The sequence below is a fragment of the Achromobacter kerstersii genome (assembly GCF_902859595.1).
In the GTDB taxonomy this organism is placed as follows: domain Bacteria; phylum Pseudomonadota; class Gammaproteobacteria; order Burkholderiales; family Burkholderiaceae_B; genus Achromobacter; species Achromobacter kerstersii.
This window is the reverse complement of the sequence record NZ_CADIJQ010000004.1, coordinates 112,170-480,106: the sequence shown is the minus strand read 5'-3', so window position 1 is coordinate 480,106 and position 367,937 is coordinate 112,170. Positions and strand designations below refer to the sequence as shown.

The window sequence follows — 367,937 nt, the reverse complement described above, 5'->3', positions numbered from 1 at the left end:
GCACCGCCTCGAGCTTGAACTCCGCCGTAAAGGCACGCCGTTTTATCTTGGTCATGACTCACCTCCTAGGTTCAACCTATCTGGGTGTCCACCAAAATTAAACCACCACAGGCCGCGCGGGCGGCCTTGTGGGGCGTCGGCAGTGTCTTGCGTCGGGATGTTGTTGTGCGGGGGCGCTGCGTTGATCTCGTTGCTTTCGTAGGATGGGTGACGCGCGCGCGGTACGTCATCGGTGCCCTGATGGTGATCGCGCGTAACCCATCATCGGCATTGCCTTACGCGCGTTGTGCCGTGATGGTTTTTAGATATTCCACCAGCCTTTGGCAGGCGGGCGTCATCGGCCTGTCGGCTCGTATGGAATATCCTACGTCGCCGAAATCTCCGAATACCTCGGTGGGCAGGCGGGCTAATAGTCCCATCGACAGAAACTGCGCCGCGGCGTCGTACGGAATGAGTGCCAGCGCGTTGCTGTGCATCAGGATGCCGATGTTGGTCAGCAGGGATAGCGACTCGACGTGGCGGGTGGGCAGGCGCAGGCCGGCGTCGAAGAAGGTGCGTTCCACCGATGCGCGTAGCGGGGAGGTGGGGGCGGGCAAGATCCAGATGTGGTCGATCAGGTCGGCCAGTGAGATGTCTGGCGCGGTGGCCAAGGGGTGTTGGGCGCCGACGACCAGGCATAGCGATTCGCGGTAGAGCTTGTGGTGGTCGACGGCGACGCCGGAAATGGATGCCATGTCGGCGCCGGGCAGGCGGCCGACGACGATGTCGACGTCGCCTGTGGCGAGCGCGGGCAGGAGTTGGGCCGAGGGGCCTTCGCGGACCGTGACCTGAATGCCGGGGTGGTCGGTCATCAGGCGGGCGATGGCTTCGGGCAGCAGTTTGGCGGACGCGGCGATCAGGGTGCCGACGACGACGTGGCCGCTGGCGCCGCCCAGGACGGCGTCGATGTCGTCGGCCATGTAGCGCACTTCGGCCAGCATGGCGTGTACGCGGCGGCCCAGCACCAGCGCCAGTTCGGTGGGGGTGACGCCTCGGTTCGAGCGTTCGAAGAGCGTTGATCCGAAGAACGCTTCCAGGTCGTGGATGGCTTTGGTGACGGTGGGTTGGGTCAGGTGCAGTTCACTGGCCGCGCGCGATAACGAGCGGCGCGCCAGCACGCGTTCGAAGATCTGCAACTGGTGCAGTTTCAGCTTGTGGCTGAGCGCGTTGGGCGTGATGCGGAAGTTCGACATGCCTGCGGTCGCCCGGGCGGCGTGCCGCGAGCCATCGTCCTGTGCTTGGTGTGAACACGAAATGCCGTCGCCCATCATGCATGCGCCGCGTCGTCTTGTGGCTAACGCGCCAGCGGTTTGTAGGCGACCGCCTTGATCTCAATCAGCAATTGCGGGTGCGGCAACTGATGCACCGCGACGGTGGTGCGCGCCGGGCCATCGGCGTCGAAGAACTCGCCGTAGACGTGATTGTATCCACCGAAGTCGTTCATGTTGACCAGGAAAGTACTGATCTCGACGACGTCGGCCAGCGTGGCGCCGGCGGTGGCGAGGATGTCTTGGATGTTCTCGATGACGGCGCGGGTTTGCACGCGGATGTCGAGCGTGGTGGTGCCCATGGCGTCGACTTCAGCGCCCGCGATGCGGTTGTCGGGCAGGCGTGAGCTGGTGCCTGATACGAAGAGAAAATCACCGGCGCGTTTGATGTGCGGGTATTTGCCGCGGGGCGTGGCTTTGCCGGCGACGACGGTGGCGCTGGTGTTGGTGCTGGTGTTGGGGGTGGCGGTGGCGGTGGTATTGGCGACGGCGTCGGTATTGGCGTTGGCCTTGTTGCCGTCGGCGGTGGTATTGGGCTGGGTCATCGTGCGTTCCTTTGCGTGCGGGGTCAGAGCTTGATGCAGACGTTGGTGGGCTCGGTATAGAAATGCAGCGAGTGGCGGCCGCCTTCGCGTCCGATGCCTGATAGTCCGCTGCCGCCAAATGGGGTGCGCAGATCGCGCAGGAACCAGCAGTTCACCCAGGCGAGTCCGACTTTCATGGCTTGGGCCACGCGGTGTCCGCGCGTGAGGTTCTGCGTCCAGACGGCGGCGGCCAGGCCGTAGCGTGTGTCGTTGGCCAGGCGGATGGCTTCGTCTTCGGTGTCGAACGGGGCGATGTGGCAGACCGGGCCGAACACTTCTTCCTTGATGCAGCGCGCGTCTTCTTTCAGGCCGGTCCAGATGGTGGGCTGGACGTAGGCGCCCGCGTCGCGCGCGTCGCCAAACACCGGCACGCCGCCGCCCGCGACAACGGTTGCGCCTTCTTCGCGCGCCAACGCGAAGTACGACAGCACTTTCTCGCGATGCTCGCGCGACACCAGCGGGCCCATTTCCGTATCCGGGTCCATGGGCCAGCCGATGCGCATGTCACGGGCGCGCGCGGCCAGCGCGGCGACGAAGCGGTCGTATATAGGGCGTTCAACGTAAACGCGTTCGGTGCACAGACACACTTGCCCGCAGTTGGCGAAGACCGAGCGCGTGACGCCGTCCACCGCCGCATCGAAGTCGGCGTCGGCGAAGACCAGCGCGGCGTTTTTGCCGCCCAGCTCAAACGACACCGGCTTCACACCGGACGCGACCGCCCGCATGATGGTGGCGCCCGTGGCGGATTCGCCAGTGAACGTGATGCCGTCGATGTCTGGGTGCGAGGTGATGAATTCCCCCGCCGAGTCCGGCCCAAACCCGTGCGCCAGGTTCAGCACGCCAGCCGGCAGCCCGGTGTCGTTCGCCACTTCCGCCAGCAGCGTGGCCGTGCTGGGTGTGACTTCCGACGGCTTCATGATCACGGTGTTGCCGAATGCCAGCGCGGGCGCGACTTTCCACGTCAAGAGCAGCAGGGGCAGGTTCCAGGGCGAGATCACGCCGACCACGCCCAGCGGCTTGCGATAGGCGTAGTTCAGCGCCTGCCGGCCGTCGGGCGTGTCGGTCATGTAGCTTTCCATGTCCAGCGTGCGGGCCAGTTCCGCGAAGGCGCGGAAGTTGGCGGCGCCGCGTGGAATGTCGATCTTGCTGGCCCAGCTGACGGGCTTGCCGGTGTCGCCGATCTCGGCTTGCAGGAAGTCGTCGAAGCGGCGTGTGATGCCGTCGGCCAGCGCCAGCAGGTGATCGGTGCGGGCCGCCACTGACAGGCCCGCCCAGGCCGGCAGCGCGCGATGCGCGGCGGCGACGGCGCGGTTGACTTGATCGCGGCTGGCTTCGTGCACCTGGGCGATGCGTTGGCCGTCTACGGGGCTGTGTTTGTCGAAGGTGGACGCGCCGTCTTCAAAGCGGCCGTCGATGTAATTGCGCAGTTGGCGGATCGTCACGATCGGGCCCCTTGAATGGTGTTCGGGTCTGACGGGAATCAGGTAAAAATAAATACGTATACGTACTAATTGTTCGGATAATAGGCAGCGCGACCGCTCAAGTCAATGCGCATTTGCGAGCGGGGCAGCGCCTACAATCGCCAAGCGTCTTACCCTGGAAGCCCCATGAGCTCTACTGTCCGACCCGCCTCGCCCCGCGCGTTGAAGTCCTTCGATCTGACCCAAGTGGCCTCGCACCTGCTGCGCCGTGCGCACTTCCGTGCCGAAGCGCTGTTCGTGCAGGCGTTTCCGGACGAAGACCTGACGCCGCGCCAGAAAGCCCTGCTGATCACCGTGTATCAGAACCCCGGCGCCACGCAGAACCGCATCGCCGAGTTGATCGCGCTGGACCGCAATTCGTTTGCCGAGATGATGGCGCGCATGACGGCCAAGGGCTATGTGCGCCGCACGCGATCCGCCGAAGACGGGCGGGCGTATGCGCTGGAGATCACGGATGAGGGCGTGGCGCTGCTGGCGCGCATTCTGCCGCAGGATGCCGAAGTCGAGGCGCAGGTGCTGGCGCCGATTCCTGAAGAACTGCGGCCGGTGTTTTTGAAATGTCTGCGGCTGATGGCCGGCCTGGAATCGCAGGACGCGGGCTGAGCGGGGGTTACGCGCCGGGAGGACGATTCGAGGGGAGGGAAGAAGGAGCTGACGCGGGGGCTGACGCGGGAGCTGACGCGGGGGCTGACGCGGGGGCTGACGAAGGGGCTGACGCAGGAGCTGAGGCAGGAGCTGACGCGGGGGCTGACGCAGGACCTGACGACGGGGCTAACGAAGGGGCTGACGCAGAAGCTGACGCAGGGGCTGACGCAGGAGCTGACGCAGGCGCTGACGAAGGGGCTGACGCTGGCGCCGACGTAGGAGCTGACGTAGGAGCTGACGCAGGTGACTGCGTCGGGGCTGAAGAAGGCGACGGCGGTTTCGGCGTCGTCTCGGCTGCGGGCGGTTTACCCGCCTTGCCGAATCGCACCGCGAATTGCCGTGTAAACACCGCGCCAAAGAAAAAGATCTGCGCGGAATAGTAGATCCACAGCAGCAGCGCAATCAGCGATCCCGCCGCGCCATAGGCCGACACGGCGGCACCCCGGCTCAGATACAGGCCGATCCCCCACTTGCCCACCAGGAACAGTGCGGCCGTCACCATGGCGCCCGGAATCACGTCGGGCCAAGAGATCTTGGCGCTGGGCAATAGCTTGAAGATCACGGCGAAGAGCGCGACCACAATGGAAAAGGAAAACAAGGTCGACAGCCAGTCCGCCACCGTCGCGAAGGTGGAGGCCATCCACAAGTCGCCATAGTATTTGCTGGCCGCGCCCAGTGCAGCGTTGACGGTCAGCGACACCAGCAGGAACAGCGCCAGCACCAGCACCAATCCAAACGACAGCATCCGGCTGCGCACCATGCCCTGAATGCCGCCTTTCTGGTTGGCGGGCACATCCCACAAATCATCCAGGCTGGCCTTGAGTTCGGCAAAGGCCGTGGTGGCGCTGAAGATCAGCACAAAAATGGAAATCAGCGCGGCAATCCAGCCGCCGCCGGATTCATGCGCGCTGGCCAACACCGTCTGGATGACTTCCGCGCCGCGTTCGCCCGTCAGGTCGCGCAATTGCGTGAACAGTTCCGACCGCACGGCCTCTTCGCCAAAGAACGCGCCGGCCACGGCAATCACCAGGATCAGCATGGGCGCCAGCGAAAACACCATATACAACGCCAGCGCAGCGCCTTTGCTGGACGCGCGGTGGCTGGACCACTGGTTGGCGGAATCCATCAACAGTCCGCCGATCTGAGACGGACGCAGGGCGCGCAGGCTGTGGGGAAGTCGCATAAGGCAGGGCGGCTTGGGGCTGGGAAGCCTTCATTGTAGGGACGCATGCGCGCGGGCGAAACCGCCAGTTTGTGCGCAAACGTGTTCGCAAGTCACTGAAGCAACAAGGTCTGCCTCATCAACGAGGTCAGCCTCATCAATAAGCCCTGCCTAATCAACAAGGCCTGCCCAATCAACAAGGCCTGCCTAATCAACAAGCGCCGCCACAAAAAGAAAAACCCCCGGGGCGAAGGTCCGGGGGTCTTTCGGGATACTGCATTCCCCGGCGTAGCGCCGGGGAGGCCTTGCAAGGGAAGCGGGACTTAGAAGTCCATGCCGCCCATGCCGCCCATGCCACCCGGCATGGCCGGGGCAGCGGGCTTGTCTTCGGCCAGTTCGACCACGGCGGCTTCAGCCGTCAGCAGCAGGCTGGCGACGGAGGCAGCGTTTTGCAGGGCGGTACGGGTCACCTTGGTGGGGTCCAGAACGCCTTGCTCAACCAGGTCGGTGTACTCGCCGGTTGCAGCGTTGTAGCCGTAGTTGCCCTTGCCTTGCAGCACGTTGCTGACCACGACGCTGGCTTCTTCGCCGGCGTTCGTGACGATGGTGCGCAGCGGCTCTTCCACAGCACGCAGGATCAGCTTGATACCGGCGTTCTGGTCAGGCGTGTCGCCCTTCAGGTCAGCGATGGCTTGCTTGGCGCGCAGCAGTGCAACACCGCCACCAGCCACAACGCCTTCTTCCACTGCAGCGCGGGTAGCGTGCAGGGCGTCTTCGACGCGAGCCTTCTTTTCCTTCATTTCGACTTCGGTGGCAGCGCCAACGCGAATCACGGCAACGCCGCCGGCCAGCTTGGCCACGCGTTCTTGCAGCTTTTCACGGTCGTAGTCGGACGTGGCTTCTTCGATCTGGATGCGAACTTGCTTGACGCGAGCTTCGATCGACTTGCTGTCGCCAGCGCCGTCGATGATCGTCGTGTTTTCCTTGCCCACTTCGATGCGCTTGGCTTGGCCCAGTTCAGCCAGGCCGGCCTTTTCCAGCGACATGCCGGTTTCTTCGGAGATCACGGTGCCGCCTGTCAGGATGGCGATGTCTTCCAGCATGGCCTTGCGGCGGTCGCCGAAGCCCGGAGCCTTGACGGCGGTGGTCTTCAGGATGCCACGGATGTTGTTCACAACCAGGGTGGCCAGCGCTTCGCCTTCGACGTCTTCTGCAATGATCAGCAGCGGACGGCTCGACTTGGCAACTTGCTCCAGCACGGGCAGCAGGTCACGGATGTTGCTGATCTTCTTGTCGAAAATCAGGACAAACGGATCTTCCAGCACGGCAACTTGCTTTTCCGGGCTGTTGATGAAGTAGGGCGACAGGTAGCCGCGGTCGAATTGCATACCTTCGACGACGTCCAGCTCGTTTTCCAGCGACTTGCCGTCTTCGACGGTGATGACGCCTTCCTTGCCAACCTTGTCCATCGCGTCAGCGATGATCTGGCCGATGGAGGCATCGCTGTTGGCCGAGATCGAGCCGACTTGAGCGATTTCCTTGCTGGTCGTGACCGGCTTGGATTGCTTCTTCAGTTCGGCGACGGCGGCGGCGACAGCCTTGTCGATACCGCGCTTCAGGTCGATCGGGTTGAAACCGGCGGCAACGTACTTCAGGCCTTCCATGACGATGGCTTGAGCCAGCACGGTGGCGGTCGTGGTGCCGTCACCGGCGTTGTCGGAGGTCTTGGAAGCAACGTCCTTGACCAGTTGTGCGCCGATGTTCTCGAACTTGTCCTTCAGTTCGATTTCCTTGGCGACGGACACGCCGTCCTTGGTCACGGTCGGGGCGCCGAACGAGCGCTCCAGCACGACGTTGCGACCCTTGGGGCCCAGGGTGGTCTTAACAGCGTTGGCGAGAACATTCACGCCGCGGACGATGCGCACGCGGGCGTCGTCACCGAACAATACTTGCTTGGCAGCCATTTCTTAGCTTCCTTCGAAAATTCGTTTGAGGCGGGGTTTACAGAACCACGGCGAGGATTTCGTCCTCGCGGATGACGAGCAGTTCTTCGCCATCAACCTTCACGGACTGGCCGGCGTACTTGCCGAACAGAACCTTGTCGCCAGCCTTCAGGTCGACCGGCAGAATCTTGCCTTCTTCGGTCTTCTTGCCGGGGCCGACGGCCACGACTTCGCCTTGATCAGGCTTTTCTGCGGCGCTGTCGGGGATGACGATACCCGAGGCAGTCTTGCGCTCGTTTTCGAGGCGTTTGACGATCACGCGATCGCCCAGGGGACGCAAGGCCATGAGGAACTCCTGTTTGCTTAAAAAGTGAATGATCAGTTAGCCCCGGGAGGGCTGTTAGCACTCACCGGTGTCGAGTGCTAATTATAGGGATGATGTTCCGGGGTTCAAGGGGGGGAGGCTGCGCTGTTACATTTTTAGGTGGGTCAGGCGATAACGGCGTATCGGGGACGCACCCCCTGTCGAAATTCATCTAGTGTCGGAATTCATTAAGTGTGAAATCAAATTCTCCTACCCTGAAATGGTCAACCCTGCAACTTCAAGCACTTAGCGAATCTGTGCTGTCCCTTTTTATGTTTGAGCCATCGGTTTTGAAGGCCCTGTACTTCGGAGGTCTGCTGTCGATCGCGGACGCTGCCTACGCTGATTCACTAAGAATGAAATGGCGTTTAGCGCAAAATCAAGGGGTTAGGGCAATAAAATTCACATGAACTATAAGTTGTGGCTCAACGTCGCTTGGGGTTGAGGTGAAAGGACTGTCTGCTGAAATCGGTCAATTGGAGCTGCGCATACACGCTCTGCGTGCGAAGAGGAGAGCGTTAGCTGTCCGCGAGATTGTTCGTTGGATGCATCAGTCCCAAATCATGCCGGATGAGATAACGGCTGCCTATCTGCCACTTTCGCCAACATCTTCGAATGCTCCGGCGGTGCGCTTGGATGGGCGATCTAGAGTGGCGCCGAAGTACCGAGATCCTGAGACGGGTCAAACATGGGCAGGGCGAGGCGTCATTCCAAGTTGGCTCGCGGCGGCTGAGTTGGGCGGCCGCAATCCACAGCACTTTTTCGTCGAACCGCCCACCCGACATTAGCCCCGGACGTATGCCCAGGTCGTTTCGAACAAGGAGCCCATAGGGGGCAGGACAGATGGGGCTTTGCGTTTCTCGCTGCCGCCGCAAGCGCAGACCTGACTGCGAGCTTATTGGTCAGCCTCGCGGCTGGCCGCTGCCGCGCCTTTTAAAAGCGCGGTCATATTTGTGGTCTTGACTTGGATGACGGGGCCTGGCGCCGTTGAGTACCGAATGTCTACCCAGTTGCACTCAGCGATACGACGGAAATGGTCTTCAATGGTTGTCAGTTCGACGTCGATGCCCACGGTTACCAGCACCCACAAAGAGGTGCCGCCTCGCGCAGGCAGGTCTTCTAAGGCCAAGGCGAACAGTAACGCCGCCGTATCCGCTCGCAAGTCTTGATGCGCGACAAAAAACACCTGGATCAGCCGGTTGGGAGTCGCCTCCCAGCCCAAGAAATTCTCTTCATGGGAAATGCCTTCTGGGCATCTGGAACATATGCCGTTTACAGTCCCCAGATCTCCAACCAACTCCACCAGAAATTTTGTTGTGCGAGGGGCGGTGTGGCCCGTGTGCTCTGGCTCCAATTCGTAGCGGTGAGGGATACGCGACGTAAGCCCTGCGTCTGCCTTCCGGTCTCCTGATTGGCCTGATGACCGGAGTCTATCGGCCGAGTGTATATCCGCTCGAGTAAAAAGCCCTCGGTTGCTTTGGCCAAGCCCATAGCGCGGTGAGGAATCGATGACCTCTACCCGCTTCTCATACAACAAAGCCCCGATACGGAGTTCCGTTTGGGGCTTTTGCGTTACAGCTATAGAAGACGGCGACAGCCGGAGAATCGCGAGTTCCCCGACTGACAGCCGGAACCCGGAGTAAGCCGTGATCGAACCAAGGCCGTCCCACCTGTACAGGCGGCGGCCAGTTTGCTGGTTCAGAGTTGGTCGGGCCAATAGCTGGCGGGGCGAACTTTGGCTTTTGATGCGCCTTTAGATGGAATCGGGCTTTCCTGAAATACAGGCTTGAATTGCTCAAGGTGCGCGGGTTTGGCGAGCCAAGCGTCCACGCCCGGCGGTAAATATCCGGAGTCGGATCTGGGGACGGTCCCGCTGAATACGATGATGCGGGCGAGTCCGCGTAGGGTCTTTAGATCGGAAGCGAGGTCAAGGCCGGATGCATCAGACAGCTCGACATCCAGCAAAATCGCATCGGGCGAAAATTCGGCAACCTCGCGAAGTGCAGCGGCACCGTTGTGCGCGATCTGGACGGTGACGTCGCCATCCACCATCAAGCATTCGGCCGTCAGCTCGGCGGTATCCGAATCATCGTCAACGATAAGTACACGCATAGAGCCACCCGATTTAGGCAATTGAAATGTCCAAGCTGCGGCCCAATTCTCAAAATGCAGGCTCCATCGGTTCCAGCTTTGAACTGTGCGCCAGATCCAGTAGGCGGTCAACCTGTGGGTTGTAGATGCCCAGGCGGCGCGCGTCGGGGTACATCTGCAAGGCAGCCCCAAGGCATTTTGCTGCGTTGGCTTGCAGGTCGTTTTAGCCTTCGCTTACCGATGCACCTTCAGGTAGGTCCGGGTACTGAAGCAGGTTTGTGCCGTTCGTGTCCGGCGTTAGGGTGTCATGCGGGTCGACGGGAGGATCAGATGGCGCACGGAACAAACGAATGCAGGAGGCTCGTGGGCATCGGCGGAGGGTTCAGTTGCAACTCCTGAAACTCAGAGTCGAGGGCGAACAGGAATACGGCGGCAAGTGTGATCGAACGATCCATGTTGTAGATCGAGCCGTTCAACACCGACGTGAAACCCCAGCGATTCGTCGCCTTGGCAAAGAATGAAGACGCCGCCCCGGGGCGGTAGCTCGGCTTAACGCCGAACGTCAGCCTTACCGTCGACTCGCACCAAACACCAGATCAACGGAAGGTTCGGCCCAGCTTTCCGGTCTTCGTCAAAATGCCAGACCGCCGTAACGCCGCCAGAGTCTCTTCTGTGCCGATGTCATATGGATTGTGGGTGGGAACCTGAATTTGAAGGACTTTTATCCGAACAGGCATACGAACCGCGCGCGCGGCTGTACTCTCTGCTGACCTGGGTGCTTCTGCCCGGTCGTTTGGAAGTTTCGCGACCTTCGACAAAGTGGACTTAGCAATGGTCGAGTAACGAACGACCATCTTCATGCCGGGCGTGGAATTAATTTTCTTTCTCATAAGCAGTCCCATCGACATGAATCGCATCCACAATGGCGACGAATCGGACAAAGACGGTATGGTCTCCGGCGTCTTCGTTCCCAGAATATACCTTGCGCCGACAGGGCACGTCCTCTCTCAACGTCGCAGCAAACTTGGTACTGAGCCAGCGCTTACGAGTGAGCTGCTCCGCTTTACCTAAGCAACGGTACAGGACCGGAGATGCCCCTGAAACCGGGATGCATCCAGGCTTTGAACCGACTACCCTGGCCAACCACAAACGGCTCAGCGGTTGTACGGCATGCATTGAGGTCACGACCAGTCAGGGATGTCCCCCGCGAATATAGACAACTGACCGTTACGCCCTCATCGGTCAAGTCCAACCCGACCCCGAGCAAAGACGCCCACCATCCTCGGAGCGAGTTGCAGCGTCGGTTAACCTCGCCAAACTCCACCCTTATTGTTTGGGGAGCTATAGCGGACGCGTCAAGCGGTCAACGCTTCAAATCGCCATTCTCAATAAGCCGCTCCCGAATGTTGACATACCCGATCAACGAAGCGAACACTGCGACCCCAACGACGGCAGCAATAAAGGCGATGCTCATGAGTACATCTAGAAGTAGATGCGCGCGCGCACGTTGCGGGCACAACTCAAGATGTTAACAGTCACGGTTACCGATTGCTAACAACAAGAGCTTGAGGCGACAGGCTGGGCCAGGTGCCACGCCCATACTCTCATACGCCATCATTCCATCCAGCCATCCACTTCGGCAACGGCCTCGTCCATCAGGCGTTCTAATTGCTCGTCCGCCTTGTCCGACTCGGCTACCGCAAGGCTTTGGCTGCGGCATTCCTCGGCAAACCCTGGTCGCCGGGTGTCAGGCACCCAGATTTGCACAGGGCGCAACCCCGCCCTGCGTAGCGCATCCCTGTGCTTTTGCACTCGGGCGTTGGTGATTGATGCCCCCATGATTAGCCTCGTGGTCGCGTACATGCAGTTTTACGCTGTGCTGATGTTACATGCAACGCGATTCCAGGCTTAATAAATTTCAACACCTGCATGCGCCACAGCCACCGATTTTTCGCCAACTCCAGCCCGTTCCGGATAGAACATTGCACGAACGAGGAAATTCATTGTTGTCATGCTGGTTCGCAACAGGCGACCTTTTGTATAAATCCATCCCCGCCTGCTTTCCGACGTTGAAGAAAGGCGAACTTCGCGCGAACAAGATTTGGGCGCTCGCCCCTCGAAACAAAAAGGCGAACTTTATTCTCAGCGCTCATACCCTGAGGGGCGGGAATATAGTTCGCCTTTTGGCTTTTTTGGGGAACACCTGCTATTGCTCGGACATCTTCTCTTATTCTGTGCGGATGGACGGCCTGCGGGTTGAAGAAAGGCGAACTGCACAATAAACGCAACTAAATTAGCTCGACAGTCTAAGCCGGCAGATTTGAGATATGCCCGTACGGGCATTGGTGAGGAGACATGGACGTCTCGAGGGACTCGGCTATTGGAAAATGTCGGAGTAGGAAGCGCAGTGCTTCGTATGGAAGACTCCTGTGGCAAGTGGCCGCTTTCGGCTGTGTATTCAACCGGTCGTTGCAACAGCTTGGTTAAATCGCTCGGCCGGCGTTTCGTAGCCCAGAGTCTTTCGCGGACGCTCGTTCAAGCATCTAGCAATAGCATCTAGTCTGTTCTGCGAGTAGTCGCTGAGGTCGAGGCCCTTGGGAAGATATTGCCTGAGGAGGCAATTGGTATTTTCGTTGGTTCCACGCTGCCAGGGACTCTGTGGATCGCAAAAGAACACTTGTATATCTGTGGCTAGAGTGAACCGGCTATGCGCAGCCATTTCCTTTCCTCGGTCCCACGTCAGAGATTTGTATAGCTCATGAGGCAACCTCCGAGCATGCCTGATCAGCGCATTGACGACCGTTTCGGTGTCCTTCGCCGCCACCTTGATCAGCATGAGGTAGCGCGTCTGCCTTTCGACCAGCGTGGCGATCTGACTATTACAACTTCCGAAGAGCAGGTCGCCTTCCCAATGGCCTGGTACGGCTCGATCCTCCGCTGAGGCCGGGCGCTCGCTTATCGAGATCGCATTTACGATCCGCCCATGGTCATCCGTCTTTTGCGTATGGTGGCCAGATCGGCGCATGGCTCGGGTACGTCGAAGATGCGCTACGAGCTCCTTTTTCAAGGCTCCGCGCGCTTGGATAAAGAGGGTCCGATAAATGGTCTCGTGCGACACTTGGCAGGCCTCGTCCCCACAATAGGCGCGTTTCAGCCAACCGGCGATTTGCTCTGGCGACCATTGCAAAGCCAACTTTTCCGCCACTAACTGCGCCAAACGCCAATTGTCTGCTAGTTTGCAGGGCTTTGGGCGACGCGCCCTGTCCCACGTCGCTTGATCGGCCTGGCTGGCGCGGTATTCCGACTGCCCTCCATTGCACTTGATCTCTCTGCTGATTGTTGAGGGCGCACGCCTGAGCCCTATGGCAATGGAGCGAATCGATTGACCGCGGACCAGGCCTCGAGAAATTTCTTCCCGCTCTGCCAAAGACAACGCTAGGCAAGATCGACAGCGCGGCGCGGGTTGAATACCGCCCGTCTCAGCAAGAATCCTCTGAATTGACGAATGATTTCGGTCAAATAGTTGAGCAATCTGCTGAAGCGAGTCACCCTTTCGCCAGCGCTCCCACATCACGAGCTTCTGACTTTCGGTGTAGTAGATTCGAGGTCTCTGCTTCATTTGCAACACCTCTTCGGCTTGCGCAGTCTCTAGTGTGTTGCAACGACCGGTTGAATGCACAGCCAAGACCTGACCTTAGACGCGTCTGTGTGAAAGCCGTATAAGGCTGCGTGTTGCCGGTCAGGCTCGAGGATTGATGGAGGGGAGATTCAGATACCGAAAAAGGCCATTGTTTAACGGCCCTGCGGAGTCGCCGCCCCATTCGGTCACTCGTCGTTCTGCTCGTAGGCCAATAGTTGATGACTCTGGGGCGCTTGTATGCGCGCGGGGGGGTACTGGCAACTAAGGCGCTCGGCCTTTCTTGCCCACCGGTGGCGGAGGCTTTACCACGAGTTCGAGGCGCATGGACGCAGAGTCCATTTTAGATGCATTTTACTTACTATAAGTATCATGTATTAACATTGGGGGGGCTTCGTCGATCGAGCGAACAATCAATCCGGAGAGAGGCAATGGCCTGCAAAGTCAGGTATCTCAATAGCGCAGGTATCATGCCTCGCGAAATCAAGGGCATCGATGCCTTATCTAAAGCATTTCCGCCGAGCTGGCTTCTTTACGTATCCTTGAACTGTTTTCCTCGTAATCAATCTCCAATGGAGATTGATGCGGTCGTGGTTATGGACGACCTCATTCTTCTCCTTGAGATCAAGGACTGGAATGGCAAGCTCACTTGCAAAGGTGACCGTTGGTTCGTTGACAAGGCCCCTCGCAAGCGATCTGCAGCCATCCTTGTCGATGAAAAGGCTAAGAAGCTCAAGTCTGTAATTCAAGGGCAGAGCGCGCTCGCCGGGGCATTTTATGTGGACTCGCGCGTCGTCTTCACGGGTACCGCCAATGCGGAGCACCTTCCGCCGGATGAGCAGGCGCGATGCTTAAGCCTCACGCAGGCAATTGCTATCGGTGATCCTGCAAAGCGCCATTTGTATGTTAAGCGCGGCAAGGTGTCGCTTACTAAGGCATGCAGTCTCGAGGCGGAATTCGACAGGATCTTCAACAACACGCAGCTTTTCCAGCGTCTCGAGTCAGACTGGGCGGGCTACACGGTAACGGAGAAGGACATCTTCGTGCACCCGAAGCAGGTCTGGCGCGACCACTTAGCTGAACGAAGCGACGAGAAGCGTCTGAAGGCGATGGTGCGAACTTGGTCGTTCAACAATCTGCCAGTCGGCCTAAATAGCTCGGAGATGCGCAAGGTTGTTGCCATGCGCGAGACAAACGCGTTTGCCTATCTGCAAGACATCGGCAGCGAACTTGTTAGTCGTCAGCGCGTGCTTCGGGAGGTCGCCACCCCTGACGAGGAGATTTCGACCGAACATTTTGAAGTACGCCAAATTGCGCCAGGCTGGTATCCGCTCGACCAATACATCGTGCGCAACGCGGACATGCTGAGTATTTCGGATCGCATCACCATAGTTACAAGCTTGCTGAGCATGGTTGCAGAGCTCCACAGGGTCAATGTGACTCACCGAGACATCGGTCCTCGGTCAATTTGGGTAGGCGGCCAATGCGACCTAGCGCTGACCGGCTTCATGTCCTGCCAGCTGCCGGACAAGACGACGATGATGGACTGGCTGAAGGACTTGCGGGGCTACGCGGGGTTCTTACCAGAAGACGCCAGTGGCAGCCCCAGCACCGGTCGGCAGAGGGACGTCTACAGCTGCGCCCACCTCGCCTCCCACGTACTCACCGGGATGGTTCCAAATGCTCTAGACATCGAGTCAACTGTCGCAGCGCTGCCGCCGGAGCTCAAGAATCTTGACAACTGGGTGCGAAGAGGGCTGGCCTCCGACCCCCTATCTCGATATGCGAGCGCGGCAGAGTTGATGGACGAGTTTGCAGTCGTTGTCGAAGCCGGGCCGGTTGGTGGGTTTGATGCGACCCTGCTCGACCGGTTTGAGACTATTGACGTCCCATATGTCCGGTGGCCGCTGTCCAGCGTCGTCTCATCCTCGAACCAGAAACAGGTTTACACGCATACTGACGGAGCCGAGACCATTATGGTCAAGGTCTGGATGTCATGGTTGCGCGGCCGTTCCGTACAGAGCGACTGCGCGCTGCTGAAGTTGCTGTTGAGCGTTGATCAGCTGATTGACGCCCCCCTCAGGGGGCTCCCGCGATTTGTTTCGAGAGGTCTTTCCCCCCTGGGCGCCTTCGTTGTTTATGAACGCAGCGAGGGGACGCCTTTGGCAGAGCTCAGGTCACTAAGTGAGAACATCGGATTGCACCTCGCCGCCGATCTGCTGCGCACTGTCACTTCTTTACACGAGCGCGGCTGTGAGCACGGAGACATCTCTCCGTCCAATGTGCTGGTGAACATCGACGATCGAACGGTCTGCCTTATTGATCCGTTTGACATCTCGCCGATCGGCGACGGGTCAGCAAGAACGCCGTCGATGCTTCCTGAAAACTGGGAGGTGCTGCCGCAAGCAGCGATCGACCGCTTTGCTGCCTTGAAGGCAGCCCAGATGCTGCTTGCACTGGATCCGGGCGATGCCGCTCAGGCGATTCGGTCAGAGCTTGACGCCGAACTTAAGAAGCCGGTTGTTGAGTCTCTTCAATATACTTTGGCGAAGGTGTCGCAAGCCGTGGACGCGCTAACGGCGGCTAAGGTGATCGAGTTTCATCTTAAGACCGAGCATCCTACCTATGGTTTCTTGCAGGTTGACAAGCTGTATGTACGGCGCTACGTCGATCAGTCGGGGATGGTCACGTTCGATCTTACGACTGAAAAAGCTCAGTTGATCTTGAAGGGAACCGGAAACGAACTGCAACAGCACTTTTTCAGGAAGACCTTCTTCACGAGCCTTGAGCGCGAGTCGCGCTCGGCGCATAGTGACCTCCCCATTAGACTAACGGTTGAAGATGAGGGCAGCGGCGGATTTGAAGAACTCTACGTCTACCTCTGCAGCCATGAGCGATTCACTACGCTTTGCGCCGAGCTGGATCGCCCGGCACCTCCTGCGCAGTTCGAAGTGACCTGGCACTGGACGAAGTTGCTCGAAATCGAAGAGGAATCTCGCGTCGAGATCGCCGTCAACGAAGTCATAGCTCAAAAGGGCCAGACCTTAATGCTGGCTTACGAGAACCTAGGACGGGATTTCGACTTCGATGAGGAAGACTCCATCGACGTGTACGCCGGCAATCGCAAGATTGGCTATGTCGACCTAGCTTCGAGCTCGTTCCCGAGCGTCATTGGAATCGTGTGCGACCGCGGAAATATCTCGGAGGGAGATCGCCTCCGTTTGGCAGAACGCCGAGAGCACACCTCGATGGAGCGACGCTCACGGGCCGTCCGTCGCATCCTAGACGGCCGTTCGGTTATCGGCGAACTGGTGGAGTACTTCGATCCGCATAAGAACGTCCCACCGAAGTCTTTCGACCTTTCTATCGACGATGATCAGCTTGCGGCCTATGGGCTCAATGCGGGCCAGCAACACGCGTTCCGGCACCTTCTCTCTTCGGGGCCGGTAGGCCTGCTTCAGGGCCCCCCAGGAACCGGCAAGACCCGATTTATAGCTTCTTTCGTCCACTGGCTAATCTCAAAGGGAGGCGGCCAGCGTGTTCTAATTGCAAGTCAATCGCATGAGGCTGTCAACAATGCAATTGAGTCCTTGCTCCGCCTGCACAAGGAGCGCGGCGAGACGCGGCCCAGTCTTTTGCGCATCGGCTCCAAAGGCATCACAGACCGCATCCGCCCCTTTCTCACATCTGAACTGAGGGAAAGCTACCGAGTCAAGTTTGATGCCGCCGCCAAGAATAGGTATGGCCAACTCACGAGGGCGCTCGGCGTCGATCGGGCTTTTGCGTCCGAGCTGTTCGACATAGACAAGAAGGTAGGGTCTCTCGCACGGCGCTTGAGCACAGTGAATGAGGCACTGGATGAGGAAGAAGGACAACTGGCCGTTGATCGCGAGCGCAACCGCGTGCAGCGAGCAAGAGTCCGGGATGCCTTCGAGGTGGCGTTCAAGGCCGTAGCCGGGCAAGGAATCGACGACGTGTCGCCGCTTCAGGCTTACGACCTGCTTGTCGACGCGCTGATCCAGAGACATCCAAACGTTTCTCCGGCTGACGCAAGCTCGGCTCAACGTGCCTTGAAACTGACCAACGACTGGCTGGCTTCGCTCGGATCCCCGGGGCGGAACTTCGAAGAATTCTTAGCCAAAACGCGCAGCATTGTATCTGCGACCTGCGTCGGTGTCGGACAGACACGCATCAAGATTGAGACGCAGGTGTTCGACTGGGTAATCGTTGACGAAGCGGCCCGGTGCACGCCTGGTGAGTTGGCGGTGCCTATCCAAATGGCCAAGCGTATCCTCCTAGTCGGCGATCATCTCCAACTGCTGCCGATGATGGATGATCAAATGCTCAGCGACCTCACGGACGTCGAACCGAACATTTCGTCCGAGGAACTCCAGCGCAGCGACTTCGAACGCGCCTTTACATCAACTTATGGCCAGGCCATCGGCGTGCGTTTAACCGAGCAATACCGCATGGACAGTGCCATCTGCGACTTGGTTTCGGAGTGCTTCTACGAGCAAAGCAACATCCGGTTGGCAACCTCCAAGGCGCGAAAGTCGGCACTGCAGCCGGCCGACTTCGGACTGTCCTGGTTGTCCAAGCCCCTCGTCTGGGTGGATGCTAGTAACGCGAACATGAACTCCGAGTTCCGTCCGGAAGGCGAGACTACTATTCACAATCGCAGCGAAGTTGACGCCGTCATCGCGGTGCTTGAGAGGTTGGCGGCGGACAGGGTCTTGATCACGGCGCTGGTAAAACTTGATGATGAAACACCAATCGGTGTCATCTGCACGTATGCAGGGCAAAAGCGGCAGATTGAACAGGCATGGTCGCGCCGTCCTTTCGATTCGAAGTTCAAGCGCTTGGTGCGCATCGACACGGTCGACTCTTACCAAGGAAAGGAAAACGCCATTGTTATCCTTTCCTTGGTGCGCAGCAACCCCAACGGCGCCCCAGGGCACGTGGGAATCCCGAACCGCTGCAACGTGGCTGTTTCGCGCGCTCAGGAACGACTAATCATTGTTGGCGACGCGGATATGTGGGGTCGTAGAGTTGGAACGAAATCACCTATGCGCAGAGTGTTTGAACACATGAAGAGCAATCCGGGCCACGCCACCTTCCTCAACGCTTCGGAGGTCTGATAAGTATGTACCAGAACAATACCTTCGAGACAAATACGTTTGGGTTCAACCTTCCCTGCCGCCAGTTTGTAATCTCGGCCGAGAGAACGAAGGAGCGTCGGCTGCCTATGGTGGATGAGTTCATCCTAAAAACGCTTTTAGTGGTGAAGTCCATTTCAGCGGACAGGCTGGCTCGCTTCTTCGGCTTTGAAGGCCGAGACCTCGGCATCGCGATATCTGACCTCCAATCACGCAGCTTGGTCATGGTGGATGGAGATTGTTTAAGCTTGCACCCCTCAGCGAAGGAGATGTTTCGAACATCTACGGAAGACGCGCCGACCATCACTGTCGCAGAACCGTTGAACGCGGACGTTTGGTTCGATCTGGTGACAAAGCACATGGTCAGTGGTCGCGGACTGCGCAACGTCCAACACCTTATTCCGCTTCCTCTTCGTCAGCAGATTGATAATGCAGGGGCCCGTGCGGCATTCCATGACAATTTCCGGGACTACTTGCGAATCGCGCGCAATGATCAGCAGGCGGATCAGTGGAGCCTTTACTCCATCCTTGATGTGCACGCCGGCCGCTACAGCTTTGTTCAGATCGGAGGTAGCGAGCGGCTGACTTTGCAAGGCGAACCCAGACTTGAGTCACATTTGAATCTGCGCGGGGCGGATTCGAAGGCGCGAGGAAAGCAACTCACTGAGGCAATGTCCATCGAGCTACGCAAGCTGGAACACGTCAACCCAAGCCAAGCTTCCTCCAACGAATTCGCCCGAATGTTCAACCACCGTGACTGGTCACAGTGGTTAGGAGAAAAGGGGCATTTCGACTTGGCTGCCTGGTTCCAGCAGGAAATGAATCACAGTACGAGCGGCACAGTACCTCTGGTGGGATATCCCTACGTCGAACGCAACCGTCGAGCCATTGCCGAACTGCTTGAGGATGCTGCGTTGGACACCAGTGCGGATCATTGTTGGCAAACTTGGTGGCTCAGACCCGGCGGTTCGCTGTGGGGGGCAACGGAGGATGTGCCGGTGACCCTCGAAGCATTGCGCGGCGTCATCAGAGCACGGACAAAAGGGGGGACTCTCTCATCCGTGGTGATCTCCCCAGCCTCGGTGACGGACGCTTTGTCCCGGACGTTCAGCCGAGTCTTCGACATGGGGGTCCGTGCACCGACAAAAAAGGTGCCAACAGCGCTTGAGGTGGTCCTCATCGCTGAGCGCGTTGCCGTCGTTTCGGTGATGGTTGCGCTAAGCGAGTCCGTATGTGTACCAATTGGCTACGCGACCAATGACCAGGCGCAGGTTAGGCGAATCGCAGAATTGAGCGGCATTAGTGAGTTGGTTCGTGAAGGCACCCGCTTATGGCCACAACCTGGTCGCTAGCCCGATCCTTCAAAGTTGTATGAATCCCAGGTCTTCCCCAGATACCCGCCCTCGCTGGAACAATACGGCAATTCTTCCGCGGCGCGACTGAAGTTGGAATTGACGACTTCGAATATCCTGTCCAGTACTAGATCGAAAGGGGCCGTCGGAGCGTCGCGCTGTTGGCATGTTCAGCAGAGGCCCCTCTCTCGTCACCGCAAGAATCGCCAACAACGGTTGCGAGCCCCTCAGTCTAGTTACGCGTCCATTTTGGCTTAGCTACACGAGGGCCGAAAGCCAGCCTATGCATGGTTGCCATACCCTTGGCTGTAGGGATATTGACTGCTTCGTGCACTGGCGACACCCCGGCGTACTCGGCAATTAGCTCTTCCCATCCAGCTTCTTGAGTGATGACGGCTTCGTAGGCAAAGCGGCAGACCTGACTGTTAATGGCATAGACCATATCCTCGTTTGGTACCTCGCTATGCTGCAGGCCGTGGGTTCCGAAAATCTCTTTGCTCTGCGTCGAGCCGATAAGAGCGAGCTTCGGGCTGACCGGAAACACGAGGAAGATAGGCCCACCCGGCTGAAGAGTGTACGGACGTTGCTCATCGAATGGCAACGACGGGTCAAACCACAACACAGGGTTGTCACTTGTGATGAACGGAACCCCGGTGTTGTTGTGGACTGCCACCAAGCCGATCAACGAAAAGAGTTTCTCCATGCCGTGCAGCATTGACACCATGGCATGAATGGACCTGTGGGGGTCGATGGCGATCTGCACTTGGTTCGGCAAGTCCTCGAGGCACTTGGGTAGCGGCGGCATCTCGCCGATGGCCTGCATGGACCTCATCGCGTCCTTGACAGTCTGGGCGAGCATCGACTCGGCCATGTCACGACTTGCCGGCACCCGAACGCGCTGCAGAGCAATGAAATGAAAAATGTTCTCCAGCCGGTCGTTCGCATCGCTACGAGCATGCAGTTTAGCCACGGTTGCCGGCCAATGAGTCTCGATGGAGGAAAACGCGGCTTCCAGCGTGTTGTTGTCCTGGCCTCCGTCCGGGATGGGCTGAGAATAATAATATCTACGGAACTGGGTCGCGTCAGGTACCTGGTGCAACGGCTGGGTGGGCGCATCCTTGCGATACACAAGGAGCTTGCCCTGGTCGTCGCAGAAGGCCTTCAAATAGGCCTTGGGCACGTAATGGTGGCGTTTCGTCTGTTGCATGATCAGTAAGAGTGGCTTAGCAGTCTAATTATCTGAAGCTTGCATTCGGTAGAGCGGTTTGTTCCGGTAGGCAACCCCGAGTCGGGAGATGCGTGGCAGTCTATCGCACCTGAGTTACGTATTAGCTGGTGCGACTGCTAACGACTGCTTTGAGCCTGAAGCTGGCAGGCAAGAATAAATGCTGACCGGCAGCGTTTGGCCGGCAAGCGACCGCTCGCCGGCCAGGATGCATCAAACCTCTGTTTGTTCAGCCATCTCAAGGGCATCGTCAACCTCGATGCCAAGGTAGCGAACTGTGCTTTCCAGCTTCGTATGCCCGAGCAGGAGCTGTACAGCCCGAAGATTCTTCGTCCTGCGGTAGATCAGAGAGGCTTTTGTACGGCGCATAGTGTGGGTTCCATATGCGGTATCGTCTAGGCCAATCGATGCGACCCAGCGATGCACGATCCGGGCGTACTGCCGCGTCGATAGATGTGGCGACGTATGCAACCGGCTCGGAAACAGAAAATCCGCCGCCTTTAGCCCTCGCGCTTGGATCCATGCTTCAAGGCTCTCACGGGTTTGCTCCGTAATCTCGAATTGGACCGGACGCTGGGTCTTCTGTTGCATGACGGTAGCTCGCGCGGCAACGTGGCTTCCGTGACGGATGTCCTGTACCTGCAATCTCGTAAGATCGCACGCTCGAAGCTTGCTATCAATTGCGAGATTGAACATCGCGAGTTCCCGGGTGTTCGAAGCCATCTGAAGTCTCATTCGAATTGCCCAAATTTCTCGGAGCTTTAGGGGCGGCTTCTGCCCGGTCAGCTTTCCCTTGTTCCATGGCGCACGGCGGCCAACGGCGGCATTCGCGGATTCCATGACAATCTCCTTTTGAGTAAAGGGAGATTCAGTGTGCCCCTACGGAGGGTGGCCAGCCGACCCATAGCAGTCATTCGACCTTGGGCGGGCGCGACTGCTTCCTACGGTGCATTCATTCGGCTGTTGCAGTTCGCGCTGAATCGAAGGTGCATCCTTGTTGACCGAACGCCTCAAGGGTGGGGCATCAACACGATTGATAGGCGCTGCGCCGTTGATACGCCAAACCTCGAAAACCGATGCAGCTCCTAACACGGCTTGAGACGAGAATTTTGACGACCTCCTCGGCAACTATCGTTGCGGGGGGAAGCGCTACCTGTGGCTTGGACGAGCGCGAATCGGGCAACAGAATCAACGAATTAGGCAAACGGGGTACGCCCTATGCGCGGCATACTTCTGACCACAACACATAGGAATTCAAGATGGATAGCATGGATGTTGCGGTCCTGCGCAGCCTCAGGGACTGGCGTGCTGCCAACACCCCTGCATTGCTGGCCACTGTGGTAAGAACCTGGGGCTCGTCCCCCCGTCCTGTAGGCGCCATGATGGCGCTGTGTGACGACGGGCGAATCGTAGGCTCTGTTTCAGGGGGGTGCATTGAAGATGATTTGATCGCCCGTCACTCCCGTGTTCATGGCGGTGGCCCCATTGCAGACCGCCTGCCGGAGGTGGTTCGTTACGGCATTGACAGCGACGAAGCTCATCGGTTTGGTTTGCCCTGCGGCGGGACGCTGGAACTGCTGTTGGAATTTAATCCTGACCATGCTCAACTGGATGAGCTGGTCCGAAGGATGGACGACGGCCAATTGGTTCGACGCATCGTTTCGCGCAAAGACGGAGAGGTTTCGCTGGAGCACACGGACACCCCCGATGAACTGACCTTCAACGGTGAGCGAATGACCAGCATTCTGGGCCCGGGATATCGCATGCTGTTGATAGGCGCTGGTCCGCTGGCTGAATATCTAAGCACCATGGCACTATTCAACGGCTTTACTGTGTCCGTCTGCGACCCTCGCGTTGAATACATGAGTACATGGGCGGTGCCTGGGGTGCGCAAACTCACCGTGATGCCCGATGACGCAGTCACTGCGTTCATGCCAGATTTGCGTACTTGCATCATTGCACTTAGTCATGACCCGAAGCTTGATGACCTAGCGCTGTTGGAGGCTTTGCACAGTCCCGCGTTTTATATCGGCGCAATCGGCTCGCGCCGTAACAGCACCAATCGCCGTAACCGCATGATCGAGTATTTTGATGAGACTGAAGAATCCCTCTCTCGACTACGCGGCCCGGTCGGCATTCATATCGGGAGTAAAACCCCAGCCGAGATAGCAGTGAGCATCATGGCTGAGGTTATCGCAGTGAAGAATAGGGTCACCCTGCCCACCAAAATGTCCGTGTTGCAGGGCGGTGAGAATCAAGCGAATTCCGGTAGCTTGGAAATCAGCTTGTCCAAAGTGACGGGATAATCACGTACCCGTACCCCCGTGGCATTTTGCACCGCGTTGGCGATTGCTGCCGCCACGCCGCAAAGTCCCAGTTCACCTACGCCTTTGGCTTTCATGGGTGATGAGATGGGATCATTCTCTTCAAGAAAGATGACTTCCTGCTGCGGGATGTCGGCGTGCACCGGCACCTCGTAGCCCGCTAGGTCGTGATTGACGAAGAAGCCTATTCGCTTATCGACCGCCATTTCTTCCATCAAGGCGGCCCCGACTCCCATCGTCATGCCGCCGATTACTTGGCTGCGCGCCGACTTCGGATTCAGGATTCGGCCCGCAGCACATACTGCCAGCATGCGACGGATGCGAATTTCCGCTGTCGCCTCATCCACACCGACTTCCACGAAGTGTGCCGCGAACGTGGACTGTTGGTACTGCTTGTCCAAATCGCCGAACTCTATCGCATCTTCAGCCACTATCTCCGATTCAGCCGCCGCTTGCCCTAAGGTAAAGCGACGTTCACCGTCTTGAACCTCGCCATCAGAAAATTGGGCCGTGGCAGGGTCCAGACCCAGCCGCTCGGCCACAGCATGTCGAAGTTTGACGCAAGCGGCGTAAACGCCTGAGCTGGCACTATTGGCCCCCCACTGCCCACCCGAGCCAGCCGATACCGGAAAACTCGAATCGCCAAGGCGCACCATTACACGTTCCAGCGGCACACCCATCATTTCGGCTGCGGTTTGCGCAAGGATCGTATAGCTGCCGGTGCCAATGTCGGTCATGTCTGTTTCGACCGTCAAGTTCCCGGAATCGTTCAAGCGTACGCGCGCAGCTGATTTCATGACTAGATTGTTTCGCAGGCCGACAGCCACACCCATCCCCACCAGCCAGCGACCATCCCGCACCTGTCCCGGCGTAGCGTTCCGCTTGCCCCATCCAAAACGCTCAGCACCCAATCGCAGGCATTCGTTCAGATTTCGCTGCGAGAATGGCCGCTCAGGGTTCTCTGGATCGACCTGCGTGTCATTAATGATGCGGAACTCGACGGGATCCATCCCCAACGCCTGCGCTGCTTCATCCATGGCGACTTCCAGTGCCATCAAGCCGGGTGCCTCCCCGGGCGCGCGCATGGCGTTGGCCTCGGGAAGGTCGACTACCGCGAGGCGCGTAGACGTCAAGCGATTAGCACCTGCATAGAGCAAACGCGTTTGCATGGCGCCGGCTTCTGGCAAGCCGTTGGGCAAGTCACCAGACCACGTCTCATGAGCAATGGCCTTGATGCGGCCGTCCGCTGCAGTGCCAATACGAATACGTTGTATCGTCGCGGCTCGATGCACGGTGTTATTAGCGATGAAGGGGCGGATTAGCGCTACTTTTACAGGGCGTCCGGCAGCGCGTGCACCTAGTGCCGCCATCAACGCGTCCGCTCGTAGGAACAGCTTACCGCCGAAACCACCACCCACGTAGGGTGCGATCAAGCGAACATTTTCTTTTGCGATCCCTAGGGTCTTCGCGACGTCGCCCACCGTCCACGCGATCATCTGGTTCGCAGTCCATAGCGTCAACTTGCCATCGTTCCAGGCCGCGGTGGACGCATGCGGTTCCATCATGGCGTGCGTCTGGTCCGGCGTCGTGTAAATGGCATCCAGCTTCACCTCGGCATTTGCGAACGCGCCGGCAAAGTCGCCTACTGCCGTGTCGGCAGGATCGGCACCCCAAATAGGTGGCGGGACTACCGCGTCGTCGCATGCTGCCTTCATGTCGAACGCACCCACACTGCGCTCGTAATCAACGTGAATCAACATGGCGGCCGCACGGGCCTGCTCGAAGGTTTCAGCCACGACTATAGCCAGGGCCTGGTGATAATGCTGGATCTCGGGACCCGCCAATAGTCTGGCGGTGTTATAGGTCCCTTTCCCAAGCTTTCCGGCATTTAAGTACGTAACAATAGTCAGCACGCCAGGGGCACGTTCCGCAGCCTGCAAATTGAAGGACCGAATTCGACCTTTGGCTATGGCAGATCCGATCACGAAGCCGTAGGCAGCATCGGGCACTGCATCATGACGTTCGTAGGCATAGCGGGCGATACCCGTTGTCTTAAGCGGGCCGTCGATACGGTCGTGGGGCTGGCCCACAATTTTCATCTGGTCGATCGGATTTGATGTGGCGGGGGTATCGAATTTCATGGACTAGTTCCTTCCTTCAGCCAGAACGGCAGCGATCGTGCGCTCCGCCAACACCACTTTGAACGCGTTTTCATGCGTCGGTGTGGCGTCTGCGAACAAGGTGTCGGCAACAGCCTTGGCCCCTTGAGCCATCCGTTGATCTGCTTGTTCGTCACGCCATGGCTTGTGTGCAACTCCACCCAGGGCCACGCGTCCCGTACCATCGGGCTGAACGACGGCTGCCACCGAAACCAACGCAAAGGCATAGGAAGCACGGTCGCGGACTTTGCGGTAGACCTGGAGGCCTCCCACAGGTTTTGGCAGCGTCACGGCCGTGATCAATTCACCCGATTCTAGGAACGTTTCCAGGTGCGGCGTGCTTCCGGGGGCCCGATAAAGGTTGGCAATCGGAATAACTCGTGCCGATCCATCCGGCTTGATTGTCTCGACGGACGCATCCAACACTCGCAACGCCACAGCCATGTCACTGGGGTGTGTCGCGATACAGGCGTCGCTCCCTCCAATCACTGCGTGATGCCGGCTAAAGCCGCCTAACGCCGAGCAGCCGCTTCCCGGCTCGCGCTTGTTACAGGGTTGGTTTGTATCGTAGAAATAAGAGCAACGTGTGCGTTGTACTAGATTCCCGGCCGTTGTGGCCATGTTGCGGAGTTGCCCTGAAGCTCCAGCGAGCAGTGCGCGCGACAGAACGCCGTAGTCGCGCCTTATGTCGACATGCGCGGCCAGATCGGTGTTGCGTACCAACGCCCCAACGCGCAGACCGCCTTCAGATGTGGGTTCTATCTTATCGAGTGCCAGACGGTTCACATCGATAAGATGTGCGGGTTTCTCGATCTGCAACTTCATCAGGTCTAGAAGATTAGTGCCGCCAGCGATGAACATGGCACCTGGTGTGCGAGCTGCCGCGGCCGCAGCCTCGGCAGGCGTGCTCGCGCGCTCATACGTGAACGTTCTCATGCCTGGCTCCCGGCTACTTCAGTCATGGCATCAATGATGTTGGGATAAGCGCCGCAGCGGCAAATGTTGCCGCTCATGCGTTCGCGCATTTCTTCCATGGACAATAGAGGCTGCATCGTCAGCTCGCCCGTCACGTGACTCGGTACGCCCTCCCTAATCTCAGCGAGAACACTGACTGCAGAACATATCTGCCCTGGGGTGCAATATCCGCACTGGTAACCGTCATGCTTGATGAAGGCGGCCTGCATCGGATGTAACGATTCCGGTGTGCCCAAGCCTTCGATCGTGGTGACGTCCGCGCCGTCTTGCAAGATGGCTAGTGTCAGACAGGAGTTTATTCGGCGTCCGTTGACAATGACGGTACAGGCGCCACATTGGCCGTGATCACAGCCTTTCTTGGTCCCGGTCAAATGAAGATGATCGCGCAAGGCGTCCAGCAATGTGGTTCGAAGGTCCAGATCAAGCGCCTTCTTCTGGCCATTGACCTTGAGCGTGATCTTGGACGTGACAACCGCGCCGGTCACCTCAGCGGCGGCTTGCGCGCCTCGGCTGGACATCGCCGCCGTAGTTGAATCGGCCTCGTTGAGCAGATCGCGCCGCGTTACCTTGATTCCGTTCGAATGTTCCATCTTGTATTTCCTTTGGATTCTGGACGCCTGGACGACAAGCGCGAAAGCCAGCCGAACATTCGGAAAATTCTACGTTCCCGAATTGAAAGTCGATTGCCCATTTCGCGCCTATCATTGCCTGATTCAACGAACATTCTTCGATGGCGGAGTTGCTGCGGCGTACGTGGTGTTAGTATTTCCGCTCGTCTACCTAGCGGTTCGTAGAAAAATATCTTGTTGGACCCATGCCGATGGCGGATACCATGCTTACACCGTTAACTCAAGCCATTGCTCAACTGGCAAAAACTGACGGCGATTTCGTCAACGGTGTTCAAGGTCTCGCGGCGTATCGTCGCAGTGAACCAACGATCCCGATGCCCTGTATCTATACGCTTGGCATCGCAGTTATCGCACAAGGTGGAAAGCAGGTCATCCTGGGACAAGAGATATTTGAGCTCGGGTCTGGCCATACGCTGTTGACTACTGTTGACCTTCCCGTTATGGCGCATGTCTCCCGTGCGACCAAGGCTATGCCTTACCTCGGCCTAACACTTGCATTGGACGAGGGGGAAATCATCCAGCTAGCTAGTGAAATGGATTTGCCGAGCCCACCCCGGGAACTCGCCTATCGTCCAATTTCGCTTGCGCCCGTCGACGGACATGTGCTGAACGCACTGACTCGACTGCTGAGTGTGACAGCTGAGCCTGCGCTCACGTCCACCTTGGTACCCCTCATTCGGCGCGAAATTACGGCGCGCTTGCTTGCCGGTCCGCATGGCCCCTATCTGCAGCACATCGTAGCGGCAGGATCGCCAAGCCAGGCGATCGCAAGAATCATGACTTGGCTCAAGGACAACTTCCATCTCGCGCTCGGAATGGAGGAGTTGGCCGTTCAGGCCCACATGAGTCCGTCAACGTTTCGGCAGCACTTCCGCAAGATTTCGGGGATGAGCCCGCTTCAGTATCAGAAACAACTTCGTCTGCAAGAGGCTCGCAGACTCATGCTCAATCAAAGGCTTGACGCTGGCGAAGCGGGTTTACGTGTGGGCTATGAAAGCGTGTCGCAGTTCAGCCGCGAATATAGTCGCCTGTTCGGGGCGCCTCCACAGAGAGACGTAAAGCGACTACTACTGGGTGAGTGAGGGTTGAAAGCGGCATGCTGCCCCACCTTCGGACTGCAGATTCGATTCACACCGTAGGGAAAGTGCAAGCGTCCGATTTGCGCCGTGAGTCGCCGAGGGGAATAACTTCGAAGATCGCGATCATGGCGGGCGTCTCTAGTTGGTGCCCACGCATGGACTTACAGATAATTTCTTTAGATCCACAGCATGAATAAAATTACCAAAACGCACAACGCGACAACTCGGAGTCAATAATGCCAAGCCTTGTACTGCTTTTGCTTGGAGTCGAGTATCTGCGCAAGCGCGCGGCGGCCCTAGCGGCCTTAGGGTGGATTTTTATAATTAGCGGAATTCTTGTTTTCGTTGATGCATTAGACAATGCGCTGTATTTCCCGCTGGAATTCTTCGCTGCACTTTTCGTTATCGAAGGCATATCCACTTTGCTTGTCGCGCAATCGGGAGTGGGTGGGCAGAAGGTTCTGCGCTATGTCAAGGGCGTCTTTGTCCTGATTGCTGGATCCCTAATTTTCGCCGGCCATCATCACGGGCATTTCGTACTATCGATGATTTTTGGCGCGCTCTTTTTGATAGAAGGCCTGATGCAATGCATCGCGTCATATGTCGTCAGATATGAGCGTTGGCGCATAGTTTTTTTCTCAGGGATTGTTGAAATCCTGCTGGCAATTTTCTTCTTTCAGCCGTACCCGACAAATTATGTCGGCACAGTTCCGTACTGCCTTGGCCTGTTTCTCAGCTTTTCTGGACTAAAGCTATGGTCTCTCGCGCGGCGAGTGCGCAGTTTGGAGTCAAATCCAGGGCTTTCGGATAACCCTAGGCCGAGCTTCATGCCCACGACGCTTCAGGCAGACATTAGTCCGACCACTTTCGATGGGCCACCCGCGTCGTCTGAGAAAGCGTTAACTGTGCACGTGTGGACCCCGTCTGGATCCGCTAAGGATGAAACTCGCAATTACCCCATTGTGGATCGCTACATCGCGGCCGTTGATATAAACGGTGTGGTTTCTACCGGGCATGCTGCACTTGAATCACCGGAAGGCATCTATATCAGTCTTTATCCTGGCGTAGAAATCGACCGTTCGCCGGAGCAGTTCGGTGCACTGCTGCGCGCGACACCGGAAAATAATGTCCCTGGTATTTTTCAACCTGACTATTCTACCGAGTCCAAAGCGTGGTGCCCTTCGACCGTTCAGGTTCGCATACGCAACTACGATCCCGAGAAGCTGCAAGCATTTTGGGAAGAGTATCGCCAAACTGCTACCTATAATTTGACGTATCGAAATTGCTCCAGCTCCGTATCGAACGCGTTGGACGCAGCACTCGATGGGGCGATTGGTCGCTTACATGGGGCTAATGCTGGCTGGATGGTTTTGCTGCGTCTTCTGATAACACCGGAGCTTTGGGTTGCTGCGCAAATCCGGAAGCGTGCGCTCACGATGGCTTGGACCCCTGGGCTGACTCTGGATTATGCGAGGGCCCTCAGCATGTTGGCTGATCCGCGGCCATCCGGATGGTGGAAGGTGTCGCAATCTGCTCTTCGCCAAATTTCGTCGATGAAGACGGGATGGCGTAAGCAAGATCGCGAAGCTGTCAAACGTAATGAACAAACGATCTGAGGGAATCCATATGAAGTCTGCTTTCCTCGTCGCAATAGCCGGCACCTTCATGACTGGTATCGCGCATTCTTCGCCGCCGTGTGAAAACGCCACCAGCCAGGCATCGCTTAATGAGTGTGCCACTCAGAGCATGCATCGGGCAGACGCAGAGTTGAATCGGCTGTATCACGCACTCACGAAATCGCTTAAGGATGACCCGGAGGCCGAACGGAAGCTTGTTGCCGCTCAGCGAGAATGGATCAAGTTTCGGGATAGTGAGTGCAGTTTTCAGGCGCTGAAATCGGAGGGCGGTAGCGCCAACGCCATGGTGCTGAGTATGTGCCTTGAGGACCATACGCGTACGCGGATGAGAAGCTTGCGTGGATATCTTGAGTGCAAGGAAGGAGAACTCTATTGCGGCCCTCTAGATCAGTAGTCTACGTTCCGCTTGCACGCGACGTCAGAGAGTGGCAGCAGTCATGATGACCTTCCTGGCGGTGGTTCTCCTTGGCGTCAGCGCGACTTGGGGCGCAATGGCGCTTTGGTTCAAGTGCTCTGCGGCGGGAAAGCTGCGCTGGGCGCTCCCTGCCTTGTGGTTGGTGCTATCCGCGACGATGCTTGTCGGTTTTCTCCTCGGAGTTTCATCGTGCCTTTGGCTGTTCGGGGGGATGTTTGGACTGCTACTGTCGTGGTGGTTTTTCTTGGTCCGGCCGCTAAATGATCGCGCATGGATGCCCGAAGTCTCGCGTCAAACATATGGATCACATGTTGACGGTCTCGTCCGCTTGCACAATGTTCGAGATTTCAAGTGGGTGTCTTCGGACGAATTCGATCCGCATTGGGTATCCCGTGAGTATGATCTTTCGCGCCTCGCTTCTGTGGACTTGATTCTGTCTTACTGGGGGAGGCCCGCGATTGCCCATGCAATGGTGTCGTTTGGTTTTGAGGGTGGGGAGTACGCAGTTTTTTCCGTCGAAATACGACGTAAATACGGTGATAAATTCTCAGAGATTGGCGGATTCTTCAGGCAGTACGAACTATCAGTATTGGCATCTACTGAACAGGACAGTATTAAGGTCAGGACCAACGTTCGCGGGGAAGACGGCTACATATACCGGGTGGCAATGGAGCAACATGCAGCATCCGCGCTGTTCCTCGCTTATGTCGACACCGCAAATTCGTTGCTAAAGAAACCGCGCTTCTACAATACGATCACCGCGAATTGCACTACGCTTGTTTACCAGTTGGCGGACCGAATCGTCCCTGGCCTTCCTTTGGACTACCGCGTACTTTTCTCGGGATATCTGCCGGAGTATCTTTTCTCATTGGGAGCGCTTACCGGCGCCGGTTCGCCTATGGAATACCGGGCGAAAGGGCGATATACCGATCGAGCGCGCGAGTCGCGAGGTGGAGATAGTTTTTCCTACGATATCCGACGTGGAGTTCCAGGAGTCATAATTAAGGCAAGCTAATTTGACACGTATCCGCAATGCCGCGGGCAAGCACTCTTGCTTAGGTGAGATGGGGTGACTTGATTCGATTTTTCTGCCGCTTTTGGCCAACACCACAAATTCAGGAAAACTGATGAATCTACGACTGCGTCGCACGTGCATTACTCTCGCCGCCTCCGTAGCGCTCTCAATGACGCTGCTTCAAGGTTGTGCTGCGGACTCCCGCAAGGAACAGAAGTTCGTTGCAATGGAGCAAGATAAATCTTTTGTCGCATGGCGTGATCGGCTGATCTCCGACATCAAAGCTGATCCGACATATAAGCGAGTGCCACTTGACTCAGAAGCGCAAACTGACGAGTTTTTGCTGTGGCTTTATGATGCTTATCATCATCGAGTTTCCAAGCAGGAGTTTTCGTCTTGGATGAATGGTCAGTACCCCGGCCACCAGCACGAAGTCGCATTCATTACAGCAAAAATTCCGTGAGGTCTCGGGGGACCTGCGGACTTGAAACGTAGGCCCCGGTCAGTTTAATCCTGTGGGATTGCGAAAATGCCTGCGCTGCGCATGGTCAGGTTTGATTAATCGCTCACGAGTGTGTTCGGATGGAAGTATTCTGGATCGGCGTAGCTATATTCTTCAGTACGTTGGCGGCTGCGCTGTCGATGATGTATCTATATCCGGTGCTCGCACCCCATCATCGGAATGACGAAACCAACAATATTATTCGGCTCGTAGCAAACGTATTTGTGGTCATGACCTCGCTAGTCTTTGGCTTGATGATTAACTCGGCAAAGAACACCTTCGCGTCTATAGACAGCGATGTACATGCCTACGCTACCGGTTTGATCATTTTTGAGCGAACACTTCGGACGTACGGCCCGCCTGCGGAAGTTGCGAAAGCGCACTTGGTTACCTATGTGGAGCAGGCGGTCGCGAATCCTTATTGGGACGATAGAGGAAGACTTCATCTTAAGTCCGAGGTTAGTGAGCATCTCGATAAGGTGGGTATCGCGTTAAATGTGATCAAGCCTGATGACCGGCTTCATGAGGCGATGTTGGGAGAAATTAGGCAGCAGTACCATGCGCTGGTCGCCCAACGTTGGAAGATCCTCGAGCAATCAGACGGCGCAATTCCCGGGCCTTTGATTGGAATGCTGGCTGCTTGGATGACGCTTATATTTGCGACGTTCGGTTATCGCGCACCAAAAAATAGAGTGGTGGTGGGAATGCTTGTTGTCGCATCTTTTCTAATCGCTTCGTCCGTATATCTTGTGCTCGACATGGATATACCCTTCCACGGCCCTATACAGGTTTCCGACGCTCCTATACGTCGGGCGCTCGCACAAATATCTCCTTGAATAAAAATCTGTCGCAGCAATATTGCACGCCGACCTTTTTGCAATCTGTCGTGCCACCCGACGTACCATTGTGCTCCGGCCAGTGAGCGCCCGGACCCGAGCATATCTCCGTACACGCCGATCTTGAGCCTCAAACGGAAGTGCCTAAACGCAAGCCCAACGGAGATCAACAGATGAGAGGCTTACCCTCTCCACGAGCTCGCCATGTTATTGCTGCCGTGCTCCTTTCGCTGTTGGGCTTTGGGGGGCTGGCGATCACCATAGCGGTGCATGAAATCAAAGATTCGGTAAGGCTGCTGGTTGGTCAAGATGGCTCGGTGCGCGACGTAAGCGTGAGCTGGAATCGCGTGTTGCTGAATGATGTCTTGATCAAGCCCGCACGGGGTGCGCCCGAGAAACATGCATTCAAAGCGGAATCGATCGACATCCGGCCGAGTTGGCTGGCACTTTTTCAACGTCGCGTTGAACTATCTGAAGTAACTGTCTCGCGCTTTGACTTGGTTGTATGGAGAGAGTCGAAGGGCGATCTCATACTGCTGCCGTTGGGGGCTGACGCTCAGGACTCAAGCTCATCACGAACTTTCATGCCAACGCAAATCCGCATTGATCGTCTTGCATTTGTCGACGGAACGATCCAGTTCTATGACAGTCAAGTTAGTCACCATCCCCATCACATCCCTTTGACGGGCGTTCAGGTTGAGATAGGTCCACTGACTTATTCTAAAAATGTACACGCGAGCAAGCGACCGCATGCTCGGTTCAATGCAACGGGAAATTTCCCAGGATCTCCCGGGGGGAAATGGATTCAGAAGGGGTGGCTTGGCTTAGACACCCTCGATGTCGATATGCAGCTTCAACTTCTAGACGTACCCATTCACTATTTTTCGCCTTACCTGCAAAGAGGTTCCCAGTTGAGCTTTGATGGGGGCCGTATTGAGCTAGTCTTACACGCTGGCGCGGTAAAGCGTCAAATTGATGGTCATGGCCGACTGACGCTAAGTCATCTAAAGCTGGCGGACGACGGGTTGCTGTCTATCGCCCAACGAGCAGCCTTGTTAGCGTTGGAGGATCGTAACGGCAAGGCTGCATTCGATTTCAGGCTTAAGGGGCCGCTAGAGGCTCCGGCGCTTGAGGTTGACGAGGATATGTCTATGCGGATTGCTGGCGGACTTGCGGGGACACTCGGCCTTAATATTGAAGGAATCGCAAGCGGTGTAGGGCGAACTGTCGAGGATGTTGCGTCTGTTATATCGCAAGGGAGTGGCCTTCGTTAGCGCTACGGGGATGTGGGATCTCCGTCGTGGCCTCGACGTCTATGGGCGTGTCCATATCATTGTCTCCTAGCTTTGCCTCGCGTCAGCGCCCAGTGGCCGGACTCTTGCCCGATGCCTTTGCAGCCTTTGGCTTACAAGTGTGGATTCAATCGATCTTTGCCGCGGATTGGCGAAATCGTCGTGCTGGGAGAGAGACGTAACTGAGAGTCTTCCTCGTACGCTTGTTCAGAGCCCCGGCACTTCCTTTCGCTTGGCCTGCGAAGGCAGTTCGGTGCTCAACGTTGAGGACAACACCCCCCAGTTTCCGCCGCACAAGCTGTTTCACAGTCGCTGCTTCTTTCTTCGAGCTTGGGCTGGTGGCGGCGGGCTGCCGTCCGGAATTGGCCGACTGTAGCCGGCTGTCGGGCCATCGAGAAGTGCCCGAAGTAGCCGGGCGCTAAATCCAAAAGAGGGCTTTCGAGTAAAGTCGTTTTTCCCGCCAGCATCAGCGAACTGCCATGCCTAAGACATCGCCCCGAACCATCTTCCTCGTGACGTTTACCAACGCAGTGAGCACGTGACGGGCCGTCCGGATGCCCCGAGCCGCCGACGGCCATGCATACAGTCGATGGTGGCCCTCGCCGTCGCGGCCTTGATCGGCTGGGGTTGCTTTGTGGGAGCGACCGAAGTGGTGGAAAGCCTGCACACCGGGTTGCTCAACAACCACAAGGGACCTGACATCCTTGCCGCCGAGCAGCCCCTCCTTTACTGGGCCCTGATCGGCTTCTACACGGCGGCAACCCTGACCGCCGCCGGCTTGGCGCTTTTGGTGCTGGCCATTGCAATGCGCGGTCTGATTGGTGCAAGAGGCTCTGATCGATGAATGACCGTCATCAATTGGAAACGCTTCCGCTGAAGTGTGCAATTGTGAGATGGTCAATCACGCGGACGCGATTGGCTAAATTCTCCCGCTTGGCTGACTGACAGCTCCTGGCCGATGGCAGTCGTTCGTTAGCCGCGTCTAGCTCATAGCAATTGTAGTGTCGCCCAGGCGGACTAGGATGTGGGACCTCGCGATGTGATGGGTCCAATCATCACCCAAGATCAATGAACTTTCTGGGAAAGAATGCCATGCTCAATGAACCAGCGAGTCCAAAGTGGATGAACCAAATTTCCCCAACTCATTGAGTTGAATGGAATCAAGTTTTCACCTTTAATGAACTTCGACATCACTGAAGTTGCGCCCAGACAATCAGCCCGAACCAAGGGCTTGTGATGCCAGTTTGATGTGCGCTAAATAGCTATCCCGATTCGGCTCGGCCTCGACAAGCGCCCTAAATTCGTCCGTGAAGTACATCACGCCCATCGGCGTGCCGTACCGACGAGAGGCTCGAGCTTGTTCGTCGTGACGGCTCCAGGTGCTGATCACATGCCTCATGTAGCTCGAGAAATTCGGATGAGCAAGCAGGCCTTTGCAGAAGTCACTATGGGGTGAGCTGTCCAGCTTTTCGTACCGCGTCAACCAACTCATAAGGGCCATCAAGCCCGCATCGGAAAAGCGCTTCGCAAGCTTTGCTCGGTCCTCGGTAATCTGCAGCGGTTGAGCGAGCAATGCAAGTTTCTCCGTGAAGACCTGAACCCAGAGATCCATTCTGAGCACTGGATAAGGATGTGTGCCTAGCGGCTCAGAATCCAGCTGTGCCGGCTGATCACCATTAAATAAGAGCATGATGCAGCTCACCATCGCACATTGGAGGTAAGCCTGGTGTATAGCGTCGTCTCCTGAAAGGGCAGAGAGATGCCGCATCATCCAATCCTGGGCCTCAAAATCAGCGGCAAACTCGGTGGCATGGGAGATCGCCGCAGCGTCTCCCACCTTTCGACGAGCTTTCGCTTCCTCAAAATCATCGATGAGGCCGTTAGTTGGATCGTCGCCGTAAAGCGCGCGAATGGAACCGTGCCCTTGGTTCAGATGGCCAATCTCATGATAGAAGACAAACATCAGACCGACCATGAACATGAGATCGGCTGTTTCAAAAATACCGATATGCTGAGGCGGTGCAATCGTGCCGTGCACGTGATCTTCGCCGTTCGGAGCTCTCGAAAATCTTGCGAACTCGAGAGCCTCAGCGTACAGATAATCAAGCAGTCCATAGCTCAGAGAAACTACATGTTGTTCGACTATTTCCAGTGACGGTTCCACACTCGCGGTCGCCTCGACGTCCATCGTGCTCAGCCATCTGATGCTTAGCTCAATATCCGACGCGGCATACCAGCGCGCGTCCAATTCTTCTTTCATAGCGTTCGTAAATTCGACCGCTTTTTCGATAAGCTCGGGCAGTTCCATAGCCTTAATTTCAGACATGTTGAGTTTGTACCAAAGTCGCATCCCTAGCTGCTACCGCTCGCGCCAAGACTTGATCCCAATGCGCTCCCTGTGACGAATTATCTATTCCAAGGCAGCTGGCCGAGGTGGCTGAAATTCAAGAATGGCGGCTCCTCCTCGACCGTCAGGCGGAGCGATTCCCGTTGAACCAAGATGAGCTTCCCCCCGTGTGTGCGTCCGCGCTGACCACCTTTCGATCCTCTTGAATTCTCGGTTGGGTGCTCGAAGATACCTTGAACAGATGATCGCGCAGATGGCGCGCGTCACCAGCTAATGACCGCATTGCGCTGACCACGAGCGCATGTTCAAGTCACATCAGCTCAAACGGAGAGAGGACGCCGCAGAGCCTGCCTTGTCTTTCTTCGACCAGCCATAGTCGGGCTTCTTTGTTTGCATCGTTCTCCAGCAGATTATCGACCTCAGCGTCCGGCCCAACCACTGTTGCGTCTATGAGCTGGAGCTCTGCCGCCGCGCTCTCAATTTTTAGCGACATCGCCTGCGTCCAAACCTTTTTGGTTCGCGGGATGCGCAGGTATCGAGCAAGCCCATACTCGGTCACCAGCTTCCAACTTTGGATGTAGACGGGAAGGTAGGAGAACGAGTGCGTGAGCATCAATTGCCGAGCATAGGCAACGGGCTGCCACGGTTCTAAAACAACGGGCGACTTCACCATGAAGTCTTTGACCTTTGTTTGCGGGATGTGTTGATTTTTCATCAGTGCCTCCTCCATTCCTATGCAAAGCTCGATGGCTGCGGCGGTCGCATGCCGCGCGAAAACGCCAGAGTGCATCACGTCATTTCTCGCCTTCTTTACTGTGCCGAATAGTGCAGAGAAGGTGGAGAACCGACCAGGGTTGGTGCTAGACAATTGCGACAGAACGACCGACGACTGAGCCAAGTTTGAAAGCGCTATCTCGTATTGACCAAGGTTTTCCTTGCTTCCGTGAAGACGCATTCCGAGCGCCTCGACTGCGAAGCAGATCGCTTCAAAGCCTTCCGCGTCTGCGAGCGCTGCATAGCGACTGGCGCGCAGCTCGTCGCGATGAAACATTCGTTCATGCCATTCCAGTGGTGGGATATTCATGCAAGAGTTTGCCTTTGGCATTTAGACATTAATCAGCCGCTAGTGTCGCAGAACTCTGCTGTACCAACAGAACACAATGTTGAGGCCCTGCGAATGCAGTTGGTGTATTGTCAAACGAAGGCGCGCTGCTCATCTTTGTTTCCGCGTTGATGCTCGTGATTGCCTTCGATGAACCTCGACGGCCGGCGCTGAATTAGGGCTTCTATGGTGAGGTTGGCCAAGGGCCGGTCGAAACTTGTCGAGCATCCAAGCCAAACTCGGCGAGGCGCGCAACCTTGCTTTGGTGTTCGCTCTCGGACCGGCACGCCACCCACCAATGCGCGTTCGCGATGCTCGGTGTTTTCAACAGGGCCTTGAAGTATGGGTAGTCGACATCTGATAAGGAGTGCCCCAGCACTCGGACGACCTCGATCTTGTCCAGCCCCTCAAAAAAGGCATGATGCTCGCGGATCAGTTCGTCAGATGGCTTGAACATCTCTGAGAAATAGCCGTCCAAGATATCGTTTGCTTCCATCAGGCGTGTGTCCATGTCTTCAATATCGGGAACGTCATTGAGGGAGCTTCGCTCTGCTGGGTTCCAAGCATGTCCAAGCACCAAATCCTTGTCCAGATCCTTGGCCTGACCGTGGATGTGAAGGACATGAGCATTTGGCACGCCGTACAGGTCTTCGAGCGTGGCGGTGTAGTTAAACGTCAGGAAAGCCGCATCTAAATCGATGCCCTGTAAGCGCTTGGTAGCTGTGGCGGGCGTTGGAACGGGAAGGGTTCGTACCCACTGACCGAAGACGGCCCGAAGTTGGATTGAAAGACGTTCGACTAGCTGCTGTACCTCGTACTGAAAGTCGCCGTGGCCTGCATCAGTCCAGTCCTCATCACCGTATGACGGCATGAACTGGCCAAGATCATCGATGATGTTGACTACGTCGACTCCAGCCAACGCTGACTCTAGCTCGTTCCACTCTTCACCAGCGGGAAGATATTCCTCGACCGATTGGAACAGAAGCCGATCGCGCAACTTGGCATAGGTCTTGAAGCTACCATAGCTCGATGGAATGCCGTGCCATAGGTCGAACCCATTGCCGATGATGAAAAGCTGTGTTGGCTTCATTACTAGTCCCTCAGTTTTGATGGAGCTTGCATGTACTAGGTCACTCCAATTCGGCCGCCGCCGTCTAGCATTTGACCTGCTTTGAGATCACCATTTGAACTCGCGGTGGTGGGGTGACACCGCCGCAGGGTTAGGGACCATCCATCCCAGATGATCTCTGAAGGTTGTTGCGATGCTCGTCGAGTAACTCGTATACCAACGCCAAGGATGGCAGGGTGATGCTCATGGCATCACCGTCTTCATCGTACGTTCGTCCTGCAAGCTCGACTTCGGACGAATCGCCCGCAGTGACCGTCGTCACTAGCCAGCGGACGTACTCCTCGAAGTCAGATCGATGTATAGCGAACGTCGGAGGAGGCGGCATATGGAAGAACCCGTCAGAAAATTTTCTTAGCTTGAAGGGTTCGGCCGTGGTTGAGTCCGGCGGTGGCAATGGGCATGTTGCGCCGAGCATTGCTGTCGTGCAGATCTGTTTGCGATAAACGTCGAGTTCTAGCTTGGTCGATTTTGAGTTTCTCCATGCGATGAAGTGGCAGGCATCATGTAGCGCTAACATCCCAGGGTTGGCAGCGAGGCCACTGCAGAGCCGGCTAACGCGTTCTGCCTTCCTTCTCTCAGTGCCAAGCTCCTTCTCAGAGTTTTTGCCTTCCACTAGCACGAAGTAGTCGTAGTTTGTGAAGATCAAGTCGGCGAGAACTTTGTAATCCTGGCCATCCAAGTCGAATCGTTCGAAGTCGGCTCCTCGCTGGTTCGCCTGGTCGCGTAAGTGGTCGCCGAAATGCTGGAGATATGATTTTTCGTGATTTGCCACTTTTGCTCCTGTGTCGATGGGCTTGCTAGACGCCGCCCGCCTCATTGTTTTTGGGTAATAGAATTCTTGCCGCCCGCTACGACCACCTTGGAGAAACGTCGGCGGTGGGGTAAGAGGCTGCGTCTCACTCCTCGAAGCGAGTCATCTCCATGTCTGTCGTGGGCCAACGGTCGCCTTGGCGAGGAGTCACGGACAACCGCGCTTGGACGTGCAGCAGGAAGGCGATCGCCGTCTGCACGCTCCACTCAGCGACGGCGTGCCCGATCACACGGTCTGGAAAATAGGAGTTGTGCTCGCCGGTCATCGGATTGTGATTGGGCTGGTCATGGTCAACCAAATATTGCTGCAACTCCTTTTCGAGATTAGACAGCGCGCTTCGCTCGCCTTGCACTCCCGCGGTGTGAGCGGCCAACTTGTAGTGTGCGAGGGCGTTGCGCAACTCCATCAGCGTTTGCATTGCCATGACCGGCTTCGCGCTTGTGTCGAGTGCCGGCAGGCTTAAAGCGGTCAGAACTCGGTCGTACTTGCGGAACGCAGATTCGCGTTCGAAGTCGGCATACTTCTTCCGAGAGCTACCGTGCTCGCTGCTGAGCTGTGGTGGGCTCCAAACAAGAGCCAACTTCTCGGCCTGATCGCCGCTCAACCCAAACAAGTTGCCTGCTCCTGCTGCCTCACAATCTGCAAATAGTTCGTTCACGAACGCTTCGAGGCCCAGCGCGCTCATGACGATCGCGGAGCTGGCGTAGGCATGGTGTTCGGTGCGCTGAAGAACTCCAATTCTTTCCACAATCTCCACTTCATCGACGAGGCTTGGGGCGCTCTCAGGCAGTCGCAAGGCGACGACTTCGATCGCGTAGGCCTTTCTCGCTAGCAGCGCGGCACTAGTCAGATAGGACGTGGAGAGGTAGGTCCGCACAGTAAGGCACGACGACTCGTCGTACGGATATGCAAAGGCAATTACGGTGGTCAAAGATTATTCCCAGAGATAGTCAAAGAGCCTCGATGGAGTAATGCGACGTCGAGTTTGACCGCCGCTCGACAGCGACGTCGTTTAGCAAATCTGTCACAGACGCTCCTGTTCTGCCTCATTCGGCGTGTGACCGCAGGCGATGCGACCACAGGCGACTCCCTATGAGGCTCCATGGGAGGCCTGAACGAGCACATCAAAAGCGTGGTGTTGTCGAACTTTGAGTGACATTGGTGTTCTTTGCTCTGCGCGGCTGGTCAACGCCTGACTCTGTAACTCAGTTTACAACCCGTAGCGTTCAGTTAACTGGGTTGGCATGCTCGACGCGCCGATCAAGCTCGTGTCGCGTGCCGCTCTGAGTCGATATTTCGAACTGCGCCACCGATATCGTGCCTCGTGCCTCAGATGTAAGTATGAAGTAACCATACAATTCATCATTGAAATTCAGTTGATGACTAGGTGATTGCGTGCGTTGCTCGACTGACTCGCCCCACATCAGGCGACTGTCTTCGGTGGTCAGCCGTGACACCCCGGTCCGCGCCACTCGCGCAAAAGCACCCGTCACCAAAGAACAGACCAATTTTCCCGGTCGGAACGCATGAGAGCCGGCTCGACGCCAGCGTGCAGGCCACCGGTCACGTAAACCTCGGAACTTCCAATGAAACGGATCATTTGCGGCATCGTGGCTGCCGCACTCTTGGCGAGCTGCGCGACCCCGCCTCGCACCATAGGACCGTCAACAGAGCTGGTCTCACGGGCACCACGAACTGATCGCATTCCCTCGGCGCCGGAGAGTCAGAATCGCGGAGGGCCGCAGGGCGCCCCCACTTTGCTGTCGAATTTCATTCAACTTGAGATTTGGTTCACTCAAGTTGGCGGCTGACAAATGTGTCGATGCCCAGTCCACGTGGGTTTAAACCCGATTTGGCCTGCAAGGTTCAAAATTCAGCGAGCAAAGGGCTGTAGAGCGGTGCTCGGCTCAGGGTTGTTATTTGGTTCATTCAACTTGGTTTTTTGTCCGAAAAGTTCATTCAACTTGGATTTCGCACCGAAAAGTTCATTCAAGTTGGGGGTAGGAGATCGGTGCCTGCGGCCGATGTCGAATTTCATTCAACTTGAGACCTTGGCCGTAACTTGCGCGGACAGTACCTCGAGCCGACCGACCGCATCCGACCCATTGCTGCCCTTCGCACGTATATACCCGAATTCGGGTTCGAAAACTGTCGTCCCAGATTTGCTAGTGAGCCAGGGCGCCAACGCAAGGAACGGTTGTGAGCCGGGAACAACCAAGGTCTGGGTTTCGGAACGCTTTTTTCGAACAGGTTTCCGAGCGGCCTTGGGCTGGCAGTTTAAAGCGTGAAAGGCGGCCAGGTGGCGCGATATGGACCGTTTGGTCGCCTGTCGCCGTACCCAATTTGGCGTATGGATCATCCCTCTACCCGTAAGTAGAGTGATAAGCGTCGCCGCGCGGGTCCGCCACCGGTACAAGGCGCCTCTTCTGCTTGTGACTTGATGGCCACTTCCCACGCCTAAGGCGAAGTCGAGAAAAATGCTGGATTCACACGGACCCTGCTAGCGTGAACGATCTGTGATCTGTGATCTGTGTCATCGGAAGGAGAGAGCATGCCGGGTGCAGACTCAGAAACTCTATTGGCATTCATTGCGATGGGCGACGACGGCATTTCGTATCGTATCGAGAGGGGCCTTCGGCCGACAACTCCCGCCGGGAAGGTCATTTCTTCCCATTATTGCTTGCCCGACGGGGAGCGGGTCTGGCGTCTTGGGGATGGCCGCTTCCAACTTGAAGACGGAACGTTGCTCAGAGTAGTAGGGGTCCATCTGTCAGGGCAGGCGTCAACTGAACGACCCACCGACGAAGACAACGCCGAATGAGCCTGTTGATTTTTGCAAAACTATCCGCCCGAGAGTGCGCCTGGACGCAAAATTCGGACACCTCGCGACGGAGCCTACCAAGTGTCAACTTCGCGCATCGCGTCGGCGGCCAACTGATCTGGCCGGTGTTTCAGGAGCCTTTACTTTTGGTGGTTTTCTCGTTGTGTGGAATGTTTAAAAAGGTTAGGCATCGGTCGCTGGTATTCCCTGCTATCTGACTGTCTTGGTAGGCGTTATTCTCAGGCTGTGCATAGGGCTAGGTCTCCCGCTATTACTCGAAGCCGCAGCGGAATTTTTTGCGCATTTTTCTATGCGTATGGTTTTACCCTTGGCCTAACGTTCGAGCCATCCTCCAGACGAGAGATCAAATGCGGATATATAGCGAATAGGCTCCAACGGTCGTGGGAATGCTGCGGCAGGAGCGCTTCCGAGCTTGCACACACGTTCGACGAGTATGGTGGTGAACTTCTGTAGGTCGGCAGCCCTTCGATCTCGAGCGGGGTCATACTTTGATCACATCGCTACCAAGTCCGTCTGAAGCCGTCAAGAAAGCGGTAAACACAATTCAGATCTCGGTTGTCGTCCCGTTCTTGAACGAACAGGACGTCTTGCCTGTCTGTTATGCGAAGCTGAAAGGGATTCTTGGAGGGCTGGCCCAACCCTACGAAATCGTGTTCGTGGATGATGGAAGCACGGACAACAGCGTGGAGCTCGTGGCTGCGCTGATTCGACGGGATCCCAGGGTGCGAGTCGTGCGCCTGAGCAGAAACTTCGGAAAAGAAGCTGCGATGAGCGCAGGGTTGGCGCATGCCCGCGGTGAGGCCGTGATTATGTTGGATGCCGACCTGCAGGATCCTCCTGAGCTGGTTCCGGATATGGTACGGGCTTGGCGCGAAGGCTTCGACATCGTCTCCATGCGACGACGCAAGCGCGAGGGGGAAGGTGCCGCGAAGCGGTTGTCTGCGTATGCGTTCTATCGAATCCTCAGTCGTATGAGCCGTTCGCGATACCCGCCGACACCGGTGACTTTCGCCTTATGAGTCGCAGAACGGTAGAGGCCCTGCTTCAAATGCCGGAGCGGTGCCGCTATATGAAAGGTCTGTATTCCTGGATCGGATTCCCGACCAAAGTCATTGATTATGACCGCGCGCCAAGAGCTGCCGGCAAGACAAAATGGAACTACTTTGCGCTGTTCGGGCTCGCCCTTGAAGGAATCACCTCCTTCTCAACCGCTCCGTTGCGATGGGCGACGGGGATAGGCGCCGTTGTGGCATTGGCGGGCGCCACATTCGGGTTTTGGATTATCTTCAAAACCCTGATGTTCGGTGATGACGTACCGGGCTATCCGTCACTGATGGCCATGATTACGTTGCTGAGCGGAATTCAGCTTTTGACTATCGGCCTATTGGGCGAATACGTAGGCAAGGGGTACTTGGAAAGCAAGCAGCGTCCAGTCTTCGTCGTACGCGACGTGCTCGATTACGCCACTGAGACCCACTCGCATTACGCGCCATCCCGAGAAAAAAATGCAGTTGAAGGCTAACTGGTTTTTCTGGGGGCTGGCAGGCATCGTCATCGCTCGCCTGTTTTCAATGGCGGCAGTGCCGCTGGTGGATCCCTCAGAGCCGAGATACGCTGAGATCGCCCGTCTTATGGTCGAAACCGGCGATTGGATAACGCCCTGGTTTGAACCCGGAGTGCCCTTCTGGGGAAAGCCGCCTCTATCGTTCTGGAGTCAGGCCCTGGGGATGCGAATCCTTGGGGAATCGGAGTTCGCAGTTCGATTGCCGTCATTCCTTGCCATGGCTGCGCTGGCAGCCTTGCTTTACCGAGCGGCCACCATCCTTTTCAGTCGAGAGACAGCGCGATGGGCCACGCTCATGCTCTCTACCATGCTTCTACCGCAGGTCGCGGCCGGCGCAGTGCTGACAGATCCGTTCTTTGCGCTGGGGATAACCTATTCAATGTTGGCATTCATTGTTGCGCCAACGACGCCTACAAAGTTCTGGCGCTACGGCTTCTTCATAGGCTTGGCGATCGGTCTGTTGTCGAAAGGGCCGCTGACGTTCGTCCTCGTTGGGTTGGTCGTATTACCTTGGCTGGCCACCTACCGCGAGCGCACGGGGCATCTGACCGTTCTTCCGTGGTTTACCGGTACGCTGCTAATGCTCGTGCTGACGGTTCCCTGGTACCTCTGCGCAGAGATAAAGACCCCCGGATTCCTTCAGTATTTTTTAGTGGGAGAGCACTTCCTGCGATTCGTGGATCCGGGCTGGCAGGGAGATCTGTATGGGACGGCGCACAAGAGCCCCTTGGGCAGTATCTGGGGGCAGTGGCTGCTGGCATCGTTGCCGTGGGGAATTATGGGGGTCCTGCTGGCTGTTTGGATCGGTGCCAGCGCATCACGCAGGTCCAAGGCATTCGAGGTTCATAAGTCTCCTGTCGTCGGATACCTGGCACTGTGGGCCATTGCTGCTCCCGTCTTCTTCACCTTCTCGGGAAACATACTTTGGACGTATGCGCTGCCAAGCTTGCCTGCTCTTGCACTACTTATTTCGATATACGCCCGAGCGTGTTTTCCAGCAGGCAATGCACAACCCTTGAGTCGGATGTTGATCGGGGCGGTAGTACTGGTGCCGATAGTGGCAATCAGTCTCGGGGTGATCTCGCTTACGGCGCCCACCACACTGATGACCGAGAAGAATTTGGTGGCTGTCGCCCGGTCTCAAATGAGCGATGGCAAGAAGCTCTATTTTGTGGACAGCCGACCTTTCTCGGCACGCTTCTACTCGGACGGCAAAGCCGAACTTATCGCCCTGGGCGAGCTGGAAAATCTGGCCCTGCAGAAGGGGGAATCGGCTATCGTCGCAATCCCAAAAAAAAAGGAGTCTTCAATAGCAGGAAGCGTTAGAGCCCGATTGGTGGAGATGTATAAAAGTCGCCGCTATACGCTTTACAGACTCAATGGCTAGGCTTTTTTCAGCCGTAATGGGAACGTCGATATGACCGGGAAATTAAGGACAGTTCCATTACGGTACTGGACCCGTCGTTTCTCCTCGACGGCCGCAATGACCGCGATGACCGCAAGGCTCCGGGTAGCGATACTGTTTGTACTGCTCTCGGTTTTCGCGGCCCCTGCGCAGTCTTGCGACAGCATGCCCTCGTGGGCGCGGTCCGCCTGCAACCGGCTTGACCAGATCTGGACCGAAGGCGGAAACGACCTCTACATCAGCGGATATACGTGGCACAACCGCGCCACGTACAGCAAAGAACAAATCAACGGCTTTAACGAATTAGCCTGGGGCGGCGGATACGGTCGCAGCATCTACGACGAAGACGGTGATTGGCAGGGCCTGTACGCCATGGCCTTTCTGGACTCACACAGCAAGGTCCAACCCGCCGCGGGCTATGGCTTCCTGAAAATCGGCCAGGTCAGCGAGAACTTCCGACTGGGCGCGGGCTATACCGTATTCCTGACCGCGCGACAGGACATCATGGGTTATGTACCTTTCCCCGGCATCCTGCCACTGGTCAGCGCGAGCTACAAGGGAGCCATGCTCTATGCCACCTACATCCCAGGTTCAAGCGGCACGGGTAACGTCCTTTTCATATTCGGCCGCTGGCGCTTCTGAGGCCTCGGCCCGGCACCCCGGAACGCCGGGGCAGCTTGCGGGGCCAGGTCTCCCCCAGCCGGAGCGACTGGGGGAGCTGAGTGCGATCAGCTCGGGAATGTCCGAGAACCGGTCGCCACGGCGAATGCGCACGAATTCCCTCCCGTATTGGATCGTGCATGCGTTTCGCCGGCAGCATGCTGATCGCTGCCGCGCACACGCTGCGCTGATCTGAACCGTCAGCAGTGCGCATGCGACCACAGCTGCAAATGCTCCAAGCCGAAGCTGCACCGCTCCGACAGCCTGCCCAAGCGGTTCAAGCGGGTTCTAGATGAAATTGAAGTGTGCCCTTCCGCTGCATGACCGATTCGCCAGCCGCCGCCGTGGCCGGATAGGGCTACGCCGTCACAACAGTCAAATTTACAGGGTGGCAACGACGGGTTCTGGCCGACAAGCGACCGCTCGCCGGCCGGGATGCATCAAACCTCGGTTTGCTCTGCCATCTCAAGCGCATCGTCGACCTCGATGCCAAGGTAGCGAACTGTGCTTTCCAGCTTCGTATGCCCGAGCAGTAGCTGTACCGCCCGAAGATTCTTCGTCCGGCGATAGATCAGCGAGGCTTTAGTACGGCGCATGGTGTGGGTGCCATATGCGGTATCGTCGAGGGCAATCGATGCAACCCAGCGATGCACAATCCGGGCGTTCTGCCGCGTCGACAGATGCGGGGACGTATGCAAACGGCTCGGAAACAGAAAATCCGCCGCCTTTAGCCCTCGCGCCTCGATCCATGCTTCAACGCTCTCACGGGTTTGCTCCGTGATCTCGAATTGCACCGGACGCTGGGTCTTTTGTTGCATGACGGTGGCTCTAGCGGCCACGTGGCTTCCGTGACGGATGTCCTGCCCCTGCAATCGCGTGAGATCGCACGCTCGAAGCTTGCTATCGATTGCGAGATTGAACATTGCGAGTTCGCGGACGTTCGACGCCATCTGCAGTCTCGTTCGGATTGCCCAAATTTCTCCTAGCTTTAGAGGTGGCTTCTGCCCGGTGAGTTTGCCTTTGTTCCATGGCACACGATGGCCAACGGTGACATTCGCGGATTCCATGGCAATCTCCTTTCGCGTAAAGGGAGATTCAGTGTGCTCCTACGGAGGGTCGCTATCCGACCCGAAACAGCCAGTCGTCTGAATTGCGGATTGAAATGGGCAGTCTCGACGATTACGCCGCTGCCACAAATTCTATGCCACTGAATCGCGGGTTCTACTAAACGATCCCCGCAGGTGCCCCTTCATAGGGAAGCGCTCCGCGACGTTCCGTTCTAATCCCCTTCCACCTCCCGAATGACCAAGCCGCCTGAGACAAAGCCCTTCTAGGTTGTCTAACGCGTAATCCGGTATGGAAAAAAATTCACTTGGGACTTGATAGCGGCGCATTCAGGGTCGGAAATCTCCCTCAGGTGAGTCGAATGGGTGTGCCAATTGGCGCAGTATCTCCTGTGCGGCATCGAAGTCGTAAGCGGAGACAGCTGCCGCTAAACGTCGGAGGGATGTAGCTTGATTTGCGCCTTCAGCTAGCCGCAGCAAATCGTCGACCACATCTTCCGCATCAGCATCACCTTGCTCCAGCATAGGAGCCAGCCGATCTAACAGAAGCCGAAGTTCCAATGCGCTATGGTTGCCCGGCGGTTTTTGGGCGGTATGAAATATTGCGGGTGCATTCCATTTTGCGAACCTCGACAAACCTACTATGACCGGCTGCAATTCCGTCAATACTCGCGAAAGAGCCGCGTCGAGCGCGAACGGTTTGCTTTGAATCTGACAAGCAGATTCAAGTTCGGCGGCTGCTCGCGCAAGCGAAATGGCGCCGATGTTACCTGCGCTTCCTTTCAGAGAATGTGCTACTCGTCGTGCCGCTGTTGGATCAATGTCGGTTCGAGCAGTCTCAAATACTTGCGCAAATCCGCGGTGCCCGGCATGAAACTTGAGCAGCAACCTTCGATACAGGTCTGTATCGTTTGCGCTTGTCGTCAGCCCTGAGCTGACGTTAATCCCAGGCAGTTCGGGTATTTTTGAAATAGAAGTGCGACATGCGGGGAAAGTGGCCGCTGGTGGTAAAGCGCTGCCCCGTGTACCAGGGCGAATCCACCGCGCGATCGTGGAGAACATTGAGTCTACGTTCAGCGGCTTTGCAATGTGATCGGACATGCCTGCTGACAGAACGCGCTCGCGGTCACCCGCCAAGGCGTTGGCTGTCATCGCAATGATGGGAAGCTCTGCCCATATTGAGTTGCTGCGAATTACCGCAGTTGCCTCATAACCGTCCATCACGGGCATTTGACAGTCCATGAGGATGCAATCGAAGTCGGCATCTCGTTCGAGGGTGTCCAGCGCCTCTTGTCCGTTGCCGGCACAGACAACATCGACACCGACATTGCGGAGTAGGTCCATGGCGAGCTCCTGATTGAGGTCATTGTCCTCGACAAGCAAGAGCCGGGCTCCATTCAAATCGGATAGCGTTTGGCTTTGGAAGCTGGCCTTCGCCATCGCGTGAGTCTCGATCCGTGCTGGCTTGCCGAGTGCCTCTGCCACAGCCTCCAGTAGCGTCGAAGCAGTCACGGGTTTCGTCAACACCGTTGCCGGTGCAACGCCCTCTTGCCGTGCAGCATCCATCGCTTCATGGCGCCCATAGGATGTGACCATGACTACCGTGGGCATGCGTCGGTATCTCTCTGCTTTCAACTGCCGCATAGTCTCTATGCCGCCCATGCCAGGCATTTTCCAGTCCATGATTACAACATCGTATCCAAGTTGCTTCTGATCGGCGATGGATATCATCCGTAGGGCTTCCCGTCCTTCACGGGCGACGTCTACCTCCAAACCAAAGGACGAAGCCATAGTGGCGAGAATTTCACGCGCTGACGCATTGTCGTCCACGACTAGCACGCGGACTCCTAAAAGTTCTTTGGCTATGAACATGCGGGCCGGCCGAGGGGTACCCTGCACCGCGATCGGGATTGTGAAATGGAAGGTCGAACCCCGCCCCAATTCGCTGTTGACCCAGATGTTCCCTTGCATTTTCTGAACCAAACTCTTCGATATCGCCAGCCCCAATCCGGTGCCCCCGAAGCGTCGAGTCGTCGAGGCGTCGGCCTGCGCGAAGCTCTCGAACATGCGTGAGCTTTGCTCCTGAGTCATACCAATTCCAGTGTCGGCCACCCAAAAGTGAAGTTCCACCTTTTGCGCATCCATATGTCGCGACTCGATCCCCACCACAACTTCGCCTCGTTCCGTAAATTTGACGGCGTTGTTGCCCAGGTTTACAAGTATCTGTCCCAGCCGTAGGGGGTCACCGCGCAACGAGGTCGGTACGTCTGAACCAATATTGAAGAGCAATTCCAGCTCTTTTTCATCGGCTTTCAAGCCTACAAGGTTGGCCAGATTCTCCATTACATCTTCAAGGTGGAAGTCCACCTCCTCGATATCCAATCGACCAGCTTCGATCTTCGAGAAATCAAGAATGTCGTTGATGATGCCCAAAAGGTTTTCGCCCGAGCGATGTACCTTCTCGATGTAATTTCGCTGTTTCTTATCCAGAGCTGTTTGTAGAGCCAAGTGCGACATGCCGATGATTGCATTCATTGGAGTGCGGATTTCATGGCTCATGTTGGCAAGAAAACTGCTTTTGGCTTGCGTTGCCTCTTCCGCGGTTGCTTTCGCCCGCGCCATCTCATCCTGGAGATTCTTCCGATCCGTAAAGTCTTGATGGATACCTACAATACGAAGCGCCTGACCCGTTTCATCTCTCTCCGTGGCCCTCCCTATGGAGAGGATCCAACGCCAGTCTCCGGTCTTGGCCATCATGCGAAATAGCGCCTGGAACTCATCCTGACGGGGGTCCTTGATGAAGCGTTGAAATTCCTGGTGTATCCCTTCCGCATCTTCAGGATGGAGAAGGCGCGCCCAAGATCCCGCTGCGTCTCCGTCATGTTCGATTTCGTCCAGCGTATAGCCAAGCATCTGCGCCCAGATGTCGTTGACTTCGTTTCTGCTAGTCGCTACATCCCAATCCCAAAGACCAAGATTTCCGCCTCTGAGCGCGAAGCTCAATCGTTGTGCGGTCTTGGCCAGTTCGCGCTCCGCCCGTTGGCGGTCGCTGACATCGCGAACCGACGCGCATACGCAGTCGCTGCGTCCGATCACGTCGGGCAGCCGCGCGAGTCCCACCTCTACGGGAAAGTCGGTGCCGTCTTTGCGCACGCCACGCAGTCGCTTGTCCCCGGCTCCCATAATCCGTGCGCCGCCCTCGTGAGAGAACGCGGTCCGCAAACCGGCATGCTTGCTTCGGCCCGAGGGCGGCACTAGCACTTCCACGGCCTGCCCCGCCAAGGCCCCCGCGTCATAGCCGAACATCGCTTCTGCCTCGCAATTGGCAAGAATGATCAAACCGTCTGCGTCGACAACCAGCATGCCGTCGGGAGCCGACGCGATAATTCCTCGATACCAGGTTTCCGTAGCCTGAAGCGATGATTTTTGCGTCTCTAGTTGGATCGACTGCTTTTCGAGTTTCAACGTTTGATCGCGCAATTCCTGCGCTTGGCGCTGGGTTTCGTCGAGCAGGCGGCGGGAACGCTGTGCACGCTCGAGGATCTCTAGTTTCATGATCAACACGGGCTTGAGTTCATTAACTAGTGCTTGTTCGCGCTGCTCTTGGGAGGGCAATATAGCTACCTCCAAAACACCCAGCAGGCGATCGCCCCGCATCAATGGGTAGAGCGCGACGGTTTCTGCGGTCGGTGAACCTCGGCTCGCCAAGGCCGAGGTATAGGCCGCAGGAGGAGGGCACAGTACCATCGGTTGGCGGGTTTGCGCACATTGCCCGGCCAAGCCCTGGCCTGAACTGATTCGGTGTGGATACGATGCCGGCTGGCCGTCGACATAGGCTCCAGCCAATCGCAGCTCGTGTGTATCCTCTTCATAAACGTAGAGCGAGCCGGCGCCAAGGCGGGCAACGGGCGCTAGGAGAGTGAACAGTGTGTGCGAAAGATCAGCTTCCGATGTGACCATCTGCAGGGCGTTTGCAATCTGGACAAGGTGGCTCTTAATCCAGGTCTGATTGTCCATTTGCTGGGCCACACGCTGCAAAACCCGAACCGACCGTGCAAGTTCACCTAGCTCGTTGCCAAAATCTTGATGGGGGACTTCAATGAATAGTTTGCCTTTGGCCAACTGCTCCACGGCATCGCGAACGCGTAGGGCAGGTCGGCGAATCGAGGCGGCCACCAGCCAGGAAATATACCCTCCGACGGCGAGGCCGCCTACCAGCATCGCGACTGTGCGCTCGAGCGCGTTGCCGGCCACAGTTAGTGCAGTGTCGATGCCCTCACTTGCCCCCGCTTCCTTGCCCTGGACCACAGCGTCCATGTGTATTCTGACGTTATCACCTGCAGACTGAAACTCGCGCGATCCGACAAATGTGCGAGCTTGTTGTAGCTCGGCCGTGTCCAGCATTGACAACGCTCTATCGACGTTTCTTTTGTAGGTCGCATAGGCATCCTCGAATCCGGCGAGCCGCTGCATGTTCTCGGGCCGTACAACGCGAGGTCGTAACTCTGCAATCTCACGACGTAACATGCGGTCCTGTTCAACTACGTTGCTTACGGCGATCCGACGATCTTCCTCCGTACGGGAGATGAGCGCTTGACGCAGCTCTCTACCGATAGTGATGTAAGCGGCCTCTGCATCCTTGGCGTTTGAGACGCCAAGCAAATCTTGGTGATAAAGCTGCGTGACCTGCTTTACGAGGCTCCGCTGCGTCAGCAGCGCGCTGACGCCGAGCATCAGTGCAAAGATCAGCAGTACCACAAACCCCAGCAATAGCTTCGTGCCTAAAGTGCGCCGCTCGAGGAATTGCAGTCCCCACTTCATATGTTCCGCTCCCGCGTCCTTAGGCCTGCGACGTTAAAGATTATTCTTTTGTGACGTTTGTCTGCGGTAGTCGTCCGGACGACCATGACGCGAACTCAAGGCGGTGCTCACCGCGCCCCGGACGGAGTCAGAGTGACGTGGAAGGGGGCTGATCTTTGCTGGACTTGGAATGCTCGCCATCCTGGTCGGCGTATTGAACGGCGATCTCGCGGAATTTGTCGGTACAAGCGACAAATGCGTCGAGGATATCGGGATCAAAGTGGCTAGCGCGACCGTCCTTCATTATCCGTTCGGCATCCTTGTGAGACATGCCCTCTTTATAGACACGCCGACTGATTAGTGCATCGTATACGTCTGCAACGGCCATTAGGCGTGCTGACACAGGTATATCGTCGCCGGACAAGCCTTCCGGGTAGCCAGATCCGTTCCACTTTTCCTGGTGACCATATGTGATTTCTTTCGCTAAGGTGAGAAATTCAACTTTGCACCCCAACCTATCTTCCGCCTGCTGGATCGCATCGCGTCCGAGTTTGCAGTGCGTTTTCATAACCTCAAACTCCTCCGGATCCAGCTTTCCGGGTTTCAACAGGATGCGATCGGGAATGCCAATTTTTCCAATATCGTGGAGAGGCGCGGACTTAAAAAGGGCGGCAATATAGGCATCGGTCAGGACACCGGCAAACCGTGGATGGTCCCGCAAGTGCTCTGCTAGCACCTTGACATAGAATTGCGTGCGCCGGATGTGATTGCCCGTCTCGTTGTCGCGCGTCTCCGCCATCGATGCCAGTGCGAGAATGGTCACGTCCTGGACGGCAGCCACTTCCCTAGTGCGTCTGGAGACTTCTGCTTCCAGAAAACTGTTCTGGTCGCGCAAGAAATCGGACGCCATTTTGAGCTTAAGTTGCGTTTCGATGCGGGCCAGTACGATCGGAGGATTGATGGGTTTAGTGATGAAGTCCACTGCGCCGACTTCAAGGCCGCGTTTTTCGTCCTCTGTGGCACTCATGCTGGTGAGGAAAATGACGGGAATGTCGCGAGTGACAGGGTCATTTTTGAGCGCCACGCATACGTCAATGCCAGAGATTCCGGGCATCATGATGTCCAGCAATATCATATCGGGGGCATCTTCTTGACGGGCGAGCCTTAACGCCTTTTCTCCATTGCTGGCCAAGCTAACTCGATACCGATCCTTTAACAGGCCCGCCATGAGCGTCAAGCTGTCGGGGGTATCGTCGACGACCAAAATCTTGAATTTTCGGATGCTAGGGTATGGGTCAACCATGCTTAGGCTCTCCTAATAATGACGCCCTTGCTATGCGCTCAGAATAGTGCAAGCAGAAGTCCGCCACAACTAAAGTAATGGTACGCGGACGTCTGGTTGTGACCGACAGCGGACCACCGAGATCTACCGCTGTGCCTTGCTCTCTTATGGACGCGGCTGAAACGCGCTTATTGGCTTCGGTAAGCGCTGACCGGCAACACTGGCCGAAACCCGCTTTCGGCGGCTCGGATGGCCGGGTTATCGCCGCGATCTCCAACTGGAGGTGGCCCTGGAGACTAGCGAGCAACTTCAGCCATTTGTTGATGCTGCTGCCCAAGTTGAAGGCGTCAATGAGTTCTTCGATGAAACGGATGGTTGTGGCGACCATGGCGAAGGCTTTGGGGCTGGGATAGGGTTGACGAGGATCAGGCTCGGCGCCTGCCGAAACCCCGCACGCGGGGCATGAGCCGGGGCTTTAGTGAATGGAGGGAGGGCGAGACGGCAGCTAGCCGACGGCGGCCTGCGCGGGTAGCGAGGAAGCCGTACACATGTAATCTGCTGTCGCGGATGGCTTCTGGACTTTAGCGACGTGATCGCGGATATGATCAGCCTTGGCAGCTCGCTGATCACAGCTGAGCCCTCCGGCTTGCGTCGCATCCGCCTATTCGATTCCGACGAAAAATCGTCAGCTTGGATTGATATGCGGACGAAGACGGCGCCGCGTTTCTGAAGGCGTTTCAAGAAACAGCGCGTGATAGCGCGCGGCCGCGTACGTGGAATACGGGTAGCCATGCTGAAGAAAGCAATCGGCAACGGTCTGCTCATGGGTGCTGTATGCCAGGTCCAGATAGACGTCGTGGAGTTTTCTCAAGGCTAGGTAATGGGCTGGGCTCATGCCGAAACAGACCTGGAAAACGTCACGCAAGCTGCGTTCGCTGATCTTCATGCGCCTGCACAATTCATCAACATGCACGGCCCGCTGCGCGTCGCGAAAGATTGCTAGCGCCACCGCGCACACCTTGGGCAAGCGCACGCTGGGCCGACCCATGTTCTTGTCGTGCGGCACACGGGCGGCGATCAGATTACGCAAGCGCTGCTCAATCAGACGGCGCCCCAGCGCGGGCGGGCAGGCTGGGGCCATCGAGAGGAGCGCAGCTTCGCGCAGTGCGGCAACGTGCACGGGGTCCGTTTTCACCATGTCAGCCGCGTTAGCCCAGCGCCGCAGCGTCTGCGCCGCGAAGGTGTCGTCTATCAATAAATCGGAAGCGAGCGGCAGCGCGATACTGATCCAGTCATTGGGACCAGCGGCGCGGAAGACGAACCCTTTCCCCGGCGCCAGCACACCCATCGAATCCTGACTAAATGGGACGCCATTCAGCCATGCCCGGGCGGGCGCGGGTTCCGGCAACAGCAAGGTCAGGTGTGTCGCCCAGCCCGAGGCTTCGCACAGGTTGGGTACCTGGGTGACGCCGCGTTGCACGTCGATGCCATCCACATCCAGATGTCCGGTTCGCCAGCCCCCGTCTCGGGAGCCGAGCAGGAATACCCGGGCGTCGGCGTGGAAGAGAGCGGCCGCGTACGAATCAAACGACTCGAAGTGCTGCAATTTCATCCAAGCCTCCACGCAAGAGAGCTGACTATATATTGCGGAAGTAAACATGGACGCTGCGCTTCGGTCCTAATCGGAGACGCGGCCTAGGCGCTGTCCAGATCTATTTGCATGTAAATCGGGGTGGCAGATGTCTTTAGCGGGTCGAATCGATCTGCTTGCATGGATGGGGGGGATCTGCTATGTCATTGGAAACACATTCTGCGATCCTCCGACATGCTCGACTTACGCCTGGCCGCTAAGCGGCCCCTGATTGTATGGGTTGTTGGCGTCAACGTATCAGATAACTTGACGCTCGGCCGGACATTCCACGGGGGCCACGCCTCGGCATTTTTGGTCGCCTTGCCTGCTTATATTATGGGGCCAGTGCCGCGTCTTCTCGACCAATCTGCAGCAACCTGACTTTGAATCGCATGGCGAGCGGAGGCGTCATCAGGGAAAACAACAGCGGGTCCACCCACAATTACCCACGGCCCGTTAACGGCATACTGCACGTGCGCTATGACTCCAATTCCGTCCGCCGCGCGAACCATCCTATATGTCGCGCGAACTCCGTTGATGACCACCGTTCCATCCAAGTGATTCTCCTGGGTCAGAAAAAATTCCTTTACAAGTGGAGAATGCCACTGCGCATTGGGCCAGACACCGGGAGAAACCCCTGGTCCGGTTTGCCCAGCAGTAATGCAAATTACTGCTCTCAGTCTGCGGATGACGTCAGCGCGTTGATCACGAAGGCCACCAGCTAAGAGGACAATACCCCATTATCTGCGATGGCTGCGCGGAAATGTGCGCCAAATGATTAACGAGCAGACTCCGGACTGAATGGCGGTTTCTGGCTGCTTGCAGGCATGTTTACAATCGGATCGCAGGGACCCTGGTTCACGCTGCGCCTTGTTTCCCGTTCAGGAGCAATTCCAGCTGGTCAAGCATCTCTGCAGGCGCCCAAGGTTTCAGTAGAAATTTCATGCCTGCGGGCAGTGCGTTCGCATCTGGGTGCTCGCGGCCCGATGTAAGTAAGACCGCAATCTCTGGCGATTGCCTATTCACGCGCATCGCCAATTCGAAACCGTCCATGGTTCCGGGCATTTGGATATCCGTCAGCATCGCTTGTATGTCGGGCCGGTCCGCAAGGCGCCGCAATGCGTCGTCCGCATTGCTGGCCTCACTGACGACGTATCCTGCCTCCGTCAGTAGCGTCGCCAAGAGCCAGCGGGCGTCGGGGTCATCGTCCACTACGAGTACAGGCGGAGCTCCAGCTGGCGCTTGAATGCGGGGCATCAGTTTTGTTTCTCAATGGGATTGCGGCTGCAAACGGCCTGCATAGTCGGCTTAGGCACAGGTCGCCCACGTGGGCCCGACTGCGACGGTCAGCAAGCCTTATTCCTACGGCCTCATAAGGACGTTGATCCGGCGTGGTGACCCGGCACGCGGGGCGTACAGCTTACCGCCCGGTCGACGCTGGGTGCCCCGGCTCCTCATTGCGGATGCCGAGGAATACGGATGGTGAATGTCGTTTGCTCAGCAGTCGATTCAACGCCTATGGTGCCGTGATGAGCGTCGATGATGCTCTTGCAAATGAACAGGCCGAGTCCGAGGCCAGCCGCCGAAATTCGGCGGTCCGGGTAAGGCGTTGCGCGGGTCAACGGGTCGAAGAGGGTGGGGAGGGCGCTGGATAGAATCTGTTCTCCGCCGTTGGAAACTGTCAGCCCGAGCCACTCACCTTGGTCCTCAACACTAAGGTTGATCGTCCCATCTCCATAGCGAGCCGCATTGGAGAGCAAATTCGACAACACTTGTCCCATCTGCCCGGCGTCCCACGTCCCTAACGGGTTGCCGCTGCAGCTCAGTGTGATTGATGCTTCCGGGAAGAGCACCCGCGCTTCTTCAATCGCGGAGCTGCACAACGTATGCATCGACAATAAGGTGTGGTTTGTCGCCTGGATCTGACCCAGGCGCGCGCGTGTAAATATCAGCAAATCGTCAATCATCGCGCGCATTCGCAGTACTGAGCGTTGCACGATCGCGGACGCACGCACTCCTGCTGGAGAAATCGTATCGTCGCGTACCAATATTTCCGTCGCGTATTGCAACACTGCCAGAGGAGCCCGCAGATCGTGCGCGAGCACGCCGGCGAACAAGTCCCGAGCTCGCTCTACCCTGCTGGTGTACTGCTGTACCGATTCGCTGAGCGCCTGGTCGATCGCTTCGTTGAAGCGAATTATTTCTTGAAATGACTCTCGGTCAGTCGCACCGAGAGCTTGCCATCTGCGCAGCACATTCGCGCGCAGGGCGCGGAACTCGGCAACCACATCGTTCAGCCCAAATCCCTGGGTGCGCCTGTCGTCAGCGTGCAGAACGGAAACAAAATCGAAGCCTGCGTCTCCCTCTGACTTCGAGCCAAAGGATTTCGCCGTCTGCTCCGCTTCGCTTTGTAATCCCTCCATATTGGCAGCAACCGACATCAGGATTTCGGCGGCGGAGTCACGAAGTTGATCCTCTGACAAATTCCCTGCTGCCGGCTGAAGCTGCCTGGCGTATCCAATCCAGTCATCAATCAGATCTTCGCGATGCTCGCGAATGAAGCTCGCTATGCTCATGAGCACTCCTGCAATGGCGCTCTACCGGCCTAAGGATTGCGGCTGACCATGCCAATAGCCTAGGCCGTTGTAGCAATCAGTATGCGCCGCATGATCATCGTGACCAAATAGCGCATTTGTCACGGTGCGCCAGCACCAGTTCACCAGGGGCGATGGCTAAGTCCGAGGGGGAGCGCGGGACGGTCGCTTAGCCGAGGCCAATCGTTCGCCAACCGCATTTGGCTCAGAGCCCGCAGGGTAGGGTTGAATGACTGCTACTCGTCGGGAGCGTGAGCTTGAATCATCGCTGGACAGCAAAAAGTTCGACATGTCGTCCAGCGACCCGTCTTCTGAACGAGTGGAGAGTGGTTTAGATTTCCGTCTGCTCGGAGAGCTCTAGGGCATCATCAACCTCGATGCGAGATACCGCACTGTCGATTCCAGCTTGGAGTGCCCGAGGAGCAACTGCACGGCCCCCAGGTTCTTCGTACGCTGGTAGATGAGGGTCGCCTTCGTGCGTCGCATCGAATGAGTTCCGTAGTTGGCGCGGTCCAAACCCAATTGGTCGACCCAGTTTCCGAGAATTCGGGCGTATTGGCGGGTTCCCAAATGCGGTGAGGCGTGAAGCCGGCTGGGAAAGAGAAAGTCCTCCTGCTTCAGTCGGGCCTGCTTTATCCACGTCTGTAATGCTTACCGGGTAGCTTGCGTGATTTCAAACTGTACGGGGCGCTGAGTCTTGCGCTGCATGACTATAGTGCGCATTGCCATCTGATCACCATGGCATATGTCTCGGACCTTGAGCGCGACGAGGTCGCAGCCGCGAAATTTGCTGTCGATGCCCAGGTTTAGCAGCGCCAGTTCACGTAGACGGCCCTCTATCTGAAAGCGAACACGCAGTGCCCAGATATGCTTCGGTTTGAAAGGGGCCTTCTGCCCGACGATCTTTCCTTTATTCCACGGCTCATGTCGAGTGGCTTCGGGTGTGGTGTCCATGATGGTCTCCCATCGAGTTGTTGGATTCCACAGAATGCGCTCTGCTCGTGAAACGACTAGGAACACGACTGCAGCTGCGCAGAGCGACGTTCTGAGCGATGGGGCATTGATCACTGCCCAGCACGAGGCGGCCGTCGTCGTTCCCAGTCACAAACCAGCGATTTTTCCAATTCCGGAATGGCTGGATTCTGCTGCGCTCAGCTGCACGGGCCGTGCCGATTGCGGGAGCTACAGCATGGAGCACCGAGATGTTTTGCTACTCAGCGAGGATGCGGCCGCGACGCCTGCGGGGGGGGCAATCCGTGCCTTCTTGCTTCTCAGTTGGCCGCGTCAGTTCTGCAATTCCCTTCTGAACATCATGAAGGAAGGAGCCCGACTCGAAGGTGTGAATTATTGTAGGGACTGCAAGTTCAAGCAGGCAGGTTAGCATCTCGGCGAACCACCACTTCGCCAAACCGTTGGATGGAACGACGTGGGCATGTGTTAGGTAAGCAATCGCGCGGGTCACTATGTTGGGATCTCGGCCCGATTCGATCACGCTGACGACTTGTTCATTGGCGAGTCGAACGAACTCGCCGGCAAGCTGAGCGACGGGAATTTCTGGTGTGCCCTGTTCAGACCAAAAGGCTTGTCTCGCTAGGGTGCGGCAGGCGATCTGCAGTGCTGGAAGATCAATGTCGCGCATTCGCGGTTCTCCTCGAGGGTGACCTAGTGATCCGCGTTTTTATTGCTATCCGCTTATCCCCGCAAGCTATCGCTCATCCGTATTGTAGGACTAACGATTATCAGTAATCCCCCTGACTTTGTGCATCAAGCGAAGGTTGACCAATGCCTCAAGTTTAAAGGGCTGAGATCCTGGGTAGCTTGTGGCATCAGACGCCAACGTTGACGGGGAGCCTTGATTAAACTGCGGCCGCTCCCGACCCGGAGCGGCCGCTCAGCGATCTTGCTAGCTAGGGATGTCGGTTTCAAAGTTTGCTCAGAACAAGAGATCGATGGCTGCGACGGGCGCGGCCGCGCCGCAAAAATTCTCCGGCACTAGGTCTGGTCGAGAGAAGAAATCGAAACGTCTTAAGCCTTGACTGAGATGATGCACCGTGCGCAGATGGCACCAGGCGGTGCTGCGTAGCCTTTATGGCACTACCGCGTCCCCTTGATTGCGCGGGCGCATCCTGCACCGCTACCCGGAAGCCCCCGTAATGGGGATGTCCGCGGCTTGACGCCCGAGCAACTCAGCTATCGCAGCGTGCTGTTGACGTTCAACCGCGACACCGAAGACGCACGCTGCGCGCGTCGGCCGGATCGTAGTAACGACTACAGCCGCGAAGCTCGCCAAGCTTGCCACGTCGACGGTAGCACTCAGACGTTCATGGCAAATCTTCGCAAGGCGGGGTGGATCAAGTACCACCGGAAATCGTTCACTTACTTCGTTCGACAGGGGGTTCCTGTCCAGGTGATTGTGAAACAGTCGGATCGCACAGCTTCTCTGGAACCCATCACGCTCGAGGAAGTAGACCAGGCGCTGAGCCGCGAAACCGACGCGTTGGTGCACCAACAACAGCTGCAGCGTAACTCAGACGCAGTGCTCCACCAGCTATCCACGATGGAATGACGTGACGCAAAACTGCGACGTCTCGACAGGCGCCGCACAGCCAGGCTGCGGCCTTCCAAGCCGCTTATGTGGGTTCGATTCCCGCAGCCCGCTCCAAACGAGTGAAGGCACGCCAGCGAAAGCAGCGGGCTTTTTTGTTTTGCACCGCCGGATGAGCTACGGGATAAGCCGTGATGTGGGTGTGTGCACTACTGTGCCGTCGGGCAGTTGATATTGGCCGTATCCCAACCAGCCCACCGTCTGGCCATTTGGGAGGCAACAATAGAAGAAAGCATTTTCGCCCTTGTCACCGGGGAGCGTGCGTGCCCGTCGCTCTATTCGGAAGCGCCGACCATCGTCCGCGATAGCCACTACTGCAATGGAGCTTTTACCTGGGTTTGCCGGCATTTCGCATTTCCTGTTTTGTTTTACTAGGATGTGCCTATGAGTTTCGCGTGCGGCGCCCCGTTCTGTAAATCCGCCGTTCGGCTGGACCAAAAACGGCAATTGCGGCCTTTTTGTATTGCGCGGGGCGGCCGAATGGCCAGACTGTCGCCGCGCAGGCCTGTTGGAGATCGCTAAACGCCGGCAGTTGGTAGGCGGCATGCGACCGCGAGTAAAGTCGTACCGTCGGCTAGTTGGAATTGGTTTTCACCTAACCAAGCCACGGCGCTTCCATCCTGCAAGCAGCAATAGAAGAACCCCTGCTCGCCATCATCGCAGGGTAGCGAGCGGCATCGACGCTCGATTACAAAGGTGGTGCCATCTGGGCTTACCGCAATCAACACTGTAGGACGCTTCGTGTAGACCGTTTGCATGGCGCGACTCCGATGAAGTGGCTTGGCAAGTTCAGCGCCTCGATTGGGACACCACCCAGCCTTTCGGTCAATACATCTTTAGCCCACATCCAATAACACATCGGGCTACTGCAAGGGGGTTTCCTCTCCGTTTGCCAGTTCGCGCGGCAGCAACAAGGGGTAACCCCTCACTCCCTTCGAAGCCCTGCTAGGAATAAAGTGCCTTAGCCGGTAAGAGGGAGCCGCCATGAAGCAAAGGGAATCACTGAAAGTCATATCTGCCGAAATCGGTCTGTTGGAGCATCGCGTAAACGCATTGCGTGCTTGAATATGCAATTCCCGGAGTGATGTCGTTTCGATAGAGCCCCTCGGGGTGCTGCCGTGAATTATTCACTGGCTCTTGCGGGCCGAGGCGGGACGATGATAAAGCTCATCATAGGATGTCTGATTGGCGGGCTCCTCTACGCCGACTCTGGTTTTGGCGCCGAACGGGATGCTACGCCTGCGTTAGACCTCCGGCATACAAGCGAATGGGAGTTTTCAGTCACGCCCTATGTGTGGGCACCGGCGCTGTCTGGAAAAGTGTCTCACCGAGGTTTGCCGGACATCGATGTAGACACGAGCTTTGATCAGATCTTCGATAACCTAGATTTCGCGGCCATGCTTACCGGCGAAGCACGTAAAGGCCGGTACAGCCTTTTCGGCGATCTTATTTATGCAAAGGTCGGGGCACAGGGCGACACGCCGCGGGAGGTTGTAGCGACTAGTGCGGACGTCCACAGCAAGACGTTCACGGGGCTGCTGGGCGCGGGGTATTCGGTCTTTGATCAGTCGCCCCACAGCCTTGATGTTGTGGCGGGTCTGCGTGTTTGGTCGGTAGACACCGACATCACGCTCAAGGGGGCACGCCTGAACGGCAGGAAACGCAGCGATGGCGCGACATGGGTCGATGCTGTGGTAGGAGTGCGGGGAGGCTACGTTTTCACTCCAAAGCTATATGCGACAGGATGGGGGCTAGTAGGCGCGGGCGGCGCGAATGCGGATTGGGATGTTGGAATCGGCATTGGATACAACATCAGCAAGAGCTTCTCAGCGACTGTCGGCTACCGTGCGTTGGGCGTGGATTACAGTGCCGGCGGCTTTAAGTTCGATGCTGTGCTTCTCGGCCCAATGGCTGGCTTGACCATCCGCTTTTAAAAAGATGCTTTTCAGACTCGGTCCGTGCCATGTGATTAGCCGCATGAAGTCACGAAGCACTTATAGGGATTCCGACGAGCCGTGCAAATAGGTCGTTCCCCTACGCATAGCGGGCGTGCGCCTCCAACTTAGAGGGGAATTCTGGGCCCGGTGGCTGTTCCGTGGCATCACCTCGCGGGGAGGTTCACATGAAGCCGGGTGCACTATCAGTTATGAAGTCGTGATTGGCCTCGACTCATCCTGTCGTTAGTCAGTGGTGAGCCGATCCACCCAATTAAACTTAATAAAGGGAATAGAGCTTCATGGACATCAAACTACCGAAAGCACTTTGTCACGCGATGCTGGTGATTGCGTCCTTCACATCCTCCTATGCCTGCGCGGAAATCAGCCCCTCCGAAACGCGGGCAATAGCGGAAGAAGGGTACATCTACGGTCTGCCTATTGTGATGAACTACGCGATCATGTACGAGTACGCCGTCGACAGGAACTCAAGCCAGTACAAGGCACCGTTTAACCAGATTCGCAGCCTGCACCATGTCGCCAATTACAAGGACACCGCCATCATCTCGCCGAACAGCGACACGCCCTATTCCATGATGTTCATGGACTTGCGCAGCGAGCCGATTGTGTTATCAGTGCCTGCGGTGAAAATGCCTCGGTACTACTCGGTGCAACTTATTGACGGCAACACCTACAATTTCGGCTACATCGGAAGCCGTTCCACTGGGGATGAGGCTGGCGACTACATGATCGCTGGCCCCAACTGGAACGGCGACATTCCACCAAGTGTAAGGAAGGTCTTTCGTTCCGCAACGCAGCTCCCTTTCGCGGTCTTCCGGACCCAACTGTTCAACCCGGCCGACATGCCCAACGTCGAAGCTATTCAATCGGGCTACAAAGCACAGCCGCTTTCTGCATATCTTAAGCAGCCGGCACCTCCTGCCGCGCCTGCGATCGCCTTTCCAAGGATCAACAACGATCTGGCAAAGACAGACTTTTTCACGTACCTGGGTTTCGCCTTGCAATTCAGCCCGGCCGCACCGGACGAAGTGGCGATCCGTGCGAAGCTTGCTCTTCTGGGCATTGGCGCGGACAAGAAGTTCAGCTTCGAGGAGCTGTCCGCTGAACAAAAGAGCGCCGTCGCTCAGGGCATACAGGATGGGCACGCCAAGGTCGAAAATGCTATCAAGGATCTGGGCACGAAAGTCAACGGCTGGAACATCGTGGGGGCTGGCGGCGACAGGGCCTTCTACCACGGAGACTGGCTGAAGCGAGCGGCTGTGGCGCAGGCGGGCATATATGCCAACGATGCCGAGGAAGCCACGTACCCCCTGACCACGACCTTGCCCAATGGCGAACCGCTTGACGGTAGTAAACACAACTACACCATTACCTTTCGCGACGGACAACTGCCGCCAGTCAATGCTTTCTGGTCGGTGACCATGTACGACGGCAAGACGCAATTGCTAATTGAAAACTCGATTGATCGTTATCTCATTAACTCGCCCATGCTCTCCAGCATGACGAAAGAAGCGGATGGTTCGCTGACGCTCTACCTTCAGAAAGCGTCTCCCGGCGCGGACAAGGAGAACAACTGGCTGCCAGCACCGAACGATCTCATGTACTTGGTAATGCGCCTCTACTGGCCTAGGACAGACTCGCCTTCCATCCTGCCTCCGGGGAAAGGAACTTGGAGTCCACCACAAATCGTCAAGGTGATGTGACCCACCAAGAACAATTGCACTAGGGCGGCCCCCCAGGGTTGCGGATTGCCGCGTCGATGCACGACAGGTCCGATAATCGATCAGACTTCAGATACTCAACCATCTTGCAGTTGGGGCAAAGAGAGGTGTCGCAACCGATAACTCTTCGCCCGTGTTCTCTTTTGTTGAAACGTGCGCGGCACGCCTTCACTTGGTAGTTTTTAAGGTTCCGGGTGCAGGCTCTGGCGGAGAACAGCTTTCGAGATACGCCGCTTACGTCGTTGCGCCCCACTTCTGCGCGAATGTCGACAGGTCCGAGAGTTAAGGCGATGATCGAATTGATCCATCGCTTTCAGTTCCGGCCGGGCATCAGAATAAATTCCGAAAGGTCCGATCTTGGCCGGAAGCGAAGTCGCGTCATGATGATCCCGGCCTCGCTGAGAACTGTGGAGAAGACGTGTAACTCGAACCCGTGGATATGTGGACGGCCGCTGAGCGACCATTTGACTCGCTGCGCTCGGCCCTTGGACCAGCACTAATAGACAAACGTTGGACAGGCTCCGCCTGACCCTTGCGGCTCTTGTCCGTTTGCAAGGCAACCGGTGAGCTAGGTTCGCGCATCGCTTCTGGTAGGCGAAGCAGGGCTACGGTCTCGGCGGGATCCATGCGCTTCGGCATAAGCGCGGGTAAATTCGGCACCCAACAGAAATACCTGGGCCGCGTAATAAACCCAGATCAGCACGATCACCAGGGATCCCGCCGCAGCGTACGAGGAGGCGACGGACGCCTTAGCCATGTACAGGCCGATCAGAAACTTCCCGATTTCGAACATAACGGCGGTCACAAACGCCCCTGCCCAAACGTCTCGCCAAGCGACTGAGACTTGAGGCATAAACCGGTAGATCATCCCAAAAAACAGGGTGAGGATGCCCAGCGTAATTGCTGCGTTAACCGCTTGGAGCAGCATCCCCCAGCCGGGGATGTCGCCGCCCAGCCAACTGCCCAGTGCTGCCAGCACTGTGCTGACGACAAGCGAGACGACCAATAAAAACGCCAATGTCAAAATCAGGCCAAAGGAAAGAAGACGCGCGCGGATCAGGGCCCAAATGCCGGACAGCTTCTTGGGGTTGACCTTCCAGATGCGGTCCAGCGCGCTCTGTAGTTCCGAAAAGGCTGTCGTCGCCCCGACTGCCAACATCACGAGGCTGATAACGGTGGCAGCAATGCCCTGCGCGGGCTCTTGCGCACCCAATACGACACTTTCTACCGCCTTCCCGCCCTCAGCGCCGACCAAGGCGCTGGCTTGGGCTAACAACTGTCCCTGCGCGGCTTCGCGGCCCCAAAAGAACCCTGCGATTCCGATCACGATAATAAGTAGTGGCGCCAGCGAGAAAACCGTGTAGAACGCGATGGCGGCACCCATGCTGGGTGCGTAGTCGTCCAGCCAGTTCGTCACCGTTTGTTTGACTAACGCATAGAACCGTTTGATAGCCATTTTCGCACTCCCAGCGCATGGAGGGACGTAGCAAGTGGCGTGCCACCTCGTATCGAGCTCCGCTTGGCATGAATACGTGAAGCCGAAGGGGCGAAGACGTTGGGAAGTAGTTCGTTTACTGATCCACCAGCGGATACTCAAACCCGTGTGGATGAGCGCTAGCGCGACTGATCGGCATGCTTCGCTTGACCCATGGACGGTCGCCGTTCATCTGGTGCATGAACGACCGCTCTTGGCCGCTGGCAGACGTTCGTCAACCGCGTCTAGCTCACAGCCGTTGTAGGGTAGGGCAGGCGCACTGGCATGGGGGCCTCGAGATGTGATGGTCCCAATCATCACCCAAGTTCAATGAACTTTTTGGGGAAGAATGCGATGTTCAATGAACCACTGCGGCCAAAGTGAATGAACCAAATTTCGCTAAGTCCATGATTTACAACATGTCGAGTTTCCACCTTCAATGAACTTCGACATGGAGGTCCAATTTCGTGTGTCACGCCTAGGGTGATATCGCTTTAAACCGGCCGTCATCGATGTAGCGCTTGAACACCTGCCACGGGTTCAAGGCATACGAGAGCCAAAAGTTGCACAACTTTTCGACAAACGGGAAAATCGTCTACTTGGTCCACCCTATCCGTGGCCGCAGACTATTCAGGAGTGAAGGACGTGCGCAACCCCGTTCTCGCGGCAATACCGACCGGCATCATGGAAGGCCGGTGCCGGCAAAGCGCTCAAGGCAAACACGCGATCCTGCATGCTGTAATTTGCGCGGTCCTCGCCAGCGCTCCTTTCCTGCAGAGCGACGCCGCCTATGCCGCCAGCTTCGACTGCAAGGCCGCGAAAACCCATGTCGAACATCTCATCTGCGCCGAACCATCGTTGTCCAAGCTGGACGATCAGGTGAAGGAGCTTTACGACAAGATTCAGGCCGAAACCGCTGGCCGTGACGGTGAAAGCGGTGAATGGCGCGATCCTGTAGCGAAAGAGCAGACGCAATGGCGCACCACTGTGCGCGACCGTTGCCCCGACGCCGCCTGCCTGAAGTCCGCCTACGTGGACCGCATCGCTGCCATGAAAAAGAACTGGGCAGAGGCGCTGGGCGCCGCAGGCAAGTAATACGCGAAGCCCTCCGGGGGGGGCGAATTTTGCTATTTAAAAGCATCCTGTGGGGGCCGAAGTAAAAGTGAGCCGCCATGCGTCCGATCGCCGGTTCGATGGCGCTGCAGTGATCTCACCAAGCCGAGATCGAAGCCGCAGGGCGGCTTGCCGATATCGCAAACTCCCAAGCTAAGTGACGCTTTCACCGCAAAATCTCAACTTAGGTGCTCACCCGATCCCAGTGCCAGAGATTGAAGGCTTCTAACCCGTTGAATTCGCTGCCATCCGGGTTTCATTTTTCGCGCAGTTCGACACCAGAAACGCTTCCCCCCGGACTCCATGCCGCCCCCGCACGAAATCCGGAGTGACTGATCAAGCTTGTTTTCTCTTCAATACTGGTACCGCATCGTCAGCATGACGCTGCGCGGCTGGCCATAGTAGTTCTGGCGCGAGCCGCCGCCGAGCTTTTCGTAGTAGACGCGGTCGAAGACGTTGTCGACGGTGAGGGTGCCGTCGAAATGCTTGTTGTAGCGGTAGCCGACCTGGGCTGAGAGGGTGGTGTAGCTGCCCTGGTCCCAGCGGACGTTGCCGGTTTGCTGGTAGAAGCCGCTGTTGTAGCGCACGCCCGCGCCGACCGAGAAGCCTTGCAACTCGGGTTGGCTGAAGTGGTAGCGGGTCCAGAGGTTGATGGCATGGCGCGGGGTGATCTGACTGTATGCCATGCCCTTGGTGGCTGCGGGGGCCTCAAGGTACTTGGTGTTGGTGTAGGCGTAGCCGGCGATGATTTCCCAGCCGGGCAGCGGGGAGCCGCTGACTTCGGTTTCGAAGCCCTGGCTGCGCACTTTGCCCGCGGCGATGGAGAAGAGCGGGTTGTCCGGATCGGTCATGGCGCGGTTGCGGTCGACGATCTGGAACAGGGCGGCGTGGGTGTTCAGGCGGCCGTCGAGCAATTCGCCTTTAAGACCAGTTTCGACTTGGCGGCCGGTGCGCGGCTGGAGGGTGGAGCCTTGGGCGTTGGTGGCCGTCTGGGGCTGGAAGATGTCGGTATAGCTGACGTAGGCCGACCATTGGGGGGTCAGATCGAGGATGAGGCCGGCGTAGGGCGAGGTGCGGGCGTCGATGCGGTCGACATTCTGGCTGAAGTCGCCGAAGTACACGTTGTCGCTGCGGGCGTCGTTTTTCCACCAGGCCAGGCGCGCGCCGACGACAAGCTTGAGCGGGTCGGCCAGTTGCAGATTGGCGCGCGTGTAAAGGCCGAATTCGCTGACGCGCCCGTCGCTGCCGTTGACCTGCTCCATGTCCGGCTTGGGCATGTTGGTGATGGGCTGATAGATGTTGGTCGGGAAGATCGCGCCACCCCCATAGGTGAACTCCTTGTGGGTGTAGCTGTAGTCGGCGCCGACGAGCAGCGAGTGTTCGCGCCCGAAGGCCTGGAAGGGCTGGTTCAGGTTGAGGTCGGCGCCGGTCGTTTTCCAGTGGTTGCGGTAGGACCAGGCGATCAGGTTGGTGTTGCCCGTGGCGGGGTCGACGGCGCGGTTGGGCCAGGTGAAGTCGCGCACGGGGGTGTCGGTGTCGCGATGAAAGACGCCGGCCTTCACGCGGCCGCCGCCATCCAGGCGATGCTCGAGGTCGGCGAAGAGTTCGGTGGTTTCTTCTTCGATGCGGTTCCAGTCGGCGCTCAGATTGGTGGAACGCCGCACGTCAAGCAGGCCGCCGTCGGCGTAGGCCGGCAGGCCGAAGGCGGGGGTGGCGCGCAAGCGCTGGTGGGTGATGCCTGCCGCCACCGTGGTGCGGGACGTCAGGTCGGCCTCGACGATGCCGTAGAGGGTCGGGCGCTGCGACTCGACGCGGTCGACGAAGGAACCGCGGTCTTCATAGGCGGCGATGAAGCGGCCGCGCACCTTGCCTTCGCTGTCTAAGGGGGTGCTCAGGTCGGCGACGGCGCGGTAGTAGTCCCAGGACCCAACGCTGGCTTGGGCGCTGAAGGCGAAATCTTGCAAGGGCCGCTTGCGCACCAGGTTGATCGAGCCGCCGGGTTCGCCGGTGCCCTGGTAGATGCCAGCGGGGCCGCGCAGGACTTCGATGCGGTCGTAGATGGCCAGGTCGAAGCCCGGCGAGAGGTTGCCAGCGCCGGCCGGGGTGGACAGGCCGTCGACCTGGAGCTTGTCCAACGAGTAGCCGCGCGAGATGAAGCCGGACATGCCGCCGCCGGAGCTGAGCGTCTCGACAGTCACGCCGGTGACATTGCGCATGGCGTCGCCCAGGCTGTTGAGGTTCTGGTCGTCAAGCTGCTGCCGCGTGATTACGGACACCGATTGCGGGATGTCTTTCAGACGCTGCAGACCCTTGCCGATCGTGACGGCTTCGGAGGTGTAGGAGCCGGTTCCTTCGCTGGTGGCGCGTTCCGCCATGCCGGTGACGGTCACGGGAGCGAGTTCGCTAATGTGGGACTCGCGGTGCAGGGCATAGCCCCCGGCGCCATCGGACACCACCCGAAAACCACTGCCGGCCAGAAGACGATCGAAGCCTTCCTGCACACCGTAGTTGCCGGTCAGGCCGGGGCTTTGGCGGCCGGCAAGCTGGGCCTGGTCGAAGACCAATTGCACACCGGCGGCGGCCGAGTAACTGGCGAGCACCGCGCTCAAGGGGCCGGCGGCGATTGCTACCGGGCGGGCCTGTGCGGTGCCCGGCAGGACCACGGCGCCGGCCACCAGGGCGCCGCACAGCGCCGACAACATCCAAAGCTTGCGCGGGCCCAACCCGGCGTGATTGCGTGCAGTCACTCTTTCGTCCTTTCTGTCATCTGGGGAAATTCGCCCGCCGAAGCGGTGTCATTTCCCTAGCCGCACGAGAAGGAAAAAGTGCTCATGCCCGACAAACTTTTTTTCACCGGGAGGCGACCGTCACCCAATAGGCGCTGCGGCGCAGCACCTTGACTGGCAGGCGGGCGGCCAGCACGCGCAGGGCCGCGTCTGTGTCGCTGACCGACAATGCGCCCGACAAGCGCAGGCCGGCGACCTCGGCGTCGCAACGCAGCACCCCGGGACGGTAGCGGCCGAGCTCGGCCACCACGTCGGCCAGACGCTCGTCGCGCACCACCAGCATGCCTTGCTCCCACGCAGTGTCGTCGGCGTTGGCGGGCAGGGGCATGTCGATGCCCGCCTCGGTAAAGCGGGCGGATTGGCCGGCGTCCAGCCGCAGCGGCTGGCCGTGACGCGGGCGGATTTCGACGGCATGCTCGAACACGGCTGCCTTGCAGGTGCGCTCGTTCAGGCGCACGCTGAAGCGCGTGCCCAGGGCCTGGACTTCGCCGTGCGGCGTCTGAACGAGCAGTGGCCGGGCCGCGTCCTTGCCGGTGGTCAGCAGCAGTTCACCGGCCAAGAGGACGAGCCGGCGCTCGGTGGCGGTGAAGCGCACGTCCACGGCGCTGCCGGTATTGAGCACAACGCGCGTGCCGTCGTCCAAGATCCAATCGCGCTGTTCGCCCGTGGCCGTGCGCAGGTCGGCCATCCAGACCGGTGCTTGGCGCCAGGTTATCCAGCCGGCCGGTAAGAGCAGCCCGCCCGTGATCAGGGCGCGCACGACCGAGCGGCGTCCGCGCGAACGCAGGACGTCGCGCCCGATGCTGGCGGGAACGCGATCGAAATGGCCCAGCACCCGTTCGGCGCGCGCCCAGGCCTGGGCATGGGCGTCGCTCTGGGCCAGCCAGCGCGCGAAAGCTTCGCGAGTATCCGCATCGGGGGTGTCGTAGCGCAGGCGGATGACCCAGTCGGCCGCCGCGTCCAGCAGGGCGCGGTCCATCGCGCCATCGGCGGCGCTCATGCCGCGACCGCCATGCAGGCCGTCAGCGCCTTGTGCAGATGGCGGCGCACGGTGATAAGCGGCTTGCCGGTGCGCGCAACGATCTCGGCTAGCGTCAGGCCCTCGAGCTGAGCCAGCAGGAAGATATCGCGCGTGACGGTAGGGAGCCGGCTCAGCATGGCGTCGATCTCGATCAGGGTCTGGATGATGATGAGGCTGGTCTCGGGCGACGGCGCCTGCGGCTCCGGCAGGTGGGCTACTGCTTCCAGGTAGGCCTCCCGCACGGCGCGGCGCCGCCAGTGGTCCACCAGCAGCCCCTTGGCGATATGGGTGATGAGGGCGCGCGGCTCCTCGCGCAGCACCGTGCCCTGGCGGCCGGTCATCAGGCGCACGAAGGTGTCCTGTGCCAGGTCGGCCGCATCGCTGGCGTCACCGACTTTGCCGCACAGCCACCCTCGCAGCCAGCCGTGATGGCGGCGGTACAGGGTTTCGATCGCGGGGAGGGTGAGCGGGTCGGGCGTGGACAAGATGCCCGCAAGTCTACCCAATAAGAATGAGAAAGACTATCAATGCGATTTTGGTGCGGCGTCTGTGCAACATAGGCAGGCTGCACAATCCCAACCCGGGAAAATGGGGACGCCCGTTATCATGTCACCCAATGAATACGCAGCGAAAAGTCTCATCGACACAGACGCCCGGCAGCAGGCGTTCGCCTCAGCCAGATCGCGCTCGGCGGCCCCTTAACGCGACGGCACAGGGTCAGCGCGGCGCCCAGCCTATAGCTAGAAGCTACGCAGCATGACGGAGCTGGCCTATGCCTATCTTGCCCCCTCCGAATTCGCCCAGCGGCAGGGCCAGGCCGACCTGAGGCTGGCTACCAGCGGCGGTCTTGCGCCGTCGGGCGCGGTGGCGCATCCCTTCTTCTTTTCCGGTTTTGTGGCGCAGCCCGCCGTGGTGGCGCAAGCGCTGCTGATGCTGGCGCGGGTGGCGCGCACGCGTTTCTATGTGCCGCCGAATACGCTGGCCGCGGTGCTGCGGGCGGCGGACCCGGTCGTGACGTCCACGCCCGAGGGCTTGCGCTTCGAGTCCTTTAGCGTGTGCTGCGGCGTGTATGCGCGCCTGGATGTGGACGCGGCGGCGCTGGACGTCACGCACTTGGCGGCGGGCGTCACCAACGTGGACGTGAATCCACCGCTGCGCCAGGCGCTGGCGGGGTTGCGCGCGTCGGAGCCCTTGCACCTGAAAGTGGGCGGTGATGCGTTGCGGGTTGCGACGGCAGAGGGCGAGATCGTCGAAGAGAAAGTCCCTTTGCCCACGCGCTGGCTCAAGGGGTTTGCCGAGACGCAGATGCTGTCTGCGGGCATGATGCCGCGTCACGAGTTGACGGGCGTGGCGTTGCGCCAGTTCGTGCAGGCACTGCCGCGTTCGTCGGCGACCAAGACGGTGATGTGGGCGACCCAGGCCGCCCGTTCCCTGCGGCTGGCGACGCAGGCGACGCCCGGCGCGGTTTGCGTTGCAGGACCGGAGCGGCTGCGCGCGCTGGAGCCGCTGCTGCGCTACGCCACGGCGTTGCGCGCCTACGGGGCGGATGTGGCGGCGGGAGGGCAGCCGCAGGCCAGCGCCTGGGTGCTGGAGCTGCCCGGGGCACGGGTCACGCTGGGGCTGAGCCCGGAGAAGGCGCGCGGCTTCTCGGGGGAGGGTTCGGTGCTGCATCTGATCGCGGGCGGGGATGCCAACGAGGACGCGGCATTCCTCTCAACGCTCCTGGCCTTCGAACCCCGCATCGATATTGCCCATCTGGCCGCGCGGGCCATGTTGCCGGAAGCGCAGATCGCGTCCGCGCTGGGCGTGCTGGCGTCGTCCGGCCAGGTGGGTTTCGATCTGGCGGCGGGCGCGTATTTCCATCGTCCGCTGCCGGTGAAGGCGGGGCTGCTCGATACGTTGCATCCGCGGCTGGCCGATGCGCGCAAGCTGTTGGCGGGCGGCGGAGTGCGGCCCGAGGGCGAGGGGCAGTACACGGTGCAGTCGGGGCAGCAGCACTACCGGGTGGCGCTGGGTGCCGAGCCGGCGCAAGACCGCTGTACCTGCCCCTGGAACGCCAAATATCAAGGCACGCGCGGGCCTTGCAAGCACACGCTTGCCGTGCGCATGTTTCTCGATCCTCTCAACGCGCCTGGAGCCGACGCATGACCCTGATGAGCCTGACCGAACGCCGCGCGGCGCTACGCGAGGCCGCTAGCGGCAGCGCGACAGACATCGCCGCCTTTGCCCGCGCGCTGGCAGGCGCGAGCGAGGAAGACCGCGCCGCGCTGGCCAAGGCCTTGCCGCCATCGCGCCTGTTCAGCGCGGAGGGGCCGACGCCCAGGGCGTGCTTCGTGTTGGCCGCGCTGGGCAAGCCCAAGCTCGTGGCGGACACACTGGCGCCGGCGGATTTGCAGCGCAAGCGTGAATATGGCGCACTCCATGGCGCGATGGCGCCAGCCGTCATCGCCGCGGGCAGCGGTCGGGACGCACCGTGGCGCGCCGCATTCATCGAGCTGTTGGCCGAGCAGTACTGGTGGGGCGAGCATCTGGTATGGCCGGTATGCCACGCGCTGGTGCAGCTGGACGGCGACGCGCCCCTGTCCGTGGCCTATCTCCGGAGTTTCGTGCAACAGGTCACCGCCATCGGCGGGGACGGGCAACTGGACGAGGACCATGGCAAGCTCATGGCCGCGCATCTGCAGGCGCACCCCGATTGGATCGAGCGCGAGTTCTGGGCCTTGTTCCGCGTCGAGGGCATGGGTGCCGATTACCTCCTCATCGAGCGTACCGGACCCGCATGGGACGCCGCTGTTCTGGCGCTTTGCCAGGACAGCCCGGCGTTCCGGCAACGCCTGCTCACGGAGTCGCTTGCGGCCCTGCTGCGAGATTTCTCGGCGAAGACCATCGCCTGGTACCTGCGCATGCACCGTTTGGCCGATCCGTCCGCGCAAGAAGTCGCGGCCAGCCCGCACACGTATTTCGCGGTGCTCGGCACGGCGCCCAGCACGGCGGTCGGCCTGGCCCAGGACATGCTCAAGCGTGCTGCGGGGCAGTTGGACGCAGACGCCATGATCGAGGCCGGGTCCGCCGTGCTGACCCGTTCGGAGAAAAAACTGGTCAAGGCCCAGCTCGGGCTGCTTGCCGCGCTAAAGACCGATGCCGAGCAGCGGGATCGCATCTCGGAGATTGTCGGCGAGGCGCTGGAAGGCATGCCGTTGGACCTCGCCGCGCTGGCGCGCAAGCTGGTGGTTCCGTCCCGCGAGACGCAGCCGGCCGATGCGAACGGCGACGCGCGCTTGAAGGATGACGCCGGAACCCGGGTGATCACGATGCCGGCGCCGCGCCGCGCGCCGCTACCAGATCTTGCCGATCAAGCGCCCGCCATTGGCGACGACGAGGAATTGCACGCGTTGATCGGGGCGCAGTTCGAGGGCGCCGGGCACGGCGCTGCGTTGCCGCGCCTCTTCGACTATTTGGCTGGCCGTCCGCAAATGCCAATGCCCGAGGCGCTGCAACGCCGCGGCGCCGAGATCATCGAGTCGGTGTGGGATGAACGCCATGCCTCGCCGCGACGCCTTCTGGCCGCCGCGCTGCTGGGCAGGGATGACGTCAGTTTCAAGGGCTATGCCCGCTTCGTGGCAGTCAGCGCGGGCAAGCCGGACCCCGTTGGCGTGGCACTGCAGGACCACGCGTTCACCAGTAGCGAATACGACGTGGAGACTGGCAACTGGGAAATCACGGAGACGGGGACTTCCCGCTGGGGCTACCAATACGTGCCGACCCATTCGCCGCTGGCCTTGCTGGCCGGCGCCTTTCACGACCTGCGGTCGAGCCGGGCGCAGGGCAAGCCGTTCAGTCCGCCGGCGGCAGTCTCGGGGCAGCGTTTCGTGTGGGAGCGAGTGCTTGCCGCGCCGGGCGAGGGCACGTTCTCGCGCGACCTTGACGTGTTGGGAGAGGGACCCAAGCCGTTCTGGATCGCGACGGGCGCCGCCAGAGAGGCCGACGCCTCTGCCTCGCCGGCCCTGGATGTCACCGCTGTGTCCGCCGAATTCACCTTCCGCGCCCAAGAGGCGCGGGAGCAGGATGGCTACGACCAGGTCGTGCAATGGGCGGCCTGGCTGCTGCGGTCCAACCCCGACACGCTGGCCGCGCATTTTCATCCGATGTTGTGCGCGGCGGTGCAGGTGATCAATGTGCGCGGCCTGGGGCCATTGCTGACGGCGTTGGGCGCGTCCCGGCTGGTACCGGGTGCGCCCGTGTACTCGGCCTTGGCGCTGGCCGCTTCGGCGAAGATGTCCGAGCATCGCGCCCAGGCGGCAGAGGCGATTGCGCGGCTGGCCGATTCCGGCTTGCTCGATCCCGCGCCGTTCGCCGCACAGATCGCGGCGCATCTGGCGCAGGGCTTCGCGTTGGCCGGACGTTTGGCGCAAACCCTGGCCGACGCCGCGTCCATCAGCGCGCTCGCCGGCTGCCGAGTGCTTCAGACGTTGGCGGCGCTGCTGCCGCAGATGTTCGATGTCGAGGGCAAGCCACCGGCCCAGGCCGGCAAGCTCATCGAACTTGCCGTGCGCCTGTCCAATGACTACGGTATGCCAGTCGCTTTGCCCGCCACGCTGGCGGCGCGGCGCAAGGGCGCGTCTGTGCTTGCGGTGAACTTGCGCAGCCTGGAAGCCGTCGTGCCGCGTGTGACGCCTTTGGCCGAAGCCGCCGCTGCCGCCGCGCAGCAGACGCACGAGGCATAGCCACTCGCGACTGAAAACTACGCTTTGGTATGACCTTTCCGGTCGGTTCCGCATACCAAGAGATAACTGGTTGAAGGCTTGATTCAGGCCGATAGTGAGGCCTCATTCAACGACGTCAGCAGCAGGTGCGAGCGTGTTGATGAGTTCATCAGCCGCCACTTGAGCAGCGGCCTAATCGCCTACCAGGAAATCTGATCATGTCCGACATCATCATCACTGAAAAGCAGCTGTCTTCTTCCGCTTACAGCGCAGTCATCAACGCTCCGATCGAAAAGGTCGACATCGCCGACTGGCTGTTCAACCTGCCCGAGGCCGAGTATCAGCGCTGCTGCGCGCCTGACCATATCTCGGCAGGCGCCACGACTACCGATGATGGCAAGCGTATGTCGATCAATGTCGAGATGATTGGCAAGACCCTGATGGTTCAACATTACGTCGCCGAAGTGGCAACGCCTACGCTGTGCAAGATGGTCTCTACCTCGGACGCGTTCACCCCCAATGGCCGCACGCGGGTGCAAGTGATCTGGACGCTGAGCGTGAAGAAAATTGACGACAACACCTGCGAATACACCAATAGCGTGGTGGCGCACCCGACGCAGGAATTTCTGAACTTCATCGAACTGCATGGCACGCCGTTCCAGGACGCCGCCGACGCGCGTCAGCGAGACGGCGGCGACCATAACAGCCGCGAGACGCCGCTGTTTGCCGCCAGCATCGAACGTCGCGCGTTGGCGGCGAGCGCGGCTTGAGCAACCTGATGGGGCAGGACGCGTGGCGGGCGTAGCGCCGCCGCGCCCGCCCGATGCTGTCTGCATGAACAGGAGACTGCTGTGCCCGGACAGGAACAGCTGAATGTGGCGCCAGGCGGCAGCGCGGCCGCCATGGCCGGCGTGCGTGGCCGGGATCTTGTGGGGCGCGGTGTGGCCACGCTCAAGCGATCACGCAGGTTTCTTGGCCCGGCGCTGCTGGTGAGCGTGGGCTATATGGACCCGGGCAACTGGGGGACCGACCTGCAGGCGGGCGCGCAGTACCGGTACGCGCTGCTGTGGGTGGTGGCGTTGGCCGGCGCGATGGCAATTGTGCTGCAGTTGCTGGCAGCGCGTCTGGGTATCGTCACCGGCAAGAACCTGGCCCAGGCGTGTCGCGACTGGTATCCCAAATGGTGCTGCATGCCGCTGTGGATATTCTGCGAGATCGCGATTGGCGCGTGTGACCTGGCCGAGGTGCTCGGCTCCGCCGTCGCCATCAATCTCTTGTTCGGCACGCCGATCCTGATGGCGGTGATGTTCACCGCCGCCGACGTGCTCCTCTTGCTCATTCTGCAGAAAAGCGGAATGCGCGCCATTGAACGCGTGGTCGTTGTGTTGGTGCTCACCATCGCAGGTGCGTTCTTTATCGAACTCTTCGTGCTTCCCGGCACCAGCCTGAATTTGCATGAGATGGGCGCGGCGCTCGTGCACCCTTCGCTGGCCAGCGCGGGCATGGCGAGCATCGCGGTCGCGATCATCGGCGCCACGGTGATGCCCCACAACCTGTATTTGCACTCGGCGTTGGTGCAGCGTTCTGAAGCGGACCCTGCCGGCGGTAAGGCATCGGCCAAAGTGGCGTTGCGGTTGAACGCCGTGTCGACGGTGGCATCGCTGACGATGGCGTGCCTGGTCAACGCCGCGATCCTGCTCTTGGCGGCCAAGGTCTTTCATGGCCGCAGCGACATTCTCGTGAACGGCCGACGCTTCGTTCTGGGGGATGACACCGACTGGCTCCAGCTTGCGTACCTGACGTTCACGCCCGCGCTGGGCACAGCGGTGGCGAGCCTGATCTTTGCGGTGGCGCTGCTGGCGTCGGGGCAGTCGAGCACGATCACGGGCACCCTGGCTGGCCAGGTCGTGATGGAAGGTTTCACGCACTGGCGGCTAACCCCGTGGAAGCGCCGGCTCATTACACGTTCGCTGGCCATCGTGCCTGCGGTCATCATTATCGGTTTGCGCGGAGACAGCAGTGTCAACGACCTGCTGATTCTGAGCCAAGTCGTATTGGCGCTGCAATTGCCGTTCGCGATGTTTCCCTTGCTGCATTTCGTGACCGCACGCCGCCTGATGGGCAACTGGCCCACGCCGTGGAGCTTGCTGGTGCTGGGCTGGTGCTCGGCGTTGGCGATCACTGTGTTCGATATTGTGGGTTTGCCCGGCAGTGTCGCGGATGCGGCGCGTATCGTGTTCGGACACTAGCCGCTATTCATACCGCCTTGGCGATGGTCGCCGGGGCGCTCTACAACCTGATGGAGATGGCCATGAAAGCCATTGATTTTGATAGTTTCGGTTCCGCTGATGTGCTGCATTGCGTGGATGCGCCCGATCCCGTGCTGCGGCCGCATGATCTGTTGGTGAAGGTTCACGCGGCTGGCGTGAACCGTGCGGATCTGCTGCTGCGCACGGGCCATTACGGCCGCCCGGACTTTGGTGATTCCCATCTGATGGGCCTGGAAGCCGCAGGCGAGGTGGTCGCGGCAGGCGCCGAGGTGCAGGGCTATCAGGCCGGTGACCGCGTGATGGCCATCACCGGCGGCGGCGCGTACGCCGACTATGCCCGCGTCGACTATCGCATGGCGATGCCGATTCCCGCGGGGTTGGACTACGTGCACGCCGCCGCCGTGCCAGAAGTCTTTGTGACCGCGCACGAGGCGCTGATGCATCTTGGGCGGCTTCAGCCCGGCGAAGCCGTTCTGATTCACGCTGCGGCGGGCGGTGTGGGGTCAGCCGCTGTGCAACTGGCGCACGCGGTGGGCGCCAAGGTATTGGCATCGACGACCGCAGAGAAGGCTGCCCGGCTACGCGCATTGGGCGCGGACGTGGTGATCGACTACCGGTCAGAGGACTTTCATGATGTGGTCACGCGTGAGACCGCGGGCGCCGGTGTGGATGTGATTGTGGATTTCGTTGGCGCGCCGAATTTCGCCCGCAATATCCGATCGATGAATTTTGGCGGACGCTTGGTCCAGGTCGGGCTGCTGGCAGGCGGAGCAGGCGCGGAGATTGATCTGCAGACCGTTCTATACCGTCATCTGCAGATCATGGGGACGGTGATGAAGTCGCGTCCGCAATCGGTGAAGCACGCCATGGTGGCTCGCTTTCGCGACCGCTGGCTGGACGACTTGGGCGCTGGGCGTCTTACGCCGGTCATCGACAGCACGTTCCCGATGGCGCAAGCCGCAGACGCGCATCGCCGTATGGAAACCAACCAGAGCTTCGGCAAACTCATTCTGACGAATTGAACCCGCCTGCCGCGTGGCCGTCGCAAGGGGAGGCGGGGCGGGTTGAGCATCCGCTTCAGAACGACGAGTGGATGCCGACCGCGCGCAGCGCCGCCTGTGCGCCGTGTATCGGCCGGCATTCCTCTCCCACCAATGCACTGGCGCCTGCCATCCAGGGGTGCGCATAGGCCACGACATCAAAGCCCTGAGCATGCGCGTCACGTGCGGCTTGAGCGCATGCCGCCATGCACTCAGCATAATTGCCTTCCTGATAGAGCGCCCAGGCGCCGTGGATCAGTTTGACGGTCACGCGAGCACCGGTCGTGGCCGCGTAGCGCCCGAAGAGCGCCTGATTCGGCGCCACGGTGGATTCGACCGCACAGAGTACGGCGATGTTGTTTCCTGCGCGCGAAGCCGCTTCCGCCAGGGCCGTGTCGGCCCGGATGATGGGAACCGTGGATGATTCCAGGGTGTCGATCGCGGGGCCCAGCGTCGCACACGTCACGATGATTGCATCGGCCTCGGCCGCCAAGCCCTGCAGCGTCTGGTGGATCAGGGTGTGTGCATCGCCGCCTGCGCCTGGCGGGTGCGCCATGGCCTGCCGAAGATCTTCGCGCACGGTATGGCGCATACGTTCTGGGGGGCAGCCGGCTTGCTCAGCTTCGTGTCCGAAGACCGCTACGCTGCTTGCCATCGTGTGCAAGAACGAGATTCGCATTTGAACAATCCTCTCAAGTAAATAGTCGAGAGGGATTGTTCTATTGGCCCCGTTCGGCAGCAAGACCATTGGTGATGCTGGTATCCGTACTACCCCTTGCGACGTGTCAGCGCCGTCCGGGCAGCATGCGAACCAGCGTGTTGTCGCGAAGAATATAGTGATGCAGCAGCGCTGCGGCGGCATGCAAGCCCACCAGGAAGTAGCCGACCGTCGCCAACGTTTCGTGCAGTTCCTTCACCTGGTCCGCCAGGGCTTTGTCGGCGCCCACCAAGGCGGGCACGTTCAGGCCAAACAGCGGAATCGGCTTGCCGGCTGCGCTGAGCGTCAGCCAGCCCAAAATCGGGGTGGCGATCATGAATGCATACAGTGCGTAGTGCATCAGCCGCGCAAGAATGTCTTGCCATCGCGGCATAGGGGGACGGACAGCGGGCGCATTGCCTGCGGCCATTCGGATTGCGAGCCGCAGGACGACAAGTCCGATCACGCATAGCCCAAGCGAGAAATGCAGCGCTTTGATGTTGTTGTACAAATCGCTGCCTTTCGTGGCCAGCCCGCGCAATTCCATACAGGCGTAGACCAACGCCAGAACCACGAGCATGAGCCAGTGCATGGCAATGACCAGGCCTGCATACTGCTTGTCGGAATTCTTGATGGACATGGCTTTTCCTTTCTTTATCGCCCGCGGCCGATGGTTGGCATCGATGCCGGGCCGGTTCTCAGAATACTGCGCGAATGCGCCCTGTGAGTCACCTGATCTCTGTGCATGCACCGCGATCAGGTGGTTCACGGGGGTGAAGCATATGCCCCCAACTCTGAACCCATGATGAACGAGCCGCGGCGGGGCAAACGTCAATCCCTGCCAAGCAAGGCGCACGGCGAGATGCAGGACAAGGCGCATGGCAAGACGCGCGGCAAGACGCACGGCAAGAAGCAGGACAAGACGTATGACAAGACGCAGGACAAGACGCACGGCAAGCCAGCCAGCGAAGACCTCATCGGGGATGTGCGGGTGTCGCGAATTTCCGACACCCTGTTGTTTGTTGATGGATTTTTTAATTCCCATCGATACCGCTCACAAGAACCGATGATAAAGTGCTCGCACTCGGCAATATGCGCCATGCGCAGCAAAAAATCATTGCCCTGGATCAAACCCATTCGCAGCCGCAGCCGATCATTGCGTCCCACGCAAACCCCAACGGTATCCGCTTCGGCCCGCCCAAATAACAACCGTACTGCACAGGAGGAAATCATCATGCAAAAACAAACTTCCCGCCTTGCAGGCCGCGCCTAGTCAGACCGAATTCTTCCTTCTGTAAACCCTACAGAACGCATTCGCAGTATCTCGGCCCGGACCTGTCACACAGGGTCTTTCCGCAAGCATCGCCCGCGCACACGCATCCTGCATGGATGCACGTTGCGTGCGCGTCTGCCCGCCGCGCCACGCCTGTACACCGGGCATGGCGGCGCGTGGACGCCTGCGATGCAAGCAAGCCCTTTCTTGACCTGATCTGGAATTTCCATGGGCAATTGCATTCAACAATTGTCCGAGAGCGTGACACTCATCGCCTCGGACGACACGTGGATCGAAGGCAACGCGATCCAACAACTACACACCACTTCCAAGCTTGCCGGCATGCGCCGCGTGGCGGGCTTGCCTGATTTGCATCCCGGCCGGGGGTATCCGGTAGGCGCCTCGTTTTTCTCTGTGGGGCGCCTGTATCCCGCGTTGATTGGCGGGGATATCGGCTGCGGCATGGCGCTGTGGTCCACCAACCTTGCCGCTGGCAAGGTGGCGGTCGACAAGCTTGAGAAGCGGCTGGGCAATATCGATGGTCCGCTGGACGCATCGTGGCAGACGCTGGTGTCGCAGCTGGCACCGGCGGGCGTGGGCTTTGGCCAGGCCTTGGGCACGATCGGCGGCGGCAATCATTTTGCCGAGCTGCAACGCATCGACGAAATTTATGACCCGCACGCGCTCGCCGCGACGCCGTTTAACGCCAAGCAGCTGGTGCTGCTGGTGCACAGCGGTTCACGCGGACTGGGCCGGGCCATTCTTGAGGAACACGTTCAGCGTCATGGCCATCACGGTCTGGCGGACGATAGCGCCGACTGCCAGGACTATCTGGCGCAGCACGACGGCGCGTTACAGTTTGCGCGCGCCAACCGGCAATTGATTGCGCGCCGCATCCTGAGCCGCTTGGGCGCAACCGGCGAAGCGCTGCTGGATGTGGATCACAATCTGGTTACGCCCGCGCGGGTCCAGGGTGAGCAGGGCTGGCTGCACCGCAAGGGCGCCACGCCGGCGGATGCGGGCATGGTCGTCATCCCGGGTTCGCGTGGGGATTTCAGCTATCTGGTGCAGCCTGAACCCAGCGAGGCCAGTTTGTTTTCGTTGGCGCATGGAGCAGGGCGCAAGTGGATGCGCAGCGAGTGCAAAGACCGGTTGGTCAAGCGCTACACGCCGGCGCAACTGACCAGGACCAAGCTGGGCAATCATGTTGTCTGCCAAGACAAGGCGCTGATCTACGAAGAAGCGCCCGAGGCGTACAAGCCAGTGGACAGCATCGTCGCCAGTCTTGCCGAGGCGGGCTTGGTGAAGGTGCTGGCAAAGCTGCGTCCGGTGTTGACCTACAAGACGCGCGGAGGCTGCTGCTGATGGAGCTATTACAGTTATCCGCCGCGCACGGTCCTGACGAGTGCTGCCTGGCGGTGGCCAAGGCCTTGGGCTTTCTGTTGCGCGAAGCGCGGGCGCGCAGCGTGTGCGCCGATGTTCTGGAAAGCGAAGCCGGAAGCCGGCCAGGCACGTTGCGTTCCGTGTTGTTAAGCCTGGACGGCGACGGCGCTGACGCGCTCGCGGCCGCCTGGGAAGGGTCGATCCAGTGGATCTGCCCAAGCCCCTACCGGCCTGGGCATTTGCGCAAGAACTGGTTCATCGGCGCTTCGCGTTGCGAGGCGCCCGCCACGAACGTGTCAGGTGACATCCGGTTTGAAGCGACGCGGGCGTCAGGCCCGGGCGGCCAGCACGTCAACAAAACCGAATCGGCGGTGCGCGCGACCCATGTCGCGACCGGCATTTCGGTGAAGGTCCAGACAGAGCGCAGCCAGCATGCCAACAAGCGCATCGCCGTGCTGCTGATTGCGCATCGGCTGGCCAACCGTGAGCAGGATCTGCGGGCGGCCCAGCGCGCGCAGCGCCGGCAATTCCATCACGAGGTCGAACGCGGCAGCCCGGGGCGCGTGTTCAAGGGGGAAGGGTTCGAGCTCGTAAAGGGAAGGTGAAAAAGAACGTGTGAGAAGGGTATGTGAGGCGGGCATGTGAGGCGGGCATGTGAAGCGGCATGTGAGGCGGCATGTGAGGCGGGCATGTGAAGCGGCATCTGAAGCGGGCTGTGAAGCGGGCTGTGGCGTAGCGGCATTGGCGTGGCCGAAGCGGCCCGCACCGGCCGCTTCTCCCGTGAACGCGTCACGCCCTGGCATCTTTTTTCGTCTCGTCCGGTGTACCTGATAAGGCCCCTGCACATTCGCAGGCGGCCAGTCATCGGGTGCAAGAATGAAAGCCGCTTCAGCCTCCACCAGCCCACGCTCCGCCGTTGCATCGGCCAGCGCCTCCAAGCGGAAATGGTGGTTTTCCGTGCATAGTTGGGCGGGGTTGAAGCTCAGCCTGTTGATGGCCTTCATCTGCATGACGGGCACCTTGGCGGTCATCGCCACCGAGCTCGACTGGCTGGTGCAGCCGGCGATGCGGGTCGAGCCTGCATCGCGCCACGCCAGTTGGGGCGACATGGCCGAGGCCGCTCAGGCGGCGTACCCGGGCTGGACGCTGTTATCAATCACCGCGCCCCATGCCTCCCGCTTTGCTGCGCAGGCCCTGATGCGCACGCCGCAGGGCAAGCAGCGCTTCGTCTGGATCGATCCCTATCGGGCTGTTGTCACCGGCGACACGTCGTGGTTCAGCATCCAGCGTTGGCTGCGCAATACGCACCGGCACCTGTTTTTGCCCACGCGTTATGGCGTGCCGTTGGTGTCGGCGCTGTCGATTCCATTGACCGTGCTGGTCGTGACCGGCCTGGTCATCTACAAACGCTGGTGGCGCGGCTTTCTGGCGTGGCCACGGCGCGGAAAACGCCGGCTGATGTGGGGCGATGTGCATCGGCTGCTGGCCGTATGGAGCCTGTGGTTCGCCGTGGTCATTGCCGTGTCGGGGTTGTGGTATTTGATCGAATCGTTGGGCGGCCATGCCCCACCGCTGCCGGCGATCACCACCAAAGACGCGCCGCGCGCCGCGTCGCCATTCAACGCGCAATCGCTGGATTCGGCTATTGCCCGAATTCGCCAGCAATGGCCGGAACTTGAAATCAGAGTCTTGCGGCTGGAGGCTGGCGGGCGGGCAGGGCAGGTGGAAGGGCAGACACCAGCCTGGCTGGTCCGGGATCGCGCCAATGCCATCCGCCTGCCGCTGGAACAGGGCGAGTCCGCGCGCCGCAGCGCAGCCGACCTGAGCGTGCACCAGCGCATTTCGGAACTGGCCGATCCCATTCATTTCGGTTCGTTTGGCCCTTGGCCGGTGCGCGTCATCTGGTTCCTGTTCGGCGCGGCGTTGACAGCGCTGTGCCTGACAGGCGCTTATCTATATGGACTGCGCATTGCGGGCGGCAGCGCAACGGCCAGGGCAAAGGCCGGGCATGGCGGTGAACCCGCCACGCCTGCGCGTGAGGCGTGGACCGGCATGCGGCCGTGGCGATGGCTGTGGCTGGCGCTGTTGCTCTTGTCGCAGGGGTTATTTGTGTGCGAGGCGATGGGCTGGGTCAGTCTGTTCTGATGATTCGGGCGGACGCCAGGCTGAAGATGATGCAAGAGACGGGCGCGATTCCAGCAGTAGATTCCAGTATTATTAACAGAACTCATTATCACTAAGATCTTCTGCTGGCAGTTCCTGGTCCCATGTCCCAAACCTGCGCGCCTCGTCCCCTGGCCCTGAGCGGTCTCTACGCTGATCATCACAAATGGCTATACGGTTGGCTCCGTAAACGTCTGGGCAACGCATGGGACGCCGCGGACCTGGCCCATGACACGTTTCTGCGCGTTTATTCCAGCAATCGCTCCCTGGAAATGCCGGAGCCCCGCGCTTTTCTCACCCACGTCGCCAAAGGCCTGGTCGTCGATTTATGGCGGCACCGCAATGTCGAGCAGGCCTATGCCGATTCGGTGGCGACGCTGCCCCCCGAAACCGCGCCGTCGCCAGAGACGCGCGCGCTGATCCTCGAGGCGCTGTATTGCATCGACCGGATGTTGGACGCCATGCCGGGGCGGGTGCGCAATGTCTTCCTGCTGGCGCAGCTTGATGGGCTGACGTATGCCGAGATCGCCGCCGAAACCGGCTTGTCGGTGCGTACCGTCAATCGCCACATGCAACACGCGTATCTGGCTTGCCTGACGGCGATAGACGCATGACGTCCGCGCACGTCCCCGACGCGCTGCTGGCTGAAGCGGCCGGTTGGATGGCCCGATTGCACGATGCGCCCAATGATGAAGCCTGCTTGCGGGCGTTGTCCCGTTGGATCGCTTGCAGCCCCGCGCACGCGCAGGCGTGGGCGCGTGCCGAGCGCGTGATGGGAACCTTCGGCCAAGTGCCGCCGGCCATGCGTGCTCAGGCGCTGCAAGGGCTGGCCAAGCCAGATCGCCGGCGCCTGGCTGCGCGGCTGCTGTGCCTGACGGCCGTGGCGCCCATCGCCTATCTGGCGTGGCGCACGCAACAAGCGGATCTGGAAAGCGGCACCGGCCAGATCCGCCAGACCACGCTGGCGGACGGGACGGCGCTGACGCTCGATACCGCCACGCGAGTGGATGTGCGTTATTCGGATACCGAGCGATTGCTGTGGCTGCGGGCCGGCCGCATCTTCGTGTCAACGGCCCCGGACGCCGCGCCGCGCGCGCGCCCCTTCCTGGTTCAGACGCCCGTGGGCATGGTGCAGGCCATTGGCACGCAGTTCACGGTCAGCCTTCAAGCAGACAGCGCTCAGGTCAAGGTCTATGACGGCGCGGTGATGGTGCGGCCCAGGGATGGCGCGGGCAGCCAGGTCGTGCGCGCCGGCCGGCAGGTGCGCTTTGACGCCGCCACCGTGGCGCCCGACGCGGCATTGTCCGAGGCCGAACCCGCGTGGAAGCGGGGCGTGCTGACCGCGGACGACTTGCGGCTGGCCGACTGGACGCAGGCCATGGCGCGGTACCGGCCAGGCATCATGCGGTGCGCCAGCGACATCGCAGACCTGCGCGTCGTCGGTTCGTTTTCGCTGCAAGACACCGACGCCAGCCTGGCGCTGCTGGCGCGGACCTTGCCGGTGCGCATCGCATTTCGCACACGGTATTGGGTGGAAATCCAGGCGCGCAACGCCTAGCGGACCGGCGCGGGTGGCCTGCCACGCAGGGTGGCATTGCAGGATTGCGTCGCAGCATGGCATCACAGCATGGCATCACAGCATGGCATCACACGGTGTGCATCACAGGCAGGGTGGCATGTTTTCCGGCGTCGAACGGTGTACAGGATATAGGCCTTGAAACCGCATCGGGATCAGGCTGAGTTCCGATCCGAAACCGTTTCTTTGAACATCTACTCTCGCGGCGCCGTCCTCATGTCCCAGTCCAGTCATTCCGTCGTCCGTGCGACTGCGGTGCTTTGTCTTTCCGTTCTGTTGCCCGTTGCCGGTGCAGCGCAGGCGCAGGGGCAGCAGCAACCCGCCGCCACCTCATCTGCAACGCGCGACTATCGCGTTCCGGCCGGCACGCTGGGGTCGGTGCTTGCCCAGTTTGCCACCCAGTCCGGCGTGCGTTTGTCGTTTGCGGGCGCCATGGTGGAAGGCATGCAATCGCCGGGCTTGAGCGGCAGCTACACGGTGGACGCAGGCTTTGCCGCGTTGCTGTCCGGAACCGGGCTGACCGCGGTTCGCGCGGGCGCCAATGCCTACACCTTGTCCGCCGCATCCGCGCCCGTCGCGCAAATGGAAGCCGTGACCGTCACTGCCGCGTACTCGGGCGCGCTGATGCCGGCGTTCGCGGGCGGCCAAGTCGCAAGCGGCGCAAGCCTAGGCATGCTGGGCGAAAAAGGCATCATGGATACGCCCTTTTCGGTCAGTGCCTACACCAGCGCGCTGATGCAGCAACAGCAGGCGCAAAGCGTGGCCGATGTCGTGTCCAACGACGCGTCGGTGCAGAACACCAACCCCAGGACCAGCCGCTTCGACCAGTTCTCCATTCGGGGCTTTCCGGTCTTGAATAGCGACATCGCGTTGAACGGCTTGTACAGCGTCTTGCCGACTTATGCGCTGGCGGTGGAAAGCCTGGAGCGCGTCGAAGTGCTGAAAGGCCCCAACGCCCTGCTTAACGGCATGGCGCCGTCGGGCGGCGTGGGCGGCGCCATCAACGTGGTGCCCAAGCGGGCGGAAGACACCCCGACGCGGCAGGTCACGGCCAGCTATGGCACGCATGACGTGGCGGGCGGCCATGTCGACCTGGGTCAACGTTTTGGAGACAAGGGCGAACTCGGCATCCGCATCAACGGCGCCTACAAGGGCGGCGACACGGGCGTCGGGTCGCAGCACATGACGCGTGGCCTGATGACATTGGGCATGGACTATCGCGGCGAGCGCACGCGCTGGTCCGCCGATATCGGCCATCAAGACCGCAAGGTCGACGCGCCGCAGGAACGCGTGGGCGTGGCGGCGGGCGTACCGGTGCCGGACGCGGGGCGGGTCGATCGTGGATACGCACCCGACTGGACGTATGCCAATTCACGCGACAGCTACATCGCCTTGCGCGCCGAGCATGATGTCACGGACCAGACCATGGTTTATGGCGCATTCGGCGCACGCCAGGGCGATTACAAGTTTCTGCGCCTGAATGTCACGGCGCGCGATGCTGCCGGAAACTTCTCGGGCAGCCCCAGCTATTTCCTGCGCGATGAAGAGGTCCGCACTGGTGAAATCGGCGCACGAACGCGCTTTGCAACCGGCGCCGTGTCGCACGCGGTATCGCTGAGCGCCACGCAATTCGACAAGACGTTCGGCAATCTCAGCTATGACTTCGCCACGGTTCGATCCAACATCTATGCCCCGCTTGCAACGACCGCGCCGTCCGTGGCGGGATTGAGCACCGCCATTCCGAAGTCTGGCGAATCGCGCCTGACCAGCTTTGCGCTGGCCGACACGCTGTCGGTGTGGGACGAGCGGCTGCAACTGACGGTGGGCGCGCGCTCGCAGCGCGTGGTCACCGATCAATACGATGAAGACGGAAATCGAACCAGCCGATACGACAAACGCAAAGTCACGCCCGCCATCGCCTTGCTGGGCAAGCCGTCGCAGCATGTGTCGGTCTACGCCAACTACATCGAAGGCCTGAGCGAAGGGCCGACCGCGCCCCTTACCGCGGTGAACGCCAATGAGGTGTTTGCGCCGATCAAGTCCGAACAGGTCGAGGCCGGCGTGAAGGTCGAATACGGCGACGTGGGCGCAACGTTCAGCGCCTTCCAGATCCGCCGCCCCAGCGGGCTCACGGACCCGGCCACAGGTATCTATTCGGTCAACGGCATGCAGCGCAATCGCGGGCTGGAGTTCAACGTGTTCGGAGAACCCGTCAACAACGTGCGCGTGCTGGCGGGCGTGATGTTTCTGAATGGCCGGTTGACGAAAACCGGCAATGCGCTCACCGAGGGCAACGTCGCGCCCGGCTCGCCGCGCTACAGCATGAACCTTGGCGTGGAATGGGACACGCCATTTCTGGCCGGCCTGACCATGTCGGCGCGCGCCCTGCGCACGACGTCGCAATACCTGGACGCCGCGAACCGTCAGGAGATCCCCAGCTGGACTCGCGTTGACGTGGGCGCACGCTATGCGTTTCGCGCGGGCAAAAACCCGGTCACCTTGCGCGCCACCGTCGAGAACGTCTTCAACAAAGCGTACTGGGCCTCCGCGTCCTCCAACGGCCTGACGATTGGTGCGCCACGCACGGTCCTGCTGTCGGCCACGGTGGATTTTTAACGGCGGCTCGTATCACGCGTCACGCGTTCGGCAATAAAAAAAGGCGCCGATTGCGTCGGCGCCTAAAGGCCTCGAAAAAAAAACTTTCCGAGTGGGCGGGGGCAAGCCGGTGCGGTGACCGGCCTTGCCGCGCTGCCAGGAAATCACGCCTCGGCGGATTCCTCAGCCACCGCCACCGGCTGCACTTGGTTGATCAGGGCAGGCCACGTGTTGATCGACAGCAGGTGGCAATAGACCAGCGGCAGCCAGCCGTTGGCGCGCCAGCGCAGGAACTCTTCATCCGACAGCTTGTTGAACTTGGCTTCGTCGATCACCTTGAAGCCGGACATGGCCAGGCGCTGGCCGTCGGGCAGGGTGATGTCGGCGCGGTTCTCGATCAGCAGGTCGGCAGCGGCCAGGGCTTGCGCGAACTCCATCGTGTAGGCGTGCTGGTTCTGGTAGTCGCGGCAGAATTCCAGGGCGCTGCGGGCCAGGTCGGTGGGCTCGCCGGCGTCGTCGAAGAACGGGTTGTCGCGGCCTTCCACCACGGACGCGGCCTTCTCGTCCACGCACAGCGTGAACTGGCTGCGGTCTTCGTTCTCCATGAAGATGAACGGGTAGCGGCGCACGTAGGCCGGGATGTAGGTGCCGGCGCGCCATTGGCCGTCGGCGTCGACGAACAGGTTTTCCTGGCCGCGTACGCCCAGCACCGCGACGGGCGTGGGTTGCTCACCGTCGGTGAAGACGATGGGGAAGTGACGGCAAGCCGTGGGCAGCTCGGTGGCCACCAGCGGCACGGCGTTGGTGTTGGCGGCATAGGCAAAGCCCGTGTTGCCGGCCAGCGACAGGTTGGCGTGCACGCCGGCAGCCAGAGGACGGGGTTGTTCGTAGAACAGGGGAAGCGAAGTCTGCGTAGTCATGGTGTCGAATCAAAGAGTGCGGGATTGCGCGTCGTTGTCGCGACGCTCGTCGTCGGAAGACGGATTGCCTTCGGCGACAGGTTGTTGCGGGTTGCTGCCCGGGGCTTGCAGTACCGACGTGTTGCCGGCCGGTACGTTCAGCATGGCGTTGTCGCCGGAAGGCAGCAGCCAGTTAAAGCTCGCAGCGGCCACCTTCAGCACCTGCGGATCGGCGTATGCATTCAGCGCATCAGGGCCGAAACCATCAGGCGGGACCGTACCACGGAACAAAGAATCGGCGGTAGGCGTGGTCGGGATGATCGGCTGCGGCGCGGTGATGGCGGCCAGGCGGTCGATGGTGCCCGTCGGCCCCCACGTGACGCCGTTCAGGTAATACGGCGAACCCACCAGCGAGCTCTTGATGGAAGCGGCCGCCAGGGCGCCCGTCTTGCCACCGACCGTGCCCCACACGTCGGCCGAACCGGCGGTGGGAACGATCAGCCCGGCCACGTCCAGCTTGTGGCTCAGGTTGCCGTCGTTCAAGCCGATGCGCAGCGCGCCCAGCGGGCCGGCGGCCAGCGTCAACGTCGTTTGCGGACCAGACAGGCCGACGGCGGTGATGTTGCCGTTGGTGCTGATGGTGGCATTCGCGCCTTGCAGCGTGGCCGTGGCGCCCAGGTTGATGGGGCCTTGGGTCACCAGCAGTTGCGCGGGCAGCGTCAGGCCGGCGCCGCCGGTCTGGGTGAAGCCCGTGGCGGCCTTGACCGTGGAGCCGGCGGCAAACGTCGTCGTGCCGGCCGGGTCGGTATTGGTGACACGGATCGCGCCGGTGTCGGCGGTGACGTCCTTGCCGAACGACACGGTGCCGCCCGAGATGTCGATGCCGTCCGGACCCGTGGCACGCACCGCGCCGTTGTAGCTGGCGGACTTGGCCTCCAGCTGCTGCACGCGGTAGGCGCTGACGTCACCGTTGAACACAATGGTGTCGACGGCGCGCAAGGTCAGCGAACCCAGGCCGGTGGCGTCGCCCGCCACCTGCACGTTCTTGCCGGCGTTGATGGCCAGGTTATTGCCATTGCCGCCGTCCAGCTTGCTGCCCAGCACGACGGAACCCGTGCTGCTGGTCAGTTCGCGGTCGCCCGTCAGCGTGACCGCGCCGGTGTAGACCTGGTCGCCCGTGGTGACGACCTTGCCCGGACCCATCGTGGTCGTGCCTTGGACGGCTAGGCCGCGCAGCGGCGTGGTGCCGCCGACGTCGCCCTGAATGTCGGCGTTGCCGGCAATGATCAGGCCTTGTTGGCCCGGCTCGGTGCCGTCCACGCCGGCCTTCAGTTGCACGTTCGTGCCGGTCAGCGTGGTGTCCGCGCCAGACAGGATCACGTGCTGGCCGTATTGCTGCGAGCCCGTGGTGTTGACCGAACCGCCGTTGATCAGCAGGTCGCCGTTGCCGCTGGTTTGCAGCGAGGCGGTGCGGACCGGGCCGTCCAGCACGGTGTCGCCCGCGGCGTTGATCGTCAGGTTGCCCAGACGTGAATCCTGGCCAACCGGGCCGGCGAAGGTGACGTCACCCTTGCCTGCCGAGACCGCCAGATCGTGCGTGCCGTCAACCGAGTCGTTGAAGCCGATATCGCCGTCGCGGCTGGCCACCAAGACGTTGCCGCCCAGCGTGACCGCGCCGTTGTACGACTGGTCGCCCGTGGTGGCGATGCTGCCTTCACCCAGCGTGGACTTGCCGTTGACCGTCAGGCTGGCCAGCGCGTCTTGCGCACCGAACGGGCCCTTCAGCACGGCGTCGCCGTCGATCGTCAGGTCGTGCGCGCCGTCACCGCCGCCCAACAGGCTGACGGTGCTGCCCTTCAATACCGTGTCGCCGCCCAACACGGCCAGTTCGCCGTAGGACTGCGTGCCGGTCGTGTCGACCAAGCCGCCGTTGATGGCGAGCGTGCCGCCGGCATCCGACGTGATCGATGCCGCGTACACCGCGCCGTCCAGCGTCGTCGCGCCGTTGCTGGCGATGGTGATGTCGCCCAGACGGCCGCCCGTGGCGTCGCCGACGGTGCCCGTGAAGGTGACGTCGCCTGCGCCCGTGGACAGCGACAGGCCATGGCCATCGCCTTGGCTGCTGGCGACCGCGTCGTTGAACGCGATGTTGCCGCCTTGCGTGGTCAGCGTGACATCGCCGTCCAGCGTGACGGCGCCGTTGTACGACTGCTCGCCCGTGGTGCCGATGCTGCCATCCAGGCTGGACGTGCCGTTGACCGTCAGGCTGGCCAGCGCGTCTTGGGCACCGAACGCGCCCTTCAACACGGCGTCGCCGTCAATCGTCAAGCCGTGTGCGCCGTCGCCGCCGCCCAACAGGCTGACGGTGCTGCCCTTCAACACGGTATCCGCGCCCAGCACGGCCAGTTCGCCGTAGGACTGCGTTCCGGTCGTGTCGACCAAGCCGCCGTTGATGGCGAGCGTGCCGCCGGCATCGGTGGTGATGGAGGCCGCGTACACCGCGCCGTCCAACGTCGTCGCGCCGTTGCTGGCGACGGTGATGTCACCCAGGCGGCCGTTGGCGTCGTCGCCCACTGCGCCCGAGAAGGTGACGTTGCCCGTGCCAGTCGCCAGCGACAGGCCGTGGCCGTCCTGCGCCGAGCTCACCAGCGTGCCGCCGAAGGTGACGTCGCCATTGGCGCTACGGCTGTCCAGATCGTCGGTCAGGGTGACGTTGCCTTGATACGACTGCGCGCCAACCGTGTTGATCGTGCCGCCGCCCAGTTCTGCGTCGCCGGTGATGGTCAGCGAGGCCAGGCGGGCGTCGGTGCCGTTACCCAGTGCGCCGTTGACCACGGCGTTGCCGTCGATGGTCAGGCCTTGGGTTTCGTCAACCGAATCCGCGCCTTGCGCCAGCGTCACGTTGCTGCCCTTGAGCACCGTATCCGCGCCCAGCACGGCCAGTTCGCCGTAGAACTGCGTGCCGGTCGTGTCGACCAAACCGCCGTTGATGGCAAGCGTGCCGCCCGCGTCGGTGTTGACGGACGCGGCATAGACCTCGCCGTCCAGCTGGGTGGCGCCGCTGCTGTTGATGGCCAGCGCACCCAGGCGGGCGCCAGCGTCGTCGCCGGCCTTGCCTGACAGGGTGACGTTGCCCAGACCTGCGTTGATCGTCAGGCCGTTGGCGTCGCCGTCCGTGCTGGCGATGGCGCCGCCGAAGCTGACGTTGCTGCCGGCCGCGCCGTTGGTGTTGACCACCAGCTCGTCGGACAGGGTGACGTTGCCTTGGTACGACTGCGCGCCCACGGTGTTGATCGTGCCGCCGCCCAGTTCCGACGCGCCGGTGATGGTCAGCGCGGCCAAGCGGGCGTTGTCGCCCACCGCGCCGTTGATCACGGCGTTGCCGTCGATGGTCAGGCCTTGGGTTTCATCAACCGAATCCGCGCCTTGCGCCAGCGTAACGTTGCTGCCCTTGAGCACCGTGTTCGCGCCCAGCACGGCCAGTTCGCCGTAGGACTGCGTGCCGGTGGTGTCGACCAAACCGCCGTTGATGGCGAGCGTGCCGCCCGCATCGGTGGTGACGGATGCGGCGTACATCGCGCCGCCCAGCGTGGTTGCGCCGTTGCTGTTGATGGCCACATCGCCCAGGCGGGCAGTGGTGGCGTTGCCCACCGCGCCCACGACGTTGACGTTGCCGTTGCCTGCGCCGATCGTCAGGTTGTTGGCTTCGCCCGCGGCGCTGGCGATGGTGCCGTTGAACGTGACGTTGCTGTTGGCGGTGTGAATGTCCAGATCATCGGACAGCGTGACGTTGCCTTGGTAGGACTGTGCGCCAACGGTGTCGATGCTGCCGCCGTTCAGGTCAGCCGTGCCAGAGATGAACAGGGACGCCAGGCGCGCGTTGTCGCCCAACGCGCCGTTGATCACGGCGTTGCCGGTGATGGTCAGGGCTTGGGTTTCGTCAACCGAATCCGCGCCTTGCGCCAGCGTGACGGTGCTGCCCTTGAGCACCGTGTTCGCGCCCAGCACAGCCCGTTCGCCGTAGGACTGCGTGCCGACCGTGTCGACCAGACCGCCGTTCAGCGCCAGCGTGCCGCCGGCGTTGGTCGTGACCGAGCCTGCATACACCGCGCCGTCCAACGTGGTGGCGCCATTGCTGTTGATGGCCAGCGCGCCCAGACGGGCGCCGGCGTTGTCGCCGACCTGGTCCGCCAGGGTCACGTTGCCCAGGCCCGCGTTGATCGTCAGGCCGTTGGCGTCGCCAGGGGTGCTGGCGACCTTGCCGCCAAAGCTGACGTTGCTGCCCGCCGCGCCCTGGGTGTTGACCACCAGATCGTTGGCCAGCGTGACGTCGCCTTGGAAGGACTGCGCGCCCACGGTGTTGATGACGCCGCCGTTCAGGTCCGCCGTGCCGGTGATGGTCAGCGAGGCCAGGCGGGCGTTGGCGCCCGCGCCGACGGCGCCGTTGATCACGGCGTCGCCGTCGATGGTCAGGCCTTGCGTTTCGTCGGTCGACTTCACGCCTTGAGCCAGCGTGATCGCGCCGCCCTTCAGGACGGTGTCCGCGCCCAGCGTGACCAGCTCGCCGAAGGACTGCACGCCCGTTGTGTCGACGCGGCCGCCATTGATGGCGACGGTGCCCGGCGCATCGGTCTGCACCGATGCTGCGTACACGGCGCCGTGGAAGGCGGTGTCGCCCGCGGTGTTGACCGTCACGTTGCCCAGGCGTTGACCTGCGCCGCCCACGGCGTCAAAGCTGACGTCGCCGCCCGCCGTCGAGGCGATGAGGAGGTTGCGCGGGCCGTTCAACGTGCCGTCGAACGTGACGTTGCCGGTGGTGGTGGACAGCGACTGGTCGCTGCCCAGCGTCACGGCGCCCTGGTAGTGCTGGTTGCCCGTGGTGGCGATGCTGCTTGCGTTCAGCGTGGCCGGGCCGTTCACGGTCAGGCTGGCCAGCTTGGTGTTGGCGCCGATGGCGCCCGCCAGCGACGCGTCGCCGCTGATCTCCAGCGCATGCGCGCCGTCTGCGCCCTGGCGCAAGGTGACCAGGCTGCCGGTAAGCGCGGTGTCGTCGCCCAACACCACGCGGCCTTCGTAGTACTGCGAACCGGTGGTGGTGACGTCGCCGCCGTTGAGGGCGACGGCGCCCGTGCCCGCCTGCCCCAGCGTGGCGATGTTGATCGCGCCATCGTAGGTGGAGGCGCCGGTGGTGTTGACGGTCAGCGTGTTGGCGCCCGACACGTCACCCGTGAACGTCACCGCGCCGCTGCCCGTCACCACGCTGACGCCGCTGGCCAGAATGGCCGCGCCATCCACGCCGAAGGCGCCGTTGGTCGTGATGTAGTTGCCGCGCAGCGTCGTGTCGCCGTTGTACTGCTGCGCGCCCGTGCTGTAGACGTTGCGCAGGGCGATGTGGTCGCCGGTGATGGTCAGGCTGGCCAGGTTCTGGGCGTCGCCGCCCAGCGTGACGTCGCCGTCGCTGGCGGTGATCACCGCCTGTTGATTGCCGCCGTTTAGCGAGCCCGTGATGCTGATGTCGCCATTGGCGCCGTTGGCGGTCAGGGTGCGCTTGGCGCCGTTCAGCGTGGCGTTGCCGTTGATGTCGATGGCCGTGCCGGTCAGGTCGCCGGACAGCGTGACATTGCCGTTGTAGGTCTGCGCGCCTGCGGTGTTGGCGGCGGCCATGCCGATTTGCGCGCCGATCACCGTCAGGTTGTTGACGTCGGTGTTGGCGATGGCGTGGTTGACGCCGACGTTGCCCGAGACCGAACCCAGGAACACGTCGCCGTGATTACCCGCAGACAGCTTGACGGTGCTGATCAGGTCGCCCACAGCGGCGATCTGGATGTCGCCATCCGCCGTCGCGATGTTGCCCAGCGTCAACGGGCCGGTGCCGTCCACGAGGATGTCGCCTGCGCCCAGCACGTTGGCCTTGAGATAGCGCGCCGACGTGTTGAAGGCGGCGCTTGCGTCGCCAATGCCGTTCAGGCTGGTCAGGTCCAGGCTATTGGTCGTGAGGTTGATCCCCGAACCCACCAGAGAACCTTCAGCGGCGGCCAGGATGACCGCGCCGTTCGTGGCGCCGGCATCGATCAGGCCGAACGCCACGTCGCCGTGCTGCGAGCTCAGGTCGATGGTGCGGCTGTTGCCGAGGGCCGCAGCCGACACGTTCAGCGTGCCGGTGGCGGTGGCGGTGATGTTGCCGTTGGACGTGTTCAGATCCGCGGTCAGCGCGCCGGTGTTGTTCAGCGTGAGGTTCGCCGGCGCCGTGATGCCGGTCAGGTTGACATTGGCGTTGGCGACTTCCGTCGTCAATACCGTGTTGCCGCCTGCCGCGCCGCTCGTGAAGTTCAGCGTATCGCCGCGGACGGTGATATTGCGCGGCGTGGCGCCGGCTGCGACCACATCCCGCGTGCCCACCAGGGTGACGGTGTCATTGGCTTGTACGCCCGCGCTTGCAACCGTCAGCGTGCCAGCCGAAGACAGCAGCACATTGTCGGCGGTGTTGGACAGGCCGGAACTGGCGTTCAGGTCGCCCGACGAGCGGATGTAGACCGAGCTGTTGTCGCCCGTCTGGGTGACGTCGCCGTTGAGCGTCAGGGCGCGCGTGCCCACGTTGTTCAGGACGATGACCGCGCCATCGGCGCCCGTCGTCAGATCGCCCAGCGACGCAACGTTGGTGCGCAACGCAAGGCCGCCCGTGCCGTTGGCCAGGTTGGCGGCCGTGCCGATGCTGCCGCCGGCCGCCGCCGTCAGGCTGTTGCCGAAGACCAGGTTGCCCTGCAGTGCGCCCAGGATCGAGCCAGCCGCTTTCAGCGTGACGTCGCCCGAGTTCATGGCGTCGATCGTGTTGATCCACAAGTCGCCATTGGACGTGGCGATCGAGATGTCGTTCGCCGTCGAGTTGGTCTTGGTGATGGCGCTGGTGACCAGCGTGGGGCCAGCCGTGGTGATGCCGATGGCGCCGTTCTGCGTAATGATGGAATTCAGCGTTGTGCCGGCCGCGCGGTTGTCGTCCAGGAAGATCGAGCCGTTGCCGGTGACTTCCGCCGTGATGATGGCGGCGGTCGTCTGCACCTTGTCAGGCGAGCCTTCGGCGCCGCCGATGCCCGCGCCAGCCTTCAGCGTGACCGAATTGCCGATGATGCGCGTGGATTGCTCGCGGTCATCAACGATGGTGCTGCCGGTCTTGCTGTAGTCGATGTTGACCGAACCCACGCCCGCGTCGATATTGCCCGCAACCAGCTGGCTGTTCGTGCCGTTGCCGACGATCTTGATCGTGCCGTTGCCGTTGGCGGCGATGGCGTTGGCGATTTGCAGGTTGCCAGCCGCGGCGATGTCGATGGTGTTGCCCGACAGGTACGAGTAGACGGAGTTGTTGTCCGCCGCCAGGTACATCGCGCCGTTGGTGGTGGCTTCCACGCGCTGGCCGGTTGCATTGATGCGGCCCAGTGTGCTGTTGGCGCCGATGCCGCTGCGGGCGTTCAGCGTTACGCCGTACGCCTTGATGGTCGCGCCGGCCGCATCCGCCAGGATGGAGCCGTTTTCAGCGTTCAGCGTGATCTGGCCTTGCGTGCTGCCAGCCTGCACGTTCTTGACGGTGATGTTGCCCGAGGTGGTGTTCACCGAGATGCCGTTGCCGGCTGCATCGGTGCCTGACGTCATGCTGGTCAGCACCAGGTTGCCCGCCGACGTGACACGCGTTGCGCCGTTCGCGACAGACGTTGTCAAGCCGCCCAGCAGGTTGGTGGTGCTGTTCAGGAACAAGGAACCCGCGCCGGTGACGGTGGCGGACACGGGGTTGTACGGCGCCGCGATCTTGATCGCGGCATCGTTCGTGCCGATGCCGTTCTTCGCCGTCAGCGTGATGGCGCCCGTGCCAGAACCCGAGATGGCGCCGCCGCCGTCCAGGATGCTGCCGTTCTGGGCGTTCAGGGTCAGCGTTTTGTCGGTGCCGTAGCTGACCGTGCCGACCAGGATGTCGCCCGTGGTGGTCGTCACCGACAGGTCTTCGCCCGCGCGCAGATTGCCCAGGTTGATCGAGCCTGTCTGCTTCAGCCAGATGCCACCCGAGGCCGTGGCCGAGATGTTGTTGACCTGGGTGTTCAGGGCGTTGCCCGCGGAGCCGATCGAGTTGGTGGTGTTGCCCGACGCCGTGGACAGCGTCAGGTCGCCCGCCGTGATCTTCGACGAGCCGTTCATGCCCTGGATGGAGCCGCCGGTGTAGTAGTACGGATTGGTCGACAGGTTGACCGAACCGTTGGACGTTACGTCGATATCGTGCAGGGTGATCGAACCGATCGCCTTGTACGTGAAGTTCAGGCCGGTGGTGTCACGAACGACGGTCAGCGCGGTGTTGGTGCCGTTGTCGTCGCCGCTGAACGTCAGGTTCTGAGCGTTGATGGCCAGGACCCCATTGCTGCCATTCTGATTGCCCGTGGCGTTGTTCCGGTTGATCGTCAGGTCGGTCAGGTCGGCCAGGTTATCAACGTAGATGGCGCCCGGGGTGTTCAGCGTCAGCGACGGCGTGTCCAGGTGGAGACGGGTCGTGATCGTGCCGATGCTGCGTGCCGAGCCATAGTCGGCCGTCAGTGTGACGCTCTTGCCGGTGATGCGGTTGTTGTTGTCCACACCGATGATGTTGCCTTGGCCGGTCTTCAACGCCACCGCGCCATCGGTGGTGCTGATGGTGCCCACCAGCAGATCGCGGCCGCTGCCGGCGGTGTCTGCCGTCAGGGTGATGTTGCCGTCGGCCGTGGCCGATGCCACGCGCAAGCCGTAGGTTTCGGTCAGCGCAATGCTGCCGTCCGCCGTGGCCGTCTTGCGCGCGCTCAACGTCACAGTCGTCGTAGCGCCACTGATGTTGGTGGTGCGGATGGCGCTCTTGTTGCCAATCGAGCCGTTGGCCGTCAGGTCAACGGTGGTGGCGTTGCTGATCGTGCCGCTCAGGATGGAGCCGCCGGTGTTGTTGACCGAGAACGCGTTGCCGTTGGTGTTGACGGTGCCAAGCTCGATGTCGCCAACGGTGTTGCTGACCGAGCTTGCGCCGGTTGACGTCAGGCTGGGCAGGCTGGTGTTGCCTTCCACCGTGATGTACGCGCCGCCATTGCCGGCGCGGCCCGTCAGCGTGCTGACACGGGTGTCGATGGCGTTGCCAGCGCCCGCGGCGCCGATCGCGTTGTTGGCGTTCAGCGTCAGCGATGCGGCGTCGATCTTGGTGTTGGCATCGCCATCGCCCAGCAACGAGCCGTTGCGCGAGGTCAACGATACGTTGTCGTAGCCGACGTTGATGGTGCCGACGGTGATGGTGCGGTCGCTGGTGACGGACAGATTCAAGCCGCCCGCGTCCGTGATGTTGCCCAGCACTAGGCCAGCCGCGCTGCCGCTGCCGCCGTCGGTGGCGGTAAAGCCGATGTTGCCGCCCTCGCGCGTCGGCGAGTTGATGCTGTAGGTGCGCGCGGCGTTGCCCATCGCGTACAGCGACAGCGAATCGATGTGCGTGTCGGAATCGATGTAGACGTCGCCGGTGTTCTGGATGCTGACAATCGGCGCGGACAGATTGATTTCGCGGCCCACGGCGCCAATGCCGCCCGTGCCTTGGGCGACGATCGATACCTGGCCCGCGGTGATGCGCTGGCTGTCGTCGGCGTTGCCCAGAATGCTGCTGTTGCTGGACAGGCGGACGGTGCCGGTGGTTTGCGTGTCGATGATGCCGATGTCCTGGCCCACGCTGCTGGCCAGCGACAGGTTCAGGCCGGTGTTGTCACGGACTTCGGTGACTTGCAGGCGGCCGTTGTGTTCAACATTGAACACCAGTTGGTCCGACGTGATGTCGTAAGTCGACGGCGCCACGCCGGTCGCGTAGAGCGACAGGCTGGCCAGGTCGCGGTCGTTGTTCACATAGACGTGGCTGCCGCCCGTCAGGTAGAGCTCGCTGGTCGTCGTTTGGATCTTGTCGGCCGGGCTGGCGCCGATCTGGCCGGTGGCGAACAGCGACACCGAATCGCCCGTGACGTGGGACGTCGGCGATAGGTTCACGATGTTGCTGCCGGCGCCGTTGGCGGCCAGGCTGACGGTGTGGGCCGGGCCCGTGTCGATGTTGCCGATGTTCAGCGTGCGGTCACCAGAGAACGAGAAGTTCAGGCCGGTGGTGTCGCGCACGTCGAACAGGTTGTAGCCGCTGGTATCGGTGACGTTGAACGTCAGGCCCTGGGCAGCGACCTGGACCACGTTGTCCACAGCTTGGTTCGCGTGGTTGGCGGTGACGTTCAGGCTGAACAGGTTCGACGCGTTGTTCAGGTACAGATCGCGGCCGGTCTGCGTGATCAGCTGGCGCGTATCGGTTTGCACCGCGTTGCCGGCGGCGCCGATGGATTGCGTGGCGGTCAGCGTCAGCGCGGGGGCGACGAAGCGGCTGCCGGCGCCTTGCATGATCGACCCGTTGGTGACGTTCACCTGCGCGGAGCTGGCGGCGCTGTTGTTCAGCAGCGTCAGGTTCTTGTTGTTCGACACCCACAGGCTGCCGCGCACATTCGAAGACAGCGTGTCGACGCTGACATACAGCGGTTGGACCGTGTTGTACGTGCCCGAGACCGAGCCCGCATTCAACGTCAGATCGCCCGTGGTGATGTTGGGGTTGCTGGCGCTTGAGCTGTTGCCGTAGATGTTGCCGCTGCTGCCCAGCGTGACTGAGCCGCCCGCGCCGGTGTTGACGGTGTTGACGGTCAGCGTGCGGTCCGACGACAAGGACAGCGCCAGGCCGCTGGACGTGATGTTGTTGAGCGTCATGCCATTGACGCCGTTCGAATCGCCGAGCGAGAACGTCAGGCCGCCGGCCGAGATCGCGTACGTATTGGTCTGCGCGCCGGTGGTGTTGCTGTGGTTCGCCGTCAGCGACAGCGACGACAACTGCTTGGTGTTGGAGACGCTGACGTTGCCAGCCGAGGCGATGGACAGGTTGTTGGTGTTGGTGGACCCCGACACGCTGCCGTTCGTGCCCAGAGCATTCAGGCTGACGCTGTTGCCGGTGATCTGGCCGGAATTGCGCGAGATCGTGGGGTTGAGCAAACTGTTCGCGTAGCGCGAGGTCAGCGACACCGAACCCGTGGCGCCCGTATTGATCGTATTGGTCGCGATGGCGGAATCGGCGCTGATGGCCAACGCGGCGCCGTTCATGTCTGCCGTGATAAACAGGGCGGTGCCGCCGCTGAGCGACAGCGATTGGCCGCCCAGCCCGCCAAACGAATAGGCGTTGGTATCGGCAATCGTGTCGTTGTAGGCGTCGCGGCGCGTCAGGTTCAGGTCGATGCTGCTAAGCGCCTGCCCGCCGTTGTTCAGGGTGATGTCGCCATTGTTGGCGATCACCAGATTGTTGGCGGTGGTGCGCAGGGCGCGGCCGGTGCTGCCGATGGCGCCCGTATTGGCGTCGCGTGCGGTGTAGCTATCACTGCCGGTTGCCGACAGTTTGACCGTGCCGGCCGTGATGCGGCCAGCGCCAGCATCGCTGGTGATGCTGGAATAGACGCCGCCGCCCGCCGTGGTCAGGTTGACCGCGTTGGTGGCGGTGATGGCGCCCACCTGGATGTTCTTGCGGCCGGTGAAGCTGAAGTCCGTCAGCCCGCCGGTGATCTGTTCCAGGTACTGCGTGGTGCCGTCATCGCTGATCTTGATGGTCTGGCCGGCACCGCCGCCAATGGCGATGGTGCTGGTGGCGCCCGCCGAGCGCAGGCTGTTGATGGCCAGGCTGCGCAGCACGGTGTCGCTGGCGACATAGAAGCTGTTGCCCGCGGTCAAGCTCAACGCCGACGTGCCGTTCAACGCCAGCGTGCCGCCGGTGGCCGACGAGCCGATCGAGCCGCCAGCCCCCGCCGTCAGCGCGACCGTCCCGGCGCGGATGGCGGCGGGGTTGGCCAGATCGTCGTTGGCGATGTTGTTGGACGAAACCAGGCTGACCTTGCCGCCCGCGCCGGCATCGATGTTGCCGACCAGGATGTTCTTGCTGTTGGCGGAAAAGCCGAAGTCCAGATTGGTCGAGCTGGCGATGTCCTTCAGGTGGATGCCGCTGGCGTCATCCGTCAGCGTGAAGGCCGTCAGGTTGGGCGCGGTGATCGCATAGGAGCCGTAGGCCGAACCATTGCGCGTAACGGCCAGGCGCGTCAGACCCGTCAGGTTGTCAACGGTGATGTTGCCGCCGCTGGTCAGGCTGACGTCCGGGGCCTGCAAGGTCAGTGCAGCGCCTGCTGCGCCCAGTTGGCCGCCCGCCGACAAGGCAATGCTGCTGGCCTGGATCTTCGTGGCGGCGTCGCCGTCGTCAAGGATGGAACCCGAGGTGTTGGCCAGCGTCGCGGGGCCAGTGGCTTGCACGCTGCCCACCGTCGTGGTGCCGAACGACTGGGTGTAGCCGAGCTGGCCGCCCGCCGTCAGCGTGACTAGCTTGACGTCGCTGGTGGTGCCGTTCAGGTAGATGTCGCCGCCCGCATTGGCCTGGACGTTGACCAGACCCACGCCGCCTACGCCCACATAGCGCAAGGCGCCCGCGTACGTGCCGCCGATGGAGCCGGCTGCCGTCAGCGCGATGTCGCCGCCGCCGGCGTACGCGTTGCCCGAGCCATTGGCCAGGATGGAGCCGTTGGCCGCGTTCAGCGTAACGTCGTCGTTCCAGCTGCGTACCGTGCCGGAGACCACCAGGTCGCCCTGGCGCGCGTCGATCTGCACCGCGTCGGTCGCCGTGATGTTGTTCAGCGTGATGATGCCGGTGGTGTTGCCGGAGCCGGTGGGCTTGAGCAATTGGGCATAGAAGCCGCCATTGCCGGCCGAGCCAGACAGGTTGCTGGTCAGGATGTCCAGATAGCCCGTGCCGGTGGCGCCGATGGCGCCGCCAGCGATCAGGTTCACCGAGTTGGCCAACAACTGGGTGTTCTTGTTGCCGTCGTCGCTGATCGCGCCCGTCGTGTTCAGCGTGATGGAACCGCTGTAACCCGTATCGATGCTGCCGACGGTGACGTCGCGGTCGCTGATGAAGCTGAAGTTCACCGAGTTGCTGTCGCGCACCTCGTGAATGGTGTGGCCGGTGACGTCGTCCGTGATGTTGAACAGCAGCGACGGCGCGCGCACGTCCAGCACATAGTGGTCGTCTTCGCCCTTGTGGCGAGCGGTCACCGTCAACGAAGACAGGTCGGCGATGCTGGTCGCGTAGAGATGGCCGCGCGTGTCCAGCGACAGGTACGGGGCGTTGACCGAGACGAAGTTGCCGCTCGTGCCGATGTCTTGATTGGCGGAAAGGGTGACTGCGCTGGCCGTGACCCGCGTATCGGCGTTGCCATCGTCCAGAATGCTGCCTTGCGTGGACGTCAGAGAGATCCCGCTGCTGGCGCGGATGTTGCCCAGCTTCAGGGTCTGATCGCCGTTGAAGATGAACTGGTTCAGCAGCGAGCTGTAGACCTGCTTCAGTTCGTACGCGTTGCCCACGTCGTCATTGACGTCGAAGGCGAGGTAAGGGGCGGACACCAGCAGCGTGTTGCGCCGGGCCGGGTCCATGTGCGTGTTGCTGATCGACAGAGACGTCAGCGTCTTGCCGGGGTTGTCGACGTAGATGTCGCCGCCACTGCCCAGCGTCAGGCTGGTCGTCGCGGTCTTGATTCGGTCGCTGCTCGTGCCAATGTGGCGCCGGGCTTGCAGGTTGATGCTGTTGCCCGCCAGTTCGCTGTTGGCATTGGCGCGCAGGATGTCGCCGCCCTGAGCAGTGAGCCAGAGGGTGCCGGTGCCGGCATCCAGCTTGTTGGCGGTCAGGTCCGCGATGCCGATAACGGAAATGCCGTTGAAGGCTTTCAGGTCATCCAGCAGCACCGAGCCTTGCGCTTGGTTGATGTAGATGCCGCCGCCCGTGGCGTGCAGTTCACCCGCCGCCGTGCGCAGGAAGGTGCCGGTGGTGCCCACCGTGTAGGCGCTGCTGGCCGCCGGGGCCAGCAGGGTGACGACGTTGCCGGTGATCAGCGATGCCGACGACCCCGTGATGCTGCCCGCGCGCGCGGTAAGCGTGACGTTGCCCGACCCCGCGTTGACCTGACCGGCGAAGATGCTGTTGCCGGTCAGGTTGACGGCGCCGCCAGACGAGCTGACGTTGTTGGCCGACACACTGCCCGCGCCAGTGATCACGATGGCGGCGTTGTTCGCCTGTGCCTGCGTGATGGTCAGATTGCTGCTGGTGCTGTCCAGATACACGCCCGTGCCGCTGGTGGCGGACACGCTGCTGGCGTTGGTCTTCAGGCTGCGGTTCGCAGCGCCGATGATGCTGTTCTGCGCCGACAGAGTCAGCGCGTTGGTGTTGATCGAGGTGGCGTCGTCGCCATCGTCAAAGATGCTGCCTACATTCGAGGTCAGCACGGTCGTGCCGGCCTTGATGGCGCCCACCTTCAAATGACCGCCGGCCCAGACGGACAGCGCGCCCGTGGTGTCGATGGAGCGCAGCGTCATGCTGCCCGAGTTGTTCACATACACGCCGCCCGACCCACTGGCGGCCGTGAGCGAGGTCGTGTGCGTGTTCAGCGCCAGCGCAGAGGAGCCGATGGCGCCATTGCCGCCGGTGCTGCCTGCGGCCTTCAGCGCGATGGTGCTGGCGCCGATGCTGTTGAGGCTGTTGCGGGCCAGGATGTCACCGGCCGTTGACGTCAGCGACAGGGCGCTTGCGCCCAGCGCGATGGTGCCCACGTTGATCGTGCGATCGCCGGTGAACGAGAAGTTCAGACCGGCCTGGCTGACGGTGTTCAGCTGATAGCTGCCGTTGTCCGTCAGCGAGAACGTCAATCCGTCGGACGACAGTTCGTACGAATTGTTGACGCCGGGTTGCGCGTGGCGGCTGGTGATGTCCAGCGTGTTCAGCACCGAGCGGTTGGCCACAGCCAGGTTGCCGCCGGTGGCCAGCGCCAGCTTTGCGGTCTGGGTGTTGATGGCGTTGCCGATCTCGCCGATGCTGCCGCCGCTGGCGTCCAGCGTGACGGTGTTGCCCGCCACGACCTGGTTGGCGCCGCCCGTGTTGCGGATGGTGCCCGCGCTGGTGCGCACCAGCGCTGCGCCGCTGCCGGCGTCAATGACGTTGGCCAGGTTGATGTCGCCGGTGGCGTTCAACGTGATCGCGCCGCCACGGCTGGTCAGCTTGCCGATGTTGTCCAGTGTGCTGCCCACACCCAGCGCTTCCAGCGTGATCGCGCCGCCCTGGGTGCTGATTTCAGTATTCGAATTCTCGAAGCGGATGCCGCCCGTCTGCGTCGAGCGCAGCGTGAAGCTGTTGCCCGAGGTGGTTTGCAGGTTGATCGCGGCCATGTCCGCAATCGTGATCTGGCCGGTGGCTTCCAGCTTGATGTTCGTGGTGCCGGCCAGGCTTTCCAACAGGCCGCGCGACACGGTGTTGTTGGCCGCGTTGGCGTCGCCGCCGTTGACGGTGCCGTCACCGGCATTGCCGTCCAGCGCGCCCGAGCCGGCGTTGGAATCAACGATGCGCAGGTCGGTCGGGTCGATCAGCAGCAGGCCCGTCTTGCCCTTGGGCGCGCGCATGTCCACCGAACCGGTCAGGCCGATGTTCTTCTTGCTGGAGACTTCGGCAAAGCCGCCGTCACCGCCTTGTTCACCGCCACGCGCCGACAGGCTGCCGGCGAACGCCGTGGCTTCGTTGGACCACATCGTGACGCTACCGCCGTTGCCCTTGACGATGGCGTCGGCCTTGAGCGTGGCGCCCGCGGCCACCTTGACGGTGGACGACTTGCCGCTGAACGCGGCCGAGCCATCGTCCGGGGCAACGCCCAGGCTGCCCAGTGCAATCTCGCCGCCGCCTGCGGCGCCGGAGACGTCGATGGCGGCGCTGCGCGTCACATCGACGTGTTCGCCGGTGACAACGACCTTGCCGCCTTGCTGGCCTGCGCCAGCGCCCGTGGCGTCGACCGTGCCAGCGATCTTGACCGTGCCGGCGTCACCGCCAGACAGCACGATCTTGCCGTTTTGCGTACCGACCGATTTGGCGCTGATGATGCCGTCAGTGTTGACGACGTTGTCGATCACGCCCTTGACGGCGCGCGCCGTCATCAGCACGGTGCCGCCGTCTGCGCGGATGACGCCAGTGTTGGTGACCAGGGCCGACACGGGCTTGCCGCTGGCGTCCTTGGGCAGTTCGCCAACCGTCGAGGTGGCGTCAAAGCTGAGCAGCCCGTCGCCTTGGAAGTCGACCGTAACGGTCTTCGCGCCCGCCAGGGCCACGCGGCCCAGCTTGGCTTCGATCACTCCCGAGTTGCGCACCGACGGCGCAACCAGCGCGGCCAGGCCGCTGTCCTTGATGCTGATCGTGCCTTCGTTCACGATCATGGCATTCGCTTTGGACGACGCCTGGTTGAACTTGTAATTGCCCGCCAGGAAATCCTTGTCGCTGATGTTCGCCGTGGTGGCGACCAGGCCGCCCACGTCGATGCGCGCACCCTTGCCGAACACCACGCCGTTCGGGTTGACCAGCATCACCGTGCCGTTGGCGTTCAACTTGCCGAAGATCGCCGAGGGGTCATTGCCCACCACGCGGTTCAGCGTGACGCTCTTGCCGCCGGGCTGGCGGAAGTTGACCGTCTCGTTGGCGCCAATGCTGAAGTCTTTCCAGTTGATGATGGCCTTGCCGGTCGACTGGTTGATGTCCAGTGTGCCGTTGCCGCGGTCGATTATGCTGGCGGCGCCACCCACCACGTTGCCGCCGGTGGGATTGGCGTGCGCGCCGCCTGTGGCGAGCGAACCAATCACCATGGCCAGCGTGCTGAGCGCGGGCAGGGCGGTTTCTTTCTTCAGGCGCGAACGGCGAGCGGATTGGGCGAGGCTGCGGGAATTGCGATTCATGGTCGGTCTCTTGTCGTTCGCTGCTTAGTACTGCGCCGAGATGCTGAAGAACACGCGGGGATCTTTGTTGCCCTGGGTCAGGACATCCGAGCTGGTGGGCTTGGCCACTTCAAGCGTGGCGTACAGGTTCTTGCTCAGGTTGGCGCGCATGCCCGCGCCAAACGAGGACACGTTGGCGTGCGTCAGGGGCGCGCTTTCGCTGCGCGACCAGATGCGGCCGCCGTCGATGAACGAATACACGTGCGCGCCGTGCGGCAGGAATTGGTCGGTGGACACCGCGTAGCGCAGTTCCAGCGAGCCGGCCACGCCGGAGTCGGCTGACATTTCGCCGTCGTCGTAACCGCGGCCGAAGTTGGGGCCGCCCAGCGCGAATTCTTCGCTGGCCAGCAGCGGGCTGGCGCTGTATTGCCCTGCGAAGGTGGCGACCAGCGACAGGCGTTCGGTGAGCTGTTGCAGACGCGTCAGTTCGGCGGTGAACTTCAGGAAATCCGAGCGACCCTTGGCGCGCGAGGCCAGCTCAGCGCCTTCTTGCGTAGCGCCCATCGCGTTCAGGCCCTGGTGCACCGTGCCGCGGATGGCGGTGATGCCGTTCCAGCTGTCGGTGCGGTCATAGCTCAAGCCGCCGCGCAGCACGCGCAGACGGTCGCGCGTGAAGGGCGTGTCGGTGATGTCGGTGGAGACATTGCGCACGTCGAACATGCCGAAGGCGCGCAGGTTTTCCAGGCGCGAACGGATCAGCGGGTAGGTGAGGGTGGCGGTGTAGGCCTGCACGTCGCTGGCGACGTTCAGCGGGGCCAGATCGCGGCCCGGCTCGCTCTTGGCGTAGCTGGCGGCCAGACCAAAGGTCATGCCGTTGTCAGAGACCAGCATGTCGTAGTTGCCGGCGACGGCCTGGCTGCGATACGCCGGAAAGCCCAGGCGGCCGCTCAACGTGAACGTGTCGGCGCGTTCGCCGAACGAATTCAGCGTGATCTGGCCGGTCATTTCGCTCCAGCCCAGGTAGGGCGAGCCGCGGTTGTCAAAGCCCAGGCGCGCGTCGACCGGCTTGCGTTCGCTTTGCACCACCAGCACCGAGCCGCCCACTTCCTTGGGCGAGGCCTCAAGCGATGCGCGCACGACCAGGCCGTTCAGGTCATTGGCCAGCAGCAGCTGGCGTTCAACCTCGGCCACATTGATGGGGCGTACGCCGCGCAGGCGCTGCACCAGCTTTTCCACCGCCGCTTGCGCGGGGCCGATATCGCCTTCGTACTTCACATCCGAGACGTAGCCTTCAACCACCACGATGCGGAAGACGCCGCCATCGACGGTCTGCTCCGGCACGATGACGCGCGTGGTCACATAGCCGTCGTTGCGATAGAGCAGTTCGATGTCATTGGCCACCTTGAAGGCGTCAGCGACGGTGATCGTCTTGCCCAGCAGCCCTTGATACAGCGCGCGCACTTTCTCGGGGGAATAGTGCGTACCGCCGTCCACGCGCATGTCAGTCAGCGTGAAGCTCAGCTTGTCGGCGCCCGCGGGGGCCTCGGACGCGCTGCCCTGCTGCACGGTCACCTGCGGCGCGGTGGTCATGCTTTCCGGCATGGCCGGTTGCGGCAGCGTGCGGCCCGGCTCGGCGGCCGAGGGCAATTGCGGGCGCACGTTTTGCGCCGCGACCGGTCCGGCGGCAAACGCCAGGGCTGCGGCGGCAAGGCCAACTTGCAGGGAAATGGGGGACAGGTAGAGGGCGGCAGGACGGCAGAATCGGGATAGGCGGCGCATGGGTGCTCGGACGGCGGCTTGTTACATTTGGAATAGATAGATGCTATTTGACATATAAGTCACGCTTGGGTACACAACATTTTTGCAACCGCCAAGCGCGGATATAGGCCTTCGCTCATGACGCCGTCACTGGGAAGGTAGAGGGAAATTCAAGGAATTGCAGGTTCCGGCAGGCTGTGGCGGCAACGCGACAGCCGTGCGGAAAAAGTGGTTACCTAACCAGTTTCGCGCTGTAACAAACATTATCGTAAGTACGCAAATATTCCATTACTGAGGTTTGCTGGAATGCCAGGTAGGTTTGCCGCAAGGAAAATTATTCGAGCCGCGGCCTCGGTTTTGTCTCCTATTGCCCACGCGAGCGTCGGCCGGCATGAAAGAATGCGCGGCATGAACGACGCCTTCTTTCCGATGGCTCCGGGCCAGCTCGCCGGTTTACGCGTGCTGGTCGTCGAGGACCGCCCCGAAGACCGCATGCTGCTGGTGGATTTTTTGACCAGTCAGGACTGCCGGGTCTATGTGGCCGAGGATGGCAACGACGGCTATCGCAAGGCGCAGCTGGTGCAGCCGGACATCATCCTGATGGACGTGACCATGCCGGTCTGCGACGGCTTGGCCGCCTGCCGTCTGCTGAAGGCCGACCAGGCCACGCGCGCCATTCCCATCATCTTCCTGACCGCGGCAGCCTTGCCCAGCGAACGGGTGGCCGGGCTGTCGGCGGGCGCGGTCGATTACGTGGCCAAGCCGTTCGATTTCGAGGAAGTGCGCCTGCGCCTGCTGATTCATCTGCGGGTGGCGTCGACGCCTGCGTCTTCGCCGGCTCAGGCCGCGCCCGAGACAAGTGCCGAAGACGGCACCTCCGCCGCCGCGGCAGGGGCCACGCTGGACGGCGTTCTGTTTCGCGCCGCGCGCAAGCTGCTGCGCGAACGCTTGGACCACACGCCCGAACTGATGGCGCTGGCCCAGGCGCTGAACACCAACGCGCGGCGGCTGAACCAGGCGTTCCGGCGCTGCGCGGGCACCACTGTCTTCGAGTTCCTGCGGGAAGAGCGCATGCGCGAGGCGCGCCGGCTGCTGTGCGAGACGGGCCTGGATATTCAGGCCATTTCACAAGCGGTGGGCTATGGCAACCGCGGCAATTTTTCCACCGCTTTCCGCGAGCGCTTCGGCATGCCGCCGACCGCCTTGCGCCAGGAATTTGATCCTCATGCCTGATCGTCGCCTGGGCTTGCCGGGCTGGCTGCCGGTTTCGTTGCCGTTGCCGTTGCGGTTGCTGTGGTCGTTGCCGTTATTGCTGTTGGCCCTGTCATGCCTGCTGCTGCCCGCGCCCGCGCAGGCGGCCGAAGCCGTGCAACCCACGCAATCCGCGCAATCCGCGCAATCCGCGCAACCCGCGCAACCCGCGCAACCCGCGCAATCCGCGCAACCCGCCCAACCCGCCCAACCCGCGCAACCCGCCGTGGACCTGAGCGCCGTGACCGGCAGGCTGCACCTCAACCATGAATTGCTGGGTATCGAGGACAAGACCGGTAAGCAGGACGCCAGCCAGATGCTTGACGGCCCCTGGCAACCCGTGACCCCCGCCTGGCTGAACCAAGGCTTTTCCGCATCGGTGTTCTGGCTGAAGCTGGACGTGCAGAATCCCACCGAAGGCTTCCTGGAGCGCTGGCTGTCGTTCGGCGTGCCCCGGCTGGAAGATGTGCGGTTCTATCTGTATCCCGACGGTCAGCGGCAACCGTACAAAGTCTTGCTGGCCGGCAACCGCGAGCCGCTCGCCTTGCGTGAAGTGCCGTCATCCGTGTCCGTGGCGTCGTTGCTGCTGACCCCGGGTGAGCGGATGACGGTGCTGGTGCGGGTGCAAAGCCGCTCGGCCATCAGCATGGAGCCCACCTTGTGGACGCCGGGGGCGTTCGTGGGGGCGGCGCAGCGCGGCACGCTGATCCTGGCGCTGTTGATCGGCGCGCTGCTGATGGTGGCCATCTACACCGGGGTGCTGGGCGTGGCTCAGCGTGATCTGGTGTTCCTGCTGCTGGCCGCCGCCATCATTACCGAAATTCTCTACAGCATTTCTTTCCAAGGCTTGCTGTACCGCTACGTGCTCACGGGCGGAGGCGAGGCGGTGCTGCGCGCGCCCAGCGTGCTGGGCACGCTCGCCGCTACCGTGTTTGGCTTCTCGGTAATGTTGTTTGCCGACTTGCATCGGGTGCGGCTCTGGCGCTGGGTGTATGGCGCGCTGATCGTCATGGGCCTTGCGGGCACCGTGTGGGCGGCCGTGGGCAATTACCGCGTCAGCGCGCAGGCGTTGGTCGGGCTGGTTTTCCTGTGGGGCTTGGTCTGGCCTGTTTCCATGGCCGACGGCTGGCGGCGCGGGCATGCCAATGCGCGGATCTTCCTGCTGTCCTTCGCGGTGTATTGCGCCTGCCTGTTCCTGCGGCTGGCCTTCATCCATGGGCTGCTGCCCGGGCGCTGGGAAGGCGGGCCTGAGGTGGCTTGGGATCTGTTGTCGGTCTCGCTGATGCTGGCCGTGCTGGTGCATGGCCGCACGCGCCAGCATCGCCAGGAAAAGCTGGCGGTGCAGCGCGAACTGACCGAGGCGCGCGAACGCGAACACCAGCGGCTGGACCAGGCCGTCACCGAGCGCACGAAGGCGTTGCAGGCGGCGCTTATCCAGGCCGATGAAGCCGGCCGCGTGCGCCAGGACTTCCTGGCGCGCATCAGCCATGACCTGCGCACGCCGCTGACGTCGATCATCGGTTTTGCAGACCTGATCCAGGCAGGCGGCCGCGATGATGCGCCGCGCGGCGCGATCATTCGCCGCAGCGCCGACCACATGCTGGGCATGGTCAATGATCTGATCGACTACGCGGCCGGCGCGGGCGGCCAGGCGCTGCGCTTGTCGCCCGAATATGTGCACGCGTTGCTGGATGCCGTGGCCAAGGAATCCGCCCCGATCGCCGCCCGGCAAAACAACCAGTTCGTGCTGCGGGTGTCGGAGTCGGTGCCGGCCGTGTTGGAAATGGATGGCAAGCGCGTGCGGCAGGTGCTGTCCAACCTGATCGACAACGCCGCCAAGTTCACGCGCGGCGGCGTCCTGACCTTGACGGCCGACTACACCGCGCCCGCCGCGGGCGAGGCCTCGGGGCGGCTTGCGCTGTCGGTGCGTGACACCGGCTGCGGCATAGCGCCGCAAGACCAGCAGCGCATTTTCGAACCCTTCCAGCGGCTGGCGTCTGCGGATAACCAGCCGGGTGTCGGGCTGGGGCTGCCCATCGTCCAGCAATGGGTGCTGCGCATGCAGGGCCATATCCGCGTCGAAAGCCACGTGGGGCTGGGCACGTTTGTCTGCGTGACGATACCGGTCAGGAAGATGGATGAGTCCGGCATCTCGCACCACTACATTGCCGCCGCGCCGCATGTCTTGCCGTCGCTGGATGGAGCGGGCATGCATCTTTGGCTGGCTGAAGATACGCCAGAGATCCGTGAGTTCCTGGTCGAAGAACTGGCCAGCATGGGCTTTCAGGTGCATAGCGAGGCCGATGGCCAGGGCATGGTCGCGCGCATCCAGGCTGACGACGCCCGCCGGCCCGACTTGATTCTGACGGACCACCGCATGGAAGGCGTCGACGGTTCGGCGGTGCTTGCCGCCGCCCGCGCGCGCTGGCCGGACCTGCCGGTTGTCGCGGTGTCGGCAACGCCGCACAACACGCTGGGCCTGGGCGGTGAAGACTACGACGCCAGCTTGCTCAAGCCCATCAGCCTGGTCGAGCTGCGCCATGTGTTGGCCAAGCTGTTGCATCTGGCGATCAAACCATCGGGCAACGACGCCGAGCCGGCCACGCTGCAAGCGCCGCATTTGTCAGGCGCGGAGCTGGCGCAGGTGCAATTGCTTCTGGACAGCGGCGCTATTTCGGACCTGATCGACTGGGCGCGCGCGCTCCAGACGCGCGACCCGGCGTTTACGGACTTCAGCGAACAACTGCGGCGCATGGCGAAACAGGGCGACATCGGCGCGATTCGCAAGCTGTGCGAGACGATGGGCGAGGCATCGGGTCAGGAATAGTCCAGGGTGACGTCATTCAGACTGCAATTTACCCGCGTAGTCAGACTGCACAGATAAATTGCGGTCTGACTGCACAAAAGTCCACGACGCTGGGCAAGCAGGGCTCGGAAGACCTGGTCTGGGGCTTGCCGGTGCAGGTGCCCGAGGGCAGGTAAAAGGCGACAGAACGGGTTTCGGGGACGGAGTTCCGGGTGCGCCGCAGCAAAGCGCCCGCCAGAGGGCGTATTATTTGCATCCATCCGGCGACCAAGCACCTGATTGATCAATGCGCCCGACCTGGATACGCGCGCATTCCACGGAACTCCGTTCATGAAGACCATTAGCAAATCGAGCAAGCTGGCTCACGTCCTGTACGACATTCGCGGCCCCATCATGGATCGGGCCAAGCAAATGGAGGACGAAGGCCAGAAGCTCATCAAGCTGAACATCGGCAATCTGGCCGTGTTTGGTTTCGATGCCCCCGAGGAAGTCCAGCAGGACATGATCCGCAATCTGCCGAACTCGGCGGGTTATTCGGACAGCAAGGGCATCTTCGCCGCGCGCAAGGCGGTCATGCACTACACCCAAGCGCAGGGCGTGGAAGGCGTGACGCTGGAAGACATCTATTTGGGCAACGGCGCGTCCGACCTGATCGCGATGGCCACCAACGCGCTGCTGGACGATGGCGATGAGCTGCTGCTGCCCGCGCCCGACTACCCGCTGTGGACGGCGGTGACGAGCCTGTCGGGCGGCACGCCCGTGCACTATCTGTGCGACGAGGCCAACGGCTGGATTCCGGATCTGAACGACATCCGCGCCAAGATCACGCCGCGCACCAAGGGCATCGTGGTCATCAACCCGAACAACCCGACCGGCGTGATCTACCCCGATCACGTGCTGCAAGAAATCATCGCCATCGCGCGCGAGCACGGGCTGGTGATTCTGGCGGACGAGGTCTACGACAAGGTCCTGTACGACGACGCCACGCACACCGCGATGGCTAGCCTGTCCACCGACGTGCTGACGCTGACCTTCAACTCGCTGTCCAAGAGCTATCGCGCTTGCGGCTACCGCGCCGGCTGGCTGGTGGTCTCGGGCGACAAGCGCGCTGCCCGCGACTACATCGAAGGCCTGGACATGCTGGCCAACATGCGTCTGTGCGCCAACGTGCCGGGGCAGTGGGCCATCCAGACCGCGCTGGGCGGCTACCAAAGCATCAATGACCTGGTGTGCGAAGGCGGCCGTCTGCGCCGTCAGCGTGACCTGGCTTACGAGCTGATCACCGCCATTCCAGGGGTGACCTGCGTCAAGCCGCAAGCCGCGCTGTACATGTTCCCGCGGCTGGACCCCGAGGTCTATCCCATTGAGGACGACCGCCAATTCTTCCTGCAACTGCTGGAAGTGACGCGGGTGATGCTGGTGCAAGGCACGGGCTTTAACTGGTCGCGCCCGGATCACTTCCGCATTGTGTTCCTGCCGCACGAGACGGACTTGCGCGAGGCGGTTGCCCGCATCGCCAAGTTCCTGGCCGATTACCGCGCCAAGCATGCCAACAAGTCGCTGGCCTCCGTGGAGGCCGAGGCGGCCGAGAGCGCGGATGATTTGCAGCTTGAGCGGGCGAAGAAAACGGCGTAGTGGAAACTGCGTCAACGCAAGGGCGTCGCGGGGTAGCAGCTACCCTTCGACGCCCTTCTTGTTTACCTCACATCCACTGCGTGACGCCGCTTAGCCAACAGCCCTGCGCGTCGCCGCGCGCACGCAGCTGGATGGCGGAGGGCGACCCCATCGCCACGCCCTGGCGCACTGTGTAGACCTCACTCGCCGGCACGCTGCCGGTCTTGTTCAAGTAGCCCCACAAAGCTGCTGCCGCGATGCCGGTGGCGGCGTCTTCGGGGTAGCCGGATGCCTTGGGAAATTGCCGCGCGCTGGCGCCGTCGTCGCTCAGCGCGTAGGGATACAGGCCGGTCGATTCGATGGCTTCGCATACCTCACGCACCGCGCTGAAGTCAGGCGCCAAGGCGTTCAGCGCCGCCACGCTGGGCAACCGGATCAGCGTCTTCACGCGGCTGGTGCTGGCGTTGATCATGTGCAGGCCCGGCAGATCGGGATCAATACGCAGCACCGCCGCAATCGCGCGGTATTGCTCTGCCGTCAGTTCGGACGTGGTGACGGCGGGCTGCGAGACCCAGGCGCGGTCGCGGGCGCTGTCCCATTCAATGTCCACGCTGCCGCTCAGCGTCTGCACGCGCGCAGACGGCGTCGTCCAATAGCCCCATTGGCGCAGCGCCCACAGCGTGCCCACGGTGGCGTGGCCGCACATTTCCATTTCATGGCCCGGCACGAAAAAGCGCAGCCGGCACAAATGGCCTTCGCGCTCGGCCGGCACCACAAACGATGACTCATGGCCGTGATGCGCCGCCAGCGCCTGCATGTCGCTGGCCGCCATGCCTTCCGCGTCAAGCACTAGCGGCACGGGGTTGCCGCCTTGCGCCGCCTGGGCGGGGTCAACGAACACGCGTAGCAAGGCCGCCTCGCCGGCAGGCGGCGGGGCAGGGGGGCGAGGGGGGTGAAGGTCAGTCAAACTGGACTCCGGTAGTGGTGATGAGCTCGCCCCAGAAGGCGAGGTCGTGAGAGACGGTGCGGCTCAAGGCCTCGGCCGTGTCGGGGCGCACATCCACGCCCTTGGCCGCCAGGTCTGCGGCGATGGCCGGATCGCGCAGCACGGTGTTCAGCGCAAGATTCATTTTTTGCACGATGGCGGGCGGCGTGCCTTTGGGAAAGGCCAGGCCATACCAGAGCGACTGCGTATACGTCGGCATGCCCTGGGCGGCGAAGGTCGGCACGTTCGGCAGGATGGGGGTGGCCTGGGTGGTGGCCACGGCAATCAGCTTGCCGCTCTGCACGAAGGGCGCCAGGCCCACGGGGTTGTCGAACATGATGTCGACCTGGCCGCCGATCAAATCCGTATAGGCGGGCGCCGCGCCGCGATACGGCACATGCGTCAGGTCCAGCTGCTTGTCTTTCTTGAACATCTCGCCCAGCAGATGCGACACGGTGCCCGCGCCCACCGATGCATACGTGCCGCTGCGGCGTGCCTTCAGCGCATCGATCAGCGCGGGCAGCGTGCTGGCCTTCAGCGCCGGCTGCGCCGCCAGCACATAGGGCGACGTGCCGATGAAGCCGATGTAGTCGAAGTCCTTCTCCGGGCGGTACGGCAGGTTCTTGTACAGGTTGGCGCTTAGCGCCGTGGTGCTGGTTGTGACGGCCAGCGCGGTGTAGCCGTCGGGCTTGGCGCGGGCGGCCTGGCCCGAACCCACCGTGCCTCCCGCGCCGCCCGCGTTCTGGATGATCACGGTCTGCTGCAGTTGACGCGTCAGCGCCGGTTGCAACGTCCGCACCACCAGATCCGTTCCGCCGCCAGCGGGGAAGGGCACGATAAGGGTGATCGGTTTGTCAGGCCACGCGGATTCGGCCCCCGCGTGGGCGGCAGGCAAGAGCAGCAGGGCGGCGGATAGCAATGCAGACGGCAATGCGCGATTCATGAAATTCCCCTTGTATGTAATGGATTGAATGACCCGATCGTAGGGAGCCGCCGGCCCGGCGGCGAACCACCACGCGACAGCGGCTGATCCCGCATGCGACAGCCCGAACGCGGCGCGGGCGGCGGGCTTGCGTCAAAGCCGCCGTGCGCGGATACTGGCCAAACGCCTATTTCTTGCCGCCGCCGGGAATCCCGCTGGCGAACATCACGCCCCGCACGCCCCTCATGACGCGTTCCGTCCCGCTTTCTTCCAAACAGGATCTGATCGCCCAGACTGGCTTCGCCCTGGCGGCCAGCCGCCAGCCGCGCTACGCCTTTCACTGGCACGAGCACGACTGCGCCATGCTGCTGTGGCCGCGCGCAGGCGCGCTGGATAGCGCTTGGCAAGATGAAGAAGGGGCGCGCCGCCGGTGCCGTCTGGTTCGTGGCCAGGCGCTGCTGCTGCCGTCTCACGTCGAACACAGCACGCGCGCCGAGAGCGTCGCGCAGCAGCACGGCGAACTTTATCTGGCTCCGGAACTGTTGCGCGCTTGTCAGGCGGGGGGCGTCCTGCAGCTGGACGGCGCGGCGCAGGCCATGCTGGATGCGCTGTGGAAACCCGCGTTGTCGGCGTCGGCGCTGCCCATGCTGGTCGAGGCCTTGATCGCCCAGCTTGACGCCAGCCACCGCCAACAAGCCCAAACCCGCGCGTTGCAGGCGCCGTTGCCCTTGGCGCGGCAATGGATGGAGCTGTTGCGCGCCCGGCTGGAAGAGGGCCAACCCTTGCCGGCCATCGCCGAATCCGCCAACGCGCTGGGCGCCACCACTCGCACTTTGCAGCGGGCCTGCCTGGACGCCTATGGCCAATCGCCCATCGCCTTGCGCCGCAAGGTGCTGGCGCAAGCCGCGCGGCAACGGATCGCAATGGGCGAACCGGTTGCGAGAGTCAGCGCCGAATTGGGATTTTCCAGTAGCGGACACTTGGGCAGGCTGCTGCGCGCGGTGGAAACCTAAACCGCCGTGGCGGGCTGGGGGGACGCGTGGCCCGGAATGGATGCGACGAGCTCGCGCGTGTAGTCGCACGACGGCCGCAGGAACACATCCCGCGCCGCGCCAATCTCTACCACCTTGCCCCGCTGCATCACCGCAATGCGATGGCATAGCCGCGCCGCCACACGCAGGTCGTGCGTGATGAACAGGATGCTCACGCCCAGCCGTTCGCGAATCGATTCAAGCAAGTCCAGAATCTGCGCCTGCACCGACACATCCAAGGCCGAGACCGCTTCGTCGGCAATCAGAATTTCCGGTTCCATCATGAGCGCCCGCGCGATCGACAAGCGCTGCCGTTGCCCGCCCGAGAACTCGTGGGGAAAGCGATCCAGCGCACTCGCATCCATGCTGACCAGCGCCAGCATGTCGAGCATGCGCGCATGAACCTGCCTGGGGTCCGCGCCAAAATTCAACGGGCCTTCGGCCAGCGTGCGGCCCACCTTGCGGCGCGGGTTGAAAGAACGGAACGGGTCCTGGAACACCATCTGCACGCGCTTGCGATAGCTGCGCGCCTCGCGCGTGCCCAGTTTTCCCACGGCGTTGCCGTCAATGAAAATCTCACCCGAGGTCGGCGTGGCGAAGCGGGCCAGGCACCGGCCCAGCGTGGTCTTGCCGGAACCCGATTCGCCCACAATGCCCAACGTTTCGCCGCGCGCCAGTTGCAGCGACACGCCGCCCAGCGCATCGACGCGGCGGCGCTTCGACTTGAACATCGATTTGGTTTCGAAGCGCAGCGTCAGGTCGCGCACTTCCAGCACGGGCGGGTCGGAGGCGGGCAATGCCTGGGCGCGGAAATCTCCGCGGGGGCGCGCGGCCAGCAAGCGCTGCGTGTAGGGGTGCTGGGGGCGTTCCAGCACATCGGCAGCCGCGCCTTGTTCAACGATGCGGCCTGCCTGCATCACGATGACCCGGTCTGCAATTTCGGACACCACGTCGAAATCGTGCGTGATGAACAGCACGCCGTTGTCGTGGCGGCCACGCAGGTCGTTCAGCAAGCGCAGCACCTGCGCCTGCGAAGTCACGTCCAGCGCGGTGGTGGGTTCATCGGCGATGATCAGGCCGGGCTCCATCACGAGCGCCATCGCGATCATCACGCGTTGGCGCTGGCCGCCCGACAACTGATGCGGATACGCATACTGAAGCTTTTCGGGGTGCGGCAGCCGCACGTCGGAGAGCAAGTCCAGCACGCGGCGGGCGACGGCGTCGCGGCTGAGCCCCTTCGCATGGAACTCGAACACCTCTGCAATTTGGTCGCCGACGCGCATCAGCGGGTTCAGCGCCGTCATCGGCTCCTGGAAGATCATGGCCATGCGGTTGCCGCGCAGCTTTTGCAATTCGTCACGTCCGGCGTGCGTGATGTCGCGGCCGGCCAGCAGGATCTGGCCGCTTTCCAGCGTCAGCACGCCCTTGGGCAACAAGCCCATCACGGCGCTGGAGGTCACGGATTTGCCCGAGCCGGATTCGCCCACGATGCAGACGATTTCACGTGCATGGACGGTGAACGATACGTCGTCCACGGCATAGCGGCGGTCACCGCCACCGGGCAGACGCACCTTCAGGCTGCGAATGTCCAGGATGGGCGAGGCGGACGGCATGGCTTGCGGCCGGGTTGCTGGGTTCATGGCGTCAGCTCTTGGTTTTGCGTGAAAGACGGGGGTCAAGGCGGTCGCGCAGCGCGTCGCCGAACATGTTGACGGCCAGGATCAGCAGGGCCAGGAACACGCCCGGCACCAGCACAATCCATGGCGCGCGCTGAAAGAACGGGCGGCCTTCGGCAATGATGCTGCCCAGGCTGGGAATCTCGGGCGGAAAGCCCAGCCCAAGAAAGCCCAGCACGGCTTCGGTCAGGATGGCCGCGGCGCAGACGAAGGTGGCTTGCACCACCAGCGGGTTGATGGTGCTGGGCAGAATGTGCCGCCACAACACCTTGAGCGCGGGCGTGCCGGAACCGATCGAGGCTTCGACGTAAGGTTCTTCACGCACCGACAACACGACGCTGCGCACCAGCCGCGCCACGCGCGGAATCTCGGGGATAGAAATGGCGATGACCATCGTGACGATGTTGGCGCCGCCCAGCGCCACCATGGCCACCGCCAGCAGCAGGCCGGGAATGGCCATGATGCCGTCCATCAACCGCATGACGGGCGCGTCCAGCCGCCGCACATAGCCCGCAGCCAAGCCGATGACGAGCCCCGCGACAATCGCAATGAGGCTGACCAGCGCCGCCAGCGTGATCGACAGGCGGCCGCCATACAGCACGCGCGACAGCAGGTCGCGGCCCAGCGAGTCCGTGCCCAGCCAATACACATCGGACGAGCCCTGAAGGCGTGCGCGCGGCGTCAGTGCGCCGGGGTCATGAGACGCCAGCAGCGGCGCGCCGACGGTGAGCGCCACCAGCAGCAACAGCAGCAGCAGCGAGCCGAGCATGACGGGGTCGTGGATGACGGCGCTTGCGGCTTGACGCCAGCGCGAAGGCGGCGGCGCGGCGGGCAGGGCAGAGGCGGGAGAGGTTGACATCAGATAACTCCGGATCGTCCGCGGGTCAGTAGCGGATACGGGGATCAAGCACGACGTAGGCCATGTCGATCAGCAGATTGACGAACACGTAGATGAACGAGAAGAACAGAATGGTTCCCTGCACCACGGGGTAGTCACGGGCCAGCACCGAGTCAACGATCAGCCGGCCCACGCCCGCGATGTTGAAGATGGTTTCGGTGACCACCACGCCGCTGATCAGCGTGGTCAGCGCCACGCCCACGATGGTGACGATGGGAATCGCGGCATTGCGCAACGCATGGCGAAACAGCACAAAGCGTTCGGTGACGCCCTTGGCCCGCGCCGTGCGCACAAAGTCTTCGCCCAGCACATCCAACAGGCTGGCCCGCGTGATGCGGGTGATCAGCGCCACAAACACCATCGCCAGCGTTACGGTGGGCAGCAGCAGGTGCTGCGCATACCGGCCCACGCCATCGGCAAGCGGCGAATAGCCCTGCACCGGCAGCCAGTTGAGCTTCACCGAGAACACCAGAATCAACAGGTACGCCACGACGAACGCCGGCACAGAAAACGCCAGCACCGCGCCAGCCATGATGCCGCGATCCGCCAGGCCCCGATGCCGCCATGCCGCCAGCACCCCCAACGGTATCGCCGTGGCGATGGTCAGCAGGATGGCCCACGCGGCCAGCGAGAACGTCGGGCCCAGCCGCGCCTTGATGAGCGTGGTGACGGGCTGCTTGGATTGGATCGAATGGCCCAGATCCCCTTGCACCAGCGCGCCCATCCAGCGCAGGTATTGCGTGCCGATGGACTGGTCCAGGCCCATCTCTGTACGGATTTGCGCGATGGACGCTTCGCTTGCCATGTCGCCCGCAATGACGCGGGCAGGGTCGCCCGGCGCCATGCGCAGCATCAGAAACACCACCGTGGCCACGATGAGCATCACCGGAATCGCCGCCAACAGGCGCTTAAGGATGAGTTCAATCATGGCGTGCTACCAGAACAGCGGGATCTGCGCGTCCGTCATGCGTCCCAGCTTGGCGGCGTTGTAGCCCTTCATCTTGGAATACGTGCCCAGCGGAATGAAGAACACCTGGTCGTAGTTGAGCTTCTGAATTTGCAGGGCGATGTCCTTTCTGCGGGCCGGGTCGTCCGTTTCCGCAAATTGGTCGCGCAGCTTTTCCATCTGTTCGCTCTTGGACCAGCCGACATAACCCGCCGTGCCGCGCCCATCCAGGTTGGGATTGGTCAGTGGGTTCATCAGGTCCAGGCTGGTGAAACCCGTCTGGAAGATGCTCCAGCCGCCTTCTGCCACCGGGTCTTTCTTCGAATAGCGCGACAACAAGGTCGCCCAGTCCATGGACTGGATTTCGACGTTCATGCCGATGGTCTTTAACGCTTGCGCGGTCACGGACGCCAGGCTGGCCAGCACGGGCAGGTCGGTCGGATGCAGAATCACGACCTTGCTGCCGTCGTAACCGCTGTCTTTCAACAGCGCCTTGGCGTGCGCCAGGTCAGGCTCTTTGGTTTGCGTGGCGCCGTCCTCTGACGCGTAGGGCGAATTGCAGCTCAACACCGCGCCGCACAGCTTGACCATCTTCTCGTCGCCAATCTGCGCGGCAAGATAGTCGCCTTGATACACGGCGGCGAGCACGGCGCGGCGCACCTTCACGTTGTCAAAGGGCGGTTGCAGCCAGTTCATGCGCATCGTGAAAATGTTCGTGCTGTCGCCATAGGACTTCAGCGCCACGCCCTTCGCGTCCGCCAGCTGCGGCAGAAGATCCGGCGGCACGTCTTCAACAAAGTCGATCTCGCCGCGGCGCAGCGCGTTGACGGCGGTCTGCGAGTCAGAGATGTTGACCAGTTCCAGCCGGTCAACGACGGCGACCTTGGCGCCGGCGAATCCGCTTGCCGGTTCCTTGCGCGGCACATAGTCCGTGAACTTCACGTAGGTGGCTTTCACGCCGGGCTGGAAGTCCGCCGCCACGAACTTGTACGGACCCGAGCCGATCACTTCGGTGATCGTCTGCGAGACCGGCACGGACGCGATGCGCTTGGGCATGATGAACGGCACGGGCGACGCGGGCTTGGCCAAGGCGTCGATCAGCATGCCGAACGGCTGCTTGAGGTGGAACACGATGGTCGTGGCATCGGGGCTTTCCAGGCTGCGGGTGGCGGCCATCAGGCGCAGGCCCAGCACATCGCGTTCGGCCCAGCGCTTGAGCGAGGCCACGACGTCTTCACCCGTGACCGGTGAGCCATCATGGAACTTCAGGTTTGGGCGCAACGTCAGCGTGACGGTCAGCCGGTCGGGGCTTTCCTGCCAGCTTTCCACCATTTCCGGCTGCGGCTTGCCATTGGCGTCCAGCGCGAACAGCGTGTCGAACACCATGTAGCCGTGGTTGCGGGTGATGTAGGCGTTGGTCAGGATGGGGTCGATCACGCGCAAGGGCGCCTGCATGACGATCTTGGCGGTCGTTTCGGCGTGCAGCGTGCTGATGGGCGCAAGCGTTGCCGTCAGTGCGGCGGCGCAAAACAAGGCGGGGGCAAACGCGGCGGGCGCGCGGACGCGTCCCAGGCCGGGATTCAATTTTTTCATACCGATACCTTCAAGGTGAGGGTGAATCAGGCGAAACGGGGCAAGGCTCGGCGGCGAGCCTTGCCGATCAGCCGAACTGCGGTCTGCGTGCGGCCCACGGGGCCAGGCGCTCAAGCTGCGCCGAGAGTTCAAGCACGATGTCTTCACGCCCGAAATGGCCGATCAACTGCGTGGCGACGGGCAAGCCGTTGGCCGTCCACGACAGCGGCAGGCTGGCGGCGGGCAATCCCGCGCCATTGATGACGGGAAGAAAGGTGGAATACGTTGCTGCACGCGCCCGGTAATCGCGAAAACCCAGGCCGTCGGACGTGTTCAATGCCAGGTAGTCGAGCTTGCAGGGAAGCTGCGCCAGCGTCGGCGTCAGCAGCACATCCACGTCAGCCATGGCGGCGGCAAACGCGCGCCCCACGGCATGCAGGCGTGATACCGCGTCGATGTACGCCACGGCGTCGAGCCCCTTGCCGACGTGATAGCCGTCGAGAATGACGGGTTCAAGATCGCCATCGCGCAACGCGCGGCCAAGCAGCTTCAGGCGCGCGTCCACGGCCACGACGATGTTGCTGGCCAGGATGCTGCCGTGCGCATGGACGAAGCCGTCGTAGTCGATGACGGGCAAGGGCGCTTCGAACACCTTGTGCCCCAGGCGCTCAAGCAGCGTTGCGGTATGCGTGACGGCGGCGTCGCACTCTGGCGCAATCGTGATGCCATTCCAGCCGTTGCGCAGGATGCCCACGCGCAGCGGCCGAACGGCTTGTTCGCGTACCGCATCGATGAACGAACGCGGCTTGGGCGGCGAGCCATACGGCGCGCCGGGCTCGTAGGCGTCGATGCTATCCAGCGCTGCGGCCGTGTCGCGCACGGAAATGCTTAGCACGCCATCTGTCGACATGCCGGCCCATCCTTCGCCGCGCATTGGCCCCATCGGCACGCGGCCCCGCGAGGCCTTCAATCCGAACACGCCGCAGCAGGCGGCCGGAATGCGGATGGAGCCGCCGCCGTCGCTGCCGTGCGCCACCGGTACGATGCGCGCGGCTACGGCCGCTGCCGCGCCACCGCTGGAGCCACCCGCCGAGCGGGTGCGGTCCCAAGGGTTCAACGTGGCGCTGCCGTTGCGTACGGCTTCGGTGGTGCCGGCCATGCAGAGTTCCGGCACGGTCGTGCGCGCAAACGGGATGAAGCCCGCCGCTTCGAATCGGTTGGCGACGGTGGCGGCATACGCGTAGGTGGTGTCGTTGAACAACGCCGAGCCAATGCTGGACGGAAACCGCTGGTGGGCGAAGCCGGAGTCCTTCAGCAGAAAGGGAATGCCGCGAAACGGGCCGCGTGGAGTCCAGTCGGCCGCGATGCGGCGCGATTCGTCGTAGCGCGGGTAGGTGATGGCGTTAAGCGTGGGATTGCGCGCTTCGGCCAATGCGATGGCGCAATCCATGAGCTCGGCGGACGTGGCCTCGCCGCGCTCGAGCAAGTCGGCCAGCGCAAGGCCGTCCAGGCGCTCGTAGTCGGTGGTTTGCATGTTTCCCCTTGTATTTGCTGCCTGTGTCGTTCACGGCAGATGCAAAGTCTAGGGATGCATGTGGCAGGGGCCAAACCCGGATGCGACAGTGCGCCCGTCCCAAATGCGACATGCCCAAGGACGTTGGGGAAAACTCGGGGGGCCTTTGAAACCTACAGCGCGGGCTTGAACACCATCAGGAAATACACGGCCACCATCGCCAGAAACGCCGGGTAGCCCAGGCCTTCCCACCACCGCGCAAAGCGCCAGTAGCGTGCGGGCAGCGCCGTATCGCCGGCCGTGTGCGCAGCGCCCGCCATCTTGGCCATTTCGTATTGCAGCCACACCACCGGCAGCCAGCACACGCCTGCCAGCAGATACAGCGCAATCGACGCCAAGATCCACGGCGTGTTCCATTGCCAGCCGGCCGCGTGCGCCAGCCACAACCCCGACAAGGGCTGGATGACGACGGCGGGCGTGGTGAACCACAGGTCGGCGCGCACCACCAGTTTCGACACCGCGCTGATTGCCGGGATGTTGCCGGTGCGGTTGGCGAAGAACAGATAGAACGCCGTGCCAAAGCCCGTGCCTACGAGCAGCACCGACGAGAGAATGTGCAGGGTCTTGATGGTCAGGTACGGGTTCATGGCTTGGGTTCCTCGGTAAGCAGAATGAAGAGCAGCGCGACGACAGCGGCGTTTTTCAGGACCGGGCCGAACGGGTGCGACAGGAATTCGGGCAAGGCCACGGCGATCACGGCCGAGTACCCCAGCACCAGCGCCAGCTGCGCGGCCCACAGGCGCCGGCCGGGCCACCAGAGCGTGGCCACGCCGAAGGCGAAGTCCAACCCGGCCGCCAGATACAACGCCGCTACCGCCGCGCCGCCATGCAGGCCGACCGGTTCCAGCAGCTTCACGCTGCCCGCAACGGGATAGAGCCAGACGCTGCATATCGCCGTCCAAAACCAGATCAGCGCCAGCGCACCGCGCAGCAGGCCGGGGCGCCAGGCCGCCAGCGCCTGGTGGCGCAGCGCCAGCGCATCGGCAGGCGCGATGAAGGATTCAATGCCAGCGGGCGGGCGGCCCAATGCGTGAGTGGTGGTGGCGGCGTCGGCGGTGTTGCCGGCGCGCAGCATTCGCCAGGTGTCGCGCGTCAGCAAAGAGCCGGGAAGCCGGTTCAGCAACACCGCGCCGGTTGACACCAGCCAGGCTGGCACGGGCACCTGCGATGCGGGCGCGAACCCCATGGATGCCCGGTACGCCGCCAGCATCTGGCGAAACGCCACCTCGGTGCCGCCGACCAAGTCGAGCACGGCAGGGCCATCAGCATCGCCACGCAGCAAGCGGACGACGATCTCGGCCAGTTCATTCACATGGATCGGACGGAGCCGCTGGTGACCGCCGCCGGGCAGCAGATGGATAGGCATTGTTGACAGCGCCCGGAAGAATCGCGCCGATGCGCCGTCGACGCCATACACCAGCGCCGGCCGCAGGATGTGGTGCGCGATGGGCAGCGACTGCAAATAATCGTCGGCGGCGCGCTTGCTTTGGAAGTAGGGCGTATCGCCATGCTCGGCGCCCAGCGCCGACAGTTGCACGATGTGCCGGACGCCCGCGCGCTGGGCGGCATCGAACAAGGCAATGGGCGCGCGCTGGTGGACGTTGTCAAACGTGGCGTGGGCGCTTTCAATCAGGATGCCAACGGCGTTGATGACCACATGAATGCCGCGCAGCCGATCCGTCCAGGCGGCCGGGTCGGTGTCCGCCATGTAGTCGATGGCGATTTCGTCCGGCCCGGTTGGCACGCGCACGCCTTTCAGCACGCGGTGGCCGTCGCGCGCCAACGCCTCGCATAGGGCACGTCCTACAAAACCGCGGGCGCCGCAGACCAGGATGTTCATGCCGTTGCCTCGTTGGAGTAAGCCGTTCATGGCGGTTATGAATGCAGGTGAAGAATGCAGGTGAAGAATGCGGATTCAAAGATTCTTCGGTTTCTGCAATTTCTGTACAGACAGAAATTGCGAATTAAAAAAAGGGCGCGGCTTTTCACGCGCCCTGGGTGGCTAGGCCTTGCCGCGCCGCATGGTCTTGCTGATCTTCGCGCCCATGCCCAGCGTCTTCATCAAGGTTTCGGGTTTCATGCGTAGCATCTCGTCCGACCACGTCGTCAGGATTTCCAGGAATTCCAGCGTCTCGCGCACGCGTTGCTCGGTGGCGCGGCTTTCGTTTTCGATTTCGGGGCTGGCCAGGCTGTCGCGCAGCATGGTCAGCGTGGGGTCGATCTCGCGTTGCCGGCGGCCTTCGACGATCAGCTTGAACAGCTCCCAGATATCGGTCGACGTTTCAAAGTGGTCGCGCCGGTCTTCCATTACATGCACCACGCGCGCCAGCCGCCAGGCCTGCAACTCCTTCAGGCTGTTGCTGACGTTCGAGCGCGCAACGCCCAGCGTGTCGGCAATTTCTTCAGCGGGAACGGGACGGCCCAGCAGATAGAGCAGGGCGTGGATCTGGGCGACCGTGCGGTTCACGCCCCAGCGCGAACCCATTTCGCCCCAGTGCAGGATGAATCGTTCGGCGATGGGTGTGAGTGTCATGGAAGCCACTGTAGGAGGTTTCTGTTATTTCTGTCAAGACAGAAATAACAGAAACCAACTATGCTGCCCGGCATCGCAATTTACCCAGATGCCGGACCATGAAGACAACGATCATTCTGTTGCGCGGGGTGATGCCAACGGGAAAGAACAAGGTGCTGATGGCGCCGCTGCGTGAGGCGCTGGAGGCAGCGGGCTTGCACAATGTGCGCACATACATCCAAAGCGGCAACGTCATTGCGTCCACCAAGCTGGGTCAGGCGTCCGTTGAAGACCTGGTGCATCGCGTCATCCACGAGCAGTTTGGCGGCGATATCAAGGTCTTGGCCCGGCCGCCGTCCCATTTGATCGATGCGCTGGAAAACAACCCGTTCAAGCGGGAAGACCCCGCCAAGCTGTACTTCACGCTGCTTGCCTCCCAACCGGAAGGCGCCATGCTGTCGTCGTTCCACGGGCTGAGCCACGCGCCGGATCAGGTGCAAGTGGTGGGGGACATGGCCTATGTGTTGTGCGCCACGAAATACAGCGATCTGAAGGCTAACAACAATTTCATCGAACGAAAGCTGAAGGTGGCCGCCACCACGCGCAACTTCAACACGATGTCGAAGCTGATTGCGCTAAGCGCGGCTGGCGAATAAGCCCGAGGGATAAGTGCGGATGCACAAAAAAACCCCCAAGGCCGCAAAGCCTCGGGGTTTTTCACTTCTGCAAAGCCGCGTGTGCGATCAGTTCGCTGCGGCGCGCAGCGCCTTGGCCGCCTGCACCATGTTCGTCAGCGCCGGCAGCACTTCGCTCCATTGGCGGGTCTTCAGGCCGCAGTCCGGGTTCACCCACAGGCGTTCCGCGGGCACGCGTTCGGCCGCCAGCTTCATCAGCTTCACCATGTATTCCTCGTTCGGAATGTTCGGCGAATGGATGTCATACACGCCCGGGCCGATTTCGTTGGGGTACTCGAAGCTCTTGAACGCGTCCAGCAGTTCCATGTCCGAACGGCTGGTCTCGATGGTGATCACGTCCGCATCCATGTCGGCAATCGACTTGATGATGTCGTTGAACTCCGAATAGCACATGTGGGTGTGGATCTGCGTGTCGTCCGTCACGCCGTTGGCGGTGATGCGGAACGATTCCACGGCCCAGTCCAGGTATTCCTGCCATTGCGCCTTGCGCAGCGGCAAGCCTTCGCGCAGGGCGGCTTCGTCGATCTGGATCACGTTGATGCCGGCCTTTTCCAAGTCCAGCACTTCTTCGCGGATGGCCAGCGCCAGCTGGTAGCACGACACCGAACGCGGCTGATCGTCGCGCACGAACGACCAGTTCAGGATGGTGACGGGGCCGGTCAGCATGCCCTTCATGGGCTTCGTGGTCAGCGATTGCGCGTACTTGATCCACTCAACCGTCATGGCCTTCGGACGGCTGATGTCGCCAAACAGAATCGGCGGCTTCACGCAGCGCGACCCATACGATTGCACCCAGCCGAACTGGCTGAAGGCATAGCCTTCGAGCTGCTCGCCGAAGTATTCGACCATGTCGTTGCGCTCGGCTTCGCCGTGCACGAACACGTCCAAGTCCAGCGCTTCCTGTTCCTTCACGCAGCGGGCAATTTCAGCCTGCATGGCGGTCTTGTAGGCGGCGGCGTCCAGGCGGCCTGCCTTGAATTCGCTGCGAGCGTGGCGAATTTCAGCGGTCTGCGGGAACGAGCCGATGGTGGTGGTGGGGAACGCCGGCAGCTTCAGCAGTTCGGCTTGCTTGGCGGCGCGTACTTCGTAGGGGTTCTTGCGCTGGCCCAGCTTGGCGTCCAGTTTGGCAATGGCGGCCTTGACCGCAGGATTGTTCACGCGCGGCGAGTTGCGGCGCGCGTGAACGGCGGCGGCATTGGCGGCCAGTTCGGCGCGCACGGCGTCGAGGCCTTGGTTCAATGCGGTGGCCAGCACCGACAGTTCGGCGAGCTTTTGCTTGGCGTACGACAGCCACGACTTGATCTCGCCATCCAGCTTTTGTTCGCTGTCCAGATCCACCGGCACATGCAGCAGCGAGCATGACGGCGCGACCCACAGGCGGTCACCCAGTTGCTTGGCAACCGGTTCCAGCCAGTTCAGCACGGCGGTCAGGTCGGTCTTCCAGATGTTGCGGCCGTTGATCACGCCCAGCGACACCACGCTTTGCGCGGGCAGGGCGCGGATCAGCGCATCGACTTCGTCGCGGGCATTGATGGCGTCCAGGTGCACGCCTTGCACCGGCAGGCTGGCAACTAGCGGCAAGTTGCTTTGCAGCTGGCCGAAGTAGGTGGCCAGCAGCAGCTTGACCTTGCCCGTGTTCAGCGCCTGATAGGCCTTCTTGAACGCGGCGTCCCAGCCGGCTTCCAGTTCCGTCACCAGGATGGGCTCGTCGATTTGCACCCACTCGACGCCTTCCTCGGCCAGCTTGGCCAGCAGTTCCACGTACACCGGCAGCAGGCGATCCAGCAGCGCCAGCTTGTCGGAATCATCCTTGGCCTTGCCCAAGGCAAGATAGGTCACCGGGCCGATGATGACGGGCTTGGCTTTCACGCCTTGCGCGCGGGCTTCGGCCAGTTGCTCCAGCAGGCGCGAGGCGTCCAGATTGAACGCGGTATCCGCCTTGAATTCCGGGACGATGTAGTGGTAGTTGGTGTCGAACCACTTGGTCATTTCGCCTGCGGCAACGCCGCCGCAGCAGCCGGCGTGCGCTTCGGCGCCTTGCGCCGAACGGCCACGGGCCACGCGGAAATAGTTGTCCAGCACGTCGCCATGGAAGCCTTGGACGCGGCTGGGCAGGTTGCCCAGCGTGAAGCTCATGTCCAGCACCTGGTCATAAAAGGCGAAGTCGCCCACCGGCGCCAGATCCAGCGCCGACTGCAGCGCCCAGTTGATCTTGCGCTGCTCAGCGCCCACGGCCTTGAGCTCGTCGCGGCTTGAAAGCCCCTTCCAATACGATTCAAGGGCGAACTTCAATTCGCGCTTTGCGCCGATACGGGGGAAACCCAGATTATGAAAACGTGCCACGACGACCCTCCTGTCGATTGATAGAGTGCTGCCATCGTAGGATGCTTGATCTATGAATAAAAATGGTATTAATTCATAAATCAATGAATTATGCGCATGTGTGAGTGGACGCAAGCGGCGTCGCCTGACCGCTTTTCCTGAGCGTGCGTGAAGCCGATGTGCGAATCGGCTGGCGGCGCGCGTTGTGCAGATGGCGCTCGCCCATCGGAATGAGCGGTAGCGCCATCTGGGCGGCTTAGGTCCGCGCCGGGTCTGCCTCTGCCTCTTCGCGCGCCTCGAGCTCGTTGCCCAGCACCTCGGAAGAATCGTCGTTGCTGGCTTCCGGTTTCAGGCGGCGGCGCGTGTGGCCCGCAGCGCGGGCGTCCTCGCCTTCGTCGGGGCTGTCGGGCTGCAAGGTCACGTTGGCGGGCGGCGCGTAACCCCGCTTGTCTTGCCCGAAATACACCACCGTGTGCGGGTACGGCAGCTCGATGCCGGCGGCGTCGAAGTGCTTCTTCAACAGCCGGTTGTAGCCGCGCTGCACGGCCCATTGCATGCCGGGCGTGGTCTTGATCAGGATGCGGATGGTCACGCCCTTGTCGTTGACAGCCGTGACGCCGGCCACCGTCATCTCTTCCAGGATTTCAGGCCCCAGCACCGAGTCGGTCATCAGCTCGGCAAAGGCCGCGCGCAGATGCTCGATGGCGTCGTCCACGCTTTCGCGATGTGCGATGGTGTATTCACCCAAGTGATACGAGAAATCGCGCATGTGGTTGGCCACCACATCCACCGACGAGAACGGCACCAGGTGATACCCGCCGTCCAGCGTGCGGATGCCTACCGAGCGGATGGTCATCTTCTCCACCGTGCCGAACACGCCCGCAACTTGCACCACGTCGTTTTCGTTCATGCCGTTTTCAAGCTGGATGAAGACACCGGTGATGATGTCCTGCACCAGCTTCTGCGCGCCAAAACCAATGGCCAAGCCCACCACCCCCGCGCCTGCAATCAGTGGCCCGACGTCGATGCCGATCTGCGACAGCAGCACCATCAACGTCATCGTCACAATGACGATCAGCGCGGCGTTGCGGAACAGCGCCAGCAGCGTGCGCTCGCGCGCGGTGGGCATGCCGCGCCCCTCGCTCTGGCTCAGGCGGTGCTCGATGACGCTGGCGATGACCGTCCAGGCCAGCGCCGCGATCAACAATACGATGGCGATGTTCACCACCATCCTGATGGCCGCGCCGCCCGCATCCGAGGCCAGCCAGCGCGACAAGTCGAACGCATGCCACGCATCCAGAATCAGCAGCACAACCACAATGCGGATGATCCAGCCGACCACTTTCAGAATGGCCGGCACGTAGGCGTTAACGCGCGCCTCCAGCAGCGGCAGGCGCCGCCGCAGGTCATCCGACAAACGGATAGGCTTGGACAGCACGGTGTTCAGCAGCAGAATCAACAAGCTGCCCACGCCGATGACCAGCAGCGTTTGCGCCGTCGCACGCGCCATGAAGGGCAGCGCGTTCAGCGGGTCGATCTGGCTGACGATGAGCAGGATGGTGAAGTAGCCAATGCCCAGCACGTGCCAGATGCGCGACAGAAAGTGCAGCCGCGACCCCAGGAACGTGGCCGCCGTGGCGGCGTGGCGGTTCATACGATCGCGCACCGCATGGCGGTTCTGCCAGATGACGCGCACGGCGTACACGTACACCGCCAGCATGATGACCATGCTGGCCAGCCGCCCCAGCGCGGGCGACAGCGCGGCGGACATGACGGGGTCGATCAGCAGCGTGCCGTAACCGGCCGCCGCAACCACGCGAACCAGCCACGCATTCCAGTACTTGGCCAGTTCATCGGACATGGGCAACAGGCGCAGATGCGGATGGCGCACGGCGAACACCGTGCGGATCAGCACTTTTACGATTTCCACCGCCACGAAGGCTTGCAGGAACACGGAGGCCAGCGAGTCGAGCGTGCCGCGTCCGGGCGTGCTCCACAACGCGGCCGCGCCGCCCGCCATGGCAGCTAGCAGCACGACGCCCGCATCGATAGCCACCGCGCCGATGATGGCGCCCGCGCGCCGCGCCAGCACGCGCATGGAGGCGGGTGAGCGGCGCTTGGACGATGGGCGTGGCGCAGCCGTCGTCATGATCGGGGGCACGGACGCGGGCGCAAGCACGGGCGTGGCCGCAGGGTCTGGCATGGCTCCAGGCGCGCGAGCATCCGACGCCGCTTCAGTCTCGCAGCCATGCTCGGCCACCCAGCGGTCAATGCGCGTGTAGATGCGCATCGCGATCATGCGCAGCAGGATGAAGGCGATGATTGTGGCGACGGCGGCCAGCAACAAAGGCATCAGCGCGCGGCTTGCGGTGCCGCTGTCCATGCGCAAGCTGCGTCCCGATGCCAGCGCGCTCATGTCGTCCACGCCCTGGCCCATGTCCGCGGCCACACCGGTCAGAAAGCGCTGCACGCCATCCGCCATGCGTTCCTGTAGCCCTGGCGCTTCTGCTTTCTTAGGCGGCTCGGCCGCAGCGGCAGCGCGCGAAGGCGCGGGCTTGGCCCCAGATGCCTGCGCCCGCAATTCATCCACCAGCGCCTTGCGCGCCTCGGGGTTCTCCAGCAGATCCGCCAACGCGGCGGGCGTCAGCGCAGTCGCTGCCGCGGCAGGCTGCTGCGGCGCCAACGGATTCGCCGCCACGGCTTGCGCCTGCCACACGAACGACAAGCAACTCAGCATCACCGCCAGCAACAAGGCCGCCAGCCAGGGCCTTTCCCGTCGTCGCCGCCAAAAATGGGCGGCATGGTGCAGGGGCGGGAAAGAATGGGATGCTGTCGTTGCGGATCGAACCACTAATAAATCTCCTCTACGATCAAGGCAAAAACGCGGCGCTGGAGCGCGGCCGCAGAGTCGCTACGGGGTTGATGATAAAGCCTTGTGATGCTGGCAGCCGGTTCAGGCGGGGCGTTGCTCGAGTCTTCAAGGACGATGCTGGGCTGCATTTTGAAGTGAGAATTTGCAGTCTGAAATATTGATGGCCATCTGTGAAATTGGTTTGAAGCGGCGTCAACGTGCGGGTTTGCGCCGCTGGGTTTGGTAATCGTCTGATTCTTGGTGGTGGGGTCAGCGGGACATCTGTTTCCCTAAGTAGACTCGGCACGACTTCACATCAGGAGCGAACATGGCCGGCCTTCCTATTGTTCGGATGGGCGACAGCACCACCCATGGCGGAATCGTTTTGCAGGGCGTTGACCAATACACCATTGACGGCCGGCTTGCGGCGGGTCTGGGCCATCTGGTGAACTGCCCCAAGTGTGAGGGGACGTTCCCGATCGTGCAGGGCGTGGCTGCCTTCACTGTCGATGGTATTGCGCTGGCGGTTGATGGGATGCGAACGTCATGTGGCGCGACGTTGATTGCCAGCCAAGGCATCGCGTTCTTGGAACCCGGTCCAGGAGAGTTTGCGAGTCAACCGCGATGGAACCCTACGCGACATACGCCATGCAATCACCCCGACACCGTGCTCGGCATCGCCGAATACATGGCCCGTGAGATGAAAACAAATCCGTTCTCGATTCGTGGGCGTGAGATCTATGACGCAAACCACTACGATCTGGCCGCCCACGTTCAGCAGCGCGAAGCGCTTCCCTGGTATGCAAGAGCGACGGCGGGAAAGAGCTATTCCGAGGCAGTGGTCGAGCGCAAGCTTGCCGCGTATGCGTTGTGGGCGGATATCGTCGGGCCGGGTCAGCCTTGGGACCATAAGCCCCATCTGCAAAGGATGCTTGGGGCAGACTTTAATGACGGATGGAATAAGTACGGCGAGTTCGACTATTTCTACGATATTTGGTCGAACATTCATTATGGCTATGTGGGCGTAGCCCTTGGCTTCAGTTCAGCAGAAATGATAAATGGGGCTGGCTTGGCTCAGGCATTGCACGACAAGTGGACAGGCAAGCGGCTGCAGCATCATCCGGAGAACGGGTCATGGCCGGCAAGCGCTGATGATGTCCCGGATCACATATCGATCAAAGTAGGAGCCGAACTGCACGGCCACGTAAAGCCTCACGCGTTGACGGTTGATACGCTGCTCGAGCTGATTAGCTCTGTACCCGCACCATGGGGCACGGGGGAAGATTTTGCGAAGGAGCCGCATAACTGTGACCGGAAGCTCAGAAAGAAATGAAAATTCGAATTCTGAAATGGATGGGCATTATTGCCCTCCTGACGCCGCTGCTGTGGATCATGTTTGTTTACTTCTGCCGACCTGTTGTGGCCCTGCACTATTCGAAAGAAGCCACCGAGCGCATTGGCTACTTTTTTAACGACAATCATGCCATCTCCAAGCGGGGCTTAAGTCCAGGTGAGTCTGTCGAATACCTTACTGCCATGTTCCCTAAACCTGATATGTGGATTCTGCTAACGTTCCCGCGTGACAGCAATGACGCCCTAGAGATCACAAAACCCTTCAGCCGCATCGATGTGTTTATCGGGCCAGGGGCAAAGATAGAACGAACGGAAGTCCACGACGGATTCTTTGCTCGTTTTTGATCCGCACTATTGCGCACCTGCGCCACACCGCCATTTCACCAAGCCATCACCCAATCGACGATGAACAAGCCTGAAGCAGACCCCCGCAAACGCTGGCGCGAGCAGCAACGTTCCCAGCGGTTGGAACAGGCGGACGAGCAGCAGGCGGCGCTGCTTGTGCAAGCCAACGCCCAGCAGGCATGGAACGCGCGTGCGCGGCAAGCGCCGGTTGTGGATCACGTGACCTGGCAAGGCCAGACATACCGCGTATTGAATCTCGCGGATGCGCAGTCGCTGCTGGGCCGGGTTCGCGATACCGACAAGGCGCCGTACTACCACTTGCTGGACGACGCCGCGATGGCGTTGCGGCCAGTCAGTGATGGCAAACAGTGGGTGGTGCTGGTGGCTGACGCGACTGTCACGGCGCTGGCGTTGGAATTGCCGGCGCAACTGCCCGACCATCCGTCGTTGCAGATTGCAGGATGGGCGTACACGGCGGGGTTGAATGCGGAAGTCGTGCGCGTGGAAGACGGCGTGATGTTCGCCGTGCTGGGGCCGGCGCGCGCCGGCTTGATGGTGTTGTCTGCGGGGCAGCACGCCTTCACGGAAGGCTTGAACGTGTCGGCGCTGTTGTGCAGACACTATCGTTGTCAGGTGCTGGTGCGCGGCGCTTTGCATGCGGACTGTTTGATCGGTGCGGGGAATGACGTGGCCTGCACCGACCCACCGCTGATCAATCTGCTGGCGACTGATGACGCCGACCGTCATCGCAGCCGCATCATGACGCGGCAGGGGCGCAGTTATCGCTTTTATCCGCCCACGCACGCGCTGGAAGCCATTGTGGCCCCGCGCTGGCTGCGCCGTGACGCACGCGGATCTGCACGGCTCGTCGAGCGCCTGGACGAGCTATCCGATGCACAGACGTTGCTGCGGCCGCGCGATGCAATCGATGCGGTCTACGACGGTTTCGCGGCCGAACTTGAACAGGCCATGGAGACACTGTCGGCCGTGCTGCGCCACGCCGGGCCGGCGCAACTTTCCGCGCGATTCGGCCCCAGCCCTTCCAACCATGCGCAGTATTCCGAGACGGCCGAGGGCGGGCGCGAGCTTGTGCGGCAGATTGATCATTCGGAAACGGTTCGCGTCAGCGCGACGCAGCCGCGCGCGGGTGGGCCGGCCGCGTTGCAGGTGATGCACCTGAGCGCACCCGTGCGTGACCGCCACGTGCGCAATGCCCAGCCCGATGATGACGACCCCGAGGCGTGCATGATCAAGCTCGCGTTGCGCGATGCCGTTGCAAGGTTATTGGCGCATTACGATCCGGCTTGACGGGCCACGGGCGGGATCACCTCGCGGATCGCCTCGCGCATCGCTTGCAGGTCCAACGCCCGAGCGGCGGCGGACAGCGGCATCTGCTCCAGTCCTTGCGCGACGCAGGCCGCGATGGCCTCCGGCGTAGCGGCGTCGCCCATCGCGGCGACCTCCGCGCGCGGCACGCTGATGACCACGTCCAGCGTTTCTTTCTTGGCGTAGTACTTCGCCGACGCCTCAACGCCCGGCCCGGCGCACGCCGAAATGCTGCCGCCCAGCCATAGTGTGATGTCCAGCGTTGCCAATCCCGGCACGGCAAGGGGCGCCAGCGCGGCCTTCAGCTTCGGGCGAAGCATGACGATGGCGGCCAGGCACCGAACGCCGGTTTCCGGGCCGCCCATTCTTCCGTTCAATGTCACGTTCACCGTGGCTCCTGTCGATTTGCCGCTGCACTTATAGCATCCCCCATCGCCGCCAGCAGGTTGCCGCTACCAAGGCACCAGCGACAGCGCAAGCGATACGGCGACGACAAGTACGACGAGGGTCAGGATGTGTTTGGTTCGCATGCAGACTCCTTGGAAAGGGATGACGCGTTACCCGCGTCCCGCATGGCCGGCAGGTTGCACCAGCATCGCGAAGACGCGTTCGAGCTGCTGCGGACTGTAGGGCTTGAGCAATTGATGCGCACCGTTCAAACCCGCGCGGGTACTGGCGTCGGCCAGCACGTCGCGCCCCGACGAGAACACGACCGCCAGCGTTGGCTGGCGGGTGCGCGCCCAGACCGCAAGGTCGATGCCCGAGCCATCAGGCAACCCGACGTCCGTAAGCAGGATGTCGATATGGTGCTGCAATAACTGTTCGCTTGCCTGTGCAGCGGTTGCGGCATGTATCACCTCATGTCCGAGGCTGCCCAGGATTTCTTCGGTGGTCAGGCGCACGGCCTCCATGTCTTCCACCAGCAGCACGCGCTTTGCCAATGCGGTGGTGGGCAGGGCGGTGTCTGAACGCAAACCCGAAGCCTGCGGCCGTGCGCGCAGCACCTGGCGCAGTTTGCGCGCCAGCGTGGCGGCGGTGTAGGGCTTGGACAGCAGCTCGATGCCTTCATCCAGCCGTCCGCCGTGGACGATGGCGTTGTCGGCGTAGCCGGACGTGAACAGCACGGCCAGCCGGGGCAGGCGCGCGCGGGCGCGCAGCGCAACGTCGCGGCTGCGCAAGGGGCCGGGCATGACGACGTCGGTGAACAGCAGGTCGACGTTGACGCCGCTTTCGATGATGGACATGGCGCTTTGCGCGTCGGCGGCCTTCAGCACGCGATAGCCCAGGTCTGTCAGCATCTCGACGACCGTGGTGCGCACGTCTTCATCGTCTTCTACCACCAGCACCGTTTCATCGCCGCCCTCGGCGTCGCTGGCATCCAATTCCGTGATCTGGTCTTCCGCCTGATTGGCACGCGGCAGGTAGAGGCGCACCGTCGTGCCCATGCCGGGTTCGCTATAGATCTTGACGTGGCCGCCCGTCTGCCTGACAAAGCCATACACCATGCTCAAGCCCAGCCCGGTGCCTTGGCCTTCGGGTTTGGTGGTGAAGAAGGGTTCGAACGCGCGCAGCACCAGTTCCTTGTCCATGCCGCAGCCGGTGTCGCTGACGGCCAGCATCACGTACTGGCCGGCGCGCACTTCGGCGTGGCGCGCGGCGTAGTCGTCATCCAGCTGTGCGTTGCCGGCTTCGATGGTGAGCTTGCCGTGCCCCTCCATGGCGTCGCGCGCGTTGATCGCCAGGTTGAGCAACGCGTTCTCGACTTGGTAAGGGTCGACGAGCGTGTTCCACAGCCCACCCGAAATCACGGTTTCCACTTCGACGCCGTCGCCCACCACGCGGCGCAGCATGTCGTCAAAGCCGCGCAGGAAGCGGCCCAGGTTGACGACCTTGGGCGCCAGCGGCTGCCGCCTGCCGAACGCCAGCAGTTGCGACGCCAGCTTCGCGCCGCGCTCAACGCCGGCCATGGCGTTGCGCGTGCGTTGCTGGGCGCGTTCATCACCGGCCAGACTGCGGTTAAGCAACTGGAGGTTGCCGCCAATCACCTGCAATAGGTTGTTGAAATCATGCGCGACACCGCCGGTAAGTTTGCCCAGCGCTTCCATCTTCTGCGCCATGCGCAGCGCCTCTTCGGTTTCGTGCAGTGTTTGTGCGGATACCTTGTCAGCGGTGATGTCGCGGCCCACGCCGTGAATGCTGTCCGACTCGGCGTCGAACGACCACATCCACGCCATCCACCGCCATTCGTCATCTGCCGTGCGCAGCCGGTGCTCGGCCCGCAGGCTGCGCGTGCCCCCGCGCAGCGCATGAAACTGCGCCTGCGCTTGGGCAAGGTCGTCAGGATGGAGCAGGGCGTCGTATCGCTGGAACACCAGTGCCGTGTCGGGATGGCCCAGGCGCCGCGTCCAGGACGGGTTCAGCCGCAGCATCCGCCCTTGGCTATCGGCAATGACGAAGAGATCGTCGCTGTGTTCCCACAAGCGGTCGCGCTCGGCGATGGCCTGATTCACGCGCAGCTCAAGCGTGCGGGCTTCTTCAGCCAGACGCCTTTCCGTTTCTTGGCGCAGCGCGTTCAGGCGCAGGCTGCTGCTGACGCGCGCCAGCAATTCGCGCGCGGAAAAGGGCTTGATCAGATAATCGTCAGCGCCCGCGCGCAAGCCTTCGACCGAGGCTTCTTCGCCCGCGCGTGCGGACAGCAGCAGCACGGGTATGGTGCGCAGCGCGGCGTCTTGGCGCAGCGCGGCAAGCAGGCCGAAGCCGTTCAGCCGCGGCATCATGACGTCGGACAACACCAGATCGGGCCGGTGTTGGCGCACGTGGGCAAGCGCGGCTTCACCATCCTTGGCGGTGTGGATACGGTAGTGCGCGGTACGCAGCACGCGGCAGATGTAGGCGCGCATGTCGTCGTTGTCGTCCACAACCAGAATCGTGCCCAGGTGATCGGTCTGGGTCTGGGTTTGAGTCTGAGTCTGAGTCGGGGAGAGCGCCGTGTCGTCCAGCGCCGGCGCGTCCCAATCGGCCGCATCGATGTAGTTGCGTGACAGCGCGTGCGTCACGCCAGGGGCGATGGCGCTTGATGCCGCTGCGATGTCCAGCGCCGGCCCCAGCGGCAGGCGCAGCGTGAAGGTCGTGCCGACGCCCGGTGTGCTGGCGACAGCGACCGATCCGTTTTGCAAGCGCATGAATTCCTGGACCAGCGCCAGCCCGATGCCGCTGCCCTCGATGCTGCGGCCATGCACGCCTTCCACCTGATGAAAGCGGTCGAACACGCGCGGCAATTCGCTTTCGGGAATGCCCATGCCCGTATCGGAAATTTCCACGACGGCGGTTTCGCCATCGGGCGACACGCTGGACGCAATCCGCACGCCGCCCCGATACGTGAATTTGTACGCGTTGGACAGCAGGTTCAGGATCACCTTTTCCCACATATCGCGGTCTAGCATGACGGCGCGTGGCAGGGGCGGGCAGTCTACGTCCAGCGTCAGCCCGGCCTTTTCAAGCGATGACTGAAACAGCGAGGCCAGGTCCGCGGTGAACGCAGAGATCTCGGTGGCGCGCAGGTCCAGCTTCACGCGGCCCGCCTCGATGCGCGAGAAGTCCAGCAGCGTGTTGACGAGCTTGAGCAGGCGCTGGCCGTTGCGGTTCGCCATCTCCATCGCGCCTTGCAGGCGGGGCGGCATGTCGGGGTCGGTCAGCATGTCTTCCAGCGGCGCCAGCATCAAGGTAAGCGGCGTGCGGAATTCGTGGCTGATGTTCGAGAAGAATGCAGTCTTGGCGTGATCCACTTCGGCCAGCGCCTGCGCCCGCGCGCGTTCGTGTTCGTAGGCGCGGGCGTAGCGGATTGACGCGCCGATCTGCGCCGCGGCGAGCGTCAGGAATTCGCGGTAGTCGTCCGTGAACAGGCGCAGCGGATTGAGCGCGCTGATTAGCAGGCAGGCGGGTTCGCCTTCGCTGGAGGGCAGGATGGGGATCAGCACCGCTTGGGCGGCGGGCCGGTCCCATACCGTATTGGGAAGCTGCCCGCCGACCTGAGCGGCCAGGTCGTCGACCAGCAGCAGCGCGCCCGCGCGTAGCGCCTCGCCGCAGGGCCACGCGCCGCCGTCCAGCGGCAGCGTCTGTGGCGCGCCGGGGCCGTCGGGCTCGATGCCGTAGGCGCCCACCAGCTCGGCCGTGCCGGTGCCCGAGTCCACGGCGTAGAGCATGGCGAAAGGGATGTCGTATGCGTTGGCGGCAAAGGCCTGGGCGCTGAGCGCGCAGGCCTGGCGCCACGTGGCTGACTGCGGCATGGCAATCGCCAATTCGCGCAGCAGGTTCTGCTGGCGGTCAGCGATGACGCGGCGGGTTTCGTCGCTGTTGACGCAGATGATGCCGCGGGTGACGCCGTCGTCGCCCGGCACGGGGCTGAACGAAAACGTGTAGTAGGTTTCCTCGGGATACCCGTTGCGTTCCATGATGAGCAGCTTGCGCTCTTCGTAAGTGCCTTCCGCGTCCGCCATGGCGGTTTGCAAGAGCGGCTCGATGTACGGCCAGATTTCGTGCCACACGAGGCGCGTCGGTTGCGCCATGGCGGCCGGATGCCTGCCGCCGATGATGGACAGATAAGGATCGTTATAGAAGAACAGCAGGTCCGGCCCCCACCCGATCCAAATAGGCTGGCGCGCGGTCAGCATGATCCGAAGCGCCGTCTTCAAACTTAGCGGCCAGCCTTCCGGTGAACCCAGCTCCGACCCCGCCCAATCGTGGGCGCGGATGAGCGCGCCGGTCTGGCCGCCGCCGGCAAGAAAAGCCAGGGGGTCCGCTTCGGCGGAGGCGGGCGGATGGTCGGGCACGTTCAGATCCTTTTGTCGGTGGCCTGGCCGAATGGCGCGCGGCCGCTCGGCATGAAAGTTGCGATTTCGACGCTACTTGTTATCCCGTTTGGCGTCTGAAACCGAACTTTAATTTCCACGTCGGAAGGTTTCGGCGGCTTCGCGGTATAACGTTTTTTCCACTGGCTGCGGCGTTTGCTGCGGTGCATCGGGAGCAAGCCATGCGTGACATCGTGCAATTGCGTCCGGAAGGGCTGTATTGCCCCGCCGGGCGGTTCTATATCGACCCCTGGCGTCCCGTTGACGTGGCCGTGCTGACCCACGGCCACGGCGACCACGCCCGCGTGGGCATGGGCTGCTATCACACCAGCGCCGAAGGGCTGCCCATTTTGCAATGGCGCCTGGGCGACCAGGACTATCGCGTGCATGGGTATGGCGAAGCCTTTGTGCTGGGCGACGCGCGGGTGTCGCTGCATCCGGCCGGCCATGTGTTGGGATCGGCGCAAGTGCGCATCGAGGCAGACGGCCAGGTCTGGGTCGTGTCTGGCGATTACAAGCGGCAGCCCGACCCCACGTGCAGCCCCTTCGAAGTGGTCCCCTGCGACACCTTCATCACCGAGGCGACCTTCGGCCTGCCGATCTACCGCTGGCCCAGCGCCGCCGATGTGGCGCGTGACATCGTGCAATGGCGCGACCACTGCGCCGCGCGCGGCGAGGCCGCCATCTTGTATTGCTACGCGCTGGGCAAGGCGCAGCGCGTGTTGGCCGAGCTGAAGCCTGTTATCGACCGGCCGGTGTTTTTGCACGGCGCCATTGCGGCCGGGGTGGACGTGTACCGCCGCGCAGGCATCGGCATGGCCGACACCCGGCTCGTCATGGAAGACGGCGGCAAGTCGGCGGCGGCAGGCACGGGGTTTGCTGGGGAGCTGATCCTGGCGCCGCCATCGGCGGCCGGCAGTGCGTGGCTGCGGCGCTTTCGCAAGGCGCAGCACGGCTTTGCGTCGGGCTGGATGCGGCTGCGCGGCAACCGCCGCCGTCGCAACATGGACCGTGGCTTTGTGGTGTCTGACCACGCGGATTGGCCGGATCTGCTGCGCACCATCCACGAGACCGGCGCGCGCCGCGTGATTGCCACGCACGGCGATACCGACGCGCTGGTACGCACGTTGAACGAAGGCGGCGTGGCGGCCGAGACGCTGGCCACGCAGTATGGCGAGGATGACTGACGGCGCTGACCATCACCCCGGGAGACGGACCCCAGCATGAAGCGATTCGCGGCGTTGTATCAGGAACTGGACCGCAGCACGGCCACCTTGGATAAGCGGGCGGCGCTGGTGGCGTACTTCCGCGATGCGCCGCCGCGCGACGCCGTGTGGGCGCTGTATCTGCTGGCGGGGGGCAAGGTCACCAGCGCGCGACGCAAGATTGCGGCGGTCGGTGAAATGCGCGCATGGGCAGCCACTGCGTCCGATACTGCGCCGTGGCTGGTCGATGCCAGCTACGACCAGGTGGGCGATCTGGCGGAAACTTTGGCGTTGCTGATTCCCGACCCCACCCAAGCTGCACCCGAACGCGGGCTGGCCGACTGGATTGAAGAGGTGCTGGTGCCCATCGCCAATCGCGACGAGGCCGAGCGCCGCGATGTCATCGTCAATGCCTGGCTGGGCTTGCCCTTCGACGAACGTCTGGTCTTCAACAAGCTCTTGACTGGTGCGCTACGCGTGGGCGTGTCGCAACGCATGGTGCAACAGGCGCTGGCGGAAATGTCGGGCGTGCCGATTGCGCGCATCGCGCAGCGCATGCTGGGCGCCTGGGCGCCCAGCCCCGCGTTCCTGCGCGATCTGCTTAGCGCTGAAGAACTGCCGGGTGACCGTCAACAGCCGTACCCTTTCTTTCTGGCGTCGCCGCTGGAAGGTGCGCTCGCCGCGCTCGGGGCCATCGACGACTGGCTGGTGGAATGGAAGTGGGACGGCATCCGCGCGCAGTTGATCCGGCGTCACGGTGAGGTGGCGTTGTGGTCGCGGGGTGAGGAGCGGCTGGATGGCCGTTTCCCCGAAGTGGAGTCCGCCGCCGCTGCGCTGGATGTGGACTGCGTGCTGGATGGCGAGCTGCTGGCTTGGCAGGATGACACCGCCGAGCCCATGCCGTTCTCGGCCTTGCAGACCCGCATTCAGCGCTTGAAGCCCGGGCCAAAATGGCTGGCCGAGGCACCGGTGCGCATGCTGGCGTACGACTTGCTGGAGCTGAACGGCACTGATCTGCGCGACCTGCCGCAGGCCGAACGCCGCCGCCAATTAGAAGCGCTGTTGCTGCGGCATCCTGACCCGCGCCTGCGCCTGTCGCCGCTTGTGAACCTGGAGAACTGGGACGAGGCCCGAGCGTTGCGCGACGAATCCCGCGAGCGCGGCGTCGAAGGCTTCATGCTGAAGCGCCGCAACGCGGCGTATCAAAGCGGCCGGCGGCGCGGGGATTGGTGGAAATGGAAGATCGACCCGCTCACCATCGACGCCGTGCTGCTGTATGCGCAGTCTGGCCATGGCCGGCGCAGCACGCTGTACACCGATTACACCTTCGGGCTGTGGCAGGGCGATGCGCTGGTGCCCATCGCCAAGGCGTATTCCGGTTTGGATGACAAGGAAATTCTGGAGCTGGACCGCTGGCTGCGTGCGCACACGCGTGAGCGCTTCGGCCCAGTGCGCTCGGTGGAACCTGTGCAGGTTTTTGAGCTGGGCTTTGAGGGCGTCAACCTGTCCAAGCGCCACAAGTCCGGCGTGGCCGTGCGCTTTCCGCGCATTCTGCGTTGGCGCCATGACAAGCCGGCCGATCAGGCGGATCAGCTGGACACGCTGAAGGCGTTGGCGCGATGAGTGCCGGGCCACGGGGCCGCGATGCGCCGCTGAACGCATGGTTTGCCGCGCGCGGCTGGAAGCCTGCGGCGTTTCAGCGTGAGACCTGGCGGCGCTATCTGGCCGGCGAATCGGGCCTGCTGCACACGCCCACCGGCAGCGGTAAAACGCTTGCGGCGTTTGGCGGACCCTTGCTGGAAGCGTTGGCGCAACAACGCGACGAGCCGCCCGCGGCGGGCAGCGGGCCGCAGGTGCTGTGGATAACCCCGTTGCGCGCACTGGCGACGGATACCGCACGCGCGTTGGCGCAAACGTCAGCGGAACTGGGCCTGGATTGGGCCGTCGCCATGCGCACCGGCGACGCCAGCGCGCGCGACAAACGGCTGGCTCGCCAGGGCAAGGCGCAGGTGTTGGTGATCACGCCCGAGTCGTTGGCGTTGCTGCTGTCCTACGCGGACGCGTCCAGCCGTTTTCGGGCGTTGCGCTGCATCGTCGTCGATGAATGGCACGAGCTGCTGGGCAACAAGCGTGGCGTGCTGTTGCAGCTGTGTCTGGCGCGGCTGGCGCGTTTGTCTCCGGCCGCGCGCACGTGGGGCTTGTCGGCCACCTTGGGAAACCTGGAAGAAGCGCGTGCGGTGTTGCTGCCCCGCGCGCCGGACAGCCCGCTGGTGGCGGGTGCACGGCCCCGCAAGATTACCGTCACGACCTTGCTGCCCGAGCGCAACGCCAGCTTGCCGTGGGCGGGGCATCTGGGCTTGTCGCAGTTGCCGCGCGTGTTCAAGCGCTTGTTCGATGTGCGCGCGTCGTTGCTGTTTACGAACACGCGCGCGCAGGCGGAGTTATGGCATCGGGCGCTGGAATCCATCTGGCCGGAAGACTTGTCCACGCTGGCGCTGCACCACGGCTCGCTGGACCCCCGCCTGCGTGCGGCGGCTGAGCAAGGCTTGCGCGATGGCGCCATCCGCTGCGTGGTGGCGACGTCCAGCCTGGATCTGGGCGTGGACTTTCCCGCCGTGGATCAGGTGTTGCAGATTGGCAGCCCCAAAGGTGTCGCGCGCCTGCTGCAACGCGCCGGGCGCGCCAAACATCGGCCGGGTGAATCGGGCCACGTCATCTGCGTGCCGGCGCAGGCGTTGGAGCTGATTGAATATGCCGCCGCACGTCAGGCCATCGCGCGTGGCGAAATCGAATCGCGCACGCCGCCGCAGGGCAGCCTGGACGTGCTGGCGCAACATGCGGTGACGCTGGCGCTGGGCGGGGGCTTCGACCGGGACGAGCTGTACCAGGAAGTGCGCGGCACGCACGCGTACGCCGGGCTGGACGCGGCAACGTGGCAAGCCGTGCTGGACTTCATTGTGCAAGGCGGCCGGGCGCTGGCCAAGTACCCCGACTTTCATCGCGTGGTGCGCGATGACGACGGCTGCTACCGCGTGCATGACCGTCGCATTGCGTTGCGCCATCGCTTGTCCATTGGCACCATCACCGCCGATGGGGCGGTGTCGGTGAAGTACTTGCGCGGCGGCAGCCTGGGGTCGGTGGAAGAGGGGTTTCTGGCGCGTCTGCGTCCGGGCGACCGCTTTCAGTTCGCGGGCCGCACGCTGGAACTCGTCAGGCTGGAAGGCATGACGGCTTACGTTCGGCGGGCCAAGGGCGGCGATGGGCCGGTTGCCACCTGGCAGGGCGGGCGCATGCCCTTGTCCACGCAATTGGCGCGCGAAGTGCAAAGCCTGTATACCGAGCCCGGCGCGCACCCTGAAATGCGCGCCGTCGAGCCGCTGCTGCGCATTCAGGAGCAGGCCAGCGCGTTGCCGCAACCCGGGCGTCTGGTGGCCGAACGCATCGGCACGCGGCGCGGCATGCATCTGTTCCTGTTCCCATTTGCGGGCCGGGCGGTGCACGAAGGCATGGCGGCAATGCTCGCGTTGCGTTGGGGCAGGCGGCAGGCGAACACGTTTTCCTACACCGTCAATGACTACGGCCTGATGCTGACGCTGGCCGAACCGGCTGCGCTGGATGGCGCCTTGCTGCGGCAATTGCTCAGCCCGGATGACATGGCGGATGACTTGCGTGATGGCGTCAACCTGGGCGAACTGGCGCGCCGCCAGTTCCGCGAAATTGCACGGGTCGCCGGCCTGTTGACACCATCCTTGCCGGGCCGCGCCGCGCGTTCGTTGCGGCAGGTGCAAGCGTCCAGTGGTCTGCTCTACGACGTATTACGCCGCTATGATCCCGACCACTTATTGCTGGCGCAGGCGGAGCGCGAGGTCTTCGAATTGCAGCTGGAAGCGCCGCGTCTGATCGCGGCGTTGCGCGATTGCCAGGCGCGAACGCTGGCGCTGACGGAACCGCGCGCGTTGACGCCGTTGTCGTTTCCGCTGTGGACGGAAAGCCTGCGCGGCCAGCTCAGCACCGAGACCTGGCAGGCCCGCGTGCGCCGCGCCGCCGAACAACTGGAAAAGCGCTATGCCCGAATCGCGTGAGGGTGCGTTGAACATCGTGCTGGCGGGTGAGGCCGTCGTGTTGCTGGGCGAGCGCGCCCTGTTCTGGCCCGCGCGTTCGCGGTTGATCATCGCGGACTTGCACCTGGGGAAAAGCCATGTGTTCCGCCGCGCGGGCATCGCCGTGCCACGCGGCGCGACGCAGGAAGACTTGCAGCGTCTGGCGGCATTGGTCTTGGCGACGGCGGCGCGCGAATTGTGGATTGTGGGTGACGTGCTGCATGGCCCGGCGTCGCAAGCCGCCTGGCGTGACGCATGGTTGCAGTGGCGGCAGGCGCACGCGGCGCTGGACGTGGCGGTACTGACGGGCAATCACGACCGCGCGTTGGATGGCGCGGCGTTGGGCATGCGCGAATTGGGCGAGGCGCAAGCCGATGGCCCGTTCCTGTTTCGCCATCTGCCGCAGCCTGATTCGCAAGGCCGACATGTGATTGCGGGTCACGTGCATCCCAAGACGCGCATTCCCGGTGTGCCGCGCAGTTGGCCGGCGTTTTGGATGCGGCCGGGTATCACGGTGCTGCCGGCCTTCTCGGATTTCACGGGCGGGCATGCAGTGGGCTGGGAGCCAGGCGCGGGGCTGGTGGCGTGCGTGGAGGGCGCTGCGGTGCCGTTGGGGCGCATCCCGCCCGATTCGCCCGGCTCGCCCTGATTCCTTCCGCGTGCAGCAGCGGTTCTGCCTCGGGCACGAGGCTTGCTGTATCGGGGCACACCTCACCCCGCTACCCGCCCGCCATGACTGACCGCCCCGGCTTTGTCTCCCTGTTGGAATCCCCGTTGCATTCCATCAGCCAGTTGCTGGCCGATGCGCACGCGCCGGTCGACCCCGGCGTTTTGTTGCGCGCGTTGGTGGACCACGGGCATGACCAGCTTTCGCTGCCGGGCGGGGGCGACACGCTGGGCCGCTGGCAGGTGCTGGCGCGTGTCGCGGCGGCGGACCTTAGCCTGGCCAAACTCTTCGAAGGGCACACCGACGCGCTCGCCATCCTGGCCGAATTGTCGGCGCCTGCCGGCGAACCCGGCTCCCGCCTGTGGGGCGTGTGGTGCGCGGAACCGCCCGGCCATCGGCTGGCCATCGTGCCCGGGCCGGCCGGTTCCGCGATGTTGCTCGGTACCAAGGCGTGGTGCTCCGGTGCGGGCGCATTGACGCATGCCTTGGTCAGCGGCTGGAACCCGGCGGGCGAGCCTTGCCTGGCTGCGGTGGCGCTGGACCAGCCGGGCGTCACCATCACGGACCAAGGCTGGCACGCGGTGGGCATGCGGGCGTCAGGCAGCGTCGATGTGGTGTTCGACAACGCGTCGGCAACACTGATTGGCCCGCCCGGCGCTTACGTGCATCGCCCGGGTTTTCTGCATGGCGGCGCGGGGGTGGCGGCGTGTTGGTACGGCGGCATGACCCGGGTGGCAAATACCCTGCTTACCGCACTACCCGGCGGTTCTGCGGATACGCATCGGCTGGCGCATCTGGGCGCAATCGATGTCGCCATGGTTCAGGCGCGCGCGGTGCTGCGCGAGGCCGCCGCCGATATCGACGCGCATCCTCGCGACGCTTGCGCGTTGTCGTGCGCCCGCGCTCGTCTGGCCGTGGAGTCGGCCGCGGCGCAGGTGCTGGAACGTGCGGGCCGCGCGCTGGGCGCGGGGCCGCTCTGCCGCAACGCCGCCTTTGCGCAGGTGATGGCCGACCTGCCGGTATTCATCCGGCAAAGCCATGCCGAACGTGATCAGGCGGCGCATGGCGCCGCCATCCTTAAGCAGGAGACCCCATGGGCGCTATAGACACGCATCATTTCGAACATCTGTACCGCGCGCATGCCGACCCCTGGCATGTGGCCAGCGCCTGGTATGAACGCCGCAAGCGCGAACTGTTGCTGGCCACGCTGGGCCGCGAAAACTATCTGCATGCGTTCGAGCCGGGCTGCGGCAACGGCGAGATGACGCGCCGTCTGGCGCCGCGTTGTGCGCGCCTGTGCGCGGTGGATGTGGCCAGCGCGGCCATCGGCCGTTGCCGCGCGCGTCTGGCCGCCGACGGCATCCGCCATGTCGACGTCATGGCCTTGGACTTGCCCTGGGAATGGCCGCCGATACCGCCGGGCGGTTTCGATCTTATCGTGGTGTCTGAGCTGGCGTACTACCTGGATGATGGGGCGTTGACGCAATTCCTGAATGCGGTGGATTCGTCGCTGGCCAGCGGCGGCGAGCTGATCGCCTGCCACTGGCGACCGGACTTCAATGACCGCGTGCAGTCCACCGATGTCATCCATGACACGATGGCGGCGCTGCCCGGACTCACCGCCCAAGCGCAGCATCGCGAAGACGCATTCCGCCTGGATCTTTGGCGCAGGCAATCCTAGGAAGCGAGCCATGATCGGAATCTGCATCCCCGCGCACAACGAAGAGAAGGCCATCGCCACCTGTTTACGCGCCGTCACCCGGGCGGCGCGGCATCCGGGCCTGCGCGCGGAGCCGGTGAAAATTGTGGTGGTGCTGGACCATTGCCGCGACCGCACCGCCACCGTATCTGCCGCCTGGCCCGTCCATTGCCTGAGCATTCAAGCCCGCAACGTGGGCGTGGCGCGCGCATTGGGTGCGCAGCATCTGCTGGACGCCGGCGCGCGGTGGCTGGCCTTTACCGACGCAGACACCCGCGTGTCGGCCGGCTGGCTGGTGGACCAGCTTTCCCTGGAGGCGGAAGTCGTGTGCGGCACGGTGGCCGTGTCGGGCTGGGCCGCGCATGGTGTTCACGCGGCATCCGCGCGCAAACGCTTTGCCCAGCACTACCAGGACCGCGATGGACACCGCCACGTACACGGCGCCAACCTGGGCATCGAGGCAAACGCGTACCGGCGCATCGGCGGCTTCGCCGCGCTGTCGTGCAGCGAAGACCAGGCGCTGGTCGACAAGCTGGAAGAAGGCGGCGCGCGTATCGCCTGGACGAGCCTGCCACGGGTCACGACCAGCGCACGTCCCTATTCGCGCGTGGAGGGCGGCTTCGCCAGCGCGCTGCGGGAAGGGTGGAATCAGCCCCGGAAAACCCGCTGAAGCCGCAGCCCATCGCGGTACTTCTTACCCGGCTTGTAAGAACTGCCGGACGCACGGTGCGTGAACGCCGAAGCGCCGGGTTCGTGCGTTGTCTTCGCCGGCCGTCCGGCACACCACTTGCTGCGCGAATGGCTGAGCGCGCCCGCGCGGAACCTCTGCGCAGGCGCGGCAGCACACCCACTTTGAGGAGGCTGAACATGAACCGTGACCAACGATATCCGTGGCGTGACGACGAGGATGATTTCAACCGCAATGTCGGCCACGACGCGAGCGCCCCGCAGGCCCGCGACCCCTACCGCCAGGCGCAGCAACGGGGACGGCAGGGCGGGCAAGCGCCGCGTGACCCCGCCTGGGATGCGCGCAGGCAGCAACACGCCGGCAACCAGGAACCCTGGCGTGACCCGGCGCCCTCATTCGGCTACCAGGGCGAAGGCACAAGCCGCGCACCGGGTACGCGCGAAACGCGTGACCGCGTGCGCAGCCGCAGCGCCGACCCCAGCCAAAGCAGCTACGGCGGTTTCAGCGGTCAAGACCCGTCCTACCAGCGCGAGCAGGTGTACGGATCGCGCCAGCCGACGTACAGCGGCCCCACTTCTTATGGCGACGACGAAGGCGGTTACTACGGCGACCGTCCGCAATGGGCGGATGAACCCGAGGCGTCTTTTGAAACCGCCGAGCGTGGTGGCTACAACCGCGGGCCGACGGCATGGCGGGATCGCGGCTCGCGGCGCACCGACCCCAAAGGCTATACGCGCACCGACGAACGCGTGCGCGAAAACGTCTGCGAACACCTGGCGCACAGCGGTCTGGATGTCAGCGATGTGTCGGTGGCCGTGGCGGATGGCTGCGTCACGCTGGAAGGCACCGTGCGTGACCGCCGCACCAAGCATCGCATCGAAGATTGCGCAGATGCGTGCGTGGGCGTGCAGGATGTGGATAACCGGATTCGCGTTGCCGGTGCAGCGGAAAAAGGGGCGGCGTCGGCATGACGTCACCCCTGTCGCCGCGCCGTCAGGAAACGAAACGGTAGGCCAGGGCCAGCGTCAATAATATGGCGCTGCCCAGCATCCAGAATGCAACCGCCAGCGCAATGGCTGGCGGTACCCGCAACGGGCGGGGGGCTTTCGGATGCAGGGAAATCGGGATGGCCGGGACACTGATCGGCGGCAGCATCGCGCCGACGCGAACATCCGTCAGCACGCTGTCGTTGGCCGCTTGCGGCGTCGGGGCGGACGCAGCCGCGGTGACTTGCGGCGCAAGGCGGACGGTGATGATGTTGCCGACCGCAGTCGACGGTAGAGGGAGAAGTTCGGGCGAGTTCATGGCAGTCTCGGCGGTTGAGCAATACCACAACGATTAAAGAGTGGAGGGGGAAAGGGAAGGGTCCGTGGTGACGGGCTCGGGCACTACAGCAAGCCGCGTGCCTGAGCGAGCGGTGTCTGCCGGCCGTGGCATGGCGATTGCTGAAAGCCCTGCGCACAGGTCTCAACCAACACAGGGAAAAACCATGGGAACACTCAACGATCTCAACGTCGCGATGCTGGCCGTCGACGGATTTGAACAAGTCGAATTAACGGGGCCGCGCCACAGCCTTCAGGCGGAAGGCGCACGCACCGTGCTGGTGTCGGCGCGCACCGACCCGATTCTGGGGATGCATCACGACAAGCCGGGCGACCGCTTTCCGGTTGACCTGACGTTCTTGCAGGCCGCCACCGAACCCGAGGTGTTCGACGCGCTGCTGCTGCCCGGCGGCGTGGTCAACGCCGATGAAATCCGCATGCACCCCAAGGCGCAGGAGTTGGTGCGCGCGATGTTCGACGCCGGCAAGCCGGTGGCGGTGATCTGCCACGGCGCATGGCTGCTGATTTCGTCAGGCGTGGTCAAGGGCCGCAAGATGACCAGTTGGCCGTCCTTGCAGGACGACCTGAAGAATGCCGGCGCCGAGTGGGTGGATCAGGAAGTGGTGGTGGATGGCGTTCTGGTTTCCAGCCGCAAGCCCGACGACATCCCGGCGTTCAACCGCGCCTTCATCGAGGTATTGCAGGCGGCCAAGCGGTAGGGCCAGCACAGCAAAAAAAGGGACGCCATCAGCGTCCCTTTTTGCTCATCGCAGCGGGCTTCAATAGCGCCAGCGCACGTTCAACGACCCCGCATGTTCGCGGTTGCCGCCGCCGTACTGGCCGCTGTAGTTCAAGCCCAGCGACGCATTGCGCGACACGGCCACTTCCGCGCCCAGCTCCGCCACCGCCGCGTTGCGCGCGATGGGCGCGCCCGCCACGGTGAACGCCTGGCCGCCGTCAAACGCCATGGTGGACTGCGGCAACACGTCGCCAAACGCATGGCGCCAGCCCAGCGTGCCGCGCAGGCGGCCTTCGGCGCCTGCCAGCGTGAAGTCCGTTTGCGCGCGGACGCCCAGCGTGCTGCTGGTTTGCTTGTCGCTGCTGCTCTGGCCGGTCAAGGCTGCCGAACCGCCCGTCTCCTGGAAGCTGCGGCTGCGCAGATCGCTCCACGCCACGCCCGCGAAGGGTTCCAGGGTGGTGCGATCGGACAAGGGCATCGCATAGCCCAGTTCGGTGAAGAGCTGGGTGGTGCTGGCGCCGTAGTCGGCGGTGAGCTTTTGCGATGCGCCAGCAACCGTCGCGTAGCGTTCCGTGTTGACGTCGTGCCAGGTGTAGGACGTGCCGACCAGCAGGTTCAGCTTGCCCGCGCCCGCGTCAAACGACTTGCCGCCATAGATGGCCGCGCTGTAGCCGGACACGTCCGCCTTCGAGGCCAGGTCGTCAACACGGATCTTGCTGTCGGTGTAGCCAACCGCGCCGCCCACGCGCCAGCCGTTGCCCACCGCATGGTCGGCGCCGGCGAAGACGCCGCCGGTGTGCTGACGGACTTGCGCGGTGTTGTCGGTGGCGTTCTGCGTTTGCCAGTTGCCCACGAGCTCCGCCCAGGCGGGCTGCGCGTTCGACGAGGGCAAGGCGGACGCGGACAGCGTGCCGCCGGCTTGCGCCGTGGGTGCGCCCGGACGCATGCCTGCATTCAGGTTGGCGCGCAGGTGCGACAGCGGCAGCGTGCGCACGGTGTTGATGGAACCCATCAGGCTGGACGCGACGCTGGCGTGCGCTTCGCCCGACAGGCTGTTGAAGGCGGCAGCGGGTGCGCCTTCCGGCAAGGTCAGGATGTACTCGTGCAGCGCATTGCCCGACGGCAGGCTGTCCAGCGCGTTGGCCACGGCGCGCTGGTTGCCGGTGCGTGCGGCGTCCGCGAACGCGATCGGACGGCTAGGCGTTGCCGGGTCGCCTTGCACTTGCTTGCGGCCGAGTTGCAGCGTGACGTCCTGCGCGCCGTAGCGCAACGCCGGGTCCAGGAACGCGTAGTTGGACGACACGGTGTTGAACTGGCCGTTGATGGCGCCCGCCGTCAGGATCGTGTACTGACGCGTGCTTTCAAAGCCGCCTTCCGGCCCGACGTGCACGACGGAACCGGCAAGGTTCGCCACGCCGCTCACCACCACACGGGCGCTGGCGGACGAGGCCGGGTCAGCCGCCACTTGGTAGACCGAACCCGGCATGAACGTCAGGTCGCCCGCGACGTTCAGCGTGCCGTTGACGTTGCCCGGCGCAAGAATCGCACCGCTTTGCAGCGTGGTCGCGCCCACCTGGCCCGCGCCTTGCAGCAGCGCGCCGTTGGCCAGCGTCAGCGTGCCACCGAGCTTGCCGGCTGACGCGATGTTCAAGACGCCCGATTGCACCAGCGCGTTGCCGGTGTAGGCGCTGCCGTCGCCCGACACGGTGAGCATGCCCGCGCCGGTCTTGGTTACGTCACCGCTGCCAGTGATGGCGCCAGCCAGGCCGAACGTCGTGCCGGACGCCACATCGATGCCGCTCGATCGCGTGATCGACACCGCGCGGTTCGTATCGAAGCTGGCCGTCGTGGCCAGCACGCCGCCGCTTAGCGTCAGGCCGCCTGCGGCTGCGCCCAGGTTCGCGTCCTTCGCCACCGACAAGGCGCCCAGGCGCACATCGGTGCCGCCGGTGTAGGTGTTGTCTGCGGTCAGCACCAGCGTGCCGTAATCGGTCTTGGCCAGCTTGCTGGCGCCGGTCAGGCGGGATGCGATGGTGCCGGTCGTGGCGGCGTCCGCACTTGATCCCGCGCCCACGCGGATGATGCTCTCGCCGCCAGACCCTTGCAGCGCGATGTCGTCGCCTTGGATGCGATAGCCGTCAGTGACGATCTGCATGCCGGTGACGCCGATTGCGCCGGCCGAGTTGTCGACCGTGACCGTGCCCGCCGTGCCTTGGAAGATGGCGAACGTGGGGTTGGGCTGGAACACGCCGTTCAGCGTGCCGTCCATGTTGGCCCAGTTGCGGCCATCGGCGCGCCACGTGCCCGAGCCGCCGTCGATAACGCCGTTGTCGTGGCGGGCGGTATTGCTGCCGTCCCAGAAGCTCAGCGTGGCGCCGGACGTTGACGCCAGGTTGACCTGGCCACGCACCGCGGTTTGCAGCGTCAGCGCGCCGGCGGCGACGCCAGCCGGCGTGGCGCCCACGGTCAGGCCGTTGTCCACCAGGTTGCCGCCGTAGTCGAACAGGCGATAAATGCCCGCGCCAAACCCGCCGCTATCGGTCACGTTCAAGGTGCCGGCCAAGGTCAGGTTGCCGCCCACATTAAACAAGGCCGAGGCCGGGGTGGGCGCGCGGCCCAGTTCCACGTTGACCTGGGTGGCGCTATCCAGCGTCAAGTCGCCGCCAATGGAAAGCTGGGACCCTTGCTCGGCGAGCAGCACGCCGCCTGCCAGCGTGGCGTTGCCCGTGATACGGCCACCGTTGAACAGCGTGCCGCCACCGCTGATCGCCGCATTGCCGTCCAGCTCGCCAGTAATGTACAGAAGCCCGCCCGTGATCGAAGCATCGCCGCCAAGCTTGTTCAACACCATCAGCGTGCCGGCTTGCACGTCGGTGCTGCCGGTGAAGGCGCTGCTGTCGGCCGTCAGCGTCAGCGCGCCCGTGCCGGTCTTGGTGAGCCGGCCTGCGCCAGACAGCACGCTGTCGTAAGAGGAGCCCGCCGTTTGATCAAAGTGCAACGTGGCGCCCGAGGCAATCATCGTATTGCCGGTGTAGCGTCCTGCGCGAGCCGTAAGGGTGCCCGCATCAACGCGCCAGTTCTGACCGCTGATGCCGGTCAACGTCAATTCGCCCGCGCCTTGCTTGACCATCGAACCGTTGCCGGAGATATAGCCGGCGTAGCTGGCATCGGTGGCCTGTTTGAACACGACGGAGCCTTCGTTCGCCAGGTCGCCTCGCACAGAGGCCGCATCGCCCACCAGCGTGCCGGCTAGCACTTGCGTGTTGCCGTAGCTGTTGGCGCCCGTCAGCGTCAAGGTGCCTGCGCCCAGCTTTTGCAGGGTGCCCGTGCCGCCGATGGCGCCTTGCAAGCCCAGTGAGGTGCCTGCCGCCACCGTGATGGCGCCGGCCTGCGTCAGCGTGACGGCGCGCGCGGAATCAAAGCTTGCCGTAGTGGCGAGCGCGCCGCCATTGAACGTCAACCCGCCTGCGGCCGCGCCCAGATTCGCGTCGGACGACACGGACAAGGTGCCCGCGCGAACTTCGGTGCCACCCGTGTACGTGTTGCTGCCTGCCAGCACCAGCGTGCCGTAGTCGGCCTTCACGAGCTTGCTCGCGCCGGTCAGGCTGGAGGCGATGGTGCCGGAGGTGGCCGAGCTGGACGCCACGCCCGAACCCACGCGCAAAATGGTTTCCGCGCCGCCCGCCAATGCAATCGGATCGCCTTCGATGCGGTAACCGCTGGTCGCGATCTGCATGCCCGTCACAGCCACGCCGCCGGCCGTCGCATCGACAGATACCGTGCCTGCCGTGCCTTGGAACACCGCGAAAGTCGGGTTGGGTTGGAAGCGGCCGTTGAGGGTGCCGTCTGCGTTGGTCCAGTTCAGCCCATCCGTGCGCCAGGTGCCCGCGCCGCCGTCGATGACGCCGTTATCGCGCCGCGCGGTGTTACTCCCGTCCCAGAAGCTCAGCGTGGCGCCCGCGGTGGACATCAGGTTGACCTGGCCGTTGACGGCGGTCTGGATGCGCAAGTCATTGGCGGTGATGCCCGTGGGGGCGGTGCCGATGGCCAGCGTGTTGGTGGTCAGCGCGCCGCCATAGTCGAACAGGCGGTAGACCCCCGCGCCGAATGCGCCTTGATCGGTGATGTTCAGCGTGCCGGCCAAGGCCAGGTCGCCACCGACATTGAACAGCGCGCCGGACGGGGCGCGGCCCAGCGCGACGTTGACCTGGCTGGCGCTATCCAGCGTGAGGTCGCCGCCGATCTTCAACGTTTTGCCTTGCGTGCCTTGCAGGATGCCGCCCGTCAACGTGACGTTCTGGCCGATGGTGCCGGCGCCAGACAGGATGACGTTGTTGCCAATGGCGGCGTTGCCGCTCAAGGTGCCGTTCACATGCAGGCGGCCGCTGGTCACATTCGCATCGCCGCCGAGTTTGTTGGTGACGATCAGCGTGCCGCTGGTGACGTTCGTGGTGCCGGTGAACGCGCTGCTGTCCGCGTTCAGGCTCAGCATGCCCGCGCCGGTCTTCTCGAACGTGCCGCTGCCGGACAACTTGCCCGCGTAGTCGGCGTCGGTGGCTTGGTTGAAGCGCAGGGTACCGGCAGCGCCGATGGTGGCGTTGGCCGAGTATCGGGTAACGTCGCTGACCAGCGTGCCGTCTTCGATTTTCCAATTCAGCGTGTTCAGGCCATTCAGCGTCAATATGCCCGCGCCGCGCTTGGTGATGGCGCCGGAGCCGAGCAGCATGCCAGACACGCTGTCATCCCACGTTTGGTCGAAGATGACGGTGCCGGCGTTCTGCAAATCGCCGCGGATGGATGCGCTGTTGCCGATCAGCGTGCCGGCTTGCACACGCGTGCTGCCGTAGGTGTTGGCGCCGGTCAGCTCCAGCGTGCCAGCGCCCTGCTTGATGAGAGCGCCCGAGCCCGATACGGTGCCGGTCAGGCCCAGTTGCGTGCCAGTCGCGACGTTGATGGCGCCGTCTTGCGTCAGCGCGATATTGCGGTTGGTGTTGAAGCTGGCCGTGGTGGCCAGCGTGCCGCCAACCATCGCCACGCCGGTGTTGGCGGCGCCCAGGTTGTTGTCGGCCGAGACCGACAGCGTGCCGAACTGAATGTCGGTGCCGCCGGTGTAGGTGTTGTTGCCGCCCAGCACCAGGGTGCCGTAGTCGGACTTGAACAGCTTGCTTGCACCGGTCAGCGATGCGTTGATGGTGCCGGTGAAGGCGCTGCTGGCCGGGGTGCCGTTGCCGACCCCTATCGTCGTCTGGCTGCCGCCTTGCAGCGCGATGGAATCGCCTTCAATGACGTAGCCGTCCGTGCCGATCGTGATGCCTTTGACGCCGATTGCGCCCGCGCTGGCATCCACGGTCACGACGCCCGCCACGCCCTTGAACGTGGCAAAGGACGGCGTTGCGAACGTGCCGTTCGTCGCGCCATCGGACGTGGTCCAGTTGCTGTTGCTGGCGTTCCAGACGCCCGAACCGCCGTTGACGGCGCCGTTGGTGTGCGAGCCGGCGGTGTCGCCATCCCAGTAGTCGAACACCGTGCCGACGGTGGACACCAGATTGACCTTGCCCCAGAGGAACTGTAGCCCCAGACTGCCCGCGCCGACCCCGGCGGGCATCGACCCGAAGCGCACTGAGCCACTCGCCGTCGTGCCGTAGTCGAACAGGCGGTAGACACCTGTGCCGAGTCCGCCCAGATCCGTCACATTCAGGGTGGCATTGTCGAGTGTCACGGAGCCGCCCACATCGAACAAGGCGGCAGATGACCCCGCAGCGCCCAATGCCACATTGATCTGGGCGTCCGATACGTCCAGATTGCCACCGATCGTCAATGTCTGGCCTTGCGTCCCTTGCAAGGTGCCGCCCGACACGCCAACGTTTCCACTGATCGTGCCGGAACCCGCTAGCGTGGCCCCGAGAGACACGGTGACGTCGCCGCCTAACTTATTCGAGACGGTCAGTCCGCCGCTGGACACGGTCGTTGAGCCCGTAAAGGCGCTGCTATCGCCAGTCAGTGACGCAACGCCAGTACCATTTTTAACGATGGTGCCGGCACCGCTGAAGGCGTTGCTGAGCGTTGCGTTGTTGGAACGGACCAGGGCGACCTGGCCATTGTTCACGATGGCGCCCGTGCCAAGGCTACCCGTCGTGCCGCCTGTTCCGAGTTGCAGGATGCCGCCCGACACGGTGGTGGTCCCCGCGTAGGTGTTGTCGGCCTGCAGCGTCAGGGTGCCCGATCCGCTCTGGGTCAAGCCGCCCGCACCCGATAGCACGCCACCGAGGATGAGCGCGTTGCTACCGGATACGGTCAAGCCACTGACGCCCAACCCTATCGCGTTACTCAGGGTCAGGGTCGACGCGCCCGCTAGCAAGGCGCCGCCGTTGGCGGTCACCGCGCCGGCGCCCAGCGCCGCTGCGTTGTCGACGATCAGCCGGCCGCCATTGAGCGTGGTGGTGGTGGTGCCTGTCAGGACCGGGCCGGACAGGTTCCACGTGCCGCTGCGGACGATCAGGTTGGTGAAGTTGACGTAGGTGGCGGAGGAAATGGAGCCCGAACCGGCGGTGCCGGAACCGCCACCGATGGCGTTTTGCAGCGTCAGGGTGTTGTTGCCGCCCACGCCGCCATCGACCAGGCCGGCTTTCGCGAACGCCATTGTCGTCGAGTTCTGAACCGGAAGGGCATCCATCAGGCCGGCGCCTTGACTCACCCATGAGCCCGTAATCGCGGTGAATTGGTTCGGGCCTTTCCCGGCGCCTAGAGACACGCTGCCCGCGATTGTGCCGGTGTTGGTGAATTCGTTGCCGCCCGCCGATGCTTCGAACGCCACGCGGCCGGCAATGGTGCCGGTGTTCGTCATGCTGACCTGGCCGCCGCCCGAGATCGCCACGACAGGCGCATCGGCGGTCGCCATAGAAATCCCCAGCAGGGGCATCGATGAAAGGGTCCCCGAATTGGTGACCGTCGTGGTGCCGAAGGCGCCGTTCTGGATATTCAGCGCCACGCCCTGAACAGTAGGCAGGTTGACGCCCAGCACCCCCACGGTACCTTTGATAACTCCCAGGTTTGTGACGCTCACAATGCTGTTGTTGGCATTCCCGATGGTGACGCCAGAGGCCAACATTGTGCTGGGGTTCCCCGACGGCTGAACCGTGCCGAGGTTAGTAAACCGTGTGTTGTTGCCGCTCAACGTCAAGGCACTTGGATCGCCCAGTATCACGTTGACCTCCGCGCCGGAGGCCACCGTGACATCCATATTGCTGAAGAACGAATTGAGGCTGAAGTCGAAGCCCGTGCAGATGACCCTCGCGCCCGTGCTAAATCCCGGGCTGCACGTAGCCTGCGCCGCAGGCAAATAGCCGAATAATCCGCACACCGCCGCCATGGCGACCACCAGGCTGCGCTTGCGCGGCATGCTGCGTGTTTGTGGCCCTGCGATGTGGCCTGCTGCTCCACGGGTAGCGCTCTTGCCCCTGACCCTTGCGGTTTCTGGCGCGGCGACCCAGGCGCCCAGGGACGGATTCCAAATGGAGCAGAAGGTTTTATTCATAGCAGCCTATTAATGGGAGGCGTAGGCTGCTCCCCTTGAGTCAGCCCGGTTGTATCGGATTATTACGCAACATTTTAAATCCTGTAACAAATTTTAGAAATAACTGAAACTGGGTAGTTACATGGGCGCCACACTGGCGTAATGCCGTCACACCGATGTCTTAAATCGGGGTAAGCAGCGGTTCCCCGGCATATAGGCGGCGGGCGTTTTCCAGGAACTTGTCCACCATCAGTTGCATGGCCTCGGGCGACCAGCCGGCCACATGCGGCGTCAGCACCAGGTTGGTCAGATCCGCCAGCCCTGCGGGCAACTGCGGTTCGCCTTCGTAAACATCCAGCGCCGCGCCGGCAATCGTTTGTTCGCGCAGCGCGCGTTCCAGCGCGGCCGTGTCCACCACGCTGCCACGCGCGATGTTGATCAGGTACCCGTTCGCGCCCAGTTGCGCGAGGACATCAGCGTTGATCAGGTGATACGTCGAATCGCCGCCCGGGATGGCGACGAGCAGCACGTCGGCCCATTGCGCCAGTTCATCCAGCGTTGAAAAGTACCGGTGCGTGGCGCCAGCGCGGGGACGGCGGTTGAAGTAGCCGATCTCCATCTCGAACGCCAGCGCGCGCGTCGCCACCTTTTCGCCGATGCCGCCCAAGCCCACGATGCCCAGCTTCTTGCCGGACACGTTCGGCGGCAGCGGCACCTGGGTGCGCCAGACGCCTTGGCGCGTGAGCTGATCCAGGCGGGGAATGCCGCGGATGACGGCAATCATCAGCCCCATGGCGTGGTCCGCCACACAGCTGTCATTGGTGCCCGCGCCGTTGGCGACCTTCACGCCGCGCAGCCTGGCGTGCGCCAGGTCGATCTTCTCGTAGCCCGCGCCCATCGAATAAATCATTTTCAGATTGGGCAGCGCGTCGATCTGTTGCGCAGTCAGGCCGATGGCGCCGATCGTCAGAACGACGTCAACGCGTGCGGCGTGCGCGGCGACGGCGTCTGCATACTGTTCCGGCGTGGGCGCGAAGATCACCTCGAAGTGCTGGGCGATCTGGTCCCGGTCGGCCTGCGTGACCGGGTTCATGATGATGAGGAGGGGGGGCGAAGGCTGCATGCGGAGTCGGAGAGGCGAAGTGGGGGGCAAAATTCGGAAGGCGGAATGTTCGGAAGGCGGAAAGCGGAATGGGAAATGCACCCTAGAGTTCGGTGTGCCGCGCCACCAAGCCCACGCGCACATTGCTTAGGTGCCGCTGCATGGCCGCGCGCGCGGCCTCGGGGTTGCGGTCCAGGATGGCTTGCAGAACATCCATGTGCTCATCGCAACAGGGAATCAGCCGCTCGGGCGCGCCGTTCTGATCAAAGCAGCGCGCCTTGATGCGCAGGTCGTGAATAGCCTGCGCCATCAAGCGGTTGCCGCTGGCTGCTGCAATGCTGTCGTGCAGCAGGTTGTCGACGCGGTGATTCTCTTCATGAGTGGAATGCTGGCGGCGTTTGATCTCGCTGACCTGCTCAAGAATCGCGGCGGCCTGCTCGGGCGTCATGCGCGTGGCGGCGGCGGCGGCTGCGTCGCCTTCCAGCAGCAGACGCATTTGAAAGATCTCAAGATACTGGCGCAGCGTGGGCTCGGGCACGATCAATTGCCCGCGCGCCGTGCGCACCGCGAAGCCGCCGCCAATCAAGCGGCTCATTGCTTCGCGCAGCGGCGTGCGCGAGACGCCCAGCGCACTGGCCAGATTGCGCTCCTGCAAGGGCTGGTTGATGGGCAGCTGGCCCAGCTGGATCATGTCCAACAACGTCGAATAGGCTTCATCGACCAGATCGCGCGAGTCATCAGCGGCGCTGGTGGCAACCGGTGCGGCCGCGCGTGCGGGGCGTTCCATGGCAGGGGTGGGTGGCATAGGAATCACGGAAGCAGAAGAGGGAAGATGGGGAAGTTCGGATCGGCGCGCAGCTCGCGTTCGCGAGTGTCCAGCCATTGCGTATCAGAGCGCAAGCGTTCTATGGCGGCGGCCGCATCCATCGCTTCGAATCGCAGCGGCTGCCCCGGCCGCATCTGCGCCAGGCGCGGAAGGTCGGCGCTGATGACGGTGGCAATCTTGGGGTAGCCGCCGGTGGTTTGACGGTCATTCATGGCGATCAGGGGCTGGCCCGCGCCAGGGATCTGGATGCTGCCTGCCGCGATGGGGTCGGTGATGATATCAGCGCCCTGGGCGTGCGCGATGGCGGGGCCGTCCAGGCGCAAGCCCATGCGGTCGGACTGCGGCGCCAGCCGATAGGTGGCGCTCAAAAAGCGGCGGATCTCGCTGGCGGAAAAGTGATCTTGCTGCGGCCCAAGGATGACGCCGATGGGGGCATCGCGATAGAACCACGCGGTGTGGCGCAACGGCACCCAGCGCCGCTGGAACGGCGCGCGGGCGCGGCCGATGGGCAGGATGTCATCGCGCTTTAACGCTCGGCCTTCGATCCCGCCCAGGCCAGCGCGCGTGAGCGTGGACGCGCTGCCCAGCACCGGCTCCACCGCGATGCCGCCGCTTGCCGCCAGGTAGCCGCGCATGCCGCGCGCAAGTGGCCCGATGGTCAAGGTGGCGCCGGCCGGCACGCGGTGCGACTGCCACGGCGCCAACGCGCGCGCCGGCAAGCCGCCCGCCGCCGACACATGCAGCGCGGCGCTGCCTGCAAACGCCAGGGTGCAGTCGGCGTCCAGCACGCGCAGCCGGCCGCCCGTCACCGTGAATTCCAGCGCGGCAAGATCGCCGGGGTTGCCCGCCAGCGCATTCGCCAGACGCAGCGCGCCCGGGTCCATCGCGCCCGACGGCGGCACGCCCATGTGTTCATAGCCGGGCCGGCCCAGGTCTTGCACGGTGGTCAGCATGCCGGGCGCAACGATGTGCAGCCGCGCGCTCATGCGTGGCCTCCGGTGCGCGGCTGCGGCCGGTAGCTGGGATCAGCATGCAAGGCGTCGATGTGCGCGAATTCGTCTTCGCTGATCGGCGTGAACACGATCTCGTCGCCCGCTTCAAACAGAAAGGGATTGGCATGGCGTAAGTCAAAACTGCGCCACGGCGTGCGCCCGATCAAATGCCAGCCGCTGGGGCCAGGCACCGAGGCGATGGCGGTTTGCTGGCCGCCAATGTTCACGCTGCCGGCAGGCGTATGTGCGCGCGGCATGGCGCGCCGCGGCGTGTGCAGGCTGGGGTCCAGCCCGCCCAGGTAGGCAAAGCCCGGCATGAACCCCACCATGAACACGCGGTACACCGGCGCGCTGTGGCGCGCGATGACTTGGGCGGGCGCCAGCTGATGACGTTCCGCCAGCGCGTGCAGGTCTTCGCCATGCGCGCCGCCGTAGCAGACGGGCACGTCCCAGCGGCGCGGCGTGGTGTGGATGGCGATGGCCGACGCGTCCAGGCAATGCGCAATCACTTCACGCACCGCGGCAGGGCTGATCGTCAGCGGGTCAAAGCGGACGCTTAGCGAGCGATAGGCCGGCACCACGCCCAGTACGCCGCGCGTCTTGCGCTGCTGCGCCCGTAGCGCCTGCGCCAGCGCTAGCACGCGCGCATTGGTGTCGGCGTCGATGCAGTTGGCGAATTCGACCAGCAGCGTGCCATCGCCCGCCGCCAGAATGCGCGGCGCGTCGTTGCTGCAAGAGGAAGGCGTGGCGCTCGTCATGCTGCGGCGGAAAATTCCATCGCGTCGGTGGGGTGAAAGCCCCACGTCACGGCTTGGCCCGGTGTGCGCTCGGCCGCGTCGATGCCCAGTGGCGCATACGCCAGGATGACCTTGTCGAAGGCTTCGATGAACACTTTCCAGTGCAGGCCGCAGAAAGTTGCGGCGACGACGCGGCCCGCGTGACGCACGTCCGCGCCGCCCAGCTGGCTGCCCAGGCGCAGGTGCTCGGGCCGCACGCCCAGGGTGGCATCGGTACTGGTGTTGGCCGCCGGCAGAAAATTGCATTCGCCCAAGAACCCCGCCACAAACGCGCTGGCGGGCTGGCGGTACAAACCTTCCGGCGAGCCGGCTTCGACGATGCGGCCTTGCTCCAGAATCACGATGCGGTCAGACAGGTTCATGGCCTCTTCCTGATCGTGCGTCACAAACACCACCGTCAGCCCCAGGTCTTGATGCAAGCGGCGCAGTTGCAGCTGGATGGCCTGGCGCAGGTTCTTGTCCAGCGCGCCCAGCGGCTCGTCCATCAACAGAATGTCGGGGGTGAACACCAGCGCGCGCGCCAACGCCACGCGCTGTTGCTGGCCGCCCGACAGCGCGCCGGGCTTGCGGTCTTGCAGCGGAGTCAGGCTCACCAGCTCCAACGCTTCCCCCACGCGGCGGCGGATGTCGTCTTCATTCAAGCGCCGCATGCGCAAGGCGAAGGCCACGTTCTCGAACACGCTCATGTGCGGAAACAGCGCGTAGTTCTGAAACACCATGCCGATGTTGCGGTCCGAGATTGGCGTGTGCGTGACGTCGCGCCCGCCGATCTTCACCACGCCCGCGTCAGGCGTCTCGAAGCCTGCAATGATCTTCAACAGCGTCGTCTTGCCCGAACCCGACGCGCCCAGCAGCGTGCAGAATTCACCGCGCGCGACCGTCAGGTCCACCTCGGGCAGCGCCACGGAATCGCCATAGCGCTTGTGGATGCCGGTCATGACCAGCTCCTTGCCCTGGCGCTCAGGCGGGCGTTGCGGACGGATGTCGGAGGCAAGCGGCATGTCAGCCATGTTTGTATGAGCGGTGTGCATATCAGTCTTCCTTCTTCCTGCGCAGCAGCAGGTTGGCAAGCAGAATCAGCGCCGTTGCCCCAACCAGCAGGCAAGAGGCCGAGATCACAGTGGGGTCGAAGTCGTTGGCCAGGCCTTCGAACATGAGTTTGGGCAGGGTGCGGTTGCGGATGGTCGTCAGGAACAGCGCCATGACGACGTCGTCGAACGAACTCACCAAGGCGAACACCGCGCCGCCGACCAGGCTGGGAATCAGCGCGGGCAACATCACCAGCCGGAACATGCGTGGCCACGACGCGCCCATGCCCAGCGCGGCCAGTTCCAGGTTCGGGTCCAGGCTGCGCAGCGCCGCGCGCATGGTGATGTAGACGTAGGGCGCGGCCAGCACCGTGTGGCCCAGAATGACCGCCATGGAGTTCGCCACCCAGCCGATGGGCGCAAACAGGTAGTACAGCGCCACCGCCGTGACGATGGCCGGCACCGACATCGGAATGATGAAGAAGGCATCCAGCCAGCCCTGGCGGCGCGCGGCCAGCCGGCTGACGCCCAGCGCGGCGGCGGTGCCAAGCACGGTGGCCAGCAGCGTCACCACCATGGCGATCTTGGTGCTGGAGGCCAGCGCCGCCAGCCACTTGCCGTCGGTGAAGAAGTTCTCGTACCAGCGCAGGCCATAGCTGGGCGGCGGAAAGATCGGGAAGTCCGTCGTGCCAAAGCTCATCGGAATCACGACGACGATGGGCAGCAGCAGGAAGATCGCGCAGGCCACGCCCAGCAGCGCCGCCACGCGCCCGCCTGGCGTGCGCCGGTAGCCCGTGTGGTTGCTGCCCTTGCCGGAGCTTGCGCTGATCAGGTTGTTTAAGCCGAAGAGCCGGTTGAACAGCCATAGCGACAGCAGCACCGTCACCAGCAGCACGCCAGCCAGCGCCGACGCCAGCCCCCAATTCAGTTCTTCGGTGATGTTGTGCGAGATGAGTTCGGCCGCCATGCGTTGGGCAGGGCCGCCCATCAGCGACGGCGTGATGTAGTAGCCCACCGCGTTCATGAACACGATGATGCCGCCTGCGACCGCGCCGGGACTTGTCAGCGGCAGGATGACGCGGCTGAAGATGCCCGCGGACCCCGCGCCCAGGCTCTGCGCGGCCTGCACCAGGCTGCCGTCCAGCGACCGGAACGACGCATACAACGGCAACACCACAAACGGCATGAGCACATGCGTCATGCCGACCATCACACCCGTGAAGTTGTACAGAAACGCCATGGGCTGATCCAGAATGCCCACGGTGGTCAGCAGCGTATTGAGCGGCCCGTTCTTGCCCAGCAACGCAATCCAGGCCGACGTGCGCACGAGCGCGCTGGACCAGAAGGGCAACAGCACGGCAAAGAACAGCACGCGCGCCACGGTCGGCGACACCGTCGCCATCAGATAGGCCAGCGGATAGCTCAGCACCACGCAAGACACGGTGACGGCCGCGGCAATCGTGAAGGTGTTGCCCAGCACGATGCGGTAGATCGGGGTGTCCAGCAGATGCCGGTAATGCGCCAGCGTCAGGCCGCCGTCCTCGCCCTTGAACCCATTGCTGAGCAGACCCGCAATGGGGCCGGCGAAGAACAGCAGCAGGAACAACAGCAGCGGCAGTGCGGCCAGGGCCGCCACGCGGCCGCGCCGGCGAGCGGCGGCCGGACGGAGTCGGGCGGCGGGCAGGGGAAGGGCGTCGGTGCTCGTAGTCATGGCAGGGGGACGCCGGCGCGCACGCCGGCGTCTGGGTAAGGAAGGTGGCGGATCAGCGGGCGCGGACCTGGTTGTAGCGCTCGGTGATGGCGGGGCCGTTTGCGTCCCAGAATTCCGAGTTCAGGAAGATGCTGTTCTTCAGGCGCTCGGTGGTCGACGGCAGACGTTCCAGCCGCTTGGCGTCAATCAGGGGCAGCGCCGCTTCGGTGGTCGGGCCGTAGGCGATGTACTTGCTGAACTCGGCCTGGTTCTTGGGCTGGATCATGAAGTTCAAGAGCTTGATGGCCGCATCGCGGTTGGGCGAACCCTTGACGATGGCGAAGTAGCCGACTTGCGCAATGCTGTCGCCCCAGCCCATCGCAATCGGCAGGCCCGAGTCGATACCGGCCTGAAAGCGCCCGTTCCAACCCAGCGCCATCACGACTTCGCCGCTGCCCAGCGCGTTGACGGGCTCGGCGCCGCTTTTCCACCAGCGCGCCACATGCGGCTTGATGGCTTCGATCTTCTTGAAGGCGCGGTCCAGGCCTTCTTTGGTGGCCAGCACCTTGTAGACGTCGGCGGGCGCTACGCCATCGGCGATCAGCGCAGCCTCGATGACCGTTGCCGGGTCATCCTGCATGGTGCGCTTGCCGGGGAATTTCTCTACATCCCAGAAGTCTGCAAAGGTGCTGGGTTGCGGCTTGCCGGCGGGGAAGGCCTGTGTGGAAAAGCCGATGTTGGTCGAGAAGATTTCCGACGGCACGCCATAGTCGTTGCGTGCGTTGGCAATGACGTGATCCTGCTTGACCATGTCCGGCGTGATCTTTTCAAACACGCCCAGCTTGATGCCGCGCGTGAGGCGGGCGCTGTTCTCGGTCACGACGTCCCACGTGACCGACTTGGTGTCGATCATGGCGCGGATCTTCGCCACTTGCGGGTCGGTGTCCTCGTGGATGGTGATGCCGCTTTCCTTCGAGAACGGCTTGAGCCACGCGTCACGGATGGCGCCCTGGTAATTGCCGCCCCAGCTTGCGAAATTGAGTTCGGCGGCTTGCGCCACGCCTGTGGCCATTGCCAACGTGGCGGCGACGGCGCACGTGACATTCTTCCATTTGAGATGCATTGCTTGGACTCCGTTCGAGAAGAAAAACGCGATGGGCAGACCTGCCCCGATCCTGGGCATATCGCCTCAGCAAGTCCTTGGCATGCAAATTGCATGCCAACGGTATGCCAAACATCGACATTCGCTTTTTTTTCGGAGTCCCACACATGTACGACGTAGACCTCAATTCCGACCTGGGAGAGAGCTTTGGCCCCTACAAAATCGGCGCAGACGAGGCCATGCTGGACCTCATCACATCGGCCAACGTGGCCTGCGGATTTCACGGTGGCGATGCTTCCGTCATGCACCAAACGGCGGCATCCGCCCTAAAACGGGGCATAGATGTGGGCGCGCATCCGGGCTTTAACGACCTGTGGGGATTTGGCCGGCGCAAGATCACGGGCGATAGCCCGCAAGCGATTGGCGACATGATTGCGTACCAGATCGCCGCGATGCAGGGCATGGCGCGCGCGGCGGGGCATCGCGTGTCGCATGTGAAGCTGCATGGCGCGCTGGCCACGCAGGCCTTCGAAGACCGCGCCTTGTCCGAAGCGTTGACGTGGGCCATGCGCGCGCTGGACCCGGACCTGGTGCTGGTGTGCACGCCGCATAACGAAACCGAGCGCGCGGCGCGGCGGGCGGGCATCCGCGTGGCGTGCGAAGTGTTTGCGGATCGGCTCTATGGCGACAACGGCCTGACGCTGCCGCGCAGTGAACCGGGCGCGGTCATCCATGACCCGGTGGCGGCGGCCGCGCAGGCCCTGCGCATGGTGCGCGAACAGGCGATACGGACGGTGGGCGGCAAGGTGGTGGCGATGCCGGTGCACACGATCTGCGTGCATGGGGACAACCCGCAAGGGGTCGCCATTGCGCAGGCCGTGCGCGATGCGCTGCTGGCCGAAGGCGTGCGCCTGCGGCCGATTTCGCAGCTGGACTTTCAGTAAGGCGCGCCGCCACGCAGCGCGCGTCGTTGATAGGGGATTCTTTAGAAAGGCGCGTCTTTCTGCGCCTGCTTGATCAGCGCCTTCAGCACGCTGGCAAAGCGCCGCGCGGTGCTCGATAGCGGGCTGCTGGCCGAATGCAGCAAATGAATCGCATGGCCCAGCGCCGGGTCGGTGGGCAACAGCACGAAGTCTTTGCCGAAGCTTGGGTGATAGCCGAACGACTCGATCAACGCCACGCCCACGCCTTGGCGCACCAACGCCAGCGCTTCGGGTGTCGAGCGGATTTCAATTTGCGGCTGCACCGGCACCGGGCCGGAATTCAGAAAGCGGCTGGCCAGCCGCCCAAATGGCGTGTCCGCGCCGTAGCCGATCAGCAGATGCCCTTGCAGGTCTTCCGCTCGCACGCGGCTGCGCACCGCCAGCGGATGGCCGCGCGGCACCGCACAACCCAGCCAGCCCTGGCCGATTTCTTCACTGACGATATTGGCGTTGACCGGGGGCGGCATCGAGGCCAAGCCAAAGTCGGCCTGACCCAGCAGCAGGTGCGGCAACAGCGCATCAAAGGCCAGCGGCCGGTAGCGGATGGGCGTGTCGGGGTGGCGTTCACGAAACTTCTGGATGGCGTGCGGAATCAGCCATTCGCTGAAGCTGGGGCTGGACACCAGGCTGACCGTGCCGGCCGACCCTGCGCCCAACGCGCCCGCCAGGGCGTTGAAGCGATTGACGCGGCCGAAGATTTCTTCGGCCTCGGCGTACAGCCGCCGCGCTTCCGGCGTGGGGTGCAGCCGGCCTTTGACGCGTTCAAACAGCTGGTAGCGCAAGCGGTTTTCAGCGGAGGCCAGCACGCGGCTCACGGCGGGCTGCGTCACGGACAGCATGCGGCCGGCTTCGCTTAGCGAACCGGTCAACATCACCGCGTGGAAAACCTCGATCTGGCGAAGCGTCAGGGCTCCGGGCGCCGAAGGGAGGGGGCCGGCCATGGGAAGGAACGTCCGCAAAGGAAAAGGGTGGCTGCCATTTTATGGCCTGGCCGGGTCGCGCGGCGTGCCCGCCACGCGCGCGCCATGACGTTTTGCGCGTAGCCCATAACTAAATGCACAGTCCTTGGCAGTTTTTCCGCGTGCGGTGCTGCCGTCAGAACCCTTTGTTTTCAACGGTTTCCAGCGGATTTCTCCCGTCGCTGCACGCGATTTTCTGCGCTACGGGACGGCTTCCCGGCGCGCGCGCCGCGCGGCATGCTGCCAGCAAGCTCCCTTTCACCCTCCAGGAACGCCTTATGTCCCGCATCGTCACTGTCGCCGCCGCCCAGTTGGGTCCCATTCAACGTGCCGAGGGGCGCGAGGGGGTGATCGGCCGCATGCTCCGATTGTTGGAGCGCGCGCACCAGCGGGGCGCGCAGGTGGTGGTGTTTCCCGAGCTGGCGCTGACGACGTTTTTCCCGCGCTGGTACTGCGAAGACCTGGACGAGGCCGACGCCTGGTTCGAACCCAGCCTGCCGTCGCCCGCCACGCAGCCGCTGTTTGACGCCATCAAGCGCTTTGGCGTGATGGTGTATCTGGGCTACGCCGAGCTGGCGTGGGAACCGGACGAGCAGGGCATCGTGCGCAAGCGCCGCTTCAATACGTCGGTTGTCATCGCGCCCAATGGCGAGATCGTGCTGAAGTACCGCAAGGTCCACCTGCCGGGTCACGCGGAATTTGCCGAGCACCGCCAGGTGCAGCATCTGGAAAAGCGCTATTTCGAAGTGGGCAATCTGGGCTTTCCGGTGGTGCGCGCACCCGTTGCGCCGGGCGTGGACGCTAACCTGGGCATGCTGATCTGCAATGACCGGCGCTGGCCGGAAGCGTGGCGCGTGCTGGGTTTGCAACAGGTGGAGCTCGTCATGCTGGGCTACAACACGCCCAGCCGCAATCAGGACAACCGCGGCTTTGAAGCGCACCACCTGCGCGTGCTGCACTCGCATCTGTCGATTCAGGCGGGCTGCTACCAGAACGCCACCTTCGCCGCCGCCGTCGCCAAAGCCGGCACCGAAGACGGCCACGAGTTGCTGGGCCATTCCATCATCGTCAATCCGCAAGGCGAAATCATCGCCATGGCCGCCACCTGGGACGACGAACTGATCGTTGCCGACTGCGATCTGGATCTGTGCGAGCTGGGCCGCAACACCGTCTTCAACTTCGCCAAACACCGCCGCCCCGAAGCGTATACCCGCCTGGTCGAACAGACCGGCAGCGTGGCCCCCGCCGTGTGGACGCCGTCGGTCTGACGCGCGCCCCAATCGACTCTTTCTCTGGATTGAACCTGCCTCATGACCGCGACGCTACTGCCTCCGACCATCGAACATGAAATGCTGGGCACGATGCGCGTGCCCGGCTACGCCGACGTCACCGCCGCCGCCGAGCGCCTGGCCCCTCACGTGCGCCGCACGATGCTGCTGCGCTCGCCCGTGCTGGATGAGCGCGCGCAAGCGCCCATCTGGCTGAAGCTGGAAAACCTGCAAGTCACCGGCTCGTTCAAGGCGCGTGGCGCGTTCAACGCACTGCTGAATATGGATGCCGCGCAACGCGCGCGCGGCGTGGTGGCGTACTCAACCGGCAACCACGGGCAGGCGGTGGCATGGGCCAGCCGTTGCCTGGGCGTGCCTGCGACCATCGTGATGCCGGTGGATGCGCCAGAGAACAAGGTGGAAAAGGCGCTGCGCCATGGCGCGAAGGTCGTGCGGTATGACCGCCTGCGCGAAAGCCGCGAAGCCATCGGCATGCGGCTGCTGGCCGAAACCGGCGCGACCTTGTTGCCGCCGGGTGATCACCCCGATGTGCTGGCGGCGCAAGGCACGCTGGCGCTGGAAGCCTTGCAAGACCTGCCCGCGGCCGCACGCGAAAGCCTGGGCCTCTTCGCCACGCCTTGCGGCGGGGGCGGCATGGCGGCGGGGTGTTCGCTGGTGTTGCGTGAGCTGGCGCCGCAGGCCCGCATGGTCGCGGTGGAACCGCGTGAGTACGACGACACAGTGCGGTCCCTGGCGTCCGGCAAGCGCGAAAGCAATCCGGCTGGCGCCAAGACCATTTGCGATGCGTTGCAAGCCGCGACGCCTGCTGAACTGCCCTATGCGATCAACAGCCGCAGCCTCAGCGCGGCGGTGTCGGTCAGCGATGCCGAAGTTGCCGCCGCGATTCGTTTCGCACTGGATGAATTGCGTCTGGTCGTGGAACCGGGCGGCGCGGTGGCGTTGGCCGCGTTGCTGGCGGGCCATATCTCGGCCGACGGCCGCGACGCCGTCATCGTGCTGTCGGGCGGAAATATCGATTTGCCCTTGTTGCGACAAATCGCGCTGGAGTAATTGTTCGCGCCGGGCTCCCGGTTGACGGGAGCCGCCAGGACTCTTGCCATGCAGTACCGCAGTACCCGCAGTACCCGCAGTACCCGCGCCAGACGCAGAGCTGGCGTGGAAACACCCATAACAGTCCAAGGAAGAAAACCATGTCCACGTACCAAAGCAGCGCCAAGCGCTGGCTCGCTGCGGCGAGCGCCGTGCTGAGCCTGACGGCGGCGTCCGCCGCCCAGGCCGCCTACCCCGAGCATCCCGTCACCATCATCGTGCCGTTCAACACCGGCACCACGCCCGACATCGTGTCGCGCCTGCTGGCCGCCGAAATGGCCAAGCAGACGGGCGGCAACTTCGTGGTGCAGAACCGCACGGGCGCCTCCGGCATCATCGGCACGCAGGCGGTGGCCAACGCCACGCCCGATGGCTACACGATCGGGTTCGCCAACGTGGCCACGCTGGCCATCAACCAGGGCCTGTACGCCAAGCTGCAATACGACGCCGACAAGCAATTGGCGCCCGTGGCGTTGACCGGTTCCGTGCAGAACATCCTGGCCGTGCGCCCGGGCTTGAACGTCAAGAGCGTGGCCGACCTGATTGCACTGGCCAAGAAGGAGCCGGGCAAGCTGGTGGTGTCGTCTGGCGGCAACGGCACGACAGGGCACCTGAGCGCCGCCATGTTCAGTTCGATGGCGGGCGTGGAATTCATGCACGTGCCGTACAAGGGCGGTGTCGAGGCGGACCTGGCCGTGCTGCGGGGCGAAGCCGATCTGGTGTTCGACAACATCTCGTCCATCGCGTCGTTCGTGGACCAGGGCAAGGTCGTGCCGCTGGCCGTGACCGACCTGCAACGTGATCCGTCCATGCCTGCGCTTGCCACGATGGACGAGCAGGGCTTGAAGGGCTATCGCGCGGTGGCGTGGACAGGGTACGTGGCGCCCGCCGGCACCGACCCGAAGGTGCTGGACTACCTGAACGCCGCGATGAACAAGGCGCTGCAATCGCCCGACGTGCAGGAAAAGCTGAAGAGCCTGGCCTATGTGCCGAACATCGGCCCGCGCCAGCAGTTGTTTGACCGCGCGCATGCCGAACGCCCGGTGTGGGCGCAGGTGATCAAGCAAGCCAACGTGAAGATCGACTGACCGCCATGACCCTGACCGCCGTGACCCAGAACGCCGTGATCCAGAACGCCATGATCCAAGAACGCTACGACTTGCTGATCCGTGGAGGCACGGTGATTGATGGCACGGGCGCTGACCGCGTCCGCGCCGATGTGGCCGTGCGCGCGGGCCGCATCGCGGCCGTTGGCGACTTGCATGGCGCACAGGCCGCGCAAGTGCTGGATGCCGCCGGCCGCATCGTCGCGCCCGGCTTCATCGACACCCACACCCACGACGACCGCTACCTGTCGATCGACCCCTGCATGCCCGCCAAGCTGAGTCAGGGCGTGACGACGGTCGTGACGGGCAACTGCGGCATCAGTCAGGCCCCGTGGCGTTCGGGCTGGCGCAGCGACGTGCCGGCGCCGGTCAACCTGTTGGGCAATGACGTCAGCGATTTTCCCTACGAAACGTTTGGCGCCTACCTGCGCAACCTGGACCGCCACCCACCCGCCGTGAACGCCGCCTGCCTGGTGGGCCATACGTCGCTGCGCGCCGCCGCCATGGACGAGCTGGACCGGCCCGCCACCGCCAGCGAGATCGAACACATGCAGGCCTTGCTGCGCGAGGCCATGCAAAGCGGCGCGATCGGTTTGTCGACCGGCACGGCGTATCCAGCCGCCATGCCCGCCACGCTGGACGAACTGATGGCGGTGGCCAGCGTGCTGCGCGAACACGGCGGCCTGTACGCCAGCCATATCCGCGACGAAGGCGACCGCATCTTCGCGGCGCTGGACGAAGCCTTCGCGGTGGGCGCGGCGGGCGGCGCACCGGTGCTGATCTCGCATCACAAACTGATCGGCCCGCGCAACCACGGCCGCTCGGTGCAGACGCTGGCGCACATCACCGAAGCCAGCCAGCGCCAGGAAGTGGCGCTGGACTGCTACCCCTACGTGGCCGGCTCCACCATTCTGCGCAAAGACCGCCTGGCCGTGTCCAGCCGCGTGATCGTGACGAAGTCGGTGCCGTACCCGCAGTACGCCGGGCGCGATCTGGATGACATCGCCCGGGAACTGGGCTTGACCCCGGACGATGCGGTGGACGCCCTGCAACCGGCAGGCGCCATCTACTTCATCATGGACGAGGCCGACGTTGAACGCATCCTGGCGTACCCCGGCACGATGATCGGCTCGGATGGCATGCCGCACGACCCCGCGCCGCACCCGCGCCTGTGGGGCACCTTCCCGCGCGTGCTGGGCCACTACTGCCGCGACGTCGGCCTGTTCTCGCTGGAGCAGGCGGTGCACAAGATGACAGGAAAACCCGCCGCCTACTTCCGCCTGCCCGAACGCGGCCGCATTGCGGTAAACCATGCGGCGGATATCGTCGTGTTCGACGCCGACACCATCGCCGACACGGCGACGTGGGCCGCCCCGACCCGCCAGGCCGAAGGCATCGACTACGTTGTGGTCAACGGCAGCGTGGCGTGGCAGGCGGGCGCAAGCACGGGATCGCGTAGCGGCTTGGTGATCCGGCCGGGGGTGTGAAGATCAAAAGACCCGGGCATCAAACGACCCGAGATCGAAAGACCTCGAATGGGGCCTTTTGCTAAGAGAAGATCTGCCGCAAGCGGGTCAGGATCTCGGTCAGTTGTGCGGGGTCGACAGACCCCGCCAAGGACTGCAACCGTCTTTTGTCCAGGGTGCGTACCTGGTTCAAGACGGCGTAGCCTTTGGCGCCGTCGGCTTGCACCCAGAGCGTTAACCGGTCTTCCTTGCCCTTCGAGGTAATCGGCAAGGTTATGACGGTGTTGTTCGCCGCGATATGGTTCAGGGCGTCAGGCCCCACGATCAATACGGGGCGGCGGTTGCCTTGTTCGCTTCCGATGACGGGATTCAGATCGGCCCAGTAAATCTCACCGCGCCGGGGTTGCGGAAATACAGCCGAGCTCATGGGCGGGGCCTCCTGGATTAGAAGTCGGCGTCCTCGGGGAACACATCGGGAATCAGCGTGGGGGTGACGGCGCCGGCGTCGATCTGCGCCAGCATGGCCGCACCAAAACCGAACGGGTCCGCATTTTCCTCAACGGGCTGCAGGCGCAGCTCTTGGCCCGTCTTCACCACCCGGATGCCATGCGAGAAATCGAGCCCTTCCAGCATGGCTTTGGGCAGCACCACCCCTTGCGAATTCCCAATCTTCCGTAAGGACAGGATCATCGTTTTGTCTTCCACTTTGGGCATAGGTCCTCCGGGATGGCGATACGGCCACAGAAGTTATAACGGTTATAACTACCCGGAAGCGTAAGTCAGGCGCGCCCGAACTGTCAACGGCGGCGCTTCGACCCTGTATAGTCCTGCGCTTGCACCGCTTGCTATGACTGCGCCTTGTTTCCATCAGCTTGCGCATCGGCTCTGCGCGCCGCCGCAGGCCTGAATCCATTGGACCGGTACCCGCCCTCATGCCGAATTCGTCGCCTCAGCGTTCCCGCCGCTATCCTTTTCCGAAGACGTTGCTTGCCGGATTCATCACGGCAGCCTTGGCCACCTTGGTCATCGCCTTCGTCAACGTGCGCTCCGCCGATACCCGGGTGCAGGCCGTCAAGGCCATGGACCGCACGACGGAAGTCTTGCGGCAGTTGAGCTTGTTCAACTCGGCGCTGAAAGACGCCGAGATCGGGCAGCGGGGGTATCTGCTGACGGGTGACCTGGCCTACCTGCAACCCTATCTGCGTTCGTTGCCGCTGATCGAACAGCGGCTGGGCGTGGTCAAGGAAGCGGCCAGCGAAGATTCGGCGCAGCGCCGCATTGCCAACGATATCGATGGCATCACGCGCCAAAAGCTGGTGGAACTGCGTGACACCATCGAGATGCGCAAGGCCGGTGATGTGGAAGGCGCGATGGCGGTCGTGCGCACCGATGCGGGCAAAGAGGCCATGGACCGGCTGCGTGACCTGGTCGCCGACCTGTACTCGCGACAGATGGGCGAGCTGGCCGAGGGCAAGGAAGCCTGGGCCGCCGCCGCCACGACCTCCACGTATTACTCGTGGGGCGGCTCGATGGTGCTGCTGGTGCTGATCCTGATTTCCGGCGCCATGACCATGCGCGAGTACCGCGTGAAGGCGCGCCAGACGTGGGTGACGACGGGTCTGTCGGGCCTGAGCATGCGTTTGCAGGGCGATCACCGCGTCGATGAAATCGGCAAGCGGTCGCTGGAATATCTGGCCGAATACCTGGACGCGAATGTGGGCGCGGGCTACGTGCTGGACCGCAGCACGGGCGAACTCGAACTCTTTGGCGGCTATGCGTTGCCGCCCGAACGGCTGGCGCAGAAGATCCAGCCGGCTGAAGGGCTGATCGGGCAGGCCGCCGCCTCGCGCAAGCTGCTGCATGTGCGCGACGTGCCGGCGGGCCACCTTGAGATTGCATCCGCCTCGGGCCGCTCCAATCCGGCCGAGCTGATCCTGGCGCCCGCCATGCAGAATGGCCGCGTGTATGCGGTGCTGGAGCTGGGCTTCAACCACCCGGTGGGCGAGACCGAGCGCGCCCTGCTGGAAGGCGCGTCGGAAATGCTGGCGTCGTCCATCCGCTCGGGCCTGGACCGCACCCGTCTGGAAGCGCTGCTGGAAGAAACGCAGCGCCAGTCCGAAGAGTTGCAGACCCAGCAGGAAGAACTGCGCGTCAGCAACGAAGAGCTGGAGCAACAGAGCCGCATCTTGCAGGAATCGCAGGCGCGCATGGAGCTGCAACAGACCGAACTGGAGCAGACCAACGCCAACCTGGAGCAGCAGGCCGAACAGTTGATGCGCGTGCAAGACGCGCTGTCCGACAAAGCCCGCCAGCTGGCGCAGGCGAGCCAGTACAAGAGCGAGTTCCTGGCCAACATGAGCCACGAACTGCGCACGCCGTTGAATTCCACGCTGATCCTGGCCAAGCTGCTGTCGGACAACAAGCCCGGCAACTTGAGCACCGAGCAGGTCAAGTACGCGCAGACCATCTACGCGGCAGGCACCGACCTGCTGACCTTGATCAACGACATTCTGGATCTGGCCAAGATCGAAGCGGGCCAGGCCACGGTCGAGGTCGAGCAAGTGGCCATCCCCGCGCTGCTGCAACGCCTGTTCGACCCGCTGCGGCCGATTGCGCAAGAGAAGAAGCTGGCGTTCGAACTTGAGGTGGACGCGGATGTGCCCGCGGCGATGTATACCGATCCGCAACGCTTGGGCCAGGTGCTGAAGAACCTGCTGTCGAACGCGTTGAAGTTCACGCAGCAAGGCACGGTGGCGCTGCGCGTGTCGCGCGCGCCGGGCAACCGGCTGTCGTTCGCCGTGCGGGATACCGGCATCGGCGTGCCGGAAGACCAGCAGGAACTGATTTTTGAAGCCTTCCGCCAGGCCGACGGCAGCACGCACCGCAAGCATGGCGGCACGGGGCTGGGCCTGTCGATCTCGCGCGATCTGGCCGATTTGCTGGGCGGCTCGCTGACGGTGGCCAGCACGCCGGGCCAGGGCAGCGTGTTCACGCTGCAAGTGCCGATTCGCCTGACCGCCGCGCCGCCCACGCCTGCCCAGCGCGCGCGCAGCGCGCCGCCGGCGCCTCAGGCACGCCCGGCAACGTCAGACATGGCCGCACGTATCCTGCAAGATGCAATGCCCGCCGCGCAGTCGCGGTCGGACGAGGCTCCGGCCGACCCCCAGGTGCCAGGCCGCACCATCCTGGTCATCGAAGACGACGAACGCTTTGCCGGCATTCTTTCCGACTTGGCGCGCGAGATGGGCTTTGGTTGCCTGCTTGCGCATACGGCAAGCGACGGCCTGGCGCAGGCGGTGCAGCAAAGCCCCAACGCCATCGTGCTGGACATCAACCTGCCTGACTTCTCCGGGCTAGGCGTGCTGGACCAGCTCAAGCGCAATCCGCAGACCCGCCACATCCCCGTGCATGTGGTGTCGGTGGCTGATTACGCGCAAGAAGCGATGGGCCGTGGCGCCATCGGCTACGCGCTCAAACCCGTCAAGCGCGAAGAGCTGGTTCACGCGTTGCAGCGCCTGGAAGCCAAGTTCACGCAGAACATGCGGCGAGTGCTGGTCGTGGAAGACGACGACCGCCAACGCGAAAGCGTGCGCCAGCTGCTGGCGCGCAATGATGTTGAGATCGTGCCAGCCGCAACCGCCGCCGCCGCCTTGAATCAGTTGCGCGAAACCACCTTTGATTGCGTGGTGATGGACTTGAACCTGCCAGACATGAGCGGGTACGAGCTGTTGCAGCAGATGACCGAGCAGGACAGCGTGTCGTTCCCGCCCGTCATCGTCTATACCGGCCGCGCGCTGTCGCGCGACGAAGAGCAGCACCTGCGCCGCTTCTCGAAGTCGATCATCATCAAGGACGCGCGTTCGCCCGAGCGCCTGCTGGACGAAGTGACGCTGTTCCTGCATCAGGTCGAAGCCGAGCTGCCGCCCGAGCATCGCCAGATGCTGGAGCAGGCGCGCAGCCGCGACGCCGGGCTGGAAGGCCGCACGGTGCTGGTGGTGGAAGACGATGTGCGCAACGTGTTCGCGCTGTCCAGCATCCTGGAGCCGACCGGTTTGCGCGTGGAGATTGCGCGCAATGGCCGTGAAGCGCTGGATGCGCTGGAACGCGCGGGTTCCGATGGCCACGCGTCGATTGACCTGGTGCTGATGGACATCATGATGCCCGAGATGGATGGCTACACCGCCATGCGCGAGATACGCACGCGGCCCGAATGGCGCCGCCTGCCGATCATTGCGCTGACCGCCAAAGCCATGAAAGACGATCAGGAGAAATGCCTGGCCGCGGGCGCCAATGACTACATCGCTAAGCCGCTGGACGTTGAGCGCCTGCTGTCGCTGGTGCGTGTCTGGATGCGCAATTAAGGCGCTGCCTGCGCAACATCGAGTCGAGCACAGCCATGCCCCACAAGACCAAGGCGCGTATCGCGGACATCGAGCAGCGGCTGCTGCTTGATGCGATCTATCACCAGTACCACTACGACTTTCGCGCGTATGCGCAGGCGTCGCTCAAGCGCCGCCTGCAAAGCGCGCTGACGCAGTTCAGCTGCAAGACGCTGTCGCAGCTGCAAGACCGCGTGCTGCATGAACCCGCCGTGTTCACGGGCCTGCTGCAATACCTGACGGTGCAGGTCAGCGACATGTTCCGCGACCCCAGCTACTTTCTGGCGTTGCGCAACGAGGTCGTGCCCATCTTGCGCACCTATCCGTCCATCAAGGTCTGGGTGGCGGGGTGTAGCACGGGGGAAGAGGTCTATTCGCTGGCCATCCTGCTGCACGAGGAAGGCTTGCTGGACCGCACGCTGATCTACGCCACCGACATCAATCCGCACGCCTTGCGCGCGGCCGAGCAGGGCGTGTTTGACCTGGACCGTGTGGCGGCCTTTACCGAGAACCATGCGCGTGCGGGCGGGCGCAGCTCGCTGTCTGACTACTACACCGCCCGCTATGGCCGCGTGGTGTTCGACAAGGCCCTGCGCGAACACATGGTGTTTTCCGATCACAGCCTGGCCACCGACAGCGTGTTCGCGGAAGTGCATCTGATTTCGTGCCGCAACGTGCTGATTTATTTCGAGCGCGATTTGCAGAACCGCGCGCTTGGCCTGTTCCACGACGCGCTGGTGCATCGCGGCTTTCTGGGCCTGGGTTCGAAAGAGTCGTTGCGGTTCTCGGCGCAGGCCGAGCACTTTGACGACTTCGTGCTGGAAGACCGCGTCTATCGCAAGAAGGCCGGCCGATGAACGCGAGCGCGGCGAATGCATCCAACACGCCGGCTGGCGGCCCCTACCAGGCGATCGTCATCGGCGGTTCGTCGGGGGCGATCGACGTGTTGAACGTGCTGTTGCCGCGCCTGCCGGTGGGGCTGCGCGCGGCGGTGATCGTGCTGCTGCATTTGCCGCGCGACCGCCGCAGCCTGCTGGTCGATATCTTCCGCACGCGCTGTGCGCTGCCGGTGCAAGAGGCCGAAGACCAGCAGCTGATACAGCGCGGCCATCTGTATTTCGCGCCGCCGGACTACCACTTGTTGATCGATAACGGGCCGCGCCTGGCGCTGTCCGTGGATGCGCCGTTGCATTTTTCGCGGCCTTCGATTGACGTGTTGTTCGAGTCGGCCGCGGACGGCTACGGCGACAAGCTGGTGGGCGTGCTGCTGTCTGGCGCGAATGATGACGGCGCAGCCGGCCTGGCCGCCATCCATGCAGCAGGCGGCTACACCATCGTGCAGGACCCCGCCAGCGCGTCCATGCCCACCATGCCCGAAGCGGCGTTGGCGCGCTTTTCAGGTCGAACCCCGGGCCAAACGCCGCACCAAACGCCGGGCAAAATCCCGGCCCCCCACGTCCTGACGCCGGAAGCCATTGCGGCCCGGTTCATTCAACTGCATGCGCAACGATTGTTGTGATCCCAACCTGTTTTGACGCCATGATCCTGACATCCGCCAAGCCCCTTGAAGACCGCATCAAATGCCTGCTGGTCGACGACGTCCCCGAGAATCTCGTTGCGCTGGAAGCGCTGCTGGGTAGCGACCGGGTCGAGGTGCTGAAAGCGCAGTCCGGCCCGCAAGCGCTGGAACTGTTGCTGACCCATGGTGATGTGGCGCTGGCGCTGCTGGATGTGCAGATGCCGGACATGAACGGCTTCGAACTGGCCGAACTGATCCGGGGCAGCGAACGCACCCGTCACATCCCGCTGATTTTCATTACGGCCGGCACGCGTGAACAGAATTGGCAATTCCGTGGCTACGAGAGTGGCGCGGTGGATTTTCTGTACAAGCCGATCGACCCGCACATGCTGAGCATGAAGGCGAACGTGTTTTTCGAGCTGCATGAACGCAAGCGCGCGCTGGCCCGGCAGCTGGAAGAGCGCACGGAAGCGTTGCGGGTGAACGAGATGTTCATGGCGGTGCTCAGCCACGATCTGCGCACGCCGTTGCAGTCCATCGTGATGGGCGCCGCGCTGTTGCAGCGCCAGAGCGACCCGGCGCGTGTCGCCAGCCTGGCCCAGCGCATGGCGCAAAGCGGCGAACGCATGACGGGCCTGATCGAAGATCTTCTCGACGTGACGCGTATCCGTCAGGCGGGCGGGCTGACGTTGTCGCCGGCTGAAACCAGCATGGAAGGGCTGGTTCAGCGCACGCTGGATGAAGTGCTGGCGGGCGCGCCCGACCGCGTGATCGAGCCCATCTACGAAGGGGATCTGATCGGCACGTGGGATGGCAAGCGGCTGAGCCAGGTGCTGGCGAATCTGATGGGCAATGCTTTGCATCACGGGGATGCCGATCTGCCAATTCGCGTGGAAGTAGATGGTACGCAGCCGGGGCAGGTGGGTGTCACGGTCAGCAACGGCGGCACGATTCCGCCGGCCTTGCTGCCCCACCTGTTCAACCCGTTCCGGGGAGGCGAGCGCCGCCCCGATAGCCACAAGGGCCTGGGGCTGGGGCTGTTCATCGCGCAGCAGATCGTGCTGACCCACGGCGGCCGCATCAGCGCGGAATCCAAGGACGGCATCACGCGCTTTCGCGTGGAGCTGCCGCGCCAGGTGCCGGTGCTGGCGCCGCCGCGCGTCTTGTAGCGTTCAGTCGATGCCGGTGGCGCCTGTCCCGTAGTGTTCAGTCGATGCCGGTCGCGCCTGTCCGCGTCACCGGCACGCTGCGGGGCGACGCCGGCTGATCCCGCTTACTGCACCGTCGTTGGCGTGGCGGGCCGTGACACCTGCGTGGGCATGCGCTCGATGCTGAGCGTGCTGGGATCGGTCGTTGAAGGCCGCACCACCACGGTGTTGTTGGCGCCGTGCGAACCCAGGTTGGGCAGATCTGCCGGGCGGGCCGCAAGCGTGGCGAAGGGGCCGCCGCCTGTGGCCGGCACGCCATCCAGCGTGACTGCCGTGGCCCATGCGCCGCTGCGCCGCGACAGCACCTGATAGCGCTGCGGGCCGCCGGCCGTGCGCGCCACGATGTAGAGCGTGCCATCGATGATGTTGAGTGCGGGCGGCGAGGCGGCTTCGGCGTCCAGCCGCGACGGCTTGCCATGTTCAACCAGCCACAGGTGGCCATCCGCGCGTTCCAGCACGGCCAGCACCACGTTGCCCTGCGCATCGGCGTTGATGGCCGGGCGGCCGATGAAGGGCACGCCCAGGTCGGCGGCCTTGCTCCAGTCCATGTCCATATCCGTGGTGTCGCCCGCTTCCACCAGCTGAGTCAGATGGTTGCTGCCGCGCTGGCGGAAGTAGAGTTCAACGCGATTTTCATGATTGCGAATGGCCGCCAGCCCGCCCGCCGTTTCGGGCGCGGGGACGCGACGCCAGGCATGCCATTCGGGCCGCTGGCCTTTGGCCGCGGGCAACTGGCGGGTGTAGAAGAGTTCGCCTTGGGTGGTGGAGGCAAAGATCACATAGCGCCCGTCGGCGCCGCGCGCCGCAGCCGGCGCGCCGGTGGCCCCTTCCAGCGGCGGCAAGTCTTGCCAGGTGCTCCAGCTGCCATCGATGCCGGACGGCGCAATCCAATGCAGCAGGCCGTCATAGCCTAAGGCCACAGCAGCGGCTTCGCCGCGTGGCGCCACGGCCGGAATCTGCGTCACGCGCAGGCCACCCAGCGCTTGCCAGCCTTGCCAGGTGCCGTCGTGCCGTTGCTTGTTGGCCCAGACGCCGCCCAGCGGGTCGCGCGCCATCAGCCCGGCCGTGCCATCGGCATGGGTGAACGACACCAGCGGGCCACTCGTGCGTCCGCCCAGGCTTTGCCAGCGTTGCTGGCCCGAGTCCCAGCGGTTGACGGCGGCATTGGTTTCGCCCGCGGCGAACACGACCAGGCCGCCGCGCCCATCCGGGTACAGCTGGGGGGCGATGTCCTGGCGCGACACGTAGTACGCGCGTTGCACCCAGGCAGCGGCGGGGCCGGCGGGTTCCTTGCAGCCGGTCGGGCCTGCGCAATAGTGGTAGTCGTTCCAGGCGTAGTGCTGGAAGATCACTGACTTGGTCTCAATTTCCGCTTCAGCCAGGTTGGTGGCGCGTTCCTGGCTGGGGTAATCGATGTAGCCGGTTTCGGCGTAGTTGCCGGGCGCGCGCACCATGGCTTCGCGCACCAGCCGCGCGCTTGCGATGTGGTCGGGGTGGCCGTGGCCGGCGCAACGCCAGCACAGCTGCGTGTACGGCACGCTGATGGTGTCGTCCAGATGGCGCACCGTGGTCGGCCCGTATTGGCGGATCAATTCCGCCAGCGTGTCGATCAGTTGTTCGCGCGTGTAGACCTCGGGGTTGGGGCCCAGCGTATCCACGCTTTGCCCGGCTTCAGATTCGGTGCGGGACAGCGGCGTCAGGCTGCCCCAGCCCTTGCCCAGCCAAGGGTCTTTCAGGCGCATGTGCCAGAGCTGCACGCGCGGATTGCCCTGCAAGGTGAAGCGCGCAATGTGGCGGCCGTCGGCCATGCCCACGTCCGTTTTCCACACGTCGGGCTTATGCGCCATATAGGCGTAGGCCGCGCGCACGCCGCGTTCACGGCCCAGCATGTACGTTTCGCCTTCACCGGCATCGCTGGCGGTCATGTAGACCACGCGCACGCATCCGCCCGCCTCGATGTTCGAGGCGATGTCCGGGTTCATGAATAGCAGGTCGTCGTCCAGGTGGGCGACGAAAGCCAGGTCTTTGATGCCGTGGCATTGCGCCAGCGTGGGCGGGGCGGCCAGCGCGGGCGAGCAGACTAGGGCGAAAACTGCACAGAGTAGGGCGCGTCCAAGGGGACGCATCAGGGCCGTCAACAAAGGCATAAGTGAGCGTCGCTTAAAAGGCGCGGCGCGGGAAAATGGAAGTGAAACGAGTATAGCGGCGGGGTGATGCAGCTTGATGAGCCGCGCGGCACAGGATGTTGGATAGGGTGTCCGGGTGCAATCGGTCCGTCACTTATTTTTTGCGGGTGCGCCAGCGCAGGGCGCGCGGCTCAACGCGCGGGAGGCGCTACCCCCGCTGTCCCCGTCTGATTGCGATGGTGCCGTCAGACCGCGCGCCGCCACTGCCCCGATTCCGGGCACACCACCGCGCGCACGCCGTCCACCCACACCTGTTCGTCAGCCAACTGCGCCGCGGTGGCGGGGTCCACATCAAACGTCACGCCCAGCGCCTGCGCCACGCGGGCGTCTTCAATCGGAAGCTCGCAGGTCAGGAACCACTGCGACAGGTCTTCGTCTTCTGGAAAATCAGACGCCGTGTAGCCGCTGGCGCCGCGGCGGATGACGGCGTGGGGCTGGCAGGTATCGAACAGCATGGCCACGCCGCGCGTGAGCGGGATGCGTTGGCCCGTGTGCGGAAAATGCACGTCCAGCCCCTTGTCGTCGGAGACGAACAGGTTGCAGAACGCGGCGCTGCCGTATTGCTCGCCATCATGGTGATACCGCGCGCCCCGGCACGCCATCAAGGCGATGTCGCTTGCGGCCAGCACGTCTTGCAGGCCGATCGATTGCGTCCAGGCTTGCATGGCGCGCAGGCAATCGTCGAATGCCGGCCAGCGAAAGCGCGTGCGGGCGAGCGGCATCTGTTCCACGTCGCCGGGTTCCAGCAGGGTTTGCGTGCGCGTCTCGCGTTCCCAATCCGCTACGACGCGGGCAGGGGGCGCGGGCGTGTCGATCACACCGTGCAAGACCGCGCCGCCGACGCTGCGGCTGCGCAGAACGTCTGCGCTCAAGTAGAAAGACGTGGAGGGCTGTGGGCTGAACATGCCGAAAAAATAGGACCAGTCCGAGGTTTCCGCGATTATGGCTTTTTTTTGGTTCGCATCCGATATCAAGCGCCGGGACGCATCGGTACACTCAGAAAAAATTTATCCATGCACTGACTAAACAATGAAAATGAATCTTGCAACGCCGCTCCTGATGATGGCGTTGAGCCTCACGGGCGCGACCGCTCACGCGCAAAGCTACGCACTGACCATGACGGGCCTGGTGACCAGCCCGTCGTGCGGGCTGACGGTTGACGCCATTGCCTTGGGCGACGTGCCGTTGTCGGAATTCACGTCGTCGAATGTGCCGGCCTCGCGGTACAGCAAGTCCTTCGACGTCAGATTGCAGAATTGCGAAGTCAGCTCCTTGTCGGCGGCCTCGTTGAAGTTCTCGGGCACGATCACCGGCAGCACGTCGATTCTGGCGCTGACGAATATGAATGGCGCGGGTGTGGCGGTAGGCATCGGCGTGCAAATCACCACGAACGATTCCCAGCATGGCAGCACCGGCACGCCCGTCAAATTTGATGGCTCTGAGTCGTATGCGTTCCGGCCGTCGTCGGGAAAGAGCAGCTATACCTTCCTGGCGAGCTATATCCGTTCACCGACGGCACCTTCACGCGCGCCCGGCACCGCCAACGCGACCGCAACGGTCACGCTGACGTACTCCTAATCACGCTCTCAAGCCGCGCGGCCTTTGCGCCGCGCGCGCCATTCAGCCTGCTCCGGCTGAAAGTCCCGCCCACGCGCCCCGTCCTGGCTGATCCGCATTCGGCTCACGCCCGGCCCAGCTTCGTACTCGTCCGATTGAACGGGGGTACGGCGTCCTGCACACTTTCCCCATCGTATTTGCCCATGCCCGCCAGCGATCCTGCTGCGCGTGGCGCGCGCCGCCGCACGTTTTGCGCGTCTGTTTCGCGGCCTAGGCGCATCCTTCTCTTTTGCTATGAACATCAACCAGATCATTCGCCGGGAATCCGGCCTGCCCGCAGTATTTACGCGCGGACAATTGGCGGCGATTGCGGTCGGCGCCGTCATTAGTTATGGCGTCGTGTCGGGCAGCGCATTTCCGCTGACGGTGGCCGGCCCCGCCGCGGTGCTGAGCTATGCAGCGGCCGCGCTGATCGCGCTGTTGTTGATGCGCTGCCTGTCAGACATGACGGCCGCCCATCCCACGCCGGGCGGTTTCGCGTCGTATGCCGAAGCGTTTCTGGGCCATCGCACCGGTTTTGTCGTGCGGGCCGCGTATGTCGTTTCCGTTGTGACGATCGTGGGAACCGAAATCGCCATGCTGGAGCGCGTGCTGGCCTGGTGGATGCCGCAGGTTCCGCCTTCGCTGGTGGTCATTGCGTTGCTGGCCGGACTGAATCTTCTGCATCTGGCGGGCGCACGTGTGTTTGCCTGGGTCGAGTTCGCATTAAGCGCCGTAAAAGGGCTGGCGTTGCTTGCCCTGATCGTGATCGCGTGCGTCTACGCCTTCAATGCCGCGCCGCCCACGGTTGACGGCGCGCGCACCGCATCGTCCACGATTCTTGCGGGCATGACTGGCCCGCAGGTGTGGCAAGCGTTCACGATTGCAACGATGGGCTTTATCGGCCTTGAAGTGATGTCGATTGCGGGTGCCGAGACCCGTGTTCCGGCCCGTGTTCCGGCCCGTGGGCTGGGCCGCTCGATGCGGCGGGCGGCGTGGTGGGTGGTGGTGCTGGTGGTGGCGGGCGTCGCCGCATCGGCATGGTTCCAGTGGCATGAGCCCGTCGCGCCCAACCTCACGCCGTTTGTGCAGTTGCTTGAACTGGCGAAGTTGCCGGGCGCGCAGCTGGCGTTCACTGTGTTGATGGCCGTGACCGTGGTGTCGGTACTGAATTGCCAGATCTATGGCGGTTCGCGCATGGTGTTCAGCATGGCCCGGGCGGGTCAGGCGCCCGCCATGTTGGGGCGAGCCGGCAAGCTGCGCGCGCCCGTCACGGTCGTGGTGGGGGCGGCCATGCTGGTCTACGCCGCGCACCTGGTTTTTCCAGGCGTGGTGTATGTGGCCGCATCGTCCATGGCGATTACCAGCTTGCTGGCGATATGGATGGTGATCTTTCTGGCCTACATCCGCTTTCAGCAGCTTGGCGGCGAAGCGCGCGGGGCCAAGGGGGCGTGGCGCGGCATCGTGGGCGTTGTCGTGATGATGGCGATTGCGGTTTCAACGCTACAGATCGATGCCTTCGCGCCGGCCCTGTTCTATGGAATCCCGTTGTGGCTGTTGCTGTCATTGGCCGCCTTGTTATTACGCAACAAAACCGGGAATAGTCATCCCGATAATCTCGGCGGCAAACGCAAAAATATGAAAGGTTTGGTTGAGATTTAGGACGGGTACGAGTCGGAAACGTTTGGGTCGGCATATTTCGTTCTGGACCGATATTAATCACTTTCCCCGCGGACTATTATCTTTTCACGCTCATAGATAGGGCGATGCAAGGCCAAAAGCCTTTTCGTGAAATTAATACATCGAGTAATTCGAATGAGCAAGTTAGGTATCTGGGTTGATTTTTCGCAGAAGATTGTGTGCACCGAGTTGCGTCAGCAAGATCTGATTTCAGGATCGGATTGGGCCTATGACGCCAGCGACTGTGCACAGAAATTTTCGGCGATGTCGTACCAGGGATACCGCCTTTGGGCCGTGCCGTGTCTGCGATTGATGCGTAAGCATCCGGCGCTGACTCGCGTGCTGGCCACAGCCGTCCGGTGGATGGTGGCTGATATTAAATATCAGCGGGGTGTGAATAAAAAACCGCACGTAATGGGTTTGATTATTCGTCGGGGTATTTTCTGGCCCGCTAACTTGTTAATGGGTGGTTTAGTGGTCGTTGCGCGTGCCGACAGGTTCATGCACGAACGCAACACCACGGGAATCGGCATCGGTGGTTAATCAGCGAATGTGTGTTTCTTTTACGACTCAACTAAAACTGGATTTTTCCAACATCATGACTAAGACTCTTCTCAACACTCTGTTGGCCGCCTCTTTTGTGGTTGCCGCTGGCACCGCTGCTGCTGCCGACACCGGCAACATCTCCTTCCAGGGCGACATCACGCAGTCGGCCTGCTCGATCGGCGGCGGTCAGCAAGGCGCCGACATGCTTGTGAAGATGGGCAGCATCTCGACGAACATGTTCAAGGCGGTTGGCGACAAGGGCCCGCAAACCGACTTCAAGATTGCGCTGCTGGGCTGCGACCCGACCGTGTCCACCGCCGCTTCGATCTCCTTCCGTCCGGGCGCTGGCAGCGTCATCAACAGCCGCCTGCTGAGCCTGGAAAGCGGCAGCGGCGCCCAAGGCGTGGCCGTCGGTCTGGCTGACGAAAACGGCACTGCTATCGCCGTTGGCGGCGCTGGCGTGACGTACAACCTGATCTCGGGCACCAACAACTTCAACTTCAAGGCTTACTACGAAGCCACCGCCGCCACGGTGACCGCAGGTAAGGCGAACGCCCAAGCCGTGTTTGAAGTTCAGTACTCCTAAGCATGTGAAAGGGGTCTAGCGCCCCTTCTTGGCGGAACCGGAGGCTCTCTTCGGTTCCGCACCCACCCGTACTGGGTGGGTGTCGGCCACGCAAAGCGGCGCCAAACACGGCGATCTCCCTATGGCGAGTCCGCTTCGTTTTACGCGAGGCCCGGCACAACTCCCCGAATTCCAATTGCATGCGCGCATCAGCTGTCGCTGAGCGGCAAGCGTGCGCGTCTGTATCGGCATACGACTATGAAATGCAACCTTAAATACTCCTTGGTCGCGGCGGCGCTGTGCCTGATGGCAGGCGCGGCTCAAGCCCAGCAGGCGACGGTGTCCGTCACGGGCAGAATCACCAACACCGCCTGCACCTTGTCCGTCGGCTCGGTGGCCATGGGCGACGTGCCCATCAGCGAGTTCGCGAGCAACGCCGTGCCCTCGGCGGCCTACCAGAAGAATTTCAACGTCACGCTAGGCGGCTGCCTGCTCAGCACCTTGAACGCGGCGTCGCTGAAGTTCAAGGGCACCACCATCAACGATGCCTCTACGCTGGCGCTGGCCTCGGGTACGGGCGCGGCGTCGGGCTTTGGCGTGAGGATGTTCGCAACCGACACCACCCACGGCGCGGCAATGGTCAATTTCAACGAAGCCTCGACCCACAACTTCAACATTTCGTCGGGCAAGAGCACCTACCAATTCACCGCGTACTACTACAAGTACGGCACGACTGCGAAGCCCGGCACCGCCAATGCTTCCGCCACGGTGACGCTCACTTACTCCTGATTTTTCTTCGTCATCCCGGCGCCGTTCGGGATGACGCTTTCCCCTGCACTAATCGTTTGCGCGCCGCAGCGCTTGAACCTGCCGGACATAGCCATGACTCTACTCTTCAAACGCCTCCTTCCCGCGTGCGTCGCCGCTTCCTGCGTGCTTGCCGGCAGCGCCGCTCACGCAGCCATTCAGTTGTCCAGCACTCGCGCGATCATGAACGAGAAAGACCGCAACGTTGCGGTCTTCGCCAAGAATCTGACGGCCACGCCGTTCGTGGTGCAGGCCTGGATCGATGGCGAAAAAGAAGAGATGGAAACGCCGTTTTTCATCACGCCGCCGCTGAGCCGCTTTGACGGGTCTTCCGAGCGCAGCCTGAACATCACGCGCGTGGGCGACGATATGCCCAAGGACCGCGAGTCGTATTACTGGATCAATGTGCTGGAGATTCCGCAAAAGAGCGAGTCGAAGGACAACAGCCTGACGCTGGCGACGCGCACGCGCATCAAACTTTTCTACCGCCCCGCCGCCATCGACAAGATGCCGCGCGGCGCCGAGCAATCGAAGTGGTCGATCGCGCGCGACGGCAAGAGCTGCCGCCTGGCGGTTGACAACACGTCGGCCTACAACATCAACTTTGCTCGCGTCGATGTGCCCGGCGAGCCGGAAGGCCTGGGCAAGACCGTCGTCGCCAAGCCGCTGGCAACCACCTACATCCCGCTGGGCAAGTGCCCGGCAGGCGCCGTGTCCGTGACGCCGCAGGTCGTCAATGATTACGGCGTCATCGAAGCGTGGCCGACGGTCTCCGCAGGCGAGCGCGGCGCAGAGGCCGTGCAAGCAACGGTCGGAGGCCAGAAGTGATACCTAGGCGTATGCCATGCCGTCCCGTTGCACTGGGCATGGGGGCCATCCTGGGCCTTGCGAGTACTCAGCTCATCTGGTCCGCCGAACTGGCGCCGTCGCCGGTTTCGGCCGCAGCGCAGGAGCAAACCCAGGAGCAAACCCAGGCGCCTGCGGCGTTCGACAATAGCTTTTTGCATCGCGGCAGCAGTCAGCCCAGCGTTGACCTGTCGGTGTTCGCGTTTTCGAACCGCGTGCTGCCGGGATTGAAGTCGGTGTCGGTGCGCCTGAACGGCCAGTTCCTGGGCGTGAGAGATGTGGATTTCGTGCAGGTTGACGACAAGGAAGACGCGCAACCGTGTCTGCCCGTGCCGTTCCTGGAAGACATCGGCGTGAACATGCTGGCGTTCCCGAAGTTGGCGCAAGACAAGGACGTGCAATGCACCAAGACGCTGGAGTTCATTGCGTCGTCCTCGGCGGCGTTTGACGCCGACAAGAACGTGCTGACGCTGTCGATTCCGCAAGCCGCGCTGGTGCGCCAGGCGCGTGGCGTGGTGTCCCCTGACTTGTGGGATGTGGGCGAGACCGCGTTCTGGTCGTCCTACCGTTTGTCGTACAACGACATGCGCAGCTCGGGCGGCCGAAGCAGTTCCAGCGGCCACTCCAGCTTTCTGAGCCTGCGCAACGGCTTCAACCTGGACGCCTGGCGCCTGCGCGCCAACGGCACGTTCTATGACAACGATGGCAGTTCCAAGTGGGACTGGAGCGACTTCTATGCCGAGCGCGATGTGGCCGCCTGGCGCGGCTGGCTGCGCTTAGGCGACAGCTCGACCTCGGGCAACGTCTTCACGTCGACGCGCTTTCGCGGCGTGCAGTTGCGCTCTGATGAAGGCATGCTGCCAGACAGCATGCGCGGCTACGCGCCCATCGTGCGCGGCGTGGCGCCCAGCAACGCCAAGGTGACGGTGCGCCAGAACGGGCATGTGATCTATTCCACGTTCGTGGCGGCCGGTCCGTTTGTGATTGACGACCTGTATTCGACACCGGGCGCGGGCGACCTTGAAGTGGAAATCGAGGAACTGGGCGGCCGCACGACGCGGTTCTTCCAGCCGTTCTCGGCCTTGCCCGCGATGATGCGCGAAGGCATCTGGAACTACAACTTTGCGGTGGGCCAGTACCGGCCCACCTATGGCAACGACAAGCCGATGCTGGGCCAGGCCACGCTGGCCTATGGCTTGCCCTTCGGCTTGACAGCCTATGGCGGCTGGACCAGCGCGGCTGACGGCTATCACGCGGGCGCGATTGGCCTGGCCCTGAACATGCAATCCCTGGGCGCGGTGTCGGTGGACACCACCAATTCGCGTTCGCGTCAGCGCGACGGCAAGACGCTGGTCGGCACGGCGGCGCGCATCCAATATGCGAAGTCGTTCCCGGGCAGCGGCACGGACTTCACGCTGGCGGGTTACCGCTATAACTCAACCGGCTATCGCAGCCTGGAAGACGCCGTGCGCGACCGCACGGAAGGCGACCTGTTCCAGGGCTATCAGCGCCAGCACGAGTATCAGTTGTCGTTGTCGCAACGCCTGGGCAATGTGGGCTCTTTGTCGTTCAACTACTACGGCATCGGCTATCGGAATGCGCCGCGCAAGGCCGAGTACATGCAGATGGGGTTCTCAAGCGCGATCGGCCGAGTCGGCTATTCGCTGAACCTGGGCAGGAACAAAAGCCCCTGGCAGGACAGCCAGACCACCATCATGTTGACGCTGAGCCTGCCGCTGGGCGGCACGAACACGGGCAGCTATGCCATGAACCACAGCTCGGGCCAGGGCACCAGCCACGACGTCAACCTGAACGGCGCATTGACGGACGATTACGCGGCCACCTATGCCTTGCAAACGGGCGTGACGAGCGGCGGCACCGATAGCGGCGGCCATGCCTATGGGTCGCTGGGTTATGCCTCGTCCATCGGCCAGGCCAACCTGAGCCATGCGTATTCGCGCAACAACTCCAGCACCAACGTCGATTTCAGCGGCGCCTTGGTGGTGGACCGCAAGGGGGTGCTGCTGGGCCAATCGTTGGGCGAAACCGCCGTGGTGGTGGACGTGCCGGGCGCGGCCGGGGTGCAAGTGGACTCCTATCCGGGCGTGCGCACCGACGGCTCGGGCCGTGCCTTGATTCCCTACGCCAGCCCGTACCGTGAAAACCGTATTTCGCTGACACCGAACCATGACGATATGACGGCGACGATTCAAGAGAACGTGCAGACCGTGGTGCCGACACGTGGGGCCATCGTCGTGGCGCATTTCAATACGGAACTGGGGCGTACGCTGCTGGCGACGTTGCGCGGCGCGGACGGGGCGGAAGTGCCGTTCGGCGCGGCGATCTACAACGTTGACGGCGAGCAGCGCGGAGTGGTCGGACCGGTGGGGCGTGCGTGGCTGACCGGCCTGCAAGGTGCGAACCGCTTCATCGTGAAATGGGGCGCCAACCAGGAACGGCAGTGCGCGTTTGACATTGATGTGTCGGGCGAAGAACTGAAGACCGACGAAGTGAAAAAGGAACTGACATGCGCATGATCGGACTGTCGCGCACTATCGTGAAAAGTCGGGGCGGCGTGCGGAGGCCTGTGTTGCCCGCCCGAGCGTTGCCCGCCGTAGCGGCCACCTTCGCCCTGGTGGCTTGTCTGGGCGGCATCACCGGGACCGCCTACGCGGGTCCGCTGGACACGCGCGCCGTGTCGTGCACCGTGAACAGCGGGGGCACGACAAGCAAGGGCAATCAGTATTACGCGTACTCCTCGACGGCCAACGTGTATTCCCTCAGCCCGACACGCACCGTCCAACCCATGCCCGCGCCGGGTACGACCGGCAGCGTGCTGTTTTCGACGGTGGAGCGCGTGCTGCCTCAGTATGAAGGCGCGTCGCAAGGCTATGCGGCGCCGTTGTACAACTGCCCGCCCGGCACCCAGGAATATTTCCGGGGCAACGGCAGCTACGATTCCTATTCCAGAAGCTATGCGACTGGCTTGCAAGGTATCGGATATCGCGTCTATTACTACATCGGCAATGGCGAGGAGTTGGCCGCGCCGCAGACTTTTGACAATACCTATGCGACGGGCGCGTTGGTGTTCCCGATGTCGTCAAGCGCACGCGGCACCTACCGCACGCGTATCGATTTCGTGGCGACGGGCGCCACGATCAAGCCGGGCGTCATTGTTGGAAGCAACATCTTTGGCCAGGCCTCGGTGTCTGCCGGCTCAGCGCCGGCGGGCTTGTATCGCGTGGGCATGAGCGGCAATATCACCGTCACCGCGCCGACCTGCCAGATCAAGAATCCGCAAAGCCAGACGATCGCGCTGGGTAACGTTACCGCCACTGCCATGAATAGCGGAGCGGGCGAAAACGCCTTGTATACCAGCGAATTGCAGGTGGATTGCGGCATGAGCAGTCAGGCGTCGCCCACGGTCAAGTTGACGACGAACTATGCGGCCAATGGCTCGCCCGACACGGTCTCGAACCAGGCCCAAAACGGCGCGCAGGGCGTGGGCGTCAGGTTGTGGCTGTGGAACCCGGGTTTGAACAACTTTGAACGGGCGGCGTTCAACAGCACCTTGCCCAATCGCGGTACGCTCATCAGCTCAACGCCAAATTCCACGTGGTCGTACAAACTGGGCGCGTCTTATCTGCGCACAGGGGGCACGGTCACGGCGGGGTCGGTGTTGTCGACGGCGACCATCACTTTTACCTATAGTTAACGCCGCCGCCCGGGCGCTTTGGGCAGAAGATCAACCCCATCTTTCATGGTGCGTTAATGCGAGCCAAGTTCGAATCTGATATCCCCCCCTTGCCCGAAGACCCCGAATTCCGGGAGAAACTGGCGACCATTGTTTCTTCCATCGGCCGGTGCGACCGTGACGCGTTGCTGGAAGGAAAATCCTTCGCAACCGTGATGAGCGATTTTGATTCGATCATGGTGCTTGAGATCCTGCTGGAAATCGAAACGGAATTTCACATCACTACGGACGACATGCTGCCGACCGACGGGGCATACAAGCCGCAGGAAATCACGAACGCGTTTCCGCAAGACCTGGACGGGTTGATGGCCTACATGCGCACGGTCGTCGTTCGGGTTGCCGAGGAAAAAGTGGCGGCAAAGGAAGCGGCACGGCTGGCGGCCTTGGCCGCGACCGACGCGCCCACGCCGCAACCCCCTGAAAAGGCTGATAAAGATGCAACGTAGAAGAGTCTTCATCACGGCGGTTGGCATGGCCACGCCGCTGGGCGACACGGCGGATAAAACGTTCGACGCGCTGATGGCGGGAAAATGCGGCGTGGGTAAGCATCCCGACGCCGCCATCGACAAGCAGGTCGGCTTCATCCGCGAACCGCTGGACGTGGATGCCTCGCCCAGCCAGTTGCGGTCGATGGACCGCGTGGCGCTGGTGGCGCAGTACGCCGCCGATCAGGCGCTGGCCGCCGCCGCGCTCAGCGCCGAACAGAAAAAGCAATGCGGCGTGTTTGTGGGAACGGGGATCGGCGGCGTGTCGTCCTTGTCGGAAGCCATCGAGATCCATCACGGCCTGGCGCCCCGGCGCACGTTCCTGGTGGTGCCGTCGGTGATGCCCAATGCCGCCACCGCGCAAATCGCGCAGACGCTCAAGACCACGACCGAGGCGCAGACCTACGCCACCGCCTGTTCCGCCGGGGCCGTGGCCATCGGGGAAGCTTTTCGCCGCATCCGCGACGGTTATCTGGACGTGGCCATCGCGGGCGGAACCGAGTCCATGTTGACGGAAACCATCGTCACGGCCTGGAAGCAGCTGCATGTGCTGAGCGCGGAGCTGTCTGAAGACGGCAGCGTCGGGGGCTGCCGCCCGTTCAGCGCGCGCCGCTCGGGCTTCGTGCTCGCCGAAGGCGCGGCCATGCTGGTGCTGGAATCGGAAGCGCATGCGCGCGCGCGCAACGCGGTGGTGATCGCCGAACTGGTGGGCTACGGCGTCAGCAACGACGGCACGCATCCGCTGCGGCCCGACGACGAAGGGCAGGCCCTGGCCATGTCGCGGTGCTTGTCAGACGCCGGCCTGACGCCCGAGGACATCGGGTACATCAACGCGCACGGCACGGGCACCTACGTGGGCGACCGCATCGAAACCTCGGCCATCAAGCGCGTCTTTGGTGAGCGCGCCGGGTTGGTTCCGGTCAGCAGCATCAAGGGGGCGCTGGGGCACACGATCGGCGCGGCGGGCGCCATCGAGGCCGCCGTCACCGCGATGTCGTTGCGCCAGGCCCAGGTGCCGCCGACCTTGTTCTTCGAACCCGGCGATGAACAGTGCGATCTGGACTATGTGCCAGGCGCGGCGCGGCCGCTGCCGGGGCTTCAGGCGGCGCTGAGCAACTCGTTCGGCATGGGTGGCAACAACGCCGTCCTGGCCTTCAAAAAAGCAAGCTGATGCGCCTGCCGGGGCGGCAGTTGCATGGGAAACCGCGCCCGCATCGCGGGATAAGCATGGGGTTTTGATCAGTCCCATGCGTCAGGCGGGCGTCTTCGGTCGAGTCCGATTGCCTCGCCGTCTGAACCTGGATAGCCTCACTGTCAATCCTTAGCCAAAACATAAAGGACACAGATGAGACACCTCCTGCGTATTCCGTTCGTCAAGCACGACCTTCGCCGTCGTCATCGCGTTGCCCTTGCGCGCAAGCCGGGCATTGCGCGCGGCGGCATGCGTGGCTTCTTCAACGGTTTAAGGTGAGGGACGCCGTGCGAGACGTCATTCGCGTTGTCTTGGCCGACGGGCACCCCATTTGCGTCAAGGGCGTGCAAATCGAGATATCCGTGGCCGATATTGCCCAGGTTGTCGCCTGCGCCTTCAATTCCACCGAGCTGTTCGACATTCTGGACACGCACCACTGTGACGTGCTTGTCAGCGACTACGTCATGTCGGGGGCGGATTTTGGTGATGGTCTGAGCATGTTCGCGCGGATACAGGAGCGCTATCCCCGCCTAAAACTGGTGGTGCTGACGTCGCTTGATAATCGCATCGTGTTGCAGGCGCTGGAAGCGCTGGGGGTGCGCGCCATCGTCAGCAAGGGTGACATGCCCGAGCATTTGCGCCGGGCCTTGTACGCCGCATGGTGTGGCGAGCCGTACCGGTCGCCGCGCATCCAGGCGGCGCTGGAATCGGATACCGCCGCTGAGCATGAAGACCCGCTGACCCGGTGTGAAGTTGAAGTGGTGCGCCTGTTCCTGTCGGGCTTCTCGCTTGGAGAGATCGCCCAGAAATTCCATCGCAGCAAGCAGACGGTCAGCGCGCAAAAGCGGGCGGCCATGCGCAAGCTGGACGTACACAGCGATATGGATCTGGTGCGTTACGGGCTGAGAAGCGGGCTGGCGGCGTGAGGGATCGGCGCCCGTTCTGATCTTGATGTTGCATTTCAACAATTGGGATTGCGCGTCCTCTGGCGCGAGGGTAAGGTCGCAACGTAGGATTTATCCGATGTTGGGCTTACAGGGGTGATCGTTGGGGACTTTCACGGTAGTGGTGGCGATGCTGGTCGCCGTTTTGCTCAGCGGCGTGATCGTCCGGCTGATTCCCCTTGCCATTCCCTTGCCGTTTGTGCAGATCGCGCTGGGCTTTCTGATCGCCGCCGTGTTTCAGCGCGGCGTTCTGATCGAACCCGATATCTTCTTCCTGCTGTTCCTGCCGCCCTTGCTGTTCCTGGATGGCTGGCGGGTGTCGAAGCTGGCGGTGATTCGCGAATCGTCCTCGATCTTGCAGCTGGCGTTCGGCCTGGTATTTCTGACGGTGATTGGCGTGGGTTACCTGATCCACTGGATGATTCCCGACGTGCCGCTGCCGGTTGCATTCGCCATTGCCGCCATTGTGTCGCCCACGGACCCCGTGGCGGTCGAGGCGATCTCGCGCCGCGTCCACATTCCCCGCCGCATGATGGCGATTCTGGAAGGCGAGGCGCTGTTCAACGATGCAAGCGGCCTGGTTGCGTTCCGCTTCGCCGTGGCGGCAGCCGCCACCGGCACGTTTTCGCTGTCGGAAGCGGCGCTGTCGTTTCTCTGGGTGTCCATCGCGGGCCTGTCGATTGGCGCGGGGCTGACGTGGCTGATCATGCAGGTGCGCAGGTTCATCACCAAGCGGCTGGGCGAGGAGCCGGGCTCGGAAGTGTTGCTGAGCCTGCTGACGCCGTTCTTCGTGTATTTCGTGGCCGAACACGCCAACGCTTCCGGCATCTTGGCGGCCGTGGCGGCCGGGGTCATGATGAGCTATTCCGAGCTGTCCGGCCGGGCGCTTGCCGCCACGCGCATGGAACGCCGCGCCGTTTGGGACATGGTGCAGTTCACGCTGAACGGCATGATTTTCGTGCTGCTGGGCGAACAGTTCCCGACCATTCTGGCCGGATTGTCGCGTGCCGCGGGCGAGGCGGGCGGCCTGTCCCTGTACTGGTTGCCGGTGTACGGGCTGGCGGTGTGCCTGGGCCTGATCCTGTTCCGCTTGCTGTGGGTGACGGTGTCGCTCAAGCTCAGCGCGATGGCGGCGCGGCGGCGCGGGACGGAACCGCCCGAGGTGGGCATTCGGGTGATTCTTGCGGTGTCCGTGGCGGGCGTTCGTGGCGCGGTTACGCTGGCGGGCGTCATGACGCTGCCGTTCGCGCTGGATAGCGGCGCGCCGTTTCCCGCACGCGATCTGGCGGTGTCGCTGGCGGCCATGGTCATTGTGTTTTCATTGCTGCTGGCCAGCCTGACCTTGCCCAGCCTGATGCGCGGCCTGCACTTTCCCGCCAACAGCCGCGTGCAACGCGAAGCGTCTTTGGCGCAGGAAGCCATGTTGCAGGCCGCGCTGGACAGCGTGGCCGCGGGCGCCAAGCGCCGGGTTGCGGAACATCCCGACGAGGCCGCCCTGTATCTGGAAGTGGCCGACAGCCTGACCGCCACCTTGCGCCGCCAGGCGGGCGAGGCGCCGGACGGCACCTCCGCCGAACAGGTCGCCAAACAAGCCGCCATTGAACGGCAGTTGCGGCTGGAGGCGATAGCGGCCTCGCGCGATGCCGTCTTCCACCTGGCGCGCACCCACCGTATTTCCGATTCACTGGCGCGCGAGCATGCGCGTTTGCTGGACCTGCACGAAGCGCATTTGCGTTAGAGGGCGTGCGCCCCTGGCCGCGTGTCAGGGTGACGGCGCGTGCGCTACTGAACGCTTTCCACCGGCTCGATGACTTTGAAGGGTGAAGAAAAAGAACATGGCTAGCTTTCCGATGCATTGGCCCGCTGTCACCGCCGCCGTCCTGCTATCAGGCTGCGCTCCGCGCAGCGCGCCCTACGTGACGGTGTTCGATTCCTATTTTCCGGCCTGGATACTGTGCGCCGTGATCGGCGTTGTGGGCGCATCGCTGGTGCGGGTGCTGCTGGTGCGTTGGGGTATTGACGACGTGATGCCATTACGCGTGCTGGTGTACCTGAGCCTGGCCGCCGCGCTGATGTTCCTGAGTTCGCTTCTGTTTTTCACCCGCTGACTTTCACCCGTTGACTTTCACCCGCTGACTTTCACCTGCTGACCATGCCGACCTTCAAGTCCTCTTCCAACAAGCGGCGCATCGCGGTGGTGATGGCCGTGCTGATCGTGGTGCTGGCCGTGGCGGCCGGGCTGGCGTATGTGATGCGGATGGAAGCCAAGCCGCTATCCGAAGATGCGGTGCTGACGACCGACGTAGCGCGCGTGGCCGCTGCCGTGCCGGGCCGCGTCGTGGCGCTGAACGTGCGCGAGAACAGCCAGGTCACCCGTGGCCAGGTGCTGTTTGCGATCGACCCGGAGTTCTATCGCTTGCAGGTTGAGCAGGCCGCCGCAGGCTTGCGCATGGCGGAAGCGGCGCTGAGCTCGCGCGGCCGGTCGGTGCAAGCCGAGCAGTCCAACGCCACCATCGCGGCCGAACAGATTGCTCGGGCGCGCGCCAATGCGGCGCTGGCGGCGCAGACGTGGGAACGGCTGAATGCGCTGCTACCCAAGGGCTACGTAACGCGCCAGCAGGTAGACGAAGCGGCCACGCTCAAGCGCAATGCCGAGACCAGCCTGAAGGAAGCGCAGGCGCAGCTGGCGGCCGCGCAGGCGCTGGTCGGCGACGCCGAGGGCGCGCAAGCGCTGGTGGCCGAACGGCGCGCGGCGCTGGCCATTGCCGAACGCCAGCTGCGCGAAACCGAAGTCAAGGCGCCGTTCGATGGCCGAGTCGCCGGCTTGTCGATCACCGAGGGCGATTACATGGTGCCGGCGCAGTCTGCGTTTTCACTGATCGACACAACGCGCTGGTTTGCCACGGCCACGTTTCTGGAAACCGAGTTGCCCGCCATCCAGCCCGGCGATTGCGCCACGGTGTACGTGGCCGCTGACCGCCGGCTGGGCTTGAAGGGCGTGGTGGAATCCACAGGCTGGGGCGTCAGCGCCGAAGACCTGATCAACCTGCCGCGGCGCTTGCCCTATGTGCCCAAGTCCTTGAACTGGGTGCGCGTGGGCCAGCGCTTTCCGGTCCGCGTGAAGCTGGATAACCCGCCCGCCGAACTGATGCGCGTGGGCGCGTCGGCCGTCGTCTTGGTCGATCATGAAAAGCGGTGTTGACGCCGCCTGGCTGAGCCAGCTCGCGCCCTTTCCAGGCCGGGCGGCGATGGCGTGGCGGATTGCGCTGGTCTGCGCGTTGACGGCCATGGTCGCCATGACCTACGGCATTCCCGAGTCGGCCATCAGCTGCTACCTGGTGTTCTTCGTGATGAAGCCGGACGCGGCCGAAAGCTCGGTGCTGGCGGTGGCGCTGTCGGTGCTGGTGATGCTTGTCGTCGGCGTGCTGCTTCTGCTGACCAACCTGACGCTGGCGCAGCCGGCCATGCGCATTGTGGCGCTGGCGGTGTCGTCGCTATTGCTGTTGTTCCTGGCCTCAGCCAGCAAGCTGGGGCCGCTTGGCGGCATCATCGCGCTGGTCCTGGCGTTTGGCTTGACGCTGCTGAGCTACGTGCCGGTTGGCGAAGCGGCCACGCGGGGCATCCTGTATGCGTGGCTGATGGCGACGATGCCGATGGCGCTGGTGCTGATCGTCAGCATCACGATCGGCCGGCGGCCGCTGACGTTGCTGCGCACGACGGTTGGCGACCGGCTGGACGCCGTTGCCACGTATCTGGAAAGCGGCGGACGTGCGGGCCGCGCGCGTCTTCGCGAGATGCTGGGCGAAGGGCAAGAGGAATCCATGAAGCGCTGGGGGCTGCTGCGCGGGCTGGCGCTGGCGCGGCGCGATGAAACGCGTCGTTTGGGAATGGCGTTGCAAGAGTCCTACCGGCTGCTTTTCGCCGCGCTGGCGATGCGTGGCGGCGGGCAGGATGCGCTCGCCGCTCGTGCGCGCGAGGCCGGGCAGGCCCTGGCTGCGGGACGCGCTGCGCCGGCCGCCGCCGGCCCTCCTACGCATTCCCCGACGCACCCCCCGGTGCACGACTCCACGCCCCCCCCCACGCCCCCCCCGGTGCCCGACTCCACGCACAACCCCACGCACAACCCCACGCAACCCGCCGCAGCCCGGCAAGCGTGGCGCGCGCTGTCGGCAATGGGGGACGACGCCTCCATCATGCCCGCTCCGCAGCCTGCCGAACCGTTCATGGCGCCCGACGCGTTCAGCAATCCGGAACACGTGCGTTACGCCATCAAGACCACGGCCGCCGCGCTGATCTGCTACCTGATCTACTCCGCGCTGGATTGGCAAGACATCCACACCGCGATGATCACGTGCTACGTCGCCGCCTTGGGTTCCGTGGCGGAAACCACGCAAAAGCTCATGCTGCGCATCATCGGCTGCCTGATCGGCGCGGCGATGGGCGTGGGCGCCATTCTGTTTTTGATCCCGCACATGAGCAGCGTGGGCAGCTTGATGGTGCTGGTATTCGCCGGCGCGTTCGTGGCGGCTTGGGTGGCGGTGGGCTCGGAGCGCGTGTCGTATGCGGGCGTGCAGATTGCGCTGGCATTCATGATGACGGTGTTGCAGGGCTTCGGCCCCAGCATCGATATGTCTGTCGCCATGGACCGCGTGATTGGCATCTTGCTGGGCAACGTGGTGCTGTACCTGGTGTTCACGCAGTTGTGGCCCGTTAGCGTTGGCCACCGGGTGCGCGAAGATCTTGGGCGTGCGCTGGAGGGCTTGGCGAAGTTGGCGCGGCTGGGCGAGGGCGGGCGCGACCGGGCGGTGGCGCAGGCCAGCGCCGTGGCCGGGCAACTGGCGGGCATCCGGCGCGCGCTGGGGCTGGCCACGCTGGAACCCCGAACGCTGCGGCTGGATAGCGCCCGCTTGCGGGAATTGATCGCGGTCACGCAGTCGGTGCAGGCGCTGTGCATGCGCTTGCTGATCGACGCGCCTGAGCCGGACGAGGCGCTTGCCGCACGCCTGGAGGCCATGGCGCACGCGGTGCGCAATGATGAGCCAGGAAGCGTCAAGCAGGTGAACCAACTGATGGAAGGGCAATAGGATGGAAGGACGGATAGCCTCGGCGGGGCGTGCGGCGGCGATGGGGCTGTGCGCCATCGCATGCCTGATGGCGCTGACTGCATGCGTGGCCACCGGCAACCAAGGCGCGCCCGAGTCGGCGCAACGGCAGTGGCAGTCATCCGATGCGCCCGCCGAATGGCGCGCGCTTGCCGTGTCGGGCGCGCCTGCCGCCAGTCTGCCCGGCCAGCCGCCGCCGTTGGACCCCAGCCGCGAATACGATCTGCCCGCTCTCATCGACCTGGCCCAACGCAACAGCCCCGACACCCGGCTCGCATGGAGCCAGGCGCGTCAGGCCGCATCCACCGTGGGCATCGCCGACGCCACGTTCCTGCCGATGCTGTCGGCGCACGTGGTGGGCGGCTACATCTCTACGCGCAATCAACTGCCCGAAATCCTCGGGCAGCGTCCGCACGTGGATACGAGTTCCAGCGGCGTGGTGCCGCTGGCGACCTTGCAATGGCTGCTGTTCGATTTCGGCCAGCGCAGCGCCTTGCGCGACAGTGCGCGCAGCCTGTCGCTGGGCGCCAATTTTCTCTACAACGGTGCGCACCAGAAGCTGATCTACAGCGTGATGAGCACCTATTACGAACATGACGCGGCGCGCCAGCGCAGTGAGATCGCCAAGGCGTCGTTGGGCAATAGCGAAGCGGTGCTGGCGGCGGTGGACGCGCGGCGGCGCAACGGCATGGCCACCACCATCGAGCTGGCGCAGGTGCGGCAACTGGTGGCGCAGGCGCGCTTGCGCGTCGTCACGACGCAAGGCGCCGAACGCAACACGTACCAGGCGCTGGCCGCGGCAGTGGGTATAGACCCCACCGCCACGCTGCGCATCGCGCCCCTGACTCGGCGGCCGCTGCCGCCTGCGACCGATGTCGCCAGCCAGGAGATCCTGCATCAAGCGCTGGCCGACCGGCCGGACGTGATGGCGAGCGTGGCGGCGCTGAAAGCGGCGGAGCATTCCGTGGACGCCGCGCGCGCGGACTTTCTGCCCAAGGTGTATTTGGCGGGCTTTGCCGCCGCCGGTAACCGCAACCTGGATGTGGGCAACCTGCCCATTCTTGCGGGCCAGTCGAACGCCAATGGGGTGATTGTCGGGATCAGCGTGCCGATCTTTGATGGCGGCCTGCGCAGCTCGCGTTTGCAGGACGCACGCGAACGCGTGCAGGCCTCGCAAGCCGCGCTGTCCAAGTTGCGGATGGAAGCGATGCGCCAGATTGTGGTGGCATCCACCACGCTGGAATCCGCGTTGCAGGCTAACGAAGCCGCGACAAGCCTGGAGGAAGCCGCCACGCTGACCTACGACGCCGCGCTGGATGCATACCGGCATGGCGTAGGCACCGTTACCGCCGCCACCGAAGCCGCCAATGGTTTGCTGGCCGCGCGCAGTGCGCGGGCCGATGCGTATTCCGCCGCCTTGACCGGCGCGGCCACACTGGCTTTTTCGCTGGGGCGCATCAACGCCGACAGCGCGCAATAAGTCTTCAGACACGAATCCAACCCGGGAGTCACCTTCATGTTCGATGTGGATGCCACGTCCATCAACCGGCTAAGCGCCGTCAACTGCGGCTGCCACAACCCGGCTGCCGCCCGCATCAACGCGTTGTACGCCGTGCATGAAGCGGCAGCGGCGAATCTTGGCGGCGCCAAGGCGTCGGCTGCCACAGCACCGGCTGCCACATCACCGGCTGCCGCAGCATCGGCTGCCGCAGCATCGACAGCCGCCACCGCCCCTCACAGCACCGCCGCACCGCATCCCGCCGCCCATCCGCCCATCGCCTTTGTGAACGTGCGCATCTTCGATGGCGTCTCGGACGCACTCCTGACCGGCATGCGCGTGGTAGTGGAAGGGCGCCAGATCAAGGCGGTGGAGCCGCAATCCCTGCCGCTGCCGGAAGGCTGCCAGGTGATCGACGGCAAGGGTGGTGTGCTGATGCCCGGCCTGATCGACGCGCACTGGCATTCGATTTTGGCGCGCCCCAGCATCCTGATGGCCATGACCGCCGACTTCAACTACGTGCATACGATGGCCGTGGTGGAGGCGGGCGCCACGTTGATGCGCGGCTTCACCACGGTGCGCGACATGGGCGGTCCGGCCTTTGGCCTGAAGCGCGCCATCGACGAAGGCCTGACGCCGGGGCCGCGCATTTACCCGTCGGGCGCCTTCCTGAGCCAGACCTCCGGCCACGGTGATTTCCGGCTGTTGTCCGATCTGCCGCGCTCGCCGGAGGGCGGGCTGAGCTATGTGGAAAAAGTGGGCGTCACCGCGATCTGCGACGGGGCGGATCAGGTGCTGCTGCGCGCGCGCGAACAGTTGATGCGCGGCGCGTCGCAGCTGAAGTACATGGCGGGCGGCGGCGTGATGTCTTCCTACGATGGCCTGGACGTGACCGAGGGCTCGCTGGAAGAACTGAAGGCGGCCGTGACCGCGGCGGAAAACTGGGGGACCTACGTGACCGTGCACGCCTACACTTCGCGCGCGGTCGGCATGGCGCTGGATGCGGGCGTGCGTTGTATCGAGCACGGCCAGTTGATTGACGAAGACACCGCGCGCCGTATTGCGGACATGGGGGTCTGGTGGAGCTTGCAGCCCTTTCTGGATGACGAAGACGCCGTGCCCACGCAGTCACCGTCGTCGCGCCAGAAGCAGCTGGCCATGGTCGCCGGCACCGACCGCGCCTACGAGATGGCGCACCGCCTGGGCATCAAGACCGCGTGGGGCACGGACACGCTGTTCGACGCGCGGCTCGCCACGCGCCAAGGCGCGCAGTTGGCGAAGATGAGCCGCTGGTACGGTGCGGCCGAGGTGCTGCGCATGGCAACCAGCGTGAATGGTGAGCTGTGCGCCATGGCCGGCCCGCGCAATCCGTATCCCGGCAAGCTGGGCGTGGTGCAAGCCGGCGCCATGGCCGACCTGCTGCTGGTGGATGGCAACCCGCTTGAAAACCTGCAACTGATCGCGCAACCCGAGCAAAGCCTGAGCGTGATCATGAAAGACGGCAAGGTCTGCAAACCCGCGCAGGGGTAAGCGCCGCCGCTGCCCCCTTTTCACTTTCGTACTAATCCGATCTGTCCGGGTGCCGTAGCGGGACAAGTACGAGATGAATTGCGGGGCACGGATACTACATTGGCTGCATTTGGACCTGACAAAGCCCAGGAGGCTGGATGCGCCATGCAGATATCTCTCATCATTGCCGATGATCATCCCGCCCTGATCACCGGCGTCAAGCACGAACTGGCGGACTTTCACACCATCTCCATCGTGGGCACGGCCAGCAATTCGACGGAAACGTTCGAGTTGCTGGCGAAATCGCACTGCGACGTGCTCGTGACCGACTACGTGATGCCCGGCGGCGAGTTCGGCGATGGCATGACCATGCTGTCGTTTCTGCGCCGCCGTTATCCCGACCTGAAGATCATTGTGTTCACGACGATCGACAACCGCGCCATGGTGGCCGAGATGGTGAAGATCGGCGCGCATGCGGTGTTGAGCAAGGTGGATGTGATCGGGCATCTGATCTCGGCCATCCATGCGGTGTATGCCGGCGCCACTTACTTTTCGCCGAAGTTCCGGTCATCCTCCGCTGTTGGCCGCGTGGCGCAGATCGACCCCGCGCAAAAGCTCACGCGGCGCGAGACCGAAGTGGTGCGCCTGTATGTGTCGGGCGTCTCCATCAACGAGATCGCCAGCCAGTTCAATCGCAGCAAGCAAACCATCAGTTCGCAGAAGACCAGCGCCATGCGCAAGCTGGGCATTGAGCGCGATGTCGAGCTGTTTCGCTTTGCCTACGAAACCGGGCTGTTGACCGAAGGCGGTACACCGAGCGAGCACGACACGATGGACGCGATGCTGGCCGAGCACGAGTAGCGCGCGCGGAGCCGTTTTGGTACTAGTCAGATTGTTCGTGCAGGGGCGTCAGACCATACTGAGTCCACTATGCGAGTCGTCAATATGGTTCATCACATCTCCCCTCAACGGCCGGGCAGCGCCCGCGGATTGGCCGCCATCAAAATGGGTTGCGCCCCGCGCAGCGCCACGGCGTTGAATGCGTTGCTCGACGGCGGCATATTGCACACGTTGCGCAGCGCCTGCGGCCTGGATGCTCTGGCCATCGCGCTGCGCGAACAGGCGGCGGATCTGGTCGTATGTGAAGTCACCGGCGTCGCTTGTGAAGGGCTGCTGGTGCCGGGGCGCCTGCAAGGCGAAGTCCAGGCTGGCCGCCTGCCGCGCATGCCCGCCGTGCTGTGGATCAGCGATCTGCCGCGATGTGTGCTGGACGCGTATGCCAGCGGACTGCGCGCGGCGGGCGCCGTGATCCACATCGTGCGTAGCGCGGCGTTCATTCCGGCCGCGCTTGCCCGTTTTTCGCAGTGGCAAGAGCCGGTCAAGCCCGACGCGCCCGCGCCGCGCTTTACCGATGAAGATGTGATTTTGGCGCTGGGCGCCAAGGACGGCATCCGCGTGGTGTTGCAGCCGCAAGTCGACCTGGCCACAGGAAGAGTTCTTGGCGCCGAGGCGCTGACCCGGTGGCGTCATCCGCAGGCAGGCGATGTGCCGCCAGCGGAGTTCGTGCGGGCGATCAGCCGGCTGTCGATGGACCCGATGCTGTTCCACTTCGTGACGGAACGCGTGCTGGACGTGCAGGCGCAATTGGCGGGCCAGGGCGTGTCGCAGCGCATATCCGTGAATGCTTCGGTGTCGACGTTGTCGGCGCCGGGCGTTGCGCTCAGTCTGGAAACACGCACCTTGCGCCGGGGAATTTCGCCGGAACTGATCACCGTCGAGATCACCGAAGATGAAACCATCCAGGACAAGACGGCCCTGGAGGCCGGACTGCGGCGGCTGCGCGCGTGCGGCTTCGGCGTCAGCATGGATGACTTCGGCACGGGCGCTTCCACGCTGGAACGCCTGACGCGCCTGCCGTTCAGTGAACTCAAGATTGACCAGTCGTTTGTGCAACGGCTGGAGTCCGGCCAGGCCTCGCATGCCGTCGTGAGCGCCGCGTTGTGGCTCGGACGCGCGCTGGGGCTGGCGGTGGTTGCCGAAGGTATCGAAACGCAGGAGCAGGCGCGCCAGCTGCACGCGCTGGGCTGCCGCATCGGTCAGGGGTATGGGCTGGGGCGCCCGATGGAGGTGGACGCTTTCATTGAACACGTTCTGCCGGCGTCTTCATGCATGCGCCTGCCGGCGAGGCGCAAACAGGCGGTGGCGTGAGGGATGCCAGGCGTCGTCGCGGCGTGGCCTATGGGAATACTCTCGCTGTGCGTGTTTTGTCTGCGCACCTATGTCGCCGCCCAGTTCATGGAGCGGGGGGTGGCCATAGCCGCTGACTGGCAGGCGGCCGTGACGTTGTTCACGCACGATTTTCCCTTGCCGCTGATTACGCCGGTGTGGTCGGCCGGCCTGTTTGTGGCGGCCGACATTGTCTGTGCGGTGCTGTTGATTCTGGGCGCATTCATGAGCAGCGCGTGCGTGGGCTTGCTGATGATCAATGCCGCGTCGTTGTTCTTTGAACCCTTGCTGTGGGATCTGACGCGGCCTGCTCCCTTGCTGTTCCGGCTGTATTCGTCGGCGGCCCTGCTCATGCTGCTTGCGTGCGGGCCGGGACATCTGTCCTTTGACGCGTTGCGCAAGGCGGGAAGACGGCCATGAGCCGCGCGGCGGTATGGCGTATCAAGCCTGCTGCGGCTCGCTGTCGCCCGCATCCGATGTCACGGTGATACCGGTTTCAAAGGCGAAGCGGAACAGGTCAGCTTCGCGTTCAATTCCCAGCTTGCGCATGGCGCTGGCTTTCTGAGAACTGATGGTCTGCTTGGATCGGCTCAGGTGCGAGGCGATTTCGTTGACCGACATGCCCGTCACGTACAGGCGGACGACTTCGAGTTCGCGCTTGGTCAGGTCGGGGCCGGCGGTGCGCGGTTTGGTCGGCGCGGCCGACGCGCCGATGCCCTCGGAAGGAAAGTAGCGCGCGCCCGCGTAGACCGCATGAATGGCGGAGACGAGCTGGCTCGTCTCATGCGCCTTGCTCAGTACCGACTGCACGCCCAGCTTGGATAGCTCTTGCACGATGGCCGGGTTGTCCAGCGTCGTGAAGACCACGATTTTCACATCGGGAAAATGGCGCCGCAGGTACGAGATGAACATGATGCCGTCGCCGTACGCGCCGCCTGGCATGGCGTAGTCGGTCACCAGCACATCGCAGGTCGCGCTGTTGAGCAATTCGACCAGTTGGCCGGAGTCGCGCGCCACACCCTGAATGGCGATGGACGGTATGCAATCCAGTTCGTGCTTGATGCCCGCAAGCAGGGCGGGATGGTCATCGGCGAGCAAGACATGAATTTTCATGGCGCGGCGTGTGGCCTGGCAAGGGCCGAATGAGCTGGGGATAACCCAAGAAATGTAGCGTAATCCGCCGGAATCGGCTGGATATTTTGCAGGCTATTTCGGCCTGTCGTTCCGGTACGAATCTGGCGCCAAGCCGTGTCGGACCCGTACGGAACTTGCCCGCAACGCCGCGTTATTGGGACGCGGCATCACATAATCTTTGACTTTACATAGGACGGGACCCGACAGGGCCTGTGGCGCAAGCGTGTCCTCCGACAGCAACCTTAAAACCTTGATGAACCTTCGCCGGTATCAGCGACGTTTGCTGTTCGGTGGAGGCCTGGCAAGCACGTTGATTGCATTGATGATTCTTGGCATGGGCGTACGCACGGGCATCAATGCGCATGTTGAGGCGCAACGCCGCGCGTTCGCGCTGGGCCACGCCATGGTGATGGAGCATGGGCACCGGGCGCTGATCGACCCGGCCAGGATCACGGGCATGCAGGGCATTGCGATGATCGTCGATGAAAACGGCGAGGTCACCGAATGGGTCGGCGACTGCTGCGATGGCGGGCAGGCGCCCACGCGTGAAACGCTGCGGCGTGTGGCTGCCGTCGGTATCGAGCACCAGCAGGACTGGCATGACGAAGGGCTGTTTATCTTGTCGCAAGGGCTGGACGACAAGCACGTGCTGGTGTTCGCCTATGCCGGCAGCAGCATTGCAGCCGCCGCCAGCGAAGATGTATTCGTGGATGTGATGCTGACCTTGCCGACGCTGGGCATGATGTGGCTGCTATTGATTTCGTTGAAGCTGCGAGTGTTTCGTCCGCTGCTGGAATGGTCCCGGCGCGTGTACGAAGGGGAAAAACTCAGCCGCACGCTGATCGATACCGCGCCGGTCGGGCTGGGGCTGATCTCGTTGGATACCGGCAAGGCGCTGCTGTGCAGCCCGGCCATGGCGGAGATCGCCGCGCGTATCGCGCCGGGCGAGGACGCGCTGCCCGATGCGTGCATTCAATTGCACCAGGCGCATGTGGCGCGCGGTGACGTGAGCTGGCGGCAAGGAACGTTCAACGAAGACCTTCAATTCCAGACGCAGGACCGTATCGGCCTGGACTTGTCGGTCAGCATGGTGCGGGCGCGTTATCAGGGAAAGAACGTGCTGGTCACGGCGTTCACGGACGTCACGGCGAAAAGCCGGGTTGAGCAGCAGCTGCGCAAGGCGCGGCAGGCGTCGGATCGGGCCAATGCGGCGAAGTCCGCTTTTCTGGCGGCGATGACCCATGAAATCCGCACCCCGCTGAACGCCATTCTGGGCAATCTGGAACTGCTGTCGCATTCGGCGCTGGATGCCCCGCAGCGCGACCGGCTGCGCACGATACGGTCGGCGTCTGACGGCTTGTTGGCCATCGTCAGCGATGTGCTGGATTTCTCGAAGATCGAGGCGGGGGAGCTGCGGCTGGAGTCGATTGAATTCGACGTGCTGGAAGTGGCCGCGCAGGCGTTGCGGATGTTCACGCCCACCGCGCGCGGCAAGGGGCTGATCTTGACGGGCCAACTGGGCGACACCGTGACCTTGCCCATGCGGGGAGACCCGACGCGGCTGGGGCAGATCATCAACAATCTGCTGTCCAATGCGGTCAAGTTCACGGAGCAGGGGGGCGTGGCGCTGTCCTTGACCATCGACGAGGCGCAGGCGTCGCTCGTCATGACCGTGGAGGATACGGGCATCGGCATGTCGGCCGAGCAGTTGTCCCGATTGTTCCGCGCGTTCAGCCAGGCCGATCCGACGATCAACCGCCGCTTCGGCGGCACCGGCCTGGGCCTGGCGCTGTGTTCCAGGTTGGCGCAGGCCATGGGCGGCGCCTTGTCGGTGCAAAGCGAAGCGGGGCGAGGCAGCCGGTTTACGTTGCGCTTGCCGTTGGGCGACTGCGAACAGGCCCGGCAGATGCCGCGCTTTGCGGGCGAGCGCATTGCGCTGCTGGCCGCGTGCGCATCGGCGCGAGCTTATGTGGGCCGCAGCCTTCAGGCATGGGGCCTGCGCGTCGAGACCTATGCGCATCCGGCGGCGCTGACACCGGATGGCTCGGGCGAATTCGCGGCGGTGGTGCTGTGGGGCGAGCGGCATGCGTGGCAGGTCGAGGACGAGAATCGGCTGGTCGAGGAAGCGCCGTGGGTGATTGATTGCGGTGAAGACGGGCCGACGGACCCCGTGGCGATGGGCCGCGTGCTGAGTGTGTCGATGGTCGGCTTGACGGGGCTGGCAAGCAGCTTGGGCCATGCCTTGCACGGCACGCCGCTCAGCGCGCCGGATGTGCGGCGGCCGGTGCTTGCGCGGCGGCTGAACGTGCTGGTCGCCGAGGACAATCCGGTGAACCAGCGCTTGTTCGAGGAGCAGCTGCGCGTGTTGGGCTGCGAGCCGACGGCAGTCGAAAATGGCGTGCAGGCGCTGGCATGCCTGGAGCAGGCGCCGTTTGATGTGTTGCTGACCGATCTGGCCATGCCAGAGATGGATGGCTATGCGTTGGCCCAGGCCGCGCGTGCGCGCTGGCCGGCCATGCCGGTCGTGGCGGCCAGTGCCCACATGACGCCGCTTGAGCGGGTGCGTTGCCAGCAGGCGGGCGTGGCGCTGGTGCTGGGCAAGCCCTTGCCGCTGGGCGAGCTGGCGCAAGCGCTGTCCGATGTCACCGGCGTGCGGACGCGGCGTCTGGAGGTGGATCAGCCGCGCAGCTTCCTGGGCGGCCGCGCCATGAGTGAGGACTTGAAGCGCACGTTCCGGCTGGCCTGCGAATCGGCGCTAGCGGAAATCGGCCAGGGCAGGCAGGCGGGGAATATCCCGCAACTGTTGGCGGAGCTGCACAAGCTGCGCGGCATGCTGGATGTCTTCGGCGAACCCGGGTTGAGCCGGCTGACGGCGGATGCCGAAACCTGTCTGAAGACGGGCCGTGGGCTGGATAGGGCAGAGGGACTGCTGGACGCGCTTGCGGCCGGGCTGGCGCGCGCCTCTTCCCCATAGGGGGGCGTCACGTCATAATCGGCGCTACGCCCATCATGGCGTCAGCGCCCTCCCGGCATCCCCGACTCATGACGACTCCCGAGCAAAGCAGTGTTTTGGCCCGTTTGCGCCGCTATCAGCACTTGCTGGTCATGGGGGGCGGGGCGGTCGTCACGATAGTGGTGCTAGCGGCCGGCCTGATGGATGTGGCGGCCTCGGTCAATGCCTATCTGGCGCGCATGAAGGAAGAAGTGTCGATCGACATGCGCCGATCCATGGATTTCACGACGCGCGCCGTCGGCACGTTGCGCAACAACGTCCAAAACATGGAGGAGGCCTGGAGCACCGCGGACGCCGAAAAGCAGGATCGCGAGGCGCCCTTCGGACCCGATGGGCTGCTGCGCGTGCAGCCGGATGCGGATGGGCCGCCGTTGCTCGTGTTGCGCAGCGATGCATCCGCCAGCGCCACTGATGCGTGGCGCTACGTGCGGCTGGCGCGCAGAATGGCCGCTACCACCGCAAGAATCGCCGCGCGTAACGCGGGCGATCTGACCGTCTACTTGTTCAGCCCCGATCGTCAAACGCTGGTCCTGTCCGTCCTGCCGTGGGGCGGCAGCGCGTGGCAGGACAAGGTAGCGGCCGAGCGGCCCGCCCTCTTTGCGGCGCTGACGTCTGCTGACGGCGCAGGCATTGCACCGCCCGAAGGCGGTTGGCGCGACCCCGCCACCGGCACCCCCCGGTTCCGTTGGCTGACGCCCTACGAGAGTCCGCTGACCGGCAAGCAAGCCGTGCGCATCGCGACGGAATTGCGCAGTGCGGCCGGTACGCCGTTTGGCACCCTGGTGTACGAAATGCCGCTGAGCGCGCTGGCCGAACACTTGCCCGAGACCAGTTTTGCAGGCGCGTGCCTGGTGCTGGCGCCGGACGGCTCCTTGGTCGTCGCGTGCCCGGATGCGGCGTCCACCGCGTTGCTGCCCTTGGCGCGCCAGGCGCAGGCCGCGGGGCTGGACAAGCCGTCGCGCAACGTGTTTCTGGAAGGGCACGTGTTATCCGGCTGGCCCTTGTTGCCGACCGGGTGGACGCTGGTGCACGCGCAGTCATGGCGCGACATTGTGACGGGGGTGCGCACGCAGATCATCCTGGCTGCGCTGACGTCGGCCGTCATCATCGCGCTGACGTGGGCGCTGCTGCTGTTGGTGAAGTGGCGCGTGTTCGTGCCGGCAGTGCGGCAGTCGCAACGCGTGTTCGATAGCGAGCAATTGAGCCGGACGCTGGTGGAAACCGCGCCCGTCGGGCTGGGCCTGATCACGGCGAATACGGGGCAGCCGCTGCTGCGCAGCCCGTCGATGATTGCCACGAACAGCCGTGTGGTGGTGGACGGACCGGGCCTTTCCTACGCCTTGTCGCGGCACTTTCTGCAGCAGGAAAAACTGGCCCCGCCGCAATCGGGCGGCGCGGCGGTTTTCGAAGATGACCTGACGTTTTCCACGCGCGACGGGCAGCGGCTGGATTTGTCGGTGAGCATGGTCCGTGCGCGCTATCAGGACGAAGACGTGCTGGTGACGGCGTTTACCGACGTGACGGCCGACAAGCAGCTGGAGCAAGAGCTGCGCAACGCCCGGCAGGCGGCGGACTCCGCCAATGCCGCCAAGTCCGCCTTCCTGGCCGCCATGAGCCACGAGATCCGCACGCCGCTCAACGCGGTGCTGGGCAACCTGGAATTGCTGGCCTACTCGCCCCTGGACGAATTGCAGCGCGACCGCTTGAACACCATCCGCAATGCGTCTGATGGCCTGTTGGCGGTGGTTAGCGACGTGCTGGATTTTTCCAAGATCGAGGCCGGTGAGCTTCAGCTGGAAGACCAGGAGTTCGATGTGCTGGAGCTGGCTTCGCAGACCTTGATGATGTTTGCCCCCGTGGCGCGCGCCAAGAAGCTGGCGCTGGCGGGTGAGCTGGGCGATACCCTGACCTGGCCCCTGCGAGGGGACCCCGCGCGGCTGGGGCAGGTGATGAACAACCTGTTGTCCAACGCGATCAAGTTCACCGAGACGGGGCAGGTGACGCTGCGCTTGTCGCGCGATGAGGCGGCGTCACAGGTGCTGATCGAGGTCGAGGATACGGGTATCGGCATCAGCGCGGATCAATTGCCGGCCCTGTTCCAGGATTTCACACAGGCGGATGCGACGATCACCCGGCGCTTCGGGGGCACCGGTTTGGGCCTGGCGTTGTGCCAGCGGCTGGCCCAGGCCATGGGCGGCACGCTGACGGTGCAAAGCCAACCCGGCGTGGGCAGCCGTTTCACGTTGCGCTTGCCGCTGCACGCTGGCGCATCCATGGCCAGCGAGCGTCCGCGCTTCGATGGCGAACCCGTGCTGCTAGTGGCGGCAATGCAGGCCGAGCGCACGCGGCTGAGCAGCATCTTGCAAGCGTGGGGCGTGGACGTGACGAGCTACGCGCATCCGGCCTTGATTGCGCAAGAGTCAGTCGAAGACGCCAGCGCGCTCGTGTTCTGGGGCGATCGCAAGACCTGGCATCCCAGCGACGAGAATCGCTTGGTGGAGGACGCGTCATGGGTGGTCGATTGCAGCGAAGACGGGCCGGCCCAGCCGGTGGCCTCCGGACGCGTGATCAGCGCGTCGGTGTACGGCCTGCACGGGCTGGCGAGCGGTTTGCAATATGCCTTGCAAGGCCGCGCCTTGGCCGCGCAGGCGGTGGACGGCATGGTGCTGGGCAAGCGTCTGCGTGTGCTGGTGGCCGAAGACAACGTCGTGAACCGCAAGCTGTTTGAAGAGCAGCTGGCCCTGTTGGGCTGCGACGCTACCGCCGTGCCCGATGCCGAGCAGGCCTTGGCGTGCCTGGAGCAGGACACGTTCGATGTGTTGCTGACAGACTTGGCCATGCCGGGGCAAGACGGCTTTGCGCTGGCGCGGCAGGTGCGTCAGCGCTGGCCCGCGATGCCGGTGATGGCCGCTACCGCCAATGTGACGCCGCAAGAGCGCGAAGCGGGCGAGCGCGCCGGCATGGCGCGGGTGCTGGGCAAGCCGCTGTCGCTGGCCGACCTGGGCTTGGCGTTGTCAGAGGTCGCGGGTCTGCCGCCATTGCGCCGCGACGCGTTGGCCGGCAGTGGCCTGTTGGGCGGCCGCCCCGTGGCGGACGCCACCTGGCAGGTGTTCGTGCAGTCTTGCCGCGATGCGGTGCAGGCCTTGCAGGACGGGCTGCGCGCGGAAGATGGCCCCCGATTGCTGGCGGAACTGCACTCTCTGGGCGGCGCGTGCGCGGTGTTCGGCTTGAACGACATCGCAGCACGTGGCGCGGCGCTCGCGCAGTCGATTTCCGCGCAGGGCGTGCGCGCGTGCGAAGCCGAAATCCATGCGTTGGGCGATGCGCTGCTGGCGGTGGTGTTGCAAGAGCCGCTGCATTTGATCAACGTGGCCGACCAGATCATCGCTCGGTTGGAAACCCCTGATGGCAGCGTCAATGCGGCAAGCGTCGCCGAGCTGGCCAAGACTTTGCGCGCAGGCCTGCACGACCGCGGCGGCAGCCGTGCTGGGTGAGCGTCATGCGCTGGCGCTCAGTGCTTTGAACACGTCCCGCACGCACGCTTCCATTTGCTGGGCAGGGCTGCTGACAGGGAAATGGTCTGAGCTGACCGCGTAGCTATGAAATTCGATTTTTTCGGAAAACGGAATCTCGCGTAAGTCAGGCAGGCTCAACGCGCGTGACACCACGGGATTCACGATCGACACCCCCAGGCCCTTGCCCACCATGGTGCAGATGGTGGTGGCGTAGGGCGTTTCGATGGATAGGATTCTGGCGTCGTCGGAAAAATGCCGGTCAATCGCGGCGCGGTTGAAGCTGCCGGAGGGCAAGCAGATGAAGTTCTCGCCAGTGAAGTCGGCGGGGCTCAACCGCTTCTTGCGCGCCAGCCGGTGCGTGCGCGTCACGATACCCACGCCGTACGCGGTATTGATCCGGTCGTATTGCAAGCCTGGCACGTCGGTCTGGATGGAACAGAATCCGATGTCGCAAAACCCCGTGGCCATCCATTTGGCGACGACGTCGGAGCCGCCTGTGTTGACCACGACGGAGACGTCGGGGAACGTGTCGCGAAACAAGCGGATGGCGTCGGGCAGGACGCATTGCGTGATGGACCCGACCGCTCCCACCCGCAGCAGGCCGGTGCCACGCCGGCGGATCGAGTTGGCGCTGTCATTCAGCGATTCCAGGCCGATGAAGGCGCGTTCCACGTCGGTGTAGAACGCATCGGCTTCGGGCGTGGGGATCAGCCGCGTGCCGACGCGTTTGAACAGCACAAAGCCCAGCGTCGCCTCAAGCAGCGCGATCCAGCGGCTGATGTTGGGCTGTGACGTATGCATCAGCCCGGCCGCCGTGGTCATGGACCGCGTCATCATGACGGCGCGGAACGCTTCAATCTGCTTGAAATTCATGGGCGGATGCTCGCAAATATGCTGAGATCAAATCATATCAATTCTGTATTCGAAGCTATGAAAATCTGATTTGACGCATGAATTGGCGCGGGCGGAGACTACGGTTTTACATGCTCAGACCGACGCGAAAATGGAATCCAAAGTCAGCAGCCGCTTGAAGCAACCGCTCGCCCCGGAAGTGCTTCAGTACATTTTTCTTCCGCGCTTGAATCGCGAGTTCTTCGCCAATTTCGAGATGCTGAACCAGATCAATCTTGCGCATCTGGTGATGCTGCACGAGCAAGGCATTCTGGATCACGACGCGTCGGTTGAGCTGGCCCGCGCCCTGCTCAAGATGCAGGCGGATGGGCCGGACGGCATCGAGCTGGACCCGGCGCGCGAAGAAGCCTACTTCAACTACGAAGCGCACCTGATCAAGCTGGTGGGGCAAGCGCTGGGCGGACGGTTGCACACGGCGCGCAGCCGCAACGATATCGGCGCCACCATCGACCGCATCCGTGCGCGGGATTTTGCGACGCGGATCGCGACGGCGCTGATCGGCGTGGCCGATGCGGCATTGGCGCGGGCCGAGCAATATGCCGACTGCGTGATGCCCGGCTACACCCATATGCAGGCGGCGCAGCCGATCACGTATGGCTACTACCTGTCGGCGCTTGTCGATGCCTGGTCACGGGATGTCGCGCGCTTGCTGCACGCTTTGGACACCGCAGATGCCTCGCCGTTGGGCGCGTGTGCGCTGGCGGGCACGTCGTTCCCGATCAACCGCGACGCGACCAGCGCGATGCTGGGCTTTACGCAGCCCTTGGCCAATGCGCTGGACGGCGTGGCGTCACGCGATTTCGCATTGGAACTAAGCGCCGCGCTGTCGATCATGATGATCACCAGCAGCCGTATGGTGCAGGACTTTTATATCTGGTCCACGCCCGAGTTCGGGTACCTGAGCTTTCCCGACAGCATCGCCAGCACCTCCAGCATCATGCCGCAGAAGAAAAACCCGGCGGTGCTGGAGTACCTGCGCGGCAAGACGGGCCATGTGATTGGTTTGACCACCGCGGCGTTCTCGACGGTGAAGTCCACGCACTTCACGCACTCGGGCGACAGCAGCCGGGAGAGCACGCGCACGTGCTGGGAGGCCTGCGACGAATCCTTGAAAGCCCTGGCGCTGATTCAGTTGCTGGTGGAAAAGGTGGAGCCGAACCGCACGCGCATGGCGGCCCGTGCGGCTGACGATTTTTCTACGGTGACGGACCTGGCCGACCTGCTGGTGCGCAAGGCCGACGCGTCGTTTCGCGATGCGCATCACATCATCGGCGCCGTGGTGCGGCAGGCTCTGGAGGCCGGCATCCCGGCCAAGCACATCACGCCTGCAATGATCAATACCGCTGCGGCTGAACAACTGGGCCGCCCAGTTGCGCTGCACGAAGACGATATCGCCGCGTGCCTGGACCCCGTGCGAAATGTGGCCGCGCGGGAATCGCTGGGCGGGCCGGCGCCGGGCCGGGTGCGCGCGCACATCGCCGAGCAAAAGGGTTTGCTGGATCAGTATCGCGGCATCATCGGCGCGGGGGTTCAGCGTGTGGCCAACGCGCAAGCCTTGCTGCAGCGGCGCGTGGGTAAGCTTGTGTCATCTAAGCCAGCGGAGCGTTCCGTTCAGGAAGCCTGACTGGCCCATCATCAAGGGGAAATCAATGCTCAAGACCGTCGCGGCGTTTGCCGCAGCCATGGGGATCAGCCTGGGCGCGCATGCCCAGACGTATCCCGTCAAACCGATAACGCTCGTTGTGCCCTTCGCGCCGGGCGGGACGGTGAACCTGATGGGGCGCTTGCTGGCCAACCGGATGTCGGAATCGCTGGGCCAGCCGGTCATTGTGGAAAACAAGCCGGGCGGCGGCGGCAGCATCGGCGCGAACTTCGTCGCCAAAGCGCCGGCCGACGGGTACACGCTGTTGTTGGCGACGATGGGGCAGCAATCCATTCAGCCGCTGTTGACTAAGAACCTGCCTTACGACGCCAACAAGGACTTTGCGCCGGTGGCGTTGTTTTCCACCGTGCCTAATGTGCTGGCCGTGTCGGCCGACACGCCGGCAAAGACCGTGGCCGAGCTGGTCGAGTATGCCAAGCAGCACCCCGGCAAGCTGAACATGGCGTCGGCCGGCATGGGGTCCGTCAATCATCTGACGGGCGAATTGTTCATGTACCGCTCGGGCGCGAAGTTCGAGCACGTGCCGTATCGCGGCGCGGGGCCGGCCACGGCAGACTTGCTGTCGGGGCAGGTGCAGGTGCTGTTCGCGAATCTGCCGAACGTGTTGCCTTACATCAAGCCCGGCAAGGTCCGCGTGTTGGCGGTGGCGAGTGAACACCGCAGCGCCGCCATTCCAGATGTGCCGACCTTGGCGGAAGCGGGGGTGAAGGATGCGGTGGTGGAGTCGTGGTACGGCGTCATGGCGCCCGCCGGCACGCCCGACGACGTGGTGCGCAAGTTGCAGGAAACGGTGATTGCACTGGCCAAAGACCCGTCGATGGTTGCGCACCTGGCCGAACAGGGCGCCGTGCCGTTTGCCGGCACCCGGCAAGACCTGGCCAAGTTGTCTGATGAAGAAACGGTGCGCTGGAAACAGATCATCGACGGCGCGAACGTGCAAACGAACTGAACTGCCCCGGGGGCGGGGGCGGGCATGCTTGGCTGCCTGTCATCCGCCCCGATTCTCGTACGCGCCTTCCTTGCCGTCTGCATCCCCCATCGCCGCGCGCATGCGTTCGGCCAAATGTTGCTTCAGGCTGTCCAGCGCGCCGGGCGTCCAACCCGGCGCGCCCGTCACGGCCAGCCACGCGTCCACATAGTGTTGCGGCGCGTAGACGTGGCCATAACCAATGGGCGTCTCGGTGCTGACGGACATATCCAGCGCCAGCTGCAACATCGTCACGACCGGCACCCAGCGCAGCTCGGGCGACACATCCGGCCCATAAGGCGGGTCCATCCAGGCGGGGCGGCGGTACAGGTCGCGATAGTCGAAGAAGGTCACGGCGTCGCTGGCATATTGCAGGAATACGATGCGCATCGGCCCCCAGGGCGCATCAGCAGGCACGGGCGACCCCTGTTGATTCATGAAGCGCACGAAGCTGCCGTCGCGCAGTTCAGGCCGCCAGGCCGGGGAGTCCGGGTTGCGGGCGTCGGTAATTGCGCGCCAGATGCGGCTTTCAAAGGGCGGGCCGCTCCAGAGCGCGCCATGGATGGGGTCGCCGATCATTTCAAAGAGCTCCGCCGAGCGCGCGGAATTCATTGCGCCCAGGCTCAAGCCATGCAGATACAGCTTGGGCCGCTGGTCGTGGGGCAGGGTGGTCCAATACCCGTACACAGCACTGAACAGCGCACGCGCGGCTTCCGATCCGTATTCGGGTTGGGCCAGCAAGGACAGCGGGCTGGAGAGGTACGAGTACTGCAAGGCCACGCTTGCGACATCGCCATGCAGCAGATATTCCACGGAATCCATGGCGGCTGGATCGATCCAGCCCGTGCCGGTGGGCGTGACGACCAGCAGCGTGGACCGCTTGAATGCGCCCACGCGCTTCATCTCTTCAAGCGCCAGAGCCGCCCGCGCCTGGGGCGTATCGGCGCCGCGCAGGCCCACGTACACGCGGATGGGTTCTTGCGCGTCGCGACCGGTCTGCGCGCGAATCTCGCTGGCGTTGGGGCCGGACGCAATGAATTCCCGGCCGGCGCGCCCCAATTCATTCCAGGCAATCAACGAGCCGGGTCCGCCTGTCTTGGCGCCGTCCGACGGCTGGGGGCGTTCCGGCTCCAGCAGCGCGTCGTATTCGCGAAACGACGCGTCCAGCACATGCAGCGCGGCGCGGAAAAACACATTGTTGGCCAGCGACCAGAAGATCAGGACGGCGATGGCCGCGCCCGTCACATTGGCGACGCGCCGCGGCACAACGCGGCGTACGTGTCTGGCCACAAAGCGCGCCAGCAATTTGAATAGCCGGCCCAGCGCCAGCAGCGCGGTAAACGTGATCAATGCTGTCGCGCAAACCTTGAAGGGATGGGCGCTGGTCACGGGCTCCATCTGCATCAGCGCGCGTATGGTGTTTTGCCAATCGGCCGCGCGCCACAGGAACAGCGCCAGCACCGACAGGCAAACCACGGTGATGACGGCGTTGACGATGCGCGCCGCGCGGGCGCGGGGCTCGGGCAGTTCCAGATAGGCCCATAGCCAGTGCCACAGCACGCCCAGCCCATAGCCGGCGGCAAGACACGCGCCAGCCAGCACGCCCTGCGTGAGATAGGTGCGCGGCACGAGCGTAGGCGTGAGCGACGCGGCGAAGAACAAGGTGCCCAGCAGCAGGCCGACGCCGGATAGCGATTCCAGGTGCGACCGGAAAAAGGCGGGAAGGCGATGCGGATGCTGCGTCAATGGGGCGTCCTGATCCGTGGGTTCCGAGGGGGATTCTCGCATGGGCGCCCCGGATTTTCATCAGGTGGACGGCGGATTGCCCCCTTGCACCTGCTTGCGTCAAAAAGAATAAAGTGCGAAACGGGTCCCGTGGCGCGGTCGTTGCGGGACGACATCAATAACAGGAGACGGGAATGGATACGGTAAGCAAGCAGGGCGGCAGCGTGCGTGAACAGGTCAGCGCAACCGAATGGCAGGTGCGCACGGATTTGGCGGCCTTGTACCGGCTGGTGGCGCTGTTCGGATGGGACGATTTGATCTTCACGCACATCACCGCCAAAGTGCCGGGCACCGAACATTTCCTGATCAACCCGTACGGCATGATGTTCGACGAGATCACGGCGTCCAGCCTGGTCAAGATCGACCTGCACGGCAACAAGGTGATGGAGTCGGAATACAACATCAACCCGGCCGGCTTCACCATTCACAGCTGTATCCACGCAGCCCGCAAGGACGCGATGTGCGTGCTGCACACGCATTCCATCAATGGCGTGGCGGTGTCGGCGCAGAAGGCGGGCTTGTTGCCCTTGTCGCAGTTCGCGTTCATTGCGCTGCGTTCGCTCAGCTATCACGACTACGAAGGCCTGGCGCTGAACCCGGAAGAGCAACCGCGTCTGGTCCATGACCTGGGTGCGAACAACTACATGATCCTGCGCAACCATGGTTTGCTGACGGTGGGCCAGACGATGGCCGAGGCCTTCCAGGCCATGCACCGCCTGGAAGCCGCCTGCATGGCGCAGGTGCGCGCGCAGGCGGGTGGCGGTGAGCTGATCTTCATTCCGCCGGAAGTGCTGGCGCGCGCCGCCGTGGAATCCCCGGCCGACCGGGCCTATAAAGCGTCGCTTGCCTGGCCGGGCTTGCTGCGCCGGCTGGACCGCCGCAATCCGGGCTACGCCGACTAAGGGAGCAGGTGGCCGAGGGGCGTAGTGGGTGGCCGTTATGGCTGCGATAACGCATTGCGGTTGCGGCTTTCCGGTTAAGGCTTTCGCGGTTTCGGCTTCCCGGTTGCGGCATTCCCGGTTACGGCTTTCCCGGTTACGGCTTTCCCGGTTCCGGCTTTTTCCAGTTACGGCTTTTCCAGTTACGGCTTTTCCAGTTACGGCTTCGCTTTGGGCGTCACGTCCAGGAATTCGCTGCAATCTGGCACCGGCTTGGCTGGCTCGTAGAGTCCGCCATCGGGGTTCCAACGGTACGTTGCCGTGTAGCTGCATTCCGTATCGGCTGCGGGCGCGGCTTGTGCCGCGGTCAGCGCCGGCCGCTTCGTGGAATCCGCGTAGCGGCTCGCGCCAGCGGGCGCGCGCGTGGCCTGCGTCGTCACCTGCAAGTCCGGATACTCCTTGCCCGTTGCGCCCGCCGTGCCAGGCAGAGCGGCAAGCTCCGCCTGGTAGCGGTACGCATCCATGCACTGGCCCGCACGCTTTTTCTCGTCGGCTTGGTTAAAGCAGGCGCGGATCGACGCGCTGGCCGACTTCGGCATGATGAACACCAGGTTTGAACTTGTGGACTCGCCCAGATCCACTTCGAACAGATACAGGTCTTCGCGCGTGAAACTGCCGCCCGAGAACGGCGTTTCCAGGTTGTAGTCCGGCTGCGACGGGCCGATGACGCCGACAATTGCCCGCTCTTCGCTCAGCCGGATCAGATGGGGCCAGACGGTGAAGCTCTTGAAGTTGGGGATGTCGGGCAAGTCCCAGACTTTGCGGTCGGTGCGCAGCGTGCGGCTCGTGGCGTACGGGCCGTTCGTTTCCATCGTGCCCTCGGTGTTGATCCCCACACACCAATCCGTTTGCGCGTTGCAATACAACTTGTTGTCCGCGTTGAGCTTCAGCGGTTCCACTGTGGGTTGCGCCAGGGCCGCTGCCGGTAACGCGGCCGCGATCAGCAAAGCAAACACTTTATTCATAGTGGTTCCCGTGATTGCGGAGCAGGTATGCGCGCATTATTGCGTGAATCGAAGTTACGCCTTTACAAAATGGTGAGGGTTTCGGACAAGGCGTTGCAGGCTGCCGGCCTAACGAGAAATGCAGTCAGACTTCAATTGCAGTCTGACTGCAACCTGAATGATATTGTTGGTGTTTCGAGCTAGGCAGCGCGCGTTTCGCGCCTGGCCAAATCCACCCGTCATAAGGAGCTTTGATGAAGTTGATTCCGACCCTGCTGTTGGGCGCCAGCACGCTGATGCTGACCCTGCCCGCCGCCGCCGCCCCGGTGACGTATGACCTGGACCCGTCCCACACCTATCCCAGTTTCGAAGCCGATCACTTCGGCGGCCTGTCCACCTGGCGCGGCAAATTCAACAAGTCCCAAGGCGTGGTCGTCTTGGACCGCGAAGCGCGTACCGGCACCGTGGACGTCACGGTGGATATCAATTCCGTGGACTTCGGCCACGACGAAATGAACCAGCACGCCGTCGCGCCCGACATCTTCGACGCCGCCAAATACCCCACCGCCACCTTCAAGGGCACCTTCACCAAGTTCGACGGCGACCGCCCCGAAGAAGCCACCGGCGATCTGACCCTGCGCGGCGTCACGCGCAAGGTGACGATGGATATCGACGACTTCAAATGCATCCAGCACCCCATGGAAAAGCGTGAGGTGTGCGGGGCGGACGTATCCACGAAGTTCAGCCGCAAGGATTTCGGCCTGAACTTTGGTTTGGACATGGGCTTCAAGCCAGAGGTGGAGTTGAAGATCCAGGTGGAGGCAGGACGGCGTCCGTAAGCCTAGGCTGTCTGCATGAAAGTACGAAATATCGTACAAAAATTAGGTATAACTAAATTTTGTCTGTTTTATCGTACTTTTCGAAGCGGCTTTGATGTACGGTATATCCACCATGGTGGGATTCAGTTCGAGGAATGTCGACGATGCCGTACTTTCCAACCGCAGTGCTTCCTGCGCAGTTCGGAGCCAGTTTTAAGCGCGAACGAAAGCAGCGCCAGCTCAGTCAGGCAGAGCTCGCCCAGCGAGCCGGCCTGACACGCCAATTGATCGTGCAAATCGAGAAAGGTGAAAACGTGGGCCTGCATTCGATCATGCGAGCCCTGGCCGTGCTCAACATGGGTCTTCGGATTGATACCGCAAGCATCAACTATGACGATGTGGAGCGCATGAGCGATGAGTAACGCGAAGATAAAGCAGCTGGAAATCAGCACGCCGCAAGGCGAGTCGGGGTTACTGGAAAAGGAATCCCGTTTTGTCTTCAACTACACGCGGCCGGAACAAAACCGGGAGATCTCGCTCATCATGCCGCACCGCGCCGAGAGTTACGCCGACACCATCTTGCCACCGATTTTTGCCATGAATCGGCCAGAGGGCTATCTGTATGAAAAGCTCTGGGAACGCTTTGGCAAAGACGTGCAACTCGACGACATGCGTTTGCTTGCCTTGACCGGCAGTAACCAGATCGGACGCCTGCGCTATCGAGAACCGGGCGCGGATGCCATGCGGGTTCAACCCACGATGGGACTCTCGGCGTTGCTGGCCAGCGGGGCAAGCGTTGAACTTTTCGATTACCTGGTCAGCACCTACCTCACGTCCGGCATTTCGGGGTTTCAACCGAAAGTCATGATGCCGGATGCGGACACCGCCAATGCGAAACCCGTCGTCGATAAATCCACCACCTTCACGTCGGACCTGATTGTGAAAGCGGCGGGCGAAGACTATCCCTTTCTGGCGCAGAACGAATTCCTATGCATGAGCGCGGCAAAAAAAGCCGGCCTGCGCGTGCCGGATTTTTGGCTGTCGGACGATGGCTCTCTCTTTGTGATGCGGCGCTTTGATCTGGAAGGCCCGGAACAACTTGGGTTTGAAGACATGGCCGTGTTGTTGCGCAAGACCGCAAAAGAGAAGTACCTGAGCTCATACGAGACCGTCGCAGAAATGATCGGCCTGTTGTGCGGCGCCAATCGAATGGAAAGCCTGGCGCGATATTTTGAATACGTGACGCTGTCGGTCATGGTGCGCAACGGGGATGCGCATCTGAAAAATTTTGGATTGCTCTACCGCCACCCGGGTGCCGAGCCCGCGGCGTTGGCGCCGCTGTATGACGTGGTCACGACCAGCGTGTACGAAATTGAGGACCCGCAGTCTGGCCGCACGCTGTCTGACCGCACCCTTGCGCTGAAGATGAACAAGAAAAAGGAATATCCGACGCGTAAGGGCTTGCTGCAATTCGGCCGTACGGCTTGCGCCGTGTCGCGGCCCGAAGCGGTTATCGAACGGATAGCGGCAGCCATGGACGAAGTCCTGCGGGACGAAGCGCACCGTGTCGACGCAGAATTTCTAGCCAAGATGAAGCGCGAATGGGACAACGGTTGCGCGTCGCTGCGGGCGCCCATGGTGTTCGTGGCAAAGCCGGACGCGTAGTGCACCCAGCGCACCCCCAGCGCACCCGCCCCGCTCAGTCTGGAATTTCCGGCTCGACCAGCTTCGCCAGCTGCATCAGTGATTCCTGCCAGCCCAGATAGCACATCTCGGTGGGAATCGCGGCCGGGATGCCTTCCTGCACCACGGTGAGTTCCGTGCCGCACATCACTTTGCGCAAGGTCACCGTGGTGATCATTTCGCCAGGCAGGTTGGGGTCGTCGAAGCGGTCGGAGTAGCGCAGCTTCTCTGACGGCGACAGTTCCAGGTATTCACCGCCAAAGTGGTGGCTGTGGCCGGAACCAAAATTCTTGAACGACATTTTGTAGGTGCCCCCGACTTTGGCGTCCAGGTGGTGGACCTGGCACGTGAAGCCATACGGGGGCAGCCATTTGGCCAGCGCGTCGCCGTCGATGAATGCGCGATAGATGCGATCGGGCGAGGCGCGCAGAACGCGGTGGAGCGTTACGGTTCCGGTAGTCATGGTGTGTCCGCCTTGAATGAGTGGGTCGTATTGCTACGACGTTCAGCGGACACCCAAATCGACATCACCGGGATCGGTAATAACCCTTAGGTGCGCAAGCGGTCGATGTAGGCCGCCAAGGCTTTGGCATGGTCTTGTCCGGCTCGCAGGCCTACGTGGCCGTCCGCCCGGATGACCAGCAGCACGATGCCGCGCACGCCCAGCGTGTCGGCAACGTCAGATGTCAGGTACGCATCCGCGCCTGCCACGCCGGCGTTCGCACTCAGCGCGACGACTTGTTCGATGATGGGGCCGCCCGACAGCGCTTCCATCTCGCGGCGCACGCGCGCCAGCTCGTCTGCGTTTGTGTAGGCGCAGCCGATCAACACGGCGGTATGGCCCACGCGATAGGCGCAAGCATGCAAGCGCCCTGTACTTCCGTCCGCGAAAGCAAGCGAGATCTGGTCGGGCAGACGCTGGCCCGGCCAAAGCGCGGCTTGCGGCTCGCCCATGACGATGGGAGAACCAGCGTAGTCGATATCCAGTTCGGCCTCCGCCACCGCTTCATGGTGCCGGGTGTCGGGGTCGGCAAACGCCGCTTGGATCGCCATGTCCCGTTCATGGCGGGCGCGTTGCCCTTTGACCGACTGCGCGCTTTCGGCCGCATCACCCGATGCCATCACCTGGTCGGCCACGGGCCGGCGTTCGGCGTGATAACTATCCAGCAACGTCTCGGCGCAGTGGCCCTGGCAGACCAGCGCAAGCTTCCATCCCAGGTTGTAGGCATCTTGCAGCCCCGTATTCATGCCGTGCCCTTGCGCCGGGCTGCACGTGTGCGCGGCGTCGCCGGCAAGCAGCACGCGGCCAGACCGGAATTGCTGCGCAACCTTGGCATGGCAATCGAATCGTGTGGGATGCGAGACGTCGTCAAAGCGCGCGTCGGGCAGATAGCGTTGCAACGTGACCAGCGCGTCGGCCACCAGATCGGAATCCGCCGAGGCAGGGCGCAGGTACACGCGCCATCGGCGGCCGGGCAGCGCCGTCAGAATGACCGGCGTCGGGTCCAGATAGGCATAGTTCGCTTCGTAAGACATCGGCCACGCGGCAATGGACGCGTCGAATACGGCCCAGGGCTGATGAATGTCGTGGCCGTCTTGTTCAATGCCCATCAGCGTGCGCACGGTGCTGCGGTGCCCATCGCATCCCACCACCCATTGCGCGTGAACCTGCGAGCGCTCGCCGTGGTGTTCGAGGGTGGCAATCACGCCATCGGATTGCACCTGCAAATCCACCAGCGTGGTCGCGCGCGTGACGGCCCCGCCAAGGGCGACAAGATGATCGTGAAGAATGGATTCAGTCACTTCTTCAGAAATGCCGATATTGAAGGGATACCGGCTGCCGCACAGTGACAGGTCAATGTCGCCCAACACGGCCCCGTCGGCATGGATATGGGCGTGGCGCTGCTTGACGCCTGCCTGCAAGAGGGGTTCAGCGATACCCAGTGCGTCCAGGATTTCGAGTGATCGAGGATGCACGACGGTGGCGCGGTCCCAGTCCATGGGTTGTTCGTGCGCGTCGATCAGCAGGCATTCGACGCCGCGCCGGGCGAGCTCCGCGGCGGTCAGCAAACCGGCGGGGCCGGCGCCTACGATCAGAACGGGGGTGGCGATCATCTTGGAACTCCCTGGGCGGGGGCAGCGATGGAAGAGCGTAGGCGGGTGGTGCGTCATGCGGCGTCGCGTCTGGCGATTAGAGCGAAGCAAGTGCGCACCGTCAACGCCGTGCGCACCCGTCGGATGGCCGAGGAAAAAGCGAACCGGTGCGCGTGCACCAGGCGCTGAGTGCCAATGAAAAGGGCCGCGAATCTGTGATTCGCGGCCCTTCTTTACGTGTGCGGCGTCAGCCGCCGACGCGCTCAGGCATCAATACGCGCCCATGTAGTCGCGCTTGCCGACTTCAATGCCGTTGTGGCGCAGGATCGCGTAGGCGGTCGTGACGTGGAAGAAGAATTGCGGCAGACCATAGTGCAGCAGGTAGGCGCTGCCCGACAGCTTCTTTTCCTTCGGCGTGCCGGGGCGCAGCACGATTTCCAGCGAGGCGCTTTGCTCGAACTGTTCCGGCTTGAACGAGCCCACGTGCGCCAGCGTCTTGGCTATCAGCGCTTGCAGCTCGGCAAACGTGGGTTCGCCATCCGGCCACGACGGCACGTCGGCGCCAGCCAGACGGGACGCAATGCCCTTGGCGAAGTCGGTGGCGATCTGCACTTGGCGCGACAGCGGGAACATGTCCGGGTACAGGCGGGCGCCCAGGTAGGCGGACGCGTCGATGTTTTTCTCGGTGGCGTGAGCCTCGGCCTTTTTCAGCACGTCCGACAGCGCGGACAGCATTTGTTTGATGACGGGGACGGAGGCGTCGTAAAGGGGGGCGGTCATGAGGTGTCTCGCTGAAATGTTGAAGGCGGGCGCGGGCAGGGCCTGCGCGGCTGAGGGCAAGACTACCAGCAATCGATGACGGGGTTTCTTGTACTTTTAATGTTTCCAAAAACTGGGGAAACCTAGGGTTTACACGAGTTATACGGTCAAATTCTCCCGGGCTATAACGCTGTATGTATTTTTTTTGTATTTATGAAGATGAAAATTGCACTGATAGGTTGTGGAGAAGTCGGCGATTGCTACGCGCGTGAGTGGGTGGCGGGCGGGCATGTCATTGTGGGTATCGGCGAATTGCGCCAGGACGCCGAGATGCAGGCGCGCGCCGCCTCGCATGGCAGCGTGCTGCACGCCGAAGCCGGCCCGTGGCTGGCCGAGGCGGACATTGTCGTGTCAGCCGTGTTCGGCCACGCCGCGCTTGAAGTCGCCAAACAGGCGCTGCCGCACCTGCGCAAAGATGCCGCCTATGCGGATTTCACGACCGCCAGTTCGGGTGACATGCGCGCGGCGGCCGAGGTCGCTGCGCAGTTGGGCGTGCCCTTTACCGACGTCGCGATCATGGGCGCCATCGCCTTGCTGGGCGCGCGCACGCCGCTCTTGTGCGCCGGCACGGGCGCCCCTGCGGTGGCCGCGTTCACGGCCGGTTGCGGCGCGCCCGCGCAAGCCATCGATGGCGAGGCGGGCGATGCCGTGCGCCTGAAACTGCTGCGCAGCATTCTGACCAAGGGCATGGAAAGCCTGGCCGTCGAATGCCTGGTCGCCGCTGAAAGCATGGGCTTGCGCGCATCGCTGTATGAAGTGTTGTCCGATATGGACCGCACGCCGCTGACGACCTTCGTTGATTCCTTCGTCCGCTCGCACGTGCTGCACGCGCCGCGCCGCTTGGCCGAAGTGCGCGAAGCGCGCGAACAACTGGTGGAAGCCGGCTTGCAGCCGCTGGTGCTGGACGGCGTTGAGCGCCTGTTCGCCCGCACCACGCAAGGCATTGAAGCGGCCCGCGCAGCAGGTTCGTTCAACGTGCCGGATTCGGTTGCCGACCGGCTGGCGTGGTTGACGCCGCTGGCGCGTCAATCCTGATCGATCAGATAGACAGGGCCGGCCCCGCAGAGGGCTGCCCGATTTCAAAACACAAGCGAGGAAGACAATGACATCCCTGAAAACACTGCTGACGGCCACGCTGCTCGTCGCCTCGGCCGCAGCAAGCGCGGCCGACATGGGCTCGGCCCCGATCACCCTGATCTCGCCCTTTCCGCCGGGCGGCGGCACCGACACGCTGACACGCATGATCGGTTCGGCCATCGCGCAGGACACGGGCTGGAACATCGTCGTGGAAAACAAGCCAGGCGCAGGCGGCAACCTGGCGCTGGACGCCACGGCGCGCGCCAAGCCGGACGGCCACACGTTGGTGATGGCGCAGACGGACAACATCGTGCTGAACCCGTGGCTGTACAACAAGCTCAGCTACGACACCTTCAAGGACTTCAAGCCGGTGGGTCTGGTGGCGTCTTCACCCAGCGTGTTCGTGGTGGTGCCGGAGTCGCCGTACAAGACGCTGGATGATGTGGTCAAGGCCGCCAAGGCGCGCCCGGGCCAGGTCTCGCTGGGCATTCCCGGCATTGGCGGCAGCGGCGATTTGATTGGCCATCTGTGGCGCAAGGCGGCCGGCATGGAACTGATGCACGTGCCGTACCGCGGCTGGTCGCAGGCGTTCCCCGATCTGGCCAGCGGCCGCATTGATCTTTACACCGGTTCCGTCGCATCGCTGTTGCCGCAGATTCGCGGCGGCAAAGTGCGCGCGCTGGCGGTAGTGGCCGACGCGCGTTCGCCCGCCTTGCCCGACGTGCCGACCTTTGCGGAAAGCGGTTTCAAGACCATCAACCAAACCATCTGGTGGGGGCTGATGGCGCCGGGCAAGACGCCGGACGATGTGGTCGCCACGCTGAACCAGGCGCTGAACAAGTCGCAAGCGAATCCGGATGTGGTGAAGAAGCTGGAAGACTCGGGCTATAGCGTCATGACGGGCACACCTGCCGACCTGGGCAAGCGCCATCGCGCCGACCACGACGTCTTCGGCAAGGTCGTGCAGGAAGCCGGCATCCCCAAACAATGATCTTGCAAGATCCCCTGAACGCCATCGGAGCCACCCATGATCGGTTTTGAAATCCACCCGCGCAAGCGCGCGGTCAGCAGCGACTTCGTCGAGAAATTCCGCCGCATTCCTGTTGCCAATATCAGCGACTGCATGTCGCGCATGACGGCGGGCGGCGCACGCCTGCGGCCCATGCACGACGGCCATCCGCTGGCGGGCCCCGCGCTGACGGTGCGCACGCGTCCCGGCGACAACCTGCTGGTGCACAAGGCGCTGGAACTGGCTCAGCCGGGTGATGTGGTGGTGGTGGATGCCGGTGGCGACCTCACCAACGCCATCATCGGTGAAATCATGACGACCTATGCGCAAACGCGCGGCCTGGCCGGCATCGTGATCAACGGCGCGATCCGCGATTGCGGCACGATCCGCCGCAGCGCCTTCCCCGTGTATGCGGCGGGCGTGACGCACCGCGGGCCGTACAAGGATGGCCCCGGCGAAATCAACGCCGTCATCTCGCTGGACGGCATGACGATCGAACCGGGCGACTTGATTCTGGGCGATGAAGACGGCTTGCTGTCGTTGCCGTATGACCAGGTCGAAGCGCTGTACGAAGCCGCATCCGCCAAGCACGCAGTGGAAGAACAGATGCTGGCGCAGATCGCCGCCGGCACGCTGGACACGTCGTGGATCGACGCGCGGATGAAGGCGCAGGGCTGGAAGCCTTAAGGGCCTGGCGATAGACATCGCTGAACGGCTGAAGGGCTGAACGGCTGAACTGCTGAATGGCTGAATGGCTGAACCGCAGAACAGCTGAACCGCAGAACAGCTGAACCGCAGAACAGCTGAACCGCAGAACCGCAGAACCGCGGAATGTCGGAACCGTTGAAGGGCTGAAGGGCCGCCGCTTGCGTGCGCCCTTCAGCCCATTTTGTTTCCTTCAGCCCTTATCGTTTTTCGCACGGCCCAGAATGCGATCCAAGATCGCGCCGCCATATGCCCACGACAGCACCGCCAGCACCAGCATCGCCACTGTGAAATACGCGCGCGCCGACAGCGGTACCGGATTCATTTCGGCGATGGTGCGAAACGGCTCATAGTCCGTGAAGTCGCTGACTGCCAGGCAACTGAACAGCAGCGTCAACAGCGGCCCAGCGAAGCGCGGACGTTCGCCACGCGTGGGCGAATAGGGCTGGGTCTGCCATCGAACCAGTTCCACCACCCGCACCATCAGCGCAATCAGCGGAATGACGACGGCAAGCAGCAGGACGAAAAGGGCGACGAGGATCTGGGGCGAATACATGGGAACGAATCAAAAAAGGCGCTGAAATCAGCCGCCGTGTCACGCGGTGGGCGTCGGCGCAGGCGGCTTGCGCTGGCTGCGAAAAAGCAGGTGCGTGGTGGTCAGGTGAAAGCGCATGGCGATGTCGGCGCACGCCGGATCGCGCGCGCGCAACGCGGCGATGATCTGGCGGTGATGCTCCACGCTGCGCAGCATGTCGTCATGCGTGTAGAAATAGAACGAGCCGATGATGATCGGCATGTCCAGCAGATTCTCAACCATCGTGCGCACGCGCGCCGATTGCGCCGCATCCAGCAAGGCGTGATGGAAAAGATTATTGCAATGCTGCACGCGGGCGACCTTGTCGGTGTCGTCGGAAAGAATCGCGTCCAGCATGCGCTGGTTGATCTGTTCCAGATGGTCGATCTGTTCGGGCGTGGCGCGCTCGGCGGCGCTGCGGGCGGCATAGGGTTCAAGCAGCAGACGCAGCTCGAACGCTTCGTTGATGTCACGATCCACCCAGCCCAACACTTCCGCGCCGCGCCGCCCTTCACGCTTGACCAGCCCATCGGCAATCAAGCGTTCAATGGCGCTGCGCACCGGCGTCCGGCTAACCGAAAGCTCCGCCGCAATATGCTCTTCACGCAAGCGCTCGCCAGGCAGGAACACGCCGGACATCAGCCGTCGGCGGAGTTCCCCGTAGACAAGGTCGCGGGCGCTGGTCATGGTGGCGAAGCTTTCCTGGAGGGCGCGAAGAGTTCCAGACTATACCCGAAGGAGCGCCCAAGTCTGCTCACGTTCTAGGCCTTGAGAAGACCCGATTAGCGTGGCTCTGGATTTCGGCGCATAGGGTCATGACGTCATCAAACCCGGCCGCATTCTCCGCGAGCAATCCGGCGTTGGTCATCCGTTCAAAGTCGTCGCGCAGGGTTACGAGCGCTGCCCCTTCAGGGATCAGCGTCAGGCCGCCGCCCACGGCGTCGTGATAATTGATTGGGATGCCAGTGGCGTCTTTCTCGGCATAGAACCGGGATTTGTGCGTGGCGACCAAAGCCGCTACGGCGTGGTCATCAAAGACGGCCTGATGCGGATGGCGGTAAATCTCTGCCAGGTCGTACCAGTGGCGGGCGAATCGTTCGCCGCGCAAGCGGGCTTGCAGACAGTAGACATGCGCAGCCGTGGCCTTTTCCCAGAAGGTTCGGCTCAGGCTCATGACCAAAGGCGCTGCGGCCGGGAAACTGAATTGGCGGCTCAAGGCGTCAACGCTGGCCAGGTCGCAAGACACCGGCATCACCGCGTGCGGTTCCCCCGTTGCGCGAGCGCCGAATTCGAATAGAACGGCAGGCCGTACGTAAGCGCTATCGCTTGCATCTAAAGCGCTCGGATAGCGCAGCAGTACTTTGTCTTCGCCCTTGCCTGCACTGGCATACGGTTTGATTTCTGCCGTCAGCTGCTGCGCCGTCAACGCGCTTTGAAGGGTAGGGATGAATTCGGTTTCGATCCACTCGGGCAGCAGAACATCAATGCGTGCGCGCCACTTCTTTTCTTGGCTGGCCGTGGCGGGGATGGCGCCTGATTCCGTATGAGCGGGAATCAGTCTGCGAATGTCATACGTAAGGTCCACATCCTCGGAGAAGCGGTCAATAATCTTGTGGGCCTTGGAAAGCGAGGTGCCGCCCTTGAAGGTAAGGCTTGGCCCAAGGCGCGAACCATAAATGGTTTGAAGACCCCAAACGACCCAGACGTCCTTCTCAAGCAAGTCCGGTAAGCGCCCTGATTGGTCGCTTCCGTATTGCAGGGCTTCGCGCCGATCACCAGAAGGCTGCTGAAGAAAGCTAGGCAGCACAGCCCATCTCAAGGCCCACGGCCTTGGACATCCATGCAGGAAAACGCCGGCGGGCGCCCACAAGCGCCGCCCAGGCTGAGGGGGAAAGTGTTTGGTGCAGGGTACGCAGGGCATTTGGCGCGGCAATAGGCCCCAGCCATTCAATGGCGCGAGCCGCCGCCGCCGCCTCTTCTTTGCGAAGGAAAAAACTGGCGGGCGGCACGTGTTCCACCTGCACGTTGTTCTTGCCGAAGGAAAGCACCCGGCGAGGCCCCGAAGACAGATAGACCTTGCGGATAGGCATCTGTGTGGTGAGCCCAAGGCGATTGGCCTCGGTCGCGCCATGGGGCACAAACGCTTCGCCCGTCTGCGCTTCAAGCGCGTGCAGCACTTTTTCGGGGGAGGGCGCACGTTTGCCATACGAGCCCGCGACTGGCGCGGCGTACACGCCACGGCCTACTCGCAGCAATTCTCCTGCCTTGCTCAAGCGGGAAAAAGCTTGGTCCACGGCCGCGCGAGATCCCAGATGCAGGAATTCACGAGGCGATACGGTGCCGCCCTCGGGGAGGGACAGGGCAACGTCGAGGATGGTTTTGGGCAGGGATTTCATTGAGAGGATTTGTGCGATGGTGCGCAAGTATGTCAGATTATAGAAAAATATCTGACATTTTCAAGTCGGGAAACGTCGCACAAGTGGGTGTGTCGTGAAAAATCAGGGGCGGTTCACCCGTGCAGCCGCACGTTTCTTGGCGATACGCCGAACAGGCGTTTGAAGACCGTGGCGAAGTTCGCGGCGGCGGGTTGTGGTTTACGCGCCGCCGCTTGCGAACGTGATCGTGATGCCTACACCACGCCCATCCAGGCCTGGCCCCCATTCGATGCGCGCATTGTGGCTGGCGGCAATTTGCGCCACCAGCGACAGGCCGATGCCGCTGCCGCGTTCCGCCGTGCCGGGCTTGCGGTAGAAGCGGTCGAACACGCGTTCGCGTTCGGCGGGTGCGATACCCGGCCCGTTGTCTTGCACCGTCAACCAGGCGCCGCCGTTGTCCAACGGCCCGCACGCGACCGACACGCGGCCGCCGTCTGGCGTGTAGCGCAACGCGTTGTCCAGCAGATTGCGCACCAGCACGCCCAGCGCGTCGACGCCGCCGCGCACCTCTGCCGCTTGGGTGTCCAGGCTGATGCGCTGGTGTTTGCGATGCGCCAACCCTTCGTTGTCGCGCACAATCATTTCCGCCAGGCGTTCCAGCGCAACGGGTTCGGCAGCGCCGTCGACCTGGGCTTCCATGCGCGCCTGATCCAGCAGCTGTTCGGCCAGACGGGTGGTGCGGGTAGCGACGTCGCGCAGTTTCAACACGGCCTGTTCGCGTGCTGCTGCGGTATCGCTGCGCGCCGCCAGCTCGGCATAGGCGCTTAATGCGGCAAGCGGTGTTCGAAGCTCGTGCGCGGCATCGGCCAGAAAGCGCCGCTCGCGTTCCAACGACGCCGACAAGCGCCCCAGCAGATCATTGATGGATGCGATGAAGGGCTGCAATTCCCCGGGCATGCTCTGCGTGGGCAGTGGCGTCAGGTCCATGCCCGTGCGGCTGAGTATTGCCTCGCGCGCGCGGTCCACGGGGCGGAAGGCGCGACGTATCACGAGCCACGTCAGCCCGGTCAGCACCACAAACAGCACGCTCAGGAAAGCCAGGCCGCTACCCATGCGTGTGGCGGTGTCACGCCGCAATTTCGCGGCTGACTTGGCGAACTGCACCTGCACGCGGCCATCGGCGTCTGACACCGCATAGGCGCGCCACGGTGCGCCGGCCAGCGTGACGTCGTGAAAGCCATCGCGAAAGTCGGGCACCAGCGGCTCGTCGGGCGCCCAGGGGGATTGCACGAGCCGCCGCTTGTCATCCAGGGACCACACCTGGAAGCTGAGGGACTCGCCATCGAAAGGCGTCGACACCGGCAGTTCAAAGCGGTCTTCGCCAGAACGCCCGGTCTGCATCAGGCTGGTGGGCAGCGACATCAGCGCTTTCTGCGCGCCGTCGCGCAGGTTCTGGTCCGACATGCCGGTCTCGGCGCGCGTCTGCTCAAGGTAGATCAGCGTAAAGACCGTGGCCCATGTGGCCAGCATGGCCAGCAGCAAGGTGATGGCGACGCGCCGGCGCAGTGTGGTCATGGCGCGCTGTCCGGCACGATGCGGTAACCCAGACCGTGCTGCGTTTCGATCAGCCCGTCGCCCAGCTTGCGGCGCAATTGATGGATGTAGACCGCAACGGTATTGCTTTCGATGGTGCCGCTGCTGCCATACACGGCCACTTCCAGCTGATCGCGGCTGACGGTGTGGCCCATGCGCTGCATCAGCGCCAGCAGCGTGTGATATTCGTGTGCGCTCAACGAGACTTCGTCACCGCCTTGCGTCACGATGCGGCGCGCGGGTTCCAGCACCACGTCGCGGCAGCGCAGTGCGGACACCACGCTGTTGCTGCTGCGCCGAAGCACGGCGCGCAGGCGCGCCAGCAGCTCATCCAGCTGAAACGGTTTCACCAGATAGTCATCGGCGCCTGCGTCCAGGCCCTGGATGCGTTCGCTTAAGCGGTCGCGCGCCGTGATGATCAGCACGGGCGTGGTATCGAAACGGGCGCGCAAGGTCTTGAGCAAGGTCAGGCCGCTGCCCTCGGGCAGCCCCAGGTCCAGCAGCACGGCGTGGTAGCCGTGGTCCACCAGCGCCAGGTGCGCCTGGGGCATGTCGCGCGCCCAGTCCACGTCGGCGCCATCTTGAATCAGGCCCGCGCGCAAGGCGTCGCCCAGCATGGGGTCATCTTCTACAAGCAGGATACGCAAACACACTCCAACGCCGTCTCCGGCGCGTGGCGGCGGAGTCTTAAAGAATTATTAAAAGTTGCTCGGGACAATGCTGCCCATTCCCGGGGGCGGTCGCCCCACGGCCAGTGAATAGAACGGAAGGAAGTCCGGATGCGGATGGGTATAGTAGCAAGCGGCCTCGCGGCAGGCGTGGCAATCAGCGGCGCAGGCGCCGCGCACGCGCAGAGCACAAACTTCATCGGATTAGGGGTCGGAGTGGTCCCGGTTTATGAAGGGTCGAGCGAGTACCGGGCCTTGCCCGTGCCGCTCATCAATTACCACTCGGGCAATTTCTTCATCACGCCGCGCATGGGTTTGCCGGCGATGGGCTTGAAGACGTCGCTGGCGTCCGACCTGGACGCAGGCGTCTTCGTGGGCATGAGCCTGGGCCGCAAGGCCGACGACGCCGACCTTACCAAGGGGTTGGACGACATCAAGTTCCATGGCGCCTACGGCGCCTATGTGGAATGGCGGCCGGGCCGGTATTCGCTGGGCGCGGGCTACAAGCAGGCGGCACGCAGCGGCTACGGCGGCAACATCGAATTGCGTGCGTCCTACGCCGCGCTGATGACCGAGAAGCACACGGTGCAGGTCGGCGTGCGCACGGAATGGGCCAACCAGGACGCCATGCAGACCTGGTACGGCGTGACGTCGTCGCAGGCGGCGCGCAGCAAGGCGGGCCTGTCCACCTACAGCCCGTCCTCGGGCTTCAAGTCGGCTGCGCTGTTCACAACGTGGTCGTATCGCATCAACCCCAGTTGGAGCACTGTGTCGTCCATTGGTGTGTCGACCTTGTTGGGTGACGCGCGCGACAGCCCGCTGACCGAACGCAAGACGAACCTGTTTGGTTCGGTGGGAGTCGCGTACCGCTTTTAAGATCCGGCGTACAGGCGAATGCCGGGAAGCCGGCGGGGAGGGGAAGGCATAGGCATAGGCACAGGGCACAGGGCACAGGGCACAGGCCAGGGTACAGGCACAGGCCAGGGCCGTTGGCAAACACGGACAGGCGGATACAATTTCCGCCTGTCATCCGTCAACACGTCTTGAGCCTTAGCCCCCATGTCCGACTTCCCGCCTGAACCCCAAGCCGTCCACAGCCCCAACACGCGCCACGCGATCTTTCTCGTCGCCACGCTCAACCCGGGCGCCGACGCGGCCGCCACGGTGCGCGCGTGGTGTGAAGACGTCGCCACGCTGACCCGCACGGTCAGCACGCGTTCGCCGTCGGAAAACCTGTCCTGTATTTGCGCATTCGGCTCCCAGGCATGGGACACGCTGTTCGGGCAGCCGCGGCCCGCCGCGCTGCATCCGTTCCGGGTGTTCGGCGAAGGCACGCGTCAAGCGGTGTCCACCCCGGGCGACATCCTGCTGCACATCCGCGCCGAATCCATGGACATGTGCTTTGAACTGGCCACCTTGCTGATGAATGGCCTGGGCGATGCGGTGACTGTCGTCGACGAGACGCATGGCTTTCGCTACTTTGACCGCCGCGCCATCATCGGTTTTGTGGATGGCACCGAGAACCCCGAAGGGCGCGAGGCCGTCCACTTCACGATGATCGGCGATGAAGACCCCGGCTTTACCGGCGGCAGCTACGTGCTTGTGCAGAAGTACTTGCACGACATGGCGGGCTGGAATTCGCTTAGCGTCGAAAGCCAGGAAGGCATCATCGGCCGCCACAAGCTGTCGAACGTGGAACTGGACGACGACATCAAACCCGCGTCGTCTCACAGCGCGCTGACCACGCTGGAAGAGAACGGCGAAGAAGTGAAGATCCTGCGCGACAACATGCCCTTTGGCCGCGCGGGCATGGGCGAATTCGGCACGTACTTCATCGGCTACGCGCGCAACCCCGCCCCGATCGAACAGATGCTTGAAAACATGTTCGTGGGCCGCCCCGCCGGCAACTACGACCGCCTGCTGGACTACAGCCGCGCGGTGACGGGCAGCCTGTTTTTTGTGCCGTCGGCGGATCTGCTGGAAGAACTGGCGGGGCGCGAGGCCGCCGCAACTCAATCGGAAGCGGCGCCGGCAGCCGCCGCGGCGCCCGCCGTGGATGCGGGCTGACACCGCAGGGGCTGACACCGCAGGGGTAGACGCCGCAGGGTGCTGCACCTGGCGGCAAGCCAGGCCGCGGTGCGCAGCTGAAATCCGCGCGTCCGTCCCGTCGTTTGCGATGCTGGCGAGGCGGCTGGCATAGGCCCAGATGCCGTTGCCAGCGCTGTTCGACTTCTGAACGTCTACAGTTCTTCGATGCGCGCAGTGGGCGCGAACGGCGTGCCCAGGTTCAAGGTGGCGTACACGCGGTCCAGGATGCGCTGGCGCCGCGTGGGCTTGCCCAGCCGCCAGCGGGTGTCCAGGAACAGCAAGGGCAGGGCGAAGACGAGCCACACGATCAGCATGCCGCCGCCAATGACGGTGGCCAGTTCGGGCAGTTCCGCCAGCGTCTGCGGCGTGCCTGTGGTGTAGACGATGCCCACGAAGATTAGCCACGTAATCAGCAGCAGCCAGCCGATCAGTTTCAGCATCGGCGTGCGCTGGCCCGGCCCCACGCCCACCGGTCCGATGTCGGTATGCATGAATCGGAAGACACGGTGGCTGACATAGACCCGGTCGTCTTCCAGATTGCGCATCGCATAGACGAGCCGGTGCGGATCGTCGCTGGCAAGCGGCGCGTCGTGTGCGGCGATGTCGACCTGGTCGCCTTCGGCCAGAAAAGGCAACGCATTGCCAAAGTTCTCGCCCGCGTACATCACATAGGGCTGATGCCCGATCAAAAAGCGGTAGATGCCGTAGCTGGGCCGTTTGTTGGCGCCGACGTGCGCCTCGTGCGTCAAGGCATGCAGCGTGCCGCTGATGCGTTGGATGGACGGCAGGTCAGCGGACATGGCTTCCTGGCGAATAGGTCTGCGCGCATTGACGGTATTGCGCTTCGCTTTGCAAAATGGCGCGGCGATGGCGCAGGGCGCTCCACAGGCCATAGGCGGTCAGGCCCGACAACAGCAGCGCGACCAGCGCCACCGCCAGCGCCAGCGTCATCAGCAAGGTGCGCGGAAACGAAGACACGCCCAGCAGCCACGCGCTTGCCAGCGCAACCGCGGTGACAAGCGCCCCGATACCGATCTGACGGCCGCCACGGCGCCACTCGTCGCGGTAATAACGCGGCGGCACGCCAGGGCCTTGCGGCGTGATCAGCCAGCTGAAATGGCGCTTGCCATGTTCATCCTGAATGACGCCAACAAACGCCGGCCGGCCTGTTTCGTGCACCCGGCGCAGCGTATGGACCACGGGCGCTTCCTGGATGACGCCAAACACGGGCACACCGTTCACGCGCAAGTGAACATTGCCGCGAATGGCGGGCACCGCCACGCGCAGTTTGTCGATGGGGCCTTCTATGATGTCAGCGGATGCGCGCAAAGGGGCGGCCTGTCTGTAGGAAAAGAGCTTGAGTGTAATGCGTGCAGCGCCAAAATCAGGTCACCTGAACTAGTGTAAAAACAGGGTTTCCGATTGCGCCGAACCGGCTTTGTCTTCGATGACCGACACGCTGATCTCTTATCGAATCGATGCGCCCGCCCCGGGTGTGATGCGCGTGCACCTGCGGCAACGGCCCATGATCGCGCTGCTGGTCATCGTCTGTGTGACGCTGATGGGCATACCGGCGGGTTTTGCCGCTGACCTGTTGGCGGGCAGCCATCCCTTTGCCAATCTGAATGGCAAGCCCGCCCTGGCGCAAGCCATTGCGATGCTGGGCCTGGCCATGCTGAGCATTGCGGGGCCTGCGGGCCTGTGGTTGTGGCCGGTGCGTGAATCGTTGTTGCTGTCGCAGCCGGACCAACGCGGCTGGCGGATCACCCGAAATGTCTTTGGCCTGCGCCGGCGCGTTGCCGATACGTTTTCGCTGGAAGGCGTGCGCGGTCTGTTCTTGCGGCGGGGCAAGGCTGGCGAGCAGGTTCATCTTGAGCCGGTGCTGGTGGATCAGCACGGCGAGCCGCACCCGCTTAGTTTTCAATCGGGGCTGCTCAAGCCCGGGTCGAAGCGGGCCGATGATTATCTTGCCGCGCTGTCGGACTATTTCGGCAAGCCCTGGCCGGAGGCGGTTGCGGACCCGGCGGCGTGGCAACAGCTGATGCAAAAGCAGAAGCCGCGCGGAAAATCCCCCGGAATGGTTGCCGGAAAATCCCGCACGCAGACCACGAAGCACCAGGCGTTGCCGCCATCGGCCGAATCCGCATTGGCGTCCGAGCCGCCGCCGATCTCGATGCCGCTGCGTGTCACGCTGGGTCTGGTCGGCGTGTTCTTCGGCCTGGTGGCGGTCAACAACGTGCTTGCGGTGTTAAGCGGCTTGTTCAGCGGGCGCCTGGTCACCAGTGGCAGCCGCTTTTCGCATAGTACGAACGTCGCGCGCGTGGCGGAAGAACCCGTCTGGTTTTCCGTCAACGTGGCCATCGAAATCTTCGGCGTGCTGTTGTTGGCGTCCATCGCCTACGGGTGTTTGCGCGTGGCGCTGCGTGCGCCAGCGGAGCGGGCCAGTCAACGGCCGCTAGACAGGTGATCTGCTTGGCGCGCGCCTTCTTTGCACCCCCCTTCTTTGCACCCCCCTTCTCTGCACACCTCCACTACGTGCGTGCGGCCTGCAACAGGCTGGCCACGCGCTCACGCAATGCCGGCACGGAGACCGGCTTGTGCAGCAGCGGAATGCCGCGCGCGGCGGCTTCGGCAAGGCGCGCCGGGTCGGTGTCGCCGCTGACCAGCAGCGCAGGCAGCTCCGGGTCGTTGTATTCCTCGCGCAGCCGCTCGATGACGTGGATGCCGGTTTCGTGGTCGCGCAAGCGGTAGTCGCTGACGATCAGCGCCGGGCGTTCGGCCAGCGGCAGCACGCTATCGAACAAGGCGTTGCCGCTGGTGGCGGCAATGACGCGGCAGCCCCAGCTTTCGAACAACATCGTCAGGCCGGCAAGGTTCTGCGCATCGTCGTCCACCAGCAGCGCCAGTTGGCCGTGCAGGCTGGCGCCGTCGCCTTCCACGTGCGGGTGGGCGGGCAATGTGGCCGCGTCCGGCACGCCGGCCTGATCGGCGTTGGCAAGCGGCACAGTCACCGTGAACACGGTGCCCTGGCCGTCTTCAGAGCGCATCGCCAGCGCATGGCCCAGCAGCCGCGCGGTGCGGCGCACGATGGCCAGCCCCAGCCCCAGGCCCTTGCTGCGGTCGCGCTCGGGGTTACCCAGCTGATGGAATTCCCAGAACACGCGTTCACGTTCCGCGTTGGGGATGCCTTTGCCGTTGTCCCACACCTCCAGCCGCAACTGGCCGGCCACGCGGCGGCAGCCGACCAGCACGCGGCTGCCGGACGCATGCGTGATGGCGTTGCTGATCAGGTTGCGCAGCACGCGTTCCAGCAGCACCGGGTCTGACCACACATAGGCCGCGCTGCCGCGCACGCGCAGCGACATGCCTTTTTCGCGGGCTTGCGGCGCATATTCCGCGCGCAGCTGATCCAGCAGCGGGTTCAAAGGAAACGCTTCCCGGCGCGCTTCAATCACCCCTGCGTCCAGCCGCGACAGGTTCAACAGCGCGTCAAACAGATGGCCCATCGCGGAAATTGCGCTGGCGATGTTGTCCACCAGATAGCGGCCGTGGCGCGACAACGGCTCGCTCGTCAGCAGGCCCAGAAACAGATTGACGGCGTGCACGGGCTGGCGCAGATCGTGGCTGGCGGCGGCCAGGAACCGGGATTTTTCCAGGTCGCTGCGTTCGGCTGCGGTCTTTTCTTGCCGCACCTGATCCAGCAGCGCCAGGTTTTCGTAGCCCAGCCGCAACGCGTCCAGGTGCGTGCGATTCATGCGATGGATGAAGGCCAGCGTGGCGACCAGATACGCCAGCCCGCTCGTCACCAACGCCAGGTGGATGGCCGACGGCTGCACCGCCAGCGCAATGAACATGGGCGCAAAGGCGGGGATCTCGAATGCGTACATGACCGGCAGCAGCATGTAGTTCGAATAGATGGCGCCCGTGCCCAGGCCAAACAACAGCACAATGAAGAACAGCTGATATTCCAGCGGGACGAAGAAGGTCCAGTACGCAAACGGCAGGCCCCAGAGGATGCCCGAGCACAGGTTGCCGATCAGCATGCGCCGCACCCAGCGCGCCGCGGCCGTGGGGTCGGTGCGGTGGCGGTCGTAGGCGATCACAGCCGCCGTGCGCAGGATGCCGACGGCCAGCGTGGCGCCGATCCACCACAGCACTTCGTGCAAGGGCAGTACGTCGTGCAGTGCATAGGCCGAAAAGCAGGCGGTGATCAGCGAGCCCGCCAGCGCAAAGGGAAAGCTTCGGCGCAGCGCATCAATCTGCACCTGCAAGATGCGGGCGCCGTAGGTTGAGGCGGGCGGGGGCGCGGAAGAAGACGAGCCGAGGTCGGTCTGCACAGGTCTATGGGGCTCCGTTCAGGCCGATTGCGCTGCGGCGGGACGCAGTTGCAATACGGCGGTCAGTACCGTCCGGCCCGGCGCCGACACGATGTCCAGCGTGCCGTGTACGCGAGCGATGCGGGCGTGCATGCTGCGCATGCCCACGCTGACGCCCGCCTGCCGCACCGCCGCCACATCGAAGCCCGCGCCATCGTCTTCAATGCGCAGTTCCAGGCGGTCGGGTTCGGGTTGATGCAGGTGCAGCGCCACGCGGCGGGCGCGGCTGTGCTTGACGACGTTGGTCAGCGCTTCTTCCACCAGGCGCGTCAACGCCAGGCATTGCAGCGGATTCGGGGGCGTGCGCCATTGCGGCGGGAATTGCCAGCGGGAATCCAGGTCGAGCTCGTCGAACAGCTGCACGAAACGGTGGCGCAGGGGCGCGGCCCATTCCTGCGGCGTCGCCGGCACCTTGACGCCTGCGCTGGAACCGCTGTCGATGGTCTGGCGCAAGTCATCGCGCAGCAGCTTCAACATGGACAGGAATTGTTGGCCTTGCAACGGCCGGTCGGCCTGCTCCACCATGGCCATCATGCGCACCAGCGAGCCGCCCAGCCCGTCATGCAGGTCGTGCGCAATTTGCAGCCGTTCGTGCAGGCGCGTGTTGGCCATGGCCAGCGTGTGTTCGCGTTCCAGCGTGGTGGCCAGTTCATGGCGCGCCTGGAAGATGGCGTCGGCCAGCTCCTGGTTGAAGCGTTCGATTTGCCGCACGTTGCGCGCGTGGCGCAAGCCCAGGATGGCCGACATGCACAGCGTGACCACGACGCTGGAGTAGGGCGTGGAGGACTGGCTCGGAGCGGTCAGGTTCAGCATCTGCAGCAGATCGTGCAGGCAGAGCACAAAAAACACCAGCAGGCAGGTGGCCAGCATGATGTGTTCGGGGCGGCGCGTCCGCCACGCATGCACGGGAAATTGCAGGCAGTTGATCAGGAAGATGGCGGCGGGCACGAGCACGCCTACGCTTAGCGCGGTGGGCAGCGCGTCGTCGGGCGTGACCACCATCATGACCAGCAGCGCTGCGGTCAGCACCCACAGCGCCCGTTCGATGCGCGGCAACCGTTGTTCGCCAAAGCGCCAGGTAAACAGGCAGAAACACGGCACGTACATCACCAGCGCCATGATGTTGGCGCGCGCCAGCGACAGCGTGTCCGGAAAGGGCCAGGGGCTGGTCAACAGCACATTGCAGATGAACAGCACCCAGAACAGTGACATCAGCGCGTACCAGCCATAGGTCGTCTGTTCGCGCCGGACCACCCAGATGCAGAAGAACAACCCGCCCAACACGCTCGAAACAATCACGTTCAGGATGAACAGCGAACGGTTGCGCCACCACAAATCTTCCTGAATGGCCTGCATGGCGCGTGCATCGCCCAGATACACCGGGCCCAGACCGGGCGTCTGCTGCGCAAGGCCCGTCACGCGCACCCACAACGTGTTTACGCCGTCGCGCACGATGCTGTCTGGCAGGCGCCAGTAACGCGGCATGTTCCAGCTGCGCGTCAGCGGTTCCACCAGCTGAGGGTCGCTCCAGATCAAGTCATCGTTCACGAAGACTTCACCCGCCATCACAACCGATTTCAGCGTCAGGCCGACGGGGCCGGGGCGGCCGCCCGCGCAGGCCTGCTGCCAGTCGATGCGATACCAGACCGATCCGCTATAGCCAGGCCAGCGCAGGTTCCAGTCGTCCGGTAACGTGACCGGCACCCAGTCGGCGGAAGGCGGCCGGCCGCCATCGGGGGCGGGCTTTGCAGCCGAGACCGACAGCACCTGAACGGTGCAGGCGGCGGAAGTGGGATCAAGTGTGGGCGCTGAGGCGGGGCTTGAAGCGGAAGCAAAGGCCGGTGCCACGCACAACACCAGCCAGCAGGCCAGCCACCATTTCAGTCCAGCAAGCCACGCAGTAGCGCATCGTCCAGCAAACCGCGTTGTTGCGCTTAGTCCAGCAAGCCACGCGTACGCGCGGCGTGGATCGCTCGCGTGCGCGAGGAGACAGCCAGTTTGCGGTAGATGTGCTTGATGTGGCATTCGACGGTGTAGCGCGACAGGAACAGCTGTTCGGCGATTTCGCGGTTGGCCAGACCTTCAGCCACCAGACGAAGAATCTGGCTTTCGCGGGGGCTAAGTATCTCACCGCTTGCCGTGCCAGTCTGCTCCGTGGGCCGGGGCCGCAACTCGTCGATGATGCGGCGGGCCACGAAGGGGTCGATAGGGGCACCGCCGCGCAGCACGCTGCGCAGCGACAGCGAGACCTCCATGTCGTCGCGTTCCTTCAACACATACCCCGTGGCGCCGGCCCGCAGCGCGGCCAGGATGGCGTCTTCGGTGCACCAGGCGGAAATGACCAGGATGGCCAAGCCGGGGTCGGCGGCGTGCATGTCGGCGATGAGTTCGATGCCGCTGCCGTCGGGCAGCCCCAGGTCGACCAGCGCCAAGGCGACCGGCTGGCTGGCCAGGCAGGCGCGCGCTTCGGCCAGCGAACCCGCGAAGATCAAGGCGTCAGCCTGATAGCCCAGCTGCAGCAGCAGCCCTTCTAGCCGGCGGCAGACCAGCGGTTCGTCCTCCACCAGCAGCACCGGAGCGGGCAGCGTCAATTCGGAGGCAAGGGGAGAGGCGGACATAGGAGATAAGGCGGAAAGAGGGCCAGGATTGACCGATTCTAATTGTGCCGTCGGCGCGCGCGCCCGGATATCCCTTGAACTGGGTATTTGACGCCCGGAATTGGTGTTTACCCCTAAAGTCCGCGCCGCGTATGCCGTAAGTCCATCGTGGCCGCCGGTTTTCTGGGCGGACCAGATACCCGCGCCGTTCGGCGTGGGCGGGGGCTGTACGAAAGCAGGTTAAGAAGGCAGGCATGAAAATTACGTCGTTGCGCAACCGAATTCTATTGATCTCGTGCTTTACCGTGGTGGGCGCGCTGGTTCTTTCGGGGATAACCACCTACCAGATCGTGCGCAGCAATATGATGGCGACGATTTCCGGCAACCTGGACGCCATCGCCGCCGGCAATGCCAGCGCGATCGAACGCTGGTCGGCGGACAAGGCCCAAGCGGTCTCCGCCACCGCCGCCGCCATTGAAAAGGGCGACCCCCGCGGCTTCACCAAGCTGATGGGCGAAACCAACGGCTTCCCGATTTCCACCGTCGGCTGGTCCGACAAGACGTTTTTCTCGACCACGCAGGTCGCAGCCGACTATGACCCCACCGCCCGCCCCTGGTACAAGAGCGCGGTGGCCGCGGGCAAGCTCACCGTCACCAAGCCCTATGGCGATTCCGCCTCGGGCAAGCTCTATGTGGCCTTCACCGCGCCGATGATTCGTGGCGGCCAGACGACCGGCGTGCTGAGCGGCGCCGTGCCGCTGGACGGCATCCAGAGCATCATCCGCGCCATTCGTCCCACGCCGTCCAGCCTGGCGTTTGTGGTGGCGACCGACGGGCAGGTCATTTCGCATGTGAACGACAAGCTGGCGTTGAAGCCGTCCACCGACGTGGCCCCGGAGCTCACGCCCGCCGCGCTTGCCGCCATGGCGCATGACGGCGCGGAACCCATCACGGTGGCGCTGGATGGCGTGCCGAAACTGATCAAGGCGCGCCAGATTCCCGGCACCGACTGGTCGCTCGTGATTGCGCTGGACCGCGCCGAAGCTACGGCCGGCCTCACGCAAGTGCTGAACGCCACGCTGATTTCGCTGGTGGTGCTGACGCTGGCCGCTGTGGCGATCTCCAGCGTGGCGACGTCTCGCGCCTTCAAGCGCCTGTCGGCCGTGCGCGACGCCATGGACACCATCGGCTCGGGTGACGGCGACATGACGCACCGGCTGGAGGTGGTGGGCCATGACGAAGTGGCGCAGATCTCGGCGTCGTTCAACGCGTTTGTCGACAAAATCAGCCATGTGATGTTGGAAGTGCGGTCGGGCGTGCACTCGATGTCGGCCGCTACCAGCGAAATCGACATGGGCAACCGCGACTTGTCGCAGCGTACCGAAACGTCGGCAGGCTCCTTGCAGGAAACGTCATCTGCGTTGACGCAGCTGACCTCCAGCGTGCGCCAGACCGAAGAAGCCGCCGAACACGCCACGCGTCTGGCCACCGAAGCCAGCTCGGCTGCTGAACGCGGCGGCAAGGTGGTGACGGATGCTGTGACGACGATGAGCGCCATTTCGCAGTCGTCGCAACGCATCACCGAAATCATCAGCGTGATCGACAGCATCGCCTTCCAGACCAACATCCTGGCGCTGAACGCCGCGGTGGAAGCCGCGCGCGCAGGTGAGCAGGGCCGCGGCTTTGCGGTGGTGGCGGGCGAGGTGCGCACGCTGGCCCAACGCAGCGCGGCGTCCGCGCAGGAAATCCGCACGCTGATCCAGGCGTCGGTCGAGAACGTCAAGAGCGGTACTGAACGCGTGCAGGCTGCGGGTTCGACCATGGGCGAGATCGTGGACGGCATCGCCCGCGTGCAGCGCCTGGTCACCGAAATCCACGGCGCGATGACGGAGCAAAGCGTGGGCATCAGCCAGATCGACCGCAGCGTGGCCGACATGGACCAGGCCACGCAGCAGAACGCGGCGCTGGTGGAGGAATCTGCCGCGGCGTCCGCCATGCTGAGCGACCAGGCGCGTGTGCTGGCCGACACGGTGGGCCTGTTCAAGCTGCGTGGCGACACGCACGCGGCGGGCCAGAAAATGCTGGCCCTGCCGCAGACCGCCTCGGCGTACTGACCGGCGCGGCCATCGCGTCATCCGGGCGGCAGTTGCCTGCCAGCCCGGAAGGCAGCAGAATCTGCGAAGCCCATGGACTGAACAGAGGATGAATGATGGCCGACCCCGCCGCTCGCGCGCCTGAAGACACGCTGATCCCGACCGCCCACGGCCGGGTCCACGCCCGGCGCTGGCCGGGTTCGCCGCAAGGCGAGGGCGCCCCGATCATCCTGCTGCATGACTCGCTGGGCAGTGTGGACTTGTGGCGCGACTTTCCCGCCAAGCTGGCGCAGGCCACCGGCCGCACCGTCATCGCCTATGACCGGCTGGGCTTCGGCCAATCTGACCCGAACCCCCACCGCCTGCTACCGGACTTTGTCGCCAGCGAAGCGCAAGACGCCTTCGCCGCACTTGTCGACCATTTCAAGCTGACCCGCTTTATCGTCTTCGGCCATAGCGTGGGCGGCGGCATGTCGGTATCCATTGCGGCAGCGTATCCCGGCCGCTGCATCGGCGTCATTACGGAATCTGCCCAGGAATTCGTCGAAGACCGCACGCTGCAAGGCATCCGCGTGGCCGGCGAGCAGTTCCGCGACCCCGCCCAACTGGACCGCTTGAAGCGTTACCACGGCGAGAAAGCGCAATGGGTGCTGGACGCCTGGGTGCAGACCTGGCTGTCGGCGGAATTCGCCGGCTGGAATCTGGACACGACCTTGCCGCGCCTGACCGTGCCGCTGTTGGCCATCCATGGCGAAAACGATGAGTACGGGTCCATGCGCCATCCCGAAAAGCTGGTGGCGCTGGCGGGCGGCCCGTCGGCCATGCTGCCGTTGCCCGGATGCGGCCACGTGCCGCATCGCGAGCGCGAGGACGTTGTGCTGGAGGCGGTGGGCGCGTTTTTGGATCAGCGCGGCGTTTGATCGGATCGGCGTAACCCGCTCGCCCCTTAACTTTTCGGCTTTCGTGCCGTTAAACCGGGCACTGCATCAAGCGCCAGGATTCCATCGCCGCCATGACTACCATCAGCTCACTGGGAGGCGTGCAGAGCGTCACCCCGCTCAGTACGGACACCCTCATTTCGCGCGCAGCCTCCCCTCAGGTGCCGAGCATCGCGCCCGCATCTACCTCGGTGTTGCTGGGCCAGAGCCCGTCGGGCGCCAGCGCGTCGACGTATACGGAGACGGGGGCGGTCAACGACGCCGTCTCGGTGGTGATGGCCAGGAATGTGGCGTCGCGCGGCGCCGGCAACCCATTCTCGGGTGTGGGCGTGGCGCTGCTGAGCCGGTTTCGCACTGAAGGCGGCAACTATTCTCAATGGGCGCCGGCGCGCCAGGACGTGCAGGCGCAAGGCGTATCGGGCACGGCTTCGGCGGCGTCGTTGCAGGCAACCAATACGGTGTCGCTTCAAATGACCACGGCCAGCGGCGCCAAGGTCGATATCACGCTCAAGAGCGGCGCCGAAGGCATGGCGGTGCAGATCGACGTGACCGAAGGCGCGCTGACCGAAGATGAGCGCAATGCGATCGCGGATTTGTCCGGCGCGTTCCAGGACGCGCTGGACGGCTTGGCCCTGGTGCCTCCCCGTCTGGCGCTGGCGGGTCTGGCGGACATGGATACGTCCTTGCTGTCGTCGGTCAATCTGCGCGCGACCACGCAAGCCAACGGCTTGGCGGTGCAGACCATTGAATTTCTGGCTGACAGCACGCAACGGTCGCTGATGGTGTCGGGGCCAGACGGAGACATCAAGGTCAGCGCAGACCTGACCAAGGCCGCCACCTTCGGCACGGCGGAACAACAGGCGGCGGCGGTCAACAAATATCTGCAGCAATTCGACGCCGCCCGCAGCCGTGGCGACGGCGACGCCGCGTTGATGTCGTTGTTCAAGGACGCGTTTGCCACCGTGCACAGCAGCTACGGCGCGGCGCAGGCGCAGCGTTCGCAACCGGAGGGCACTGTCGTTCGCGTGCCGTCGTCGGATGCGCATCGCAGCCTGTTGTCCGGGCTGGCGGACTTTTCGGCGTCCATCAAGCAGGTCACGCAAGCGATCAATCCGGGGCGCCGCGAAGAGGTCGACGGATTCTCGTTCCAGGTATCGCAGAATAGCCGTGTCGCGGGCCAGGCCCGTTGGAATCAGGTCGTGTCGCAGGATCAGCAGTCATCGCTGAAGGCCAGTTTTCATCGATCATTGACACCCGATGTGAAGTTGGCGCTAACGACGGACAAGTCTTCACAGAACTATCTTTACTATCAGATCGATGACACTACCCGCAGTCAGACGGACCTTCGCTTTGAGCGTGGCGTGCTGGCGTCGGCAACGTTGAGCCAGACGCGCAACCTGTCCATGCAAGTGTCGAAGTATGTGCAAGGCGAGCTGGTGGACCACACCGTTAACCCAACGGTGGATTCGTTCACGCGTGATTTGTTGCCGCTGTTCAAAGCGGCGAATCTGGACGAACCTGACAAGAACAGCCGCGACCCGCGCGACCAGGTCGATGCCCTGATGCGCCGCCGGTATCTGGACCTGGCGGAGTCGGTGGCGGCGCTGAGGCAGGGGTAAGGCCGGCAATCGGCCATAAAGCGGCCCCTGGCGCGTCCATTATCATGGCTCCATGAGCCAGCGAAAGAACTCCGCCAAACTGCGCGCCGACGCTTGTATTCGCGTTCGGGGCGCGCGTGAACACAACCTGAAGAACGTCGATGTGGATATCCCGAGAGACGCGCTCGTCGTGTTCTCGGGGGTATCCGGGTCGGGCAAATCGTCGTTGGCGTTCGGCACGCTGTACGCCGAAGCGCAGCGGCGCTACCTGGAGTCCTTGTCCCCGTATGCTCGCCGCCTGATCGATCAGGTGGGTGTGCCCGACGTTGACGCCATCGAGGGCTTGCCGCCCGCCGTGGCCTTGCAGCAGCAGCGCGGCACGCCGAATGTGCGGTCGACGGTCGGCAGCATCACGACGCTGTCCAGCATGTTGCGCATGCTGTATTCCCGCGCCGGCACCTACCCGGCGCGTCAGCCCATGCTGTACGCGGAAGACTTCTCGCCCAACACGCCGCAGGGCGCCTGCCCGAATTGCCACGGCTTGGGCCATGTGTACGACGTGACCGAGCAATCCATGGTGCCCGACCCGTCGCTGACCATCCGCGAGCGCGCCATTGCGTCCTGGCCGCCCGCCTGGCACGGACAGAACCTGCGCGACATCCTGGTCACGCTGGGCTACGACGTGGACAAGCCGTGGCGCGACCTGCCCAAGAAAGACCGCGACTGGATTCTGTACACCGACGAGCAGCCGACGGCGCCTGTCTATGCCGGCTTCACGCCCGCCGAGACCCGCGCGGCCGTGCGCGCCAAGCAGGAACCCAGCTACATGGGCACCTACACCGGTGCGCGCCGGTATGTGATGCACACCTTCGCGACGACGCAAAGCGCCATGATGAAAAAGCGCGTGGCGCGTTTTCTGACGGGCACGCCTTGCCCCGTGTGTGGCGGGCGGCGCTTGAAACGCGAGGCCTTGTCGGTGACCTTCGCGGGCATGGACATCGGCACGCTGACGCAACTGCCGCTTACCCGCATCGCAGAGGCCCTGACGCCGGCCGCCCAAGGCAGCGTCGATCAGCCGGATATGTCGCCAGAAAAGCGCATCGCCGCGCAACGGCTGTCGCAAGACCTGGTTGAGCGCATCAGCACCTTGCAGGCGCTGGGTCTGGGCTATCTGGCGATGGACAGGTCCACGCCCACCTTGTCGCCGGGCGAACTGCAACGCTTGCGGCTGGCTACGCAGATCCGCTCGAATCTGTTTGGCGTGGTGTATGTGCTGGATGAACCGTCGGCCGGCTTGCATCCTGCCGACGGGCAGGCCTTGCATCGCGCGCTGGATCAATTGAAGGCCGCGGGCAATACGCTCTTTGTCGTCGAACACGACCTGGAGACGCTGCGCCGCGCGGACTGGCTGGTGGACGTGGGCCCCGGCGCGGGCCAGCACGGCGGCCAAGTGCTGTACAGCGGCCCGCCTGATGGCCTGCGCAAGGTGGCCGCGTCGCTCACGGCGCGCTATTTGTTTGGCGCGCCGGCTCCTGTGCGCAAGACGCCGCGCGAACCCGCAGGATGGCTGTCGTTGCGTGGCATCCATCGCAACAACCTGCATGGCATCGACGCGCGTTTTCCGTTGGGCGCCTTCACGGCGGTGACGGGGGTGTCGGGCTCGGGCAAATCCAGCTTGGTCAGCCAGGCGCTGGTGGAACTGGTGGGTGAACATCTGGGCCACGAACCGGTGGCCGAAGACGCCGAAGGCGACGTGCCGCAACCGGGCAGCGTGGCGCGCACGACGGGCCGGATCGACGCGGGCGTTGACGCGATCAAGCGGCTGGTGAACGTGGATCAGAAGCCCATCGGCCGCACGCCGCGTTCGAATCTGGCGACCTACACGGGCCTGTTCGACCACGTCCGCAAACTGTTCGCCGAGACGAAGAAAGCCAAGTCGCGCCGCTACAGCGCCGGCCGCTTCTCGTTCAACGTGGCGCAAGGCCGCTGCGAAACCTGCGAGGGCGAAGGCTTCGTCCACGTCGAACTGCTGTTCATGCCGAGTGTCTACGCGCCATGCCCAACGTGCCACGGCAGCCGCTACAACGCCAAGACGCTTGAGATCGAATGGAACGGCCGCAACATCGCGCAAGTGCTGGCGATGACGGTCGACGAGGCGTTGGCCTTCTTCAAAGAAGAACCCGTGGTGCACCGTCCGCTGACGCTGCTGCACGAGATCGGCCTGGGCTATTTGCGCCTGGGTCAGCCCGCTACCGAATTGTCTGGCGGCGAAGCGCAGCGCATCAAGTTAGCGACCGAGCTGCAACGCAGCCAGCGTGGCAACACGCTGTACGTCCTGGACGAACCCACCACCGGCCTGCACGCGGCGGATGTGGATAAGCTGATGGCGCAACTGCACGGCCTGGTCGACGCCGGCAACACCGTCGTCGTCGTCGAACACGACCTGCGCGTGGTCGCCGGCAGCGACTGGATGATCGACGTGGGCCCTGGCGCAGGCGAAGAGGGCGGACACATCGTCGCCGAAGGACCCCCCGAGTCCGTCAGCCGTCAAGGCAAGGGCGTGACGGCGCCGTTTTTGAAGCGGATGCTGGGGGGCGGTTGACGCGTTTTTCTTTAGCCGTATCCTTGCCAACATGACCATCACCTACCGCCCCGCCATTCCCGAAGACGCCGCCGATTGCATCGCGCTGCGCACCCGAACCCGCGAGAACGCCGTCACCGAAGCGCAGCTCGCCGACGCCGGCATCACTTGCGAAACGTGGAGTGTGGGGATTGAAGCGGGCTTGTATCCCGGCTTTGTCGCGCTGGACGGCAGCAGGCTTGCCGGCTATTGCTTCGGGCATCGCGACACCGGGGAAATCGTTGTGCTGGCGCTGTTGCCGGAATACGAAGGGCGCGGGGTGGGGAAGACCGTCTTGCACATGACCCGCGACGCGCTGCGTCAGCTGGGTTTCAAGCGATTGTTCCTGGGGTGCGCCACGGACCCTGCCGTGCGGTCTTACGGTTTCTATCGCCACTTGGGATGGCGCTCGACGGGTACGTTCGACGCCGCGGGCGACGAGGTGCTGGAGTACGTGTTCTGAAGGCCGGACGAGCTGGAAGCGCGGATTCCCTATATCTTGGACTCGCCGCACGCCCGGAACCCTTCGCTACATTTCCTGCTCCAGCGTCTTCTGCATCCGCTCCATGCTTTCCTGATTGACCTGGATCACGCCGGTTCCCGGCTGATCAATGTCGACGATAAACGTCAGCACCAACGCAATCAGCGCGGCAAACAGACCGGTTGAAATCAAGCGCCTGCGCCCATGCAAGCCCGTGCCGTACGCAATGAACGCCACGGCCCCCCCGCTGACGATGAACAGCAAATAGAACACCGGCTCGGGCACGTGGTTTTCAAGCGCCACGCGGCGCTTCTCGTTGATCTGCGCCATCTCGTTGATGGCCTGAATGAACATGATGGTCGACACGGCGGGCGGGTTGTCGGCGGTGGCGGCGGCCAGGGCGCGAATCTGGCGTTCGATGCGGCGTGACGTGGCGCTGGCGGCGTCAAAGCGCGGAGCGTCGTTTTCCGCGTCATGCAGCTCCAGCGCCGCCTTCGTGTATTCCAGCAGCAGCTTCGGCACCTGCGCCCGTGCGGACGGCGCAATCAGCTGCGAACGCCAGTACGCGTTGCCCACGGCGTTGGCTTCTTCCAGCACCAGGTTCTTGCGCGCCTCGAAGCGCGTGACCGACATCGCAAAGGTAAAGCCCAGCAGCAAAGCCAGCAGGCCGAGCAGGGCGGTTTGCAGGGCGGTGATGTGCGTGCGGTGCGTTTCATCGCCGGGCTTGCGCTGGTGCAGGCCCAGCCGGAAGCAGAGCTCGATGATGCCCAGGAAAACGATGACGCCGATGAAGAAGAGATAAGACTCGTCGAAGTTCCTGAGCATGGCGCTCCCCGTCGCGAAGAGGCCAGCGTATGCGGATTTGCGGGCGGGTGGCAAGCTGCCGGATGCCCTGATTCTGTCAGCGAAACGCCAAGTACTTGCGGTAAGGTGTCGGTTCCTCTCTAAAGACCCCGCACGGAGCAGAACTTGAAAACCCGCAAACTCGGCCGTACCGACCTGGATGTCAGCCTGATTGGATTGGGCACCATGACCTGGGGCGAACAAAATACCGAGGCCGACGCTCATCAACAACTGGACTACGCGCTGTCGCGCGGCGTCAACCTGGTCGACGTGGCCGAAATGTACCCGGTGCCGCCCAAGCCCGAAACCCAGGGCCTGACCGAAACCTATATCGGCACGTGGCTCGCGAAGCGCAAGCGCCGCCAGGACATCGTGCTGGCCAGCAAGGTGGCCGGCCCGGTGCGCGACCCCAAACGCCCCGGCCACATCCGCGATGGCAAGACCTTCCTGGACCGCAAGAACCTGACCGAAGCGCTGGACGCCAGCCTGAAGCGCTTGCAGACGGATTACCTGGACCTGTATCAGCTGCACTGGCCCGACCGCACCACCGCCACGTTCGGCCAGCTGAATTACCCGTGGGTCGAAGACGAGCACACTGTGCCGATCGAAGAGACCCTGTCGGTGTTGCAGGATTTCGTGCGCGCCGGCAAGGTGCGCCACGTGGGCGTGTCCAATGAAACGCCGTGGGGCCTGTCGCAGTTCCTGCGTCATTCGGATACCCAGAACCTGCCGCGCGTGGTGTCGATTCAGAACGCGTACAGCCTGTTGAACCGCGTGTTCGAAATCGGCCTGTCGGAATTCACGCACCACGAAGGCGTGGGCCTGCTGGCGTACTCGCCGCTGGCGATGGGCATGCTCTGCGGCAAGTACCTGAACGGTGCACGGCCCGAAGGCGCCCGCCTGACGCGCTACACGCGATTCACGCGTTACAGCAATCCGCAGGCGGAAGCGGCCACCAGCGAGTACGTGGCGCTGGCGCGCGAACACGGCATCTCGCCGACGCACCTGGCGCTGGCCTGGGTGAACCAGCGCCCGTTCGTCACCAGCAATCTGATCGGTGCGACGACGCTGGAACAGCTGAAGGAAAACATCGACAGCGTCGACGTCACTTTGTCGCCGGACGTGCTCAAGGCGATTGACGCGATCCACACGCGCTATCCGAATCCGGCGCCTTGATCGAAACCTGGCCCATGCAACGCTTCCTGACTACGCTGCTTCTCGCCGCGCTTGCCCTCCTGATGGCGGGCTGCGCGTCGACCAAGACGTACACCGAAAACGTCTCCACGTTGATGGTGTCGTCGGACGGCAAGACGTTTGCGGTGCTGGGCCCGCAGTATCACTATCTGTTCGACATGCCGCCAGCAATGGCGCAGGCAATGCAAGCTGACTTCCGGACCCGGCTGACCGCCGGGATTCCGCGCGATTTTTATGTTGGGGCCGATGGCTTCACCTGGGGCTATGTGCGTTTGCAGCTGATGGGCAACGCGACGCCGCGTGATCGTGAACAGGCGCTGGCCATGCACTTCCAGACCACGAAGGAAGGCATGGTTTATTACACGCATCACATCAAGGGCAAGCGCTACCTGGCCCGGCCTGGCACGCCCAGCGTGGCGCAGGCGGGCGGGGGCAAGCAGACGGCGCTGGACCAGTCGTACCAGGTCACGGTGCAAGACTCGCAAGGCAGCGCGGACATGGCGCGCGCGCTGTCGCCCGTGATGTTCCTGGCGGGCACGGGGTTCGTGGTGGCGAATCCGGCGATTGTGCTGTTCGCCTTGCCGGTGGCGGGGCTGGAGCCTTAAGTCTTCGAGCATCGCGGGGCAGCAGCTTCCGCTGTTGTCCCCGCGCGACATGCCCCGCCATGGGGCAATTCGGCGCAAGTGATTGATCCATCAAACGTTTTGAAAGCGTCACGCTATCCAGGCAGCAGTCAGCGTTGTGCGGAATCGTAAATATTATTGCGAATCAGTATCGTTAATAATAAAAATCCAATCTTTCTGCCCGTCTGCTCTGGAGAATTCAACGTGGTCCGTCCGACTTCCAACCGGAAGTGCCGTGCGCGCAAGCTTGCACGGTCTGCTGTTACGCCTTCTGTTCTTGCCCTGGCGTTGGGCATGGTTTTCTCAGGCGGAGCACAGGCCCAATCCGCCGCCGACTCGCAGGGCGTGGCGCAATTGCCGGCGGTGACCGTCAACGCGACCTCAATCGACGACACCTTGGAGCACCTGTCCGCACCCGTGAACACCGGCGCGCTGGGCAATCGCAGCCAATTGGAAACGCCGTTTTCGACCACGGTCGTGACCGCGGCAGACATCCAGGACCGGCAGGTCAACAAGCTGGGCGACGTGTTCGCACTGGACGCGTCCGTCAGTGACAACAGCGCGTCTTACGGCGCGTGGGCCAGCTACCTGACGGTGCGCGGCCTGCCGCTGGATTGGCAGAATTCTTACCGCATCGATGGCAAGCCGTTCCTGAGCTATGTGACGACGCTGCCGTTCGAACAGTTCGAGCAGATTGATTTGTTGAAGGGCGCCTCGGGCTTCATGTACGGCTTTGGTTCGCCGGGCGGCCTGGTCAATTACGTGACGAAGAAGCCGACGGACGAGCCGGTGCGCAGCATCGAACTGGGCTATGTGTCCAAGGGCTTGCTGCGTGAACAGGTGGACCTGGGCGGGCGCGTGGGCCAAAGCGGCACGTTCGGCTACCGCCTGAACGCGACGCACGAAGAAGGCAACACGTACAACGGCGGCTCCTTGTATCGCGACTCCGTCTCGCTGGCGCTGGACGCGCGCTTGACCGACAAGCTGACCTGGGACTTCCAGTCCATCTACCAGGACCGCAAGGCGATCGGCCAGGAACCCACTATTTACGCGGGCCAATTGGCGGGCAGCGAGTTGCCGTCGCCCGTACGCAATGACAACGGCAAGCTCGTGGGCGAAGGCCCGTACGCCGACAACGCATTCCGCTACTACTCCACGGGCCTGAAGTACCAGCTTTCGTCCGACTGGAGCGTGCGCACCGATTACAGCTACAGCTCGACGCGCACGCGCCGCAATGAATCTGTGCTGTTCCTGCAAAACCAGGCAGGCGACTACGACGACTACCGTTCCGATTACGGCGAGGCCTACGGCTACAACCAATGGCAGGGCATGGTCGAAGGCAAGTTCGCAACCGGGCCGCTGAAGCATCACGTGGTGGCGGGGGCGTCGTGGCAGAAGCAGAAGAACGACTACAGCGTCAATGGCGTGTACCAACTGCAAGGCACGGGCAACCTGCGGTCGCAGAACACCAACACGTACTACAGCGAAGGCAGCCTGGACTTGTACCGCGCGGCCGAGATCACGCAAAAGGCGATGTTCGCCAGCGACACCATCGACCTCACCGGCGGCTGGTCACTGCTGGGCGGCCTGCGCTATACGAATTACGAGCAGGTGGGCTTTGATGCGACGGGCGCGCAGTCGTCACGCTACGACAAGAACGGCGTGCTGACGCCGACCGTGGCGTTGATGTACAAGATCACGCCGCAGACGATGGCCTACGCCAGCTACATCGAATCGTTGGAGCCGGGTTCGTCGGTGGGCAACACCTATGCCAACTACGGCGCCTTGCTGAACCCGCTCAAGAGCAAGCAGTACGAATTGGGTTTGAAGACCAACCAGGATGACTGGGCGGCCACCGCGGCGCTCTTCCGTATCGAGAAAAAGGCCGAGTACGCAAACGCTGCCAATGAACTGACCCAAGACGGCAAGTCGATTTATCAGGGCCTGGAGCTGGGCGCGTCGGCGCGAGTGGCCACGAACTGGAACGTAGGCGGCAGCCTGATGTTCCTGGATTCGGAGTACAAGAAGGGCAGTGCCTACACGGGCAACCGCGTGGCGGGCGCGCCGAAGCTGGTGGCGGCGGCGCAGGTGTCGTATTCGGTGCCGCAATTGCCGGGCCTGAAGCTGCGCGCCGATGTGAAATACACCGGCAACACCATGCTGGGCGCGTCGAACAATGTGCGCGTGGATGACTACGCCATCATCAACATCGGCGCCACCTACGACACGCGCATCTATGGCTACGAGACGACGTTCCGCGCCGGGATCAACAACCTGGCGGACAAGCGCTACTGGCTGTTCCAATCGTCGGATTACGTGAAGGCCGGCGACCCGCGCACCTACGGCTTGAGCGCCAGCCTGAAGTTCTAAGCGTTCACTTCCCAAAGGCGATCAGGCGAAAAGTCAGCCTGTTCGCCTTTTTTGGCATAGCCCAGCGGGTTGGCCACGACCCGGCAGCCGTCTTTCACGTAGTCATGCGCGCAATGCAGATGGCCGTGCATCCACACGTTCGCCAGCGGCAGCAACGCGTCCAACGTATTGCAGAAGCCGGCCGTGCCGGGCGTGACGCCGTAGCGCGGGTCGGCGCTGGCAAGCGTCGGCGCGAAGTGGGTGATGGCCACCGTCGGGCCGTCAAACGGCACGCGCAGCGCGGCGTCCAGCCATTGCTGGCAGACGAGCCCTTGCTCGCGCATCTGTTCCGCCATGAAGGGCGCGCCCTGACGGCGCATCTGCGCCTTTTCCAGATAGAAGTCGGCCGCGCGAAACGCCTTGGCTCGCTTGGCAAGCGCCACGCCTAGCGCGTCGCTGTCTGACGCCAGCGCATCGAAATCCGTCCACAGCGTGGTGCCGACCAGGCGCACGCCGTCGATGACGCAGGTGTCGCGTTCCAGCCATTGGATGCCCAGGGCGTGGCAGAGCTCGCGCAGGCGATCATGCGTGTCGTCGAAATCCAGGTTGTCGTATTCATGGTTGCCAGGCACGAACACCACAGGCGTGGGCCAGCCGTTGCGTGGCGCGTAGCTGCCCAGGCCGAAGTCGGTGCTGGAAAGTTTCGAACCTTCACGGTACGAGCCGATGTCGCCCGCCAGCACCAGCAGGTCGGCGCCAGGGGTGGGCCGCGCCAGAAAGGTCGGGTCGGATTCCAGGTGCAGATCAGAGAGCAATTGAATCTTCATGGCCGATATCTTAGGCGATGGGCCGGCTGCGGCATGCGCCACCGTACCCATCCATGCGACACTTTCCCATCAGACGGACCCTTCGGGCGCCATTACTTACCGACTCAACCCTTTTACCGATTCAACCCTTTTACCGACTCAACCCTTCAACAGGAGAAACGTTTATGCGTATCGCAATCGCCACGGCTGCCGCGCTGATCCTGGCGGCCAGCGCACAGGCGCAGCCGCTGAAAAATTGCAGCAATGCCGAAACGCAGACCGACATGAACCTGTGCGCCGACCAGGCCTATCGAACGTCCGACGCCGACTTGAACGCGGCGTACAAAGACGTCACGCAACGGCTGAAAGACGATAAGACCAAGCTGACCCAATTGCAGGCCGCGCAAAAGGCGTGGCTGTTTTTTCGCGATGCGGAATGTGCGTTCTCGTCAGCCGGCACCACCGGCGGCAGCGCCTATCCCATGGTGCTGAGCCAGTGCCTGGACAAGCTGACGCAGGCCCGCACGAAAGAACTGCGCGCGTACCTGAAGTGCGAAGAAGGCGACATGAGCTGCCCCGTACCCGGTAAGCAATGACAATGCCAGCGCTTGAAGACGCAGCGGGCACGTCACCCGCGCCCGACAAGGCTGGCCTGATTCTTGATGCAGCGGGCGCGCCGCGCTGCTTCTGGCAGCCGTCAATGCCGGCATATCACGATCACGAATGGGGGCGGCCCGTCGGCGGCGACCGCCGGCTGTACGAGAAAATCTGCCTGGAAGGGTTTCAGGCGGGCATGGCGTGGATCACCATCTTGCGCAAGCGCGAGGCGTTTCGCGAAGCCTTCGATGATTTCGATTTCGAACGCGTGGCGCGCTATACCGAGCAGGATGTGGACCGCCTGATGGGCAACCCGGGCATTGTGCGCAACCGCGCGAAGATCGTGTCCGCCATCAACAACGCGCGCCGCGCCGTGGCGCTGGCCGAGGAAACCGGTTCGTTGGCGGGCTGGTTATGGCGGCACGAACCGCAGCCTGCTGAGCGGCCCCCGGCGATTGACCTGGATTACTGGAACAACAACCCGACATCTGCGGCATCCACGGCGCTATCGCGTGCGTTGAAAAAGCGCGGCTGGACGTTCGTGGGGCCCACCACCATGTACGCCTTCATGCAAGCCGTGGGCATGGTCAATGACCACATGAGCGGCTGCGTCTGCCACGCCGCCATTGAACAGGCGCGGGCCGGATTCAAGCGGCCGGGGTAAGCGCCGGATTCACGCCGGGATCAGTGCCGGATTCACGCCGGGATCAGCGCCGGGATCAGTGCCGGATTCACGCCGGGACCAGCGCCGGGACCAGCGCCCGATTCACGCCGGGATCAGCGCCGGGATCAGCGCGGGATTCATGCCTGGGGTTTGCGTGCTGGGTTTGCGCCCCGGGGTGGCATGGGACGTCAGCGCGCGGCCAGTCCGTTAAACGTGGTGGTGATCAAATATTCGACGATCTCGTCGGGCTGGAACGCGCCGCCCATTTTCAGGAAGTTGCCCACCGGGTCGCACGACCGCGCGTAGATCGTGTAGAGGATCACTTCGCCCGGCAAGTCTGACGACAGCTCACCGCTTTCCTGCGCCGCCAGAATCCAGCCGCCCAGCGTTTCGGTGACCTGGCTCAAGCGTTCCAGGTAGGGCGTGTGCGTGATCAGCGCCTGCTGAATCGTCGACCGGGTGGACGGCAAGAGCGGCATTTCGTCATCCAGGTGCGTCCGCACGGCCCAGCGCACCACTTCCTTCAGCCGGTCTACCGGCCCCAGCGATTCCGGCAGCGCCGCAATCACCGCCAGCGTGCGGTCCAGCAGCCGCGTCATCGACGCCGCCGCCAACGCGTCCTTTGACGCGAAATGCTTGTACAGGCTGGCCTTGGAAATCCCGACATCGGCCGCGACTTCGTCCATCGTCATCAGGTCATAGCCCTTCACCGCCAGCATTCGGTTGACCGAATCCAGGATGGCATCTTCGCGCAGCAACAGTTGCTGTTGTTTGAAGGACAGTTTCTTGACGGGGGCGGCAGCGGGCATGGGGGACAGACCATTCAGGCAGAAATTTGCCTGCATAGTCTAAATCTAAACTGCATAGTATTTTTTTAAACTTGATGGTTTAATCGTGACTAATCGGTTCACAACAAGGCGGCGACATGGCCACCCCGACGTCGAAACCCCTGGAAGTTGCGTTGCCGTCCGCGTTGCTGACGGCGCATCCCGCCGATTGGCGGCTGATCGGCCATGGCTTGCTCACGTGGAGCGTGTTCCGGCTGTATCACGCCTATCTCTATGTGCCTGCGCCGGCACCCGACGCAGCGGCACCCGACGCATCGGCGCCCGACGCAGCGGCACCCGACGCATCGGCGCCCGACGCAACGGCGCCCGACACGTCCACATCGTTTGATCCCGATGGCGACTTCGTCTTGATGCTGCGCTACCTGCGCAACATTCCGGGCGAGCAGATTGTCTCCACCTCGACCGAAGAAATTGCCCGGTTGACCGACACGCCCGCCGACGAATTGGCCGCCTGGACGCAGGCCATGCGCGAACGCTTTCCTGATGTGGCCGCGGGCGACCGCCTGACCGGCTGGTTTCGCCGCGGCGAGGGCGTGCGCTTTTTCCGTGGCGACACGCCGGCGGGCGATATCGACAGCCCCGCCTTTGCCCGCGCGTTCGCTGCCATCTGGCTCGACCCCCGTACCCGCAGCCCGGCCTTGCGCGCGAATCTGCTGGGCCTGAATCGTCAGGACGCCGCATGAACCGCGCCCTGTCCGCGCCGATCCCGCCAGGCGGCCGCATTGCGGTGGTCGGTGGCGGCGTGTCGGGTTTGAGCGCGGCGTGGCTGCTGTCTGAAAAATACAGCGTGACCTTGTTTGAAGCCGGCTCCTATGTGGGCGGCCACACGAACACCGTAGACGCCGAGGTCGACGGCATACGCCACCCGGTCGACACCGGTTTTCTGGTGCATAACGACCTGACCTATCCCAACCTGGTGCAGTTGTTCCGGCATCTGAACATTCCCGTACACGCCAGCGACATGACGTTCAGCGTGTCGCTCGCGCAGCCCGATCTGGAATGGGCTGGCACAAGCCTAGGCACCGTGTTCGCGCAACGCCGCAACCTGATGCGCCCCGCGTTCCTGGGCATGCTGCGCGACATCCTCCGCTTCAATCGCCACGCCGCGCGTTATCTGGCGCGTTGCGGCCCCTATGCGCTCTTGGGCGATCTGCTGGATGACGAAGGCTACGGCCAGACCATGCGCGATTGGTATTTGCTGCCGATGGCGGGCGCCATCTGGTCCACGCCGCCCAGCATGGTGTTGCAGCAACCGGCCCGCACGTTTCTGTCGTTCTGCCTGAACCACCGCCTGCTGCAAGTGGCCGGCCGCCCGCAATGGAAAACGGTCAAGGGCGGCGCGCGCCAGTATGTGAATGCGATGCTGCCGCGCATTGCAGACGTGCGCGTGTCCAGCGCGGTGCATACCGTCAAGCGGCTGGCCGACGGCGTGGAAGTGCGGTCGGCCGGGCATGTTGACCGCTACGATGCCGTGGTGCTGGCCTGCCATGCGCCGACATCGCTTGCCATGCTGGATGCCAGCGAAGACGAACGCGACGTGCTGTCGCGCGTGCGCTATCAGCCCAACGTGGCCGTGCTGCACACCGACACGGCCTTGCTGCCGCGCCGGCGCGCCGTGTGGTCGGCGTGGAATTATCTGGCCGGCCCCACGGCGGATGCGCCCATGTCGGTCAGCTATCTGCTCAACCACTTGCAACCGCTGCCGTTCAAGCAGCCGGTGATCGTCACGCTGAACCCGCAGCAGGAACCGGCGGCCAGCAGCGTGTTGGGCCGTTTCGACTACGAGCACCCCGTCCTGGACGCCGACACCGTTGTGGCGCAAAGCCAGTTGGCCGGCATCCAGGGCCGCGCGCGCACGTGGTTCTGCGGCGCGTGGACGGGTTACGGGTTTCATGAAGACGGCTTGGCATCCGCCATCCGCGTTGCGGCTGACTTCGGCGTGTCGCCACCGTGGAGCACCGCGCCATGACAGCGGCGCTTACCACCGCCCCGATCGAACTCGCTCGCGCGCGCGTGGTGCATGCGCGCACCCGACCCGTTGCGCACCGCTTCACGTACCCCGTGTTCTGCCTGCGCGTGCGCGTCGACCAGGCGACAGAGATGGATGGACGGTCGTCATGGCTGTTCGGCGTCAACCGCCGCCGCCCCGTGGCGTTTCATTTTGCCGACCACGGCGACCGCAGTGGCGGCAATCCGATGGACTGGCTGCGTTCCCGGCTGGACATCGCCGGCATCCGTATGGACGTGGGCGCCGTGTGGCTGCAGAGCTTTCCGCGCGTGTTCGGTTATGTCTTCAACCCCGTCAGCTTCTGGTACGTGCATGACGCCGATGGCGTGCTGCGGGTGCTGGTGGCCGAGGTCAACAACACCTTTGGCGAACGCCATCAATACGTGTTGCGAGCGCCAGACGGCGGGGCCATTCATGATGGCGAAGCCCTGCAAACCACGAAGGAATTTCATGTGTCGCCGTTCTGCCGCGTGGTAGGCGTGTACCGCTTTCGCGTGCATGAGCAGGGCGATACGCATCGCGTCGCCATCGACTACTTCGATGATCCCGCGTTGCCCGCGCCGTTGCTGCACACCGCCATTCAAAGCGTCGGCACGCCGCTGTCTACGGCGGCCTTGCTGCGCGCGCTGCTCGCCATGCCCTTCATGACGCTGGGCGTGGTGGCTCGCATTCATCTCCAAGCCTTGCGCCTGTTCTTGCGCAAGGTGCCATACCAACGCAAACCCGCTGCGCCGCCAAGCGAAGTGACCTACCCGCGCGAGGGCCATGATGAGTGAAGACGAACTCAGCGTTGAATGCGCTGCCGCCAGGCCCGGCTGGGCCGCGCGTGGATTGATGGCGATGGCGGCGCGCTTGCGCGTCGGCACCCTGGCCTTGACGGACCCATCGGGCGGGCACGCGCTGTACGGCGAGCCCGGCGGCGGGCCGCATGCCGAACTGATCATCCGCGATTGGCGGGCGGCGCCGGCCATCTTGCGCCAGGGCGACATCGGCTTTGCGGAAAGCCTGCGCCGGGGTTGGGTGGACAGCCCCGATCTGCTTGCGCTGTTCACCCTGGCCTTGCGCAACGAGGCCGCATTGTCTCAAGCTGTGGCAGGCAAGTGGTGGGCGTTGCTGGCGCGGCGCTTGTCGCATCTGTTTCTGCGCGACAACACCCGCAAAGGCAGCCGCCGCAATATTCTTTCCCACTACGACCTGGGCAACGACTTCTATCGTTTGTGGCTGGACCCGTCGATGAGCTATTCCGCCGCGCTGTTCGGCGCGGATCGCACGGAATCGCTCCAGGCCGCGCAACACCGCAAGATCGACCGGCTGCTGGATGCCTTGAACGCCCGGCCCGGCCAGCACGTGCTGGAGATCGGTTGCGGGTGGGGCGGCTTTGCCGAGCGCGCCGCGCAACGCGGCTTGCACGTGCACGGCATCACCTTGTCCGACGCGCAATTGCAATGGGCCCGCGCGCGCATGCAAACGCAAGGGCTGGACGGCCGCGTCACGCTGGAACTGCGCGACTACCGCGACCTGGGCGCCAGACAGTACGACCACATCGTCTCCATTGAGATGGTCGAAGCCGTGGGCGAGCGCCGCTGGCCCGTGTACTTCGATACCTTGGCCCGGAACCTGCGCAGCGGCGGCCGGGTTGCGCTGCAATCCATCGACATCGCCGACGCAGCGTTCGGCACCTACCGGCGCGGTACGGATTTTATTCAGCAATACATTTTTCCCGGCGGCATGCTGCCCTGCCCACGCGTGATCCGTGAACAATCTGCACGCGCCGGGCTCGACATCATCGACGAACACGCGTTCGGCCTGGACTACGCCGATACGCTGCTTCGCTGGCGCCACGCGTTTGACGCGCAGGTGCAGGCGGTACGCGCGCAAGGTTTCGACGACGCCTTCATCCGCTTGTGGCGCATGTATCTGTGCTATTGCGAAGCCGGATTTCGAGAAGGCCGCACGGATGTCCGGCATTGGGTTTTAGAGAAAAGGACGCAATGATGAACGCACGCCTGCAAGAAATCGCCGCATGGTTTGAAGCGCTGACGCCGCAAACGCTGCCCAGCATTGATACCGTCTACGCGCCCGACGCGCACTTTGCTGATCCGTTCAACGATGTGCACGGCCTGCCGGGCATCGCACAGGTTTACGCCCACATGTTCCAGAATTTGGAGCAGCCGCGTTTTCATATCTTGCGGCAGGGCGGACAGGGCGTGGACGCCTTTCTGGTGTGGCGGTTTGACGGCGCGTTCCGAGGCCACGCGTTCGACTTCGAAGGGGCCAGCGCGCTGGTGTTGGACTCGCAAGGCTTGATCATCGACCACCAGGATTTCTGGGACCCGGCGGCGCATATTTACGAACGCATTCCGGTGCTGGGCGCCGTGCTGCGCCGGTTGCGGCGCAAAATGTCCTCGCGGTAGCGCGGTAGCGCGGTGGCGCCGTAGCGAGGTAGTGAGGTAGTGAGGTAGCGAGGTAGCGAGGTAGCCGGGTAGCGGGGTAGCGGGGTGACGCTGAAAATGCCTTGATTTTGGTTGCGGATCGCAATTATATTGGTTGCGAACCGCAACTTATATTGGGGCCGCCATGGATCTCATCGATTTCCCTCCGCAATCCCGTGAGCAGACCATCCGGGATTTGCGGGAATTTTCCCGCAAGCTGGTACGCGAACTTGGCTTCATGCGCACGTCGCTGGCCGGCAGCGATCTCGCCCCTTCCGCCGTTCACGCCATCATCGAAATCGGTTTGCAGCCCGGCATTCAGGCGCGCGACCTGGCGGGGATTCTCAGGCTGGATAAATCCAACACCAGCCGCCAATTGGCCAAGCTGGAATCAGCCGGCCTGGTGACGCGTGAAACCGATACCGGCGATGCGCGCGCATCCCGCTTGACCTTGACCGCAGCCGGTCTGGAGCTTCGTGCGCGCATCGACCAGTTCGCCACCGATCAGGTGTCGCGGGCATTGCGCAAACTGGCGCCTGACGATCAGCAATCGCTGATCCGCTTCATGTCGCTGTATGCCGATGCGCTGTCACGCGAAAATCCCAACCTGGCGCCGCCCGCCACATCCATCAGCGATTCGATTCACGACGGCTATGTGCCCGGCTGCATTGGCGATGTCGCCAGCCTGCACGCACGCTACTACGCACAAACGTCGGGCTTTGGCGTGTACTTCGAACGCAAGGTCGCCAGCGAGCTGGCTGCCTTCGCGGAAGGCCTGCCCGCACAGGGCAAAGGCATATGGCTGTATGTGGACGGGGGCAGGGTGTTGGCCAGCATCGTGATCGACGGCGATCTTGCGAAGCGCCAAGCGCACCTGCGCTGGTTCATTGTGGACGACGCCTTGCGTGGCATGGGCGTGGGCCGCGCACTGCTTGAGCGCGCGCTGGCCTTTGCCGACGCGCACTACGACGAGACCTATCTGTGGACCTTCAAGGGGCTGGACGCCGCGCGCCACTTGTATGAGTCAGCGGGCTTTGTGCTGACCGACGAATCCGAAGGCCAGCAGTGGGGCAGCGTCGTCGTCGAGCAGCGCTTCCTGCGCCGCCGCTGACCGCTCGTCTTACGCACATGACACGCGGATGTCCGCGTGGACATACGCCGATACAACGCGGCCTGAATCACCCCGTGAGGATTCACGGGGTTGTCACGTCGCGTTCCTAGACTCGCTGGGGTCTTGCTGCTTGAAAGCGGCATGAAAGTTTTTCCTCACCCCACCGACTCCCCATGCCTCCCAAACGCATTGCACGAACGCTTGCGGCCGCCTTGCTCGTGGCCGTCACCTTGTCCGCCTGTGGCGGTGATGACGACGACGAGCCGTCATCGCCCACTCCCGAGCCTCCTGTCACCGAGCAGCCCCAGCCTCAGCCGCCCGCGCCTGCGCCGCTGCTGCGATGCGCGCCTTGAACGCCGTCGCGCTGACTTGCCCTGACCTCAACGACCCAGAAGCCTCGAGATGAATTCACGCCGCAATTTTCTACAGACCGCCACGGGCGCAGGCTTTGCCGCCGCCGCGCTGGCCGCATTTCCGCCCAGCATCCGCCGCGCGCTGGCCATTCCGGCCAACAACGCCACGGGCACCATCAAGGATGTGGAGCACGTCATCATCCTGATGCAAGAGAACCGATCGTTCGACCATTACTTCGGCACGCTCAAAGGCGTGCGCGGCTTTGGCGACCGCTTCACCATTCCCCTGGCCAACGGGCGCCGCGTCTGGCAGCAAGAGCGCGCCAACGGCGCCGTGCTCACGCCCTACCATCTGGACGGCAGCACCCACAACGCGCAGCGCGCGGATGGCGCGCACCACACCTGGGTGGATAGCCAGGCCGCGTGGGACCACGGCCGTATGACGCAATGGCCCACGCACAAGACCGACATCGCGATGGGCTACTTCAAGGAACGCGAGATTCCGTTCCAGTTCGCGCTGGCCAACGCGTTCACTTTGTGCGACGCCTATCACTGTTCGATGCACACTGGCACCGACGCCAACCGCGCGTTCCACCTGACGGGCACCAATGGCGCGACGGCAGGCGGCGCGTCGTTCGTGAACAATGAGTGGGACTGGATCGACGGCCGGCCGGCGTCGCAGAACACCGGCTACACCTGGACGACTTATGCCGAACGGCTGGAAGCCGCTGGCGTCAGCTGGATTTCGTACCAGAACATGCCGGACGAATGGGGCGACAACATGCTGGGCGCTTTCCAGCAATTTCGCCGCGCGAACATCGCGTCCGGCTTCCCGGTATCCAGCGGGGGCGAGCCCGGCGTGCCGTACGCCAACACCGGCCAGGCATTGCCGTATCACGCCTACGACGCCGCCAGCGACAACGCGCATAACCCGCTATACAAGGGTGTGGCGAACACCTTGCCCGGCACGGCGCCCGAGAACTATCTGGACGCCTTCAAGCGCGACATCCGCGAAGGCAAGCTGCCGCAAGTCAGCTGGATGAACGCGCCGTCGATCTATTGCGAACACCCCGGCCCGTCCAGCCCGGTGCAAGGCGCGTGGTTCCTGCAAGAAGTGCTGGACGCGCTGACCGCCGTGCCCGAAGTCTGGAGCAAGACGGTGGTGCTGGTGAACTTCGACGAGAACGACGGCTACTTCGATCACGTGCCGTCGCCGTCTGCGCCGTCGCCCGATTCGGGTTTGGGCAAAGCGGGCAAGTCCACGCTAAGCGACACGGACATGGCGTTTGAATATTTCTCGCATCCCGCGCCCGCCGGCAGCAGCAGCCAGCCCGCGCCGGATGGCCGCGTCTATGGCCCTGGCCCGCGTGTGCCGATGTTCGTCATCTCTCCCTGGAGCCGTGGCGGTTGGGTCAATTCGCAGGTGTTTGACCACACCTCGGTGCTGCGCTTTCTGGAAGCGCGTTTTGGCGTGCAGGAACCCAACATCAGCCCATTCCGCCGTGCCGTGTGCGGCGACCTGACCAGCGCGTTCAACTTCCAGACGCCCAACACCGAGGCCTTGCCCACGCTGGCCGGGCGCAGCACCCGCAGCGCCGCCGACCAGTTGCGCAGCGCACAGGAAGCGTTACCCGCCATGCCTTTGCCCACGGATATGCAGTTGCCCATTCAGGCCAGCGGCACGCGTCCGTCACGCGCCTTGCCGTATGAACTGCACGCCAGTGCGCGTTGCAGCGCGGTGGGTACGGTGGAATTGCTGTTCTCCAATACCGGCACGCAGGCGGCGGTGTTCCATGTGTATGACCGGCTGAACCTGGACCGCGTGCCGCGCCGCTATGTGGTGGAAGCGGGGAAGTCCTTGTCGGATACCTGGAATGCGTTCCAGGACAATCTTGGCCGGTATGACTTGTGGGTGCTGGGGCCGAACGGCCTGCATCGCCACTTCAAGGGCGATACCAGCCGCATCGCGGAGTCGGGTGTCGCGCCCGAGATCCGCGTTTGCTACGACATCGCCAATGGCGACGTCTATGCCGAGCTCATGAACGCGGGCGCCAATGCCGGCGACTTCACGGTGACGGCGCTGGCCTATCGGCAGGATGGCCCGTGGAAGCAATCCGTGGCGGGCGGCGCGACGGCATCGTTGCACTGGGCGCTTGCCGAAAGCGGACAGTGGTATGACTTCGCCGTCACGTGCGCCAGCGACCCGGCTTTCTATCGCCGCTTCGCCGGGCGGGTCGAGACGGGCAAGCACACGGTGAGCGACCCGGCGATGGGCGCCGAAGGCTAACGCCCGTGCGCGTCAGATCACACTGATGCGCAGCTCGGCCAGCAGCGCGGCGGCCTGCGTCTTGGAAATGGTGGCGCCGGCCAGCCGCGCGGCGGCGGTCAGGTCGATGCCGCTTAAATCCACTTCGCGCAGGTCGGCGCCTTCAAAGCGCACGTTTTTCAGGTTGGCGTTGCGCAGGCTGCCGCCGTGAAAGACGGTGTCGCGGAAATCACTGCCCGCAAGATCCGCATCTGAAAAGTCCAGCTGCATGAGGGCGGTTTTGCGGAACGACACGCCGCGCAAGAGCGCACCGACCAGCAAACATTCTTCAACCGTCCAGCCCAGGCAGGCGATGCCGTCGAAGTCGGAACCGGTCAGTTTGCATCCCTGGAACCGGGCGGCGGCCAGGCGCGCACGGCGCCAGTTGGCGTTGTTCAGATCGCAGTTCTGGAAGACCGCGTCGCTGGCATCTACCGACGCAAAATTGGCACGGCCGCCCCGGCAACGCACCCAGGTGGTGTCGGCCAGCGTGGCGCCCTGAAACGAGGCGTCGGCGATGGCGCAGGCGGTGAATTGCGCGCCGCGCAGATCCAGCCGGGAAAAGTCAGCGTTCTGGAAATCGCAGTCCTGGAAGAACAACGGGCGGCCCGCCGCTTGTTCAAGCAGCGCCTGCATGGCGCTGCGGTTCACTTCCTGGTCGGTAATGGATTCAAATGCGTCTTGCGTCATGCCACGGTCTCGGTTTGATGCGCCCGAGCAATGTAGACGCAAAGGCGCGGCGTCCGCTCGGGCAAGCCCCAAAGGATACCAAGCCAGAAGCGCCGCTTCCGCGCTTGTGAAACAGCCTGTATTTCTTTACTGTTTCGTCAGCCGGCTTGACGTCCGCAGGCCGGCTTCCTCCCGTTCACGCAAGTCAAGTCGTGTTGAAAGGAACCGTCTATGCAGGTGCAGGAAGGGGGGGGCAGCCATCGGCTTGAAGCAGCTCCCCGGATGAAAGCGATGCGTCGGGGCCGATGCGCCCGGGCGATCACGGGTTGGGCGATCACATTTTGGGCGATCACCGTTTTGGCCTTCACGGCGCTGGCCTTCAATGCGCACGCCGCAGATTCCGCCTCGTTCACAGACACGCAGGATGGGGACTTCGACACCAGTGATTTTCTGTTGCACCGCAAAGGTGTCATGCCGATTCCCATCGTCATCACCGAACCCGCGGTGGGGTACGGCGGCGGGGCGATGCTGCTGTACTTTTCGGAGTCACTGGAAGAGGCCGGCAGCGCGCCTCGCGAAGAGGGCGAAAAGGCGCCGCCGAACGTCACCGGCATCGGTGGCGCGCTGACCGAAAACGGCAGCCGCTTTGGCGGGCTGTTCCACTTTCATACTTGGGACGGCGACCGCTACCGCTATCTGGGCGCGCTGGCCCACGGCCGGATGAACCTGGATTACTACGGCAAGCTGAATGTCGGACGAAGTTACGAGCTCAAGGGCACGTTTCTGGTGCAGCAGCTGCTGGCGCGGGTAGGGGATTCGCGCTGGTACATCGGGCCGCGCTACACCTACTTCAATTCCACGACACGCTTCACGGGGGACGCCGCCAGCGAACTTAGCTCGGCTGACCAGCAGGGGCGCATCGGCAAGCTGGGCCTGGTGGTCGATTACGACAGCCGCGACAACATGTTCTACCCCACGAAGGGCAGCTATGCGGAAATTGAGGCGCAGTTTGCGCGGGGCTGGCTGGGCAGTTCGCAGTCGTTCGATACCTACAGCGCGCGCGGCTACACGTGGATGCCGTTGAATCCAGAGTGGAACCTGGGCGTTCGTCTGGACGGCCAGACCACCAGTGGCGCGGTGCCGTTTTACGCGCAGCCGTCCATCGATTTGCGCGGCGTGTCGCGCGGCCGCTATCAGGACAAGACTGCGCTGGTGTCCGAGCTGGAGTTGCGGTGGAACGTCACACCGCGTTGGTCGCTGCTGGCGTTCTCGGGGCTGGGCAAAGCCTACGGCCGCTGGAATTCATTCAGTGAAGCGCCCAACGTGGTCAGCGTGGGGACGGGCTTTCGCTATTTGATCGCTAAGAAAATGGGCTTGTCCGTCGGTATCGACGTGGCTCACAGCAAGGATCAGAACGCGTTCTATATTCAGGTGGGCAGCGCCTGGCGCTAAGGCCAGGGGCGGACGGCGTTACTGGAAAATCTCGGTTTCTACGCAGAACGCCACCAGTTCCTGGTCCGTCTGCACGTTCAGTTTTCGCATGGCGGATATCTTTTGTCCGCTCACGGTCTTGACGCTGCGCTTGAGCGTCTCGGCCACTTGCATCATGGATTCACCCCGAATGAAGTGGCGCAGCACTTCGAATTCCTTGGGGGACAGGCTGTTGATGCGTTCGCCGATGAACTTGGTGCGGGAATCTACCGTGCCGTCGCGTTGAAACCCGGGGGGATAGTATTTGCGCCCGGCTTGCAGCGTCTGCAATGCCGTGACAATTTCGGCCAGGTTGTCGCGCTTGAGCACCACCGCCGCAACCCCTGCGTCATACAGTGCTGAAATGATCATCGGGTTCGACACCATCGTCAGCACAACGACCTGCGCGCGCGGAAAATGCCGGGTCAGGTATTTCACCAGCCGGATGCCGTCGCCATAGGTTTCATCGCCGGGCATGGAGTAATCGGTGATGACTACATTCGGCAGATCTTGTGTCAGGTGTTCGACCAGCTCGGTCGGGCTGGCCAATGTTGCCGTGACCTCAAAGCTGAGATCCTTATCGAGCAGATCGCGCATGCCCATAAGCACAAGCGGGTGATCGTCTGCCAAGACTATTCGAAGTCGTTCCATGCGGGGACGCGGAGTATTGATGGGATGAATTATCGGGACCATTCTGCACCAAGAATCAGACTTGGACCAGAAGGTCTTTGAGTTCAACTATCAGCGTCAAGGTGTCCTGAAAGGCTTGTTCGTCCCGGTCATTGCGCTTGAGCCGGGATTCGATGGCTTCGAGCTGAGATGACAGTGGCGTCATTTTTACCATTACCAGCGCGCCGCGCATGCGGTGCATGGTTTGCAGCGCCACCCGCACGTCGCGCTGGGCGATGGCGGCTTCCAGTTTGGCCAGATCCGACTCCATGGTTTCCCGGAACAGGCGGCGGTACTGGGCGGGGACGAGCGGAGACAGCGCATCGGAGTTGGTGGGGGTATCGGCGTTGGGCGTAGCGGCAGCGGCCGGGGGCGTGTCCGAAGGGGGGGACGCCTTGTCGTGGCGCCGCGGCGCCACATTGCCCAGGTGGCGGCGCAAGGTGCTGAGTTCAATCGGCTTGACCAGCCACGCGTTCATGCCCGCCGCCATGCAGCGCGCTTCTTCGTCGCGCATGGCGTTGGCGGTGACGCCGATGATGGGTTGCGTGAATCCGCGCTCGCGCAGCGTGCCGGTCAGCTCGTAGCCATTCATCTTGGGCATGTTGACGTCGGTCAGCAGCAGGTCGTAGGCGCCCAGTTCCCACAGCGACAGCGCTTCCGCCCCGTCTGCCGCCACCGTCACCGTACAGCCCAACTGCTCAAGCTGATGGCGCAGCGTGGCCTGGTTGATCGGGTTGTCTTCCGCGACCAGGACCTGCAAGTCGAGGGGGTCCAGGACGGCATCGGCGCTGACCGCGGGCGGCACGACCGGATCGCCCCGCACCAGGCGCGCGATGGCGAACCCGATGCTGTCCAGGTCGTGGCCATCGATCTGTTCCGGCGCGCCGGGGGCGCTGGCCCAGGGGTCGCCCGCCGCCAGGTAATGCCCGGCCCAGTTGACGGGCCGGGCATCGTTGGCGCCCAGCAGGTCCAGGAAGACATCATCGCGTTCGCCGCGGGGCTGCGAGCCGGTGGCAGGGTCCGCTGTCGCGCCCCAGCGGTTTAGCCAGAGGCAGACGTTGTCGGTCAGTTCGCGATGCGGGCTGCGCACCTGGATGCGAATGCCGTGCAGATCAGGCAGCTCGATGGCGGGGCCGTCGGCCGGCTGCAAGACGAGGTCCAGCGCGAAGCTGCTGCCCAGGCCCAGCTCGCTGGTCACGCGGATCTGGCTGTCCATCAACTTGGCCAGGCGGGCGCAGATCGACAGGCCGATGCCCGCGCCGCGCACGGTGTGGCTGGCGCTGTCGATTTGGTAGAACGGACTGAACAGCTGGCTTTGTTCGGACTTGCCGATACCGATGCCGGTGTCCACCACCTGCAATGTCAGCCGTTGCGCGCCGTCTTGCAGATTCGCCCCGCGCAGCCGCACGATGACGTGGCCGGACTCGGTGAACTTGATGGCGTTGCTGAGCAGGTTGCTGAGAATCTGCCGGATGCGCACAGCGTCCCCCATTACCCAGGGCGCCACGGAACCGTCCACGCAGGCGAACAGCAGCAGCCCCTTTTGCCCTGCCATGGCGGCAAACGAGCGGGTGCAGCTTTCCACCAGGTCGCGCGGGCTGAACACACTGGACTCCAGCGCCAGCTGACCCGACTCGATCTTGGTGATGTCCAGGATGTCGCTGATCAATTGCAGCAGAATCACCGACGAGTTCTGGATGCGTTCCAGATGCTGGCGTTGTTCGGTGTTCAGTTCGGTCATGCCCATCAGTTCCAACGTTCCCAGCACGCCATACAGCGGCGTGCGGATTTCGTGGCTCATCGTGGCAAGAAAGGTGGATTTGGCCTCGCTGGCTTTGTCGGCGTCGCGCTTGGCCTGCGCCAGCGTGCGCTCGATTTCGGCGCGCGCGCTGATGTCGGCGAAGGCGCACAGCACCACGCTCTGCTTCTTGTAGCGGGTGGGCGAATAGGCCACGTATAGCGGGCGGCCGTCGTCGGCGTGGAAGGTCTCGATGGTGCCGGGTTCCGTGGCGTGCAGCACCTGGTCCAGCAGGGGCTGCGCGGCGGGCGAATCACGCAGCCCCTGTCCGGCTGCGGCGCCCAGCCATTCCAACGCCAGGCTGTTGGCGAACAGCACATCGCCATCGGCTCGCGCCAACACGCACAGCGCGATGGGCGCCGTCTGGATCAGCGTTCGATTGAATTCTTCGCTTTCGGCGATGTCGCGGTGCGCGATCTGCGCGGGCTCGATCACGCGGCGGCTGTACCACCGCTGATAGCCGATGCCGCCTGCCAGACTCAGCAGCAGCGCCAGCAGGGCGCTGACCGGCAGCCAGAGATTGTCTTGAAAGAAGTTGCCATAGCTGACGCGGTAATGCGCCGTCCAGCGCCCGGCCGGGTCCGTCACTTGCATGACCAGGCCATCGGCCATGTAATTCAGGCCATCGTGGCCGCCCACGGGGGCGGGGCCGTCGCCGATCATCAGGCCTTCATCGCGGTGGCTCAGCCAGAAGGCGTCGTATTGGATGGAGGGCAGCGCCTTGTCGTAGATGTTGATGCGGTTGCGGCTGAGCAGCGTGACGGCAAAGAGCTCGGCACGCTTGCCGTCGCGGTTGCTCCAGGCGGCGTCAGGCAGGCCGGCGGCCATGATGCCGATCATGCGGTTGTTCAGCCCCGGCGCGCGGAACCACTGCACCGTTCGGTCGGGTTGTTCGTCGATGATTTCCGTGTCGGCGGCAGCGGCCGAAGGGGGCGTGGTAACGGGTTGGGGCTTGTTCAGCCAGGCGCGCACGCCGTCATCGACCAGCAGCAAGGTGCCTTCGCTGAGCGGGACGCCATAGCCGGGCTTCACGTTGATGGCAGGCACGGCGACCGTGACGCTGTCGGTGCGGTTCACCAGAAAGGCGGCGGCCGAAGGAAAGTACGAGTTGGCCCAGAACGTGCTGTAGAAATCGGCGAAGTAGCCGGACGCTGCCGGGACGGGGCTGCCCGCTGCCGGACAGTCGGCGGGGTAGCGGCAAAGCAGCGAAAACGGCATGGCCACAAACGCATGCTGTCCGCGATAGAGCCGAAAATCGGGGCGCGAAGCCGCCATCGGGGCGCCAAGCTCAACGTGTTCGATCGGCGGCCGGCCATCCAAACGTTGGTTTTCCTTGCTGAACTGGATCAGGAAGCCTTCCTGTTCGTGGATATAGCCCACGAGGACGGCGAAATCCATCAGCAAACGGTCTTCTTCCTGCTTGATGATGCGTTGTGCGCCCCACAGCAGAGCGCCGATCAGGATCAAGGCAACGGGCAGAATGCCGAACAGTGCGGTATTCAGGCGGCGAGAGGTGCGAGCGATCCTGCTTAACGGCGTTTCCTGCATGCGCGGCAGTAGTCCTATAGCGGATGGGTGGCGTACGGGCGGGGTTCGTTAGCCAGCAAATCGGTGAAGTCGTGGGCGTTGACGGCGGCGGATATCAGAAAGCCCTGGGCGAAATCACAGCCGATATCGCGTAAAAACTCCAGTTCTTTCGTTGTTTCCACCCCTTCGGCGGTAATCAGCAAGCCTAACTGGCGGCCGAGTTGCACCGAGGATAACAACGCCGCGGCGCGGACTCCATCTTCGACGACGCCACTGACGAAGGCGCGGTCGATCTTCAATTCGGTGAAGGGGGTGGAAATCAAGGTGTACATGGAGTTGTATCCTTTGCCGAAATCGTCCTGCGCCAGACCAAAGCCCTTCAAGCGCAGGCGGCTTGCCCCCATGTAGTACTGGCCTGGAAGCGTTGCGGTGTCGTCTTCCAGCAGTTCAAAGGTGACGTCCTCGAAGGGGACGTCTTGGTCCGCGACAAGATTGTAAAGCTGGTCGGGCAGATCAGGTTCATCAAGTAACCGCGTGGGCAGATTGACCGAAACCGGCATCTTGAATCCCATGTGGCGCCAGCGGCGGTAGGCCGTCAGCGCGTCTTCCAGCATCCGCATCAGTAAGGCGTGGTCCAGGCCATGATGCCGGACCGCACCCAGGAAAGACGCGGGCAGCATGAACCCGAACTCTTCGTGATGCCAGCGCGCCAAGGCTTCCGCCCCAACAATATTGCCGGTGGCCAACGCCTTCTTGGGTTGAAACCAGGCTTGGATCTGGCCGGTGTTCAGCGCCTTTTCCAAGGTCTGGCGTTCGAAGAGCCGGGCAGGGTCCAGAATGGGCGCCAGGTGCGCGACAGGGTCCGGACGAGCCTGGCGCAGGCGGTTGGCCAGCGCTTGCGCGTTTTCCCGGGTGACGGGTTTGGTGTACGCACCGATGACGGCCAGCCCCTTTTCCTTGGCCATCAGGCTGACGCTGTTCATGATGCGGCGCGAGCACGCGGTGGTAATCGCCAACATCGGGCTCAAGTGCTGCCGGGCCAACTCGTGGATGAACTGCACGCCATCCATGCCGGGCATGTTCAGCTCCATCAGAATCAGCTCATAGGAATGCAAACGCGCTTTTTCCAGCGCTTCTTCTGCGGTGCTTGCCATGTCCACCTGTTCGAAGCCGGCGTCTTCAAGCAGGCCGCGCATCTGCGCGCATTGGAATGGGTGGTCGTCAAGGACCAGTACCTTGTAAACGGAAAGCATCGTTAACTCCGGGGTTCTTTGACCGTTTGCAGGGTTTGACGCAGAACGGCTAGGGGCAAGGGCTTGACCAACAGGCTGGTCATGCCCGCATTCATGCCGCGCCGCTGTTCATTGGGAAATGCGTTCGCGGTGACCCCGAGGATGGGCTTGTCGTATCCGCGCTTTCGCAGGATGCGCGTGAACTCGTAGCCGTCGACCAAGGGCATGTTCAAGTCGGTCAGCACTGCGTCAAAGCCCATCAGGTCAGGCAGGTTCAACGCTTCCTGGCCGTTGCCCGCCAGCGTGACGGTGCAGCCCAGGTGCTCGAGCTGCTCGCGCAGGATCAATTGGCTGATGGGGTTGTCTTCCGTGACCAGCACGCGCAAGCCCAGGAGTTCCGGTTTGGCCTTGGCGTCCAGGGAAGCCGAGCGCGCCGCGCCGCCTTGCGCCATACGAACGGCATGATGGATGCTGGCCTGGTTGTAGGCGGTAGCGAACCAATTGCGATGGCTGTCGTCAATACGCGGGCGCAATCCGGGCGGATGAATGATGACCTGCGGGCCCGTCCAGTTACTGATCTTCTGCGCGTGCGGCCAGGCCTGCACCAGTACCGAGGGTTCCGCCGATGGCGTGCTTTCGCCCGTGAATGGCAGCGCCACAGCGCCCCACCGGCGTAGCCAGTCGCACAGGTTGTTGACGATCTCGGGGACGGCCCCTTGCACGTAGACGGTGGTGTTGTCCAGACCCGGGCTGGCGGCCTCAGGTGTGTCAGGGGCCAGCGGCAGGCGGACTTCGAACGTGATGCTGGTGCCCAGGCCGGGTTCGCTGACGGCGTTCAAGCGGCCATTCATCATGTCGGACAGGCGGCGGCAGATGGACAAGCCCAGCCCCGTGCCTGGCGCCGACACGCCGTTGTCGGCATCCACCTGGTAATACGGTTCAAACAAGCGCGCTTGATGTTCAGGCGCAATGCCGGCGCCGGTGTCGGCAATCTGGAAGCACAGGTCGACGTCGTCGCGGCAACGGCTGTTGAGTTTCAGGCGCAGGACGATCTGCCCGGAATCCGTGAACTTGATGGCGTTGCTGACTAGGTTGTCAAGAATTTGCCGGATGCGGGTGGCGTCGCCCAGGACGGAGGGGGGCGTGTCGGGGTCGGCCACGGCATAGCTGCGCAAGCCCTTAGCGTGTGCGCGCGCCGAGAAGCTGGCGACCACATTGTTCAGCAGTTCGACGGGCGAGAACGCCGCGCGTTCCAGTACGGTGTGGCCGGCCTCGATGCGAGACAAGTCCAGCGTGTCGTTGATGGTGCGCAACAACGTGGAAGAAGACTGCTGGATGGTCTCAAGGTATTGCGATTGCTGGCCGTTCACACGGGTCAGCGAGAACAGTTCAAGCGTGCCAAGAATGCCATAGAGCGGCGTGCGGATTTCGTGGCTCATGGTCGTGAGGAATACGGTCTTGGCCTGATTGGCGGCCTCGGCGTCGCGCTTGGCTTGCAGCAGCGAATACTCGATACGCTTCAATGCCGAGATGTCGCTGATGCCGCACAGCACAACGGCTTCGCCGCGGTAGGTGGTAGGCGCGAACGTCAGGTACGCCGTGCGCCCATCCTTCAACTTGTGCTCGCGGCCCATTTCATCGCCCTGATGAGACAGGATTTCGGCGCGCCAACCGGGCGTGCCTTGGAACCAGCGGCGCGCCATGTCGTTGGACAAGACCACCGCGCCGTCGGAGCGCCGCAGCAGGCACAGGCCCACCGGCGCAACTTCGATCAGCTTGAGGTTGAGCGACACACTGTCGGCCAGCGCTTCATATTGGCGCAGCGCCGGCAACACCAGCCGGCGGCGGATGTAGCGCACCCGCAAGACCACCGTAATGATCAGCAGCAATGACGTGATCGAAGCCATCTGCAACGCGAACGCGTTGTCGCGCAGGACGTGCAGGATGGGCGTGTAGTAAACAAGGCGCCAGCCGTCGTCGCCCACCGATTTGCTCAGGACAAGATACTCGGGCAGCCAGCCCCGGCCTTGAAGGCCGAAGGCGTCTTCACGCATCGTTTTCGTCAGCGTGTGTTCAACGGCGCTGCCGTCCGGGCTATGCAGCACGGGCCGGCTTTGCTCGTCAAACAACACATAATTTCCCGCGCCGAAGCGCGGCGCATTCACGGCGGTTTCCACGCCGTGGACTTCAAGCCCGATCCAGCCGGTTTCGGGGTGAACGGGGTCGAGCGGCGTGAACAGGAACAGGCGCTTGACCGTATCTTGCGGCGGATGCAGCCAGACGATGGGCGCCTGTCCGTGCGGAGCGGGGCGGGTTTCGATATCGGTCAGCGTCAGCGCCAGCCATTGCTGGATGGCCGGGGGAATCGTTGACACGACGATCTGGCCGTGTGCGGCGACACGCGTGGTGGTGGCATTGCGCAACGAGCTGTACACCACTTTGGTGTTGGCCAGCGCCAGGCGGCGCAAGTCGCGAGGGGTCAGGATCAGCGCCCAGTCGAAGGTGTCGGGCGCGTCTTGCAACGGCAGGACTTCAATCTGGCCGGTCTTGCCGAAATACGTGGGGGTTTCGCTGATGGGCGCGTGGTTGGTGTTGCGCACGGCGGCAGCGGCGACGGATCGCAGCAAGGCTTCGCGCTGATCGAAGAACAACTGCGCCTCGTAAGCCGCGGCATTCATATGGCGGCGATACGTGGAGACGACGTTGCTGAAGGTCCAGTACAGATAGAAGGTCGCGCCCGCCGCAATGCAGACGAGCAGCGCCACTGCAAGAAAGTGCAGCAGCAAAGAGGCGGCGCGCGGCGCGGCCTGAGGTTCTAGGGCGAGTGCGCCACGGTCTTCTACCAGCATTTGACGCATGGTAGAAACACCTGCTTACCCAGAGAATAAGAAGAATCTCAAAGTGGGTGAGGCGTTGATGCCACCCCTGGCAAGGTCGATATTGCGCGGGGATTAAGAATCTTCTTGTTCATTCTGCGGGCGGCCTTAGGCACCATTCCCAAGATATCGGACTCCGCCACGATCCAGCTGCGCACCGGGCTCAGGCGCCGCGCCGCCACTGCCTACGGCGGGTATACGTTAATCGAGAACTGAATGAAATTGTCCCGGACCCGACCTTCCGCGCATCGCCACGCCCGGGTGACGCCATGAGAGACGACGCTCGATTCTGGTCTCGTTGCAGCGAATCTGTGTTGTTGCGCTTTCAGCCCGTGTTCACCGCGCAAGGGCAGGTCTACGAATATGCCGTGCTTGGGCGCAGCCGCCCATCCCCCTGGAGCGGATTGAATCCCTCCGGCTTGGGAGCCGGCCTTCAGGCTGGTGCGGCCTTCTTCAAGAAATTCAGCACCCCAATCGACATCTCGTTCGAACATCCGCTTGATGTCACAGGCACAGGCGATCTTGCCGAACGCTTGTGTGCGGAACTGGGCATAGGCCTGGAAGGCGATCGCATCTGGATCAACAAGACGGCCCACCACGATGACGCCATGCCATTGATGCTGGCGAGCAAGCGCCTCATGTTCACATTGCCGCTGACCGAACGGCTATCGGAACGCGCGGACGTGCTGGCGCGCTACCCCGAATTTCAGGCTCGCCTGCGCGCGCGTCTGGTGCCTGCCAGTATCAATGGCAGGGTTCTGGAATGTGGCACATTGCGCCCCGACGGCTTGCAAGTGCAGATTCCTTTGGGCTTGTCCGAAAACCGTTCCTTGCAAGGCCGCTTCTTCACGCTGATGGAGCGCGCATGGAACGCCAAGCTGCACGTCGTGGCGGGCGGCGTCGATGACATCCGCGACTTTGCCTGGATGCGCCTGCATAGCGATCTGCTATTCCGCGGCCACGCGTTATCTGCGCCGCTTAGCGCGGAATGTCTGGATTCCTGGCTGCAAGCCGACAGCAGCGCGTGGCGCACCTTCAACGCATGCACCACGCGCTATGCCGGCGCAGACGGCTTGTAAGCCGCTTAGCCCGCCAGCCGCCAGCCGCCAGCCAGCCAGCCAGCCAGCCCACCAGCCCACCAGCCACCAGCCACCAGCCACCAGCCACCAGCCCGCCGCCAGCCTTAGCCCGCTTGCAGGCGGCCCAGGATGAAGCCGTCCACCGAGCTCGTACGGCCGCGCCACAGCGTGGGCTGACCGGCGATGGGTGAACCGTCGGCCGAGAAGAACAACGCGTCGGCAAGGTGGATGTAATTAGGCAGCGGGTCCACGGGCTGCGGCACGCGGAAGACATCGCCCAATTCCGCCAACGATGCGCGCACGCCGTTGCGCGTATCCGCATCCAGCGTGTCCAACGATTCGGTAAAGTTGGCGGCGAAGCGGTCAAAGTAATCAGCGCCCGACACGATCGACCCCGACACCAGCATGCCGCCCATCTGCAACGTCACGCCGATGCTCTCGAGCTGGCTGCCGTTATTCACCAGGTTGACCAGAAACTGAAGAAAGGCGTCCGCGCTGGGCGCAGCGTTCGAGTTGGCGCTGGAGGCGGCGATGGGGGAGTCGATGCTCATGGGTGACGTCTCTGAAAAAGGGGCGGAAAGAGCGACAAGATACTCGATTACCAGCCCCAGCAGGTGCCGGCTGCCGGTTTGCCGCAGGCGCGGTAGTTGACCGCGAACCACAGTTTGCCGGCGTTGCGCGGCGAGCCATCGCTTTTGCGGTCCACGCGCGGCAGCTCTTCCAGCGCGTCGCGTGAATCCTTCACCGAGACGCCATTGGCCACGTTGGCGGTTAACGGAATGCCGCCCAGGCTGGCGGCGGTACGGTCATCGAACACGACGTCCGCCGGGGCCAGCGCGCCCATCTTCAATGCGGCATCGCGCACGGCAGCGGCGTAGCTGTCGTTGGCGCCGCCGGGCACCAGCGCCGCGTTCATGGTGCTGACCGCCAGAATTTGCGCGGGCGTTGCGGGCGCCACCATCTTGTACTGGTCCAGCGCGGGCAGTTGGCTGCTGGCCACTTGGCGCCGCAGCCAGTCGCCCCACAGGAATTCCGCGAACTCCGGCAGGCTGCCGTTCTTGTAGGCGACGTCGCGCGTGAAATACACCAGCGAGCGATAGCGGTCTTCCTGCATGCCGCCGGCTTCGTCGGTGCTGGCCAGACCCAGACGGCTGGGCAGTTGGTCAACGGTGATCGGCTGGTTCTGTCCGTCACGCAGCCAGGCGCGGCGTTCGTCGACCATGCGTTGCCAGAACGCGGCGGCGGTGGTGAGGTCGCTGTAATTCGCGTCTACCTTGACCCAGACCGGCAGCTTCGGGCCGCCGTCGAAAATTTCCCGCAGCGACGAGAACGTGTGATGGCCGTCCGTCAGGTACAGATTGCCATCCCAGCCGACCACGACGGTCTTCAGGTTTTCGGTATGCGTGCCGGGCGCGTCCTTGCAGGCGAAGGTGGCGGGCTGGTCCAGGCGGGCGGCGCGGGCGGCGGCGATGTCAGCGAATTTTTGCGCCCGTTCGGTGCCACCCATGTCTTCGCAGTAGTCGTCGAATTTCTTGCCGACGGTGCGGTCCAGATAGTCCAGCTGCAAGACCGCATCGGCCGACCAGGTGGGGCGGTTGAAGTCGCCTTGCCAGCGGCCCAGCTTGTAATAGATCTGGTCGTAGCCGATGGCGGCTTGCGTGGGGTGCAGTTCTTCGATGCGCACCTGAATGACGTCGCCCGGCTTTGCGCTCAGGTAGGCCGTGTTGCGCGACGGCGTTTCAGGTTGGGGCTCCGGTTCCGGCGCCGGGTCCACGACCGCGGGCGGCGGTGTGACGATGGGGGAGTCTTTATCGTCATCGCTGCCACCGCCATTGCACGCGGCAAGCGCCAGCGGCAGCAGGGCGGCGGCCAGCAAGCGCACCAGCGGGGACCTCAGCGGTGATACCCGCGCGGAGACTCCCGGCGATCCCACCGGAGACTCCAGCGGACACTCCAGCGGAGATACGCAAGGGCGGGGCGAAAGGGCGGGCTTCGGAGGGTGGAATTCAGGAGTCATGGGCCGTGTGGGTCTGCGTTCTAAAGGTATCCAATCATGACTGCCGCGTGTTTCCCCCGTATTGCACGGGCAAGACCGCGCGCCGATTTCCCATTACTGACAGGCTTGTCCATAATCATCGGTCGATTCAGTCAGGAGGATACCGGCTATGGCGATCATCAAATTCTGGCGGGCGTGTTTTGTGTTGGCGGTCAGCGCGCTGGGGGCAGGCGCTGAGGCGGCGGTGGACCCGGCCGCGCAATTGCGGGATGCCGCCGCGCAAGGGGAAACGGCGCGGGTGCGCGAATTGCTGGCGCAAGGTGTGCCGTTGGAAGGGCGGGACGTGCAGGGCAATACGGCTTTGCTGCGGGCGACGCAAGCAAATCAGGTGGACGCCGCGCGTGCGCTGATCGAAGCCGGCGCGGATGTGAATGCGCAGAACCGGATGCAGGACAGCGCCTATCTGCTAGCGGGAGCCGAAGGCTACCGCGAGATCCTGGACCTGGCCTTGCGGCATGGCGCTGACTTGAAAAGCACCAACCGCTATGGCGGCACGGCGCTGATCCCGGCGTGCGAACGCGGGCATGTGGAAGTGGTGAAGACGCTGTTGCAAGCGGGCGTTGACCCGGATCACGTGAACCGGCTGGGGTGGACGGGCTTGCTGGAGGCCATCATCCTGAGCGACGGCGGGCCACGGCATCAGGCGATTGTCGCGCTGCTGATCGCGGCGGGCGCCGATGTGAACCTGGCCGACCGCGATGGCCGGACGCCGCTTCAGCATGCCCGGCAACGCGGGCAGGCTGAAATCGTGCAGATGCTTGAGCGCGCGCAAGCGCGTTGAACGGAAACGGGGCCCATGGAAACGGGGCCCACGGAAACGGGCTAACGGAAACGGGCCAATGGAAACGGGCCAACGGAAACGGGGCCCGCCATACACCGGCGGGCCCCGTTTCGTTATCCGCTTAGAACTGGTGGCGGATGCCCAGGCCTGCGGCGGTGCTCTTCAGGCCGTCGATGAACGCGTAGTCCGTGCCGTACGAACCGTAGGCGTACAGGTTGGTGCGCTTGGACAGGTCGTAGGTGTAGCCCACGCTGTACACGTTCATGTTGGCGTCGCCGCCCGTCAGCTTGTCGTTGGACGGAGCCACGTGCTGCCACGAGGCGAACACGCTGCTGGCGCCGCCAACCGGCAAGGTCGCGCCCAGCATGTAGGAGTTGGCCTTGAAGCCGTTCACGAAGCGGTTGGTGCCGAACTCGTCGCTGAACGGGGTGCCGGCGGGCAGGTCCTGGCCGACGAACCAGCCGTCGGTGGTGCGGCCATAGGCGGCGGCCAGCTTCACGACTTCCAGGTCATACGACACGCCCAACGCGTACTGGCGCGGCGTGGCGTTGCTGTCGATGGTGGCGCTGCGGTTGGAACCGTTCAGTTGGTCGTATGTCAGCGCAACGTTCAGCGGGCCTTGCACATAGCGCAAGCCAGCGGTGATGCCGCGCGTGTTGTCGGCGGTGCGGAAGCCCGTTTGATCAGCGGTCGTGTCGTCGGCGTTGAACGAGTAGCCGATGCCGAATTCAAATCCGTTCACCGAAGGGGTGCGGTACATGACCATGTTGTCCCAGCGCATGGTGTTGGCCGCGCTGAAACCCAGGCCCAGGTTGGATTGGGTGTAGCTGGTGTAGAAGGGATCGATGTCGGCCAGGTAGTTCGAGCCGATCGTGGCTTGGCGGCCGAAGTCCAACTGGCCCCAGGCGTCGTTGGCCAGGCCGATGGTGGCTTGGCGGCCGAACAGGCGGCCCGATTGTCCGCGCTGGCCGTTGGCGGAGTCGAACCCGCTTTCCAGCTTGAAGACGGCGCGCAGGCCGTCGCCCAGATCTTCGGAACCACGCACGCCCCAGCGGGAGCCGGCCTGGATGCCGTTGATCATGCCGAGCTTGCTACCACTGTAGCCATCGCCCTTGATCTTGTTGTAGCCGAGGCCGGTGTCGATGACACCATAGAGGGTGACTGACGGTTCTGCCTGAGCAATGCCTGTAAAAGCGGTCAGCATCGCAGCGGCGAGCAGCGTCTTTTTCATCCGGGGATCTCCTGGGAATTTGGGTTGGAAAAAACAAAGGGAACAGCACATTCGGCAGTGAGCCGAACGGTGTTCCCGGCCAGCAGTATAAACAATTACGTTATTTTCTGCGTCATTTTCTGGGTCATTTTCTGTCTATTGCCTGGGATGTTCCGTCTATTTCGTCTAATTCTTGGCGCTTTGGCCCTGGCCTGACGGCGTGCCGCAGGGGTGCCTCGTGACCTGCCTGATGCGTGTCATTTGACGGTTGCACGCCATAGTGGCATCTTGCCCCGAACCCGCATTCATGGAACCCGCCCGTGGACTATCCACTGCCTCTTGTCACTGTTGACGCCGTCTTGCTCACCTTGCGGGCAGGCGCGCTGGAAATTGCCCTGCATCAGCGCGACCGTGCGCCTTTCAAAAATGCGATGGCCTTGCCGGGCGGCGTGGTGCATGCGGACGAAGACGACCACACCGAAGCCAGCATTCGCCGCGTCCTGCGGGAAAAGACCGGCTTTGAACCCCGCTACCTGGAACAGTTGCAGGTGTTCTCCGGCAAAGACCGTGACCCGCGCCAATGGTCGCTGTCGGTGTCGTACGTAGCGCTGGTGCCGGCGGCGGAATTGGAAGCCGCAAGCCAGGCCGGTTTCCCGGGTTTCCAGGGTTTCCGTTTCGTCAGCGTGGACGCGCTGCCGCCGCTGGCGTTTGACCACGCCAGCATCGTCACCGCGGCCGTCGCCCGGCTGCGCAACAAGTCCAGCTATTCCACCTTGCCGTTCTTCCTGTTGCCCGAACGCTTCACGCTGACGGAACTGCAACACACCTACGAAGCGATCTTGCAGACGCGGCTCGAAAAATCCAACTTCCGCCGCAAGATGGACGCCTGGGGCGTGCTGGAAGATACCGGAGAGCAAGTCGGGGGCGCGCAACGGCCCGCGCGTCTGTATCGCCTGAAGGACTTCACGTTGTTCGACCGCAGCGTCGGATAGCACCGGGCGACGTCCATTCACTACTTAGTTGCAAACAAACAATAAGTAGGTTTATACTCGCTTCACTTAGTTTTGAAATGCCACTAAGGGCTGATCATGTTCACCATCACTGCGGTAGTAGAAGGGCAACGCATCACCGGCACGCCGGCCGCGTTTGTATTTCCCGGGGGCGAAAGCCAGGTTACGGTGCCGGCCAACTTGCAGGCCCAAGCCGATGCCGCCAGCGCCTTCCGTATCCACGCATTGCTGAAGTCGGCCGACGATGTCATGCAATTGCTGATGCTGACCGACGCGCTGCGCCGCCTGAACCCGGGCGTGCCGGTGCACCTGGACATGCCTTACGTGCCGTACGCGCGCCAAGACCGCGTCTGCAATCCCGGCGAGGCGCTTGGCGCTGCCGTGTTCTGCAAGCTGATCAATGACCAGCAGTACGCCACCGTGACGGTCGTGGAACCGCACAGCGACGTGACCCCGGCGCTGCTGCAACGTCTGCGCGTGGTGGACGCCGCCGCGTTCCTGAAGAACGCGCTGGCCGCACCCGCCTTTGCCCAGGGCGTGACCCTGATGGCGCCTGACGCAGGCGCCCGCAAGCGCGTGCAGGCTCTGGCCAAGACGCTGGGCGTGGCGGACGTGCGCTACGCCGAAAAGGTGCGCGATACGCAAACCGGACGCATCACTGAAACGCGCGTGCCGGACGATATCCCCGATCAGCCCGTGCTGGTGGTTGACGACATCTGCGACGGCGGCCGCACGTTCCTGGAACTGGCCGCCGCCTTGGGCGACAAGACCCGCCAGCCGCTCTACCTGTATGTCACGCACGGCATCTTCAGCAAGGGGCTGGCCGAACTGAACGCCCGCTACGCCGGCATCTTCACTGCCTATGACTGGACGGATGCGACAGGCGCGAATGCGCCGGTGCTCGTCAATATTGAAAACTGAAAGCCAAGAAGGAACCTGCACCATGAATGCCCCCGATAGCCTTACCGTCAAGAACGGCATCAATCCCTTCCTGCAAGCCGATTTCTACAAGACGGGCCACCCGTTCCAGTACCCCAAGGGCACCAACAAGATCCTGGCCAACTTCACGCCGCGCTCGGCTCGCCTGGCCCCGGTGCTGCCTGAACTGTTCGACGACAAGATCGTCTGGTTTGGCCTGCAAGGCTTCATCAAGGAAATCCTGATCGATCTCTTCGACCGCGAATTCTTCGGCAAGCCGGCAGGCGCCGCCGTGCGCCAATATCAGCGCCGTGTGGATAACGCGTTGGGCAAGGGCGCGGTCACCGTGGACCACTTGCAGGCCTTGTATGAGCTGGGCTATCTGCCGCTGGAAATCCGTTCGGTGCCGGAAGGCGCACGTGTGGATATCCGCGTGCCGCCCGTCACCTTCATCAACACGCACCCCGACTTCGCGTGGCTGGTGACGTACATCGAAACCCTGTTCAGCTGCGAATCGTGGAAGCCGTCGACGGTGGCGACCATCGCCTTCGAATACCGCAAGCTGCTGACCTACTTCGCGCGCCTGACGGGCAGCCCGATGGACTTCGTGAACTGGCAGGGCCACGACTTTTCCATGCGCGGCATGTCGGGCCTGTATGACGCCCGCAAGAGCGGCGCGGGTCACTTGCTGTCGTTCACCGGCACCGACACCATTCCCGCCATCGATTATCTGGAAGACATCTACGGCGCCGATTCCGACCGCGAATTGATCGGCGGTTCCGTCCCGGCGACGGAACACTCGGTGATGTGCCTGGGCAGCAAGGAAGGTGAAATCGAAACGATCCGCCGTCTGGTCACGCAGGTGTACCCGGCGGGCATCGTGTCGGTGGTGTCGGACACCTGGGACTTCTGGCAAGTGGTGACCGATTTCGCGTCAGCATTGAAGGGCGAAATCCTGGCGCGTCAGCCGGATGCATTCGGCAACGCCAAGGTGGTGTTCCGCCCCGACTCCGGCGACCCCGTGAAGATTCTGACCGGCTATTTCTGCACCGACGTGTCCCGCGTGGAAGACAGCGCCGCCCTGGCCGCCGCCCGCCGCGAGGGTTTCGAAGCGGTGCGTGATGCAGCAACCGGCACGTACTGGCTGCTGGACGACAACGGCCGCGCCAGCCAAACTCTGCGCGAGCCAGAAGTGAAGGGCGCGGTGCAATGCCTGTGGGATATTTTCGGCGGCGTCGTCACCGACCGCGGCTACAAGCTGCTGGACCCGCACGTTGGCCTGATCTACGGCGACTCCATCACGTTGACGCGCGGCCGCGACATTCTGGTCCGCCTGGAAAAGAAGGGCTTTGCATCGGGCAACGTGGTGTTGGGCATTGGTTCCTACACCTACCAATACCTGACGCGCGACACCTTCGGCTGGGCCTTGAAGGCCACCTACGCGGAAGTCAACGGCGAACCGCAGGAGCTGGTGAAAGACCCGGTGACGGATTCCGGCGTCAAGCGTTCGGCCAAGGGCTTGTTGCGGGTAGAGGAAACGGCCACGGGCTACGTGCTGCACGATCAGCAGACGGCGGATGCGGCAGCAGGCGGCGCGCTCGTGCCGGTGTTTCGCGACGGCCAGTTGCTGGTTGAGCAAAGCCTGGCGCAAATCCGTGAACGGCTGCAAGGCTCGTGGACGTGCCCCGAGCCCGGCAGCATTCACTGGCCGGTTTAGGCTTTGCCCCATGCGCGCTTTTCTTCGCGCACGAAAATCGCCACGCCGACGATGATCATCAGCGCCAGCGCATACCAGGTGATGGCATAGACCAGGTGGTTGTTCGGGAAGGTCAGCACCGTCAGGCCGCCGACGGGGTCGCGGGCCGGGTCCCGGCTGGGGCTGGACGCGGCGTCGGCGTCGATGAAGTACGGCGCCACGTCCGTCAGCCCGCGCGCGGTGGCGATGGCCGGCAGGTCGCGCGAATACCAAAGGTTTGACGCGGGATCGTTGTTGCGCAAAAAGCCGCTGCCCGGTTCTCCCATGCGAAGCAGCCCGGTCACGCTGCCTTCGGCGGGCGGTTGCGCAGTGTTGACCTGGCTCTTGCGCCATTCCGGCAGCACGAAGCCGCGGTTGACCAGCACCGTGCCGCCCTCGGGCAATTGCAGCGGCGTCATGACCCAGTAGCCGCTGCCCAGTTCGGTGGCGGCCTGCACCAGCGTCTGCTGGTCGTACAGGTACTTGCCCGTGGCCGACACATGGCGGTATTCGGCATTGTTGAAGCTCAGCGTGCGCCAGTCGCGCTTGCCCGGGGCCGGCGTGGTGGGCGCATGCGCCCGCTGGTTCACTTGCGCGATCAGGTCACGCTTCCAGGCCAGGCGGTGCACCTGCCAGGTGCCCAGGGCGCACAGGCCCGCGAACAGCGCAACAGCAACCACCCCCAGAATGACCAGGGTGGTTTTGCTGCGCGGACTACGGGGGGTGTCGCCGGGGTGTTGTTGAGTGTTTTTTACTGCAGCCATCAGGGCATTTTCCGCATGTCGTGTGTGGACATGGGCATCATATTGGAGTTCAAGTGATACATGATCCAGATTGACCCGCTGAGCGTGATTACGACCAGCACCAGCGTGAATATTAACGCCAACATATTCCAGCCGCTTTCGGACTTGGCGTCCATGTGCAGGAAGTAGACGATGTGGACCACGATCTGCACCACGGCAAACGCCAGGATCACCAACGCCGTCGTACGCGAATTGGCGAAGACGCGGTCCATCACCAGCCAGAACGGAATGGCCGTCAGAATGGCCGCCAGCACGAAGCCGGTGATGTAGCTTTTCAGGGTGCCGTGGCCGGCGCCGTCGTCATGGTCGTCGTGGCCGTGGCCATGGCCGCCATGGCCATGATCCGCCAGGTTATCCATGTGCGAGCTCATGGCAGCACTCCCATCAGATACACGAAGGTGAACACGCCCACCCAGATCAGGTCCAGGAAGTGCCAGAACATCGACAGGCACATCAGGCGGCGGCGGTTTTCAGGGATCAGGCCGTGCATTTGCACCTGGATCATCATCGTCACCAGCCAGACGATGCCGAAGGTGACGTGCAGGCCGTGCGTGCCAACCAGCGTAAAGAACGACGACAGGAAAGCGCTGCGTTGCGGGCCGGCACCCTGGTGGATCAGGTGCGCAAATTCATACAGTTCCAGCGACAGAAAGCCCAGGCCCAGAATGCCGGTCACCGCCAGCCACAGCTGGGTCGCGCCGATACGGTTGCGCCGCATCTCCAGCATGGCGAAGCCATACGTGATGGATGACAGCAGCAGCAGCGACGTGTTCACCGCCACCAGCGGCAGGTCGAACAGGTCGGCGCCGGACGGCCCCGCCGCATAGCTGCGGCCCAGCACGCCGTAGGTGGCGAACAAGCACGCGAAGATGAGGCAGTCGCTCATCAGGTAGACCCAGAACCCGAGCAGGGTGCCGTTCTGGGGATGGTGTTCGCCCGCGACGTAGAACACGGGCTCCGGGGGCGGCGCGGTGCCGCCGGGCAGGGTGGGGGCCAAGGTATCAGACATGTTTCGCTAACAACCTCGTGCGGGCGTCTTCTACGCTTACGACCTCATTGGCCGGCACGTAGTAGTCGCGCTTGTAGTTGAAGGTATGGATGATGGACACCAGGATCAGCGCCGCGAACGACAGCACGGCCAGCGGCCACATGTGCCAGATCAGCGCAAACCCCATCACCACGCTGATCCCCGCCAGCACGATGCCGGCCCAGGTGTTCTTCGGCATGTGGATGGGAATGAAGCCTTGCTGCGGCCGCTCGTAGCCGTGCTGCTTCATCTGCCACCAGGCGTCCAGGTCATGCACGCGTGGCGTGAAGGCAAAGTTGTAGTTGGGCGGGGGGGACGACGTCGACCATTCCAGCGTGCGGCCATCCCAGGGGTCGCCCGAGTCGTCGCGCAGCTGGTCGCGGCGGCGGTAGCTGACCACCAGCTGGATGATGAAGCTGGCGATGCCGCAGGCAATCAGCAAGGCGCCAAACGCCGCAATCTGGAACCAGATTTGCAGCGACATGTCTTCGAAGTGATTCACGCGGCGCGTGACGCCCATCAGGCCCAACACGTATAGCGGCATGAAGGCCACGTAGAAGCCCACCAGCCAGAACCAGAACGAGCACTTGCCCCAGAAGGGATCAAGCTTGTAGCCGAAGGCCTTGGGGAACCAGTAGGTAATGCCGGCCATCAGCCCGAACAGCACGCCGCCGATGATCACGTTGTGAAAGTGCGCAATCAGGAACAGGCTGTTGTGCAGCGCAAAGTCAGCGGGCGGCACCGCCAGCAGCACACCCGTCATACCGCCAATCACGAAGGTGACCATGAAGCCCAGCGTCCACAGCATCGGCACTTCAAAGCGGATGCGGCCGCGGTACATGGTGAACAGCCAGTTGAAGATCTTCGCCCCGGTCGGGATCGAGATGATCATTGTTGTGATCCCGAAGAACGAGTTCACACTGGCGCCGGACCCCATGGTGAAGAAGTGATGCAGCCAGACCAGATACGACAGCACCGTGATCACAACCGTGGCGTACACCATGGACGCGTAGCCGAACAGGCGCTTGCGGCAGAACGTGGACACCACTTCGGAAAAGATGCCGAAGGCGGGCAGGATCAGGATGTAGACCTCGGGGTGGCCCCAGATCCAGATCAGGTTCACGTACATCATGGCGTTGCCGCCAAAGTCCGCGGTGAAGAAGTTGGTGCCCACGTAGCGGTCCATCGACAACAGCGCCAGCACCGCGGTCAGCACAGGGAAGGCCGCCACGATCAGCACGTTGGTGCACAGCGCCGTCCACGTGAAGATGGGCATGCGCATCATCGTCATGCCGGGCGCGCGCATCTTCACAATGGTGACCAGCAGATTCACGCCGGATAGCAGCGTTCCCACCCCCGCTATCTGCAAGGCCCATATGTAGTAATCCACCCCCACATCCGGGCTTTGCATGATCCCTGATAACGGTGGATACGCCAGCCAGCCGGTGCGCGCGAATTCGCCCACGAAGAGCGACATCATCACCAGCACGACGCCACCCGTCGTCATCCAGAAACTGAAGTTGTTCAGGAAGGGAAACGCCACGTCGCGCGCGCCGATCTGTAGCGGCACGATGTAGTTCATCAAGCCCGTGACCAGCGGCATGGCCACGAAGAAAATCATGATCACGCCGTGCGCGGTGAAGATCTGGTCGTAATGGTGCGGCGGCAAATAGCCCGTTGAATCCCCAAAGGCCACCGCCTGCTGCAAGCGCATCATGATGGCGTCGGCAAAGCCGCGCAGCAGCATCACGATGCCCAGAATCACATACATGATCCCGATCTTCTTATGGTCGATGCTGGTGAACCATTCGTGCCACAGATAGCCCCACTTCTTGTAGTAAGTGATGGAGCCCAGCACCACGATGCCGCCGACTGCCACCATGAAGAAGGTGGCGAGCAGGATCGGTTCGTGAAAGGGGATGGCGTCCCAGGTCAGGCGGCCAAAGAACAGCTTGATGAGGTCTGGTTGATCAGGCATCTCGATTCCAGCGTAAAGACCACAATTTCATGTTGCCCCTGCGTCATCCCTTGCGGACGGCCGACGCGCGGCGCTACAACACCAGACCCTCGGTAGAGGTGCACATGGCGCCGACGTACTTGCGCGGCGGCGTACCGGTCAGGCCCAGACGCTCGCGCGTTTCCGGGTCGAGCGTGGTGATGTTGAGTGCGCCCGGGATGCCCATGCCGCCTTGCGAATCGATGGCCATCGCGTCCTTCATGCACATGCGGTTGCGTTCGACGCAGCGGTTCACGATGGCGTCGAACAGGCCGGGCGCAACGGAGGCGTAGCGCTGGACCGGGTTGCGTTCGCTGGGCTGTTCAAGCTTCAGATAGACGTCGCGGCTGAGCGTGGCGCTGGACGCGCGGGCGTCGGCCACCCACTTGTCAAAGCCTTGCTGATCCAGGCCGTGGAACTTGAAGCGCATGCCCGAGAAGCCCGAGCCGCTGTAGTTGGCGGACAGGCCTTCGTATTCACCGGGGTGGTTGATCACCGCGTGCAGTGTGGTCTGCATGCCGGGCATGGCATAGATCTGGCCAGCCAACGCGGGAACGAAGAAAGAATTCATCACGGTCGAAGACGTGATCTTGAACTGGATGGGGCGGTCGACAGGCGCGGCCAATTCGTTCACGGTGGCCACCCCTTGCTCGGGGTACAGGAACAGCCATTTCCAATCCAGCGCCACCACTTCCACCACCAGCGGCTTGGTGCCGGGAGGCACCTCGCGGCCTTCAGACAAGCGGGCAAGCGGGCGGTAGGGATCAAGCTGATGGGTGCTGACCCAGGTCAGTGCGCCCAAGGCGATGATGATCAGCAGCGGGGCGGCCCAGATCAGAAGCTCCAGCATCGTGGAGTGGTTCCATTCCGGATCGTAGTGAGCCTCTTTGTTGCTGGCCCGATAGCGCCACGCAAACAGAAAGGTCAGGAAGATCACCGGCACGATGATCAACAACATCAAGCCGGTTGAAATGATGATCAGATTCCGCTGCTGAAGCGCCACATCGCCCGATGGCGACAGCAGCACCGCATTGCATCCTGCCAGCAATGGCAGAGCGGCAATCAGGATCAATCCGCGGAACCTGGTGATGGACAACATGGCCATACCTCGAAACGTAACCGTGGGAGGTAAACGCAACACTACGCTGGAAGCCGCGAAAAATCTAGGGTAAAAAGAACAAAAGTCTGCAAGGCAGTGGCGTATTTCGGACCTCCTACAGTGAGCAAACCCATGTCGACCACCACGCGGTACCCCGGTCATACCCCCTCCGTTCCCGGCCCGGGGGCGACGGCCGGAGGCGCGAGTCATGCCAAGGTGGCCCCCGGTGAAATCGCCGTCGGTGTGGTCGTCGGACGAGCCTCCGAATACTTCGACTTTTTCGTATTCGGCATCGCTTGCGTGCTGGTTTTTCCGAAGGTGTTCTTCCCCTTCGAAGCCCCGCTGGAAGGCACGCTCTGGGCCTTCGTCATCTTCTCCTTTGCGTTCATCATGCGGCCCATCGGCACGGCGTTGTCGATGGCGATTCAGCGGCGTTGGGGCCGCGCCACAAAGCTGACGGTTGCGTTGTTCGTGCTTGGCACGGCGACGGTGGGCATGGCGTTTCTTCCCAGCTACGAATCCATCGGCGCGCACGCCATTACATTGTTGGCAGTTTTCCGTTGTTTGCAGGGCCTGGCGTTTGGCGGGTCGTGGGACGGCCTGCCGTCGTTGCTGGCGTTGAACGCGCCGCCCAACCGGCGCGGCTGGTATTCGATGATGGGGCAGTTGGGCGCGCCGGTCGGTTTCCTGGTGGCCAGCGCCTTGTTCCTGTACTTGCACGTCACGCTGACGCAGGCCGACTTCCTGGAATGGGGCTGGCGCTATCCGTTCTTCGTCGCCTTCGCCATCAACGTGGTGGCGCTGTTCGCGCGGCTGCGCCTGGTCGTCACCGAGGAATACACGCAGCTGCTCGAAGAGGGCGAACTCGAACCCATCAGCATTGCCGAGATGGTGCGCTCACAAGGCTACAACCTGTTCATCGGCGCGTTCGCCGCGTTGGCGAGCTATGCGCTGTTCCACCTGGTCACGGTGTTTCCGTTGTCGTGGATTGCCATCAGCGCCACGCAGCAAATCACCGATGTGCTCATCGTGCAGATCTTCGGCGCAATACTGGGCATCTTGGGCACGGTTGCCTCGGGCTGGCTGGCTGACCGCATTGGCCGGCGCACCACGCTGGGCTTGCTGGCCGTGCTGATCGGCATCTTCGCGCTGTTCACGCCGTGGCTGTTGGGCGGCGGGCCGGTGGGGCAAGACGCCTTCATCCTGGTGGGCTTCACGCTGCTGGGCTTGTCGTACGGACAAGCCTCCGGCACCGTCACCGCCAACTTCACGCGGCGCTTCCGTTACACGGGCGCGGCGTTGACGTCTGACATGGCCTGGCTCGTCGGCGCGGCCTTCGCGCCGGTGGTGGCGCTGGGCTTGTCGGCACGATTCGGGCTGGTGGCCGTCAGCATCTACCTGCTGTCCGGCACCGCCTGCACATTGATCGCGCTGCGCATCAACAAGGTGCTGGAAACGCGGGATTAAGCGTTACCCGCCGTGGGTCGACGGCCGTTGGCGGATGCCTGTGACGCGTAGCCGTAGCGCTGGCCGCGTCAGCCGCCGTAGCCTTCCAGCACGTTCGCCACATTGATGCCCACGTCAGCCACGGCATAGCCGCCTTCCATCGTGAACACCGTGGGCAAGCCCAGGCTGGCCAGCGCGCGGCCCACTTCAAGATAGTCCACGCTTTTCAGCTTGAACTTCGAGATCGGGTCGCCTTCATAGGTGTCCACGCCCAGCGCGATGACGACGGCCTCGGCCTTGAAGGCCTGGATGGCGGCCAAGCCTTGTTGCAGCGCTTGCGTCCACGTTGCGAAATCGGTGCCGGCGGGCAGCGGCAGGTTCAGGTTCGCGCCCAGGCCCGCGCCTTCGCCGTGCTCGTCGGCGTAGCCCAGGAAGAAGGGATATTCGGTGGTGGGGTCGCCATGGATCGACACCGTCAACACGTCGCCGCGTTCGTAGAAGATGCTTTGCGTGCCGTTGCCGTGGTGATAGTCGACATCAAGAATCGCCACGCGCGCAGCGCCCGCATCGCGCAACGCTTGCGCGGCCAGCGCGGCGTTGTTCAGGAAGCAGTAGCCGCCGAAGAAATCGGCGCCAGCATGGTGACCGGGCGGTCGCGTCAACGCCATGGCTGCGCGCGGGCCGCCTGCGGTGGTGACGGCGCGCGCCGCATCAATCGCGCAGGCTGCGCCGGCGGTTGCGGCTTCCCACGTGCCGGCCGTCAACGGACAGCCGCTATCAAACGAAAACAGGCCAACGCGGGCGGCGAAGTTGGTGGGTTCGATATCGTGGCGGAAGCCGCGCACGGGCCAGACGGACGGCAGGATGTCGATGTCTGCGTTCGCCGGGTCCAGCGCCACCCAGTCTTGCCAGGCGCTGGCCAGAAAATCTACATAGCGCGGGGTGTGCACGCGCTTGATCACATCCATGTCCGGGGCCGACGGCGCGCGCAGCTCGCCGATGCCGCGCTGACGCAATGCGTCCAGCACGTACTCCAGACGCGCCGGCGTTTCGTGGCAAGGCACGAGTTTGCCGCGGAACATTTCCTGGCGGCCTGCATGTTTGTCGTGGACGGGGTTATGGAAGATCTGCACGGCGTCGGGTCCTTGAGGGGGCGGGCAATAGGGGCAGGCAATAAGAGGGCGGGCAATAAGAGGGCGGGCAATAAGAGGGCGGGCAATAAGAGGGCGGGCAATAAGAGGGCGGGCAATGAAGGGGGCGGGCAATAAGGCGCAGGCAATGACGGGTGACGGGCGTCACTATAGCGGCCGCAAGCCGTACCACGCTACGGCGGGCAGCTCGCGAAACGTGGAATACAGGTCGCGCCATTCAAAAAATCTGGGATAGCCGCCGCTGACATCCGCAACGCCGTGCCGGCGCAACGCCAGCAGCGTGCGCGGCACATGGAAGTACTGTGTGACGGCCAGCGCGCTGACATAGCCATGTTCCCGCATGTAGGCGCTGGCATGGCGGGCGGTAGACCAGGAGTCCACACCCGCGCTGTCGGTCACGATGCGGTCGGCCGGCACGCCGCGCGCCAGCAGATAGTCGCGCATCACAGCGGCTTCGTCGGCGCCGGCCGGGTCCACGCCGCCGCTGACAAACAGGATGCGGCATTGCTTGGCGGCAAAGCAGTCATACGCCCGGTCAAGGCGCGCGGCCAAGCGCGGCGAGGGCTTGCCGCTGGGCAGCACGGTGTTGCCCAGCACGATGGCCACGTCGGCGGGCCTGGCGCGGGTAAGCAGGCCGGTTGCGGCCAAGGCGATGGCGGCCAGCAAGATCAGCACGATCGCGGCGGCCAGGGCACGCAGCAGGCGGGTTCGAAGGGAGCGCGAAGCGGAAGTCACAAGCGGGGCTCGGAGCAGGGGTTGGCCGGCATTCTGCACGAACTTGGCCATGACGTTGCTGAAAGTGTGTTTGTAGTAATGAGATTCATGATTGAAAATGCCGGCCTTCTTCCGTGTTGCCTTGTGCGCCTGCCCCTGTCCCGCCGCCCGCCCTCCGGAAAAGGTTGGCCCGCCCATTGTCGCGAGCTGATCGGGGCGTGCGGTATCCGGCGAATGGGAGCAGGGTGCGGGCGCCGCGTTAAGGGTGGAATTTGCAACGAAAGCGTATAGTTCGCTGGCTCTTCAACGATGGTCCAGTCATCCTGAATACTCGTCGCCGCAGTGGCTTGGCATGAAGGGCTTGCAACGCCTCTGCCACCGGCTTGTATTCGATATCCGATACGCTTCGCTCTACGCTGATGATCAACCACGCTCGCTCCTCCCCCTCGCTTGCCTGGCGCATGGCATTGACCGCCGTGATCCTGTGCGTGATCTACGCGGCGCTGGCGCAAAGCTACCAGCTGATCGCGTTACCCCAGTCCGCACAATTACGCGAGGTCTACAGCCAGCCGAAATACCTGATGCCGCTGCTGGCCACCATTGCAACGTGGACCGTCTTCGTCGGCTTGACGGTGTGGGGCGCCATGCATCGCTGGCTGCGTCAACACAACACGCAGGCCGTGGACCAACCCCGCAAGCTCTTCGGCACGTTCATCGCCTTGCTGTTGATCTTCTCGTTAACTGTGTCGGTCGCCACGATTTACTTGCACAAAGCGCTGATACGGTACGTCCTGGAGCACGCCGGCGCGGCGATCCAGGCGGGCCAGACGGGCCATTTCATTGCCGTGGCGCTGATCATCAGCGCCCTGACCATTACGCTGGAAATTCTTGGCGCGTATCTCGCCTTGCGCATTGCTACGGGGACAGTGCAGCCTGCGGGTCCTGCCGGTGGTCCGGTCTATGAACAGCGCCATGCCGCCTGGAACGCGGGACTCATGATGCTGGGCTGGCAATTGAGCGTAGTCGTCGGCGTGGGCTGTTACCTGCAAATGCAGTCACCCAAGATGGGCTGGCTAGCGCACGTGCTGGGCTACCTGGTTCTGCCCGCCCTCATCCTGGTGCTGTGCACGCGCGTCTGCCTGAAAATCCTGCCGCGCCCGATAGGCGACGCGCGCCAAGGGCGAGCGCTGGCCCACGGCACGCTGGCCTTCTGGCTGGCGCAGGTGGTGGGAATCGGCGTGGGCATTTTGGCCGATCTAGCGATGCGCTGGGGCCCCCCGACGCGCATTGCGGAATCCAACGTGGCGGTCGGTGTGACGCTGCTGGTGTATGCCGCGCTTCTGGTGTTGGGCTGCATGGTGGGAAAGCGGGCGCTTTACCCCCATCGGGAAAGCTCGCATTGAATCACTGAGCGATCAGGGGATCTTCCGAAAAAACCGGCAGTAAAGACGATCAACTCCTAGGAAATCGTCGCCACCACGTAACCGCGCTCGGCTCAAATTCGACCATTCCTTACCAAACGGAGACCGTGCCTGCGGCGTGGGCAGATCACAGCGTGCCGCAGTCGGCGCTGCAGGATGCGCCCTTGTTGCAGCGGGAGGCGGCTTCAACCACGCGCGCGGCGCTGGAGGCTGTTCTGGAGCCAGCCGGTGAGCTGCCGCGTCCCGTCATGGAAATCGGCAGCCGTGAAGCCCCGCGCCCGGTGTCAGGTGGCTCGGGTCAGTAATCCCAAATGACCGGAACCCAGCGGAAGGCGTCGCCATTGACGGCGACCCGGCCGACGGACGGGAACGGCAAATGGGCAGCGACCAGCAGCCCGCCGTTTTCGGCCAACTCTTGAAAGAGGCCGATGCGGACGCGCGCTGCCTCTTCGGGGTCATGCTCGAAGCCGTTGTGCCAGTCGGGGTGGTCAAACCCCACCGGGAACATGGCGTCGCCTGCAAAGGTCAGGCGCTCGCCGCCTGACACCAGGTCGACCACGCTGTGCCCCGGGGTATGGCCGCCTGTCAGGCGCACGATCACACCGGGCGCGACTTCATGCGTGTCTTCGAAGATGCACAGCCGGTCGCGGTATTCGTTGTAGAAGGCCGTGGCGGTGGATCGGAGCACGTCGGGCACCGGCTTGGGCATGACGGTGTGCGTGAAATCGGGCGACGTCCAGAACGCGACTTCGGTTGCCGACACGTGGATGCGCACGTCCGGACGCAAGCGTTCTTTCACGCCGGCGACCAGCAACCCGCCCACGTGGTCCATGTGCATGTGGGTGATGATCACGTCCGTCACGGACTCCAGGGCGATGCCGGCGGACGCCAGGCGCTGGGGGAATTGGCCGGCGCGCGGAAAGCCCGGGAACTGCCCGCCGAGCCCTGCGTCGATAAGGATCGTCTGACCCGCGCTACGGGCCACCATCACGTTCAGGGGCCAGTCGAACGCGTTGGGCGGCATGAACATGTGGCTCAGCCAATCGGCCAAGTCGGCCGGGTCGGCATTGGTGGCCATCGTGGCGGTGGGCAACGGCAGCACGCCATCGCTGACCACCAGCGCGTCGATATCACCCACCTGCACCGCGTAGCGGGAGGGGACCATGTCGATGGGCTTGAGGGGGCTGGGATGCAACGTGTGGTCTGTGGAAAGCATAGCGAGTTCTCCTGATTGAGGGCCGTACTGGAGTGGGCATCCTAGGTCTGCCCCCCGCCACGCGGTAGATCCTCAGCGGGAAGCACGCTGTTGTGCAGCGCGCACCAATACGCAGGGATACGCAGCGGCGCGGCGCCGGCGCATCGTCCTTGTCGCCGCCACACTGCTACGGCAAAATACTTTTCTTCCTGTGCCGCCTTGCGTGGCGTTGCCCCCCTCCATGACCGACTCCGTGCTCCTCTTCGAGCGTCACCGTCCTCGCCTGTACGCGATCGCCTACCGCATGCTTGGTGCTGTTGCCGAGGCGGAAGACGTTGTGCAGGAAGCCTGGTTGCGCTGGGATGGCACAGACCGTTCGGCGGTTCGGAACGCCGAAGCGTGGCTGGTCACCGTCACCACTCGCTTGTCCGTCGACCGCCTGCGTGCGGCCAAGGCCGAGCGGGAGAATTACGTGGGGGTCTGGCTGCCCGAGCCGATGCTGATGGCCGCGCCAGCCACGCCCGAACAGATCCATGAGCAAGCCGACGACGTGTCGGTGGCTTTTCTGTACATGCTGGAGCGCTTGTCGCCGGACGCCCGCGCGGCTTTCCTGATGCGGGAAGTCTTTGACGCCGACTATGAAGACATCGCGCAGACGCTGGACAAGACGCAGCCTGCCGTGCGTCAACTCGTGCGGCGGGCCAAGCAGCAGTTGAGCCAGGGCGCTCCTCGTCAGGCCGTGCCGCGCGCGACATTGCAACGCCTGCTGCACGCATTTGCCGACGCGATGCAGCGCAGCGATTTCCATGGCCTGCATGCGCTATTGAGCGACGACGCCGAACTGATTGGCGACGGCGGCGGCAAGGTATCCAGCTTTGCCAGTCTGGTGGGCGGAAAACGCCTGGCGCAGCTGTTCTACGCTGGCAAGCGCCGCTTCCGCGACGGCCTGCGCGCCGAAGTCGTTCAGGTAAATGGCCAATGGACCCTGTTGCGTTTCATTGAAGGTCACCTTGAATCGGTGATGGCCTTCGAAACCGATGGTGAGCGTCTGACGCGAGTCTTGGTGCAGCGCAATCCGGACAAGCTCGCGCGCATGTCGGCGGCGCTTTCGCAAGGCTGATACCGGCATTCTGGGCTTTCGCAAGGCTGATACCGGCATTGTGCGCGGGCGTTGGTGCCTGCGCGGCAACATGGTGATCCCCTGCGCGGACCTACCGCCGCGTGGCCGGTATTCCTACGATGGGGGGCCCTACTCGTTGCCAAGGACTGGCCATGTCAAAGATCACGAAGTTCGCGTCGCCCTTTCTCGCCGCAGGCGTGCTGTTAAGCCCGTTTGCCCACGCCGCGTCCGGTGCCGCACCGGCCGACGCCATCGTCACTGAGTTGATGAGCAAGGACTTGCCGGACATTCCGGGCAAGGATGCGCTGATGATCGTCGTCGACTACCCGCCCGGCGCGGCCGACCCGATCCACCGCCACGACGCCTACAGCTTCGTCTATGTGCTTGAGGGCAGCATCGTGATGCAGGTCAAGGGCGGCAAGGAAGTGACGCTGACCCCTGGCCAGACATTCTACGAAGGCCCGCACGACGTTCACACCGTGGGCCGCAACGCCAGTCAGACGCAGCCCGCCAAGTTTCTGGTTGTCCTGATCAAGAAGCAGGGGGCGCCTGTCCTGACGTTGGTGAAATAGGGGACGAACGACGACGATTTTCGGCCCCCCCGGCCCCCGGCCCTGGGCCCCGGCCCCGGCTCGCGGCCCCGGCCTCAGCCCCCGGCCCCCGGCCCCCGGCCCCCGGCCCCCAGTCCCCGGCCCCCAGTCCCCAGTCCCCAGCCCCCAGCCCCCAGCCCCCAGCCCCCGGCTCGCGACGCCTGGCCGCGCTTGCGCGGCAAGCGCGGCTTTTCTCCAGGGGGCGCCACTTTTTTTGCGTTCAATGTCACAGAATGGTCCGGTGCGCCGTCTTAACAGTAGGATCAACCTACTTGCGACGCCGCCCAAATGCCGCCACCCCTCTCCGACTCCCCCGCCATCCGCCCGGCCATTCCGGCCAATGGCCCGGATTCCCTGGCCGACAGCTTCGCCACCAGCTATGCCGGCGTCATGGCGTTCATCGCCGTCGCCGTGGAAGGCAACTTCGCCAAGGCCGGCGACCGGCTGGGCATCGGCCGGTCGGCCGTCAGCCGCAGTGTGCAAAAGCTGGAAGATCAACTGGGCATCCGGCTCTTCGTGCGCACGACGCGCAGCACGTCGTTGACTGCCGAGGGCCAACGTTTCTATGACGAGTGCCATCCGGGCGTGGGCCGGATCATCCGGGCGCTGGACGACATGCGCGACCTGCGTGAGGGGCCGCCCTCGGGGCAATTGCGCGTGTGCGCCACGGTGGGCTTCGGCCGCAAAGTTGTTGCGCCGCTGCTTCACGGATTCCGGCAGGCCTACCCGAACATCTCGGTCGAGCTGTTGCTTGACGATGGGCCAACCGACTTCACCACCGACCGCGTCGACGTGTCGTTCCGCAACGGCCGGATGGAAGACAGTCGCGTGATCGCCAAGAAGGTGATTCCGATGCCAATGATGTTGTGCGCGTCGCCCGCCTATGTGGCCAGGCACGGTCTGCCAGACAGCGTCGAAGCCATCGCCGGCCATCATGGCGTGAACTTTCTGTTCGCGTCGGGGCGAGTCTACGAATGGGAATTCAAGGTGGGCGGCCAGTTGCGCAAGGTGACGCCGCCCGCCATGCTGACGTTCAACGATGCCGATCTGGTGCTGCAATCGGTGCTGGACGGCCACGGCATTGCGCAAATGGCGGGCTACCAGGTCTGCGATCACTTGCGCGCGGGCAGCCTGGTCGCCTGCCTGCCGCAATACGCGCCGGATGACCGCGGACATTACCTGTGCTTCCTCAGCCGCGAGCACTTGCCGGCGCGCATGCGCGTCTTCATTGACTACATGACTGACGGTATCCGTGCGCAGGATATGCAGATCAGTTCCTCGGCCACTGCTTTGGGCATGACGGGGCGCGTGCCTGACACTACTTTTTTGCGCCCGACCGGCTGAACCAGGTTTCGACGTTGATCTTGCCCAGCCACGGACCGGGGCCTGGCACAAGCGTGTCGTCGTCGAGCAAGGCGCCGAAATAACGGGCGCCGGGGTCTGCCCGCACGTTGCGCGCGTCGCCGGTTTTGCGCAGGTAGCGTTGCGCCAGCTCGGCCAGGCGCACCCGCTCGGGCCCGGCGATTTCCACCGTGCCGTTCACCGGCGCTGCCAGCGTGGCGTCAGCCATGGCCAGGGCCACGTCGTCGGACGCGATCGGCTGCACGAAGGCGGGTGACAGCAGCACGTCGTCGCCCTGCGTGCCCGATTGCACGATGCCGCCCAGGAATTCAAAGAACTGCGTGCTGTGGACGATGGTGTACGGAATGCCGGCCGCGACGATCAGCGCTTCCTGTGCAATCTTGCCGCGGAAGTATCCGCTTTCAGCCAGGCGGTGCGTGCCAACCACCGATAGCGCGACGTGGTGCCGCACGCCGGCCCGGGCTTCTGCCGCCAACAGATTGCGCCCCGAGACCTGAAAGAACTCCAGCACGGCCTTGTCTTCGAACGAGGGCGAGTTGGCCACGTCGACCACCGTGTCCACGCCCGCGAGCGCTTCATCCAGGCCTTCGCCGGTGATCGTATTGACGCCAGTGGCCGGCGACGCAGCCGTGGCGTCGTGGCCGCGCGCCGTGAGCAGCTTGACGAGTTTGGAGCCGATCAGGCCCGTCCCGCCGATAACCAGGATTTTCATGATGCGTCCTTAGTTGAACTTGGCCTTGTCCAGGCCGTACGCCTTGTCGGCCGATCCGGGGACGGTCCGGAATGCGACGTTCAGGCGATTCCAGCCATTGATCGCCATGACGGCGAAGCTGAGGTCCGAGATTTCCTTTTCGGATAGCTGGGTCCGGACGCGCTCATAGATGTCGTCGGGCACGCCCTGCGCGCCCAGGGTGGTCAGCGCCTCGGTCCACGCCAGGCAGGCGCGTTCGCGCGGCGAGAACTCGGTGGATTCACGCCAGATCGCAACATGGTGCAGGCGCAGTTCGCGTTCACCGTGGATCTTGGCCTGCTTCACATGCATGTCCAGGCAGAAGCCGCAGCCGTTGATCTGCGAGGCGCGGATCTCGACCAAGTCCAGGATGGGCTGCTCGATGGTGCCCGACTTCAAGAGCATGCCGAATTCGACGAATTTCTTGAACAGCTCGGGCGATTGCGCGAAAGCGTTTAGACGTTGACTCATGGTGACTCCCTCGATGGATTTGCGTGTCCCGGCAATGCTGGGCCGGGCGCGGCGCGTGTTTGAACAACGCCCAAATCGTAGGTGCGCAGGGAAATCAGGAGTAGGCCCGGCCAAGGGACCATGATGTTGCCGCATTGGCAACAATCGTCGGGAAGGCGTCGGCCCGCAGCGGTTCAAGCACGCTTTGCGCCGACGCGGATGGGCTTTACGGCCGGAAGAACGCCGTGGGCGTCATGAGCCGGTTTTCCTGGCGGATCAGATAGCCGGCGTCGGCGCTCTTGGTCAGGTAGGTGGCCCAGTCGGGGTCTTTCTGCAGCGCCTGGCGCTTGGCTTCGCGGTCGGCGGCGCTGTCATAGACCCAGATGTGCATGTAGCTGTTGACGTCGCCCGTCTCGGTCTGCATGTAGGCCAGGGGTTTGCCGAGGTGGCGGCTTTGCACTTCATAGCCGTGCTCCGCATAAAGCGCCAGATGCTTCCGGATGGTGCCGGCGCGGCAGGTGTAGGTACGTACGTCGTAAAGCATGGGGTTTCCTTAATGAGTGTTGCGAAGGGGGATCGTCATTCGGCCGTGGCCCCGGACTGTTTCACCAGCACGCTCCAGCGCGCCACTTCCTGGTTCACGTATTGCTGGAAGGCGGCATGGCCGTCGCCGACGGGGTCGGCGCCCAGCCCTTTCAGCTTGTCCTGCACGGCGGGGTCGGCCACACCCTGGGTGATGGCCTGCGACAGCTTTTCCACCACGGGCGCCGGCGTGGCCGCGGGCACAAAGAGGCCGAACCAGGAGCGGGCGTTCATGGCCGGGTAAGACGTTTCGGAAAACGCCGGCACGTTGGGCAGAGAGGCGTGGCGCTGCTGGCCCGTGACGGCGATGGGCGTCAGGCGGCCGGCTTGCACCTGCGACAGCACTTCGGGCAGGTTCGCGAACATGATCTGGACTTGGCCGCCCATCAGGTCATTGAGCGCTTGCGAACCCCCTTTGTAGGGCACATGCGTCATCTGCGCGCCGGCCAGCGAATTGAACTGCGCGCCCGCCAGGTGCGACGCCGTACCGGTGCCGCCCGAGGCGTAGTTCACGCGGTTGCCGTTGGCCTTGGCGTACGCGGCCAGCTCTTCGGGCGTCTTGGCCGGCACCGACGGGTTCACCACCAGCAGCAAGGGCACCGACGCCAGGTTCGACAGGCCAGCGAAGTCGCCTGTCAGGCTGTAGTCCAGCTTGTGATACAGCGTGGAATTGATGGCGTGGCTGGACGTGGCCATCAGCAGGGTGTAGCCGTCGGGTTCAGCGCGCGCTGCCATGACGGCGCCGATGTTGCCGTTGGCGCCGGCTTTGTTCTCCACCACCACCGGCTGGCCCAGGCGGGTGGCCATGGATTGCGCCACGGTGCGCGCGATGACGTCGGTGGCACCGCCCGCGGCGAAGGGCACGATGATGCGCAGGGGGCGTTCGGGATAGCTGGCGGTGGCGGCGGGCGATGCCGCGAACGATGTGGCGCTAAGGGTCGCGGTGGCCAGCATCGCGGCCGCGGCCAGCCGCCGCAGGGGCGGCAGGGGGGTATTCATAGTCTCTCTCCAGTATTGGATATTTTTTTATGTGGGCGCCGCGCGCCGTGCTTGCGGCTGGCGCGCGGCAGTCCGATCCTGGACTTCAGGATGCGGCAAGTTGCGCCTTTTCGCGCAAGCTGGTCAGGGTGGACCGAGGCGTGATCACCTCGGGGTCCAGGCTGAGTTCGATCAGATAGGGAGAACCGCTGTCCAGCGCCCGCGTCAAGGCGGGCGCGAAGCTCTCGTGGCTGTCGACGCGTTCGGCGGGCACGCCGAACGATTCCGCATAGGCCACGAAGTCGGGGTTGCAGAGGTCCGTGCCGATGGTCCGGCCCGGGTAGTTCACTTCCTGGTGCATGCGGATCGTGCCGTACATGCCGTTGTTGAACACGATGAAGACGATGGCCAGGCGGTGTTGTTTGACGGTGGCCAGCTCCTGCGAGGTCATCAGGAAGCAGCCATCGCCGGCCAGGCAGACGACCTGCCGTTCGGGGTGGCGCAGCTTGGCCGCAATGGCGGCTGGCACGCCGTAGCCCATGGCGCCGCTGGTGGGCGCAAGCTGGGTGCGGGGATGGCTGAAACGGTAGTAGCGATGCGCCCAGGCGCTGTAGTTGCCCGCGCCGTTGGTGAGGATGGCGCGCGCATCCAGCGCCTCGCGCAGGGCGACGATGACACGTGCCGGGTCCATGCGCAGAGAGTTTGCGGGCGGTTCCGTGTAGCGCACGTAGCTTTGCCGCAGCGCGTCGAGCCAGCCGCGCCACGGGGCCGCGTCCAGCGGAGCCTGTCCGGCGGCCGCATCCGCGAAGGCGTCCAGCCCCGACGGTATCTTCAAGGTGGGCTGATACACCCGGCCCAGCTCTTCCGGGCTGGCCAGCACATGGATCAACGTCTGCTTGGGCACGGGAGATTGCAGCAGCGTATAGCCGCCCGTCACCATTTCGCCCAGGCGCGCGCCCACCGCCAGGATCACGTCGGCGTTGCGCACGGCGTCGGCCAATTCCGGATTGATGCCGATGCCCACTTCGCCCACGTACTGCGGATGGTGATTGTCGTACAGGTCCTGGCGGCGGAACGAGCACGCCACGGGCAAGCCGTTCAAATTGGCAAAGCGGGCCAAGCTGTCCAGACCCGCGCCGGTCCAGCCCGAACCGCCCACGATCATCAGCGGCCGCCGCGCGCCGGCCAGCAGGGCGCGCATGCTGGCCATGGCATCGGGTGCCGGGTGCGCCTGCGGAAACTGGATCGTCCCGCAGTCCTGGGGCGCGGCCAATTCGGTCAGCATGTCTTCGGGCAGCGCCAGCACCACCGGACCGGGCCGGCCTGACATCGCCACCGAGAAGGCGCGGTTCATGTATTCGGTGACACGCGCGGCGCTGTCGATCTGCGCCACCCATTTGGTGAACTGCCCAAACATGCGCCGGTAGTCGATTTCCTGGAACGCCTCGCGCTCCACCATGTCGTTGCCCACCTGGCCCACCAGCACGATCAGCGGCGTGGAATCCTGGAACGCCGTCTGCACGCCGATGCTGGCATTGGTGGCGCCGGGGCCGCGCGTGACCATGCAGATGCCCGGGCGGCCCGTCAGCTTGCCGTGCGCTTCGGCCATGAATGACGCTGCGCCTTCGTGGCGGCAGGACACCAGGCGGATTCGGTCGCGTTCCGTGTACAGCGCGTTCAGCACGTCCAGATAGCTTTCGCCAGGAACGCCGAATACGGTGTCCACGCCGTGTTCCAGCAGCGCGCGCACCACATGTTGGCCGCCCGTCATCAATGTTGGAGTGTCGTTCATCGCAGTTTCAATCAGGCCGCAAAGCGGCGGGTTGGGTCTGGATGAACTTTACGCAGCCCAATGCCGGGCGCGTTAGGACAGATCAGAGCTTGTCTTGCACTTTTCCGCGGATACGCCCGGCGCGGCCGTCAGCCGATGGGCCGGTCGTACTTCTTGCGGAAATCGCCGGCGGTGCAGCCGGTGTGCTTCTTGAAGAAGCGAGCAAAGTAGGAGGGGTCTTCGAAGTTCAGCTGGAATGCGATTTCGGCGATGCTCAAACCCGTATTGCTCAGCAGGCGTTTGGCCTCGAGCGCAATGCGCTCTTGCACCAGCTGGCTGGCGGTGCGGCCCATGCTGCGCTTGACGGCCTCGTTGAGCTGGCGTTCGCTTACGCATAGCGCGTCGGCGTATTGGCGGATGGCGCCGAACGTCAGGTAGTGTTCCTCGATCAGCATGGTGAACCGCTTGGCCAGCGAATAGCTGGGGCCGGCGGCGGTCTCGCGCTCGTCGGCCGGGTAAAGGCGCCGCAGCTGCGTCAGCAGGATAAGCAGGTAAGAGCGAACCACGTCGAAGCGCCCGGTTTGGCGTTGGCGCGTTTCGCGTTCGATTTCATTAAGCAGCGGCAGCATGCCGTCGTGCTGCTCGCGTGACAGATAAATGGCGGGCGTGCCGCCCGCCAGGTGGAAGAAGGGAAACTTGGCGATGTCGTCCGCGAGCGGGAACATATGCGCGAAGAAATCCGTGCTGATGTTCAGCACGTAGCCGCGCGGCTTCACGGAAGACGTCCAGGCGTGGATCTGGCCGGGCGACAGGAAGAAGACTGAGTGGTCGCGCACCTCGTGCTGCTCGAAATCCAGCATGTGGGTGCCGCTGGCCTCGCTCATCCAGAGCAGGTGGTAGTAGCTGTGCCGGTGTAGAAAGCCGCGCGGAATATCGTCGCGATCTTGCAGGCGCACGAGATCGAAATAGAACGAACCCTCGCCCGAAAAATCGGTGGATTCCAAGGTGGGAAACGGTTCCGGGTAGGACGTATGCGTGCCTGCGGACAAGCTGGAGTCTCCTTGACGGCGCGCGGGGCGCTTATTGCGGCGCAGGCGGCCGTTTCGGCAGCGGATAGTCGAACGTGATGTCGTTCGAGACGATCGGCTGGGCAAGATTGCCGGGGTCGGTCAGCACGGCCGCCGCGCGGTACTTGCCGGGCGCAAGCGCAGGCAGGAACGGAACGTTGCTGTAGCCGTTGTCGTTCACCAGGTAGGCCGGCTTGCCGTTTTCGCCCGTGGCCCAGACGATCGGGTCGCGGGCAAAGCCCAGCGGGTTGGCCGGGTGCAGGGTGTCGCCCTCGCGTTGGTAGAGCGGGTGCACGATGCGGTCGCCCTGCGCATTGGTCAGCAGCAGCCAGATGCGCGGCGCGTTCAGGGCGACGGGGGCGTCACCGTTGTTGGCCACGCTCACCATGAACAGGCCGCCGTCTTCGCCCTTCCAGTCGGCCAGCGTGTCGGCAAGATCCAGCGCCAGGCCGCCTGGGGATGATGGCGCGGCAAGCTGATGCTTGTCCACGCGCAGGTCGCCATAGCGCACCCATTTCAGTACGTCGCCCGCCGTCTTGCTGGCGTAGCGCACTTGCAGCCAATCGGGCGCACGGATGGCCACGACGTCCAGGTGTTCGCCTTCGGCGGCAGTCATGGCGGGCCGGGTGTTGACGTCGGGCGTGTCGTACAAGTCCAGCTTGCTGACCGGCACGGTGCCGCCTTCCAGCGGCGAGCCTTCGCCTTCGATCTCGATGCGTGCGGTGGAACCGTCTTCATTGAAGCGGTAAGTGAGTTCGGCGGCTTCGCTCTCCAGACCGAACAGCGCTTGGGTGGTCCATGACGTGGCGCGCACCGTGCCGTCAGGACGCAACACGTATTCCTCGAAGCCATTGCTGGCGGCGCCATAGCGGCACGCCACGTGGATCACGGCCTGCTTGTCGTCGATCACCGGGTTCACGAAGCCCCGGCAAGGACTCGTCGGGTCGGGATGCGCAATTTCCTGGAAGGTGCCGCTGTCGGGACGATACAGGAACAGGCGGGCGAAGATTTGCGTGCTGCCGCCGCTTTGCCCCAGCACCAGGTCGCGGTATCCGTCGTGGTTGATGTCCACGGATTGCATCTGGTCGACGGCCTCGTCGAAGCTGCCCAGCGTTTGATCGGGGCCATTGCCCACGCGCACGGTGGCGTGTGGCGCGTCGCCGCCGCTGACCTTGACGACCGCCGACAGGCCGGCCTTGATGGGGTAGGGAAACTCGCGCGGGGCAGATTGGGCAAGCGCGACCTGGCTTGCTGCGCCCAGCGCGGCCAGAGCGGCCGCAAGCAAAATTCGTTTCACCCGCTTCTCCCACGCTTCGATTTGAGTGGGGCAATATACCGCAGCCCATTGCGGGAAAACGAGTAGTGCTTGGCGCGGGGCGGGCCGGCATCCTGAGTAGAATTGATCGTTGGCTGTTGTCCACGCTTATCGAATTTGCGCCGAGCCTTGGCGCGTCAGTCCGCCATGAACCTTCCCTTTCCTATTCGCCAAGAATGTCCGCCGGGCGCCTGTCTGTGCGACCGCGACCGGCTGCTGGCTGATCCGGCGGCCGACGTGCGCATCCTGCGGCTGACGAAGGAAGAGGAAAAGCGCCTGGTCGCGCGGCTGGAAAACATCCGCAGCCTTGAAGATCTGCGCGCCATGCAGGGCCGTATTCAAGATCAGCTGGGCATCGTGATTGTGATTACGCCCAGCGACAACGAGGTGCGCACGTCGCGCGGGATTTCAATTCAGCTGGAAGAGGCGCCCGGCCTGTGCCGCAAGACGCGCACCGCGCTGCCCGCCGCCATTCGGCGCGGCTTCGATAACACCCCGGAAATTGTCTACGCGCTGCTGAACGAACGCGACCTGCTGAGCGGTACCTGATCAGGACGTCTTGCCGGGTTCGCGGCACGGCACAAGCGGTGTGACGGCGGTGGGTGTGCGGCCCGCTTCGGGCCGGGTCGCCAGTTTTTTGGCCCCGCGCACGGGGTAGCTCAGCAAGACGGCGGCGCCGGTTTCCAGCTTGGGAGACGTGGCCGATCCATAAGCCACCGTCCAGCCGCGCACAGCCAGCGGCGCCAGCGTGTATTGCAGGGTCGTGCCGTGCGTCACATGCGCGACCTTGCCGGCGAACAGTTCCTGCTGAGGGGTTTCCGTGCCGTCCACGACGGCGTAGGTGACGATGCGGTCCAACGCGGCCGATTCCTCGTGCCGCGCCAGGATGGCGGTTTTGTATTTGCTGTGGGGGATGTCCGTCAGGCTGACGGTGAGCGTATCGGTCGCCTGGCCTGCGGTGTCCAGGCGGACACCCATGACGTCGACGCGGGCAAGTGTGGCCTCGCCCGTGTTGCGCACCCGCACGCTGTACTGCCCCGATGTGCCCGTGACCGTGCAGACTTCCACGCCGGAAGCGCTGGGGGAAGCCTGCGCAGGCCCTGCGGATAGCAGGGCCGCCAAAGACAAGGTCAGGGCAGGGACAGTTCGGGTGGGCACGGCACGCTCCTCTTGGGAGGCAGCGTGCCGGGTGGCGCGTTGCCTGCGTTATTACACCACTTGGCGGGATTGGGCCGCAGCGGCCTGCTCGCGCTTGCCGTTCAGCCAGTTCAGGATCAGCGCCAGCACCAGCAGGCCGGCGATGACAAAGCCCCAGACGATCCAGCCCAGCACCGAGATCAGTGTGCCCAGGCCACCCGCGAACGGCAGGACCTGGTTCAGGCTTTGGGCGGCCCACACCAGAGCGCCTTGCAAACCTTGCAGCCAGGCCGGGTCGAACCAGCCTGCGGCCCACGCGGGCGCGACCCATTGGGACGTGTCCAGCGCAGCGCCCGGCACCTGCGCCGTGGAGATGGTTGACAGGACCCAGTTGGTCAGTTGCAGCGTCAGCGCCGCCAGCCCGGTCCAGAGTGCAGCAAGCACGGCGAAAGCGAGCCAGATGAATTTTTTCATTGCAGTGGTACTCCGAGATTCAAAAGAGGGTCCACGATAAAGCGGATTCTATTTCCGAAAAACCAGAGTGGGTGTGACAAACATTAAGAAAAAACCGAAGTCTTAGCGTGGGCGAGGATGGTTTGGACCAAGGGATGGTGCTGGCCGCGGCGGTTGCGGATGGCGTGAATCTCTTCTTGCACGTCGTCGCACCGGGCCAGCGGACGCAAACCGCGCAGCAGGCCGATATCGTCGCCGCCCAGCCGGCTAAGCGGGAAAACGCCCAGTCCGCGCGCGGCAAATACCGACATCAGCGCGCTGTCTTCGAATTCTCCCACCACATTGGGCAGCACGCCGCGTTCGTTGAACCAGCGGTCCAGCGTCTGGCGCAGCACCGAGTGCCCGGTGGGCAACAACACGGGCAGGCGCTCCAGGCAGCGCGGGAAGTCCTGCGTGTCGGACTTGCGCACGAGCTTGGCAGGGCCGTACCAGTCCACGGGGGACGACACCAGCCGGTCGCTAGTTAAGCGCAGGTTGGGGTTGGCGGGCGCGCCCTGGCCAGCCAGCACCAAGTCCAGGTGGTGCTGGGCCAACTCGCCCAGCAGTTCTTCCACTTCGCCTTCATGGCAGGTCAGGCGCAGGTCGGGCGTGTCGAGCACCGGCCCCAGCAGCGCGTGCGCCGCCAGCTTGGATATCCCGTCCGACAAGCCCACCGACAGCCGGATGACCGGTTTCGTGGCCGCCGCGCGCACTTCCTGCGGCAGCGTGTGGCCGATCTGAAATATTTCTTCGGCGCGCGCAAAGGCCGCCTTGCCGGCATCCGTCAGCGCCACGCCCCGGCCCGCCGGCTTGAGCAGTTGGTGGCCCAGGTTTTTTTCCAATTCACGCACTTGCGCGCTGATGGTCTGGATGGCCATGTCCAGCCGTTCAGCGGCCCGGGAAAAGCCGCCTTCCTTGGCGACCATCCAGAAGTAATACAGGTGTCGGTAGTTCAGCACGATGGGGCTCACTTCGGTTTTTCCGAACCTTAACTCACTTTCAGGCTGATTTCTCGGTTAGCCCAAGATCCGGATGATGGGCACCTTCGAACACAGCGGGGCATTCATGGACACTTTGATCACCTTCTTCATGGCCGATTTTCTGGGGACACCGACCTGGAGTTGGCTGCTATTCATCGGCATCGTCGTGAGCTTGCTGGTCTTTGACCTGGGCGTGCTGCACAAGGAAGACCGCGAAATCGGCGTGCGCGAAAGCCTGCTGCTGTCTGCCGGTTACATCAGCGCCGCGCTCTTGTTCGGCGCCTGGGTCTGGTGGCAGCTGGGCGCCACGAGCGGCATGGCGTACTACACCGGCTTCATGATTGAAAAATCGCTGTCGATGGACAACGTCTTCGTGATTGCGCTGATCTTCAGCTTCTTCGCGATTCCGCGTCAGTACCAGCATCGCGTGTTGTTCTGGGGCATCCTGGGCGTGATCGTGCTGCGCGCCATCATGATTGGTTTGGGCGCTGCGCTGGTTAGCAACTTCGGCTGGCTGCTGTATCTGTTTGGCGCGTTCCTGGTGTTCACGGGCATCAAGATGTGGATGATTGCCGACCAGACGCCGGATATCGCCACCAACCCGATCCTGAAGTTCCTGAAGCGCCATATGCGTGTGACGGAAGGCCTGCGCGGTAACGCGTTCGTAGTGACCGAGACCGACCCGGCCACGTCGAAGAAGGTGCGTTTTGCGACGCCGCTGCTGCTGGCCCTGGTGCTGATCGAGTTTGTGGACCTGGTGTTTGCGGTGGACTCCGTGCCGGCCATCTTCGCCATCACGACCGACCCGTTCATCGTCTACACCAGCAACATCTTCGCCATCCTGGGTTTGCGTGCGCTGTACTTTGCCCTGGCTGCCATGATTCACCGCTTCCATTACCTGAAGTACGCCCTGGCGCTTGTCCTGGTGTTCATCGGTACGAAGATTTTCCTGGTGGGCTTTATCGGCAAGGTGCCTGCCGTGATCTCGTTGGGCGTGACGTTCAGCCTGATCCTGGGCGGGGTGTTGTTCTCGCTGTGGAAAACCCGCTCGGCGGAACTGAAGACCCAGTAATCCTGCTTGAACTTGCAACCCGAAACCCGCCGGCTTGGCCCCGGCGGGTTTTTTCTTTCTGTGAAAGACATATTTATTGAATATGAATAGGCACCTATTTCTATATTTGTAATATGGATAAGCCAGGCGTAGAGTTCAGCCGTACATCGTCGTCCGGCAAGGAGCCGTCATGAGCAACAACAGTTGGTCCGCCAAGCAATACTCCGCTTTTGAAAACGAACGCACCCGGCCGGTGCGCGATCTGGTGGCGGCCGTGCCGAATGACGCGGTCAAGGTTGCGGTGGACCTGGGGTGTGGCCCGGGCAATTCCACTGAGGTGCTGGCCAGCCGTTACCCGGATGCGAAGGTCACGGGTATGGACAGCTCGGAAGACATGGTCCTGGCCGCCCGCAAGCGCCTGCCCGCGCTGGAGTTCGAACTGGCCGATATCGCCACCTGGAATCCGCCGCAACAATACGACGTGATTCTGGCGAACGCCGCGTTGCAATGGGTGCCTGACCACGCCACGCTGTATCCCCGGCTGGTCAGCAAGCTGACGCCGGGCGGCATCCTGGCCATACAAACGCCCGACAACATGGAAGAACCCGCGCATCGCCTCGCACGCCAGGTGGCGGGTGAAGCGCCGTGGGCCGCGAAAACGGGCGGCGTGAAGCACCCGCCGCGCCACAGCGCCGCCTGGTACTACGAGCTGCTGAAGCCGCATTGCGGCGTGCTGGACGTGTGGCGCACCACGTATCACCACCCGCTGGCGGGCGCTGCGGCCGTCGTTGAATGGTTCAAGGGCACCGCCCTGCGGCCATACCTGGACACGCTGGACGCCGCCGAGCAGGCCAGCTTTCTGGCGCGCTATCAGGCGTTGATCGCCGAGGCCTATCCGGCGTTGGCCGACGGCACGGTGCTGCTGCCATTCCCGCGCCTGTTCATCGTGGCGGGGCCGAAGCAGGCGTAAGTGCGCTGCTCAACGTGGGCAGAGGCCGTCAAGGCGGCGGCCCTTCGGACTTGTCAGCGAAGTATCGCGCCGGCGTCTTGCCTAGCGTCTTCTTGAACATCGTGATGAAGGCGCTGACGGATTCATAGCCCAGGTCGTCGGCGGTGCGCTGCACCGACACGCCGGCCGACAAGCGCTGCAAGGCCAGGATTAGGTGCAACTGCTGGCGCCAGCGTCCGAAGCTCATGCCGACTTCCTGCTGCACCAGCCGCGCCAGCGTGCGTTCGCTCATTGCGACGCGCTTGCCCCATTGCGCCACCGTGCTGCGGTCGGCGGGGTCGGCGTTCAACGCGCTGGCGATTTCGCGCAGGCGGGGGTGATCGGAAAGCGGCAGATGCAGATGTTCGGCAGGCATGCGCCGCAATTGTTCGATCAGCACATCGGCCAGCTGGCGGTTGGCGGGCGTTTCCATGTCGGGTTCAGACAGCGCGGACAAGTGCACGATCAGCTCGCGCACCAGCGGCGTGATCGTCAGCGTGCAGCAGTGGTCCGGCAGGCCGGCCACGTCGGCCGGCACAAACAGAAAGCACACGCTGGCATTGGCGGTGACGCGATTGCTGTGCGGCATGCCGCCCGGAATCCACACACCACATTGCGGCGGCACCATCCACAACCCCTGCGGCACCGAGCACGTCACGCCGCCGCGCAGCGCCAGCACCAGCTGACCCATGTTGTGGTGATGCCTGGGGGATTCGTTGTCCCGATCCGCCGCATTCACCGGCATGGCGAAAGTACGCTGCGTGGGGGAATCGGTATTGAAAGGAGTGGACGGGATGGGGTTCAGGCGCATCGGAAGCCGCGCGTAGTGAGCCACGCTTAGGGTTGGCAGGATTTAAGGATAGTTTGTCATTGTCTCGAAATTCGGTAAAGCCGAGCGTGGGTAAGCTGGGCGGCATGACTCGAAATCCCTCTCCCTCTTTACGTTCCGGCAGCCGGCTGGTGTGGCTCCTGCTGGGCATTCTTTGCATCGCCATGGCGTTGCGCGCGCCGGTGACAGGCGTGGCGCCGCTGATCAGCATGATCCGCGAACAGCTTGGCCTGTCTTCGACGGCGGCCGGCATGTTGATTACCTTGCCGCTGTTGGCGTTTGCGGTGGTCTCGCTGTTTGCTGCGGGGCTTGCGCGCCGCTTCGGGCTGGAGCGCACCTTGTTCGGCGCGCTGCTGCTGATTGCCGCTGGCATCGTTGTGCGCATTCAGGGCGCGGCGTGGGGCTTGTATGCGGGCACGGCGATCATCGGTGCGGGCATCGCCATTGGCAACGTGTTGCTGCCCAGCCTGGTCAAGCGCGATTTTCCGCAACGCGTGGCCGGCATGACGTCGGCCTATGTGTTGACGATGGGCATCGCGGCGGGCGTGGCGTCGGCTATCGCGATTCCGCTGGCCAATTTGTCGGCGGACGGCTGGCGCTTTTCAACGCTGTGCTTGTTGGTGGTGCCGGTAGTAAGCATGCTGCTGTGGCTGCCGCAGCTGGCGCAGCACACGGCGCCTGCGTCCACCACCACGCACGCGCCGCACGGCGGCCGTCTGTGGCATTCGCCGCTGGCGTGGCAGGTGACCTTGTACCTGGGCATCAACTCGTTCGTGTTCTATGTGGGCGTGAGCTGGCTGCCCGCCATCTTGCGCGACGCGGGCTATTCGGCGGAACGCGCGGGGTCGCTGCATGGGCTGCTGCAATTGATGTCGGCAGGTCCGGCGCTGTTTATGGCGCCCGTGGTGCGCCGCATGAAGGATCAGCGCGGTGCGGCGTTCTGCTCGGCCGCGGCGTCAGTCGTTGCATTCACCGGCTTGATCGTCGCGCCCGGCTGGGCCACGTTGTGGATCGTGCTGCTGGGCTTGGGCACGGGCGGCGGCATCATTCTGGGCTTGGCGTTTGTGGGCCTGCGCGCCAGCCATGCGCAGCAGGCGGCCGCGTTGTCGGGCATGGCGCAATGCGTCGGCTATCTGTTCGCCGCCACGGGCCCCGCGCTGGTGGGGGCCATGCATGACCGTCTGGGCGGATGGGGCGTGGCGTTGGGCGTGTGCGCGGCCTTGTGCGTGGCGATGGCCATCATCGGCCTGTACGCGGGCCGCGCGATTCAGATCGGCGGGTTCCGCGCGCATTGATGCGGGCGGTGATTACGGCCCCGGCTCCGCATGCGCCTTCCATAGCTGTACCAGCGTGTCGGGCGCATCGGCTTCCGGCACGTCGAAACTGATGGCGGTTCCTTCGTCGCGGTCCATCACGATCTCGATGTGAAAGTAGCGCTGGTCGCCGCCAGCCTGCCCGCATTCAGGCACCGCCAACGGGGCCGCGCGTTGCAGCACATCGCACACTTCCTGACGCACGCCGGGCGGGCAGGTGGCCAGATTGATGCTGCGTGGCTGCGTCAGGCCAGGCAGATACGCCACGCCGCCTTCGCGTGTCAGCCGCACCAGCAGCGCAAGATCCAAGGAGGGCAGTTCGATCATGTCAGGACTCCTACGGCGGCCCAGGCTTGTTTGACCGCGCGCTGCATGGTTGCATCAAAGCGTTCGGTGGCCACGGTGACGGTCAGCGCGGCGAAGGTCTTGAAGTCGGCGTCGTGACGCAGCCGCTTGTCGCACAAGGTGTCGTACCAGACGCGCCCCGCGCTTTTCCACGCAGGGCCGTCCAGCGTTGTAGCGGCTAGGAAAAATGCGCGGTTGGGGATGCCGGAATTGATGTGGACGCCGCCGTTATCGCGTGGCGTGTCGACGTAGTCGCGCATGTGCGCGGGCTGCGGGTCTTTACCCAGCACCGGGTCGTCATACGCGCTGCCGGGTTCTGACATGGAGCGCAGCGCGCGAGCGCTGACTTTTTCTGTGAAGAGCCCCGCGCCCACCAGCCAGTCTGCCTGGCGCGCAGATTGCCCCAGGGAATATTGCTTGACCAGTGCGCCAAAGACATCGCACAGCGATTCGTTCAGTGCGCCAGACTGGCCTTGGTAGAGCAAGGCGGCTTCGGCGTCGATGACGCCGTGCGTGAGTTCGTGGCCGATGATGTCCACCGCAACGGTGAAGCGGTTGAACACTTCACCGTCGCCATCGCCAAACACCATCTGCGCGCCGTTCCAGAACGCGTTGTCGTAGTCATCGCCGTAATGCACGGTGCCCACCAGCGGCAGGCCGTGGCCGTCGATGGAATGGCGTTTGTAGATGTCCCAGAAAAGCTTGTAAGTAGCGCCCAGATGCGCATAGGCCTCGTCTACCGCGACGTCGCCGCTGGCGGGGCGGCCTTCGGCGCGGATCAGCGTGCCGGGCAGCGTGGTGCTGTTGTTTGCATCGTGGACGGCGCGCTGCGGCGTGCCTGGGGGCGAGGGCGGAGTCGTGGGCGCGAGCGTTGCACGCGGCGGTTGCGTGGCCATTTCGCGCAAGCCGCGCTGTTGCTGGTCAATGATCAGGGTCTTGACGGCGGGCATGCTGACACGGGCGTCGGTATGCTGCGCCAGGCGGTCCAGCACATACGGGGGGATCACGCCGATCAAGGGGGTGGACTCGGAAGGACGTGGCATTCGGGTCTCCGTCTTTCAGCGCCGGCGCCATGCCGGCGCGCGAAACTTGACGGTAGCAGATCAAAGAAGGGCGATGACGTAACAGTCTGCGGCCTGATGCGAGCAAAGCGTGCGCCTCGACAGCGGGGCCGCCTTCCGGTACTTTCGCGGGCGTTCCCATGCCGGCCCTTCCCATGCAAACCCCTGATTACCGCATCCACACCATCACGCTGACGCCCACGCATCTGCAATTGACGCTGGCTAATGGCCAGACCTTGTCAGAGCCCATCCAGCGCTACATCCGCCTTGAGAAAGCCACGCCCGCCGAACGCGAGCAATGGCAGTTGGTGGATGACGGCCATGGCGTGGTGTGGCCCGCGCTGTGGGAACCGTCGCCCCAGGGCATGCTGAATGTGTACGACATCTTATGGGACCAGCGCTATGAAAAAGCGATGGCCGCGTTGCAGGCGGCCGACTGGAAGCTGGACCGCCTGCCCTTGATCGAGCAGGAGCTGGTGGCGCTGTGGCGCATGGAAGCCGACATCAACAATGGCGGCTTCATGCAGTTTCTGTGCAACTGGGGCGACCCGACGTGCCAACTGGCGTTGCAGGCATTAACGAAGATCGGCGCCACGCATATGCTGGCCGTGCTGTCACGCATGCGCGGGCTGATCGACCGCTTTGAAGCCTCGCCCGAAGTCATCGAATTGAACGATATCTACGGCGCCATGACCGAGGCGGAGCAAGAGGAAATGGAGACGTTGGACCACGCGTTTTGGGACTATCCCGACGCCTTGTCGCGCCTGGGGTTGCGGCATTACGGAGCCTGAAAACAGCGCTTTTTGCATGCCTCGCAACGTTCGGAAAAGTCTGGCAACAATGGTGGCGTTTTCAATGCGGATTCCGTCCCGATCACGGGATAGAATCCGGTGCTTCTTTCCCGGGGGGGACTCGCGATGCGTTATTTCCTGATCTTGGTGGGGGCGGCCGTGGTCGCCTATTTGCTCGCTCGTGGCATCGCGGCCGTGTTCTCGGACCGTAAACGTACAAAATCAGACAGGGACTCAAAGTGAAGCCGACAGACATCCAGATGGTCAAGACGATCGGCGCGGTCAAACCGCGCAACGTGAAGGTCGCCATTGTGGCCGTCATTCTGTTTTTCCTGATCTTGTTCATGGCGTTCGGCTCGTGGTTCCAGGTGGACCAGGGCGAACGCGGCGTGGTGCTGCGCAATGGCAAGCTCGTGCGCGTGTCGGACCCGGGCCTGGATTTCAAGACGCCCTTCATCGATGACGTGCGCACGGTGTCGGTGCGCGACCACACCTTTGTGTTCGAAAAGCTCGAAGCCTATAGCTATGACCAACAGCCCGCGCACCTGCGCGTGTCGGTCACGTACCGCGTGCCGCCGGAGCACGTGGCCGAGCTCTATTCGGAATACGGCACCATCGACAATCTGCAAATGCGCGTGCTGGAACGCAAGACGCCCGACGCCGTGAAGAACGTGTTCGGCCAGTACACCGCCGTGCGCGCCATTCAGGAACGCCAGAAGCTGGGCCTGGATGTGAACAGCGCGGTGCTCAAGGCCATGGACGGCGCGCCCGTGCAAGTGGTGGGCGTGCAGATCGAAGAAGTGGGTTTCTCGCAAGCCTATGAGCATTCGATTGAACAGCGCATGCTGGCCCAGGTGCAGATTGAAACCACGCGCCAGCAAAAAGAAACGGCGATGATCACAGCCGAGATCCAGGTGGTGAAGGCGAAGGCCGAAGCCGATGCGCGCCGCCAGCAATTCACGGCTGAAGCCGATGGCATCCGCATGCGCGGTGAAGCCGAAGCGGCCTCGATTCGCGCCAAGGCCGAAGCGCTGGCCGCCAACACCAATCTGGTGAGCCTGAACGCCGTTGAGAAGTGGGACGGCGTGCTGCCGGCCACGCAAGTGCCGGGCGCCGCGCTGCCGTTCATCGGCATCAAGTAAGCCATTCGCGCAGACGGGACCTCGTCCCGTCTTGCCGCATCCCTATCTGCCCGCCGTTGCTTTCCCGCTGCTTTTGCCTTGCTTTCCCGGCCTGATTCGCGCCCGGCGCGATCACCCTAGGGATTTCCCTCTGTCAAGAATCGCAAAGCGGGAGCAAGGTGAATGCATAAGCACACGGAGCACGCTTTACGATCAAGCAGCGCCGGACCATATCGCGGGGCTGGCGCGCTTGCCAATAAGCTTCAGCATAGGGAGACATGGATGTCTCAGTTGGATTGGACGTCTGGCGATACCGCGCCGGATCGGCAGGGCTACTACGAAACACGCTTCGATACGGGACGCACGGCCATCACGCTATACAGCGTGCTGGGCTGGATGCCGGTGAAGACGCCCGGCAACATGGTGGGATGGCGGCCGTTGCCGCCCGCGGCCGAGAGGGAAGAGGCCGAGCGCCATATCCAGGAACTGCGCGCGGCGCAGAGCCATATCCCGATGGATTACTAGCCGGACCCACCGGGGCTGGAAAACAGCAGTTGCGATAATGAGAATTATTTGTAAAATTCGCAACCCTGTCCTTTCGCTCCCTCCGTCCGGAACATGTCCCGCTCTTCCTCGCCTCGCAGTGGCTGGCTCGCCTATTACGACGAGCTGGTGGGCGTATGGAGCCGCCGCACGGGCAACCGGCACGACGCCGAAGACGCCGCGCATGACGCCGTTGAACGCCTGCTGAAGGCGGACGCCAGCGTGGCGCTCAAGGCGCGCGGCTACTTGTTCCAGGCGGCCGGGCATCGCTTGATTGACCGCTGGCGGCGGCAGGACCGCGCCGAACACGTGCCGCTGGACGAGCTGAACGACGCCGATCAATTGATCGTGGATGACCCCGATGCGCCGGTACGCGCGGCGCGGCTGGCCGACGACCTGGCCAAAGTCCTGGCAGAATTGCCCCCCAAGTGCCGCGAGGCCTTTGTGCTGAACCGCATCGAAGGCTGGACGCAGGCCGAGGTGGCGGTGCATATGGGCCTGTCCAAAAATATGATCGAGCGCTACGTCATGCGCGCCATTGAACATGTGCGCGACCGGCTGCGTGAATACACTCCATGACGATGTCTTCCTTCAACGACCGCGATGATCCGCGCGACCCCGCCACCGCCGCGTGGTGGTTTGCGCGCTGGCATTCGGGCGAACTGACGCGCCGCGACCGGCGCGCGTTTGCCCGGTGGCGTCGCGACCATCCCGAGCGCGCGCGTGAGTTCGACCGCATGCAGCAGTTGGGGGCGGCGGCTGCCGGTTTGCCGCGCGATCAGGTCGAATCTTTGCTGGGCGGCCCGGTGCCGGCGCGGCCGGGGTTGCGGTCGGGCTGGCGATCGGGGGTTCGCGAGGGGTTGCGCGCAGGCGTCAGGCGCAGCCAGCGTCAGTTCGCCCTGCGCGCCGCGTTCGCCTGTGCGGGCTTGGCCGCCGTGGGGTTAGGCGTGTGGTGGAGCCTGCCGGTGGAAGCGCCAACCTTCACCGCCGCGATCAGCACCGAGCGGGGTGAGCGCCGCCAGCTGACCTTGCCCGACGGCTCCGTGCTGGACATCAATGGCGGCACGCAGGCGCGGGTCTTGCTGTACGCCGCCCGCCGCGACGTGGTGCTGGACAGCGGCGAAATCAACTTCACCGTCAGCCCCGATGCGGCGCGCCCCTTCATTGTTGATGCCGGCAGCGGCGTGGTGCGCGTGACGGGCACGGTGTTCGACGTGCGCCGCGATGCGAATCATGTGGCGGTGCTGGTGGAGTCTGGCACCGTGCAGGTGTCGGGCGGGCATTGGTGGAACCTGGGCCACGCGGTGCTGCGTGCGGGGCATGGCATCCGCGTGCCGGGCAGCGGGGCAATCGGCGTGCCGGCACCCGCCGATGTGCAAACCGCCACCGCCTGGCGCGACGGCCGCGTGGTGTTCAAGAACGCCACGCTGACGGACGTCGTGTCCGAGATGAACCGCTATCTGGCCACGCCGCTGCGTCTGGCTGATGACAAGGCCGGCCGCTTGCGGGTGTCGGCATCCTTTACGCTGGACCGCCCCGAAGCGCTGGTGGACGCCTTGCCGTCGATTGCCCCGGTGCGCCTGACGCCGCACCCTGGCGGCCCCATCGACATCCAGCGGCGTCAGGACGACCCCAGCGCTGTTACAAAATAAATGAAAATGAGATTCAGGTTTATCTGCGTTTGAAGCGTTCTACGAAGGAAGGCCCTGGCGCCGTATGTGATTGATTGGCCCGCGCCGCTCCCAACGTCGAACCCAAACAGCAGGTAGTTGTGACTCTCTCAGCAGACAAGACCCCCCAGGCGGTGACCCGCCGCGCCAGCGCAGCCCCGCGCTTCATGCTCTCTTCGCTGGCGTTGGCGCTGGCGTGCGCCTTGAGCGCGGCCCCCGATGCGGCCATTGCGCAAAGCGCTGCCGTGTCGATCAACATCGGCGCGCAGCCGCTGGGCGATGCGCTGATGCAATGGGCGGCGCAGACCAAGGTGCGTGTGTTCTATGCGCCCGACGTGGTCGCGGGCTTGAGCACGCGCGGCCTGAGCGGCAGCCTGGCCCCCGAGGAAGCCTTGCGCGGCCTGCTGCAAGGCACGGGCGTGGCGTACCGCTGGCAGGGCGACAGCATCATCCTGACGCGCGACGGCGGCGTCACCAGCCTGGCGCCCGTGACGGTGCTGGGCAATTCCGATCCGTCGGTGACCGAAGGCACGGGCTCGTACACCACGCCCGCATCGTCGGCGGCCACCGGGCTGACGCTGTCGCTGCGCGAAACGCCGCAGTCGGTCAGCGTGGTGACGCGTCAGCGCATCGAAGACCAGAACCTGCGTTCGCTCGACGAAGTGATGGGCAACGTGGTGGGCGTGCAGGTGGTCAGTGAAGACTCGGACCGCACCGACTTCTGGTCGCGCGGCTTCTATATCGACAGCCTGCAATACGACGGCGTGCCCACCACCATTGGCCTGTCGATGTATGGCGAGTCGGACAACGATTCCTTCATCTACGACCGCATCGAAGTCGTGCGCGGCGCAACGGGCCTGATGACCGGCGCAGGCAACCCCGGCGCGTCGATCAACCTGGTGCGCAAACACGCCAACAGCAAGACGTTCACGGGCTCGGTCAGCGCCGGCTTTGGCTCGTGGAATCAGTACCGCGGCACGGTCGATATGTCGACGCCGTTAAACGAGGAAGGCACGGTGCGCGCGCGCATGGTGGCGCTGTACCAGGGCCGCGATTCCTACATCGACCTGTATCACGCCAACAAGAAAGTGTTCTACGGCGTGATCGACGCCGACCTGACGCCGAACACGCGGCTGAGCGTGGGTGCAGACTACCAAGACAAGCGCCCGCGCGGGTCCACCTGGGGCAGCTTGCCTGTGGTGTTCAGCGACGGCACGCAGACGGACTGGCGCCGGTCAAAGACCACGGCGGCCGACTGGACCTATTGGCACACCACCAACCAGACGATGTTCGCCACGCTGTCGCACCGCTTTGAAAACGATTGGGAAGTGAAGGCCGACTGGTCGCAACGCAAGAGCAAGTACGACGCCAAGCTCTTGTACCTGTACGGCGCGCTGGACCGCGAGACCGGCACGGGCCTGCGTGCGCTGCCGGGCTACTGGAATTCCTACGCGCAGCAAACGTCGCTGGACCTTCAGGTGAAGGGCCCGTTCAATCTGCTGGGCCGTAAGCACGAAGTGGTGGTGGGCGCGATGCGCAGCCGCTACGGCGAAGACTTCTACCGCTACGGTTTCGATAGCTCCACACTGGCCAGCACCGGCAACTTCTATCAATGGGACGGCTCGTTCGCGCAGCCCACATGGACGGCCTCTACGCTGCGCGACACGGTCACGCATCAAACGGGCACCTATGGCGCGGTGCGCTGGTCGCTGACCGATAACCTGACGGCGATCACGGGCGGCCGGTACGCCACGTGGAAGTCCAAGTCGGACACGCGCGACCAGAAAGACTCGCAGTTCATCCCCTACGCGGGCGTGGTCTACGACATCAACGACACGTACTCCACCTACGTCAGCTACACCGACATCTTCCAGCCGCAAGACAACCGCGACCGCAACGGCACATACCTGGACCCGGTGCAAGGCAAGAACTATGAAATCGGCGTCAAGGGCGAATACCTGGACGGCAGGTTGAACACGTCCATCGCGCTGTTCAAGGTCAAGCAGAGCAAGGTTGCGGTGCTGGATGGCGATGCGCTGGTGCCCGGCTCGTTCGAACAGGCCTACACCACCGCCGATGGCGTCACGACCAAAGGCGTCGAGCTGGAAGTGAGCGGGCAGTTGGCGCCGGGCTGGAACGCCTACGCGGGCGGCACGTACTACACCAGCCGCGATGCCGACGGCGTGTCGGTCAACACCGAGCGCCCGCGCGCCATGGCCAAGCTGTTCACCACTTACCGCTTGCCGGGCGACTGGAACAAGCTGACCGTGGGCGGCGGCGTGAACTGGCAGATCTCGACCTACAGCGAAGTCAGCGCGGCCGGCGGCACCGTCACCGCCAAGCAAAAGGCCTACGCCATCTACAACCTGATGGCGCGCTACGACTTCAACTCGACCTTGTCCGCGCAGGTGAACCTGAACAACCTGTTCGACAAGAAGTACTACCTGGGCGGCGTGGCCAACCAGGTCTACTACGGCGAACCCCGCAGCGTGTTCGTGAACCTGACCGCGAAGTTTTGACGATGCGCGGGGCGGCGTGATTCGGGGCCGGATCACGTCGCCGTCAGCGGGAGGGGGGGCGTCAGGCGGCTACGGCGGGCACGAAATCCTGCCCTTGAAAACGATTCGAAGATATCTATAATTGCGAATCATTTTCATTTTGTTTGAGCATCTGGCGGCGACGCCGGGGGCGCACCCGCCATGTCTTCTCCTTCCTACGCCCCTCATGCCGAGGTGCAAACCGTCTATCAGGCGCATCACCAGTGGCTGCGCGGCATGCTGCAACGCAAGCTGGGTAATGCGTCCGATGCGGCTGACGTGGCGCACGACACGTTCGAACGGCTGATCCGCGCCAATGTGCGCGAACCGCTCGCCGAACCGCGCGCCTATCTGCGCACCATCGCCACGCGTCTCCTGATAGGCCGCGCCCGCCGCGCCGCGCTGGAAACCGCCTATGCGGAATCCCTGGCGTTGCAACCGGTGGCGGTGGAACCTTCTGTTGAAGCGCGCGCCTTGATCCTGGAAGCGCTGGAGCAAGTCTGCGAACTGCTCGACAGCCTGCCCATGACCAGCCGCCGCATCTTCCTGATGGCGCAGGTGGATGGCATGTCGTACGCCGAGATCGGCGAGCAATTGGGCCTGACACCGAACGCGGTGCAGAAGTCGCTGGCGCGCGCGCTGGTGCATTGCTACACGGCGGTGTACGGGTGAGCCACGGTTTGATGGAAGGCGCCAAGCTGCTGCGCCCACATGCGCCGGAAGCCGGCCGGATTGATCCCAAGATCGTGCGTCAGGCCGCCGACTGGTGGGCGCGTTTGCGCGAAGATGCCAGCGACGACGACCGCGCAAATTTCGAACGCTGGCGGCACGCGCAGCCGGCGCATGAACTGGCCTGGCTGCGGCTGGTGGCATTGACGCGCGATGTGGATGCAGGCGTGGCCGAAGCGGGCCAAGACGTCGCGGGCCGCACCTTGCGGCAGGCGCCGCTGATCCAGTCGCGCCGCAACGCCATCCGCTGGATGGTGTCGGCGGCCGGTCTGGGCTTGGGCGCCTGGGCGGTGGGCGAACGCGGCACGATCCGCCGCCTGTCGGCCGACTTGCGCACGGGCACCGGCGAACGGCGGGCGTTGACCTTGCCAGACGGCACGCGGCTGGAACTGAACACAGCCAGCGCCGTTGACTTGCGCTACACCGCCAGCCAGCGCGAAGTGGTGCTGCGCGAAGGTGAAATTCTTGTCACCACCGCGCAAGACCGGCAGGGCCGGCCCTTCACGGTGCGCACGCGCAGCGGCATCCTGACGCCGGTGGGCACGCGGTTTGTGGTGCGGGATCTGGACGACGGCCGCGCCGTGCGCGTGGCGGTGCTGGAAGGCGCGGTGGATGTGCGCGGCCTGGACGCCGCTGATGCGCTCCGGCGCGTGCGGGCCGGCGAGCAGGCCGACTACTCGGCGGCAGGCGGCTTTGCGTTGCAAGCGCTGGAGCCTGCCACGTCCGCGTGGATCACCGGCATGTTGATCGCCAATGAAATGCCGCTGGGGGAGTTCCTGCAAGACCTCTCGCGCTATCGGCCGGGCCGGCTGAGCTGTTCGGACGAGGCGGGGGCGCTGCGCGTGGTGGGCGCGTTCCCATTGGCGGACAGCGACAAGGTGCTGGCCATGCTGCAAGACGTGCTGCCCGTGCGTGTGCGCCAAATCACCCGCTATTGGGTGCGGGTGGGCCTGGCCTGACCCGGCGGCCCCGCCCGCAAGCAATGAATGTGTAACCGAAACGGCGGAACTCCCGATCTCGCGCTTCATGTAAGGAAAGCAGCCCGGATGCCTCCCAACACCCGAGCCTGCGCCCCTCCTTCTTGAGCCAGGAATCCCTTGATGTCTTCTCGCCCTGTACGCGCGGCGTCGCTTGCCCGCCTGCCTTCATCGCCTGTCCGTTTTTTGCCTGCCCGCATGTTGCCTGCCCGCATGTTGCCGCGTACCCGGTTGAGCATTGCGCTGCATCTGGCGCTGCCCGCCGTTGTGCTGGCGGCGCCGTGGCCGTCCGCCGTGCACGCGCAGGCAGCCGGGGCGCTTCGGCAATCGGTGAGCTTCAACATTCCGGCCGGCCCGCTCAGCGCCGCGCTGGGCGCGTTTGGTGTGCAGGCGGGCGTCATGGTGGCGTCCGACCCGGCGTTGACGGCCAACGCGCGCACCGAAGGCGTGTCGGGCACGTATGCGGTGGACGCGGCGCTTGAACGTTTGCTGGCCGGCACCGGCCTGCAAGCCGTGGCGCGGCCCGATGGCGGGTATCGCTTGCGGCAAGCGTCCACGCCGGGCCAGGCGGCCACGCTGGCGCCGGTGACGGTGACGGGCAGCTACAACGCCACCACCGATGGCACGGGTTCGTACACGACGCCCGCCGTCACCATTGGCAAGAGCACGCAGGCGCTGAAGGACATTCCGCAGTCGATCACCGTGTTGACGCGCCAGCGCATGGACGACCAGATCATGACGAGCCTGCCGGACGCCGTGAACAACACGGCCGGCATGGTGGGCGTGCAGGGCGTGGGGCCGGGGGTGGCGATCAATGCGCGCGGCTTCCCGGTGGACCTGCTGCAATACGACGGCGTGGCCTTGCTGCGCAACAGCTACAGCCTGGGCAACTGGGAGCAGGACTCGCTGGTGTTCTACGACCGCGTGGAAATCCTGCGCGGCGCGGCCGGCCTGCTGCAAGGCGCGGGCAGCCCTGGCGGCGCGATCAATCTGGTGCGCAAGCGCGGCGGCGCGGAACCGTCGGTAGTGCTGTCGGGCAAGGCCGGTTCGTGGGACCACTACGGCTTGACGCTGGATGCGGGCGGCCCGCTGAACGCGGCGGGCACCTTGCGCGGCCGCGTCGTGGTGGACGAAGACCAAAGCCATTCCTTCGTTGACTACGTGTGGGACAAGACGCGTAACCTGTACGCCGCGCTGGACTTCGACGTTACCGAAGACACCACGGTCGGCATCGGCATCAGCAACCGGTACAGCCGCTCGCGTCCGATGTTCGTGGGCTATCCGCGCTATGCGGATGGCGGCGACATCGACCTGCCGCGCTCCACCTTCACCGGCTCCACCTGGAACCGCGCGAAGAACGATCAGACCATCTTCAACGCCGACGTCACCCATCGCTTTAACGACGCGTGGCGCTTCAAGCTGGCCGGCGTGGCCATGAACGAAAAGAACACGACGGTGCACCAGCGCGTGGCCGGAGAAGTGGAACCGGACGGCAGTGGTTTGTCGTACGGCAATTTCGGGGTGGACTTCAACAGCAAGCAGCGCGGGCTGGACATGTCGGTAAACGGCAACTTCACCGCGCTGGGCATGCAGCAGGAAGTGGTGCTGGGCGCCAACTATTCGAAGCTGACCACGAACGACCGCTTCACGCGGGCGTGGGAAGACGGTGGCAACATCTTCGACCTGGATCACCATCGCCCGTGGCAGGACATCGATTCCATCGCCGCCGCCAGCGGCTATGACTCGCGCAGCAGCTACGACATCCGCCAGAAGGGCATCTACGGCACGTGGCGCGTCAAGCCCACCGAGTCCCTGGCGCTGATCGCGGGCGGCCGCGTCGGCTGGTTCGACTACACCTACACCGGCGGCGGCAGCTCCACGACGTCCAGCACGTCGGGCAAGTTCATTCCCTACGCCGGCATCGTGTATGCGCTGACCGATAACTGGTCCGCCTACACCAGCTACACCACCGTGTTTGAGCCGCAGACCGAACGCAGCCTGGACGGCGCCTTGCTCAAGCCCATCGAAGGCAACAACTACGAAGTCGGCATCAAGGGTGAACTGGCCGATGGCCGCATCAACACGATGCTGGCGCTGTTCCGCTACGACCACAAGAACCGTGCGGTCAACGACTACGCCGCCGGCTTTGCGTGCGACGGCTGGTACTGCTCACGCGCATCGGGCAAGGTGCGCAGCCAGGGCGTGGAAGCCGAAGTGTCGGGTGAAGTGGTCAAGGGCCTGGAGCTGTACGCGGGCTACACCTACAACACCACCAAGTATCTGAGCGACCCCGACAACCAGGGCAAGGTCTTCAACACCTGGACGCCCAAGCACATGCTGCGCCTGTGGGCCAACTACAAGTTGCCGGGTATGATGAACCGCCTGAGCGTGGGCGCGGGCGTCAACACGCAGACCGACACGATCAGCTCGGACCGCGAGTTCAAGCTGGCGGGCTTCACGATCTGGAATGCGCGCGTGGGCTATCAGGCCACGCCGGAACTGAGCATCGGCCTGAACGTCAACAACGTGTTCGACAAGAAGTACTACGTGCCGTCCTACAACACGTTGAGCAGCAATAACTACTACGGCCAGCCGCGCAACTTCATGCTGACGTTCCGCTACGCGCCGAAGCTGTGAACGCGGTGGCCGCCGCAGGGGTGCAGACGCCGACGCAGCCGTGACCCTGCGGACGGGTCAGGCGGGGATCAGCGCGTGCACCTGGCGCGCCAGCTCGTCCAGAGAGAAAGGCTTGGGCAGCGTCGGCGCGCCGGGCTCGTCGCCTGCGCGGGCGCCCGATCCGGTGATGAAGAGCACCTTCAGATCCGGACGCAGCATGCGCCCCGCGTCGGCGACCTGGCGGCCGTCCATGCCACCGGGCAGGCCAATGTCGCAGATCAGCAGATGGATCGGGGCGGGCGCGGATAGCAGGCGCAGCGCGCTGGCCCCATCCACGGCGCTTAAGACGATGTAGCCCAGTTCGCTCAACGTTTCGCTGACGACGGCCATCACCGCCACATCGTCTTCCGCCACCAGCACCGTCAAGCCGGATGCGGCGCGCGGAGTGTGGCGCGGTACGCCGGGCTCGATGGGCGCTAACGCGGATTCCCCCCGCGGAAAGTACAGGCTCATCGCCGTTCCCATGCCCGGGCGCGACGTCACCTGCACCTGGCCGCCCGATTGCCGCACGAATCCGTAGAGCAATGACAGGCCCAGCCCGGTGCCTTGCCCCGCCGACTTGGTGGTGAAGAAGGGTTCGAAAATACGATCCACGGTCTGCGGCGTCATGCCGCAACCCGTGTCCGTCACGGTCAGGCGCAGATAGTCGCCCGCCGGCAGCCCGCGCTCGTGTGCCTGGGCGTCGGCCAGCGTGACCTTGGCGGTTTCGATGCCCAGCCTGCCTTGGCCGGCCATCGCGTCACGCGCGTTCAGGCACAGGTTGAGCAGCGCGTTTTCAACCTGATGGGGGTCGACCCAAGCGGGCCATAGGTTGGGCTCGCAGTCCAGGTCGACGATGATGCGCGGGCCGACGCTTCGGCGCACCAGATCGTCCATGCCGCGCACCAGCTGATTGATGTCCACCGCCTGGGGATTCAGCGGCTGGTTGCGCGCAAACACCAGCAGGCGCTGCGTCAGCGCCGCAGCGCGCTCGGTATTGCGCCGGGCGGTGTCGATGTGCCGTTCCAGTTCCCCCAGCCGGTGCTGGGACAGCCGCAGGTTTAGCAGCTCAAGGCTGCCGGCGATTCCCATCAGCAGGTTGTTGAAGTCGTGCGCCAGCCCGCCCGCCAGCTGCCCGATGGCTTCCATTTTCTGGCTCTGCCGCAGGTTGTCTTCGGTCTGGCGAAGCGCTTCAGCCTGCGCGCGTTCGGCCAGGATGCGCGACGTGGTTTCAATGACGGTGTCGATCATGCCGACCACGACGCCATGCTCATCGCGCACGGGGCTGTAGCAGAACGTGAAGGTGGCTTCCTCGGCCTGGCCCGACCGCTGGAGCACCAGCGAATAGTCTTCGATGAACGTCGCTTCGCCCGCGAAAGCGCGGTCGGCGATGGGGCCGATCATGGGCCACGCTTCGCTCCAGACGTCGCTGAAGGGCCGGCCCAACGCCTCGGGTTTCGTACCGAGAATGGGCCTGAACGCGTCGTTGTACAGCGTGATCAGTTCCTTGCCCCAGACCAGGCAACAGGGGAAACGGGACGACAGCACCATACCGGTCGCCACGCGCAAGGCGCTGGACCATTCGGCGATTGGCCCAAGCGGCGTACAGGCCCAATCAAAGGTGGCGACCCGGCGTCCCATCTCGCCGCCGCCAGCGAGAAAGGAAAGCTCCGAGGATTCGTTCTGCATGACGGCATCAAGGGGGGGAAAGGGGGCACTGATTTTATCCGAGCGCGGTTCGCAAAGGGGCGCGGAGCGTGGATAGGCGCTAGGCCGTCGATCATATAAAATAAAAATCGTTCCCATTTACAAATACCCGCCTGGTGCGCCGTGTCTCCGCCCGACTCCTCCCTGCCCGCCGAAACCGTCACGACGCTCTATCGTGACCACCATGGCTGGCTGTCGACCTGGCTGCGCAAGAAATTGGGCAACTCGTTCGACGCCGCCGACCTGGCCCACGACACCTTTGTCCGCCTGATGACCGGCCGCCGCAAGGCCGGCGCGGGCGCCGAGCCGCGCGCGCTGCTGACCCATATTGCGAAAGGCCTGGTGGTGGACCATTGGCGCCGCCGCGCGGTGGAAGACGCCTATCTGGCCGTCGTTTCCCAACTGCCCGCGCCCGAGGCGCCGTCGCCCGAAGTCCGGGCGCTGATCCTTGAAACGCTGCACGCCATTGACGCGACCTTGCGCACCTTGCCCGCCAAGACCCGCGAGATTTTTCTGCTGTCGCAATTCGACGGCATGGCCTATGCCGACATCGCGGCGCATCAACGCGTGTCGCTGGCTACCGTCAAGCGCCACATGCAGAAGGCGCTGACCGCTTGCCTGATCGCCTATCAGGTGCATGCATGAGCGGCGTCATTGACCCGGCGATTCTGGAAGAAGCGGCGGGCTGGCTCGTGCGCTTCCAGTCCGAAACCCTGTCCGCGTCCGACCAAGCGGCGTTTGAGCGATGGCGGCATCGCAGCGCCGCACATGGCGCCGCCTGGCAGCGCGTGGAAGCCATGCTGCGCGGCTTCGGGCAGGTGCCGCCCGGCATTGGCCGCGATACCTTGCGCCGGCTGGACCGCCCGGGCCGCCGGCAAGCCATGCGTGCGCTGGGGGCGTTGCTGGTGCTGGGGCCGGCGGGCTGGCTGGGATGGCGCGCGCTGCCGTGGCGCGAATGGGCGGCGGACGTGCGCACGGCCACCGGGCAACAACGCCACCTGGCGCTGGCCGACGGCACGCGGCTGGTGTTGAACACGGCCAGCGCCGTCGATATCCAGTTCACCCCCGAGCAGCGCGTGCTGTGGCTGCGCGCAGGAGAAATCCTGTTGACGACAGGCAACGACCCGTCGCCCACCTATCGCCCCTTCATCGTGCGCACCACGCAAGGCACCATCCGCGCGCTGGGCACGCGCTTCATGGTGCGCGACGAGAGCGCCAGCATACGCGTGGCGGTGTTTGACGGCGCGGTAGAGATCCGCCCGCAGGACGCGGGCGCTGCGGCGGTTGTGCTGCCGGCCGGGCAGCAGACGGTGTTCAACGCGCACGCCGTGGAGCCACAGGCGGCGGTGGACGCGGGCGCGGCGTCGTGGGAGCAAGGCATGCTGGCCGTGCGCAACGGGCGGCTGGCCGACCTGGTGGACGAGTTGGCGCGGTATCGCCGGGGCGTCTTGCGTTGCGATCCGGCGGTGGCCGACCTGCGCATATCGGGCGCGTTCCCGCTGGCCGACATCGATGGCAGCCTGCGCCTGCTGGAAAAAACGCTGCCGGTACGCATCAGCCGGGTCACGCCGTTCTGGACGACGGTGGCGCCACGCGCCGCCGTTACACATTAATTGCCCATTGGCTGATACTTTTTTTCGCTTCGTCCGGTGTACCGGGTGAATCGTCGCAACACGCGAGTCACCCCGTCATCAACGAAGGATCGTTTCATGGTTTCCCGACTTTCCCATTTGCCGCGCCTGCCCCGTAGCAAGGCCGTTCTGTCGCCGCTGGCGGCGATGACCCAGGCCACCGGAATGGGGCTGATACTGCTGGCGGTGGCAGGCGCACCAGCGACGGCGGAGGCGGCGAAGCCGGCAGCCGATGCATCGGCTGCCGACGCTGCGGCGGCCGTTGTTGCGGCAGCCGGTGCTGCGGCAGCCGGTGCGACAGCCGGTGCTGCGGCGGATGCGCCATCGGCTGCGGCTCGCCAGACATACACCATTGCCGGTGGCCCGCTGGGTGACGTGCTGGCGCAGTTTGCAGCCGCGGCCGGCGTGCCGCTGTCGTTCGACCCGGCGCTGGTGGCGGGGCGACACAGCGCGGGCTTGTCGGGCGCCTACACCGTGCGCGAAGGCTTCGCGCGCCTCTTGGCCGGGTCGGGCTACGCCTTGGCCGAGCAGGGCGCGGGCGCATATTCGCTGCGCAAACTGCCGGCAGGCGAGGGCGATGCCGCGACCCTGCTGCCCAGCATCACCGTGGCGGGCGCGGGGGTCAGCCCGTCGGCATTGCCTTCTGAATACGCAGGCGGCCAGGTCGCGCGCGGCGGCCGTCTGGGCCTGCTGGGTAATCGCGACGTCATGGACACGCCGTTCAACATCACCAGCTACACGTCGGAATTGCTGGCGAACCGCCAGGCCGTGACCTTGGCCGACGCGTTGAACGCCGAACCCTCGGTGCGCTTTACCGGCCAGATCGGCGGCGTGACGGATTCGTTCTACATCCGCGGCTTTCCCATTGGCGAAGGCAATCTGGGCGAAATCGCGTTTGACGGCGTGTACGGCGTGGCGCCGAACTATCACGTCTTCACCGACTACATCGAACGCGTCGAAGTGCTGAAGGGGCCAGCGGCATTGCTCTACGGCATGTCGCCCAACAGCGGCGTGGGCGGCGTCATCAACATGGTGCCCAAGCGTTCGCTGCCGCAAGACCTGACGCGCCTGTCCGCCGACTACGTGGGCGATTCGCAATTCGGCGGACGCGTTGACCTGAGCCGCCGTTTTGGCAACGACGGCGAATGGGGCGTGCGAGTGAACGGCATGCATCGCCAAGGCGACACGCCGCTGGACAACCTGTATTCCCGCACCGACATCGGCGCCTTGTCGCTGGACTATCAGGGCGAGCGCCTGCGCGCATCGCTGGACCTGCTGGTGCAGAACGAAAAGGTCGATGCGCCGACTCGGCCGTTCCTGGTGACCTCCGGCATCGACGTGCCACGCGCGGCCGATGGCCGCCGCAACGCAACGCAGGCGTGGGGCTGGTGGAAGTCCGAAGGCGAATCGGCGCTGCTGCGCGTGGAATACGACATCAGTGACCGCCTGACCGTATTCGCCGATGCGGGCGGATCGGACACCAGGGTGTCGCGCCTGTCAGACCAGACGCCCACCATCGTCAACAGCGCGGGCGATACGGTGGTCACGCCCAATAACTTCCGCTTCCAGGTGAACCGCAGCACCTATAACGCAGGCCTGCGCGCCAAGCTGGACACGGGGCCGGTGCGTCACGCCATCAGCTTCATGGGCAGCATGTATAGCGACCGCAACCTGCAAGCCAGCGTGTCCGGCACGCCGCTCACGTCCAACATCTATCACCCCATCGCGCGCCCCGAGCAGAACATTCCGGCGCCGGCCAATGTGCCCAAGGTCTCGTCGTCGGACCTGTCCGGCCTGGCGCTGGCGGACACGATGAGCATTCTGGATGAACGCGCGCAGCTGACTGTGGGCGTGCGCCAGCAACGCATCGAATCGCGCAACTTCAACGCCACGACCGGCGTGCGCACCGTCAGCTATGACGAAAGCGCGACCACGCCGCTGGCGGGGCTGGTCATCAAGCCGTGGAGCAATGTCTCGCTGTACGCGAACTACATCGAAGGCTTGAGCAAGGGTGACGTGGCCCCGGCAACGGCGTCCAACGCGGGTCAGGTGTTCAAGCCCTACAAGGCCAAGCAGAAGGAAGTGGGCATCAAGGTAGACCTGGACGACGCTATGCTGACGTTCAGCGCGTTTGAAATCACCAAGCCCAGCGGCCAGCTGACCAACGGCGTGTACGGCGCCGACAGCGAACAGCGCAACCGCGGCCTGGAATTGAACCTGTCTGGCGAACCCGTGCGCGGGCTGCGCTTGCTGGGCGGCGTGACGTATCTGAACGCCGAACTCACGCGCACCAACAACGCCGCCACCGTCGGTAACCAGCCGGTGGGCGTGCCGAAGTTCTCGGCCAATCTCGGCGCGGAATGGGACACGCCGTGGGTGGCGGGCCTGACGCTGACGGGCGGCATGATGTACACCGGCCGCGAATACGTGAACCAGGCCAACACGCAATCAGTGCCGTCGTGGACGACGTTTGATGTGGGCGCACGCTACGCCACCAAGATCCAGGGCAAGGACGTGACTTTCCGCGCGAATGTGGTCAACGTGACCAACCGCGCGTACTGGTCCGGCGTGGCGTCGTATGGCACGGTATCGCAGGGCGTACCGCGCACGCTGATGCTGTCGGCGTCGATGGACTTCTGATCGGGGCCGCTCGCCGCGCGCCGCTAGCCGCACGCCGCTCGCCGCTCGCCGCGCGCCGGCCGCCGCAACGCCATCAGGCGCGGCGGCGGGCGAACACCATGCAGACGGGGCTGCCCACGCGCAGTTCATAGCCATCGCGCATCAACGTGCCGTCTTGCGCATTGACGCGAAAGCGCACGAGCGTGTCGCTGTCTTCGTTTAACGCGAACAGGAATCGGCCGTCAGGCGATAGCGTGAAAAAGCGTGGGGTCTTGCCGCCGCTGGCGGCGTGTTGCACCGGCGTCAGGCGGCCGCTGACGGGGTCTACGCCGAACACCGCGATGCTGTCATCGCCCCGGTTCGACACATACAGGTGGCGGCCATGCGCGTCCGTCGTGATGCAGGCTGCGCGGCTGTTGCCCGTGTAGGTGTCGGGCAGTGTTGGCAGCACCTGGAACGGCCGCAACGCATTGTCTTGCAGCGTGTACGCGGCCACCGTGTTGTCCAACTCATTGACCACATACAACCAGCGGCCGGCCGGATGAAACACCGCATGGCGCGGGCCGGCGCCTTCGCGCGTGCCGGCCACGCTGACGGGTTCTGCGCCCGCCCCATGCGCGTTCAGCGCAAAGAGAAACACGCGGTCCAAGCCCTTGTCCGGCACCACCACATAGCGGCCCGACGGGTCCACCAGGTTGTAGTGCGGCTTGGCGAAAGGCTGCTCCTTGCGGTGCGGGCCGGGTTCGCCTGTCATGGGCAAAGCTTGTGTGACGGGGCCGAGCGCGCCGTCGGCGGCAACGGGCAGCACGGCGAGCGTGCCGGTCAGGTGGTTGGACACCATCAGATAGCGGCCCGACGGCGCCAGCGCCAGATGCACCGGGTTGCGGCCTTCGCACGGCTGCTGATGCCATGGCGTCAATGCGCCGCTGTGCGTGTCGCGATGCAAGGCGCTGACTTCATGGCTGTCGCCATGCACGGTGTACAGCACGGGCAGCGTGGGATGCGGCAACAGGTACGACGGGTTCAGCAAGCCGCTGACGACTTGCGTCAAGGTCAGCGCGCCGGTGTCGGGCGCGTAGTTGAAAACGCTGATGCCATCCCCGCGGGCATGGCGTTCGCGGGTGGTGCGCGAACCGATATAGACGTGCATGGCGCTAGCCTTTCAGGATGCCGCTGATGCGGGCCAGGTTATCCAGCGTGCTGCGCAGATGGCTGGACAGCGCGGCCGCTGCGTCCTCGTTGCGTTCACGTTCCAGCAAATCCAGAATGGCCAGGTGCTGGTCGCAATGCTGGCGGTAGCGGCTGCGGTCTTGCATGGAGCGGTACGACAGCAGCCGGCGCACGCGGTTCACGCGCTTGATCGAGTCGATGAAAAACGGGTTGCCCGAGGCCTCCACCAGCGATTCATGAAACCGCACGCCGCGATCGTGCAGCTGGTCGGCCGTGTCGGTGGCAATGCCGCCATCCAGCAAGTGTTTTTCTGCTGCGCGGCAACGTTCGATCACGCTCTTTTCAATACGAAAAGTCGGCTCCAGCAAGGCGGCAGGTTCCAGCGCCAGGCGCAGCCGGTACGACTGCAACAGGCTGTCGGGCGTGGTCATCATCGACGAGAATTCCCAGCCATACCCCGGGCGGCGCTGCGCCCAGCCTTCCTGCGAAATGCGCGCCAGCAAGGCCTGCGTCTGCGCATGGGTCAAGGCATAGCGCACACGCAGCTGGGCCTCGCTGCATTGCATGGGCAGTTCGCCCCGCAGCAATTCATCGGCCAGCTTGAAATAGCTTTGCGTGACGATGTCGTCCACCGAAGGCGCGGCCAGTTCGGCCGGCGCGCCGGGCAGGGCGTCGAAATCCTGTTGCAGAAAATAGCCGCGGTTGGGTTTGCGCGCCACAATGCCGTGCTGCTCCAGAATGCCCAGCGCATCGTTGACGGGCGAGCGCGACAGCCGCAAGCGGTCTGCCAGCTTTTGCGCAGTCAGGTGCGCGCCTTCTGGCAGACGGTCTTGCCGGATCAGTTCCAGAATTTTGGTGACGGTATTGGTTTGCGCGCTCATGGGGTCGTGGCCGGCCGGAGGGTATCCGATAGGATAGCGGGAATGACGCCGCCCATCCGCAACAAGCGCACCTCAAGCTGGGTCTCGACGGCGGCAGTGGCTTGCAAGGTCTCCACCGTGCCCTGCGCGCGCAAAATTCGCACCGCGACAGGCAGGCGCGGCGCCATCGTCGCGGCCGGGGCGTCGATCTCGATGCGGTCGCCTGACTGTACGTTGAGCGTGTCGGGCGTCACGCCTTCCGGCAGGCGCAACGGCAAGATGCCCATGCCGATCAGGTTCGACCGATGGATGCGTTCGAAGCTCACCGCCAGCACGGCGCGTATGCCCAGCAGCCGTTGGCCCTTGGCGGCCCAATCGCGCGACGAGCCCGTGCCAAAGCGCGCGCCGGCCAGCAAGACGACGGGCTGCGCGTCTTGCCGATAGTGCTCGGCGGCTTCCCAGATGGGTTCGACGCGGCCGCTGGGCGCATGCCGGGTGTGGCCCACGGGCGCGTCCGGGCACAGCAGATTCTTCAGGCTCTTGCTGTAGAACGCGGCGCGCATCATCACTTCCCAATTGCCCCGGCGCGATGCGAACACATTCAGATCGTTGCGGTCGTCGCCACGCGCGACGAGGAAGTCGGCGATAAGACTGTCCGGCGCAATGGCGCTGGCGGGCGACAGGTGATCCGTCGTGACGTCGTCGCCCAGCACCAGCAGCGGATGCGCCACGTAATGGCCCAGTTGGCTGCTGCCGGCATCCGTGGATGCAAAAGGCGGACGGCGCAGCGCGGTCGAAGCCGGGTCCCACGGAAAGCGCGGCGTGTCCGGTGATTGCAGGGCTTGCCATGCCGGATTCGCGCTGGCGATTTTGAACGCCGCGCGGAAGTCGCCGGGCTGCAAGCCTTGCGCCAGCGCGGCGGTGATGTCGGCGTCATCGGGCCACAGGTCGCGCAGGTAAACGGGCTGGCCGCCGGCGTTGATTTGGACGGGCTCGTGGCTCAGGTCGCGCTCGGCATCGCCTGCCAAGGCGAACGCGATGACCAGCGGCGGCGACATCAAAAATCCCAGGTCCAGGTCGGGATGAATGCGGCCCGTGAAATTGCGATTCCCCGACAGCACGGCCACGGGATGAATCGCGCCTGCCTCCATGGCGGCGCGCACCGGCGCGGGCAAGGGGCCGGAGTTGCCGATGCAGGTGGTGCAGCCGTAGCCCACGATGTCAAAGCCGACGGCGGCCAAATCTTCCAGCAGACCGGCGCGGGCCAGGTAGCCGGCCGCCGCGGGCGAACCGGGGCCGAGCGACGTCTTGACCCAGGCCGGCACACGCAAGCCTGCCTGACGCGCCTTGCGGGCCAGGAGGCCGGCGGCCATCAGCAGGCGCGGGTCGGACGTGTTGGTGCAACTGGTGATGGCGGCGATGGCGACGGGGTGGCGCGGCAGGCCGGGCGTGGATTGCCCGGCGGGTGTGAAGTTCAACGCCGCCAGGATCGCCTTGGTGTCGGCGTAAGGGTGCAGGTCTTGCGGGCGCTTGGGGCCGGCGACATGCATCCGCACCTGATCCAGCGCAATCTCGATGACGCGGGTGTAGCGCGGCGATGCGTCCGGGTCCAGCGCAATGCCGATGCGTTTGGCATATGCGCCAATGCGCGCGATATGGGATTCGCTTCGGCCCGTTTGGCGCAGGTAGGCCAGCGTTTCGCCGTCGATGGGAAAGTAGCCGGTGGTGGCGCCGTATTCGGGCGCCATGTTCGCCACCACGCAGCGGCTGCCGGCCGATAGCGTGCTGACGCCGGGGCCGAAGAATTCCACGAACTCGCCCGACACCCCAATGGCGCGCAGCCGTTGCGTGACGGTCAGCGCCAGATCGGTCGCCGTGACGCCGGGCGCAAGCGCGCCGGTCAGCCGCACGCCGATCACGTCGGGAATGCGCAGCAGGGTGGGCATGCCGAACATCACCGTCTGCGCTTCCAGCCCGCCCACGCCCCAGCCCAGCACGCCAATGCCGTTGATCATGGGGGTGTGGCTGTCGGTGCCGATCATCATGTCGGGGTGCAGCGCGCCATTGCCGTCATCACAGACCACCGTGGCCAGCTGCTCCAGGTTGATGGTGTGCATGATGCCGGTGCCGGGCGGATGAATGCGCACATTGGACAGCGCCTTGGATGCCCAGCGCAGAAAGCGGTAGCGCTCGGCGTTGCGGCGCAATTCCAGGTCCAGGTTCAGCGTGGCCGCGTCGGGCTGCGCATACGCCTCTACGGCCAGGGAATGGTCTACCGATACATCCACCGGCAGCACGGGGTTGAGGACGGCGGGGTCCATGCCGGCCTCGGCCAACGCGTCACGCATGGCGGCGATGTCGACCAGCGCGGGCGTGCTGGTGGTGTCGTGCATCAGCACGCGGCCGGGTTGGAAGGCGATCTCGGCGTCACTGGTGCCGTGATTCAGCCATGCAAACAGCGCGGCGACGGCGGCGTCGCGTTCATCTCCCTGCATGTTGCGCATCGCGTTTTCCAGCAGCAGGCGCAGCACGACGGGCAGGCGAAAGTAATCGGCGCCGAACAGCGTGGGCAGATCGATGAACGTGTAGCGGGCGTCCTTGAAAGCATCGCCGTCCAGCGTCAAAACGGTCTGGGGCAGAGGCTGAAACGCGGGGCGCAGGCCAGCATTGGTGTTTTCCATAGCTGCCAGTTTTGCATATTGCATCTATAAAATGCAATTAAGTAAAAACCCGGCCGTCATTCGAACAGGCCGCACAGGAGACAAACCATGCCCCAGATCCGACCCCGCACTCGGCCTCTTTTTCCACCTCTTTTTCCGCCCCTGCTGCGGCCTCGTAGTCGGTCCCTTCTTCGGCCCCTGGCCGCCGCCGCGGCGCTGTCCTTGGCGGCGCTTGGGGCCTTGTCGCCTGCCCATGCCGCTGACGCTGGACGCCCCGTCACGCTCATCGTGCCCTTTGCCGCGGGCGGCGGCGTGGACGGCATGGGCCGCTTGCTGGCCGAACGCCTGCGTGCCGACATGCCGCAAGGCGTGGTCGTTGAAAACAAGCCCGGCGCCAGCGGCATGCTGGGCGCGCAGGCGGTGCTGCGGTCAGCGCCCGACGGCACGACGCTGCTGCTGGGTTCAGCCGGCGAAACCGCCATCAACCCGCTCGTCTTCAAGGGAAAAATGCAGTACCAGCCGGACAAGGACTTGGTGCCGATAGCGCTGATTGCCCGCGTGCCGAACGTGCTGGTCGCCAATCCCAAACTGCCGGTGGCCAACGTGGAGCAACTGGTGGCCTATGGGCGCGCGCATCCCGACAAGCTCACGTACGCGACCAGCGGCGTGGGCAATCCGCAGCATCTGAACGGCGAATTGCTGCAATCGCTGGCGGGAATCAAGATGGTGCATGTGCCGTACAAGGGCGCGTCGGCGCAGTTGGTGGACGTGGCCTCGGGCAGCGTCGACCTGACGTTTGTGAGCCTGGCGGGCGCGTTGCCCTTCATCCAGAGCGGCAAGGTCAAACCCTTGGCGGTCACGTCGGCCAAACGCGCGTCATTCGCGCCCGACATCCCCGCCATCGCCGAAACCGCAGGGCTGAAGGACTATGCGCTGGAAAACTGGTTTGGCGTCTTCGTCGCCGCCGGCACGCCGCCTGCCGCGCAGCAAAAGCTGGCCGACGCCATCAACCGCGCCTTGCGCGACGAGAAGTTCGTGGCCAGCATCCGCGACCTGGGCGGGGAAGTGCAGCCGATGAACCAGGCAGAGTTCAGCGCGTTCATCAAGGCGCAGACGGGCGTGTTTGCGAAAGTGGTGGCCGACGGCCACATCACGGCCGAGAACTGAACACACTGCGCGCCTAGCGCAACACGGCATCCAGTGCGCTGAGTGCAACACGGCATCCAGTGCGCTCAACGCAACACCGCACCCAGCGCGCCTAGCGCAACACCGCATCCAGTGCGCTGAGCGCGGGGGGAATCATCGCCAGCAGGCGCGCCTTGCCTACGCCGTCGCGGGCCTGCACCGACAGGCCGTGTAACACGACGGCGTAGTAGTCGCCCAAGGCCTGCACATCGGTGCCGGGCTTGAGTTCTCCCTGTTGCAGGGCGGTGTCCAAGCGGTCAATGATGCCTTGCGTGCGGGCTTTGCGATGTGTGGTCAGCCAGGCCATCACGGCTTCATTTTCGGCGGCGTAGTTGGTGGCGGCGCTGACCACCATGCATCCTTGGGGCCGGCCGCGGCGGGTGTAGGTCAATACCGCGTCGGTCAACAATTTCTCGATGGCGCCGCGCACATCCGCCTGCGCTTCCAGCGCCACTTCCGCGAACGATCCGTCGCCCGCTTCATAGCGCGCCACCGCTTCGCGAAACAGTTCCTGCTTGGACCCAAAGGCCGCATATAGCCGCGCCGAGGCCAGGCCCGTGGCCGCCACCAGGTCCGCCATCGACGTGCCTTCGTATCCCTGTTTCCAGAACGCCAGCATGGCCTGCTGAAGTGCGAGGTCGCGGTCGAATTCCCTGGGTCTGCCTGCCATCACGGTCTCGGTGAAATGAACTGCACGCAGTGTAACGCCGGCCCGCGCATTTGCATCGCCGCAATTTATCGCCTATTCTTTGTCGATCGACAAAAAATTAAGGAATCGATGTGAAGACGATCAAAGGACCCAGCCTGCATCTTGCGCAATTCAGCGACGCCGTCGCGCCGTTCAACAGCCTGCCGGCCATTGCCGAATGGGCGGCGGGCGTGGGCTTCAAGGCGTTGCAGATTCCCGCGTGGGACAAGCGCTTTTTCGACGCCGGCACCGCGGCCGTCAGCCAGGACTACTGTGATGAGATCGTGGGCACGCTGGCCGCGCATGGCCTGGTCATCAGTGAGCTGACCACGCACATCTTCGGCCAGTTGCTGGCCGTGCATCCGGCGTATGACGCCATGGCCGACAACTTCGCGCCCGTTGAGGCTCGCGGCAATGCGCAGGCCAGAACGGCGTGGGCCCGGCAAGGACTGTTGAATTCGGCGCGCGCATCAACGCGCCTGGGGCTGACGGAAATGGGCACGTTCTCGGGTTCGCTGGCGTGGCCGTATCTGTTCCCGTTTCCGCAGCGCCCCGAAGGCTTGATCGAGACCGCCTTTGATGAACTGGCCAAGCGTTGGCTGCCGGTGCTGAACGCGTGCGATGAGCAGGGCGTGAACCTGTGCTTTGAGATCCACCCCAGCGAAGACCTGCATGACGGCGTTACGTTCGAGATGTTCCACGAACGCGTTGGCGGGCACGCGCGTTGCGCCATTCTGTTCGATCCCAGCCACTTCGTTTTGCAGCAGCTGAACTACCTGGAGTATCTGGACATCTACAAGGACCACATTCGCATGTTCCATGTGAAGGATGCCGAATTCAATCCGACGGGCCGCCAAGGCATCTATGGCGGTTATCAATCGTGGATCAACCGTGCCGGCCGCTTCCGTTCGCTGGGCGATGGGCAGGTGGACTTCAAGTCAATCTTCTCAAAACTCGCCCAGCACGATTACGCGGGCTGGGCCACGCTGGAGTGGGAGTGCTGCTTGAAAGACCAGGAAACCGGTGCACGCGAAGGCGTGGAGTTCATCAACCGGCACATCATTCCGGTGACATCCAAAGTGTTCGACGACTTTGCGGGCGCCGCCATCGACAAGCAACAAATTCACGCCCTGCTGGGCATGGCGTAGGCGAAACGAGTTCATCATGACGCATCAAATCAGCGCTTTTTTTACGGCCGCCGACGCGGTATCGCATCAGTATGTGCAGGTGGATGGCAAGCGCATCCATTGCGCGGTCATGGGCGACGGGCCGCCCGTGCTGCTGGTTCCCGGCTGGCCGCAAACCTGGTTCACATGGCGCCACATCATGAAGTCGCTGGCGCAGGCCGGCTACACCGCCATCGCCGTGGACCCGCCCGGCACGGGGGATTCTGACCGCCCCGCGCACGGTTATGACACCGGCGCCGTCGCCCGCGTGTTGCACTGCTTGATGGAGCAATTGGGGCACACGGTCTATCAGGTCATCGGCCACGACATCGGCATGTGGGTGGCCTATGCGATGGCCAGCGATTATCCCGACGCCATCCGCCGGCTGGTGCTGACCGAGGCCGTGATTCCCGGCCTGGCGCCAGCCCCCCCGATATTCGTGCCGCCCGAGGACAACATCTTCTTGTGGCACTTCCTGTTCAACCAGCTGCATGATCTGCCGGAGGCGCTGATCACCGGACGTGAGCGCGCCTACTTGAGCTTTATGTTCGACAAGTGGTCGCATCGCCGCGACCGCGTAGCGGCCGACGTCTATATCGACGCGTATTCCTCGCCGGGTGCGTTGCGCGCGGGATTTGCTTATTACCGCGCCATTCCGGAGACCATCCGCCAGAACCTGGAACGGTCCAAAACGCCATTGTGCATGCCCACGCTGGCCATTGGCGCGGAACACGCCACGCGCGATGCGCCGCTGGTCACAATGCGCGATAACGCGAGCGATCTCACCGGCGTGATCATTCCCGACTGCGGCCACTTCGTGACCGAGGAATGCCACGAGGCGTTCTCCGAACACGTGCTGGCGTTTTTGTCGCCGCAGGGGTGAATGGTGCGCTAGCGTCCGTCGTGCAGCACCACTTCCAGGCCCACGCGCTCGCCCGAACGCACCCGGCTGATGGCTTGCCTGGCCGTGACGCGATACGCGTTGTGCGCGCCCTGGACCGGGCGATGCGAGACGGCGATGACGGCCGCATCGCCTTGTTGCAGAGGCAGCACCATCGGACGCGATTGCATGCGGGGGCGCTGTTCGGTCATGACGAACTCGCCACCGGTGAAGTCCGCACCCGGGTCTGACAGCAGCGCGACCAGTTGCAGCGCAAAGATATGTTCACCGTCGGCGTGCTGCATCAGCGGCTGCCCGTCGCCGGGCCGATGACGATGCACCGCGGAAAGCGGGCGTGTCTGCCCGGCGGCGCGGTTGCCATCCAGCCAGTCGTTGAAATCGTCGGGATAGATGACATCGCTTTGCAGTGCAGTCGCCCAGGCGCGGGCTAGGGTAAGCAGGCGCGGGTACAGGTCGCGGCGCAGCGTCTCAAGGGCGTGCGTGGTGGCAGCTTCACAAGACGGTTGCGACAGCTGTTGCGCGGCCGCTTGCGCAAAGAACCCCGGCAGCAGCGCCCAGCCTTCGGCGTCCAGGTCGCGCGCGACACGGTTCCAGTCGTAATGATCCAGCGGGGTGTGTTCTTGGGGCATGGGGCATGGGGCATGGATAGGGATAGGGGGCGTCATGCAATGGGCATGGGCAATAGCAATAGCAATAGCAATAGCCATAGCCATAGCCATAGCCATAGCGATAGCTTATGCGCTGGCCTCGGGGCGCGTCACTCCGAAGCTTGCGCCGCTTCACCGCTTTACGCTTTACCCCTTTTCGCTTTAACCCTTTACGCTTTACCGCTTTACCGCTTCACCGCTTGGCCAGTTTCCAGCAGCCGGCGATCCATGCAGTATGCTTATCCGCTTCACGAACCCCCTCCATGCCCCCGCAATGACTGATTTTCCCTTTGACGCCGTGCTGTTCGACTGCGACGGCGTGCTGGTTGATTCCGAACCTATCACCAGCGATGTGCTGACCCAGATGCTGAATGAACTGGGCTGGAACATTACGCACGACGAGACGATGCGTATCTTCACGGGGAAAGCCGTGCGCGATGAACTGCCGCGCATCGAAGCCGAAACCGGCGCCAAGCTGGGGCCCGAATGGTTCGACGAATTCCGCCAGCGCCGCAACGCCGCGCTGGACCGCGACTTGCTGGAAATTCCCGGTGCGCCGGACGCCGTGCGCGCCTTGCACCAGACGTTGGGCGGGCGCATCGCGGTGGCCTCGGGTGCAGACCGCCGCAAGGTGGAACTGCAACTGGCCAAGGTCGGCATTGCGGAGTGTTTTGATGGACGCGTCTTCAGCGGCCACGAAATGCCGCGAAGCAAGCCGTTTCCTGACGTGTACCTGGCCGCCGCCCGAGCGCTGGGCGTGGACCCTGCGCGTTGCGCCATCGTGGAAGACACCGTCACGGGTGCAACGGCCGGCGTGGCGGCAGGCGCCACCGTGTTCGGCTACAGCCCCGACGCCAACGGTCACAGCGGCGCCGAAGCGCTGCGCAGCGTGGGCGTGGCGCAGGTGTTCACCGATATGAAGCAGCTGCCGGCGTTGCTGGCCGGCTGGCAAGCGGCGGCACGCTAGTTGGTTGATTCGCCCATCGCTAGCCGGCACGCGTGAGGCGTGGCGCACTGGGCGCCAGGCACTACGCGCCATGCACTACGCGCCATGCTCCACGCGCCTGACCTGGTGCCTGACCTGGCGCCTGACCTGTTTAGCGCGCGTGGTTCGCGTACTGCTCGCCACCATCCAGATCAATCACCGTGCCGCTTAAATAGCCGGCACGGGGCGATGCGCCGAACACAATCATGTCGGCCACTTCTTCGGGTTCCATCAAGCGGCTGAACGGCAGGTCTGACAAGGTTTCCTGCCAGCGCGATTCGTCGCCCCAACGGGCGTGCGCGCGCTGGCGCGCCAAGGTCAGCACGCGGTCAGTGCGGGTGCGCGACGGGTTTACGCCAAAGACGCGCACGCCGTGGCGCGGCGCTTCACCGCCCAACGCGCGGGTGAAAGCGATGAGCGACGCATTGGCCGCCGCCCCGCAGATGTAGTCGGCACGCGGCGCCGCGCCCGCCATGCCGATGATGTTGGCGATGACGCCGGCCCCGGCGTCCCGCATGTGGGGGTAGTAGTGCCGCGCCAGGCTGATGTAGCCGTGCACCTTCAGCTCCCATCCCGCACGCCAGCGTTCGTCTTGCACCTGATCCAGCGCGCCGCCTGGCACCGCGCCTGCGTTGTTCACCAGGATGTCGATAGGGCCGGTTTCCTTCGCCAGCTTTTCGGCCGCGCCGGGCACGGCCAGGTCCATCGTGACGGCGCGCGTGTCGCGGCCGCTCTGTTCGCGAATCGACGCCGTGGCCTGATGCAGCGCAGCGTCATCGCGCGCCACCAGGATCGGGTCCGCGCCTTCGCGCGCGAAGGCGATGGCGCACGCCAAGCCAATGCCCTTGGATGCGCCCGTGATGAGCACGCGTTTTCCGGCCAGCTGCAAGTCCATGAAAACCTCCTGTTGATTCACGCCCGCACGCGCGGCGCACTCGATGGTTGTAAACCAGATGCGACTTTCCTGTCAGCCTGAAAGCGTCATGGCGTTGCGCCTGGGCTGCCTGCTATGCTGCTTTTCACTTGTGCCCCGAGGAAGCGGCGATGACGGAAATCTGGCTGGAAATCTGGTCCACCGTGCGTAGCGAGTTTGCGGATATTCCTGACGTGGGCGAAGCCACGCGCATCGTGCTGCGCTTGGGTATGGCGGTGATATTGGGCGGCTTGCTGGGGTACGAGCGCGAACGCAGCGGCAAGGCCGCGGGCTTGCGCACGCACATGCTGGTGGCGTTGGGCGCCGCCATCTTCGTGCTGGTGCCGTTGCAAGGCGGCATGCAGGTGGGCGACATCAGCCGCGTGCTGCAAGGGGTGATCGCCGGCATCGGCTTTTTGGGCGCGGGCGCCATCATCAAGCTCAGCAACGAGCGCGAGATCCATGGCCTGACCACATCGGCCAGCATCTGGATGACGGCGGCCATTGGCGTCGCGGCGGGCATGGGCCGCGAGGCCACGGCGCTGGTCAGCACCTTGATGGCGTTATTTGTGCTGGCGGTATTGCGCCGCGTTGAAGCGCGCATTTCCGCCAAACAGGAAAAAACCGTGATCGCCTCGGATGACAAACCCGTGCGCAATGGTTGACCGGCGTCGCGCCCGACAGCAAGCCGGTGCGCAATGGTTGAACGGCGTCGCGCCCGGCGGCAAACCGGTGAGCAATGGATGAACTGCGTCGCGCCCGACGGCAAGCCGGTGCGCAACGCTTGAACGGCCTTAGCTGCCGCCGGACACGTCGATGAACGAACCGCTGGTGTAGCCCGCTTCGTCAGAGAACAGCCACATTACCGCGCCCGCCACTTCGTCCACCGAGCCGCCCCGCCGCAGCGGGATCACGCTTTTCAGCCGATCGACCCGGCCGGGTTCGCCGCCGCTGGCATGCATGTCGGTGTAGATCGTGCCGGGGCGTACGCCGTTCACCCGGATGCCTTCTGGCGCCACTTCCTTGGACAGCCCGATCGTCAGCGTGTCCAGCGCGCCTTTCGATGCGGCGTAATCCACGTATTCATTCGGTGAACCCAGACGCGCCGCGGCGGATGACACGTTGACGATGGCGCCGCCTTGGCCACCATTGCGCGTCGACATCCGGCGCACGGCTTCGCGCGCGCACAGGAATGCGCCGATCACGTTCGTGGACAGCACGCGCATCAGCCGGTCGGCATCCATCTGCTCCAGCCGCATCTGCGTTTCAAGAATGCCGGCGTTATTGACCAGTGCATCCAGCGGGCCCAGCCGCTCGTCCAGCGTGTGGAACATGTGGACCACCTGATCTTCCTGCGACACGTCGGCCTGAATGGCCAGGGCGTTGCCGCCTTCGCGCTGAATCTCGGCCACCACCGCATCGGCGGCATCGGAGTGGGTGCGGTAGTTGACGCCGACGGCGTAGCCGCGGCGGGCGGCAAGTTTGGCGACGGCAGCGCCGATGCCCCGGCTGCCGCCGGTGACAAGCATGACTTTGGACATGATTTTCTCCTGCGTGTCTGTCACGGTAGCAGAACGGGCAACGCCCATGGTCAACGTCTGGGCTAGGCTCACGGCCACCGACACGCCCAACGTCAGATCCAGACGTCAAACCCAGACGTCAAACCCAGACGTCAGATCCAGACGTCAAACCCAGACGTCAGATCCAGACTTCAGACCCACACGTCAGACCCAGACGTCATTCGGGGCGCTGCGCTCGCCGCCCTGATCGCCGGTATTGACGACGCCACAGGGTTCGACCAGCATCAGATGCGCTTCCTCGACGGCGCAGGGCTTGTGCTCCACGCCTTTGGGGATGACGGTCATTTCGCCGGGGCCTAGATCGATATGGCCGTCGCGCAAGTCGATGCGCAACCGGCCGCTGATGACAATGAACGTCTCGTCGGTATCCGCATGGCTGTGCCAGACGAATTCCCCCTGGACCTTGACGACCTTGAACTGGTAGTCGTTCATCTGCGCGATGACCTTGGGGCGCCACTGCTCAGAAAACAGCGACAGTTTGCCGGCGATGTTGATGGCGGGAATGGGGGACATGGGCGCACCTGCTGAAGTGGAAGATGCCTGAGCATAGGGCGCAGCCAGGCGCGCCGTCTTGTACGTTCTTGCAGGTTTTTCGCGCAAACCCCGCCTGCGCTACGCGTGCAGCATGCGCCGCCAGCGGTCGGGCGTCATGCCGTAGGTTTGCACGTGACGGTGCGTCAGATGGCTCTGGTCGGTGAAGCCGGCGGTGCCCGCAGCGGCTGCCAGCGGCAGACCGGTCGCGATCAGCCGGCGCGCCAGATCCAGGCGGCGCAGCATCACATAGCGATAGGGGCTGGTGCCGAACAGGGCGCGGAAATCGCGCGATAGGGTCCAGCGGTCCTGGCCGGCCGCGTGCGCCAGTTGGTCCAGCGTGATGGGCTGGTCGAGCGTGTCATGGATGAACTGCCGGGCGCGTTCGGCGGCCGGGTAGTCGGGGCGGCGCCGGCCCTGGGGCCGTCCGGCCGCGGCGCTAAGCGCCTGCGCCAGCTCATACAGCGCGTCGTCTTCTTGCAGGGGGTCGATAGCCGCGCGCGTGCTTTGCAGCAACGTCTCGCTTGCCGCCCGCAGCCGAAAATCGTCCGAGATGCCGCCCGCGATGAACGGCAATGGCCGGCCGCCCAGAATCTGCTGAATCAGCGCGGGCTCAACGTAAATCATGCGGTAGTGAAAGCCGGCGTCGGTGCCGGCTTGCCCGTCGTGGGGCTCGTCGGGATGCAGCACGATGGTGCCGCCGGGCAGGCTATGGCGATAGTCGCGCCGGTAGTTGAAGCTTTGCACGCCCGACAGCGTGCGCCCGATGGCGTACGTGTCGTGGCGGTGCATGTCGTAACCATGGCCGCCGAAGTAGGCTTCGATGCGCTCCACGTGGCCACAAGGCGCGGCGCGGAGTATCCAGTCCTGTTTCGGTGTGGCGGCTGCCATGGCGGACTTGCGAAGGGCTTACTTCTTCACCTGCACCAGTACGAATTCGTTTCCGTACAGGTCGATGAAGTGGGCGTAAACCGTGGTGTCGTCATGGACGGGCTCTTTGGTGAAGCGCACGCCGCGGGCGGCGAAGTTGCTGTGGTCGCGGACCACGTCGTCGGTGTAGAACACGCCCACCGGCTGGCCACCGGTCTGGTCGCCGACGCGGTCGCGTTGCGCCTGGGTCAGCGCTTGCAACAGCCAGACGCCCACCGCGGGTTGTTCCGGCAGGCGCAGGTGCACATACCGTTGCTGGCCCACGGGCATATCAACGAACACCTCCATGCCCAGCTTGTCTTGATAGAAGGAAATGGCGGTGTCGTAGTCGTTCACGAGAAGGACGAGACGGCCCAGCGAATGCATGTCAGGACTCTCTTTGAGGTTAAGCGTGCGGCTATGCTAACCCGTCGGGCGGGCTTTCCCTTAATCGGCCTCGCGCAATAGCCGCAGGCCGACCAGCGGGTAACGGGTTTCCTGGGTATTCCAATTGCGGTAGGACGAGCGCGTGTACAGCGCCCAGGTATGCCAGGAGCCGCCGCGCCGCACCCGCACATTGCCGCTGTCCGGACCTTTCGGGTCATCGGTGGGCGAGTGCGCGTAGTAGTCTTCGCCGTACCAGTCCGCCACCCATTCCCAGGCGTTGCCATGCATGTCGTACAGGCCGAAGGCGTTGGGCGCATAGCTGGCCACGGGCGCCGTGAACGTATAGCCGTCGTGGCGGGGCGAGGCAAAAGCGTGCCATTTTGGCCACAGCGGTTCGGCGTCGGCGTCAAAGCCGTTGCCGGCGTCGGGCATGTTCAAGGGGTCATCACCGTTCTGATACCGCGTGCGGGTGCCGGCGCGGCAGGCGTATTCCCATTCGGCTTCGGTGGGCAGGCGGTAGACGTGCCCCTCTTTCTGGGTCAGCCAGCGTGCCAGCGCGGTGGCGTCGTTCCAGCTGATGTTGACGACAGGGTGGTCATCCGTTTGCGCAAAGCCGGGGTTCTTCCAGGAATAGCGCCGGTCGCGTCCTTCGAAAGCGTCGCCGCGTTCGGATTTGTCGGGGTCGTAGGCGGCGTTGTAGCCGTAGCCGCCCGTGCCGTCGGCCTCGGACTCCGGCACATATCCCGACGCTTCGATAAAGCGGCGGAACTGTCCCACGGTGACTTCGGTGCGCTCCAGGTAGAACGGACGGGTGATCCGCACGGTGTGCACGGGCGCCTCGTCAAACAGCTGGGTGAACCGGTCTTTGGGATATTGCGGGTAGTCGCGGGCCAGGGTCTCGGCCGATTCGTCGCTGCCCATCTGAAAAGTGCCGGCCGGCACATGGATGAAGCGCATGCCCAGCGAATTTTCGATCAGAGCGGGGGGCTCGGCGGCCCAGGCCGGGGCCGATAGCAGCAGACAGGCAAGCAACAGACGGGGGCGGGGGCGCAGGAAAGGCATGGGAATGTCGTGAGCGCGCGGGCGCGGGGCCAAAGGTGCGCCATAGTATTGCCGCCGCGCGGACGCTGCCAGACGCGGGGAACCCTGATAGTCAGCCCGCTTTGCGCAGCGTGAAGTTGATGCGCTGGCTGCCCAGCTTGGGGTGCGGCAGGTCTTTCATGGGCATGACGCCGTGATAGCGCAGCCGGTCCACCCCGCCCCAGACCACCACATCGCCATGAAACAGCGGCACGCGCCGGGTCTTGTCCGACCGCTCGTTGCCGCCAAACAGAAACACCGCCGGCATGCCCAGCGACACCGACACGATGGGCGCATCGTAGTCGCGTTCGTTCTTGTCCTGATGCAACGACAGCCGCGACCTCGGCTCGTACCGGTTCACCAGGCAGGCATCCGGCGCAAAGCCCGGAAAACCGGCTTCGGCTGCCGCCGCCTGAGCCAACCGCAGAAAAGCGTCGGGCAGATCGGGCCAGGGGTGGCCGGTCATAGGATCGATGCGCGAGTAACGATAGCCGCGCGCATCCGTCGTCCAGCCCAGCTGTCCGCAATTGGTCAGCGCGACCGACATCGTGTAGCCGCCCGGGGTGTCCATATGCCGGAAGGGAGATTGCGCGGTCACGTCGACCACGCCTTGCATCAGCGCGTCTGCATAGGGCAACGCAAAGCTGCGCAGCACGAAGGATTGCGGGCCGATCGCTTCGCGCCCGTGCTGCGCGGTGTCGTCGTCGCCAAACAGATCAAGCGTTGGAGCCAAGGCTATTGAGCGTCGTGAAAGATCAGGCCCAGCGTGTGGCGCCGCCCGGTGCGCAGGGTGCTGACCCCGTGCCGCATGGCGGTCTTGCGCCAACCGCGTGTGCCCGGCACCGGCCGTTGGTTCACGGTGAAGATCAGCGCGTCGCCCTGTTGCAGCGGCAGGACCTCGGCGCGCTGTTCGCGGCTGCTGGTTTCGGTCATGACAAATTCGCCGCCCGTGAAGTCCTGCCCCGGGCGCGACAGCAGAATGGCGACTTGCAACGGAAACACGTGTTCGCCATACAAATCCTGATGCAGGCAGTTGTAGTCACCGGGGCCGTATTGCAGGATCAGGGGCGTGGGGCGCCGTTGTCCGGCGCTGTGGCAGCGTTGCAGGAACGCGGCGTGATCGTCGGGATACTGCACGGCGATGCCCATCTGCCGGTTCCAGCGGTTGGCAATCGGCGCCAGCCGCGGATACAGCGCCGTGCGCAAGTGTTGCAGCAGGGGCGGCAGCGGATAGGAAAAATACTTGTATTCCCCGCGCCCGAACCCGTGGCGCGCCATCACGATACGGCTGCGGTAGCGGTCCGCCGCTGAATAGCCGCCGGCCAGTTCGCTGCATTGCGCAGGCGTCAGCAGCGCGGGCGCAATGGCATTGCCGTGCGCATCCAGCGAGTGGGTGATCGCGGTCCAGTCCAGGTCAGGCAAGGGGGCGGCGGGCAGGGCGGTCATGGGGGGCGCTGAGGGTTTGCTGAGGTTTCGCGAGCCGCTTAGCTGCGCCAGGCGACGGCTAGTTGCGGCAGGTCGCGGCAAGTTGTGGCAGGTCCTTGCAAGTTGCGGCAGGTCGCGGCAAGTTGTGGCAGGTCGTGGCAAGTTGCGGCAGAAGCGTTCAGTCTACGCCCGCGCTGCTCGCGCCGAACTCCGCTTGTTGCGACGGCTTCACAACAGCGGCTCCAGCGGCAGCAGCGACACGAACCAGACGGAAAACCGTTTCCACATCGTCGTGCCCGGTTCGGTGTCATGGCGAATGGTCTTGCCGTCGCGTTGTTCGAGCCAGTAGAGATCGCCTTTGTCGTCCAGGCAGACGCGGTACGCCACGTTCGGGATGTCCTGCTTGAACGCCTGAGCGATGTGGCCGGCCAGCGTGGGGCTGTCAATCACGAATCCCAGCTCCGTATTCAGCGTGGCCGAACGCGGGTCAAAGTTGAACGACCCCACAAAAATGCGCTCTCCGTCCACGGCGAAGGTCTTGGCGTGCAGGCTCGAGCCCGAGCTGCCGAACGGACCCATGCTTTTGTTGCGCTCCACACCCCCCGCCTTGCGCTTCATTTCAAACAGCTCGATGCCGCTTGCCAGTAAATCCTTGCGGCGCTTGGCGTAACCGGAATGCACCACGGCCACGTCGGTCGCCTCTAGCGCATTGGTCAGCACCTGCACCTTGACGCCGCTTTGCGCCAGCTTCGCGAACGCCTCCGTGCCGGTCGCCGTCGGCACAAAATAGGGCGACACCAGTTCCAGGTCGGTCTTGGGCGCGCCGATGATTTCATGCAGCTGATGCGGCAGCATGGCCTCGGGCGGCGCGGTGCCGAGCGTTTTGCGCGGGTCGTCGCTGACCATGCGGGTGGTCGCCCATTCCAGGCTGAGATCGCCTTGCATCAGTTGCCGGATGAAGGGCAGCTGCCGCATGGCTTCAGCGTAGGCGGCCGCTTCGGGCGAGCGCTCGACCTTGCTGGCCTGCTGCTCCAACGCCTGTAGCGCACCGGGTTCCGCCGGCTTCAACAAAAGATCCACCGGGTAGGCGGAATCGCTGGCCCAGTAGCGGTCGAAATCCATCGACACGTCATTGACGGCCGCGCCGATGGCCAGCACGTCCAGGTCGGTGAACAGCACATTGGTGGTCGCCCCGAAATACTCGTCGCCGATATTGCGGCCGCCGATGATGGTGGCCTGATTGTCGGCGGTGAAGGACTTGTTGTGCATGCGCCGGTTCAGCCGGCTGAAATCCGTGACGTATCCCAGCGGCTTCGGCCAGCGCAGCACGAAGGGGTTGTACAGCCGCACCTCGATATTGGCGTGCTCGTTCAGCGCGGACAGCACCGGGTCCAGCCCGGCGGTGCCGTTGTCATCCAGCAGCAGGCGCACGCGCACGCCACGGTCGGCGGCTTCGTGCAGCGCTTCCAGCAGCATGGTGCCGGTCATGTCGTTGTGCCAGATGTAGTACTGCACATCCAGGCTGCGCTCGGCGGCGCGCGCCAGCATCATGCGCGCGGCGAAAGCGTCATAGGCGTTGGGCAGCGGGTGGATGCCCGACTTGCCGGGATGCGCCGCCGCCACGGGAGCAATGCCCCGGCCCAGCGGCGTATCCGCGGATTGTTCGGGCGTCAGCGCGGCAGATTCGCTGCGCTTGTCCAGCGGTGGCAGGCTGCACCCGCTTAAAAACGAAAGGCAGAGGGCGGTCATGAGGAGGGGTTTGGCCAGAAGCATGCCGTATTGTGCCGAAATTTTCCGCCCCGCCTGGTGCTTGACAGGTTTTCGTATTTGAGAGAAATTCCCTAATATGGAAAATACGAATCTCGACACCGATCTGGACCGCCGCATCGCCCAGCGCCTGAAAGCCCTGCGCCAAGAGCGTGGCTGGTCGCTGGACGAACTTGCGGGCGTGGCGGGCGTCAGCCGCGCTACCTTGTCACGGCTGGAGAACGCCGAGGTCAGCCCCACCGCCGCCGTGCTCGGCAAGCTGTGCGCCGCGCACGGCCTGACCATGTCGCGCCTGATGATGATGGTCGAAGACGACTTCGCGCCTCTGGTGCCCGAACACGCGCAAGCCGTGTGGGTCGACGACAGCGCAGGCTTTCGCCGCCGCTCGGTGTCGCCGCCCGCCCAGCAACTGGCGGGCGAAGTCCTGGCCTGCGAACTGGCCCCGGGCGCGCGCATTGCTTACGAACAATCCCCCCGTCCGGGTCTTGAGCACCATCTGCTGATGCTTGAAGGCGAACTGCGCATCACCGTCGATGGCCAAACGCATGACCTGGCCCCCGGCGACTGCCTGCGCTACCAGCTCTTTGGCGCCAGCCTGTTTGTCACCCCGCCGCAACGCGGCGCCCGTTATCTGCTCTTCATCGTCTGAACCCGCCATGAGCCTAGACCACGCCAATACTGAAGTGACCCGGATCGAATCGAGCCGGACCGAAGCAAGCGGGACCGAATCGAGCCCGATTGAGGTGACTCTGCTGACAGCCGAGGCCGCCCGGACCTGCCTGAATGAACTGGGCGACGTGCTGCACGCCTGCGTGCACGGCGGCGCCAGCGTCAGCTTCGTCCTGCCGTATTCGCCTGAAGACGCCGAAGCCTTCTGGCGCAACAAAGTCCAGCCCGCCGTGGAAGGCGGCAAGCTCTTGCTGTGGGTTGCCCGCCAGAACGGCCGCATCGCGGGGGCCGTGCAACTGGACATCGACACGCCGCCCAACCAACCGCATCGCGCCGAGATCCGCAAACTGCTCGTCCACCCTGACTTTCGCCGCCAGGGCATCGCGCGCGACCTGATGCGCGCAGCCGAAGCGCAGGCGGTCCAGCTCGGCCGCAGCCTGATCACGCTGGACACCCGCACGGGCGACAGCGCAGAACCCTTGTACGCGTCGCTGGGCTATGTGGCGGTAGGCCAGATCCCCGGCTTCAGCCGCGACCCGCATGACGCGGGCAAGCTGGATGCGACAACGATCATGTACAAGCGCGTGTGACCGGGGCAAGGGGATCGGCAAAGCCACAGAGCTCGTCGATCTCTTTGGGGAAGGACGTGTATGGCACGTTGTATTCAATGAACTCGGCGAGGCTGTCGGGGAAAACGATGCAGATCAGCGCCAGGATTTTCGCGGGGATCAACAGCGGCGCCCATCGCTTGCCCTTTGGCGTGGCAAGGTCACGCCGGAATTTGTCGGCCCAATTGCGGTAGAAACGCAGGAAGGTTTGCTTGCGGGACAGGCGCGGCGGGATGGGGGGCGGCTTTGGCAGGTTGCTTTGGCCGTGCTCCATGAAGGTTTGGAGGTAATCCCAGAGCTGTCTGGCAGAGTCGCCATCGTCACGCCAGCCCAGGTTGCCGCATGACACGCAGATTTCTTTTGGAGGAGATCGGGTCCAGTCGGTCGCGATCAGGTAGAGGGGGTAGCGGCTGGTGTAGCCCGCTGCGCTGATGATGGGGATGTATCCGGCCAGAGCTTGGAGTGCGTCCCAGTCGAGCGTCAGCAGGCGTTCGTCGCGTGGAGTGACGAAATAGAGTTTGCGGGTGCCACGATGGATGCGGATGAAACCGCCGCGGAATCGACCGAAGACGGTTCGATTGCACAGGTAGATTGCGCCGGTGATTTTGACTCCAAACCACGGTAGTACCGCAATCAAGAACCAGCCTGTCGTGCCAGGCGGACGTTCCGGTGTCAGGAAGACGGCAATGGCCGTCAACATCATAGAGACGATGAGCGCCATCACCATGGATACCCCGATGCCGCTCGCGTAAGTATTTCGAATTTGATTGCCATAGGATTCGAGCTCGATACATTGGTCGCTTATCTGACGCACGCCGAGAGATTCATCGATTGGAGTGGGGCCGCCAGAAATCGAACGCGATGCGGGTCGTGCGCGAGCGAGCGTCTTGGCGCCGATCAACAGAGTCCGAGGAAGCCGTTCTACCGTGGGAGCGTGGTCATGAATCAACGCGTTCACCATTCAGCCGCATGATCGGAACGCGCTTTTCCACGAAGCCACAGAGTTCGTCGATCTCTTTGGGGAACGAGGTGTATGGCACGCCGTAGTCAATGAACTCCCCGACGCTATCGGGAAACACGATGAAGATCAGCGCGAGGATCTTGGCGGGAATGACCACCATCGCCCATCGCTTTCCTTTTGGGGTGGCGAGGTCACGGCGGTACTTTGCCGCCCAGTCGCGATAGAAGCGCAGAAAGGTCTGTTTTCGGGATAGGCGGCGGGGAATGGGAGGCGGCTTGGGTAACGCGTCGGGCCCGTGCTCCATGTAGATCCGCAGGCAATCCCATAGCTGCTGGGCGGAGTCTCCATCGTCTCGCCAGCCAAGGTTGCCGCATGACACGCAGACTTCCGTGGGGGGTGTTTGAGTCCAGTCAACGGCGATCAGATAAAGAGGATATTGGCTGCTATATCCTGCTGCGCCGACCGTGGGTACGTAGCCGGCCAGAGCTTGAATTTGGTCCCATTCAAGCGTCAGCAAGCGCTCGTCTTGAGGCGAGACAAAGTAAAGCTTGCGCGTGCCGCGATGGATGCGAATGAAACCGCCACGGAATTTTCCCCAAGAGTAGCGAGTGATAACGTAGGGAATACTGCCGAATGCCGCCGTCATCACTGGATTCAAAAACAGCAGCAACACTATCGAAGGCGTGAGCGAATCTGGATCGAATATCGTAATAAGCGTCGAAATAACCGTGCCCAAGACGAACATCGCACCGATGCCGCCGGCGAACGCATTGCGCATCAGATTGCCAAAGGGTTCCAGCTCTATGGCATGTTCGTTGATACGCCGTATCGCGAACATGCCTTCGCTTTCCGCGTCAATGGGTTTTGGACGGCGAACGTCACGATACGCTAGCCCCTTAGCACCGATCAGCAGCGATCGAGGAAGTCGTTCCACAATTTGAGTGTGATCATGAATCAATGCGTTCACCATTTAGTCGCATGATCGGAACACGCTTTTCCTCGAAGCCACAGAGTTCGTCGATCTCTTTTGGGAACGACGTGTAAGGCACGTCGTATTCAATGAACTCCGCGATGCTGTCGGGGAACACCATGCAGATCAGCCAGAGGATTTTGGCGGGGGCCCACAACGGCGCCCAGCGCTTGCCTTTAGGCGTGGAGAGGTCGCGGCGGAATTTTTCAGCCCAGTCACGGTAGAAGCGCAGGAAGGTTTGCTTGCGTGCAAGACGGGGAGGGATCGGAGGAGGACCGGATAAGGACGTCGGGCCATCTTCCATAAAGACCTGCAAGTAGTCCCACAGTTGTTTGGCGGAATCTCCGTCGTCACGCCAACCCAGGTTGCCGCAGGCGATGCAGATTTCCTTTGGTGGCGTCGACTCCCAATCGATCGCGATCAGATATAGGGGATAAAAACTGGTGTAGCCCGCCGCGCCGACGACAGGGATGTATCCGGCAAGGGCGTGGAGTTGCGCCCAGTTCAGCGTCAGAAGGCGCTCGTCGCGTGGGGTAACGAAGTAGAGCTTCCCGGTGCCGCGATGAATTCGGATAAAGCCGCCACGAAACTGGCCCATATAGAGCGAGGTGATTAGATACCATGCGACGCTGGTTGCCGCCATGAACCACGGCCCCAAGAACAACATGAACCAGATTCTGACGGTGATGGGGGCGGGCGTAATAGACCACAGGAACGCTGACATACACACGCCCAGTACGAACAGAAACCCGATGGCTTTCGCAGAGCCGCTGCGGACCTGGTTTCCATAGGGTTCCAGTTCTACGCATTGCTCATTCAATCGACGAACGCCGAGTGCGGCTTGGACCTCCAAGGGGACGGTGGGAAGGTTCTCTCGCTTGACCGGGCCGCGAACGAATCTCTTGGCTCCCAATAGGAGACTGCGGGGGAGCCGCTTAACGATGTCATCGTGGTTCTGGCTCATTTCGGCGCTCTGACGGGCGCCAGTTTGGCGGGATCGATGGAGTCAAAGAAGAAACTCGATGAAGTAAATACAAGCGGTTCAGGCGCGCCCGGTTGTTCCAGGCCGATCGTCGGCAGTTCTTTTGGATCGGGCCGGTAGAGATACTCCAGTTTGACCTTGGCATCCTCGTGCATGCCGATGCGCCATCCGCGCTCAGCGCCCTTGTCATCGGTCAATGGGCCGATAACGTACTGCGTATGGAGATCCACGCAAGCTCCGGGCGTGCAGAAAGCGATGGTGTCATCCACGCGTTCCAAGTCCTTGCCGTAAAGCGTGACGTGGAGTTTGGATTGAAAGTCGTCTTGCCCTGCTACTTCGGGCAGGGTGCAGCGCAGACGCAAGGTGCCGGCAATACCGCGTAGGGCCTGCCATTCCGGGGTGATGAGGGGGCTGAAATGCAAGCTGTGCCAGGCATCCAGTTCTTGCGCCAATGTGAAGCGCGGCGTGACGACACCCCAGGCAGAGTGCTTGAGCCAGATTTCGAGTGGGCTGTGTTGGGCGTCATCGGCTTGAAGGGTGAAGTAGATGACGGCACTCATTGCGAGGATGGCAATGACTGCCCAGCCGGCTGGGGTTAGGCCTAGGACGGCGACGGCCTTACCACTGCCCGCCAACGTGGCCGCCGAGGCCATCCCTCCTGCTCCTGTAGCCACCGCCAATACTCCACCGGCCAGTGCCGAGTAGAGATACATTTGCGCTTGTTCAGGGTTCTTATCGTTGCTTTGCGCGTCGGCCGCGCGAATAAGGTCTGTCAAGGAAAAAATGCTTGCGGCCGTGGTTGCGGCGGCCGTGGATAGCAGCTTGATTCCAGCCAGATTTGCCTTGGTTCCCAGGTTTACGCTTCCGCGGCGTGCAGCAGCAGTTGAAATGCCGAGGGCTACGGCATCTAACGTTGCACCCATGAGAGCCGCACCTGCGCCCAAGATCGACGTAAAGCTGATAGCGGATTTGTTCTTATCCCACTCCTGTACCGCATTCCTCATCCCCCAAATCGCCAATGCACCCCCCAGGCCTGTCGACGCCGCCCCAGCCGCCGCCCGCATCCGCTTCAAATTCCGCATCAGCGGGTTCCCTTCCTGGTCCATCGCCTTCGCTTTATCGACTACTGTCGTCGTAGTCACGGTTTCCCATTCCCACACCTCGATGTTTCCCACTTCCACGCTCGCCGCAGCGCCCTTAATCGTCGCAGGCATAAACGCCCCGGGCCAACGCACCGCCACTTCCTTCCCCATTGCCACATACCCCTGCAATTCCGCGCTGTACGCCAAGTACCGCTGCGGTGTCACCAAGCGGCGTCCCACGGTCACGCCAAACCTTATTTCGCCGATATGCCGCAATCGCCTGACCTGGACCTCGGCGATGTCCGCGTGTGCTTTGGCCAGAAATGGCCATAGCAACTGAGTCAGCAGGTTGGTGACCAACGTGCCAGGCCGCTCTTCCAGAATGCGATCCACCGCATCAAACACGCCCTTACCGATAGTGAGCGGTTCCGCCAGCCGCATCATCAGCGGTTTGTCGCCGGCGCCCAGCGCACGCCACAACGGGCTGATATCCGGCGCAGCCTCAATATGCTTCGCCAATTCCGCCAGCCCCTCGTCCGAATGCACCGCCGCCCCAAAGCAATGAAGCACGGTTGTTTCAAAGCTGCGGGCGTTTCGCGCGCAGCGCTGGTCGAAGAGGCTAAACGCCTGCCCCAGCAATCCCGCCGCGTTGACGCGTTGCAGCCAGGCGACGACGTCTGCGCAGGCGCGGGTGATGTCCGTCTGAAAGGCCTCCACGCGGGCTTGGTACGCGGGAATGAAATCGCGGGCGCCTGGCAAGTTCACCAACGCCCGTTGCCGGGCCAGCGCCGTCAAGGCGGGAGGCGTGGTGCTGTTGGCTTCGGCTTGTTTGAAGTACGCGTCGATCAGGCCGGCGCTGTTTAACCGATGCTTGCTTTGCGCTTGATAGTCGTCGCGCTTTTTGACTTCGGTGGCGCACAGGTAGTTGAGCTCGCTTGCGATGCCCACGGGGTCTTGCAGCACCACCGCCAGCGGCACGATGTCTTTGCGGGCGCGTAGCGCAGCGTACATCTGGCTGATGACGTCACTGACATCCGGGTAATGCTGCGCGGGCGTGATCTCGCTCCAGGCGTAATACATCGGCACGCGGCTCAGCGTGGGCCGGATCAGTTCGGGCGTGGATACCGTCAAGCGCGCCGCGTGAAACACGTGGGGCTGGTCCGGGCCGCCGGTGGGCGTGACGACGGTAGCCAGGGCGTCGCGCAGGCCGTCCGTGTTCTTTTCTATTTGCCAAAGGGTGTCGTGCGTCAGGATTGTGTCGCTGATCAGCAGATAGACGGGGCCGTTGATGGCGGCGGGCGGGGCCAAGAGGTAAGGCGCTGCGCCCGTGACGTCTGGCCGCGATTGTGAACCCGGGGTCGAGTGTTCGTAGTCTGCGTCGCCCCACCAAATGGGCGCGAAGCGGATGTCTTCAGTGACTTGATAGTGCCGGTTCCACATCTGCCCGTGGTCGAAGTACAGCAGATAGACATAGGTGCCGGGGCGCAGCACGCGCAGGCCATAGGCCTTGCCGCCTTGCAGGACGGGATAGCCCGGGGTCTTCAACATGGTGTGAAGATCGCTGCGGTACGGGGCATCGGCGATGCCGTAGCGCAGCGGGTAAATCGGCACGCCCGCTTCGCAAGGTGGCGGCGAAATGGCCTTGCCCACCTGCTTGGCGCTGGGATGCGGGGTCTGCAAGGCAGTGGGGCAGGCGCGGGTGGTCATGACGGGCTCCGTTCTTGACGTCACGGCTTGAAAGGCCGGATAGCAGGCCGAAAGGGCGGCCATAGGCTGCTATGCAAGAACGGTGCCAGGTTAAGGAATAAAAAAATAATCCTTGTAAATCAATTGGTTGGGGAAAATAAAAAAGATCGCCAAGCGACACTCGTGCGCCAAGCGCTAAAAAACAGGGGTTTTTCACGGGAAATCGGGCCAGATTTGACTCGATTTTTCTAAGTCATTGATTAACCACAATAAAAAACGGGCCAGATTTGACCCGATCGAGTCAAATCTGGCCCGCTCTCCCTGCGCTGTGTGGGCAGGGGGGCGAAATTCAAGCCAGCGGCTTGATGCCCACGCTGTACGGAGGCGCGTTGCCGCGCGCGGCTGCCTTGATCTTCAGCATCGAGCCGCCCGGGGTGAATTCGAAGTCCTGAAGCGGCACTTCAAACCACTGGTGGAAGCTGGTGCGGGAAAATTCGGGCACCCAGACCTTGGCGCGCTTGGCGTCGCAATGGAATTCGACCAGCGTGCGGTCGATGCCCAGCGGGCGGGTGTTGCCGATGCGGTAGCTGACGCGCAGTTCGGCGCTTTCGGTCGAGCCGGGGCGCCAGGTCAGGCCGATGGATTCCATGAATTGTTCAATCGCCTGAATACCGCGATACATAGCTGACTCCGAATGCTGGCGGGCGCCACGCGCCCACGAAAAGCCGCCGCATGGGGCGGCGGGAAACAGACGGATTATCCGCCATTCCGGGCGGGGCTGCCCAGCGGGCGGCGTGCGGGGCGGCGCGGGGGCGTTGTGGGGGGACGGTGTAGGGCCTGTTTGGCGGCGTTGTGGGGGCGGTGCAGAGCCTGTCTGGCGGCGTTCGCTCCCCGCGTGCAAAACGGCTTCACGCATCCGTTTTTGCGCAGAACTTCAGGATCGCGTCGGCCACCGCTTGCGGCGCTTCCCGCTGTGGAAAGTGGCCCACGCGGTCCAGCACGCGGCGTTCGTAGCCGCTGCTGAAAAAGCCTTCCTTGCCTTCCGATGTGGCGGGTTGGTTGCAGGCGTCGGCGCCGCCGTGCAGCACCAGTGTGGGCACTGTCAGCACGGGGGCGGGCGTCAGCAAAGCGTTGTCGGCGTCGTAGGCGGAATCACCCGGTGCGTGGCCCCAACGATGGCGGTAGGAATGCAACACCACGTCGGCCCAGTCGGGGTTGTCAAAGGCGCGGGCGGCCTCGTCGAATTCCGCAGGCGTATACCAGGGGCCGGGCGACCAGGTGTCCCACATCATGCGGGTGAAGGCGCGGCGGTCGTTGCGCACGGTGGCCGCGCCACGTGGCGTGGCCATGTACCAGTGGTACCAGTAGTTGCGGGCCTGCGTCAGCGACAGAGGCTGGTTGGGGTCGTTCGTGCCGTATCCCACCGACAGCAGCACCAACCGCGCGGCCACGCCCGGACGCAAACCGCAGGCGTTGGCCGTGGCGCGCGCACCCCAGTCGTGGCCCACCAGCGTGGGGTGTTGTAGGCCCATCGCATCAATGAAGTCCAGCAGGTCGCGGCCCAGCGCCGCCAGTTCGCCGCTGCGTGGCGTTTCGGCATGACGAAAGCGGGTCGGCCCAAACCCGCGCAACGCAGGGCACAGCACGCGGTAGCCCTCGGCCGACAGGCGCTCGGCCACGGGAATCCAGCCTTCAGGGCTGTCCGGCCAACCATGCACCAACACTGCGGTGCGGGACCCGGCGGGGTTCCATTCCAGGTAAGCGATATCCAGCACGGGGGTCTGGACGTGGGCGTAGGCGGCCATGATGCGGTTCCTTCTTTCGGTGACGGTGCTGTCACGATAGCGTCGGCGCTTGTCATGATTCTTGATGAATAAGCGCCTATTATCAACAAATCATGAACAGAGGGAGGTGGGACGATGGATACCCCCAACGCGCCGACCGGCGCCGTGCTGGACCTGACGCTACTGCGCACGTTTCTGGAAGTGGTGGACTGCGGCGGCTTTGCGCTGGCCGCCGACGCGCTGTCGTTGACGCCGTCTGCCGTCAGCGGCCACATCAAGCGGCTGGAAGTGCTGGCGGGCGCGACGCTGCTTGAGCGCACCACGCGCAGCTTTGAAGTGACGCCCGCGGGCGAGACGCTGTATGCCTACGCCCGCAACATCGTCGATCTGGAACGCGAGGCGCGCGCCCGCTTGAGCGGCACGCGATTGAAGGGCCGATTGCGCGTCGGCTCATCCGAGGACTTTGCGGGGGCGTGGCTCGCCGAGGTGCTGTCGGCCTTTCATCGCGGGCATCCGGAAGCGTCCATTGAATTGAAGGTGGGCGTGACGGCGGACCTGCTGCGCCAGCAGGCGCGCGGCAAGCTCGACGTGGTGTTCGGCAAGCAATGCGAGCGCGTGCAGGACGACGGCGAACTGCTTTGGGAAGAGGAATTGGTGTGGGCTTGGGGCGCGGACAAGGTCTGGACGCCCGGGCGCCCCGTGCCGTTGGCGGTGTTTCCCGAACCCTGCGTGTATCGCGAAGCGGCCATCACCGCGCTGGGTAAAGCCCAGCAGGAATGGTCGCCCGCCTTCGAAAGCGGCAGCATGGCGGGCTGCCTGGCGGCGGCGCTGGCCGGTTTCGCGGTGGCGCCTGTTGCACGCAGCCAGTTGCGCGAAGGGCTGCGCCCCTTGTCGCTTGACGACGGGATGCCTGAATTGCCGATGACGCGCTTCTACGCGTTCCTGCGATCCGCACAACCCGCCGTGCAGGCGCTGGTGGCAGCGGTCAGGCAGACGGGCCAGCGGCGGCGCTTCGGGCGGTGATGCCGGCAGTGACCCGGGCAGTGACCCTGGCAGTGAAAGCGGCAGTGAAACCGGCAGTGAAACCGGCAGTGACTCGGGCAGAGACTCGGGCAGAGACTCGGGCGGAAATTCGGGCGGAAGTTCGGGCAGAGTTGCGGCGCTGGCGCCACCATCGCCCGCCCAATGCTATCGACCCCATTGAGTAAAGCAAATGGACGCCACGCGTCATGGCCCGCACCATGACGCTCATGTCCTCTATAAGACCTGCGCCGATTACGCGGGTCAGCTGGACGCTTTATTCAAGGAATCAACATGGCAAATTTCATCCTCGCATTGGTCAACGCTGAACTCTCGCTGTTTGGTGTGCAGACAGACAATGAACCCGTCGTAGCAGCGTCCGCCGTTGCCGGCAACGCACCGAGCTTTGACAGCGAACACTATCGCAGCGCCTTGGGTTGATGCGGTTGGCCTGACGCGCCAAGCCTCGCAAAACATCATCGGAGAAATAGGCAGGTTTCACGCAAGAACGAGCCTGTACGCATCGCCGCGCGATTCTTAATATCCCTACCAGGCTCAGAGCCGATGCCGTCGAGATGAAAGCATCGGTTCCCGCCGCGCCGCCCAAGCATCTTGCCGGCGGTGGCAAGCAGCAAGCAAGGGAAGGGAATCGCATGAAATCCGAAAAAATCTGGTTGGTGACGGGCGCGTCGGCAGGCTTGGGCCTGGTCTTGGTGAAGCTGTTGCTGGACTTGGGGCACAAGGTGGCGGCGACGTCCCGGGATGGCGATGCCTTGCTGGATGCCGTGGGCGCCAAACTTGAAGGCCAGTTTTTGCCGCTGACGGTGGACTTGGCGGACGAACGCAATGTGCGCCGCGCGGTGGACGCTACCGTCGCCGCGTTCGGCGGTGTAGACGTCGTGGTCAACCACGCCAGCGTTGCACCTCAAGGCGCGTTAAGCCAACTGCCCGACGGTGACGTGCGTGCCGCATTCGACATCAATGTCTTTGGCATGCTCAACGTGATCCGCGCCGTGCTGCCGCGCATGCAGGCGCAAGGCGGCGGGCATGTGTTCAACCTGTCGTCGATTCTGGGTTTTGATGGCGGCCATGCGGAGTGGGGCGCCTACAGCGCCAGCAAGTTCGCGGTGGCAGGCTTGACCGAAGCGCTGGCGGCGGAAGCGGCGCCGATGGGCGTGCGCGTGTCGTTGGTGTACCCGGGCGCGATGCAGCCCGACTCAAGATCCGATCGCCGCTTCGGCAGCGCCGCGCTAGCGACCGCCGCGGTTTCGACCGCCGCGGTGACGACCGCCACAGCGCCCAACTTCATCGCGCCAGAACAAGCCACGCGCGATCCGCAACGGCGTGAGTCGGGCGCCGACCCGGTCAAGGCCGCGCAAGCGTTGATCCAGGCGGCCGAGGCGCAGTACGCGCCGCTGCATTTGTTCCTGGGGCGCGACGCGTTTGATCAAGCGCGCGGCAAGATTCATTCGGTGCAACAAGAGCTTGCGCGCTGGCGCGAGATGTCGGTGTCCATCGGCTTTGTCGACGAACGCCGGCTGGCTGCGTAACGTCAACCGGATAGCGATTCACAGCGCGGGCCGCGATGGCCGGCGCTTACCCCGGCCATCCTTGCACCACCTGGTACGCGCCCAACAACGCCAGGCTGATCATGAAGCACAGCTTGAAGGTGCGCGCCGATAACTTGTCGCGCAGCGCCTGCCCCAGCGCCATGCCGGCCAACGCGGGCAGCAACATCAACACCGACGCGCCTGCCGCGGCCGGGCTGTAGCCGCCGTTCAGCCACAGGCCCGCAGCCAGCGCCACGGTGGATACCGTGAACGAAATTCCCATCGCCTGAATCAAGCCGTTCTTGCCCAGGTTCAATGCCTGCAAATAGGGCACCGCGGGAATCACGAAGACGCCGGTCGCGGCCGTGATGACACCGGTGATCGCGCCCACCACCGCGCCCAGCACGCCCTCGTGCCGGACGGGAACCGCGGGCGGCGTGCCAAACAAGCCCCACGCCGCATACGCCACCAGCGCCAGCCCCAAACACACGCTGGCCCAATGGCCGCTGGGCGCGCCCAGCCACAGCGCGCCCGCAATCGTCCCGATGCAGACGCCCACCTGCATCGTGCCAATGCGGCGCAAGGTCTGAAGCAGCGTGGGCCACGGCCGCGCTTGCCACAAGTTCGTGATCAGTGACGGCACGATGAGCAGCGCGGCGGCCTGCGCGGGCGCCATCACCAGCGCCAGCATGGCCATGGATATGGTGGGCAGACCCAAGCCCACCACGCCCTTGACCAGACCGGCCAGCACGAACACCGCCACGGTGATGGCCAGCAGTTGCGGCGTACCGTCGGGCAGCACGTTGAACGAATTCAATGCGTTCATGATGCGCGCTCGCATCGATTTCTGATTGTCATTTACCGGCCTTCGTATGCAGATGCCAAAGCTGGATTCTGCGCCGCGATACGCGCGAATCCGTATCGGGATCTTGCGTAGCGGGCCTATGGTTGCGCCTGAGGCTGGCGTGCTACGCTGCCCGAATGCGATTCGACCTGACCGATCTCCGGCTCTTCCTGAACGTGCAGGAAACGGGCTCCATCACGGCGGGCGCCAAGCGTTCCCACATGACGCTGGCGTCTGCCAGCGAACGCATACGCGGCATGGAAGACACGCTGGGCGTGCCGCTGTTGCTGCGCGAGCATCGCGGCGTGGCGCCGACGCCGGCAGGGCGCACGCTGGCGCATCACGCCCGGCTGGTGCTGGGGCAGATGGACCGCATGCGCGGTGAACTGGATCACTACGGACTCGGCTTGAAAGGCCACGTTCGCGTGGTGTGCAACACCACCGCGCTTAGTGAATACCTGCCGCCGGTGCTGGGCGAGTTTCTGAAGGACCACCCCCGCGTGTCGGTGGATCTGGAAGAACGCACGAGCCATGAGATTGCTGACGCGCTGCGTGCAGGCATGTGCGACATCGGCGTGCTGGCGGATTCGGCGGACCTGCATGGCTTGCACACGCGCACGTTCCGCCATGACCCGCTGACATTGATCGTGCCGCGCGGGCATCCCTTGGCAGGCAGCTCGGCCGTGACGCTGGCTGACGTGGCCGATGGGGAATTCGTGGGGCTGGTCGAAGGCAGCGCGCTTCAAGCGCACATCGCGCACCATGCGCGGCGCACGGGGAAGCCGTTGTCGTACCGCGTGCGTCTGCGCAGTTTTGATGCCGTGTGCCGGATGGTCGGGCAGGGCGTGGGCATTGCGATTGTGCCGCGCGTGGCCGCGGTGCGATATGGCCGGGCGGCTGGCGTGCAACGCGTGGCGCTGGCCGATGATTGGGCCACGCGCGATCTGGTGTTGTGCGTGCGCGAACCGCTGCCGGCCTACGCCGCCGAGCTCGTGTCGTATGCGTTGCGCGATGCGCCCGTGACCGTGGCGTCGGCGGCGCGGGCCGCGGCCACTGTCACATCTGCTCGGGCCACAGCCGCTGTCACATCTGCGCGGGTTGTGGCCCCAGTCACATCTGCGCGGGCCGCAGCCGCTGTCACGTCTGCGCCCCAGGCCGAATCCGGCGCAGATGCCCGCGTTCGAACCACGAGCCGGACGCGACAGCGCTCAGGATGATCAGCCCGTAAAGGCTCATCGCTACCGCCGCCACCAGGAAGAACACCGTCAGCGACCCGGTCAGATGCAGCGCGACGCCACCCGCGCCCACGGCCATCAGCAGACGCAGCAAGCCCGCCAGCAACGGCCACTTCAGCCGCCCCGCGCCTTGTGAGGCGAAGTACATCGAAAACCCCATCGCGAAAAATCCGTACACGGGGCCTACCGTGCGCAGGTAGGTGGCGCCTGCTTCCAGCATGTGGTCTTCGGCGCCGAACAAGCGCAGCCACGCCTCGGGAAAAAATGCCGCCGCCAGGCCGATGGCTTCGGCCAGCACGAAGGCCATGGCGCCGCCCGTCAACGCAATTTTCATCGCGCGCTCGGGTTGGCCCGCGCCGATGTTGGACGCCACCATCGCCACCATCGGCGCGCCCAGCCCGAAGGCGATCGGGATCAGCAGATACTCCAGGCGCACGGCGATGCCATAGCCCGCCACCGCAGCGGTGCCGGCGTACGCGCCGACGAGCGCGGCGGTCAGCGCCACCAGCGCATTCGTCAACAAGGGATTCAGCGTGGCCAATGCCCCCACGCTAAGAATGCTGCGCATCAGGCTCAGGTGCAGCCGGCTGGCGACCAGCCGCGCCGGGTTGCGGCCGCTGGCGCAGTACGCGCCCAGAATCAGCGCGCCCACGCCGTAGTAGATGACCAGCGCCCAGCCGCCACCCGCAACGCCCAGCGCAGGAAACGGCCCCCAGCCGAAGATCAGGCAGGGCGATAGCGGAATCAGCAGCAGCGCGCCGCCACAGATCACCGCGCCTGGCACCAGCATGTTGCCGGTGCCGCGGATGACGCTGGCAAACGCATTCATCAGCCACATCAACACGATGCCGCCGAAGATGACGTTCGAGTACGCCAACGCGGCGTCCAGCGCTTCGCCTTTGGCCCCCAACGCGCGGTACAGCTGCGGCCCGAAGGCCAGCAACAGCACGCAAAACAGCAAGCCCAGCAAGGCGTTCAGCACAACGGCATGCAGCACTAATTGATCAGCCTCTTCTTGCCGCCCGCCGCCCAACGCGCGCGCCACCGCCGCAGAGATGCCGCCGCCCATCGCGCCTTGCGACATGTTGCCCATCAGGAACAGCACCGGCACCACCAGCGCCACGCCCGCCAGCACGGATGTGCCCAGCCGTGCCAGGAACCAGGTTTCGATCAGCCCCGTGGCCGACTGCGCCGACATCATCAGGATGTTGGGCCACGCCAGACGAGCCAGCGTGGGGGCGATGGGCGCTTCAAGCATGGCCTGCAAGCGCGCATTGGCGGGGCGTGGCGGGGGAGTCGCTGACATGGACGGTGGCAGAGGGCGGAGGAGGGTGGAAATGGACGGTCGCGGGGTGGGGCGGAAGGTCGGTGGCAAAACGCAAAAGCAATGCGATAAAATTTACGTGCATATGCCAATATCTGTCAACAAGAGGCTGGACGCGCGCCGGTTGCGGCAGTAGCGTTATGACCTTGTTCCCTTCACTTTGTCCGTGCCCGCTGTCATGCCCCCCGCTGATTCTCCCGTCCCCGCTTTTGTTCAGGACCCGCTCGTCTGCAACGGCGCTGCCTTGCGCAAGGCGACACGGCGCGTGTCGCAGCTGTATGACACGGTGCTGGCGCCTTGCGGCTTGAAGGTGTCGCAGCATTCCATCCTGATTCACATCGCGCGCGCCGGCACGCCGTCCATGACGGACCTGGCGCGCGCGCTGGTGCTAGACCGCTCTGCCTTGGCGCACAACCTGAAACCGTTGGAACGCGACGGCTATGTGCAGATGTCACGCGATGAGCACGACGGCCGCAGCCGGCGCGTGGCGCTGACAGATGCGGGCCGCGCGAAGCTGTCGGAATCCAAACGCTTGTGGAAAGATGCGCAAAGCCGTTTTGAGGCGGCTTACGGCATTGAGCGCGCCGCGGCGTTGCGGCACGCGCTGGCCGATATTTTTTCGGATGAGTTCGCGCTGGCGTTCAGCCGTGGCTAAAGGCTGGCGGGCTGTCATCAACTGACGGTCATCAGCCGCCCGCCATTAGCTACCAGCCTCTGGCCGCTTATGGCCGTACGCCCGCCACTAGCTACTAGCCTCTGGCCGCTTATGGCCATATCGATTCGCGACGCCCAACAGCAGCACCGCACCCAGCACGCAAGCCATGCCCCAGCGCTGCGCGCTTTCCAAGGTTTCTCCGAGCAAACCCGCTGCCAGCAAGACGGCCGACACGGGCGCCAGCGCCGTAAACAGCGCCGCTTCCGACCCTTGCACCCGCGCTGCGCCGGCATACCAAAGCAAGAAGCCGCCCACCGTGGGCACCACGGCATAGTAGGCAACGGCCATCAGCGCATCGCCTGAGAAGTCCAGGCGCCACGGGGATTCCGCCACGCTGGCCAGCGCCGAAAACGCGAGCCCCAGCGCCGTCATGATCGTCGACAGTGCAAGCGCTGGCACCGGCGTGCGCAGCCGCTTGTTGAGCAAGATGAACAGTCCTTCACACAGCACCGCGCCCAGTATCAGCGCGTTGCCCAGCCACGAAGACGCGCCGCCGGCGCTTGCCGCATCGCGCATCATCAGCCAGACGCCAACGCCCGCTGCGGCAATCGCGGCCAATGTCGCCTTGCCGGGGCGTTCCCCCAACAACACGATCGCGATGCCGGCAGTGACCAATGGCAGCGTTCCCAGAATGATGCCGCCGTCCACCGCCGTGGCGCGTTGCAGCCCGGCGATCAACAGGGTGGTGTAGCCGACGCTGCCGGCTATGGCTTGCGCGGCAAGCAGCATCCAATCGCGCCGGTCCAGCCGAGGCAGGCGTGCGCCCGTTGCGGCCATCAACACCGCGAAGCAGGGCAGCGCAATGGCAAAGCGCAGCGCCGTCGCGGTGAAAGGCGGCAGGCCCGCTGCAATGATTTTGCTGGCGACCACCGTGCTGCCCACCAGCATCATGGCCCCCGCCAGGCAGGCATAACCCAGCCATTTTTCACGCATGCTTGGTCCCCATCAGGGTTGAGAAGCAAGCAGCCTATCGGGCAGGGCGGCGGCGAGTCTTGAACGAAATTGCAGCGCGGGGCCGCTCAGCGCGCGGCCAGTGCGTAATGGCGGGGCGACACGCCATAGGTGCGCACGAACAGCCGCGTCATATGGCTTTGGTCGGCAAAGCCGCTAGCGGCTGCTGCATCGGCCAGCGTTATGCCATGGCGGATCAACTGGCGCGCGCGCAGCAGGCGGCGCTGCATCTGGTACGCGTGGGGCGTCATGCTGGTGGCGCGGGCAAAGGCGCGCAGCACTTGGTAGCGGCTAAGTCCGCTTGCGGTGGCAAGATCCGCCAGCGATAGCGACGCGGCAGGATCGTCGTCGATCAGGCTGCGGGCATGACGAATGGCATCGGGCATGCCGGGCAGGTATTCCGTCCGCCGCCCACTCGCGGTCGGGCTGCACGCGTTTATCAGAATGCGCAGCAGCAGCGCGTCGCAGGCCAGTGGCGCGGCGCCGTGCGTGGCATGTGCGTAAAGCGCCAGCACATCGCGGGCCAAACCAGGGTGGTCGCTGGCGGGGTGTTCGAATTCGTAAGTGGGTGGCGTGCCGCCGTCGGCATAAAGTTCGGCCACGGCTTGCGCAACCACGTCCGGGTCCAGGTACAGCATCTGCCAGGCTCGCGCGCCGTCGCCGATCGGCGCGCCATCGTGAATTTCACCGGGGTTGACGGTGATGACGTGGCCGGGGCCGGCCTCGACCTGTCCGCGCCCGCTGTGCGATACCTGTGCGCCTTGACGCATGACGCCGATGCCGAACTGGTCATGCATGTGCCGCCCGAACGCGCGCCGGCTGTGCGCGGCCACGGCCTGCACACCGGCGAGCGCACTGCGATGCATGACGAATTGGCCTGAGGACATGGCGGGTAAGCGAGGCAAAGGCGGTGTGGCAATTGCAGCGGGATGCCCGGCCAGTATCGCTTGACTATCCCGGCGCAATCAAGCGGCTTACTGCAAGCCGTTCCAGCGTGCGACGGCGGGCTCCGCCGCCGCCCATTTCCATTGCCCGCTCTGCTGCCGGCAGATCATGCTGGTATAGGCGGGCGCGGGCGCGTCGTCCTGTTCCACCGTGAACAGCACTTCGCGGCAGCGGGTCAGCGCCGTGTCGATGTCGCGCACCACCTGGATGCCGCCGCGTTCATTGCCTACGGGCAGCGTGTGGCGAATCTGCCATTGCCGCACCTGGCCAATGGGCAATTCGCCGGCTGCATTGGCCATGACGTTTTGCTGATCGTTCTTCCATTCGCGCAGCACGTATTTCACGGTGGCGTCCACGGCGGCCTGCACCGTTACGCCGATGGCGTAGCCCACGACCGGGTTGGCGGTGGCGGCGCCACTGGCCGTTCCCACCACCGCGCCCGCTGCGCCGCCAATCGACGAGCTTTGGCAGCCGCTAAGCCCCAGGCAGGCGGCCAGCGCCAACAAGCCAGCACGGCGCATCACTGTAACGACCCCCAACGCGCCGTGGCCGGCTCGGCGCTGGCCCATCGCCATTGCTCGCCGTCGCGGCAGACTGTCGTGATGTAGAACTCGCGCACCGGGTCGGCGCCGGGTTTCTCTGCGGGCGTGTCGATCGAAAACACGACTTCCTTGCAAGCCAGCCCCACGCCGCCAATCAAGCGGCTGACGGTGACCTGGCCTTGCGCGTCGCTTTCAATGGGGAGCTGGTGCTTGACGTTCCAGTGCGCCACCGCGCCCACGTCCAGCGGCCCGGCGGCCTTGGCGATGGCGTCCTGTTCTTCGCCGCGCGTCTTGCGTTGCGCGTAGGCCAGCGCGGCTTTCGCGCCCGCCTGCACGCCCAGGCCGATGCCGGTGGCGACGTTGGGGTTATCGGTGACTTTGTTGGCGATCGCGGTGCCGGCGATACCCGCACCGGCGCCCGTGCCTTCGCTCAGCAGGGAGCTGCATCCGGACAGGGCGGTCAGTGCGGTGATGGCGATCAGGGCAAGCGCGCGGCGGGTCGCGCGGGGGAGCATGGGGGTGAACAACGACGTGCTTCCTGCGTAATACGGGGGCGCCGAAAGTATAGGAGGGCGCGCGGCGCCGTGGCCACGTCCCTTGCAATCCTTAGCAATTTCGCAAGCCGCCTAGTTGCCGGGACGCGCGCCTTTTGTGTAGACCTCGCGCAGCGCCGACGCGAACAAGGCGTCGACATTGCGCCGCAACCCGTCCGCGCGCGTGAACAGTGAAATTGGCGGCAAGGTCCAGTCAAAGGAATACGGCACGATGGCTGCACCGGCAATGCGCACCAGTTCGTCGGCGATATCGGCGGGCAGGATCGACACGGCGCGGTCGCTTGCCACGATCATTTCGCCAATCAGCTTGGACGAATCGCTCTGCACGGAGGGCGGCGGGGGCGCGAGCCCCGCGCGCAGGAAAATATCGGCCACCTGTTCGCGGATGGGGCTGCCCGGGGTGCCGAGAATCCAGTCCAGATCCGCCAGCCGGTTCCACTCCAGCCGAGACCGCCCCAGCCTTGCAGCCAGACGGCGGCTGGCGATCAGCCGGGGCTGCTGGTGGTAGAGCACTTCAAAATCGATATTGCTCAGGTCCACCGATGGCGTCGCCCAGCCGACAACGATGTCCAGCGTGTGGTCGCGCAGCTGGCGCAGCAGCGCCGGCCCCTGGCCTTCGTGGATGGTGGCGGTGATGCGCCGCCCTTGCGGCAGCGTGCGGCTGATGGCCGCCGACAGCATCTGCCCCGACACGAAGGGGATGACGCCGATGTGCAGATGCGCGGCATGGCCGGCCGCCACCGCTTCCATTTCCTGCACCAGATGGCCCAGGTCGTGGACCAGGCCGCGCGCGCGCGCCAGCACGACGGCGCCCAGCGGCGTCGGGGTCATGCCGCGCACCGAGCGGTCGAACAGCGGCACATCGAACATGCTTTCCAGTTCGGCCAGAGCGTTCGTCACGGCGGGCTGGCTGGTGGCCATATGTTCCGCCACCCGGGTCAGCGACCCATGCTGCTCGATTTGCAGCAGCAGCATCAGGTGGCGCATCTTCAGGCGCGAGGTCAGTTTCCGGATGACGGCATCCGGGTCAAAGGCTGTCATAGACAGATCATAAGGTTAGGGTAATGGGACGATATTAAATCCGAATGATCACCTTATGTCTTGGAGCCTAGAATTTTTCCATATTTCAAGACAGCGAGGCACAAGCCCCCATGAACACGCAATCCGACCGCCAGGCAGCCCTGGACTATCACGAGTTCCCCACCCCGGGGAAGATTTCGGTGGTGGCCTCCAAGCCGCTCGTCAACCAGCGCGACCTGGCGCTGGCATACTCGCCCGGCGTGGCGTCTGCCTGCGAAGAGATCGTGGCGGACCCGTCCAATGTCTACCGCTACACGGCGCGCGGCAACCTGGTGGGCGTGATCACCAACGGCACGGCCGTGCTGGGTTTGGGCAATATCGGCGCGCTGGCGTCCAAGCCCGTCATGGAAGGCAAGGCGGTGCTGTTCAAGAAGTTCGCCGGCCTGGATGTTTTTGACATCGAAATCAACGAAACCGACCCGGACAAGCTGGTTGAGATCATCGCCGGCCTGGAAGCCACCTTCGGCGGCATCAACCTGGAAGACATCAAGGCCCCGGAATGCTTCACCGTCGAGCGCAAGCTCCG

Annotated in this window: 294 protein-coding genes and 5 pseudogenes (1 of these 299 only partly in view); 152 read left to right on the top strand and 147 right to left on the bottom strand. The window is 63.4% G+C overall.

Annotation, left to right across the window (positions count from 1 at the left end; all coding sequences use genetic code 11):
* Window positions 1-275: 275 nt before the first annotated feature.
* The 3 genes from HV765_RS15770 to HV765_RS15760 form a co-directional block, all read right to left on the bottom strand.
* Window positions 276-1,232, bottom strand: a complete 957-nt coding sequence (locus HV765_RS15770; protein WP_054423354.1) for a LysR substrate-binding domain-containing protein — start codon at window positions 1,230-1,232, stop codon at window positions 276-278.
* Between the two features lie 101 nt (window positions 1,233-1,333).
* Entirely contained in the window at window positions 1,334-1,852 is a 519-nt protein-coding gene (locus HV765_RS15765) for a RidA family protein (RefSeq protein WP_254600601.1), read from the bottom strand.
* Window positions 1,853-1,875: 23 nt separating this feature from the next.
* Window positions 1,876-3,333, bottom strand: coding sequence for a 2-hydroxymuconic semialdehyde dehydrogenase (locus tag HV765_RS15760; protein ID WP_175170289.1), 1,458 nt, complete (start codon window positions 3,331-3,333; stop codon window positions 1,876-1,878).
* A gap of 165 nt (window positions 3,334-3,498) precedes the next feature.
* Between HV765_RS15760 and HV765_RS15755 the strand changes: the two genes are divergently transcribed.
* Entirely contained in the window at window positions 3,499-3,975 is a 477-nt protein-coding gene (locus HV765_RS15755) for a MarR family winged helix-turn-helix transcriptional regulator (protein WP_175170288.1), read from the top strand.
* 358 nt (window positions 3,976-4,333) lie between these two features.
* Here HV765_RS15755 and HV765_RS15750 read toward each other — a convergent pair.
* From HV765_RS15750 to groES, 3 genes and pseudogenes are all read right to left on the bottom strand, one after another.
* Window positions 4,334-5,200 (bottom strand): annotated as a pseudogene (locus tag HV765_RS15750) (YihY/virulence factor BrkB family protein); the annotation flags it as partial.
* A 302-nt stretch (window positions 5,201-5,502) separates the two neighbouring features.
* A complete protein-coding gene (groL, locus tag HV765_RS15745) occupies window positions 5,503-7,143 on the bottom strand; it encodes a chaperonin GroEL (protein WP_054423092.1) in 1,641 nt (546 codons plus the stop codon).
* A gap of 37 nt (window positions 7,144-7,180) precedes the next feature.
* Window positions 7,181-7,468, bottom strand: coding sequence for a co-chaperone GroES (groES, locus tag HV765_RS15740; protein ID WP_054423089.1), 288 nt, complete (start codon window positions 7,466-7,468; stop codon window positions 7,181-7,183).
* Window positions 7,469-8,031: 563 nt separating this feature from the next.
* On the opposite strand from groES, the gene HV765_RS32205 reads away from it, so the two are divergent.
* On the top strand, window positions 8,032-8,274 hold the full coding sequence (locus HV765_RS32205) for an H-NS histone family protein (RefSeq protein ID WP_420840121.1): 243 nt from the start codon (window positions 8,032-8,034) through the stop codon (window positions 8,272-8,274).
* Window positions 8,275-8,381: 107 nt separating this feature from the next.
* On the opposite strand, the gene HV765_RS15730 is transcribed toward HV765_RS32205, so the two are convergent.
* The 5 genes from HV765_RS15730 to HV765_RS15710 form a co-directional block, all read right to left on the bottom strand.
* The gene (locus HV765_RS15730) at window positions 8,382-8,708 is read right to left on the bottom strand and encodes a hypothetical protein (protein ID WP_175170286.1); all 327 of its coding nucleotides are present in this window, start codon (window positions 8,706-8,708) and stop codon (window positions 8,382-8,384) included.
* Between the two features lie 476 nt (window positions 8,709-9,184).
* Window positions 9,185-9,598 (bottom strand): response regulator, encoded by a 414-nt coding sequence (locus HV765_RS15725; protein WP_175170285.1) that lies wholly within the window; start codon window positions 9,596-9,598, stop codon window positions 9,185-9,187.
* 575 nt (window positions 9,599-10,173) lie between these two features.
* A complete protein-coding gene (locus HV765_RS15720) occupies window positions 10,174-10,485 on the bottom strand; it encodes a hypothetical protein (RefSeq protein WP_175170284.1) in 312 nt (103 codons plus the stop codon).
* 706 nt (window positions 10,486-11,191) lie between these two features.
* Complete coding sequence (locus HV765_RS15715) at window positions 11,192-11,416, bottom strand: antitoxin MazE family protein (protein WP_175170283.1); 225 nt, start codon at window positions 11,414-11,416, stop codon at window positions 11,192-11,194.
* A 619-nt stretch (window positions 11,417-12,035) separates the two neighbouring features.
* Window positions 12,036-13,196 (bottom strand): IS30 family transposase, encoded by a 1,161-nt coding sequence (locus HV765_RS15710; protein ID WP_175170282.1) that lies wholly within the window; start codon window positions 13,194-13,196, stop codon window positions 12,036-12,038.
* Window positions 13,197-13,645: 449 nt separating this feature from the next.
* On the opposite strand from HV765_RS15710, the gene HV765_RS15705 reads away from it, so the two are divergent.
* Window positions 13,646-18,352 (top strand): AAA domain-containing protein, encoded by a 4,707-nt coding sequence (locus tag HV765_RS15705; protein WP_175170281.1) that lies wholly within the window; start codon window positions 13,646-13,648, stop codon window positions 18,350-18,352.
* Between the two features lie 5 nt (window positions 18,353-18,357).
* Complete coding sequence (locus HV765_RS15700) at window positions 18,358-19,722, top strand: hypothetical protein (protein WP_175170280.1); 1,365 nt, start codon at window positions 18,358-18,360, stop codon at window positions 19,720-19,722.
* Here HV765_RS15700 and HV765_RS32200 read toward each other — a convergent pair.
* The 3 genes and pseudogenes from HV765_RS32200 to HV765_RS15685 all read right to left on the bottom strand — a co-directional run.
* Window positions 19,719-19,877 (bottom strand): annotated as a pseudogene (locus HV765_RS32200) (HEPN-associated N-terminal domain-containing protein); the annotation flags it as partial. The gene HV765_RS15700 and the pseudogene HV765_RS32200 overlap by 4 nt on opposite strands.
* Before the next feature lie 77 nt (window positions 19,878-19,954).
* Window positions 19,955-20,929 carry a DUF4238 domain-containing protein gene (locus HV765_RS15690; protein ID WP_175170279.1) on the bottom strand — a complete coding sequence of 325 codons (975 nt, stop codon included), beginning with the start codon at window positions 20,927-20,929 and terminating at the stop codon, window positions 19,955-19,957.
* A gap of 231 nt (window positions 20,930-21,160) precedes the next feature.
* Entirely contained in the window at window positions 21,161-21,787 is a 627-nt protein-coding gene (locus HV765_RS15685; RefSeq protein WP_175170278.1) for a tyrosine-type recombinase/integrase, read from the bottom strand.
* Between the two features lie 419 nt (window positions 21,788-22,206).
* On the opposite strand from HV765_RS15685, the gene HV765_RS15680 reads away from it, so the two are divergent.
* Window positions 22,207-23,253, top strand: a complete 1,047-nt coding sequence (locus HV765_RS15680; protein ID WP_175170277.1) for an XdhC family protein — start codon at window positions 22,207-22,209, stop codon at window positions 23,251-23,253.
* On the opposite strand, the gene paoC is transcribed toward HV765_RS15680, so the two are convergent.
* From paoC to paoA, 3 genes are read right to left on the bottom strand one after another with little or no spacing between them, the layout of a single operon-like run.
* On the bottom strand, window positions 23,202-25,412 hold the full coding sequence (paoC, locus tag HV765_RS15675; protein WP_175170276.1) for an aldehyde oxidoreductase molybdenum-binding subunit PaoC: 2,211 nt from the start codon (window positions 25,410-25,412) through the stop codon (window positions 23,202-23,204). The genes HV765_RS15680 and paoC overlap by 52 nt on opposite strands.
* A gap of 3 nt (window positions 25,413-25,415) precedes the next feature.
* Window positions 25,416-26,366 (bottom strand): FAD binding domain-containing protein, encoded by a 951-nt coding sequence (locus HV765_RS15670; RefSeq protein WP_175170275.1) that lies wholly within the window; start codon window positions 26,364-26,366, stop codon window positions 25,416-25,418.
* Window positions 26,363-26,995, bottom strand: coding sequence for an aldehyde dehydrogenase iron-sulfur subunit PaoA (gene paoA / locus HV765_RS15665; protein ID WP_175170274.1), 633 nt, complete (start codon window positions 26,993-26,995; stop codon window positions 26,363-26,365). Before paoA ends, HV765_RS15670 begins: the two co-directional genes overlap by 4 nt.
* A 230-nt stretch (window positions 26,996-27,225) precedes the next feature.
* On the opposite strand from paoA, the gene HV765_RS15660 reads away from it, so the two are divergent.
* From HV765_RS15660 to HV765_RS15625, 8 genes are all read left to right on the top strand, one after another.
* A complete protein-coding gene (locus HV765_RS15660; protein ID WP_254600600.1) occupies window positions 27,226-28,116 on the top strand; it encodes an AraC family transcriptional regulator in 891 nt (296 codons plus the stop codon).
* A 233-nt stretch (window positions 28,117-28,349) separates the two neighbouring features.
* Window positions 28,350-29,729 carry an HdeD family acid-resistance protein gene (locus tag HV765_RS15655; RefSeq protein ID WP_175170272.1) on the top strand — a complete coding sequence of 460 codons (1,380 nt, stop codon included), beginning with the start codon at window positions 28,350-28,352 and terminating at the stop codon, window positions 29,727-29,729.
* Complete coding sequence (locus tag HV765_RS15650) at window positions 29,713-30,144, top strand: lysozyme inhibitor LprI family protein (RefSeq protein ID WP_338077803.1); 432 nt, start codon at window positions 29,713-29,715, stop codon at window positions 30,142-30,144. The genes HV765_RS15655 and HV765_RS15650 overlap by 17 nt, the downstream gene beginning before the upstream one ends.
* Before the next feature lie 43 nt (window positions 30,145-30,187).
* Window positions 30,188-31,180 (top strand): Lnb N-terminal periplasmic domain-containing protein, encoded by a 993-nt coding sequence (locus HV765_RS15645; RefSeq protein WP_175170270.1) that lies wholly within the window; start codon window positions 30,188-30,190, stop codon window positions 31,178-31,180.
* A gap of 112 nt (window positions 31,181-31,292) precedes the next feature.
* A complete protein-coding gene (locus tag HV765_RS15640; RefSeq protein WP_175170269.1) occupies window positions 31,293-31,643 on the top strand; it encodes a hypothetical protein in 351 nt (116 codons plus the stop codon).
* Window positions 31,644-31,762: 119 nt separating this feature from the next.
* Window positions 31,763-32,518, top strand: a complete 756-nt coding sequence (locus HV765_RS15635) for a bestrophin-like domain (RefSeq protein ID WP_175170268.1) — start codon at window positions 31,763-31,765, stop codon at window positions 32,516-32,518.
* 173 nt (window positions 32,519-32,691) lie between these two features.
* On the top strand, window positions 32,692-33,792 hold the full coding sequence (locus HV765_RS15630) for a DUF748 domain-containing protein (protein WP_175170267.1): 1,101 nt from the start codon (window positions 32,692-32,694) through the stop codon (window positions 33,790-33,792).
* Between the two features lie 607 nt (window positions 33,793-34,399).
* Window positions 34,400-34,654, top strand: coding sequence for a hypothetical protein (locus HV765_RS15625; protein WP_175170266.1), 255 nt, complete (start codon window positions 34,400-34,402; stop codon window positions 34,652-34,654).
* Between the two features lie 369 nt (window positions 34,655-35,023).
* Here the strand turns inward: HV765_RS15625 and HV765_RS15620 are convergent, their stop codons facing one another.
* The 5 genes from HV765_RS15620 to HV765_RS15600 form a co-directional block, all read right to left on the bottom strand.
* Complete coding sequence (locus HV765_RS15620; protein WP_175170265.1) at window positions 35,024-36,136, bottom strand: hypothetical protein; 1,113 nt, start codon at window positions 36,134-36,136, stop codon at window positions 35,024-35,026.
* A gap of 331 nt (window positions 36,137-36,467) precedes the next feature.
* Window positions 36,468-37,241, bottom strand: coding sequence for a hypothetical protein (locus HV765_RS15615; RefSeq protein ID WP_175170264.1), 774 nt, complete (start codon window positions 37,239-37,241; stop codon window positions 36,468-36,470).
* 202 nt (window positions 37,242-37,443) lie between these two features.
* Complete coding sequence (locus HV765_RS15610) at window positions 37,444-38,349, bottom strand: bacteriophage abortive infection AbiH family protein (RefSeq protein WP_175170263.1); 906 nt, start codon at window positions 38,347-38,349, stop codon at window positions 37,444-37,446.
* Between the two features lie 130 nt (window positions 38,350-38,479).
* A complete protein-coding gene (locus tag HV765_RS15605; protein ID WP_175170262.1) occupies window positions 38,480-39,160 on the bottom strand; it encodes a hypothetical protein in 681 nt (226 codons plus the stop codon).
* A gap of 124 nt (window positions 39,161-39,284) precedes the next feature.
* Complete coding sequence (locus tag HV765_RS15600; protein WP_175170261.1) at window positions 39,285-40,130, bottom strand: hypothetical protein; 846 nt, start codon at window positions 40,128-40,130, stop codon at window positions 39,285-39,287.
* A gap of 655 nt (window positions 40,131-40,785) precedes the next feature.
* On the opposite strand from HV765_RS15600, the gene HV765_RS32195 reads away from it, so the two are divergent.
* From HV765_RS32195 to pagP, 5 genes are all read left to right on the top strand, one after another.
* Window positions 40,786-41,010: a membrane lipoprotein lipid attachment site-containing protein gene (locus tag HV765_RS32195; protein ID WP_175170260.1), complete on the top strand. Its 225-nt coding sequence runs from the start codon at window positions 40,786-40,788 to the stop codon at window positions 41,008-41,010.
* A gap of 1,519 nt (window positions 41,011-42,529) precedes the next feature.
* On the top strand, window positions 42,530-43,060 hold the full coding sequence (locus HV765_RS31885; protein ID WP_254600598.1) for a glycosyltransferase family 2 protein: 531 nt from the start codon (window positions 42,530-42,532) through the stop codon (window positions 43,058-43,060).
* Between the two features lie 50 nt (window positions 43,061-43,110).
* On the top strand, window positions 43,111-43,563 hold the full coding sequence (locus HV765_RS31880; RefSeq protein ID WP_254600596.1) for a hypothetical protein: 453 nt from the start codon (window positions 43,111-43,113) through the stop codon (window positions 43,561-43,563).
* On the top strand, window positions 43,547-44,992 hold the full coding sequence (locus tag HV765_RS15585; RefSeq protein ID WP_175170259.1) for an ArnT family glycosyltransferase: 1,446 nt from the start codon (window positions 43,547-43,549) through the stop codon (window positions 44,990-44,992). The genes HV765_RS31880 and HV765_RS15585 overlap by 17 nt, the downstream gene beginning before the upstream one ends.
* A gap of 105 nt (window positions 44,993-45,097) precedes the next feature.
* Complete coding sequence (pagP, locus tag HV765_RS15580) at window positions 45,098-45,652, top strand: lipid IV(A) palmitoyltransferase PagP (RefSeq protein ID WP_057287126.1); 555 nt, start codon at window positions 45,098-45,100, stop codon at window positions 45,650-45,652.
* 458 nt (window positions 45,653-46,110) lie between these two features.
* Here the strand turns inward: pagP and HV765_RS15575 are convergent, their stop codons facing one another.
* The 8 genes and pseudogenes from HV765_RS15575 to HV765_RS15540 form a co-directional block, all read right to left on the bottom strand.
* Window positions 46,111-46,737, bottom strand: a complete 627-nt coding sequence (locus HV765_RS15575) for a tyrosine-type recombinase/integrase (protein ID WP_175170258.1) — start codon at window positions 46,735-46,737, stop codon at window positions 46,111-46,113.
* A 327-nt stretch (window positions 46,738-47,064) separates the two neighbouring features.
* A complete protein-coding gene (locus HV765_RS15570; protein WP_175170257.1) occupies window positions 47,065-51,555 on the bottom strand; it encodes a response regulator in 4,491 nt (1,496 codons plus the stop codon).
* A gap of 127 nt (window positions 51,556-51,682) precedes the next feature.
* Entirely contained in the window at window positions 51,683-52,837 is a 1,155-nt protein-coding gene (locus HV765_RS15565; protein WP_175170256.1) for a response regulator, read from the bottom strand.
* Between the two features lie 664 nt (window positions 52,838-53,501).
* Complete coding sequence (locus HV765_RS15560) at window positions 53,502-54,428, bottom strand: helix-turn-helix domain-containing protein (RefSeq protein WP_175170255.1); 927 nt, start codon at window positions 54,426-54,428, stop codon at window positions 53,502-53,504.
* 876 nt (window positions 54,429-55,304) lie between these two features.
* On the bottom strand, window positions 55,305-55,658 hold the full coding sequence (locus tag HV765_RS15555; protein ID WP_254600595.1) for a response regulator: 354 nt from the start codon (window positions 55,656-55,658) through the stop codon (window positions 55,305-55,307).
* Window positions 55,659-55,900: 242 nt separating this feature from the next.
* Window positions 55,901-57,022 (bottom strand): sensor histidine kinase, encoded by a 1,122-nt coding sequence (locus tag HV765_RS15550; RefSeq protein ID WP_175170253.1) that lies wholly within the window; start codon window positions 57,020-57,022, stop codon window positions 55,901-55,903.
* Between the two features lie 349 nt (window positions 57,023-57,371).
* A pseudogene (locus tag HV765_RS15545) lies at window positions 57,372-57,994 on the bottom strand (tyrosine-type recombinase/integrase).
* Between the two features lie 256 nt (window positions 57,995-58,250).
* A complete protein-coding gene (locus HV765_RS15540) occupies window positions 58,251-58,679 on the bottom strand; it encodes a hypothetical protein (RefSeq protein ID WP_175170252.1) in 429 nt (142 codons plus the stop codon).
* Window positions 58,680-59,210: 531 nt separating this feature from the next.
* Here HV765_RS15540 and HV765_RS15535 point away from each other — a divergent pair.
* From HV765_RS15535 to HV765_RS15525, 3 genes are all read left to right on the top strand, one after another.
* The gene (locus HV765_RS15535) at window positions 59,211-59,606 is read left to right on the top strand and encodes a hypothetical protein (RefSeq protein WP_175170251.1); all 396 of its coding nucleotides are present in this window, start codon (window positions 59,211-59,213) and stop codon (window positions 59,604-59,606) included.
* Between the two features lie 1,196 nt (window positions 59,607-60,802).
* The gene (locus HV765_RS15530) at window positions 60,803-61,579 is read left to right on the top strand and encodes a hypothetical protein (RefSeq protein WP_175170250.1); all 777 of its coding nucleotides are present in this window, start codon (window positions 60,803-60,805) and stop codon (window positions 61,577-61,579) included.
* Window positions 61,580-61,881: 302 nt separating this feature from the next.
* Window positions 61,882-63,303 (top strand): DUF1254 domain-containing protein, encoded by a 1,422-nt coding sequence (locus HV765_RS15525; RefSeq protein WP_054427217.1) that lies wholly within the window; start codon window positions 61,882-61,884, stop codon window positions 63,301-63,303.
* Between the two features lie 586 nt (window positions 63,304-63,889).
* Here HV765_RS15525 and HV765_RS15520 read toward each other — a convergent pair.
* Complete coding sequence (locus HV765_RS15520; protein WP_175170249.1) at window positions 63,890-64,777, bottom strand: YihY/virulence factor BrkB family protein; 888 nt, start codon at window positions 64,775-64,777, stop codon at window positions 63,890-63,892.
* 663 nt (window positions 64,778-65,440) lie between these two features.
* Here HV765_RS15520 and HV765_RS15515 point away from each other — a divergent pair.
* The gene (locus HV765_RS15515) at window positions 65,441-65,890 is read left to right on the top strand and encodes a lysozyme inhibitor LprI family protein (protein WP_254600594.1); all 450 of its coding nucleotides are present in this window, start codon (window positions 65,441-65,443) and stop codon (window positions 65,888-65,890) included.
* Between the two features lie 371 nt (window positions 65,891-66,261).
* Here the strand turns inward: HV765_RS15515 and HV765_RS15510 are convergent, their stop codons facing one another.
* From HV765_RS15510 to HV765_RS15500, 3 genes are all read right to left on the bottom strand, one after another.
* Window positions 66,262-68,655 (bottom strand): TonB-dependent siderophore receptor, encoded by a 2,394-nt coding sequence (locus HV765_RS15510; RefSeq protein WP_254600593.1) that lies wholly within the window; start codon window positions 68,653-68,655, stop codon window positions 66,262-66,264.
* Between the two features lie 103 nt (window positions 68,656-68,758).
* Entirely contained in the window at window positions 68,759-69,694 is a 936-nt protein-coding gene (locus tag HV765_RS15505; RefSeq protein ID WP_175170248.1) for a FecR domain-containing protein, read from the bottom strand.
* On the bottom strand, window positions 69,691-70,200 hold the full coding sequence (locus HV765_RS15500) for a sigma-70 family RNA polymerase sigma factor (protein ID WP_175170247.1): 510 nt from the start codon (window positions 70,198-70,200) through the stop codon (window positions 69,691-69,693). Before HV765_RS15500 ends, HV765_RS15505 begins: the two co-directional genes overlap by 4 nt.
* A gap of 271 nt (window positions 70,201-70,471) precedes the next feature.
* Here HV765_RS15500 and HV765_RS15495 point away from each other — a divergent pair, with 271 nt between their 5' ends.
* The 5 genes from HV765_RS15495 (at window position 70,472) to HV765_RS15475 (ending at window position 77,710) form a co-directional block, all read left to right on the top strand.
* Window positions 70,472-71,863 (top strand): SWIM zinc finger family protein, encoded by a 1,392-nt coding sequence (locus tag HV765_RS15495; protein WP_175170246.1) that lies wholly within the window; start codon window positions 70,472-70,474, stop codon window positions 71,861-71,863.
* Window positions 71,860-74,439 carry a DUF6493 family protein gene (locus HV765_RS15490; RefSeq protein ID WP_175170245.1) on the top strand — a complete coding sequence of 860 codons (2,580 nt, stop codon included), beginning with the start codon at window positions 71,860-71,862 and terminating at the stop codon, window positions 74,437-74,439. The genes HV765_RS15495 and HV765_RS15490 overlap by 4 nt, the downstream gene beginning before the upstream one ends.
* 197 nt (window positions 74,440-74,636) lie before the next feature.
* On the top strand, window positions 74,637-75,188 hold the full coding sequence (locus tag HV765_RS15485; RefSeq protein WP_054423075.1) for a hypothetical protein: 552 nt from the start codon (window positions 74,637-74,639) through the stop codon (window positions 75,186-75,188).
* A gap of 81 nt (window positions 75,189-75,269) precedes the next feature.
* Window positions 75,270-76,667 carry an Nramp family divalent metal transporter gene (locus HV765_RS15480; RefSeq protein WP_175170244.1) on the top strand — a complete coding sequence of 466 codons (1,398 nt, stop codon included), beginning with the start codon at window positions 75,270-75,272 and terminating at the stop codon, window positions 76,665-76,667.
* A gap of 62 nt (window positions 76,668-76,729) precedes the next feature.
* Window positions 76,730-77,710 (top strand): NAD(P)H-quinone oxidoreductase, encoded by a 981-nt coding sequence (locus tag HV765_RS15475; protein WP_175170243.1) that lies wholly within the window; start codon window positions 76,730-76,732, stop codon window positions 77,708-77,710.
* A gap of 55 nt (window positions 77,711-77,765) precedes the next feature.
* Here HV765_RS15475 and HV765_RS15470 read toward each other — a convergent pair whose 3' ends face one another.
* Window positions 77,766-78,407: an arylsulfatase gene (locus HV765_RS15470; protein WP_175170242.1), complete on the bottom strand. Its 642-nt coding sequence runs from the start codon at window positions 78,405-78,407 to the stop codon at window positions 77,766-77,768.
* 106 nt (window positions 78,408-78,513) lie between these two features.
* A complete protein-coding gene (locus tag HV765_RS15465) occupies window positions 78,514-79,065 on the bottom strand; it encodes a cytochrome b (RefSeq protein ID WP_175170241.1) in 552 nt (183 codons plus the stop codon).
* 105 nt (window positions 79,066-79,170) lie between these two features.
* Here HV765_RS15465 and HV765_RS15460 point away from each other — a divergent pair, with 105 nt between their 5' ends.
* From HV765_RS15460 to HV765_RS15430, 7 genes are all read left to right on the top strand, one after another.
* Window positions 79,171-79,698, top strand: a complete 528-nt coding sequence (locus HV765_RS15460; protein ID WP_175170240.1) for a hypothetical protein — start codon at window positions 79,171-79,173, stop codon at window positions 79,696-79,698.
* A 228-nt stretch (window positions 79,699-79,926) separates the two neighbouring features.
* Entirely contained in the window at window positions 79,927-81,063 is a 1,137-nt protein-coding gene (locus tag HV765_RS15455; protein ID WP_175170239.1) for an RNA ligase RtcB family protein, read from the top strand.
* Window positions 81,063-81,686, top strand: coding sequence for a peptide chain release factor H (prfH, locus tag HV765_RS15450; RefSeq protein WP_175170238.1), 624 nt, complete (start codon window positions 81,063-81,065; stop codon window positions 81,684-81,686). The genes HV765_RS15455 and prfH overlap by 1 nt, the downstream gene beginning before the upstream one ends.
* A gap of 271 nt (window positions 81,687-81,957) precedes the next feature.
* Window positions 81,958-83,226, top strand: coding sequence for a PepSY-associated TM helix domain-containing protein (locus tag HV765_RS15445; RefSeq protein ID WP_175170237.1), 1,269 nt, complete (start codon window positions 81,958-81,960; stop codon window positions 83,224-83,226).
* A 122-nt stretch (window positions 83,227-83,348) separates the two neighbouring features.
* On the top strand, window positions 83,349-83,858 hold the full coding sequence (locus HV765_RS15440) for a sigma-70 family RNA polymerase sigma factor (protein ID WP_054423061.1): 510 nt from the start codon (window positions 83,349-83,351) through the stop codon (window positions 83,856-83,858).
* Window positions 83,855-84,802, top strand: coding sequence for a FecR domain-containing protein (locus HV765_RS15435; protein WP_175170236.1), 948 nt, complete (start codon window positions 83,855-83,857; stop codon window positions 84,800-84,802). The genes HV765_RS15440 and HV765_RS15435 overlap by 4 nt, the downstream gene beginning before the upstream one ends.
* 234 nt (window positions 84,803-85,036) lie before the next feature.
* Window positions 85,037-87,436 carry a TonB-dependent receptor gene (locus HV765_RS15430; protein WP_175170235.1) on the top strand — a complete coding sequence of 800 codons (2,400 nt, stop codon included), beginning with the start codon at window positions 85,037-85,039 and terminating at the stop codon, window positions 87,434-87,436.
* Window positions 87,437-87,579: 143 nt separating this feature from the next.
* Here the strand turns inward: HV765_RS15430 and HV765_RS15425 are convergent, their stop codons facing one another.
* The 3 genes from HV765_RS15425 to HV765_RS15415 are packed head-to-tail and all read right to left on the bottom strand — an operon-like array spanning window position 87,580 to window position 106,914.
* Window positions 87,580-88,335, bottom strand: coding sequence for a SapC family protein (locus tag HV765_RS15425; protein WP_054423057.1), 756 nt, complete (start codon window positions 88,333-88,335; stop codon window positions 87,580-87,582).
* Window positions 88,336-88,344: 9 nt separating this feature from the next.
* Window positions 88,345-105,156, bottom strand: coding sequence for a filamentous hemagglutinin N-terminal domain-containing protein (locus HV765_RS15420; protein WP_175170234.1), 16,812 nt, complete (start codon window positions 105,154-105,156; stop codon window positions 88,345-88,347).
* 24 nt (window positions 105,157-105,180) lie between these two features.
* Window positions 105,181-106,914 carry a ShlB/FhaC/HecB family hemolysin secretion/activation protein gene (locus HV765_RS15415; protein WP_175170233.1) on the bottom strand — a complete coding sequence of 578 codons (1,734 nt, stop codon included), beginning with the start codon at window positions 106,912-106,914 and terminating at the stop codon, window positions 105,181-105,183.
* A gap of 378 nt (window positions 106,915-107,292) precedes the next feature.
* Here HV765_RS15415 and HV765_RS15410 point away from each other — a divergent pair, with 378 nt between their 5' ends.
* The 3 genes from HV765_RS15410 (at window position 107,293) to HV765_RS15400 (ending at window position 112,585) form a co-directional block, all read left to right on the top strand.
* On the top strand, window positions 107,293-108,126 hold the full coding sequence (locus HV765_RS15410) for a response regulator transcription factor (protein ID WP_054423052.1): 834 nt from the start codon (window positions 107,293-107,295) through the stop codon (window positions 108,124-108,126).
* A complete protein-coding gene (locus HV765_RS15405; RefSeq protein ID WP_175170232.1) occupies window positions 108,119-110,971 on the top strand; it encodes a hybrid sensor histidine kinase/response regulator in 2,853 nt (950 codons plus the stop codon). The genes HV765_RS15410 and HV765_RS15405 overlap by 8 nt, the downstream gene beginning before the upstream one ends.
* A gap of 309 nt (window positions 110,972-111,280) precedes the next feature.
* Complete coding sequence (locus HV765_RS15400) at window positions 111,281-112,585, top strand: pyridoxal phosphate-dependent aminotransferase (RefSeq protein ID WP_175170231.1); 1,305 nt, start codon at window positions 111,281-111,283, stop codon at window positions 112,583-112,585.
* A 67-nt stretch (window positions 112,586-112,652) separates the two neighbouring features.
* Here HV765_RS15400 and HV765_RS15395 read toward each other — a convergent pair whose 3' ends face one another.
* Both HV765_RS15395 and HV765_RS15390 read right to left on the bottom strand, forming a co-directional pair.
* Entirely contained in the window at window positions 112,653-113,531 is an 879-nt protein-coding gene (locus HV765_RS15395; RefSeq protein ID WP_175170230.1) for a PhzF family phenazine biosynthesis protein, read from the bottom strand.
* On the bottom strand, window positions 113,524-114,492 hold the full coding sequence (locus HV765_RS15390; RefSeq protein WP_254600592.1) for a Bug family tripartite tricarboxylate transporter substrate binding protein: 969 nt from the start codon (window positions 114,490-114,492) through the stop codon (window positions 113,524-113,526). The genes HV765_RS15395 and HV765_RS15390 overlap by 8 nt, the downstream gene beginning before the upstream one ends.
* 224 nt (window positions 114,493-114,716) lie before the next feature.
* Between HV765_RS15390 and HV765_RS15385 the strand changes: the two genes are divergently transcribed.
* Window positions 114,717-115,484 (top strand): AraC family transcriptional regulator, encoded by a 768-nt coding sequence (locus tag HV765_RS15385; protein ID WP_054423349.1) that lies wholly within the window; start codon window positions 114,717-114,719, stop codon window positions 115,482-115,484.
* Here HV765_RS15385 and HV765_RS15380 read toward each other — a convergent pair.
* From HV765_RS15380 to HV765_RS15345, 8 genes are all read right to left on the bottom strand, one after another.
* Entirely contained in the window at window positions 115,481-117,142 is a 1,662-nt protein-coding gene (locus HV765_RS15380) for an ABC transporter ATP-binding protein (protein ID WP_254600591.1), read from the bottom strand. The genes HV765_RS15385 and HV765_RS15380 overlap by 4 nt on opposite strands.
* Window positions 117,143-117,146: 4 nt before the next feature.
* On the bottom strand, window positions 117,147-118,037 hold the full coding sequence (locus tag HV765_RS15375; protein WP_082387052.1) for an ABC transporter permease: 891 nt from the start codon (window positions 118,035-118,037) through the stop codon (window positions 117,147-117,149).
* 25 nt (window positions 118,038-118,062) lie between these two features.
* A complete protein-coding gene (locus tag HV765_RS15370) occupies window positions 118,063-119,004 on the bottom strand; it encodes an ABC transporter permease (RefSeq protein ID WP_054423042.1) in 942 nt (313 codons plus the stop codon).
* 6 nt (window positions 119,005-119,010) lie between these two features.
* Entirely contained in the window at window positions 119,011-120,615 is a 1,605-nt protein-coding gene (locus HV765_RS15365) for an ABC transporter substrate-binding protein (protein WP_175170229.1), read from the bottom strand.
* Between the two features lie 67 nt (window positions 120,616-120,682).
* Window positions 120,683-122,128 (bottom strand): amidase, encoded by a 1,446-nt coding sequence (locus HV765_RS15360; RefSeq protein ID WP_175170228.1) that lies wholly within the window; start codon window positions 122,126-122,128, stop codon window positions 120,683-120,685.
* Between the two features lie 152 nt (window positions 122,129-122,280).
* Window positions 122,281-122,754: a DUF2269 family protein gene (locus HV765_RS15355; RefSeq protein WP_175170227.1), complete on the bottom strand. Its 474-nt coding sequence runs from the start codon at window positions 122,752-122,754 to the stop codon at window positions 122,281-122,283.
* On the bottom strand, window positions 122,751-124,007 hold the full coding sequence (locus HV765_RS15350) for an SDR family oxidoreductase (protein ID WP_175170226.1): 1,257 nt from the start codon (window positions 124,005-124,007) through the stop codon (window positions 122,751-122,753). Before HV765_RS15350 ends, HV765_RS15355 begins: the two co-directional genes overlap by 4 nt.
* A gap of 162 nt (window positions 124,008-124,169) precedes the next feature.
* Window positions 124,170-124,700, bottom strand: coding sequence for a GbsR/MarR family transcriptional regulator (locus HV765_RS15345; protein ID WP_175170225.1), 531 nt, complete (start codon window positions 124,698-124,700; stop codon window positions 124,170-124,172).
* 98 nt (window positions 124,701-124,798) lie between these two features.
* Here HV765_RS15345 and HV765_RS15340 point away from each other — a divergent pair, with 98 nt between their 5' ends.
* Entirely contained in the window at window positions 124,799-125,335 is a 537-nt protein-coding gene (locus tag HV765_RS15340; RefSeq protein WP_175170224.1) for a DUF1697 domain-containing protein, read from the top strand.
* Between the two features lie 87 nt (window positions 125,336-125,422).
* Here HV765_RS15340 and metE read toward each other — a convergent pair whose 3' ends face one another.
* Window positions 125,423-127,717, bottom strand: coding sequence for a 5-methyltetrahydropteroyltriglutamate--homocysteine S-methyltransferase (metE, locus tag HV765_RS15335; protein ID WP_175170223.1), 2,295 nt, complete (start codon window positions 127,715-127,717; stop codon window positions 125,423-125,425).
* Window positions 127,718-127,952: 235 nt separating this feature from the next.
* Window positions 127,953-130,433, bottom strand: coding sequence for a mechanosensitive ion channel domain-containing protein (locus HV765_RS15330; protein WP_175170222.1), 2,481 nt, complete (start codon window positions 130,431-130,433; stop codon window positions 127,953-127,955).
* Window positions 130,434-130,875: 442 nt separating this feature from the next.
* Between HV765_RS15330 and HV765_RS15325 the strand changes: the two genes are divergently transcribed.
* The 3 genes from HV765_RS15325 to HV765_RS15315 are packed head-to-tail and all read left to right on the top strand — an operon-like array spanning window position 130,876 to window position 133,553.
* Entirely contained in the window at window positions 130,876-131,880 is a 1,005-nt protein-coding gene (locus HV765_RS15325; protein ID WP_175170221.1) for a polymorphic toxin type 44 domain-containing protein, read from the top strand.
* Window positions 131,877-132,245, top strand: coding sequence for a hypothetical protein (locus HV765_RS15320; protein WP_054423024.1), 369 nt, complete (start codon window positions 131,877-131,879; stop codon window positions 132,243-132,245). The genes HV765_RS15325 and HV765_RS15320 overlap by 4 nt, the downstream gene beginning before the upstream one ends.
* Window positions 132,246-132,305: 60 nt before the next feature.
* Complete coding sequence (locus HV765_RS15315; RefSeq protein WP_175170220.1) at window positions 132,306-133,553, top strand: hypothetical protein; 1,248 nt, start codon at window positions 132,306-132,308, stop codon at window positions 133,551-133,553.
* On the opposite strand, the gene HV765_RS15310 is transcribed toward HV765_RS15315, so the two are convergent.
* The 3 genes from HV765_RS15310 to HV765_RS15300 all read right to left on the bottom strand — a co-directional run bounded on the left by HV765_RS15310 (window position 133,538) and on the right by HV765_RS15300 (window position 138,588).
* Window positions 133,538-133,960, bottom strand: coding sequence for a hypothetical protein (locus tag HV765_RS15310; protein WP_156336530.1), 423 nt, complete (start codon window positions 133,958-133,960; stop codon window positions 133,538-133,540). The two genes, HV765_RS15315 and HV765_RS15310, sit on opposite strands and share 16 nt — an antisense overlap.
* A 168-nt stretch (window positions 133,961-134,128) precedes the next feature.
* Window positions 134,129-138,400 carry a response regulator gene (locus tag HV765_RS15305; RefSeq protein ID WP_254600590.1) on the bottom strand — a complete coding sequence of 1,424 codons (4,272 nt, stop codon included), beginning with the start codon at window positions 138,398-138,400 and terminating at the stop codon, window positions 134,129-134,131.
* Between the two features lie 2 nt (window positions 138,401-138,402).
* Window positions 138,403-138,588, bottom strand: a complete 186-nt coding sequence (locus HV765_RS15300; protein ID WP_175170219.1) for a hypothetical protein — start codon at window positions 138,586-138,588, stop codon at window positions 138,403-138,405.
* A 12-nt stretch (window positions 138,589-138,600) separates the two neighbouring features.
* Between HV765_RS15300 and HV765_RS15295 the strand changes: the two genes are divergently transcribed.
* From HV765_RS15295 to HV765_RS15260, 8 genes are all read left to right on the top strand, one after another.
* A complete protein-coding gene (locus tag HV765_RS15295) occupies window positions 138,601-139,605 on the top strand; it encodes a ligase-associated DNA damage response exonuclease (RefSeq protein WP_175170218.1) in 1,005 nt (334 codons plus the stop codon).
* Window positions 139,606-139,641: 36 nt separating this feature from the next.
* Window positions 139,642-141,246 (top strand): ATP-dependent DNA ligase, encoded by a 1,605-nt coding sequence (locus tag HV765_RS15290; RefSeq protein ID WP_175170217.1) that lies wholly within the window; start codon window positions 139,642-139,644, stop codon window positions 141,244-141,246.
* Window positions 141,243-143,705, top strand: coding sequence for a ligase-associated DNA damage response DEXH box helicase (locus tag HV765_RS15285; RefSeq protein ID WP_175170216.1), 2,463 nt, complete (start codon window positions 141,243-141,245; stop codon window positions 143,703-143,705). Before HV765_RS15290 ends, HV765_RS15285 begins: the two co-directional genes overlap by 4 nt.
* The gene (gene pdeM / locus HV765_RS15280; RefSeq protein WP_175170215.1) at window positions 143,689-144,372 is read left to right on the top strand and encodes a ligase-associated DNA damage response endonuclease PdeM; all 684 of its coding nucleotides are present in this window, start codon (window positions 143,689-143,691) and stop codon (window positions 144,370-144,372) included. Before HV765_RS15285 ends, pdeM begins: the two co-directional genes overlap by 17 nt.
* A gap of 83 nt (window positions 144,373-144,455) precedes the next feature.
* Complete coding sequence (locus tag HV765_RS15275) at window positions 144,456-145,496, top strand: acyl-CoA dehydrogenase family protein (protein ID WP_175170214.1); 1,041 nt, start codon at window positions 144,456-144,458, stop codon at window positions 145,494-145,496.
* Window positions 145,484-146,071 carry a class I SAM-dependent DNA methyltransferase gene (locus tag HV765_RS15270; RefSeq protein ID WP_175170213.1) on the top strand — a complete coding sequence of 196 codons (588 nt, stop codon included), beginning with the start codon at window positions 145,484-145,486 and terminating at the stop codon, window positions 146,069-146,071. Before HV765_RS15275 ends, HV765_RS15270 begins: the two co-directional genes overlap by 13 nt.
* 10 nt (window positions 146,072-146,081) lie before the next feature.
* A complete protein-coding gene (locus HV765_RS15265; RefSeq protein ID WP_175170212.1) occupies window positions 146,082-146,759 on the top strand; it encodes a glycosyltransferase family 2 protein in 678 nt (225 codons plus the stop codon).
* Window positions 146,760-146,956: 197 nt separating this feature from the next.
* Window positions 146,957-147,748, top strand: a complete 792-nt coding sequence (locus HV765_RS15260; RefSeq protein WP_175170211.1) for a BON domain-containing protein — start codon at window positions 146,957-146,959, stop codon at window positions 147,746-147,748.
* A 22-nt stretch (window positions 147,749-147,770) separates the two neighbouring features.
* Here the strand turns inward: HV765_RS15260 and HV765_RS15255 are convergent, their stop codons facing one another.
* Window positions 147,771-148,082, bottom strand: coding sequence for a hypothetical protein (locus HV765_RS15255; RefSeq protein ID WP_054423002.1), 312 nt, complete (start codon window positions 148,080-148,082; stop codon window positions 147,771-147,773).
* Between the two features lie 184 nt (window positions 148,083-148,266).
* On the opposite strand from HV765_RS15255, the gene HV765_RS15250 reads away from it, so the two are divergent.
* Complete coding sequence (locus HV765_RS15250; RefSeq protein WP_175170210.1) at window positions 148,267-148,818, top strand: type 1 glutamine amidotransferase domain-containing protein; 552 nt, start codon at window positions 148,267-148,269, stop codon at window positions 148,816-148,818.
* Between the two features lie 60 nt (window positions 148,819-148,878).
* Here HV765_RS15250 and HV765_RS15245 read toward each other — a convergent pair whose 3' ends face one another.
* The 9 genes and pseudogenes from HV765_RS15245 to HV765_RS15210 form a co-directional block, all read right to left on the bottom strand.
* Window positions 148,879-156,237, bottom strand: coding sequence for an autotransporter domain-containing protein (locus tag HV765_RS15245; protein WP_254600589.1), 7,359 nt, complete (start codon window positions 156,235-156,237; stop codon window positions 148,879-148,881).
* Between the two features lie 30 nt (window positions 156,238-156,267).
* Window positions 156,268-156,372 (bottom strand): annotated as a pseudogene (locus tag HV765_RS32190) (ESPR domain-containing protein); the annotation flags it as partial.
* Between the two features lie 160 nt (window positions 156,373-156,532).
* A complete protein-coding gene (locus HV765_RS15240) occupies window positions 156,533-157,474 on the bottom strand; it encodes a 2-hydroxyacid dehydrogenase (RefSeq protein ID WP_175170208.1) in 942 nt (313 codons plus the stop codon).
* 82 nt (window positions 157,475-157,556) lie between these two features.
* Window positions 157,557-158,258 (bottom strand): GntR family transcriptional regulator, encoded by a 702-nt coding sequence (locus HV765_RS15235; RefSeq protein WP_254600588.1) that lies wholly within the window; start codon window positions 158,256-158,258, stop codon window positions 157,557-157,559.
* 5 nt (window positions 158,259-158,263) lie between these two features.
* Window positions 158,264-159,265 (bottom strand): 5-oxoprolinase subunit C family protein, encoded by a 1,002-nt coding sequence (locus HV765_RS15230; RefSeq protein WP_175170206.1) that lies wholly within the window; start codon window positions 159,263-159,265, stop codon window positions 158,264-158,266.
* Window positions 159,262-160,029, bottom strand: a complete 768-nt coding sequence (gene pxpB, locus HV765_RS15225; RefSeq protein WP_175170205.1) for a 5-oxoprolinase subunit PxpB — start codon at window positions 160,027-160,029, stop codon at window positions 159,262-159,264. Before pxpB ends, HV765_RS15230 begins: the two co-directional genes overlap by 4 nt.
* Window positions 160,026-161,099, bottom strand: a complete 1,074-nt coding sequence (locus HV765_RS15220; protein WP_254600587.1) for an ABC transporter ATP-binding protein — start codon at window positions 161,097-161,099, stop codon at window positions 160,026-160,028. Before HV765_RS15220 ends, pxpB begins: the two co-directional genes overlap by 4 nt.
* A gap of 1 nt (window position 161,100) precedes the next feature.
* Window positions 161,101-162,807 carry an ABC transporter permease subunit gene (locus tag HV765_RS15215; protein WP_175170204.1) on the bottom strand — a complete coding sequence of 569 codons (1,707 nt, stop codon included), beginning with the start codon at window positions 162,805-162,807 and terminating at the stop codon, window positions 161,101-161,103.
* Window positions 162,808-162,859: 52 nt separating this feature from the next.
* Window positions 162,860-163,909 (bottom strand): ABC transporter substrate-binding protein, encoded by a 1,050-nt coding sequence (locus tag HV765_RS15210; protein WP_254600586.1) that lies wholly within the window; start codon window positions 163,907-163,909, stop codon window positions 162,860-162,862.
* Window positions 163,910-164,055: 146 nt separating this feature from the next.
* Between HV765_RS15210 and HV765_RS15205 the strand changes: the two genes are divergently transcribed.
* A complete protein-coding gene (locus tag HV765_RS15205) occupies window positions 164,056-164,832 on the top strand; it encodes a LamB/YcsF family protein (protein WP_175170202.1) in 777 nt (258 codons plus the stop codon).
* 41 nt (window positions 164,833-164,873) lie between these two features.
* Here HV765_RS15205 and HV765_RS15200 read toward each other — a convergent pair whose 3' ends face one another.
* Complete coding sequence (locus HV765_RS15200; RefSeq protein WP_054422912.1) at window positions 164,874-165,812, bottom strand: LysR family transcriptional regulator; 939 nt, start codon at window positions 165,810-165,812, stop codon at window positions 164,874-164,876.
* A 296-nt stretch (window positions 165,813-166,108) separates the two neighbouring features.
* On the opposite strand from HV765_RS15200, the gene HV765_RS15195 reads away from it, so the two are divergent.
* The 4 genes from HV765_RS15195 (at window position 166,109) to HV765_RS15180 (ending at window position 170,801) form a co-directional block, all read left to right on the top strand.
* On the top strand, window positions 166,109-167,098 hold the full coding sequence (locus tag HV765_RS15195) for an N-carbamoyl-D-amino-acid hydrolase (protein WP_054422910.1): 990 nt from the start codon (window positions 166,109-166,111) through the stop codon (window positions 167,096-167,098).
* Window positions 167,099-167,140: 42 nt separating this feature from the next.
* Entirely contained in the window at window positions 167,141-168,169 is a 1,029-nt protein-coding gene (locus HV765_RS15190; RefSeq protein WP_175170201.1) for a threonine ammonia-lyase, read from the top strand.
* Window positions 168,170-168,309: 140 nt separating this feature from the next.
* Window positions 168,310-169,296, top strand: a complete 987-nt coding sequence (locus tag HV765_RS15185) for a Bug family tripartite tricarboxylate transporter substrate binding protein (RefSeq protein ID WP_175170200.1) — start codon at window positions 168,310-168,312, stop codon at window positions 169,294-169,296.
* Window positions 169,297-169,301: 5 nt separating this feature from the next.
* A complete protein-coding gene (locus HV765_RS15180) occupies window positions 169,302-170,801 on the top strand; it encodes an N-acyl-D-amino-acid deacylase family protein (protein ID WP_254600585.1) in 1,500 nt (499 codons plus the stop codon).
* 61 nt (window positions 170,802-170,862) lie between these two features.
* Here HV765_RS15180 and HV765_RS15175 read toward each other — a convergent pair whose 3' ends face one another.
* Together HV765_RS15175 and HV765_RS15170 are read right to left on the bottom strand one after the other, a co-directional pair.
* A complete protein-coding gene (locus tag HV765_RS15175) occupies window positions 170,863-171,207 on the bottom strand; it encodes a type II toxin-antitoxin system PemK/MazF family toxin (protein WP_175170199.1) in 345 nt (114 codons plus the stop codon).
* 17 nt (window positions 171,208-171,224) lie between these two features.
* Window positions 171,225-171,494 carry an AbrB/MazE/SpoVT family DNA-binding domain-containing protein gene (locus HV765_RS15170; RefSeq protein ID WP_175170198.1) on the bottom strand — a complete coding sequence of 90 codons (270 nt, stop codon included), beginning with the start codon at window positions 171,492-171,494 and terminating at the stop codon, window positions 171,225-171,227.
* 218 nt (window positions 171,495-171,712) lie between these two features.
* Between HV765_RS15170 and HV765_RS15165 the strand changes: the two genes are divergently transcribed.
* From HV765_RS15165 to HV765_RS15150, 4 genes are read left to right on the top strand one after another with little or no spacing between them, the layout of a single operon-like run.
* On the top strand, window positions 171,713-175,141 hold the full coding sequence (locus HV765_RS15165) for a response regulator (RefSeq protein ID WP_175170197.1): 3,429 nt from the start codon (window positions 171,713-171,715) through the stop codon (window positions 175,139-175,141).
* A 35-nt stretch (window positions 175,142-175,176) separates the two neighbouring features.
* Complete coding sequence (locus HV765_RS15160) at window positions 175,177-176,016, top strand: CheR family methyltransferase (RefSeq protein WP_175170196.1); 840 nt, start codon at window positions 175,177-175,179, stop codon at window positions 176,014-176,016.
* Window positions 176,013-176,678: a chemotaxis protein CheB gene (locus HV765_RS15155; RefSeq protein WP_175170195.1), complete on the top strand. Its 666-nt coding sequence runs from the start codon at window positions 176,013-176,015 to the stop codon at window positions 176,676-176,678. The genes HV765_RS15160 and HV765_RS15155 overlap by 4 nt, the downstream gene beginning before the upstream one ends.
* A 20-nt stretch (window positions 176,679-176,698) precedes the next feature.
* A complete protein-coding gene (locus HV765_RS15150) occupies window positions 176,699-177,847 on the top strand; it encodes a hybrid sensor histidine kinase/response regulator (RefSeq protein ID WP_175170194.1) in 1,149 nt (382 codons plus the stop codon).
* A 104-nt stretch (window positions 177,848-177,951) separates the two neighbouring features.
* Here HV765_RS15150 and HV765_RS15145 read toward each other — a convergent pair whose 3' ends face one another.
* Both HV765_RS15145 and HV765_RS15140 read right to left on the bottom strand, forming a co-directional pair.
* Window positions 177,952-180,012, bottom strand: coding sequence for a DUF8189 domain-containing protein (locus HV765_RS15145; protein WP_254600584.1), 2,061 nt, complete (start codon window positions 180,010-180,012; stop codon window positions 177,952-177,954).
* A gap of 245 nt (window positions 180,013-180,257) precedes the next feature.
* On the bottom strand, window positions 180,258-180,977 hold the full coding sequence (locus HV765_RS15140; protein WP_175170192.1) for a hypothetical protein: 720 nt from the start codon (window positions 180,975-180,977) through the stop codon (window positions 180,258-180,260).
* 124 nt (window positions 180,978-181,101) lie between these two features.
* Here HV765_RS15140 and HV765_RS15135 point away from each other — a divergent pair, with 124 nt between their 5' ends.
* The 20 genes from HV765_RS15135 to HV765_RS15040 all read left to right on the top strand — a co-directional run bounded on the left by HV765_RS15135 (window position 181,102) and on the right by HV765_RS15040 (window position 203,242).
* Window positions 181,102-181,650, top strand: a complete 549-nt coding sequence (locus HV765_RS15135) for a fimbrial protein (RefSeq protein ID WP_245636317.1) — start codon at window positions 181,102-181,104, stop codon at window positions 181,648-181,650.
* Window positions 181,651-181,923: 273 nt separating this feature from the next.
* Complete coding sequence (locus tag HV765_RS15130; protein WP_175170191.1) at window positions 181,924-183,330, top strand: amino acid permease; 1,407 nt, start codon at window positions 181,924-181,926, stop codon at window positions 183,328-183,330.
* Between the two features lie 153 nt (window positions 183,331-183,483).
* Window positions 183,484-183,891, top strand: coding sequence for a hypothetical protein (locus HV765_RS15125; RefSeq protein ID WP_175170190.1), 408 nt, complete (start codon window positions 183,484-183,486; stop codon window positions 183,889-183,891).
* Between the two features lie 55 nt (window positions 183,892-183,946).
* Complete coding sequence (locus HV765_RS15120) at window positions 183,947-184,480, top strand: fimbrial protein (protein WP_175170189.1); 534 nt, start codon at window positions 183,947-183,949, stop codon at window positions 184,478-184,480.
* A 237-nt stretch (window positions 184,481-184,717) separates the two neighbouring features.
* Window positions 184,718-185,248: a fimbrial protein gene (locus tag HV765_RS15115; protein WP_054422888.1), complete on the top strand. Its 531-nt coding sequence runs from the start codon at window positions 184,718-184,720 to the stop codon at window positions 185,246-185,248.
* 93 nt (window positions 185,249-185,341) lie between these two features.
* Window positions 185,342-186,094, top strand: a complete 753-nt coding sequence (locus HV765_RS15110) for a fimbrial biogenesis chaperone (RefSeq protein WP_054422886.1) — start codon at window positions 185,342-185,344, stop codon at window positions 186,092-186,094.
* A gap of 11 nt (window positions 186,095-186,105) precedes the next feature.
* Window positions 186,106-188,649 carry a fimbria/pilus outer membrane usher protein gene (locus HV765_RS15105; protein ID WP_254600583.1) on the top strand — a complete coding sequence of 848 codons (2,544 nt, stop codon included), beginning with the start codon at window positions 186,106-186,108 and terminating at the stop codon, window positions 188,647-188,649.
* A complete protein-coding gene (locus tag HV765_RS15100) occupies window positions 188,640-189,827 on the top strand; it encodes a fimbrial protein (protein ID WP_175170188.1) in 1,188 nt (395 codons plus the stop codon). The genes HV765_RS15105 and HV765_RS15100 overlap by 10 nt, the downstream gene beginning before the upstream one ends.
* A 56-nt stretch (window positions 189,828-189,883) precedes the next feature.
* Window positions 189,884-190,312, top strand: coding sequence for an acyl carrier protein (locus HV765_RS15095; RefSeq protein ID WP_175170187.1), 429 nt, complete (start codon window positions 189,884-189,886; stop codon window positions 190,310-190,312).
* Window positions 190,302-191,522, top strand: a complete 1,221-nt coding sequence (locus tag HV765_RS15090) for a beta-ketoacyl-[acyl-carrier-protein] synthase family protein (protein ID WP_054422882.1) — start codon at window positions 190,302-190,304, stop codon at window positions 191,520-191,522. The genes HV765_RS15095 and HV765_RS15090 overlap by 11 nt, the downstream gene beginning before the upstream one ends.
* A 308-nt stretch (window positions 191,523-191,830) precedes the next feature.
* A complete protein-coding gene (locus HV765_RS15085) occupies window positions 191,831-192,469 on the top strand; it encodes a response regulator (protein ID WP_054422880.1) in 639 nt (212 codons plus the stop codon).
* Window positions 192,470-192,590: 121 nt separating this feature from the next.
* Window positions 192,591-194,225: a Na+/H+ antiporter gene (locus HV765_RS15080; RefSeq protein WP_175170186.1), complete on the top strand. Its 1,635-nt coding sequence runs from the start codon at window positions 192,591-192,593 to the stop codon at window positions 194,223-194,225.
* Between the two features lie 97 nt (window positions 194,226-194,322).
* A complete protein-coding gene (locus HV765_RS15075; protein WP_175170185.1) occupies window positions 194,323-194,595 on the top strand; it encodes a YtcA family lipoprotein in 273 nt (90 codons plus the stop codon).
* A 44-nt stretch (window positions 194,596-194,639) separates the two neighbouring features.
* On the top strand, window positions 194,640-195,689 hold the full coding sequence (mdtN, locus tag HV765_RS15070) for a multidrug transporter subunit MdtN (protein ID WP_175170184.1): 1,050 nt from the start codon (window positions 194,640-194,642) through the stop codon (window positions 195,687-195,689).
* Window positions 195,673-197,571 carry an FUSC family protein gene (locus HV765_RS15065; protein WP_217483368.1) on the top strand — a complete coding sequence of 633 codons (1,899 nt, stop codon included), beginning with the start codon at window positions 195,673-195,675 and terminating at the stop codon, window positions 197,569-197,571. The genes mdtN and HV765_RS15065 overlap by 17 nt, the downstream gene beginning before the upstream one ends.
* A 1-nt stretch (window position 197,572) precedes the next feature.
* Complete coding sequence (locus tag HV765_RS15060) at window positions 197,573-199,069, top strand: TolC family protein (protein ID WP_175170183.1); 1,497 nt, start codon at window positions 197,573-197,575, stop codon at window positions 199,067-199,069.
* Between the two features lie 36 nt (window positions 199,070-199,105).
* Window positions 199,106-200,617 carry a metal-dependent hydrolase family protein gene (locus HV765_RS15055; RefSeq protein ID WP_175170182.1) on the top strand — a complete coding sequence of 504 codons (1,512 nt, stop codon included), beginning with the start codon at window positions 199,106-199,108 and terminating at the stop codon, window positions 200,615-200,617.
* 144 nt (window positions 200,618-200,761) lie between these two features.
* On the top strand, window positions 200,762-201,457 hold the full coding sequence (locus HV765_RS15050) for a response regulator (RefSeq protein ID WP_175170181.1): 696 nt from the start codon (window positions 200,762-200,764) through the stop codon (window positions 201,455-201,457).
* A gap of 69 nt (window positions 201,458-201,526) precedes the next feature.
* Window positions 201,527-202,804, top strand: a complete 1,278-nt coding sequence (locus HV765_RS15045; protein WP_175170180.1) for an EAL domain-containing protein — start codon at window positions 201,527-201,529, stop codon at window positions 202,802-202,804.
* Window positions 202,805-202,834: 30 nt separating this feature from the next.
* Window positions 202,835-203,242: a DoxX family protein gene (locus tag HV765_RS15040; RefSeq protein WP_175170179.1), complete on the top strand. Its 408-nt coding sequence runs from the start codon at window positions 202,835-202,837 to the stop codon at window positions 203,240-203,242.
* Between the two features lie 21 nt (window positions 203,243-203,263).
* Here HV765_RS15040 and HV765_RS15035 read toward each other — a convergent pair whose 3' ends face one another.
* A complete protein-coding gene (locus HV765_RS15035; protein WP_054422859.1) occupies window positions 203,264-203,935 on the bottom strand; it encodes a response regulator in 672 nt (223 codons plus the stop codon).
* A gap of 274 nt (window positions 203,936-204,209) precedes the next feature.
* On the opposite strand from HV765_RS15035, the gene HV765_RS15030 reads away from it, so the two are divergent.
* Window positions 204,210-206,930, top strand: coding sequence for a hybrid sensor histidine kinase/response regulator (locus HV765_RS15030; protein ID WP_175170178.1), 2,721 nt, complete (start codon window positions 204,210-204,212; stop codon window positions 206,928-206,930).
* Window positions 206,931-206,998: 68 nt separating this feature from the next.
* Window positions 206,999-210,463, top strand: coding sequence for a hybrid sensor histidine kinase/response regulator (locus HV765_RS15025; RefSeq protein WP_175170177.1), 3,465 nt, complete (start codon window positions 206,999-207,001; stop codon window positions 210,461-210,463).
* 3 nt (window positions 210,464-210,466) lie between these two features.
* Here HV765_RS15025 and HV765_RS15020 read toward each other — a convergent pair whose 3' ends face one another.
* Window positions 210,467-211,357 carry a LysR substrate-binding domain-containing protein gene (locus HV765_RS15020; RefSeq protein WP_054422851.1) on the bottom strand — a complete coding sequence of 297 codons (891 nt, stop codon included), beginning with the start codon at window positions 211,355-211,357 and terminating at the stop codon, window positions 210,467-210,469.
* 130 nt (window positions 211,358-211,487) lie between these two features.
* On the opposite strand from HV765_RS15020, the gene argH reads away from it, so the two are divergent.
* Together argH and HV765_RS15010 are read left to right on the top strand one after the other, a co-directional pair.
* Complete coding sequence (gene argH, locus HV765_RS15015; RefSeq protein WP_175170176.1) at window positions 211,488-213,020, top strand: argininosuccinate lyase; 1,533 nt, start codon at window positions 211,488-211,490, stop codon at window positions 213,018-213,020.
* Between the two features lie 25 nt (window positions 213,021-213,045).
* Window positions 213,046-214,008, top strand: coding sequence for a Bug family tripartite tricarboxylate transporter substrate binding protein (locus tag HV765_RS15010; protein WP_054422847.1), 963 nt, complete (start codon window positions 213,046-213,048; stop codon window positions 214,006-214,008).
* A 39-nt stretch (window positions 214,009-214,047) separates the two neighbouring features.
* Here the strand turns inward: HV765_RS15010 and HV765_RS15005 are convergent, their stop codons facing one another.
* Complete coding sequence (locus tag HV765_RS15005; RefSeq protein WP_175170175.1) at window positions 214,048-215,814, bottom strand: alpha/beta hydrolase; 1,767 nt, start codon at window positions 215,812-215,814, stop codon at window positions 214,048-214,050.
* 131 nt (window positions 215,815-215,945) lie between these two features.
* On the opposite strand from HV765_RS15005, the gene HV765_RS15000 reads away from it, so the two are divergent.
* Window positions 215,946-216,713, top strand: coding sequence for a class II aldolase/adducin family protein (locus HV765_RS15000; protein ID WP_175170174.1), 768 nt, complete (start codon window positions 215,946-215,948; stop codon window positions 216,711-216,713).
* Window positions 216,714-216,907: 194 nt separating this feature from the next.
* On the opposite strand, the gene HV765_RS14995 is transcribed toward HV765_RS15000, so the two are convergent.
* Entirely contained in the window at window positions 216,908-217,714 is an 807-nt protein-coding gene (locus tag HV765_RS14995) for a hypothetical protein (RefSeq protein ID WP_054422843.1), read from the bottom strand.
* Between the two features lie 233 nt (window positions 217,715-217,947).
* On the opposite strand from HV765_RS14995, the gene HV765_RS14990 reads away from it, so the two are divergent.
* From HV765_RS14990 to HV765_RS14980, 3 genes are all read left to right on the top strand, one after another.
* Window positions 217,948-218,532, top strand: a complete 585-nt coding sequence (locus HV765_RS14990) for a YceI family protein (RefSeq protein WP_054422838.1) — start codon at window positions 217,948-217,950, stop codon at window positions 218,530-218,532.
* A 143-nt stretch (window positions 218,533-218,675) separates the two neighbouring features.
* Window positions 218,676-218,933 carry a helix-turn-helix domain-containing protein gene (locus tag HV765_RS14985; RefSeq protein WP_175170173.1) on the top strand — a complete coding sequence of 86 codons (258 nt, stop codon included), beginning with the start codon at window positions 218,676-218,678 and terminating at the stop codon, window positions 218,931-218,933.
* Window positions 218,926-220,176: a type II toxin-antitoxin system HipA family toxin gene (locus HV765_RS14980; protein WP_175170172.1), complete on the top strand. Its 1,251-nt coding sequence runs from the start codon at window positions 218,926-218,928 to the stop codon at window positions 220,174-220,176. Before HV765_RS14985 ends, HV765_RS14980 begins: the two co-directional genes overlap by 8 nt.
* 34 nt (window positions 220,177-220,210) lie before the next feature.
* On the opposite strand, the gene HV765_RS14975 is transcribed toward HV765_RS14980, so the two are convergent.
* From HV765_RS14975 to HV765_RS14965, 3 genes are all read right to left on the bottom strand, one after another.
* Window positions 220,211-220,657, bottom strand: a complete 447-nt coding sequence (locus tag HV765_RS14975) for an SRPBCC family protein (protein WP_054422837.1) — start codon at window positions 220,655-220,657, stop codon at window positions 220,211-220,213.
* 86 nt (window positions 220,658-220,743) lie between these two features.
* The gene (locus tag HV765_RS14970; protein WP_175170171.1) at window positions 220,744-222,309 is read right to left on the bottom strand and encodes an FAD-dependent monooxygenase; all 1,566 of its coding nucleotides are present in this window, start codon (window positions 222,307-222,309) and stop codon (window positions 220,744-220,746) included.
* 249 nt (window positions 222,310-222,558) lie between these two features.
* On the bottom strand, window positions 222,559-223,068 hold the full coding sequence (locus tag HV765_RS14965; RefSeq protein WP_054423329.1) for a DUF1993 domain-containing protein: 510 nt from the start codon (window positions 223,066-223,068) through the stop codon (window positions 222,559-222,561).
* Window positions 223,069-223,266: 198 nt separating this feature from the next.
* Between HV765_RS14965 and HV765_RS14960 the strand changes: the two genes are divergently transcribed.
* The 3 genes from HV765_RS14960 (at window position 223,267) to HV765_RS14950 (ending at window position 225,880) form a co-directional block, all read left to right on the top strand.
* Window positions 223,267-224,142 (top strand): NAD(P)-dependent oxidoreductase, encoded by an 876-nt coding sequence (locus tag HV765_RS14960; RefSeq protein ID WP_054422833.1) that lies wholly within the window; start codon window positions 223,267-223,269, stop codon window positions 224,140-224,142.
* 67 nt (window positions 224,143-224,209) lie between these two features.
* Entirely contained in the window at window positions 224,210-225,175 is a 966-nt protein-coding gene (locus HV765_RS14955) for a Bug family tripartite tricarboxylate transporter substrate binding protein (protein ID WP_175170170.1), read from the top strand.
* 36 nt (window positions 225,176-225,211) lie between these two features.
* Window positions 225,212-225,880 carry an RraA family protein gene (locus HV765_RS14950; protein ID WP_054422831.1) on the top strand — a complete coding sequence of 223 codons (669 nt, stop codon included), beginning with the start codon at window positions 225,212-225,214 and terminating at the stop codon, window positions 225,878-225,880.
* A 211-nt stretch (window positions 225,881-226,091) separates the two neighbouring features.
* On the opposite strand, the gene HV765_RS14945 is transcribed toward HV765_RS14950, so the two are convergent.
* The 6 genes from HV765_RS14945 to HV765_RS14920 form a co-directional block, all read right to left on the bottom strand.
* A complete protein-coding gene (locus HV765_RS14945; protein WP_175170169.1) occupies window positions 226,092-226,454 on the bottom strand; it encodes a hypothetical protein in 363 nt (120 codons plus the stop codon).
* A 39-nt stretch (window positions 226,455-226,493) separates the two neighbouring features.
* Window positions 226,494-227,159 (bottom strand): GntR family transcriptional regulator, encoded by a 666-nt coding sequence (locus HV765_RS14940; protein ID WP_054422828.1) that lies wholly within the window; start codon window positions 227,157-227,159, stop codon window positions 226,494-226,496.
* Between the two features lie 67 nt (window positions 227,160-227,226).
* On the bottom strand, window positions 227,227-228,279 hold the full coding sequence (locus tag HV765_RS14935; protein ID WP_175170033.1) for a nucleotidyl transferase AbiEii/AbiGii toxin family protein: 1,053 nt from the start codon (window positions 228,277-228,279) through the stop codon (window positions 227,227-227,229).
* Window positions 228,269-228,895 (bottom strand): DUF6088 family protein, encoded by a 627-nt coding sequence (locus HV765_RS14930; RefSeq protein ID WP_254600582.1) that lies wholly within the window; start codon window positions 228,893-228,895, stop codon window positions 228,269-228,271. The genes HV765_RS14935 and HV765_RS14930 overlap by 11 nt, the downstream gene beginning before the upstream one ends.
* Before the next feature lie 171 nt (window positions 228,896-229,066).
* The gene (locus HV765_RS14925; RefSeq protein WP_175170168.1) at window positions 229,067-230,422 is read right to left on the bottom strand and encodes an ATP-binding protein; all 1,356 of its coding nucleotides are present in this window, start codon (window positions 230,420-230,422) and stop codon (window positions 229,067-229,069) included.
* A complete protein-coding gene (locus tag HV765_RS14920) occupies window positions 230,419-231,087 on the bottom strand; it encodes a response regulator transcription factor (protein ID WP_082387035.1) in 669 nt (222 codons plus the stop codon). Before HV765_RS14920 ends, HV765_RS14925 begins: the two co-directional genes overlap by 4 nt.
* Window positions 231,088-231,219: 132 nt before the next feature.
* Between HV765_RS14920 and HV765_RS14915 the strand changes: the two genes are divergently transcribed.
* On the top strand, window positions 231,220-231,984 hold the full coding sequence (locus HV765_RS14915; protein ID WP_175170167.1) for a MipA/OmpV family protein: 765 nt from the start codon (window positions 231,220-231,222) through the stop codon (window positions 231,982-231,984).
* 183 nt (window positions 231,985-232,167) lie between these two features.
* Window positions 232,168-233,175, top strand: coding sequence for a Dyp-type peroxidase (locus HV765_RS14910; RefSeq protein ID WP_175170166.1), 1,008 nt, complete (start codon window positions 232,168-232,170; stop codon window positions 233,173-233,175).
* Between the two features lie 173 nt (window positions 233,176-233,348).
* Here HV765_RS14910 and HV765_RS31875 read toward each other — a convergent pair whose 3' ends face one another.
* On the bottom strand, window positions 233,349-233,996 hold the full coding sequence (locus HV765_RS31875; RefSeq protein WP_254600581.1) for a hypothetical protein: 648 nt from the start codon (window positions 233,994-233,996) through the stop codon (window positions 233,349-233,351).
* Complete coding sequence (locus HV765_RS31870; RefSeq protein WP_245636314.1) at window positions 233,986-234,525, bottom strand: hypothetical protein; 540 nt, start codon at window positions 234,523-234,525, stop codon at window positions 233,986-233,988. The genes HV765_RS31875 and HV765_RS31870 overlap by 11 nt, the downstream gene beginning before the upstream one ends.
* A gap of 118 nt (window positions 234,526-234,643) precedes the next feature.
* On the opposite strand from HV765_RS31870, the gene HV765_RS14900 reads away from it, so the two are divergent.
* On the top strand, window positions 234,644-235,663 hold the full coding sequence (locus HV765_RS14900) for a hypothetical protein (protein WP_175170165.1): 1,020 nt from the start codon (window positions 234,644-234,646) through the stop codon (window positions 235,661-235,663).
* Between the two features lie 64 nt (window positions 235,664-235,727).
* Here the strand turns inward: HV765_RS14900 and HV765_RS14895 are convergent, their stop codons facing one another.
* From HV765_RS14895 to HV765_RS14885, 3 genes are all read right to left on the bottom strand, one after another.
* Window positions 235,728-237,533 carry an ATP-binding response regulator gene (locus HV765_RS14895; RefSeq protein ID WP_175170164.1) on the bottom strand — a complete coding sequence of 602 codons (1,806 nt, stop codon included), beginning with the start codon at window positions 237,531-237,533 and terminating at the stop codon, window positions 235,728-235,730.
* Between the two features lie 18 nt (window positions 237,534-237,551).
* Entirely contained in the window at window positions 237,552-239,339 is a 1,788-nt protein-coding gene (locus tag HV765_RS14890) for a sensor histidine kinase (protein ID WP_254600580.1), read from the bottom strand.
* A 167-nt stretch (window positions 239,340-239,506) separates the two neighbouring features.
* Window positions 239,507-240,190 carry a LuxR C-terminal-related transcriptional regulator gene (locus HV765_RS14885; RefSeq protein ID WP_054422817.1) on the bottom strand — a complete coding sequence of 228 codons (684 nt, stop codon included), beginning with the start codon at window positions 240,188-240,190 and terminating at the stop codon, window positions 239,507-239,509.
* A 233-nt stretch (window positions 240,191-240,423) separates the two neighbouring features.
* On the opposite strand from HV765_RS14885, the gene HV765_RS14880 reads away from it, so the two are divergent.
* The 5 genes from HV765_RS14880 (at window position 240,424) to HV765_RS14860 (ending at window position 247,881) form a co-directional block, all read left to right on the top strand.
* Window positions 240,424-242,283: a methyl-accepting chemotaxis protein gene (locus HV765_RS14880; RefSeq protein WP_054422813.1), complete on the top strand. Its 1,860-nt coding sequence runs from the start codon at window positions 240,424-240,426 to the stop codon at window positions 242,281-242,283.
* 92 nt (window positions 242,284-242,375) lie between these two features.
* Entirely contained in the window at window positions 242,376-243,182 is an 807-nt protein-coding gene (locus HV765_RS14875) for an alpha/beta fold hydrolase (RefSeq protein ID WP_156336516.1), read from the top strand.
* A 92-nt stretch (window positions 243,183-243,274) separates the two neighbouring features.
* Window positions 243,275-244,819 carry a hypothetical protein gene (locus tag HV765_RS14870; protein ID WP_175170162.1) on the top strand — a complete coding sequence of 515 codons (1,545 nt, stop codon included), beginning with the start codon at window positions 243,275-243,277 and terminating at the stop codon, window positions 244,817-244,819.
* 52 nt (window positions 244,820-244,871) lie between these two features.
* Entirely contained in the window at window positions 244,872-247,400 is a 2,529-nt protein-coding gene (gene uvrA, locus HV765_RS14865; protein ID WP_175170161.1) for an excinuclease ABC subunit UvrA, read from the top strand.
* Window positions 247,401-247,431: 31 nt separating this feature from the next.
* The gene (locus HV765_RS14860; protein ID WP_175170160.1) at window positions 247,432-247,881 is read left to right on the top strand and encodes a GNAT family N-acetyltransferase; all 450 of its coding nucleotides are present in this window, start codon (window positions 247,432-247,434) and stop codon (window positions 247,879-247,881) included.
* 66 nt (window positions 247,882-247,947) lie between these two features.
* Here HV765_RS14860 and HV765_RS14855 read toward each other — a convergent pair whose 3' ends face one another.
* Entirely contained in the window at window positions 247,948-248,724 is a 777-nt protein-coding gene (locus HV765_RS14855; protein WP_054422804.1) for a bestrophin-like domain, read from the bottom strand.
* 144 nt (window positions 248,725-248,868) lie between these two features.
* Here HV765_RS14855 and HV765_RS14850 point away from each other — a divergent pair, with 144 nt between their 5' ends.
* From HV765_RS14850 to HV765_RS14840, 3 genes are all read left to right on the top strand, one after another.
* The gene (locus HV765_RS14850; RefSeq protein WP_175170159.1) at window positions 248,869-249,918 is read left to right on the top strand and encodes an NADP(H)-dependent aldo-keto reductase; all 1,050 of its coding nucleotides are present in this window, start codon (window positions 248,869-248,871) and stop codon (window positions 249,916-249,918) included.
* Window positions 249,919-249,932: 14 nt separating this feature from the next.
* Window positions 249,933-250,541 (top strand): hypothetical protein, encoded by a 609-nt coding sequence (locus tag HV765_RS14845; RefSeq protein WP_175170158.1) that lies wholly within the window; start codon window positions 249,933-249,935, stop codon window positions 250,539-250,541.
* 222 nt (window positions 250,542-250,763) lie between these two features.
* Complete coding sequence (locus HV765_RS14840) at window positions 250,764-252,929, top strand: TonB-dependent siderophore receptor (protein WP_175170157.1); 2,166 nt, start codon at window positions 250,764-250,766, stop codon at window positions 252,927-252,929.
* Here HV765_RS14840 and HV765_RS14835 read toward each other — a convergent pair.
* On the bottom strand, window positions 252,926-253,735 hold the full coding sequence (locus tag HV765_RS14835) for a metallophosphoesterase (RefSeq protein ID WP_054423324.1): 810 nt from the start codon (window positions 253,733-253,735) through the stop codon (window positions 252,926-252,928). The genes HV765_RS14840 and HV765_RS14835 overlap by 4 nt on opposite strands.
* A gap of 164 nt (window positions 253,736-253,899) precedes the next feature.
* Between HV765_RS14835 and HV765_RS14830 the strand changes: the two genes are divergently transcribed.
* A complete protein-coding gene (locus tag HV765_RS14830; protein WP_054422797.1) occupies window positions 253,900-254,310 on the top strand; it encodes a lysozyme inhibitor LprI family protein in 411 nt (136 codons plus the stop codon).
* Entirely contained in the window at window positions 254,307-254,975 is a 669-nt protein-coding gene (locus HV765_RS14825) for a DNA-3-methyladenine glycosylase I (RefSeq protein ID WP_175170156.1), read from the top strand. Before HV765_RS14830 ends, HV765_RS14825 begins: the two co-directional genes overlap by 4 nt.
* 188 nt (window positions 254,976-255,163) lie before the next feature.
* On the opposite strand, the gene HV765_RS14820 is transcribed toward HV765_RS14825, so the two are convergent.
* Window positions 255,164-255,784 (bottom strand): TetR/AcrR family transcriptional regulator, encoded by a 621-nt coding sequence (locus HV765_RS14820; RefSeq protein WP_054422794.1) that lies wholly within the window; start codon window positions 255,782-255,784, stop codon window positions 255,164-255,166.
* Between the two features lie 116 nt (window positions 255,785-255,900).
* Between HV765_RS14820 and HV765_RS14815 the strand changes: the two genes are divergently transcribed.
* From HV765_RS14815 to HV765_RS14780, 8 genes are all read left to right on the top strand, one after another.
* On the top strand, window positions 255,901-256,506 hold the full coding sequence (locus HV765_RS14815) for a chalcone isomerase family protein (protein WP_175170155.1): 606 nt from the start codon (window positions 255,901-255,903) through the stop codon (window positions 256,504-256,506).
* On the top strand, window positions 256,503-257,792 hold the full coding sequence (locus HV765_RS14810; protein WP_175170154.1) for an NAD(P)/FAD-dependent oxidoreductase: 1,290 nt from the start codon (window positions 256,503-256,505) through the stop codon (window positions 257,790-257,792). The genes HV765_RS14815 and HV765_RS14810 overlap by 4 nt, the downstream gene beginning before the upstream one ends.
* Complete coding sequence (locus tag HV765_RS14805) at window positions 257,789-258,607, top strand: DUF1365 domain-containing protein (protein ID WP_175170153.1); 819 nt, start codon at window positions 257,789-257,791, stop codon at window positions 258,605-258,607. Before HV765_RS14810 ends, HV765_RS14805 begins: the two co-directional genes overlap by 4 nt.
* Window positions 258,597-259,826, top strand: a complete 1,230-nt coding sequence (locus HV765_RS14800) for an SAM-dependent methyltransferase (RefSeq protein ID WP_254600579.1) — start codon at window positions 258,597-258,599, stop codon at window positions 259,824-259,826. Before HV765_RS14805 ends, HV765_RS14800 begins: the two co-directional genes overlap by 11 nt.
* Entirely contained in the window at window positions 259,823-260,245 is a 423-nt protein-coding gene (locus tag HV765_RS14795) for a nuclear transport factor 2 family protein (RefSeq protein WP_175170152.1), read from the top strand. Before HV765_RS14800 ends, HV765_RS14795 begins: the two co-directional genes overlap by 4 nt.
* A 163-nt stretch (window positions 260,246-260,408) precedes the next feature.
* Window positions 260,409-261,374 (top strand): bifunctional helix-turn-helix transcriptional regulator/GNAT family N-acetyltransferase, encoded by a 966-nt coding sequence (locus tag HV765_RS14790; protein WP_175170151.1) that lies wholly within the window; start codon window positions 260,409-260,411, stop codon window positions 261,372-261,374.
* Between the two features lie 173 nt (window positions 261,375-261,547).
* Entirely contained in the window at window positions 261,548-261,727 is a 180-nt protein-coding gene (locus tag HV765_RS14785) for a hypothetical protein (protein ID WP_082387030.1), read from the top strand.
* A 49-nt stretch (window positions 261,728-261,776) separates the two neighbouring features.
* Window positions 261,777-264,014 carry a phosphocholine-specific phospholipase C gene (locus HV765_RS14780; RefSeq protein ID WP_175170150.1) on the top strand — a complete coding sequence of 746 codons (2,238 nt, stop codon included), beginning with the start codon at window positions 261,777-261,779 and terminating at the stop codon, window positions 264,012-264,014.
* Window positions 264,015-264,026: 12 nt separating this feature from the next.
* Here the strand turns inward: HV765_RS14780 and HV765_RS14775 are convergent, their stop codons facing one another.
* Window positions 264,027-264,722 (bottom strand): pentapeptide repeat-containing protein, encoded by a 696-nt coding sequence (locus HV765_RS14775; protein ID WP_175170149.1) that lies wholly within the window; start codon window positions 264,720-264,722, stop codon window positions 264,027-264,029.
* Between the two features lie 270 nt (window positions 264,723-264,992).
* Here HV765_RS14775 and HV765_RS14770 point away from each other — a divergent pair, with 270 nt between their 5' ends.
* Window positions 264,993-266,153, top strand: a complete 1,161-nt coding sequence (locus HV765_RS14770) for a BamA/TamA family outer membrane protein (protein WP_175170297.1) — start codon at window positions 264,993-264,995, stop codon at window positions 266,151-266,153.
* A gap of 18 nt (window positions 266,154-266,171) precedes the next feature.
* On the opposite strand, the gene HV765_RS14765 is transcribed toward HV765_RS14770, so the two are convergent.
* The 4 genes from HV765_RS14765 to HV765_RS14750 are packed head-to-tail and all read right to left on the bottom strand — an operon-like array spanning window position 266,172 to window position 274,246.
* Entirely contained in the window at window positions 266,172-266,822 is a 651-nt protein-coding gene (locus tag HV765_RS14765) for a response regulator (RefSeq protein WP_054422778.1), read from the bottom strand.
* 55 nt (window positions 266,823-266,877) lie between these two features.
* Entirely contained in the window at window positions 266,878-270,186 is a 3,309-nt protein-coding gene (locus tag HV765_RS14760; RefSeq protein ID WP_175170148.1) for a hybrid sensor histidine kinase/response regulator, read from the bottom strand.
* Between the two features lie 14 nt (window positions 270,187-270,200).
* Complete coding sequence (locus HV765_RS14755) at window positions 270,201-271,418, bottom strand: EAL domain-containing response regulator (protein WP_175170147.1); 1,218 nt, start codon at window positions 271,416-271,418, stop codon at window positions 270,201-270,203.
* A 2-nt stretch (window positions 271,419-271,420) separates the two neighbouring features.
* Window positions 271,421-274,246: an ATP-binding protein gene (locus HV765_RS14750; protein WP_082387029.1), complete on the bottom strand. Its 2,826-nt coding sequence runs from the start codon at window positions 274,244-274,246 to the stop codon at window positions 271,421-271,423.
* Window positions 274,247-274,542: 296 nt separating this feature from the next.
* On the opposite strand from HV765_RS14750, the gene HV765_RS14745 reads away from it, so the two are divergent.
* Window positions 274,543-275,352: a hypothetical protein gene (locus HV765_RS14745; protein WP_054422773.1), complete on the top strand. Its 810-nt coding sequence runs from the start codon at window positions 274,543-274,545 to the stop codon at window positions 275,350-275,352.
* A 104-nt stretch (window positions 275,353-275,456) separates the two neighbouring features.
* Here HV765_RS14745 and HV765_RS14740 read toward each other — a convergent pair whose 3' ends face one another.
* A complete protein-coding gene (locus tag HV765_RS14740; protein WP_175170146.1) occupies window positions 275,457-275,903 on the bottom strand; it encodes a gas vesicle protein in 447 nt (148 codons plus the stop codon).
* Between the two features lie 47 nt (window positions 275,904-275,950).
* Entirely contained in the window at window positions 275,951-277,234 is a 1,284-nt protein-coding gene (locus HV765_RS14735) for a ParB/Srx family N-terminal domain-containing protein (protein ID WP_245636311.1), read from the bottom strand.
* 283 nt (window positions 277,235-277,517) lie between these two features.
* Between HV765_RS14735 and HV765_RS14730 the strand changes: the two genes are divergently transcribed.
* Window positions 277,518-278,189, top strand: a complete 672-nt coding sequence (locus HV765_RS14730) for an ankyrin repeat domain-containing protein (protein WP_175170145.1) — start codon at window positions 277,518-277,520, stop codon at window positions 278,187-278,189.
* Between the two features lie 121 nt (window positions 278,190-278,310).
* Here HV765_RS14730 and HV765_RS14725 read toward each other — a convergent pair whose 3' ends face one another.
* Complete coding sequence (locus HV765_RS14725) at window positions 278,311-279,420, bottom strand: porin (RefSeq protein ID WP_175170144.1); 1,110 nt, start codon at window positions 279,418-279,420, stop codon at window positions 278,311-278,313.
* A 299-nt stretch (window positions 279,421-279,719) separates the two neighbouring features.
* On the opposite strand from HV765_RS14725, the gene HV765_RS14720 reads away from it, so the two are divergent.
* The 3 genes from HV765_RS14720 (at window position 279,720) to HV765_RS14710 (ending at window position 283,044) form a co-directional block, all read left to right on the top strand.
* Window positions 279,720-280,391, top strand: a complete 672-nt coding sequence (locus HV765_RS14720) for an NUDIX hydrolase (protein ID WP_175170143.1) — start codon at window positions 279,720-279,722, stop codon at window positions 280,389-280,391.
* A 96-nt stretch (window positions 280,392-280,487) separates the two neighbouring features.
* The gene (gene prs, locus HV765_RS14715) at window positions 280,488-281,330 is read left to right on the top strand and encodes a ribose-phosphate diphosphokinase (protein WP_175170142.1); all 843 of its coding nucleotides are present in this window, start codon (window positions 280,488-280,490) and stop codon (window positions 281,328-281,330) included.
* A gap of 22 nt (window positions 281,331-281,352) precedes the next feature.
* Window positions 281,353-283,044: a nicotinate phosphoribosyltransferase gene (locus HV765_RS14710; RefSeq protein ID WP_175170141.1), complete on the top strand. Its 1,692-nt coding sequence runs from the start codon at window positions 281,353-281,355 to the stop codon at window positions 283,042-283,044.
* Here the strand turns inward: HV765_RS14710 and HV765_RS14705 are convergent.
* The 5 genes from HV765_RS14705 to cyoA form a co-directional block, all read right to left on the bottom strand.
* Entirely contained in the window at window positions 283,041-283,826 is a 786-nt protein-coding gene (locus HV765_RS14705; RefSeq protein ID WP_175170140.1) for an SURF1 family protein, read from the bottom strand. The genes HV765_RS14710 and HV765_RS14705 overlap by 4 nt on opposite strands.
* Window positions 283,826-284,236 (bottom strand): cytochrome o ubiquinol oxidase subunit IV, encoded by a 411-nt coding sequence (cyoD, locus tag HV765_RS14700; RefSeq protein ID WP_175170139.1) that lies wholly within the window; start codon window positions 284,234-284,236, stop codon window positions 283,826-283,828. The genes HV765_RS14705 and cyoD overlap by 1 nt, the downstream gene beginning before the upstream one ends.
* A complete protein-coding gene (gene cyoC, locus HV765_RS14695; protein WP_054422759.1) occupies window positions 284,233-284,874 on the bottom strand; it encodes a cytochrome o ubiquinol oxidase subunit III in 642 nt (213 codons plus the stop codon). Before cyoC ends, cyoD begins: the two co-directional genes overlap by 4 nt.
* Complete coding sequence (cyoB, locus tag HV765_RS14690) at window positions 284,867-286,870, bottom strand: cytochrome o ubiquinol oxidase subunit I (RefSeq protein WP_054422758.1); 2,004 nt, start codon at window positions 286,868-286,870, stop codon at window positions 284,867-284,869. Before cyoB ends, cyoC begins: the two co-directional genes overlap by 8 nt.
* Window positions 286,871-286,943: 73 nt before the next feature.
* Window positions 286,944-287,987: a ubiquinol oxidase subunit II gene (gene cyoA / locus HV765_RS14685; RefSeq protein WP_175170138.1), complete on the bottom strand. Its 1,044-nt coding sequence runs from the start codon at window positions 287,985-287,987 to the stop codon at window positions 286,944-286,946.
* 132 nt (window positions 287,988-288,119) lie between these two features.
* Between cyoA and HV765_RS14680 the strand changes: the two genes are divergently transcribed.
* A complete protein-coding gene (locus HV765_RS14680; RefSeq protein WP_054422757.1) occupies window positions 288,120-289,454 on the top strand; it encodes an MFS transporter in 1,335 nt (444 codons plus the stop codon).
* Window positions 289,455-289,522: 68 nt separating this feature from the next.
* Here the strand turns inward: HV765_RS14680 and HV765_RS14675 are convergent, their stop codons facing one another.
* Entirely contained in the window at window positions 289,523-290,566 is a 1,044-nt protein-coding gene (locus tag HV765_RS14675; protein WP_175170137.1) for a histone deacetylase family protein, read from the bottom strand.
* A gap of 165 nt (window positions 290,567-290,731) precedes the next feature.
* Complete coding sequence (locus HV765_RS14670; protein ID WP_254600578.1) at window positions 290,732-291,319, bottom strand: YdcF family protein; 588 nt, start codon at window positions 291,317-291,319, stop codon at window positions 290,732-290,734.
* A 440-nt stretch (window positions 291,320-291,759) separates the two neighbouring features.
* Here HV765_RS14670 and HV765_RS14665 point away from each other — a divergent pair, with 440 nt between their 5' ends.
* Window positions 291,760-292,701, top strand: a complete 942-nt coding sequence (locus tag HV765_RS14665) for a hypothetical protein (protein ID WP_254600577.1) — start codon at window positions 291,760-291,762, stop codon at window positions 292,699-292,701.
* 316 nt (window positions 292,702-293,017) lie between these two features.
* Here HV765_RS14665 and HV765_RS14660 read toward each other — a convergent pair whose 3' ends face one another.
* On the bottom strand, window positions 293,018-293,935 hold the full coding sequence (locus HV765_RS14660; protein WP_175170134.1) for an MBL fold metallo-hydrolase: 918 nt from the start codon (window positions 293,933-293,935) through the stop codon (window positions 293,018-293,020).
* A gap of 220 nt (window positions 293,936-294,155) precedes the next feature.
* Here HV765_RS14660 and HV765_RS14655 point away from each other — a divergent pair, with 220 nt between their 5' ends.
* The 3 genes from HV765_RS14655 to HV765_RS14645 all read left to right on the top strand — a co-directional run bounded on the left by HV765_RS14655 (window position 294,156) and on the right by HV765_RS14645 (window position 296,968).
* A complete protein-coding gene (locus tag HV765_RS14655; RefSeq protein ID WP_054422752.1) occupies window positions 294,156-295,034 on the top strand; it encodes an RNA polymerase sigma-70 factor in 879 nt (292 codons plus the stop codon).
* A 152-nt stretch (window positions 295,035-295,186) separates the two neighbouring features.
* Window positions 295,187-295,606 carry a cupin domain-containing protein gene (locus tag HV765_RS14650; RefSeq protein WP_054422749.1) on the top strand — a complete coding sequence of 140 codons (420 nt, stop codon included), beginning with the start codon at window positions 295,187-295,189 and terminating at the stop codon, window positions 295,604-295,606.
* Between the two features lie 306 nt (window positions 295,607-295,912).
* Window positions 295,913-296,968 (top strand): LysR family transcriptional regulator, encoded by a 1,056-nt coding sequence (locus HV765_RS14645; RefSeq protein WP_175170133.1) that lies wholly within the window; start codon window positions 295,913-295,915, stop codon window positions 296,966-296,968.
* On the opposite strand, the gene HV765_RS14640 is transcribed toward HV765_RS14645, so the two are convergent.
* From HV765_RS14640 to HV765_RS14610, 7 genes are all read right to left on the bottom strand, one after another.
* Complete coding sequence (locus HV765_RS14640) at window positions 296,943-297,698, bottom strand: SDR family oxidoreductase (protein ID WP_175170132.1); 756 nt, start codon at window positions 297,696-297,698, stop codon at window positions 296,943-296,945. The two genes, HV765_RS14645 and HV765_RS14640, sit on opposite strands and share 26 nt — an antisense overlap.
* Before the next feature lie 9 nt (window positions 297,699-297,707).
* A complete protein-coding gene (locus HV765_RS14635) occupies window positions 297,708-298,187 on the bottom strand; it encodes a carboxymuconolactone decarboxylase family protein (protein ID WP_175170131.1) in 480 nt (159 codons plus the stop codon).
* 205 nt (window positions 298,188-298,392) lie between these two features.
* Window positions 298,393-298,710 (bottom strand): NIPSNAP family protein, encoded by a 318-nt coding sequence (locus HV765_RS14630; protein WP_054422744.1) that lies wholly within the window; start codon window positions 298,708-298,710, stop codon window positions 298,393-298,395.
* 35 nt (window positions 298,711-298,745) lie between these two features.
* Complete coding sequence (locus HV765_RS14625; RefSeq protein WP_175170130.1) at window positions 298,746-299,747, bottom strand: Bug family tripartite tricarboxylate transporter substrate binding protein; 1,002 nt, start codon at window positions 299,745-299,747, stop codon at window positions 298,746-298,748.
* Window positions 299,748-299,832: 85 nt separating this feature from the next.
* Window positions 299,833-301,518 (bottom strand): thiamine pyrophosphate-binding protein, encoded by a 1,686-nt coding sequence (locus HV765_RS14620; protein ID WP_175170129.1) that lies wholly within the window; start codon window positions 301,516-301,518, stop codon window positions 299,833-299,835.
* Between the two features lie 128 nt (window positions 301,519-301,646).
* Window positions 301,647-302,546, bottom strand: coding sequence for a helix-turn-helix domain-containing protein (locus HV765_RS14615; protein WP_175170128.1), 900 nt, complete (start codon window positions 302,544-302,546; stop codon window positions 301,647-301,649).
* A gap of 31 nt (window positions 302,547-302,577) precedes the next feature.
* Window positions 302,578-303,861, bottom strand: coding sequence for an XAC2610-related protein (locus HV765_RS14610; protein WP_175170127.1), 1,284 nt, complete (start codon window positions 303,859-303,861; stop codon window positions 302,578-302,580).
* Window positions 303,862-304,026: 165 nt separating this feature from the next.
* On the opposite strand from HV765_RS14610, the gene HV765_RS14605 reads away from it, so the two are divergent.
* The gene (locus HV765_RS14605) at window positions 304,027-304,428 is read left to right on the top strand and encodes a hypothetical protein (protein ID WP_054423317.1); all 402 of its coding nucleotides are present in this window, start codon (window positions 304,027-304,029) and stop codon (window positions 304,426-304,428) included.
* Here the strand turns inward: HV765_RS14605 and HV765_RS14600 are convergent, their stop codons facing one another.
* The 3 genes from HV765_RS14600 to HV765_RS14590 form a co-directional block, all read right to left on the bottom strand.
* Window positions 304,429-305,037, bottom strand: a complete 609-nt coding sequence (locus HV765_RS14600) for a hypothetical protein (protein WP_175170126.1) — start codon at window positions 305,035-305,037, stop codon at window positions 304,429-304,431.
* A 51-nt stretch (window positions 305,038-305,088) separates the two neighbouring features.
* Window positions 305,089-305,490 (bottom strand): hypothetical protein, encoded by a 402-nt coding sequence (locus HV765_RS14595; protein ID WP_175170125.1) that lies wholly within the window; start codon window positions 305,488-305,490, stop codon window positions 305,089-305,091.
* An 83-nt stretch (window positions 305,491-305,573) separates the two neighbouring features.
* Window positions 305,574-306,467: a LysR family transcriptional regulator gene (locus HV765_RS14590; protein WP_054423316.1), complete on the bottom strand. Its 894-nt coding sequence runs from the start codon at window positions 306,465-306,467 to the stop codon at window positions 305,574-305,576.
* A gap of 106 nt (window positions 306,468-306,573) precedes the next feature.
* Here HV765_RS14590 and HV765_RS14585 point away from each other — a divergent pair, with 106 nt between their 5' ends.
* Both HV765_RS14585 and tam read left to right on the top strand, forming a co-directional pair.
* On the top strand, window positions 306,574-307,560 hold the full coding sequence (locus HV765_RS14585) for a TerC family protein (RefSeq protein ID WP_175170124.1): 987 nt from the start codon (window positions 306,574-306,576) through the stop codon (window positions 307,558-307,560).
* A gap of 169 nt (window positions 307,561-307,729) precedes the next feature.
* The gene (gene tam, locus HV765_RS14580) at window positions 307,730-308,509 is read left to right on the top strand and encodes a trans-aconitate 2-methyltransferase (RefSeq protein ID WP_175170123.1); all 780 of its coding nucleotides are present in this window, start codon (window positions 307,730-307,732) and stop codon (window positions 308,507-308,509) included.
* A gap of 28 nt (window positions 308,510-308,537) precedes the next feature.
* Here tam and HV765_RS14575 read toward each other — a convergent pair whose 3' ends face one another.
* Window positions 308,538-309,338 carry an AraC family transcriptional regulator gene (locus HV765_RS14575; RefSeq protein WP_175170122.1) on the bottom strand — a complete coding sequence of 267 codons (801 nt, stop codon included), beginning with the start codon at window positions 309,336-309,338 and terminating at the stop codon, window positions 308,538-308,540.
* 104 nt (window positions 309,339-309,442) lie between these two features.
* Between HV765_RS14575 and HV765_RS14570 the strand changes: the two genes are divergently transcribed.
* Window positions 309,443-310,651, top strand: coding sequence for an MFS transporter (locus tag HV765_RS14570; protein WP_054422726.1), 1,209 nt, complete (start codon window positions 309,443-309,445; stop codon window positions 310,649-310,651).
* A gap of 12 nt (window positions 310,652-310,663) precedes the next feature.
* Here the strand turns inward: HV765_RS14570 and HV765_RS14565 are convergent, their stop codons facing one another.
* Both HV765_RS14565 and HV765_RS14560 read right to left on the bottom strand, forming a co-directional pair.
* On the bottom strand, window positions 310,664-310,996 hold the full coding sequence (locus tag HV765_RS14565) for a protealysin inhibitor emfourin (protein ID WP_175170121.1): 333 nt from the start codon (window positions 310,994-310,996) through the stop codon (window positions 310,664-310,666).
* Window positions 310,993-312,057 (bottom strand): M4 family metallopeptidase, encoded by a 1,065-nt coding sequence (locus HV765_RS14560; protein ID WP_175170120.1) that lies wholly within the window; start codon window positions 312,055-312,057, stop codon window positions 310,993-310,995. Before HV765_RS14560 ends, HV765_RS14565 begins: the two co-directional genes overlap by 4 nt.
* A gap of 173 nt (window positions 312,058-312,230) precedes the next feature.
* On the opposite strand from HV765_RS14560, the gene HV765_RS14555 reads away from it, so the two are divergent.
* The 9 genes from HV765_RS14555 to HV765_RS14515 all read left to right on the top strand — a co-directional run bounded on the left by HV765_RS14555 (window position 312,231) and on the right by HV765_RS14515 (window position 323,080).
* Window positions 312,231-312,866, top strand: a complete 636-nt coding sequence (locus HV765_RS14555; RefSeq protein ID WP_175170119.1) for a DMP19 family protein — start codon at window positions 312,231-312,233, stop codon at window positions 312,864-312,866.
* A 260-nt stretch (window positions 312,867-313,126) separates the two neighbouring features.
* The gene (locus HV765_RS14550) at window positions 313,127-314,008 is read left to right on the top strand and encodes a prohibitin family protein (protein ID WP_156336569.1); all 882 of its coding nucleotides are present in this window, start codon (window positions 313,127-313,129) and stop codon (window positions 314,006-314,008) included.
* 261 nt (window positions 314,009-314,269) lie between these two features.
* On the top strand, window positions 314,270-314,512 hold the full coding sequence (locus HV765_RS14545; RefSeq protein WP_054422718.1) for a hypothetical protein: 243 nt from the start codon (window positions 314,270-314,272) through the stop codon (window positions 314,510-314,512).
* A 93-nt stretch (window positions 314,513-314,605) separates the two neighbouring features.
* Window positions 314,606-315,109, top strand: coding sequence for an RNA polymerase sigma factor (locus HV765_RS14540; RefSeq protein WP_175170118.1), 504 nt, complete (start codon window positions 314,606-314,608; stop codon window positions 315,107-315,109).
* A complete protein-coding gene (locus HV765_RS14535; RefSeq protein WP_175170117.1) occupies window positions 315,106-316,182 on the top strand; it encodes a FecR domain-containing protein in 1,077 nt (358 codons plus the stop codon). The genes HV765_RS14540 and HV765_RS14535 overlap by 4 nt, the downstream gene beginning before the upstream one ends.
* 185 nt (window positions 316,183-316,367) lie before the next feature.
* Window positions 316,368-318,719 (top strand): ferric-rhodotorulic acid/ferric-coprogen receptor FhuE, encoded by a 2,352-nt coding sequence (gene fhuE, locus HV765_RS14530; RefSeq protein ID WP_175170296.1) that lies wholly within the window; start codon window positions 316,368-316,370, stop codon window positions 318,717-318,719.
* A 180-nt stretch (window positions 318,720-318,899) separates the two neighbouring features.
* Entirely contained in the window at window positions 318,900-319,409 is a 510-nt protein-coding gene (locus HV765_RS14525; RefSeq protein ID WP_175170116.1) for a sigma-70 family RNA polymerase sigma factor, read from the top strand.
* Window positions 319,406-320,425 (top strand): FecR domain-containing protein, encoded by a 1,020-nt coding sequence (locus HV765_RS14520; RefSeq protein WP_254600575.1) that lies wholly within the window; start codon window positions 319,406-319,408, stop codon window positions 320,423-320,425. The genes HV765_RS14525 and HV765_RS14520 overlap by 4 nt, the downstream gene beginning before the upstream one ends.
* Before the next feature lie 141 nt (window positions 320,426-320,566).
* Window positions 320,567-323,080: a TonB-dependent siderophore receptor gene (locus HV765_RS14515; protein WP_175170115.1), complete on the top strand. Its 2,514-nt coding sequence runs from the start codon at window positions 320,567-320,569 to the stop codon at window positions 323,078-323,080.
* Window positions 323,081-323,137: 57 nt separating this feature from the next.
* Here the strand turns inward: HV765_RS14515 and HV765_RS14510 are convergent, their stop codons facing one another.
* The gene (locus tag HV765_RS14510) at window positions 323,138-324,787 is read right to left on the bottom strand and encodes an ATP-binding protein (RefSeq protein WP_254600574.1); all 1,650 of its coding nucleotides are present in this window, start codon (window positions 324,785-324,787) and stop codon (window positions 323,138-323,140) included.
* Window positions 324,788-324,928: 141 nt separating this feature from the next.
* Between HV765_RS14510 and HV765_RS14505 the strand changes: the two genes are divergently transcribed.
* From HV765_RS14505 to HV765_RS14495, 3 genes are all read left to right on the top strand, one after another.
* Window positions 324,929-325,450, top strand: a complete 522-nt coding sequence (locus tag HV765_RS14505; protein ID WP_175170114.1) for a sigma-70 family RNA polymerase sigma factor — start codon at window positions 324,929-324,931, stop codon at window positions 325,448-325,450.
* Window positions 325,447-326,418, top strand: a complete 972-nt coding sequence (locus HV765_RS14500; RefSeq protein WP_175170113.1) for a FecR domain-containing protein — start codon at window positions 325,447-325,449, stop codon at window positions 326,416-326,418. Before HV765_RS14505 ends, HV765_RS14500 begins: the two co-directional genes overlap by 4 nt.
* Window positions 326,419-326,514: 96 nt before the next feature.
* Window positions 326,515-329,076 (top strand): TonB-dependent receptor, encoded by a 2,562-nt coding sequence (locus tag HV765_RS14495; protein ID WP_175170112.1) that lies wholly within the window; start codon window positions 326,515-326,517, stop codon window positions 329,074-329,076.
* A 73-nt stretch (window positions 329,077-329,149) separates the two neighbouring features.
* Here the strand turns inward: HV765_RS14495 and HV765_RS14490 are convergent, their stop codons facing one another.
* The 3 genes from HV765_RS14490 to acnA are packed head-to-tail and all read right to left on the bottom strand — an operon-like array spanning window position 329,150 to window position 333,766.
* Window positions 329,150-330,205: a lactonase family protein gene (locus tag HV765_RS14490; protein WP_175170111.1), complete on the bottom strand. Its 1,056-nt coding sequence runs from the start codon at window positions 330,203-330,205 to the stop codon at window positions 329,150-329,152.
* A 4-nt stretch (window positions 330,206-330,209) separates the two neighbouring features.
* Window positions 330,210-331,106, bottom strand: coding sequence for a GntR family transcriptional regulator (locus HV765_RS14485; RefSeq protein ID WP_175170110.1), 897 nt, complete (start codon window positions 331,104-331,106; stop codon window positions 330,210-330,212).
* On the bottom strand, window positions 331,103-333,766 hold the full coding sequence (gene acnA, locus HV765_RS14480) for an aconitate hydratase AcnA (protein WP_175170109.1): 2,664 nt from the start codon (window positions 333,764-333,766) through the stop codon (window positions 331,103-331,105). Before acnA ends, HV765_RS14485 begins: the two co-directional genes overlap by 4 nt.
* A 201-nt stretch (window positions 333,767-333,967) precedes the next feature.
* Between acnA and HV765_RS14475 the strand changes: the two genes are divergently transcribed.
* Window positions 333,968-334,912: a Bug family tripartite tricarboxylate transporter substrate binding protein gene (locus HV765_RS14475; protein ID WP_254600573.1), complete on the top strand. Its 945-nt coding sequence runs from the start codon at window positions 333,968-333,970 to the stop codon at window positions 334,910-334,912.
* 91 nt (window positions 334,913-335,003) lie between these two features.
* Here the strand turns inward: HV765_RS14475 and HV765_RS14470 are convergent, their stop codons facing one another.
* The gene (locus HV765_RS14470) at window positions 335,004-335,600 is read right to left on the bottom strand and encodes a TetR/AcrR family transcriptional regulator (RefSeq protein WP_175170107.1); all 597 of its coding nucleotides are present in this window, start codon (window positions 335,598-335,600) and stop codon (window positions 335,004-335,006) included.
* A gap of 110 nt (window positions 335,601-335,710) precedes the next feature.
* On the opposite strand from HV765_RS14470, the gene HV765_RS14465 reads away from it, so the two are divergent.
* Window positions 335,711-336,766 (top strand): sugar phosphate isomerase/epimerase family protein, encoded by a 1,056-nt coding sequence (locus HV765_RS14465; protein WP_175170106.1) that lies wholly within the window; start codon window positions 335,711-335,713, stop codon window positions 336,764-336,766.
* A 16-nt stretch (window positions 336,767-336,782) separates the two neighbouring features.
* The gene (locus HV765_RS14460) at window positions 336,783-337,667 is read left to right on the top strand and encodes an alpha/beta fold hydrolase (protein WP_175170105.1); all 885 of its coding nucleotides are present in this window, start codon (window positions 336,783-336,785) and stop codon (window positions 337,665-337,667) included.
* 8 nt (window positions 337,668-337,675) lie between these two features.
* On the opposite strand, the gene HV765_RS14455 is transcribed toward HV765_RS14460, so the two are convergent.
* Entirely contained in the window at window positions 337,676-338,314 is a 639-nt protein-coding gene (locus tag HV765_RS14455) for a 2OG-Fe(II) oxygenase (RefSeq protein ID WP_175170104.1), read from the bottom strand.
* Between the two features lie 292 nt (window positions 338,315-338,606).
* Between HV765_RS14455 and HV765_RS14450 the strand changes: the two genes are divergently transcribed.
* Entirely contained in the window at window positions 338,607-339,299 is a 693-nt protein-coding gene (locus tag HV765_RS14450; protein ID WP_175170103.1) for an HAD family hydrolase, read from the top strand.
* A 130-nt stretch (window positions 339,300-339,429) separates the two neighbouring features.
* Here the strand turns inward: HV765_RS14450 and HV765_RS14445 are convergent, their stop codons facing one another.
* Window positions 339,430-340,212, bottom strand: a complete 783-nt coding sequence (locus tag HV765_RS14445) for an SDR family oxidoreductase (RefSeq protein WP_054422687.1) — start codon at window positions 340,210-340,212, stop codon at window positions 339,430-339,432.
* A 149-nt stretch (window positions 340,213-340,361) separates the two neighbouring features.
* On the opposite strand from HV765_RS14445, the gene HV765_RS14440 reads away from it, so the two are divergent.
* Window positions 340,362-340,895 carry an MgtC/SapB family protein gene (locus HV765_RS14440; protein WP_054422686.1) on the top strand — a complete coding sequence of 178 codons (534 nt, stop codon included), beginning with the start codon at window positions 340,362-340,364 and terminating at the stop codon, window positions 340,893-340,895.
* Window positions 340,896-341,024: 129 nt separating this feature from the next.
* On the opposite strand, the gene HV765_RS14435 is transcribed toward HV765_RS14440, so the two are convergent.
* The 8 genes from HV765_RS14435 to HV765_RS14400 all read right to left on the bottom strand — a co-directional run bounded on the left by HV765_RS14435 (window position 341,025) and on the right by HV765_RS14400 (window position 347,915).
* Window positions 341,025-341,771, bottom strand: coding sequence for an SDR family oxidoreductase (locus HV765_RS14435; RefSeq protein ID WP_054423308.1), 747 nt, complete (start codon window positions 341,769-341,771; stop codon window positions 341,025-341,027).
* Between the two features lie 183 nt (window positions 341,772-341,954).
* Complete coding sequence (locus tag HV765_RS14430) at window positions 341,955-342,323, bottom strand: cupin domain-containing protein (protein WP_054422685.1); 369 nt, start codon at window positions 342,321-342,323, stop codon at window positions 341,955-341,957.
* 99 nt (window positions 342,324-342,422) lie between these two features.
* A complete protein-coding gene (locus HV765_RS14425; protein ID WP_175170102.1) occupies window positions 342,423-343,232 on the bottom strand; it encodes an AraC family transcriptional regulator in 810 nt (269 codons plus the stop codon).
* Between the two features lie 18 nt (window positions 343,233-343,250).
* The gene (locus HV765_RS14420) at window positions 343,251-343,637 is read right to left on the bottom strand and encodes a VOC family protein (RefSeq protein WP_054422682.1); all 387 of its coding nucleotides are present in this window, start codon (window positions 343,635-343,637) and stop codon (window positions 343,251-343,253) included.
* Between the two features lie 60 nt (window positions 343,638-343,697).
* Window positions 343,698-344,699 carry a formylglycine-generating enzyme family protein gene (locus HV765_RS14415; protein ID WP_054423307.1) on the bottom strand — a complete coding sequence of 334 codons (1,002 nt, stop codon included), beginning with the start codon at window positions 344,697-344,699 and terminating at the stop codon, window positions 343,698-343,700.
* Window positions 344,700-344,790: 91 nt separating this feature from the next.
* Window positions 344,791-345,450 (bottom strand): DNA oxidative demethylase AlkB, encoded by a 660-nt coding sequence (gene alkB, locus HV765_RS14410; protein ID WP_175170101.1) that lies wholly within the window; start codon window positions 345,448-345,450, stop codon window positions 344,791-344,793.
* A gap of 2 nt (window positions 345,451-345,452) precedes the next feature.
* The gene (locus HV765_RS14405) at window positions 345,453-346,163 is read right to left on the bottom strand and encodes a 2OG-Fe(II) oxygenase (RefSeq protein ID WP_054422680.1); all 711 of its coding nucleotides are present in this window, start codon (window positions 346,161-346,163) and stop codon (window positions 345,453-345,455) included.
* A gap of 207 nt (window positions 346,164-346,370) precedes the next feature.
* A complete protein-coding gene (locus tag HV765_RS14400) occupies window positions 346,371-347,915 on the bottom strand; it encodes a phospholipase D family protein (protein WP_054422679.1) in 1,545 nt (514 codons plus the stop codon).
* Window positions 347,916-347,988: 73 nt separating this feature from the next.
* Between HV765_RS14400 and HV765_RS14395 the strand changes: the two genes are divergently transcribed.
* Both HV765_RS14395 and HV765_RS14390 read left to right on the top strand, forming a co-directional pair.
* Window positions 347,989-348,558 carry a helix-turn-helix domain-containing protein gene (locus HV765_RS14395; protein ID WP_054422678.1) on the top strand — a complete coding sequence of 190 codons (570 nt, stop codon included), beginning with the start codon at window positions 347,989-347,991 and terminating at the stop codon, window positions 348,556-348,558.
* Between the two features lie 88 nt (window positions 348,559-348,646).
* The gene (locus HV765_RS14390) at window positions 348,647-349,168 is read left to right on the top strand and encodes a GNAT family N-acetyltransferase (RefSeq protein WP_420840120.1); all 522 of its coding nucleotides are present in this window, start codon (window positions 348,647-348,649) and stop codon (window positions 349,166-349,168) included.
* Here HV765_RS14390 and HV765_RS14385 read toward each other — a convergent pair.
* The 6 genes from HV765_RS14385 to HV765_RS14360 all read right to left on the bottom strand — a co-directional run bounded on the left by HV765_RS14385 (window position 349,149) and on the right by HV765_RS14360 (window position 356,672).
* Window positions 349,149-350,147 (bottom strand): hypothetical protein, encoded by a 999-nt coding sequence (locus HV765_RS14385; protein ID WP_175170099.1) that lies wholly within the window; start codon window positions 350,145-350,147, stop codon window positions 349,149-349,151. The genes HV765_RS14390 and HV765_RS14385 overlap by 20 nt on opposite strands.
* Window positions 350,125-351,117, bottom strand: a complete 993-nt coding sequence (locus HV765_RS14380) for a DUF6708 domain-containing protein (RefSeq protein ID WP_156336506.1) — start codon at window positions 351,115-351,117, stop codon at window positions 350,125-350,127. The genes HV765_RS14385 and HV765_RS14380 overlap by 23 nt, the downstream gene beginning before the upstream one ends.
* Window positions 351,095-352,081 carry a hypothetical protein gene (locus HV765_RS14375; RefSeq protein ID WP_175170098.1) on the bottom strand — a complete coding sequence of 329 codons (987 nt, stop codon included), beginning with the start codon at window positions 352,079-352,081 and terminating at the stop codon, window positions 351,095-351,097. The genes HV765_RS14380 and HV765_RS14375 overlap by 23 nt, the downstream gene beginning before the upstream one ends.
* Window positions 352,078-354,831, bottom strand: a complete 2,754-nt coding sequence (locus HV765_RS14370; protein ID WP_175170097.1) for a toxin VasX — start codon at window positions 354,829-354,831, stop codon at window positions 352,078-352,080. Before HV765_RS14370 ends, HV765_RS14375 begins: the two co-directional genes overlap by 4 nt.
* A 385-nt stretch (window positions 354,832-355,216) precedes the next feature.
* Complete coding sequence (locus HV765_RS14365) at window positions 355,217-355,549, bottom strand: hypothetical protein (RefSeq protein WP_054422673.1); 333 nt, start codon at window positions 355,547-355,549, stop codon at window positions 355,217-355,219.
* Between the two features lie 226 nt (window positions 355,550-355,775).
* Window positions 355,776-356,672, bottom strand: coding sequence for an alpha/beta fold hydrolase (locus tag HV765_RS14360; protein ID WP_175170096.1), 897 nt, complete (start codon window positions 356,670-356,672; stop codon window positions 355,776-355,778).
* Window positions 356,673-356,786: 114 nt separating this feature from the next.
* On the opposite strand from HV765_RS14360, the gene HV765_RS14355 reads away from it, so the two are divergent.
* The 3 genes from HV765_RS14355 to HV765_RS14345 all read left to right on the top strand — a co-directional run bounded on the left by HV765_RS14355 (window position 356,787) and on the right by HV765_RS14345 (window position 359,221).
* Window positions 356,787-357,674: a LysR family transcriptional regulator gene (locus HV765_RS14355; protein WP_175170095.1), complete on the top strand. Its 888-nt coding sequence runs from the start codon at window positions 356,787-356,789 to the stop codon at window positions 357,672-357,674.
* A gap of 291 nt (window positions 357,675-357,965) precedes the next feature.
* Window positions 357,966-358,112 (top strand): hypothetical protein, encoded by a 147-nt coding sequence (locus tag HV765_RS14350; protein ID WP_175170094.1) that lies wholly within the window; start codon window positions 357,966-357,968, stop codon window positions 358,110-358,112.
* 212 nt (window positions 358,113-358,324) lie between these two features.
* Window positions 358,325-359,221, top strand: coding sequence for an SDR family NAD(P)-dependent oxidoreductase (locus HV765_RS14345; RefSeq protein WP_175170093.1), 897 nt, complete (start codon window positions 358,325-358,327; stop codon window positions 359,219-359,221).
* Between the two features lie 46 nt (window positions 359,222-359,267).
* Here HV765_RS14345 and HV765_RS14340 read toward each other — a convergent pair whose 3' ends face one another.
* A complete protein-coding gene (locus tag HV765_RS14340) occupies window positions 359,268-360,047 on the bottom strand; it encodes a sulfite exporter TauE/SafE family protein (protein ID WP_054423304.1) in 780 nt (259 codons plus the stop codon).
* 155 nt (window positions 360,048-360,202) lie between these two features.
* Between HV765_RS14340 and HV765_RS14335 the strand changes: the two are divergent.
* A pseudogene (locus HV765_RS14335) lies at window positions 360,203-361,084 on the top strand (LysR substrate-binding domain-containing protein); the annotation flags it as partial.
* 118 nt (window positions 361,085-361,202) lie between these two features.
* Here HV765_RS14335 and HV765_RS14330 read toward each other — a convergent pair.
* Complete coding sequence (locus HV765_RS14330; RefSeq protein ID WP_054422669.1) at window positions 361,203-362,606, bottom strand: MATE family efflux transporter; 1,404 nt, start codon at window positions 362,604-362,606, stop codon at window positions 361,203-361,205.
* Between the two features lie 196 nt (window positions 362,607-362,802).
* Between HV765_RS14330 and HV765_RS14325 the strand changes: the two genes are divergently transcribed.
* Window positions 362,803-363,279 (top strand): MarR family winged helix-turn-helix transcriptional regulator, encoded by a 477-nt coding sequence (locus tag HV765_RS14325; protein WP_054422668.1) that lies wholly within the window; start codon window positions 362,803-362,805, stop codon window positions 363,277-363,279.
* Between the two features lie 87 nt (window positions 363,280-363,366).
* Here the strand turns inward: HV765_RS14325 and HV765_RS14320 are convergent, their stop codons facing one another.
* The 5 genes from HV765_RS14320 to HV765_RS14300 form a co-directional block, all read right to left on the bottom strand.
* On the bottom strand, window positions 363,367-364,272 hold the full coding sequence (locus HV765_RS14320) for a DMT family transporter (protein ID WP_175170092.1): 906 nt from the start codon (window positions 364,270-364,272) through the stop codon (window positions 363,367-363,369).
* Between the two features lie 86 nt (window positions 364,273-364,358).
* Window positions 364,359-365,177, bottom strand: coding sequence for an AraC family transcriptional regulator (locus HV765_RS14315; RefSeq protein ID WP_175170091.1), 819 nt, complete (start codon window positions 365,175-365,177; stop codon window positions 364,359-364,361).
* Window positions 365,178-365,264: 87 nt separating this feature from the next.
* Window positions 365,265-365,804 carry a hypothetical protein gene (locus HV765_RS14310; protein WP_254600569.1) on the bottom strand — a complete coding sequence of 180 codons (540 nt, stop codon included), beginning with the start codon at window positions 365,802-365,804 and terminating at the stop codon, window positions 365,265-365,267.
* A complete protein-coding gene (locus tag HV765_RS14305) occupies window positions 365,756-366,292 on the bottom strand; it encodes a hypothetical protein (RefSeq protein WP_054422665.1) in 537 nt (178 codons plus the stop codon). Before HV765_RS14305 ends, HV765_RS14310 begins: the two co-directional genes overlap by 49 nt.
* Before the next feature lie 111 nt (window positions 366,293-366,403).
* Entirely contained in the window at window positions 366,404-367,372 is a 969-nt protein-coding gene (locus HV765_RS14300; RefSeq protein WP_054422664.1) for a LysR substrate-binding domain-containing protein, read from the bottom strand.
* A 110-nt stretch (window positions 367,373-367,482) separates the two neighbouring features.
* Here HV765_RS14300 and HV765_RS14295 point away from each other — a divergent pair, with 110 nt between their 5' ends.
* Window positions 367,483-367,937 carry the 5' end (the start) of an NADP-dependent malic enzyme gene (locus tag HV765_RS14295; RefSeq protein WP_175170090.1) on the top strand. 1,846 nt of this gene lie beyond the right edge of the window, so only the first 455 of its 2,301 coding nucleotides appear in the window; it begins with the start codon at window positions 367,483-367,485; the stop codon falls past the right edge of the window.

What these genes read in the sequence shown, in the direction of transcription:
- HV765_RS15520 (WP_175170249.1), bottom strand. Translation starts at nt 64,777, where the DNA reads ATGGCTATCAAACGGTTCTATGCGTTAGTCAAACAAACGGTGACGAAC.
- HV765_RS14915 (WP_175170167.1), top strand. Translation starts at nt 231,220, where the DNA reads ATGCGGATGGGTATAGTAGCAAGCGGCCTCGCGGCAGGCGTGGCAATC.
- HV765_RS14575 (WP_175170122.1), bottom strand. Translation starts at nt 309,338, where the DNA reads ATGCGCCTGAACCCCATCCCGTCCACTCCTTTCAATACCGATTCCCCC.
- HV765_RS14870 (WP_175170162.1), top strand. Translation starts at nt 243,275, where the DNA reads ATGACTACCATCAGCTCACTGGGAGGCGTGCAGAGCGTCACCCCGCTC.
- HV765_RS14740 (WP_175170146.1), bottom strand. Translation starts at nt 275,903, where the DNA reads ATGAGCATCGACTCCCCCATCGCCGCCTCCAGCGCCAACTCGAACGCT.
- HV765_RS15330 (WP_175170222.1), bottom strand. Translation starts at nt 130,433, where the DNA reads ATGCTGAGTTGCTTGTCGTTCGTGTGGCAGGCGCAAGCCGTGGCGGCG.
- HV765_RS15375 (WP_082387052.1), bottom strand. Translation starts at nt 118,037, where the DNA reads ATGTCAACCTCTCCCGCCTCTGCCCTGCCCGCCGCGCCGCCGCCTTCG.
- HV765_RS14875 (WP_156336516.1), top strand. Translation starts at nt 242,376, where the DNA reads ATGATGGCCGACCCCGCCGCTCGCGCGCCTGAAGACACGCTGATCCCG.
- HV765_RS14330 (WP_054422669.1), bottom strand. Translation starts at nt 362,606, where the DNA reads ATGTCAGCGACTCCCCCGCCACGCCCCGCCAATGCGCGCTTGCAGGCC.
- HV765_RS15185 (WP_175170200.1), top strand. Translation starts at nt 168,310, where the DNA reads ATGTCCACGTACCAAAGCAGCGCCAAGCGCTGGCTCGCTGCGGCGAGC.
- HV765_RS15275 (WP_175170214.1), top strand. Translation starts at nt 144,456, where the DNA reads ATGACTGACCGCCCCGGCTTTGTCTCCCTGTTGGAATCCCCGTTGCAT.
- HV765_RS14555 (WP_175170119.1), top strand. Translation starts at nt 312,231, where the DNA reads ATGCAAACCCCTGATTACCGCATCCACACCATCACGCTGACGCCCACG.
- HV765_RS15265 (WP_175170212.1), top strand. Translation starts at nt 146,082, where the DNA reads ATGATCGGAATCTGCATCCCCGCGCACAACGAAGAGAAGGCCATCGCC.
- pagP (WP_057287126.1), top strand. Translation starts at nt 45,098, where the DNA reads ATGACCGCAAGGCTCCGGGTAGCGATACTGTTTGTACTGCTCTCGGTT.
- HV765_RS15340 (WP_175170224.1), top strand. Translation starts at nt 124,799, where the DNA reads ATGAAGACAACGATCATTCTGTTGCGCGGGGTGATGCCAACGGGAAAG.
- HV765_RS15025 (WP_175170177.1), top strand. Translation starts at nt 206,999, where the DNA reads ATGACGACTCCCGAGCAAAGCAGTGTTTTGGCCCGTTTGCGCCGCTAT.
- HV765_RS15220 (WP_254600587.1), bottom strand. Translation starts at nt 161,099, where the DNA reads ATGCACACCGCTCATACAAACATGGCTGACATGCCGCTTGCCTCCGAC.
- HV765_RS14965 (WP_054423329.1), bottom strand. Translation starts at nt 223,068, where the DNA reads ATGACCGCCCCCCTTTACGACGCCTCCGTCCCCGTCATCAAACAAATG.
- HV765_RS14385 (WP_175170099.1), bottom strand. Translation starts at nt 350,147, where the DNA reads ATGGTGAACGCGTTGATTCATGACCACGCTCCCACGGTAGAACGGCTT.
- HV765_RS14760 (WP_175170148.1), bottom strand. Translation starts at nt 270,186, where the DNA reads ATGCAGGAAACGCCGTTAAGCAGGATCGCTCGCACCTCTCGCCGCCTG.
- HV765_RS14365 (WP_054422673.1), bottom strand. Translation starts at nt 355,549, where the DNA reads ATGTATCGCGGTATTCAGGCGATTGAACAATTCATGGAATCCATCGGC.
- HV765_RS15465 (WP_175170241.1), bottom strand. Translation starts at nt 79,065, where the DNA reads ATGTCCATCAAGAATTCCGACAAGCAGTATGCAGGCCTGGTCATTGCC.
- HV765_RS14510 (WP_254600574.1), bottom strand. Translation starts at nt 324,787, where the DNA reads ATGCAGAACGAATCCTCGGAGCTTTCCTTTCTCGCTGGCGGCGGCGAG.
- HV765_RS32205 (WP_420840121.1), top strand. Translation starts at nt 8,032, where the DNA reads ATGCATCAGTCCCAAATCATGCCGGATGAGATAACGGCTGCCTATCTG.
- HV765_RS15505 (WP_175170248.1), bottom strand. Translation starts at nt 69,694, where the DNA reads ATGAGCGCCGCCGATGGCGCGATGGACCGCGCCCTGCTGGACGCGGCG.
- HV765_RS15075 (WP_175170185.1), top strand. Translation starts at nt 194,323, where the DNA reads ATGGCTAGCTTTCCGATGCATTGGCCCGCTGTCACCGCCGCCGTCCTG.
- HV765_RS15470 (WP_175170242.1), bottom strand. Translation starts at nt 78,407, where the DNA reads ATGCGAATCTCGTTCTTGCACACGATGGCAAGCAGCGTAGCGGTCTTC.
- HV765_RS14815 (WP_175170155.1), top strand. Translation starts at nt 255,901, where the DNA reads ATGGCCACCCCGACGTCGAAACCCCTGGAAGTTGCGTTGCCGTCCGCG.
- HV765_RS15230 (WP_175170206.1), bottom strand. Translation starts at nt 159,265, where the DNA reads ATGAGCGCGCGGCTGCACATCGTTGCGCCCGGCATGCTGACCACCGTG.
- HV765_RS14625 (WP_175170130.1), bottom strand. Translation starts at nt 299,747, where the DNA reads ATGAATACCCCCCTGCCGCCCCTGCGGCGGCTGGCCGCGGCCGCGATG.
- HV765_RS15045 (WP_175170180.1), top strand. Translation starts at nt 201,527, where the DNA reads ATGCGAGTCGTCAATATGGTTCATCACATCTCCCCTCAACGGCCGGGC.
- HV765_RS14710 (WP_175170141.1), top strand. Translation starts at nt 281,353, where the DNA reads ATGAATGCCCCCGATAGCCTTACCGTCAAGAACGGCATCAATCCCTTC.
- HV765_RS14435 (WP_054423308.1), bottom strand. Translation starts at nt 341,771, where the DNA reads ATGTCCAAAGTCATGCTTGTCACCGGCGGCAGCCGGGGCATCGGCGCT.
- HV765_RS15040 (WP_175170179.1), top strand. Translation starts at nt 202,835, where the DNA reads ATGGGAATACTCTCGCTGTGCGTGTTTTGTCTGCGCACCTATGTCGCC.
- HV765_RS15720 (WP_175170284.1), bottom strand. Translation starts at nt 10,485, where the DNA reads ATGTCGATGGGACTGCTTATGAGAAAGAAAATTAATTCCACGCCCGGC.
- HV765_RS14990 (WP_054422838.1), top strand. Translation starts at nt 217,948, where the DNA reads ATGAAGTTGATTCCGACCCTGCTGTTGGGCGCCAGCACGCTGATGCTG.
- HV765_RS15380 (WP_254600591.1), bottom strand. Translation starts at nt 117,142, where the DNA reads ATGAACCCAGCAACCCGGCCGCAAGCCATGCCGTCCGCCTCGCCCATC.
- HV765_RS15460 (WP_175170240.1), top strand. Translation starts at nt 79,171, where the DNA reads ATGCACCGCGATCAGGTGGTTCACGGGGGTGAAGCATATGCCCCCAAC.
- HV765_RS15575 (WP_175170258.1), bottom strand. Translation starts at nt 46,737, where the DNA reads ATGGAATCCGCGAATGTCACCGTTGGCCATCGTGTGCCATGGAACAAA.
- HV765_RS15010 (WP_054422847.1), top strand. Translation starts at nt 213,046, where the DNA reads ATGCTCAAGACCGTCGCGGCGTTTGCCGCAGCCATGGGGATCAGCCTG.
- HV765_RS15245 (WP_254600589.1), bottom strand. Translation starts at nt 156,237, where the DNA reads ATGCCGCGCAAGCGCAGCCTGGTGGTCGCCATGGCGGCGGTGTGCGGA.
- HV765_RS14970 (WP_175170171.1), bottom strand. Translation starts at nt 222,309, where the DNA reads ATGATCGCCACCCCCGTTCTGATCGTAGGCGCCGGCCCCGCCGGTTTG.
- HV765_RS15550 (WP_175170253.1), bottom strand. Translation starts at nt 57,022, where the DNA reads ATGAGCATAGCGAGCTTCATTCGCGAGCATCGCGAAGATCTGATTGAT.
- HV765_RS14995 (WP_054422843.1), bottom strand. Translation starts at nt 217,714, where the DNA reads ATGAATAAAGTGTTTGCTTTGCTGATCGCGGCCGCGTTACCGGCAGCG.
- prs (WP_175170142.1), top strand. Translation starts at nt 280,488, where the DNA reads ATGTTCACCATCACTGCGGTAGTAGAAGGGCAACGCATCACCGGCACG.
- HV765_RS15530 (WP_175170250.1), top strand. Translation starts at nt 60,803, where the DNA reads ATGATAAAGCTCATCATAGGATGTCTGATTGGCGGGCTCCTCTACGCC.
- acnA (WP_175170109.1), bottom strand. Translation starts at nt 333,766, where the DNA reads ATGGAAAACACCAATGCTGGCCTGCGCCCCGCGTTTCAGCCTCTGCCC.
- HV765_RS14420 (WP_054422682.1), bottom strand. Translation starts at nt 343,637, where the DNA reads ATGCATTCGCTGGGCCGTCTCGTCCTTCTCGTGAACGACTACGACACC.
- HV765_RS14585 (WP_175170124.1), top strand. Translation starts at nt 306,574, where the DNA reads ATGGACACTTTGATCACCTTCTTCATGGCCGATTTTCTGGGGACACCG.
- HV765_RS14940 (WP_054422828.1), bottom strand. Translation starts at nt 227,159, where the DNA reads ATGACCAGCGCCCGCGACCTTGTCTACGGGGAACTCCGCCGACGGCTG.
- HV765_RS15490 (WP_175170245.1), top strand. Translation starts at nt 71,860, where the DNA reads ATGACCCTGATGAGCCTGACCGAACGCCGCGCGGCGCTACGCGAGGCC.
- HV765_RS14305 (WP_054422665.1), bottom strand. Translation starts at nt 366,292, where the DNA reads ATGCTCCCCCGCGCGACCCGCCGCGCGCTTGCCCTGATCGCCATCACC.
- HV765_RS15235 (WP_254600588.1), bottom strand. Translation starts at nt 158,258, where the DNA reads ATGCCACCCACCCCTGCCATGGAACGCCCCGCACGCGCGGCCGCACCG.
- prfH (WP_175170238.1), top strand. Translation starts at nt 81,063, where the DNA reads ATGGAGCTATTACAGTTATCCGCCGCGCACGGTCCTGACGAGTGCTGC.
- HV765_RS15270 (WP_175170213.1), top strand. Translation starts at nt 145,484, where the DNA reads ATGGGCGCTATAGACACGCATCATTTCGAACATCTGTACCGCGCGCAT.
- HV765_RS15455 (WP_175170239.1), top strand. Translation starts at nt 79,927, where the DNA reads ATGGGCAATTGCATTCAACAATTGTCCGAGAGCGTGACACTCATCGCC.
- HV765_RS15350 (WP_175170226.1), bottom strand. Translation starts at nt 124,007, where the DNA reads ATGAACATCCTGGTCTGCGGCGCCCGCGGTTTTGTAGGACGTGCCCTA.
- HV765_RS15670 (WP_175170275.1), bottom strand. Translation starts at nt 26,366, where the DNA reads ATGAGAACGTTCACGTATGAGCGCGCGAGCACGCCTGCCGAGGCTGCG.
- HV765_RS15065 (WP_217483368.1), top strand. Translation starts at nt 195,673, where the DNA reads ATGAAAAGCGGTGTTGACGCCGCCTGGCTGAGCCAGCTCGCGCCCTTT.
- HV765_RS14705 (WP_175170140.1), bottom strand. Translation starts at nt 283,826, where the DNA reads ATGGCTGCAGTAAAAAACACTCAACAACACCCCGGCGACACCCCCCGT.
- HV765_RS15345 (WP_175170225.1), bottom strand. Translation starts at nt 124,700, where the DNA reads ATGACACTCACACCCATCGCCGAACGATTCATCCTGCACTGGGGCGAA.
- HV765_RS15290 (WP_175170217.1), top strand. Translation starts at nt 139,642, where the DNA reads ATGAAGCGATTCGCGGCGTTGTATCAGGAACTGGACCGCAGCACGGCC.
- HV765_RS15365 (WP_175170229.1), bottom strand. Translation starts at nt 120,615, where the DNA reads ATGAAAAAATTGAATCCCGGCCTGGGACGCGTCCGCGCGCCCGCCGCG.
- pxpB (WP_175170205.1), bottom strand. Translation starts at nt 160,029, where the DNA reads ATGACGAGCGCCACGCCTTCCTCTTGCAGCAACGACGCGCCGCGCATT.
- HV765_RS15765 (WP_254600601.1), bottom strand. Translation starts at nt 1,852, where the DNA reads ATGACCCAGCCCAATACCACCGCCGACGGCAACAAGGCCAACGCCAAT.
- HV765_RS14975 (WP_054422837.1), bottom strand. Translation starts at nt 220,657, where the DNA reads ATGACTACCGGAACCGTAACGCTCCACCGCGTTCTGCGCGCCTCGCCC.
- HV765_RS14620 (WP_175170129.1), bottom strand. Translation starts at nt 301,518, where the DNA reads ATGAACGACACTCCAACATTGATGACGGGCGGCCAACATGTGGTGCGC.
- HV765_RS14960 (WP_054422833.1), top strand. Translation starts at nt 223,267, where the DNA reads ATGAAAATTGCACTGATAGGTTGTGGAGAAGTCGGCGATTGCTACGCG.
- HV765_RS14360 (WP_175170096.1), bottom strand. Translation starts at nt 356,672, where the DNA reads ATGGCCGCCTACGCCCACGTCCAGACCCCCGTGCTGGATATCGCTTAC.
- HV765_RS15370 (WP_054423042.1), bottom strand. Translation starts at nt 119,004, where the DNA reads ATGATTGAACTCATCCTTAAGCGCCTGTTGGCGGCGATTCCGGTGATG.
- fhuE (WP_175170296.1), top strand. Translation starts at nt 316,368, where the DNA reads ATGCTCTCTTCGCTGGCGTTGGCGCTGGCGTGCGCCTTGAGCGCGGCC.
- HV765_RS15120 (WP_175170189.1), top strand. Translation starts at nt 183,947, where the DNA reads ATGACTAAGACTCTTCTCAACACTCTGTTGGCCGCCTCTTTTGTGGTT.
- HV765_RS15440 (WP_054423061.1), top strand. Translation starts at nt 83,349, where the DNA reads ATGTCCCAAACCTGCGCGCCTCGTCCCCTGGCCCTGAGCGGTCTCTAC.
- HV765_RS15700 (WP_175170280.1), top strand. Translation starts at nt 18,358, where the DNA reads ATGTACCAGAACAATACCTTCGAGACAAATACGTTTGGGTTCAACCTT.
- HV765_RS15315 (WP_175170220.1), top strand. Translation starts at nt 132,306, where the DNA reads ATGAACAAGCCTGAAGCAGACCCCCGCAAACGCTGGCGCGAGCAGCAA.
- HV765_RS15430 (WP_175170235.1), top strand. Translation starts at nt 85,037, where the DNA reads ATGTCCCAGTCCAGTCATTCCGTCGTCCGTGCGACTGCGGTGCTTTGT.
- HV765_RS14910 (WP_175170166.1), top strand. Translation starts at nt 232,168, where the DNA reads ATGTCCGACTTCCCGCCTGAACCCCAAGCCGTCCACAGCCCCAACACG.
- HV765_RS15495 (WP_175170246.1), top strand. Translation starts at nt 70,472, where the DNA reads ATGACGGAGCTGGCCTATGCCTATCTTGCCCCCTCCGAATTCGCCCAG.
- HV765_RS15445 (WP_175170237.1), top strand. Translation starts at nt 81,958, where the DNA reads ATGAAAGCCGCTTCAGCCTCCACCAGCCCACGCTCCGCCGTTGCATCG.
- HV765_RS14405 (WP_054422680.1), bottom strand. Translation starts at nt 346,163, where the DNA reads ATGACCGCCCTGCCCGCCGCCCCCTTGCCTGACCTGGACTGGACCGCG.
- HV765_RS14400 (WP_054422679.1), bottom strand. Translation starts at nt 347,915, where the DNA reads ATGCTTCTGGCCAAACCCCTCCTCATGACCGCCCTCTGCCTTTCGTTT.
- HV765_RS14350 (WP_175170094.1), top strand. Translation starts at nt 357,966, where the DNA reads ATGGCAAATTTCATCCTCGCATTGGTCAACGCTGAACTCTCGCTGTTT.
- HV765_RS15685 (WP_175170278.1), bottom strand. Translation starts at nt 21,787, where the DNA reads ATGGAATCCGCGAATGCCGCCGTTGGCCGCCGTGCGCCATGGAACAAG.
- cyoD (WP_175170139.1), bottom strand. Translation starts at nt 284,236, where the DNA reads ATGAGCTCGCACATGGATAACCTGGCGGATCATGGCCATGGCGGCCAT.
- HV765_RS15435 (WP_175170236.1), top strand. Translation starts at nt 83,855, where the DNA reads ATGACGTCCGCGCACGTCCCCGACGCGCTGCTGGCTGAAGCGGCCGGT.
- HV765_RS15240 (WP_175170208.1), bottom strand. Translation starts at nt 157,474, where the DNA reads ATGCAGCCTTCGCCCCCCCTCCTCATCATCATGAACCCGGTCACGCAG.
- HV765_RS15160 (WP_175170196.1), top strand. Translation starts at nt 175,177, where the DNA reads ATGCCCCACAAGACCAAGGCGCGTATCGCGGACATCGAGCAGCGGCTG.
- HV765_RS14655 (WP_054422752.1), top strand. Translation starts at nt 294,156, where the DNA reads ATGACCGACTCCGTGCTCCTCTTCGAGCGTCACCGTCCTCGCCTGTAC.
- HV765_RS14550 (WP_156336569.1), top strand. Translation starts at nt 313,127, where the DNA reads ATGGTCAAGACGATCGGCGCGGTCAAACCGCGCAACGTGAAGGTCGCC.
- HV765_RS14660 (WP_175170134.1), bottom strand. Translation starts at nt 293,935, where the DNA reads ATGCTTTCCACAGACCACACGTTGCATCCCAGCCCCCTCAAGCCCATC.
- HV765_RS15285 (WP_175170216.1), top strand. Translation starts at nt 141,243, where the DNA reads ATGAGTGCCGGGCCACGGGGCCGCGATGCGCCGCTGAACGCATGGTTT.
- HV765_RS15100 (WP_175170188.1), top strand. Translation starts at nt 188,640, where the DNA reads ATGCGCATGATCGGACTGTCGCGCACTATCGTGAAAAGTCGGGGCGGC.
- HV765_RS14835 (WP_054423324.1), bottom strand. Translation starts at nt 253,735, where the DNA reads ATGAAGATTCAATTGCTCTCTGATCTGCACCTGGAATCCGACCCGACC.
- HV765_RS15690 (WP_175170279.1), bottom strand. Translation starts at nt 20,929, where the DNA reads ATGCAACAGACGAAACGCCACCATTACGTGCCCAAGGCCTATTTGAAG.
- HV765_RS14725 (WP_175170144.1), bottom strand. Translation starts at nt 279,420, where the DNA reads ATGAAAAAGACGCTGCTCGCCGCTGCGATGCTGACCGCTTTTACAGGC.
- HV765_RS15425 (WP_054423057.1), bottom strand. Translation starts at nt 88,335, where the DNA reads ATGACTACGCAGACTTCGCTTCCCCTGTTCTACGAACAACCCCGTCCT.
- pdeM (WP_175170215.1), top strand. Translation starts at nt 143,689, where the DNA reads ATGCCCGAATCGCGTGAGGGTGCGTTGAACATCGTGCTGGCGGGTGAG.
- HV765_RS15130 (WP_175170191.1), top strand. Translation starts at nt 181,924, where the DNA reads ATGAACATCAACCAGATCATTCGCCGGGAATCCGGCCTGCCCGCAGTA.
- HV765_RS14985 (WP_175170173.1), top strand. Translation starts at nt 218,676, where the DNA reads ATGCCGTACTTTCCAACCGCAGTGCTTCCTGCGCAGTTCGGAGCCAGT.
- HV765_RS14440 (WP_054422686.1), top strand. Translation starts at nt 340,362, where the DNA reads ATGACGGAAATCTGGCTGGAAATCTGGTCCACCGTGCGTAGCGAGTTT.
- HV765_RS15410 (WP_054423052.1), top strand. Translation starts at nt 107,293, where the DNA reads ATGCGCGGCATGAACGACGCCTTCTTTCCGATGGCTCCGGGCCAGCTC.
- HV765_RS15715 (WP_175170283.1), bottom strand. Translation starts at nt 11,416, where the DNA reads ATGGGGGCATCAATCACCAACGCCCGAGTGCAAAAGCACAGGGATGCG.
- HV765_RS14355 (WP_175170095.1), top strand. Translation starts at nt 356,787, where the DNA reads ATGGATACCCCCAACGCGCCGACCGGCGCCGTGCTGGACCTGACGCTA.
- HV765_RS14950 (WP_054422831.1), top strand. Translation starts at nt 225,212, where the DNA reads ATGATCGGTTTTGAAATCCACCCGCGCAAGCGCGCGGTCAGCAGCGAC.
- HV765_RS15390 (WP_254600592.1), bottom strand. Translation starts at nt 114,492, where the DNA reads ATGAATCGCGCATTGCCGTCTGCATTGCTATCCGCCGCCCTGCTGCTC.
- HV765_RS14665 (WP_254600577.1), top strand. Translation starts at nt 291,760, where the DNA reads ATGGCATTGACCGCCGTGATCCTGTGCGTGATCTACGCGGCGCTGGCG.
- HV765_RS15095 (WP_175170187.1), top strand. Translation starts at nt 189,884, where the DNA reads ATGCGAGCCAAGTTCGAATCTGATATCCCCCCCTTGCCCGAAGACCCC.
- HV765_RS14425 (WP_175170102.1), bottom strand. Translation starts at nt 343,232, where the DNA reads ATGGCAGCCGCCACACCGAAACAGGACTGGATACTCCGCGCCGCGCCT.
- HV765_RS15650 (WP_338077803.1), top strand. Translation starts at nt 29,713, where the DNA reads ATGAACAAACGATCTGAGGGAATCCATATGAAGTCTGCTTTCCTCGTC.
- HV765_RS15475 (WP_175170243.1), top strand. Translation starts at nt 76,730, where the DNA reads ATGAAAGCCATTGATTTTGATAGTTTCGGTTCCGCTGATGTGCTGCAT.
- HV765_RS31875 (WP_254600581.1), bottom strand. Translation starts at nt 233,996, where the DNA reads ATGTCCGCTGACCTGCCGTCCATCCAACGCATCAGCGGCACGCTGCAT.
- HV765_RS15295 (WP_175170218.1), top strand. Translation starts at nt 138,601, where the DNA reads ATGCGTGACATCGTGCAATTGCGTCCGGAAGGGCTGTATTGCCCCGCC.
- HV765_RS14805 (WP_175170153.1), top strand. Translation starts at nt 257,789, where the DNA reads ATGACAGCGGCGCTTACCACCGCCCCGATCGAACTCGCTCGCGCGCGC.
- HV765_RS15300 (WP_175170219.1), bottom strand. Translation starts at nt 138,588, where the DNA reads ATGCACCGCAGCAAACGCCGCAGCCAGTGGAAAAAACGTTATACCGCG.
- HV765_RS14545 (WP_054422718.1), top strand. Translation starts at nt 314,270, where the DNA reads ATGTCTCAGTTGGATTGGACGTCTGGCGATACCGCGCCGGATCGGCAG.
- HV765_RS15255 (WP_054423002.1), bottom strand. Translation starts at nt 148,082, where the DNA reads ATGAACTCGCCCGAACTTCTCCCTCTACCGTCGACTGCGGTCGGCAAC.
- HV765_RS15320 (WP_054423024.1), top strand. Translation starts at nt 131,877, where the DNA reads ATGAAAATTCGAATTCTGAAATGGATGGGCATTATTGCCCTCCTGACG.
- HV765_RS14785 (WP_082387030.1), top strand. Translation starts at nt 261,548, where the DNA reads ATGCCTCCCAAACGCATTGCACGAACGCTTGCGGCCGCCTTGCTCGTG.
- HV765_RS14730 (WP_175170145.1), top strand. Translation starts at nt 277,518, where the DNA reads ATGGCGATCATCAAATTCTGGCGGGCGTGTTTTGTGTTGGCGGTCAGC.
- HV765_RS14450 (WP_175170103.1), top strand. Translation starts at nt 338,607, where the DNA reads ATGACTGATTTTCCCTTTGACGCCGTGCTGTTCGACTGCGACGGCGTG.
- HV765_RS15005 (WP_175170175.1), bottom strand. Translation starts at nt 215,814, where the DNA reads ATGCGAGAATCCCCCTCGGAACCCACGGATCAGGACGCCCCATTGACG.
- HV765_RS14485 (WP_175170110.1), bottom strand. Translation starts at nt 331,106, where the DNA reads ATGAGCGCGCAAACCAATACCGTCACCAAAATTCTGGAACTGATCCGG.
- HV765_RS14750 (WP_082387029.1), bottom strand. Translation starts at nt 274,246, where the DNA reads ATGCTGGTAGAAGACCGTGGCGCACTCGCCCTAGAACCTCAGGCCGCG.
- HV765_RS15135 (WP_245636317.1), top strand. Translation starts at nt 181,102, where the DNA reads ATGAAAATGAATCTTGCAACGCCGCTCCTGATGATGGCGTTGAGCCTC.
- HV765_RS15145 (WP_254600584.1), bottom strand. Translation starts at nt 180,012, where the DNA reads ATGCGTCCCCTTGGACGCGCCCTACTCTGTGCAGTTTTCGCCCTAGTC.
- HV765_RS14595 (WP_175170125.1), bottom strand. Translation starts at nt 305,490, where the DNA reads ATGAAAAAATTCATCTGGCTCGCTTTCGCCGTGCTTGCTGCACTCTGG.
- HV765_RS15565 (WP_175170256.1), bottom strand. Translation starts at nt 52,837, where the DNA reads ATGGTTGACCCATACCCTAGCATCCGAAAATTCAAGATTTTGGTCGTC.
- HV765_RS15205 (WP_175170202.1), top strand. Translation starts at nt 164,056, where the DNA reads ATGTACGACGTAGACCTCAATTCCGACCTGGGAGAGAGCTTTGGCCCC.
- HV765_RS14630 (WP_054422744.1), bottom strand. Translation starts at nt 298,710, where the DNA reads ATGCTTTACGACGTACGTACCTACACCTGCCGCGCCGGCACCATCCGG.
- HV765_RS14375 (WP_175170098.1), bottom strand. Translation starts at nt 352,081, where the DNA reads ATGAGCCAGAACCACGATGACATCGTTAAGCGGCTCCCCCGCAGTCTC.
- HV765_RS32195 (WP_175170260.1), top strand. Translation starts at nt 40,786, where the DNA reads ATGAAACGGATCATTTGCGGCATCGTGGCTGCCGCACTCTTGGCGAGC.
- HV765_RS14470 (WP_175170107.1), bottom strand. Translation starts at nt 335,600, where the DNA reads ATGGCAGGCAGACCCAGGGAATTCGACCGCGACCTCGCACTTCAGCAG.
- HV765_RS15210 (WP_254600586.1), bottom strand. Translation starts at nt 163,909, where the DNA reads ATGCATCTCAAATGGAAGAATGTCACGTGCGCCGTCGCCGCCACGTTG.
- HV765_RS15050 (WP_175170181.1), top strand. Translation starts at nt 200,762, where the DNA reads ATGCAGATATCTCTCATCATTGCCGATGATCATCCCGCCCTGATCACC.
- HV765_RS14455 (WP_175170104.1), bottom strand. Translation starts at nt 338,314, where the DNA reads ATGCCCCAAGAACACACCCCGCTGGATCATTACGACTGGAACCGTGTC.
- HV765_RS14790 (WP_175170151.1), top strand. Translation starts at nt 260,409, where the DNA reads ATGGATCTCATCGATTTCCCTCCGCAATCCCGTGAGCAGACCATCCGG.
- HV765_RS15190 (WP_175170201.1), top strand. Translation starts at nt 167,141, where the DNA reads ATGACCGCGACGCTACTGCCTCCGACCATCGAACATGAAATGCTGGGC.
- HV765_RS15355 (WP_175170227.1), bottom strand. Translation starts at nt 122,754, where the DNA reads ATGAACCCGTACCTGACCATCAAGACCCTGCACATTCTCTCGTCGGTG.
- HV765_RS15645 (WP_175170270.1), top strand. Translation starts at nt 30,188, where the DNA reads ATGATGACCTTCCTGGCGGTGGTTCTCCTTGGCGTCAGCGCGACTTGG.
- groL (WP_054423092.1), bottom strand. Translation starts at nt 7,143, where the DNA reads ATGGCTGCCAAGCAAGTATTGTTCGGTGACGACGCCCGCGTGCGCATC.
- HV765_RS14315 (WP_175170091.1), bottom strand. Translation starts at nt 365,177, where the DNA reads ATGTCCTCAGGCCAATTCGTCATGCATCGCAGTGCGCTCGCCGGTGTG.
- HV765_RS15325 (WP_175170221.1), top strand. Translation starts at nt 130,876, where the DNA reads ATGGCCGGCCTTCCTATTGTTCGGATGGGCGACAGCACCACCCATGGC.
- HV765_RS15155 (WP_175170195.1), top strand. Translation starts at nt 176,013, where the DNA reads ATGAACGCGAGCGCGGCGAATGCATCCAACACGCCGGCTGGCGGCCCC.
- HV765_RS15485 (WP_054423075.1), top strand. Translation starts at nt 74,637, where the DNA reads ATGTCCGACATCATCATCACTGAAAAGCAGCTGTCTTCTTCCGCTTAC.
- HV765_RS31880 (WP_254600596.1), top strand. Translation starts at nt 43,111, where the DNA reads ATGAAAGGTCTGTATTCCTGGATCGGATTCCCGACCAAAGTCATTGAT.
- HV765_RS14535 (WP_175170117.1), top strand. Translation starts at nt 315,106, where the DNA reads ATGACGATGTCTTCCTTCAACGACCGCGATGATCCGCGCGACCCCGCC.
- HV765_RS14945 (WP_175170169.1), bottom strand. Translation starts at nt 226,454, where the DNA reads ATGTATTCGCCCCAGATCCTCGTCGCCCTTTTCGTCCTGCTGCTTGCC.
- HV765_RS15125 (WP_175170190.1), top strand. Translation starts at nt 183,484, where the DNA reads ATGAGCAAGTTAGGTATCTGGGTTGATTTTTCGCAGAAGATTGTGTGC.
- cyoC (WP_054422759.1), bottom strand. Translation starts at nt 284,874, where the DNA reads ATGTCTGATACCTTGGCCCCCACCCTGCCCGGCGGCACCGCGCCGCCC.
- HV765_RS15090 (WP_054422882.1), top strand. Translation starts at nt 190,302, where the DNA reads ATGCAACGTAGAAGAGTCTTCATCACGGCGGTTGGCATGGCCACGCCG.
- HV765_RS14880 (WP_054422813.1), top strand. Translation starts at nt 240,424, where the DNA reads ATGAAAATTACGTCGTTGCGCAACCGAATTCTATTGATCTCGTGCTTT.
- mdtN (WP_175170184.1), top strand. Translation starts at nt 194,640, where the DNA reads ATGCCGACCTTCAAGTCCTCTTCCAACAAGCGGCGCATCGCGGTGGTG.
- HV765_RS14860 (WP_175170160.1), top strand. Translation starts at nt 247,432, where the DNA reads ATGACCATCACCTACCGCCCCGCCATTCCCGAAGACGCCGCCGATTGC.
- cyoA (WP_175170138.1), bottom strand. Translation starts at nt 287,987, where the DNA reads ATGTTGTCCATCACCAGGTTCCGCGGATTGATCCTGATTGCCGCTCTG.
- HV765_RS14570 (WP_054422726.1), top strand. Translation starts at nt 309,443, where the DNA reads ATGACTCGAAATCCCTCTCCCTCTTTACGTTCCGGCAGCCGGCTGGTG.
- HV765_RS14745 (WP_054422773.1), top strand. Translation starts at nt 274,543, where the DNA reads ATGAGAGACGACGCTCGATTCTGGTCTCGTTGCAGCGAATCTGTGTTG.
- groES (WP_054423089.1), bottom strand. Translation starts at nt 7,468, where the DNA reads ATGGCCTTGCGTCCCCTGGGCGATCGCGTGATCGTCAAACGCCTCGAA.
- paoA (WP_175170274.1), bottom strand. Translation starts at nt 26,995, where the DNA reads ATGGAACATTCGAACGGAATCAAGGTAACGCGGCGCGATCTGCTCAAC.
- HV765_RS14680 (WP_054422757.1), top strand. Translation starts at nt 288,120, where the DNA reads ATGTCGACCACCACGCGGTACCCCGGTCATACCCCCTCCGTTCCCGGC.
- HV765_RS15770 (WP_054423354.1), bottom strand. Translation starts at nt 1,232, where the DNA reads ATGTCGAACTTCCGCATCACGCCCAACGCGCTCAGCCACAAGCTGAAA.
- HV765_RS15615 (WP_175170264.1), bottom strand. Translation starts at nt 37,241, where the DNA reads ATGAATATCCCACCACTGGAATGGCATGAACGAATGTTTCATCGCGAC.
- HV765_RS15020 (WP_054422851.1), bottom strand. Translation starts at nt 211,357, where the DNA reads ATGAATTTCAAGCAGATTGAAGCGTTCCGCGCCGTCATGATGACGCGG.
- HV765_RS15060 (WP_175170183.1), top strand. Translation starts at nt 197,573, where the DNA reads ATGGAAGGACGGATAGCCTCGGCGGGGCGTGCGGCGGCGATGGGGCTG.
- HV765_RS15610 (WP_175170263.1), bottom strand. Translation starts at nt 38,349, where the DNA reads ATGAAGCCAACACAGCTTTTCATCATCGGCAATGGGTTCGACCTATGG.
- HV765_RS14310 (WP_254600569.1), bottom strand. Translation starts at nt 365,804, where the DNA reads ATGGGCCAGCGCCGAGCCGGCCACGGCGCGTTGGGGGTCGTTACAGTG.
- HV765_RS14825 (WP_175170156.1), top strand. Translation starts at nt 254,307, where the DNA reads ATGACAATGCCAGCGCTTGAAGACGCAGCGGGCACGTCACCCGCGCCC.
- HV765_RS15385 (WP_054423349.1), top strand. Translation starts at nt 114,717, where the DNA reads ATGACGCGTTCCGTCCCGCTTTCTTCCAAACAGGATCTGATCGCCCAG.
- HV765_RS14755 (WP_175170147.1), bottom strand. Translation starts at nt 271,418, where the DNA reads ATGCTTTCCGTTTACAAGGTACTGGTCCTTGACGACCACCCATTCCAA.
- HV765_RS14765 (WP_054422778.1), bottom strand. Translation starts at nt 266,822, where the DNA reads ATGGAACGACTTCGAATAGTCTTGGCAGACGATCACCCGCTTGTGCTT.
- HV765_RS15420 (WP_175170234.1), bottom strand. Translation starts at nt 105,156, where the DNA reads ATGAATCGCAATTCCCGCAGCCTCGCCCAATCCGCTCGCCGTTCGCGC.
- HV765_RS14430 (WP_054422685.1), bottom strand. Translation starts at nt 342,323, where the DNA reads ATGTCCCCCATTCCCGCCATCAACATCGCCGGCAAACTGTCGCTGTTT.
- HV765_RS15260 (WP_175170211.1), top strand. Translation starts at nt 146,957, where the DNA reads ATGAACCGTGACCAACGATATCCGTGGCGTGACGACGAGGATGATTTC.
- HV765_RS14845 (WP_175170158.1), top strand. Translation starts at nt 249,933, where the DNA reads ATGCAACGCTTCCTGACTACGCTGCTTCTCGCCGCGCTTGCCCTCCTG.
- HV765_RS14320 (WP_175170092.1), bottom strand. Translation starts at nt 364,272, where the DNA reads ATGCGTGAAAAATGGCTGGGTTATGCCTGCCTGGCGGGGGCCATGATG.
- HV765_RS14775 (WP_175170149.1), bottom strand. Translation starts at nt 264,722, where the DNA reads ATGACGCAAGACGCATTTGAATCCATTACCGACCAGGAAGTGAACCGC.
- HV765_RS15655 (WP_175170272.1), top strand. Translation starts at nt 28,350, where the DNA reads ATGCCAAGCCTTGTACTGCTTTTGCTTGGAGTCGAGTATCTGCGCAAG.
- HV765_RS14525 (WP_175170116.1), top strand. Translation starts at nt 318,900, where the DNA reads ATGTCTTCTCCTTCCTACGCCCCTCATGCCGAGGTGCAAACCGTCTAT.
- HV765_RS14345 (WP_175170093.1), top strand. Translation starts at nt 358,325, where the DNA reads ATGAAATCCGAAAAAATCTGGTTGGTGACGGGCGCGTCGGCAGGCTTG.
- HV765_RS14540 (WP_175170118.1), top strand. Translation starts at nt 314,606, where the DNA reads ATGTCCCGCTCTTCCTCGCCTCGCAGTGGCTGGCTCGCCTATTACGAC.
- HV765_RS14445 (WP_054422687.1), bottom strand. Translation starts at nt 340,212, where the DNA reads ATGGACTTGCAGCTGGCCGGAAAACGCGTGCTCATCACGGGCGCATCC.
- HV765_RS15105 (WP_254600583.1), top strand. Translation starts at nt 186,106, where the DNA reads ATGCCATGCCGTCCCGTTGCACTGGGCATGGGGGCCATCCTGGGCCTT.
- HV765_RS15030 (WP_175170178.1), top strand. Translation starts at nt 204,210, where the DNA reads ATGAACCTTCGCCGGTATCAGCGACGTTTGCTGTTCGGTGGAGGCCTG.
- HV765_RS15175 (WP_175170199.1), bottom strand. Translation starts at nt 171,207, where the DNA reads ATGAGCTCGGCTGTATTTCCGCAACCCCGGCGCGGTGAGATTTACTGG.
- HV765_RS15110 (WP_054422886.1), top strand. Translation starts at nt 185,342, where the DNA reads ATGACTCTACTCTTCAAACGCCTCCTTCCCGCGTGCGTCGCCGCTTCC.
- HV765_RS15525 (WP_054427217.1), top strand. Translation starts at nt 61,882, where the DNA reads ATGGACATCAAACTACCGAAAGCACTTTGTCACGCGATGCTGGTGATT.
- HV765_RS15635 (WP_175170268.1), top strand. Translation starts at nt 31,763, where the DNA reads ATGGAAGTATTCTGGATCGGCGTAGCTATATTCTTCAGTACGTTGGCG.
- HV765_RS14650 (WP_054422749.1), top strand. Translation starts at nt 295,187, where the DNA reads ATGTCAAAGATCACGAAGTTCGCGTCGCCCTTTCTCGCCGCAGGCGTG.
- cyoB (WP_054422758.1), bottom strand. Translation starts at nt 286,870, where the DNA reads ATGCCTGATCAACCAGACCTCATCAAGCTGTTCTTTGGCCGCCTGACC.
- HV765_RS15035 (WP_054422859.1), bottom strand. Translation starts at nt 203,935, where the DNA reads ATGAAAATTCATGTCTTGCTCGCCGATGACCATCCCGCCCTGCTTGCG.
- HV765_RS14855 (WP_054422804.1), bottom strand. Translation starts at nt 248,724, where the DNA reads ATGCTCAGGAACTTCGACGAGTCTTATCTCTTCTTCATCGGCGTCATC.
- HV765_RS15585 (WP_175170259.1), top strand. Translation starts at nt 43,547, where the DNA reads ATGCAGTTGAAGGCTAACTGGTTTTTCTGGGGGCTGGCAGGCATCGTC.
- HV765_RS15000 (WP_175170174.1), top strand. Translation starts at nt 215,946, where the DNA reads ATGGATACGGTAAGCAAGCAGGGCGGCAGCGTGCGTGAACAGGTCAGC.
- HV765_RS15570 (WP_175170257.1), bottom strand. Translation starts at nt 51,555, where the DNA reads ATGAAGTGGGGACTGCAATTCCTCGAGCGGCGCACTTTAGGCACGAAG.
- HV765_RS15755 (WP_175170288.1), top strand. Translation starts at nt 3,499, where the DNA reads ATGAGCTCTACTGTCCGACCCGCCTCGCCCCGCGCGTTGAAGTCCTTC.
- HV765_RS15660 (WP_254600600.1), top strand. Translation starts at nt 27,226, where the DNA reads ATGGCGGATACCATGCTTACACCGTTAACTCAAGCCATTGCTCAACTG.
- HV765_RS15415 (WP_175170233.1), bottom strand. Translation starts at nt 106,914, where the DNA reads ATGCGCCGCCTATCCCGATTCTGCCGTCCTGCCGCCCTCTACCTGTCC.
- HV765_RS15165 (WP_175170197.1), top strand. Translation starts at nt 171,713, where the DNA reads ATGCCGAATTCGTCGCCTCAGCGTTCCCGCCGCTATCCTTTTCCGAAG.
- HV765_RS14560 (WP_175170120.1), bottom strand. Translation starts at nt 312,057, where the DNA reads ATGCCACGTCCTTCCGAGTCCACCCCCTTGATCGGCGTGATCCCCCCG.
- HV765_RS14980 (WP_175170172.1), top strand. Translation starts at nt 218,926, where the DNA reads ATGAGTAACGCGAAGATAAAGCAGCTGGAAATCAGCACGCCGCAAGGC.
- HV765_RS14300 (WP_054422664.1), bottom strand. Translation starts at nt 367,372, where the DNA reads ATGACAGCCTTTGACCCGGATGCCGTCATCCGGAAACTGACCTCGCGC.
- HV765_RS14395 (WP_054422678.1), top strand. Translation starts at nt 347,989, where the DNA reads ATGGAAAATACGAATCTCGACACCGATCTGGACCGCCGCATCGCCCAG.
- HV765_RS15630 (WP_175170267.1), top strand. Translation starts at nt 32,692, where the DNA reads ATGAGAGGCTTACCCTCTCCACGAGCTCGCCATGTTATTGCTGCCGTG.
- HV765_RS14565 (WP_175170121.1), bottom strand. Translation starts at nt 310,996, where the DNA reads ATGATCGAACTGCCCTCCTTGGATCTTGCGCTGCTGGTGCGGCTGACA.
- HV765_RS14780 (WP_175170150.1), top strand. Translation starts at nt 261,777, where the DNA reads ATGAATTCACGCCGCAATTTTCTACAGACCGCCACGGGCGCAGGCTTT.
- HV765_RS14415 (WP_054423307.1), bottom strand. Translation starts at nt 344,699, where the DNA reads ATGCCTTTCCTGCGCCCCCGCCCCCGTCTGTTGCTTGCCTGTCTGCTG.
- HV765_RS15400 (WP_175170231.1), top strand. Translation starts at nt 111,281, where the DNA reads ATGAAGACCATTAGCAAATCGAGCAAGCTGGCTCACGTCCTGTACGAC.
- HV765_RS15625 (WP_175170266.1), top strand. Translation starts at nt 34,400, where the DNA reads ATGGTGGCCCTCGCCGTCGCGGCCTTGATCGGCTGGGGTTGCTTTGTG.
- HV765_RS14605 (WP_054423317.1), top strand. Translation starts at nt 304,027, where the DNA reads ATGAACCTTCCCTTTCCTATTCGCCAAGAATGTCCGCCGGGCGCCTGT.
- HV765_RS15620 (WP_175170265.1), bottom strand. Translation starts at nt 36,136, where the DNA reads ATGTCTGAAATTAAGGCTATGGAACTGCCCGAGCTTATCGAAAAAGCG.
- HV765_RS15215 (WP_175170204.1), bottom strand. Translation starts at nt 162,807, where the DNA reads ATGACTACGAGCACCGACGCCCTTCCCCTGCCCGCCGCCCGACTCCGT.
- HV765_RS15560 (WP_175170255.1), bottom strand. Translation starts at nt 54,428, where the DNA reads ATGAAATTGCAGCACTTCGAGTCGTTTGATTCGTACGCGGCCGCTCTC.
- HV765_RS14955 (WP_175170170.1), top strand. Translation starts at nt 224,210, where the DNA reads ATGACATCCCTGAAAACACTGCTGACGGCCACGCTGCTCGTCGCCTCG.
- HV765_RS14820 (WP_054422794.1), bottom strand. Translation starts at nt 255,784, where the DNA reads ATGCCCGCTGCCGCCCCCGTCAAGAAACTGTCCTTCAAACAACAGCAA.
- HV765_RS14325 (WP_054422668.1), top strand. Translation starts at nt 362,803, where the DNA reads ATGCCCCCCGCTGATTCTCCCGTCCCCGCTTTTGTTCAGGACCCGCTC.
- HV765_RS15115 (WP_054422888.1), top strand. Translation starts at nt 184,718, where the DNA reads ATGAAATGCAACCTTAAATACTCCTTGGTCGCGGCGGCGCTGTGCCTG.
- HV765_RS15725 (WP_175170285.1), bottom strand. Translation starts at nt 9,598, where the DNA reads ATGCGTGTACTTATCGTTGACGATGATTCGGATACCGCCGAGCTGACG.
- HV765_RS15055 (WP_175170182.1), top strand. Translation starts at nt 199,106, where the DNA reads ATGTTCGATGTGGATGCCACGTCCATCAACCGGCTAAGCGCCGTCAAC.
- HV765_RS14340 (WP_054423304.1), bottom strand. Translation starts at nt 360,047, where the DNA reads ATGAACGCATTGAATTCGTTCAACGTGCTGCCCGACGGTACGCCGCAA.
- HV765_RS15180 (WP_254600585.1), top strand. Translation starts at nt 169,302, where the DNA reads ATGACCCTGACCGCCGTGACCCAGAACGCCGTGATCCAGAACGCCATG.
- HV765_RS14810 (WP_175170154.1), top strand. Translation starts at nt 256,503, where the DNA reads ATGAACCGCGCCCTGTCCGCGCCGATCCCGCCAGGCGGCCGCATTGCG.
- HV765_RS15680 (WP_175170277.1), top strand. Translation starts at nt 22,207, where the DNA reads ATGGATAGCATGGATGTTGCGGTCCTGCGCAGCCTCAGGGACTGGCGT.
- HV765_RS15540 (WP_175170252.1), bottom strand. Translation starts at nt 58,679, where the DNA reads ATGCGCGACATTGATCTTCCAGCACTGCAGATCGCCTGCCGCACCCTA.
- HV765_RS15150 (WP_175170194.1), top strand. Translation starts at nt 176,699, where the DNA reads ATGATCCTGACATCCGCCAAGCCCCTTGAAGACCGCATCAAATGCCTG.
- HV765_RS15140 (WP_175170192.1), bottom strand. Translation starts at nt 180,977, where the DNA reads ATGTTCAGCCCACAGCCCTCCACGTCTTTCTACTTGAGCGCAGACGTT.
- HV765_RS14795 (WP_175170152.1), top strand. Translation starts at nt 259,823, where the DNA reads ATGATGAACGCACGCCTGCAAGAAATCGCCGCATGGTTTGAAGCGCTG.
- HV765_RS15200 (WP_054422912.1), bottom strand. Translation starts at nt 165,812, where the DNA reads ATGGCCGGCCCCCTCCCTTCGGCGCCCGGAGCCCTGACGCTTCGCCAG.
- HV765_RS14885 (WP_054422817.1), bottom strand. Translation starts at nt 240,190, where the DNA reads ATGTCCGCCTCTCCCCTTGCCTCCGAATTGACGCTGCCCGCTCCGGTG.
- paoC (WP_175170276.1), bottom strand. Translation starts at nt 25,412, where the DNA reads ATGAAATTCGATACCCCCGCCACATCAAATCCGATCGACCAGATGAAA.
- HV765_RS14800 (WP_254600579.1), top strand. Translation starts at nt 258,597, where the DNA reads ATGATGAGTGAAGACGAACTCAGCGTTGAATGCGCTGCCGCCAGGCCC.
- HV765_RS15710 (WP_175170282.1), bottom strand. Translation starts at nt 13,196, where the DNA reads ATGAAGCAGAGACCTCGAATCTACTACACCGAAAGTCAGAAGCTCGTG.
- HV765_RS14830 (WP_054422797.1), top strand. Translation starts at nt 253,900, where the DNA reads ATGCGTATCGCAATCGCCACGGCTGCCGCGCTGATCCTGGCGGCCAGC.
- HV765_RS14460 (WP_175170105.1), top strand. Translation starts at nt 336,783, where the DNA reads ATGACGCATCAAATCAGCGCTTTTTTTACGGCCGCCGACGCGGTATCG.
- HV765_RS15195 (WP_054422910.1), top strand. Translation starts at nt 166,109, where the DNA reads ATGTCCCGCATCGTCACTGTCGCCGCCGCCCAGTTGGGTCCCATTCAA.
- HV765_RS14900 (WP_175170165.1), top strand. Translation starts at nt 234,644, where the DNA reads ATGACCGACACGCTGATCTCTTATCGAATCGATGCGCCCGCCCCGGGT.
- HV765_RS15250 (WP_175170210.1), top strand. Translation starts at nt 148,267, where the DNA reads ATGGGAACACTCAACGATCTCAACGTCGCGATGCTGGCCGTCGACGGA.
- HV765_RS15405 (WP_175170232.1), top strand. Translation starts at nt 108,119, where the DNA reads ATGCCTGATCGTCGCCTGGGCTTGCCGGGCTGGCTGCCGGTTTCGTTG.
- uvrA (WP_175170161.1), top strand. Translation starts at nt 244,872, where the DNA reads ATGAGCCAGCGAAAGAACTCCGCCAAACTGCGCGCCGACGCTTGTATT.
- argH (WP_175170176.1), top strand. Translation starts at nt 211,488, where the DNA reads ATGGAATCCAAAGTCAGCAGCCGCTTGAAGCAACCGCTCGCCCCGGAA.
- HV765_RS14635 (WP_175170131.1), bottom strand. Translation starts at nt 298,187, where the DNA reads ATGAGTCAACGTCTAAACGCTTTCGCGCAATCGCCCGAGCTGTTCAAG.
- HV765_RS14490 (WP_175170111.1), bottom strand. Translation starts at nt 330,205, where the DNA reads ATGCACGTCTATATCGGTTCGCGCACCACCCGCGAACGCCATGCCCGC.
- HV765_RS14645 (WP_175170133.1), top strand. Translation starts at nt 295,913, where the DNA reads ATGCCGCCACCCCTCTCCGACTCCCCCGCCATCCGCCCGGCCATTCCG.
- tam (WP_175170123.1), top strand. Translation starts at nt 307,730, where the DNA reads ATGAGCAACAACAGTTGGTCCGCCAAGCAATACTCCGCTTTTGAAAAC.
- HV765_RS15360 (WP_175170228.1), bottom strand. Translation starts at nt 122,128, where the DNA reads ATGCAAACCACCGACTACGAGCGCCTGGACGGCCTTGCGCTGGCCGAC.
- HV765_RS14380 (WP_156336506.1), bottom strand. Translation starts at nt 351,117, where the DNA reads ATGGTGAACGCATTGATTCATGATCACACTCAAATTGTGGAACGACTT.
- HV765_RS15170 (WP_175170198.1), bottom strand. Translation starts at nt 171,494, where the DNA reads ATGCCCAAAGTGGAAGACAAAACGATGATCCTGTCCTTACGGAAGATT.
- HV765_RS14500 (WP_175170113.1), top strand. Translation starts at nt 325,447, where the DNA reads ATGAGCGGCGTCATTGACCCGGCGATTCTGGAAGAAGCGGCGGGCTGG.
- HV765_RS15705 (WP_175170281.1), top strand. Translation starts at nt 13,646, where the DNA reads ATGGCCTGCAAAGTCAGGTATCTCAATAGCGCAGGTATCATGCCTCGC.
- HV765_RS14495 (WP_175170112.1), top strand. Translation starts at nt 326,515, where the DNA reads ATGGTTTCCCGACTTTCCCATTTGCCGCGCCTGCCCCGTAGCAAGGCC.
- HV765_RS14640 (WP_175170132.1), bottom strand. Translation starts at nt 297,698, where the DNA reads ATGAAAATCCTGGTTATCGGCGGGACGGGCCTGATCGGCTCCAAACTC.
- HV765_RS14515 (WP_175170115.1), top strand. Translation starts at nt 320,567, where the DNA reads ATGTCTTCTCGCCCTGTACGCGCGGCGTCGCTTGCCCGCCTGCCTTCA.
- HV765_RS15640 (WP_175170269.1), top strand. Translation starts at nt 31,293, where the DNA reads ATGAATCTACGACTGCGTCGCACGTGCATTACTCTCGCCGCCTCCGTA.
- HV765_RS14770 (WP_175170297.1), top strand. Translation starts at nt 264,993, where the DNA reads ATGCGTCGGGGCCGATGCGCCCGGGCGATCACGGGTTGGGCGATCACA.
- HV765_RS14925 (WP_175170168.1), bottom strand. Translation starts at nt 230,422, where the DNA reads ATGACCACACTGCGCCGGCGCGTCGCCATCACCTTGCTGCTGGCCATG.